Below are 457,027 nucleotides of genomic sequence, written 5' to 3'. Positions count from 1 at the left end.
GGCGGCGGCCAGGCCAGGGGCCAGTACGACGTGGAGAGCGACAGCCGGATGCGGTGCCCACGCGGAAAGGACTGCGCCACGGCGTTGAGGTCGACAGTGGCCCGGTAGCGGCGGCCGGGTTCCAGCGCCTCGGGGGCGGCCCTGCCGTCGAGGCGGGTGAGGTTCAGGACACCATACGAGACACGGGTGGCGCTGCCGTCCGGCGCCACGTCGGACAGCCTCGCGGCGACCGTCGCGACCGGTTCGCTGACGGACACGTCCAATCCGACGGTGACAGGGCCCAGGATCTCCACCGGTTCGGTGAGCGGTTCGGTGTCGAACACCAGCGAGCCGCCGTCCTCCTCACGCTGGTCGTAGGGGAGGTCCGGAGGCGCGTTGTACGAGGCCCACTTGCCCGCGAACTGACCGACGGACAGCGGGGACTGTACCGTCATCGGCTCTCTCTCCCCGGCGCCGCCTGCAGGTTTCGCCGCAGTGTCGCCCGGTGCGCCGATGCGGTGCCGGGTGAGGGGATACGTCACGCGCTCGACGTTCGGCGACGGCCAGCTCGGCTCGCCGACCCAACGGCCCGGCCGTTCCTCGTACGACGTCGAGGGCGGCACGCTCTCCTGCATCCAGGTCTGGAGCATCGGGCCGTCCATGACGCCGTTGTCGGCTCCCTTGAGCCAGTGGTCCCACCAGCGCACGACCTCCTGGAGGTAGCCGATGGCCGGGCCGGGCTCGCCCAGGTGCGGGAACTTGTGCGACCAGGGACCGATCAGCCCCTTGCGCGGTACATCGAGACGGCCGAGCAGCCGCATCACCGCGTTCGAGTACCCGTCGGCCCACCCACTGGACGCGAGCACCGGGCAGCGCACGGCCTCGTAGTCCTCGCAGACCGAGGCGTGCCGCCAGTACTCGTCGCGGCGCTGGTGACGCAGCCACTCCACCACCCACGGTCGGGTGTTCTCCAGGCGTTCGTGCCACATCTCGCGCCAGCGCTCCCCGACCACGGCCGGATCGGGTGGGCAGGTGGCGTAGGCGAACATGGTGCCCGCCTCGGCCAGATTGTCGGACAGCATGGCGCCGCCCATGTAGTGCATGTCGTCGGCGTAGCGGTCGTCGGTGAAGGAGGCGATGACGATCGCCCGCAGGCTCGGCGGCTGCCGGGCCGCGACCTGGAGCGCCGCGAACGCGCCCCAGGACAGGCCCATCATGCCGGTGGCGCCGTCGCACCAGGGCTGGTCGGCGATCCAGGCGAGAACGTCTTCCGCGTCGCGCTGCTCCTGCTCCAGGTACTCGTCCTTCAGCACTCCCTCGGAGTCACCCGTGCCGCGCAGGTCGACGCGCACACAGGCGTAGCCGTGGCCGGCGAGGTAGGGGTGGTGCATGGAGTCGCGTACGGCCGTCAGGTCGCGTTTGCGGTACGGGATGTATTCGAGGATGGCGGGCACCGGTTCGTCGTCGGACGAGACGGGACGCCAGATGCGTGCCGACAGCCGGGTGCCGTCGGACATGGGGATGACGACGTGTTCTTCTTCCTTCGTCGCCGAAGGGAGGTTGGTCACGTAGCGCATGCGGCCGGGTCTCTCCTTTCCTCATGGTGTGGCCCCGGTGGGAAGCGACCGGGGCCGGTCCGCCGGGCTCCGGCGGTCAGGGGTTCTTCTCGCCCCGCCCGCCGGGGCGCGTCTCGTCGAAGGCCAGGCCCAGCGCGGCCACACAGCGGTCGAACTTGTCCCGCAAGTCCCTTTCACTGTCACCGCCGGTGAAGATGTGGGCAACTTCGTAGCTGTAACTGTCCTGGCCGGGGGAATCGGACAGCCGCTGCCCCTCGGCAGGCACCATGTCGATGCGTACACCCGGGATCTCCCGCTCCACGCGCGCGATGTCCTGCGGCGTCGGTACGTTGTGCACGGTGCCGTCCGCGAACCAGCGGTAGTACCACTTCGCTGCCATCGCATAGCGGCCGGCGCGGTGCGGCAGCGCGGGGTCCCGGTCCAGAGCGAGGGCGATCATGCTGTGGTGATTGGGGATACCGTCGACGTAGTGGAACATCTCCGCGTGCGACTGGGAGTGCCGGGGGTTGATCTCCAGCAGGTTGATCTCGTCCTGCCGCGGGTCGTAGAAGTACTCGACGCTGAAGGTCGCCGCCTCCATGCCTATCTGCCGCATCACCCGCTCGGTCACCTCACGCAGCCTGCGCAGCACGGGCTCGGGGAGCATGGACGGGTACTGGTGGCGCAGGAAGCTGGACGAGTCCGGGTAGTTGATGGAGTCCAGCACGCCGTAGACCGTGACCTCGCCCCGGTTGACGTATCCCTCCACCGCCACCTGGACACCCTCGATGGCCTCCTCGGCCAGGCAGACCTGACCGCCCACACCCTCCATCTCGGGCGGCAGGTCGAGCCGGGCGAGGATGGCCTCGAAGGGCCGCCCCACGCGGGCGATGCCCGAGCGGATTTCCTCGACGGCCGCACGGAACTCCTCCTGGTCCTTCACACCGAAAGCCAGCTCCGACGAATACGACAGCGCGGGCTTGAGCCACATCGGGAAGGTCACGCCGTCCGGTGGCACGGGGTCGTCGGACTCCAGATCGACCATGCCGAAGCGCGGATGCCTGTCGGTGACCTTCTGCTGCTCCAGTCGACTCCAGTACTTGTGCTCGCACTTGACGACGGACTCCAGGCTTGTGCTGCGGGTCCCGTACCGCTCGGCCAGTATCGGGACGAGGGTGCTCACGGGGAAGTCCCAGTAACCGACGATCGCGTCGATGCTCTCCTCGAAGGCGTCGAGCACCCCTTCGGCCTTCTTCAGCAGACCGTCCAGGGAGACCTCGCCGGCCTGAAGCTCCTCGATGGTGAGCAGCCGATGGAACTGCAGCGACTGGGCGCCCGGCACCTCGTGCAGCGTCGGGAGGTTGGACTCCTCAAGACCGATCACAAAGACGTTCTTCTTCTCCACGGCTCCTCTTCCGGTTGACTCGCGCTGTTTGCGGACTCGCGTTGTCGTCTAACCCCGGAAGACGCCCGGCAATCAAAATGGCCGCCGGCAATCGGAACGCTTCCCTCCGGGTAGACCCGTCCTCACGCTCTCGCCCGTCGGAAGACGTCTGGCACGCACGCTCGCGATGTCGTCGTCAGCCGCCCACGTACGGCCGCGCCGCGCCCGCCCCCGCCCTCGGCCCGGCGTATGCGGCTTTCGGTGGGGCCGGGTACGGAATGTGATGGGAGGTTGCGCGGTTCCGTCACGCATGACCGCCTCTCCCCCGGCCACAACACACCCACCCCGCTTCCCCTGGGAGTGCTTGAGCCGGTCCGGTGCGGGTCAGGTCAGGTCAGGTCACCGTCGGTACCAACGGCCACGGTCACCGCCGGTGGCGGTGGAGCGCATCACGAAGCCCAGCAGCCGCAGCACCGGCACCAGCACCAGCACGGCGAGGGCCGTCCACCACAGAATCCTGACAGCGAGACCCGTGCCGAAAAGGATCACCGCGAGAAGCAGAACAAGAAGCAGGGGAGGCACAGTTGTCGACCTCCTGCGGCTCCGCCCGTCCTGCCGACGCCCCTCCATCCCTGGGGCGCCTTGTTTGTGAAGGAGTAGCCGGGGCACAAGCGGCTTTACCGCGACAGCGGCACCAAAGGATATGAGGAGGCGTGTTCCATGACTGCCGGCGAGAAGGCCAAGGCGAAGACCGAACAGGCCGAGGGAAAGGCCAAGGAGGCTCTGGGAAGCGCCCTCGGCAACGACCGCATGGTCGCCGAGGGACAGGCGCAGAAGAGCAGGGGCGACGCCCGTGAGGCCAAGGAAAAGGCCAAGGACGCCTTCAAGCACTGACGCGTTGTACGGGTCGAGGGTCTTCCCGGAAGAATTCGGGAGGACCCTCGATTTGCTGCGGAGAACACCACGCGCCTATTGCGCTCCGGGCGTTCGTCGTCGGCAGTCACAATCCCAGCCGCACGGGAGGCCGGCGAGCCGTGATCACCCGTCTCGGCGACACGGTGCCCTCCTCCGCACGGCCGGTTTCCCTGGCGTCCGGAAGTGGCCGCTGCACGATGCACGCGGTCCTTGCGCGGTCTGTCCCCGCCGCGCCGCTCCCCTCCCCGGGGCCGGCTGCGCATGTTCAGGGTGCCGTTGGAGTCAGGACCGAGCGGCGGAGTGGCTGTCGGGGTGGAGAGGAAAGATCCGGTCGAGGCCGGCGACGCGCACGCGCAGTGTGCGGAAAGGGACGGCTGCGAGCGCGATGTCGGCCTGGGCGGCGTGGGCGTGGTCGCGGGCTGCGATCAGGGCGGTGAGTCCGCCGGGGTCACGGAGTTCCGTGCCTGTCAGGTCCAGGATGAGGCGCCGGCCTGGCTGGAGGGTGAGCGTGGTGAGCAACTCACGTAGTTCGGACGCGTTGTGCAGCGAGTTCACCGGTGATCTCCAGAACGGGACCGGTGGCGGTGTCTCGGGCAGTACTCCTCAGCGGGCTCATCATGGATTCGTCATCTGTGGGTTGGAGGGCGGGAACACCGAGGGCGAGTAGGGCGGTGTCGTCGTCGAGGCCGTCGCCGAAGCCGTCCAGCAGGCCGGTCAGGGCCTGGATGACGGCCTGCGGAGGTGTGCCGGCGTGGTCGGTGGCGAAGGCGAGGAGCGCTTCGTCTCCGAACAGGGCGGTGCGGTCCTTGCCGGTGCGGGCTTCGGTGATGCCGTCGGTGTAAAGCAGCAGAGTGTCGCCGGGAGCGAGGACGGTGGTGGCGCTGACGAAACGCGCGGAGGACAGGACCCCGACGAGGAGGCCGCCGGGGGTGGGCAGGAAGTCGGCTGTGCCGTCTGCGCGCAGGATGAGAGCCGGGGGGTGGCCGCCCGAGGCGAGGCGGACGGCGACCTTCCCCGTTGTGGGGTCCGGTTCGAGGGTGCCGAAGACGGTGGTGCAGTAGCGCGGGTCGCCATTGCCGGCGTAACGCTCGTGGAGCACCTTGTTGAGGGTCGACAAAGCGGAGACGGGGCCGGGGTCGTGCAGGGCGGCGGCACGCAGGGTGTAGCGGGTCAGTGAGGTGACCGCGGCGGCCTGGGGGCCTTTGCCGCAAACGTCGCCGAGGAAGAAGGCGAAACGTTTGCCGTCGACGGGGAAGACGTCGTAGAAGTCGCCGCCGAGCCGCTCGGGGGAGGCGGTGTGGTAGTGGGCGGCTGTCTCCACTCCGGGGACCGGCGGCAGGGTGGCGGGCAGCAGTGACTGCTGGAGTACGGAGAGGACGTCTTGCAGCCGGGCGCGGTCGGCCTCCGCCTGTTTGCGTGCTTCTTCGGCGGCTTTCCGGCCGCGCAGGAGTTCCTCTTCGTAGGCACGGCGGTCGCGGGCGTCGAAGACGGTGGTACGGATCAGCAGCGGTTCGCCGCCGCCGCCCTGTTTGACCACGGAGGAGACCAGCACCGGCATGCGTCCGCCATCGGCCTGTCTGATCTCCAGGGCGATGCCGCCGATTTCGCCCTGCATCCACAGCAGCGGCGCGAAGTGCGTCTCGTGGTACAGCTTGCCGCCCACGGTCAGCAAGTCGGTGAACCGCATCCGGCCCACCACCGCCTCCCGCCCCAAGCCGAGCCATCCCAGCAGCGTGGCGTTGATCTTCGCGATGGTGCCGTCCATCAGTGTGGAGAGATACCCGCACGGCGCGCTCTCGTACAGTTCCTCGGCGCTGTCCTCCAGCAGCGCGGCGAACGCCGCGTTCGCCGTTTCCTCGTCGCCTGTGCCCTGCGGGTCGGGCTGCTGCCCGGGTCGGCACATCAGCGCAGGCCGGCCAGAAAAGCGGTGATCGCCTCGTTGGTGGCCTCCGGCGCGGACAGGTGCGGACAGTGCCCGGTCGCGTCGAGAGTGACCAGCGTCGAGCCGGGGATCTCCTGGTGGACGAAGGCCCCGACCTCGCGGGGGGCGATGACGTCCTGGGTGCATTCCAGCACCAGCGTCGGCACCCGCACTGTTTTCAGATCGTCCCTCGAGTCCGACAGGAACGTGGCCCGGGCGAAGACACGTGCCATGTCCGGGTCGGTGGCGCAGAAACTGTTCGTCAGCTCCTCACCGAGCTCGGGCCGCTCCGCGTTCCCCATGATCACCGGTGCCATCGCCGCCGACCAGCCCAGATAGTTCGACTCCAAGGACGCCAGCAGTTCGTCGATGTCCTCGGCGCTGAACCCGCCCCGGTAACCGTCGTCGTCGATGTACCGCGGAGACGGGGCGACCATCACCAGCGCCCCGATGCGCTCCGAAGCCATGCCTGCGGCCAGCACCCCGGTCATCGCGCTGACCGAGTGCCCCACGAACACCGCATCGCGCAGGTCGAACGCTTCGCACACCTCCACCACATCCCGGGCGTACCCGTCCAGCGAGGCGTAACGGTCCTCCGAGAAAGCGGACGGATCCGCACGGCCCGAACCCACGTAGTCGAACAGCACCACCTCGTACTCCTCGACCAGAGCCGGCACCGTCAGCCGCCACATGTTCTGATCACAGCCGAACCCGTGAGCCAGCACCACCGTCCGCCCCTGTGGGTTGCCGATGACGTTGACATTGTTCCTGCGGCCGATGTCCATCCGGCCAGTCTCCCAGGTTCCGCTCGCCCTTCCGCCCCGGCTGCGAACCATTGTCCGACCCGCACAACGCTCTCACAAAGACGAACGGCCCACTTCCTCACGGGTACGCCGCGACCAACCGTCAGCGGGCGATCCCGCGGACACGGTGGTTGATGAGGTGACGTGCGTACCGCCCTGCCCACGCTGCCCGCCTCGCAGCGGCGCATGCCGACGCCTCCCTTTCCGCACGCCTCCGCCGCGCCCCTGCTCACCGTCAAGAGCCACATCCGACGACAGCGGACCGCCCTGCGCCTGGCCGCCCGGCTATACGGCCAGGCGCACACCGTCGCCCGGGAAACCGGCAAGTACGCCGCCGCTCACTTCCACCTGCGCGAGCCCACCGGCTGGCCGGCTTCTGCGGCAGCGGCAGCGCGGGCTCGAGGACTCGGGAAATCGTCGGCCCACTGGTGGACTGCTGTGTGCCCGCCATGCTCGGGCGCCCTCTCAGTGACCGGTGAGCATGCCCTCCCGCAGCCTGGCGAGAGTGCGCGACAGCAGCCGGGAGACGTGCATCTGGGAGACGCCGAGGCGTTCGCCGATCTGGGCCTGGGTGAGTTCTTCCACGAACCGCATGTGGATGATCTGCCGGTCCCGCTCATCGAGTTCCGCGATCAGTGGGGCCAGGGCGTGGAAGTCCTCCACCAGCTCCAGAGCCTGGTCCTGGGCTCCGATGAAGTCCTGCAGCGCGGCTTCGCCGTCCTCGCTGCCGCTGATGGTGGCGTCCAGAGAGGAGGAGTTGTAGCCGTTCGCGGCGAGGCGGGCCTCCTGCACCTCTTCCTCGGGAAGGCTCATCAGCTCCGACAGCTCCTTCACCGTCGGGGTGCGGCCCAGGCGGCTGCGGAGTTCCTCGGTGGCGCGCGCGAGCTGGACGCGGGCTTCCTGCAGACGGCGCGGAACGTGCACGGCCCAGGTGGTGTCGCGGAAGAACCGCTTGATCTCGCCGACGATGTAGGGGATGGCGAAGGAGGTGAACTCCGCCTCCCGGGAGAGGTCGAACCGGTCGATCGCCTTGATCAGGCCGATCATGCCGACCTGGACGATGTCCTCCATCTCCTCCGGCCCCCGACTGCGGAACCGGCCGGCCGCGAAGCGGACCAGGGACATGTTCATCTCGATCAGCGTGTTCCGCGCGTAGCTGTACTCCGGCGTGCCCTCCTCCAGCACCGCAAGCTGGTCGAAGAACAGCCTGGACAGCTCGCGGGCATCCTTCGGCGCCACCTGAGAGGGATCGGCAACCTCCGGCAACCCGTGTGCCCGCGTGTCCGTTGCCGTCACATTCATGAGCGCCATGACATGTCCCTCCCACCATCGAAACCAACCGCGCCGCCAGCCCTATGCAGTCGACGCCACTGCGCGAATACCCCCTCGTCCTGTCTCTATGCCTGCACCCGCACGGAGGAGGGACCGCACTTGTCGAGCGGCCCGGGGCCCAAGGGCGCGGGGGCGTCCGGGCTGATCCGTCGGGCGACCGGGCCGGCGTGGATGAAGTCCTCGGCTCTCAGGTACAGTCCCGGTCGGGCACGCCGGAGACCGGCGGCATCCGTCGGCGGGTGGGCGAGAGGGTGCGCGGGTCGGCATCCTGTGCGGAGGGCCCGGCAGGGCGGCTGCCCTTCTCCCGGCCGGTGCCGCCCGCGAACGTCAAGGTCAGGGTGAGCGCCCGTGCGGTCCGGCCGCAGCGGCGCAGCAGTCGGAGCTGGACGGCCAAGTCCCGCAGGTCGGCCCGGGCGATGGCACTGACAAGGATGTGGCGGGCGAAATGGCGTCGTACGGCGGACCGCTGCGTCTCAGCGCTGCGAGTCCGGTCCGGTTTCTACCGATCCGCGATGTCTGCCGTGCCAGTCCAGTATCAGGACCGTGGCGTCGTCCTTGAGGTTGCCCCGGCAGGCGTCGAGCACCGCGGCGGTCAGGCTTCGGACGGCTTCTCTTGGATGCAGCGTGCGGGTGTCGTGAACGATCGAGGCCAGGTCGACGGCTGCGGCACCGCGCTCCTGCATTCCGTCGGTGAGCAGGATCAGGCGGTCTCCGGGCTGCAGTTGCAGTTCCTGTAGACGATAGGAGGTGGGTGCCGCCACACCGAACGGCAGGTTGACGGCGAGTCTGACCTCTTCGACGGTGCCGTCGCGCAGCCGAAGTGGCCAGGGATGGCCGGCGTTGACCAGTTCACACAGGCCTGTTTCGAGGTCGACGCACAGCAGTTGTCCGGTGGCCAGACCCCGGTTGTGGCTCAGCAGGGCCTGGTGGGCGTGGTGGGCTTGCGTGAGGGCGTCACAGCCGCTGCGGCGTGCCCGCCGTAGCGCGCCGACCAGCAGGGTGGCCAGCAGAGCGGAGTTCGTGTCGTGGCCCATGGCGTCGGTGATGGACAGGTGCAGGGTGTCGCGGTCGAGGGTGTAGTCGTAGGTGTCGCCACCGATGTCGTCGGCCGGGATCAGCCCGGCGGCGAGGGTGAACTGGGCCGCCTCGCAGCAGGGGGCCGAGGGAAGCAGTTGGTGCTGGATCTCCGCGGCCAGGCTGGTCTCGGTGGTGCGCCGGCCCAAATGGTACAGATCGGTGAAGCGGCGGTCCGTGACGATGACGTAGGCCAGCGCGTGTGCCGCCTCGCGGACCTGTCGGAGCACGGTGTCGTCGGCGGACTGCAGGGTCACCTCCAGAACGCCGATGCAGTCGCCACGGTTGCTGACCGGCGTGATGACGCGTCGTCCGCCCTGGCCCGCCGGTTCCACATACTGGCGCTGGCTCTGCAGAACGGTGTCGTAGACGCTGCCCCGCAGGTCGATCGGCTCGGCCTGGTCCGCGGCATCACCGTCGACCGCGGTGAGCCGTACCAGCCGCTGACCGATGAGATCGACGAACAGGAAGGACACACAATCCGCACCGAATCGCTTTTGCAGGTCGCGTGCCACCACATCCACGGACTCACTGGGCGGCGCCGCCTCCGCAGAGGCCAGCAACTCGCCCAACTCCAGATCTCCGCCCTCCACGGCAACCTCCCATCGACTGCCGAAACTTTTTCCCCGAGTTTTCGCGATATCACCCGGCGCACCCGTCTTACCTGGTCAGGACGGTGATCTCTTTCCAGCCTCGGCGATGCGGCGGGACGTTGGAACTCCTACGAAATGATCTTCAAAGGGACTGGATCACCCCAGAACAGTTGATCCGGGGGTACGGGGCGGTTCGGCCGAAGCCGTGGGAGGTCGATGACGGGTTGTGGCCGGTGATCGAGCCGCTGTTGCCCAGGGGCGAGCGTGGGACCCGGTATCCGGACCGGCTGTGTTCCCGGGCGTTCTGTTCGTGCTGCACACCGGGATCCCCTGGGAAAACCTGCCGCAGGACCTCGGCTTCGGGTCGGGCATGACGTGCCGGTGCCGCCCGGCCGGGCGGACCGGGGCCGGGGTACGGCCCCGGCTCCACCAGGTTCTCCTCGCCGGGCTCCACAGTGCGAACGCCCCGGACTTCTTCCGGGCGGCCGTCGAGGGCTCCCACGTCCGGGCGTTGAGAGAGGAGCCAAGACCGGACGGAGCCCCGTCGTCCGGGACAGGACGGGCAGCAGGCATCACCGGCGCCACCGGCATCCCGCTCGCCGCCACCCTGACCGGCGGCAAGCGGGGCCGGCCCCGCGGTCGCCCGGACGTGGCGCCGGGCGACCGCGGCCACGGCAAGTGCCAAGTACCGCCGGCTCGTCCGGAGCCTCGGCGTGAAGCCGCTGATCGCCTGCCGTGGCACCGGGCACGGCTCCGGACCCGGCACCCCGCGCTGGGGCGTGGGGTGCCGGAGCAGAGAAACGTGAACGAAGCCGTGGGTGAGACGCCCGCGGCGGAACGTGCCTGGTGCGGGTTTGTCCTCGGACATGTGTGGCAGGACGACGTCCGGCGGGGACGGGCCCGGCAAGAGAGGCGGACCATCGCGTCAGCGCCGATCGCGACCGGCAGAAGCGGTCCGCAGCGGCGCCAAGGACAGCGCGGGCGGGTGGTGGCCGCCTGTTCCGTACCCTGGCGGTATGCGCATGCGCCCCACTCTGAACTGGCTCCCCGCCGAGGACCTGCCTCCGGGCACCACGGATCTGGAGCCGGTCGCCGATGCGCTGAGCACCGGCGGTGTGCTGGTACTCAGCGGAGCGGGCATCTCCACGGAGTCGGGCATCCCCGACTACCGGAGCGAGGGCGGGAGCCTGAGCCGGCACACCCCGATGACCTACCAGGACTTCACCGCCGACACTCAGGCCCGTCGCCGGTACTGGGCGCGCAGCCACCTCGGCTGGCGCACCTTCGGCCGCGCCCGCCCCAACGCCGGGCACCGGGCCGTGGCAGCTTTCGCGCGGCACGGCCTGCTCACAGGGGTGATCACCCAGAACGTGGACGGCCTGCACCAGGGCGCCGGCAGCGAGGGCGTCGTGGAACTCCACGGAAGCCTGGCCCGGGTCGTCTGCCTTTCCTGCGGCGCCCTCAGTCCACGCAGCGAACTCGCCCAGCGGCTGGAGGAGGTCAATGCGGGCTTCGAGCCGACGGCCGCCGGAATCAATCCGGACGGTGACGCCGACCTCACCGACGAACAGGTCAAGGGCTTCCGCGTGCTGCCCTGCACGGTCTGTGACGGCATCCTCAAACCGGACGTGGTGTTCTTCGGCGAAGCCGTTCCGCCACAGCGGGTCGAGCACTGCCGCGCGCTGGTCCGTGAGGCGTCCTCGCTGCTGGTTCTGGGATCCTCACTGACGGTGATGTCCGGGCTTCGGTTCGTCCGCCACGCAGCTCGGGCCGGAAAGCCCGTACTGATCGTCAACCGGGACCCCACCCGGGGTGACCGGCACGCCGTCACCCGGGTCTCGCTCCCACTGGGAACGGCTCTCACCACCCTGGCCGGCCAGCTGAACCTCCCCCTCGACGACGAGTTGACGGTCCGGGTGAGGCGGTGACTGCGGCGGGAACGTCACGGACTCATCGAGCCGGTTCCTTCCCTCGTATCGGCGCAGGGCCGCGAAAAATCCCCACCGGGAGGGCCTCGCCGGGACCACCCGGTCCGATCACAGCCCCTGCAGGCGCCGGTCATTCGACCGGCGGCACTCCCGCCACGCCGACCGATCTGGCACGGTCATCGCCGTTTTCGAGCAGGAGCACCTTTGAAGCGGTGGTCGTTCCCCTTCAGTCCCGGGGTGTCAGCACACAGAACTCGTGGCCGTCGGGATCGGCCATCACCACCCGACCGGCCTCGCCCTGACCGATGTCGACGCGCGTCGCCCCGAGGGAGACGAGACGGTCGGCCTCTGCCTGCTGATCACCATGGGCAGGTGGAGCAAGGCCGAAGTGCAGACGGTTCTTCCCGGCCTTCGGCATCAGCGGTGGACCACCCCACGTGATCTTCGGGCCGCCTCGCGGCGAGCGGATCGCGGTCTCCTGGTCCTGGTCCCAGACCAGCGGCCAGCCCAGGGCCCGGCTCCAGAAGTACCCGGCCTCCTGCGATCCGTCGCACGCGAGTGCTCCGAGGAACCCGCAGTCGGTGAGGAAGTTGTTGCCCGGCTCGATGACACAGAACTCGTTGCCTTCGGGGTCGGCGAGCACCACATGCCCCTCCTCGGGGCGTTGACCGATGTCGATGTGACGGGCGCCGAGACCGAGCGCCCTCGTCACCACCTGCTGCTGGTCGTCGAGGGAGGTGCTCGTCAGGTCGAAGTGCGTCCGGTTCTGGCCCGACTTCTCTTCCCGGGTCGGGAGGAATCGGATCCGGAACCCTGTGTCGTCGCCCGGCAGGAGAGTGGGACCGTCTTCGGAGCCGTCGGCCGTCTCCCGGCCCAGAACGCCGGCCCAGAAGCGCGAGAGGCGAAGGGGATCGTTCGCGTCGAAGCAGAGGGTGTGGAGCTGAGACGTCATTTCCCGCATCTCCGATCCGTCGCGTCACCGCCCCACCCGCCGATCGCAGGGGCAGTCCACCGGCAACAGGACCTCGTCCAGGTCGTGGAGGGAGCCTGCCCGTACGGGTTCACCCGGTCAACTCGTTTTCGCCCGCTCACTGCCGTCGTCACAGCCCTCCGTGGACAGGGGCCGGGCGAACCAGTCGGTGCGGGTTCGGCGGGCCGTTGCCGATATGCGCGCCTGCGTGTACAGGGCGTCGGATCCGTGGAGGCTTCCCGCCCGGACGTGGAGTTCGGCCTGGTCGCCGACGGCCCGGACGCGGATGGCGCAGGCGGTTCCCTCGTCTCTGCTCCACGACATCGACCGCCTGGGCGGCGCCGACACCGTGGGGACGGTCGCCTTCCTCGCCCCTCTCCCCCGCCATGTCGGCGTCGGCGAACCGACCGTCCCGCTCATGGCACAGCGCCTGCGGCGCACGTGCTCGTGTCCCGGCTCGCCCTGCCTGCTCCGCCTGCCCTTTCGCACTCGTCGAGGTCGCGGACGGGAAGCCCGCCGAGGCCGGCCGAGGCCGGCCGCCGGCAGGACGTGCAGGAGCGGGGCCGGGAGGCCTCATCCAGCAGGAGCGCGACGCACCGGTGCGGGGCAGGGCCGGCGCCAGCGGTGATCGGCAAGCCCGTAGCAGTCAGGCGTGTGACGCAAGGCAGCGGAAGACCCGGGGTCCCGCCCGGCGGGCGTGGAGGGCCGGGGGCCGATCGGAAGCGGTCGTGCGACGGCCGATGGGGGGTATAGGAGGTGCCGTCAGGACAAGAACTTCTCCCGTAAGGAACCGAAGATGACCGACGATGCCTACCTCGTGCTACTGAACGGCACGGCCGTGACGCTCGGCGTGCCCCCCTCGGCCGTCGGGGAGCTGTCCTGTATGGAGACCCCCGCGGTCCGGGCGTGGCTGCAGGCGCAGGGGGTCACCGCGACCTCCCCCGGGCTACGACTGGTGCCGCCGGAGGAGACGGCAGCTCTTCCCGACGATGCCGAGCGACTGCCGGTCCCCCTCGGGGACGAGGAATTGAGCCACGTACGCCGGCATGCCGCGCCGCACAACGTCGCCCGGCTGGAGGAGGAACTGCTGGCCTACCGTTCCTGCTCGGACGGCAGGGACGCGCTGCTCGCCCGCGCCCTGGCAGCCGGGGTGCCGGCACACCGCATCGCGGAACTGACCGGTGAAGACCTGGTCACCGTCAAGGCGTCGGCGCACTGACACCGTCCCGGCCGGGCCGTGACCGCGGCTGGAGCCGGCCGGCGGTGACGCGCCGCAGGCCGGTGCCCCCTCTTCCGGCCGCCGTGGCCCCGCCCTGGTGTCCTCGCATCGGCGGTCACGGTGATGCAACGTCAAACTCCAGTCTCCACAAGTGTTTTCGCTGCAAACAGGGGCAGTCGGGACACCACGCCGGTACCTCGGTGGGCCGGTACGCGCACACCTGAGAGGAGACGCATCACATGGTCAGGTCAGGCGGCAGTATCCGGGTGGGAACGGCGACCGTGGCCGGTGTTCTGGCCGGCACGGTGCTGGTCGGTTGCGGCAACGAGGGCGACCCCCCGGAAGGAAAGGACCGGTCGGCGGGGAAGGAGACGTCCAGTACTCGGGAGCAGGACACCAAGGCCGTCCGTTCCGCCTACGACAAGACGGCCGAGCAGGACACCGCGCGGGTGACGCTGCGCGTGCAGACTTCGGCCGACGGCACCTCGGTGACGGCGAGAGGCCGGGGAACCGTCGACCTGGAGGACGGTGACAGCGTCATGACCCTCAGCGCGCAGGGCGGGCGCATCGAACAGCGGGTCGTCGATCAGGTGCTCTACCAGAAGCTTCCCCGCGGTGAGACTCCGGACGGCAAGCCGTGGATCAAGATCGATCTGCAGAAGATTGCCGAGCGTCAGGCAGTCGGGGACCAGTCCGTGAACGATCCTGTCCAAGCGGCCGCGTTCGCCAAGGCGATCGACGGCAAGGATGTCACCCGCGAGGGCACCGCCAAGGTCGGCGAGGTGAACACCACTCACTACCGGGTCGCCGTCGACGTCGCCGAACTCCCCAACGGTGCCACTCTGCGCCGACAACTCGGCCCGACGCTGCCGATGGACGTGTGGCTCGACGACGACGGCCGCATCCGGCGTCAGCAGATCGACATGAAGCTCAAGGCCTCCGCGGAGGAGGGCACCACGGGCCGGACCTCCTCGCCCCCTCAGCCGGCGAAGGTGCGCACCGTCATGGAGTTCAGCGACTTCGGTACGGACGTGAAGGCGGAGGCACCGCCGTCCCGGCAGGTCACCGACCTGACTCAGAAGGCCCTCGAACGTGGCCAGGCGCAGAGCTGATCCGTCTCGTACCGGAGGTAGCGACCATGACATCGACACAAGGACACAACACGCAAGGACATAACGGGGGATGGCAGGACGGGCCCGCCCGTCCGGGTGAGCGCCGCAACGGGTTCGGTATCGCGGCTCTTGTTCTGGGACTGGTCGGTGCCGCCCTCTTCTGGACCGTAATCGGCGGGATCGCGCTCGGCCTGCTGGCGCTGGTCTTCGGAGTGCTCGGACACCGGCGCAAGAAACGCGGCGTGGCCACCAACGGCACGATGTCCGTGATCGGCGCGGCGATCGGCGCGCTCGCACTCATCGCCTCCTCGGCGCTTCTGGCGGTGGGCGCGGCCATGTTCAACAGCGACGAGTTCAAGAACTACACCGACTGTGTCGAGCACGCCGACACCGAAGCCGACCGACGACAGTGCGCAAAAGACTTCGACCGGGACGTCGACAGTACGTGAGCCCGGTGACCGGGGTCAGGGCGGCCCGGTACCGCGAGCGCGCGGTACCGGGCCGCCCGGTAGCGAAAGCGGCTCGTCAGCCCTGACGGGCCTTGAAACGCGGATCCTTCTTGTTGATCACGAACACCACGCCCCGTCGGCGCACCACCTGGGCGCCCGGCTTGGCCTTCAACGAGCGCAAGGACTTGCGTACCTTCACCACGGTCTCCTTCCGCGGGACCGAACAGGGGGCACCGTCGGTCTCCCCTTCGAGGCCTCCGCCGCGGGGCGGCGGAGGCAGGCGTCATCGTTCTTCGCGGAAGAGGATGTGCTCACCGGCGACCGGGTCGTACTTCCGCAGGACCAGCCGGTCGGGGTCGTTCAGACGGTTCTTGCGGGTCACGTAGGTGACTCCCGTACCTGCTGTCGACTTCAGCGCGACGACCGGCCGCGCAGTGCTGCGTGCCATGAGGTGCTCCTTTCGCCATCGCCCGAGTTATTGACTCGAACATGCCAGACATAGTGGACAACAGCGTCGGAGGGCGTCGTATTCCGCATCCCGCCTTCAGGGGGAGGGGCCGCCGCCCACCGCGCGTCCGGCACCTCACCGGACGGACCGAAGCCACGCGCAAGTGATCGTGGCGGGCTGTCGCCCACGCGGCGAGGGGCTCTGCAGGGCTTCAGTCGAACGATCGTCCCCGCAAGCCATGGGTGAAGCCCTGGGGCACCGTGCCAACGGCGGCCGACCGCCCGTAGACGCCGAGCCTGACGCCTCCCTCCGCCTCGACCAGGAAGCGCACCGGGTCGTGCGGCAGGTACGGATGCCCGCCCGGCCCATTGCGCGGGGTGGGCTCCGCCCCGCTCTCACGATGCACCGCTATGCCGTAGCTCGTGCCGGGCCCTTTGGTGAAAACGACGCGCATGACCGCACGGTAGGAGGTCCTCGCGGCCGGACACACTCCAATATTCCGACGCGTGGTACCCGGAAGGACGGGCCGCCGTCCTCGGGGACGTCGCGGGCAAGGACTGGAAACCGCCCGTACTCACCGGCAGGAACCGCGACACGCCGCACGCTCTGCCGCCCACGACCGACGATCACGAAGATGTCGCCGAACAGGTGCCCCTCGAAAAACCGCTGCCGCGGGCAGGGCCGGCTACGAAGGCGGGGGTGCTCGGGTGCTGGCGGCGCCCGAGCACCCCGTCGTGCGGGTCGGCGGTCACAGGGGCCGGGGTCAGCGTCGGCTCCTGGAAGCCCAGCCCGCACCGATTCCCGCCACATGCAGGGCCAGGGCAGTCAGCCCCAGCAGCATCACATTCGTCGAAGAGAACACGTCATTGGTGCCTATCTCCGCCGCGTTGATCAAAAACGCGAAGAAGAACAGCACCGCAGCCACTATGCCAAGCATGAACAGACTCCTCTCAGACAGGTGAAGCCCGTATGCCCCGACATCCCCCTCACAAGCCGGAAAGCAGAAACCGAGCCGTTCCCCACCTGACCGTGACGCACGACTGCCGGAAGGCCGCCAGTCACATACGAGTGGAAGAAGAGCGTCAACTGCTCGTGGTCAGACCGGCGCAGCAGGTCACGACACGGGCGAGGCCGCCCTCGCCGGACTGCAGGGCCCGGCAGTCCGCCGCCGCGAGCGCCGCGCCGGAGACGGCGACCGGCGCACCGCTGACCGGGTCCACCAGCAGCAGTTCCTCCTCCACACCCACACTCCGCATACCGCCGCCCTCATCTCCAGCCCACCGCTGCCCCTCCGCTCGAATCGCGGCAGGCACAAGCCCTCCACGACAACACGTCGCCCCCGCACACACCCCGTCGGACGGACCGCCGCCGCCCACCAGGACCTCGGCAGGTGTACCGGCCCCCGGCCGTGAGACAGGTACGGCCGGAGGATCCGGGTCGTGAGAACCGGCGGGGCGGCTCGGCGCTGTTGCCGGGAGTACGGCGACCCGCCACGAGCGAGGGCTCCACGCCGGCCGGGCCGCGTGGAAGCGCTGGTTGAAGCAGACTCCCGCGCGGGTGCAGTGGGATCCCGAACGCGGCCCGCGCCATCGGCCGCTCCCCCACCGGTCACTCCAGCTGGGCCTCACCACGGAGGCCGCAGGTCTCCACAGCGACGGGCGGGTCGTCTCCATCACCGACGTCACACCACTCGCCCGCACGATCCACCCGCATGTACGGGACGGAGAACCGGCCGCCGCACGGCGCCTCCTTCCCCTGGGCGGGCGCCCCTGCCCCGTGAACGGAGTGGCCCTGGCGCACCTGCGCCGACGAATCCCGGGCAAGGGCACGGTCTCAGCGGCACGACCCGCGACAACGGCCGAAAGACCCCGCGCGCGAGGGCATCACACACGCCTTGACGTCGGCCGGCACGAGGCGGAGGAGCCACTCGCCCGACCAGGATTCTCTGACTAACATCAGAGAATGGATGCGGCACAGATCGATCAGGTGCGGCGGTTCAACCGCACCGTCACCGAACGCGTGGGCGTGCTTCACCACCAGTACCTGGGCCGCGACCGGCCCATCGGCGAGGCCCGGCTGCTCTGGGAGATCGGCGAGCAGGGCCAGGACGTACGGTGGTTGCGCGAGCGCCTGGGGCTCGACTCCGGGTACGTCAGCCGGTTGCTGCGCTCCCTGGAGGCCGATGGCCTGGTGAGCGTCAAGGCGCACCACCGGGACAGACGGGTGCGCACCGTCCGGCTCACCGACGCGGGCCGCGTGGAGCGTGCCGAACTCGACCGCCGGAGCGACGACCTCGCAGGCCGCGTCCTGGAACCGCTCAACCACACCCAGCGCGCCCGGCTGGTCTCCGCCATGGCCGAGGTCGACCGGTTGCTGAGCGCCGCGACGGTCACGCTGGACGTCGTAGCCCCGAACCATCCCGACGCCGATCACTGTCTGCGGTCCTACTTCGCCGAACTGCAGGAACGCTTCGAGGCCGGCTTCGACCCCGCGCGGAGCCTGCTGCCCGACGCCACGGAACTCTCCCCGCCGCAGGGACTGTTCCTCATCGCCCGCCTGCACGGCGAGCCCGTCGGCTGCGCCGGCCTGAAACTGCCGTCCGGGGCACCGGCGGAGGTCAAGCGGATGTGGGTCGCACCCCACGCCAGAGGTCTCGGCCTCGGCCGTCGGCTGCTGACCGAGCTGGAGGAAAAAGCCTCCCAGCACGGCCACAACGTACTGCGCCTGGACACCAACAGGGCGCTCGATGCCGCCATCGGCCTGTACCGCTCCTGCGGCTTCCAGGAGATCGCCGCCTTCAACAACGAGCCCTACGCCCAGCACTGGTTCGAGAAGCACATCACCACACCACCGCCAGGATGACGGGACCGGCCACAGGCCCTGGAGCAAGTGCGTCCGACCGCCTGAGCCCGTCGAACGGACTTCGCGACAGTCCCCGGTTGTTTGCCTGTGCCCCTGAGCCGATCGGACTTCGCAGCCCCTGGCACGGCTCGGCCGATGCGCGGGGCTCCACCGGCGCCGGAGAGGGGCAGGCCCCGTCCACGGGGCCGGGCGGTTCGTCCGGATCGCGCTCATTGCTCAGTGCCACGGCTGCCTCGGCTCACCGTCCGGTCCGCTGTGGCCGTGTTCGACGAGCGGCTGCGGGTGACGGCGTAACCGAAGGCCGTCGCCAGAACGTACATGAGCACCGAGTAGACGGCGCTGGGGACTGCCACCTCCGCGTTGTCCAGGACGCTCAGTGCGATGGTGAGGGCAACGGTCGTGTTGTGGATCCCCACTTCCATTGCGCTGGCGATCGCCTGAGGTTCGTTCAGCCGAAGGACCCTCGCACCGCCGTATCCGATGCCAAGGCTCGCGAGGCAGAAGATTCCGGTGACCAGACCGACCTGCCGAAGGTAGTCCGCGAGGTTCTCCCGTTCTCCCAGCAGCGCCGCCAAAGACACAACGACCAGGACGGCAATGGAGAATACGCGGACGGGACCGTCGGCCCGGGCCGCGAAGGCCGCGGAGCGGCGCCGGACCAGCATGCCGACCCCGACCGGGACCAGCACGATCGCGATCACCTGCAGCACCTTGCCGAACTGCAGCCCCAGGTCGCCTCCGGTGTCGAAGTGACTGATGGCCAGGTTGGTGACAAGAGGGATGGTGACGGCCGCCAGCACGGAATTGATCGCTGTGAGGGTGACGTTGAACGCCACGTCCCCGCGGAACAGGTGGCTGAAGAGGTTGGCGGTGGTGCCCCCGGGCGACGCGGCAAGGAGCATCACACCCACCGCCAGCAGTGGGTCCACGCCGAATACCTTGACCAGGCCGAACGCGAGCAGCGGCAGAACGACGATCTGCAGGGTCAGGGCGAAGAGCACTGCTTTCGGGGAGCGGGCCACGCGCTCGAAGTCAGCAGTGGTGAGGGACAGCCCGAGGCCGAACATGATGACGGCGAGCGCGATCGGCAGACCTGTTGTGATCAGCACTGAGTCGTTCATCGGCCCTCGCGTTCTGCGGGATGACGGACGGGTAGGGGTGCGAAAGCCGCCACGCGGCTGCAGGCCGTCACAGTGAAGCAGTTCTTCGGGCCTCGTCCCAGAGGGGGACCCGGACCGCCGGATCCTGTTTCCACAAAGGCCCCAGGGATGAGCCCCGACGCGACAGCCATGACCGGCTGTTCGTCGTCCCGGCCTGTCGGTGGCCACGGGATGGGTGAGCTGTTGACGGCACAGCTGTCACAGAACCGTCCGAAGGGGATGCCACGGACATCGCCGTCGTGGACGGGTGCATGGTGCGCGGGCACGCGGGCATCCGCGTCAGCCGGGGCCGGCTGGAGCCGGAGGACCTGTTCGGACGGCAGGAGAACGCTTCACCGAACTGGTCGGCCATGCCGCTGATCCGCCGGAGCGGGGCTCTGCCGGGGCGCGACCGGGAGACCGCCATGGGGCGGATCGTCTGCCGTTCTCACGGCCTGCCGGCCGAAACCCGAGTGGACCGGCCGGATCTGCGGCGTGCCCGGGCGGCCCGGCGCCGGCGTCCTGCGGATGTTCCGGTTCATGGCGCAGTGCTTGACGCCCTCCTCATCGCCGGTGATCGGGCAACCGCCAACGCGTCCGTAACGGGCTTACCGTCCTGCATCGTTGAGCGGGCTGGAACAGGCATGGAGGCGTTCGGTCACCTGCTCCGTCACGGAGTTGTCGGCGCCGAGCCAGGCCGGGCCGGCATGCGGGCCCGGCCGCTCCGCACTAGCGTGGAAAGTAAGAGGACGGCAGCCACCAACGCGCCCCGGGATGTGACGCAGATGCCGGACGAACAGGGGTCCGTACTGACAGCCACTGCGGAGCGGGCGATGGCGGACGAGCTGCGGGCCTCGCTCCTGGGTGAGGTGATCGACCGCGGGCATCCCGGCTACGACGGGGCCCGGGCGGTGTGGAACGGGCTGATCGACCGCCGTCCCGCGCTCATCGCCCGGTGCTCCGGCACCGCGGACGTGGTCGAGACGATACGGGTGGCCCGCGAGTACCGTCCCGTCGTCAGCATCCGCGGTGGCGGGCACCAGGTGGCGGGCAGCGGAGTGTGCGACGACGGACTGGTGATCGACCTGTCCCGCATGAAGGGCGTGCACGTCGACCCCGCCGCCCGCACAGCGCGGGCCCAGGCAGGCCTGACCTGGGGCGAGCTCGACCGCGAGACGCAGCTGCACGCTCTGGCCGCACCGGGCGGAGAGATCTCGGCCACCGGGATCGCCGGTCTCACGCTCGGCGGCGGCTTCGGTTTCGTGATGCGGACGTTCGGTCTGAGCTGCGACAGCGTCCGCTCACTCGAGGTCGTCACCGCGGACGGCGTGGTGCGCACGGTGAACCGGGAGGAGGACCCCGAGCTGTTCTGGGCGGCGCGCGGCGCCGGCCGGGGCCTCGGAGTCGTCACCTCCTTCGGCTTCGGCCTCCACCCGCTCGGCCCCGAGGTGGCCGGTGTGCTGGTTCTCCACCCCTACGAGCGTGCCGAGGAAGTGCTGCGGGCCTGGCGGGACGCGACGTACACCGCGCCGGAGACGGTCACACCGGAACTCCTGCTCTGGAGCATTCCCGCGGACCCGGCGGTTCCGCAGGAACTCCACCGGTCGAACTGCGTGATGGTGGGCGCCGTGTACGGGGGTCCCCCGGGCGACGCTGCCACCGCCGCACTGGCACCGCAACGCGAACTGGGCCCGCCGCTGATGGACTTGAGCGGAACCATGCCCTACGTCGCACTGCAGAGCGCCAATACCTGGCGGTTCCCCGACGGCGAACGCTACTTCATGAAGTCGCATTTCCTGGACGAGCTGACCGACGACGCCATCAGTACCCTGGTGGACTGGCACTCCCGACGCCCCACTCCGGAGAGCCTGGTCGTCGTGCGCACCCTGGGCGGCGCCGTGTCGCGCGTCGGTCCCGACGACAGCGCGTTCGCGCACCGGTCCGCGCGCTACAACGTGAGCATCGACGCGGGCTGGCGGGACCCGGCTCTGGACGAGACCGCGATCGGATGGGCGCGCTCGGCCTGGGACGCGATGAAGCCGTTCTCGAGCGGCGGGACGTACGTCAACTTCGCCGGGCTCGGCGAGGACGCGAGCGAGCTGCGGGGCGCGGTCTTCGGGCCGCACGAGGAACACCTCGAGCGCATCCGCGCCGCATACGACCCGGAGGGCCTCTTCGGAGCAGCTGCGGGCAGGCCCTGAGCAGGTGAACAGGCCGCGGTACAGGCGGTCACCCGCTCCGGCGTCGTCCTTCACCGGTACCGGCCCGCCCGGAGCCCCGTCGACGCCCCGCCATCGGCAATGTGGTCGCCAGGAGCGGTGGACGCGCCCGCGAGGCCACGGCCGGGGTCCCGGACTGCAGAGTCCGGGACCCCGGTGTCGGAGCCGGCCGCAGAGCGGCATGGCATGGGTCCGTGGCCGGTCCCGGAGTTCGCGCGTGGCCGGACCGCGGGGCTACGGCCGGCTCGGGGCGATGCCTGCCGTTCCGCCCCCGCCGGTGGCGACGCCGCCCTGCGGCTTGGTGGCGGAGAAGGGCGGCGTGTCCTGTCGGCACGTGGTTCCGGGCGGCGGGAGGGTGCCGTCGATGAGGTAACGGCTCTCGTGTGCCTTGATGCAGCTGCTCGGGTTGACCAGTGCGGTGTGCCCGTACCCCTTGTTGGTGAGCAGACGGGCACTGGCCAGTTCCCCGGCCATGGCCTGCGCACCCGCGTAGGGCGTGGAAGGGTCGTACGTGGTGCCGACCACCAGGACGGGGTGTGCCGTCGGGTTGTTCCACGGGCCGGTGTAGCGGTTGGCGGCTACGGCCGGCCAGGTGGCGCACGGCTGGGCGGCCCAGGTCCAGAAGCGTCCGGTGTCGCCCGCACGGGTGGCGCTCGCCTCCTCCAGTGCGTGATAGACATCGGGATCACGCGGATTGGGACTGTCGCCGCAGAGCACGGCACCCCCTTGTTCGTCGCCCGTGTACGGGACCGGGACCGGCGGCGCGGGCAGGGGTGCGGGCGGCCCCGGGACACGGCCGTTCCACAGGTCCTGAAGCCGGCGGGCGAGATCCGTCCACCCGGGGTGGACGGTGTAGAGGCTGTTCACCGCGTCACCCACCGTCCTGCCGTAGGTCCACGTGTCCACCGGATGCTCCCGCAGACGCTTCATCAGACGGTCGAACTTGTCCCGGGTCGCTTTCGGACCGCCGGCGGAGAAGGCGCACCGGTCGGTGCCGGTGGATCCGCAGAGGGTGAGGAACTGGTCCAGTGTCGCTGCCGCGGTGCGGTCCGAACCCATCCGCAGGAACGTCGGGAGCCTCGGGTCGTCATGGGAGGCGTGGTTCGTCCAGGCCTGCGGGTCGACGTTGCTGTCGAGGATCATGGCGCGGACCTTGGCGGGGAAGAGGTTGGCGTAGGTGGCGCCGAGAATCGTGCCGTAGGAGATCCCGAGGTAGGTGAGCTGCGGGTCGCCCACCGCCTGGCGGAGCCGGTCGAGGTCGCGCGCGGTGTCGGCGGTCGACACATGGCGCAGGAGCTCGGGGTCACGCTGTCGGCAGTCGCGCGCCAGCTCCTCGTACGCGGCGATCCAGGTCTTCCGCTCCTGCGCGCCGACCGGGAAGCCGGCCGGTTTGCTCGAGGCCCAGGCGTCGGCGTCCTCGGGGCTCGTGAAGCAGTTCACCGCGGTGCTGTTGCCGACCCCGCGGGGGTCCCAGCTGACGATGTCGAACCGCTCTCTGACCTCCCGCGGGAAGGCCTCATAATTCTGCGGCATCTGGACCGTTCCCGGCCCGCCGGGCCCACCGGGGTTGAAGAACAGGGTGCCGATGCGCTGTCCGGGGCCGGTCGCCCTCCGTTTCACGACCGCCAGTTCGACGGTGCGACCGTGGGGGTCGCGATGGTCCAGCGGCACCTTCGCGGTCGCGCAGTCGAAGTGTCCGCCCCGAGCGCAAGGTCTCCAGTCCAGCTTCGGAGCGGAGACCGAAGGTGTCGGCCCGCCGTCGGCGGTGGCGAGGTCCGGCCAGGCCAGTGCCGTCGAGCAGGTCATCACCGCGGCGATGGCCGCGGCACAACTCCGACGGCCCGCCGGCAGTCCACATATGTGCATGCCTTGTCCTTCACGGCCGAGCGCCCGACGCTGCCCGTGCGCTGGACATCGGTGCGCATCCGTGTCCACCGCACCCCGGCCCGGCGCATCGCGCGAGCCGGCAGCGGCCGAACGGCGGAGCGACCGCCCGGCCCGTCCAGGACCGAGCCGGGCCGGGCCGGAGTGCCTCGGCGGTAGTGTCCGGGGCACCTCGGGATGGGCAGCACAGGGGTTGGTGAAGTCCACCGCACGTCAGGAAATCTATGGGCATGACACAACGCAAGGCAGTAATCATTCCCTCGGTCCTCCTCTCCCTCGGCGCCGTGGCCATGGCCGCCCCTGCCGTCGGGGAGGAGGCGGCAGGTGCACGGACTTCGGTTTCGTCCGCTGGGGCCGCCAGGTCCGGGCAGCACGGGGAGACGGTGGTCGATGCCATCGAGCGCAGTGCCCACACGCTGCGCAGCACCGAACCCGAAGGCAGCCTGCGCGATCTGAACACGCTCGGCCGTATGGTCAAGGGCGCTGACGTGGTGGGGCTGGGCGAGGCCACCCACGGGTCGCGGGACTTCTTCCGTATGAAGCACCGGCTCTTCCGTTACCTGGTCGAGGAGAAGGGGTTCAGGGCTTTCTCTCTCGAGCTTCCCTGGAGCAGTGGTGTGCGGCTCGACGACTATGTGGTGAACGGCGAGGGCAACCTGAAGGACATCGCGCGTGAGGAGTTCCAGGGGTCGTACCGGATCTGGAACAACCAGGACTACCTCGACCTCATCGGGTGGATGCGCGACCACAACCGTCGGCACCCGCACGACCCCGTCCGCTTCACCGGCAACGACATGAGTTACGCCGGGCCGGAGTTGTACGAACGGGTGACCGACCATGTGGCCCGCCGTCACCCGCGGCTGCAGGAACACGTCGCCGGGCTCTACCGCGGTCTGCCTCCGACCACCGACGCCGGCACCTACATGCAGGAGTACCTCGAGCTGCCTCTGGCCGAGCGCGAGGAGCGGGCGGAGCGGACCGGGAAGGTGCTCGAACTGCTGCGGGAGCAGTCCCCGGGCCGCGGTGCCGGCGCGCAGGAGCATCTGTGGGCCGTGCAGCACGCCAGGGCCATCCATCAGATGGCCAAGGGCTATTCCTTCGACATCACCGACGAGGCCCGGATCGCGGAGATGATGAAGTTCCGTGACCGGGTGATGGCCGGGAACGTGGCCTGGTGGCACCGGCACACCGGTGACCGGGTCCTGCTGTCGGCGCACAATACGCATGTGTCCTACGAAGCCTTCGACGTGCGGTACCCCAAGACCCAAGGGGCTTTCCTGCGCGACACGTTCGGCAAGGACTACGTCAGCATCGGCTTCAGTTTCCACGAGGGCGCCTTCAAGGCATTCGGTACGGACGACAACGTCATGCGGACCCACCGTGTCGGCCCCGCACAACCGGGTTCCAACGAACACACCCTGGACCAGGCCCGCCAGAGCGACTACATCCTGGACATGCGCACCGCACCCCGCTCCGTGCGCGACTGGCTGGACCAGCCGCGCGTCACCTACAGCATCGGTGCCGGATGGCCCGACCCCGTGGAGTACAGGATCGCCCTCGGCGAGGCGCACGACATCCTCATCCACCTCGACGAGGTCGAGGCCACCACGTACCTGGGTGCCCCCTGAGGCGGGCCGACGGGCCGACGGGCCGTCAGCCGGTGTGGCCGAGGACTTCGCGCAGCCTGCGTGCGAACGCCTCGGGCCGCCCGGCGTAGCCGAACTCACCGCCCGGGAAGCCGCCGTGGCGGCCCGGGAACACCGTCGACTGCTCTCCGGGCAACGTGGCCGCGGTGCGTCCGGTGAGGGTGTCCGGGGACTCCTACCCCACCGCGGTCACGATCCACGCCGAAGCGCCGGCGAACACGTCCGTGTCGGGACGGTGGCCGCTCACCGCCCATGAGCGGTCGGAGAGCAGTGGATCGTCACGGGAGCCGTCGTCCTCGGCCGGCATCCCCGGGGCGGCGGGGTCCGGTGCGCACCGGACGAAGCAGTCCTCGGTGGACTCTCCCCGCCACGACGCCATCACGAAGGGCATCGCCACCGCGGCGGCCGGTGGCGGCACCGTTCGTCTGGCCCCGGTCAAGATCCGGCCCATCTGCTCCGGCGACGTGGCCGTCTCCGTCGGCCGCACGGCCGTGGGTGCGCCCGTCAACGGCGTGGTGGAGGTCGCCGGTCCCGACAGGTCCGGATCGACGAGCTCATCCGCGAGGCGCTCGCCGCCAAGGACGACCCCCGTACGGTGGTGGCGGACCCCCATGCCCTGTGTTCCGGTGCCGAACCGCAGGAGGGCCACGCTCCTTCCCGGTGCCGACGCGCACATCGCGAGGACCCGCTTCGCCGACTGGGCCGCTCCGCAGAGGTGAACTGTCGGAAACCAATCGTCGGGGTGGCCCTGCGGTCGGGGACGCCCCTTCGATTTCGGTACACGGAGGGAGCCGTCTTGGCAACGGCTTCGGGACACCGCCGGACGGAGTTCTCGACGTCGAGGGGCGGCGGCGGGGTTCGGGGTCCAGGTGATCCGCGGTCTGCCGGTTCTGCGGCCCTCAGGTCGTACAGGCGGCAGGGCCGAAGAGGTGACGTCGTTCCGGGGTCCCGCTGTCGACCGGAGCGAGAGCGGGCATACGGACGGGCCGGTCGCGGGCGGGTGCGGACAGCTCTCCTGTTCCCGGGCCGGCCTCCGGGTTGTTCCTGTACGCGCATGCTCGGCCGCACGACCGCATGCAGAATGGTGCAATGCTGCCTTCCGACACCTCCGCCACACCACCGCCCTGGCATGCTTTGCCCGCGGCCGACGCGACGGGCCGGCTCGACGTCGACCCCGGCGCGGGGCTTTCCTCGGACGAAGCGGCCCGGCGGCTGGCGGAGCACGGGCCGAACCAGTTGGACGAGGCTCCGCGTGAACCCCGGTGGCGGGCCTTCCTCCGGCAGTTCCAGGATCTTCTGATCATCATTCTGCTGGTGGCCGCCGTAGTCAGCCTGCTGGTGTCCCGGGAGTGGGAGACCCCGATCGCGATCGCGGTGGTGGTGCTGCTCAACGCAACGATCGGGTTCGTGCAGGAGTCCCGGGCCGAGGCGGCGCTGGACGCCCTGCGGGAGATGACGGTCACTCATGCCACGGTCCGCCGCGACGGCCGTCTGATGCAACTGGCCGCCAGTGAACTGGTCCCCGGGGACGTGGTCACCCTCGCGCCGGGTGACCGGGTGCCCGCGGACGGACGGCTGCTGACGTCGGCTTCCCTTGAGGTGCAGGAGTCCGTCCTGACCGGCGAGGCGCAGGCCGTGGCCAAGGACGCGGAGGCCGAGGTCGCGCAGGACGCCCCGCTGGCCGACCGGTTGACGGCGGTGTTCATGAACACCGCCGTCACGCGCGGCCGCGGCGAGGTCACGGTCACCGCCACCGGTATGGGCACCGAGACCGGCCGCATCGCCGACATGCTGCATTCGGCCAAGCCCGGCCCGACGCCGCTGCAGCGTCAGATCGACGCGCTCAGCCGCACCCTCGCCCTGATCGCCGGGCTGGTCATCGCGCTTGTGTTCGTCCTCGGCCTGATGCGCGGGCAGGACTTCGGCGACCTGTTCATCAGTGCCGTGTCGCTGGCGGTCGCGGCCATCCCCGAGGGTCTGCCCGCGGTGGTCGCGTTCACCCTCGCGATGGGCACGGGCCGGATGGCCAAGAAGGGTGCGATCGTCAAGAAGCTGGCCTCGGTCGAAACCCTCGGCAGCACCACCCAGATCTGCACGGACAAGACCGGCACGCTGACGCTGAACCAGATGACGGCGCGGGAGATGCTGCTGGCCGGCCGCCGGCTCACCCTCTCCGGCGAGGGCTACTCCTCCGATGGGCGGATTCGCACCACCGACGGACAGCCCCTGCCGCGGACGCTGGACCACGCGCTGGCCGCGATGGCCCTGTGCACCGACGCCGTGATCCGCGACGGTGACGTCGTGGGTGACCCGACCGAGGGCGCGCTGGTTGTCCTGGCCGAGAAGGGCGGCGTCGACGTGACCGGGCTGCGGCAGGAGCGGCCGCGGCGGCTGGAGGTTCCCTTCGACTCCGACTACAAGTTCATGGCGACCTTCCACGACTGGACGGACGACTCCGGGCGCGCGGTGGTCCGGTGCTTCGTCAAGGGTGCTCCCGATGTCCTCGCCGGCCGCGCGGACCGCCTCGTCGGCGAGGAGGGAGTTCTGCCGTTCGACGACGCGGCCCGCCGTCGGTTCGACGAGGGCAACGCCTCGCTCGCCGAGCAGGGCATGCGGGTCATGGCGCTGGGCATGGAGGATTTTCCCGCCGACGGCTTCCGGGCCCCCCAGGACCCCAAGGACCTGCTCGACCGGATCGTGCTGACAGCCATGGTGGGCATCGTCGATCCGCCCCGCCCGGAGGCACGCGCGGCGATCGCCGAGTGCATCGACGCCGGAATCCGGGTCCGCATGATCACCGGTGACCACGCGGTGACCGCGGGCGCCATCGCCCGCGAGCTCGGTATCCCCGGAACCGCCGTGACGGGGGCCGACCTGGACCGTGTCGGCGACGAAACCTCTCTGGCCGACCGGCTGGACGAGGCGGGTGTCGTCGCCCGGGTGTCCCCCGAGCACAAGATCCGTATCGTCCGGGCGCTGCAGGACCGCGGTGACGTGGTCGCGATGACCGGTGACGGTGTCAATGACGCCCCTGCGCTGCGCAAGGCCGACATCGGGGTGGCGATGGGTGTCACGGGGACAGAGGTCACCAAGGAGGCCAGCACCATGGTGCTGACCGACGACAACTTCGCCACCATCGTGTCCGCGGTCCGCGAAGGCCGCGGCATCTACGACAACATCGTGAAGTTCACCAGGTTCCAGGTCTCCACCGCCCTGGGTTTCGTGGCCGTTTTCCTGATCGCCTCACTGACAGGTCTGGCGGGCGGGGCGCCGTTCACCGCCCTGCAGATCCTGTTCGTCAACCTGGTCATGGACGGGCCGCCGGCCATGTCCCTGGGCATCGACCCGGTCAGCCCGGACGCGATGAGGCGCGCGCCCCGCGCGGCCGGCGAACGGATCCTCAGCAAGCAGCGTCTCACCCGCATCCTGCTGGCGAGCACGGTGATGGCGGCCGGCACGCTGGCGGTGCTGATCTGGGCCCCGGGCCCGGAGGCGGAACTGGGAGAGGCGACCGTCGCGGGCACGATGGCCTTCGTGACCTTCGTGTTCTTCCAGGTCTTCAACCTGCTCAACGTGCGGCACGACACCCGCAGCGTGTTCAGCAGGGAGACACTGCAGAACACCTCCGCGTTCGTCGCCACAGGCGCCGTGATCGCCCTGCTCATCGCCATCGTCGAAACCGACGCGCTGCACGGCTTCTTCACCACCACCGATCTCACTCCCGGTCAGTGGCTGGTGTGCGCTGCCGTCGGCTCGGCGATCCTGTGGACCGGCGAGGTACTCAAGACCGTGCTGCGTGCGCGTGCGCGCGGCACGCGCGGCACCGGTTCGCAGCAGCCGACGTCCCCGCAGGCCGCATGACGGCAGCGCGCCCGGTGCGCCTTCTGTGTCTGTCCTCACGGTCGTCGGGCCGACGGCCTCTCGCGGGCGTCACGGCCGCCGGGTGCGCGCGCGGGCCGCGGGCGTCTCACAGCCCACGATGGCCGGGGGCCTCGTGGATCAGCGCGTCGTCGATGATCGCCTCCACCATGAACAGCGCGAAGTCGACCCGCCGGGTGAGGTCGCCTGCGAGGACCGGGTCGCCGACGTGCCGGCTCCACACCGGCGGCCCCTGGCACCCGCCCTCCTCCAGATCGCTCCCGCGTACGACGGTCCAGAGGGTGTCGCCGGCGAAGACGCGGCGGCATGCCTCCACCTGGTCGCGCAGGTCGGCGAAGCGCGCGGTCTTCACCCGCATCGAGTTGCCGCAGGGCACGGCAGCCTGGAAGTCCGCCATGCGCCGGCGTGCGTTCTCGGCCCGCGCGGTTCTCTTCCGCCACCCCTGGGCGCTGGGCCTGCTGGAGTCCCGGCGCAATCCCGGACCGGCCACGCTCCGGCATCACGACTGGGTCATCGGATGCCTGCGGACCGCGGAATTCTCCGTAGCGGCCACCGCTCAGGCCTTCTCGACCCTGGACAGCTACATCCACGGGTTCGTCCTGCAGGAGTCCTGCCTGCCGTTCGGCACGGCCCTCGAACTGGAGGACGTGGCCGACGGCATCACGCGACGGTTGCCCGCCGACCGGTACCCCCACCTCACGGAGATGTTCACGGACCACACCCTGAGACCGGGCTACGCCCATGCCGACGCGTTCGCCCCCGGTCCGGACCTCGTCATCAACGGTCTCGAAGGCCTCATCGCCGGCCGGGCCGCCCCGTGACACACGCGCGCCTCCCGGGTTTCGCGCTGTCCGCGACCACCGCGGGAAGGGTGTACGAGCCCACGGGGCAGGGCCCGTACGCCCCTCGGTCCTAACTGGACCGCTGTGACGCCGCTGCCAATTCCGGAACCGGCTTCTGCGCCGGTGCCGAGGCCGCCGCCGGCGCGGGGGCCTGCTGCCGGAAGGCCCAGTCCATCTTCGGCTCGAACACGGCGCGGAAGACCTTCCGCACCGGTGCGGTGCACAGGGCGGTCACGACCACGGCGGCGATCGCGGTGACGGTGATCTCGCCCACCGGGGTGTGGAACCAGTCGTTGCGGGACCAGTGCCAGTGGTTGGCGGCCTGGATGAAGAAGCCGTGCAGCAGGTACCCGTACAGCGTGCCGGCGCCCAACGCGGTGAACCACGTGCGGCGCCGGGGGACGAGGGCGACGAAACAGGCGGCCAGGACCGCCGAGCAGCCGAAGATCGCCAGGGTCATGAGCGGCCCGTGCCAGGCGGGCGACCCGAGATCCTCGGCGCTGGAGTTGTGGAAGAACCAGGCGTAGTCCATCCGGGTTACGGCCCAGTAGGCCACAACCAGCGCCCCCGCGAACACCGGTACCGCCAGAACGCGCACCTCACGTCGCCGCACCATCTCGAAGTGCTCCTTCTTCAGCAAGAGGCCGAGCACGAAGTACGGCAGGAACTGCAGGGTGCGGTGCAGGTCGAGATCCTTGCCGATGGACGGGGCGAGGGTGGCCAGTGCCGCGATGGTGAGGGCGACGGGCAGCGGCCGGCGCAGGGTCTGCCAGATCGGGGTGGTCAGCCGCCAGATGAACAGCGCGGCGAGGAACCATGTCAGATACAGGGGGTCCAGCAGGCTGATCGAACGGTCCGGTTCGTTGTCGCTCCACCGGGTGAAGAAGGTGTACGCCACCTCGAAGACGACATACGGCACGGCGATGCCGGTGATCAGACGCTTGATCTTCGCCGGGCTCCAGTCGAAGCCGCGCGAGAAGTAGCCGGAGATGATGATGAAGGCCGGCATGTGGAAGGCGTAGACCAGGGTGTAGAGCGCCGTGACGGTACGGCTCTCGCTGCGCAGCGGTTCCCACGCGTGCCCGACCGCCACCAGCACGATGGCCAGGTACTTGGCGTTGTCGAAGAGCGCGTCCCGCGGTTTCGCCGACCGCCTCCCCCCGTCCGCCCCGCCGCCGGTCGGCGCGCTGTCGGCGCGGCTCTTGCCCTTGTCCGGTCTCGTCGGAGGCCCGTCCGTCTCCCCGGGGCTGCGCGAGGGCAGCGTTTCGTTCACGATTCCTTCCTTCGGGAACCCAGACAGAGCAGAACACCTCTTACAGGAGTTGTGTAAGTGACACGAGAGTAACGACCCGGAAAACCGTAGCCGTGGCCGACGTCCGGGTAAACCCGAACCCATGGACATCCGACCATCGCACTCGTGTGCGGTGGCGGTGAGGGAGCTCCCGTCTCCGCCGTCGGCGGGTGCCCACTTTCGGCCATTCCCGCCGCGTCGACAGCGAGTGCACGTCCGCCCGGACATCGCCACCCTACGCTTCTACGTGCTTGTAGAAAGTCTGTGCCGCGCGCCCGCGGGGGCGCGCGGCGCCGCGTCTGCGGAACACCCGCACGTGAAGGAGTGGACGCCCCGAGGGCATTCAAACGACTGCTCGGCTCGCTCGGCGCGGGCGGCCCCATGGTCGACACGTCCCTCGACCCCGGTGCGCCCCGGCCCGGAGCCGCACTGACCGGACAGGTCCATCTCAAGGGCGGTGACGCCGACTTCGACATCGAGCACATCACGCTGGAGCTGGCGGCCCGGGTCGAGGCCGAGCACGAGGAGGCGGAGAGCGAGGGCGTCGTCGTCTTCGAGCGGTTCACCGTGGGCGGCGGCTCCCGGCTCGGCGCGGGCGAACCGCGGAGCGCCCCGTTCACCGTGGTACCGCCCTGGGAGACCCCCGTCACCGAGCTCCACGGCCAGGGCCTCGGCATCGTCCTGGGTGTACGGACCGAGCTCGCCGTGGCGGGCGCCGAGGACAAGGGCGATCTGGACCGGCTGAGCGTCGGACCACTGCCCGTGCAGGAAGCGATCCTCGAGGCGTTCGGCGGGCTCGGGTTCGGCTTCCGGTGCCGCCGATCTCGAGTACGGCCGCATCGGCGGCACCGGCCGGCAACTGCCCTTCCACCAGGAGATCGAGCTGACCCCGGGGGCGCAGTGCGCCCACCAGGTCACCGAGATCGAGGTGACCTTCCTCGCCCCGGCCCGGGCGACATGGAGGTCGTGCTGGAGGCGGACAGACGCGGCGGGATCCCCTCCTCCGGCCACGACGCGGTGAACCGGTTCACGGTCTCCCCCGACGGTGTCGAGCACCAGGACTGGAACGCGATCGTCGACGAGTGGATGCGCCGGCTCGTGGAGCACCGGGCTCCGTACGGCTCGTACGAAGCTCACGGGCACGCCGGGCACGCCGGGCACCACGACCCCCACGAGCAGCACCACGACGGCCACCGCTCCGGCCCCGGCACGGGGACGGTCGTCGCGGCGGGCGCGGCCGGGCCGGCTGTGGGGGTCGTCGGCGGCATGGTCGCGGCCGAAGTCGTCGACGAGGTCGGGGACTTCTTCGAGGGGGACGAGGAAGAGGCAAAGGACGAGGGCTGACCGCGTCCGGGCGGGCCGGGCGTATCAGGGCCCGGCCCGCCCAGGTGTGTTTCGCGCCGGTGACCGCGGGCACAGCCCGACGGTCACCGGGACCTCTCGTCGCACGACACCCCCACCCCAAAGCTTCTACAGAATTGTAGAGGTTAGGCTTGCCCGTGCACGGACGCCTGCTGTGCCGCGTTGTCGGCCGGCGGGCGCGGCACGACGACACGACAAGGAGGGGGCGTCATGGGCGTCATCGCATGGCTGGTCCTGGGACTGCTCGCAGGGGCAATAGCCAAGGCCGTCCTGCCCGGACGCGATCCGGGCGGGCTCATCGGGACGACGGTCATCGGCGTCGCGGGGGCCTTCCTGGGCGGCTGGCTGTCGTCGCAGTTCCTGGACCGGCCTGTGCAACGGGAGTTCTTCGACGCCGCCACCTGGGGCTCGGCCATCGCGGGCGCGCTCGTCCTGCTCATCGGCTACCGCGTCCTCTTCGGCAACTCGCGCAGCTGAGCGTCGGCCGGGAACGGCCCATCGATCGCGGACGACCGCGAATACTCGACATCACCGAGAACGACCGAGAAGGAGTACCCAGTGGGAGTTTCCCTTTCCAAGGGCGGCAACGTCTCTCTCAGCAAGGAGGTCCCAGGCCTGACCGCGGTCGTGATCGGCCTCGGCTGGGACGTCCGCACCACCACCGGCACCGACTACGACCTCGACGCCTCCGCGCTGCTGCTCAACACCTCCGGCAGGGTGCCGTCCGACCAGCACTTCGTCTTCTACAACAACCTGAAGAGCCCGGACGGTTCGGTGGAGCACACCGGGGACAACCTCACCGGTGAGGGCGAGGGTGACGACGAGTCCGTCAAGGTGAACCTCGCCGGGGTCCCCGCCGAGGTCGACAAGATCGTGTTCCCGGTCTCGATCCATGACGCGGAGAACCGCGGCCAGAGCTTCGGCCAGGTCCGCAACGCCTTCATCCGGGTCGTCAACCAGGCGAACAACCAGGAGATCGCCCGCTACGACCTGTCCGAGGACGCCTCCACCGAGACGGCGATGGTCTTCGGCGAGCTCTACCGCAACGGCGCCGAGTGGAAGTTCCGCGCCGTCGGCCAGGGATACGCCTCCGGCCTCGCCGGAATCGCCGCCGACTTCGGCGTCGGGGTCTGAGACCCGGCTGTCACACCCGGCCGGGGCCACCCGGCCGGGCCGGCTCCTTCGCGGCCTCTTGGGGCCCGCCCGGGCGCAGGTCGAGGCGCATCAGGACCCGGGGGTGACCGGCCAGCACCGAGGTGGTGTCGGCGGCACGGGTGAACCCGGCACGCTCGAAGTTCTTCCGGATGCCGGCGTACGCCATCGTGAGGTCGACCTTGGCGTCACCGTTGTCGAGGGGGTACGCCTCGATCGCGGGTGCCCCCTGGGCGCGGGCGAACTCGACCGCACCGGTGATGAGGGCGTGCGAGATCCCCTGCCTGCGGTGTCCGGGGCGGACCCGGAGGCACCACAGCGACCACACCGGCAGGTCGTCGACGTGCGGGATCTTGCGGTTGCGGGCGAAGGACGTGGCCGAGCGCGGCGCCACCGCGGCCCAGCCGACCGGTACGTCACCGGCGTAGGCGAGCACCCCGGGCGGGGGCGACGTACGGCACAGTTCGGCGACGTACTCACCGCGGGCCGGCCCGCGAAGCTCGCGGTTGAGCTTGGACGGGATGCGATAGCTCAGGCACCAGCAGACATTGGCCGCAGGGGACTTGGGGCCGAGCACGGCATGGACGTCGTCGAAGCCGAAGGCCGGGCGCACATCGATGTTCATGGCGCCACGATGTCACGGGGACGGGCTCCACGGCCCGCCAGAAAGCCCTCCGCGCCGGTCTGTCTCCCGGGCTCGGCCGGGTACGCGGGTGCGAGCGGCAGGCGGTAGACAGACACATGGGAGCGCGACTCGGCGGTGAAGGGGGCGCCGGCCCAGTCCGCGTGCCTGGTCTCCAGGTCGAAGCCGGCGAGCTGGGCCATGAGGTCGAGTTCGGCCGGCCAGACATAACGGTGCGGGGTACGGTCCAGCCGCGCCTGCCGGGTCCCGTCGAACCGGAAGTGGTGCGACACCACCCGCTGGTGCAGGACGTCGTACGTGTCCAGGAGGATGTACCCGGATTCGGACCGCATGACCGTGGCCGCCTGGCCCGGTGGGAGCCTGCGCAGCTCCGGCACCCAGAGCTCGACCACGAACCGGCCGCCGGGGGCGAGGTGGCGGGCCGCGTTGCGGAAGCACTCGACCTGCTCGGCCTGGGTGAGCAGGTTGGCGATCGTGTTGTAGACAAGGTAGACGAGGCGGTACTCCCCCGGCGCGGTGGTGGTCGCCATGTCGCCGACGACCACCGGGATCGTCGCCTCGTCCGCCTTGGTGCGCAGCCGTTGCACCATCGGGCGCGACAGCTCGATACCGGTGACGGGGACGCCCCGTTCGGTGAGGGGCACCGCCACCCTGCCGGTCCCGACGGCGAACTCGAGCGCCGCTCCGCCCTCGGCGAGCCGGGCGAGCCGGTCCACGGTCGGTCGCAGCGTTGCCGGCGCGAACATGCCGATGCCGGGTGTGTCGTAGCGCTGGGCGGCGTCGACGCCCCAGAGGTCCTCCTGCTCCATTTCGTCAACGCTCTTCTGCGTCCGATGAGTTGTCCAGTGAATTTCGGGGCGTGGCGGGGTCTTTGTTCGGTGCGGGGGGGGGCGCGGGGGCGGCCGGCTCGGAGGGCGGGAGGGCCGCACCGGCGGCTGTGCAGCGGCGGCTGTGCAGCGACGGCCCAGGCGGGCGAAGGCGGTCCTGAGTTCGGGCGGGTCGACGACCTCGATGCCGGCGTCGAAGAGGCCGACGGTGGCGGCGAGGCCTGCCCATGACCACGCGCCCGGGGTGAGCCGGCAGCGGTCCGGGCCGAGTTCCTCGACGACTCCGTCGCGGGCGTGGCGGGACACCTCGGCGGCGGGCAGATCGAGGATCACCTCGCCGCGGCAGGGCCACTCCCCCGAGCCGCCGGAGCCCGGAACCTGGCGGCGAAGCGGGAGGCCTCGCCCCCGGGCAGTTCGCGCGGGGTGAAGCGGGGGCCCGTGGGGGTGCGTGGGGTGATCCGGTCCGCGCGGAAGGTGCGCCAGTCCTCGCGGTCGAGGTCCCAGGCGACGAGGTACCGGCGTCCGCCCCGGGCGACGAGACGGTGCTCCACCCGGCGCGGCGGGGGTCCTGCGGGGTCCTGTCCGCCGCGTGGGGGCGGGAAGGCCGGGGCGTAGTCGAAGCCCGGCACCTCCCGGGCGTGGACGGCGTCGCCGAGCGTCATGAGTACGCCGCTGTCGGCCTGGGGCCCGGGCCGGTTCCCGGCCGTTCGACGGCGGTGAACCGGAGGGTGTCGACGCGGTGGCGGAGCCTGGCCGGGGTTCCGTCCGGGTTCCCTGCTGGTTTCAGCCCGGTTTTCCCCGGATCCGGTGGTGTGCATCCCGTGTCGGTGGCCTACGGAGGGCAGGCGTGTGAGGGTCTGGTGAGAGTCGCCAAGTGAGGTACGCGGCATGCGTTTTGTGCATATGCAGCTGATAAGATCATCGAACTTTCAGTAGACTGACGGCGCGTCATGAACGCGTACGGGGGACAGTCTCTAAGGCCCCATCGCCAAGGAGTGAGGTGTGGTCCGCCCGTGGGCCCGAGCCGTTCGACGGCCGGGTCACTCAGCACGGATCGGCGGACCTCCCCGCATTCCCGGCGCGATGCGACTTGAAGAGAGTCTCATGACGTCATTGATCCGGGATCCACTGTTGTGGATCTTGCTGGTAGTGCTCATCACTGCGTCGTTCGCAGTGATGAGGGCGCGGAGAACCAATCTGGCCCTCCGCAGAACGAGGAAGGACCTGGAAACAAGCCTGGGGCAGACCCAGGGTCAGCTCGCCCAGCAACAGGGGCAGATCGCCGCGCTCAACGCGCGGCACCAGGGCGACCTCGCCGACGTCCGTGCGGATGCCGAGTCGTCGACCAAGGCCGTACTGAAGTCGGCGATGGGAACGCTGCAGTCCCTCGCCGAGGAGCAGCAGCTGCTGCTCGACGAACTGCTGAAGAAGTACGGCAACGACACCGAAGTCCTCGCCGACCTGATGTCGGTGGACCACACCGGCAGCCAGTTCAGCCGACGGGCCAAGGGCATCTCCGTACTGTGCGGCGGATGGCTGGGCCGGCGTGACGGCGCGGCGACCGTGTACGACGTGGCGCGCAGCGCCCAGGGGCGGATCAAGGACTTCAACCGGGTCGGCATCCACGCCCAGGTCAGTGTCTCCGTCTCCACGAAGGCCGTCGAACCGTTGGCGGTCGTGCTGGCCGAGCTGCTGGACAACGCGACCACCTACAGCGCCCCGGGCACACCGGTCGAGGTCAACATCCAGGCCGTCCCGACGGGTGTGTGCTTCATCGTCGACGATGCCGGACTGGGCATGGACCAGGAGACCAAGGACCGGGCGGCGGCGTTGCTGTCCCCCGAGGGCGCGGTCGACATCACGGGGCTGGGCGATCCGCCCCGGTTCGGGTTCGCGGTGTGCGGCATGCTCGCGGCGCGGTACGGCTTCGCCGTCTCCGTGGGCTCGGTGTCCCCCTACGGCGGAGTGCGCGCAGTGATCCGTGTACCGGAAAGTCTCCTTGCCGCCGAGGCGCCCGCACCTGCCGAGCCCGCCCAGGAAACCTCCGGGGAGGAGGCCGCCCCGCAGCGGCTCGCTCCCGTGCCGGTGGGCCCCTCCCATGTGGTGGGCAAGACCAACGGAGGACTTCCCAAGCGGCGCCGGCGGCAGGGCCCCATCTCGGTGGTGCCCTCGCCGGACGCCACGGCCACTGCCGACGAGCCCACGTCCGAGCAGGCCAGCGAGGTGACCGCGTCGCGCCTCGGCGCGTTCGCCCGCGGCACCCAGCTCGGTCGGATCACGAACACCATGGAAGGACCTGATCAGCGGTGAACACCGACCTGTCGTGGGTGCTGAACGACGTGCTCGAGGTGCGCGGTGCCCGTCACGCCGTCCTCGTCTCGGGTGACGGCCTGCTGCTGCAGCGTTCGGACGACATCTCGCGCGACGACGCGGAGACGAACGCTGCGGCGATGAGTTCCATGCAGTCCCTCAGCCGCGCGGTCTCAGGTTTCGTCGGTTCGGGCAAGGGTGTCTGGAAGCAGACCCTGCTCGAGTACGACGGCGGCTGGATCTTCCTGAGCGCCGCCGGGCAGGGCGCCTACCTGGCCGTCTCGGCGGCGCCCGACGTCGACATGGAAGCCGTGTCGTTCCGTATGCAGAAGACGGTGGTGGCGCTCAGCAAGGCGATGAGCGTCGCACCACGCTCGGACCACGGTGGCGGCTCATGACGGCTCCCGGCGAGGAGGAGGCCGTCTCCAGCGACTTCGTCCGCTCCTACGTCATCACCGGTGGCCGGAGCCTGCCGTCCTCGGACGATCTTGCACTGCACACCCTCGTCACGCTGGCTCCCGAGCGGACTCCTCCGCTCGGGGCCGGGCCCGAAGTGACGGCGATCTGGGACCTGTGCGCGGGGGGCTACCTGTCGGTGGCCGAGGTGGCCGGTCACCTCGGGCTGCCGGTCGGGGTGGCCCGCCTGCTGCTGACCGACCTGTTCGAGCAGGGGCACCTGCTCCACCGCGCCGAGCCGCCCCGGGCCCAGAACGTTGACAGAGCGACCCTCGAGAAGGTTCTGCATGGACTCCAATCCCTCATCAGCTGAGACGGCCCAGGGCTCCATCTACGTCTCCAGCGCGGTGACCAACGCCGCCAAGATCCTCGTCGTCGGGCATTTCGCCGTGGGCAAGACGACACTCATCGGTTCGCTGTCGGAGATCACTCCGCTGCGCACCGAGGAGAAGATGACCCAGGCCTCCGTGCACGTCGACGACCTGCGGGGCGTGACGGACAAGACCACCACCACGGTCGCCCTGGACTTCGGCCGTCTCACGCTGAGCGAAGACCTGGTGCTGTACCTCTTCGGCACACCGGGGCAGCAGCGCTTCATGCAGCTGTGGGAGGACATGGCCCGCGGTGCACTGGGAGCGCTGCTGCTGGTCGACCCCGCGCGGCTGGAGGAGACGTTCCCCGTCATCGACCTCGTCGAGGGGTACGGCCTGGAGTACGCCATCGCCGTCAACACCTTCAACCCGTCCGACACCTACGGCGAGGCGGAGGTGCGTGAGGCGCTCGACCTGCTCCCGGACACCCCCGTCGTCTACTGCGACGCCCGCGACCAGCGGTCATCCGCGCAGGCACTGATCGCGCTCGTCCGGCATCTGCTCGAGCGTGCGGCCTGACTGCCGCGCCCACCACGCCCGGGAGCGGCCGTTCCCGGTTCACCAAGGAAGACTTCATGGATCTTCAGCAGACATCTGCGCCCACAGGCAGCAGATGCCCCATGCACGACGCCTCCTTCGCCGCCGATCCTCAAGCGCTCTACGACCGGTTGCGGGCCCACGCTCCGGCCGGCCCGGTCGAGCTCGCCCCGGGCGCGGACGCCACGCTGGTCGTGGGGCACGAGATGGCGCTGCGCGTCCTGCAGAACACCGAGCTCTTCGCCCGCGACGCCCGCCGATGGAAGGCGCTGAACGAGGGACGCATCGGGATGGACAACCCGGTGCTGCCGATGATGGCGTACCGGCCGAACTGCCTGTTCACCGACGGGGCGGTGCACCTGCGGCTGCGCAAGGCGGTCACCGACAGCCTGTCCCGGCTCAACATCACCCGGGTCCGCCGCGACGTGGAGCCGATCGCCGACTACCTGATCGACCAGTTCAGCGAGCGGGGCCGTGCCGACCTGCTCAACGACTACGCCAAGCTGCTGCCGCTGCTGCTGTTCAACAAGCTGTTCGGCTGCCCCGCGGACATCGGTGACACCCTCACCACCGCGATGTCGGCGATCTTCGACGGCAAGGACGCCCTGCGCGCCAACGAGGACCTCACCGCCTGCCTCATGGAGCTGATCGCCCGCAAGCGGCGCCAGCCGGGCGACGACGTCACCTCGTGGCTGATCCAGCACCCGGCCGGGCTGACCGACGAGGAGCTCAAGGACCAGTTGGTCGTGCTGATGGGCGCCGGAGTGGAACCCGAGCGCAATCTGATCGGCAATGCCCTGTTGCTGCTGCTGTCCGGCGCGGGTGGCCGGCAGAGCGGCATGATGATCGAGGAGGCCCTCGATCATGTGCTGTGGAACGAGACGCCGATCGCCAATTACGCGACCCACTACCCGGTCCAGGACGTCGACCTGGGCGGCCACGTGGTGGAGGCCAACACCCCGGTCGTCATCTCCTTCGCGGGTGCCAACAGCGACCCCGCGCTCGCCGAGGCCCGCCGCACGCACAGCAAGGGCGCGCACCTGGCGTGGGGGGCAGGACCACACGCATGCCCCGCCAAGGACCCGGCGACGGTGATCGCGACCACCGCGATCGAACGGCTGCTCAACGCACTGCCCGATCTGGCGCTGGCCGTACCGCGGGAGGAACTGCGGTGGCGGCCGGGGCCGTTCCACCGGGCCCTGGTGGCGCTGCCCGCGACCTTCAGCCCGTCACCGGCCACACGCATGGCGGCGGCTCTGCAGAGCCGTGCCTCGGCGCCCGGCGCGGAGCAGCCCCTGACCGCGGCGCCGTCCGCCCCGGCCCGGCAGGAGTCGGGACGGAAGAAGGGGTTCTGGAGCAGTTTCCTCGACGTCTTCCGTGTCTGATGCACGGCATGTGACAGCGGCAACACCCTGGGACGTGTGACGGAGGAGGGTGGAAGGACAGGTTCCGGCGGTCTCGGCAGCGCCCGGCCAGAAGGGCTCCGCGTGACCGCCCTTGGCGGCATACGTGGCCTCAGCACCATCCCTGGCGCCCCGGCCACCGACCGCCGAGCCGCCGTCCCCCTCCTCCGTCGACTGGTTCGAGCGAGGGCGGGCGGCCTTCTTCCCGTCCACTCGGAGCCGCGCCTTCCGCAGAACGTCGTACGCGCCCCCTGGGGCGGCTCCCTCGTCACGGATTCGAGGCGTGCGGCCGGTACCTGCGCGCCCGGGGGCCGTAACTGTTCTCGACGTCCCGGGCCTCGGTCGCGGACCGCGACGGGCCTCAGTCCAGGACCGCGACGGCCTCGATCTCGACCAGGTGGTCGGGGATGTCCAGTGCCTGCACGCCCACCAGCGTGCCCGGCGCCGCCGGGGTGGTTCCCAGCTTCCGTGCCGCGCGGGTGGCGCCCTCCATGAACTGCGCCATCTTGTCGGGCGTCCAGTCGACGACGTAGACGGTCAGTTTCACGGCGTCGGCGAACGTGGCGCCGGCCGCGGCCAGGGCCGTGGCGACGTTGAGGTAGCACTGCTCGACCTGGGCGGCGAGGTCGCCCACGCCGACGGTGACGCCGTCGGCGTCCCAGGAGACCTGCCCGGCGATGAAGACCATCCTGGAACCGGACGCGATCGCCACCTGCCGGTAGACGTCGGTCTCCAAAAGTCCCTCGGGGTTGATCAGGGTGACGGCCATGCTGCCTGCCTCCTTGTGCTGTGAGCCCGTGGGCTCTCCGCCGCCGGGCCGGTGACGGTCCCGGCGGCCGGCCCTGGTCACCTGTGGTTACTCGGAAACCGTAAGAGAGTGGCCGCTGACATGGAAGAACGCACTTTTTGGTGACTGGGGAACCAGAAGGTGACCAAGCACGGAACCCGCGTCACGCGGGAGCGCGTCCTGAGGACAAGGATCATGCGGGCGGGGCAGCGGGGAGGAACGGGTGGGCGGCGGACGGTGGGGCTCGCGCGGCGGGTCGGTCTGGACGCGGGGGCGGGTGATCGCGGCGGGCGCGGTGCTGACGGCGGGGCTGCTGGTGTTCCACCGCGCGGTACCCAACTCCGTGGGCCGGGCGGGCAGTCTGCTGGAGTCGTTCCTGCCCTGGCTGGGGGTGGTGGTCGTGGTGCTGTTCGCGGCGGCGCTGCTGCGGGGTTCGGCGACCGCGCTGCTGGCCCTGCTGCTGCCGGTGACCGCCTGGACGTGGCTCTTCGGCGGGTTGCTGCTGCCCGAGCCGCGGGCCGGCGCGCGGGATCTGGTGGTGGTGCAGCACAACGTCAGTGACGAGAACCCCGACCCGGCGGGCACCGCCCGCGCCCTGGCCGACGCCGGCGCCGACCTCATCGCGCTGGAGGAACTGGTGCCGGCGGCGCTGCCGGTCTACGAGCGGACACTCGCCCGGCGCTACCCGTACCACGAGGTCCGGGGCACCGTCGGCCTCTGGTCGAGGCATCCGCTCACCGGCGCCAGGCTGCTGGACATCAAGCCCCGGGGGATCACCGAGCCGTGGAGCCGAGGACTGCGGGCCGTGGTCCGCAGCCCGCACGGGGACATCGCGGCCTACGTCGCGCACCTGCCCTCGATCCGGATCGGGCCGGGCGGCCTCGCCTCGGCCGACCGGGACGAGAGTGCCCGTCTGCTGGGCCGGGCCCTCGATGCCGAGGAGCTGGAGCCGGTGATCCTTCTGGGCGATCTCAACGGCACCGTCGACGACCGCGGGCTGGCTCCGCTGACCTCTTCGATGAACGTGGCGGAACGCGGCTTCGCCCTCGGTTTCCCCGCCGCGCTGCCCCTGACCCGTATCGACCAGGTGATGGCCCGCTCGGCCGCCGTCCGCCACCTCCGCACCCTGCCCGAGACCGGCAGCGACCACCTGCCGGTCGCCGCGCGGATCACCCTCGACCGAAGCGCCCGGACGGAACGGCAGACCTGACGCGGGTCCGGAGGACGGCGTCCACGGCCGCCTCGTCGACCAGGCCGGGCGCGAAGGGTCTGACCGCCGGCGTCGCCCCCGCCACGGCCCCGGTACGCTTCCCGGCCGTTGGCCACGCCGGGCGGGTGCCGCCCGGTCACCATGACCACAATGCCTGGTCACACCGGCCGGCGCACGGTACGCCGTCGTGGGGCCGCCGCCCCGGGAGCCGGCGAGCGACGAGCTCGGCAGTGCGGCGGGCCGGCGATGAAACCGGCGCGAGACATGGACATGTACAACACGAGCCGCGGCCCGACGGCCTCCGCAAAAGCTCCCGGATTTCGCGTTCCGGGGCCGGGTTCAGGGTTCTGTACGAGGTGAGACCGCTGCGGACCCAACGGACCCGTCGGCCGCGCGGCGGGCAGGTGAGTGTGCACGCGGGGGCGGGGGCCGTGGGGCAGACTGAGTCCATGGGCGACCTCAATGCCTCCGGGGCACCGTCACGGCGTTTCCCCCCGGAGCCGGAGAGCGTGGCGGAGGCCCGGTGGTTCGTGCGGGCCACGCTCGGCGACGCCGCACCGGGGACGGTGGACACCGCTCAGCTCCTGGTCAGCGAATTGGTGACGAATGCGGTGCTGCACGCACGCACCGAGATCGAAGTGACGGCCCGGACGGGTGACGGCGGGGTCCTCGTGCGGGTGAGCGATCGGCGGCCCGAGCGCGGGCTCGCGCCCTACGGGGGTCCCGCGTACACCGGTACGGGGCAAGGGCTGGCTCTGGTCGAGCGGCTGGCGTCCCGGCACGGCGTCGACGTGGGCGACGAGGTCAAGACGGTGTGGTTCGAGCTGTGGCCCGAGGGATCCCCGTCGCCGCCTCCCTCGGACGGGTGGGCGACCGCCACATCCTGCTCCGGGCGGGGCGAGACCGTGACACTCCTCGATGTACCGGCGGCGCTCTGTCTGACCTGCACACAACACCGGCACACGCTGCTGAACGAGGTCGTTCTGGCCCTGGCCACCGGGGAGGTGCCGGGTGTGACGGCGGAGGACCTCGCGGTCGCCCTGGACATGAACGACGTGATCAGTGCGGGGGTGGCGGCCGCGCTGCGGCAGCAGCACGCCGAGGCGGAGTTCGGGTCTCTGCCCCTGTGGGTGCCGTCGGACGCCGGACCGTCGGTGGAGACCCTGCTCGCGGTTCTCGACGCGGCCGAGGAGGCCGCCCGGGACGAGCGTCTGCTGACGCTGCCGGCGCTGCCGCGCGGTCGGGGCTTCCAGGAGTGGCTGTTCGACCAGATCGGCGGCCAGCTCACCGGGGAACGCCCCACTGCGTGGGCGGTGATGCCCCGGGAACCGGGCGCCGGTGCCTCGGAGCCGGTGCTGTGGGACGCCGGTCGGGTACAGGCCAGCGGGGTCGCGATGATCGCCGCCGACGAGTCGAACCGGATCATCGCGGTCAGCGGACCGGCGGCGGACCTGCTCGGCTGGCACGTGGACGATCTCATCGGGCAGCCGCTCACCGCGCTCATCCCGGAGCATCTCCGCAAGCGTCACACCGTGGCGTTCACGTCCCTGCTGCTCAGCGGGCGGCCGCGGATCCTGGGCCGGTCACTGCCGCTCCCCGCACTGCACCGCGACGGTGGGCTGGTCCCCGTCCGGCTGTTCGTCGAGAGTCAGGAGACCGCCGACGGCCACACCGTGTTCGTGGCCCAGCTCTCCCCGAGGGGGTCGGTACCGCCGCCCCCGGTCCGTCCGCCCGGCCGGATACGGCCCGGGGTCCGGCGGGAGGCGGGCGGCGCCCCCTGGTCCGCCTCCCCCGGGCAGGACCGGAGAACGGGCGTGGGCCGGGCCGGCGGCGCATCCGAGCTGGAACGGCTTTCCCTGCTGGCCGACACGGGGGCCGCCCTGAGCTCCCTCGCGGACCTGAACGAGGGCCTGCGGAGGGTGGGCCGGGTCCTGACCCGTTGGCTGGCCGACTGGTGCCTGGTGGACCTCTTCATGGCACAGGACGAGGTGGAGCGGGTCTGCGTCATGCACCGTGCTCCCCAGGGGCCGTGGCCCGAGGAGTACGAGGGCCGGCTTCCGCCGCTGTCCGAGACCGCACAGGGGCCACTGGCCCGCGCGCTGCGCGGGGCGGGCCCCCTGCTGTTCAGCGAGCCCCCCTCCCCGGGCCGGGCCGCAAGCCCGCTGGACGCCCACTACGTGGAGCTGTTCCGGAGGCTGGGGGCGAACAGCTCGGTGGTCGCCCCGCTCCGGTCGCCACGAAAGGTCATCGGCGCGCTCACGATCGCCCGGAGGGGGCAGGGGAGGCCGTTCACCGAGGGGGATCTGCCGCTGGTCGACGAGCTGGCACGCGCGATCGCCCTGCGGGTGGAGAACGCCCGCCTCCACCAGGAGACGCGGACGATCGCCGAACGTCTCCAGCGCTCGCTCCTGTCGCCGCTGCCCGAGATCCCGCGTCTTTGGCTGGCCGCCCGCTACGCGGCCTCCTCCGCCACGGCCGAGGTCGGCGGCGACTGGTACGACTGTTTCGCCCTGCCCGACGGGGACACGGCGCTGGTCATCGGTGACGTCGCCGGGCACGACCTCGACGCGGCCATCGCCATGAGCCAGCTGCGCAGCATGCTGCGCGGTATCGCCGTGGACCGGCAGGAGCCGCCGGGGGAGGTCCTGCGCCGCCTGGACATGGCGAACCACACCCTGCGCCAGGAAGCCACCGCGACCTGCGTCTACGGCCTGATCAAGGAACTCGGAACCGGCCTCTGGCAGTTCGTTCACTCCTCCGCCGGCCATCTGCCGCCGCTGCTCGTCAGCCCGGACGGCCGCACCCGCTACCTGGAAAACGGGTCGGGGCTGCTGCTCGGCGTCGACCCCGCGCTGGTCCGCCCCCAGGCCAAGGACGCGATCCCGGCCGGCTCGACCGTGCTGCTGTACACCGACGGCCTCATCGAACGCCGCGCCGAGTCCCTGGACCACGCCCTGGACCGGCTCCGCGGGCACGCCGCCGGGCTGGCCCACGAACCCCTCGACGTCTTCTGCGACGAGCTGCTCATCGGACTGGCCGCCGGCAGCGACGACGACATCGCGGTCCTCGCGGTCCGTCCCGCGCCCGTGCCCTGACGGGGCGTGCGGCGAGGCCGTTCAGTCCGCCAGTGCGGTCAGCACCTTGTCGGGCGTCAGCGGGAGGTCACGGAAGCGGATGCCGGTGGCGTGGTGCACGGCGTTGCCGATGGCCGCCGCCGTGCCGACGATGCCGATCTCGCCGATTCCCTTGCTCCCCATGGGGTTGAGGTGGGCGTCCTCCTCGTCGATCCAGTGCGCCTCGACTCGGGGCACGTCGGCGTGCACGGGCACGTGGTAGGCCGCCAGGTCCGATTCGGTGAAGTCGCCGAAGGCGGTGTCCATCGTGCTGTCCTCGGTCAGCGCCATGCCCAGGCCCATGACCATGCCGCCGACGAACTGGGACCGCGCGGTGCGGGCGTTGAGGATCCGTCCCGCCGCATAGACACTCAGCAGCCGGCGCACCCGGACCTCGCCGCTGACGCGGTCCACGGCGGTCTCCGCGAAGTGCGCGCCGAAGGCGTGGCGTGCGTAGGGGCTGTCGGCGTCGGCCTGTCCCGTGGTGTCCGCGTGGGCGGTGACCCCCTCGTCGGGCAGCTGACCCGTGCGGGCGGCGAGAGCCTCCGCCAGCCGGGTGCACGCGTCGTGGACGGACCAGCCCCAGGATGCGGTCCCGGAGGAGCCGCCGGCCAGCGGTGCGGAGGGCAGGTCACTGTTGCCGACCTCGGTCCGCACCCGGTCGAGGGGCACGCCGAGGGCGCTTGCCGCCACCTGGGCGAGCACCGTGCGGGCTCCCGTGCCTATGTCGGTGGCGTTGGTCCGTACGACGAACGTTCCGTTCGGCAGCGCGCGCGCCTCGGCGGTGGACGGTGCCACGAGAACGGGGTAGGTGGCTGCCGCGACTCCCGTGCCGACGAGCAGGGCCCCTTCGGTGCGGGAGCGGGGCCGCGGGTCGCGCCCTGCCCAGTCGAACCGCCGCGCGCCGTCCCGCAGGCACTCCGTGAGGTGCCTGCTGCTGAACGGCTTGCCGCTGTCCGGCTCGCGCTCCGGTTCGTTGACGAGGCGCAGCTGTATCGGGTCCATGCCCAGTTCGCCCGCCAGCTCGTCCACCGCGGACTCCAGGGCGTACATGCCGGGTGCCTCGCCGGGGGCGCGCATCCACGAGGGGCTGGGTACGTCGAGCCGCACCAGCCGGTGGAGCGTTCGGGAGTGGGGGACGGCGTACATCACACGGGCGGGGACCGCCGCCTGCTCCACGAACTCCTTGATGCGGGAACTGTGGGTGACGACCTCGTGGGTCAGGCTGGTCAGCCGGCCGTCGGCCCCGGCGCCCAGACGGAGCCGGTGCAGGGTGGGCGCCCGGTGACCGACGACGGCGGGAAGCTGCCGGCGGGGCAGGGCGACGGTCACCGGCCTGGCCGTCCGGCGGGCGGCCATGACGGCGAGCACGACGTCGGGGCGTGGGGTGCCCTTGGAGCCGAAGCCGCCTCCGACGTGGTCGGCGGCAACGGTGATCCGGTCCTCGGGGATGCCGAAGAGGGCTGCGAGTGTGGCGCGCACCGTGGTGGTCCCCTGGCTGGAGGTGTGGACGACGAGCCGGTCGCTCTCCCAGTGCGCCGTGCTCGTGTGGGGTTCCATGGGGTGGTTGTGCAGGGGCGGCACCCGGTAGGCGACGTCGACCCGGACGGGTGCGGAGGCGAAGGCACCCTCGGGATCTCCCCGCTCCCGGCGGGCCGGGAAGCCGCCGTTGGCGGTGTCCGGCTCGTACACGTCGGGGTGGTCCGCCCGCAGGACCACGTCGTGCTCCTCCACCGCGTACTCGACACGGACCGCGTCCGCGGCCACGCGGGCCTCCTCCAGGGAGCGCGCCACGACGAGTGCGACGTACCAGCCCCGGTGCGGCACGCGGGGATTTTGCAGCACGGCCAGCACGGGGTCGTCGGGTTCGGCGATCCTGGGGGCGTCCTCGTGGGTGAGTACGGTCAGGACCCCGGGCAGGTCCAGGGCCGCTGACGTGTCGACGGCCGTCACCCGGCCGCGGGCGATCGTGGCGGGCACGGGCCAGGCGTGGGCGCGGCCCGGCAGCGGGTGTTCGGCGGCGTAGCGGGCGCTGCCGGTGACCTTCTGGTGTCCTTCGCGGCGCTCGGCCGGAGCACCCGGGGCGGGACCGGTACCGGTCATGGTGTCCTCCTGTGACGTGCCGGGTCAGGTCCTGGCGGGCGCGGCGAGCCGGGTCAGGACGTCCAGGGCGAGACCGCGGGCGAGGCCCACCTTGTACCCGTTGTCCCGCAGGGGCCGGGCAGCCCGGAGTTCCAGGTCGATGCCGTGGGCGAACGCGTCCGGGGTCGCCGGCCCGCCCCGCAGCGCGTCCTCGGCGCGGGTCGCCCGCCACGGCCGGTGGGCCAGCGCGCCGAAGGCGAGGCCCACGTGGGCGACGGTTCCGTCGTCCGACAGGTGCAGGACGGCGGCGACGGACGCCAGGGCGAAGGCGTACGAGGCCCGGTCGCGGGCCTTTCGGTAGGCCGAGGGCGACAAGGCCGTGGCGGCGGGGAGCACCACACCGGTGATGAGTTCACCGGGGCGGATCTCGGTGTCCCGCTCGGGCTGGTCGCCGGGCAGCCGGTGGAACGCGGCGGCCGGGACGCTCCGGGCGCCCTCGGAGCCGTACAGCTCGACGCGCGCGTCCAGGGCGGCGAGCGCGACGGCCATGTCCGAGGGGTGGGTGGCGATGCAGTGGCCGGAGTGGCCGAGGACCGCGTGATCGCGGTGTGTGCCGTCGAGGGCGCCGCAGCCACTGCCCGGTGCCCGCTTGTTGCAGGGTTTGGACACGTCCTGGAAGTAGGGGCAGCGGGTCCGCTGCAGCAGGTTGCCGCCGGTGGTGGCGGCGTTGCGCAGCTGGCCGGAAGCACCCGCGAGGAGCGCCTGGGAGAGCGCGGGATACCGGCCGCGTACCAGGGGGTGGGCCGCGAGGTCGCTGTTGCGGACGGTCGCGCCGACACGCAGGGAACCGTCCGTCAGCTCCTCGACGTCGTCCAGCGGCAGGCGGCTCACCTCGACGAGGAGGTCGGGCCGCTCCACACCCAGTTTCATCAGGTCGACGAGGTTGGTGCCGCCACCGAGGCAGCGGGCCCCCGGGTGCGCGGCGAGAGCTTGGGCGGCTTCCTCCACGGTCGTGGCCCGCAGGTGTCCGAAGGGTTTCACGGGGCCACGTCCTGCACGGCCTCGACGATGCGCGGATAGGCGCCGCAGCGGCACAGATTGCCGCTGAGCCGCTCGCGGATCTCGGTGGCGTCCAGCACGGCCGGCCGCTCCGGCGGTGCGGCGGGGTCGGTGGCGTGGGAGGGATGGCCTGCCGCGGCCTCGGCGAGGACACCGACGGCCGAGCAGATCTGCCCCGGCGTGCAGTATCCGCACTGGAAGGCGTCCCGGTCGAGGAACGCCCGTTGCAGGGGGTGCAGCTGGTCGCCGTCGGTGAGTCCTTCCACCGTCAGCACGTCGCAGCCGTCCAGCGAGACGGCCAGTTGCAGGCAGCTGTTGATCCGGCGGCCGTCGACCAGCACCGTGCAGGCACCGCACTGGCCGTGGTCGCAGCCCTTCTTGGCCCCGATGAGGTCCAGGTCCTCCCGCAGAAGGTCCAGCAGGACCCGTCGGTGGTCGATCAGGAAGGCATGCGGCTTCCCGTTGACGTTGAGTGTCACTTCGGAGCGGTACGCGGCCGACGGGGCGCTGCCCGTGCCGTCGGCATCGTGGTCGTGCCGGGAGCTGTCCATGGCGTCGAAGTACCTTCCGGACGGCCGTGGTGCGGTAGTGGTGGTGCTGACCGGTGATGCTGTCCCCACCGCGTATCCATGTCATAGCGCCCCACACGTGCCGTTTCCCCACCGGGAGGAGAGAGGGGAGCCCGTCGGTGCCCTTGCCTGCGGTGCCTTGCCTGCGGTGCCTTGCCTGCGGTGCGGGCCTGGCGCACGCTGGTGCCATGAGCACGGGCCCCACCCTCATCACCTCCGTGCAGCGTGCCTTTCGTCTGCTGGAGGCGGTGAGCGCACACCAGAACGGCGCGCCGGCGAAGCAGCTGGCGCGGGAGGCGGGGCTGCCCCTGGCCACCGCCTATCACCTGCTGCGCACGCTGGTCCACGACGGGTACCTGCGCAAGCTGGACGACGGCGGATTCATCCTCGGCGAGCGGTTGCACACGCTGCACACCGTCGGCGGCGGTCAGGCCCTGCTCAGCCGCGTCCGGCCGACACTCGCCGCCCTGCGGGACGAGCTCTCGACCGCCGCCTACCTCACCTTCTACGAGGACGGCGAGATCCGGGTCGCCGAGATCGCCGACGGTCCCCGCGCGCCCCGGGTCGACCTCTGGGTCGGCTTCGAGGACGCCGGGCACGCCACCGCGCTGGGCAAGTCCGTCCTGCGGGAGCTGGACGACGCGGCCCGCCGTGAGTACCTGTCCCGGCACCCTCTGAACGATCTCACACCGCGCACGGTCACCACGGCGCCGGAACTGCTCCGTCGGCTCGACTCGAGCCCGGTGGCCCCCGTCGTCACGGACCTGGAGGAGTACGCGCTGGGCACGGTCTGCGCCGCGATCCCCGTCTACAGCGGGGACACCCTCGGCTCGCTCGGTGTGTCCATGCGGGTGGACCGGCTCTCCCGGCTCGAGGAGATCAGGGCGCGGCTCATCGCCACCGCCGACCGCATCACCCGGAGCCTCTCTCTCACTATCTGAAAATCATCCCCTTGCGATGCCCGGCACACACCCATTTTCCTGGACAAGCAGGACATCCAGGAACGCGCCGTGCACAGTGAGGATTGCTGACGACACATGAGTCACGCCCGACAGCACCGTGGCGACCACCCGACCCGGGCACTCGCGCACTGGGCCGCCGGTACGCCCGTACTGCCCTTACTGCTGCTCTGCGTCATCACGGTCATCGACCTGGCCGGCGGTGCCGGCCTGGTCTGGCTGCCCCTGTTCGCCGCCGGACCGGCGCTGGCGGCCGCCACCTGCGGATGGCGCGGAGTCGTCGGGGTCGGTCTCCTCGCCACGCTGCTGAGCGTCGTGCTCGGGGTCAGGGACGGGGTGACCGGCGGAAACCTGGTAGCCGTACTGGCCGTACTGGCGAGCGTCACCCTGGCCAGCAGCCTGGCCGGGGCGGTGCGCGCACGCCGGGAGCGTGTCCTCGCGGCCGTCCGCTCCGTCGCCGAGACCGCACAGCACGCCCTTCTCCGACCGCCGCCGGCCACCGTCGGCCCCTTCCAGGTGGCCGTCCACTACAGTGCCGCCGCCGCGGAGGCCCGGATCGGCGGGGACCTCTACGCCCTGATTCCCACCCCCTACGGGGTGCGGCTGATCGTCGGCGACGTCCGCGGCAAGGGTCTGCCGGCCGTGGGGACCGCGGCTCTCGTCCTCGGCGTCTTCCGCGAGGCGGCCTGCGACGAGCCCGATCTGCTGGACGTCGTCGGCAGGATCGAGCGGAGTCTGGCCCGCAACCTCGGCAACGACGACTTCGTCACCGCCGTGGTCGCCGGGTACCCGGAGCCCGGACGTCTGGAGCTGGTGAACTGCGGGCACGCGCCTCCGCTGCTGGTCCGGGGAGCCGGCGTGACGACGGTGGAGTCCGCTCAGCCGGCGCCCCCGCTGGGGCTGCGCGCCCTGGCCGGTGAGCCCCCCGGCCTCCAGGTGCTGTCCTTCGGCGACGGGGACCAGCTGCTGCTCTACACCGATGGGGTCACCGAGGCCCGCGACGCCGACCGCGCGTTCTACCCGCTCGCCGAGGGGTTTGCCCGGCATCTGTACGACGATCCGGCGCGCACCGTCGCGGCTCTGCACGAGGAACTGCTGACGCATGTGGGCGGCAGGCTGCACGACGACGCGGCGCTCCTCCTGCTGCGCAAGCCCGGCGTCCCCGCGTCCGCCGTCCCCGGCTCCCCCGTGTGCGGGACGGCGGCCGTCGGGACGGCGGAGCCGGCTCCGGCCGTCACCGGACCGTCCGCCCCGGCTCCGGCGTCCGCCCCGGCGGCGGGGCTCGGCGCCGGCACACCCGACGGCACCGGCGAACGAAGGAGCGCCGCCTGAGAGCCGGACAGCACACACCGGCCGCCCTGAGGTACCGCACCACGTGCCTGCGCCGCGCCGTCCGGCCCCGCCCAGGACTCCGGCCGGACAGGGCCGGGCCGTGTGCACCGGCTGCGCGTCGCCCGTGTGACGGCGGACGATCCGGCCACCGACGCGGCGGTCATCAGGGAACAGGCGGGCAAGGCCGGTCGTCGACGAGGGGTTCCGGCTGCGGGGGGCGGGGCCGTCGGCCGCGCGGCACTGGCCGGGTCGGCGAGGAACCGGGCGCTCCGCCACTGGAAACAGTGCGAGCCGGATCGGACGGCGCCCGGCGGTGGAGCACCGGTGCCGGGGCCCCGGCCGCCGGATGTCCCGCCGTGCCCGCCGTCCGGGCCGGTGCCGGTGAACCGCCGGCCCCCGCGAGTCGGTCGTACGTCTCGAGTCGCGCGTCACCCGGGGCGGCAGCCCCCGACACCGTGCTCCTGCGAAATACTTGGGATACTGCTGCGATGTCGCCGACCCCGCCCCCGGTGCCCCCGGAACCCATAACCGCCGATCCTCCGAAAGCGATCGCGCGTCCGCTGCTCACCCAGTCGTGGCTCGACCTGACCTTTCTCCACTGGGCCGCGGACCCGGCCGACGTGGCGCCTCTGCTGCCGCCCGGCACCGTGCCCGACACCCTGGACGGCGTCACCTACGTCGGGCTGGTCGCCTTCCGGATGCACCGGGTCGGCTGGCTGCGCCTGCCCGGCATCCCGTACCTCGGAACCTTCCCGGAGACCAACGTCCGCCTCTACTCGGTGGACGAGCACGGGCGCCGGGGCGTGGTCTTCCTCTCCCTGGACGCCTCCCGGCTGCTTCCCGTGACGGTTGCCCGGATCGGCTTCCGAATGCCCTATCTGTGGTCCCGTATGGCCGTGAGGCGCAGCGGCGACACCGTCACGTACACCAGCTCGCGACGCTGGCCCGGCCCCCGCGGTGCCCGCAGCCGCGTCACCGTGCGAGTCGGTGAGCGGATCGGGGAACCCACCGGGCTGGAGCACTTCCTGACCGCCCGCTGGGGCCTGCACGGCGCCTTCTTCGGCCGGTCGATGTACCTGCCCAACACCCATCCGCGCTGGTCCCTGCACCGCGCCGAGGTGGTCGAGTGCGAGGAGGACCTGGTGACGGCGGCGGGCCTGCCGAAGCCGGCCGGCAACCCCGTGAGCGTCCTCTACTCGCCGGGCGTCCCCGCCCGCTTCGGCCGCCCCGCCCGCCCGGCGGGCATCCGGACCCCGTAACGGCCCGGACCCCCCGTGGCCCCGCCCGCGCGCTCAGCCCTGAGGTTCCTGCGGCCGGACATCCACCTCACGCAGGTTCTGGTCCTTGCGTTCGGTGCGGGTCTCCGTGCGGTGGCCGCGGGCGATGTAGTCCCGCACCACGGCCTCGACGGCGTCCTGGGGCGACCCGACTCCGGCCAGCACCATGACTTCCACGACCAGTTCGGCGTCGAGCGTGACGGTGACCTTGGCCATGAGCTACCCCTGTCGGCATCATCGGGCTGCGCGTCGGCCCGGATCACCGCACCCTACAGGGGGCCGCGTCGCCGTACCCACCGGGCACGTGCACTCGCCCCCTGCGCACACACGCCGCTTCTCCCCGCATTCATCCGGTCTTTCCCGGGGTCTTCCCCAGGCGCTGAACCGGCCCGGTGAAGTCCACACAGGACCTGCCGCCGACGCGACGCTGCGGCGGCACCCCTACCGGTACGCGACGGCCGGTTTCATCGAGAACCGCGAGAGAGACTTCGCGACGTCGAAGACGCTCGAGCGCACCGTCGACGACTTCGGCATCGCCGGGCTCGCCGGGCGGCCGGGCGGCAAGGCGACGTACGACCGGTACATGGCGCGGGCGCAGAACTGGCACAACGTCTTCGACGACGCCGGTGACCACATCCGGCCCCGGGAGCGGACGGGGCTCGACCGCGGCTTCGGCCTGGGGCAGCGGAGCGACCAGTTCGAGCAGGCCACCGGCTACCGGTGCGGCTGGACGGTGCCGCACAACGTGGGCGGGCTCATCGAGAAGCGCGGCGGCGTCGAGGCCACCACCAGGGCCCCGGACGACCACATCCGCTCCCTCGACGCGGACGTCCACAACACCTCGGGGTCGTGTCCGAGCAACCAGCCCGGTTTCACGATGCCGTTCGTCCACAACTGGCTGTGGCCGGCCGCACCGTACCGCGGACGTGCCGCGGCGGGCCGTGGACGAGATGTACGACACGGGTCCGCAGGATCTGCCGGGCGACGACGACCTCGGCTCGCTGAACAGTCGGCACGTCCGGGCCGGCATCGGTCCCTTCCCCGCCGTTCCGGGCACCTCCGGACTGGTCGTCAGCGGGCCCATGTTCGACCGGGTCACCATCGACAGCGCCGACAGCAGGCGGAGGATCACGCTGAAGTCGCCCGGTGGCGACGAGGCGCGCTACGTGACCTCGCTGAAGGTGAACGGCCGGGCCACCACCCGGAACAACACCGGCACCACCCCGGACGGACGGGGCAACCTCGGCTCGCTCGGCCTGAGCGGCAACTCGCTGTCGCGGTAGCGGCCGGGGCTGCGCCGGGAGTCACGCTGCCGCTCGGTGACACGGGCGTCGGGTTCCCCGGGCCCGGCACCGGGCCCGGGGAACCCGGCAACTGGATTCCGCACGGCCGGAACATCGCTCTGGGCGGCGTCGTGGCCATCGGTGTCTCTCCTTCCTCGGTCCGGCCGCCAACGGCCCGACGCAGGGCACCGCGGTCGTCGAGTACACCGACGGCTCCACACAGTCGGTGCCGGTGCAGTCCGCCTACTGGACGCCGGAAGCGAACCACCGGTTCGGCAACGAGCCCGTGGTGGCCACCACGGGACGCAACCGGGCCTCGGGCTGTCTCGACACCCTGGAGACCAGCCAGGGTCTTCGCCACGCGGCCCCGGTTGGCCGGATCCGGCCGAACGGGTCGCCGCCGTCGTACTGCCGCAGGGCAGCGACCGCGGTGTCATGCATGTGTTCGACATCGCGCTCACCGACAAGCCGGACCTGGAGGTTCGGGGTGCGGCTCCGGAGCGCATCGTCCTGACGCCGGCCGAGAGGCCTCAGACCTCACAGGCCGTCACCTGGAGTACGGCCGCCGCCCTCACCTCGGGCGAGGTGCGGATCCGTGAGGCGGGCGGCGGACAGTGGCGGACCGTCCGTGCGCGCGCCGACGAGGAGCTGACCGCCGGCGACGAGCAGGTGCGGACGCATTCCGCGGTCCTCGACGGCCTGCCCCCGGCACCGAGTACGCGTACCGGGTGGGCACGGGCTACCGGTTCAGCCCCGCCCACCGGTTCACGACGGCGCGCCCCGCGGGCGAGGAGTCCACCTTCCTCTGCTTCGGCGACGCGCAGAACGAGCTGTCGTCGAAGTGGGCACCGGCGGTGGAGCAGGCCTGCGAGCGCCATCCGGACGCCGTGGGCAGCGTGAACGCGGGTGGCCTGGTCAACACCTCGGGCAACGACAGCGAGTGGCGCGAGTGGCGCGGCGCGATGGACGGCTGCAGCCGGACGCCGAACGTCCTCGCCGCGCCCGGCGTGACGACCGGTCCCGTCTACACGGTGGCCGTCCCGGGACCGAAGTACTACGAACTCGCCCCCGAGGACGACAACGTGGGGACCCGCAACGGCGCGACGCAGGTGGCCCGCGCCGGTCACACCCCCACCTTCCAGGGGATCAGGGCACGCAGGACCGGCTCGGCTGCGAGGCCGTCGTCGCGGCCGGGTGGGACGACCGGTCGACGACCGGCAAGGGGGTGGGCGAGGTGCCGGACTCGTCCACCTCACCGAGTACGACGACGGCATCACACACGTGACGGAGAAGGGGGTCGGGGTGCCGTCCGCGCCGTGGACCGGCCGCTGAGGCACGGCCATGGGCGTCGGCCCGTGGTTTCGTCCGGCTCCGTCCGGGTGGGCACGGGCCGCTGCCGTGCCGGGGCCCTGGCGGACCCGGCGGCCTCACAGGGTCGGGGGAAAGGGAGTCCCACAGGTCCGGAACGCGATCCTCCTGTTCCCGTTCGGTGCTCCCGACCGGCGATGATGGCGGTGACGGCCGCGTGCGCACAGCGGTCGTCCGTCCGTCGGACCTGTGCCAGGAGCAGAGAGGAATTGCCACAATGAGCCACCAGAAGGTGCGCGATCTGATGAGTGACGCCGTCGTCCGTATCCAGGGCGGAACGCCGTTCAAGGAGATCGCGCACCTGCTGCTCGAGTACGACATCACCGCCGTCCCCGTGGTCGACGCCGAGGACCGTCCGGTGGGCGTGGTGTCGGAGGCGGATCTGCTGCACAAGATGTGGGGCCGTCAGGAGGGCGATGCCGGTGGGTCCGGTGGGGTGCCCCGGCCGGAGAAGGCGTGGGCCACCGACGCCGCCGGGCTGATGACGTCGCCCGCGCTGTGTGCCGCCGAGGACTGGAGCGTGGTGGACGCCGCCCGGATGATGGCGCTGCACGGGATCAAGCGGCTGCTGGTGGTCGATGCGGCGGGGCGGCTGAGGGGTGTGGTGAGCAGGAGCGACCTGCTGCGCGTCTTCGTGCGCGAGGACCGGGCGATCCGTACGGAGATCGTCGAGGACGTGCTGGTGCGGGCGCTCGGCGAGGCGCCCTCGGCGGTCGAGGTGAATGTGACCCACGGTCACGTCAGGCTCATCGGGCAGCTGTCGTCCCAGGCGATGGCCGAGGAACTCGAGGAGCTGTGCCGCAATGTCGACGGCGTCGTCGACGTGGAGTTCCGTACGGTGCCCGAGGCCGGCGCCGACGGCCCGGCGCAGGTGGGCTGAGCACCGGCGGGCCGAGCACGGGCGGACCGACCGCGGCACCGGAAGCCCGGGAAGGGGCCGTCCCCGCACGGGACGGCCCCGGTGCCCGTCGTGCGGGGCGGCTCAGGGGTGCTGTGCGGCGATCATCCGCCGGTACCAGTGGTAGCTGTCCTTCGGGATGCGCCGCTGGGTGTCGTAGTCGACGCGGACGATGCCGAAGCGCTTGCCGTAGCCGTAGGCCCACTCGAAGTTGTCGAGCAGGGACCAGACGTAGTAGCCGCGTACGTCGACGCCCCGGTCGATGGCGGTGCGCAGGGCGGCGAGGTGGTCGCGCAGGTAGGCCACGCGGTCGTGGTCGTGGACGGCGCCGTCGGCGACCCGGTCGTCCTCGGCGGAGCCGTTCTCGGTGATGTGGACGGGCGGCAGGGCGGCCCCGTACTGCTCCTTGAGGTCCACCAGCAGGTCGGTGAGGGTGTGGGGCACCACCGGCCAGCCCATCGCGGTGTGGCGGACACCGGGCGTCGGTACCTCCTCGTACCGGTTGTCGGTGGCCACGCGCCGGGCGGGGTCGCTCTCACGGTACGGGGCGTCGGCGACGGTGATGGGGCGGTAGTAGTTGATGCCGAGGAAGTCCAGCGGCTGCGAGATGAGGTCCAGGTCGCCGTCGCGGCGGAAGTCCTGGCCGGTGATCAGCTCGCCCCAGGTGTCCTGTTCGGTGCCGGGGTAGCGGCCGGCCAGGATGGGTTCGGTCCACGCCAGGTTGTGCAGGGTGTCGGCGCGGACCACGGCGGCCCGGTCGGCGGCGGAGTCGGTGGCGGGCAGGTGGTGGTCGAGGTTGAGGGTGATACCGGCCTCGCGCACACCGGCCGCCCTCAGCGCCTGTACGGCGCGGCCGTGGGCGACCAGCAGGTGGTGGGCGGCGGCCAGGGCGCCCCGGCCCTCGCGGGCGCCGGGGGCGTGGCGGCCGACGGAGTAGCCGAGGAAGGCGCTGCACCACGGTTCGTTGAGGGTGATCCAGCGCGGTACGCGGTCGCCGAGCCGGTCGGCGACGGCGGCGGTGTACTCGGCGAACCGCTCGGCGGTGTCGCGCACGCGCCAGCCGCCCCGGTCCTCGAGGGCCTGCGGGAGGTCCCAGTGGTAGAGGGTGGCGGCGGGTTCGATGCCGGCGGCCAGGAGTTCGTCGACCAGACGCTCGTAGAAGTCCAGGCCCTTGGGGTTCACCGGCCCGCTGCCGTCGGGCACCACGCGCGGCCAGGCGACGGAGAAGCGGTAGGAGCCGACGCCGAGGTCGCGCAGCAGGGCGACGTCCTCGGGGTAGCGGTGGTAGTGGTCGCAGGCGGTGTCCCCGGTGTCACCGCCCTCCACCAGGCCGGGGGTGTGGCTGTAGGTGTCCCAGATCGACGGGCCGCGGCCGTCCTCCCGGACCGCCCCCTCGATCTGGTAGGACGCGGTCGCCGCGCCGAGGACGAATCCGGGCGGGAAGCTCGGGAAGTCGGACATGCGCTGGGGGCCCTCCTCGGGACGTGCGGTGGTCACTTGACGGAGCCTCCGGTGATGCCGGCGGCGATGTACTTCTGGGCGAGGACGAGCAGGATCGCCGCGGGCACGGCGGAGAGCACGGACGCGGCCATCACCGAGCCCCAGTCACCGACGTGGGCGCCGATGTACTGATAGATGCCCAGGGTGATCGGTTTGACCTCGTCGGTGGTGTTCAGGGTGAGCGCGAACATGAAGTCGCTCCACGAGAACAGGAAGGCGAACAGGCCGGAGGTGATCAGGGCGTTGCGGCTCATCGGCAGCACCACGCGGACGAAGGTGCGCACCGGGCCGGCGCCGTCGATCTGCGCGGCCTCGATGACCTCGCCGGGGATGGACACCATGAAGGCGCGCATCAGCACGATGGAGAAGGGGATGCCGAGCGAGGCGTCGGCGAGCATGAGGCCGAAGTAGGAGTTGACCAGGCCGAGGTCGACGTAGGAGCTGTAGAGCGCGTTGGCGATGACGATGCCCGGGACCATCTGGGTGATGAGGGTGCCGAACACGATGGTGCGGGTGCCGCGCAGCCCGAAGCGGGCCAGACCGTAGGCGGCGGGGGCGGAGACGGCGAGGCAGATGGCGACGGCGCCGAGGGAGACGACCAGTGAGGTGAGCAGGTGTCCACCCTGGTCACTGACGGCCTTGGAGAATCCGGACAGGTCCAGGCTGCCGGGAACCGGGTCGACCTGGAGCAGTCCGGACTCGGGCTGGAGTGCCGTGTTGAGCATCCAGTAGAGCGGGAAGAGCATGACGCCCAGGACGAGCAGGCCCGCCACGGTGGAGCCCAGGCGGTGTCCCCGTACGCGTGGAGCGGCGGGGGCGGGTGTGTGAGCGGCCATGTCGGTCACTTCCCGTCGGTGCGGTTGGCCCGCAGGTAGAACACGGCGAACGCCGCGGAGATGAGGATGAGGACGTTGCCGACGACGGCGCCCGCTCCGAAGTCCAGCTGGACGAAGGAGTTCTGGTAAGTGAGCGTGCCCAGGGTCTGGGTGGCGTCGGCGGGGCCGCCGTCGGTGAGGGCCAGGATGAGGTCGAGGATCTTCACCGTCGACATGAAGCCGAGGACGAGGACGACCGTGATCACCGGCTTGAGCATGGGCAGGGTGACGGAGCGGAAGGCGCGCCAGGCCGAGGCACCGTCCAGGGAGGCCGCCTCGTACAGCTCTCTCGGTATCTCCTGGAGGCCGCCGTAGAGGATGACCATGTTGAACGGGATGCCGATCCAGATGTTGACCAGGATCACCGACAGCAGGGCCATCTCGGGGCTGGTCAGCCACGGAGTGTCGCCGCCGAGGCCGATGGCGCCCAGGAAGGTGTTGAGTACGCCGGTGTCCTGGTCGAGGATGCGGCGCCAGACGATGCCGGACACCACCATGGGCACCAGCCAGGGCAGCAGGATCAGGGACCGCAGGACGCCGTTCAGGGGGAACCTGCGGCTGAAGAAGACGGCGAGTGCGAGCCCGATGCAGAACTGGCCGAGCAGGGAGCCGGCGGTGAAGACGAGGGTGTGCCACAGGGCCTTGCCGAAGAGGGCGTCCTGGAGGACGGCCGACCAGTTGTCGGTGCCGTTGAAGGGCGCCTCTCCGGTGAAGAACGTCTTCGGCGTGTAGTGCTGGAAGCTCATCACGACGTTGCGGACGAGCGGATAGCCGAAGAAGAGCAGCATGAAGACGACGGCGGGGGCGACGAAGCCCCACTGGGCGAGCCGGCGCCTGCGGCGCAGCCGGGCCGGGTCCGGGGCGGCGGCCTTCCCGGGCGCCTGCGGCGCAGCGGTGACGGTGGACGTGGTCATGGGCGCGTACCTCAGTTCCCGCTCGTGGCGCGCTGCTGGGCGCGCTTCAGGGCGGCCTCGCTGGACTGGCCGGTCAGGGCGGACTGGAAGGCGCTCTGCAGCGCGAGGGAGGCGGAGGACCAGCCGGCGCCGAGCTTGCCGGTGCGGGAGCGGGCCTCGGCGACCTGGTCGGCCAGTGCGTCGAGTTCGGGCACGCGGTCGCGCCAGACGGCGGCAGCCTTCTCGTTGGCCGGGACCATCCAGCTGTTCAGGGCGTAGGTGAGCTGTTCCTTCTCGCCGGCGAGGCAGGCGACGATGCGACCGGCCGTCCTCTCGCGGTCCTCGTCACCGGTTTCCGGCACGGTGAGCACCGCGCCGCCCAGCGGGCCCACGGAGGTGTCTCCGGCCTGCGGGACGGGGATCTGCGCGAGGCCCCAGTCGAGGGACTCGTCGGTGTTGAGGGTCTCGACCTGCCACGGGCCGTTGATCATCATGGCGGCGTTGCCGGCCATGAACTGGTCGTTGACGTCGGCCTGGGTCCAGTTGACGGTGGACCTGGACAGCGAACCGTCCTGGAGCAGCGCCTTCCAGTAGTCGAGCGCCTCGACGACCTGCGGGCTGTCCAGCTCGGTCTCGTCGCCTCCGTTGGACCACATGAACGGGGTGAACTGGAAGACGCCGTCCTCGGCGCCGCCCGCGCTGAGCGCCAGGCCGTAGCGCCTGCCCTCGGTGAGCTGTTCCGCCGTGTCCCGCAGTTCGTCCCAGGTGGCGGGGACCTCGAGGCCGGCCCGGTCCAGGATGTCCTTGTTGTAGAAGAGGGCCAGGGTGTTCACGGAGCGGGCCGCGCCGTAGTACGTGCCCCGGTAGGAGCCGAACTCGACGATGCCCTCGGGGATGTCGTCGGTTTCGAGGCCGAGGGTGCGCAGGTCGACCAGTCCGCCCGCCTCGGCGAAGGTCGGCATCTCGGAGGCGTCGAACTGCACGATGTCCGGCAGTGACTTCGACGAGGCCATGCGCAGCGCCTTCGTCATCACCTGCGCGGCGGGGACGCTCTGCTGCTCGATGCGGATGCCGAGCTGCTTGCCGCAGCGGGCCATCGCCTCGGCGTCCCAGCGGTGGTAGGACTCGTCGGTCGAGGAGTTCATCACGGTGTACACGTCGCTGTCCCGTTGCTGTGCGCAGCCGGTGAGCGCAGCCCCGGTGACCAGGACGGCGACGGCGGCGAGGGACGTGACGGCTCTGCGCGGGCGGCGGGGCCCGCGCTGTGCGGCGACCGGGGGATGTGCTGTCACGGTGGGTGCCCTTGGGTGGGACCGGCTCGGCGTTCGCCGACCCGGCGGCTCGTGGGAGGGGTGGGCCGAGGGGAGTCCGAACCGGCGAAGCAACTGGTGAAGCGCTTCGACGATTAGGCGGTCCCGCTCGCGGGAAACTCCGTTCCGAGGTCGGGTGTAATTTGTTTTGCCTGATTACTAATACGTCAGCGGAAGCCGGTCGCGCTAGCCCCCCAGCGAGGAGATCTGCGCGCACCAGGTCGTGACAGGAACCCCTGAACCTGTCATAGTTCCTGGTCAAATACCGCTTCCCTCCCCGCCAACGCCCTCTCCCCCTCCGAGGAAGATCATGAAGTTCACCGACGGCTTCTGGCGCATCCGCGACGGCGTCCAGATCTCGTACGCCACCGAGGTACGCGAGGTGCGCCCCGAATCGAAGCGCTTCACCACGTACGCCTCCGTACGCAAGGTGGCACGGAGGGGCGACACCCTCAACGCGCCACTCGTCACGGTGGAGTGCTTCTCCCCCGCCGAGGGCGTCATCGGTGTCCGCGTCACCCATCACGCGGGCAAGCGGCAGCCGGGGCCCGACTTCGCCCTGGGCGGCGACGCCGAGGGCGCCGGGACGGTACGCCGGGACGGCCCGGTCACCGAACTGACCAGCGGCCCGCTGACGCTCCGCCTCGACGGGTCCGGCCCCTTCGCGCTCGCCTTCCACGACGCGGACGGGCGCGAGCTGACCCGTACGGACGCCAGGAACACGGCCTTCGTCACCACCGGGCACGGAGCACGGCACCACATGCTGACCCGGCTGGCGCTGGGTGTCGGGGAACAGGTCTACGGCCTCGGCGAGCGCTTCACCCCGTTCGTCAAGAACGGTCAGACGGTCGACGTGTGGCAGGCCGACGGCGGCACGAGCAGCGAGCAGTCCTACAAGAACATCCCGTTCTACCTGTCGTCCCGCGGCTACGGCGTCTTCGTCAACCATCCCGGTGCGGTGTCCTTCGAGGTCGGCTCGGAGTCGGTCGGCCAGGTGCAGTTCAGCGTCGAGGACCAGTCGCTGGAGTACTACGTCGTCGCCGGTCCCACCCCGAAGGACGTCCTCACCCGTTACACGGCCCTCACCGGCCGTCCCGCCCTGCCGCCCGCCTGGTCGTTCGGCCTGTGGCTCAGCACCTCGTTCACCACGTCGTACGACGAGGCGACGGTGACGTCGTTCGTGGACGGCATGGCCGAACGCGGCATTCCGCTCACGGTATTCCACTTCGACTGCTTCTGGATGCGTGAGTACCAGTGGTGCGACTTCCAGTGGGATCCCGACGTGTTCCCCGACCCGGACGGCATGCTGGCCCGGCTCAAGGAGAAGGGGCTGCGGATCAGCGCCTGGATCAACCCGTACATCGCCCAGAAATCGCCGCTCTTCGACGAGGCCGCCGCCCTCGGGCATCTGGTGCGCCGGGCCGACGGCGACGTGTGGCAGTGGGACCTGTGGCAGGCCGGCATGGGGCTGGTCGACTTCACCAGTCCCGAGGCGCGGGCCTGGTTCCAGTCGAAGCTGAAGCCCCTGCTCGACCAGGGCGTGGACTGTTTCAAGACGGACTTCGGCGAGCGCATCCCCACCGACGTTCTCTGGCACGACGGCTCGGACCCCGAGCGGATGCACAACTACTACACGCAACTCTACAACCGGACGGTGTTCGAGCTTCTGGAGAAGGAGCGCGGGCAGGGTGAGGCCGTGCTCTTCGCACGGTCCGCGACCGCGGGCGGGCAGCAGTTCCCGGTGCACTGGGGCGGCGACTGCTGGTCGTCCTTCGAGGCGATGGCAGAGTCACTGAGGGGCGGGCTGTCGCTGTCGCTGAGCGGGTTCGGTTTCTGGAGCCATGACATCGGCGGTTTCGAGGGCACGCCTGACCCCTCGGTGTTCAAGCGCTGGCTCGCCTTCGGCCTGCTGTCCTCGCACAGCCGGCTGCACGGCTCCACGTCGTACCGGGTGCCGTGGGAGTTCGGCGACGAGGCGGTGGACGTCGCCCGGCGGTTCACCCTGCTCAAGCACCGGCTGATGCCCTACCTGTACGGCGCCGCCGTCGAGGCGCACGACACCGGGGTGCCGATGATGCGGCCGATGGTGCTGGAGTTCTGGGACGACCCGTCATGCCGTCAGCTGGACCGTCAGTACATGCTGGGCCCCGACCTGCTGGTCGCCCCCGTGTTCGACACGGACGGGGAGGTGGAGGTCTACCTGCCGGAGGGCACCTGGACCCACCTGCTGAGCGGGGAGAAGGTCACCGGCCCGTGCTGGCGCACCGAGCGGCACGGCTACGACAGCCTGCCGCTGTATGCCCGGGAGGGCGCCGTGCTGCCGCTGGCCGGGGACGACACACGGCCCGACGGCGACTGGCTGGACGCGCCGGTGCTTCTCGTCCACCCTTCTGCCTCACCCGGCTACGAGGCCGAGGTCACCGTGCCCGACACCACGGGTGCGCGGGCGGCGGGCTTCCGGGTGGTGCGGGACGGCGACGTGCTGCGGGTCACCGCGTCGGGTACCGAGCGGCCGTTCACGGTGCGGGTCGCGGGCGGTGCCCAGGCCCGGGGGACGGGCGAGGTGACGGTGCCGCTGGGCTGACCGGGGCCGGGTTTGCGGCCTGCGGGAAGACTGTCGGCGGCCTCTGCCCGCCCGAGGGAGGTCCTCGGGCGGGCAGGACGGCCGCGGCGGTCCTGCGCCGGGGTGACGTCCGGGCGGCCGCGTGACGCGGCGAGCGCTGTGCGACCCGGCGGACGGGTGCGGGGCCGGGGCGCCGGAACTTTGGGGCTCCGCCCGCCCTGCGGAGCCGCGGGCACAGACGCGCCCGCGCGGCCCTCGGGCGGCGCGGGGCGGTCAGGAAGGCGGGGCCCGGCGGTGGCCTCACCACCGGCTGCCGGCACCCGGGGGGCGCCGCCTTCCAGTACGGACCCGGTGACCTGGTGGGCGAGGTCCCGGGCCGCGCCGCGTCCCACTGCCGGGTGGCTCACGCGTTCGGTCTGCGGCCGCCCGGCGGCCCCTGTCCGCGGCCGGACGCGGCACCGGACGGTGCCCGCGGGGCCGGGCGGCACGGAGGTCAGCAAAGCCGGGCGACGCCCGCGTAGATGCCGCTGTCCTCGGGTGCCGGGGCCGCGGTCTCCCGGAACCACTCCGTGGCCGTGACCAGGCCCGGCTCCACCAGGTCCAGGCCGTCGAAGAAGCGGGCGACTTCGGAGCGGGTGCGGAAGCCGAGGCGGATGCCGGCCCGGGCGTACTCGGCGGTGACCTGGGCTGCCAGTTCCGCGTGGCGGTCGGACGCCGCGTGCGACAGCACCAGGTAGCTGCCCGGGGGGAGCGCGGAGAGCAGCTCTCCCACAATGGCGCGGGGCTCCTGGTCGTCGGGGATGAAGTGCAGGAGGGCGATCAGGGACAGCGCGACCGGACGGCCGAAGTCGAGGACGGTCCGGGCGTGGTCGATGATCTCCCCGGGATTGCGCACATCGGCCTGGAAGTAGTCCGTGACACCCTCGGGACTGCTGATCAGCAGGGCCTCCGCGTGCCGCAGGACGATCGGGTCGTTGTCGGTGTAGACGACCCTCGCGGCCGGGGCGACCACCTGCACGATCTGGTGCAGGTTCGGCTCGGTGGGGATGCCGGTGCCGACGTCCAGGAACTGGTCGACGCCCTGCCCGGCGAGCCAGGCCGCGGCCCGGTGCATGAACCGGCGGTTCTGCCGGGCGGCGTCCCGCGCCTGGGGTGGCAGCTTCTCGCCGACGGCCTCGTCCACGGGGTAGTTGTCCTTACCGCCGAGCAACCAGTCGTAGACCCGCGCGGGGTGCGCCCTGCTGGTGTCGATCTGCGGAGGGCTGGACCTGCCGGCCGGCATGACGGACTCCGTCCCACGGTGGATCACTGCTGATGACGATCAGCGAGTCTCGCACATCAACATGCGAGCAGACAGGGCGAGTTGAGCCAGATCGGGCCGCCTCACCCACCCGCCCGCACCTTCTCCGCCGGCGGCGGTGCCGTACTGGCGCGCGTTACCAGGCGGGTCGGGACGAGGGTGGTCCCCCGCTCGGGACCGCCATGGCGCATCTTGCCGAGGACGGCCGCCACGCAGCGCCGTCCCACCTCGGCGAAGTCCTGGTGGACGGTGGTCAGCGGGGGCAGGAACGAGGACGCCTCGGGGATGTCGTCGAAGCCGATGACGCTGACGTCCTCGGGGACGCGCCGGCCGCGTTCGTGGAAGGCACGCAGCAGGCCGAGGGCCATCTGGTCGTTGGCCGCGAAGACGGCGGTGCACTCGTCGCGGGCTGCGAGTACGAGGCCCGCGCGGTAGCCGGACTCCGCGGACCAGTCGCCGCGGACCGGCTCCGGCGGGACGCGTCCGGCGTCGGCGAGGGCGGTGCGCCAGGCATCGGTGCGGCGCTGGGCGGCGAAGGAGTCCTCGGGTCCGGCCAGGTGCCACACCGTGCGGTGGCCGAGGTCGAGCAGATGGCGCACGGCGGTACGGGTGCCGCCGGCCTGGTCGGTGTCGACGACCGTGTAGTGGTCACCGGCGTCGGAGTCGACGACCACGACCTGGACGTGCGGGGGCAGTTGGATCGTCGCCGCGTCCAGCAGATGGACCTCCATGATGACGATCACCGCGTCGACGGCGAGCTCCTCCAACCGGGAGAACGCGCCGCGCACCTCGTCCTGGGTCGGTATCGCGACGGGCAACAGGGTCACCGCGTAGCCCTCGTGCGCGGCGGAGGTGGCGATCGCCTCCAGGGTACGCACGTTTCCGGTCGTGGCCAGCGAGAAGGTGATGACGCCGATGGTGCGGAACTCGCCGCGTTTGAGCGCGCGGGCCGCACTGTTGGGCCGGTAGCCGAGCTCCTGCATCGCGGCGAGCACCTGCCGACGAGTCTCCTCGTTCACCCCGGCGTAACCGTTGGACACGCGGGAGACCGTCTGGGACGAGACGCCGGCGAGGCGGGCCACGTCCGCCATGGAGGCCCGGGTGTGGCGGCCGCCCCCCCGCGGGCGGGGGCGCGGCGGGGCGTCGTCGGCCGGATCCCTGCCGGCCGCGGTCGCCTCGGGGACGAGGGCCCGTCCCGGCGTGCTGTCCACCGTCTCCACTCGCTTTCCAGCCGCCTTCCCGTCGCCGCCCGCCGCGTCAGGGTTTCCCGGAGGACCCTTGACCGTCGTCATCAGGGCAGTGTAGACATGCCGCCACCGAATGTTTACGTAAACATAACACCCCGCCGCATTTCTGCGGTGCTCGATGTTTGCGTAAACATCGGTTGCGGGGAGCACGGTTGCCGGCCCGGGGCAGGGCGCCGTGACCACCCGGCCCGAACGTGGACGAGCGAGGAACGACATGACAACGCTGCAACCGCCGGCGACCGCCGAGCCGCGGCCGGCACCGCCTCCGGCGAGACGGGACCGCCGCTCCTGGACGGGGTGGGGGTTCATCGGTCCCTTCGTAGTCGTGTTCGCCCTGGTCTTCCTGGCACCGATCGTGTATTCGATCCACCTGAGCCTCTTCCGCGACCAGCTCATCGGCGGCACCAGCTTCGTCGGACTCGACAACTACCAGCAGGCCCTGCAGGACGAACGGTTCTGGGCCGCGCTCGGCCGGGTCTCGCTCTTCCTGTGCGTCCAAGTGCCGATCATGCTCGGCATCGCCCTGCTGGTGGCGCTGGCGCTGGACAGCGGACGGCTCTACGGCAAGAGCTTCTTCCGCATCTCGATCTTCCTGCCGTACGCGGTGCCCGCCGTCGTCGCCACCCTGATGTGGGCCTTCATGTACGGCACCCGCTTCGGCCTGGTCGGCGACGTCAACGACGCCTTCGGTCTGTCGCTGCCCGACCCGCTCTCCCCCGGCCTGGTACTGGCCTCGATCGGCAACATCGTCACCTGGGAATTCGTCGGCTACAACATGCTGATCTTCTACGCGGCGCTGCGCGTGATCCCGCACTCCCTCTACGAGGCGGCCGAGATCGACGGCGCCGGGCAGATCCGCGTCATCACCGCCATCAAACTGCCCGCGATCCGCGGCGCCCTGGTCATCGCGACGATCTTCTCCGTCATCGGCAGCTTCCAGCTCTTCAACGAGCCCAGCGTCCTGCAGAAGCTGGCGCCCAACGCCATCACCACGGACTACACGCCGAACTACTACACGTACTCGCTGTCCTTCTCCGGCCAGCAGCACAACTACTCCGCGACGGTCGCCATCGTCATGGGGCTGATCACCATGGTCATCGCCTATGTCGTCCAGCTGCGCGGCATGCGCAAGGGAGTGTGAAGCAGCGATGACCACTACCGTCTCCCCCGCCTCCGCGGACCGGACCGGCTCCGCGCCCGGCGCCTTCGGTGCCGTACCCCGGCTGCGTACGCGCCGGCGCGGTTCCACGCCGGGGCGGCCCCGGCGCAGCGTGCTGCTGACCGTCCTCACCGGCCTGGTGCTGCTCTACAGCCTGGTGCCGCTGGTGTGGCTGGTCATCAGTGCCACCAAGACCCAGGAGGGACTGTCCCGTTCGTTCGGACTCTGGTTCGACGGTGACTTCGCCCTCTGGGACAACATCGCCGAGACGTTCACCTACGACGACGGCGTCTTCACCCGCTGGCTGCTGAACACCATGCTGTACGTGGGGCTCGGCGCGGGAGGCGCGACCCTCCTCGCCGTGCTCGGCGGCTACGCCCTGGCCAAGTTCGAGTTCCCCGGACGCCGGGCCGTCTTCGCCGTCGTCATCGGCGCCGTGGCCGTACCGGGTACGGCTCTGGCGGTGCCGACCTTCCTGATGTTCAGCAACATGGGGCTGACCAACACCCCGTGGGCGGTCGTCATCCCGTCGCTGATCTCGCCGTTCGGCCTGTATCTGATGTGGGTGTTCGCCAGTGAGGCCGTCCCGAACGAGCTCCTCGAGGCGGCTCGGATCGACGGCGCGGGTGAACTGCGCACCTTCTTCCTGGTGGTGCTTCCGCTGCTGGCGCCGGGCATCGTCACCGTCTCGCTGTTCACCATGGTCGCGACCTGGAACAACTACTTCCTGCCGCTGATCATGCTCAAGGACCCCGACTGGTACCCCCTCACCCTGGGCCTGCACAGCTGGAACGCCCAGGCCGAGACGGCCGGCGGGCAGCCCGTCTTCCACCTGGTCATCACCGGCTCGCTGATCACCATCGTTCCGCTGATCGCCGCGTTCCTGCTGCTGCAGAAGTACTGGCAGTCGGGGCTCGCCGCCGGAAGCGTCAAGGAATAGCGCCAGGCGCCATCCCCTCTTCGGCACGCTCCCCTGCCCCATCAGCCCCGCCCCCCGCGAACCCCACTCCAAGGCACACCACCCCCCAAGGCTTTGGAATCCAAGCCCACGAAGAAGTGGAAGCACGCCCATGCACAAGAAATCCCGCCGCCTGCTGCGCGGCATCGGCATCGTCTGCGCCCTGGCCCTGGGCGCCACCGCCTGCGGCGGTTCCGACGACGGGGACGCCGCTCCGAAGGCGGTCTCCGAGTCGGACGTCGAGGCGGCTCTGAAGAAGGGCGGCACCGTCACCGTCTGGGCGTGGGAGCCCACGCTCGAACAGGTGGCCGCCGACTTCGAGAAGGAGCACCCCGGTGTCGAGGTGAACCTCGTCAACGCGGGCACCAACAACGAGCAGTACAAGGCGTTGCAGAACGCCATCTCCGCGAAGAAGGGCGTCCCCGACGTCGCCCAGGTCGAGTACTACGCCATGGGCCAGTACGCGCTGACCGACGGGCTCACCGATCTCAGCGGCTTCGGCGCCGACCAGCTCGCCGACCAGTACTCCCCCGGCCCGTGGAACGGTGTGAAGGCCGGCGGCGAGGGGATCTACGGTCTGCCGATGGACTCCGGTCCGATGGCACTGTTCTACAACAAGAAGGTCTTCGACAAGCACGGGATCGAGGTGCCGACCACGTGGGACGAGTACGTGGACGCGGCCCGCGCCCTGCGCAAGGCGGACCCGAAGGCGTACATCACCAACGACGCCGGTGACGCGGGCTTCACCACCAGCATGCTGTGGCAGGCCGGTTCGCGCCCCTACAAGGTGGAGGGCACCGAGGTGAGGATCGGCTTCGCCGACGAGGGGGCCAAGGACTTCACCGGCACCTGGCAGAAGCTGCTCGACGAGAAGCTGGTCACCCCGGTCACCAGCTGGTCCGACGAGTGGTACAAGGGCCTCGGCGACGGCACCATCGCCACCCTGGCCATCGGGGCCTGGATGCCGGCCAACCTCGCCTCCGGTGTGAAGGAGGCCGCCGGTGACTGGCGCGTCGCCCCGCTGCCGCAGTGGACGGCGGGCGCCGACAGCAGTGCGGAGAACGGCGGCAGCGCCCTCACCCTGCCCGAGCTCGGCAGGAACGAGGCGCTCGCCTACGCGTTCGTGGAGTACGCCAACGCCGGCGACGGTGTCGACACCCGCGTGAGGAGCGGCGCCTTCCCCGCGACCACGGCGCAGCTCGGCTCCGAGGAGTTCCAGAACACCGAGTTCCCGTACTTCGGCGGGCAGCGGGCCAACGAGGTGTTCGCCGAGTCGGCCGCGAACGTCGCCGACGACTGGGCGTACCTGCCGTACCAGGTGTACGCCAACTCGATCTTCAACGACACCGTCGGCAAGGCCTACGTCTCCGGCACCAAGCTGGCGGACGGCCTGAAGGCCTGGCAGGACGCGTCGGTCGAGTACGGCAACGAACAGGGCTTCACCGTAGCGAAGTAGCCCACCGGGGCGGCACGCACGCCGCGCCGCCCCGGTGCGAGACACCCGGAAGGACCGCCATGATCTCCACCCTCCTGTCCCGTACCAGCGGGGCGGACGGTGACCGCGCCCCCCGTCTCCTGTACGGCGCCGACTACAACCCCGAGCAGTGGCCCCGCAGCGTCTGGGAGGAGGACGTCCGGCTGATGCGGGAGGCCGGAGTGAACATCGTGTCCGTGGGGATCTTCTCCTGGGCACGGCTGCAACCGGCCGAGGACGTCTGGGACTTCGGCTGGCTCGACGAGGTACTGGACCTGCTGCACGCGGGCGGCATCGGCGTCGACCTGGCGACCGCCACCGCGTCCCCGCCGCCGTGGCTGACCACGGCCCACCCCGAGATCCTCCCGGTCACGGCGGACGGCGGGACGCTGTGGCCGGGGGCGCGCCAGCACTGGCGTCCCACCTCCCCGGTGTTCCGCGCCCACGCGCTGCGCCTGGTGAGGGAGTTGGCGACCCGCTACGCAGACCACCCGGCGCTGGTCGCCTGGCACGTCAACAACGAGCTGGGCTGCCACAACGTCTACGACTTCTCCGACGATGCGGCACGCGCGTTCCGGCACTGGCTGCGGACCCGTTACACCACGCTGGAAGCACTCAACTCCGCCTGGGGCACGGACTTCTGGTCCCAGCGTTACACCGACTGGGAGCAGCTCCTGCCGCCGCGGCAGGCCGCGTCCCATCCCAACCCCACCCAGCAGCTGGACTTCAAGCGCTTCTCGTCGGACGCGCTCAAGGAGCATCTGCGGGCCGAGCGGGAGATCCTGCGGGAGATCACCCCGGACGTCCCGGTCACCACCAACTTCATGGTGATGGGCAACACCAAGGGGATGAACTACCCCGACTGGGAGCAGGAGATCGACTTCGTCTCCAACGACCACTACGTCCACCCGGGTCCGCAGGACCGCGACGAGCTGTCCTTCTCCGCGAACCTCACCAGCGGCATCTCCGGCGGCAGGCCCTGGTTCCTGATGGAGCACTCCACCAGTGCCGTCAACTGGCAGCCGGTCAACGTGGCCAAGCGTCCGGGCGACCTGGCCCGTGACTCGCTGCTGCACGTGGCGCACGGGGCCGACGCGGTGTGCTACTTCCAGTGGCGACAGTCGGCGGCCGGCGCCGAGAAGTACCACTCGGCGATGGTCCCGCACGCCGGTGAGGACAGCGACCTGTTCCGTGCGGTGGCCGAACTCGGCTCCACTCTCAAGGCACTTGCCCCGGTCGCGGGCAGTGAGCGGGAGGCCGCCCGGGTCGGCATCCTCTACGACTGGGATTCGTGGTGGGCGAGCGAGCAGGACTCGCACCCTTCCGCACTGCTCGACTACCGGCAGGAGGCGCTCGACTGGTACTCGGCGCTGCTGGCCCTCGGTGTCCGCGCCGACCTCGTCACCACCCGCGCCGACCTGCACCGCCACCAGGTGCTGGTGGCTCCGGTGCTGCACATGGTCCCCGCCGACCTGGCCAAGACGCTGACCCGGTACACCGAGCAGGGCGGGCACCTGATCACCACGTACTTCTCGGGGGTCGTCGACGAGCACGACCACGTCTGGCTCGGCGGCTACCCGGGGGCGCTGCGCGATCTGCTCGGTATCCGCATCGAGGAGTTCGGCCCGCTGCTCGACGGTGACACGGCGGAGCTCGACGACGGGACGACCGGCAGGCTGTGGACCGACCGGATCGACGTCGTGGCCGGGACGGACGTCCTGGCCCGCTATCGCACGGGCGTGCACGCCGGCCGGGCGGCGGTCACCCGGAAGACCACGGGCGCCGGTTCGGCCGCCTACGTCTCCACCCGGCTCGGTGTCGAAGGGCTCACCTCGCTGCTGCCCCGGCTGCTCGCACCTGCCGGCGTGGAGAGCGAACTGCCGTCCGAGGTGCGTGGGCTGGTCGAGACGACGGTACGCAGCGGCCCCGGCGGCCGGTTCCTGTTCCTGGTGAACCGGACCGACACGGCCGTCCCTGTGAGCGGCCTCGCCGGGGAAGTGCTGCTCGGCGCCACAGAGGACGGCGACGGCGCCCTCGTCCTCGGGCCGCGCGCCGTCGCCGTACTGCGGCAGCCGGCCGGTTGAGCCGCGGCGACTGCGCGCAATTGCCCGCAACGCCCCTGGAAGGGCAGGGCCGTTCCAGGGCCTTCTTCTCCTTTGGCCCGTGCGGTGGGCGCGGGCCGAAGGGTTCCACCAGAGCGCGACCACACCTCAATGTTGGGAGCACACCGATGGCACGTCGCACCCGCAGAAGACGCCTCCTGTCAGCAGCCGGCCTCACCGCCCTGGCCACCGGGGCCGCCCTGATCCCCGCCCCGGGCTCCACCGCTCAGGCGAAGGACTCCGTCCCTTCCGTCACCGTCCGGCCCGATCCGTCCTACCAGCAGGAGGAGTTCGAGGGCTGGGGCACCAGTCTGGTCTGGTTCGCCAACGCCACCGGCGACTACCCGCCGGAGATACGCGAGAAGCTCGCCGAACTCCTCTTCGGCGACGAGGGACTCGCTCTGAACATCGCCCGCTACAACGTGGGCGGCGGCAACGCCCCCGACGTCAAGGACTATCTGCGCGCGGGCGGCGCCGTCGAGGGCTGGTGGAAGGCGCCGGAGGGAACCACCCGCGAGGACACCGACTGGTGGGACGCCGAGGACCCGGCGGACTGGAACGAGAACGCCGACGCCACCCAGCGCTGGTGGGTGGACCGCATCAAGAAGGACGTCACCCACTGGGAGACCTTCAGCAACTCCCCGCCCTGGTTCATGACCGTCAGTGGCTATGTCTCCGGCGGGTTCGATGCCGGTGAGGACCAGCTCAAGGCCGAGTCGGTCGACGACTTCGCCGCCTATCTGGCGGGCGCGACCAAGCGGCTGGAGAAGGCGCACCGTATCGAGGTCGACACCGTCGACCCGTTCAACGAGCCGAACACCACGTACTGGAGCACCCGTCTCGGGCCGGACGGCGAGCCCGTCGGCGGCCGGCAGGAGGGCGCCCACATCGGCCCCGAGCTCCAGGAGAAGGTGCTCCACGCCCTCGCCCCGGCACTGAGGAAGGCGCGGACCGGGGCCGGCGTCTCCGCCATGGACGAGACCAATCCGTCCACGTTCGCGCGGAACTGGAACTCCTACTCCCCCGCGGCCCGCGATCTGGTGGACCAGATGAACGTCCACACCTACGGAACCGCTCAGCGCACCACCGTGCGCGACCTCTCCAAGGCGGCGGACAAGCGGCTGTGGATGAGCGAGGTCGAGGGCGACTGGGGCGACGGCCAGAGCTTCACGGACATGCGTCCCGGTCTGGGGCTCGCCCAGCGCATCGTGGACGACCTGCGTGAACTCGAGCCGCGCGCCTGGGTGTTCTGGCAGCCCGTCGAGGACCACGACAACATGAGGCCCGGCGGAGAATCCGCGAAGGGCGGCAACTGGGGCGAGATCCAGCTCCCGTTCAGCTGCACGGCGGCCGACACCCTCGAGACCTGCCCCGTCCACACCAACACCAAGTTCGACACCGCCCGCAACTTCACCCATTTCATCAAGCCCGGTGACCGGCTGATCCAGGTGAACGACACCTCCAGCGCGGCGGCGGTGACGAGGAACGGCAGGGGCGCATCGGTCGTCCACGTCAACAGCACCAGCGAGGCGCGCGACGTCACCGTGGACCTGTCGAAGTTCCGCACCATCAGCCGGAACGCGACCGTCACACCCGTTGTGACCAGCGCCGACGGCAGGTTGGAACGGCACGGGGCCATCAGGATCGGCGACCGCTCCGCCACCTTCACCGTACCCGCCCAGTCGGTGACCTCCTTCGTCGTGAAGGGTGTGTCCGGCGTGGCCTCGGACGCCCCGCTGCTGCGCAAGGGCCACACCTACACCCTGACCGGTGTGCAGAGCGGCAGGGCCGTCACCGTCGGTGAGGACGGCAGCGGCCTCGTCGTCGGCACCGGCGACGGCTCGGCGGCCCAGCGGTGGCGGCTGAGCGCGGTGCGTCCCGGCGACGGGGTCCGGCAGCGCTACGAGTTCACCAGTACACGGGACGGTGAGCGCAGGCGTCTGACCGTGCGCGACGACGTCCCGGTCGCCGAGCCCGACACCGGCGTTCGGGACAGGGCCGCCGAGTGGATCGTGTCGGGCACCGGCGACGGCACCTGGACGCTGGTCAACGCGGCCACCGGACGTCTCCTGGAGGTCGGCGGCCAGGCCACCCACGAAGGGGCCGCGGTGACGACCTGGGAGCCCAACTCCGGTGCCAACCAGCGCTGGAGGATCACGGACGTGACCGCAGGCTGACGCCCGCCCGGGTCCGGGCCCACCGGTCGGTGGGCCCGGACCCGAAACGACGTCACGAGGCGGACACGGCCCGGCCTCGGTGACGACGGCCTCCTGTTCCCCGGGTCCCCTCGTCGTCCCGGTTCACCGGCTGCCGGGGGCCTCGGCGATGGTCACCACCCGGGCCCAGCCGGGTGGTGCGTCCGGCCGGTACTCGGGGTTGTCCTCGTCGTACGAGGAGGCGGCCGCGTGGCGGCGCGGGAACAGGCCGACCACCGTCCGGCACGAGGGCCGCCTGTCCGGCCAGGGAGTCCGACCGTCGGTCAGCACCACGAGGACGTCCGGCCGGGGACGCGACCGGAGGGCCGTGGCGAAACCCGTGCGCAGATCCGTACCGCCGCCGCCCACCAGCGGTATCCCCTCGGCACGGCACAGGGACCGCGCGGCTGTGGCCGCCGCGTCGCACGACACCACCGACACCATGTCGCGGCGGCCGCCCACCGTCCGGGAGATCGCCGAGACCTCCCGTAGCGCGCTGCCCAGTTCGGCGTCGCCGACCGAGCCGGAGGTGTCGATGACCACCGCGACGCGTGGCGGTGTGCGCCGCAGGCTCGGCAGCACCACGCCGGGCAGGCCGGCCGAGCGCCGTCCGGGCCGGCCGTAGGAGTAGTCGTCGCCCGTGCCGGAGCCAAAGACCGCCGCGCGCAGTGCCGCACCGAGTAGTTCCCGCCAGGGCTGCGGCGGCTGGAACGCCTCCTCGGCCCATCGCCGCCAGCTCTTGGGGACGTCACCCGGCCGGGCGTTGATGCCCTGCGTGACCCGGAAGCGGACCGCGTCGCGTTCCTGTTCGCTGAGACCGTGCGCGCCGTCCGGCCCGAGGTCCCACTCCCGTTCCAGTCCGTCGGCGCCGCTGCCGCAGTCCAGCCAGGCCATGCCCTGGGTGTACGGCCCGAGCCGGAACCGGCCCAGATAGTCCTCCATCAGTTCTCCGGCCGAAAGCCGCAGACTCCTCGGCGTGATCGCACCCTCGGGCCGGACCAGGCCGTCGCCGAACACGTCGTCGTTGATCTCGCAGTCCGCCGCGATGTTCATCCGCAGCCGCTCCGCCGGGCCGGTCAGGTGGTGCGCCCGTGCGTACCGGTCACAGCGCCCGTGGTGGTCGCGCAGCAGGTGCGACACCTCGTGCACCCAGACACCGGCGAGTTCCTCCTCCGGGGTGCGGTCGACGAAGTCCGGCGACACGTAGCACCGCCAGTGCCGGTCGACGGCCATCGTCGGTACCCGCGCCGACGCGACGGGGTGCAGGGCGAACAGTGCCGTCGCCAGGTACGGCCGGGCGCGGGCGGCGTGCAGCCGGGCGGCAAGGAGCTTGTCCACGTCGAGGGCGGAGGCGGGAGCAGGTGGTTGCGTCGCGGGGCTGGCGCTGCCGGCGCGCGTGGCGTGGATGTCCGTGGTGCCCATGTCCGGGGCGCGCCTGCCCGCGACGTGGGGGTGCGGGGTCATCGGCCCGCCCCGGTGGTGGTGAGGGCACGGGCCGCTGCCTGGTCGGCCCGGCGGGACAGGGCGACCACGCCGGCGAGGCGTTCGATCGTCTCCGGTACGTCCCAGTCCTCGCGGCGCAGGGTGGCGAGGGTGGTGGCGGGAACGACCACGAGGTCGGGGGCGCCGGTCTCCACGGCCCGGACGAGCAGTGCCCACGCGGCGTCCCAGCGGGGCTTCTCCGGGCGGGCGCGTACGGCGGCCACCACCCCGTCGAGCACGGCCTGGCGCAGGTCGCCCCGTTCGGGCAGTTCGGCACCCGCCGGGTCGGCGAGCAGCGTCTCCGGGTCGGGTAGGTCCATCCGGTCCAGGCTCGCCAGCAGCTCCAGGCCGGGGCCGTCGCCGACGGTACCCCTGACCAGCAGGGAAAGCACGTCGCGGGCGGAGCCGGCCGCCGTGGCGAAGGCGATCAGGCGCAGGGTCATGTCCCAGCTGCGTGGCGACGGCCAGGGCCCGCCCCGGCGTGTCTCGCTGTCGGGCAGCCGGTGCACCAGCGGAGGGCGGGCGGTGAGGAACCCGCACACCGCGCGGCGGGCGAAGTCCACGGCCTCGGGCAGCATCTTCGGGTCGAGCCGTGGCAGGGTCGCCCGGGGCCAGGTCCCGCCGAGGCCGCGGACGACGACCCCGTGGTCGTGGGTCCACTGAAGATGCACGAACCGATTGGCCAGGGGCGGGCTGAGTTCCCACCCGTCGGCCGCCGAGGCGCGCGGGTTGGCGGCGGCCACGATCCGCACACCGGACGGGAGCCGGAGGGTGCCTATGCGCCGCTCCAGCACCAGGCGCAGCAGGGCGGCCTGCACGGCCGGCGGAGCGGTGGACAGCTCGTCCAGGAACAGCAGCCCTCGGCCCGCCCGCACCAGGCGCACGGCCCAGTCCGGCGGGGCCATCGGCACTCCCTGTTCGGCGGGGTCGTCCCCGACGACGGGGAGCCCCGAGAAGTCGGACGGTTCGTGCACGCTGGCGATCACGGTGGTCAGCGGCAGGTCCAGTGCGGTGGCGAGCTGGGTGAGGGCAGCGGTCTTGCCGATCCCCGGCTCACCCCACAGGAGGACGGGCAGGTCGGCGGCCACGGCCAGGGTGAGGGCCGCCAGTTGGGTGTCGGGGCGGGGTTCGGTGGTGGTGTCGCTCAGGAGGGCGATCAGATCCCCGGCGACGGCGAGCTGGGAGGCGTGGGGCGGGTCGAAGGGCGTCACGGTGATATCGGAAACGGGAGCGGGAACGGGAGGGGAAGCAGAAAGACCATATGTGGACATACGTCATCACCTGTGGGTGTGAGGAGCGAGCAAGGGTGCGGGTGCGCGGGTGAGGCCGCAGGGACGCCGGAGGGAACCGGCCCCGGCGGTGTCACGGGTGCGTCACATGGCGAGGCGCGGGTGGGGGCGGTGGTCGTGAGGGCGACGGCTGCGCGGCGGGAGCCGGCCGGGCGCGGGCCCGCTGAGCCCCGCCCGGTACAGCCCGTAGGCGATCCGCCGCTCGGCAGCCGCTTCGAGTTCGTCCCGCAACGGGCCGCCGCGCAGGCGCGCGCCGGGACCCAGCAGTCCCTCGACGACGGCCAGCGCGCCGGTGATGTCGCCGTGGTCCAGGCGTTCGCGTACGCCGGTGAGGCAGTCCGGGCGCCGGTGTGCCCGGTCGATGGCCTGGAGGCAGGGCAGGGGCGTACCCGTCAGCGCGGCCAGCAGCTCCTCCCGCCGGATCTCGGCCGGGTCGTGGTCCAGCGCGGTCAGCACCCCGCCGGCCGGCCCGATCCGGTGCCGCTCGCCCCGGCACTCCACGAGACGCGGCTCCTGCTCCGGGACCGGTGCGCGCCGGGCGGCGCTCGGCACCCTCCCGGGCACCGGCTCCGGTACGGAGTCCGGGGCGAGGGCCGAGGCGACCAGCGGGTGCAGCCGACCGGGGTCGAGCGCACCGGTGCGGAGCAGGTCCAGGTCGGGGAGTACGTGGGTGGCCGCGTAGGGCAGGACGGGCAGGGTGGAGGTACTGCCGTCGACGGGCACTCGGGAGAGCCGAAGACCGCGCGGTGCCGGGACGTCGCCCCCGTCGCCGGCCAGGTGCAGGAGCAGCCGGCGCCCGTTGCCGATCCGCGCGACGACGGTGCCGCTCGTGCACCCCGCGTCGCGCAGCACGAGCGCGGCCTCGTCGCGCCACCGGTCGACGGCACAGCGATGACCGGGCGGGAGCAGCTCCGGTGCGCCCGGCGGCGCCGACCGGTCGTTGGCGTCGGCCGGCCGGTCCGCCCCGGAGCGTGACCGCAGTTCGCCACTTCGGCGGGCGTCCCACAGGTGGCGGTGCAGATCGAGGCGGAAGCGCGGGCTCGGACGCGGGTGCGGATGGTGACGGGCGGCGCGCCGGAGCCGCCGGCCGTCCCACAGGTCCAGGCCGAACCGCTGGCCGCCGTCCGCCCAGGCGGGCGGAGTCCGGACCACCAGGTACACCGGGCCGGCCCCGAGGCGGTCGTCGCCGTCACCGCCGTACCGGGCCAGGGCGAGGGTCAGTCCCGGACGCAGCAGTCCGTCGGGAGCGATCCGCGGCAGCTGCCAGCGCAGCAGATCGGGTGCAAAGTGGCGTAGATCGGACCGGACTTCGGCCGTGAGGTCCCGGCCGTGGGTGCGGGCCAGGGAGCGCAGATCGAGGTCGACGTCGATGCCCGCGGCGGCACAGGCCCCCGCCCAGTCGCCGACGTGACGGCGGGCGGTCGCGGTCTCGATCACGGAGGGCGGCACGGCGAACTTCCGCACGCGCAGCCAGAGGGAAAGACGGGTGTCCCCGCTCGCGGTCGGTGTGAGCATCAGCGCTCACCTTGCGCGGACGGGACCCCCGTTCTCTGAACGAAGTGAGTGGTCATCGCAGGAGCATAACTGCCCTGCCCCTACGCGGCCCAGTGATTATTCCCCGCTCACCCCTGCCGGCTCCGGGAACCCCGGAGCCGGCACCCCATAACGCGAACCCTGTTCGGCAACCGGCGAGTTCACCCGTACGGCATGATCAAGACGCCTGGCGGGACCGGACATTGACGGACTGTTAAACCGGCCGGGGTGTGAAGGCGCGGACACCACGGGCATCTTCTTGTCATGCACCTGTGGCCCGGTGGTCGGGTCACAGTCACTGGAGGTGTGGGATGCACCGTAAGCTCGCCACCGCTCTGGCCACCTCGGCTCTCGCCGCCGTCGGGGTCCTGGGCACCGCCACCGCCGCCGAGGCCGCTCCCTCCGACAAGCCGCAGGTCCTCTCCGGCTGGACGCAGACCAGCGCGTCGAGCTACAACCAGTGGGTCGCCGCCCGGTCCAACCAGGCCGCTTGGACCGCCTACGGGTTCGACTGGAGCACCGACTACTGCTCCACCTCCCCCGACAACCCGTTCGGCTTCCCCTTCTCGACCTCCTGCGCACGCCACGACTTCGGTTACCGCAACTACAAGGCGGCCGGCTCCTTCGACGCCAACAAGGCACGCCTCGACAGCGCCTTCCACGAGGATCTCAAGCGCGTCTGTGCCCGTTACACCGGCGGCACGAAGACCGCCTGCAACAGCACCGCGTGGACCTACTACCAGGCGGTCAGGGCCTTCGGCTGACCCTTTTCGCCGGTCTGCCGGCCGGGTGCCGCCGGTTGCCCATGGGCCCGGCGGCACCCCCGCTTCCTCTTCCGCTACCGCCGGCTGCGCACGAGCACGTACAGGAAGTACGGCGTGCCGATGACGGCCGTCATGAGGCCGGCGCCCAGTTGGGCCGGTGCGATCACCGTGCGGCCCAACAGGTCGGCGGTGCAGACCAGTACGGCACCGAGCAGCACCGCGACCGGAAGGACGCGGGTGTGCCGGCGTCCGACGAGGGCCCGTGCCGCGTGCGGGGCGACCAGGCCCACGAACCCGATGGTGCCCGCGGCGGCCACCGCGGTGGCGGTGAGCAGGACACTGACGACGAGGAAACCCAGCCGGCCGCGCGCCAGCCGGAGTCCGAGAAGCCGCGGGGTGTCCTCGTCGAGGGAGACCAGGTCGAGTTCCCGGTGCCGTACGGCCGCCACCGCGAGGCCGACGACGAGGACGACGGCCAGCGGCAGGACGTCGGGCATGGTCCGGCCGTAGGTCGAGCCCGACAGCCAGGTGAGGGCCTTCGTGGCGTTGAACGGGTCGGTGAGCACGATCAGCAGGCTGATCAGGGCCGTCGTCCCGGCCGCCACGCCGACGCCGACGAGTACCAGCCGGTTCTGCTGGAAGCCTCCGCGCGCCGCGAGCCCGAAGACGACGACGGCGGTGGCGGCGGCCCCCGCGAACGCCGCCCCGGCGACGCTCCACGCCCCGGCGGCGGGCACCGTCGTCACGAGTATCACCGCGCCGAGCGCGCCGCCGCCCGAGACGCCCAGGACCGAGGGCTCCGCGAGCGGGTTGCGGGTGACGGCCTGCACCAGGGTGCCGGCGAGTGCCAGGGCCGCCCCCGCGAGAAGCGCGGCGAGGACGCGCGGGATCCGGGTGTCGAGGACGAAGGAGACGGTCCGGCCGGCCCGGCCCTGCATCCAGTTGAGCACGTCGCCCAGCAGGAGCATGCTGTCGCCGACGAGCGTCGCGGCGATCGTCAGACCGACCAGGGCGACGCTCAGAACGACGAGCCAGGCCACGAAGACGGCACGGCTGCGGATCCGCAGTCCGTCCGGCGCGGGCGAGCCCGCGGTGTCACGGAGCCGGGCCGCCATGACGACCAGGAACACCGCGCCGACGAGGCTGGTGACGACACCGGTGGGCACCGCGACGGAGATGTCGGCGCTCACGAACGTACGCAGCAGCACGTCCGCCCCGAGGACCAGCGCCGCGCCGACCAGCCCGGCGACCGGCACACCCGCCCGCAGCCGGTGGACGCCGCGGAACCAGCGCGCCAGGGGGCGGACCAGGGCGGGGGCGCACAGGCCGACGAACCCGATCGGCCCGGCGAGGGTGACGGCCGCCGCGGAGAGCAGCGTCGCCAGGACCACCGCGGTGACGCGGGTCGCGCGCACCGGGACGCCCAGCCCGCGGGCCGCGTCGTCGCCGAGGGCGAGGGCGTCGACCCGGCGGGCGACGAGCAGCAGGCCGGCCAGGCCGACGACCGCGACGGGCAGCATCCGGAGCACGCCGTCGAAGCCGTTCTGGGCGATGCTCCCCTGGTTCCACTGGTACAGGCCCTCGGTCTGCTCCGGGAACAGCAGCAGCAGGCTCTGGGTGACGGCCGTGAGGCCGAGGGCGAGCGCGGTGCCGGCGAGCACCAGCCGTACCGTTCCCGACCCGAGCCCGGACAGCCCGAGGACGACGGCCGCCGCCACGAGGCCGCCGGCGAAGGCGACTCCGGAGGAGGCGAGCAGGGGCAGTGGGACACCGGTGACGGCGACGACGCCGAGGGCGAGGTAGGAGCCCGCGTTGACGGCGAGGGTGTCCGGGGAGGCCAGGACGTTGCGGCTGACGGCCTGCAGGGCGAGGCCGGCCATGCCGAGCGCGGCGCCCACCAGCAGCCCGGCGGCCATCCGGGGCAGCCGTGAGGCGATGACGACGGACGCGTCGGCCGGGTCGGCGCGGCCGGTGAGCGCCTTGAGGACCTCGGCGGGGCCGACGGCCGCCGTGCCCTGGGTGATGTCGACGACGGCGAGGACGGCGACCAGGAGCACGAGTGCCCCGGTCACCCCGGCCGCGCCCGTCCGGGACGCGGCCGGGGCCGGAGCCGTCTTCGGACGGACGGGACCGGGCGTGGCGGTGACGGCCATCGCGCTACTTCGTCAGCGCCTCGACGACGGCGTCGGTGTACGCCCCCATCGAGCCGGGACCGCCGAACATCCAGATGCCGTCGGGCAGCCGGTGGACGTCACCGGCCTTCACGAACGGCAGGGACTTCCACACGGAGTTCTTGGCGAGCTGGTTGCCGAACGGGTCGCTGTTGGCGTCCCCGTCGCTGCCGATGTACGTGAACTGCACGTCCTTGCCCAGGTCGGTCAGTCCCTCGACGTCGGTGGCGGCCAGGCCGTAGGCCTTGTCGCCCTCCATCTTCCAGGCGTTCTTCAGCCCGAGCCGCTCGTTGACCGCACCGATGAGGGAGCCGGAGGTGTACGGGCGCACGGAGACCTGGTTGGAGGTGACGTAGCCGTCGGCGAAGGCGATCTCGGAACCGTCCAGACCGGCATCGGCCAGGGTCTTCCTGCCCTCGGCGAGCTTCGCGTCGAAGTCCTTCCTCAGCGTGGCGGCCTGCTCGGTGGTGCCGGTGGCCTTCGCGACGAGGTCGACGTTCTCGAGTATCTGGCCCACCTGGTCGGAGGCGTCGGCGGACGTGACCGTAAGGACCGGGGCGACCTCGCGCAGCTGCTTGATGGCATTGGGCTGCAGGTCGCTGGTGGCGACGATGAGATCGGGCTTCAGCGAGGCGATGGTGTCCATGCTGGGTTCGCCGCGGGTGCCGATGTCCTTGGGCTCGTTGGTGAGCGGGACGGCGGTGTTCCAGGTCTTGTAGCCCTTGACGTCGGCGACCCCGGCCGGTTCGACGCCGAGCGAGATCAGGGTCTCGACGACGTTCCACTCGGTGCCGACGACGTTCTTGGCGGGGCCGTCGAGTACGACCTTGGTGCCGGAGGCGTCGGTCAGGGTGATGGCCTCGGCGGACTCCTTCGCCTCGGTGGCGGCGGGTTCGGTGGTTCCGCAGGCGGTGAGCAGGAGGGCCGTGGCAGCCACGGGCGCGGTGAGCAGGAGTCGTCTCATGAGAGGGTGCTGAGCCTTTCGGTACGGGTGTGGTGGCGGCCGATCGCACGGGTGCGCAGCCGGCCGGTGAGCGGGTCGGTGCCGACCTCGATCCGGATGCCGTAGACCTCGGTCAGGCGCTGCGGCGTCAGGACCTCCTCGGGCGTGCCCTCGGCGACGATGTGCCCCTCGGCGAGGAGCACGATCCGGTCGGCCACGGCCGCCGCCTGGTCGAGGTCGTGCAGGACGACGCCGACGGCGATGCCCTGGTCGTCCGCCAGATCGCGGACCAGGTCGAGGAGTTCGACCTGGTAGCGCAGATCGAGGTAGGTGGTGGGTTCGTCGAGGAGGAGAACTCCGGTCTCCTGGGCCAGGCAGCCGGCCAGCCAGACGCGCTGGAGCTGTCCGCCGGAGAGGTGTTCGGCGCCCCGGTCGGCGAGTTCGGCGACGCCCGTCATGGTGAGGGCGCGGTCGACGGCGGCGCGTCCGCCGGGGTCGGCGCCACCCCAGCGGCCCCGGTGGGGATAGCGGCCGAACTCGACGACGTCCCGCACGCTCAGGCCGCTGGGCGTGGGTCGTCCCTGCAGCAACAGGGCCACGCGGCGGGAGAACTCACGGGGGCCGAGGGCCAGGCCGTCGGTGTCGGTGTCGATCGTGAGCGTGGCCAGACGGGGCGTCTGGAGCCGCGCCACGGTGCGCAACAGGGTCGACTTGCCGCTGCCGTTGGGACCGACCAGTACCGTCACTTCGCCGGGCCGCAGGGTCAGCGCCGCGGCGTGGACGACGTCCACGCCGTCGTACGCCACGGTCACATCGGTCGCCGCCAGTTCATGGCCGCGCAGGCCCGGGGGCGCCTCTTCACCAGGTTTCACGCCGCAAGGTTAGCCTACCCTTAGTTTGCGTTACGTACCGGTGACCTGCCTGCGGTCGTGTTCGCGGTCCCCCATGTCGCCATGTCGTCACACCGGGAACACCCCGCGATCCGTCGGGCTTCGAACCCAGGAACCCCGAACCAGGCTGCCCCGGGCGGCCGTTCATCCCTCGTACGCGTGGAGAGCAGCCGCGGGTATCGCCCGGACGGGTGACTGCCGACCGGATGAGGGCCGCCGCGCCGATACGGTTTCGCGGTGTCCACGACCTCCACCGCAGCACAGTCCTGGAACTCCGCCGACCTGGGTTCCGTCGTCGTCATGGCCTGGCGCAGGGAAACACCGGATGGCGGCGTCCCCTTCCTTCTCGCCTGTTCCCTGGGAAACGGGGCAAACGGCCCGGACGTCACCGCGGACGCCGTACGGCACCTGCTGCGCGGGGCGGGCCTGTCTCCCCAGGGCCGCCTCGTCGACGCCACCGGGGAGGCCGGCCCGTCCGGTGTCGTCGTCGTGCCGGGAGCGGCCGCGCTCACCATGCCGGGCTTCGACGCCCAGTTCGTCCCACCGCCGAAGTGGGCCGACGCCGCCGGTGAACGCGGTTACGTGTACCTCGTCTTCACCACCCGGCCCTGGCCGGCCGGCTCCGAGCCCGGCGACCTCGCGGCCCTGGACGCGTTCACCTCGGACCAGAACACCCTGCGGTCCGCCGCCCACGTCCTGCTGCCCGCCCGCACCCTGCGCGAGGGCTGACAGCGTGCGGCTGCGCACCGGGCAGGATCAGAACAGGTGCTCCTGCTCGGCGGGGGCGCCGCCGCGCAAAGGACGGCGCGGGCCGGGACGCCGGGCCGGTGCCTCCTCGCCGAACAGGGGCGCCGTGCCGTACTCGTCGGGCTCCGCCGGGACCACGACGGGTCCGGTGCCCACGTTCAGGCACAGCGGAGCGTCCCGGTCGAAATCTCCTGGCGTCATGTCCGTCCAGTCGCATTCCTGACGCTCGCTCACCGACGCTCCGCTCCCCGTCCGTGCTTCCTGCCCGGCTTCCCGGCCCCTCATTGTTCCCGTACCCGGGCCGGGTGTCAGCGGGTGCCCTCTCGTGAGGAGGCGCGATCCTGCACGCGGCCAGGCTATCGTCCGTCCGCCGCTCCCGATCATGCCTCCGCGGCCACGCCGTATCCCGCCCGAGTGCTTTCCGACGAATGCGCCCCAGAAGGGAGACGCAGATCACACCCCGGGTCCTGTCACACCCCGGCGACCTGTCCCGTCAGGAATACGTCACCGCAATCACGACCCAGGAGATCACCATGGACGCCCGTCTCGACTTCTTCGGCAACGCACTCGGCGCCAAGGTGCTGAAGCACATCAACTCGGCGGGCAGGGTGGCGTCCGACTCGGGCCTGCCGCACGCCACCCAGGAACTGGTGAAGATCCGCGCCAGCCAGATCAACGGCTGCGGCTTCTGCACCGACATGCACACCAAGGACGCCGCCCACGCCGGTGAGACCGCCCAGCGTCTCCACCTCGTCGCCGCCTGGCGCGAGGCCACCGTCTTCACCGAGGCCGAACGCGCCGCACTCGAACTCGCCGAACAGGGCACCCGTATCGCCGACGCCGCCGGCGGCGTCACCGACGAGGCATGGGCCGAAGCGGCCAAGCACTACGACGAGGACCAGCTCGTCGCCCTCGTTTCCCTCATCGCCGTCATCAACACCTACAACCGCATCAACGTCATCAACCAGCAGCCCGCCGGCGACTACCGGCCCGGCCAGTTCGGCTGACGGACGCCTGCCCGCTCTCCCGGCCGGGGACCCCGGTGATCGGTACCGGTGGGGCCGGCCCCAAAGCGGCGATCGAGCCGGCCGAGGCCGGTCCGGGCATCGGCCGAGCGCCGGGGCTCCGGGCCGGAGCCCCGGCGCCGTACACCTCGGCGGCTCAGGCCTCCGCGCGCCGGGGCAGGCGCCAGCCGGGACGTACGAAGTGACAGGTGTAGCCGTCCGGGTACCGCTGGAGGTAGTCCTGGTGCTCGGGCTCGGCCAGCCAGAACGGGCCGGCCGGTGCGACCTCGGTGACCACGGGTCCCGGCCACAGACCCGACGCGTCGACGTCGGCGATCGTCTCCTCGGCGACGCGCTTCTGCTCGTCGTCGAAGTAGAAGATGGCGGAGCGGTAGCTCAGCCCGATGTCGTTGCCCTGCCGGTTCCTGGTGCTCGGGTCGTGGATCTGGAAGAAGTACTCCAGGATCGTGCGGTAATCGGTGACCGCCGGGTCGTAGGTGATCTCGATCGACTCGGCGTGGGTACCGTGGTTGCGGTACGTGGCGTTGGGGACGTCGCCGCCGCTGTAGCCGACGCGCGTGCTCAGGACGCCCGGGAACGTGCGGATCAGCTCCTCCATGCCCCAGAAACAGCCGCCCGCCAGCAGCGCCTTCTCCTCGGTCCTCGTCATCTCGTCTCGCCCTTCTGCCGCGTCCTTCGACGGACACGTCCGCCTCGCACTCATGATCCCGTACGGCCGCGGCCGTACGCGCACCGGTCTCAACCATGCCGGGCCCCCTGTTGTTCCGTCCACGCCCGTCCGCTCCGGGGATTCCGCCCTGGCCGGACGGCCCGCGTGTGTACGATTTCGCACATGACCGGCACACCCGCCCCGGCACAGCGGCTGCGCGATCTCGCGCGACTGCGCCGGGTCCGCGACCGGATCGACCGGGAGTACGCGCAGCCGCTGGACGTCGAGGCGCTCGCCCGGGGCGTGCACATGTCGGCCGGGCACCTGAGCCGGGAGTTCCGGGCCGCGTACGGCGAGTCTCCGTACAGCTATCTGATGACGCGGCGCATCGAGCGGGCCATGACCCTGCTCCGCCGCGGCGACCTGAGCGTGACCGAGGTGTGTTTCGCGGTGGGCTCCTCGTCGCTGGGCACGTTCAGCACGCGCTTCACCGAACTCGTCGGCATGTCACCGAGCGCCTACCGACGCCTCGCCGCGGACGCCACGGAGGGGATGCCGGCGTGCGTGGCGAAGCAGGTGACCAGACCGGTCAGGAATCGAGAAGCTTCCGGAGCCGGGCCCCTCTAGCGTGACACCCATGGACATCACCATTCACGCGAGCTTCCTCCCCCACGACGACCCCGAGGCCTCCCTGGCCTTCTACCGCGACACCCTCGGCTTCGAGGTCCGCAAGGACATCGGGTACGGCGGCATGCGCTGGATCACCGTCGGTCCCGTCGGCCGGCCCGCCACGTCCATCGTGCTGACCCCGCCGGCCGCCGACCCCGGTGTCACCGACGACGAGCGGCGTGTGATCACCGAGATGATGGCCAAGGGCACCTACGCCGGCCTGCTGCTGGCCACCGACGACCTCGACGGTGTGTTCGCGAAGCTGCAGGGGGCCGAGAGCGCCGAAGTCGTCCAGGAGCCGACCGAGCAGCCGTACGGTGTGCGCGACTGCGCCTTCCGTGATCCCTCGGGCAACCTGATCCGCATCCAGGAGGCGCGCTGAGCCCGTCCCCGGGCCACGGATCGGACCACGGAACACCTACGAGAGGACGGGAGCCCCAGCATGGCCACGAGAACGAGGACGCAGTCGCCAAAATCGCACGGCGCCGACAGCCACGAACTGATCCGTGTGCACGGCGCGCGTGTGAACAACCTCAAGAACGTCAGCGTCGAGATCCCCAAGCGCCGGCTGACCGTCTTCACCGGCGTCTCCGGCTCGGGCAAGAGCTCGCTGGTGTTCGACACGGTCGCGGCGGAGTCGCAGCGGCTGATCAACGAGACGTACAGCGCCTTCGTACAGGGTTTCATGCCGACCCCGGCGCGGCCCGACGTCGACGTCCTCGAAGGGCTGACCACCGCGATCATCGTCGACCAGCAGCGGATCGGTTCCGATCCCCGCTCCACGGTCGGCACCGTCACCGACGCCCACGCGATGCTGCGTATCCTCTTCAGCCGGCTCGGCACTCCGCACATCGGCCCGCCCAGCGCGTTCTCCTTCAACACCGCCTCGGTCCGGGCGAGCGGGGCGATCACCGTCGAGCGTGGCGACAAGAAGGCGGTGAAGGCGACCTACGAGCGCACCGGTGGGATGTGCACGCGCTGCGAGGGCCGGGGCAGCGTCTCCGACATCGACCTCGGCCAGCTCTACGACGACACCAAGTCCCTGTCCGAGGGCGCGTTCACCATCCCGGGCTGGAAGTCGGACAGCTTCTGGACCGTCCGGGTCTACGCCGGGTCGGGCTTCGTCGACCCGGACAAGCCGATCCGGGAGTTCACCGAGCAGGAGATGCACGACTTCCTGTACCGGGAGCCGGTCAAGGTGAAGGTCGAGGGCGTCAACCTCACCTACGAAGGGCTGGTCCCCAAGATCCAGAAGTCGTTCCTGTCGAAGGACAGGGAGTCGATGCAGCCGCACATCCGGGCGTTCGTGGAGCGGGCGGTCGCCTTCACCACCTGCCCCGAGTGCGACGGCACCCGGCTGAGCGAGGGGGCCAGGTCGTCGAAGATCAGGGGCATCTCCATCGCCGACGCCTGCGCGATGGAGATCCGGGAGCTGGCCGAGTGGGTCCGCGGCCTGTCCGAGCCCTCGGTGGCGCCGCTGCTCACCTCGCTGGGCGGCACCCTCGACTCCTTCGTGGAGATCGGGCTCGGATACCTCGCGCTGGAGCGGCCGTCGGGCACCCTGTCCGGCGGCGAGGCTCAGCGCGTCAAGATGATCCGCCATCTCGGTTCCCCGCTCACCGACATCACGTATGTCTTCGACGAGCCCACCATCGGCCTGCACCCGCATGACATCCAGCGGATGAACGACCTGCTGCTGCGGCTGCGGGACAAGGGCAACACGGTACTGGTCGTGGAGCACAAGCCGGAGACGATCGCGATCGCCGACCATGTCGTCGACCTCGGCCCCGGTGCCGGTACGGCGGGCGGCACCGTCTGCTTCGAGGGGACCGTCGAAGGGCTGCGGCGCGGTGACACCGTCACGGGCCGCCACTTCGACGACCGGGCGACGCTCAAGGAGTCGGTGCGCGAGCCCTTTGGGGCGCTGGAGATCCGGGGGGCGACGACGCACAACCTGCGCGGTGTCGACGTCGACATCCCTCTCGGTGTGCTCACGGTCGTCACCGGTGTCGCCGGTTCCGGCAAGAGTTCGCTCGTGCACGGGTCGCTGGTCAAGCAGTCGGGGGCCGGCGACGAGGCCGTGGTGTCGGTGGACCAGGGCCCGATCCGCGGCTCGCGGCGGAGCAACCCGGCGACGTACACGGGGCTGCTGGAGCCGGTCCGTAAGGCGTTCGCCAAGGCCAACGGCGTCAAACCGGCTCTTTTCAGCGCCAATTCCGAGGGCGCCTGCCCCACCTGCAACGGTGCCGGTGTCGTCTTCACCGACCTGGCGATGATGGCCGGGGTGGCCGGCACCTGCGAGGACTGCGAGGGCAAGCGGTTCCAGGCGTCGGTGCTGGAGCACCGCTTCGGCGGCCGGGACATCAGCGAGGTGCTCGCGATGTCGGTGGCCGAGGCGGAGGAGTTCTTCGGCGCCGGTGAGGCCCGTACTCCGGCGGCGCACCGGGTCCTCGGCCGGCTCGCCGACGTGGGGCTCGGCTATCTCACCCTCGGTCAGCCGCTGAACACGCTGTCCGGCGGCGAGCGGCAGCGGCTCAAGCTGGCCGTGCACATGGCGGAGAAGGGCGGCGTGTACGTCCTGGACGAGCCGACCACCGGCCTCCACCTCGCCGACGTCGAGCAGTTGCTGGGCCTGCTCGACCGGTTGGTCGACTCCGGCAAGTCGGTGGTCGTCGTCGAGCATCACCAGGCGGTCATGGCGCACGCCGACTGGATCATCGACCTCGGGCCGGGCGCCGGGCACGATGGCGGCAAGATCGTCTTCGAGGGCACCCCCGCCGACCTGGTCGCCGCCCGCTCCACCCTCACTGCCGAGCACCTCGCGTCCTACGTCGGTGCCTGAGCCCCGGCATCCTGAGCCGGGGACGCGTCGGCAGTAGGCGGCGATTCCCCGGCGTCCGGGCCGGGAAACCGCCGCGCGGCACCGTGCGTCGCCCCGGCGGGCGCCGTCACCGGCCGCCGGTCTCCATGAGGGGGATCAGGGCCGTGATGCGTTTGCCGGTCGGCTCGGGCTGCACGTCCACCACCCGGGCGACGGCCAGCACGATCTCCAGGCCGTGCCGGCCCACCCGGTCCGGGTTCGCGCTCCCGGCCACGGGCAGCGCGGTGCTGCCGTCCCGGACCATCACCTCGAGGGCGTCGCCGGCGATGCGCAGATCCAGCCGGACGGGACCGGGCGCGTACTTGCGGGCGTTGGTGACCAGCTCGCTCACCACGAGCTGGGTGACCTCCACCGCGTAGTTCGACACGGGCAGCCCATCCTCCGCCCGAACGCGCGTCAGGAACGCCTCGGCGAGCCGCCGGGCCTCCGCTATCCACGCGCCGTCGCCGTCCAGCGCGTAGGACGCCCGCCGCGGTGCGCCGGGCGCCGGGTCCCCTTCGTCGAGAGGAACTGGTTCCATCCGATCCGCCTTCACTCACCGATCACATGGCGCGACTACCCGAGATGCCCGGCCCCACTCCCCCCGGCCCACGGTGGCGGGCCGGGCGGGCTCTTGCCCCCGTTTCGGGAAATGCGCCGGCTGCGTCGACACGTGTCAGGCGCTCCTGACGGGGCGGCGAGCGCCCGGCGCCCGGGCGTCCACCGGTCCGGCCGGTTTCGGCGCGCGGGCCTCGGCTCGCAGCCGGGCCCGGCAGGCCCGGCAGGGGATGCTTCGCGGGCACTGCGGTCACCCCCGCGTTCACCCCCGGCCGCAGCGCGAAGGCCGGCCGGGGCCGGCCAGAACTGCGTCCGGCCCCACCGGCGCCTCGCCAGTCCCCACGGGGTGCCCGGGGACAGCACCAGTCCGCTGATCAGGGTGAGCAGGGCGAGCGGAACCATGAGCCGGCCTGCGAAGAGCTTCGTAGCCCGGACCGGCGTCTCCGCAGTGACCGCGGATCCGGTGGTGGCATGACACGGGTGCGGGCAGACCGGGGGTGGGCCCGAGCCGGCTCGCGCAGGAGACGACATGGACGACGGGGAAAGCCCGGCGTGCGGGGCGGCGGAGTTTCACCTGCCCCACGGTGCCGGGCCCGGACGCCGCGGGTGTCCCACCGCGGGAGCAACCCCCGCGTACGGGCCTCGGCGTACGCGAGAGGGCCTCACCGGTGGCGCAACCGCCCCGCCTCCTCCAGCGCACGCCGGGCCGCACCGGCCAGCCGGGGACGGTCGCGGACGAAGCGGCGGGCCGCCCGCGCCGGTTCGCGGCTCAGGCGGTACGCTGCCCCGCCCGGTACCGGACGTACCACGGCGCCCTCGTAGACGGGCAGTTCCCGGGTTTTCAGGGAGTCCTTGTAGCGGGCCGGCCCGCTGCCCAGGTCGACCATGCGGATCCCGTCGGCTGCCGCGGCCTCGAGCATCCGAAGGTGCAGCACCAGCCCCGGCGAGTACTTGCCGTAGTCGCGGTCGTACGCCGGGAACCACCAGGAGAGAACCGTGGGCGAGCGCAGCCCGAAGTGGGCGGCCACGGGGCGCCCGGCGGCGTACAGCACGGAGAGCAGTCCGCGGCATTCGGGGTCGTCGCCGCCGGCGAGCCGTTCCACCAGGGCGGTGATCCACGGCTGTGCGAACCGGTCCCGGCGCCCGGTGCGCCGGTACTGCGCGGACTTCCAGCGCATCAGTGCCCGTAACGCGTCCGGGTCCCGCGCGTCGTACACGAACCGCACCTCGCCGACCTGACGGGCGAGTCTGCGTTCCTTGGCCAGCGTCTGCTTGAGGAAGCCGGGCGCGTTCGCCCGCAGCAGGGCGGTGTACGGGGCGAAGCCCTCACCGATGTCGACGACCGGGCTCACGAGTCGCTCGGTGGCGTGCGGGACGAAGTGGTGCTGACCGGCCTCCAGGTTGTCGAACTCCCACGAGGAGAGCCCGCAGGCGGCCAGGAGCCGGCGGGGGTCCACCCGGATTCCGGGGCGCAGGACGGCCCCCTGACTGTCCGACACGCCGAGCCCGATGGCCCGGCCCTGTCCCAACGGCCCCTTCTCGTAGGGAAAGAAGCCGACGGGGGTGCCGCCCTCCTGAAGTACGGCGACCCTCGCACCGGGCCTGCCGTGCCCGACGGCCGTGGTGAACGCCGGGTCGAGGAACGGGTTCTCCGGCGCGCCGGACTCGGTGCGCAGGTGCCTCCATGTCTTGTGCTCGCCGGGGCCGAGTTCGTCCGGCCGCAGAACGAGAAGGCGCTTTCGGGGCATGCGGGTCTCCTGTGTCGTCACGGGTGCCGGAACGCACGCGAGCCTGCCTGCTGCGGTGCCGTGCGGGGCGCGGGTTCGCCGGGCAGTGCTCGGGCCGCGCGGTGCAGGCCTCGGGCGGCACTGCCGTCGTTCAGCAGCGGAACGTCTGCAGGTCGCTGGCGTCGGGGGCCGGGAGCGCCGGCTCCGGGTCCTGTGAGGTGCCCGACGGGTACGCGTCGGGGGCGGTCCGTTTCGTGGGGACCGTGTTCACCTGCGTGTTCGCCGCGGTGCGCGGCGCCGCTCCAACCGCTCCGGCGGTCCTCGGCGAGCGGACGAAGGGGCGGTGGGGATCCGTGTCCTGTGGAGTGGGAAGGGGCTTTTCCGCGCGCCGGGGCTCGAGGGCGTCCGGGGCGAGGGGCGTGAGGGCTGCCGCTGGGGCGGCCTCGGAGGTTGGTGCGTGGGCCATGTGGTGAACCGCCATCGGGTGAACCGGGCTCGTGGAAGTCGCCGACATGGGGTGCGCCCACATGGCGCGTGCACCTGTGTGGGCGTCCGCCTGCATGTACCCGGCCGGCCGGCCGTACCGGTTCGCCCCGACGGTGGGCGGGCAGAGGTGCAGGAGCAGTGCCGACGTCAGCAGGAGTACCACCGCTGCCCATCGTGGCCGCACCGGTCACCTCCCGACGTGCGTCCCGGCGGGGGTGGGCATACCGGGCCGGCACCGGGCGAGCCCCCCACAGAACGTGCGCCCGGGACGCCTTCCAGTAGTGCCGAGCGCCTCCTGCGTCGTCAAGACCTGGGCATGGTCACTGAACACACATCGGAACGCGCCGGCCGCATGGCTTCGCTGTCGCACCACCGGTCACGCCCGCTGCCCGGTGGAAGGACCGTTCACCTCGCCATCCGTCCCGCCACCCGTCCCGCCGTCCGACTTCGCCCTCCGGCGCGAAGAGCCGGCCGCAGCCGCCCGGACCACCGGGCGGCGTGACGGGGCCCGGCACCTCCCCGCGTGCGCCGGCCCACCCTGGCGGCATGGGCGGCCAACCTGCTCCGGCGTTCCGGGCCCGAGGAGGCGTGTCGTCTGCGAGCTGTCCCGGCAGGCCTCGGTTCTCGCACGGGAGGCCGGGCATCCCTTGTCGGACGTGGTCCAGCGGGATGTGGAGGGAGGACCTGCTCGTCGTGCTCGCCGACCCGAAGACGGCGTCCGGTGGGCGACGGGACGGCTGGCGAGCGCGCTCGCCCCGTCCTCCTGTTTCCCCTCCGGTTTCCTCTCCGGCACTTTCCTGCCCCGGTCACGGCCACAGCAACGACCACCGCGGCCCGCCCGGCGCAAGGGCAAAACGGGCGGCGCCGCGGCCGGTCCCACCCGCACATGCTGCCCCCGGCACACCGGCCGCCCGGCAACGGCTGACCGGAGGCAACCGGCACCGTACGTCCCATGGCACCCAACAGCACCCTCGGCGAGCGGGCGGCCGGTGAACGAAGCACCGGGTTCCGTCATTGGCATGGACCTGATAGTCCGGGCCCGCTAGGCTCTGCTCGACTCGAATGAGAGCGCTCTCAGATTGCGTTTGTTCCACCCCCACCTTGCTGGAACGACGAAGGGCACCGTCCATGAGACGCACCAGACTCACGCATGCCTGCGTGGCCGCACTCTTCATGATCGGCAGCTGGACCGCGGTCGGCACCCTGCCCGCCTCGGCGAGCGACACCCCCGGTTCCGACTCCCCCGCCACCTCCGCCACGTCGGCGAAGTCCGCACCCGCCTCCACTGCCCTGCTGCAAGCCATGCAGCGGGACTTCGGCCTCTCCCCCGCCGAGGCCGAGGCCCGGCTCGCCGCCGAACAGCGGGCCACCGAACTCGAGCCCAAGGCCCGCGAGACCGCCGGACCGGCGTACGGCGGCGCCTGGTTCGACGCGAAGAGCGAGAAGCTGACCGTCGCCGTCACCCCCGACGCCGACGCCGCCACCGTCCGCAGCCTCCGGTCCTCCGGTGCGGCCGTCCGTACCGTCGAGCACAGCGCCCGGCGGCTCGACGCGGCCGTGTCACACCTGGACCGCCTCGACGCGCCGTCGGGCGTGAGCAGTTGGTCCGTGGACCCGGCCGCCAACACGGTGGTCGTGAACGTCGTCAAGGGCGAGCGGACCGACAACGATGTCCGGCGGTTCCTCTCCGAGGCCCGCGAGGCGGGACCGGTCACCGTGCGCACCGTGCGGGCGGCCGCCGAGACCTTCGCCGCGGGAACGGTGGGCGGCGATCCCTACTACACGGGCAACGTCCGTTGTTCCATCGGCTTCTCGGTCCACGGCGGTTTCGTGACCGCCGGGCACTGCGGCGGCGTGGGCGGCCAGGTGCGGGGCTGGGACGGCTCGTACATCGGCAACTTCCAGGGCTCCTCGTTCCCGGGCAACGACTACGCGTGGGTCAACGTGGGCAGCGGCTGGTGGACGGTTCCGGTCGTACTCGGCTGGGGCACGGTCTCCGACCAGCTGGTACGGGGCTCGAACGAGGCTCCGGTCGGCGCCTCGATCTGCCGCTCGGGATCCACGACCCGCTGGCACTGCGGCACGCTGCTGGCCAAGAACGAGACCGTCAACTACAGCCAGGGCGCGGTGCATCAGATGACGAAGACGAGCGTCTGCGCCGAAGGCGGCGACTCGGGCGGCTCGTTCATCAGCGGTGACCAGGCGCAGGGTGTCACCTCCGGTGGCTGGGGCAACTGCTCCTCCGGCGGCCAGACCTGGTTCCAGCCGGTCAACGAGATCCTGAGCCGCTACGGTCTGACCCTGCACACGGCGTGACCCGGCCCAACGGCCCGAGCGGCCCCCGAGGCACGTAGCGCCAACGGCACAGGCCCCGCCCCCGGACGAGCCTTCGGGGGCGGGGCCTGCGGTGGAGCGCTGGGCAGGCCTTGCACCTGCATTTCCCCGCAGGAAGCGGGGCGTCTTTCCTTGGACCACCAACGCACGGAAGGACTCCGGGAGTTCCGGCGCCTTGACCTGCGTCAACCATAGCCGCATTCACCTCGGTAGTCACATCGGACAGGTGAGCAGCGTGCGGGGTGGTCCGGTGCGCACGGCGGGACTGCCGGTCAGTCCCTGATCAGCACGGCTCGAGGTACCGGCCCCGTCGCCCCTGTCTGCTCCGTCCGTTCCGGTGCACCGGAGAGGGCACCCGCGAAGTTGTCCTCGACCTCCGCCTTCTCCGCCGCGTTCGGGTGACGATTGGCGCACGCGGTTCCCGCGCTGGAGCCGGACATCAGGCTGGAGCAGGGTCCTGGCTTACGGTCCGGCAGACCCAGGATGTGACCGAGCTCGTGGGCCGAGATGCGGATCGTGTCGTAGCCCTGGTTCACGGCCTGGCGCCCGATGTAGACCGTGCCGTTGCCCAGGGTGGTGGGCAGGGCGCGCGGCCAGCCGTTGTCCGCCAGGACCCGGATGTTGGCGCGCTGCCCGGACGCGGCCGGGCGGAGTTCCACGGCGTCGACGCTCTCGTTCCAGATCGCCGCGCCCCGGTCGACGGCGGACCTGAACTCCGCGGAGCCGCTCGCGTCATAGGTGAGCAGGCGGGCGGCCGACGCCGGCTCGGGCGCGCCGGACGGGGCGGCCACGGCCTGGCCGCCCCACAGCAGGGGAGAGGAAAGCACCAGAACCGCGGCCAGGCTTCCGGTCAGCGTACGGATGTGCATGGTCGACCTCCTTGTGGGGGCAGGTTAGTCGTGCTCATGACATTCACTGCCTCCCTGCCCGCCCGGCGAGGGCGGCAATCCGTCAATCGGCCCTCGCCGGTCCCGCACGCCGGTCCCTGCTCCCCACCGAACCCGTACCTGCCCTTCGGTCCAGAAGCGGCATCGCTGAATTCCATGAAAAGGACAGGTTGGACTTCCGGATCGTGCGGAGGCAATGTGGGCAGGGTTCCCCAGCCCCTGGAACACCCCTGAATCGCACCCGGAGACCACCCGATGAACCACGTGATCAATCCCGAGCGCTACAACGGCACCATGCGCTACCGGCGCACCGGGCATTCAGGGCTCGACCTCCCCCTGCTGTCCCTGGGCTACTGGCACAACTTCGGTGACGACCGGGCCTTCGGGACCCAGCGTGAGATCGCGCTGCGCGCCTTCGACCTCGGCATCACCCACCACGACCTCGCGAACAACTACGGACCGCCCTACGGTGCCGCGGAGGTCAACTTCGGCCGGCTGATGAAGCAGGACCTCGCCCCCTACCGGGACGAGCTGGTGATCTCCACCAAGGCCGGCTGGGACATGTGGCCGGGGCCCTATGGTCAGGGCGGCGGATCACGCAAGTACATGCTCGCCTCGCTGGACCAGTCGCTGGAGCGGATGGGCCTGGACCACGTGGACATCTTCTACTCCCACCGGCTCGACGCCACCACTCCCCTCGAGGAGACCATGGGCGCGCTGGACACCGCGGTCCGCCAGGGCAAGGCGCTCTACGTCGGCATCTCCTCCTACGACGCCGAGCGCACCCGTGAGGCGGTCGCCATCCTCCGGGACCTCGGGACTCCGCTGCTGATCCACCAGCCCTCGTACAGCATGCTGAACCGCTGGATCGAGACCGAGGGGCTGCTGGACGTGGCCCAGGAGGAGGGCTTCGGGATCATCGGGTTCACGGCGTTGGCCCAGGGGCTGCTGACCGGGCGCTATCTGGACGGTGTGCCGCAGGATTCCCGGGCGACGCAGGGCAAGTCGTTCGACGCCGCGTGGCTGACGGACGACATGCTGCACCGTCTGCGCGCCCTCGACGACATCGCGGCCCGCCGTGGGCAGACGCTGGCGCAGATGGCGCTGGCCTGGGCCCTGCGGGACCGGCGCGTCACCTCGCTGGTCATCGGCGCGTCCCGCACCGAGCAGCTGGAGCAGAACGTCGCCGCGCTGGACAACCTCGACTTCAGCGGCGAGGAGCTGGCCGAGATCGACAAGTACGCCATCGACGGCGGCGTCGACCTGTGGCGCGAGGCCCGTCTCGGCAACCTGGGCTGAGCCGCGGGGTGTGCACCGCGGCGGAAGGGGAACTGCGACGGGGTGGGCCGCGTTCCGCGGCCACGGTGGCCCCAGCCCCCGGGACGGCCTGATGCAGACATTCCTGCCCTATCCAGGCTTCCACCGGTCGGCGTCGGTGCTCGACCGGCGCCGGCTCGGCAAGCAACGAGTGGAGGCCCTCCAGGTCCTGCGCGGCCTGATCGTGCCCGGCTACGGGTGGCGCCGGCACCCGGCGGTTCGCATGTGGACCGGCTACGAGGAGGCGCTGGTGCGCTATGGCCTGGAGATCTGCCGGGTCTGGCGCGACCGGGGGCACCAGGACAGCTGCGCCGCCACGCTCGTCGCCGATCTGGCCACCCTCCGGCCCGGCGCACCGGTGCGCGGTCAGGGGGAACTGGCCGAGGCGGGTGAACTGCCACCCTGGCTCGGGGACGACGCCCTGCACCGCAGCCACCGTTCGGCCCTGGTGCGCAAGGACCCGGCCTTCTACACGGAGTGCTTCCCCGGGGAGCCGGACGACCTGCCGTACGTCTGGCCGGCCTCGGACCGTTCTCCCCGGGTCCTCCCCGGCTGAGGCCACCGTTCCGCCACCCTCGCACCGCCCGTTCCCCGCCCCGCCCGAGCACACGCCCGCCCCGGCGTTCCCCTCCTCGGGGTCCGCCGGGGCGGGCCGGACGGCGCGATGCGCCTACCGCCCGGACAGGTACTCCTCGACGCCCGGTGCGGTGTGCGCGTCCTCGGCGTTCACCACGGCACCCGTCGCCTTCGCGTCGGGCTTGAGGACGTACGTCTCGACGCTCGCCGGGCGGTCGACGTCGGAGAAGTTCTGTGCGGTGCCGAGGCCGGTGTCGGCGTTCTTCTGCGAGCGGTGCGCCTTGACGACGTCCTCGCGGCTGAGGCCCCCGGCGTCGCAGGCCGCCTTCAGATTGGCCCCCATGAGCTGTGCGGCGTTGTAGCCGGACAGCACGCCGGAGTCGACCGGCGAGTCCGGGTACTTCTTCTTGTACGAGGTCACCATGCGCTGGACCATCGGCAGTTCGGAGCTGACCGCGGGTGCGGCGCTCACCACGTGCAGCATGGCGGCCAGGGCCGGCGCGGCCGGGGTCTCCATGAGCTGGGGCGCGTAGCCCGGTGCGCTGCTGACGACGGGGACGCTCAGACCGCGGGAGGCGGCGACGCCGACGAGAGAAGCCGTCTGGGCGGGTCCGGCACTGATCAGGACGGCCTTGACGCCCTCCTTGCGCAGGGCGGAGACCTGTGCGGACAGGTCGGTGTCCGTGGCCTGGATCTTCTGCCCGGCGATCTTCAGCCCGGCCTGCTTCGCCGCCCAGGTGGAGCCTTCCAGCGCGTTGGCGCCGTAGTCGCCCTCGAAGTAGACGTGGCCGATGGTGTCGCCCTTCTTCACTCCCTTGGTGCGGGTGAGGAAGTCGACCGCGGCGATCATGTCGATGTCGTAGGTGGTGCCGAGGACCTGAATGGCGTCCTTCCCGAGCAGGGAGGCGGCCCAGGCCTGCGGGAAGGTGAGCACCTTGTCGCGTTCGACGTCGTCGAGCAGGGCTGCGACGACGGGCGAGCCGATGACCTGGGGCAGGGCGACTACGTCCGGCGCGATGTCGGCGTAGGCGGTGACCGCCTTCTGCACGTCGTAGCCGTGGTCCTTGACGACGATCTCGATCTTGCGGTCGCAGATGCCGCCGTCGGCGTTGGTCTCGTCGGCCCACATCTGCTGGGCCTGCACGATGCTCTTGCCGAGCGTGGCGTACGGGCCGGTGAGGTCGGTGAGGGCGCCCAGCCGGATGGTGTCGGCGCTGACGCCGGGGCCGGTGCGGACGCCGTCGGCGGATTCGCCGCCCCCGTTGCCGTCGTCCGCCTTGGAGCTGCACCCGGTGGCCACGAGCAGCAGGACGAGGGCTCCGGCGAGGGCGGCGCCGCTGGTGCGGCGCCGGGTGCGGGGCCGGTGATGCGTGGTGTTCACGGGGTGTGCTCCTTGGGTCGTGCGGCTGCGGCCGGTTGCGGTGGTGTCTGGACTGGGTCGGTGGCGGGGGCTCGGGGGCGTCGGCGCCGTACGCGGTCGCGGGCCCGGCGGGCCAGTCCGTGCAGGCCGTCGGGCGCGTACAGCAGGACGAGGACGATCGCGGCGCCGTAGAGGTAGCGGGCAGCCTCGGTGGGGCCGATGGAGCCGTCGCCCGAGCCGGGGGCTGCCACCAGGGGGAGCTGGTCGGCGTAGCGGGTCATGAGCAGCGGGAGCGCGGTGACGAAGACGGCGCCGGCGGTGGCTCCGGCGGCGGAGCCGAGCCCGCCGATGACGATCATGGCGAGGTAGTCGACGGAGAGGACCAGGGAGAAGTAGTCCGGAACGACCCGGCGGAAGGAGAGGGCGAGGAGAACGCCCGCGAGCCCTGCGTACATGGACGACACCACGAAGGCCGCCGAGCGGTGGCGGGCGACGTCGACGCCCATCACGGCGGCCGCGGTCTCGCTGTCGCGCAGGGCGGCAAGCGCCCGGCCGGGGCGTCCGCGCAGCAGGCCGCGGGCGGTGAACCAGGTGACCGCGAACAGCGCCAGACCCAGGAACCACAGCCGCTCCTCCGCGCCGAACGGCACGCCGAGCACGGTGAGTTCGGGGCCGTCGGCGCCGAAGGTGAAGCCGCCGAGGTTGAGCGGGGGGACGGAACGGCCGTTGAATCCGCCGGTGATGCCGTCGGCGGTCAGCAGCACGTGGTGGCCGAGGAAGACCAGGGCGAGGGTGGCGATGCCCAGGTAGATGCCGCGCACCCGGGCGGCGACGGGGCTGAACAGCCCGCCCGCCGCGCCGGCCAGCAGTACCGCGAGGAGGGCGGCGAGGGCGGTCGGCAGCCCCGGGCCGGGCTCGCCCGCGAGCCAGGTGTAGCCGTAGGCGCCGACGGCGAGGAAGAAGGCGTGGCCGAGAGAGAGCTGTCCGGCGGTGCCGGTCAGCAGGGCGAGTCCGATGGCGCCGATGGCGGCCGCCATGGAGAACAGACCGATGCGCAGCCAGAAGGCGTCCAGGTAGAACGGCGGGAGGCACAGGACGACGGCGAGGAGCACGATCCGTGCCCCGCGGCCGGTCAGGGCTGTGGGAATGCGGTCAGACACGGGCTGCTCCCTTCGCGCCGAACAGCCCGGTGGGCCGTACCAGGAGCACCAGCAGCATCACCGCGTACGGGGCGACGTCGCCGAAGCCCTCGCCGAGGACGTGCAGGTCCGACTGGTAGCCGACGACCAGTGCCTCGGTCAGGCCGATGAGCAGGCTGCCCGCGAGGGCTCCGGTCGGGGAGGCGAGGCCTCCGAGGATCGCCGCGGGGAAGGCGTTGAGCGCGATCAGGCCGGTGCTGCGTTCCAGGCCGGGTGCCGGGAAGGCGGCGAGGAACACGGCGGCGAGTGCGGCGAGCGCGCCCGCGAGACACCAGGCGATCGCGCGGACCCGGCCGAGTCGTACGCCCATGAGGGACGCGGCCTCGATGTCCTCGGCCGCCGCCCGCAGGGACAGCCCCCAGGAGGTGAACCGGAAGAGCGCGAACACGCCGCCGATGACCACGGCGGACACCACGATCGCCGCGAGCCGGCTGTCGGCGACGGTCACCGGGCCGAGCTCGGTCACGGCGTCACCCCAGGGGTCGCCGAGGGACAGCAGGTCGCCGCCGATGCGCCGGGCCAGATCGGTCAGCAGGACTATGTCGATGCCGATGGTGACGATGGTCTGCACATGGGCGGAGTGCGCGTCCTGTCCGCCGCGTTGCAGCAGGAACCGGTCGAGGGCGCCCGCGAGGGCGGCGGTGGTGAGGACCGCCAGTGCCAGCGCGCCGGCGAAGCCGAGGTCGTCGTGGAGGACGGCGGTCAGGTAGCCGCCGAACAGGAGCAGGGAGCCGTGGGCGAAGTTGAGGACGCCGGACGCCTTGAAGATGACGACGAAGCCGAGGGCGACCAGCGCGTAGACCGCGCCGAGGGCGATGCCGCCGAGGATGTTGTCCAGGAATACGGTCATGCCGCGTCCTCCCCCTGGGTGTCGGTACCGAGGTAGGCGCGCAGCACCTCGGGGTCACGGCGGACCTCGTCGGGGGTGCCGTGGGCGATGGACCGGCCGAAGTCGAGCACGGTGACGTCGTCGGCGAGGCGCATGACCAGTCCCATGTCGTGTTCCACGAGGACGACGGACAGGCCGAGTTCGGCCCGCAGTTCACCGACGACCTCGGCGGTGCGGGCGCGTTCGGTGGCGTTCATCCCGGCCACCGGTTCGTCGAGCAAGAGCACGCGTGGCTCCAGACAGAGGGCGCGGGCGAGTTCCACGCGTTTGCGGTCGCCGTACGACAGGAGGGCGACGGGGCTTTCGAAGTGGGCTCCGAGGCCGGTCAGTTCGGCGATCTCGCGGGCCCGTGCGAGGTGTTCGCGCTGTTCGCGCACGGCGCCCGGCAGACGCAGGGCGGTGGCGGCGAAGCCGGCGCGGGTCAGGGCGTGGCGGCCGAGCATCAGGTTGTCGGCGACCGTGCCGTGGGTGGTGACGATGTTCTGGAAGGTGCGGGCCACGCCGAGCGCGGCGATGCGGTGCGGAGCGAGCCGGGTCAGTTCGGTGCCGCCGAGGGTCACCGTGCCGGCGGCCGGGCGGCACAGGCCGGACAGCACGTTGAAGCAGGTCGACTTGCCGGCGCCGTTGGGTCCGATGATCGCGTGCACCGTGCCGGGTGCGACGGTGAGGGAGACGGTGTCGAGGGCGGTGAGTCCGGCGAAGCGCACGGTGACGTCCCGTACGTCGAGCACGGGCGGCGCGGTGGTGGTGCGGTCGTTCACGCCGCCCCCCGGCCCTTGGCCACCCCGTCGTCGGCCGTCCGGTCCTCGGCCGCCTCGCCCAGGTAGAGGCGGCGTACGGCGTCGGTGCGGGAGAGTTCCTCGGCGGGGCCGGACAGGCGGGTCTCGCCGACCTCGAGGACGTGGGCGTGGTCGGCGAGGGAGAGGGCCATACCCGCGTTCTGTTCGACCAGGAGCACGGCGGTGCCCTGCGTGTTGATCTCGCGGATCACCTCGGCGATCCGGTGCACCATCTGCGGTGCGAGGCCGAGGGACGGCTCGTCGAGGAGCAGCAGGCGGGGAGCGGCCATCAGTGCGCGGCCGATGGCGAGCATCTGCTGCTCGCCCCCGGACAACAGTCCCGCGGCCTGGTGGGTGCGTTCGGCGAGCCGGGGGAAGAGCGTGAACACGCGCTCCCGTGCCTCGTGGACCTGGGCCCGGCCCCGGCGGCCGAGTCCGAGTCCGCCGCTGCGCAGGTTCTCGTCGACCGTGAGCCCGGCGAACACCCGCCGTCCCTCCGGGACCTGGACGACTCCGGCGCGTACCGCCCTCACGGGGTCCTTGCCGTCGAGCACGGTGTCGCCGTAGCGGACGCGGCCGGCCGTGATGGCGCCGCGGTGCAGGCGCAGGGTGCCGGACACTGCCCGCAGCAGGGTCGTCTTGCCCGCGCCGTTGGCGCCCAGCAGGGTGACGACGCCGCCGTGCGGCACGGTGAGGGACACGGAGCGGAGGGCGGACAGGGCGCGCCCGTACGTCACGTCGACGTTCTCGACGTGCAGCGCGGGCCGGTCGTCCGGTGGTGCTTCGGGCATCACGGCTCCTCGGGGCCGTACCGCACGGCGGCGACGGCTTCGACGGGAAGGGGAGCCCACGACAGCACGGGCGCGGGCGGGCGGAACAGACTTCCGGCCCCGCTCGCTGCGCCGTCCCAACGGAGGCGCGCGGGGGTTGTGCGGCTGCCCAGGGACGGATCCGGGTCTCAGCCGCGGGCGCGCAGGTACGCGTCCAGTTCGGCGGCTCCGGTCAGCATCGTCCGCCCGCGGGCGGACAGCCGGGCGTGCCAGTCCTGGAGAGTGGCTTCCAGGGGCTCGAGACCTCCGGCGGACCGCACCTGGGCGATGAGCGGGGCGATCTGCTCCAGCAGGTAGCCGCCCCGCCGGAGCTGGTGGACGAGGCGGGCGTCCCGTACGTCGGCCTCGTCGTAGACGCGGTAACCGGTCAGCGGGTCGCGGCGCGGACTCACCAGTTTGGCGCGCTCCCACTTGCGCAGCGTCGCGGGCCGGAGGCCGAGCCGGCGCGCGAGCGGCCCGATGAACGTGCCGTCGGAGCCGGGCGCTGTGCGGGACTCCGTGTCCGGCACCGGGCCGGGCCGCTCCGTGCCGGACGCCAGGTCGCCGAGAGCTCGCTCCACGGCGCGGAGTGTGCGGCGGTCCTCGAGCAGTTGGGCGTGGCTCTCGTCGACGAGCCGCAGCGCCTCGTCGACCGCGTCCTGGTTGACGGCACGCATGATCGCCGTCGCCGTCGCGTGGCCGTGGCCCGGTACCAGGGCGCGGAACGCGGCCAGGGCGCGTGCGTGCAGCGGGGTGTAGGTGCGGTAGCCGTGGGGAGTGCGGTCGGCGGGCGGGAGGATGCCGGCCTCCTCATAGTTCCTGACGGCCTGGGTGGACAGACCGTGCCCGCGTGCCAGGTCGACCGGTCGAAGTCGTCCCCCGCTTTGAAGGTTTCGCCCCATGGTGCCGACGGTATCGCGCAAAAGTTTTCACCGGAAGTTCAACGATAGCGTTGACGGCATGACTACTCGCATCAAGGACGCCGTCCGTACCGTGGACGCCGAGAGCGTCATGGAACTGCTTCCCGGCCGGCCGCGCGTGCTCGCGCTCGGGGAGCCCACGCACGGCGAGGACGCTCTGCTGGACCTGCGCAACGAACTGTTCCGGCAGCTGGTCGAGCAGGAGGGCTACCGGACGATCGCGATCGAGAGCGACTGCCTCATGGGCCTGGTCGTGGACGACTACGTCACCTCGGGCACGGGCTCCCTCGACGAGGTGACGGAACGCGGATTCAGCCATGGGTTCGGCGCGTCCGCGGCCAACCGCGAACTCGTGCGCTGGATGCGGGAGTACAACGACGGCCGGCCCGCTTCCGAGCGGCTCCGTTTCGCCGGTTTCGACGGCCCGCTGGAGATCACCGGTGCCGCGAGCCCCCGGCAGGCCCTCACCGCACTCCACGACTGCCTCGCGGCCCGGGTGGACGCGGACCTGCTCCCCTGCACCGCAAAAGCACTGGACCGTCTGCTCGGCGCCGACGACCGGTGGACCCATCCCGCCGTCATGACGGACCCGGCCCGGTCCGTGGGGCGGTCGGCACAGGCCGGGGAACTGCTGCTGCTCGCCGAGGACCTGGTGGCGCTGCTCGACGCCCAGACGCCGCATCTGATCGCGGCGACCTCGCGGGACGACTGGTACCGGGCACGCCTGTACGGGCGCACCGCCACCGGCCTGCTGCGCTACCACTACTGGCTGGCCGGCACCTCACCCGGCCGCATGACACGGCTGCTGGGCCAGCGGGGCCGGATGATGGCCGACAACCTCCTCGCCCTCGCCGAACGGGACCCGGTCCTGGTCTTCGCCCACAACAGCCATCTCCAGCGGGACAGGAGCACGATGCGCATGTGGGACCAGCCGCTGCTGAAGTGGTGGAGCGCCGGCGCGCTCGTGAGCGCCCGTCTGGGCGAGAAGTACGCCTTCCTGGCCACAGCCCTCGGCACGATCCGCCACCGGGGGGTGGACACTCCTCCGGCGGACACCGTCGAAGGACTTCTGTACGCGCTCCCGGAGGACCGCTGCCTCGTCGACGGCACCCGGTTGGCCCGTCTCCCCGGCGACCGGCAGCCCGTCCCCAGAACGTCCCCCTGGTTCGGCTACGCGCCGCTCGACCCGGCCCACCCGGAGAGGGCCGAGGGGATCGTGTTCGTCAAGGACGTCCCGGAGCGCTAGTCGTACGACCCCTTGGCGCTCGGGTCAGCGCGGAAGGAGCCTGCGGGCGGTCAGGGCGAGGGTGACCTCGACCAGGTCGAAGGGGCGGGAAAGGGAACGTCCGGTCAACTGCTCGTAGCGGCGCAGGCGGTTGAGGACCGTGTTGCGGTGGCAGTACAGCCGTCTGCTCGCCCGCTGGGCGGACCCGTCGCAGGCCAGCCAGGTGGCCAGGGTGTCCAGCAGGACCTCCGCGTCGGCGGGCTCCAGCCGTGCCAGCGGACCGAAGAGCCGGTCGGCCAGGGCGGCGCCGAGGTCGGGAGAGGACACCACCAGGGCCGCCGGCAGGTGTTCCGTCAGCCGGACCGTGCCGCCGGTCTCCGGGCACAGGCTCAGCGCGGTGTCCGCCAGCCTGCGTGCCTCGCCCACCGCGGCGAGCCCTTCGACGGCGCTGCTGACACCCACCCGTACGCCCGGCGGCTGTGCGTCCTCCACCACCGGCTCCGCGTCGTCCTGGACCAGGACGATGCCGTGGTCGGCGTCCACGCCGGTGTGCCAGTGCACGCGCACACCGGGAGCGAGCGCCGCCTGGGCACGGGGACAGGCGGCGAACCGGCCGCCGCCGACCGCGACGACCACGTACCGGCCGTGCTCCGGCAGGTCCAGTGCCAGCGCGGCCTCGGGCAGGTCGGCGATCCGGCTGGTCCCGTCGAGCAGCGCCGCCGCCAGCAGCCGCACCCTGTTCTCCCGCCGCCAGGACAGCTGACGCTCGGTCTGCCGGTAGGCGTCCGCCACGACGGTGCAGTGCTCGTCGACGAAGTTCCACACGTCGGACGCCACGTGCACCAGCAGCCGTACGTCCTCGGGAGCCGTCCGGGAGGTCTCGTCGACCAGGCTCTGCCACACCAGGGAGCCGCCCAGCCGGAAGGCGTGCAGCAGCGCGTCCAGCGGCAGCCCCTGTTCGGCGCGGGTGGCGCCGATCTTCCAGGAGCAGTGGCGGGCCGCGTCCCGGACACCGCGCGGGTCGAGCAGCGCGGAGACGCTGTGCCGCAGCGAGCGGTGCACCTCCTGCCAGATCTCGGTGGCGTCGTTCTCGATCGCCGACCGGTAGGCGGGCTCCTGGTCCTGGAGGAGGGCGACCAGCTGGTCGGAGAGCCGGGGCAGGTCGTCGAGCAGCACCCGGGCGGCCCGGTGCAGCACGCCCAGTGCGTCGGCGTCGATCAGTGAACGCACACGTGGTGCCCGCGCCCGCGGTGCGGGCGCGGGACCGGGGCGCGGCAGGCTTCGTGGCCGTACGGCGTGTTGCATCGCGCATCTCCCCCAGGGTCGGCTTTCCCGGTGGCGCCCGCGGTGCGGTCCCCGTACCGGCTCCCGGCCGGCCGTGGAGGCCGTGAACGGGCCGCCACCCGACTCGTCCTGCCCCGAAGGATGACATACCGTCCGGTCGGTCCCTAGAGTTGTGCACCGGTCTTTTCCGCCTGTTCGACCAGTCGGACCAGCTCGACCCGGGAACGGACGCCGAGCGTGGCGAAGACGTTCCGCAGGTGGTAGTCCACGGTGCGGGTACTGACGGACAGGCTCAGCGCCACCTCCCGGTTGGTGGCCCCTTCGGCGACGCACCGTGCGATCCGCAGTTGCTGCGGGGTCAGCCGGGACAGGCCCCGCGCGCCGTGCCGGGGCGGTTCGCCCGTGCCCGGCCCGTTCGGCGCGACGCCGTTGGCACGCAGTTCCGCGGCCGTCTGGCGTGCCCAGAGCTGTGCGCCGCAGCGCTCGAAGTCGGCCAGCGCTTCCCCGAGCCGGGCGCGGGCCTCGCGCAGTCTGCGCCGACGGCGCAGCCACTTTCCGTGCAGCAGCCCGGTACGGGCCCGTTCGAAGTCGCCGGACGTCTCGTCGTGCCGGTCCAGGGCGCGCAGGTACAGCTCGTCGGCGTCCTCCGGTGCGGCCAGCAGGGCTCGGCAGCGCAGGAGCTGGGCGGGGGCCTGCGGGTCGGCGCCGCAGCCGGCCCACAGCGCGAACTCCTCGACCACCGCGCGAGCGTGCTCGGGCCGCCCGGCCAGTGCGGCGGCCTCCACGAAGCAGGGGACGGCGAGCATCCACACCGCGAAGTGGCCGCGCCGCGCGCCGGGGCGGACCAGCGGACCGAGCCGGTCGGCTGCCGCCTCGGGGCGGCCGGCGCCCAGATCGGCGCGGGCCGTCGCCCACTGGGCGAGCAGGGCGGCCTGGGCCAGGCCGTGCCGCCGGGCCGTGGTGAGGGCCGCCGCCGCGTGCTCGGTGACACGTGTCCGGTCGCCCTCGATCGACGCCGCCAGCGCCAGTACGGCGTGGTGGTGGGCGGCCGTGTTCCGCTGTCCGGTCCGGCGCGCGGCGCGCAGCCCCTCCTCGGCGTGGGTACGGGCCAGCTGGTGGCAGCCGGCGCGCAGTTCGGCGTAGGCCAGGTACTCCAGGGCTCGCGGTTCCAGGGACGCGGCGCCCAGCGTGCGTGCCGCCGCCAGGGCCCGTGCTCCGGCCCGGCGGGCGGCGGCGACGTCGCCGAGCATGAGGGCCGCGGCGGCCGATCGCAGCAGCCGTTCGGGCTCGGTGGCGGGCCGGCCCCGGTCCACCACGCGGGTCAGCGGGGCAGCCGCGAGGTCGAACCGCCCCAGCAGCACGGCGCGCATGCCGTCCCGGTGGTCGCGCAGCAGGGCGGGCGGAGAAGTGGAGGGCTGCGCCGGGACCGCGCCGCGGCCGGCGGGGCCGCCCCGGGGTGCCTCCCGTGCCGGCGCCTCCTGCGGACCCGTCACCCGCGGTCCCGTCGTGGTCGCAGCCGCGGCACGGGGATCGGGCACCCCCGCGACGGTGGGATCGGCGCAGGCGTCATCGTGGGTGAGAGCCCAGAGGCAGGCCTGCCAGTCGCCGGCGGCCCAGGCCGCGTCCGCCGCGCCGAGGACCGCCGCGTCGGCCTCCGCCGGGCCCGGGCCCGCCAGGAGGCGGGCGGCGAGCAGGAAGGACTCGCGGGCGTCGTCCACCGGGCCGTCGGTCAGGAGCACTCTGCCCCGGAGCAGTTCGGCGCGGCCGCGCACCGGCGCCGGTGCCGGCCGGCTCCCGGCGGCGTCGAGCAGGCGCAGCGCCTCGCGCGGATACCCGGCGAGGAGAGCCTGCTGGGCGGCGGCCGTGTACCGCCGTGCCCGCTGCGCGTCGTCCGGCGTCAGTTCGGCGGCCCGCACCTGCGCCGTACGGCGCAGGGAGGACGGTATGCCGCAGGTCGGGTCGGTGACCGCGCGCTCGAGTCGGGCGGCCAGGGCCGCGTCGGGACCGAGGGCGGCCCATGAGCGGTGCAGCAGTGCGGGCACGCCGTGCGGGTCGGGATGCGCCGCGGCCAGCGCGCGGTGCGCGGCGCGGCGGCGTTCGGCCGGCGCGCCGGCGTACACCGCCCTGCCGAGCAGCGGGCTGCGGAACCGGAGCCGGCCCTCGGAGACCGTGACCAGCTCGGGCGTCCTCGGCGGCTCGGACGGTTCGGGCGGTCCGTCGCCCTCCCGACCGCCGTAGCCGCTCGTCGCCCGCCGTACGAGCACGGTCTCGGCATCCTGCTCCCCCGTGGCACGCATCGCCGCGGCGACGGCCAGCAACAGGCCTGCCCGGCCGGGCTGTCGGCCGCTCAGGCATCCGCCCGCGACAGCGGTCAGCGTCACGGCGTCGGCCAGCGGCCGGGGCAGCGCGTGGTCGCCTTGGAGTTGGGCCGGCGAGAGGCGGTGGGCCAGGGCCAGCAACAGTGCGGGATTGCCCTGCGCCTCGGTCACCAACTCGTCGCGGACGACCGGATCGACCGCACCGTCCGTCAGATCGTGCAGCAGACCCGCCGCGTCCCCGGGCGTGAGCGGGGCGAGCTCCAGCACCGGAAGCCCCGCCAGCTCCTTCCCCACGGGCCGGTGTCCGGGCACGCTGACGAGCAGACCCACCCGGTGGACGCCGTCCGCCGCGTGCACGCGCGCCGCCGCCCGGCCCAGCGCCGCGCGTGAGGCGGTGTCCCACAGGTGCGCGTCGTCCACGCACACCAACAGGGGTGAGCGGGCGGACGCCGCCCGCATGACGTCCAGGAGCGCCTCCCCGCCCGCCGTGCCGTCGCCGAGGACGCGCCCGGCGTGGCCGGCGGCGCGCAGCAGGGTGTGCAGACCGCTGTGGGGCTGCGGAGACCAGGCCGGTTCGGCGCGGACGTGCCACACCGGCCCGGCGCGGAAGGAGCGTGCCGCGAACTCCAGGAGGGCCGTACGGCCGCCGCCGGGTTCGCCGGTCACGACACGGGCACCGCCGTCGGTGCGCAGTCCGTCCAGCAGCGCGGCGAGCGCCTGCCGTCGGGGTCCCGCACGGTACCGGAGCGGAGCGGGTCCACGGATCGTCTGTCCGGTCATTTCCACGACGTTACTCACGCGTAAGAACTGGTGGAAGGTGTCCGTCCGGGTGCCGGAGGCGACCCATCCGCCCTTCCACCAGCGGCTTTTCACGGTGTGTCCGGTGGGTGTCGTGTGCCGCCGCCCAACCGGGACGCCTCTCGGCGGTGCACGCGCACAACGCCGGTGGCGGCCCGCGCCGTACGCGGGCCGCCACCGGAGTCTGCCGGTGTCCGACGGGACGTCGGTCCGACGGGACGTCAGGAGGTGTGCGGGCAGTTGCCCCGCGCCTCCTCGATCGTGAGACTCCGCTGCGGCAGCGGGCACAGGAACTGCTCATAGCGGGTGTCGTTGTCGATGAACCGCTTCAGCCACGAAATGCTGTACTTCGCGATCGTCGTGTTGCTGGAGTTGGGCGTGAAGTGGGAGGCGTTGTTCAGCTCCAGGTAGGCCCGGTCGAGGGAGGACGGCAGACCGGTGTAGAGCGGCTCGGCGTGGCTGGAGACCGGGGCGACCGTGTCACCGTCGGCCCCGAAGATCAGGGTGGGGGTCCTGACCTCGGGCCATGTCTTGTCGAGGTTCCAGGGCGTCAGCGGGATCGACGCCTGGAGCGAGGGCCGGTCCTTCGCGGCCTCGAGACTGCCGCCCCCGCCCATCGAGTGGCCCATGACGCCGAGGCGGCTGCTGTCGACGCGGCTGCGGACCGAGCTGCGTCCGGTCAGGTAGTCGAGCGCGGCGAGCAGCTGGTCGCCGCGGGAGGCGGGCTGGTCGAGGGTGGTGTTCGTGTCGATGGTGAACACGACGAACCCCTGGGAGGCCAGGCGGGGACCCAGCCAGGCGATGGAGGACTCGTAGGCGGTGAAGCCGGGCGAGATGGCGATCGCGCCGAACGTGCCGTCGGCGGTGCTGCTCGGGTAGTAGATGGTGCCCCCGCCGAAGCCGGTGACGGAGAGCGAGGAGACCGAGGTCTCGGAGACGGAGTACGGGCCGCGCAGCGCCTCGATGCTGGACTGGGTCGGCGCCGGACCGCGCTCGTAGGGGTTGTCCGCGGCGTGGGCGCCGGGGCCGGTGAGGGTGCTCAGGCCGACGACGGCCGCGACGGCCGCGGCCAGTCCGGCGAACCGTCCGGTCCTGCCGCGCCGGGTGCGGGAGGGGCGTGCGGTCGGGCCTGCGGTGCCGGTGTGGGGGTGCTGCTGCACGGCGGGGGTCCTCTCTGTCGCGGCGGTCCGCCCGGTGGCCGGTGCACGGGGGTACGACGTGGGAAGTGACCGTGCGCCGGCCGTGGGCGCCGCCGATGGGCTGGCGGTTGCCACTGTCGGAGAGGAGGGCGCCCGCGCGGACCGGCAATCTCACCGGTCTCGTCGGCCCGCCGGGCGAGCGGCGGGGCAGCGATGATCGACCGGGGGGCCTCGGTGTCCGGCACCGTATGCGCCTGCGGGGCCGGGGCGGACGAGGAGACGCGGTCACCGGCGGAGCCGGCGCCGACGGTGACCGCCGTACGGAAACGCACCTGCCCCGCACATCACCCGCATGGCCCTCCCCGGACGCCGTACCGGCCCGTGCCGTGCTCGTATGGAAGCGGCCTGCCTACCCGGAGGGAGCTGGGAATGCACGAGATGTGGTGCGGTGCGGACATTTCGGGGGAGCCTGTGTGGCATGTTCTGACCACCGACAGAACGACCACGCTGTGCGGGGTCGAGAAGGAGGACGAGCCCCGTCGCCGGGACGCGACGGACCGCCACTGCTTCCCCTGCATGGAGTCGTTCCAGGAGGTCGTGGAAGCCCACTGAGGACCCCGGCACGCCGTTCTGCCGCGAACGCCCCGGCGCCGGGGCGTACCAGGGTCTTCGAGCTCAGGCGCAGTGGCAGCCGCCCCCGGTGGCGTCCGCGTCCGCGCCAGAGGCCGCCGGGCGGGTGTCCAGCCGGCAGAAGCAGGATGCTTCGATCGGTACGTCCGCCAACGCGGCCGCGGCCTTCAGCTGCTGGGCCACGATCGCGGCCTCCCCCGTCCTGCCGGTACGTGTCAGGCACTCGTGGAACCCGTGCAACGCCCATACGTTCCCCGGGTGTTGCAGCGGCCGGGGCAGGGTGGGGTCGAGGCCGAGGTCGGCCCGGTAGACCGCCTCCGCCTCCTCCACGCGGCCCTGTTCCAGCAGCAGGGCCCCGTACGCGTGCCGGGTGGGCTGCATCCAGCCCCAGGGCTCGTCGTAGGGGAGGTTGTCGTCCAGTTCGATGGACCGTTCCAGTGCGGCGAACGCCTCGTCGTGGTCGCCCTTGCGGTAGGCGAGTTCTCCGTCCAGCATCGCGGCGGCGATGGCGAGGATGTCCTGGCAGGTGTTGTTGAACAGCATCCGCGTGTTCGGCACCCGGTCCACCGCGGCGCGAAAGCTCTCCCGCTCCGTCTCGGCCCGGTCGGTCTCGCCGGTCGCCGAGAGGGCGACGCCACGGGCGTAGTGGAGCATCGCGGTGCTCACGCGGTACAACGCCGGGTCGGCGGGGAAGGGCAGCGCCAGGATGTCGTCCCAGCGGCCGAAGCGGATGAGGACGTGGAAACGCATCGCCAGGAAGCCCTCGAGCCAGTCGGCCATCGGCGGGCTCTGCACCCTGAGCAGTTCCTCGGGGACGGCGGCTTCGAGCTGCGCGGAGGCGTCCAGGGCCACCTTCGAGAGGCCCGCGAACATGGCGCCGTAGATCCTGAAGTGGTGGTTGTGGGCGCGGTAGAGGGTGTAGAAGTTCATGGCGCCGGACCGCGCGAGGTACTTCTCGTCGGCGGCGATCGCGAGGGTGTTGTCGGACACGACCCGTCGGTAGTCACCGCACAGCACCTCCAGGTGCGAGGGCATGTGGCGAAGGTGTCCGGCGTCGGGCACGGCGCCGCGCAGCCGGTCGGCGACCGTGAGGGCCGCTTCCGGAGTGGGGGACATCTCCATCAGGTGGATGTACAGGTGCAGGACGCCGGGATGCCGGGCGCCGCTGTCACCGGCGAGCGCCCGGTCGAGGACGGCCTTGGCCTCCAGGGTGCGGGCGCCCGCGGCGGGGCGGCCGGTCTTCAGGTCCCACAGCTGCCAGGGGGTGAGGTTCATCAGGGCGTCCGCGCAGAGCACGGCGACGTCCAGGTCGTCGGGGGCGCTCTCGTACACCGCGAGCATGCGGTCCGCGTAGGCCTCGTTCCACACCGAGCAGTCCTCGACCGCCCGCCCCTGGGGGTAGCGGGCGCGCAGGGCTCCGATGAGGGCACGCTCCACGGGCGTGGTCCCCGCGGCCCTCTCGTGCGCCGATTCGACAGCGGTATGGGTACGTTCGACGCTGCGGACGAGGTCGTCGCTGTCGAAGGCCTCCCAGGGCTTGTTGTAGTTCGGGCCGAGGGCGTAGGCGATGCCCCAATAAGCCATGGCGCAGTCGGGGTCGGCCGCGGCCGCCCTCTCGAAGCAGGCGACCGCTTCCTCGTGGTTGAACGCGTAGGTCCACAACAATCCACGATCGAACCAGAGTTGGGCCTCGGCCCCGGCGGTCGTCACGGGGCGGCGATAGCTGCCCAGGTCGTAGTAGTCGTCCATGGCGTCCATGACTGTCTCCCAGGAGAGCGACTGAGTCGGCCGACCGGTCTCGCCCGCCGCACGCACCGACGGGGATGAAAGCGACGATACCTTCACATCCGCACCGATACAGGTCCTTACGCAATGCGGTCACCCGGTGACACCTGGCGCTGACAACGATGGCCCCGTCATTCCCGCGGGACCTTGTTCACCGATGGGCTGGCCCCACTCGCGCAGCGCTACCTAGGATGTACTCCCTGTCCAGCCAGTCCAGTTGGCGCGGCGCTCCGCAGGGGGAACGATGCACACCGGCAATCAGCTGTCCACCGAGATCGACGCAACCGTGCCGACAGCCGCACGCATGTACGACTACTATCTGGGCGGCAAGGACAACTACGCGGCCGACCGTGCCGCCGTGGAAGAGCTCGACAAGGTGGTGCCCAGCACGCGCCGCCTGGCTCTGAACAACCGGCGCTTCCTCCAGCGGGTGGTCCGGGTCCTCACGCAGGAGTACGGGATCCGGCAGTACCTCGACCACGGTTCCGGCCTGCCCACCCAGGACAACGTCCACCAAATCGCCCAGCGCATCGACCCGACCACCCACGTGGTGTACGTCGACAACGACCCGATGGTGCTGGTGCACGGGCGCGCGCTGCTGGAACAGGACGAGCGCACGGTGGTCATCCAGGCCGACATGCGGGAGACCGAATCGATCTTCGACCACGTCGAGACACAGCGCCTGATCGACTTCTCACAACCGGCCTGTGTGCTGTTCAACTCCGTGTTCCACTGCATCCCGGACAGCGACACCGACGGCCCGGTCGCCGTGGCCCGCCGGGTCCAGGAACGGCTCGCGCCGGGCAGCTTCCTGGTGATGTGCCAGTTGGTCAGCGAGGACCCCGAAGTCCGCAATTCCGTCACGGAGTTCATGGACCAGGCAACCCGGGGGAACTGGGGCCGGGTGCGCACGGAGAGCGATGTCGCGTCGTACTTCGAGGGTCTGGAGGTCCTCGAGCCGGGCCTGGTGGAGGTGTCCACCTGGCGTCCGGACACCGAGGTGGCGCCTCGTCAGCTCACCCAGGAGTGGATCGAGTTCGGCGGCGTGGGCCGGATCCCGCTGTAGGTTCCCGTGGGTGGGTGCCCCCTTCGCGCGGTCACGCCGAGGCCCCTCTCGCGACCCCGGCGATCCGGAGCGGGCGGGGGCGCTCGCGTCGCGTTCCGGTTCGAGGTGCCGAGGTGTTACGACCCGGACTGCGGCTCCGGGTAGCGGTCCCGCGCGGTGGCGCGCAGCAGCTCCAGGGATTCGCGGGGGCGCAGGGCCTCGTCGGCGAGGCGGTCCAGCGCGATCCGGTACTCCTCCGTCTCGTCGAGGTCCTCGAGGAAGTTGGCGCTCTTGATGTGCTCCAGGTAGACCACGTCGGGCAGATCGAGGCCGCCGAAGCGCAGATACGTCACCGGGATGGCGGGAGCCGACGCGTTCGTCACACTCAACGGCACGATCTGCACGGTGACATTGGAGCGCTCGGCCATCCGCATGAGATGGGCGAGCTGCTCCCGCATCACCTCGGCGCCGCCCAGCACGCGCAGCAGAACCGACTCGTCGATGACCGCCCACAGCTGCGGGGCGCCCTCGCGCATCAACAACTCGGCCCGCCGCATCCGGAGTTCGACACGACGCTGCACCTCACTCGCCGGTGCGTTGGGCAGGCCGCGCTCCACCACCGCTCGGGTATAGGCGGCGGTCTGCAGCAGACCGGGGACGTACTGGATCTCGAAGGTGCGGATGGTGGCGGCTGCCTCCTGCAGTCCGACCAGCCGGTCGAACCACTCGGGCATCAGCCGCTTGTCGTACCGCTGCCACCAGCCCGGTTCCCCGGCCCGCCGGAGCAGTTTGACCAGGACAGAGACCTCGTAGTCGTCAGTGCCGTACAGCTCCAGCAGGGCCCGGACGTCGCCCTCCGTCGGCGGGCGGCGGCCCTTGCCGGACTCGATGCGGGACAGCTTCGCCGCACTGAAGCCGACGGAGCGCGCCGCCTGGTCCTGGGCCAGTCCGGCGTCCTCACGGAAGCCGGCCAGCTGCACACCGACCAGCATCTTCAGCAGGGTCGGAGCCGGCTCGGGCCGCTCGAGATAGGGTTCCAGACGGGAGATACGATGCGGCGCGGCGGACATCCTGACTCCCAGCAGACCGGCACAAGGGCGTTTTACACTATCGCACCTCGCCGTGCCGCAGCGCATGCGTCCCGCAGAAGCCTTGCTGAAGTGGGCAGTTGAACTCCGTTTCAGCACTCCGGCAGGACGGCGCGGACCGGACCGCCTCACCGCGCCGGCCGCATCAGACCAGGTGGTCGAACTCACCGTCCTTCACCCCGGCCAGGAACGCCGCCACTTCCGCCGGCGTGTAGACCAGCGCGGGCCCGTCGGGGTCGCGGGAGTTGCGCATCGCCACATCCCCACCGTCCAGCGGGGCCACCTCTACGCAGTTGCCCTCGGCGTTGCTGTGCCGGCTCTTGATCCAGCAGGCGTCCAAGGAACTCGCCCGCACTCCGTTCCGCACTCCTGGCACCGAAGCCTCCTTGCCGTTCCTGTGCACTGCCGGGCGGTGCCCGGCCGTTCGCCGGGGCGGGCCGGGCCGGATCACGCTCGATCCGCCCCGGCCCGTCCCCGTCCGCCCCGAAAAAACTTCACGCAATTTCTCATGCAATTGCACGCGAGCGTTCTCGGTGTGGATAATAGCTGGGGCGTCAACCCCCTTGTTGACGGCCTGTCCTGACGTCGCATCGAGGAGGTGGCATGTCCTCACCTGCGCACCGAGTGATCCGGTCGACCGTCGGTGCCGACGCCCCGTCCGAAGCGCGGGGACGCCCCCCGGTCCCCCCGGCACACGGGACGGTCCGGGCCCGACTGCCGGCCCGGCCGCCCGCCTGACCGTCCCCCCATTCGACACGACCGCCGCGAAAGGCCCCACGCGATGCGCAGCGCTTCCACGGAACAGTCGAGCAGCGAGCGCCCTGTGCGCCACACGTCCCCGGCCGGAATGGCCCGTACGACACCGCTCACGTCACTGTCCCGCGTGCCGTGGCGCGAGATCCAGGACTCCACCGGATCGGCGGCGGCCGTCCCCCTGCTGCTCAACGCCATCGCCTGGGGGGACGCCGACACCGCCCGGTCCGCCCTGAAGGACCTGCGGAAACGGATCTGCCAGTACGGCTTCGTGGTGGAGCAGGCGACGGCCGCCACCGTCCCCTTCCTCTGGGAGCTGGCGCAGTTGCCGCACGTGACCTGTCGTGCCGAGATCATCCAGCTGCTCAAGGCCATCGCCGACGCCCGGCAGTGGGAGAGCACCGCCGCCGCGTATCCCAAGCTGCTCAATCACCGCGAGAACCCGGTCGTCTGGGAGCGGGCTGCCCGGCAGGCCGTGCGCGCCCGGCGGGGCGACCTGCGCCACCTGATGGAGGAACAGGACACCAAGATCGCCCGTGCCACGACGGAGCTGGCCCACGCGCTGGCCGAATGAGCCCCGCTCGAGCGCCGTTGGGGGACGAGCGCCGAGGGGGCCAGTGGCACGGGGAGCGGACCGCGCGACCGGTAACGCACCACCGGTCGCGCGGTCCGTGGAAGGGTCGGCCGGGCCGGCCGCCCGGACCGCCCCGAGGGTCCGCCGCTTCGCGCCGGGCTCCTCGAAAAGCCGAGGGAGTCGCGGTCCCGCTCCGGGGAGCGCGGGCACCACGTGCGGTCACAGCTCGCCGATGAGCCCCTCCCCGAGGTGCTGCCGCACCGTGCTCGCTCCGCCCGCGATGCTCCCGCTCCCGGCAACGGCCTTCGCCCGGTCGAGGGCGCTGTGGATGCCGTCGGTGACGAGGGTGAAAGCGGTGCCGCCCTCCCTGACCGGGTTCGGCCGGGGCCGGTGGGTGAGCACGAGGACCGGGGTGCGAAACGGCGGGTCGTCACCCCGGAACTCCTCGCCCGGGCCGCACATCGTCCGGCCCGTGACCATCGCTCCGGTGGCATCGAACCACTCGCGCACGGCCTCGGAGCCGCCGTCCTCCTCCGCGCCGTCGCCTCCCGGGCTGCCAGGGGCGACACCGTTTCCGGCCACGTGGCCGTCGAGGGAGAAGGCCGTGTCTGCGGTCACGGTGGATCCTCCTGGAGTAGTGAGAACGTACTCCTCTCACTCCCGCGTCGGCCGGGGACCGGTGCTTTCGGCACACGCCGGCGGTTCCTCCGCCGGCTGCCCGGTCCCCGGCTCCACGTCCCCATCCGGCCGAAAGCGCGCCCTTCCGGGCTGTAGGTAAGCTCGGCACATGGTCCGACTGATGGGTCGATCCCCGGCCCGGTCGCCCCAGCGGCCCAGCACCACGGCCTCCTCCGTACGTCGGCAGCGACAGGGCGGCGGTGGCTCGCGGTGGCGCCCACCGAAGTGGCTCCGATCCTTGCTGAGCGCCCGCAGCGTCGCCGGACAGGTCTTCATCCTGTACGTCGTGATCGTGCTGCTGCTGGTCGTGTCCGCCGTGTTCGCGCTGGTGCTGCAGGTACGGCACGACAGCACGCTGGAGGCCCGCAACCGCTCCCTCGCCGTGGCTGAGACCCTGGCCCACTCGCCGGGCATCGTCGAGGCACTCGAGTCCCCCGATCCCACCCTCCTGCTCCAGCCGCGGGCGGAGGCCGTCCGCAAACAGGCCGGGGTCGACTTCGTCGTCGTCATGAACACCGACGGCATCCGCTACACCCACCCGAAGACGGACCGGATCGGCAGGAAGTTCGTCGGCACCCTCCAGCCCGCGCTGGCCGGACGGCCGATGACCGAGGAGATCACCGGGACGATCGGCCCGCTGGTCCAGGCCGTGGTGCCGGTGAACGACCCCGACGGCGTCGTCGTGGGTCTCGTGTCGGCCGGCATCACGACGGAGAACGTCGGCGGCGCCGCCGAGGAGCAGCTGCCGCTGGTGCTGACCGCGGGGGCCGTCGCGCTCGTGCTGGCCACCACCGGCGCGGCCCTGGTCAGCAGGCGTCTGCTGCGGCAGACCCACGGGCTGGGCCCGCACGAGATGACCCGTATGTACGAGCATCACGACGCGGTGCTGCACGCGGTGCGGGAAGGCGTGGTCATCGTCGACGACGACGGCACCCTGCTGCTCGCCAACGACGAGGCGCACCGGCTGCTCGGCCTGCCCGAGGACGCGGAGGGCCGTGACGTGCTCGACCTCTCCCTCGACCCCGGCACCGCCGACCTGCTGTCCTCGGGACGGGTCGCCACGGACGAGGTGCACCGGGTCGGCGACCGGCTGCTGGCGGTCAACCAGCGGTCCACCGACCGTGTGGGAGGCCCGCCCGGCAGCGTCGCCACGGTCCGCGACTCCACGGAGCTGCGCGCCCTGTCCGGCCGGGCCGAGACCGCGCGGGAGCGGCTCGACATGCTCTACGACGCCGGTGTGGGCATCGGGACCAGCCTGGACGTGGCTCGCACGGCCGAGGAGCTGACGGAACTGGCCGTACCGCGGTTCGCGGACTTCGCCACGGTGGACCTGTTCGAGACGGTGCTGGCCGGTGGTGAGCCGGAGGTGGCGGGATCGGTGCGCCGCACGGCGATGACCGGCATCCGCAAGGACACCCCGCTGTACCCGGTGGGTACCCGGACCCGGTTCGTCGGATCGTCCCCGCAGGGCCGCAGCCTGGCCTTTGGCCGGTCGTTCATCGAGCCCCGGCTGGGTGAGGCCCCGGGGTGGCGGGCGCAGGACATGGAGCGCTCCGGGCAGATCGTGGCGTACGGGATCCACTCGCTGATCACCGTGCCCCTGCGGGCCGGTTCCCTGGTGCTGGGCGTGGTCAGCTTCTGGCGTTCCGAGAAGCCCGGGCCGTTCGACGAGGAGGAGCGGGCCCTGGCGGAGGAGCTGGTCGCGCGGGCCGCGGTGTCCATCGACAACGCCCGCCGGTACACGCGCGAGCACAGCATGGCGGTGACGCTCCAGCGCAGCCTGCTGCCACGCAGCCTGCCCGAGCAGAGCGCGCTGGAGATCGCCTACCGCTATCTGCCCGCGCAGGCCGGGGTGGGCGGCGACTGGTTCGACGTCCTGCCGCTGTCCGGCGCGCGGGTCGCGCTGGTGGTCGGCGACGTCGTCGGGCACGGGCTGCACGCGGCGGCCACCATGGGGCGGCTGCGCACGGCGGTGCACAACTTCTCGGCGCTCGACCTGCCGCCCGACGAACTGCTGGGCCTGCTGGACGAGCTGGTCGGCCGCATCGACCAGGACGAGACGGAGGAGGAGCACAGCGCCCCGGTGACCGGCGCGACCTGTCTGTACGCCGTCTACGACCCGGTCACCCGGCGTTGCACCGTCGCCCGCGCGGGACATCCGCCGCCCGCGCTGATCAGCCCGGACGGCACCGTGCGGTACGCGGACGTGCCCGCCGGCCCGCCCCTGGGGCTGGGCGGGCTGCCGTTCGAGACGGCCGAACTGGAGCTGGCGGAGGGCAGCCGGCTGGTCCTGTACACGGACGGGCTCGTCGAGGACCGGAACCATGACATCGACGTCGGTCTGGAGCTGCTGCGCGAAGCCCTGTCCCGGGCCGGGGACTCCCCCGAGGACACCTGCCGGGCCGTCCTGCAGGCCCGGCGTCCGATCAGGGCGCGGGACGACATCGCCCTTCTCGTGGCGCGTACGCAGGCGCTCGCCGAGGACCGGACAGCCCGGTGGCCGGTACCGTCCGACCCGGCGGCGGTCGCCGAGGTGCGTGCCACGATCGCGCGGAAACTGTCCGAGTGGGGCCTGGACGAGCTGGTCTTCACCACGGAGCTGATCCTGAGCGAGCTGGTCACCAACGCGATCCGCCACGGCGGCGGCCCCATCGAGGTGCGGATGCTGCGCGACCGCAATCTGATCGTCGAGGTCTTCGACAACAGCAGCACGTCTCCGCATCTGCGGTACGCGACCATGAACGACGAGGGCGGGCGCGGCCTGTTCCTGGTGGCGCAGATGTCGGAGCGGTGGGGCACCCGCTACCTGCCGGCCGGTAAGATCATCTGGGCCGAGCAGCCCATCCCGTGATCCGCGGAGGGCTGCCCGGGGATCCACAAGGGCAGTCATAAGGTCCACTTATGAGTCCATAGACCGAACCCGCGTACCAGGTTAGGCATGCCTCAGTTTAGGATTTCCGGCGAGGCTCTTGTCATCGCTCGAAGGGAACCTGACCATGCCCCGCCCCCTGCGGGTAGCCGTCGTGGGATCCGGCCCCGCCGGGATCTACGCCGCCGACGCCCTGCTCAAGTCCGACGTCGCCGCCGACCCGGGTGTCTCGATCGACATCTTCGAGCGCATGCCGGCACCGTTCGGTCTGATCCGTTACGGCGTCGCTCCCGACCACCCGCGGATCAAGGGCATCATCACAGCCCTGCACCAGGTGCTCGACAAGCCGCAGATCCGGCTGTTCGGCAACGTGGACTACGGCACCGACATCCACCTCGACGACCTGCGCGCGTTCTACGACGGCGTGATCTTCGCCACCGGCGCGACCGCCGACCGGGCGATGTCCTCCCTCCCGGGCATCGGCCTCGACGGCTCGTACGGTGCCGCGGACTTCGTCTCCTGGTACGACGGACACCCGGACGTGCCGCGCACCTGGCCGCTGGACGCGGAGAAGGTCGCCGTGCTCGGCGTCGGCAACGTCGCCCTGGATGTCGCGCGCATCCTCGCCAAGACGGCGGAGGAGCTGCTGCCGACGGAGATCCCGCCGAACGTCCACGAAGGGCTGCGGGCCAACAAGGCGCGGGAGATCCACGTCTTCGGCCGCCGCGGCCCCGCTCAGGCGAAGTTCAGCCCGATGGAGCTGCGGGAGCTGGACCACTCCCCCACCATCGAGGTCGTCGTCGACCCCGAGGACATCGACTACGACGAGGGGTCGATCGCCACCCGGCGCGGCAACAAGCAGACCGACATGGTCGCCAAGACGCTGGAAAAGTGGGCGATCCGCGATGTCGGCGACCGCCCGCACAAGCTGTTCCTGCACTTCTTCGAATCGCCGTCGGAGATCCTCGGCGAGGACGGCAGGGTGACCGGCCTGCGCACCGAGCGCACCGAGCTCGACGGCACCGGCAACGTCAAGGGCACCGGTGAGTTCAAGGACTGGGACGTCACCGCGGTCTACCGCGCGGTGGGCTACCTGTCCGACAAACTCCCCAAGCTGCCCTGGGACATCGACTCCGGCACCGTTCCGGACAAGGGCGGCCGGGTCGTCCAGGAGAACGGCGAGCACCTGACGTCGACGTACGTCACCGGCTGGATCCGGCGCGGCCCCATCGGCCTGATCGGCCACACCAAGGGCGACGCCAACGAGACGGTCGCGAACCTGCTGGACGACTTCGCGAACGGACGGCTGCAGACGCCCGTGACGCCCGAGCCCGAGGCCGTGGACGCGTTCCTCGCCGAGCGCTCCGTCCGCTACACCACCTGGGACGGCTGGTACCGGCTGGACGCCGCGGAGAAGGCACTGGGCGAGCCGCAGGGGCGCGAGCGCGTGAAGCTCGTCGAGCGCGAGGACATGCTGCGGGAGAGCGGCGCGTGACCTGATCCCGGTCACGACGACGTACCGACGGAGCGCCCGCCCGGACCTGACGGTCCGGGCGGGCGCTCCGTCGTGCGCACGGGGGACTTGGTTCCGCCGGGCCCATGGGGCTCACCAGGCCCGCCGAGGCCGCGAGACCCGCTCGGTGCAGGCGGGATCAGGGTTGTGTACCATCCGGTCCTTCGAGGACACGGTCTACCTCGTCAAGCCGACGGGCAGCCGCGCCGACGCGCACGCGTACACGAGGCGCGGCTCCGACCGGGACGGCAACGGGTACATCACGTTCCACAAGTGACCGGCGCCTGATGACCTGTTGCCGCCTGACCGTCAGTCCGTGAGGGGCAGGTGGCCCGTCTCCCCCGGCTGGAGGCGGACCGTACGGTCCGGGAGGCGTACGTCGACGGGCCCGGGACCCGACGAGGGTACGGCGATCTCCACACGCCCGCGCTCCAGCCGCAGCCGGACGCCCCAGTGGCCGCGGTAGCGCAGGGTGAAGCCGTAGGAGGACAGCTCCGGCAGGGGCACCGGGTCCAGCCGGAGGTCGCCGTTGCGTGTCTCCAGGCCGGGCAGCCCGCGCTGGACCAGGTCGAGGGTGCCGGCCATGGCGCCGAGATGGATGCCCTCGCCGGTGGTGCCGCCCTGGATGTCGGCGATGTCCCCGCGCAGGGCCTCCTGGCAGAACGTCCAGGCCTCGGCACGCCGGTCGCGGGCCAGCACCCATCCGTGGACGAGACCGCTCAGGGTGGACCCGTGACTGGTTCGGTGCAGGTAGTGGTCCACCGTGAGGCGCCAGGTCGCCTCGTCCATCTCGTATCCCAGCCGGCGGAAGAGGCCTCGCAGTTCGGCCGGGGAGAACAGATACCCGAGCATCAGGACGTCCGCCTGTTTCGAGGCCCGGTAGCGGTTGACGGTGTCGCCCTCGGCCTCCAGGATCCGGTCCAGTCGCCGGATGTCCTCGTAACGCCGCCGGTAGTCCCGCCAGTCGAGTTCGGCGAGCTTCCCGTACCCCTCGAACTGGCTGACGACGCCGTCGTGGAAGGGCACGTGCAGGGCTCGGGAGACCTCCTCCCACCTCTCGAGTTCGCTCCGGTCGAGGCCCGTGTGTTCGTCGAGTTCCCGCCGGCGCGGCTCGGGCAGGTTGCGCAGCACGTCCAGGGTGTGGGCCAGCACCCAGGCCGCGGTGACGTTCGTGTAGGCGTTGTCGTCGACTCCGGGCTCGGAGGCGTCGGGGTAGGCGTCGTGGTACTCGTCGGGACCCATCACCCCCTTGATGCGGTAGCGGCCCGGGAGCGGGTCGTAGACGGCGGCGTCCGACCAGAAGCGGGAGATCTGCAGCAGCAGTTCGGCGCCCTTGGTGTGCAGGAACTCGGTGTCGCAGGTGGCCTCGCAGTACTGCCACACGTTGTACGCGATCGCCGACCCCACATGGTGCTGGAGACGGGAGTGGTCGGGTACCCAGTGGCCCGACCGCGGGTTGAGGTGGACCTGTTGAGCCTCCTCCCGGCCGTCGCTGCCGCTCTGCCAGGGGTACATGGCCCCTCGGCGTCCGGCGTCCCGGGCTGCGGTGCGGGCCCGGTCGAGACGCCGGTGGCGGTAGAGCAGCAGGGCCCGGGAGACCTCGGGGAAGTGCAGGTTGAGGTAGGGCAGCACGAACAGCTCGTCCCAGAAGACGTGTCCGCGGTACGCCTCTCCGTGCAGGCCCCGGGCCGGTACGCCGACGTCCAGGTCGGCGGTGTGCGGGGAGAGGGTCTGCAGCACGTGGAAGAGGTGCAGGCGCAGGATGGTGCCGGCCTCCCCGGGCACGTCCAGCTCACCCCGGCGCCACAGCCTGCCCCAGGCCGTCCGGTGGGACTCCACCAGCTCCGCGAAGCCGGCGACGCGGCCCACCCGGTCGACGGCGGCGTGCAGGGGGTCGCTGATGGCCGGGTCACGTGAGGTGTACAGCGCGACGATCTTGTCCACCGTCGCCGTACGGCCCGCGGTCAGGTGCAGCCGCGTCAGCTGGACGGCCCGCGGGGTCTCCTTGTGGAGGGTGACGGGCGCCTCGGAGAGCAGCCTGGACGCCTGGGCGATCCGGAGGTCGGAGGTACGGGTGCGGCAGCGCAGCCACACGGTGTCCGGTGTCGTACTGCCGCTGTGCACATGGGTCAGGTGACGACCGTCCAGGTCCCGGTAGCGGGCCACCCCGGCGTTGGTGACGCCGCCGTCGAGGGCCGCCTCGACCTCGAGCGGGCCGAAGTGCCTCTCGGGCGTGAACTCGGTGCGCAGCGCGGCCAGATGAGGGTCGGCCATGTGCACCAGGCGTTCCTGGCGCACCCTCAGTACCCGGCCCTCCCCCAGGTCGTACCGGGTCAGGCGCTCCAGCAGTCCCGCGGAGAGCAGGAGGGTCTCACGGTGGTCGAGCACGGTCGTCGTGTCGGGGGTGAGCCACGGCCCCCCGGGCAGCCGGAACCGCAGGGGCAGCCAGTTGGGGAGGTTGACGAGGTCCTCGTTCTCGATGCGCCGTCCGGCCACCTCGGAGGTGAGCCGGTCGTAGCAGCCGGCCGCGTACGTTCCCGGGTAGTGCACGTCGTCGGCGGCGCATTCCGGCAGCGCACCCCGGGTGGCGAAGAAACCGTTGCCGAGTGTGCACAGCGACTCCCGCAGGCGTACCTCAGCGGGGTCGTATCCCTCGTACTCCCAGGTCCAGCCGGCCACGTCGACGCTCCTTCCCCGGCAGGCCCAGCGGGCTCCGGTGGTTGCGCACGGGGTACCCGCGCGGGGCAGGAACACACACCGGCCGGGCCCGCCTCCGGACCACCGGCGCGTGCCCGTGCGGGAGGGCTAGCCCTCCCGCACGGGCACGCGCCACACCAGGGCGGTACCACGGTCGGGGGCGCTGTCGATCTCCAGATCGCCGCCCAGCTGCGCGGCGCGTTCGGCCATGTTGCGCAGTCCGCTGCGGCGGCCGCCCTCCGGGACACCCACGCCGTTGTCGGTGACGGTCAGCCGCACCTCACGGCCGTCGGTCTCGAGGACCACCTCCACCCGGTCCGCACGCGCGTGCCGGGCTATGTTGGTCAGGGCCTCGGACAGGACGGCCACCAGATGGTCGGCGGTCTCCTTCGGCACATGGGTGTCGACCAGGCCCTCCATCCGCACGCCGGGCGCGAAGCCCAGCACGGGGGCCGCCTCGCCGACCACCCGTACGGCGCGGGCCCGCAGTCCGGCCCCGGAGGCCGCGTCGTGAGCGCGCAGGCCGAAAATGGTCGATCTGATGATCTTGATGGTCTCGTCCAGGTCGTCCACCGCCCGGGAGACCCGCTCCGAGGCCTCCTTGTGCTCGATGAAACGGCCGGCGCTCTGCAACGTCATCCCGGTGGCGAACAGCCGCTGAATGGCCAGGTCGTGCAGGTCCCGGGCGATCCGGTCGCGGTCCTCGAGCACCGCGATCTGCTCGGCGTCGCGGCGACGCTCCGCCAGTTCCATCGCCACCGCCGCCTGCGCGGCGAAGCCCTGCAGCGGCTCGATCTCCTTGTCGGAGAACTCGCTGCGGCCGGCTGCGCGCACCAGCAGGACGATGCCCCGTACACCGTCCCCCGACCCGACGGGCACGGCCACCGCCGGGCCGAGGCCGGCGAAGCGCGGCGGTCCGGACGACATCCGCTCGTCGCAGGAGACGTCCGGGCTGGTGACGGGGGCGGCGCTGGTGAACGCCCGGCCCAGCAGGCTGTCGTCGACGGGGACGACGAGCCCGCGATGGGTCTCGGCCTCCTGGCCCATGGCGAGTTCCACGGTCAGCGACGCGGTGCCCTCCATCGGCACCGCCACCTCGGCGAGTGCCGCACCGGTGATCTCCATGGCCCGTTCGGCGATCAGCAGGAGAGCCTCACTGCCGCCGCTGCCGGACATCAGGGCGTGGGTGATCTCCGTGTTCGCCTGCAGCCACCGCTCCCGCAGCCGGGACTCCTCGTACAGCCGGGCGTTGTCGATGGCGACGCCCGCGGCGACGGCCAGGGTCGCCAGGACCGACTCGTCCTCCTCGTCGAACTGCGCCCCGGCACGCTTCTCGGTGAGGTACAGATTGCCGAAGATCTGGTCGCGGACCCGGATGGGGACGCCGAGGAAGCTGTTCATCGGCGGATGGTGGGCCGGGAAACCGAAGGACGCGGGGTGCTCGGACAGCTTCGCCAGCCGCAGCGGCTGGGGGTGCCGGATCAGCTCCCCGAGGATGCCGTGTCCCTCGGGGTAGTGGCCGATGCGGGCGATCTCCTCGTCGCTGACGCCGACCGTGTGGAAGGCCGACAGCCGCTTGCCGTCGGGGCCGATCACGCCGAGAGCGGCGTACTCGGCGTCCACCAGCACCGCTGCGGCGTCGACGATGCTGTGCAGGACCTGTTTCAGGTCCAGCTCGCGGCCCACCTCGAGGACGGCCTCCAGCAGGCTGCGCACCCGGTCGCGCGTGCCGCGGGCCGCGTCGATCCGGGCCTGGAGCTCCTCCAGCAAGTCGTCCAGCCGCAGCTGCGGCAGCAGCGGACGGGGGTCCCCGCCCCGCTCGGAGCTCTCCACCCGTGGTCCTCCCGTCCGCTCGCTGTACCGGCAGCGTGTCCCCGGCAGGTGCCACGTTAACGGGCGCGGCCCGGCCGTATCCCACCGGTCGGCGAACCCGGCGTCAGCGATCCGTGCGCCGCAGCCGGTCCTGCGCCTGGGTGGCGATCACGGCGGCCTGGATACGGCGCTCCACGCCCAGCTTCGCCAGCAGCCGGGAGATGTGGTTCTTCACCGTCTTCTCCGCCAGATAGAGCCGCTGGCCGATCTGCCGGTTGGTCAGTCCCTCGCCGATCAGGGCGAGGATCTCCCGTTCACGTTCGGTCAGTCCGGGCAGGGCGTCCTGCTCCTCCTGCGGCTCCTTCTCCTGCCGCAGCCGGGCCATCAGGCGGGTGGTGGCGCTCGGGTCGAGCAGGGACTGGCCGGAGGCGACCGTCCGCACGGCCGTGACCAGGTCCGAGCCCTGGATCTGCTTCAGCACATAGCCGGAGGCGCCCGCCATGATCGAGTCCAGCAGGGCCTCCTCGTCGTCGAACGAGGTGAGCATCAGACAGGCCAGTTCCGGCAGCGTCGAGCGCAGCTCACGGCACACGGTCACACCGTCGCCGTCGGGCAGGCGGACGTCGAGGACCGCCACGTCGGGGCGGAGCGCGGGGACGCGGACCAGTGCCTGCTCGACGGTGGCGGCCTCGCCGACGACGGTGATGTCCGGTTCGTCGTTCAGCAGGTCGTGCACTCCGCGGCGGACCACCTCGTGGTCGTCCAGCAGGAAGACCCGGACGGGCCGGTCGGGTCCCGGCCGTTCGCTGTCCGCCATCTGACACTCCTTGTCCTCGTGTGCCGGGCCGCCGTGTGCCGGGCCGCCGTGTGCCGGGCCGTACGCCGTGTCCCGGTGCCCCCGGCCGGCTGCTGCCGGGAAGTCCCTCACCGGGATCCTTCTCGATTCAGGGCCGAACGGCCAGGGCCGGTCGGCCCTGATTCCCGTCGGCCACCCGTTCTCCGCGGAGGGCCCGCGCCCTCAGCCGGCCGGCTCCCCGCGCTGCGGACCGTACGGGCGTGAGCGGGCCCGGCCGGCCGGGGTGCCAGGACCATCGGTACCTGGAGGGCGGCCGGCGGATGGGCCGCCCTCGGCGACAGGAGCCGCACCGGTCCCCCGCGGTGTCGCTCCGTCCACGGTACCGGGGCGGCGGACCACTGGACCGCCGGACAGCTCCCAACGCCCGTAGGAGACCCGCACAACGCTCGTCCAGTGCCCGTCCACGGGTTTCCCGCCGGCCGGCTCGCCACTACGGGTTGACTGGCCGGTATGTCCGAGAATCATGGCAGGCCCGCGGCGGAGCCGACCGAGCGGATCGTCGCCGGAACGACGGTCGTCGCCCCGCGGGGCGAACCCGACCTGCTGACCGCGCCGGTCCTGTCGCGGCGTCTGGACGCGTTGACCGCCGGGGCCTTTCTTGATCCGGTGCTGGATCTGCGCGGCGTGCCGTTCATCGACTGCTCGGGCCCGCGCGTTCCGTGCCGTGCGCGCAGGCCGGTCCTGTCCCGTGGCGGGCGGCTGCTCACGCGCGGCCCAGGCCTGCTGCGACTCCTCCGCCACACCCGGCTCGCCGGCGCGTTCGAGCTCCTTCCCCGCCTGCCGGTGGAGCTCGACGTGGCCGCCGTCCGTCCCCCGGTGCGCAAAGGGACCCCTCCCGAACAGCGCACCACGAGTCCCCGGGACCTGGCCGGCCGGCCCCGTTCTCCGGGCGCCGCCCGGGACCGAAGGTCCCCTTCTGCCGGGCCGACGGGCCCGCAGCATCCCGCGAACAGGGGTTACCACCGAAAACACGCTCGTCGGATTGCTATACAGAAGTGCCGCCGGTCCGGAACGGCGGCCCAACACCCGCCCCCCGTGATGTCGTTGGGAGACCTCGTGCTGTCCGAAGAATCCGCCGCAGTGGTACGGGCAACCCTTCCCGCCGTGGCCGGAGCGCTCGACGAGATCACCGCACGCTTCTACGGTGCGCTGTTCCGCGACCGTCCCGAACTCCTGGACGGCATGTTCAACCGGGGCAATCAGGCCAGTGGGGCCCAGCGCCGGGCGCTGGCCGGTTCCATCGCCGGCTTCGCGCAGGCGCTGCTCGCCGACCCGGACACCCGGCCGGACGCCCTGCTGGCACGCATCGCGCACAAACACATCGCGGTCGGAGTCACCGACGACCAGTACACGATCGTGCACAAGTACCTGTTCGGTGCGATGGCGGAGGTCCTCAAAGACGCCGTCACCCCCGAGGTGGCCACGGCCTGGGACGAGGTGTACTGGCTGATGGCGGGCGCCCTCATCGGGCAGGAGGCTCGCCTCTACCAGGACGCGGGAGTCGCGCCGGGTGACATCTGGCGGCGGTGGACGGTCGTCGAACGGCGCGAGGAGACCGCCGACGTGGTGTCGTTCCTGCTGCGCCCGGCCGACGGCGAACCGGCACCGCCGGCCCGGGCCGGGCAGTACGTGAGCGTGCGGTTGCGGATGCCCGACGGGGTGCACCAGCTGCGCCAGTACAGCCTGTCCTCGGACCCGGGCGGCGATCTCCGCCGTATCACCGTCAAGCGGACCGCCGGGGCACCGGAAGCACCGGACGGCGAGGTCTCCAGCCTGCTCCACGCACACACCCGCGCCGGTGACGAGCTCGCCCTGTCCGTACCGGCCGGCGACGTGACCCTCGACGAGGCGGACACCCCGCTGGTGCTGGTCTCGGCCGGCATCGGCTGTACCCCCATGGTGGGCATGCTCGCCCGGCTCACCGCGACGGGTTCGGCACGCCGGGTCCTGGTGCTGCACGCCGACACCTCGCCCGAGGAGCACGCCCTGCGCGCCGAGGTACGCGCGCTGGTGGAGCGACTGCCGGGCGCCCGTGCGGTCTTCTGGTACGAGCGGCCGGGCGACGAGGAGCGCGAAGCGCGCGGCGGCCTGATGGACCTCACGGGGATCGACGTTCCGGCGGACGCGTCGGTGTACCTGTGCGGTCCGCTGCCGTTCATGCGTACGGCGCGCGGCCAACTCCTGGGCGCGGGGGTCCCCGCCCGGCGGATCAGCTACGAGGTCTTCGGTCCCGATCTGTGGCTCCCCGAGGCAGCTGCCTGAACGCTCCGCAGGACGGGCGTGGGCCCTTCGCGCACAGCACGCGCGAAGGGCCCACGCCCGTCCTGTGTCCTGCCCGGACCGGTCTGGTCCGACCCGGTCCTTCCCGGGCCGGTCCCGGTTCAGACCTCCAGATCGTTCTCGATCCGGCGCAGCTGGTGGCGGGCCATCGCCATGTTGGCACGGCTAGAGTCCAGCACCAGGTACAGGAACAGCCCGTTGCCGCCGCGCCCCTTGATCAGACGGATCAGGTGGTACTGGCTGTCCAGGGTGATCAGGATGTCCTCGATTTCCTCCTTCAGTCCCAGGAGTTCCATGGTGCGCAGTTTCGAGCGCACCACGTCGGTGTTGCCCGCGGCGGCGACCTCCAGGTTGAAGTCCTTGCCGCCCCCGATCGTGCCGAGCGCCATGCCGCTGGTGTAGTCGACGAGTGCGGCGGCCGTGGCACCTTCGATGGAGCTGAGGCAGTCCTTGAGCGAGGTCTCGGTGTTGGCCATGAGAGGTGTCCTTATCGATCGTGATGGTTGGTCCGGCCGGCCTCCAGGTCGTGTCACGGCGGCCGGCCGAGGGGAGGAAGCCGGTGTTCAGCCGCCGTGCTGGGGCCGGGGCCGGTGGGCGGGGCGCTGCGGGGTGCGCACCGGGAGGGTGCCGATCCGGCGGTCGGCGTCCGGGGGCGGCGGAGCGTGCGCGTCGAGCGCCGCACGCTCCGCGTGCCTGCCCCCGCCCGGGCCGACGCGGGTGTCGACCAGCTCCGCGATCCGGGCACCGCTGCGCCTGCCCTCCAGATGCAGCCGGCCCACGTTGACCCGGTCGTCGGCGAGCAGGGTGAGCACGGCGGTGCTTCCGGCGGCGTAGGTCGCCACGTATCCCCGGGTGCCGCGCACCAGCAGTTCGCGGAACTCTCCGCGGGTGGCGGCATCCGTCATGCGGTACGCGACCCCGAGCGCGGCGGCGGTGAGTGCGGCCAGCCCTTCCGGCTCGGCGTCGGGCACGTCGTGGGCGAGGACGAGTCCGTCGACGGTGGCCGCGAGCGATCCCGTCAGCCGGGGGATCCGGGTACGGAGCCGACGCAGTTCGTCCAGCACGTCGGTCTCGACGGCCATGAGCAGTCTCCTTTCGGCACGCTGTCGACGCGCGCGGATCACAGGGCCTCCAAGGCGTCCAGGAGCCGTCGCAGCAGTGCTGTGTCGGGCTCGTCCCACGCGTCACCGGATGCGCCGGTGCCCGGACGGACGGAGGCGGCCGGCGGGGGCGGCGCGGGGGTGATCAGTCCGTCGGCGGCCAGACGGCGCAGCTCGACGAGGGTGTGGAAGGTACGGCACGCGAGGGCCGAGGCGATCTGCGCGGCGGTGCTGACGCCGTCGACCCGGGCGAGGGTCCGGCCGCGGCGGGGCGGCAGGTCCGCCCCGCCGGCGCCGGGTGCGCGGGTGAGCGGGGCGGTGTCGACGGCGGGGTCGGGCCAGATGCGGTCCAGCAGGTCACGGCGGCGCCGCGACTCGCGCAGCACGCTTGTCACCGGGACGGGGCGGACCGCCCCGAACCAGTGGGCGGCCTCGGGTCTGAAGCGGAGCGCGGCGGTGTCCCGGGCGAGCGCGAAGTACGCGGCGTCGAAGAGCGCGCCCAGATGGCACAGCTCCAGCGCGCCGGCGGTGAGCCGGCCGCTGTCCACGAGCTGGCGGCCGACGCGGTGGCGGGCGCCGGCCCGCTCGACCGCCTCCCACCAGCCGTCGGCGGGGAGCGCGCCACTGCGGGTGAGCAGATCGCCGAGGTCCGGGCTGTGCGCGGATTCGACGTGGACGACATGTCCCGCGGCCAGGTAGAAGACCCCGGACTCGGTGGAGAGGGCGCCGGTGGCGCGGTCGGCCGCGAGGCTGCCGAGCATGGCGGGCGCCGGCCCGTCGGTGGCTGCCGCGGTGGTCATCCGAGCACCAGCCGCTCCGCCATCTCGGCCAGCCGGATGCGTGCCAGGGCCAGGTTGCCTTCACTGCGGTCGAGCCACAGATACAGGAACACGGTGCTGTCGAAGGTCGTGATCACGAACCGGAGCAGGTGGTAGGCGTCGACGGTGGTGAGGATCAGGTCCTGGACCGGTGCTTCCTTTCCGGACAGGACCGACGCCCCGCCGTCGGCCGGTGCGAGCGTGCCGCTCTCCATCGCGAGGCGGGCGAGTTCGGCGGTCTCCGCCGCCGTGGCCTCCGAGTCGTCGCCCGGCGCCTCGCCCACCGCGCCCAGCGCGAGTCCACTGATCCAGTCGACCACCAGCGCTCCTCGCGCACCGGGCAGTCGCATGGCTTCCAGCAGACTCTCGTCGATTCCGGGCACGCCGGATCCCCCTCCATCGCACGGCTGTACCGCGAACGTGACGCCGAAGCTACGCTGCGTGCTCGACCGAGGTGAGGGCTTTGGTGTTTTCCCTTGGAATATGCAACATGGCCCCCTCGACGCTGGTAGGGTCGGCGATTTTCGAGGTCCGGCACGATCGCCGGGAGGGGGCCCGCAGCCGCGCCGGGAGGGAGCCCGGAGGGGCAGGGTGCGGGCAGGGCCTTCCCCTGGCGGATGGCGGTCCGGCCCTGCTCGCAGGGACCCGTTGCGGTCTCGGGGTACTGTCGCGACCACGAGTGACGGCCCTTCACCACGTGTGCGCTCCGCACACCCCGTGCGCGGCACACACCTGCGCGCAGAACATCGCGGGACGACACGTACGAACCGGCACGTGACGCATGAGGGCCCCGCCACACGGGTGGCGGGGACGAGAAACGCCGCCCGGCGGGACCGCCCGTGTCGGTCCCGCCGTCCGACAGCGACGACAATGGCAGGAAGCACGTGCCCCCGTTCACCCCTGGACCCATGCCGACCTCACGCACAGCCCGCCCCGTGATCCCGCCCTCCGTCTGGCTGACCGCCGGCCGGCACACCGGGGGCCCCGCCCACGACGTCCTCCGGCGCGCGCTTCGCCGGCTGGAGGACGGCGGGGACATCGACTCGTTCCTGGAACTGCCCGAAGAGCCGCCCGAGGCAGGGCCGGAGTCGCCTGGGGACGCGCCGGACCTGGTGTTCCAGGCCCGTGTCCGGGTCGCCGGCACGGTGACCGTGCGCGCCCGGCTGAGTGTCGGACCCGGTACCGGCGAGGGTCAGCCCTGGATCCTGGTCGCCGAGGCCGAACAACGGTGGGACCACATGTGGCCCTCCCCCACCGGCATGTTCTGGCCCATGGACGAACCGGACACGGGCTGGAACCACGACGCGGCCACGGGACTGCGGCTGGGAGAGATCAGTCCGCTCCCCGAGGACGACAAGGCCGTACGGCGGCTGATGCGCGACTGCGCGCGGAGCGCGAGCGGGTGGAACATCCACGTCGTCGTCCACGAGGCGATGACCACGGACGACCGCGGCCGGGTACCGCTCGCGCACTGGCTGCCGCCGGGCCTGCGACACCGCGTGGTGGAGCACCGGGCCGCACCGCACCAGCTGCGGGTCGTGAACTGGGCGCTGCGCGACTGTGGCGTCGAGGTGCCGCGCGGTGGCGCGGTGGTCCTGCCCGGCAGCCCGGTCCCGGACGGTTACGACATCGGGGAGTTCTCGGTGCGCGCGGTCTTCCTGGACGGCACCCGGCCGGCCGGCCTCGTGGACGCGGTGACCCGGTTCGCGGCACTGCCGCGTGCGCTGCCGGACGGCGCCGAGGCGGCGCTGACCGCGCTGCGGGAGGACTGGCGCCTGCTGAACCTGGAGGAGGAGCTCGTCCGGGAGCGCCGGCTGGTCGCCCTGTACACCGACGCGCTGGAGGCCATGACCAAGTCCCGCGACCTGTACCGGGAGGCCGCCGAGAGCGCCCACGAGGCGCTGGCCGCGTACCGGGAGGCCGCCGAGGGCCCGGGCGTCCGGGCTCTGCCGCCCGGCACCCCGGCTGCGTCCCCGATGCAGCAGCTGACCCGCACGTTCGAGCGCCTGAGGTTCGGCCCCAGGGCACGTCGTCCGTCGTCCTTTGGGAAGGAGCGTCAGGCTCCGCCGGCCGCCGACGCGCAGTCGACGCCTTCCGGTCCGTAGGGCGCGACCTGTCCGGCGGGCCGTTTTGGACAGCCGAGGACCGGACAGCCGGGAGCCGGCCGCGCGTCGGGGCGGTGCGCCCGGACCGTACGGCGGTCAGTCCGGCACCCGGGGGGTACCGGGTTCCGGCCACACCGCCCAGCGCCTGCCGGGGAACGGGGAGGCCACCCGGACGACCAGAGCCGTCAGCGCCAGGAGCGCGGCGACGACGGCCGCCGCGCCGGCGAGCCACTGCGGGGCGAGCCCGAGGCCGACGGCCCGGGACAGGGCGGCGGACGGGAAGGAATCGCCGCAGGCATGGGCTCCGGCCAGAGCGGCCGGCAGCGCGACCGCCGCCGCCAGGACGAGTACGCCGGGACGTACGACCAGGATCAGGGCCAGCACCGTGCAGAGCACCGGCAGGCCGACCGCGAGGGCGTGCGGGACCAGGGAGGAACCGTCACCGCGGAGCGGGAAGTGGAACACCGCGCACACGGCGAGGGCCACCGCTGCGGACCAGCTCGACCAGGTCACGGACCGGACCGCCTGCGTGTGCGCCCGGAGGCCGGGGCGGTGGATCCTCTGCCGCGAGTGCAGGGCCGCCGCGCCCCGTGCGCCGCGGTGCGCGGGCGGGAGGCCCGCTCCCGGTCGCGCCCGGCGCTCGTCGTCCCGGACGCCCCCGCGCCCCTCCCCGCGCCGGCCCCCGTCCCGGTCGGTGTTCCCGGCCCCGTACACGCCGTCCGGGTCCCCCCGCTCGCCCTCGTACCAGGACGGTTCTGGCGTGGGACGGCCGGTGGGGCCCGGTGGGGGCTGCGCGGCCAGACGGTCTATCAGCTCGATCAGTTCCTCGACGGAGCGGCCGGAGGCGGCGGCCCGCAGTGCCTCCTCACGGCAGTGGGGGGCCAGCTGCTCACTGTGCAGCAGTGCCACCAGCCGGGTCACGTCCTCCACCGGACGGTGTGCCGCCGCGGCCCGGATCGCCTCGTCCGCGCTGTCGGCGTCGCGGGGCGGCCGGGTCAGCAGGACGACCAGACGGGCCACGTCCTCCACGGAGCGGCTCACCCCGATGGCCCGCAGGACGTCGACCACGGCCCGCGTGTGTTCGGGTGAACGGGCCAGCGACGTGATGAGGTCGGCGACCTCGTCCAGGGGGCGGTCCGCCACCGCCGCGTACACCAGGTTGCCCACGGGATCTCCGTACCGCTGCCGGCCCTGCCCCTCATCGGGGCGCAGTCGCCGGGCCCCATCCCTGTCCACACGCAGTCCGCCGGTGCCGTGAACCGTCCCGGCGGTCGGAGGGGGCGTCGGTGGTGGCTCCGGCGGGAGGACCACGTCCGTCCCGCCGGGTATCTCGGAGGCAGTCGAGACGGCCGAGTTGTTCGAGGGACTCGAAGTACTCGGCGGAGGTGTCGATGAGCAGGTGGTCATGCTCGGCTCCATGAGGAAGACTCAGGCCGCTCCCCGCCCCCGAGCGTACGAAGAGCGACGTTACGTGGACCATTACTAGACGCCCGCGCCCGGCACGGCCACTCGGCTGGGCCACCTGTATGACCTGCCTCACTTCGCCGGCTCCCGCGGGTGTCATACCGGAGCCGTTCCCGGGCATCCAGAGGGGGAGACCGTCTCCCGCCGCATCTTGAGGAGGACAGCCCGTGGACACCACCACCGTGGTACTCGTCGCGGCCGCCGCGGCCGCCGTGCTGGCCTGCGCCGTGGCCGTCACGGTGCGGCTGGTGCGCACCCGGCGCGAGCTGCGGCGCGCCGGTCTGCCCACGGGCCCGCGCTGGGTGTTCTGGGGCGCGGTCCTCTACCTCGTCCTGCCTGTCGACCTGTTGCCCGACCCGGTGTACCTGGACGACGTCGGCGTGCTGCTGCTCGCGCTGCGCTCGATGCGCGGTTCCCTCGGCGCGGGTTCACCCGGTGCGGCGTCCCGGCGACCGGATCGCGAACCCGCCGATGACTACGCTCCGTGAGGAAACCAACCACCCGTTCGATTCGTATAAGTCTCTGGAAGCCAAAACAAGTCGGCGGACCAAGCGGCTGCGCACAATGGGCAGTCGCCTGGTCGGCGCAGCACCGACGAGGGAGAGACGATGCAACCGTTCGCGCTCAACTACGCACGTCCGGCACCGGAGTTGGTCGTAGCCACTCCGTATGTGTACGACTCCGGACTGCAGTTGAACGTTCTCACCGACGGGCGGGTGGCGGCCTGCGATCACGCACTGTTGCGAGAGGTGGGCACCACGACGTCCACAGCGGGATCCAAGACCCACTTCGACGACTGACCGTGGGCCACAGACGATGACCATACTGATCCTCACCTGCGAGGAGGATGTGACCGCCGACATGGTGGTCGTGCACCTGCACGGCTCCGGGGTTCCGGTGGTACGCCTCGACCCTGCCGATCTGACCGGCGGTGTCTCGCTCTCGGGCGAATACGTCCACGGCCGTTTTCGCGGCCATCTCTCCGCCGGGGGGCGGCTGGTGAGCATCGGCGGGCTGCGGTCCGTGTGGGTGCGCAGGCCGGGCACCCCGGCCGGGCGGGCGGCCCAGCCGTCACCCTGGCTCACCGAGGAGGCCGCTCAAGCCCTCTACGGGATGCTGCGCGGCTCGGACGCCCGCTGGATGAACCATCCGGACGCGGCTCGGCAGGCACGCCACAAACCGTGGCAGCTCCGGCTGGCGCAGCGCTGCGGCCTGCCCGTGCCGGCCACGGTGATCACGACCTTCCCGCGCGCCGCCCGGGAGTTCGCGGAGCGGTTCCCGGACCTGGTGGTCAAACCGGTCTCCGGAGCACATCCGCAGGATCCGCCGCGGGCCGTGCCGACCAGCAGGGTGGCGCCGGACACCGACTTCGCCGCGGTGGCGTTCGGACCGACACTGCTCCAGCGGCGGATCGCCAAGCGTGCCGACATCCGGCTCACCGCCGTGGGCGAGCGGCTGCTGGCCGCCCGCAAGGCCGCCGACCCCGGCGCCGAACCGGCGGAGGTGGATGTGCGTTTCGCGCCGCCCGGGGCGCCCTGGGAGCCGGTCGACGTACCGCCGCGCGTCGCCGACTCCGTCCGCGCCTATCTAGGCAAGGCCGAACTGGCCTACGGCGCCTTCGACTTCGTCGAGGATGCCGACGGGACGTGGTGGTTCCTGGAGTGCAACCAGTCGGGGCAGTTCGGATTCGTCGAGGTGGAGACGGGACAGCCGATCGCGCGCACCGTCGCCGAGTGGCTGGCCCGGCCCGTTCCCGAGGAGACGGCGAAGGCCGACAAGGCGCGCACCACGGCATGCTGAGGTCCCCTCACCACGCGGGGGCGTGGGGGCACGGGCACGTCCTCCGGTCGGGTACCCGGATCAGTGCGGCCTGGGCCCGGGCAGCAGGGCCGCGGTGCGCTGCCAGCCGTTGCCCGGGGACTGCGGCCGGTCGAGGCCGCCCTGGGAGTACCCGGGGGACTGCAGGGGGCGCATGACCTGCTCCAGTTCCCTGCTCAGCCGTTCGGCCTCGCTGCGGACCTGTGCGGGCACATCACCGCGTTCCGTGACGAGTCGGTCGTAGATGGGGGATTCCTTGAACACCCGGCAACGTGCCTCTCTGTCTCGTCGGCCCCGGGGCGGGGACGCGACTGACGAGTGTAAGCGCCCGGACATCGTTCAGGGGGAATTCACCCATACGGCTTGACGCAGACCTGCACGCGAAGGACGGTCGCCGCGCCCCGGGGCGGGGCGCACGGACCGGCGCCGGCTTTGGTCAGGCGCCCGTGGTCGAACCGGGACGGACGATCATGAGGACCGTGACGGTCGCCCACAGCAGGTTGAACACACCGGTGAACATGGCCAGCCGCACTGTCTTTCGCCGGTCGACGGACCGGTGCTGGACCAGCTGCTCGACGAGTTCGTCCTGGCGGGGCAGCACGAACGCGATCAGGACGGCCGCGGCCGCCGCCGTCAGACCGATGGAGGTGACGAGCCAGCCGTCGCCCAGGACGCCCATGGCGAGCGCCGTGGCCAGTCCCAGCACGGGCACCGCGATACCGATGCGGGCGTAGACCCCGCAGATGCGGTGCAGCACCTCGACGGTGGTCACCGCCGTCGCGGCGGGTCCGTCGCCCCCGGCGGGGGCGGCGCGGCGCGCGGCCGGCGGGAACATGCTCGCCGCGACGGTCACGGGGCCGACGGCGAGGATGGCGGCGAGGACGTGGAGGGACAGCAGGAACTTGGTCACCGGGGCTCTTTCCTTGGCGTGATCAGCGGTGAGGGCTCACGCTAGGGGCCTTTCCGACCTCCACCCAGGGGCTGGATCGACAGCTTCCGACGGGTTCCCGCCAACCCTGGTCATCTGCTCCTCCTCCGGAAGCCGTACCACGGTGTCGCCGCCACCCCGGTTTTCACGAGTGGCGGGAATCCGATTACCGTGGCGTTCATGCACTCCGTGGCGATTCTGCTGCTCGACAAGGTCATCCCCTTCGACATGGCCGCCCCCATGCAGACCTTCGACTGGACGCTGCTGCCCGACGGCCGGCCCGCCTACCGGGTGCGGCCGTGCGCCGAGACTCCCGAGGTGGCGGCGGACGGCGGGCTGTTCCTGCGCGTCGACCGCGGGTTGGAGGCGCTGGCGGACGCCGACACGATCATCGTCCCGGGCCGCGCCGAGGGCGCCGCTCCGCTCTCTCCCGCCGTCGTCGCGGCGCTGCGCCGGGCGGCCGAGGCGGGCACGCGGATCGCCTCGGTGTGCGTGGGCGCGTTCGTGCTGGCGGAGGCGGGGCTGCTGGACGGGCTGCGCGCCACCACGCACTGGGTGGCCGCGGACCGGCTGGCCCGCGCCTTTCCGCACGTCGAGGTGGAGCCCGACGTGCTCTACGTCGACAACGGGCAGATCCTCACCTCGGCCGGTGCGGCAGCCGCGCTGGACATGTGCCTGCACATGATCCGTCGGGACCTCGGCTCGGCCGTGGCCGCGAACGCGGCCCGGATGTCCGTCATGCCGCTGGAACGGGAGGGCGGGCAGGCCCAGTTCATCGTGCACAAGCAGCCGCCCATGCCCCGCGGGTCGGTTTTCGAGTCGCTGTTCGAGTGGCTCGAGGACAACCTGGCGCACGAGGTCACCCTCGGGACGATGGCGGCGCGTGCCGGGATGAGCGAGCGCACCTTCGGCCGCCGTTTCCGCGAGCAGACGGGCACCACGCCGGTGCAGTGGCTGCTGCGGGCTCGGGTGCGGCGCGCCCAGTACCTGCTGGAGAACAGCGACCACACGATCGAGCGCATCGCCCAGCAGTCCGGGTTCGGCTCGCCCACGGCGTTCCGCGAGCGGTTCCGCAAGGTGGTGGGCACCACCCCGTACGCCTACCGGTCGGCGTTCCACGGGCGACGGGCCGTCGCGGGCGCCGGTGGCCCGTAGCGGGCCGGGCGACGGCCGGTCACACGGTCAGACAGCGGCCGTTCTCGCCGTCCGGGTCCGCGGTCCGGCCGACGGCCACGGTCCGCTCCCGGGCGAGCAGCGCGTCCGCGCGGGTGACGGCCTCGCGGACACCGGCCGTTCCCGTCATCACGCAGAGCGTGTACGTGACGTCCTCCAGCTCACGCGCCGCGACGGGCGAAGGCCGCTCCGCCTGCGCGATCTGCAGCGTCGCGTAACGCGTCAGCAGTTGCCTAAGGGTCTTCGGATCCGGTACCAGCACGAAGGCGCCTTTCTCTGGGTGTGTGGCTGCGCCTACCCCCGTCGCGTGCAAACATTCCGTCAGGCCACCTGCCCACTGTGCAGCGCGGTGTACGCCCCTCCCCGGCGCAGCAGTTCGTCGTGGGTGCCGATCTCCTGGATCCGGCCGTCCGCCATCACCACGATCCGGTCGGCACCGCGCACGGTGGACAGCCGGTGCGCCACGACGAATGTGGTCCGTCCGCGCAACAGCCGGGCGAGCGCCTCCTGGACCAGCGCCTCGGAGCGGGTGTCCAGCGCCGAGGTCGCCTCGTCGAGGACGAGCACCTTGGGATCCCTGATCAGGGCGCGGGCGATGGCGAGGCGCTGGCGCTGTCCGCCGGACAGGCGTGCGCCGCGCTCCCCGACGAGGGTCTCGAGGCCCTGCGGCAGCCGGTCGACGAACTCCAGCGCGTTGGCGTCGCGCAGCGCGGACCGCACCGACTCGTCGTCGGCGTCGTCCATGCCGTAGGCGACGTTCTCCCGGATCGTGCCGTCGAAGAGGATCGACTCCTGGGGCACGACCGACAGGAAGCGCCGGTAGGTGCGCAGGTCGAGGCCGCTCATGTCGGCGCCGTCCAGGAGCAGGCGGCCGGAGGTCGGGCGGATGAAGCCGATGACGAGGTTGAGCACAGTGGACTTGCCCGCGCCCGAGGCACCCACGAAGGCGACGGTCTCGCCGGGGGCGACGTCGAGGGTGAAGTCGCGCACGGCAGGGCTCTCGTCCCGCTGGTAGGCGTGTTCCACGCCCTCGAACGTGACCGCGCCACGCAGGGCGGTGACCTCCGCCTTGCCCTCGTTGTCCTCCAGTTCGGGGGCCTGGAGCACCTCGCCGACCGACCGGACGGACTCGAGGCCCTTGGTGATGACCGGGGCCAGGCTCGCCAGCGTCGTCGTGGAGTTGGTGAGCGTGGTCAGGAAGGCGCTCAGCATCACGACGTCGCCGGCGGTGACGCCCCAGACCTCGTGGTACGAGATCAGCGCGGCGCCGGCCAGCACGAGTACGCCCACCACGTTGAGCACGACCCAGGCCAGTGAGCCGAACCGGCCGTTGACCAGGTCGAGGCGCATGCCGGAGGTGAGCAGCCGGTTCAGGGTGCCGTCCATCCGGCGCAGGGCCTTGCCCTCCAGGCCGTGGGCGCGGGTGACCGGGATGAGCCGGGTCATCTCCGTGACCCGGGAGGACAGGGTCTCCACCTCGTGCCGGAAGTGTTCGTTGTGGGTCCGCAGCCGGGACCGGAGCCGGGCCACGAGCAGGGCGGCCGTGGGCACGACGACCAGGAAGACGGGCAGGAACTCGGGCGTGCGGATGCCGATGATGACCAGTCCGCCGATGAGTACGGTGCTCGCGCCGAGCCCCATCTCCGCGGTCTGCTGCACCATCTGTTCGACGGTCTCCACGTCCCGCACGACCTTGGCCTGGAGCACGCCGGCGCTCACGCGGGAGTGGTAGCCGATGGAGAGCTGCTGCATCCGCGTGCACAGGGCGGAGCGCAGGGTGGTGCCCATGCGGCGGACGCTGCCGTACAGGAGGCGCACGTAGAGCAGGTGCAGCGGGTAGTTGACCAGCAGAATGAACATGATGACGCCGGTGCTGGTCCAGAGCTGTGAGATCGGCCGGTGCTGCACCACGGTGTCGATGATGGACGCGGTGATCAGCGGCAGCAGCCAGACGGGGCTGTGCTTGACCGTGAAGACGCCGACCGCGGCGGCGAGCCGGCCGCGGTCGGCGCGGAGCAGATAGGCGAGGGTGCGGACCGGGTGCTCGCCCCGGTAGCGGTGGTCGAGCGGTCTTGCCGGCGACGACGCCATCGGCGGTGGTCCTCCCCTGTGAGTCTTTTTCAGCGAGCGCTTTCCCCCTCGCACGCCAGGAGTGCACCAGCGCGTGGGGTGTTGATGTCGGCGGCGTCCGGCGCCTGGGACGGCCAGTGTGGGCGTAAGCCCTGTCGTCAGACTCCCGTCCGCCCGGGGCCTGTCCGGCGGATCGTGCCGAAGACGCGGGGTCCGGCACGCCCGTCCGCGGCGTTGTCGTCGGTCGCCGGCTCCCCCGGGCTCCCGGCTCCGCTCGGGCAGGGAGGGACCCCCCCATCGCGTCGGCGCCCTCCTCCGCCTCGCGGCCGAACACGCACCGGACCCCACCCGCCCCGGCCGGACGGATGGATACCGCCGATCGTCCCCGACGTGATCCGCCGGACAGGCCCTAGACGGCGGTCAGCTCCGCGATGTCCTCGGCCGTCAGGACGAGGTCGGCGGCGCCCGCCGAGTCACGGACCGACTCCGGCCGGCTCGCTCCCGGGATGGGTACGACGACCGGCGACCTGGCGAGCATCCACGCCAGGCACACCTGGTACGCGCTCACCCCGTGTGCGTGGCCGATCCGCGCGAACGGGGCGTGGGCCGCGGCGAGTTCGCCGGCCCGGGCGATGCCGCCGAACGGGCTGTAGGGCAGGAACGCGATGCCGAGCTCATCGCACAGGCGCAGCTCCGGCTCACTGGAGCGGAAGGCCGGGGAGAACTTGTTCTGCACGGAGGCCAGCCGGCCGCCGAGGATCTCGTCGGCCTGCCGGATCTGCTCCGGGTCGGCGTTGGAGACACCGGCCATGCGGATCTTTCCCTCGTCCAGCAGTTCGCTCAGCGCGCCGACGGACTCGGCGTACGGGACGCGGGGGTCGGGCCGGTGGAGCTGGTAGAGCCCGATGGCCTCCACGCCCAGCCGGCGCAGGGAGGCCTCGCACGCCCTCTTCAGGTGTCCGGGGCTGCCGTCCTGCGTCCAACTGCCGTCGCCGGGCCGCAGATGACCGCCCTTGGTGGCGACCAGGACGTCGCCGCTCCGGCCGTGGGAGGCGAGGGCCTTGGCGATCAGGGTCTCGTTGTGGCCGACCTCGTCGGCGCCCAGGTGGTAGGCGTCCGCGGTGTCGATCAGCGTGACACCGGCGTCCAGCGCCGTGTGCAGGGTCGCCAGGGAGCGGGCCTCGTCCGGGCGCCCCTCGATCGACATGGGCATGGCGCCCAGTCCGACGGCACCGACCTCGACATCACCGATACGGCGGGTGTGCATGAGCGCGTGACCTCTTCCGGCTGTCGTCTCACGGTTGTGGGAAGCCCGTCCAGCCTGGTCTCCGCGCAGCCCGAAATCCAATAGAAGAAAGCGAACGCATTCAGCGAACGGGGCACTGAATCCGAGAACGCTGACAAGATCATGCACGGCGTGCCGGAGAGCCCCGCCGGCTTCCCCCTCATGGGCGCCGGCATGCCGCCGGGCATGGAACACGCCCGGGGAAACAACCTCGTCGCGAGCCTCGGCGGCGAGGACGGGTCCGAACCGCGCGGTTACGGGGACGAGCTGTCCAGCGGCGGCTCGGTGTCCGCGTCGCTGGAGAAGCAGATGGAGGGGATGTGTTCGGGATGTGCACGGACCGCTTCGGCGTCCCCTGGATGGTCGACATGAGCCAGTCCGAGGGCTGACGCCCGCATCTCCCGGTGCCCGGCCGTTGACATGACCTTTCGGCAGGGACCACCGTGACCTGCAGCGCGCAGACGGAGCGCGGCAGGACACCGGCCCGGCGGCGGTCGCCGGCCCCGGGAGAGGCGGCGGCATGCGGATCGGACTGCTCGGCACCGGCCCCTGGGCGCGGGTGGCACACGCCCCCGCGCTGAGCGGGCATCCGGACCTCGACTTCGCCGGTGTGTGGGGCCGCCGGCCCGACGCCGCCAAGGAGCTGGCCGATCTGCACGGCGCCCGGGCCTACGCCGACGTCGAGGCGCTGTTCGCCGACGTGGACGCCGTCGCCGTGGCGCTGCCGCCCGCGGTACAGGCGGAGCTGGCGGCGCGCGCGGCGCGGGCCGGGTGCCATCTGCTGCTCGACAAGCCGCTCGCGCCGACCGTCGCGCAGGGGCGGGCGGTGGTCGAGGCGGCCGAGCAGGCCCAGGTCGCCTCCGTGGTCTTCTTCACCACTCGCTTCCAGCCCGGGCCAAAGGCATGGATCACCGAACAGACGCGCGCGGGCGGGTGGTTCACCGGACGGGCTCAGTGGCTCGGGGCGGTGTTCACCTCCGACGGCAATCCCTTCGCCGCCTCCGAGTGGCGGCGGGAGAAGGGCGCCCTGTGGGACGTCGGCCCACATGCCCTGTCCGTACTGCTTCCGGTGCTCGGCGACGCACGGCGGGTCACCGCTGCGGCGTACGGTCCCGGGGACACCGTCCACCTCGTCCTCGACCATGCGAGCGGCGCGTCGAGCAGCCTCACGTTGAGCCTGACGGCTCCCCCGGCCGCGGCCGGAGCCACGGTCGAGCTGCGCGGCGAAGCGGGGGTCACTCTCCTCCCGGAGGCCACCGAAGGGGCGGTCCCGGCCCTCACCCGGGCCGCGGACGCCCTCCTCGTCGCGGCCGGTACCGGTGCTCCCCACCCCTGTGACGCGGCGTTCGCCCTCCGGGTCACGGAGATCCTGGCCACGGCGGAGACGCTGCTGCGCAGCGGAACGCGCTGACCGCGGCCTTCATGGTGTCCTGGCCGACTGCGGAACGGAGCGCTCTCAGTGCGCTCCGTGGCCCCCGGGCCCGACCGGCTTAAGCGGCCATTAAAGACCGGTTAAGCGATCGTGGGGTCCTCGTCTCCCCTTCGGGTATGCGCAGGTCAGCTCGGGGTCAAGGACAAGTCGGACCGTTGGCGGGGGCTGCCACGGTCCCTAGCATCAATGCCGCGCACCGGCCCCGGCATACGCACGAGAGCGCTCTCTCATGCCGCCTCCCCATGTCGCCCGGTCGACGCGGTCAGCAATCCTCACGAGTACTCCAGGGAGATCCCCCCGCATGACTCCTCGCCATCAGCGCACTCTTGGCCGCCGCAAGGTCCTCTTCGCCCTCGGCGGAGCCGCCGTGGCCCTGCCCGTGGGGGCGGCGATCGCTCCGCACGCCCTCGCGGACCAGTCCGGCGAGCAGGGGGCCGAGGCGGCAGCGGCGGGAGCCCTGCCCCTGACGATCGTCAACAACAGTGGTTCCTTCGGCAACGGGAACGTGCACCTCTACATCGTGGGCAACGCGGACGGCCGTCAGGTCCGGGTCGCTCCGGACGGCAGCCTGGCCCCGGTCTCCCTGTCGGACAACGGCGCCGACGGCTTCACCGACTACGCGATCAGCCTGGCCGGCAGTGGCGAGACCCGGCTGTCCCTGCCGTACATGTCCGGCCGCATCTACGTGGCCCTCGGCCAGAAGCTCAAGTTCAAGGCCGTCGCGGACGGCAACGGCAACGCGGCGTTGCAGTACCCGGCAGGCTGGGTCGCCTCGGACCCCAGCTACGGTGTGCTGCACGACTGCGCGGAGTTCACCCACAACTCCGCCGGCATGTTCTGCAACACCACGATGGTCGACATGTTCAGCGTGCCGATGAACATCCGGCTCACCGGTTCCGAGGACCAGTCCGTCGGCGTGTTCCGGGACGGGGGCCGCGGTGCCGCGTTCGACGCGCTCAGGCAGGTGGAGGCGTTCTCCCGGCTCGTCGTGGACGACACCCGGATCATCGCGCCGGGACACGGCCTGGACGCGGGCCTGTTCGCCGAGGACTACCTGGCCCCGTACATCGACGAGGTGTGGAGCACCTACACCGGACGTGACCTCAGGGTGACCACGAACGCCGGGACCTTCACCGGCCGGGTGCGCGGCGACAGGTTCACCTTCGACGGGCCCGCCCGGGTCTCCTTCGCCAGGCCGTCCACCCGGGACGTCCTCTTCTGCGACGGGGCGCTCGCCGCCCCGAACGACGGCACGACCGGTCCGGTGGCCGCCGTGCTCGGTGCCGGCTTCAACCGCTCGACGCTGCTCAGCCACCCCGACCAGCCGACCACCGACGCCTCGGCCTTCTACCGGACCGAGCTCACCAACCACTACTCCAAGGCCGTGCACACGGCCACGGAGGACGGCAGGGCGTACGGCTTCGCCTTCGACGACGTCGCCGACTTCGCCTCGTACATCCAGGACACGGCTCCCACGGGCATACGCCTGACGCTGTCGCCCTTCTAGTCCAAAAGGCCGAAGCAGTGAAGCACTGAAGGACCGGAAGACGGGCGGCGCCCTGTCTGGCCTCCGCGGTGGCCCCGACGGCCCGCGCCGCCGGGGCGGGCGGGTTTTCCGCGGGCCGGGGAAGGTACTCCTGCACGTGAGGAGCGGCCCCTTCGAGGCGGCGCCCCCGTGTTCCGGATGCACAGCGGGCTCCCGCGTTGAATGGTGATACCGGACCCGATGACCGCACCGGGGCCGCCACAGCCATCCGGACCCGAGGAGTCACAGATGTCGACGTCCCAGCCCGAGGAGTCCCGGCCGCCCGAGGATCGCACCACCCCGGACGGCCTGCTCCACGCCCGAACCGGCACCGACGTGTCGCCGGAGGACCTCGTCCTTGCCTCCGGCAAGGATCTCACCCCGCACAACCTCGAATGGGCCAGGCGCAAGCTTGAGGAGGAAGGGCCCGCCGCGCTGGACAAGATCCTCCCCTGACCCCGGCCCGGCCCTTCCCGTTCCCCGTCCCTCACCCCGGCCCGTCCGTGGCCGCGGCCCCCGGGGCGGCCTGTCCCGGCGTCGGCGCGATCCTGACCTGGAGGCCTTTGACCGTGTGCGCGGGCCAGGCGCGGGCGTAGCCGGGCGGGGTTCCGCCGGGGCCGGTGAGCGCGGCGACGGGCACGCGGTCCGCGACGCTGAGGATCTCCGCCGCCGTGATGTTCTCGTTGTTCCCGGCCGTCCCGCCGGAGGAGCAGCCGGTGTAGTAGGCCACCGGGATGGCTTCGTGACCGGTGATCAGGCAGGGCGGGCGGACGCCGAGCCGGTGCAGTTCGCCGGCGGCGCGGGCCCAGTCCCGGCGGTCGTCGGTGTTGCGGTCCACGGTGTGCACCAGGACGGCCAGCTGCACGCTCAGATGCCCGGCCAGCGCGAGCGCGACCAGTGACGTCACGACCGGCCGCCACGTCCCGGCCGGTGTTCTGACCAGATGCCACAGCGTGTCGGCGACGGGGACCGCGAGCAGGGCGTAGGCGGGCTGGAGGAAGCGGGGTGCCGCGTACCCGATCATGAAAAGGTACGGGAGGGCGGCCGTGGCGGCGCAGGCCAGCGGCAGCACGGTGCGCAGAGCGCGCCGGGCCCGCACGGCGACGACCAGCGCGAGAACGGCCAGGAGCGGCAGGGCGAACCACCAGAGGGTGATCACCGGATGGGGCATCGCCCCGGTGCACGGACGGCACAGACCGCGCCCGCCCAGGCTGCGCAGTTGGTCGTCGACGGCGAGGTGCAGGCCGAGCCCGCCCTGGATGCGGGAGGCCTCGGCCAGCCGCTCCCCCGGGCCGCCGTACCAGGCGTAGGCCTCGGCCAGCCATTCGGCCGCGCCCGCCCCGAGGCCCGCCACGAGTGCGAGCAGCAGGCGGACGTGCCGGCCGGCCAGGGCGAGGACCAGCAGCGGAGCCGTCACCCATACGGCGTCGGTGGGCCGCATCAGCGCCATCAGCGCGGCCCCCGCCGCAATGCCCAGGAGTGCTCCGCGCGCGGAGCGGTCGGCGTGGTGGCGCAGGAAGCAGCCGACGGCGATCAGGGCGCCGAGTGCGACCCACTGGTTGGGCATGGCCTGAGGGCCGTAGAAGAGGGTCACCCACAAGGACGCGAAGAAGGCGCCGCCAGTGACCAGGACCCGGGTGGGGAACAGGCCGTGCCAGGCGCGCAGCGCCAGGTACAGGCCCAGGCCGGACAGGACGGCGAGGTAGACGCGCAGCAGCGCGGTGGACTCCGACCAGGAGGCGACGGGCGCCACCAGGAGGGGGACGCCCCGGGATCGCGGGGCGCTGAAGAAGGCGGCCGGATGGTGGGAGGTGACCTGGCTGACGTAGACGATCTCGTCCCAGCCGAGTCCCAGTACGGGGCGGACCAGGACGAGTTGGGCGACGGTGAAGACGGCGGCCAGGACCGCGAACGGTGCGGTGCCGCTCGCGGCACGGGATACGCCCGGCGAGGACGTACGTGCGCGTCGCCGTCCTCCGGCGAGAAGGGCGCTCCTGCCCTCGGCCATCGTCCGTCCTTCGTCCGTCCCGTATGCCGCTGTTCCTGCCGGTCATTCGCGTACAAACAGGAACAAATTAACCCGTAGGGCGCCTCGAGGCAGCCGGGGGCGGCGGATGCGGTCACCGCCCTGCGTGGCCTCCGGGCCCTCCGGTGAGTTCGGCGAGGTCCGTCACGACCCGGTCGGCACCATGGGCGTAGAGCGCCTCCGGCCGGCCGACGCGGTCCACACCGACGACGTATCCGAAGCGACCGGCGCGGCCCGCGTCCATGCCGGCCAGCGCGTCCTCGAACACGGCGGCCCGGCCGGGCGGGACGCCGAGGTCCCGGGCGGCGGCGAGGAAGGTGTCGGGGCGCGGCTTGCCGGGAAGGCCGCGCTCGGCGGCGACCACACCGTCCACCCGGGTGTCGAAGAGACACTCGGCGTCGACGGCGCGCAGCACGTCCCGGCAGTTGGCACTGGCGGAGACGACGGCAGTGCGCAGGCCCTCGGCACGGGCCGCCCGGATGTAGCGCAGGGTGCCGTCGTAGGCCTCCACTCCGCCGGCGCGGATCCGTTCCAGGAACAGCTCGTTCTTGCGGCGGGCGAGCCCGTGCACGGTCGCGGCCCCGGGCGGGTCGTCGGGCGTGCCCTCGGGCAGGTCGGCGCCGCGGGAGGCGAGGAAGGTGCGTACGCCGTCGGGCCGCGGGCGGCCGTCGACGTACTCGGCGTAGTCGGCGTCGGTGAACGGCCGGAAGTCCGTGCCGTCCCGCTCGCGCAGGAAGGCGTCGAACGCCTGCTTCCAGGCCGCCGCGTGAACGGCGGCGGTCCTGGTGATGACGCCGTCGAGGTCGAAGAGGCAGGCCAGGATGTTCTCGGGCAGACCCAGATCCGTCATACGGGACATCGTCCCCCGTCCCGGTGGACCGTACCCGGCGACGGGCGGGCAGCGGGCGGGGCGGGCAGGGGTGGCACACTCTCCCGTATGGCGCCGACCTTCGACGATCTCCTCCACCGGGCCCGGGCCCTCGGCCGGGACGGCCGGCGCGCGGTACTCGGCATCGCGGGCAGCCCCGGGTCCGGGAAGTCCACGCTCGCCGGGGAGTTGGTGCGGGCGCTGAACGGCGCCGGGGAGCCGTGGGTCGCGCACGTCCCGATGGACGGCTTCCATCTCGCCGACGTCGAACTGGACCGGCTCGGCCGCCGGGACCGCAAGGGTGCCCCGGACACCTTCGACGCGGCCGGGTACGCGGCCCTGCTGCGGCGGCTGCGCGAGGAGACGTACGGGGAGGTCGTGTACGCACCCGGTTTCGAACGGGGGCTGGAGCAGCCGCTCGCGGGGGCCGTCGCGGTACCGCCGGCGGCCCGGCTGGTGGTGACGGAGGGGAACTATCTGCTGCTGGACACCGGTGCGTGGGCGCGGGTGCGGGCGCGGCTCGACGAGGTGTGGTTCTGCGAGTTGGACGAAGAGGAGCGGGTCCGGCGGCTGGTGGCCCGGCACGTGGAGTTCGGCAAGCCCCGGGAGGAGGCGGTGGCCTGGGTCGCGCGCTCGGACGGGCCCAACGCCGAGCTGGTGGCGCGGACCCGGCATCGCGCGGACCTCGTGGTTCCGGCGTCGGCGGTGCCGTGTGCGCGCCGGTGACGGGCTGGATTGAACCGTCGTGGGAGACGAAGGAGGCACCCCGGTGCCATCGCCGCAGCAGGCACGCGCACAGGCATCCGCGATCACCTCGGGGAAGGCGGGCCAGGACACGGAGGTGTCCCCGACCTCCCAGCTCCGCACGCTGTTCGACCGGCCCCGGCTCTCCCCCGGGCAGCGGCGCATCGCCCAGTATCTGATCGAGCACCTCACGGAGGCCGCGTTCCTGTCGATCACGGACCTCGCCGAGCGCGTCGGGGTGAGCCAGCCCTCGGTGACCCGGTTCGCCTCGGTGGTCGGCTTCAGCGGCTACCCCGCACTGCGGGAGAAGCTCCAGGCGATCGCGCTCGGCACGCTCCCCGGCGGGCCCGCGGAGGAGAACCGGGGCAACGAGCTGCAGGCGGCGGTGGACGCCGAGATCGAGAACCTGGAGAACCTGCGGCGGGACTTCGCCGACCCCGACCGGGTCATCGGGATCGGCCGCATGCTGGCGGCGTCCGTGCCGCTGACCGTTCTCGGGCTGCGCATCTCCGGGTCCCTCGCCGAGCACTTCGGCTACGCCGCCCGCCGCATCCACCCGGACGTCCGTCTGGTGACCCGGGGCGGCAGCGTCGCCTACGACGCACTGCTGCAGTCACGGGAGGCCGGTGGCTCGTGGGTGCTGGCGTTCTCCATGCCGCGGCACGCCCAGGAGACCCTGACGGCGGTGCGGGTCGCCCGGGGCGCCGGGCTGAAGGTCGCGCTGATCACCGATCTGGCGCTGGGCCCCCTCGCTGACGAGGCCGACGCCACCTTCGCGACCGGCACCGGGTCACGTCTGGTGTTCGACTCGTACGCCGCTGCGGGCGTGATGTGCGCGGCGCTGCTCCAGGCCATGACGGACGCGGACCCGGAGCGGACGCAGGCACGGCTCGACGAGTACGAGCAGGTCGCCGACCAGCACCAGTTCTTCCTCCGGGACTGACGGCGCCGTCGGGCGGACCTTCCGCTTCAAAGCGCGCATGAATGTTTTCATACGCCTTGAAAACCGGATGGCATATATAAATACTGCTGGCGGATCACGACATGTCCTGCGCGAACGCCCAAGGCCGTCGGACCGTCCCCCGGACCGGGGCCGCCGCACCGGACCCGGGCAGCCCCACCCGTCGCCCACCCCAGCGACGCCGCACACCCGGAAGCGATGATCATGACCGTGACGTCCACGCGCCTCAGCCCGGACTGGCCCTGCCAGGTCAAGGCACCCGGCAGCTACGACTGGGAGCGCTCGGCGGCCAAGTGGCTGCGCGAGCTGGTACCGGCGCGCTACGCGAGCTACCCCGCGTTCATCCGGCACCCCGTCCTGCTGGCGCGGCACGCCCAGATCCAGGTCGAGCACGAGATCCGGGTGGCGCGCACCGCCCTGCAGACGGCACGGGCGGACCTGCCCCGGCTGGGCCTGCACGAAGGGGTCATCGAGCACACGATCAAGCTGTACGCGGCCGAGGTCATGCAGTTGCAGCACATCGCCCGCAGCGTGCGCGCGGTCACCCGGGCACTGGCGGAATCGGGCCGCTGACCGGGGCGGGGCACGCCGGCCGGGCGTCATCCCGTACGGGACTCCAGCGCGCGGCGGGTGTCGTCGCCGTAGACGCCGGTCTCGTCTCCCTGGACGCCGTACCAGAGCTGGAACCGGGCGACGGCCGCCGACAGGGTGGCGTCGTAACGGCCGCTGGCGGCGCCGTCGCGGTAGACGTCCGGAATGCGCAGGAGCCGTTCCTGGAGTTCGGTCACCTCGGGGCCCGAGTCGCCCTCGCTGAGGAATCCGGGGGCGGCCGGAACCCGCACGGGCGGCGTGGTGGGCACGGTCGCGGGCGGGCTCGCGGAGGGGCGGGGCCCGGGCGTGGCCCGGCCGTCGGAGTTCTGCCCCAGGAGCAGGACCGCTCCGCCGAAGCCGAGTACCGCCGCCGCGGCCACGGCGATCGCCACGGCGGCCCGCCGCGTCGCGGGGCTGTGCGTGGAGGCGTGCGGTGGCCGGCCGGGCGCGGTGCCGTCGCGCGAGGGGCCGCGGGGCGAACGGCGCCGGGGGGCCATGCGGCCGGATGCGGGAGCGTGGTGCGTGAAGCTCTCGTGCGCCGGACCGGGCACGGCCGTCCTCGGCCGGGCGGGCGGTTCGGGGGCGAGCGGCGGGAACTCCCGCGTCTCCTCCTGCGCACCGGTCAGGGGCAGGGGGACGGACTCGTAGCCCTCGCACTCCTCCCGTTCGAACTCCTTGAACAGTTCGGCGAGCGCGTCCGTGCGGCGGGGGCGCAGGACGCGGACGGGCTCGAGGGGCGGACCGTCGTGCGGCTGCCCGGGGTCGGACGGCGTCGGCACGCTGCTCTCCTTCCGCTGCGCACGAGGGCGGGGCCGCCCACGGGAGGAGATACGCGCCGGGGGCGGCAGAGGTTCAGCCGGCGGCACGCAGAAAACGGTGCAGGGAAGCCGTCATGGCGGACGCGAAGGACTCCCGGGACGCCGCGTCCAGGACGTCGAGGGACAGGTACGGGTTCAGGTCCTCCAGCTCGACCAGCAGCAGTTCGCCGTCCGGGGCACGGCAGGCGTCGACCCGCTGGATGCCGTGGTCGAGGGCGTTCCAGTCGACGAAGCCCCGGGCGAACTCCAGGTCGCGCGGGGTGGCTTCGTACGGCTCCAGCCGCCAGCGCCGGCCGGGGTCCGGGGCGTACAGGGCGTACTGGATGTCGTGGTCGACGAAGTAGAAGGAGACCTCGTACGCGAAGTCGACGTACGGCTGCGCCAGCACACTGCCGTCGACGAGCTCCCGCACGGCGTCCGCGGCGACGACACGCAGTCCCATCGAGTCGGCGCCGAGCCTGGGCTTGACCACGTACCGGTCCGCCAGGGGCAGCAGGTGCAGGTCCTCCGCGCGGTCGACGGTGGGGATCACCGGCCACCCGGCCGCGCTCAGCTCGAGCAGATACTGCTTGCCGGCCATGTCGCCCCGGCCGGCGAGCGGGTTGTAGACCGGTTTCCCGGTCTCCGCGGCCCGCTCGCGGAAGGCGTCGTAGGCGTCCGGGTACGTCATGACCGGGCCGCTGTTGCGGACGACCACGGCGTCGAAGCCGTCCATCAGCGCGGTGGCGTCCCTCGGATGACAGAGCACCAGGTCGAAGTCGGCGCGCAGCCGGGAGGCGAGCCGGACGTCCTCGTCGCCGTAGCGGCGCCCGCGGGCCGGATACGTCGGATCGGTGACGTACAGGAGGCGGGGGCGGGGGCGGGCGGGCGCCATAGGGGGCTCCTCGGGGGGACGACAGCGACCTGATCATATGAATGATCCATAGGCGTCGAAACGGCACAGGAACGCGGGCGACACAACCGAGGGGTACTGAGTGCCTTTACGGGTGGCACTGAGTGCCATACCCTGTCGCTGTGCACGGTGGCACAAGACACGCCGGGCACATGCGTGCCGGGGCACCGCGCACGCGGGACGGCGGCCGAGTGCAGGGAGTTGACCAGCGTGTACCACCACTCAGGAAGCGTGGCTCAGCAGGCAGCCGGCGCCACGACGGGTCTGCTCGAGCCCCAGGGCAAGAACAACGCGGAGGCCTTGGCCTTCCAGCGGTGCACCTGGTGCGGCACCGCGATGTACCACCGGCTGCTGTGCCCCGTCTGCCAGGGCAGCGACCTGCGTACGGAGCGCAGCGCGGGCGTCGGCACGGTCCGCCACTCCACGACACTGCACCGCAACACGCCGGCTGCGCGGAACGTGTCCCTGATCGAGATGGCCGAGGGCTTCGTCGTCCGCGGCAGGGTCATGGGTCCGCCGATCGGCATCCACAGCGGGGACCGGGTGCGGCTGTCCACGGCCAAGGACCCGGTGCGCGGCGAGCCGGTCTTCCAGCTCGTCGACGAGCCCTACCGCGCCTGGACCTGACCGTCCGCCCGGCACTCTCCGGGCGGCAGGAGTTCAGTCGGCGAGTGTGACGCGGATGCCGACGGTGCCGTCCCGGCCCCGGCGCAGTCGGCTGCCGAGCAGCGTCAGCCGACCCGACAGGCCGTACTTGCGGGCGATCAGCTCGCGGTAGCGGACGGTGGTGGCCGCATCGCAGATCACCGCGGTGGCCGGGACCTGGTCACCGCTCGGACGGCCGCGCACGTCACAGGGGCCGACCAGGACATCGGCGCGAGCCCGGATCCGCTTCACCTTCCAGGAGTCGGCGGCGGTCCAGACCCCGAGCGCGTCCCCGTCCCGCACCACCCACACCGGGGTGGCCACCGGCGTGCCGTTCCGCCGGTGGCTGGTGACCAGCAGATACTTTCCCGCTCCCAGCCGTTCGAGCCACGTGTTGTCCATACCCGGCAGTCTAGGCCGGTCATCGTCTCCCGCGGCCGGTGCGCGGGCCGGTCGAGACCTCCCGGCACCGGATCGCTCCAGCGATGAACACGACGGGGCCCGCGTCCGTATGGACTGAGGGCACTCGACTCAGGGGAGGCCCCGCGGTGTTCGCACCGCGCTGCTCTGGTTCGGGAGTCATCCATGAGGCACGCACGACGACGGGTCGTCCGGCGAGTGACACGGCTGGCGGCCGTCGGCGGACTCCTCCTCGGAGCGACGATGGTGACCCGCGCCGTCGCGAGCGAACCCCCGGCGCCGGACCCGGTTCCGTACGCCGCGTCCGAGGAGGACACCGGCCCCGGCTCCGCACTCGTGTCGCGGCTCGGCTCCTCCCGCACGGCGGGCAGCTGGCTCGGCGAGGACGGGCGGACGGTCGTCGCGGTCACCGACGAGAAGGCCGCGGCCGAGGTGCGGGAGGCCGGCGCGGACCCGAGGATGGTGCGCCACAGCATGCGCGACCTGAAGTCGGCCACTCGGACGCTGGGTTCGGCGCCGCGCGTGCCGGGGACGGCCTGGGCCATGGACTACCGGTCGAACGAGGTGGTGGTACGCGGCGACAGCACGGTGTCCGCGGACGACTGGTCCGATCTGACCCAAGTGGCGGAAGGAGCCGGTGGTTTCGTCCGCATGGAACGCACCGGGGGCGCCTTCACCACGCGGATCAACGGGGCGGAGCCCATCCTGTCGACCGCCGGGCGCTGTTCCGCGGGCTTCAACGTGACCGACGGCAAGCGTGAGTTCATCCTCACGGCCGGACACTGCGGGCCGGACGGGTCGGTCTGGTTCGCCGACGACGGAGGCAGGAAGAAGGTCGGCACCACGATCGGCGGCAGCTTCCCCGGCGACGACTACTCCCTGATCGAGTACGACGGAGGCCGGGCCGGCGAGGGCGCCGGTGTCGTCTCGGTCGGCAACGGCCAGGGCGTACGGATCACGGGTGTCGGCGACCCCACCGTCGGCCAGCGGGTGTTCCGCAGTGGCAGCACCAGCGGGCTGCGCGACGGGGAGGTGACGGCGCTCAACGCGACGGTGAACTACCCGGAGGGCACGGTCAGCGGCCTCATCGAGACCAATGTGTGTGCCGAACCCGGTGACAGCGGCGGCCCGATGTTCTCCGAGGGCATCGCTCTCGGTGTGACGTCGGGCGGCAGCGGCGACTGCCGGCAGGCGAGCGGTACCACGTTCTTCCAGCCGGTCACGAAGGCACTGGCGCAGCTGAAGGTGGACCTCCTCGTGGCCCCGACGGGCGGGGGCGACGCCGGCACGGCCGCCCCCGCTCCGTCCGCGGAGGGCGCGGCTGCCCCGGACGCCGCGTCACCGGGTTCGTCGGCGGCGGGGATCAGCGCGTCGACACTGCTGTCCCGCCTGGCCGACCCGCGGAACGTGGGGCCCGGGATGCTGGTCATCGGGGGCAGCCTGATGGCCCTGGTGGCGACCCGCTGGATCCGGTCGGAGCAGGACCGCAAGGCGTACCAGCGGCACTACTCGGCGACATGGGGCTGAGCCGGATGCCGGCCTGGGCACCGGTGAGGAGGCTCACACGTGACCCGGGCGGCTCCGACCACGAGGAGGACGGATGCGCCCCGGCCAAGGCCGGGGCGGGCGGCAGGGCAGACGGAAGGAGGACCGACGAGGGCGAAAGGCGGCAAAGCCCTGCGGCGCCTCAGGCCGCCTCGGCCCGCTCGGGAAGGGCCGCGGCCCACTCCTGGACGAGTCGCTGGTACTCCGCGCGCTGCTCGCCGCTCAGTGTCCCGCCCGACCGCAGCCACAGGGCCCGGATCTCCTCGTTGACCTCGGCAGCCGATCGCTCGGGTGACGGTTCAAGAGTGGTGGACATGCTGTGAAGCATAGGGCCACCGGCGTGAAAGCCGCGTGAGTATTCACGAGCCAATCGGACATAACAGACAGTGTCGCTGATCACGTCCATCTACCATGGAACGTGGGCGAGTTCACATCCCAAGATCCCGTCCGCAGCCGTTTTTGCCCTCCCCGGCCTTTTCGGCACCGCCTTCACATTCAAGGGGCCCACGGGCAGGCGCACGACGACGAACCCGACCGGACCAGCGGCCGGATCGAACCGGTCGCCTCCCGGTGCAGGGCACGCGTTCATGACGTTCTCGCTCGGCAGCGTCGGCGCCGGCCAGGTCTCCGGCCGGTTCGCCGCCCTGTTCCAGGCGCACCCCGGCGTCGGCGACATCCACGTCACCGGCCTGTTGCCGAAACGGGCCCGGCAGCTCGCCGCCGCGCACGGACTGGACGGCGCCTTCCCGTCGTGCGGGGCCGTGCCGGAGTCGGCGAGGGTGGACGCGGTCGCCGTCCTCACCCGGCGCTGGACCCACGGCCCTCCGGTGCTCCAGGGCTGAACGCGGGCAAGCACGTGTACTCGGCGGTCCCCATGGCGATCCGCACGGAGGAGATCGCGGCGATCATCCACGCGGTCGTGGCGACCGGTCTGACGTACATGACGGGCGAGACCAGTCAGTACCACCCGGCCACGGTCCACGCCCGCAACCGGATCGCCGAAGACGCCTTCGGGCGGCTCCCGGTTCCCCCGCGATTTCGACCTGCCGCCCAACGGTCACGAGGGCAGCCACCACTGTCTCGCGGACGACTTCGTGACCGCCGCGGGCACCCGCACCCTGCCCTCGGTGAACGCCTGGGTGGCCGCCCGTTGCACCCTGCCCGGCACCGTCGCCCACCAGTCGGCGCCGCAGGGCGGCACCAGGCTGGAGATCCCGGACTTCGGGGACGCGCCGCAGGTGTGGCCGCGGCAACGGGGAGGAGGGCGGACCGTCAGCGGTAGCCCGTGACGTCCGCCGGCTTGCCCGGGTCCTGGACCTCGACAAGGTAGCGCCAGGCGTCCGGGCGGCTGCCGTCGAGGTCGGTGAAGCCGTACTCGCGGGCGAGGCCGCCGCTGGAGAGGGAGGCGCCGTTGAAACGGGACACCCGTGGGTCGGCGGCGAGCGCGGCGACGGCCCGGCCCACGTAGCGCGGGGTCTCCGAGATGGCGAAGTGGGGGACGCGGGCCAGGGCGTCCCTCCAGTTGTCCTCCCCCACCCCGAACTCGTCGAGCATGATCTCCGAGCGGAGCCAGCCAGGGGTGAGCGCGAGGGCCGTGGCACCGCGCGGGCCGAGTTCGTGGCCGAGGGCGAAGGCCATGCGCAGGACGGACGCCTTGGCGAGGTCGTAGAAGAAGGAGACGCGGTAGGTGTCGCGGTTGTAGTCCGCGGTGCCGTCGGTGACCTCGACGACCAGGCCGCCGGGGTGGCGCAGCAGCAGGGGCAGGGCGTGGTGGCTGGTGACGGCGTGGGTGTCCACCGCGAGCCGGAGCAGACGCAGCCCCTTGTCGAGGTCGTGCTCCCAGACGGGGACGTCCCATTCGAAGAGCTTCTCACCGCCCCAGATGTCGTTGACGAGGACGTCGAGGCGGCCCTGCTCGCCGGCGATGCGGTCGACGAGGGCCTTGACCTGGGCGGGGTCCAGGTGGTCGGTGGGGACGGCGATGCCCCGGCCTCCGGCCTCGGTGACCAGGTCGGCGGTGTCCTCGATGGTCTCCGGGCGGCCGTACTCGGAGCGCTCGGCGCGGGTGCTGCGTCCGGTGACGTAGACGGTGGCGCCCGCCGCGCCCAGTTCGACGGCGATGCCCCGTCCGGCTCCCCGGGTCGCTCCCGCGACCAGTGCGACCTTGTGCTGCGACGACCTGTCGTTGTTCGACGAGCCGTTGCTGTTCGACGACCCTGTGGTCGGCTCCGGCATGGTCCGGCCTCCCGTCACGTGCGACAGCGATCTGCTGTCGTTACGAGCGTGACGGGTAAGCCGGACATCCTCTGTCGCCTTTTCCCAGGAGTCGCCCGGTCGGACATGGCCGGGGTGGAGTCACCGGAGCAAAGTCACCGAAGCGGCCTCAGTGGCCGCGGGCGATCCACTCCTCGAGGTGCGGGGCCTCCGCGCCGATGGTGGTCGGGTCGCCGTGACCGGTGCGGACCGTCGTCCGGGGCGGGAGAGTGAGCAGCCGGTCCCGGATCGAGTCGATGATCGTCGGGAAGTGGGAGAACGAACGGCCGGTGGCACCGGGACCGCCCTGGAACAGGGTGTCGCCGGTGAACACGGTGGCGAGCCCGGGGTCGTACAGGCAGACCGCGCCGGGCGCGTGCCCCGGCGTGTGCAGCACGGTGAGGTCGGCGCCGGCCGCCTCGATCACCTGGCCGTCGACCAGCCAGGCGTCGGGGTCGCGGTCCGGGTGGGTCTGCCTCCACAGCGGCAGGTCCTCGTGGTGGAGCCAGATGGTGGCCCCGGTGCGCTCGGCCAGGGCGGGTGCGGCGTCGATGTGGTCGTTGTGGGCGTGGGTGCACACGATCGCCTTCAGACGGCGGTCACCCACGGCCTCGGCGATGGCGTCGGCGTCGTGGGCGGCGTCGATGACGATCGCCTCGTGGTCGTCGCCGACGATCCACACGTTGTTGTCGACGTCCCAGGTGCCGCCGTCCAGGCTGAACTGCCCCGAGGTGACCAGGTGTTCGATGCGGGTGGTCATCACAGCACCACCACCGAGCGCAGCACGTCGCCGCGGTGCATCCGTTCGAAGGCTTTCTCGATCTCGTCGAGCCGGATCGTCTCGGTGACGAACGCCCCCAGGTCCAGGCGCCCTTGCTGGTGCAGGTCGATCAGCATGGGGAAGTCGCGCGAGGGCAGGCAGTCGCCGTACCAGGACGACTTCAGGGAGCCGCCGCGGCCGAACACGTCGGCGAGCGGCAGTTCGAGCTTCATCTCCGGGGTGGGCACGCCGACCAGGACGACGGTACCGGCCAGGTCACGGGCGTAGAAGGCCTGTTCGTACGTCTCGGGGCGGCCCACGGCCTCGATGACGACGTCGGCGCCGAAGCCGCCGGTGAGTTCACGGATCGTCTCGACCGGATCGGCCGTACGGGAGTTGACGGTGTGGGTGGCGCCCATGGAGCGGGCTGTCTCCAGCTTGCGGTCGTCGATGTCGACGGCGATGATCCGCGCCGCTCCGGCGAGCCGGGCGCCGGCGATGGCCGCGTCGCCGACTCCACCGCAGCCGATGACGGCGACGGAGTCGCCCCGGCCGACGTTGCCGGTGTTGATCGCGGCGCCGATGCCGGCCATCACGCCGCAGCCGAGCAGCCCGGCGACCTGCGGGGAGACTGCGGGGTCGACCTTGGTGCACTGCCCGGCGGCGACGAGCGTCTTCTCGGCGAAGGCTCCGATGCCGAGCGCCGGGGAGAGTTCGGTGCCGTCGGTGAGGGTCATCCTCTGCTTCGCGTTGTGCGTGTCGAAGCAGTACCAGGGGCGTCCCCGCAGACAGGCGCGGCATGTGCCGCACACCGCGCGCCAGTTGAGGACGACGAAGTCACCGGGGGCGACGTCGGTGACGTCGTCGCCCACCGACTCCACGACGCCCGCGGCCTCGTGGCCGAGCAGGAAGGGGAAGTCGTCGTTGATGCCACCCTGCTTGTAATGCAGGTCGGTGTGGCACACCCCGCAGGCCTGGATACGGACGACCGCCTCGCCCGGTCCCGGGTCGGGTACCACGATCGTCTCGATGCGTACCGGCTCGTCCTTGCCCGGTGCGATCACGCCGCGTACTTCCTGCGCCATGGTGCTGGCTCCTTCGTCTCCCGGTGGTACGTCCTGCCGACCCTACGCGACCTGCCCCTGACCCGGCCGGTCGGCTTCACAGCAGGTCGTGGCGTCCGTACCGGTGTTCCGCGCCCGTGTTCCGTGCCGGGCTGACGGGCGCGCCCCGGCGTGTCCCGGGGCCACCGCGGCGACGTAGCCTGAACTCTCCGTCCGACGTCCAGGGAGCGACGTGACCAGCGCAGCGCCGAAGTTAGTGCACAAGTCCGGTCCGCCCGCCTGGCGGACACTCCTCGGCTACGTACGGCCGCACCGGTGGGCCCTGCTGGGCGGCGCCTCGCTGTCCCTGCTGACGGGCGCGACCGGCCTGATGCTGCCGCTGGTCGCCCGGGACCTGATCGACGACCTGTCGGACGACCGGGCCATCACCGGCGCCCTGGTGCTGATGTCCGCCCTCGTCGTCGCCAACGCCGCGCTGGGCGCGCTGGGTTCGTACGTTCTGCGGCGTACCGCCGAATCGGTGGTGCTGGGGGCACGGCGCTCGCTGTCGTCGTATCTGCTGCGGCTGCGGATCACGGCCGTGGACCGCAGTGAGCCCGGCGACCTGATGGCCCGCATCACCTCCGACACCACGCTGCTGCGGGAGGTCACCACGGACTCGCTGGTGGGCCTCGGTACGGGCGGTCTGACGCTGGTCGCGACCGTCGCGCTGATGGGCTTCGTCGACCCGGTGCTGCTGGGGGTCACCCTGACCGTGATCGTGGGTGCGGGGACGGTCCTCGCGCTCATCGTGCCGCACATCAGCCGGGCCAGCCGGCAGGCGCAGGACGCGGTCGGCGTGATGGGGGCGTCCCTGGAACGGGTGCTCGGCGCGCTGCGCACGGTGAAGGCGTCCGGTGCCGAGCCGCGGGAGGAGCGTGCGCTGCACGAGGCGGCCGAGGAGTCGTGGCGGCAGAGCGTGCGCGCCGCCAAGTGGTCGGCGGCGGCGGGCAACACGGCGGGGCTCGCGATGCAGGTCGCCTTCATCACGGTGCTCGCGGTGGGCGGGGCGCGGGTGGCGACGGGCGCCATCGACATCGGCACGCTGGTGGCGTTCCTGCTGTTCGTCTTCTACCTCATGATGCCGATCCAGAGTGTCGTCGGCGCGATCACGCAGTACCAGACGGGCAGCGCCGCCCTGGCCCGTATCCAGGAGGCGCTGCGGCTGCCCGCCGAGCCGGTCACGGGCCCCGCGCCCCTGCCCACACCCGGTGCCGCGCCCGCCGCGCTCGCCTTCGACGACGTGCGCTTCCGCTACGCGGACGATCTGCCGTACGTGCACCACGGGGTGTCGTTCACCGTGCCCGCGCAGGGCATGACCGCGTTCGTCGGCCCGTCCGGCGCGGGCAAGACCACCGTCTTCTCGCTCATCGAGCGCTTCTACGACCCGGACTCCGGAGCGATCACCCTCGACGGGCAGGACCTGGCCGACTGGGAGCTGTCGCGGCTGCGGTCCTCGATCGGCTACGTGGAGCAGGACGCGCCCGTCCTGTCGGGTTCCCTGCGCGACAACCTCCTGCTCGGGAACCGGGAGGCGGACGACGACGCGGTGGCGCGGGTGGTGAAGACGACCCGGCTCGACGGTCTCGTGGCCAGGCTTCCGGACGGGCTCGACACACTGGTGGGGCATCGCGGTACCAAGCTCTCCGGCGGAGAGCGCCAGCGGGTCGCCATAGCCCGCGCGCTGCTGCGCAGTCCCCGGCTGCTGCTGCTCGACGAGGCCACGTCGCAGCTCGACGCGGTGAACGAGGCGGCGCTGCGCGACACCGTCGCCGACGTGGCCCGGACGACGACGGTGCTGGTGGTCGCGCACCGGCTGTCGACGGTGACGATGGCCGACCGGATCGTGGTGATGGACGCGGGCCGGGTCCGCGCGGTCGGCACGCACCGGGAACTGGTGACCACCGACCCGCTGTACGCGGAGCTGGCGGCGACGCAGTTCCTGGCGACGAGCGGGTGATCCCTCGCGGCCGGTCCGCCCCTGACCCGGGCGGACGGCTCCGCCCGGGTCAGGGAACGGGCGGGCCGGGGAGTGCGCGGGCCGGGCTTGCCGTACTCACCGGGCGGGGGGAGGCTCGTAGGTGAGGCCCGGCGTGGCCCGCTCCGGACCGGGCCGAGGCCCTCGAAGGAGGTCATCATGACAACCTCGGCAGAATCCCGCTTCGGTACCGACACACTGCGCCGGGGTCTCGAGGCCCCGACGTCCGCGCCCCTGACGGCGCTCTACGCGGACGACGCCGAGCTGCGCATCGTGGACCGCAACACCCAGCCCAGCCACCCCATGGTCCTGCACGGCCGGGACGAGATCGCCGCCATGCTCGACGACGTCTACAGCCGTGACATGACGCACCAGCTGGAACGGTGCGTCGTCCAGGACGAGCAGGCCGCCTTCAGCGAGACCTGCGTCTACCCGGACGGGGTGCGGGTGTACTCGGAGTCGATGGTCTCGCTGCGCGACGGCAGGATCACCGAGCAGACGATGATCCAGGCCTGGGACGAGTGACCGGTCCGGTCCGTTCCGGCCTGGCGCGGCGCAAGGCGTGAGAGAGCACAGGACGCGGTCGGGCACCCGCGCTCCGGTCGTGGAGCACGGGTGCCGGCACGGCGGACGGCGGCCGTGAACGCGCCGGACCTCAGCGGTGGACCGACGCCCGACAGGCCCGTGCGCACCACTCGCCGTCCTACCGCACCGGTCATGGAATGACCCGCGTCACCCCCAAGGCCCGCCGACGCTCCGTATCCGACCGCGCGGTCTCCAAAGAGCACACGCCCCGTATCTCGGTGGAGGTGGACGGCCGGACAAGCCCCTCGACCTGCTGCGCACCGACGGTCTGCGGTCGCCGAGCGGGCCGCCGCGGTACTCGCGGGCACGACCGCGGCGGGCCTGCTGGTGGCGCGGATCCGCAGGCGGCGCCGGACCTGACACCGGGATTGACAAATGGGCACAAAAGACGCGTGTGAACCGTGCCGGCCGGGGTAGTCGGCCTCATGACACCTCCGATCGCGGAAGGAGGTCCGTGAAGAGCGCATCTGTTCATAGCGTCCGGGCCGCTTCCACCGACACGAAGCGGTCCGGCCCTCCACATGTTGGCGCACCGGCCCTTCAGACGTCTGATCAGCCCTCAAGTACCCCTCGCCGCAAGCGGATCACCCCTTCGAGCGAGGGATGATCACGGCACGGTCTCGACGGCGTTTGGGAGGCGGGACCGGGGTGGCCGCGGGGTTACGATCGGGCAACGCCTACCAAGCCGCCCGTTCGACGGCAAGCGACCCGAAGGGCCACAAATCCAGATGCCGGTCAAGGTCAGCGTCATCGTCCCCGTGTACAACCCGGGGATCTACATCGAGGACTGCATCTCCTCGCTGCGACGGCAGTCCCTGCCTCCCGAAGAGTACGAGGCGATCTTCGTCGACGACGGTTCCACCGACGGGACTCCCGCACTGCTCGACCGGCTGGCCGCCGAGGACCCGCGGATGCGGGTGATCCACCAGGAGAACTCCGGCTGGTCCGGCAAACCGCGCAACGTCGGGATCGCCGCCGCCCGCGGCGAGTTCGTGATGTTCGTCGACAACGACGACTACCTGGGCGACGAGGCCCTGGAGCGGATGTACGCGTACGGCGTGGCCAACGGCGCGGATGTCGTCGTCGGCAAGATGGCCGGCAAGAACCGCGGTGTGCCGGTGGAGTTGTTCCGCCGCAACCATCCGCGGGCCACGGTGGAGAACGCGCCGCTGATCGACAGCCTCACCCCGCACAAGATGTTCCGCCGGGCGTTCCTCGACGGGATCGGGCTGCGTTTCCCGGAGGGGAGGCGGCGGCTGGAGGACCACGTCTTCGTCACCGAGGCGTATCTGCGGGCGACCAGTGTCTCCGTGCTCAGCGACTACGTCTGCTACTACCACATCCGGCGTGACGACGCCTCCAACGCCGGTTTCCAGCGGTTCGATCCGGTGGGCTACTTCACCAACCTCCGCGAGGCGCTCGACGTGGTCGAGCGGTACACCGAGCCCGGCCCGGTGCGTGACCGGCTGTTCCGCAGGTGGCTGCGGGTGGAGATGGTGGAACGGCTGCGCGCCCGGCGGCTGCTGGGGCTGCCGGACGACTACCGCCAGGAGCTGTTCGGCGAGATCCACAAGGTGGTCGTCGAGCGGTTCGGGCCCGCTGTCGCGGCCGGGCTGCAGCCGACGCAGCAGGTCGTCGCCTCACTGACGGCGGCGGACCGGTACGACGACGTGGTGGCCTTCGCCGAGTGGGAGGCCGGCATCGCGGCGACGGCGACGCCGGCCGGCGTGGAGTGGGAGGGCGGTTCGCTGCGTCTCGGTTTCACCGCCGAGTACGCCTCCGCGGGCACGCCGATGACCTTCCCCGCCGATGCCGTCCGTGCCCCGCTGGCCGACCCCCCGAAGAACGTGGAGGAGGCGGTGGCGTGGGTCGGCGCCGAGACCACGGCCCGCTTCACCGAGGCGACCGCCGATCTGCTGCTGCGTGAGCGCTCCAGCTCCGCCCAGTACTTCCAGCCCGTGGAGTTCACCCGGGAGACGGTTGTGGTGGACGGCGGGGAGCAGGTGCGGCTGGTGCTGCGGGCGACGGCCTCGGTCGACCCCGGCGTGCTGCCGGGTGACGGGGTCTGGGACGCCGTCGTGCGGGTCAAGCTCGGTGGCTGGACCAAGGAGTGCCGTCTCGGCCCGGCCCCGCGCGCCACCCGCCCGGAGCCGCACGCGGGCGTCGCCGCCGGCCGGGCGGTCCTGCCGTACTGGACGGAGCCGCACGGCAACCTCTCCCTGGACGTCGCGGTGAAGGGCAGGCGGCTCGGCCTCGGCCAGGTGCGGCGGCCTGACGTCACGGTCTCCGGGGCCCGGCTGCGCGTCCGGCTTCCGCTGCACGCGGCGGACGGCACGCCGGTGCGACTGCGGTTCACCTCCGCGGGCCGGACCCTGCACGCGCCGGGCGCGCTCACCGCCGAGCCACAGCGGCCGGGGGCGCGGCTGGAGGCGACGCTGCCCTCGGGACTCCCCCGCGGTGTCTGGCGAGTGGCGCTCGGCCTGGACCCGGACGCCGCCGAACCGCTTTTCTCCGGGTTGCCGTTCGCGCTCCGCGCCGGCCGTGGCGGGGTGCTGGTGGCGCGGGTTCCGCGCCCCGGTACCGGACAGAAACTGCTGCGCAGGGCACGGCGGGTGCTCGGTGCCGCCCGTACGAGGGTGGCGCCGCTGATCAAGGGGAGGCGGTGACCGGTGCGCGCACTGGCCCTGGAGGGTGCCTGGGTACTGGAGCCCAAGGTGTTCCCGGACGACCGGGGCAGTTTCCACGAGTGGTTTCGCGGTGAGGAGTTCCGTGAGGCCACGGGCTACGACCTGTCGCTCGCGCAGGCCAACTGCTCGGTGTCGCGCCGCGGGGTACTGCGCGGGGTGCACTTCGCGGCCGTGCCGCCCGGCCAGGCCAAGTATGTGACCTGTGTGCGCGGCGCGGTGCTCGACGTGGTGGTGGACCTGCGGGTGGGGTCACCGGCGTACGGGAGCTGGGAGGCCGTCCGGCTGGACGACGACAGCCGGCACGCGGTGTTCATCGCCGAGGGGCTGGGGCACGCCTTCATGGCGCTCACCGACGACGCGACGGTGGTGTACCTGTGCTCGACGGGCTACGCGCCGGGCCGCGAGCACGGGGTGCACCCGCTCGACCCGGCCCTGGGCATCGGGTGGCCGCAGGGCATCGACCCGGTGCTGTCGCCGAAGGACGAGCAGGCGCCGACGCTGGCCGAGGCGGAGCGCCTCGGCCGGCTGCCGTCGTACGAGGCCTGCCGCGCACGCTCGAAGGAGCTGCGCGGCAGAGGGCTCAGCGGCTGACGCCGACCTGGTCGAGCGCGCGGCGCAGGGGCTCCCAGCCCAGGCGCCGCGGCAGGCCGCGGTTGCGGGCCTGGGTGAGCGGGCGCCAGAAGCCGGCCTCGATCAGTGACTCGGGCGGCACCGCGCCGGCCCGCTCCAGGATCGTCTCGGGCACCTTCTGCGGGTCGGGCACCTTGTACTCGGCCATGATCTCGTCGTACTTGTCGTGCAGCACGGTGTTGTCCGGATCGGCGCCGAAGATCACCAGCTGGCCGGTGGGCTGGGTGTCGACGAGAATCGTCGCCAGGTCGGGGCGGTGGCGCGCCAGCACCTCGGTGATCTTGTAGACGTCGCCGGTCCAGGCCGCGGTGTGGCGGTCCCGGGCCGCCTCGTCGATGTTGCGCGGCAGCATGTCGTCGAGGACGATCACGCTGGACCAGTCGGAGTGCTTCTCGACGTTCATGAAGTCGCGCAGGGCGTACTCGAACAGGTGCATGCCGTCGATGAAGGACAGGTCGAGTGTGGTGCGCCGCCAGTGCCCGACGGGGCTGCGGCCCCGACGGAGGTTGCGCAGCGGGTGCCGGCCGCCCTTGAGGTGGGCCAGCGGGTTGTCGCGGGCGAAGAAGTCGTCGCTGGTGGCCTTGACCAGGTGGACGTCGCACTTCAGTTCCGAGACGACCTTGAAGGCGGGGTCGACCGCGATGCTGGGGACGCGTGACAGGCGCAGGCTGCGGCCGTCGTTGACGCCGATCTCCAGGTAGTTGCGGTTCGCGCTGGCCTTGTGCAGTGCGCGCAGGAACTCATGGCGTTTCACGAAGGGGACTCTCCTTGCGGATCCGGGGCAGTGCTTCGTGCAGGGCGACGCGCCAGTCACGCAGTGCCGGCAGGCCGATGTCCTGCCAGCGGTCGTGCGCGAGGACGCTGTACGCGGGGCGCGGTGCGGGCCGGGGGAAGGCCGCCGAGGTGGTGGGCCGTACCCGGTCGGGGTCGGCTCCGATCAGCTGGAACACCTCCCGGGCCAGGTCGTACCAGGTGGCCTCGCCGGAGTTGGTGGCGTGCAGGACGCCGTGCACGTCGTCGCCGAGACGGGGGCCGAGGTCGGCCATGCGTACGGCGACGTCCGCGCTCCAGGTGGGCTGCCCGCGCTGGTCGTCGACGACGTCGACGGTGGGGCGGCGGGCCTCGAGACCGATCATCGTCCGCACGAAGCTGGTGCCGTGGACCCCGTACAGCCAGGCGGTGCGCACGACGGCGCTCGCGCCGGGCAGCTCCTCCAGCACAGCCCGCTCTCCGGCCAGCTTGGAGCGGCCGTAGGCGGTGCGCGGGGCGGTCGGGTGGTCCTCGGGGTAGGGGGTGGTGCGGGCGCCGCCGGAGAAGACGTAGTCGGTGGAGACGTGGATCAGCCGGGCGTCGTGCGCGGCGCAGGCGCGGGCGAGCAGGCGGGGTCCGTCGCCGTTGATCCGGGTGGCTTGTTCCTCGTCGGTCTCGGCGTCGTCGACGGCGGTGTACGCGGCGCAGTTGACCACGATGCCGGGGTGGTGCTCGGACAGGGCGTGCTCGAGTGCCTCGGCCCTGGTGATGTCGAGGGCGGCCCGGTCGAGGCCGGTCACCTGTTCGCCGCGCCGGGTCAGTTCGTCGACGGTGTCCCGGCCGAGCATTCCGCCCGCGCCGGTGACCAGCCATTTCATGGCTTTCCTCCGGTGACGCGCTGCTTGAGCGGCTCCCACCAGGCCCGGTGGTCGCGGTACCACGCGACGGTCTCGGCGAGGCCTGCGGTGAAGTCGTGGCGGGGGCGGTAGCCGAGTTCGTCCCGGGCCTTGGTCCAGTCGACGGAGTAACGCAGATCGTGGCCCTTGCGGTCCTCGACGTGCTCGACCCGGTCCCAGCCGGCGCCACAGGCTTCGAGCAGGAGGCCGGTGAGGTCCTTGTTGGTGAGTTCGGTGCCGCCGCCGATGTTGTAGACCTCGCCGGCCCGGCCCCTGGTCCGCACGAGGTCGATGCCCGCGCAGTGGTCGTCGACGTACAGCCAGTCACGGACGTTGAGGCCGTCGCCGTAGAGCGGGACCTTCGCACCGTCGAGGAGGTTGGTGACGAAGAGCGGGATGACCTTCTCGGGGAACTGGTGCGGGCCGTAGTTGTTGGAGCAGCGGGTGACGCGGACGTCCAGGCCGTGGGTGCGGTGGTAGGCGAGGGCGAGCAGGTCGGAGGAGGCCTTGGAGGCGGAGTACGGGGAGCTGGGTTCGAGCGGGTACGTCTCGGTCGCCGAGCCCGATGCGATCGACCCGTACACCTCGTCGGTGGAGACGTGCACGAAGGTGTCCACACCGTGGCGCAGGGCGGCGTCGAGGAGGATCTGGGTGCCGAGCACATTGGTGAGGACGAAGTCGGAGGCGGTGAGGATGGAGCGGTCGACGTGCGACTCGGCGGCGAAGTGGACCACCTGGTCCGCCTCGGCGGTGAGTTTGCCGACGAGGTCTGCGTCGCGGATGTCTCCGTGGACGAACTCGAGGCGGGGGTGGTCGGGTTCGAGGTTGTCGAGGGTGCCGGCGTAGGTGAGCGCGTCCAGCACGGTGATCCTCGGCGCGTCGGCGGCGTCGGGCGCGTCGGCGGCGAGCAGCCTGCGGACGTAGCGGGAGCCGATGAAGCCGGCGGCTCCGGTGACGAGGAGGTTCATGAGTGGATCTGCACCTTGCTGTGGTCTCCGAGGACGAATCGGTGGGCGCTGGGAACGCTGGGGGCCGGGGTCACCTCGACATGGCGGCCGATCAGTGAGGACTCGATGCGGCGGACGCCGTCGATCGAGGAGTCCCGCAGCACGATGGAGAACTCGAGCTCGCTGTCGGTGATCCGGCAGTTCTCCGCGACGGAGGTGAACGGTCCGACGTAGGAGTCGCTGACGACCGTGCCGGAGGCGATGACGGCGGGGCCGACGACGCGCGAGTTGGTGATCCGGGCCCCTTCCTCCACGACCACCCGGCCGATGGTCTCGGAGGCGTCGTCCACCTCACCGTCGATCCGGCGCTCGACGCCCTCGAGAACGGACCGGTTGACCTCCAGCATGTCGACGACGTTGCCCGTGTCCTTCCAGTAGCCGTGGATGACCGTGCAGCGCACGGCGGCGCGGGAGTCGATCAGGTGCTGGATGGCGTGGGTGATCTCGAGTTCGCCGCGCCAGGAGGGCTTGACGGCGCGCACCGCGTCGTGGATGGCGGGGGAGAACAGGTAGACGCCGACGAGGGCGAGGTCGCTCTTGGGACGCTCGGGTTTCTCCTCGAGCCCGATCACCTTTCCGTCCGCGTCGAGTTCGGCGACGCCGAAGGAGCGGGGGTCGGCGACCTGGGTGAGCAGGATCTGGGCGTCGGGCCGGTGCCGGCGGAACTCGTCGACGAGTCCGGTGATGCCGCCGACGATGAAGTTGTCGCCGAGGTACATCACGAAGTCGTCGTCGCCGAGCCAGTCGCGGGCGATCAGCACCGCGTGGGCCAGTCCCAGAGGGCGTTCCTGGGGGATGTAGGTGATGCGCAGGCCGAACTTCGATCCGTCGCCCACCGCGTTCTCGATCTCCTCGGCCGTGTCGCCGACGATCATTCCGACGTCGGTGATGCCGGCGTCCGCGATCGATTCCAGCCCGTAGAAGAGGACGGGCTTGTTGGCCACGGGGACCAACTGCTTCGCCGAGGTGTGGGTGATCGGCCTCAGCCGGGTGCCGGCGCCGCCGGACAGCACGAGAGCCTTCATCTGCCTCACCATAGTGGTGCGCGGCGCACGGAACATCACTTGTTCTAACGCTTCATCACGAAATTCCAACGAGACCCGTCCAACCACCGCGTTTCCGGCCGATGACCGCCGACTCGCGCCCCGCGGGAACGTTCGCCTGGCCTGTCGGGCGCGGCGGCCCCTCCCGGCCCGGTGCCTCAACGCCCGTACGCGGACGAGGGGTTCCCGCGGTGCGGTTCGGGTCGGGTCGGATCGGGTCGGGTACGGAAACCTACCGGGCCGGTGACGGCCGGCCCGGGACCGGGTCGCGACCCCGGCCACCTGTCACCCGAAGGGATGACACCGGTGCCGGGAGTGTTGTCGACGCCCGGGGCGGCGCCTGCTCACAGGTGCGCGCAGAGTTCCGCCCACACCTGCTTGCCGCCGCTGACCGGCAGGGTCCCCCAGGCCGCCGACAGGGCCTCGACCAGCAGGATGCCGCGGCCGCCGGTGGCCTCCCAGCCGATGCTGCTCGGCTTGGCGGGACTGCGGGGCGAGGTGTCGGCGACCGCGAGGCGCAGCCGGTCGCCGAGGAGGGCGAGGTCGAGGCGGACCTGCCCCTCGGTGTGCACGAGCGCGTTGGTGACCAGCTCGGAGACGACGAGCAGGGCGGCATCGAGGTCCTCGGTCACACCCCAGGAGCGTAGGGTGCGCCGGGTGAAGCGGCGGGCGTGGCCGACGGCCTGCGGCACCCGCCACACCGTCCAGGTCTCCCGCAGCGGGCGCAGGGTCATGCCCTCGTAGCGCATCAGCAGCAGGGCGACGTCGTCGCTGCGCGGGGCCTTGCCGAGCAGGCCGTCGGCGACCAGTCCCAGGTCGGCCGGGTCGGCGTCCGCCAGTCGGCGGGCGAGGTGGTCCATGCCCTCGTCGATGTCGGCCTCGACGGTCTCGACCAGGCCGTCCGTGGTGAGGACGACCACCGTGCCGGGTCCCAGCCTCAGCGGGCTCATCGGGAAGTCGGCCTGGGCCACGACGCCGAGCGGCGGACCGCCCTCCACCTCCGCGATCTCGGTGCTCCCGTCCGGGTGGCGCAGCACCGGCGGCAGGTGCCCGGCGCGTACACACCAGGCGGATCCCTGTTCCAGGTCGACGTCGACGTAGCAGCAGGTCGCGAAGAGGTCGCTCTCCATGTCCACGAGCAGCCGGTTGGCGTGCGACACCACCACGTCGGGCGTGTGCCCCTCGACGGCGTAGGCGCGCAGCGCGGTGCGCATCTGTCCCATGAGGGTGGCGGCGCCGGCGCTGTGGCCCTGGACGTCGCCGATGACCAGGGCGACGTGGTTGTCGGGCAGCGGGATCACGTCGTACCAGTCGCCGCCGAGCTCGAGGCCGGCGGTGCTGGGCAGGTAGCGGGCGACGGCGACCGCACCGGGCAGCCGGGGCAGGCGGCGCGGCAGCAGCTGGCGCTGGAGCATGCCGACCAGTTCGTGCTCGGCGTCGAAGGCGCGGGCCCGCATGAGAGCCTGTCCGGCGAGACCGGCGGCGGCGGTGAGCAGGGCGCGCTCGTCGGCACCGAAGTCGTGCGGGGCGTCCCAGCCGATGAGGCAGGCACCGGCCGTCCGGTTGCCGGCGGACAGCGGCAGCATGGCGAGACCGCCCGGTCCGACCTCGGCGAGGGAGGTCTCCAGAGCGCTGCCCGCGGGCCATATCCTGGCCCGGCCCTCGCGCAGGACGGCGGCGAGCGTGGGCATGGTGCGCACGGGCGCCTCGGGCCACTCGGTACGCCACTCGGCGCGCCACAGGTCCGGCCAGGCGTCCGCTTCCGGCGGGTCGAGGACGGTGACGACAAGCCGGTCGCTCTCCAGTTCGGCGACCGCGATCCGGTCGGCCCCAAGTGGCCCGCGCAGGGCCGCGACCACTGCCTTGCCGACATCGCGGACGGTGACCGCGGTGGCGAGTGCGCTGGCCAGGCGCTGCACCCGGGCCACGTCGGTGACGTCGGCGCGCAGGGTGGAGGCGTCGGCGACGGAGCCCACCAGGCGGGCCGGACGGCCCTCCCCGCCCGGCAGCAGCCGGCCGCGCAGTCTGAGCCACTTCGGCGGGCCGGCGGGCTGTACGACCCGGAACTCCAGTTCGCGCTCGCCGATGGTCATGTGGTCGGACTCGACGACCGACATCACGGAGGGCAGGTCCTCCGGCACGGTCAGACCCACGAGGGTCTCGACGCGTCCGTCGAAGTCGTCCGGGCCGAGGCCGAAAAGGTCCAGGATGCCGTCGCCCACCCGGACCCGCCCGGTGTCCATGGCGAGGACGAAGGCATCCGGTGCGGGGTCCCCGCCGCCGTCGGTCGCGGGCTGCCGCCCGGGAAGGGCGACCGCGTCGGCGACGAGTCCGAGGCAGACGCGGTCGTCGGTGTCGAAGCCTCCGGGGCGCTCGCTGACGGCGAGCAGGCAGCCGCCGAAGGCGTGGCGCACGGGCAGCGCGGCGAGAAAGAAGTCGCGGGCCGGGACGCGCCGTGCCTGTGCCTGGGCGGCGAGTTCCCCGGGGCCGAGCCACACCGGCCGCCCGCCGCGTACCGCGTCGGCGGCCGGGGAGTGCCCGGCGACGGAATAGCTGTCCCGCATCCCGCACAGGGTCCGCGGGATCCCGGCCGACTCCACCAGGCGCAGCTGCTCGCCGTCTCCGCTGGGCGTGTACACGGCGACGAAGGCGGCACCGGCGAAGACCAGGGCCTGTTCCAGGATCCGGTGCACCCGGTCCGGCGACTTCGGCTCGGCGGTGATCGTCGTGAGGGCACCTTCCGCACGCAGAGTTCTCGTGCTGCGTCCCGCAGCGCCCTCACCGACCACGTTGGCCATTACAGCGCTTATATGACACCTGCGCAGCCCCTGCTGCATTCCCCGCCCTTCCGGTGGGGCGCAGGGACAAAGGCAAACAGCAGGTGGCCGGGCCACGGCCCTCGGGCTGAGCCGACCTCGCACCGGCCTCGGCCCCCGGGCGGGCGGATCGCGTGCGGGTCGCCGCTGCCGGTGTGCGGCGTGCCACCGCCCCCGGTCCGCCACGGTGTGCCGTGGCGGACCGGGGCTCGGCGATTCTTCGGCGGGTGCCGGTCAGTGGGTCCCGGTCAGGCCGTCGTCGGCCGCGCCGTCCTCGGCGCCCTGGCCCGCTTCCTCGCCACCGGCCTCGCCGGCCTGGCCGCCCGCCCCGGCGGCCTCGCCGCCGACGTCACCGACGCCCTCGCCACCGACGTCTCCTTCGCCGCCTGCCTGGTCGCCGGCTCCGGCTCCGCCGTCACCGAGGGTCGCGCCGACCGCCGCCAGGGCGGTGGTGACCGGCTGGAAGAAGGTCTCGCCGCCGACCGTGCAGTCGCCGCTGCCGCCCGAGGTGAGGCCGATCGCGAGGCCGTCCTGGGTGAACATCGAGCCGCCGCTGTCGCCGGGCTCGGCGCAGACGTCGGTCTGGATGAGACCGGTGACGGTGCCCTCGGGGTAGTTCACCGTGGCGTCGAGTCCGAGGACCTGGCCGTCGGCGAGCCCCGTGGTGCTGCCCATCCGGAACACCTCCTGGCCGACGGCGGCCTCCGCGGCCTCGGTGATCTGGAGCGTCTGGCCACCCACGTCGACGTCGCTCGGCGCGTCGGTGGCCGGGTCGTCGTACCGGACGAGTGCGAAGTCGCCCTCACCGGGGAAGACCGCCTGGTCGACGGTGGCGATCGGCCGGCCGTTCTGCGCGTCGGACCACGCGTCGGCCGCGACCGCGCAGTGACCGGCGGTCAGGAAGGCGGGCGCGCCGTCGCCCGCGGTGACGTTGAAGCCGAGGGAGCAGCGTGCGCCGCCGGAGAAGATCGCGTCGCCGCCCGAGGCGAAGGTCCTGAACGTGCCCGCGGACTTCTTGATGGTCGCCATGCCGGAGCCGAGGCCCTGCACGGTGGACTCCAGTCTGTCCCAGTTCTCGCCGGTCACCGTGGAGTCGGCGGTGACCAGGATCTTGTTGGTGCGCGGGTCGACGGCCCACGAGGTGCCGGGGATGGTGGCCTCGGTCTTCAGCGTCCGCTCGCCCGCGGCCAGCTCGGTCATGCTGTTGTCGACCTCGCGGACGGTCGCGCCCGCCTTCTTCGCCTGCACGATCACGTTGTTGTCGTCGCCGGGTACGACGTTGACGACGAGCTGCTGCTTGTCGCCGTCGTAGTAGGAGCCGGCGAACGCGTCGCCGAGGAGCCCGGCGAGCTGTGAGGCGAGGTCCGAGGCGTCCGTCGCCTTGAGGGTCCTCGGCGCGGCTGCCGCGTCGTCCGACGCGCCGTCCTGCGACGCGTTGGCGCTGGGGAGCAGGATCGCTGCGGCGCCGAGCGCCACCACACCGCCCACCGCTATCGCGGCCTTGCGCTTCGGAATTCGCTTGTGACTCAAACTTCTCGACCTCCTGGGGGACCGGAGTCGTGCCGCCGTTCGACGGCTGTCGGGGCGCCTGGATGGCTGTTGGTACGCACGGGTCCGGCGGAGCGTTCAAATCCCTTTGCGGTCAGTCGGTTTGCGTCACGGAATCGGCCGTCCGGCACGCGCGCCACGGCCCCTGCCGGCCCTCGGAGGGAGCACGTACCGCAATCGCGCGCGCACGCTCCGTCTCCTTCCCTGCCCGGAATCCCGGCTTCGGTGAATCTGCGCATCGCATGCTCAACCCGGTCACCGCGGCGGGAAGTCGTCCACAGACCGGTTGCTCCCCTCATGCCTTCGGGGGCCGGTGTGCCGGATTCCTCTCGAGGGGTGCAAGCGGTGGGAGGGGGCGACGCGGTGACCCCTGTGAGGAAGCCACCACCGGGCCGTCGCCTTCTCTGCACGCTTGGGCGCGACAAGGCCGCAAGTTGCCTGGTGAGAGGTTTGCCCGAGTGGAGGGCCGGGCCCGGGGCGTGCTTTGATCCATCGCGCCGCAGGGCCGGTTCGGACATCCGGTGACGGAGGTCCGGGGCCCAGGGCCGCGGCCCTCACCCTGTCCCCGGAGGGCCGCTCCCCCCTTGTGGCATATCCGTATGAAGGGAAGTTCCATCATGAACTCCACCCCCAGGTCGAGACCGTCGAGATCTCCGACGCCGAGCTCGACACCGTCCACGGCGGCCTGTCCGTGAACGCCGTGAACACCCTCACGGGCGCGGTGGACGGCATCGCCCCGGTCTTTGGCCCGGTCGACACGGCCGTGGGCACCGTCGAGGGTGTGAGCGGCCTGGACACCGCTCCGGTCACGAACCTGGTCGCCGGTCTCTGATCGCGCCCTTGTACCGCTGAGCCCTGGAGCCGCCCCCCGGCTCCGGGGCTCGGCGTTGCTCCCGTGACGCCCCGCCGTCCTCGGCGGCCCCTCGCAGTGCGCCTGAGCCCGTCTCAGTCCGTCTCGTCCTTCGCGGAGTTCACGCAGGTGGGGGAAGAACCGTGCAGTTCCGCCAACAGGCCCTCGCCAAGCTCCAGTCGCCCGAGGAGCTCGACCTCCCGTTGCGCTTCGCCCGCCCGCAGGGCTGACTGGTGCTCGCCGTGACCGTGGCCGCCATGGCCGCCGCCTCCGTGTGGGCGGTGACCGGATCGGTGACCTCACAACGAGACACAGCGCACGGTGATCGAGAGCGCCAAGGCGCTCCGGGCGACCCGGGTCGTCATCGCCCACCGGCTGTCCACCGTGATGGACGCGGACCGGGTGGTGGTGATGGAGGACGGCAAGGTGGTCCAGCAGGGCCCGCCGGCCCGGCTGCTCGCCGATCCGGGCGGCCGGCTGCACGAGCTGGTGCGGCGTCAGCTGGCGTGACGCGGGCCCGGACACCGCGGCCGCGGGTCCCGGACGCCTCCGACCCCGCCCCCGGACACGCCGGAGGCCGGCGGGCGGCCCCACTCCGCCCGCCGGCCTCCCTTTACGGGACCGCACGTTCCGCGAGGAGGTCGGCACTCCCCAGTACCCGACCGCCGCGCGGTCACGGGAACCGTGCGGTCCCGGTCTCAGAACGCGAGGACGCCCGAACCGTGGGCGTTCATCACGCACTCGTTGGCGAAGGTGCGCTCGTACGAGAGCCGCTGCCCCTGCCACACCCCGTCGACGGTGACGACGACCGGGTCGTACTGGTGGGTGCAGAACACGCCGTCCCTCACCGTGAGGGCCTGCAGATCGCCGTCCACCTCGGCCAGTTCCCCGCACGCCGCGGCCGCGGCCGGGTGGGTGCCGGAGGGGCCGGGAGCGCAGGTCAGGGTGACCGCACGCTCCGGTGTGACGGTCATGGCGCTCTCCCCGTGGCCCATGGTGAGCACCAGGGCCGACGGGGCGTAGAGCGCGGACGGTGCGCCGCCCGGTGCGGCCGACGCGGCCCCGGACAGTGGTGCGCAGACTGCTGCGGCGGTCAGGCCGATGGTGGTGGCCCAGCGCGCGGTGTTCCGCATTGTGTGCATCCTTCCGCTCGTTTCGACGAGTCGCCGGCCCCTGCTCGGTGGTGCCGGACCGGCGAGCGGGAGTCTGCCGAGTCCGCCGCGGAAACACACGTCGACCGGGCCGCTTTCGGTAACATTGCGTATTGAATCAGTGGCGTGAAGTCACGGAACGCGCGGGCCTGGACCCAGCAACCGCACGGGCGACACTTGTGCGAAGTGGCCAGATGGCCGAATTCCCGCCGCTTCGCAATAGGCCTGAAACATTCCGTTTTCGTTCCCGACAGACCGTTCCGCGATGCCTTCTGTTCATGATTCAGTCGGCTTGACGAGGAGAGGCGGGAACGTCGTATGGCCAGGCACTGGGCGGACTTCCAGTACGAGATCTATCTGAACGGGATGACGGGTGCCGTGCCCCGGCTGCCCACGGACCTGACCCGGCTGGAGGAGCTGACCGAACGGCGGCTCGGGCCGGGTCCGGTCGGTTATGTGGCGGGCAGCGCGGGCGACGGCAGTACCGCGCGCGCCAACCGGGCGGCTCTGGCCCGCCACCGGATCGTGCCGCGCATGCTGCGGGACGTGCACGAGCGTGACCTGTCGGTGGAGGTGCTCGGCCGTGCGCTGCCGGCACCGATGGCGCTGGCGCCGGTCGGAGTGCTGTCGCTGATGCACCCGGACGCCGAGTCGGCCGCCGCGCGGGCCGCCGCCGCGCAGGGTGTGCCGTTCGTGCTCTCCTGTGCGTCCAGCACGCCGATGGAGCAGGTCGCGGAGGCGATGGGCGACGCGGAGCGCTGGTTCCAGCTGTACTGGCCGAAGGACCCTGAGGTCGCCCAGAGTTTCCTCGGCCGGGCGAAGGCCGCCGGGTTCACCGCTTTGGTGGTCACCCTGGACACCCCTCTGCTGTCCTGGCGTCCGCGCGACCTGGACCAGGCCTTCCTGCCGTTCCTGCACGGGGTGGGAACGGCCAACTACTTCTCGGACCCCGCGTTCCGGGCCGGCCTGGCCAAGCCCGTGCACGAGGACCCGAACGCGGCGGTGATGCATTTCGTCGGCATGTTCTCCGACCCCGCCAAGACCTGGCCGGACCTCGCGTTCCTGCGGGAGAACTGGGACGGCCCCATCGTCCTCAAGGGTGTGCTGCACCCGGACGACGCCCGGCTCGCGGCCGATGCCGGGGTGGACGGGGTGGTGGTGTCCAACCACGGCGGCCGTCAGGTGGCCGGGTCCGTCGCGGCTGCGGACGCGCTGCCCGGTGTGGTGGCCGCTGTCGGCGACCGGCTGACCGTGCTGTTCGACAGCGGTGTCCGCACCGGGGACGACGTCTTCAAGGCCCTCGCCCTCGGCGCGCGGGCGGTGCTCCTGGGGCGGCCGTACGTCTACGGACTCGGCCTCGACGGGCAGGCGGGGGTCGAGCATGTGATCCGCTGTCTGCTCGCGGAGCTGGACCTCACCCTCGCCCTGTCCGGGCACGCCACCCCGGCCACGGTCGGACCCGGCGACCTCGTGGAGGGCACCGGCTGACCCGGCCGGGACGGTGGGCGCGGGGCCGGGGCGCCGGGCTCCCGTGCCCGCTCCCCCGCCCCTGCCGCGCGCTTCACGTCACCGGCTCGGCCGGTTCCACGTGCCGTACCGCCGGGGTACGGGTCCGGCTGACCGACAGGGCGTCCTCGGCCGAGGACAGCGGCTCGGTCAGCCAGCGCTGGTTCTCGGTCCGGTCCCGCACCCTGATGACGATGTCGGCGTTCGCATCGGGGGTGGCCGGCACGAGCGCCAGCTGTTCGTCCCAGCGGGGCAGCAACTCGCCCTGCCCGGTGAGGTCGTAGCGCACGTCGTCGGCCCGGCTCTCGCCGGCGTCGGCGCAGGTGGCGAGGACGACGACCCCGGCGTCCTTGTGCGCGTCCAGGCACAGGCCCGGGTCGGCCACGCTGCGCAGCAGCCCGTCCTCCTCGTAGGTCCACTGCTGGCTCAGCCGCGAGGAGCACCCCGCGAGCCGGGTGCCGGCGCCGTCCTGGGGCTCGCCCCGGGTGTCGAGGCACAGCCCGGAGGCGATGTTGCGCAGGAGGGCCGGTTCCGGTCCTGTGGGCAGTCCGGCCACGCCCGGCGGGGACTCGGTCGGCACGACCCCCCGGCCGCCGGCCGCGCTGGTGGCACCGGTCGGGTCGGTGCCACCGCCGTCGGACGGGGAGCCCCCGGCGATGAGCACGCTCACCAGTACGCCGGCCGAGACGGCTCCGAGGCCGGTGAGCAGGGTCCTGGTGGAGCGCACGGCGTCCGGGCGTCCGAGACCGGTGAGGCGCGTGGGGGCGGAGATCCGGGACAGCAGGCTGTGCCGGCTGCCACCGGACCGGCCGCCGCCGGAGCGGTGTCCGCGGCGGGCCGCGCGGCCGCCGCGCGGGGCCGGTGCCGCCCGGCCGGGCCGCGAGTCGAGGTAGCGGCGGGCGCCCCAGCCGAGAACGGCCTCGGCGATGAGCGTGCCGAGGTCCCCCTCGAAATGACTCAGCTGCTCGGCCGCGTTCCGGCAGTAGCGGCATTCCGTCAGGTGCTGCTGGACATCGGGAAGCAGTGTGCCGCCACGGCGGATGGGAACGTCGAGGAGCCGGTTGTAGAACCGGCAGTCCTTCGTCGGCGCGAGCTCCTGATGGGCACGGACACAGCCCTGACGGAAGGTGTCACGCGCCTGCTGGAGCGTGCCCGAGGCGATGTCGGCATCGATTCCGAGGAGGCCGGCCGGGACGGACACGGGTTCGGCCTCGACCTCGACATGCCAGAGCACACAGCGGGCTAGGGCGGGCAGGGACCGGAACGAACGATGGGCCAGTGTGCGGTTCTCCGGCGTCATCGTCTTGGCCGCGCGCATGCCGCGCCCGCCGGCCGGCTTGAGCAGCTCCGGCAGGGCACCGGCGGTCCGGTCGTCCGAGGCCCATTCCCGGACCGTGTCCCGCACGGCCACCAGCAGCACCGGCCGCAGGGCCACGGCCGGTTCGCCGAGGGCGACCCGGTTCAGGACGCGGTGCTGCGCCGCCGCGGTGACCATGGCGGCGGCCGGCCCCGAGGAGGCGAGGCAGACGGTCGCGTAGTCGTGCATCGCCGGCCAGTGACGTGCGGTCAGCATCGCGACGGAGTGGGCGGCCTCGCCTTCCGGACGGCCTCGCAACCGTGCGGCGAGGGACTCGTCGGACTCCCCCGGATCCCCTCCGGGAGGGGGATACGGAGACCGGGGGGAATGAGGGGTGGGCACTGAGGTGGTTCCTTCCCACGCGCAGGTGACACAGAAGTTCTGACGCCGAAAAGGGAGGTCCCACGTGGTCCGTACCTCTTTGGCGGCGTTGCGCGGGAGGGGGCCAATTCACCGACGGTGAAAGCGGACCCGGTTCATCAACGCGCGTGCGACCCCGGATTTTACCCCCCTCACGGGTGGCTCACTCTCGCACAACCGGCACACGGCCAACAAGACACCGGGGAAACCTCCGCTCGTTGACAGGAAGTCAAAAGGAAAAACACGACCGGAGTCACCGGAATCGGCTTTCCACCTGCGTTTTCCCGCGGTTCACCCGGTTCTCGCATTCCGGCGGTGGTGTCAGATCTGCCAGGAGCGGAGCCGGTCGGCGGCCCCGTAGACGTCCACCGTGCCGGACATCAGATCGCGGGCGAGGTCGACGATGGCCCCGTAGGGCGGGTCGATGCCGACGCCGCTGACGAACATGTACGCCACCGCCGTGGCGCACGCGAAGCGGGCGTTGGCCGACGGCAGGGGGCGGAGCAGGGCGAGGGTGTGCAGCAGGGCGGCGGCCCGCCAGGCCGCGTCCGAGTCCACACCGAGGCGGGGCGGATCGACGCGGTGCCGGGCGACGGCCGCGACCAGCGCCGAGAAGTCGTTGATGGTGGGCTGGTCCGGAAGGACCTCCTCGTGCCGCTGGAGCAGCCAGGGCACGTCGATGTGCAGAACGGATGTCATCGGTCAGGCGGCCCGTCCCGCACCCTTGGCCCGCGGTTCGTCGTCCGGGAAGGCGGCGGCGAACTCGTCGGCGTGCGAGTCGAAGAACCGGCGGAAGGCCTCCGCGCCCTCCTGGAGTGCCCGGTGGCGGGCGATGTCGGCCGCGGCCGCCTCCCGTACCAGCGCCTTCATCGATGTACCGCGCTCCTTGGCGATCTGCCGCAGGTCCTCGAGTTCACGGTCACTGAACTCCACATTCAGAGCAGGCATGCCATCACGGTACCGCTCGGGTACTCAATCGTAAATACCACCAGTTCAGAGCGGCCACAAGGCGGTACCGAAAGGGTGCGCCGGAGGGCCGCCCCGAGGAACGGGACGACACCTCCGGCGCCGGCGCGGGTACCGCGGTCCGCTCCGGTCCGCTACCCCTGATCGGCCACGAAGGAGGCCATGCGGGTCAGGGCCGCGTTCCAGTTGATGGTGTGCTCGTTGGTCGACCAGGACTGGATGTCGTCGATGAAACAGAACTGGCCGACGCAGCCCTGGAGCATCGACTGGGCGTAGGGGTCCTGGATGCTCGAGTTGGGTCCGCCGGAGAGGGTCCCGGCGGGCGGGTTCGGCAGCGCCGGGTCGAGCTGGCGGGCGTACCAGCGGCTGTGCTGGTTCTGCGCGCTGACCTCGCCGTACCCGGTGACGTAGGAGATGTTCAGAGCGTTGCGGCCGAGGATGTAGTCCATGCTCTGCAACGCGCCGTCCCGGTACTTGGCTGCGCCGGTGAGGTCGTGGGCCGTGGCCAGGACGACCGCGTTGTTGAGCACCTGGTGGCTGGAGCCCCAGTCGTAGACGTTGCCGGCCGGCGCGTACGGCATGCCGTACGGGTGGGCCTTGAGCGTGGCCAGGTAGCGGTCGGCGCCCTTGACGACGGAGCTGCGGACCCTGTCCCGGCCGGGCAGCTTGTTCGGCACCGTCGCGAGGTCGAGCCGGCCGGCCGCCGCGGTGCGTGACCAGTCGAAGCCGAGGGGGCCGAAGATGTCGGCGGTGTGTACCGGGGAGTTCAGGACGTACTCCTTGAACTGCCGTTCCCCCGTGGTGAGATACAGCTCGGCCGCCGCCCAGTAGAACTCGTCGCTCACCTCGTCGTCCGGGTAGGCGCCGCCGCCGACGCCGTCATCCGGGCTCGCGTACTCCTCGGGGTGGGCGAGCGCGGCCGTCCAGGCGGTGCGCGCGGCGGCCAGGGCCCCGGCCGCGAACTCCCTGTCGTAGGGCCGGTACAGGCGGGCCGCCTGGGCGGCCGTGGCCGCGAGGTTCAGGGTGGCGGCGGTGCTCGGCGGGTGCAGTTCGCGCTTCTGCGGGTCGTCGCCGGGCAGCAGCGGCAGCCCGGTCCACTGCTCGTCGTGGATCTTGTGGTGGGCCATTCCCGCCAGCGGCTCGCCGTCGGGCACCTGCATCTTCAGCAGGAACTCCAGTTCCCAGCGGGCCTCGTCAAGGATGTCGGGCACCCCGTTGCCGCTCTCCGGGATGTCCAGGGTGCCGTCGCCGAGCTTGTCCGCCTGGCCGGTGCGGGCGTGCCGGGCGCGTTCGTAGGTGCTGAGCACCTCCCAGGTGCTGATGCCGCCGTTGACGACGTACTTGCCGTGGTCGCCGGCGTCGTACCAGCCGCCGGTGACGTCGAGGGAGTAGTCGCAGACGCCCGGCTGGCAGGGCACGGCGCCGTCGCCCTGGTTGGGGGCCGTGTCCAGGTGGCCGGCCGGGCGGGCGTAGCCGGGGCGCAGGTCGTCGCGGATCCCGATGCCGCTGCGCTGGGTGTAGTAGTACTTCGCCGAGTCCAGCCGCAGCTTCTCGTAGGCGCCGGCGCCGATGTCGAACGGCCGGCTGGTCTCGCCGTCCACCGTGAGGGTGTACCCGGTGCCCCGCGCGCGGTGGGCGCCGAAGTCGACGGAGTGGACGTTCTGCCCGGAGGAGCCGTCCACGCCGCGTGGCAGGGTGGTGCCCTGCCGGACGACCTTGCCGCCGGCGTCCTTCAACTGCCAGGGAAGCCGCTCGGTCGCCTCGGTGACCAGGGTGGCGTTCTTCGGGCCCGCGGGGAGGTAGCCGACCTGGTTGACGCGGACCCGGGGTCCGGTGTCGGGCTCGTACGGCTCGGGCTCCACGCCGCCCAGCAGGGACACGTCGTCCATGCAGAAGCGCCAGGGGTCAGGGCTGCCGCCGAGCTGGAGAGCGACCTGGCCCTGTGCGGTGTCCACGGGCGCGGTGAAGGTGTAGGAGTACGTGTCGCCGGAGACGCTGAGCTGCGGGGACACCTCGTGGTAGGTGTCGTACGGGGCCACCGACAGGCCGACGACCGCCCGGACCACGTGGCCCGCGGGCGTGCCGTTCGCGGCGAAGGAGAAGCGGTACGACTCCCCCTTCACGAGGGTGATGTCGTTCTGGCCGACGGCGGCGTCCCACCGGTTGGCGGTGCCGCCGGGGACGTCGGCGCACAGGCGGCCGTCGGACAGGCTCGTGGTGACGCCGGCGGAGGCCCACCAGGGATCGGTGGTGGTGTCGAAGGTCCCGTTACGGACCTGCTCGGCCTCGTCCGCCCCGGCCGGGGCGGCGGGCAGCGCGGTGAGCGCGGTTGCCAGCAGGCCGGTCAGGGACAGCAGAGCGGTTCTGCGTCTGTTCACGTCTGACTCCTCTGGTGTGAGGACACGGCGGCGACTACGGATGGGAGCGCTCCCATCCGTACGCAGCCATCGTTGTGGCAGGTGTGACGCTCCGTCAACGGGCGGGACGGGACTGGTGACGAACGCCGGTGGGTGACGCGCGAATACCGGCCACGTGCCGGACCGGCACCGGACGGAACCCGGACAGGACCCGGACGGTGGGCGCCCCGGGTGTCGCTCCTGCCCCCTCCCCTCCCGCCCCCGCGGGGCCCCGCCGGGGCGGGGCCCCGGTCCGCGCCCGCCTACGACGCACTAGGGTGGAACTCTGGCGATCGACCGGTTCACGGTGAGTGTGCGCGATGGAGTGGCGACGATGAGGGCGGACGACTCGTTCGACGATCCGGTAGCGGCTCGTGCCGTCATCGCCGCCGACGGCACCGTCACCCGGTGGAACGAAGGCGCCCGGCAGCTCCTGGGGCACCGGGCCGAGGACGTGGTGGGCCGCCCTGCGGCCCTTCTGCTCGCCGACGGCGCACAACCACCCCCGCCGCCGGCCCACCGGCGCTGGAGCGGCACGCTCGCGCTGCGGCACCGGGACGGCGGCACCGTCACCGTGTGGATGCTCGCCCACCGCGGCCGGCCCGAGGACGGCGACACCGACGACTGGCTGGCCGTCACCCCGCTGCCGTCCGGGCGCACCGATCCCACCGGAGATCCGGTGCTCTGGGCTGCGATGGTCCAGTCCCCGTGCGCCACCGTCGTCTTCGACACGAGGCTGCGCCTGCACGGCGCCAACGACGCGATGGCCGACCTCCTCGGGCTGCCGGCCTCCCATCTGCGCGGTCTGACGCCCGGCGACATCGGCGGCCGGCCCCGGCACGCGGAGCTGGAGCGCCACATGGCCCAGGTGCTGCGGACGGGCCGGGGCCACGATGTGCAGACACGCGTGCAGGCGTTCGGCAAGGACCACGACGAGGCCTGGCTGGCCCGGATCGCGCCTCTCACCGACGACGCCGGCCGCGTCGTCGGTGTCTGCGTGACGGCCCACGACTTCACCGAGCAGAGCAGGGCGCGGGCCCGGCTGCAGCTGGTCAACGAGGCCAGCATGCACATCGGCGCCACCCTCGACGTCACCCGGACGGCGCAGGAGCTGACGGAGGTCTGCGTCCCCGCGCTCGCCGACTTCGTCAGCGTCGACCTCCTCGAGCACGACCATGGTGCCGACCCCGCCGGCCCGCTCACCCTGCCGGTCCCGCTGCGCCGGGTCGCCCACCGGTCCCGCACGGCGGGCAGCCCCGAGTCGGTCGCCGACGCGGGCGAGGTGGTCGTCTACCCGGCCGCCGCGCCCCAGGCCGACTCGCTGATCGCCGGGCACAGCGTCGTAGCCTCGGTGCCTTCCGGTGACCTCGATCCGTGGCTCGCGGTCGACGACGTCCACGCCCGGCAGGTCCGGGAGTTCGGCGTCCACTCGATGCTGTCCGTCCCGCTCCAGGCCCGCGGTGTCACCCTCGGCGTCGCGGCGTTCACCCGGTTCCGGCACCCCGAGCACTTCACCCATGACGACGTGCTGCTGGCCGAGGAGATCACCGCGCGTGCGGCCGTCTGCATCGACAACGCCCGCCGCTACTCCCGCGAACGCGAGACCACCCTCACGCTCCAGCGCAGCCTGCTCCCCCGCGGCCTGCCCCGGACGGCCGCGGTGGACGCCGCCTCCCGGTATCTGCCGGCCGCGCGCACCGGTGTGGGCGGCGACTGGTTCGACGTGATCCCGCTGTCCGGGATGCGGGTGGCCATGGTGGTGGGGGACGTCGCCGGCCACGGCATCCAGGCCTCGGCGACGATGGGCCGGCTGCGTACGGCCGTGCGCACCCTCGCCGACATCGATCTGGCGCCGGAGGAGCTGCTCACCCACCTCGACGACCTGGTCCTGCACCTCTCGCACGAGTCGGGCGGCGACGCCGGCCCCGGCGAGGTCGGCGCGACCTGCCTGTACGCGGTGTACGACCCGGTGTCACGGCGCTGCACCCTGTCGAGGGCGGGGCATCCGCCGCCGGTCCTGGTCCCGCCGAAGGGGCCGGTGCGCATACTGGACATGCCGTCCGGGCCACCGCTGGGCCTGGGCGGGCTGCCCTTCGAGTCCGTGGAGGTCGAGCTGCCCGAGGGCAGTGTGCTGGCGTTCTACACGGATGGGCTGGTCGACGGCCGGGGGGACGACAGCGACGCGGACGCAGGCTCGCGCATGTTCTGCGACGCGCTGTCCCACGCGGCCCCCGGGTCGCTCGACGAGGCCTGCGACCGTGTCCTGCACGCCATGCTCCAGCCGGGTCCCGCCACGGACGACGTGGCGCTGCTGCTGGTCCAAACCCGCGGGCTGCCGTCCGCCCAGGTCGCCACCTGGGACATCCCGGCCGACCCGTCGCTCGTCGCGCCGGTGCGCAAGCAGGTTCTCGACCAACTGGGCGTGTGGGCGCTGACCGAGGCGTCGTTCACCGTGGAACTGGTGGTGAGCGAGCTGGTCACCAACGCGATCCGCTACGGGGCACCGCCGATCCGGCTCCGGCTGATCAGCGACGCGTCGACGCTGATCTGCGAGGTGTCCGACGCCAGCCACACCGCCCCGCATCTGCGGCGTGCCAAGACCTGGGACGAGGGCGGCCGGGGCCTGCTCCTGGTCGCCCAGCTCACCCAGCGGTGGGGCAGCAGACACACCGCCGAGGGCAAGACCATCTGGGCCGAGCTGGGGCTGACGCAGGAGCTGTGAACGCCTGGCCGGCCCGTTTCCCCCCGGCCCTCGCTCTTCCCCCGGCCCCAGGGCGTGTTTCGAAAGTCCCGTCCGGCCCGCGGCGTCCGGCACGGCACCTCGCCGCGTTGTCGGGATCGTCCGCGTACACCCAGCACGCGAAGGACCCTCCGCCTTTCGACGCACCGCACAGGACTTTCGAAACACCCCCTAGCTCTCGTCCTCGACGAGGCCCCAGGTGACGACCTTCATCTGGAGATCGGGATCCGGGGCGTCGATCGCCCAGCGCTGGGCGTCCGTGTCGTCACGGGCCTTGAGGACGAGGGCACCCGAGCCGTCGGTCGCCGCGGGTGCGAGGCCCAGGTCCTGGCCGGAGCGGGGCACCAGGGTGCCCCGGACGGTGAAGTCGTAGCGTGCGCTGTCGGCGTCCTTCCAGGCTTCGCCCGTGCACCGGGCCAGGCGCACCGAGTAGCCGAGGCGGGAGTCCAGGCACAGGTCCGGTTCCGCGGCGTTGCGCAGCAGCCCGTCGGTCTCGTACGTCCACTGCTGGGCGCTGCCCGCCGAGCAGGCGGTGAGTTCGGTCTCGGCGCCCGCGACGGCCCGGCCGCCGACGACGCCCACGCACAGGCCGGAGGCGGTGTTGTGCAGCCGGCCGCGCAGGGCGCCCTTGGCGGCTTCTTTGGAGCGGAACCAAGACGGGTCGTCGGGCGGGCTGCCCACGGCGGCACCGGAGGATTCGGAGGGGCGGCCCTCGCCCCGTGCGGCGTCGTCGGCACCGCCCGTGGTCCACAGCACCAGCGGGAGGACGACCAGCCCGCTGACCGTGAGGACGCCCGCGGCGAGGTTGCGCCGGCGCGCGGCCCGGCGGGCCGCCTTCCGGGCGACACGGGAACCGGCGCGGAGCACGGCACCGCGAGGGCCGGTACGGGAGGCCGCGCGCCGCCGGGAACGGAGACCGGACCGGGAGGCCGTCCGCGCCGCGACGGCCGGGGGGGCACCGGCCGGGGCCGCGGCAGTCGGGGCGGCGCTCGGTATCGGGGGCACCGTGAGGGCCGCGGGGGTGGCGGGTGTGATGCGGGGGGCCCCGGTGGGGAGGGGCGGGACCGGTCTCCCCGTGTCCGTGAACGACTCGCCCTCCGTCGCCGGAGGTTCGCCCGCAGGCACGGCGAACCGATCACCCACGGTGTCCGGACGTCCGTCGGCGGGGCCGGGGAACGCCGCGCCGATGACGCCCTCGGGCGACGGCCGCTCCTCGGCGGCCGGCTCGTCGGTGACGTCGGCCGCCTGTGCCCTGCTCTGCACGTACTCCCGTGCGCTCCAGCCCAGGACCCCCTCGGCCAGGGCCGTACCGAGACCGCTGGTGAAGCAGGCGAGTTGGTCCGCCGCGTGCCCGCAGTGGACGCAGTTCTCCAGGTGGGTGCGCAGGTCCGGATCGAGTTCGGTGCCCGCGCGCCGGTAGCTCACCTCCAGCAGGCGCAGATAGCGCCGGCACTCCTGATCGGAGGCGAGCTCGCCGTGAAGCTGGAGGACTTTGTCCCGCAACCGCTCCTGGGCCCTGCGCAGTTCGATGCGGGCGCCCTCCTCGTCGAGGGCGAGCAGCCCGGCGGGGACGTGGAGCGGTTCGGATTCGACCTCGGTGTGCCACAGCAGGCAGCGCGCGGACTGCGGCAGTCGCTGGAACGCCCCTGACAGCAGGCGCCGTCCGGCCGGTGGAAGAAGCCGTGCGGCCGGCCGCCGACCGTCGCCGGCGGAGGCGGTGAGACCGGGGTGGAGCATGTCGCGCCGGTGGTCCGCGTCCCACTCGGCGGCGATCCGGCGCACAGTGACGAGGAGTTGGGGCCGCCATGCGGAACTCGGGCCGTTGTGCCGCAGGGTCTCGCCGAAGAGCCGGGTGAACGCGGCGGTGGTGAGCATACCGGCCGAGCGCGGGCCGTCGGTGCACAGCCGGGCGTAGCCGAAGACCGATCCCCAGTGCCGGTCGAGGAGTTCACCGACGGGGTGCAGTGCCGGGGCGGCCCCCGTCCACTTCCGCAACTCGTCGCCCAGTTGTTCGTCCGTCACGTCGAACGCGTGGGCCGGGGCCTGGGAATCCGACAGGCCGGTGTCCTTCACGGATGCAATCCTCTCGGGGACGCGCGAAATAAAGTCCGCACCAGCGGACGCGGGGCCTCGCCGACGATACGACGGAACCCCGTCCGCACTGGATTCGAAATCTCGAACACCTGTCCGGGGCAGCCCTTTTGGAGCCTGGGTGGCATGCTGGAGCGGCGTCGCGCACCCCAGGACAAAAGGTATTGCCCGCACGACGGCAGGACCCACTTTTGCACAGGCCAACGACCAGGAACAAGGGATTCCGAGGTTTCCCGCATTCCCCGTACGCCCACATCCGTTTGACAAAGTGTCAACGACTTTCGAGCCGCTTAATTCACGCACCCAATCATCCGATTCGACGGCCGGTGTCCGAAAAGGCAATGCGGACGCACGCCGCGCAACCCTCTCCGTTCCCGTATGCGCGTGTGCGGGTCCCGGCGCCCGGGGTCTGCGGGTGTACGCGGAGTCACTCGGCGCCGGTCGCACTCATCGCGGACGTACGAGGTCCAGGACCCGCTCCCAGTGGAACTCGGGCCGTCCGCCGTCCGGCGTCGTCTCCCCGGTGTACGGCTCGCCGAAGCGGACGCCCACGGCGGTGAGCCGTTCCAGGCTGTCCCGGTAGGCGGGGTGGGCGGCCAGCGCGTCGCCGACGCACGGCAGGACGGCGATCGGCACACCGAGCCCCGCGGCCTCGCACAGAGTGCCCAGCGCGAGCGTGTCGGCGATTCCGGCCGCCCATTTGTTGACGGTGTTGAAGGTGGCGGGCGCGACCACCACCGCGTCGGGCGCCGGGAAGGGGCGCGGTTCCCCGGGGGTGCGCCAGGCGGACCTGATCGGCCTGCCGGTCTGCGCGCGGACCGCGTCGGCGTCGAAGAACCCGTTCATGGCGGTGGGGGTCGCGATGACGCCGACCTCCCAGCCCCGCTCCTGCGCGGCGGTGATCAGCCTGCCGACGTCAGCGGCGACACCTGCGGCACAGACGACGACGTGGAGAAAGGGCTTCCGGGTTTGTTCGGTCACCCGGAAAGCCTATGATCCGGCCGGCGGCCGCGGTGCGAAGGCCCGGTGCACGGAGAGGCTGTCCTCGTAGACGTGGTGGCGGACGACCAGGCCGTCCCGGACGGTGAGCAGCAGGGCGAAGCGGGCGCGGTACGGGCGTCCGGTGGGCCGGGCGGTCTGCCGGATCTCACCGAACACCACCGCGTCGTCGCCGTCGACCAGAATGCGCTCGATCTCGGTGGCGGCCACGTCGGGCACGTGGTGGGCGGCCAGTTCCCGGTAGTGGGCGGCGACGTCGGCGCGGATGGCCCGGTGGCGGATCCACGGGGTCGCGGCGCTGCCGTGCTCGCCCTCCGGCCAGTCCAGCCGCCAGTCGCAGGCGTCGGCATACAGCTCGGCGACGTGGTCCGGATCGCCACGGCCGATCCGGCGCAGCAGTTCCTCCACGGTGGCGCGGGTGCCGGCGGGCGGGGTGGTCCGGGTCGGGGTGGCGGCAATCGGACTGGCCGGGGTCGGCGTGGTCTCGGTCATGGCAGGGGTCTCCTGGGTCCAGGGACGGCCGGGGCCGGGGGCTCCGGTCCGGGGAACGGTCATGACTCTGTCCTGGACACGCCGATGACGCCATGACCTCGGAGGTCATGTACGGCCCGGCCGACACTGATACGGAAAGAGTTGGTCCGTATGGTCCGACGGCCGTCCCGGAGACCGGGCCGGCCACGGGCCGCGACGACGGGACGGATGGCATGCCTCTTCACGGCGAGTACGAGCCCAGCCCTACGCAGTGGGTGCGCGACCAGGTGGAGCTGTACGAGAGCTCCGGCGGCACCGAGGGGACAACCCTGCAGGGCAGGCCTGTGGTACTGCTGACCACGCGGGGGGCCAAGAGCGGCAGACTGCGGAAGACCCCGGTGATGCGCGTCGAGCACGAGGGGCGCTACGCGGTGGTGGCCTCGCTGGGCGGAGCACCCCGGCACCCGGTCTGGTACCACAACCTCAAGGCCGATCCTCAGGTGGAACTGCGCGACAAGCAGGTCCTGAGGGACATGACGGCCCGTGAGGTGACCGGGGAGGAGAAGGCGCGGTGGTGGGAGCGGGCCGTCGCCGCCTTTCCCCCGTACGCCGACTACCAGGAGAAGACGGACCGGGTGATCCCGGTCTTTGTGCTGGAGGCGCGCGACTAGGGTCTCTCGTCCGGGGGTCCGCGGGGAGCGGCCCGGCCGGCATTTTCCTCGGTTCGGTGTGCATGAGGCACCGGACGGCGGGCACCCGCGGTTCAGGCCCCGCCGCGTTCCCCCGTCGCGGCGGGGCTCACCCCTGCCGCCCTCACCGTGGGGATGCCCCGGTCGGGCCCGGTCGGGCCGTGCCCGGGGCGGAAAACGGGGAACGTGGGTCGCAGGTACTTTCCGAACGCCGATACCGACTGGGAGATCCGCGTGGCGAAGATGAAGAACAAGAAGAAGCTGCCCCTGGCCTACAAGCCCATCGGGTTCGCGCTGGGCTGGACGAGTGGCGCCGTGGCGGGGATGGCGTTCCAGAAGACGTGGAAGCTGATCCGGCACGAGGACGACGCGCCCGACGCACTGGACCGGGACCGGCGCTGGGGCGAGATCCTGCTGGCCGCCGCGATCCAGGGCGCCATCTTCTCGGTGGTGCGCAGTGCCGTGAACCGGGCGGGCGCCAAGGCCATCGAACGCTCGACGGGCTCCTGGCCCGCCGGCGACAAGGGGAACGCCTGACTTCGGCCTGTCCCGCAGTACGGGGCCCCGGCACCCCTCGGTGCCGGGGCCCCGTACGGAGCGGGTCAGCCCAGTTTCGGCGCCACCGGCACATCGCAGCGCAGGGTGAAGGAGTGCCCGGACGGATCGGAGTAGCCGCGTTCCTCCAAGGGGCCCGTGGCGTCCTTCGTCTCCACCGGGCGGCCGCCGAGGCCCACGATCCGGCGTTCCGCGGCGTCCAGGTCGTCGACCTCGAACTCCAGGTGCGCCTGGAGCGAGTTCTCGGGGCGCGGCCAACTCGGCGCGGTGGCGTTGGCGTCCCGGCGCAGTGCCATCCGGAAGCCGTCGGCGGCCCGGATCTCGACCCGGTTGGCGTTGGCTTCCACCACCTCCGCCGCCAGGAACTCGCGGTAGAACTCGGCGAGTTTCTCGGGCTCGGCGCAGTCGAGCACCACCACTGCCGCAGGCACGGTCGACATGTCTCCTCCACAGGGTCCGGGTCCGTCCACGGGTCGGGGCGGCTCCCCGGCCTGTACTGGGCGCCTTTCCCCGTTCCCGGGATTCAATCAGTGGCAAGTCCACTGATTCCCTACGCCGTTTGATGCGGCATGCACCTCAAGTGGCTTACGCAGTAACGGAGATCACGACAACCACTCGGCGCGTCCGGTGTCCGCGAAGGCGTCGATCTCCTTGTTCGCGAAGTGCGTGGCGTGCCTGCGGACACCGCGGCCGGCGGCGGCCTGGAGCCCGTCGGTGACGGCCCCGCGCAGCCTTCGGTGCGGCTCGCCGTCCTGGGAGACGCAGTCGGGGCGCCAGCCGAGCATCGGGACAAGCGGTGCGGTGTCCGCGACACGCCCATCACGCCGGTCGCGCCAGATCCGGGTGTCCCGGGTGAACTGACGGGGGTCGTCGAGGACCCGCCGGGTGTCCCGGGAGCCGAGCACCAGCCAGGCCGGCACGTCGCCCTCCAGGGGCACCGGCGCGACCGGTCCGTGTTCCTTGCGCAGCCGCTCGTGGAGGCCGGCCGGATCGGCGGCCGGGTCCGGCCCGTACAGCCGGGCGAGGGCCACGCCGTGGTGGGCGGCTGGGCAGCCTCGGGTGGCGCCGGGGTCGTTCCCCGGCCGGGTCGCCCACCGGGACTCCGCGGCCACGGCCGAGCGGTCCCGCAGATGGTGGATGAGCGTGACGAGCACGTCGCGGCTGGCGGACCGGTCGCGTGCGTCGAAGGACACGACCGGGATGTGCCCGGGGATGTCCGGGGCGTCCCGGATCTCGTCCACCGGACAGTCCCTGGGGTCGGGGAAGACGTTGAGGGCGCTGACGAAGGGCACGTTCTGCCGTTCCCTCTCCGCGATCGCCCGGAAACTGGAGGCCGGCCGCCGGGTGTCGACCGGCACGACCGCGCCGAGCGCCCCCTTGGACGGCCCGTTCCACAGGAACCAGAAGCGTTCCTGGCCGGGCGTGCCGAACAGGTACAGCACCGGGCCGTCGTTGGTGCAGATCTTGCCGAAGTCCGGGCTGACGGTGGTCTCCGTCTTTCCGGCGACGCCCACGAGCCGGTCGACGTCGGCGCCGGCCCGGGTGAGGGTCTCCTCGGTGGTGAGCGGCTTGATGTCGCTGACCGACCGGACCATCGTGGTCTTCCCGGTGCCGAAGCCGCCGGCGATCATCACCTTCACCGAGCGGGTGTCCCCGGCCTTTTGCCGACCGGCTTGGTCAAAGCCTTTCAAGTCCACTGAGTACCTCCTCGAGGAGCGCGAGGTCGGGCCCACGGCCTGCGCTGTGGGCCGGAACGGGGTCACGGGCTTCGACGCGGCCTCCGTCCAGCAGGTCCGGCAGCAGTACGGCGAGAATGTTGAACGGCAGCCCGAGGCGGGCGCCGGGTTCGGCCACGGAGAGCGGTTCACGGCAGCGCCGGACGATCTCCTCGTGCTCGTGCTGCATCCCCGGCACAGGGGCCGAGCGGGAGACGACGAGGGTCGCCACGTCGAGACTCGACGCCGAACCGCCCGGTCCGCTGCGCCCTCCGGTGAGGACGTAGTAGCGCTCAGGACCGGAGACGGGTCCGACGGCCGTCGGTGAGCACTCGTCCAGAGTGCTCCTCCAGGCGCACAGTGGTGCCGAGCAGCTCGCCCATCCTGCGGGCGAGGTCCCTCTGGGTGTGTATCGCGAACCGACGCGGCGCGATCACTTCAACTCGCAGCGACGACAAGGAGCTTATTGGTCCCGACCGCAAAAGGATCAAGTTCGGAAGGTAGTGGAAGCGAGGGTTCCGTCATGCCGGGAAGGAGATGCCGTACCGACAAGTGACTTGATTTATATAGTCAGTTGATCGCCCAGGCGAGTCCTGGCCGCCCAGCACCGTGCCATGCCGCACCGGACCGGCCGGAACCAGAAGGACTCGGTCGCAATTCGAAGACATATGACGATCAAACATGCCCACATCCCGGCTCCTGGGGGTAACTTGCAGTGCGGGGAATGGCGTTGGGACCAATCCGTGCACGAAGCAGGCTGGAGGCGATGGCGTGGTGCGGCACCGACCTGCACCGCCGACCCGGTTTCTCCGCGTCCGTCAGGACCGGGGGTACACGGTGCTGGATTTCCGCGGCGAGATCGACATCGTCGCGGAGGTGGAGGTCGTCCCCCACCTGGACGCGGCGACCTCGGCCCCGAAGTGCCGCGTCGTGATCGATCTGACCCGGGTGGAGTTCCTGGACGCCTCCGGTCTTCGCCTGCTGTACCGCGCACGGCAGCGGGTCCTGGAGCAGCACGGAAGGCTGTACCTGGTGTGCACGGACGCGCTGACCCTGCGTGTGCTGCGGATCACCGGCCTGGCCCGGCTGCTGCCTCCGCGACCGACCCTGGAGGCGGCTCTGGACCAGTCCGAGGCCACGCCGGGCCCGGTATGACGGGCAGCGGGGGGGGGCAGGGCAGCCGGGCTATGCGGTCGGCGGTGCGTCGAACAGGGCGCTGACGGACTCACCGTTGTGAATGCGCCGTACCGCCTCGGCGAGCGCCGGGGCGATGGACAGGACCCTCAGCTTGTCCGTGCGCTCCTCGGCGGGCACCGGAACCGTGTTGGTGCACACGATCTCCAGCACGTCGGGCTGCTCGCCCAGCCGCTTGAGCGCCCCGGCCGCGAACAGGCCGTGGGTGCAGGCCACTCGGATCGAGCGGGGGCCCAGTTCCCTTAGCCGGTCGAGAAGTTCGAGCACCGTGCTGCCCTTGGCGATCTCGTCGTCCAGAACGATGACGTCCCGCCCGGCGACCTCACCTATGACGGAACTGATCCGCACCCGGTCGTCGGCGAACCGCTGCTTCGCCCCGGCCGCGACCTGCGCTCCGATGAGACGGGCGAACGCCGCCGCCTCCTTCGCGTTGCCCAGGTCGGGTGAGACCACGGTGGTGCGGCTGAGGTCGTACTGCCGGAAGTGCGAAGCGAGTTCACGCAGTGCGTGCAGATGGTCCACGGGCACCGAGAAGAATCCGTGCACCTGTGGCGCGTGCAGGGTCATCGCCAGGACACGGCTCGCTCCGGCCGCCACCAGGAGGTCCGCGACCAGTCGTCCGCCCATGGAGATGCGTGGGGCGTCCTTCTTGTCGGAGCGTGCGTAGGAGTAGTGCGGCATCACAACGGTGATCCGGGAGGCGGATGCCCCACGGGCCGCGTCGCACATCAGGAGCAGTTCCACGAGGTGTTCCTGCACCGGTCTGACCAGCGGCTGCACCAGGAACACGTCGCGCTCGCGGCAGTTGGCCAGCAGCTGCACCTCCAGGCAGTCGTTGGCGAACCTGCTGCTCCGGACGGGGCTGAGCGGCACGCCGAGATGCGCACAGACCTCCGTCGCCAGTTCCGGGTGGGCGCTGCCGCTGAACACGGCGATGTCTCGCACGGGTCGGCTCCTCGAATGATCATGTCGACCGGAAGGCTCATGCTACTGGCCCCGGGCCCTCGGGCCGCCGCCGTCCGGCCGCCGCGGAGCACCGTCCGGTGTCCCCTTCCGCCATCGTTTCGACGACTCCTCATGCCTGCGCGGGCACTCCCCGTACGCCGTGCGCCCCCGCGTGCTCCCAGGGTGTCCTTCAAACCTCAACCCACTTGTCTGTTGGGTGAAGTGAGGGGCATCTGGTCAGTAGGAAGGAGGGCAGTCCCCATGACGACTCCCATCAGACGCCTCCCGGGGCGCATGCCGGGCTGGGCGAAGGTACTCACCACGGTGGTGGTGGTGCTCGCCGTGCTCTTCGCGGGGATCCGGCTGAGCGTGCTGCCGGGTCTGAAGGACCTCTTCGGTACGGAGACCCACGACCGCTCCGGTCCCGCGCTGCTGGAGTCCATCCAGGACATCAGCCGGTACGACGCCGCGACCGGCAACTTCCAGGTGGTGGTGGACCTGGAGAAGGACACCAAATTCCTGCCCGACGCGATCCGCGGCACCCGCACCTTGTACGTGGGGGCGGGCACTGTCGACGCCTATGTCGACCTCGGCAGGCTCGGCAAGGACGACGTGCAGGTCAACGAGGACCGTACGTCCGCCACCCTGCGGCTGCCGCACGCCCGCCTCGGCACTCCCGCGCTCGACCCCGAACGCTCCTACGCCGTCTCCAAGGAGCGCGGGCTGCTCGACCGTCTCGGCGACCTCTTCTCCGGCAACCCCAACAGCGAACAGGCCGTGCAGAAGCTCGCGGTGCGGCACATCGGCGCCGCGGCGAAGGAGAGCGAGCTGACCACCCGTGCCGAGAGCAACACCACGGGGATGCTCGAAGGCCTGCTGCGCTCCCTGGGGTTCACGAAGGTGGAGGTCTCCTACGGCGACTGACCGACAGGGACATCCGCACCGGCCGGGCGTGAAGACGGCACCACGGGGCAACCGGCCTGTCCCATCCATGACAGCAGTCGACGACCGGAGAACGAAATGACCCGTACAGCCTCACACTCACGGTTCGGGTGGCGCCGGAAACCGGGCAGCCCCCCGGCCGGACGCGGCACCGGGGGCGGGAGCGAGCGGCGTCCGCTCCCGCTGCCGGTCCGGCTGCTGGCGATGCTCTGCGCCTTCGCGTTCATGGTCGTCTTCGCGGTGGCGCTGGCCCGGGTCACCCTGCAGCCCTCGCCCGCCTCCGAGGCGCTGATCCACACCAATCTGCATCCCGGCCGTTCCCTGCGGGCCTACCTGGACCAGCCCGCGCTGCGCGACGCCGTCCGCCAGGTCGGCGGCAACCTCCTGCTGGGTGTGCCCTTCGGCGTCCTCGCTCCGGTGCTGGCGCCGCGCACCCGCGGATTCATGCAGGTGCTGCTGCTGACCGGAACCGTGATGCTGCTGGTCGAGTTCGCGCAGGGCGCGCTGATCACCGGCCGTGCCTTCGACATCGACGACGTCATCCTGAACACCAGCGGGGCGCTGATCGGCTACCTCCTGCTGGGCCGCCGGCTCGGCCGGGCCGTGCACGCACGCAAGCCGAGGGCCGGGAGCGAGCCGAGGGGGAAGGCCACGAGCGGGACCAGGCCGGCCGCCGAACCGAAGAGCACACCGAAGGGCAGGGCACCGGGCAAGCTGCGGAGTCTCGTAAAGGGCAGGGCCAGGATGGGGGCCGACACGAAGTCCAGGACAAGGACCAGGACTCAGGCATGACCCGGGCGGCGGCGCCGGCGCGGCAACCGGCGTCCGCCGCGACGTCCGGACGTCTACCGGCGCACGGTCCAGGTGTGCTTGTCCCCGCCGACCCAGCGGACCACGTCCGGGTCGTCGAGATCATGGACGGTGATCCCGAACGCGGCGGCGACCAGCAGCACGTCGGTGATGGCCCTGGCCTCGCCGATCACTTCTCCGTCGATCTCCACGATCCGGAACGGCGGCTTACCGGGCTGGACACCGAGCACCATGATCCGTGGATGGGCCATGTACGGGCTCACGCTTTCGGTCATGCATACGAGCGTAGAGCGCAAACCGGACAAGCGCGGGTCGCGCGCGGGGCACCGGGGCGGTTGGACCGGCGGATCCCCGGGTGCGCCCGTGCGGGAACGCGTGGCGGCAGGGGCCGGCGAGCAGACCGGGTGAGTGACGCAGATCACCGCAAAGTCGGAACATTCGACCGGAACACCCGGAACACACCGGGACCGGCCCCCGTTGAAGAGAACGTGGGTGCGGAAGGAACAGTGTTCCCGGGCCACACCTTTCGCCCACAGGGACGATCGTCCGGCTGAAGCCCTGTGGAGCCTTCGCCGCGAGGCGACCGCCTTCCGTACCCGCCATCGAGCCGCCCCGGCCGTGATTCCCCCGTCACGGTCGGGGCTTTCCCTTTGCGCGCTATCCGGAGGACTCGTCCGGTACCGGCTGCTCGGGGTCGGCGGAGGCCGAGTGCGGCGCGCCCCGTCGGCCGGTCCCGGCCTCGTCGGTGTCGGGGACGTCGGGCCGGCGTTCGCCCGAGTCGTTTCCGGACTCCTCCTCCGCTGCGTCCTCGTCGACGCCCGGGGCGACCTCCCACGGGTCCTCGCCCTCGCCCGCCTGCTGGTCGGGCAGATCCCGCGGGACTCCCTGGCCGTTCTCTCCCGGCCCTTCGTGGCGGTGGTCGGTCACGGCACGCTCCCTTCTTTCCTGCGCCTACGTCCGTACGCGTGCCCCGCCGGGTACCGCCGCGGCACCTGGCGAAACCCTCAGCGCGGCGTCCGTTCCCGCAGGGCTCTGCGCCAGGCGGGGGGCGGGGACTGCGGGTCCGGGCCGGGGCGGCGTCCGCCGCGGGCGAAGAAGTCGGCGAGCGGAAGGATCGCGGCGCCGACGGTGACGGCGTCGGGGCCGAGGCTGCCCAGCTCGATCGTCACGTTCTCGGCGGGGTGGCGCAGCGCGTACGACAGGGCGTGCCTGCGGACGGCCGGCAGGAAGCGGGAGCCGAGCTGGAGACCGGCCCAGCCGCCCACGAGGATGCGTTCGGGCTGGAAGAGGTTGATCAGGTCGGACAGGCCGGCGCCCAGGTACTCGGCGGTCTCCTCCAGCACGCCGAGCGCGACCGGGTCGGCGGCGGTCCCGCCGGGAGGGTAGGCGGCGGCGAGCATCGCGGTCAGCGCCGTCTCCTCGTCGGTGCCTTCGGGAACCGGGCCACCCTCCTCCCGCCACCGGGCGAGCAGCGACTCGGCGCCCGCGTAGGCCTCCAGGCAGCCGAGCGCACCGCAGCGGCAGCGCCGCCCGCGGACCCGTACGGTCAGGTGCCCCCACTCGACCGCGCGGCCGTGCTCCGCCTCCGGGGCGACGAGGCAGGCACCGACGCCGGAACCGAAGAGCACGACGAGGGCGTCGCGCGCGCCGCGTCCCGCCCCGAACCACATCTCGGCCTGGCCGAGGGTCCTGGCTCCGTTGTCGATGAAGTAGGGGACGCTGTCGGGCAGGGGCGGGCCGCCGCGCAGCAGGGACTCCAGTTCGATGGCGTCCCACCCGATGGTCTGCCCGTGCACGACGGCGCCCCGGTCCGGGGTGTGCTCGACGATGCCGGGGACGCCTATGCCGACACCGAGCAGCCGCTCGGGGTCGAGAGCGGCGGCGGCGAGCACCTCGGTGATTCCGGTGCGGATGTGGTCGACGACGGCGTCGACCTCGTAGCGCTGCTGCTCCAGCGGGCGCTCGGCGCGGGCGAGTTCGGCGAGGGTCAGATCGAACAGTTCGACGCGGACCCGGGTCTCGCCGACGTCGACGCCGATCATGTGGCCGCTGACCGGCGCCACCCGCAGCAGGGTGCGCGGACGGCCGCCGTCGGAGTCGATGCTGCCGGCCTCCTCGACCAGGCCGTCACCGATCAGGTCGGCTACGACGTTGCTCACCGAGCCGGAGCTGAGCCCGGTCGCCGGGCCGAGTTCGAAGCGGCTGAGCGGTCCGTCGAAGTAGAGCCGCTGCAGCACGGCCGTACGGTTGGCCCGTCTGAGGTCGCGTACCGTGCGCCCGTTCCGCCCCGTCATGTGGCTGCTCCTCCCGACCCCCTGCCCGAGCTGCAACATACCGCCGGGAGCCACCTCGGCGCGACTTTTCAGCACCCTTATTTAATGTAGTGAACTAAAGCCGTGACGGCCCGGTCCGGCCGGTGCCCGACCGGACCGTCCCGGCGCTCCCGGAAAAACAGTTGGCTCGGGCACCTTTCGGATCCTTACCGTGGGACGGAAACCCGGGTCTTCCTGGTTTCGCAAGCCGTACCGAAAGAACCCCGGAGATCCCCATGAAACCACTCACCGAACAGGACGTCCGCGGTTCCTTCGTCAATTGCTCGAAGGGTGAGGCCAAGCGCCTGTTCGTGCCACGCGACCTCGGGGAGCTCGCCTGGGACGATCTGGACTTCCTCGGCTGGCGGGATCCGGGGGCGCCAGACCGCAGTTACCTGGTCACCGAGCGCGCGGACCAGGGACGTCTGGTCGGGGTGGCGCTGCGGTTCCAGCCGGCGCGGCGTGGCTTCCTGCACCGCAGCATGTGCTCGCTGTGCCTGACGACCCATCCGCGCGGGGGCGTCTCCCTGATGACCGCGCGGAGGGCGGGCGCCGCCGGGCGCGAGGGCAATTCGGTGGGTGCCTACATGTGCACCGACCTCGCCTGTTCCCTGTATCTGCGCGGCAGGAAGGTGCCGGATTCGGGGATGCGGATCGAGGAGTCCCTCACCCTGGACGAGCAGATCGCCCGCACCCTGGGGAATCTGCACGGCTTCCTCGACAGGGTGTGACGCCCGGCGGCGCCGACCGTACCGGCGGTCCGTGAGCGCCCCCGGAGGGCCTCTCCCGGGGGGTGCCCGCGGGGTGCCCGCGGGCCTCGTCGTTTCCCCCGGGTGGCCGTGGTATCCGCCGAAGACGTTCGGCACTTCCGGTGAGAGGGAAGCGTCGAAGGATGCGAGTGGTACGTGAGTGGACGGCACGGGTCAAGGAGTTCGTCAGGCAGCACCGGGATCCGGTGGCCGTGCAGACGACCCGTTCGGCGGCCGCGGCGACGGTCGCGTACGTCATCGCGCTGCGGTTCAGTCCGGAGGCCGCCCCGCTCACGGCGCCGCTGACGGCCCTGCTCGTCGTCCAGGTCACGCTGTACTCCACGCTCACCACCGGCTTCCGCCGGGTGAACGCGGTGGTGGCCGGGGTGGTCGTCGCCATCCTCTTCAGTCTTCTGGTGGGCCTGACCTGGTGGAGTCTGGGCCTGCTGATCCTGGCGTCGCTGATCGTCGGACGGATCGTGCGCGTGCACGAGTTCGTGCCCGAGGTGGCGATCAGCGCGATGCTGGTGCTCGGTGTGACGTCGGTCGGGGACATGGCGTGGGCGCGCATCCTGGAGACGGTGATCGGCGCCGTCGTCGGACTCTCCTTCAACCTGCTCCTGGCCCCGCCGGTGTGGGTGGAGGAGGCGGGCGAGTCGATCGAAGGGCTGGCCCGGCGGGTGCGGCAGCTGATGCTGCGCCTGGGCGAGCAGGCCGCCGAGCACACGCCCCACCACGAAGCGGCGGCCCGGCTGCACGAGGCCCGTCGGCTCGATCACGACATCTCCGAGGTGGACGCGGACCTCCGGCAGGCCGAGGACAGCCTGCGGCTCAACCCGCGGGTGCGCGAGGGCCTGCTGAACCGGATCGTACTGCGCACCGGACTGGACACCCTCGAGATCTGCACGGTCGTCCTGCGGGTGCTCGCGCGCACCTTCACCGACCTCGCGAAGGAACGCGAGCCGGGCCCCCTGTTCCAGCCGGAGACGGGCGCCCTCGTCGAACAGCTGCTGTCCGAGATCTCCGACGCGGTGGTCAGCTTCGCGGTGCTGGTCACGTCGAGCGTCAGTGAGAGCGCGGAGTCCGCGGAGGAGCGGCTCAGCGCCGAACTGCGGCAGGCCGCCACCACCCGCGACCGGCTGGCCCGGCTGCTGCTGGAGGACGTGCGCGCGGACGCCCGGCAGTGGCAGCTGTACGGCGCGCTGCTCACCGAGGCGGACCGCATCCTGGACGAGATGGACACCGAGCACCGTTCGCACCGGCTGATGGAGGAGCTGGACCGGCACACGCGTGAGCAGCGGGAGCGCCTGCCGCGGATCACCCGGACGCGGGACCGGCTGCGCGTTCCCGGCCTGCCGCGCCGGAACCGCCGGGGCGGCTTCGGGCGTTCTCAGTGAGGGAAGCCGGCGGCGGGCGGGTACGCCGTGGGCACGAGCACACGAAGGGGGCGCGCGGATGACCGGCACCAGCGTGCGGATCGACGGGAACACCTTGCGGCTGCCGGGCGGGGCGGCGGTGCGGTTCATCCGTACGCTGCGGCTGCCCGAGACGGGGACGCACGCCCTGCCGCCGGGCCTGGGCGAGTTCCCGGTGCGGCGGGTCGCGGACTACGCGGACTCGGTGCCCGAGGCCTGGCGGGCACGCGGCGGTGTGATGCTGCCGGTGTATCTGCGCGAGGCGATGTGGCTGAGCTTCGCGGGGACGAGTGAGCCGGCCGCGCTGCAGGTGGGGGTCGGCAAGGTGTGCGCGGTCTCGGGCCGCCCGTGGAGCGACCGCCTGGTCCGCTCACCGCAGAACTACGTGGTGCTGCCCCGGCAGCGCTGGCTGGACGGCATCAACTCCGGCAAGGGCACGGTCCGCCAGTTCGTGGCCGTGCCACTGGGCCTGGGCGCGACGGTGGAGGGCCAGGTCACGGGCGAGGAGGTGTGGGGCGGCGTCCAACTGCGGTCCTTCGCCCTGAACGAGGGCGCGCTGGCCCGGTGGCGCCGGGCGGAGCAGGAGCGGCTGGAGCGGCGGCGGGCGGCCCGGCCGCCGGCTCATACCGGGGGGTACGGTCTCGCGCGCGCCGCGGCGGCGCCGCCCGCCCCGCTCGGGGCCCCCACGGCGTTCCGCGGCGCGCCCCGGCCCGCCGCGGCGATGGGTCTCGGTGTCGGCGGCTCCATGCGCCAGGAGGTCTACCAGGACGAACGGCCGCCGGCGGACTGGGCCGAGCAGCCCTCGGGGCGGGTGTTCGTCCACCTGGTGACGCCCCCCGAGTGGCGGCGCATCACGGGCGAGGCCCCGCCGCCGTCCCCGGTGGACCGGGCCGCCTACACCCGGGCGGGACTGCCCTGGTTCGACTACTACGACCAGGACGCGCAGGACCTCGAGCCGGGCGACCCGCTCCAGTCGGTGAAGCCGGTCGGCGACTGGCTCGGGGACGACCACGAGCCCTGGCAGCCCCCGTCGCCGCACCAGGTGAAGCAGCTCGGGGACGTGCCGGGCAAGCCGGTGGAGGACGGTGACTGGTAGCCGAAGGGCGTCAAGGGCGGGGGCGGACGGGGACGGTCGCGCAGGTGCGGCCGCGGTTCAGCCGTCGCCGTCGGCGCGTTGCCGTTGCAGCGGGCGGGGGCAGGTGACGGCGCTCGCCCGGGAGAGGAGGACGTGCATGCGTTCGGTGAGCTGGCCGAGATCGTCGGCGGGCCGGTGGAACGGGAGCCGTACGTCGCCGCCCGCACGAACGCGTTCGATGCGCAGCGTGAGTCCGTGGCGGTCGACGGCGAGCGGCTGGACGCGGACCACGCCGTGCAGGCTGTCCGGGTCGACCAGGCGGGTCAGCCGCTCGACCGCGTCGCCGTGACGGTCGGCGAGGTGGGTCAGCAGCCGGGCCTCGGCGGTGGCGAGCGGGTCGGGTCGCGCCGCGGCGAACTCGCCCGGATCGACGACGACGGCTTTGGACTCCCGCCGCAGTACCACCCGGGTGGGGGAAAAGGCGAGACGGCCGTCCTCGACGGCGAACCAGCCGGCGAGCCACAGCCGGGCACGGACCCTCTTGCGCACCGGGACGGGCGCGACGTCGGCGAACTCCAGCACGGCGGACGGCTCGCCGCGGGGGGCACAGATCGCGGCGGTGAGCAGCGCGCTGTCCTCGGGCACGTGCAGCAGGACGCGGCCGTCGTCGGCCACGCCGTGCGCGCCGACGAACTCCTCGCGCGCGCCCTCCGCGGTCACCGCGCAGGACCATGCGGCGGCGAGCACGGAGCGGGCCCGCTCCGCCGCGCCGGGTCCGGCCGTCCAGCCGTGCGTGTCGTCACCCATCCTCGAACCTCCTCTTAGGTAAGCCTTGCCTAATCTAGCGAAGATCGAGGCGTACGCCAAGCGGGCCGCGTGACCTCCGTGCGACCTTTCAGGGCGCGAGAATGCCGAGCAGGGCGCGTGCGCACAGGTCGCGCACCTGCTCCCGGCTCAGCTCGCAGCCGCGCAGCCACTCCAGGCAGACCGCGGTGGTGAAGGCCAGCCAGCCGCGCACGGCGAGGCGCGCGTCCGGCCGCCGTCCGAGCACCGGGCCGAACTCCGGGTCCCCCTCAAGCGCTGCCAGGATCTGCCGCTCCTGCGCGGCCAGAGCCCGCTGATGGACCCGACGCACCGCCAGGTCCCCTGCCGCGTCGGCGCGGTGGAAAGCGCGGTAGCCGTGCGTGTGTGTCGCCACGTACTCCAGGTACGTGTCGAGTCCCGACGCGAGCTGCTCCCGTACGGGAGTTCCGGGGACCGCGGCGGTCATGCGCAGCATCCGGTCGCTCTCGCGCTGCACGACCGCCGCGAAGAAGTCCCGTTTGGTGGGGAAGTAGTGGTACAGCAGACCTCGCGAGACGCCGGCGATCTCGGCCACCTGCTCGATCCACACGTCGTCGTACGGACTCTCCGAGAACAGCCGGGCCCCGGCCGACAGAAGCTGCTCGCGACGCTCCTCGGTGCTGAGCCGGCGCCGCGTGCGCCGGCCCTCGTTCGCGGCCATTCCCGCACCTTACTTGACGCCGGTTCAGCAACGGGACCAGACTGGGAAAGCGTATTGAACCTGCGTACAACACGGGTTCGGTGGGCACGCCCCGCGTCGCAATCACTGCCGGACCGGAGGGGGAAGCATGGCGGAGACCACGACACCGGCCGTGCTGCCGAAGGGGTTTCGCGGTGCGGAGCAGGGCTGGCCCGCGCTGCACCGCATTCCGCGTCCTCCCTACCGGCTCCCGCTCCTCGGTGACGTCATCGGCTCGAGCGGACGCGCCCCCGTGCAGGACTCGATGCGGCTCGCACGCCGGCTGGGGCCGATCTTCCGGCGGAACGCCTTCGGCAAGGAGTTCGTCCTGGTGTCGGGTGCGGACCTCGCGGCCGATCTGGCCGACGAGACGCGTTTCGCCAAGCATGTGGGGCTGGGCGTGGCCAATCTGCGACCGGTCGCGGGAGACGGCCTGTTCACCGCGTACAACCACGAGCCCAACTGGCAGCTCGCCCACGACGTGCTCGCCCCCGGCTTCAACCGCGAGGCCATGGCGGGCTATCACACGATGATGCTGGCCGTGGCGGAGCGGCTGACCGGCCGCTGGGACCGCGCGGTCACCGAGGGCCGGTCGGTGGACGTGCCCGGCGACATGACCAAACTGACGCTGGAGACGATCGCGCGCACCGGGTTCGGACACGACTTCGGATCGTTCGAGCGGTCCCGGCCGCATCCCTTCGTCACCGCGATGGTCGGCACGCTCAGCTACGCACAACGGCTCAACGCGGTGCCCGCGCCGCTGGTCCCGCTCCTGCTGCGGAGCGCGAGCCGGCGCAACGCGGCAGACATCGACCGTCTCCACCGCATCGTCGGCGAGGTGGTCCGGATCCGGCGCGCGGACGGCGGCGGGGAGGGAGACCTGCTCGACCGGATGCTGGACACCACTCACCCCGAGTCCGGTGAGCGGCTGTCGTCCGAGAACGTCCGCCGTCAGGTCATCACCTTCCTGGTCGCGGGTCACGAGACCACGTCGGGCGCGCTCTCCTTCGCCCTGCACTTCCTCTCCCTGCGTCCCGACGTCGCGGACCGCGCCCGTAGCGAGGTGGACCGCGTCTGGGGCGGTTCGGCCGCACCGGACTACGAGCAGGTGGCCAGGCTGCGGTACGTACGCCGGGTGCTCGACGAGTCGCTGCGGCTGTGGCCGACCGCGCCCGCCTTCGCCCGGGAGGCCCGTGCGGACACGGTGCTGGCGGGGGAACATCCGATGCGGCAGGGAGCGTGGACGATGGTGCTGACGCCGATGCTGCACCGGGACCCCGCGGTGTGGGGCCCGGACGCCGAGCGGTTCGACCCGGACCGTTTCGACGCACCGGCCGTACGGTCCCGTCCCCCGCACACCTTCAAACCGTTCGGCACCGGGGCGCGGGCCTGCATCGGCCGGCAGTTCGCGCTGCACGAGGCGACGCTGGTGCTCGGGCTCCTGCTGCGCCGCTACGAACTGCGGCCCGATCCGGCCTACCGGCTGCGCGTGACCGAGCGGCTGACGCTGATGCCGGAGGGGCTGCGGCTCCACCCGGAGCGGCGGACGGCGCCGGCGCCGGTCTGACCCACGGCGGATCAGGGTCTGTCGCCGGCCGGCCGTGGCCGGCCGGGCATCCGAGGCACCCTCACAGGCAGCGGCCTGTGGGCGAGGCTGTCGTCAACGGGGCTCGCTCGACGCGCGACCGGCTCTCGTCCGGTTCGAGCTCTCCGTCGGCGGCCCGCGCCACCGCCTTCAGCACTCGTGGGATCTGGCCCGTCCGGCGACGACGAGCGTCCTGTTCGGCGGCGTCCAGGACGGATGAGATGTCCCGGCCCGGCGACGCGGTTGCCCGGCGGGGGCAGCCGACGCACCCGGCGCCGCCCGTACCCGCCGGCGCGGTGTCAGGCTCCCGCCGTCCAGTGCGCGGGGCGGGCGACCGGTCCCGGCAGCGTGGTGCCGGCGCTTCCCCGGGCCGCGTTCAGCTGTGGCTGTGTGAGGAAGAACGCCCCGGTGAGATCGGCGTCCGTGAGGTCGGTGTCGCGCAGGTCGGCGCCGATCAGGTCCGCACCCCGCAGATCGGCGCCGGTGAGGTCGGCGGCGATGAGGTAGGCGCCGCGCAGACTCACTCCGCGCAGGTCGGCCCCCTTGAGGCGGGCGCCCATCAGATCGGCGCCCCGGCGGTCCTTGCGGCGCCCGCGCACCCCGGACCGGGCCAGTTCGCTGGCCTTCAGCAGCAGCACGTTGACGTCCTGCCGGTGCGCACCCACGTCCAGCTCCGCCAGCTCCTGCGGAGTCCCCCGGGTGAGCCGCTCCGTCGTCTCCAGCGCACGACGCAGGTCCGCGTGCACGGGGCGGGCCGCGGGCAGGGTGAGCGCCTCGGTCAGGTACCACAGCAGTTCGTGCAGCTGCCGGACGACCGGGAAGGAGTCGAACATGCGGCGGGCCCGCTCCGGTGGACCGGTGCGCCAGTCCTCTCCGCCGAAGGTGACCTGCGAGACCTTCTGCCCGGCGCCGAAGCAGTCGTACACCGTGCAGCCGCTGAACCCCTCCTGCCGCAGCCGCGCGTGGATGCCGCAGCGGTGGTCCTCGCGCAGGTTCCGGCAGGGGCTGCCGGCCTGCTTGTCCACCGCGAAGGCGGCGGAGGCGGTGAACGGCAGAGCGACGCAGCACAGCCCGAAACACTGTGCGCAGTCACCGCGCAGTTCGGGAAGGCCGGGCTTCGGTTTCGACATGCGGTTCAGCATACGGACACGGGACGGGTGCCCGCCCTGCGTCGGGGGGAGCTTCCCGCCGGACCGTACCGCCGCCGTCACCGGGGGAACAGCTCGAAGGCGACCGCGGGCCGGTCGCCGAACCGCCTGCCCGTCTCCCGGGCGTTTTCCGTCAGGAAACCGCGCACGTACTCCTCGGGGTCCTGATCGGTCAGCGCCTCGATGTAGGCACGGTGCTCCAGCAGCGAGAGCACCGCCCTGTCCAGGCCGTCCGTCGCGTCCACCGCGTGGGTGGGGGTGCTGGAACCCGCCACCGCGACCCAGCGCACCCCGTTCCAGGGTTCGAGGCCCTGCTCGGTCAGTTCCGGGAAGATCCACCTGTTGCTGGCGTCACCGGCCGCGTCGAGCACCGCGCGTCCGACGGCCACGTGGTCCGGGGTGTTCCAGAAGGTACCGCCCCAGGTGCCCCGGTGGTTCAGGGTGATCACCAGCTCGGGGCGGTGGCGGCGGACGGCGGCGGCGATGTCCCGGCGCAGGGCGGTGCCGTACTCGATGACGCCGTCCCGGTGGTCCAGGAACTCCACCGTGGACACGCCGACCACGGCCGCGCTCGCCCGTTGCTCCCGTTCCCGGAGCGGGCCGCACTCGGCGGGCGCCAGGGTGTCGATGCCCGCCTCGCCGCGGGTCGCCAGCACATAGGCGACCTCGCGGCCGGCGTCGGTCCAGGACGCGATCGCCGCGGAGCAGCCGTACTCCAGGTCGTCGGGGTGGGCGACCACGGCCAGCGCGCGCTGCCAGTCGTCGGGCATGGGGTCGAGTCGAGTGGGTGTCACCTCGGTCATGCCCGCAGACTAGTCCCCACCACCGGCGACGCCCCGGGACGCGCACGGCACACCCGGTGCGCGGAACGTGCGGGCTCAGACCTCGTCGCGGGCCGTCGCCAGCAGCCGGTCCAGTACGCGGGGGCCGCCCGCGCGGATGCCGTCGTGCTCGAACTCGTCGGTGACCCAGGTGCGCAGGCCGCGGATCGCCCGCGCGGTGCGCAGCGAGTGGGCCGTGTCGACGTACATGTCGTCGTGGTAGACGGCCGCCACGGCCGGGACCTCGTTGGCGGCGAGGCGGGCCGGGTCGTACAGGGGAGTCCAGTCGGTACGGGCGGCGAGCAGTTCGGCGGTCTCGCGCAGCGGGCGCAGGGCGGGGTCGCAGTCGAACATCCAGGGGTGCACGGACTCCCCGGTGAACAGCAGCGGCCCGTTGCCCGCGAGGGCCTTCTCCGCGTCGAACCGCGGGAACTCGGCCCGGACCCGCTCGGCCGACCAGGCGGTGGGCCGGGCGTCCTGGCCGTAGATCGGCTCGTGGATGAGTGCGTACAGGGGATGGCCCGCGTACGAGAGCAGGCCCTGCGCCTGCTCCTGGAACGCGTCGGAGAGCGCCGGGCCCGCCGGGGTGGGGACGAAGGCGTCCTCCAGGAGGTGGTGCAGCTGGTGGCTGCCGTCGCCGCTGCCCAGCACGCGGCCCAGGGACTGGAACGCCTCGACGGTGAGCCGGTAGCCGTTCGGGAGGACGACCTCGCGGTCGAGGAGATGCCCGGCGATGCGGCGGGCGCGTTCGACGTCCTGCGGATAGCGGGCGTAGTGGGCGGCGACCTTGCGCTCGATGCGCGGGTAGGCGGCCCGGTAGACGTCGTCGGCGTGGGCGTCCAGGGAGGGCAGACCACCGGTGATCACGGCGGTCTCGAGGCCCTCGGGTGCCGTGGAGAGGTAGGCGACGGCGCAGAATCCGCCGAAGCTCTGGCCGAGGACGGTCCAGGGAGCGCCGCCGGTGACCTGCGGGCGGATCGCCTCGCAGTCGCGGACGATCGAGTCGGCACGGAAGCGGGCGAGGTAGTCGGCCTGCTCGGCGGGGCCGCCGCGCAGCGGGAGCGTCTGCCGGTTGGCGGGGGTGGAGCTGCCGGTGCCGCGCTGGTCGAGCAGCAGGACGCGGTACTCCTTCAGGGCCCGGCCGAGCCAGGACGGCTTCCCGACGAACCGGTTCGCCCCGAATCCGGGGCCGCCCTGGAGGTACAGCAGCCACGGCAGCTCCTGGCCCGCCCGGTCGCCGGCGACGACCTCACGCGCGTACAGCTCGATCGTCTCCCCCGAGGGCACGTCGTGGTCGAGGGGGACGGTGAAGCGGCGGTCGGTGAGGACGACGCCGGGCTGGCGGTAGCTGACGGTCAACGGGACTCCCGGGGCGTGGACGGACGAACGGTCGGACCGCGACCCAGTTCAGCACATGGTTGTCCGGCTGTCGGACCCGGGATCACGGCATGTGTACAGGACCCGCTGGTCAGCGCGCCGCCAGGCTGGAGCGCCGGACGACGAGTTCCGGGCGCAGCACGACCCTGCGGTGTTCGTGGGGCGCGACCGCGGCCTGGGTCTTCGTCTCCTCGATCAGCAGTTCCGCCGCCAGTGCGCCCATGGTGACGGCGGGCTGGCGTACGGAGGTGAGGGGGACGGCCGCGGCGGCGGCGAACTCTATGTCGTCGTAGCCCACGATCGCCAGATCGTCCGGGACGCCGACCCCGGCCGCGTACATCGCCTGGAGCACGCCGAGGGCGAGCAGGTCGTTGGCGCAGAAGACGGCGGTGGGGCGGTCGGCGAGCCCGAGCAGCCGCGCGCCCGCGTCCCGTCCGGCGGCGACGTCGAGCCGCTCGGTGGGCAGTTCACGCAGGGCCTGTGGGCCGAGTCCGGCCTCGCCGAGGGCGTTCAGCGCGCCGGTGCGCCGGTCCCTGACCTGGTTCAGGCCGGGCGGCCCGCTGACGTAGGCGATGGACCGGTGCCCCGCGTCGACGAGGTGCCGCACGGCCAGCGCGCCGCCGGCGACGTCGTCCACGGAGACCGAGCACTCGGTGGTGCCCTCCGCAACCCGGTCGACCAGGACGAAGGGGATGCCGTGCCGGCGGAAGGCCTCGATGTTGCGGCCGGTGGCGTCGGCCGGGGTGAGCAGCACGCCCCGTACCCGCTGCTCGGCGAAGAGGGAGAGGTACTCGGCCTCCTCGCTCGCGTTCTGTGCGCTGTTGCAGACCATCACGCCGAGGCCGGCCGCCCGCGCGGCGCGTTCGGCGCCGCGCGCCACGTCGACGAAGAAGGGGTTGCCCATGTCGAGGACGAGCAGGCCCATGATCCGGCTGCGGCCCGCGCGCAGTTGCCGTGCGGACTCGCTGCGGACGTAGCCGAGCCTGTCGATGGCGGACAGCACCCTGGTCCGGGTCTCGGCGGCGACCGTGTCCGGGCGGTTGATCACGTTGGAGACCGTGCCGACGGAGACTCCGGCGACGCGGGCGACGTCCTTGATACCCACCGACTGGGCCATCGGGCAGGGACCTCCGAGGAGACGAGGGTGAATGGCGTGGGGCGGCCGGTGGTCGTTCACATTACCGGCCCGGCCGCCCCGCGATCGGCGGTGGGCGGGCGGGACGCGTGGACGGGGGCCGGGCGGGGTCGGCCGGAGGTCAGGCGGGCAGCCGGAAGTCGGCCACGTGGAGCGCCGACGGGGTGGTGCCGTTGGAGCGCTCCTGGTACATGACCGACAGCACGCCGTCCTGCGCCGGCCGGGTCTCGTCGATCAGGACCTCGCCGAAGGCGTTCAGGCCGGCGCCGTCGTACAGCAGGGTCCAGTCGGTGTGGCCCGAGGCCGCGGAGGCGCCGGCGATCCGGCCGTAGGGGAGGATCGCGTAGGCGTTGTCGTACCGGTCGAGGAGCAGCCGGGTGCGCTGGCTGGAGTTCAGGGGGACGGGGATCTCGGTCTTGCGCCAGGTGCCGGAGGCGGTGCGGCGGACGTGGAAGGCGCGGCCGTTCGCGGTGCGGTCGGCGACGTAGTCGGTGGTGCACTGGCCGAAGCGGCCGGGGACGTAGCTGATGATCGCGTGCGGCCGGCCTGCGGAGTCGGTGTACTGGCTCTCCTGGTTCATCAGGGAGTGGTCAGGGTTCAGCGGGTCGACGACCAGGCCGGGGTCGGTGACCGAGACCCGGTCGGCGGTGCCGGTGGTGGCGACGGCGGTGCCCGCGTCGTTGCGCCAGGTGCGGCCGCGGTCGTCGGAGTAGACGTAGCCGGTGTCGTGGTTGGTGATGCCGCCGGGGCTGCACATGACGGCTCCGTTCTGCTCCCGCCAGGTGAAGAAGGCGTGCAGGCGGCCTCTTCGGTCGTAGTCGATGCCGTGCAGGTACATGTTGCGGGCGGTGGAGGAGCCGTGCTCGCTGCGGTAGGTACCGGTGGAGGCGGTCCACTCCCCCAGCGCCGTCCAGCGGGTGCCGTCGTACTCTGCCAGCGCGTTGCGCCCGTTGCCCGAGACGCCGGCGCGGTAGCTGAGCTGGAGCCGGCCCTCGGGGGTGGAGACGAACTGCGGGTAGGTGAACTGCGGGGTGAGGGCGAGGCCGTCGAGTGTGGACCGCGGGGCGCCGAAACGGCTCGCGGTCCAGCTGAGTCCGGAGGGGTCGTCCATGAGCCCGGCGGCGGACTTGACGTAGGTGAAGCCGTCGCTGTGGGAGTCCATGTGGAGGTGCAGGCGGCCGTCGGTCTTCGAGACGCCCATGGAGATGACGTTGTGGGAGTCGTCGTAGCGGAGTGTGTGGCCGGCCCCAACGGTCTGCCAGGTGCTCGCGCCGAGGGCGCGGCGGCCGACGACGGCGCTGCGGTCGGCGGTGTACCAGACGGCGTACTGGTGCCCCTTGTAGGTCAGCAGACCGTTCTTCTGGAAGGAGTTGTTGTTGACCAGGCCGTCGTAGGACACGAAGTAGACGGCCCGGTCGTCGAGGGTGGTGCGGCCGGCCGGGGTGACCGACGGGCCGGGGGCGGCGGCGCGGGCGGCGGGCCCGCCGAGGGCGGGTCCGGTCACAGTGCCGAGTACGGCTCCGGCCAGCAGGGTGCGTCGTCTCATCTCGGGGCTCCTCGGGTGGGGTCCGTGGTCAGGCGAGGTGGAAGACTTCGGTGAGCGGTTTCATCGCCTCGTCCGGGCGGGTGCCGTCGAGGGTCTCGAAGAGGGGCGCCATCTCCGCCTGCCAGCGTCCGTTGACGTCGGTGGCCTCCATGGCGGAGCGGGCGGCCTCGAAGTCCGGGGTCTCGAGGTAGCCGACGAGGAGGCCGTCGTCGCGCAGGAAGAGGGAGTAGTTGTGCCAGCCGGTGGCCGAGAGCGCCTCGCACATCCCGGGCCACACGGCGGCATGACGTTCGCGGTACTCGGCGATCCGGTCCTGGCGGACCTTGAGCAGGAAACAGACACGCTGCATGAAGTACCGCTCCTCCAGTACGAGTGGATGATTTTACGAGCCGAGGGGAGATCAGAAGTCGAACTGGTCGATGTTCTCGGCGTTGAAGACGGTGGGCTTGCCGAGGTTGATCACGCCGTCCTTGCCGATGGTGTACTCGCCCATCGCGCCGGCCTCGAAGGTCTCGCCCTCCTGGCCGGTGATCTGGCCGGAGGACAGGGCGACGGCGGTGCGCGCGGCGAGTTCGCCGAGCTTGGCCGGGTCCCACAGCTCGAACGCCTCGACGGTGCCGTTCTTGACGTACTTGCGCATGTCGTTGGGGGTGCCGAGGCCGGTCAGCTTGACCTTGCCCTTGTACTTGGAGCCGGACAGGTACTGGGCGGCTGCCTTGATGCCGACGGTGGTCGGGGAGATGATCCCCTTCAGGTCCGGGTACTCCTGGAGCAGGCCCTGGGTCTGCTGGAAGGACTGCTGGGCGTCGTCGTTGCCGTAGGCGACCTTGACCAGCTTGATGTCCTTGTACTTGGGATCCTTCAGCTCGTCCTTCATGAACTCGATCCAGGCGTTCTGGTTCGTCGCGGTCTGCGCGGCGGACAGGATCGCGATCTCGCCCCTGTAGTCGATCTGTTCGGCGAGCAGCTGGACCTCGGTACGGCCCAGGTCCTCGCCGCTGGCCTGGGAAACGAAGGCGTTGCGGCAGTCGGCCGTGGTGTCGGAGTCGTAGGTGACGACCTTGATGCCGTTCTTCATGGCCTGCTTGAGCGCCGTGCACAGCGCGCCGGGGTCCTGCGCGGAGACGGCCATGGCGTCGACCTGCTGCTGGGTGAGCGTGTTGACGTAGGAGACCTGGCCGGCGGTGTCGGTGGCGCTGGAGGGGCCGACCTCCTTGTAGCTGGAGCCGAGTTCCCTCAGTGCCTTCTCGCCGCCCTTGTCGGCGCTGGTGAAGTAGGGGTTGTTGACCTGCTTGGGCAGGAAGCCCACGGTCAGGCCCTTCTTGGTGGGCGCGTCGGGGTCGGCCTTGCCGGCCGTGGCCGCCGAGCCGCCGCCCTCGTTCCTGACGTCGTCCTTGGTGGTGCCGCCGCAGGCGGTGGCGGCCAGGGCGAGGGAGGTGACGGCGGCGAGGGCCGCACAGGTCCGGCGGAGGGAGGACTTGCGCATGGTGGGTTCCTTACGGGCGGGAGGGACGGGCGACGTGGACGGGCGAGGAGGGTTCACGGGGCCGGGGCGGGTGCCTTGGGCACCGGTGGTGGTGCGGGTGCCGCCCGGCGTCCGGCACGTGCGGCGGCGATCTGCCGTGCGACGCGCGGGCCGAGCACCGAGACGACGAGCAGGACGCCGGTGACGACGATCTGCGACTGGGCGGAGACGTTGACGAGGCTCATGACGTTCTGCAGCGCGCCGAGCAGGAAGACGCCCGCGATCGCGCCGCCGAGGGTGCCCTTGCCGCCGTCGAAGTCGATGCCGCCGAGCAGTACGGCGGCGACGACGGAGAGTTCGAGGCCGGTGGCGTTGTCGTAGCGGGCGCTGGCGTAGTGCAGGGCCCAGAAGACTCCGGTGAGGGAGGCCATCAGGCCGGTCAGGGTGAACAGGATCAGTTTCTGGCGCCTGACCCGGATGCCGGCGAAACGGGCGGCCTCCTCGCTGGCGCCGATGGCGAACAGCGAGCGTCCGAACGGGGTGGCGTGCAGTGCGACCACGGCGATCGCGAGCAGTGCCAGGAACGGCAGCAGCGCGTACGGGACGAAGGTGTCGCCGATGCGCCCGGCTGCGAAGTCCAGGTACCGCGCGGGGAAGTCGGTCACCGCGTCGGAGCCGAGCACGATCTGTGCGATGCCCCGGTAGGCGGCGAGGGTGCCGATGGTGACGGCGAGGGAGGGCAGTCCGAGCCGGGTGACGAGCAGGCCGTTGACCAGGCCGCAGACGACGCCGATGAGCAGGCAGATCGGGATGATCGTCTCGATGGTCATGCCCTGGTTCCACAGGGCTCCCATGACCGCGCCGGACAGGCCGGCGGTGGAGGCGACGGAGAGGTCGATCTCGCCGGAGACCACGAGCAGCGTCATGGGCAGGGCGATCAGCGCGATCGGCAGGGTGTTGCCGATCAGGAAGGACAGGTTGAGCGCGTTGCCGAAGCCGTCGACGGTGGCGAAGGACATCAGCAGGACCACGACCAGCAGGGCGCCGACGACCGTGTCCCAGCGGACGGCGTGCCTCAGGGACTCAGGCATGGCGGGCGTTCCTCTTCTTCAGGGCGGTGGCCACGCGCAGGGCGACGACCCGGTCGACCGCGATGGCGAGGATGAGCAGGATGCCGTTGATGGCGAGCACCCATACGGAGCTGACGCCGAGGGCGGGCAGGACGCTGTTGACGGAGGTCAGCAGCAGTGCGCCGAGGGCGGCGCCGTAGACGCTGCCGGAGCCTCCGGTGAAGACCACTCCGCCGACCACGACGGCGCTGACGACGGTGAGTTCGTAGCCGGTGCCGGTGCCGGAGTCGACGTTGCCGAACCGGGCCAGGTACAGCGCGCCCGCAAGGCCCGCGAGGGCGCCGCAGAAGGTGTAGGCGGCGAGGATCCGCTTGCGCACGGGGATGCCGGCGAGCCGGGCGGCCTCTGGATTGGACCCGAGCGCGTACAGTTCGCGTCCGCTGCCGAAGTGCTTGAGGTAGTACGCAGTGGCCGCGAGCACCGCGAGGGCGATGAGCGCCAGGTAGGGCACGGCCGAGATGCCGCCGGAGCCGAAGTCGACGAATCCGGCGGGGAGGTCGGCGGCGGTGATCTGGCGGGAGCCGACCCAGATGGAGTCGATGCCGCGGATGATGTACAGGGTGCCGAGGGTGACGACGAGCGCGGGCACCTGGCCGAGGCTGACGAGCAGTCCGTTGAGCAGTCCGAAGCCGATGCCGAGCAGCACCGCCAGCGCGACGGCGACGACGGGGTTTCCGCCGCCCTGGAGACAGGTCCCGGTGGCGAAGGCGGAGATGCCGAGTGTGGAGCCGACGGACAGGTCGACGTTGCGGGTGATGACGACGAGGGCCTGGCCGGTGGCCACGAGGACCAGGATGGTCGCGTTCAGCAGCAGGTCCTTGATGCCCTGCTCGGACAGGAACTCGCTGTTGCCGGCCTGGGTGACGGCGATCATCACCAGGAGGACGAGCAGGATGGCGAGTTCGCGCATCTTGAACACGCGATCGACCAGCCGGGTGGCGCCGGCCTTCGGCACCTCGGCGACGGGGGCTTCTCCGGGAGCGACGACCGTCATGCGGCGGCCCTCCCCGTGGCTGCGGCCATCACGGTTTCCTCGGTGGCTTCGGTCCGGGGGATCTCGGCGGTGAGGCGGCCCTCGTGCATCACCAGCACGCGGTCGGCCATGCCGAGGATCTCGGGCAGGTCGGAGGAGATCATCAGCACCGCGACGCCGTCGGCGGCGAGCTGGGAGAGCAGCCGGTGCACCTCGGCCTTGGTGCCGACGTCGATGCCCCGGGTCGGCTCGTCCACGATGAGTACCTCGGGGCCGGTGGCGAGCCACTTGGCGAGGACGACCTTCTGCTGGTTGCCGCCGGAGAGCGTGTTGACGGTGTCGGCGATCCGGGCGTACTTGACGTGCAGCCTGACCGCCCAGTCCAGGGAGCGGCTGCGTTCCGCGGCCCGGTCCATCAGGCCGGCGCGGACGGTCGTACGCAGTCCGGTCAGGCCGATGTTGCGCTCGATGGACATGTCCATCACCAGCCCCTGGGCGCGCCGGTCCTCGGGGACCAGGGCGAGGCCCGCGGCCATGGCGGTGGACGGGGCGCCGTTGGTGAGCGCGCGTCCACCGATCTCGACCTCGCCGGCGTCCCAGCGGTCGATGCCGAACACGGCGCGGGCCACCTCGGTGCGGCCGGCGCCCACGAGCCCGGCGAGGCCGACGATCTCGCCGCGGCGCACGTCGAAGGAGATGTCGGTGAAGACGCCCTCCCGGGTCAGCCGGCGCACGCTCAGGGCGATCTCGCCGGGACGCACCTCCTGCTTGGGGTAGAGCTCCTCGAGGTCGCGGCCGACCATGCGGCGCACCAGGTCGTCCTCGGTCATGCCGTCCAGCGGTTCGCCGGCGATCCGGGCGCCGTCGCGCAGGGTGGTGACCCGTCCGCAGATCTCGAAGATCTCCTCCAGGCGGTGGGAGATGAACAGCACTGCCGCGCCCTGTTCGCGCAGGGTGCGTACGACGCCGAAGAGGCGGGCGACCTCGCTGCCGGTGAGGGCGGCGGTCGGCTCGTCCATGATCAGGACGCGGGCGTCGAAGGAGAGTGCCTTGGCGATCTCGACGATCTGCTGGTCGGCGATGGACAGGCCGCGGGCCGGGCGGTCGGGGTCGAGTTCGACGCCGAGCCGCCGCATCAGGGCGGCGGTCGCGGTGCGGGTGGCGCGGTGGTCGATCCGGCCGAGGGCGCGCCGTGGCTGGCGGCCCATGTAGATGTTCTCGGCGATCGACAGGTCGGGGAAGAGCGTGGGCTCCTGGTAGATCACGGCGATCCCGGCGTCGCGGGCGTCGCCGGGTCCGTGGAAGAGGACGGGCGCACCGTCGAGCAGCACGTGGCCGGCGTCCGGCCGGTGCACTCCGGCGAGCGTCTTGATGAGGGTCGACTTGCCGGCCCCGTTCTCACCGGCGAGGGCGTGCACCTCGCCGGGGAACAGGTCCAGGGAGACGTCCCGCAGGGCACGGACCGCGCCGAAGGACTTGGAGATGTTTCTCAGTGCGAGAACCGGGGCCGGACCCGTGTCGGGCGGGTGGGTCATGAGGGCTCCTCGACGACGTCCGGCGGGGCGGCCCTCGCGGCGTCGTGAAAGGTTTCAACTGGATTGCCGGGACGTTAGGCGCGCGGCGCATGTCACGTCAATGGGTCCCGGTCGAAAAACTTTCGACAGCTTCAGGTCACGCCCTGGTCACGTAGGGCGGTCTTGGCCGGAGGGGTTGACACCTCTTCGAGGGCGCCATAGCTTCCCGTTCTGAATCGTTTCACTCAGTCATTTCACTCAGCCGTTTATTCAGTGGTCGATACGACCCGATGTCACAGGAGCCCTGACGTGACCGAGCTCGCCGCGGCGAAGGCCGCTCTCAAGACACAGGCCGTCGAGACGCCGTCGTGGGCGTACGGCAACTCGGGGACCCGCTTCAAGGTGTTCGCGCAGCAGGGTGTGCCCCGCACGCCGCGGGAGAAGCTGGACGACGCGGCCAAGGTGCACGAGTTCACGGGGGCCGCGCCCTCCGTCGCGCTGCACATCCCGTGGGACAAGGTCGACGACTACACCGCGCTGGCCAAGCACGCCGAGGACCGCGGTGTGCGGCTCGGCACGATCAATTCCAACACCTTCCAGGACGACGCCTACCGGCTCGGCAGTGTCTGCCACCCGGACGCGGCGGTCCGCCGCAAGGCCGTGGACCATCTCCTCGAATGCGTCGACATCATGGACGCGACCGGTTCGGCGGACCTGAAGCTGTGGTTCGCCGACGGAACGAACTATCCCGGCCAGGACGACATCCGCGCCCGCCAGGACCGGCTCGCCGAAGCGCTCGCCGAGGTGTACGAACGGCTCGGCGAGGGCCAGCGGATGCTGCTGGAGTACAAGTTCTTCGAGCCGGCGTTCTACACGACGGACGTCCCGGACTGGGGCACCGCGTACGCGCACTGCCTGAAGCTCGGGCCGCGGGCCCAGGTCGTCGTCGACACGGGCCACCACGCGCCGGGCACCAACATCGAGTTCATCGTCGCCACGCTGCTGCGCGAGGAGCGGCTCGGCGGGTTCGACTTCAACTCGCGCTTCTACGCCGACGACGACCTGATGGTGGGCTCCGCCGACCCGTTCCAGCTGTTCCGGATCATGCACGAGGTGGTGCGCGGGGGCGGGTTCGCCTCCGGGACCGCGTTCATGCTCGACCAGTGCCACAACATCGAGGCGAAGATCCCGGCGATCATCCGGTCCGTGATGAACGTGCAGGAGGCCACGGCGAAGGCGCTGCTCGTCGATGCGGAGGCGCTGGCCGCCGCGCAGGCCTGTGGCGATGTGCTGGGCGCCAACGCCGTGCTGATGGACGCGTACAACACGGATGTGCGGCCGTTGCTGCGTGAGGTGCGGGAGGAGACGGGGTTGGACCCCGACCCCATCGGGGCGTACCGGCGATCCGGGTGGGCCGAAAGGATCGCCGCGGAGCGGGTGGGCGGGGAGCAGGCGGGATGGGGGGCGTAGGCGTCTGCCCGGTCCTGTGCGTCGCGGACTGCGGGCTCGTCGTGGCTGATCGCGCGGTTCCCCGCGCCCCTGAAGGGGCGCGTTCCCCCTACGCCTCTCGGATTTCAGACTCAGACAAGGAATGACGTTCATGTCGAACCATCCCCAGGCCGACGCCCTCCTCGCCCGTTCCCACCGGCTCGGTGCCGATCCCCGGAACACCAACTACGCCGGCGGGAACACCTCTGCCAAGGGCACCGCCACTGATCCCGTCACCGGGGGTGACGTGGAGCTGATGTGGGTCAAGGGGTCCGGCGGGGACCTCGGGACGTTGACCGGGGCGGGGCTCGCCGTGCTGCGGCTGGACCGGCTGCGGGCGCTGACCGACGTCTACCCGGGCGTCGAACGCGAGGACGAGATGGTCGCCGCGTTCGACTACTGCCTGCACGGTAAGGGCGGGGCGGCGCCGTCGATCGACACCGCGATGCACGGGCTGGTGAAGGCCCCGCACGTCGACCATCTGCACCCCGACTCCGGGATCGCGCTCGCCTGCGCGGCCGACGGGGAGAAGCTGACCGCGGAGTGCTTCGGCGACACCGTCGTGTGGGTGCCGTGGCGTCGGCCCGGTTTCCAGCTCGGCCTGGACATCGCCGCGGTCAAGGAGGCCAACCCGCAGGCCGTCGGCTGTGTCCTGGGCGGGCACGGGATCACCGCGTGGGGCGACACCTCCGAGGAGTGCGAGCGCAACTCGCTGCACATCATCCGCACCGCCGAGAGGTTCCTCGCCGAGCGGGGCGGGCCGGAGCCGTTCGGGCCGGTGCTCGACGGGTACGAGCCGCTGCCCGAGGCCGAGCGGCGGGAGCGTGCGGCGGCTCTCGCGCCGTACGTGCGGGCCGTCGCCTCCCAGGACCGGGCGCAGGTCGGGCACTTCGACGACTCCGAGGCCGTCCTGGACTTCCTGGCCCGCGCCGAGCACCCGCGGCTGGCCGCGCTCGGCACCTCCTGTCCGGACCACTTCCTGCGGACGAAGGTGCGCCCGCTCGTCCTCGACCTGCCGCCGACGGCCCCGCTCGACGAGGCCCTCGCCCGGCTGAAGGAGCTGCACGCCGCCTACCGCGAGGAGTACGCCGCCTACTACGAGCGTCATGCCCTTCCGGACTCCCCCGCCATGCGCGGCGCCGACCCGGCGATCGTGCTGATCCCCGGCGTGGGCATGTTCAGTTTCGGCAAGGACAAGCAGACCGCGCGGGTGGCCGGCGAGTTCTACCTCAACGCGGTCAACGTGATGCGCGGTGCCGAGGCGGTCTCGACGTACGCGCCGATCGAGGAGTCGGAGAAGTTCCGCATCGAGTACTGGGCCCTGGAGGAGGCGAAGCTCCGGCGGATGCCGAGGCCGAAGCCGCTCGCCACCCGGGTGGCGCTGGTGACCGGTGGCGGCAGCGGGATCGGGAAGGCGATCGCGCGGCGGCTGGCGGCCGAGGGCGCGTGTGTCGTCGTGGCGGACCTGAACGGGGACAACGCGGCAGCGGTCGCCGAGGAACTGGGCGGGCCGGACAAGGCCGTCGCCGTGACCGTGGACGTGACGTCGGAGGAGCAGATCGCAAAGGCGCTGCGGGCTGCGGTGCTCGCGTTCGGCGGGGTCGACCTGGTGGTGAACAACGCCGGGATCTCCGTCTCCAAGCCGCTGCTCGAGACGTCCGCGAAGGACTGGGACCTCCAGCACGACATCATGGCCCGCGGTTCCTTCCTCGTCTCCCGCGAGGCGGCGCGCGTGATGATCGCGCAGCGGCTGGGCGGGGACATCGTCTACATCGCGTCCAAGAACGCGGTGTTCGCCGGTCCGAACAACATCGCCTACTCGGCCACCAAGGCCGACCAGGCCCATCAGGTGCGGCTCCTCGCAGCCGAGTTGGGTGAGCACGGCATCCGGGTCAACGGCGTCAACCCGGACGGTGTGGTGCGCGGCTCGGGCATCTTCGCCGGCGGGTGGGGGGCCAAGCGGGCGGCGGTGTACGGGGTGCCGGAGGAGAAGCTGGGCGAGTTCTACGCGCAGCGCACGCTGCTGAAGCGGGAGGTGCTGCCCGAGCATGTCGCGGCCGCCGTTTTCGCGCTGACCGGCGGTGACCTCACCCACACCACGGGCCTGCACGTCCCGGTCGACGCCGGCGTCGCCGCCGCGTTCCTGCGATGAGCACGCAGGTGCGGCCGTACGCGGCGGTCGATCTCGGCGCGTCCAGTGGGCGTGTCATGGTCGGCCGTGTCGGCCCCGGCAGTCTGGAGCTGACCGAGGTCCACCGCTTCCCGAACCGGCCGGTGCGACTGCCCGAAGGGCTGCGCTGGGACGTTCTCGGGCTGTACGCCGGAGTGCTGGAGGGGCTGCGGGCGACGGGCGGCGGGCTCGCGTCCGTCGGTATAGACAGCTGGGCCGTGGACTACGGCCTGCTGGACGCGGACGGCGCGCTGCTGGGCAATCCGGTGCACTACCGCGACCCCCGTACGGAGGGGGTCGCGGAGAAGGTGTGGGCGACCCTGCCGGCCGGGGAGCTGTACGCGGCGACCGGTCTGCAGTACGCGCCGTTCAACACCCTCTACCAGCTGACGGCGGCCCGCTCCACCGTCCAACTCGATCAGGCCCGGCGTCTGTTGCTGATCCCGGACCTGCTGACGTACTGGCTCACCGGTACGCAGGGCACGGAGCTGACCAACGCCTCGACCACGCAGCTGATCGACCCGCGCACCCGCGACTGGTCCCACGAGGTCGCGGAGCGCCTGGGCATCGACCTCTCCCTCTTCGCACCGCTGCGTCAACCCGGTGATCCGGCTGGGGAGTTGCGGCCCGAGGTGCTCGATGAGACCGGGCTGGCCGGGCCCGTGCCGGTGACGGCGGTCGGCTCGCACGACACGGCGTCCGCGGTGGCCGCCGTGCCCGCCATCGGTGAGCGGTTCGCGTACATCTGCACCGGCACCTGGTCGCTGGCCGGTCTCGAGCTGGACGCCCCGGTGCTGACCGAGGAGAGCCGCGCCGCCAACTTCACCAACGAGCTGGGGCTGGACGGCACGGTCCGGTACCTGCGCAACATCATGGGTCTGTGGCTGCTCCAGGAGTGCGTACGGGCCTGGGGCGAGCCGGATGCTCTGGAGGCGCTGTTGCTGGAGGCGGCCGGGGTGCCCGCGTTGCGGTCGGTGGTGGACGCCGGGGACGCTGCGTTCCTGGCACCGGGACGGATGCCGGAGCGGATCACCGAGGCCTGCCGGCTCTCGGGCCAGCCGGTGCCCGGCTCCCCCGCCGAGATCACCCGCTGCATCCTCGACTCGCTCGCGCTCGCGCACCGCGGGGCCGTCGAGGACGCCCAGCGGCTCGCCGGGCGGTCGGTCGACGTCGTGCACATCGTGGGCGGCGGCACCCGCAACGCCCTGCTGTGCCAGCTGACAGCGGACGCCTGCGGGCTGCCGGTGGTGGCCGGCCCGACCGAGGCGGCCGCGCTGGGCAACGTCCTCGTGCAGGCCCGGGCGCACGGACCGGCCGGCGACCTGGCCGAAATGCGGCGCCTGCTCACCCGTACCCAGTCGCTGACCCGGTACGAACCGCGCGGCGGCACGCGGCGGTGGGAAGCCGCGCAGGCCCGGCTCGCCCGGGGCTGACCGGGGCCGCCCCGCGCGGCGCCCGCGCACTACCCTGCATCCACTCGATGATCGATCCAGAAGGAGCCGCGATGCGTGTCGCCCTGTTCCTGACCTGCGTCAACGACACGCTCTATCCGGACACCGGGCGCGCCGTGGTGAAGCTGCTGACCAGACTCGGTGTCGAGGTCGACTTCCCGATGGCGCAGACCTGTTGCGGCCAGGCGCACTACAACACCGGGTACCGGCACGAGGCCGAGCCGCTGGCGCGGCACTTCTCCGAGGTCTTCGGGGACTACGAGGCGATCGTGACACCGTCCGGGTCGTGCGGGGCGATGGTGCGGGAGCTGTATCCACGGATGGGCGAGCGGGCCCGTGCGGAAGGACGCGGAGACGCCCTCGCGGCCACTCTGGCGCCGGTGGTGCCGAAGACGTACGAACTCACCGAGTTCCTGGTGGACGTGCTGGGGGTGACGGACGTCGGCGCGTACTACCCGCACACGGTGACCTACCACCCCACCTGTCACGGCCTGCGCTCCCTGGGGCTCGGCGACCGGCCCCGGCGGCTTCTGGAGGCCGTGAAAGGGCTGGAGCTGGTGGAGCTGCCGGGGGCCGAGGAGTGCTGCGGCTTCGGCGGCACGTTCGCGCTGAAGAACCCCGACGTCTCCGCGGCGATGGGCGCCGACAAGGTGCGCAGCGCCGAGTCGACGGGCGCGGAGGTGCTGTGCGCGGCGGACAACTCCTGTCTGATGCACATCGGGGGGACGATGACCCGGCTGCGCACCGGCATGCGGCCGGTGCACATCGCGGAGGTCCTGGCGAGCACGGAGGAGGAACCAGCGGCATGAGCGGCACGTTCGTAGGGATGCCGGCCTTCCCGGAGGCCGCGCGCGAGGCGGTGCACGACAAGACCCTGCGGGGCAATCTGCGCCACGCCACGCACACCATCCGCGCCAAGCGGGCCAATGCCGTCGCGGAGGTCTCCGACTGGGCGGCGCTGCGGGAGGCCGGCAAACGGATCAAGGATCATACGCTCCGTCACCTCGACGAGTATCTGGTGCGGTTGGAGGAGTCGGTGACGGCCGCGGGCGGCACCGTCCACTGGGCCGCCGACGCCGCCGAGGCCAACCGGATCGTGACCGGACTCGTCAAGGAGACGGGCGAGTCGGAGGTCGTGAAGGTCAAGTCCATGGCCACACAGGAGATCGAGCTCAACGAGGCCCTCGAGGCGGCGGGCATCCGCGCCTACGAGACCGATCTGGCCGAACTGATCGTGCAGTTGGGCCGGGACCGCCCCTCGCACATTCTCGTCCCGGCGATCCACCGCAACCGCGGGGAGATCCGGGACATCTTCGCCCGCGAGATGGGCGGCTGGGGCCGTCCGGCGCCCGAGGGTCTCACCGACACGCCCGCCGAACTGGCCGAGGCCGCGCGGCTGCACCTGCGGGAGAAGTTCCTGCGGGCCAAGGTCGGCATCTCCGGAGCCAACTTCATGGTCGCCGAGACCGGCACGCTGGTGGTGGTGGAGTCCGAGGGCAACGGGCGGATGTGTCTGACCCTGCCCGAGACGCTGATCTCGGTCGTCGGCATCGAGAAGATCGTGCCGGCCTGGCGGGACCTCGAGGTGTTCCTGCAGACGCTCCCGCGCTCCTCGACCGCCGAGCGGATGAACCCGTACACGTCCACCTGGACCGGCACCACCGACGCGGACGGCCCGCGTGCCTTCCATCTGGTGCTGCTGGACAACGGCCGCACCGACACCCTCGCCGACGAGGTGGGCCGGCAGGCGCTGCGCTGCATCCGCTGCTCGGCCTGTCTCAACGTCTGCCCGGTCTACGAGCGGGCCGGCGGCCACGCCTACGGCTCGGTCTACCCGGGCCCGATCGGAGCCATTCTCAGCCCTCAGCTGCGGGGCACGGCAAGCGAGATCGACGCGTCCCTGCCGTACGCCTCGTCGCTGTGCGGGGCCTGCTACGAGGTGTGCCCGGTCGCCATCGACATCCCCGAGGTACTGGTGCACCTGCGGGAACGGGTCGTGGAGGGCGGCCAGGTGGTCCGGGGCGGCAACAAGGTGGTGCTGCAGCCCGCCAAGGGCCACGCCGCCGAGCGCGCCGCGATGCGCGCGGCCCGCTGGGCGTTCTCGCACCCGGGCGCGCTGCGCACCGGCCAGCGCCTCGCCTCCCGCACCCGGCGTCTGCACCCGCGCACCCTGCCGGGCCCCGGCCGCGCGTGGAGCGGGACCCGGGATCTTCCTTTGGTGCCGGCGGAGCCCTTCCGCGACTGGTGGCAGCGCACCCGCGGCGCCGGGGGTCCCCCCTCGTCGGGCGCGGCCGGGACCCCGGCGAAGGACAAGGACAGGACCAATGACAAGGACGGTGGCCGGTGAGCAGCAGGGAACGGATCCTGGGCCGGGTGAGGCGTGCCCTCGCCGACGTCCCGCGCGCCGACGACGGGCCGTACGAGCAGGCTGTCCCGCGCGACTACCTGCGCGAGCACGGTGCCCGCACCCCGGCCCGGACACTGGATCTCCTCGCCGAGAACCTCGCCGACTACCGGGCGGTCGTCCACCGCACCGGCGCCGGCGGACTGGCCGAGGTCGTCGCCGGGCTCCTGGCCTCACGCGGTTCGTCGTCGGTGCTCGTACCGCCGGGTCTTGACGAGAGCTGGCTCGCCCGGACCGGGGTGACACGGGTCACGGACCGGGCGGAGAGCACCCCGCAGGAGCTGGACCGGGTCGACAGCGTGGTCACCGCCTGCGCGGTCGCCGTCGCCGAGACCGGCACCATCGTCCTGGACGGCTCTCCCGACCAGGGCCGGCGCCGGATCACCCTTGTCCCGGACCACCACATCTGCGTCGTCCACGCCGCCCAGGTCGTCCCCTCCGTCCCGTACGCCCTCGAACGTCTCGATCCGGCCCGTCCTCTCACCTGGATCTCCGGCCCGTCGGCGACGAGCGACATCGAACTCGACCGGGTGGAGGGCGTGCACGGCCCGCGCGCCCTGGAGGTCGTCCTGGTCGGCTGATCCCGCGGCCTCCACGCGGGCCCCGGCGCCGGCCGGTCCCACCGGAATCGCCGTGGGCCACCACTGCCCGGCGCGCTCGTCCCGTCGGAGGGCCGGGGCGTGTGCCGAAAGTCTTGTCCGGTCCGCGACGCCCTCCGGGCGGACGACGCCACTTCCGAGACAACGCCCTAACCGGTGGCCTTCGCATAGTTCTGGGCCATGGCACCCGCGAAGTCGTACACCACGACCTGTTCCTCGCCGACGACCCAGGCGTCGTGGCCGGGTGTGCAGACGAAGACGTCGCCGGGGCCGACCTCGCTCTCGGCGCCGTCGTCCATGCGGATGTGCAGCCGGCCCTGGACGATGTAGCCGTTGTGGTGGATCCGGCAGCTCGGGGTTCCGGCGATGGGTCCGACGGATTCGGACCAGCGCCACCCGGGCTCGAAGACGGCCACGGCGAAGTCCAGTCCGGTCATGTGGACGGCTTCGAGGTGTCCCCTGGGGAAGTTCCGCCGCTCGTCCGGCTTGTCCAGTGTCTTGATCTCGAGCATGTCCCTGCTCCCTTCCGGCCGTCGCTCTGCGCGGCCGGGGCCGGTCTCCGTCCGTCCGCAACAGCACCGGCGGGGCGGGCCTGGCCCCACCACTCCATCGTCCGTCCGTCAAGGCGGGCATGCCATTCGAGTGACAGGTCCGGTACCGGCGCGTCCAAGGGTCGCCCGGCGGCCATACGTGTCCGATTCGTTCAAGAGGCTGGAGACGGTGTCCCGCTAGCGTCGCTGCCATGAAGAGCACCGGCAGGGAATCGCGCCACCTCAGCGTCTTCGTCGACCGCAGCGCCGCCGACGTCTACGCCTACGCGTCACAACCGGCCAACCTGCCCGCATGGGCCCATGGCCTGGGCGGCTCCGTCGAAAGAATCAAGGGGCAGTGGGTCGCGGAGTCCTCCCCCATGGGCCGGGTCGTGGTCTCCTTCGCACCACGCAACGAGTGGGGTGTACTCGACCACGACGTCACGCTGCCTTCCGGGGAGACCGTCCACAACCCGGTCCGCGTGCTCGTCGACGGTTCGGGGAGCGAGGTGGTGTTCACCCTCCGCCGGCAGCCGGGGACGAGCGACGCCGCGTTCGAGCGTGACGCCCGCACGGTGGCCGCCGATCTGGCACGGCTCAAGGAGTTGATGGAGACCGCCCAGCCGCCGGGGCCGCGGAGAAGGGCGGAGCGCGCGGCCCCGACGTTGCCGCCGGGGCTCACCAGGGCGCCGTGGCCCTCGGGCATCAGGACGTGACCGAGGGCGGCCCCGTCCTCCCGTCCGGATCCGGAACGGCACGCGGTGGCAAGGACAGCCGCAGTACTCGCACACGGGTCTTCTCCCCTGCTACGTCCTCGGCCCTACGACGTGTTCGGTACATCTGCGCGGCCGGCCCCTACGGTCCCCGGGCCCTACGCGGCGGACCTGGTGTGGCGGCTCCCGGCCGGCGGCTTGCCCCGCTCCCCCTCGGCCGCGGCGCGGACACCGGTGAGGGTGTGGGCCAGTGCGGCGGCGGACACGATCGCGAGCAGTGCCAGGCCGGCGGCGTACGTCCCGTGGGCGCCGTACAGGGAGCCCATCACCAGCGGCGGCAGGAAGCCTCCGAGGCCTCCGGCGGCGCCGACGACTCCGGTGACCGAGCCGACCTGCCCGGCCGGGGTCAGCTGTGCCACCAGGGCGAAGGTCGCCCCGCTGCCTGCTCCGAGCGCGGCCGCCATGGCCAGGAAGGCGATGGTCCCGACCGGTGCCAGCGGTGGGGTGAACGACTGGACGAGCGCGCCGGCCGCGACCACGGCGAGGGAGCCGGCCGGCACCCGGACCGGGCCCAGCCGGTCGGACAGCCAGCCGCCCATCGGGCGCATCGCCACCGCGAGCAGTACGAACCCGGCCATGCGGTTGGCGGCGTCGGCCTCGGTGAGGTCGTAACCGGTCTTGAGGTACACCGGCAGGTAGACGGAGAAGGCGACGTAGCCGCCGAACGCGACCGCGTAGAGCGTGGACGCCTGCCAGGTGATGCCGAGCCTCATGGTGCCGGCCAGGCGGCGGGCCAACGGCTCGCTCGGGACGGCGCGGCCGGGCGCGTCCCGCATCAGCAGCCAGGCGATCACGGCGTACGCGGCCAGCACCGCGGCGGTGATCAGGAACGGTGTCTCCATGCTGCTCGCGTCGGCCGGCTTCACGGTGGTGAGGGCGCTGACGGCGCTACCGGCAGGACCAGTTCGGCTGGACCTCGCGCACCAGCCAGCTCCTGGAGCACCGCTGGCTGCGCCGGGGCAGCCCGCTCTTCCACCTCGGCGCGTTCATGGTGATCGGCGGGCACGTCGTGGGGCTCGCCGTCCCGGCGGCGTGGACCGGGGCCGTCGGCATCGACGAGCACGCGTACCACAACGTCGCCGTGTGGGCGGGTTCGGTGGCCGGCGTCGCCATGGTCGTCGGGTTGGGCATGCTGTCCGCCCGGCGGTTGCTGGCCCCGCGGATCCGCCCCACCACCGACCGCAGTGACAAGGTGCTCTTCCCGCTGCTCGCGGCGACCGTCCTGCTCGGCACCGCCGCCACCGCCGCGCACAACGTCCTCGGAGAGGGCTACGACTACCGCTCCACCATCTCCGTCTGGTTCCGCGGCCTGTTCGCTCTCACCCCGAAGCCCGAGGCGATCACCGGCGCCCCGCTGCTGTTCCAGCTGCACGCCCTGACCGCCTGCCTGCTCTTCGCGGCCTGGCCGTTCACCCGCCTGGTGCACGTGTGGAGCGCGCCGATCGGCTACCTCATTCGCCCGTACGTGGTCTACCGGCGCCGCACCGGCCGCCCGGTTGCCGCCACCGCGCCGGGCACCCGGCGGCGGTCCCGTACCCGCGCCCCCGGGCGTGCGGCGTGAGCCGTGAACCGGACACCGCTCCTCCGGCGGTGTCCGCCGGCCCGGCCCGACCGGCCGGCGCGGGCCGGCGGGGTCATGCTGGTCACCGGGATCGTCGGCTGGCTCGCCTCGTTCCGGCTCACCGTGGACGACTGGCGGACGCTGACGGATCCGTCGTACGTGCCGGCGTGCGACATCAGCCCGGTCGTCAGCCGCGGCAGCGTCATGTCCGGTCCGCAGGGGAGCCTGTTCGGCTTTCCCAACATGCTGCTCGGACTGGGCGCGTTCGCCGCCGTGACCGTCCTGGGCGCCGCCGCCCTCACCGGCGCCCGCTTCCACCGGGCACTGCCGCTCGCGCTGGGCGCCGGCCGGCGTGGTCTTCGTCCACTGGCTGATCGCGCAGTCACTGTACGAACTCGACAAGCTCTGTCCCTACTGCGTCGTGGTCCGGGTCGTCACCGTCGCCCTGTTCCGGTACGTCGCCGTGCGCTGCCTGGACCGGGGCCTCGTCCCGGCGCCCCGGCTGGTGCGGGAGGTCGTCCGGGACACACACCGGATGCTGCCTGCCGCCTGGTACGGCGTGACCGCCGTACTCGTCCTCACCCGCTTCCGGCCGTACTGGAGCACCTCGCCGTAGCCCTCGGACTCCCCCGGACCGTCACGGGGCCGGATGCGCCGATCCCCGCCGATCAGTACGGTGACGTCCGGGTGTTCGACCCTGGAGACCTCAAAGAGAGTGACCCGACCGCCGGTGGCGCGGGTCACCGGGTGGTGGAGGCGACGGCATGGCCGGCAAGAAGGTGACGAAGCTGCCCCGTGCGGCGTACGAGAGCGAGCTGCTGCGGCTGCAGACGGAGCTGGTGAAGCTCCAGGAGTGGGTGCGGGCGGAGGGGGCCCGGCTGGTCGTCGTCTTCGAGGGCCGGGACGCCGCGGGCAAGGGCGGCACGATCAAGCGGGTCACGGAGCACCTCAACCCGCGTGTGGCACGGATCGCGGCCCTGCCCAGGCCGACCGAACGCCAGCGCACCCAGTGGTACTTCCAGCGCTACGTCGAACACCTGCCGGCCGCCGGCGAGATCGTGCTGTTCGACCGCTCCTGGTACAACCGAGCCGGCGTCGAGCGGGTCATGGACTTCTGCACGAAGGAGGAGTACCAGCGCTTTCTGCGCCAGTGCCCGGTCTTCGAGCGGATGCTGGTGGAGGACGGGATCCTGCTGCGCAAGTACTGGTTCTCGGTGAGCGACACCGAACAGGAGGCACGGTTCGGCAAACGGCTGGAGGATCCGCTGCGCCGCTGGAAGCTGTCACCGATGGACCTCGAGTCGATCACCCGCTGGGAGGCGTACTCCCGGGCCAAGGACGCGATGCTGGTGCACACCGACATCGTCGAGGCACCGTGGTACATCGTGGAGAGCGACGACAAGCGCCGCGCGCGGCTGAACATGATCGCCCATCTGCTGGACACGGTGCCCTACCAGGAGGTGGAGCCGCCGGTCATCGAGCTGCCGGAGCGCCCGCCGTCCACCGGCTACCAGCGCCCGCCCCGCGACCTCCAGACGTACGTCCCGGACCACGCGGCCGGCCTCCGACCCGGGGACCGGATGACGTGACCGGGTGGTACCCCCGGCTGCCCGGGCCTTCGGACTCTTCGTGCATGATCGGTGGTGGCCCCTCGACCTTCATGGCGGGGAGGCGACTCACCGAACCCCGAAGGAGATGGCCTTGTCCATCTGGGAGGCGCTGGCGGTCTTCGCCGCCGGAATCGGCGCCGGCACCATCAACACCATCGTCGGCTCGGGCACGCTGATCACGTTTCCCGTCCTGCTCGCCACCGGGCTGCCCCCGGTGACCGCCACCGTCTCCAACGCCCTCGGGCTGATCCCCGGGTCGGTCAGCGGCGCCATAGGCTACCGGGCGGAGCTCAAGGGTCAGCGCCGTCTCGTCCTGCGGCTCGGCGCGGCCGCGGCGGTCGGCGGACTCGCCGGGGCGATGCTGCTGCTCACGCTCCCCGCGACCGCCTTCGAGACGATCGTCCCCGTGCTGGTCGCGCTCGCGCTGGTCCTCGTCGTGCTCCAGCCCCGTATCTCCGCCCGCGTCCAACGCCGCCGTGCGCGCACGGGCACGGTCACCAGGGCCGACGGCGGCCCCGTCCTCTTCGGCGGGCTCCTGCTCGCCAGCGTCTACGGCGGCTACTTCACGGCGGCCCAGGGGATCATCTACCTCTCCCTGATGGGCATGCTGCTCGACGACACCCTCCAGCGGCTGAACGCCGTCAAGAACGTCCTCGCCGCCGTCGTGAACAGCATCGCGGCCCTGTTCTTCCTGTTCGTCGCCGACTTCGACTGGGATGCCGTCCTGCTCATCGCCGTGGGCTCGGCGATCGGCGGCCAGGTCGGCGCGAAGGTGGGGCGCCGGCTTCCCCCGCGCGTCCTGCGGATCTTCGTCGTCTTGGTCGGCACCGTCGCCATCGTCCAACTGCTCCTGCGCTGAACCGGCATGCGGCGCCACATGGCACCGGATGGCGCCACTCGATGCCATCCGGCGCCATTCCACGACTTCCAGAGCTCGCGAGCCCCCCACGACTCGAGCCGTCTTCTTCGCGTTTCCACAGGCAGGAAGGACGCCTCCGAGCCCGCCTGCCCGCAAGGCGCCATTCAGGCTTGCACATGACACCATTACGGTGCCATGATGGCACCATGGATCTCACTCCGTATGTCGACACCATCCGCCGCGAACTCGCGGTGGCCGCCGAAGCCGGCGGCGACGAAGCCCGCGAGCTGGCCGAGAGGCTCACCGCTCCCCTGGAGTCGGCGACCCGGCTGACCCTGCTCAACGTGCTCTCCGCCGCGATGGACGAGGTCACCCGCGAACTCGCCCCCGGCTCGGTCGACGTACGGTTGCGCGGGCTCGACCCCGACTTCGTGGTGACAGCGCCGCCCACCGACGGCGGCACCCCCGCGGCGCCGGCCGCGCCCGTGGAACCGCCCAGGTCCCCGGCTCCGGCCGACGGCGACGAGGGCGGCACCGCCCGCGTCAATCTCCGCCTGCCGGCCCATCTCAAGGCCCGCGCGGAGGAGGCCGCGACCCGTGAGGGCCTGTCGGTCAACGCGTGGCTGGTGCGCGCGGTGTCGGCCGCGGTCGACGGCGACGCCCGGCCGCGTACGACGGAGAAGACCCGGGGCGCCGGACAGAGCTTCACGGGCTGGGTGCGCTGACCGCGCCCCCGCGGGCTCCACCGCACCCGCACCACTTCGCCCACACCACGTCCCACCATCGAAGACGACCTGAAGACCCAAGAGGACGGGACAGCCATGCCTTCTTTCGACACTCCCGAACCGATCTCGGCCACGGCGCGCGTGGAGGCCGGTTCCATCCGGTTCACCGCGGGCGACCGCCTCGACACCGTCGTCGAGGTGCACCCCCGCGACCCGAAGCGGGACCAGGACGTACGGGCGGCCGGCCAGACCGAGGTCACGTACGCGAGCGGCCTCCTGACCGTCAGGACCCCCAAGCCCAACCTCCTCGGCCGTACCGGCACCGTCGACGTGACGGTCGAACTGCCCGCGGACTCGCGCGTCGACATGACCGGCGCCTGGGCCCAGGTGTTCGGCGAGGGGCGGCTCGGCGAGGTCCGCGTGAAGGTCTCGTCCGGCGACGTCCGCCTCGACACGACCGGCCCACTGAGGCTGACCGCGTCGCACGGCTCGATCAGCGTGGAGCGGGTCGAGGGCACCGCCGAGATCACCACCAGCTCCGGCAGCCTGCGCGTCGGCCTCGCCGACGGCCCCGCCGTCCTGAAGAACTCGCACGGCACCACGACCGTCGGCGCCGCGACCGGTGAGCTGCGGGTGAGCGGCGCCAACGGCGACATCGAGATCCGGCGCGCCGAGGGCTCGGTCACCGCCACCACCGCCCACGGCACCTTGCGCGTGGGCGAAGTTTCCTGCGGCACCGTCCGGTTGGAGACCTCCTACGGTGCCATCGAGGTCGGCGTCCGCGAGGGCACGGCCGCCTGGCTGGACGTCAGCTCGGGCTCCGGCCAGGTACGCAACACACTCACCGCGTCCGGGTCCCCACAGGAGACCGAGGACACCGTCAAGGTCCGCGCCCGCACCCGGCACGGCAACATCGACGTCCGCCGCGCCAAGGCCTGAGCCCCACCCACAACCGGCTCCGCCTTCCACCCGCTTCAGCCTTCGACCGGAGGACCCCATGCCTTCTTCTGTCATGCCCACGCCTAAACAGGGTGACGGTCACCCGTCGCAGGTCGCCGTCTCCACGGTCGGTCTGCGCAAGTCGTACGGTGACAGGACCGTGCTCGACGGCATCGATCTGCGTATTCCGGCCGGGTCCGTGTTCGCGCTGCTCGGCCCGAACGGCGCCGGCAAGACCACCGCCGTGAAGATCCTCTCCACTCTCGTCCGCGCCGACGGCGGCCGGGCGCAGGTCGCGGGGCACGACGTCGCCACCTCACCTGACGGGGTGCGTGCCGCGATCGGGGTGACCGGCCAGTTCTCCGCCGTCGACGGGCTGATCACCGGTGAGGAGAACATGCTCCTGATGGCGGACCTGCACCACCTGCCCAAACGCGAGGGACGGCGCATCGCAGCCGAACTGCTGGAGCGATTCGACCTGGTGGAGGCCGCGAGGAAGCCCGCCTCCACCTACTCCGGCGGCATGAAGCGCCGCCTCGACCTCGCCATGACCCTGGTCGGCGGCCCGCGCATCATCTTCCTCGACGAACCGACCACCGGCCTCGACCCGCGCTCCCGCCACAACATGTGGCAGATCATCCGCGAGTTGGTCTCCGACGGCGTCACCGTCCTCCTCACCACCCAGTACCTGGAGGAGGCCGACGAGCTCGCCGACCGCATCGCGGTGCTGAACGACGGCAGGATCGCCGCCGAGGGCAGCGCCGACGAGCTGAAGCGGATCGTCCCCGGCGGCCACGTCCGGCTGCGCTTCACCGACCCGGACGCATACCGGTCCGCCGCCGTCGCGCTGCGCGGGACCGCACGGGACGACGAGTCGCTGTCCCTGCAGATCCCCAGCGACGGCAGCCAGCGCGAACTGCGCTCCGTCCTCGACCGGCTGGACGCGGCCGGCATCGAGGCGGACGAACTGACCGTGCACACCCCCGACCTCGACGACGTGTTCTTCGCCCTGACCGGCCCGGCCGACGTCACCGACCAGCCCGAGGAGAACGTCCGATGAGCACCCTCTCCCCCGCCGTCCGCGACTCGAACACGATGCTGCGCCGCAATCTCCTGCACGCGCGCCGCTACCCGTCCCTCACCCTGAACCTGCTGCTCACGCCGGTCGTCCTGCTGCTGCTCTTCGTCTACGTCCTCGGCGACGTGATGAGCGCGGGCATCGGCGGTGGTGGTGCCGACCGCTCGGAGTACGTCGCGTATCTCGTCCCGGGCATCCTGCTGATGACCATCGGCGGCACCCTGGTCGGCACCGCGGTGTCCGTCTCCAACGACATGACCGAGGGCGTCATCGCCCGCTTCCGCACCATGGCGATCCACCGCGGTTCCGTGCTCGTCGGACACGTCGTCGGCAGCGTGCTGCAGGCGGTCGTCAGCGTGGTCCTGGTGGGTGCCGTCGGCGTGGCCATCGGCTTCCGGTCCACCGACGCCACGGCCCTGGAGTGGCTGGCGGCGTTCGGACTGCTCACCATGTTCGCCCTGGCGTTCACCTGGATCGCGGTCGGGATGGGCATGGTCAGTCCGAACGCCGAGGCGGCCGGCAACAGCGCGATGCCGCTGATCCTCCTGCCGCTCGTCTCCAGCGCCTTCGTCCCGGTCGACACGATGCCGGGCTGGTTCCGGCCCATCGCCGAGTACCAGCCCTTCACCCCGGCCATCGAGACCCTGCGCGGGCTGCTGCTCGGCACCGGGATCGGCAACAACTGGTGGATCACCATCGTCTGGTGCCTGGGCCTGGCGGCGCTCGGTCACCGCTGGTCGAAGGCGGTGTTCAACCGCGACCCGAAGTGACCGCGCGGACCGTCTCCCGCGGTCCGTCCCACCCGGGGGCGGCGTACACCGACACCGCGTCGGCGTACTCCGTCCCGCAGGCGTTCTCGATGCCGCCCCCGGCGCCAGACCTCGAACACGACCCTCCCGCGTCTCTCCCAGGACCGCTGAGACGCTCCATGCACAGCACCGCGTGCGTGAACGGGAGCCGGAGCCGACCCGGCCCGGTCACCCATCCGGACGGGCCGGGCAGGGCTTGGGGCGGCCGGGGCGGGGAGCGCCGTGCCGCCCCGGCCCACGTGCAAGGGAGAGGGCCCCCGAGGGTCAAGCGGCCCGCTCCGCAGCGACAACCGGCTTCGGCCCTCGCACGCGGAGCCGGTCACGTCGCAGCAAGGGCCGTTCGACGAGGACGTACGAGGCAAGGGCCGCCGCGACCGTCGCCGCGAAGCCCGCGGGGAGCAGCCAGCCGCGCTCCACCCCGAGGTCGAAGAGCAGCCGGATGACGGGGTAGTGCCACAGGTACATCCCGTAGCTGAGATTGCGTCCGACCCACGCCGGCGCGGAGACCGACAGCAGCCGGGAGGGCCACGACCGAGGGCACAGTTCCATCGCGGCCACCACGACGGCAGTCAGAACGGCGGCAGTCAGGAATCCGACCGTGTACCACACGGGGTTCCACGCGCTCGCCCCGGCGATCGGGACCTGCCAGGCGATCAGCCCCAGCAGCGCGAGCGCGGGCCAGCACAACCGCCCCGACCATCGGCGCAACAGCGTCAGCCGGGGGGCGTCGGCGGGCAGCCGGGCCAGGAGCAGGGCCAGCAGAGCACCGACGAGGAGTTGGTCGAGGCGGGTGTCGGGGCCGTTGTAGATGCGGTGCGCCGCCGTGGGATCCCAGAGCACCGTCCGCCAGAGCACCGGCAGGACGCACAGCACCGCGACCCAACCCAGCACCGTCCGCGCCCCGGTGCGCCGTAGCAGCACCAGCAGCAGGAGCGGCCAGACCAGGTAGAACTGCTCCTCCACCCCCAGGGACCAGGTGTGGCCGAGCGGCGCGGTGAGGTCCGAGTACGGTCCGGACTCCCCGGCCCGGACGAGATTGACCACCGAGGCCGCGGCCAGCGCAGCCGCCATCCACGCCCCGTCGAACAACGGCAGTGGGAACGCCACCGACAGCAGAGCGGTGACCGCGCACACCACCAGCAGTGCCGGTCCCAGTCGCAGCCATCGCCGACGGTAGAAGGACCGCAGGCCGATGTGACCGGTCCGCGCGTACTCGGCCACCAGCAGCCGGGTGATGACAAAGCCGCTGAGCGTGAAGAAGACGTCCACGGCCACCGCGCCTCCGGGCACCGCGTCCGGCTCCACGTGATAGACGATCACCAATACCACCGCGACCGTCCGCAACCCGTCCAGCCCTGCCACCCGCCCGCCCCGCGATGCCGACGGAAACCCCTGCTCCCCGTCCCCTCGCCGCTCCGGCGGCGAGGGGACGCGGGTCGGCGACGCTCGCGCGCCCGGGCTCTGCTCCGTGGCCTCGTCCGTCGCGCTCGGGTGGGGAGTCCTCATAAAAGCGGCGCCTGCCCCGGCTCGGCGGAGACCACACCTTTTCCTGACCTCCCCCACCCGATCGACGCCGCCCCTCCTCGCCGCACGGAGTGGTTTCCGCCCCGGTCAGACGTGCGCCGCAGGCCGGCTCGGCGCGAGCGGCCGCGGCATCCCGGGACGGTTCGGCGGACCCTCGAGTTCCCCCGTGCCGAGGCGGCGGTCGACCACACCGCACTGGGACTCGACCGAGAGGTGACCTCCGCCCCCTTTCACTCCCCCCTCTCGTCCGCCGAGGGCAGCTGATCGTCGGGCCCGACGACGTGCACCGCTGCCTCCTCGGCACCCGCCGCACCGCCGTCAATGCCCTGGTCGTCAGCGACGAGTTCTCCAGTGGTGTCCGTTCGTGTGCCCTCGTCGGGCGCCACCAGGCGGCCGGCCCGGCCGGTGCCGACTTCCTGGTCGCTCGGTTGCCCCGCGTCGTCGGGCGGTTCGCCGATGCCGTCCCCTGCCGGCCCCTCCACGTCGGGAACCTCCTGCCGTATCTTCTCGTCAAGGGACTCGCCCTCGTACTGCTCGGACGCCGTAGTGCCTGTCTTGGTGACACCCAGCGGCCTTTCCGGCGGAGAGTAGCCCTCGTCCAGCATGTCGTCGTACGTCCGCTCGTCCACGGCGTCCTGCAGATCCAGCGGGGACGCGTCCTCCTGCTCCTCGTTGCCACCGGTGGGCTGATAGACGTCGTCCGCCATGTTCTCGTCGCTCATGTTCGCCTCCCGTCCGTGATCGGCTCACGCCTCCTGTCAGGAACAAGCGTGTACCCAGCTCACGGCCCCTGTAGCGGGGCCGTTCCCGGGAGCGACATGCCGTCGCAGCCCGTTGGGCGTAATGTCCGCGTATGGGTGATGTTGGGTGTGGTGCACCGTCGGCAGGCCGCGTCGGGGGCGCGCGGCGGGGCGTGGCCGTCACCCAGCAGAGGACCGGGCTGCCTTCGGCTGTGCGGGCGGAAACGGGCCGGCCTCTTCCCCCTGCGTGTTGGGTGGACATCTGATGGATGCCGCAATGGCCGCCGTGGTCGGGGACAGTGGTGCGTTCGGGGGGTTGCTGTACGTGCTGCCACCGGGCGGAGACGCTCTGTGGCTGGTGATGGTGGCGGGGGTGCCGCAGGAGTTCGCGGTTCCGTGGAGGCGGGTCGCGCTGACCGATCCGATGCCGGTGGCGGACGCCGTGCGCGAGCGGCGCCTGGTATGGATCGCCGGTCAGGAGGACATGGCCCGCCGATACCCGCGGCCGGCGCTCGTGCTGCCGTACGACTTCGCGCTGTCGGCCGCCCCGGTCGTTTCCGGCACGGCGCTTCAAGGCGGGCTGGTGCTGCTGCTGCCCGGGGAGCACCCGAGGCGGCTCAGCCCTCAGGAGCGCGACGTCATCGAGACAGGTTGCCGCCGCTTGGGCACCCTCCTGCGACAGGCGGCGGACCGCGACGATCCGCTCCTGTCCGCCGACCGGCCGCGGACACTCCCGCCGCCGGCCGGGCCCGCCCCCTCCTCCGCCGAGGCTGCAGCGGCCTCGGCCTTCGCCGCCCGTCTGCCGGGCGGATCCTGCGGGCTGGACATCGACGGCCGCATCACCTTCATCACCCGGGCCGGGGCCGACCTTCTCGGTGCCGATCAGGCCGGCCTGATGGGCGTCCTGCCCTGGGAGGCGTTGCCGTGGATGGACGTTCCCCAGGTCGAGGACCGCTACCGGGCCGCGCTGGTCAGCCGCCGGCCACAGGCGTTCACCGTCCTGCGCCCACCGGATGTCTGGCTGGCCTTCGAGCTGTACCCGGACGCTTCCGGCATCAGCGTCCGCATCGCCCGCAGTGATCCGTCCGGCGATACTCCCCCGTCGCAGTCCGTGGCCGCGGCCGGTCCCAGTCGTGCCGGCGTGCTGTACCACCTGATGCATCTGGCCGCCACCCTCACCGAGGCGGCGGGCGTGCAGGATGTGGTCGAGCAGACCGCCGACCAGTTGCTGCCCGCTCTGGGCGCGCAGGGCATGGTACTGATGGCTGCCGCGGACGGCCGCCTGAGGATTCTCGGCCACCGCGGCTACCGCACCCGACTCGTGGAGCGCTTCGATGCCGCCCCGCTGAGCTCGGACATTCCCGGCAGCAAGGTCCTGACCACCGGTGTCCCGGATTTCTTCGCGAACTTCACCGAACTGCGGCGCTCCTACCCGCGCACCGAGCACGAGGACGGGATGGCCTCCTGGGCCGTTCTGCCGCTGATCGCGTCCGGCCGCCCCATCGGCTCCCTCCTCCTCTCCTACCGCCGGCCCCGCCTCTTCCCGCCCGGCGAGCGCGCCGTTCTCACGTCGCTGGCCGGTCTGGTGGGGCAGGCTCTGGACCGCGCCATGCTCTACGACGCCAAACACCACCTCGCCCACCGCCTGCAGTCCGACCTGCTGCCGCGCGTGCTGCCCCGGGTCGACGGTCTGAGGGTTGCCGCCCGCTATCTGCCCGCCGCCCGGGGCCTGGGCATCGGCGGCGACTTCTACGACCTGATCCGCCTCGACGCGCACACGGTCGGCGCCGCCATCGGCGACGTCCAGGGCCACGACGTGGACGCCGCGGCGCTCATGGGGCAGGTCCGCACCGCCGTCCACGCCCACGCCACCGTGGGCGCCTCCCCCGACGACGTGCTGGCCGGCGCCAACCGTCTGCTCACCGACCTGGACCCCGGCCTGTTCACGAGTTGTGTCTACGTACACCTCGACCTCGCCACCCACCGTGGGTGCCTGGCCACCGCCGGCCACCCTCCGCCCCTTCTGCGCCACGCCGACGGACGCACCGAACTTCTCGACGTCCCGCCCGGTCTTCTGCTCGGCATCGCCCCCGACGTCCTCTACCCGACACGGGAGTTCCCCCTGCCGCCCGGCTGTGTGCTCGCCCTCTACACCGACGGACTCGTCGAGGCCCCCGGCGTCGACCTCGACGACGCGACCGCGGCCCTCGCCGGGCTCCTGGAGGACACCGATCCCACCGACCTCGACGCCATGGCCGACGCCCTCGTCCGGCACGCTCCCAGCCCCGGCGACGACATCGCCCTGCTCCTCATCAGCACCGACGAATGACGTGCCGCTCACCGCGTCGTCCTCGGTGTCCCGCCCACCGGCGCCCGTCTCAGCCGTCCGGGCGCCGTGTCAGGCGGCTCGCAGCCGTGCGTGTGTTCAGCCCGTCGAGGGGGCCGCGGTGCGGACATCGCCGCCCGGCCGGTGCTTACGGCCGCTCGTTCCGTCCACCTCGGACACCCTCTGGGAACGCCCTTGTCCTGACGGTGTGGGGGTTGCGTCCAAGGGCAGTCCCTGCGACCGGGGCGAGGCGATCGGCCGTCCGGGCGCCGGCCTCGGTGATCGCTGCCCGTACGGCGTCGTCGTCGACCGACTCCCCGAGTGCGGTCGCCCGACCCGCCGGGACGTCGGCAGGGAGGGTGCTCCTGCCTCTCTGTTCCTGGTGGTCGCGCGTCTGGGGGATCCGGGGTTCCGAGGCCGCGTGGCACAAGGTGCGGCACCGAGGCGACGGGCCGCACCACACCGGCACCACGACGCCGGCGCCCGGGCGGCGAACCGGGCGCCGGCGTGGTGCGGTCGGCCGGTCAGGCCGCGGCGGCCGCCGGTGTGCAGCGCTCGGCCTCGTCCAACCACTCGATCAGCGAGGTGCGGGCGCGGGCGACGCGTGAGCGCACCGTGCCGATGGGACAGTCGCTGACACTCGCCGCCTCCGCGTAGGCAAGGCCCACCAGTTGGGTGAGGACGAACGCCTCCCGGCGGTCGTCCGGAAGCGTGTCCAGAAGTTCGACGAGGGCGATGCCGTCGTCGAAGCCGGGCAGGCCGCGCGACTGGGTGCGTTCGGCGGCCGACTGCCAGTCGTCCGTGTCCGCCAGGCGTGGTCGGGAGGACGTGTGGCGAATGCTGTCGGCCACCGCACGGCGGGCGATGGACAGCAGCCAGGTGCGGGCCGAGGAGCGGCCCTCGAAGCGGTGCAGGCTGCCCAGGGCCCGCAGGAACGTGTCCTGGGTCAGGTCGTCGGCGCTTTGAGGGTCGGCGCCGAGGAACGTCACGTAGTGGCGGACGTCTCGGTGCAGGGCGCGGACGAAGTGTTCGACGGCGTCGGGGTCGCCGCTGCGGGCGGCGAGTGCCCACGCGGTGATCGAGTCGTCTCCCGACGCTTCTCCTGATTTTTCGTGTGCTGAAGGCAGGACAGGCGTGATCACCTGGTGTCTCTCCTTCTCGGGGATCCAGGGACCGGCGTCCGTACCGGCGCGCGCGACAGCGGGCGGCACGGTGCAATCCGGTGAAGGGGTGGACGGCCGGGCACGGGAGTACCCGGCCGATGCCCGAGGCGGGAGCCGACGGCTCGTCGTCCGCGTGGACGGCCTCGGGAAACCGGCTGTCGTCAGGCGACAGCGGTCCCCGCGGGCGGTCCCCGAGAAACGATCACGTGGGCGAGGAGAAGCCGGCGCAGCGCGCGGGCCGAGCGGCCCCGGCGGGCGCGGACGCGCGGCCGGTGCGGCGGCTCGGGCGACCGCAGGATCAGGCGCAGTGGTGCGACGAGCCAGCCCCCGAGCGCCCGCAGGATGCGGAAGGCGGCACGCTCGCCGTGGGCTAGCCACAGGCCGCACAGCAACGCGGCCAGCAGGTGGGCGGCGAGCATGCCGGTCGAGGACATGCCGCCCGTGCCGTGGTCCGGGGAGTGCGCCGCTCCCATGTGGTCCGTCGACGCCACGGAATGCAGGGCACCCGTCGGGTGCCGCATGAAGCCCATGGAGGCCGGCACGGCCTCGTGCTCCGCGCCCGGCCCCCCGTGCGAACCGCCCACCAGGTGGTCCTGCCACCGCCGAACGAGCGTTCCGTCACGGGACGTTTCCGGGTGAACGACTGCCTGGGTGAGCGAGAACCACGTGTGGAGTACGACCTGTGCGGCGACCGTGAAGGAACCGACCAGGGCCGGCCCGCGCTCCCGGTCGGCCAGCAGCCAGGCCGTGCCGCCGGTCGTCGCCGCCCCCGCGGTCATGGCCCACCAGGGCACCGCGGTCTCGGACATCATGACGTGGCCCAGAGAGGTGAGCAGCACGCAGACGGCCGCGAACACGGCGGCCCTGAGCGCGCGAGAACACCCCCCAGCAGTCATGGCGGCCTCATCCTCGCAGTCCGGATCCCACGCGTCACGAGAGGGTACGCAAGGACCCCCGGGTTCCGACTCAATCCAGCCGCCGTGACTCAGGTCACAGCAACCGGCCGGACCTCACGGGTCGACCTCGCCGGCTTCTGCTCGGGCCCGGGAAGCTGCCCGACCGCGGACCGCCGAGCGCGGTGAGGGCACAAAGCGCAGCACCGTCACCTTCGCCCTCGGCCTGCTGCCGCCCGTGCCGGTCACCGCGGCCGGCGTCCAGGCCCCGGTGGCCGGCACCCGCCTCCTGGCGCGACCCCGCAGAATCGCACCAACCACGTATTCCAGGACGAAACAACGGGAGAAAGCGGCCTCTTACCGCTGGCGCTTGTCCTCGGGTACGTCGGTCTCGATCTTCTCCTTGCGGACCTCGCCGGTGACGGTCTCCTCGTCGGTGTGCTCGTCGGTGGTGAGGCGGACCCGCTCGACCGGTTCGGACCTGGTCTCCACCACGGGCCGCTCCTCGTGCAGCGTCACTTCGTGCTCGGCTTCGCCGATGTCCGGGCCTGCCATGGCCTCATCACGGTTGGCTTCGGTGACCGGTTCGCGTTCGACGCGAACCTCTTCCCGGCGCACGGGAACGGTCTGCTGGACCTCTTCGGTGACGACGTACTTGCGCAGCCGGGCCCGGCCGACCTCCTGGCGCTCGGTGCCGACGTGCATCTGCTCTTCGGAGCGGGTCATCGCGTCATCACCGGTGGCCGCCGCGCCGGTACCGGTGGCGGTTTCGGCGTCCGTGCGGGCCCAGCCGCCCGTTCCAGGCTGATTGGCCCGCTGCCAGGCGGCGTCCCAGTCGATGCCGTAGTGCTCGTACAGGCGGTGTTCCTCGGACTCGGACAGGTGACCTCCGGCGTCGACGTCGACGTTGGGTGCGTCCTTGACCTTGTCCTTGGCGTAGTGGACCTCCAGGTGGTCCTCGACGACGCGGGCGTCGTGGATCGGCACGAACGACTCGCTGGTGCCGAACAGGCCGGTCTTGACGCTGACCCATTCCGGCTGGCCGGTGGCGTCGTCGAGGAAGATGTGCTTGGCGTCGCCGATCTTGTTGCCGTCGGTGTCGTAGACCGGGTGGTCCAGCACGGTCGGAATCTGCTCTCGGGTGATCATCGCGATACTCCTCCTATTGGTCTCCCAGACCGGCTAACCCTCACAAACGTCGCGAAACATACAATGAGGATTACCTTCGGACGGGTGCGGGGCGTGAGCCATGGCGGGGCAAACACCCGGATACCCACCCGTCACGGCACGGACGGTCGCAACGTGGAGGCAGGGCCGGCACGGCGCGACCGGCAGGGACGCAGCACCCGGGTTCGAGAGGGGTGCCGGACCGAACGAGCAGATCGAGCGGCAGGCCCCGGACGAGCCCACCCAACTGCCTGCGCGCTCCTGGCAGGCGGTACTGAAGGGCACCGTCAAAGAGTCGAGGACGACGGGCCGGCCGACCGGGCGGCGGCGCTGACCTACCACGGGGTCCTCGCCCTCTTCCTTCCCCGCGCTGCTGGTACTTGTCCCGCTGCTCGGGATCGCCGGGGAGCCGGCGACGCAGCAGGTGCTGGACAACCTCCAGAAACCCACCCCCGGATCGGCCCTCGACGTCGTAACGCAACCGCAGGGCAACGGGCGTGTCGGCTCGGTCATGGCGATCGTGGGGCCGGCGGTGTGGTCGGCATCCGGCTACGTCGCGGCCTTCATCCGTCGCCGGGTGGCGGGGGCGCGGGGCCGCGATCACCGGCCTGGCGAGCATGGCCGTGGCGGAACCGGCTTCAAACCGTGTCCTCAAGCAGGTGTGGCATCGGCGTCGGCCGCCGAAGGAATGGATCTCGCACGAGGAGGTCCATGACCGCCCCGGCACTTCGCCCTTCCACTCCAGGCACACACCGCCGCAGGGGCGGCGTTCAGTGCCGCGGTGGCAGCGGTGTGGCCGTGGGCGGGCGTGATGTGTGCGGTGCCGGCCGCCCTGGTGGCCGTCGAACGCGTGCACACAGGCGCCCACTACCCCTCCGACGCAGCTGTCGGCGCCGTGATCGGCCTGGCCGCAACCGCCTTGACACGTCGTGCTCCCCACCTGGCGATGCGCCTGCCGCGGTGACAGCCGCGAGCCACCGAACCCGCAGGTCCTCCGGATGGTATGGCCACTCCGGGGTATCCGGGACCCGGAGAGGCGGCGTACCTCGTTCAACGGCACGCCGACGCCTCCGTGCAGGGCCCGACCACCACCGCAGCTGAGAAAGGCGGCAATCCGTCATGAGTAGTCAGGATTCCCACCGCGGCCCGAGTCCCTCGCAGGAGCCGGTCGGTGATCTGGTCCAGCGAGCCTCCCAGCAGCTGACGGAGCTGGTACGCGGGGAGATGCGGCTGGCGCAGGCGGAAATGAAGGAGAAGGGCAAGCGGTACGGCAAGGGCGGGGGCCTGTTCGGCGGAGCCGGCCTGGTCGGCTTCCTGACCCTGCAGGCCCTGGTTGCCACCGCCGTCGCGGCCCTGGCCGTTCCCCTCCCGGTATGGGCCGCGGCCCTGATCGTCACCGCCGTCCTCGGCGTGATCACCGCCGTGCTGACCCTGACGGGCAAGAAGGAGTTCGGCCGGGCCACTCCCCCGGCACCGCAGCAGACCATCGACAGCGTCAAGGCCGACGTGGCCGAGATCAAGGAGAGTGCACAGCGATGAACCAGCCGTCCCCCGACGAGTCCACCGCCTCCAGCCCCGAGCAGTTGCGCGAGCAGGTCGAGCAGACCCGCCAGAAGCTCGGTGAGACGGTCGAGAGCCTGGCCGCCAAGACGGACGTCAGGGCCCACGCGCAGGAGAAGGCGACCGCGCTGAAGGAACAGGCGGGCGCCAAGGCCGCGGAGCTGACCGGGCAGGCCAAGGTGAAGGCTGCCGAGGCTGCGCACCTGCTGCAGGACAAACTGCCCGACCCGGTCAAGGACAAGGCCACCGCAGCCGCCGAGCGGGCGAAGGCCAAGGCCGGACAGGTGTGGCAGGACAAGGCACCCGAACCGGTCCGCGCCAAAGCCCAGCAGGGCGCCCGGACCGCCTGCGACAACCGCACCGTGCTGATCGTGGCCGGCAGCGTGGCGGTGGCCACGTGGCTGCTGCTCCGCCGCCGAGGCAGGAAGTAACTACCGAGGCGGGAAGTAACTGCGAAGGCATCGAAAGTCGCCTACCAGCCGGTCGGCCGGGCGTCCGGCCGACCGGCGCCCGGCCGACCGGCGGCGTATCGGCCGAGGGGCTGTTCAAGCAGGTGTGGAAGCACTCGGCCGCGACGAGGACCGCACCTGGCAGGAGGTTCTGCTCGCCGCCACACCACAGGGCGCGATCTTCGTCGACGCCGAAGCCGCCGTCGACCGGACAGGAGTCGCCGGCACCCGCCGCCCGGCCGGCCCGGGCCGGTGAGAGGAAAACGTGACCACACCGCCGTCGGCGGGCGCTTCGACCGTCCGCCAGGTCGGCACTTCTCCGGCTGGCACCGGAGCTGCAAAGCCCGCCGCAGGCGACGGAGTTGCGAGAAGAGCATCTCGACCATGCCTGGCGAGGCGTCGGGCAAGTCGGCGTCAGGTCGGCAAAAGCCCTGCCACAGCCGTCCGCAGACGGTGGCATCGTGAATTCGCCCGTCACTCCGACTCAAGCATGCGATCTGCTCGGTCGCCGCCCCGCGAGCGGTCGGAAAGCGAAAGCAGCGACCGACGGCCACCCACCCGCCAGTCACCGACTCTCAGGTATTCACACAGGTCAACGGACCCTTCCTCGCGGTTTCAGCGGCACCGGCGGCAACTCGGGGGCAGGCAGCGGTTCGCCGTCATACCCCTTCACCTCACCGAACCGCGAGCCCTCCATCCAGTCCCGGCGGGCCTGTTCGATCTCGTCCTGGGTGCGGCCGATCCAGTTCCAGAACATGATCAGTTCCTCCTCGAACGGCTCGCCACCCAGGAGCATCACGGACGCGTCGGACTCGGCGCGCAGGGGCAGTTCGTCGCGGCCGCAGCCGAGGTAGAGCATCGAGCCCGGCAGTACCGGTACGCCGTCCACGTGGACCTCTCCGGACATCGCGAGGACGGCGTACTCGAAGTCGCGCTCCAGCGGCAGGCGGACGTCCGCGCCGGTGGCCAGGGACAGGTCGGCGCCGACGATCGGGGTGTACGCCGTGCCGGGCGAGGTGGCGCCGTCGAGACTGCCGAGGATGAGCGTGGCGTCGACCCCCGGCGCCGTGACGGCCGGCAGGTCGGCGTGGTGCTCGAAGCGGGGGTCGGTGTGGCGGTGACCGTCCGGGAGGGCGACCCAGAGTTGGGCTCCGTGCAGGAAGCGGGCGTGCGAGCGGGGGCTCTCCTCGGAGTGGCTGATCGCCCTGCCTGACGTCATCAGGCCCAGTTCGCGCGGGCGGATCGTCTGGAGGCTGCCCGTGGAGTCGCGGTGCAGGACCTCGCCCTCGTGCAGCCAGCTCACCGTCTGCAGACCCATGTGCGGGTGCGGGGCCACCTGCATGCCGGGCTCGTCGGCGATGTCGTCGGGACCGTAGTGGTCGACGAAGCACCAGGCGCCGACCATGCGCCGCCCCAGGTTCGGCAGCAGCCGCCGGACCTCGCTGGACTCCCCGAGCCTGACCTTGCGGGGACTGAGGAGTTCCCGTACCGGCTCCGCCACCACGAAGCCGCGCCCCCCGCACAGGGACGGAACGGCCTCCCGCTCAAGATTGCTCATGCCGCACAACTTAGCCCCGCGTGACGCGGTGCGTCGCGGTCGACCGCGCGGTGGCCCCGTTGGGGCTGACCCACGCGCAGTACTCGCTGGTGGCTTCGCTGTACGGAATGGGACGTGCCGGAGAGCGGCCCAGCCAGCGCCGACTCGCCGACTCGCCGACCACACGGGACTCGAAGCGCTCTACGTGTCGAAGCTCGCCCGCGCCCTGGAGGCCTCCGGCCTCCTCGAACGCGCCCGGGACCCGCGCGACCCGCGCGCCGTGCAACTGGCTCTCACGGAACGGGGCACCGAGGTCGCCCGCCAGCCGATCTACGTCGTTCACGTGCTCCTGGGGCAGTTGCTGGAGCCCCTCGACGGCCTCGACGGGCCGCGCGCCCGCGCGTTCACCCGCGATCTGACGACCCTCCTCGACACACCCCTCGCCGCGTCGGCGGACGCCGCCGGCGACCACGCCAACGCTCATGAGACGGAGCAGTCCTGACCACCACCGCACCCCCTGTCGACGGCCGTGTCATCGGCCTTGCCCACTACGCGAGCCGCGCCGTCCTGGAGGGCGTGCTGGCCCGCCACGGCATCTCCTTCCAGCGGTCGGTGGCCCTCCGGCTCGTCGCCGCGGCCGAGGGGCCGGTCGACCGCGCCCGTCTGGCCGGGGACCTCGACGACACCTGAAGACCGGCCGCCCGGAGGCGGACGGCGTGGTCGACGGGCTGACCGACGCGGGGCTGCCGGCCCCGGACGAGGCCCCTCTGGTGCGGATCACGGACGCCGGGGGGCAGTTGCACGACACGACGTCCGCCGAAACCAAGGCGATCGCCGCCAGGATCTACGCCGGCATTCCGTCCGAGGAACTCGCTGCCACCGGAAGGGTGCTGGCACTCGTCAAGGAGCGGGCCGACCGGGAGCCGGCCGCCGGGGCCACCACCCCGGGCCGGTAGTGGAATATTCAAGCAACATCGTCCGTTGTCGGCGTCGAAGGAGGTCACGAGTGGACACCACGTACTACTACGACCACGGAACCCCGGCCGAGCGCTGGGAGCGTGCCGGGCTGTTCTTCGACGCCAAGGACTACACCGCCGCGGCACGCGTTCTGAACGGGCTGGTCGAGGAGGTGCCGGAGCAGACCGGACCGCGGCTGCTGCTGGCGCGTTCCTACTACCACTCGGCTCAACTGCGCCGCGCTGAGGCCGAGCTGCGCGTCATTGTGGAGCGCGACCCGGTGGAGCACTACGCCCGGCTGATGCTCGGCCGCACCCTGGAGCGGCAGGGTCGGAGCGAGGAGGCGAAGTCCCACCTGCGGATCGCCGCCGCGCTGGCGGGCGGCTTCGACGACGACCTCAGCGGCGGCGTCGACCGCGAGTCCACCCCCGCGTAGGCAGCGGGCCCGCGCCCGGCCCGGCCCTGCGCGGTGACGTCACGCGCGCCGGTGCCCGGTTCCTCCCGGAGGGGGCCGGGCACCGGCGCGCGTGCGGTTCGTCCGGACGTGCGCTCCGGCTACGGCGTCCGCGCCGCCCCGGCCGGTTCGCCGCCCTCGGCTCCCCCGGCCTTCCCGGCTTCCCCTGCTCCCCCGGTCTCCCCGTCCCCTGTCCTCCTCCGGCCCCGCCGGTGTGCGATCTCCCCGAGGACGATGTCGACGGCGAGGAAGGCTGCCAGCGGGATGCCGAGCAGCGGGACGAAGTAGCCGACCACGGCGATCGACGCCAGGAGGGGGACGAGGACGTACGGCGGGACCTGCTGCCAGGCGCCGCGCGGGATCGGCCGGCCGAAGGCCGAGCCCCGGCCGCGCTGCCACCACATGCGGTAGCCCCACAGGATCAACAGGATCAGAGAGGCCGCGAGCAGCATCAGCGCGATCTGGTTGGGCAGGCCGAAGAGGCTGCCGGTGTGCAGGTCGATGCCCCAGCGGCTGAGCTTGGCGAGCACCGGGAAGTCGGCCCACCGTACGACGTCGGTGACCTGTCCGGTGGCCGGGTCGACGGCGACGGCGTCCTGCTTCTCGGGCCAGCTGCGCTGGATCTGCTTGACGACGTAAGCGGAGTCCGCGTCGGCGGGCGGGACGATCTCCACCGGGTTGCCGAGCCGCTCGGCCCGTGCCGCCGCGAGGACCTGGTCGAGGCCGACCCCGTGCGCCGCGTCGCCCCCGGCGCCGCCGGCCGTGTCGTGCTCCGCGTGTTCGCCGCCCGCCGCGGCCGACACCGCGGGTGTCTCCTGGCCGAGCGAGGTGCGCAGGTCGGCGATGTTGGCGCCGGTGTACGTGGACCAGGTCAGCCCGGTCGCGGAGAGGAAGACGAAGCCGACCGCGGCCCAGGCGCCGATGCCGCCGTGCAGACCCAGCGTGCGCCGTCGGCCGCTGGTGCCGCGGATCCTGCGCAGGGCGCGGCGGCGGGAGAACCACAGCACCAGGCCGCCGCCGGCGATCACCCACAGCCAGCTGGCCGCGAACTCGCTGTAGAGGCGGCCCGTTTCGCCGAGGTGCAGGTCGCGGTGGAACTCGTCGATCCAGGTGCGCAGCGGCAGCGCGCCGCTGGAACCGTACTGCTCGAGCGCACCGCGCACCTCCCCGGTGTACGGGTCGACGAACACGGCGAGAGTGTGGTTCGGGTCCACGCCCGCCACTTCGGACAGCATCACCCTGGTCGTCGCGTCCGCCTCGGGCGAGGGGCGTACCGCGGACACCACCCCCTCGGGGTGGGCCTTGCGGGCGGCGGCGACCTGTTCGGAGATCGGCAGTTCGCGGTCACCGACGGGGACGGTCAGCTCACGGTCGTAGACGATCTTCTCGGCCTGGAAGGACGCGGCGTACAGCAGGCCGGTGAGGGCGGCGACGAGCAGGAACGGGGCCACCACCACGCCCGCGTAGAAGTGCAGGCGCAGAACCAGGGGGCGCAGGGCGCTCCAGCCGGATCCCTGCCGTGCGGAGGTGGAGGGCCGGGGGGCCTCGTCCGTGGTGGTCGAGGGGGCGGTGGTCATCGGTGGGCTTCTCCCCAGGGCGACTTGGCGGCTGCGGTGCTGCTCCAGTGGTCGGAGCGACGGGGCTCCGAGTTCCCGGAGGAACATGTGACCTGCGCCACTCGTGACGGCGGCCGTCCGTCCTGCCCATGGCATCCTGACGCGATGGGAACTCCGAACGATCGCGTGCCCCTGGCCGAGCGGGTCGAGCAACTCATCTCCGGTGAGGTGCCGTTGCCCATCGTCGCGGCCGGGGACCCGGTGCTGCGACGGGTGTCCGACCCCTTCGACGGCCAGTTGGACTCCGCGCTGCTGGCCCGGTTCGTGGAGGCGCTGCGGGTCACCATGCACGCCGCGCCGGGGGTCGGGCTGGCCTCGCCGCAGGTCGGGGTGGGGCTGCGGATCGCGGTGTTCGAGGACCCGGCGCCCGTCCCCGAGGAGGTGGCGGTGGCGCGCGCTCGGGTGCCGCAGCCGTTCCGGGTACTGGTCAATCCGGTCTGCACCCCGGTCGGCAGCGGACGGGCGGCGTTCTTCGAGGGGTGCCTGAGCGTGCCCGGATACCAGGCGGTGGTGGCGCGGCACGCCGAGGTGCGGCTGACCGGACAGGACGAACACGGACGGGCGGTGGACGAGGTGTTCGGCGGCTGGCCCGCCCGGATCGTGCAGCACGAGACGGATCACCTCGACGGCACGCTCTACCTCGACCGTGCGGAGCCGCGCTCGCTGTCGTCCCATCAGGCGGTGGCGGAGCGCTGGGCGCAGCCCACGCCGGAGGAGGCCGCGCGGGCACTGGGTTTCGAACTGCCGTGAGCGGGTTCGGATCCGGGGAGAGGGTGAGCCCCTGGACCGGACCCGGGCAGGGCGCAGGAGATCTCGCCCCGCCCCCCCCGTTCCGCCCCTCAGGCGTCCCGGTACGCCTCCAGCAGCCGGAGCCACACCTCGCTGATCGTCGGGTACGACGGGACCGCGTGCCACAGACGGGCGACCGGCACCTGGGCGGCGACCGCGACGGTGGCCGAGTGGATGAGTTCGCCCACGCCGGGCCCGACGAAGGTGACTCCGCGCAGTGTCTCGCTCCCGAGGTCGACGACCATGCGGGCGCGGCCCCTGTAGCCCTCGCCGTACAGGCCGGCGCCCGCGACCGAGGCCAGGTCGACGTCGACGGCACGGACGCGGTGCCCCGCTTCCTGCGCCTCGGCCAGGGAGAGGCCCACCGAGGCCGCCTCCGGATCGGTGAACACGACCTGGGGGACGGCGTCGTGGTCGGCTGTGGCGGCGTGCGCGCCCCACGCCTGGCCGGCCACCGGCTCCCCCGCAGCCCTGGCGGCGATGGCGGCGCCCGCGATACGGGCCTGGTACTTGCCCTGATGGGTGAGCAGGGCGCGCTTGTTTACGTCACCGACCGCGTAGAGCCAGTCCTGGCCGGTCACTTGGAGGCTGTCGTCCACGGTGAGCCAGGAGCCGGGTTCCAGACCGACGGTCTCCAGGCCGATGTCGTCGGTGCGCGGGGCACGGCCGGTGGCGAAGAGGATCTCGTCGGCCTCGATCCGCTCCCCCGTGTCGGTGACGACCACGACGACACCGTTCTTTCTGGTCACCGAGGTGGCGGAGGTGCCGGTACGGAGGTCCACACCGGCTTCGGTGAGCGCCTCGGCGACCAGTTCCCCGGCGAAGGGCTCCATGCGGGGCAGCAGGCCCTTGCCGCGTACCAGGAGTGTGACCCGGGAGCCGAGCCCCTGCCACGCCGTGGCCATCTCGGTGGCGACGACACCGCCACCGACCACGACCAGCCTGCCGGGCACGGCCTGGGCGCTGGTCGCCTCCCTGCTGGTCCAGGGCTCGGCCTCGTCGAGTCCGGGCATGCCGGGCAGCAGCGCGCGGCTGCCGGTGCAGACGGCGACGGCGTGCCGGGCGGTGAGGACGCGCCGTGTTCCGTCGGCGGCGGTGACGGCCACCGTGCGCGGGCCGGTGAGCCGCCCGACGCCGCGGTGGAGGTCGACGCCGACGGACTCCAGCCACTGGACCTGGCCGTCGTCCTTCCACTGGGAGGTGTACTCGTTGCGGCGGGCCAGGACCGCGCCCGCGTCGAGCGCCCCCTGCACCGCCCCGCTCAGGCCGGGAAGGCGGCGGGCGTCGGCCCGCGCGAGGACGGGGCGCAGCAGGGCCTTGCTGGGCATGCACGCCCAGTAGGAGCACTCGCCGCCCACGAGTTCGCTCTCCACGATCGCGGTGGTCAGCCCTGCCGCGCGCGTGCGGTCGGCGACGTTCTCCCCCACGGGCCCGGCACCGAGCACGACGACGTCGTAGTGGAGGGTCTCCGATTCCGGCGATTCCGGTTGCGTCTGTGTCATGACGCCAGTCTGGTGGGTGGTGTGCGTGGTGGCCACACGGGTAGGGGCGCGGAATACGTGACCCGACGGCCGTGGTTGTACCGACGGCCCGCCCCGACATCAGGAAGAGGGACATACGCGATGAGCAGCACCGTGGAGCTCACCAAGGAGAACTTCGACCAGTTGGTCACGGAGAACGAGTTCGTTCTGATCGACTTCTGGGCGTCCTGGTGCGGACCGTGCCGTCAGTTCGCGCCGGTGTACGACAAGGCGGCGGAGGAGAACCCGGACCTGGTGTTCGGCAAGGTGGACACGGAGGCGCAGCCGGAGCTGGCCGCGGCCTTCAACATCCAGTCGATCCCGACGCTGATGATCGTCCGCGACCAGGTGGCCGTGTTCGCGCAGCCGGGCGCGCTGCCCGAGGCCGCGCTGACGGACGTCATCGGGCAGGCCCGGAAGCTGGACATGGACGAGGTCCGCAAGTCCATCGCCGAGCAGCAGACCGCGCAGGGCGACGGCAGGGCGGAAGCCTAGGGCCGGGGCGGGTGACCGCCCCGGCCCCACGACTAGAACGGGTACTGGGCGACGTCCCCGCGCACAGTGGTCCAGCGCACGTCGGTGAACGCCTCGATGTTGGCGTCGCCGCCGAAGCGGGAACCGGTGCCGGATGCGGCGACGCCGCCGAACGGGGCGACGGCCTCGTCGTTCACGGTCTGGTCGTTGATGTGCACGATCCCCGTCGGAATGCGCTCCGCCAGGTCCAGGCCGCGGGCCGCGTCCCGGGTGACGATGCCCAGCGAGAGCCCGTAGGGGCTCGCGGCGGCCAGGGCGGCGGCCTCGTCGGTACCGCCGAAGGACCGTACGGGTGCGACGGGCCCGAAGACCTCCTCCGCGTAGGCGGGGGTGTCGTCGTGGGTGTCCGCGAGGACGGTGGGCCGGTAGAAGAGCCGGTCGTGGTTGCCGCCCGCGGCGAGTTTCGCGCCGCCGGCCGTGCTGGACTCGACGAGGGCGTGCACCTTTTCGAGCTGCCCCTGGTCGATGAGCGGGCCGAGGTGGACCTGGTCGCGGTGCGGGTCGCCGACGGCGAGCGAGTCCGCCTTGGCGGCCAGCCGTTCCACGTACTCGTCGTAGAGCGAGGCGTGCACCAGGTGGCGTCCGGTCGTCATGCAGATCTGGCCCTGGTGGAAGAACGACCCCCAGGCGGCCGTGGAGATCACCGCCTCGATGTCGGCGTCCTCGAGCACGACCAGCGCGGAGTTTCCGCCGAGTTCCAGGTGGGCCCGCTTGAGGTGACGGCCTGCGGCCTCGCCGACGTGCCGGCCCGCCCCGGTGGAGCCGGTGAACGAGATGACGGGGATCCGCGGGTCGGCGACGAGTGCCCGGCCTGTCTCGGCGCCGCCCGGCAGGACGTGCAGCAGCCCTTCGGGCAGCCCTGCCTCGGCGAACACCGCGGCGAGCGCGAGCCCGCCGCAGACGGCGGTGCGCGGGTCCGGCTTCAGGACGACCGCGTTGCCGAGCGCGAGGGCCGGTGCGACGGAGCGGATGGACAGGATCAGCGGCGCGTTGAACGGGGCGATGACGCCCACGACACCGACCGGCACCCGCCGCGTGTACGACAGCCGGGGCCCTTCGGTGGGCAGCACCTGGCCGGCCGGCCGGGAGGCCAGGGCCGCGGCCTCGTAGCACTCCTGGGCGGCGACATGCAGTTCGAAGTCCGCCTTGCCGGGAATGCTGCCGGACTCGCGGACCAGCCATTCCCGCAGCTCGTCGGCGTGCGCGGCGAACAGGTCACCGGCCTTGCGGAGCACCGCGGCACGGACGAAGTGCGGGGCCCCGGCCCACTCGGCCTGCGCGGCACGGCCCGCCTCGGCGGCGGCCCCGACATCGTCGCCGGTGGCGAGGGTGACCGTGGCCAGCTGTTCGCCGGTGGCGGGTTCGGTGACGGTGTGGCCGGGTCCCGAGAGGGGGCGGGACTGCCAGGTCCTGGGGTCGAGCAACGGCATATGACGGCTCTCCGATCGGTCGCCGGGGCCCCGCGCGAGCGCGAGCCCGGCTGTCCTTACGCGTACCAAATGGTTGAGCACACAACATCCTAGTCACGCCGCATCCGAGGCGCAGGACGGTCGGCGTCCGTCCCGGCACACGGCTTCCCGTCCGCCGGGGCGGTCCGGCCCCCCTCCCCATCATCCGACGAGGTGGTCGCGCTCCGCATGCCCACCGGCCCCGTTTCGGCCCGCTTCGGCCCGCGTCGTCCCTCGTCGGCCCGTGTCAGCCGGACTCGCGCTGGATCACCGACGCGCCCAGCACCTTGTGCGCCTCGGGGGCGGCGGCCGGATCACGCACCGCGCGGTCGACGAGTTCGGCGAGTTCGGTGCCGGACGGCACGTCGAGGTGGACGGTGGTCAGCCGGGGCCGCAGCAGCCGGCCCAGCATGAGGTTGTCGGCACCGACCACGGCCGTTTCCTCGGGGACGCGGACGCCGGCGTCCTGCAGAGCACGCATCAGCAGCATCGCGTACTCGTCGTTGTACGTGAACACCGCGTCGAGGCCGAGGGCGCGCCAGCGGGCGGCGAGCCGTGCGGCGGCGCCCTCGTCGTGGGCGAGGGGCAGTTCGGTGACCGTGGCGCCGGTGCCGCGCAGGGCCGCCCGCACTCCCGCGAGCCGGGGCGCGGAGAACGCCTCCAGGCCGGGCTCGCGCGGGACGATCACGCCGATGCGACGCCGGCCCCGGTCGAACAGGTGGGCTCCGGCGCTGTGGCCGACGACGTCGTGGTTCATGAGCAGGGCGTGCGCACCCTCGACGGTTTCCGGTCCGAGGGTGACCACGGCCCGCGCGCCGGAGCGTTTGAGGACGGCGACACCCCGGGGGCCGAGTCCCGAACCGGGGACCAGCACGGCCACGGGACGCAGCTCGGCCCAGGCACGGGCGGCCTCGTCGTCGTGCACACCGACGGTGCCGTACTGCACGACGGTGTAGTCGAGGCGGCCGAGCGCCACCTGGAGGTCGTTGATGAACTGGCTGTAGACCGGGCCGACCGGGAAGGCCGGGGCGGGCATCAGCACCATGCGGCTGTGCCCGGCGCGTAAGCTGCGGGCCGCCGCGTGCGGCACGTACCCGAGTTCCCTGGCGGCCTCGCGGACACGGCGGCGGGTGGGCTCGCTGATCCGGACGGCGTCGGCGTTGTTCAGGACGTAGGAGACCGTCGCGCGCGAGACGCCCGCCAGGCGGGCCACGTCGGCGCTCGTGGGCACCGCCCCCGGCAGGGGGTGTGCGGGCACGGAGCGTGCGGGCACGGGTTCCGCGGGCACGGCACCTGGGGGCACGGAGCACGTCGGTGCGGTGGATGCGGGCGGGTTCGGTATCTGCACCATGACGTGACGCATCCTTGCAGAAGCGTGAACGGGCCCTTCGCCCGGGGGAGTTGAGTGCGCGGCGCACCGCGTCCGCCGCAGTTCAGGACGGTTTCACCGGTCTGGCAGCCGTGCGGGTGAACCATGGGCGGGCCGGGGAACCGGGAGCGGCGGCAGTGAGTTGCGCCAGTGCGCCGGGAGCGACTTCGGGTCAGCGGGGAGACGTGACGGGCCCCGTCAGGCGGTCGACGACGTTCACCCACGCGGTTTCCAGCCGCGGCAGCGGCATCCCGCACTGCCGGGTCAGGTGGTGCACCAGGGCGGGATCGAGCTGGGCCATCAGGGTGTGGGCGAGAAGGTCGCAGTCCGCATCCGCGACCGCCGCACGCAGCAGCAGCGTCACGTGCCGGTGCAGCACACGACGGGGCGGGTTGGTGAAGCGGCGGTCGGCGCAGGGCTGGGCGGCGAGCTGAAGATCCAGCTCGTCGGCCGTGCGGCGCAGCATGGCGACGCCGAAGGCCCGCAGCCGCTCGGCGGGCGGCGCGCCGGGGCCCAGCGGCGGGGGGCCGCTGAGGAAGGCCGCCTGGAACTTCTTCTCGGAGTGGTCGAGCAGGGCCGTCAGCAGTCCGGTGCGGTCGCCGAAACGGCGGAAGACCGTCCCCTTGCCCACCTGCGCCGCCGCGGCCACCGCCTCCATGGTGAGACCGTCCGCGCCCCGCTCGGCGATCAGCAGGGCGGCGGCCTCCAGCAGCCGGGCACGGTTGCGCGCGGCGTCGGCCCGCAGGCAGGGCTCGTCGGGCTCGACACCGAGTTGCAGCAACTCCTGGGGCCCGACGGGCTCCTGAGGCATCGGAACGGAGGGCGGGAGGGGGGACATGAAGCCAGCGTAAGGCATTGGGAAGAAATTGGACCGCGGTCCGGTTAGAGTGCTAGAAACATAAGCGGACCTCGGTCCGGATGATTGCGGCAATGCTTCATCAGCGGCTTCGCCAAGCGTTTCACCAGGCGTTTCACCGGGTGACTCACTCTGCGGTCCCCCAGTGCGCGCCTTCACACCCCCAGGAGTTTCGTATGTCTGTTCGCATCCTCGCTCTCGTAGGCAGCCTTCGTTCCGGTTCGCACAACCGTCAGCTCGCGGAGGCCGCGGTCAAGTTCGCGCCCGAGGGATCCGAGGTCGTGGTCCACGAAGGACTGGCGGAGATCCCGTTCTACAACGAGGACATCGACGTCGAGGGCACCGTCCCGGCCGCCGCCGTCCAGCTGCGCGAGGCCGTGGCCGCCGCCGATGCCCTGCTGCTCTTCACACCCGAGTACAACGGCACGATCCCGGCCGTCCTGAAGAACGCGATCGACTGGCTGTCCCGCCCGTTCGGTACCTCCGCCCTCGGCCAAAAGCCGGCCGCCGTGGTCGGCACCGCCTTCGGCCAGTACGGCGGTGTCTGGGCACAGGACGAGGCCCGCAAGGCCCTCGGCATCGCGGGCGGCAAGGTGATCGAGGACATCAAGCTCTCCATTCCCGGCTCCATGACCCGTTTCGCCGAGATCCACCCCGTCGACGATTCTGAGGTCGCCGGCCAGCTCACCGAGGTCATCGTCCGCCTGAACAGCCACGCCAACACGCCGACCGCCGCCTGACGCGACCCGCACGGCCTGGCACGACCGCGCCCAGGGCACCCGGAGGGACCGAAGCCGTAGGACCACGGCTCCGGCCCCTTCCGGGCGTGCGGCCCGCCCGGCATCTCGGCTCAGACCCCCGCCGCCGCCCGTTCCTCGCGGTGGATCGGCGTCCGCGCGCCGGTCAGCGGCGCGCCCGTGCCGCCCCTGCGGGCCGCGACGATCTCCGCCGCGATGGACACGGCGGTCTCCTCCGGCGTGCGTGCCCCGAGGTCGAGGCCTATCGGCGACCTGAGCCGGGTCAGCTCCCGCTCGCTCACGCCCGCCTCGCGCAGCCGCCGCTCCCGGTCCACGTGGGTACGGCGCGACCCCATCGCCCCGACGAACGCCACCGGCAGCGCCAGCGCCTGTGTCAGCAGCGGTACGTCGAACTTGGCGTCGTGGGTGAGCACGCACAGCACCGTGCGCCCGTCGGTGACGGCGGTACGCAGGTATCGGTGCGGCCAGTCGACGATGATCTCGTCCGCCTCCGGGAACCGTGCCCGGGTGGCGAACACCGGCCGGGCGTCGCAGACGGTCACGCGGTAGCCGAGGAACTTGCCGGCCCGCACCAGCGCCGCCGCGAAGTCGACCGCACCGAAGACGATCATGCGGGGCGGCGGCTGCGCCGACTCCACGAACAGGGTCACCCCGCCGGGGCAGTGCGACCCGTCCACCGAGAGGCCTACGGTGCCGGTGCGTCCGCCGTCCAGCAGGACCCGCGCCTCGGCCGCCGCCGTACGCTCCAGTTCCAAAGGCCCGGCGAGGCCGCCCTCGTACGACCCGTCGGGGCGGACGAGCAGCGCGCCGCCGAGCAGTTCGGCCGGGCCGCGGACGACCTGGGCGAGCGCCGCGGGCTCTCCGCCGGCCACCGCGGACAGAGCCGACTCGAGCACCTCGCGGGCGGGGGCGTGCGCGCCGACCGGGGTGACCATGATGTCGATGATCCCTCCGCAGGTCAGACCGACCGCGAAGGCGTCCTCGTCGCTGTACCCGAACCGCTGGGCCCGCGTCCCACCGTCCGCGAGGGCCTCCGCGCACAGCTCGTACACCGCTCCCTCGACACAGCCGCCGGAGACCGAGCCGATCACCGTGCCCTCACCGTCGACCGCGAGCGCCGCGCCGGGCCCGCGCGGCGCGCTGCCACTTACGGAGACGACGGTGGCGACGGCGAACTCCCTCCCCTCAATGAGCCATTGACGCAGCTCATCGGCGATGTCAAACATGTGGCCCACCCGCGGTGAGGATCCGGTCCGGCCGGATGGGCAGGGTCCGGTGCCGCACTCCGGTCGCGTGCCAGACGGCGTTGGCGACGGCCGCCGCCACCCCCACGATGCCGACCTCTCCGATGCCCTTGATGCCGACCGGGTCGTCCGGGTCCGGGTCGTCCACCCAGTGCGCCTCGACGAGCGGTACGTCGGCGTGACTGGCGATGTGGTAGCCCGCGAGGTCGCCGCCGTAGTGGGAGCCCGAAGCCCGGTCACGGATCCCCTCCTCGTGCAGGGCCATCGAGATGCCCCAGATCATCCCGCCGACGAGCTGGCCGCGCGCGGTGAGCGGGTTGACGATCCGCCCGGCGGCGAACACCCCGAGCAAGCGGCGCACCCGCACCTCGCCGGTGCCGACGTCCACGGCGACCTCGGCGAACTGCGCCCCGAAGGAGTGCCGTTCCACCTGCGCCAGGGAACCGAGGGCCGCGGTGGTGTCGGAGCGTACGGTGATGCCCTCCGGCGGGACGCCCTCCGGGGGAACGCCGGCCCCCGGCGCGAGGCGTTCCCGCAGTTCGCCGGCGGCGACGGTGATCGCCCAGGCCCAGGAGCGGGTTCCCATGGAACCGCCGGCGATCATCGCGGGGCCGAAGTCGCTGTCACCGATCCGCATCCGGATCCGCGCGGGCGCCACCCGGAGCGCGTCGGCGGCGACCAGGGTGAGCGCGGTACGGGCCCCGGTGCCGATGTCGGCCGCCGCGATCCGCACGGTGAAGGTGCCGTCCGCCTCGGCCGTCACCGCGGCCGTGGAGGGGCCGGCGCCCGCGGGGAAGGAGGCCGCGGCCGTCCCGGTGCCGATCAGCAGGTTCCCCTCCCGACGCAGACCGGGTCGCGGGTCGCGGTCGGCCCAGCCGAAGCGGCGGGCGCCTTCCCGGAAGCAGGCGTCGAGGTTGCGGCCGCTGAACGGCAGCCCGGAGACCGGGCCCCGCTCGGGTTCGTTGCGCAGGCGCAACTCGATCGGGTCGATGCCGCATCGCTCGGCGAGTTCGTCGAGTGCCGCCTCCAGCGCGAAGGCGCCCGGGGCCTCGCCCGGCGCGCGCATCCAGGTCGGCGACGGCACGTTCAGCCGTACCGCCTCGTTCGCGGTGCGGTGGGCGGGGGCGTCGTACATCACCCGTGCCACGCCGGCGCCGGGTTCGACGAACTCCCAGACCGTCGACGTCTGGCTGAGCGAGCGGTGCTCCAGGGCGCGCAGCCGTCCGTCGGCGTCGGCGCCGAGCCTGATCCGCTGGGCGGTGGGGCTGCGGTAGCCGGTGAGCGAGAACATCTGCCGACGGGTCAGGACCACGCGGACCGGGCGCCGCAGTGCGGTGGCGGCCATCACGGCGGACACCTGGTGGGCGCGCAGGCCCTTGCTGCCGAAGCCGCCGCCGACGTGCTCGGAGCGCACCCGCACGGCGGACGGATCGAGGGAGAACATCCGGGCGATCTCGTCGGCGATCCAGGTGGTGCCCTGGTTGGAGTCGACGACCTCGAGCCGTCCGCCGTCCCACAGGGCGGTCGCCGCGTGCGGCTCCATCATGCTGTGGTGCTCTTCGGGGGTGGTGTACTCGACGTCCACGACATGGGCGGACGCGGCGAGTTCGGCTTCCAGGTCGCCCTTCTCCGTCACCCCGGGCATGTGGCCGTCCACCGGGTACGCCTCGGGGCGGTCCCCGTGGAACTCGATGTCGTGCGGCTCCTGTTCGTACGTCACGACGAGCGCCTCGGCGGCCTCGCGGGCCTGCTCGGAGGTCTCGGCGACGACGAGCGCGACGGGCCAGCCCGCGTGCGGGATCCGGTCGTTCTGGAAGACGGCGGCGGTCGGGTCCGGCGGGACGCCCAGCAGGCCGACGTAGTCGAGGTCGAGGCGCGGGGCGTTGCCGTGGTGCAGCACGGTGAGCACCCCCGGCATGGCGAGCACGGGAGGAGTCCCGACGGAACCGATCCGGCCGCGGGCGACGGTGGACAGCACCAGCCAGCCGTGGGCGAGACCGGCGAAGGGGATCTCGCCCGCGTAGCGGGCGGCTCCGGTCACCTTGTCGCGGCCCTCCACACGGGTGTGCGCGGTGCCCACGGCGCCCGTGACGGCGGCCCGGTCGGTTGTGGCGGCGGTCATCGGGCGGCCTCCTCGGCGAGTTCGGACAGGACGGCCACCACGAGGTTGCGCATGAGGGTCACCTTGTACGCGTTGCCGGGCAGTGTCCGGGCCTCGGCCAGTTCGGCGTCGGCGGCCGCGGCGAAGTAGTCGGCGGATGCCGGGGCCCCGTTCAGTACACGTTCGGCCGCGTACGCCCGCCACGGCCGGGACGCGACCGCGCCGAAGGCGAGCCGCGCCTCGCACACGACACCGTTGCTGATGTCGAGGGCGGCGGCGACGGAGCCGATCGCGAAGGCGTACGAGGCGCGTTCGCGCACCTTGCGGTAGCGGGAGTGGGAGGCCGACGGCACGGGCGGCAGCGTGACGTCGGTGATGAGCGCGCCCGGCGGCAGGGCGGTCTCCCGGTGCGGTGTGCCGCCGACGGGCAGATAGAAGTCGGCGAGAGGCAACTCGCCTGCTCCGTCGATGGTTTGATATGAAACGACGGCGTCGAACGCGGTCAGTGCCACCCCCATGTCGGAGGGATGGACGGCGATGCAGTGCTCGGAGGCACCCAGGACGGCGTGGTTGTGGTGCTCGCCCTCGACGGCGGGACAACCACTGCCGGGGAGACGCTTGTTGCAGGGCTTGGTCACGTCGGCGAAGTAACCGCAGCGGGTGCGCTGCAGCAGATTCCCGCCGACGGTGGCCATGTTGCGCAGTTGCCCGGAGGCTCCGGCGAGCACCGCCTGGGACAGCGCCGGGTAGCGCCGGCGGACCTCGGGATGGGCGGCGAGGTCGCTGTTGGTCACGGTGGCACCGATGCGCAGCCCGCCGTCACCGGTCGACTCGATTCGGTCCAGGGGGAGCCGGCGTACGTCGACGAGCCGCGCGGGGCGTTCGACACCGGTCTTCATCAGGTCGACGAGGTTGGTTCCACCGCCGAGGTAGCGGGCGCCGGGGTCGGCGTCGAGCAGGGCGACCGCGCCGGGGACGTCGTCGGCGCGCCGGTAGTCGAACTCCCTCATACGGCAGCCTCCTGGGTGGCTTCGGCGGCCTCGGCGGGCCCGGTGCTTTCGGCGGCGGCGCGGGCGACGGCCTCGACGATCGAGACGTAGGCGCCGCAGCGGCACAGGTTGCCGCTCATCCGTTCGCGGATCTCCTGCGGGGTCAGCGGCGGCGGTCCCGCTTCGGGCCGTACGTCGTCGGTGACGGCGCTGGGCCAGCCCGCGGCGTGCTCCTCGATGACGGCGACGGCGGAACAGATCTGGCCGGGTGTGCAGTAGCCGCACTGGAAGCCGTCCAGGTCGAGGAAGGCCTGCTGCACGGGGTGCAGCCGTTCCCCCTCCGCGAGGCCTTCCACGGTGGTGATCTCCCGGTCCTCCGCCGCCACGGCCAGTTGCAGGCAGGACACGGTCCGACGGCCGTCGACCAGGACCGTGCAGGCGCCGCACTGTCCCTGGTCACAGCCCTTCTTGGTGCCGGTCAGGTCGAGGCGCTCACGCAGGGCGTCGAGCAGGGTGGTGCGGGGGTCGACGGACAGCGTGCGCTTCTCGCCGTTGATGTTCAGGGTGACGCTGCTGGACGTGGAGGGGGGCATGGACAGCCTTCTTTCGCGGATCCGTGCAGGCCTGCGGGGCCCTCGGGAGGCGGACGGACGGGAATCGGTCAGAAGGTCGACAGGGGAGCTTGTAAACGGACCGGAAGCGCCGGCGCCGGCCGTCCGCGGGCACACCTGCCCGCTCTCCCGCACTGTCCGCGGTCACCGGTACGATGCACCGAAGCGGACGGTTGTCCGTTACCGAAAACTTAGTGGACAGCTGTCCGCTTAGCAAGGACGGGTTTCGGCCATACTCGGAAGGAGGACGGACGAATGGGTCAGGACACGGTGCGGAAGTCGGGTGGCGAGGACACTCCACGGGGCAGGCCCGCCCTCCCGCGCACGCAGGCGCCCCTGCGGTCGGACGCGCAGCGCAATCGCGAGCGCATTCTGGAGGTCGCCCTGGTCGAGCTGACCCGGTCGGCCGACACCCCGCTGAGCGTGATCGCCAAGAAGGCGGGCGTCGGCCAGGGCACGCTCTACCGGAACTTCCCCAGCCGGGAGGACCTCGTCCTGGAGATCTACCGCCACGAGATGCGCCAGGTCGCCGACAGCGCGACCCGGCTGCTGGAGACCCGGGAACCCGACCACGCCCTGCGCGAGTGGATGGACCGGCTCGCCCGGTTCGCGATGACCAAGGCCGGGCTGGCCGACGCCATCAGGCAGGCCACCAGCACGCCGGGCAGCCCGGCGAAGCCGGGACCCAGCCCCGTGATCGAGGCGGCCGACCTCCTGCTGCGCGCCTGCGAGGAGGCAGGAACCATCCGGCCCGGGGTGACCGTGGACGACATGATGCTCGCGATCGGCGGCCTCTGGCAGCTGGATCCCGCCACGGACTGGCAGTCGAGGGTCACCCGACTGCTGGACATTGTCATGGACGGGCTACGCACCGGGGCGCCCGGACCCCGGTGGTCGCGGCCGGCCGACCGGTGACGGCCTGCTCCGAGGACGGCGCGATGGCCCACCGGAAGACGACCGGTCCGGTCCACCCGGCGAACTCCAGGGGCGGTCCCACCGCCGACACCGGGAATTACGCCGCCCCGCCCAGCCGGGAGACCGACGGAGCCATCACCCGCACCGCCCATGCCGGCCACGCCGAGGACGACGACCGGGGACAGCCCGGCACCCTGGCCCGCGAGGTCATGGACGACGCCGCACGCGACCGGCTGGTGGACAACGTCGTCGGACACCCCCTCAACGGCGTGAGCGAACCCGCCCTCCAGCGGGCCTTCGCGTACTGGTCGAACATCGACGAGATCATCGGCGGCCGCGTTGCCCGGGGCGTGCGCGCGAAGGCGGACGAGAGGGGCCCCGAGGCCGCCGCACAGGCCAACCCGGCCCGCAACTCCACGCAGGACAAGGCAGGACAAGGCCTGACGCCTTCGGCGAAGGGCGAGGGCCGTCCCGGGTTCCCGTCGGTACGGGGCATGTGCCCACAAGCGCACGCCCCTCACCCGCACGCGCCGAGGCCGGCACCGCGCAGGAGTACCGGCCTCAGGAGACGGCCGTCGGCGCCAGCTCCCGCAGTTCCCGCAGCGCGGCCTCGACCGCGGGGCGGGTGTGGCCGCCCCCTCGGGTACAGGTCAGCAGTTTGCGGTGCGGGTTGCCCGCGCAGCGTACGCGGGTGATCGGCAGGTGCGGGGACAGCTGGGCCAGCCGCGGGATCAGGGCGACGCCGAGCCCGTGCGCGACGAGATGAGCGGTGACGTTCCAGTCGAGGGCGTGGTGGACGACGTCCGGGGTGAACCCGGCGGCACCGCAGGCCGACATCACGTGCGGCCGGCAGGGGCTCTCCGGCACCGGCGCGATCCACGGTTCACGCGCCGCCTCCTCGAGGCCGGTCCGCTCCCGGCCCGCCAGCGGATGCCCCTCGGGAACCACCAGGTCGAACGGGTCGTCCAGCAGCGGCTGTTGGTCGAAGCGCGCGTCGCTCAGCGGCGGGTTGTGCGGGGTGACCTCGACGATCGCCAGATCGGTGGCCCCCTCGAAGAGCAGGTCGAAGCTCTTCGGTACCCCCGTCTCCAGAATCCGTACTGTCAGCCGCGGATGGCGGGCGCCCAGCCGGGCCGCCACCGGGGCCAGCAGGACCGAGACCGCCACCGGGAACCCGGTGACCCGCAGCAGTCCGGTGGGGGCGCCGTGGTCGGCCCGCAGGTCCAGCTCCGCCTGTTCCCAGCGGGTCTCGATGGCGTCGGCGTGCGCGAGCAGGCTCTCGGCGGCCGGGGAGAGCCGTACGCCGCGCCCCTGCGGTTCCAGCAGGTCGACGCCCAGGTCGCGGGCGAGCTGGCGGATCTGCTGCGAGGCGGCGGACGGGGTGAAGTGCAGGGCGCGGGCGGCCGCGGTGACCGTGCCGTAGTGGGCGACCGCCCTGAGGACGTGCAGCCGGCGCAGGTCGATCATGTAGCTCAGGCTTAACGGTCGGGTCCATAAAGTCAACCTGGACGCGTACGGAGAATGCGACGCACCCTGGTCCGTGTCCCGACGGCCGGCCGGGCCGTGCCGCCCCGGGAGCCGAGCACTTGAAAAGCCGAGCAGCCGAGGAGCCACCATGACCAGCGCGCACAAAACCACCGGCACGACAGGCGTCGTCTGCCCCTACTGCGGATGGCCGGACGACGCCGAGCCGTTCCATCTGGTGTCACGGCACGGCACCGCCTCCGGCAGCACCGTGTGGACCCGTTGCGGCTGCGGCTCGCTCCAGGTCCGTGCCGTGGACGGCCGGGGCACCCGCGTCGTCACCCGCAGCAGGCCGCCCGCCGGCGTCGTCCCGCCGGCCCGGACGTGCGGGACACGCGGTTGAGCGGGCCGAGCGGCCCGGCCCGCTCAACCGCCCGCCTCCGGACGGATCAGACCGCCCCGGGGACTTCCTCCGTGACGCCGTTGAGGGGGGAGTCGGGGTCGGTGCCGTAGGGGCGGGTGATGACTTCCAGGCCGTGGCCCGCCGGGTCGGGGAAGTAGACGCCGTGGCCGCCGTCGTTGCGGTTGACGCGCCGCGGGTGACGGCCGTGCGGATCGGCCTGGATGGGGATCCCCTCGTCCACGAGCCGGGCGAGGACGGGGCCGAACTCGTCCTCGGAGACGAGGAACGCGTAGTGCTGCATGGGGATGTCGGCGTCGATGGTCGCGAAGTCCAGGGTGACGCCGTTGGCCGTCGTCACCGGAAGGAACATCCCGGCCGGCTCGCCGACCTCCAGGCCCAGGATCCGGGCGAGGAAACGGGCGGACTTCTCCCGGTCGCGGGTGAGAACGATGGTGTGGTTGAACTCGACTGACACTGTTTCAATGCCTCCACGGGCATCCGCGGCGCCTCCATGCCTCACCCGACCGGTGACCGACACGCGATGCCGCACCGGCATGGTAGGCACCTGCGCCGGGGTTCGTCGAGGCGTTTTTCACGGGCGGCGACGGACCGTCGCCCCGTCGGCACCGTCCTGACATCTGTCAGGGACCCGTCGGCCGTGCTTCTCCCTGGGGTGCTGAGAACGGACCGCGTCGGCCGCCTCCAGTTGTCCGGCCCGGCGGGAGGTCCCGGGATCGGCCGGCGCGATGGACACTCCCCCGCCGACGGCCGGCCCCCGCCCGAAGTCGACGACGTCGCCCGGCCCCAGGTGGAGCAGTCCGGGCCTGCCCCACCGGCCCGCCGGGCCCGGCCCGCGCTCCGGCGGCTGTGCGGGTTCCGGTAACTGGACAGTGATCGTTTCCACGGCCTCTCCCCCCGATCGGTCGCCGGAATCACCAAAATCGCAGGGGCGGGAGATGCCCGGGAGCCGAGGCGCGCGCGGTATCGGACCGGTGCCGTCAATCCGCCCACAGTTCCGCGCCGTCGCACACGTCCGCGTTCATGTTGCGCTCCATCATCCGCAGGGCGGCGTCCGCCAGGTCGGCGTGGATGTGGGCTACGGCGTCGCGTGGAACGGTCACCTCGATGGCGCGGATGTGGGCATCGAGCGATGAGTACAGCACGCACTGTTCGGTCACCTGGCCGCACAGGACGAGCCGGTCGATGCCCTGCTCGTGGAGCAGGTAGTGCAGCGGGGTCTCGAAGAAGATCGAGTGGCGGGCCTTGACCACGAAGAGGGAGGAATCCGTCGGCCGCAGCGGTTCGACGAGATCCGCGTGGGGCCCCGACAGGGCCTTGTCGAGCAGTTCGCCGTGGTGCGATCGCCACTCCCCGAAGTTGTCGTTGACATAGATCACCGACACACCCCGCTCCCGGGCCCGCCGCAACAGGCCGGAGATGACGGGTACCACAGACCGCGCGACCGGTATCAGCAGCTCGGCGTCCGCGTGATCATAGGTGTTGATCATGTCGATGACGATCAGTGCGGTCTTGCCCATGTCATCGGGCCCTCTCGGACGGAACTCGATCGGGGCTCACGGCAGGGCCCGGCCGTCCCTGCCGGACCCCACCGGAACCGGGGTACCCGCCGGGCGCGCCCTCAAGCGCCGGTACGCCTCATCAGGGCCGTCCGGCCCTAGTCCGGCGGGTTTGCGCCCTCGACGATGGACTGATGTTCCCCAGCGATGGTTTCCGCGCGCTCGACCGCCAGGAGTGCCTACGCCTGCTGGCCGGGGTGCCGGTCGGTCGCGTCGTGTACACCCGGCAGGCCCTGCCCGCCGTCCTCCCGATCAACTTCTCCCTGGACACGGACGGCTCCGTGCTGCTGTGCACCTCTCGGGACTCCGACCTGGTGCGCGCGATCGACGGTGTCGTGGTGGCCTTCGAGGCCGACGGCTTCCGGCCCGAACGCCGTTCCGGCTGGAGTGTGGTGATCACGGGCCGGGCCGCCGTGGTGACCGACCCCGCCGAGCACGAGCGGCTGCTGCGGAGCGGTCCCGACACCTGGATGCCGATGCGGGACGGGGTGCTCGTACGGATCGAGGCCGGGATGGTCTCGGGACGGGAGCTCACGGGTCTGCGCGTCCGCGGTACCGCGTGAACGGCCCGAACGGAGTGGGACCACCGCTGCCGCACAGCAGTTGATCACGGTCCCGGGGCATCCCGTACCGTACGCCTGTGACCGAGTACAGCACTGAGGAAGTCCCGGGACGCTTCGGCCCCACCGCCACCGTCGAGGCCGAACCCGGTGAGGTGGGCCGGGTGCGCACGGAGTACTCGCCCGAACACGACGGTGACCCCGATCCCGGGGAGATCGTCTGGACCTGGGTGCCCTATGAGGAGAACGACGGCAGGGGCAAGGACCGTCCCGTGCTCGTGGTCGCGCGGGAGCCGGCCGGAACACTCCTCGCGGTGCAGCTGTCGAGCAGGCGGCGCAACGGGGGCCGGGACTGGGTGCCGATCGGCAGTGGACCGTGGGACCGCTCGGGCCGCGACTCGTGGGTCGCCGTCGACCGGGTGCTACGGCTGCACGAGGACGGAATGCGCCGCGAGGCGTGCGCCCTGGACCGGATGCGGTTCAATCTGGTGCGTCACCGGCTGCGGGAGCGGTACGGCTGGAGCTGACTCCTCACGGGGTCGTCGCCAGGCCGGTGAAGGTCCGTTCGAACGCCGTGCGGACCTCGTTCTCGCGTGTGCGGTCCAGAATTCCGAACACCACGTGCTCGAACGCTCCCGCGAACCGTCCGCCCGGCTCCAGGAGCGCCCGGAACGCGGCCGCCACCTGCGCCGGGTCGTTGCGGAACACCCCGCAGCCCCATGCGCCCAGCACCAGCCGCCGGTAGCCGTGGGCCACGGCGGTCTCCAGCACCCGCTCCGCCCGGACGGTCAGGGCACGGGGCAGTTCGGCCGCGCGTTCCGGTGCCGTCCGCAGGATCACTCCGGCGTTCGGGGCGGCCGAGGTGAGGAAACCGGCCGTGAACGGCTCGTCGAGGAGCCTGCCGCGGTCGTCGCGGAAGACGGGCACGGCGGGTGAGTGGATCACGCGGTCGGTGTAGAACGGGTCGCGGTGGCTCCGGTGGTGGTCGTAGAACTCGGCCGCCCGCAGCAGGCAGACGTACAGGGCGGAGGCGCGGCACAGGGCCTCCTCCTGGGCCTGTGCGCCGTTGAGGTAGCCTCCCCCGGGGTTCCGGGCGGAGGCGAAGTTCAGCACGGCGGGCTCGCCGGGCGAACCGTACCGGTCGCCCGCGAGCCGGCGCGCGGCCTCCAGACTGCTCTCCCCGGTGACCTCGATCCGGGCCCCCGCCGGCCGGAACGCCGAGGACGGCACCCGGCCGGCATCGGGGACAGGGCCCGGAGAGTTCGCCGAAGCCGACATCGGTACCGGTACCGGCACATACGCCGGGACCCGCACACGCAGCGGCTTTGGCCCGTACATCCGCGTACCGTCCCGTGCGGCCCCGATGGCCGCCGCCAGGTGCACCTCGCGGCCGTCGGCCGGGGCGCGGTAGATCCCGGCCGCCACGATCTGCTCGGTCGCGCGGGCGACACCGCGCAGGCGCGCGCTCACGCCGCGACCCCCGTACGCGCCGTGACCGCGTGCCCCACGGTCTCCCCCGTGGTCCGCGCCGGCGCGTCCGCCGGCTTCTCCCCCGTCGTGCCCATATGAACATCGTGAGCGATGCTGAGGAGGCGACGCAACGGAGTTTCCCTCCCCGCAAGGCCCGGGGAGCCGGTGGGAGGGCCCCTGGAAGAGCCCTCGGGAACGGGCGGGACGGAAGGTTACCGACCCGGAACGCCCCGTCAGGCGCTCTTGTGCCGAGCCCCGTGAGGGTTTTGGGTGGACGGGTTGATGCCCGCCCGGCCAAAGGGCGCCGGGCGGGCGACATGGTGGCATCTCAGGAGGATTCCCACATGTCCGATTCGACAGGTGGCCGTATCGAGCCACGTCCCGCCGTCACCGAAGCCGAGGTGGAGGACCTCGTACGAGGCATCTGCTTCAAGACCGGACCACCGCGCCGCCTCGGCGTGGAGGTGGAATGGCTCGTCCACGAGCTGCGCACCCCGCGGCTCCCCGTGACACCCGAACGACTCGAAGCGGCCTACGCCGCTCTGCGGACCGTGCCCCTGGATTCGGCGCTCACCGTCGAACCCGGAGGCCAGCTGGAGCTCAGCTCGCAGCCCGCCGCCTCCCTCATGGAGTGCGTCGGCACCGTCCGCGCCGACCTCGACGCCGTCCGCGCGGTTCTGCGCGAGAACGGGCTCGGCCTCGTCGGCCTCGGCCACGACCCCTGGCACACTCCGCGCCGGTTCCTGCGCGAACCGCGCTACGACGCCATGGAGACCTGTTTCGACCGCACCGGCCCCGCCGGCCGCGCCATGATGTGCGCGTCGGCGTCCGTGCAGGTGTGCCTGGACGCCGGGTACGAGGAACCCGGCCCCCTCGGTCATGTACGGCGCTGGTGGCTGGCGCACCAGCTGGGCGCGGTGCTCGTGGCCGCGTTCGCCAACTCCCCGCTGGCCGGTCACCGGCCCACCGGCTGGCTGTCCACGCGGCAGCTGCGCTGGACGCAGATCGGTACCGGCCGTGCGGGCGGCCCCGTGCTGGACTCCGATCCGCGCGGCGCCTGGGCCCGGCACGTCCTGGACGCACCGGTGATGTGCGTACGGCAGGACAGCGGGCCGTGGGACGTGCCGGAGGGGCTGACCTTTCGCGAGTGGACCAGGTCAGGGGTCCCGAGGGCGCCCACCCGGGAGGACCTCGACTACCACGTCACCACGCTGTTCCCGCCGGTCAGGCCGCGCGGCCATCTGGAGCTGCGGATGATCGACGCGCAGCCCGGTGACGACGGCTGGATCGTGCCGTTGGCCGTGACGACGGCGCTGTTCGACGATCCGGAGGCCGCCGAGACGGCCTACCGGGCGGTGAAGCCGCTGGCCGAACGGACCCACGGCAGGTCCGCGCCGCACAACCCGCTGTGGCGGGACGCCGCCCGCGGCGGCCTGGCCGACCCGGAGCTGCGCGAGGTGGCCGCCGTCTGCTTCGCGGCGGCGCTGCGGGCCCTGCCCGGGCTCGGCGCCACGACCGATGTCGTGGAAGCGGTGGCCGCCCACCAGGACCGCTATGTCGCCCGTGGCCGCTGCCCTGCCGACGACACGCTCGACGCCCTGCGCGCCGGAGCGGTCGCGACGCACCCGCCAGGCACGCCCGGCGCTCGCCCCCGAACCACACCACACGCCCCCGGCACCCCCGCCTCCTACGCGCACGGAGCGCGTCCGCACGGGAAGGACACCCCCTCATGACCGACCCCGCCCTCGACGCCGAAGTCCTGCGCGAGCGCGCGGTCGCCTCGCTGATCACCGCGCGCGACCGGACCACCCTGCTGACCAGCTGTGTCGACGGGCCCGATCTCACCGCGCAGCACTCACCGCTGATGTCGCCGCTGGTGTGGGACCTCGCTCACATAGGCAACCAGGAGGAGCAGTGGCTGCTGCGGGCCGTCGGCGGTCAGGAGGCGATTCGGCCCGAGATCGACAGCATCTACGACGCCTTCGAGCACCCGCGTGCCGAGCGGCCGAAGCTGCCGCTACTGCCTTTGAAGGAGGCTCGCCGGTACGCCTCGGAGGTGCGTGGCCGGGCGCTGGACGTGCTGGAGAGCACCGCCTTCCACGGTGAGCGGCTGACCGAGGCGGGGTTCGCCTTCGGGATGGTCGCGCAGCACGAACAGCAGCACGACGAGACGATGCTGATCACCCATCAACTGCGCAGTGGCCCGCAGGCCCTGACGGCCCCGGACCCGGAACCGGTGCCGCTGTTCACCGGTCCGTCCGAAGTGCTCGTCCCGGGCGGCCCGTTCACCATGGGCACCTCGGACGAGCCGTGGGCGCTGGACAACGAACGTCCGGCGCACCGGCGTGAGGTGGCACCGTTCCACATCGACACGACACCGGTGACGAACGCCGCGTACCAGGCGTTCATGGAGGACGGCGGTTACGACGAGCCCCGCTGGTGGACCACAAAGGGCTGGGCCCACATCCGCCGGAACGCCGTCAGCGCCCCGCTGTTCTGGCGCCGGGACGGCGGGCAGTGGCTGCGGCGCCGCTTCGGCGTCACCGAGGCCGTACCGCCCGACGAGCCGGTGCTGCATGTGTGCTGGTACGAGGCGGACGCGTACGCCCGCTGGGCCGGGCGCCGGCTGCCCACCGAGGCCGAGTGGGAGAAGGCCGCCCGGCACGACCTGGCCGGCGACCGCTCGGCGCGTTACCCCTGGGGCGACGCCGAACCCGGTCCGGAGCACGCCAACCTCGGCCAGCGCCACCTGCGGCCCGCGCCCGCGGGCAGCTATCCGGCGGGTGAGTCACCGCTCGGGGTGCGCCAGCTGATCGGCGACGTGTGGGAGTGGACGTCGAGCGACTTCCTGCCCTACCCGGGGTTCAGGGCATTCCCCTACAAGGAGTACTCGGAGGTGTTCTTCGGGACCGGGTACAAGGTGCTGCGCGGCGGTTCGTTCGCGGTGGACGCGGTGGCCTGCCGGGGCACGTTCCGCAACTGGGACCATCCGATCCGGCGGCAGATCTTCTCCGGATTCCGCACGGCCCGTTCGGAGAACACCTGATGTGCCGTCATATCGCGTACGTAGGACCCGAGGAACCGCTCGGCCGGCTCCTCGTGGATCCGCCGCACGGGCTCTACCGCCAGTCGTGGGCACCCCGGCACCAGCGGTACGGGACGGTCAACGCCGATGGTTTCGGCGTGGGCTGGTACGCGCCCGGGGACCCGGCGCCGGCCCGGTACCGCAGGGCGGGACCGGTCTGGGCGGATCCGTCGTTCGCCGATCTCGCCCGGGTCGTCCGCACCCCGGCGCTGCTCGCGGCCGTGCGGGACGCGACCCTGTCGGGTGCGGACGCCGAGGCCGCGGCGGCGCCGTTCGCCGCAGGGGCCTGGCTGTTCAGCCACAACGGGGCCGTGCGGGGCTGGCCGGGCACGCTCGCACCGCTCGTGGCCACCCTGCCGCCCGAGGACGTGCTGTCACTGGAGGCCCGCAGCGACTCCGCGCTCGTGTGGGCCCTCGTGCTCGCCCGGCTGCGGGCGGGGTACCCCGGGGAACCGGAGGGGCAGGCGCTGGCCGACACCGTGCTGGAGATCGCCGCGGCGGCCCCCGGGTCCCGGCTCAACCTGCTGCTCACCCAGGGCGACACGATCACCGCGACCGCGTGGGGCGACACGCTGTGGTACCTCTCCCGGCCGGGCGGCGGGACCGTCGTGGCCTCCGAACCGTACGACGACGATCCGCACTGGCGCGAGGTCCCCGACCGCACCCTGCTGGTTGCCAGCCGCACGGACGTGCTCCTCACGCCGCTCAAGGAGCCGGGCGACGTCCTGGCGGGCACCGGCACACCGGCACGATCCGCATCGGCACGACACACACCGGCACCACCGAAGGAGCCCCGCACGTGAGTCCGTTCCGTCTCACCCGCACCCTGCCCGAGGACGCCGCCGGCGCCGCCCTGCGCGCCGACGTCCGTGAGGGCCTGACCGGCAGTCCCAGAACGCTGCCGCCGAAGTGGTTCTACGACGCGCGGGGCAGTGAGCTGTTCGAGGAGATCACCACACTGCCCGAGTACTACCCGACGCGTGCGGAGCGCGAGATCCTGCTCGCCCGCTCCGGTGAGATCGCCGAGGCGTCCGGTGCCCGCACCCTCGTCGAGCTGGGCTCCGGTTCCTCGGAGAAGACCCGCCACCTGATCGACGCACTGACCGGGCTGCACACCTACGTCCCCGTCGACGTCAGCGAGAGCGCCCTGACCCTGGCGGGTCAGGCACTCGTCGCCGAGCGGCCGGGGCTGAACGTGCACGCCCTGATCGACGACTTCACCGGCCGTATGACGCTGCCCGACACCCCGGGCCCGCGCCTGGTGGCGTTCCTCGGCGGCACGCTCGGCAATCTGCTGCCCGCCGAGCGGGCCGCGTTCCTGGCCTCCGTGCGGGCGATGCTCGCCCCGGGGGACGGGCTGCTCCTCGGTACGGACCTGGTCAAGGACGAGAAGGTGCTGGTCCGGGCGTACGACGACGCGGCCGGGGTGACGGCCGCGTTCAACAGGAACGTCCTGGCCGTCATCAACCGGGAGCTGGGCGCCGACTTCGATCCGGCCGCCTTCGACCATGTGGCCGTGTGGGACGCCGGGCACGAGTGGATCGAGATGCGGCTGCGCTCGCGCGAGCGGCAGACCGTGAAGATCCCCGCGCTCGACCTCGCCGTCGACTTCGGCGCGGGCGAGGAGCTGCGCACCGAGATCTCGGCGAAGTTCCGCAGGGAGCGCGTACGGGAGGAACTGACTGCCGCCGGGCTGGATCCGACCCGGTGGTGGACGGACGAGGAGGGACGGTTCGCGCTGTCGCTGAGCGTGGCGCGCTGACCGGAAGGGCCCGGCGCGACGCGAGGCGGGCGTGTGCCCCGTACGGGTGCACCGCGCCTTCGTGCGGGTCGAGGGGTGCCGGACATCAGGTGCCCGGGACGGCCCGACACCTCGCGCTCGGGCACCGCCTCGGGCACGGTGGAAGGACGTGTGACACAGGAGGCGGCTCTCGGACCGGTGGGAGCCGCCGACGAGAGGAGCACCCGTATGTCGAACCACACCTACCGGGTCACGGAGATCGTCGGCACGTCGCCCGACGGCGTGGAACAGGCCGTCCGCAACGGCGTCGAGCGTGCCTCGCAGACCTTGCGGAATCTGGACTGGTTCGAGGTGACCCAGGTGCGGGGCCGGCTCGAGGAGGGCCGCATCGCCCACTGGCAGGTGGGTCTGAAGGTCGGCTTCCGCCTGGACGACTCGGCCTGAGCCACCCGTCCCCACAGGAGAGCGGGAGGGACGGGCGTCAGGTCCGCCCCTCCCGTTCCTGCGCCGCCCTCAGCTCCCCCGACGGGGCCGTCCAGCGGGCGTGCACGACGGTGAATCCCGCCCGCCGGGCGTCCGCGCAGACCAGTTCGTCGTCGTCCACGAGCACACGGATCTCCCGGGTGCGGGCAAGGCGGCGCAGGACCGCCAGCTTGGTGTACCGGGCGGGCCGCCGGTCGGCGTCGCCGCGCATGTGCACCGGCCCTTCGGGCAGCTCCTGGGCGGCCAGCCACTCCAGCGTGTCGCTCCGGCAGCGCTCGGGACGCCCGGTGAGGTAGACGATCTCGCACTCCCGCGCCCTCTCGCGCACCAGCGCGACGCCCTCCGCGAGGGGCTGGTCCTCGGGCGCGGCGGCGAAGAAGGCGTCCCAGTCCCGCGGCCTGCGCTCCAGGAACCGCTGTCGGTGCGCGGTGTCGGCGAGGGTGTTGTCCAGGTCGAACACGGCGAGCGGGCGCTTGTCACGGTTGGTCACGCCGCCCAGCCTAGACAAGCGACGCTCCTGCCCGTTACGCCCGAGGGGAAAGCGGTCAACGGGAATGCCGCGGCCGTCCGGACGTTGAACCGGATGTGACTCCGCTGATCTCCCGGACCCGTTTCTCCGTCCTCGACCGCTCCCGCACCCGTGAGGGGCACAGTGGCCCCGAGGCGCTGCGCGACACCGTGCGCCTGGCGCGGGAGCTGGAGGAACTCGGTTACCACCGGTTCTGGGTCTCGGAGCACCACGGTGTGCCCGGGGTCGCCGGCTCCGCGCCGACGGTGCTGGCCGCCGCCGTCGCCGCGGCGACCCGGACGATCCGTGTCGGTACCGGCGGAGTGATGCTGCCCAACCATCGACCGCTCGTCGTGGCCGAGCAGTTCGGCGTGCTGGAGTCCCTCTTCCCGGGGCGGATCGACATGGGTCTGGGCCGCTCGGTGGGATTCACCGACGGGGTGCGCAGGGCCCTGGGCCGGGACAAGGACGACGCCGAGGACTTCGGCGCCCAGATCGACGAGCTGCTCGGCTGGTTCCGCGGCACGTCCCCCACCGGCGTGCACGCCCGTCCGGCCGAGGGCCTGACCGTGCCGCCGTTCGTGCTGGCCATGGGTGAGGGCGCGACGATCGCCGCCCGTGCGGGTCTGCCCATGGTCATCGGCGACCTGCGCGACCGCGACCGGATGCGGCGCGGCATCGACCACTACCGGGAGCACTTCCACCGGTCCGCCTGGGCGAGCGAGCCGTACGTGGTGATCTCCGGGACGGTCGCCGTGGCGGACACGCCCGGACAGGCCCGCCGGCTCCTGCTCCCGGAGGCCTGGTCGATGGCGCACTCACGGACCCGCGGAACCTTCCCGCCGCTGCCGTCCGCCGAACACGTCGAGTCGCTCACCATGACGGCGAAGGAACGCGGCCTGTACGAGTCCGGGCTCGGCGGTCACATCGCCGGCACGGAGGAGCAGGTGGCCGACGAGCTGGAGACGGTGCTGAAGGAGACGGGGGCCCAGGAGGTCCTCGTCACCACCAGCACCCATGACCGTACGGGCCTGCTGGAATCCTACCGGCGGCTCGCCGCCCTGACCGGTCTCGCCGGGCCCACGGATCCCACGGACACGGAGGGCGGCAGCGCGGTGCGCCGGTGAGCGGATCCACCGGCGCGCTCACGGTGTGCCGTCCGGTCATGGGCGGCCCCGGCGTGGAACGTCGCGGCCCCGTCCGGCGGCGTCGTCCCGCCGCGTGGTGTCGTCCGGTACGCCCTCGCTCTCGATGCGCTCCTTGCGGATCCGGCCCCGTACGGTCTTGTTCTCGGTGCGCTCCTCCGTGGTCAGCCGCACCCGCTCGACGGGCACCGCCCTGGTCTCCACGACGGGCCGCTCCTCGTGCAGCGTGACCTCGTAGTCGGCCTCACCCATCTCGGCGCCGGACATCGCGGCCTCACGGTCGGCCTCCGTGATCGGCTCGCGCACCACGCGTACCTCCTCGTGGCGCACGGGCACGGTCTGTTCGACGTCCTCCGTCACGACGTACTTGTGCAGCTTGGCCCGTCCGGTCTCGCGCCGCTCGACGCGGACGTGCATCTCCTCCTCCATGCGGGTCATGGACTCGGCGCCCTGCCCTGCCCGCACGCCGGTCCGGCCGGTGGTCGCGGCGGCACCCGTGGGGCCGGCCTTGCCGGTCGTCGCCGACGTGCCCGCCGATGCCGTTCCCGCGGTGGTGGTCGTCCTCGTCGCCGTCCGGTCCTTGCCCGGCGTACGGGCGGCGCCGGCGGCACCCGCGGCCCCGGCCACGCCCCTGCCGGGGGCCTTGTCGGTGCGGCCCTCGCCGGAGTCGTCGGTGTCGTCGCGCAGCACACCGCCCCAGTCGATGCCGTAGTAGTCGTACAGCCGGTGTTCCTCCGACTCCGACAGGTGGCCCTGCGAGTCGACGTCGACCTCGGGTGCGCCCTTGATCTTGTCCTTGGGATACGGGACTTCGAGGTGGTCCTCCACCAGTTCGGCGTCGCGGATGGGGATGAACGACTCGCTGGTGCCGAACATGCCCGTCTTGACACTCACCCACTCGGGGCGGCCGCTCATGTCGTCGAAGAAGACATGCTTGGCCTCACCGATCTTGTTGCCTTCGCCGTCGTAGACGGGGTGGTCCAGGAGGATCCTGACCTCATCGCGGGTGATCATCTGGCCTCACCCTCCTTTCAGGTGTCACTCCCGTCCGGATGTCCTCCTCAGCGCGGTAAAAACTTCACATAGAGGACAAAAGGCGCTTAATTTTCGACAGCGCTCACTTCCGGTGGTCGCGACCGACGGTCCTCGCCAGGGTTCCCGCCTGGTGCCCGGCCCGCTGTGCTGCCACCCGCACGGCTTCCGGAGCGGTCCGTGGTCCCGTTTCGAACCGTCGTGCGGCTGCGCGGCGGCGGCCAGGGTGCGGCGGTCCGGGTGGCTGCCCGGCGGGATGGCTGCCCGTATCCCGACCTCGGCGACCAGGCCCCGGGCCGAGACCACCCGCCACAGGGACGCCACCAGGGTGTCGTCCCCGACGAAGGCCGGGGCGGTGGCGGGTGTTCCGTGCGCGTCGCGGTAGTGGATGCGGACCGGCTGGACCGGGACCCCGGCGTCGAGCGCCGCCTGGAAGGCGGCCCGGCGGAAGGAGCCCTGGCCGCGGCCGCACCAGGTGCTGCCCTCGGGGAAGACCGCGACGGCCGAACCCTCACCGAGCGCCCCGGCGATCCGGGCGACCGTGCCCGGCAGGGCGCGCAGCCGGTCGCGGTCGATGAACAGGACGCCGCTGCGTTCGACCAGAGGCCCCGCCAGCGGCCACTGCCGTATCTCGGCCTTCGCCAGCATGCGGGCCGGACGGACCGCGCCCAGCAGGGGGACGTCCAGCCAGGAGATGTGGTTGGCGACGAGCAGCAGCCCGCCGGCGGGCGCGGCGCCGCCGGTGACACGGACCCGGACCCCGGCGGCCCGTACGATCCACCGGCACCACCGGCCGACGAGACCCGCCGGGATCAGCCGCCCGACGGGCAGCAGCAGGATCCCGGCGAGGACCAGGGCGACGACCGCGGCCAGTCGCAGCACCGCCCCCGGTACGGCCCTCGCGGCCCCCGTCGGCTCCACGCAGCCGCTCGGGGTGCAGGGCGCGCCCGGCAGCCAGACACTCATCCGGCCGGCACGAGAGAGAGGAAGTGCCGCAGATAGCGCTGGTCGACCCGGCTCATCGGCAGCAGCACGTACAGGTCGGCGACACCGAAGTCCGCGTCGTGCGCGGGTTCGCCGCAGACCCAGGCGCCGAGCCGGAGGTAGCCGCGCAGCAGGGCGGGCAGCTCGGTGCGGGCGGCGGATGCCGCGGTCGTCGGCCGCCACGGGCGCAGGGGGTGTACCCGGTACTCCTCGGGGGCGAGGTGCTTGCCCCGGACACGGTCCCAGGTGGCGGCGGCGAGCGCGCCGCCGTCGGTGAGCGGGATGGAACAGCAGCCCGCGAGCCATTCGTGGCCCCGGTCGGTCATGTAGCGGGCGATGCCGGCCCAGATGAGGCCGATGACCGCGCCGTCACGGTGGTCGGGGTGCACGCAGGAGCGGCCGACCTCGACGAGGCCCGGCCGGATCGGGTCGAGGGCGGCGATGTGGAACTCGGTCTCCGCGTACAGGCCGCCGGCGACCGCGGCGCGTTCGGGCGGCAGCAGCCGGTAGGTGCCGACCACCTGGCCGCTCACCTCCTCGCGCACGAGGAGGTGGTCGCAGTAGGCGTCGAAGGGGTCGATGTCCAGGCCCGGCCGGGGAGTGGACAGCAGGGCGCCCAGCTCGCCGGCGAAGACGTCGTGCCGCAGCCGCTGGGCGGCACGCACGTCGTCCTCGTCTCGGGCGAGGGTGACGGTGTAGCGGGTGGGTGCCGCGGGCTTCACGGGGTGGTCTACGGTCAGGACGCCGGTCATGGCTCTCTCCTGGTCACGCGCCGGAGCGGGGAAGGTGGGGACTCCCCTTGTTTCTGCCGATGCCGGTTGGCGTGTACGTGACCTGAGCCGGGAGCGCGGATGTGGGAATGCTGAATGCCAGGCGCCGCCCGGCCGGCGTCGGGCGTTGCCCGGACAGCAGACGGGACCGGGGATGAGCACCACTCCCGGTCCCGCCCGTCCGCCCTCTGGCGAACGTTTCCTGTTGCCCGCAACGGTGGTTACCGGCCGGTTCCCCTGGCCGTGGCGCGCAGCCACTCCTTGTTCATCCCGGTGATGGAGGTCAGCGGGATGCCCTTCGGGCAGGCGGTGGCGCACTCCCCGGCGAGGGTGCAGCCGCCGAAACCCTCGTCGTCCATCTGCGCCACCATGTCGAGCACCCGGGTCTCGCGCTCGGGCGCGCCCTGCGGCAGCACGTTGAGGTGGTTGATCTTCGCCGAGGTGAAGAGCATCGCAGCACCGTTGGGGCAGGCCGCGACGCAGGCGCCGCAGCCGATGCACTCGGCGTGCTCGAAGGCGAGGTCCGCGTCCGGCTTCGGGACGGGCGTGGCGTGCGCCTCGGGCGCCGAGCCGGTGGGGACGCTGACGTAGCCGCCGGCCTGGATGATCCGGTCGAAGGCCGTCCGGTCGACGACGAGGTCCTTGACCACCGGGAAGGCCGCCGCCCGCCACGGTTCGACGTCGATGGTGTCGCCGTCCTTGAAGGACCGCATGTGCAGCTGGCAGGTGGTGGTGCGCTCGGGACCGTGGGCGTCGCCGTTGATGACCAGCGAGCAGGCGCCGCAGATGCCCTCGCGGCAGTCGTGGTCGAAGGCGACCGGGTCCTCGCCCTCGAGGGTGAGTTCCTCGTTGAGGGTGTCGAGCATTTCCAGGAAGGACATGTCGGGTGAGATGCCGTCCACTTCGTACGTGGACATGGCGCCGTCGGCGTCGGCGTTCTTCTGCCGCCAGACGCGCAGGGTCAGCTTCATGCGTAGCTCCGCTGAGTGGGGTGGACGTACTCGAAGACGAGGTCTTCCCTGTGCAGGACGGGAGCGTCGCCCGTGCCGGTGAACTCCCAGGCGGCGGCGTAGGTGAACTCCTCGTCCCGGCGGGCGGCCTCGCCGTCGGGGCTCTGGGACTCCTCGCGGAAGTGGCCGCCGCAGGATTCGGCGCGGTGCAGGGCGTCGAGACACATCAGCTCGGCGAGCTCGAGGTAGTCGACGATGCGGTTGGCCCGCTCCAGGGACTGGTTGAACTCCTCGCCCGTGCCGGGCACCTTGATCCTCCTCCAGAACTCCTCGCGGATCTGCGGGATGCGCTCCAGTGCCTTGCGCAGACCCGAGTCGGTGCGGGCCATGCCGCAGAACTCCCACATGAGTTCGCCGAGTTCGCGGTGGAAGGAGTCGGGGGTGCGGTCACCGTCGACGGAGAGGAGCAGGTTGAGCCGGTCCTCGGTCTCGGCCAGGACCTCCTGCACCGCCGGATGGCCGGCGTCCACCTCGTCCTTGTGCGGGTTGCGCGCCAGGTAGTCGTTGACGGTGGCCGGGAGGACGAAGTAGCCGTCGGCCAGGCCCTGCATCAGCGCGGAGGCGCCGAGCCGGTTGGCGCCGTGGTCGGAGAAGTTGGCCTCGCCGACGGCGAACAGGCCGGGGACGGTGGTCTGCAGGTCGTAGTCGACCCACAGGCCGCCCATCGTGTAGTGCACGGCGGGGTAGATCCGCATCGGCACCCGGTAGGGGTCCTCGTCGGTGATCCGCTGGTACATGTCGAAGAGGTTGCCGTACTTGGCCTCGACCGCCTTGCGTCCCATGCGCCCGATGGCGTCGGCGAAGTCCAGGTAGACGCCCTGGCCGCCGGGGCCGACGCCCCTGCCCTCGTCGCAGACGTTCTTGGCGGCACGGGAGGCGATGTCGCGGGGCACCAGGTTGCCGAAGGACGGGTAGATGCGCTCCAGGTAGTAGTCGCGCTCGTCCTCGGGGATCCTGTTCGGCGGGCGGTCGTCGCCCTTGGCCCTGGGCACCCAGATGCGGCCGTCGTTGCGCAGCGACTCGCTCATCAGCGTCAGCTTGGACTGGTGGTCGCCGGTGCGCGGGATGCAGGTGGGGTGGATCTGGGTGAAGCAGGGGTTGGCGAAGTACGCGCCGCGCCGGTGCGCCCGCCAGACGGCGGTCGCGTTGGAGTTCATGGCGTTCGTCGACAGGTAGAAGACGTTGCCGTAGCCGCCGGTGGCGAGGACGACGGCGTCCGCGAAGTAGGTGCCGATCCTCCCCGTGATCAGGTCCCGGGCGACGATCCCGCGGGCCCGGCCGTCGACGACGATCAGGTCGAGCATCTCGGTGCGCGGGTGCATCTCGACGTTGCCGGCGGCGATCTGCCTCGAGAGGGCCTGGTAGGCGCCGAGGAGGAGCTGCTGGCCCGTCTGGCCGCGGGCGTAGAAGGTGCGGGAGACCTGGACGCCTCCGAAGGAGCGGGTGTCGAGCAGGCCGCCGTACTCACGGGCGAACGGCACGCCCTGGGCGACGCACTGGTCGATGATCTCGACGGAGATCTGCGCGAGGCGGCGCACGTTGGACTCGCGCGAGCGGAAGTCGCCGCCCTTGACGGTGTCGTAGAAGAGACGGTGCACGGAGTCGCCGTCGTTGCGGTAGTTCTTCGCCGCGTTGATGCCGCCCTGCGCGGCGATGGAGTGGGCCCGGCGCGGGGAGTCCTGATAGCAGAACTGGACGACGCGGTAACCCTGTTCGGCCAGCGTGGCGCCGGCGGAGCCGCCGGCCAGGCCGGTACCGACGACGATGACGGTCTGCCGCCGCCGGTTGGCGGGGTTGACCAGCTTGGCCTCGAAGCGGCGCTTGTCCCAGCGCTCCTCGATCGGCCCGGACGGGGCCTTGGTGTCGACGACCGGCTCACCGGTCGTGTACTCGGCATAGGTAGTCATATCAGCTCACCACTCCGGTCATGACGCCCACGGGGACGGCGAGGAAGCCGATCGTGAGCAGCAGCGCGAGGACGTTCGCCAGGGACTTCAGGGCGCGGTCGCGGGTGCGGCTGCCGACACCGAGGGTCTGGGCCGCGCTCCAGAAGCCGTGCCGGATGTGCAGGCCGAGGGCGAGCACCGCGACGACGTAGATGACGTTGCCGTACCAGGTGGAGAAGGTGTCCACGACGTTCTGGTAGGGCTTGCCCGTCTCGAAGCCGCCGGAGTGCACGTGTCCGGTGGTCAGGTCGAGGATGTGCCAGACGATGAACAGGGCGAGGATGATCCCGCCCCAGCGCATGGTGCGCGTGGCGTAACCGGCCCGCGCCTTCTTGTGGACGTACTTGCTGGGACGCGCCCTGATGTCGCGGCGGCTGAGCTGGTACGCGGAGACGGCGTGCGCGACGACCGCGACGACGAGCACGACGCGGACCGCCCACAGGGCCCACTCGTAGTGCAGGAGGGGCTCGCCCATGGTGCGCAGCCAGTGCGCGTACTCGTTGAACTCGGGCGCCCCGAAGTAGATCTTCAGGTTGCCGAGCATGTGGGCGACCAGGTAGAGCAGCATGATCAGGCCACTGACGGCCATCACTGTCTTCTTGCCGACGGTCGAGTCCCACACGGTGCGTGCCATGGACGGTCGTCGGTCCGTCCGCGTTGCCAGAGCCATGTCACAGCACGCTAGGGCCAAAGGTCCCCATCGGTCCAAGACATGGAACACCTCGTTTCCATAGGCTCCACCTATGGTGGCACTATGCTGGGCCCATGCAGTTCCAGCAGCTCCAGTACTTCGTGGCGGTCGCCGAGACCCAGCACTTCACCCGGGCCGCGGAGACGGTCCATGTCGCGCAGCCGTCCCTCTCCCAGCAGATCAAGGCGCTGGAGAGGGAACTGGGGGCGGATCTGTTCCTGCGGGCCCGCGGCAACATCACGCTGACCGACGCGGGCGAGGCGCTGCTGCCGCTGGCCCGGCGCATCCTCGCCGACGCGGACACGGCCCGGCACGAGGTGCAGGAGCTGGCACAGCTGCGCAGCGGCCGGGTCAGGCTGGGGGCGACCCCGAGTCTGTGCACCGGTCTGCTGCCGGACGTGCTGCGCGCCTTCCACGACCGCTACCCGGGCATCCGGCTGCTGATCGAGGAGGGCGGCTCCCACGACCTTGTGCGCGAGCTGGCCCGCGGCGCCCTGGACCTGGCCCTGGTCGTGCTGCCCCTGCCTGCCCCCTCTCCCGCGCTCACCACGGTGGAGCTGCTGCGCGAGGACCTGGTGGTGGTGTCCTCCCCCGACGCCCCGAAGCCCGGCCGGGGCCGGCGCACCGTGCGCGTCGCCGACCTGGAGGGCGAGCGTCTGGTGATGTTCCGGCACGGCTACGACCTGCGGGAGCTGACGGTGGCCGCGTGCCGCGCGGAGGGCTTCGAGCCGGACTTCGCGGTGGAGGGCGGCGAGATGGACGCGGTGCTGGGCTTCGTCCGGGCGGGCCTGGGCCTCGCCGTCGTGCCCCGCATGGTCGCCGCGCGGTCCGGTCAGGGGCTGCGGGTCACCCCTCTGGCCCACCCCGGCCTCGACCGCACCATCGCCCTGGCCCACCGCAGCGACGTGGCTCCGCCTCGGGCGGCCCGGGAGCTCCAGCGGATGCTGCTTGAGCGGTGAGCACGCCGGCCGCACCGCATCGGCCGACACCGGCCCGTACCGGCCGGCGCCCGCACCGGCCGGTCGGCCGGGTGGCCCTGAACCCGCCGCGCGGGCAGCACCCTCACCGTGCCCCGTGCACCGCGTCCGCCCGGGGGCACGAGCACGACCGGGCTCGAACCGTGAGCCCCCGGCCCGGGAGCCGCCGCCGAGGTCCCCGCGGGCGCACGTCCGGCACCCGTGGCGGGCGGGCCGGAGCACTCCCGGCGGCCGGCGGCGGCCCGCACCATGGGCGGCGTTCCCTGTCGGCGGCTGCTACGGGCCGGGCCGACGGACGGGACGCCGGTGCGGCCGGCGGAGCACACGCCGAGGACGGGAGCGCCCGCGGCGCCCGCCGGCGCAGGATCCGACGTCCAGACCCGCGCCCGCGGACCGGGCGGCGGGCACGGGGCCGGGCCGCCGCTGCGGCCCCCGTCGGCGCATCGTGACGGCCGCCGCCCGGCATCGCCACGCCGCCTCGGTCAGGCCGTCGGTACGAGGCGGTCACCCCGTCGCGTCCACCAGGGCCAGCTCATGCAGTCGCTCCGGTGGACCCGGGCGGGCGTAGTACCAGCCCTGGGCGGTGTCACAGCCGAGTATGCGGAGCTGTTCGGCCTGGGCCCCCGTCTCGACCCCCTCCACCGTCACCGCGAGATCCAGGCTGTGGGCCAGGGAGACGATCCCCTCGACGATCTTGAGGTCGACCGGATCCGCCGGGAACTGCTGCATGCTCTGGGTGAAGGAGCGGTCCAGTTTGAGGACGCTCACCGGGAGGCGGCGCAGGTTGGCGAGGTTGGAGTAGCCGGTGCCGAAGTCGTCCAGGGCGATGTCGACGCCCATCTCCGCGAGCCGGCGCAGCGGCTTCAGCAGGTCGTCGTCCGCGCCGATCAGCGCCGACTCGGTCACCTCCAGGCACAGCGCGTCCGGCTCGACGCCGGTGCGCTCCAGGATGTCGACGGTGTCCTGGACCAGGCCGGGGTGGGTGAGCTGGCAGGGCGAGAGGTTCACGTTGATGCGCAGCGGGCCGAACGCGTCCGCACCGCCGTGCCGCTCCTGCCATGCGCGGGCCTGCCGCACGGACTGCTCGAGCACCCAGCGGCCCAGCGGGACGATCAGGCCGGTGTGCTCGGCGAGCGGGATGAACCGGTCCGGCGAGAGCACCCCGTGCTGCGGGTGCAGCCAGCGCACCAGCGCCTCGGCGCCCCGGACGCTGCCGTCGCCGAGGTGCACCAGAGGCTGGTACTCGATGAAGAACTCGCCCCGTTCCAGCGCCGCGGGCAGCGCCGTGGTCAGGCCGTGCCGGGTGATGGCCCGGGCGTCGGACTCCGGGTCGGCGAGCTCGAAGCGGTTGCCGCCCGCCGACTTGGCCCGGTACATGGTGATGTCGGCGCTGCGCAGCACCTCCGCCGGACCGCGCTCCCCGGCCGGCCCCTCGACCACGCCGATGCTGCCGCGCACGGTCAGGTCCCTGCCGTCGACGCCGATGGGGGCGAGCAGCGCGTTCATGATGCGGGCGGCGAGTTCGTCGACCGTGTGCTGGGTGTCGGGGCCCGTGGTCAGCGCCACGAACTCGTCGCCGCCGAGCCGGGCGACCATCTCACCGGGCGCGGTGGCGCAGGACTGGAGCCGGTCGGCGACCTCGACGAGCAGCCGGTCACCGGCCGCGTGTCCGAGACTGTCGTTGACGGTCTTGAAACCGTCCAGGTCGAGGTAGCACAGGCCGAAGCGCTGCCCCTCGCCCGCGTTCAGCGCCTTCTCGAGCCGCTCGAAGAAGAACGTGCGGTTGGGCAGACCAGTCAGCGCGTCGTGGGTGGCCTCGTAGCGCAGCCGGAGGTTGAGCAGCCGCCGCTCGGTGGTGTCCTCCATGAGCGCGAGCTGGTACTGCGGTTCACCGTCGGCGTCACGCAGCAGGGACACCGTGAGGTTGGTCCACAGCACCGTGCCGTCGGGCCGGTAGAACGCCTTCTCGAGGTGGTAGTGCTCGCGCTCGCCGCGTACCAGCTCGTCGTAGAGGGCCCAGGTCTGCGGGGCGTCGTCGGGGTGCGTCCACTCCGGGACACTGCGGCTGCGCAGGCTCTGCTCCGACAGGCCGAACATGCGCCGCAGGGCGGCGTTGACCTGGAGGATGTTGCCCTTGAGGTCGGCGATGCCGATGCCTATGGCCGCGCCCTCGAAGACCGCGCGGAACCTGGCCTCGGTGTCGTGCAGGGCCTGGGCCACCACGCCCTGTGCCCGCAGCGCGGCCTGGGCGATGGCCTCCTGCTCGGCCAGCGTCCGCTCGCGCAGCGCCTGCGCGTATCCGGCGGCCATGGCGTGCTGCAGCCTGGCACTGCGCGCCCGCAGGTCCTCGCGGTCACCGTCGCCGCCGCAGTACAGGACGAGGTAGGCGTCCACGCAGTCCAGGGTCCGGCTGAGCGCCTCCGGGTCGGTGCAGTGCGCCTCCACCAGGGCGGCGCCGACCGCCCTGCCGGTGTCCGGGTCGAAAGCCCTCGCCCACAGCGCCTCGCTCAACCGCCGTGCCAGCGGGAGCAGTTGCTTCTCCAACTCCGGCCGGGTCGACGAGGTCGAGGTCACCGGGAAGACCGCCCGGCTCCAGATCGTCGCGAACCGGCGCAGTCTGTCCTCCGGCCCGTCCGGCTCCGCGCTCACGCGGTACGCCCCACGCCCGCGTAAGCGGAGAAGGCGTAGGGATCCTCGTCCTCCGGTGCGGTGTCCGGCCGCCACTTCGGCATCGGCACCAGTCCGGGTTCCACCATGTCGTACCCCTCGAAGAACCGCGCGATCTCGTCGCGCGAGCGCATGATCAACGGGTTGCGGATGTCCTTGTACACGTCCACCGCTCCACCGGCCCGCTCCGGCGACAACGGAATTCCCTCGTAGGAGGCATGGGTGAGCATCAGCATACTGCCGGGCGCGAGTGCGTCGCGCAGTTGGGCCACCGCCGCGTACGGGTCCTCCGCGTCGTCCACGAAGTGGAGGACGGCGACGAGCAGCAGCGCCACCGGGCGGTTCGGGTCGATCAGACGCCCGACCTCGTAACTGCCCAGGATCTCCTGGGGCTTACGGAGGTCCGCGGCGACGACGGCCGCGTTCCCATTGCCCTCGAGGACGGCCTGGCTGTGTGCGACGGCCACCGGGTCGTGGTCGACGTAGACCACCCGCGCGCCGGGGGCGGCCGCCTGCGCCACCTCGTGCACATTGCCGAACGTCGGGATGCCGGAGCCGATGTCCAGGAACTGGGTGACGCCCTCACCGGCCGCGAACCGCACCGCCCGGCGCAGGAACCCCCTGTTCGCCTGCATGACCTTCGGCAGCCCCGGCATGAACTCCATGGCCCTGCGGGCCGCTTCCCGGTCGACCTCGAAGTTGTGCGAACCGCCCAGGTAGTAGTCGTACATCCGGGAAACGCTGGGCACCGTGATGTCGATGCTCCGTGGGGCCCAGGCGGGACGCTCCATCTATCTCTCCACAGCGTTGGCGATCCGGTGTCCGAGCCGAGGCTACTGATCGCTCGCCAATGGAGCGACCCCAAACGGAAATTGACCATCCGTTCCCGGTCACTGCCTACGGCATGTGCCGAATGGACAACTGCGAGCACACTACGAAAAGTGTGCGCGGCATTCCGGAGAGTTCCGGCACGCGGAGAAGCCGGGGGTACGGAATGGCGTGACGCGCGGAGAATCGGGTGAGTGGCGCAGGAAAAGTGAAGAGCGCCGGAAATTCCGCGAGTTACGGTGAATCACGGCAAAACGGTCCGCCTCTCCGCGGGACACGGAGAGGCGGACCGGGGTCGACGGCACCGGAGGGAGACGAAGCCCTGGGGAGGTTGCGCTACTTCTCCGGAGCGCCGACGGGCTCTCCGTTCGGCCGCACCGCGTACCAGGTCCCCCCGACGCCCTGGCCGTTGGTGTCGCCGGCGGCCTTGTCACCCGCGAAGGTGTAGATCGGCCAGCAGTTGATCGTCTGCTGTTCGGCCTTGTTGTCGGGGCGGGTGAAGGTCATGTAGTTCTTCTTCTGAATGCCCTTGGTGTCGTTGATGTCGACCGGCGCCACCACCGGCCACTTCTCCAGGCAGGCACCGGTGCAGGCGGAGACCGGCTCCGGCCAGGCCTCGTCCTTCATGAAGCGGTAGACGGTCCTGCCGTCCTTGTCGACGACGATCTCACCGAGTTCGGGGTCCTCCCGGGTGGACAGACCGGGCTGCCCGCCGGCCTCCTGCGCCTGCTGCTCGCCGGTCTCCTGCGCCTTCTTGCCCTCGGGGGTCAGCGCGAACCACTTGCCGCCCACGCCCTGGCCCTTGACGTCACCGGCGTTGACGTCCTTGATGTAGTGGTAGGCGGGCCAGCCGTCGACGGTGAGCTGCTTGGTGCCGTCGGCCCGGGCGACCTCACCCAGGAGGGACTCGTCGATGCCCTCACCGGCCGCGGTGTCGTCGGCGAGTACCGGTGGCCAGGTCTCGGCACAGTCTCCGTCGCAGTTGGACTTGGGAGGCTCGGCGGTGTCCTGGTCGAAGCGGTAGAGCGTGAGTCCGAGCTCGTCCGTCACCAGCTTGCCGAGTTTGGCGTTGCTGGCGACGGCCAGCTCGCCCGCACCGCCGGCCGGGCTCGTGGAGGACTCCGTACCGGCCCCGGTGTCGATGCCTCCGAGGTCTCCGGGCGCGGCCGAGGCGCCCACGTTCTGACTGCTGGCCGGCGGCGGGGTGTCCTGACCGCACGCCGTCGTCAGCGTCAGCACCGCCGCGGCGCTCACCACCAGTGAGGCGGTCCGCCAGGAGGTCTTCATCTCAGCTCCAGATCATCGCAAGGGTGTTGCAGCGCCCTGCTGCGCCGCCGCTCGACGTGGAGTACGCACCAGCACACCTGCCGTGTTCAACGCGGGCCGATATTTCTTTTGGAGCACACGGTTCCTCCCCTTCTCACCCGGTCCGTCCCTCCCGCCTCGCACATCCGCGCACACGCCACCATCGGGTGATCAGTACCGGACCAAACGGAAGTTGCCGGATTTACCTCCATCGGGGTAATCATCCGGCACTCCCGCGTGTCCTGGCGGAGCACGGCTCATGATCTTCGTCGTGCAAGGACTCGTACCGATCCGATCCGCCCTCGTCACCCGGGCGTTGGCGGCAGCCACGCTGACCTGGGCGCTCACCGGCGCGCCGGGCACGGCGGTGGCCGACGCGTGCGCCTACGCCTCGACGGGCCCGGGGGGAACGGAGGCGGTGGCGATCGCCGGAAAACTGACCTGGCCGCTCCCTCCGGACTGTTCACCCCCCGCCCCTCCACCCACGCCCCCGCCCACACCGGCCCCGCCCCCTCCGCCGCCCGCGCCCGACCCCACTCCACCCCCGCCACCGCCCGCTCCCCCACCACCCAAGCCCGGACCCACCACCACGAAACCCGACCCCACACCCCCACCGCCCCCGCGCCAGGCCCGCCCGGCACCACCCCCCGCCCGTCCGGCCCCGCCCCCACCGCCCGCACCTCCCCCACCGCCACCGGGCCCTTCACCCGCACCGTCGGCCACCCCCGCACCCCGCCCCTCCGTGACGCCCGTGCACTACCCCCGGTATCGCGCGGCACCTCCGGTCAAGCGGCCGTCCGGCGGCGCCATGTCACCGCTCACCTTCGTCCTGCTCATCACCATGCCCGCGGTCGTCGCCATCGCGGCGCTGCGGCCCCGCTGAGCCCCGGGCCCGCCCGTTTCCGCCGAACCCCACAACCCGCCGTGGAGGCACCTCTTGCCGGAATGGCTTGTTCTCACCCTCGCGATGCTGGCCGTCTGCGCCGTGGTGGTCGCCATCACCCTCATACGTCACCGCGCGGCCCCCGACGACGAGGACCCCAGTGAGACCCCGGACGTCATCGAGTACATGACGATGTGGATCGGCGTGGTGTACGCCATCGTCCTGGGTCTTGCCATCGCCGGAGTCTGGGAGGGGCGCGGCGCGGCCCAGGACCACGTACGGGCGGAGGCGGTGGCGCTGCACGAGATCTCGGAGCGGGTGCGGATCTATCCGGCCGACGTCCGCGACCGTATTCGGGACGATGTCAACGCCTATGTCGGACACGTCGTGACCACCGAGTGGCGCACCATGGCCGACGACGGACGGGTCACCGGGCGCGGGACCGAGTTGCTCGACCGGATCCGCCGGGACGTCACCGACTACGAACCGCGGACGGACTTCGAGGCCCAGGCCTATCAGCCGCTCGTCGACCAGGTGTCCGCCGCCGACCAGGCACGCGCGGCCCGTGCGGAGTCGACCGGGGAGACCATGCCGGGCGTGGTGTGGTTCGGGCTGATCGGCGGGGCCGTCATCACCATCGGGATGATCTTCGCGCTGCAGATCCGGCGCACCCGGCGGGAGCTGATCCTCGCCGCTCTGTTCTCGGCACTGATCGCCTTCCTGCTCTTCCTGATCTGGGATTTCGACGCGCCGTTCAGCCGTGGTCTCGCCGCGTCGGCCGATCCGTTCCGCCTCCTGTTCCCCGACGTCGGGAGCTAGGGCCTGCCCGGCGGATCAAGTCGGAGGCGCTCGGCGGTATCCATCCGTCCGGCCTGGGCGGGTGGGGTCCGGTGCGTTCGGCCGCGAGGCGGAGGAGGGCGCCGACGCGATGGGGGGTCCTCCCTGCCCGAGCGGAGCCGGGAGCCCGGGGAGTCGGCAACCGACGACAACGCCGCGGACGGGCGTGCCGGACCCCACCTCTTCGGCATGATCCGCCGGACAGGCCCCCAGGGCCCGCCCGGCCCGCACCACGGTTCCGGTCCCGGGGGCGTGCGCCACGCCGTGCGCGTCCCCCTCCCGCAGCATCGGTGGTCCCTCGTGCGGCCCACAGAAGTGACCCGTTCGCGCGACTGCGATCGCGCCACCCGGTGCGACTTCCTAGCGTTTCGGACATCGAGGCGCATTCCTGGCGCGAGCGGAACAGGTCCGCCGCCGCTCCTCGGGACCCGGAGGACTCGCCATGCACGCGATACGCGTCGCTTCCGCCGCACTCCTGAGCGTCAGTGCCCTGGTACTCGCCGCCGCGCCGGGTGCTGTCGCGGCGGGCGGCGATGTCACACCGTTCGGCTTCGGTGTCCGGCCCGCCCCTCGTCGAGCCCGGCGACCGGGCCACCCTGTGGGTGGACCGGGCCGACGGCGAGTGCGGGGGGCGCGTGACGGTCTCCTCACCGGTCCTCGACACGACGACCGTCCCGGGGGAGCGTTCGAGGGCGACGACGACGGCGTACCGGGACGCCAGGCCCGGCGCGGTCCACCAGGTGGCGTTCACTCGTGGGGGGTGTCACCGGCACCACGAGACCGGCCGTCGCCGGTGGCGGCCCCGTACCGCTCCCCTCGCTGCCAGCGGAATCCGGGGCTCGAGCGGGCACCCGAGGGGTGCGCACGCCGGGGAGGGCGGCAGTCCGGCCGGACTCGACGTCGGCGAGACCGGGCTCGGCGCCGCACTCGTCACGGGCTCGGCGGGTGCCGCGTACCGCTTCACCCGCCGCGACGGTGCACGGGACGGCACCTGACGGCCCCGCACGACCGCGCCCCGGGTCCGGTCGGGGACCCGGGGCGCGGCCTCCAGTCACACGTGCGAAACGGCCGCTGGAAAGGGTCGGCTCAGAACTGCTTCTCGGCGCGGCGACGCATCCAGAAGACACCGCCGGCTGCGGCCGCGGCTGCCACCAGTCCACCACCGATGGCCATGTCGGTCGGGGTCGCACCGTCGGTGCTGCTGCCGCCGAGGCCGCCGCGGACCCCGCCGATGACGGTGAAGGCGGCCGGCCGGGTCAGGCTCCGGCCGGAGCAGTGCACCGTGATGTCGTACGAGCCGGGGCGGGCGTCGTCGTTGACGGTGGCGGTGCCCTTCGCGGTGTCGCCGGCGCCGTGGACCGGGGTCAGCTCGGTCCTCGGGAAGGCGTTGGACGTGGCGTGGCCACCGTTGGGGCAGCCGTCGGCGGTGATCGTCAGCTGGCCGCCACGGGCGATGACGCTGGGCAGGGCGACGATGTTGGACGGGCTGGGGACCCGGCCGCCGTCCGCGACGGCGGCCGGGGCGGCGAGCCCGAGGACGGCGACCGCGGCGCCGACGGACGCCAGGGCACGTGACTTTCGCATGTGTTCCTCCGCGGAAGGCGCCCCGGGGCCGGTCCCCGGTCGATCGGCGAGAAAGCGCCTCCCAGCAAGACCCTCAGTCGCCCTGCCCCTGCGCGCATTTCGGCGATGGTCCGTCCTGGTGAGGCCGCGGCCCGCCCACATCCGTGGTTTCGGATATCACCGCAGGTCACGAACCGTCAGAAGATCTTCGTTCGGCGGCACCCCGGATGGCTTACCGATCACCGCGCGGCCACCCGTTCGCCTTCGTCCCGTCGCCGGTTCTCCGCGCCGCCTCTAGCGTTTCTGCCATGCGCGAGTGATACGGCGACGGCCGTGTCGAGAGGGGAAAAGCGAATGTCTGCTTTCGAACCGGCCGAATTCGAAGAGGAGGCGCGGCGGAAGAAGCGTGCTCCGTGGGGCGTGATAGCGCTGGTTCTGCTCACCGGCCTCGCGCTCATCCGTAACGGTTCGGGGGAGTTCGACGAGGGACCGCCGCAGCCCGCCGGTGCCACCGCCACGGACAGCCAGGTGCCGGGTGCCGCCACGGCCGCGGCGGCGCAACCGCTGCCGTACTCGGTTCCGGGCCAGGTCCGGATTCCGGCGATCCAGGTGGACGCGCCGCTGATGGCGGTGGGCCTGGACGCGGAGGGGTGGGTGGACGCGCCGCCGCCCGAGGACCCCAATCTGGCGGGCTGGTTCACCGGTGGGGTCACCCCCGGCGAGAAGGGCACGGCGGTCGTGGTCGGCCACGTCGACAACCATCTGGGGCCGGCCGTCTTCTACGGGCTCGGGGCTCTGGAGAAGGGCAGTCGCGTCGAGATCGAGCGCAGGGACGGAAAGACCGCGGTGTTCGAGATCTACGGCATCGAGGTCTTCGCGAAGAACGACTTTCCCGGTGACCGGGTCTACAACTCGAAGGGCGCGGCGGAACTGCGGGTCATCACCTGCGGCGGTGGTTTCACCCAGCAGGACGGTTACGACGGGAACGTAGTCGTCTTCGCCCGCCTCGCCGAGGTCCGCTGAGCGGCCGGCCCCGCCGGCCGGGCGGACGGGACCGGCCGACGGGGCGGTACGCGCTCAGACGTACTGCCGGCGGGGCACCGTCACCCGGTAGCCGGAGTCGAGCAGTTCGGGCAGGTAGGCGCGCAGGGCCCGCACACTCTGGGAACGGTCGCCCCCGGCGTCGTGCGAGAGCACCACGACACCGGGGGCGGCGCCGTTCTCCACCCGGTCGACGATGGTGCGGGTGCCGGGGCTGGTCCAGTCGAGGGTGTCGACGGTCCAGGCGAGCGGTTCCATGTCCAGTTCTGCGCCGAGTTGGAAGGCGGCGCGGTTCCAGGCTCCGTAGGGTGCGCGGAACCACTGGGGGCGCTCACCGTACCCCTCCTCGATGATGTCGCAGGTGCGTTCCATCTCGGAGCGGATCCTGCCGCGGGTCAGCCGGGTGAGCAGGGGGTGGGACCAGGTGTGGTTGCCGACGACGTGTCCCTCGTCGGCCATGCGGGCGAGCAGGTCCTTGTTGTGGGAGACCATTTCCCCGCACACGAAGAACATCGCGCGGACGTCGTACGCGGCGAGTGTGTCGAGGATGTGCGGGGTGTAGCGCGGGTCGGGCCCGTCGTCGAAGGTCAGCACCATGGTGCTGCCCCGTCCGGACACGCGCAGCAGCGGTGCGCTCCGCACCTGGGTTCTGCCGAGCAGTGCCTGGGACGAGCCGTAGCCGGTGAGGGGTCTGAGGCGGTACGCCGAGGGCTTGAGCGGGCGGCCTGCGGCCTGGGCTCCGGCGGCGGGTGTGGCGGGACGTGCCGCGTCGGTGCCGGAACCCGTCGCGAGGAGTCCGGCCGTGCCGGCCGCCCCCACGACGGCGGCGCCGGTGAGCAGGGCCCGGCGCCGCGTGAGCAACTGATCCTTCTGCATGACTCATCAGTCGCCCGCCCGGTGGCGGGTGGACCTCCCCGACACCGGTACGGCGGGGCCTTTCCACTCGCTCGGCCCAGTACGGCCACCGCACAGGCGTCCGATAGCCTCGGCGCCGTGACGGAGAAGCGCTCGGCACGGTTCGAACGGGGCACGGACGGCCCGAAGGTGATCGTGGTCGGAGTGGACGGCTCCGGTTCCTCCCTCCGGGCGGCGGCCTACGCCTCCGGTATGGCCCGGCGTCAGCACTCCTTGCTCGCCGTCGTGTACGTGCGGCCGGTAGGGGCGGCGGGCGCGGCGCTCGGGGCGCCGGTGGCGGAGGCGGCCGACGAAATCGCCGAGGGCCTGGTGAGGCAGGTCAGGGAGGCGTCCGAGCAGGTGCGGGGTGTCTTCGACTTCCGCTGGGAGTTCCACACGTTCCGCGGCGACCCGTACAACGGCATGGTGAAGGCCGCGGACGACTTCAAGGCGGACGTGGTGGTGGTGGGCGCCTCGGAGCAGGCGGGCCACCGGTTCATGGGGTCGGTGGCGGTCCGGCTGGTGAAGGCGGGGCGTTGGCCGGTGACGGTGGTGCCGTAGGTACCGCCGTGTCAGAAGGTTCGCGGGAGGGCGGGCGGCATCAGAGGGTGCGCAGAAAGCCGAGGAGGATCTCGTTGAAGACCTCGGGCCGTTCCATGCACGCGTAGTGTCCCGCCCCCTCGATGGTGGCGGAGCGGCCGTCGCGTACGCCGCGGACGAGACGCTCGGCCGCCGCGGTCAGGTCGGCGGGTTCGAGCGAGCCGTTGACCGCGAGCACCGGCACGTCGATCGCCGGCACACGGTCCCAGGTGCCGGTGACGGGGACACGCCGGTCCCTCTCGTCCGGAGTGTGCTTGGAGATCGTGTGCAGCGCCATCTCCCGCAGCCGGCGCCGGATGTCGGGGCCGACGCCGTCGGCGCCGCGGTGCTCACCCGCCGCGACCCGCACGAAGGCGTTCAGCCAGCCCTCGATGTCACCGGTGCCCAGCGTGCGCGCGAACTCGGCCTGGATCCGGCGGGTCCACGGATCGGTGTACTCGAACTCGCTGGTGGCCGCCCCGCAGACAACGACCGCGCGTGCCAGATCCGGATGTTCGAGGACGGTGTCGGTCGCGATGGCGCCGCCCATCGACACGCCGACCAGGACCGCCGGCCCCGCGTCGAGGTGGCGCAGCAGGGCGGCGAGGTCGTCCGCCCAGCGGAAGGATTCCGTGGCGTTGGCGGAGAAGCCGTGGCCGCGTACGTCGGGCGCGATCACCCGGTGGTGGGCGGCGAGGGCCGGGATCTGCCCCTCGAAGAGCCGGTGGTCGACAAAGCCGGAGTGCAGGAGGACGACCAGGTCTCCCGCACCGCTGTCGTGGTAGGCGAGGTCACCGTCGGAGGAGGTGAAGTACCGGAGTCCCGAAACCGTATTCATGACAACCAGGGTGTCATCCCTGATGAATTTTGACAACCAAGGTGTCATGATGAGTGGGTGAACGACACCGGCAACGACACCGACAAGCCCCTTCCGCCCGACGAACTCGGCCCGCGCCTGATGGAGGTGTTCGATCTGGTCGGCCCGCTGTACCGCCGGGTGCAGCGCGAGGTCGAGCAGGGCGAGGCCGTCGAGGGCCTGTCCGTCGGGGTGCGCGCCGTGCTCGACCTGCTGTACAAGCACGGCCCGACGACCGTGCCCCGGATGGGCCGCGCGCAGGCGATCAGCCGTCAGTTCGTGCAACGCATGGTCAACGACGCCGCCGCGCGGGGCCTGGTGGAGAGCACCCCCAACCCCGCCCACCGGCGGTCGCCGCTGATCCGGCTCACCGACGAGGGCCGGACGGCGATCGCCGCCGTCGTCGCCCGTGAGCACGCCGTACTGCGGGAGGTCGGCGGGGACCTCACGGACGCCGACCTGCGCACCTGCGTACGCGTCCTCGCGCAGATGCTGACCCTGTTCGACACCGTGGACGTGAACCGATCGTCGCCTTGACCGGTACGGGCTGCTCACCCATGGCCATGAGGCCCTTGGCCGCGCCTCGGCTCAGCACCACGTTCCGGATGCGGTCGTGGACGGAGTGACGGCGAGACCTCGGGCGGGAGCGCGGGGACGCCGGCGCGGCCGGCGTCGAAGCGTGCGCGGTCGATGGCCGAGCTGTGCGGCGGTACGCCCCCGGGGGACCCGGTGAAGCCACGGCCCCGCGCGGCCGGGGGACCCGGATGGCCGGATTCCGGCGGCCGGTGCTCCCGGGCCTGCCGGGTGGCACCCGCGGCGGGGACGAGGGCGGGGGCGAGGGCCGTCCGCCTGCCGCCTGCGGTCACCGCTTCATCCCGGCATGCGGTGTCCTGCCGTCCTACCCACTGACAACCACTGACAACCACTGACAAATGCGCAAGAAGCCCTTTCCCCGGCCTCGTTGCTCCGACACGCTCCCGAAAAGCGCCTTCATGCCGCCCGGCGCGCGTGAACGGCCACCGGGACCGTTCGTCGAACCGTTCGTCGACGCGATCGACCGCCCGCCGCACGCCGTTGTGCGCTCTCTGTCCCCGGCGGGCGCCGTACGTTGCCATACCGCCATGACGGCCGGAATGACACTCATGAACGGGACAACCGCCGAGCACGAACTCGCCGCCCTGCAACGCGAGCACGGCCGGCCTCTCTTCGCACTGCTGCTCCGGCTCTGCGACGGGGACCGGCAGCGCGCCGAGGATCTCGTCCAGGAGACGCTGGTACGCGCCTGGCAGCATCCCGAGGCGCTGCGTGCCGACGACTTCGAGTCCGTACGGCCCTGGCTGATGACCGTGGGCCGACGGCTCGCCATCGACGCGCGGCGGGCGCGGCAGGCCCGGCCGCCCGAGGTCGGCGACGCGGTGCTGGAGAACGCGCGGGTGGCCTCCGACCACGCCGAACGGGCCGCGGCGGCGCTCGATGTCCGCCAGGCTGTGAAGACTCTCACGCCGGAGCACCGTGAAGTCCTGGTGCTCGTGTACTTCCAGGGGGCGAGTGTGGCGGAGGCCGCGGCGGCACTGGGCATACCGCCCGGTACCGTGAAGTCCCGCGCGTACTACGCGCTGCGCGCCCTGCGCCGGGTGCTTCCGGGATACGCCGCCGACCTGCGGTGAAACCGGCGGCCAGGTCAAACCTCCGTAAAGCGCCTTGCAGACGACCCCTGTCGGGTAATCGGCTGTCCTCATCCGTGCTGCGGACCGGGGGCCCGGGTTCGGGCGACGCGCACGTACCGGAGGAAGGCTGCAAGGGATGCCGCACAGAGGTCAAGAGAGCACCGACGGCACGGGCGACGGCGAACTGACCGTCCCCATGGCCTGGTTGTACGCCGAGTACATCGCCGACGAACTGCTGCGCAGCGGCGATCTGATGCCGACGACGTCCTTCGAGTTCCGGGCCGGCCGGGAGGCGCTGGCGCTGACCGTCTTCCTGTCCGACACCGCCGGAGAGCTCTCCGGCATCCGGGTGATCACCCAGCTGGAGACCTGGCTGTCGCTGACCGCGTACGACCAGCCGTGGCAGGAGTGGGTGGAGGGACGCCTGGGGGACCTGACCGCGGACGCCGCCGCCACCGCGGCCACCACCGGCCGGGCCTCGGCGGATCCCGGCCTGGAACTCGCCCGGTCGGCCTGGCGGTGGCTGCAGGAGACGGAGCTGCTGGCACCCGATCTGAACGCGGTGCCGGGCGGCGTCGCGGGGGCCGGGGAGGACGAGGGGCCGAAGGTGTGGACGCCCGCGTGGCAGCTCGGGCTGCCGCTCGGGCACCTCGCCATCCACCTTTTTTAGCCTTCCGGTGAATCGGACCAATCCGCGGGCCGGAGGGCTCCGAATCCTTTGGTTACGATTCGGCACGCGGCTTGAGTGAATCGACTGCCTGGTGCGTACCGGTGGGAGCAAGGAGTAACCCCACCCACACCCAACGGCACGAGGATTCGGCATGAGGTCCCTGGAAAGGCATCGCGACGTCGGCGCGTACGCGCTCGGCGTGCTGGACGAGGCGGAGGCCTTCCGCTTCGAGGACCACCTCATGGAGTGCCCCAGCTGCGCTGCACAGGTGACCGAATTCGGGGCCACGACAAGGCAGTTGATGTTGTACCGGCGCTCCACCCCGCCGCTGACGCACCCGATGCCCAAGCCGGGCCCGAGGATGCTGGACCGGCTGCTGTCCGAGGTGGCGATCCGGAACCGGGCGGTGCGCCGTCGGCTGCTGTTCGCACTGGCCGCCTCGGTGGTGCTCGCGACCACCGCGCCGGCGCTCGCCGTGCTGTCGTCGGGCGGCGGCGGGCAGGCCGGCGGGCAGGCGCCCGCGAGCATCGTGGCGACCGATGAGCGGTCGGGGGTGTGGGCGGAGATCACGACGGCGGACGAGGACTGGGGCAGCCGGCTGCAGCTGAAGGTCAAGGACGGCGCGGGGCCCCGTGTCTGCCGGCTGGTGGTGGTCGGGCAGGACGGCTCCGAGGAGACCGTGACCAGCTGGAGCGTGCCCCGTCACGACGCCCGCCCCAACACCATGACGGGCGGCTCCACCCTGCACGCCGGGCAGGTCGACCGCTACGAGCTGCGCTCCGCCGACGGCGAGCACCTGGTGACACTGAAGCCCGGGTGACCCGGGGAGTCCCGGAAACCCCGGGTCACCGGCCCCGCCTGCTGCCGGACGCGGGGCCGTCCCGGCAGTCGGGAGGGTCTGCGGTCCGCCAGGGGTTTTCCCCGGTCCGGCAGGTGGGGCGGTACCGCGGCGAGGAGTCGCTGAACGCGGCCTCGCGGACGGTTTCGCCGCACACCGGGCACGCCTCGCCGGTGCGGCCGTGGGCCCCGCGGGCCGCTCTTCTTCCCGGCCTCCAGCCGCCCGGTGGTGAGCCCGTGCGCGCGCCCGACCCCTTCGGTGAGGGTGGTCCGCAGCGCCCGGCGAAGCCCGGTGGTCTCCTGCGGGGTTGAGGGACGCGACCGGTCCGGACGGGGACGTCCGCGCCGCGTGCGGGATCCCGTCGCTGTAGGCGTTCCCGGTGCCCGGGGCCTGCCCCGGGTCCGCCACGACGTGCACCGCGAGGCGCTTTTGCGTGCCGGCCTCCGTCAGGTCGAAGTCCGCCCCGGGCTCCAGCACCACACACGGCACGAGCGGCCCCTTGCCGGGGCGCGGCAGTCCGCCGGGCAGCGGGTCCTTCCGGCGCAGCCGCCCCGCGCGGGCCGGCTGGGTGACGAGGTGGGGGCCACCGTCCGTCACCGGGACGAGGGCCTTACCGCGCCGGTGCGCGGCGGTGGCCTCCTGACCCTCGACGGCCGTGAGCGGCGGGCGGTAGGTCTTCAGGACGCCGATCGCCCCGGGCATGACGCGGACGCTCCCGTGGCCCACCAGCTGCTCGGCGAGGAACGTCCGCGGCGCCTCGGCCTCGGGAAGTTCCGGTGCACGTCCGGAGTGCCCCCCCTTGGACCGGACCGGTCAGCGGGAGCCGTGCCCCGTGCCGTCGGCGTCGGCGGCACGGGCACCGTCACCGTTCTCGGAGGCCTTGGCCACCGAGAACTCGCACCATACGCATTTGCCTCCGCCGCGCGCCTCCACGCCCCACTCGTCCGCGAGCATCTCGACCAGGAGCAGGCCCCGCCCCGAGACCCCCGACTCCCCCGCCTCACGGCGGCGCGGCAGGGCGCTGGAGGAGTCGGCGACCTCGACGCGCAGCCGCCGCTCGCCGCCGGTGAGCACCCGGAGGGTCACGACGGCGGCCCCCTCGGTGTGCATCAGGGCGTTGGTGATCAGCTCGTCGGCGACCAGTTCGATCTCGTCGGCGCGGTCCCCGGTGCCCCAGGCACCGACCCCGGCGCGGACCATGCGCCGGGCTTCGGTGAGGGCCTCGGGGTCGCCGGGGGCGACGTGCTGCTGCAGCCGGCCTCCCGCGCGCGGGCTGTCCGGCGGGCGGCGGCGCAGCAGGAGCAGGGCCACGTCGTCGTCCACATCGCGCTCCTCGGCCACGTCGATGAGCCGGTCGGCCAGCTCGCGTACGTCGTCGGGTCCGGTGGTGACGAGCGCGGAGAGGGTCTTGATGCCGTCGTCGAGGTCGGCACCGGGCTCCTCGACCAGGCCGTCGGTGCACAGCAGCAGCAGGTTGCCGGGGTCCAGTTCCATCGTCCCGACCGGGTACTCCAGCCGGCCGAACTCGGCGGACAGGCCGAGCGGCAGCCCGCCCGGCACGTGGACGCGGTGGCAGACGCCGTCGGCACGCCGGACGAGCGGGTCGATGTGGCCGGCCCGGACCACCTGGAGGACGCCGGTGGACAGGTCGGCCTCGGCGTACAGGCAGGTCGCGGAGCGGTCGGTGTCGAGTTCGTGCAGGAAGACGGAGGCACGGGCCATCACGGTGGCCGGCGGATGCCCTTCGGCGGCGTAGGCCCGGAGCACAATACGCAGCTGGCCCATGACCGCGGCGGCGTGGGTGTCGTGGCCCTGGACGTCGCCGATCACTGCGCCGACCCGGCCCCCGGGCAGCGGGATCAGGTCGTACCAGTCCCCGCCGATGTCCCGGCCGAGGCCACCGCCGATGCTGGCCGCACGGTAGCGGACGGCGATGTCGGCGCCGGGCACGCTGGGGATGGTGCGGGGCAGCATGGCCTGCTGGAGTCCCTGCGCGAGGTCCATCTCCTGCTCGTAGAACATGGCCCGCTGCATGCTCTGGGCGATGCTGCTGCACAGGGCGACGAGGATGTTGCGCTCCTCGGGGGTGAAGCCGCGCCGGTCGCTGTAGAGCAGGCCCATGGCGCCGATGGGGCGGGTCTGGACGATGAGGGGCAGGTAGGCCGCCGAGGTGATGTGCAGGTCGGCGAGGTGCGGCCACAGCACCGGGTAGCGTTCGGCGAACTCCTCCGGCGACTCGATGAAGCGCGGGCTCAGGGTCCGTACGGCCTCGCTCATCGGGTACTGCTCGTCGATCCGGGTGATGCGGGTGCCCGGGACGAAGCTGCCGACGGGTCCCTCGGCGACCAGCCGGATCCGGCCGGCCTCGACCAGGCCCATGACGAGGCTGGTGGCGCCCAGAAGGGTGAGGCCGTGGGTGTCCTTGACGACGTCGATGACGTCCTGGACGGTGCGGGCGTGCGCGAGGGCGGCCGTGGTGAGCTGGACGATGTTGGTCTGCCGGCGCAGGGCGTCCTCCTGGGAGGCCTGTTCCCCTCTGGCCTCGCTGTCGCCGAGTTCCTCCGTCGCGTCCCGGACGATGCCGAGAATGCGGCGGGGCACTCCGGTCACGTCCCGGCGGATGCAGCCGCGGACGTGGGTCCAGCGCAGGGTGCCGTCGCGGCGGCGGACCCGGAAGTAGACGCCGTAGTTCTCGCTTCCGTCCTTCAGGGCCTGCGAGACGGCGGTGTCCAGGCGCACGGCCTCGGCGGGCGGGATCCGGGTCGCCAGCACGTCGGGAGCCTCGGATTCGTCGGGGCGCAGGTCGAAGACGTCACGGGCCTGGGCGTCCATCAGCATCACCCGGGTGTCCAGGTCCCAGTCGAACCTGCCCATGTGGTTGAGCGCCAGGATCGGATCCGGGTGGTCCGGCCAGTCGTCCGGGAGTGACAGGGCGCTCGCTCCCCGATCAGCCATGGACCCACCTTGTCAGGATTCGCCCGATTCCTCGACCGGGATGCCCCGGAGCCGGCGGGGCGGACAATGGGCGGGAAGGGAGCGCACCGCTGTGGACTGGTTCACCGCGTCCGACTACTGGCTGAGCCGGCTGGTCTTCCAGCGGGCGCTGGCCGGGCTGTACCTGGTCGCCTTCCTGACGGCGGTGCTGCAGTTCCGTGCGCTGATCGGCGAGCGCGGGATGCTGCCGGTGCCCCGGTTCGTGGAACGGACCCCGTTCGCGCGGGCGCCCAGTCTGTTCCAGGCGCGCTACTCGGACCGGTTCTTCGCGGGATGCGCCTGGACGGGCTGCGCGGTGTCGGCGGCGCTGCTCGCGGGAGTGGACTCCTGGCTTCCGCTGTGGGCCGGAATGCTGCTGTGGCTGGTGCCGTGGGCGTTGTACCTGTCGATCGTCAACGTCGGGCAGACCTGGTACGCCTTCGGCTGGGAGTCGCTGCTGCTCGAGGTCGGCTTCCTCGCGGTGTTCCTCGGCAACGACGAGGTGGCGCCGCCGGTGGTCGTGCTGTTCCTGCTGCGGTGGGTGCTGTTCCGGGTCGAGTTCGGCGCGGGGTTGATCAAGATGCGCGGCGACGCCTGCTGGCGCGAGCTCACCTGCCTGGACCATCACCACGAGACCCAGCCGATGCCGGGGCCGCTGAGCTGGTTCTTCCACCATCTGCCGAAGCCGCTGCACCGGGTCGAGGCGGCCGCGAACCATGTCACCCAGCTGGCCGTGCCGTTCCTGCTGTTCGCCCCGCAGCCGGTCGCCACGGCCGCCGCCGCGCTGATGGTCCTCACGCAGCTGTGGCTGGTGCTGTCGGGCAACTTCTCCTGGCTGAACTGGATCACGATCGTGCTGGCCCTGTCGGCGGTCGCGTTCCCCGTGCCTGCGTTCCCCGCCGGTCCGCCGGACGCGGCCGGCGCCCCGCTGTGGTACGTGGTCGTCGTCCTCGCGGTGTCCGCGCTGCTGCTCGCCCTCGGTTACCGTCCCGTGCGCAACATGCTCTCCCGCCGCCAGGTGATGAACCGGTCCTTCGACCCGCTCCACCTGGTCAACAGCTACGGGGCGTTCGGCAGTGTCAGCCGGGTCCGGTACGAGGTGGTGATCGAGGGCACCGCGGACGACGAGCCCCGGAGGGACTCGCACTGGCTTGCGTACGAGTTCCGGGGCAAGCCGGGTGATCCCCGGCGCTGGCCGCGGCAGTTCGCGCCGTACCATCTGCGGCTCGACTGGATGATGTGGTTCGCCGCGCTGTCCCCGTCCTACGCCGGGCCGTGGTTCGGCGCGCTGGTGGAGCGGCTGCTGGAGGGGGACGGCGACACGCTGCGGCTGCTGCGCCGCTCCCCGTTCCCGCCGGGCGCGCCGCCCCGGTACGTCCGTGCCCGGCTGTTCCGCTACCGGTACACGACCTGGCGCGAGCTGCGGGAGACGGGGGCGTGCTGGGAGCGGACGTATGTGCGCGAGTATCTGCCGCCGACCCGGCTGGCGGGGGCGGGTCACAGGCCGTAGACGCGGGTGGCGGTGGCTCCGAAGACCTCCCCTCGTCCGGTGGCGTCGAGGCCGGCGGTCAGTACGCGGGCGGCGGCCAGTACGTCACCGTAGGACGCGGCGAGGGTGCACACCGGCCAGTCCGAGCCGAACATCAGCCGTCCGGGGCCGAAGGCGTCCAGGACGACATCGGCGTACGGGCGCAGCCCGTCGACGCTCCACGCGGCCGGGTCGGCCTCGGTGACCAGGCCGGAGAGTTTGCAGACCGTGTTCGGCAGCGCGGCCAGGGCGCGGACGTCACGGGCCCAGGGTTCGAGCCGGCCCGAGGCGACGGGCGGCTTGCCGGCGTGGTCGAGGACGAAGGTGAGCCGGGGCAGCGACCCCGCCGCGCGTACGCAGGCGGGGAGCTGATGGGGCTGGACGACCAGGTCGTAGACCAGTCCCGCGTCGGCCACGGCGGCGAGGGAGCGCTGTACGTCGCTCCGCAGCAGCCAGTCGGGATCGGGCTCGCCCTGGACCTGGTGTCTGATGCCCTTCAGGAACCGTCCGCCTGGCTGTTCACGCAGCCGGGCCAGCTCGTCGGCGAGGCCGGGGCGGGTGAGGTCGGTCCAGCCGACGACCCCGGCGATCAGGTCGTGCGCGGCGGCCAGGGCCAGCAGCTCCGGGGTCTCCTCGGGGACGGTGACGGTCTGGACCAGGACGGTACGGCGCACCCCGGCCGCGCGGGCCTCGGGAAGCAGGTCGTCCATCGTGAAGTCGCGTCGCAGGGGCTGAAGCCGGGGGCCGGTGATCCAGCCCTGGTCGCGGGCGGCCAGATCCCAGACGTGGTGGTGCGCGTCGACGGTCACCGCGTCGGGGAGCATGTCGGCAGGAGTCACGGCAGCTCCCTCGGCGACTGCCCCACCCACTCCTCGGCCGGAACAGGGGCCTCGGGCGGCAGGAGGCCTGTGGTGCGCAGTTCCTGCCACAGAGCGGTCGGTACGGAGGCGGTGAACTGGTCGGCGCAGTCGTGGACTTCGGCCGCCGAGCGGGCTCCGACCAGGACGCTCGCGACAGCCGGATGGGCGGCGCAGAAGGCCAGGGCGGCGGCGCGCAGGGTGGTGCCGTGGCGTTCGGCCGCCCGTTGCAACCGCCGGGCGCGGTCCAGCAACTCCTGTGGCGCGCTGCCGTAGTCGTAGGTGGCGCCCGGCTTCGGGTCGGCGAGCAGGCCGGAGTTGAAGGCGCCGCCGATGACGACGGAGATGCCGCGTTCCTGCGCGGCGGGCAGCAGGTCTCTCAGCGCGCTCTGGTCGAGCAGGGTGTGGCGGCCCGCGCACAGGACCACGTCGACGTCGGTGTCGCGCACGAAGCGGGTGAGCATACGGGTCTGGTTCATGCCCGCGCCGATCGCGCCGACCACGCCTTCGGAGCGGAGCCTCTCCAGCGCCGGATAGCCCTCGCGGAAGGCCTGTTCGGCGTGGTCGTCGGGGTCGTGGAGGTGGACGACGTCGACGCGGTCGAGGCCCAGGCGCTCCAGACTGGCCTCCAGGCCGCGCCGTACGCCGTCGGCGCTGAAGTCCCAGACCCTGCGGTGGGTCGCGGGCACGGCGAATCCGTGGGCCAGGTCCGGTGGAAGGCCGTCGCCGCCGGTGCCGGCGGGTTCGAGGAGGCGGCCGACCTTGGTGGACACCGTGTACCGGCTGCGCGGGTGGGCGCGCAGGGCGGCGCCGAGGCGGCGTTCGGACAGGCCGAGGCCGTAGTGCGGGGCGGTGTCGAAGAAGCGGATGCCGCGCTGCCAGGCGGCCTGCACCGCCTCGTGCGCCGTGTCCTCGCCGACCTCGGTGTACAGGTTGCCGATACCGGCGGCGCCGAAGCCCAGGGAGGTGACCTCGACGCCGCTGCGGCCGAGCCGGTTCACCGGGCTGCCGGGCGCAGTCGCAGGCCCTGCATGCCGCCGTCGACCGCGAGGGCCGTGCCGGTGGTGGCACCGGACAGCGGGCTCGCCAGGTGGGCGATGGCTGCGGCGACCTCGGTGGCCGTCACGAGGCGGCCGGTGGGCTGGCGGGCCTCGAGTGCGGCGCGTTCGGCGGCGGGGTCGTCGGCCGCGTCGAGCAGGCGGCCGATCCAGGGCGTGTCGACGGTGCCCGGGTTGACGCAGTTGACGCGGATGCCTTCGCGGACGTGGTCGGCGGCCATGGCGAGGGTCAGCGAGTGGACGGCGCCCTTGGTCGCGCTGTACAGGGCCCGCTGGGGCAGGCCCGCGGTGGCAGCGACGGAGCAGGTGTTGACGATCGCCGCGTGCGCGGACGCCCTCAGGTGCGGCAGGCAGGCGCGGGCGGTGCGGACCATGCCGAGGACGTTGACGTCGAAGACGTGGTGCCACTCGTCGTCGGAGTTGGTCTCGACGGTTCCCCGAGCGCCGATGCCGGCGTTGTTGACCAGCACGTCGAGCCCGCCGAGGCCGGTGACGGCGGCGGCCACCGCCGCGCGCAGCGAGGCGTCGTCGGTGACGTCGGCGCGGTGTCCGGTGAGGGGCGCCGCAACGCCGGACGGGTCCAGGTCGAGGACGGCCACCCGGGCGCCGCGCGCGGCGAGGAGGTCCGCGGTGGCCCGGCCGATACCGGAGGCGCCGCCGGTCACCAGGGCCGTCAGACCCTCGAAGTCGCTCATGCCACCCGCTCCTTCTCGTTCGTCGTGCCGGAGGAATCCGTGCCGGGCCGGGTGCCGGGGTCGGCGGCCCAGAAGGCGCCGTCGGGATAGGTGTACCGGGCCAGGGACTCGGGGCGCATGGCGGCCGAGAAGCCCGGTGCGGTGGGTGCCGTGTAGTGGCCCTGGCGGATCACCACGGGGTCGAGGAAGTGGTCGTGCAGATGGTCGACGTACTCGATCACCCGGTCCTCGGTGGTGCCGGAGAGGGCCACGTAGTCGAACATCGACAGGTGCTGCACGAGTTCGCACAGGCCGACGCCGCCGGCGTGCGGGCACACCGGCACTGCGTACTTGGCGGCGAGCAGCAGGATCGCGAGGTTCTCGGGGACGCCGCCGACGCGGGCGGCGTCGATCTGGACGATGTCGAGGGCGCCGGCCTGGAGGAACTGTTTGAAGACGATCCGGTTGTGGGCGTGCTCGCCGGTGGCCACCTTCACCGGGGCGACGGCCCGCCGGATCGCCGCGTGGCCGAGCACGTCGTCGGGGCTCGTGGGCTCCTCGATCCAGTACGGGTCGAACATGGCGAGCGCCTTCGTCCAGCGGATCGCCTCGTCCACGTCCCAGCGCTGGTTGGCGTCGATCGCGATGCGGATACCGGGGCCGACGGCCGCGCGGGCGGCCCTGCAGCGGCGGATGTCGTCCTCGAGGTCGGCGCCGACCTTGAGCTTGATCTGGCCGAAGCCGTCGGCGACCGCGCGGACGGCGAGCCGGGTCAGCTTGTCGTCGTCGTAGCCGAGCCAGCCGGGTGAGGTGGTGTACGCGGGGTAGCCGCGCGCCAGCAGCCGGGCCGTGCGTTCCCCGGCGCCCTCGCGGCCGCGGCGCAGGAGGGTCAGGGCCTCCTCGGGGGTGAGGGCGTCGGTGAGGTAGCGGAAGTCGATCTGCCGGACCAGCCACTCGGGTTCGGCCTCGGCGAGCAGCCGCCACAGCGGTCTGTCCGCGCGTTTGGCGGCCAGGTCCCAGACGGCGTTGACGACCGCGCCGATCGCCATGTGCATCACGCCCTTCTCGGGGCCCAGCCAGCGCAGTTGGCTGTCGCCGGTCAGGTCGCGGTTCAGGACGGCGGGGTCGGCGCAGAGTTCGTCGACGGGCCGGCCGACCAGGTGTCCGCGCAGCGCCTCGATCGCGGCGACCTGTACGTCGTTGCCCCGCCCGATGGTGAAAGCGAATCCGTGCCCCTCGTGCCCGTCGGCGGCGTCGGTGCGCAGAACGACGTAGGCCGCCGAGTAGTCGGGGTCGGGGTTCATGGCGTCGGAGCCGTCGAGTTCACGCGAGGTGGGGAACCGGACGTCGTACGTGTCGACGGCGGTGACACGGGCGGGAGTCGGGGGCACGAAAAGCCTTTCGGTGGATGGCGGAAGCGGCACGCGGTCGTTCCTGGCGCATATTTATCAGACCACTTACGGGATACAACACCCCTGAGCCGTGATTCAAGCACCCCTGCACCCTCAGTGGTCGGACCACCATGATGACTAGACTGCGCGCACCGACGACGGGAGGAGGGGCGTGGACGAGACCGCGACCGGGGACACGGGCACCGGCTCGGCCCCGCGGAAGGGCACCGTGACGCAGCGCGCCATCGAGCGGATCAAGGAGATGATCCGCGAAGGGCGGCTGCAGCCGGGCGAGCGGCTGCCCACCGAGCGGGACCTCGCCGTCCGGCTGGGCATCTCCCGCAGTTCGATGCGGGAGGCCATCCGCGCACTCACGGTGCTGGGCGTGCTCGAGGCCCGGCACGGCTCGGGCATCTACGTGACGCGGCTGGAGGCCGGTGACCTGCTGGAGACCTTCGGGGTCGTGGCCGACCTGTCCCGGGGGCCGCGTCTTGTCGAACTGCTCGAGGTGCGCCGGGCGCTGGAGTCGACGGCGACCGCGCTGGCCGCAGCGCGGATCACGCCGGACCAGCTGGCCGAGGTCGCCAGGCACCTGGCCGCGATGAACACCACCGACGACCCGGAGGAGATCCTCGCCCACGATCTTGCCTTCCACCGCGAGATCGCCGCCGCGGCGGGCAACGGGACGATGGCCGCGATCCTCGACGGCCTGTCGTCCCGCACCTTCCGGGCCCGGGTCTGGCGCGGCTACCAGGAGGAGGGCGCGTTCGCCCGTACCCGTCGCGAACACGCCGCGATCCACCGCGCCCTGGCCGCCCGCGACCCGGAGGCCGCGCGAGCGGCGGCAGCGGCCCACGTGGGCGAGGTCGAACAGTGGCTGCGCTCCCAACTGGACGACTGACCGGGCCGGTTGTTGCGGTGATCAGCGGCGCACGGCTATCGTCGGACGGGTGACTGCCGGGTCGGCCTTGGGCCACACACGAAAGACGCTCCCGGCCTCGGCGTGAGCCGGGCGGGGGTGTCCCCGCTCACGCCCGGCCGGGCACGGGGCCACGCTCGTGCCCCGCCCTCCTCTCCGCGTTCCTTTCCCGCTCCCCGCCGCGCCCCGCGCGGCGTCCCCGACGGAAACCGACACCCGGAGACCAAGAGGCCATGCCCGCCATACCCGAGCCACCCACCACGACCGTCCAGTTGAACCACATCGCCGTCCTCGTCCGCGACCGCCGTCTGTCGGCGGAGTTCCTCTCCGCGATCCTGGGGCTGGAGGTCGGCGCCCCCTTCGGCCCGTTCCTGCCCGTCGACCTGGGCAACGGCGTGACCCTCGACTACTACGAGCAGCGCGACGAGCCCATCCAGTCGCAGCACTACGCGTTCCTCGTCCCCGAGGACCGGTTCGACACGATGATCGCCCGCCTGGAGGCGGTCGGGGTCACCTACTACGCCGACCCGCACCACACCGAACCCGGCAGGATCAACCGCCTCTTCGGAGGTCGCGGCGCCTACTTCGACGACCCGGACGGCCACAACCTGGAGATCATGACCCGGCCCTACGCCCGCCCCTGAGCGAGGCCGCCGGCCGGCTCACAGCGCCCGGTACATCACATGCAGACCGACCCGTCCGTGCCGGGGGTGCTCGTACGCCCCGGGGACCGTCCCGAGGATCGTGAAGCCGAGGGAGGTCCACAGCCGTACGGCGGGGTTGGTCTCGACTACGGCGTTGAACACCATGCCCCGGTATCCGGCCGCGCGGGCCTCGTCCAGCAGATGCCCGGCGAGGGCGCGGCCGTGTCCCCGGCCGGCGTGGCCGGGGTCGACCATGAAGCCGGCGTTGGCGATCCGGGCCGCCGGGCCGCCGTAGTTCGGGGTGAGGTAGGCGGAGGCGACGACCGCTCCGGCGTCGTCCTCGACGACGTACACCTGTTTCGCCGGGTTCATCCACAGGACCCGGGCGTCCTCCTCGGAGGTGTCCGGGTCCCAGGTGTACGTCTCGCCCGCGGCGACGATGCGGTGCCAGAACGGCCAGATGCGTGGCCAGTCGTCGGCGACTGCTTCCCTGATCGGCATGGGCGCGAGTCTGGCACGCTCCCGCACCCTACGATCACGCGGGGCGCGGGGCAGGGCCGGTGTCAGTCGACGCTGGGCAGGATATGGGGCTCGGCGAGGTCGTCCTCGTAGCCCGCCAGGCGGATCGGGGCCGACCTGGCCCACACGTCGAGGCTGCCGAGCTCGCCGGCCGGGCGGCCCGCCCGCTCGGGGTGTTCCTTGACGGGCTGCTCCGCGTTGGTCTTCTCCGGTGTCACCGCGCACTCCTTATGTGTCGGTCACCCTCGGGACGTGCCGCGCCGGTCCTGCCGCGCCCGCGTCGTACGTCCGCTCGGGCATGATGCGAAAGCCGTTCGGACGCGGTGGCGCCGGTTGATCGTAGGAGAGCAGGCCGTTGTGAAGCGGCGTGTCCCATGACGGACCGGTGGGTGTGGGTAGGACCCTTTACTGCTGCCCGTCCGCCTCAGATTAGCCAAATGAGCGGACCCCTGCTCGATGGGGCTGAAAACTCGATGTAACGATCCCCTGCCGGACCGTACTCATTCCGCCCCCATATGCCCCTATTTCACCATGGGGGCCACTGCGGCCGATCACTCGATCGGACTACAGGGCTGTCCACGTTTTCGAGAAGGTCGAACGGTCATGGCGCAGTTCAGGTCCTGTTGGCCGGCACGCAAGCTCGTCATGGTGTGCTGCCGTACGGCAGAACGGCTGTCTTCCGGGAGGACCGGCGCATGGAGCTGCGCAGTGTCGAGGAGCTGATGGACCTGCTGTACGCCTGCCGGGGCGCCCGGGACGTACCTGTTCCCGGCGGGGCCCCGGTCGACGCGTACGACCATGCCTTGCGCACCGCCGCGCTGCTGCGCCGGGGACGCCCCGCCGACAAGGAGCTTCAGACAGCGGGGCTGGTCCTGCCGGTCGGCCGGCTGCTGCAGCCGGGCGGGCCCGCCGCACGGGCCGACCGGGCCGCGGACGCGGTGCGCGCGCTGCTCGGCGAGCGGGTGGCGGACCTGGTCCGCCGCCGGCCCCGGCACGGCCTCCGGGGCGAGGAGGACGACCTCCTCGCCCTGCGCACGGCGGACGAGGAGGCCCGTACCGCCTGCTTCGACGCCGGGGTCCTGGAGGACTGGCGCACGGTGCTGGAGCTGCTGGCGGCGCGCAACTCCCGGCTCGGCGCGCTGGACTGACTACCCCGCCGGCCCCGCCGGCCGCCGGGTGGCCGTGTCACCACCTGCCGGGCGCGTAGTCCTTCAGGAAGACGCCGTACAGGTCCTCGCCCGCCTCGCCGCGCACGATGGGGTCGTAGACGCGGGCCGCGCCGTCGATCAGGTCCAGCGGCGCGTGGAAGCCGGCGTCCGCGAGGCGGATCTTGTCCGGGTGGGGCCGCTCGTCGGTGATCCAGCCGGTGTCGACGGCCGTCATCAGAATGCGGTCGTTGTCGAACATCTCCTGGGCGCTGGTACGCGTGAGCATGTTCAGGGCGGCCTTGGCCATGTTGGTGTGCGGGTGGCCCGCGCCCTTGTAGCCGCGGTCGAAGACGCCCTCCATGGCGGAGACGTTCACGATGTACGTCCGCTTCGCCGCCGCGGCCGCCATCGCCGGGCGCAGCCTGCTGATGAGCAGGAACGGCGCCGTCGAGTTGCAGAGCTGGACCTCGAGCAGTTCGACCGGGGTGACCTCCTCGACCGTCTGCACCCAGCTGTTGGTGTCGTGCAGGTCCGGGACCAGGCCGCCGGCGTCGATCGCGGTGCCCGCCGCGATCCGCTCCAGGGAGGCCGACCCGGAGACCAGGGCGAGGCCGGTGACGTCCTGTGCGGTGAGCGCGCCGGAGCCCGCGACCGGGAGCTCGGCCACCGCGCCGGAGCCGAAGCCGCCGATCACCTCGGCGGCGGGCAGCTCACCGGCGGGCAGCGGCGCGGACTCGGCGGCGACCAGTTCGCTGTAGGCCTGCGGGGAACGCCGTACGGTCTGCGCGGCGTTGTTGATCAGGATGTCCAGCGGGCCGGCGGCGGACACCGAGTCGGCGAGGGCGACGACCTGGGCCGGGTCGCGCAGGTCGATGCCGACGATCTTCAGCCGGTCGATCCACTGGTCGCTGTCGGGCTGTGCCTTGAAACGGCGAACGGCGTCGTTCGGGAAGCGGGTCGTGATGGTGGTGTGGGCGCCGTCGCGCAGCAGCCGCAGCGCGATGTACATGCCGATCTTGGCCCGGCCACCGGTGAGCAGCGCGCGCTTGCCGGTGAGGTCGGCGCGGGCGTCCCGGCGGCTGCGGTTCTCGGCGGCGCACTTCTGGCAGAGCTGGTGGTAGAAGTAGTCGACCTCGACGTACCGCTGCTTGCAGACGTAGCAGGAGCGGGGGCGCTGGAGTATCCCCGCGACCGTGCCCTCCTCGGTACGGGACGAGGGCAGGATGCCTTCCGTCTCGTCGTCGATGCGCTCGGCGGAGCCGGTGGCGGTGGCCTCGGTGACCGCCTTGTCGTGGGCGGTCTTGGCGGCCCGGCGTTCCTGGCGGCGGCGCTGCTTGACCATGCGGTAGATGTGCGAGGTGGCGCGGCGGACCGTGATCGCGTCCGGGTGGTCGATGTCGATCGTGTCGAGTTCCGCGAGCACGTCGAGGCACACGGCCAGCCGCTCCGGGTCGATGCCGGGCCCGTGTGCCACCACGTCCTCGCGTGCCACGGTGTCCCCGTGAGCCACCGTGTCCGTGGCCCGGGGGCCGTCCTCTGTCACCGTCATCGCCGTTGCCGTTCCTGGTCTGCCGTGGCGGCGCTCCGGTCGCGCCCGCTGTCGAACGGGCGATTTTACAAAGCGCCGGGCCGCAGCGCCAAACCCGTACCGGCCTGCGGTCGGAGTGGGGGACGGTGACGGGCGCGGTGGTGGCCGCGGCGGCCGGTCAGGCGTCGCATGCGGTGAGGAGCGTCTGCGCCTCGTCGGTCACCGCGGCGGCCAGCCGGTCGAGGTCGGGGACGGCGGCACCGTCGGCGACCAGTCCGTAGTGGACGTGTCCGCGGTAGGTGGAGACGGCGACCGCCAGGGAGTGTCCGGGCGCCAGCGGCGCGAAGGGGAAGACGGCACCGAGCGGGTCGCCGCCGAGCCGCAGTCCGAAGCCGGGCAGCGGCACGCTGGTGACCAGGACGTCGAACCAGAGCCGGGCCGCCTGGCCGAGCAGCGGTCCGCCGAGCCGGTGGCCGAGCGGCGGAACGTGGTCGGCGAGCAGGGCGACGGCGCCGGCGCCCCGGTTCGGCCCCGCGTCCTTGTTGCGGTCCATGGCGGTGCGTACCAGGGCGAGGCGGGTGAGCGGTTGCGCCTCGTCGACCGGAAGTCTCGTCAAGTAGCCGGAGAGCCGGTTGCCCTGGGGATGCGCGGTGCGGGGACGGCGCCGGGAGACGGGGACGAGGGCGCGCGGGGCGACGCCCTCGCTGCCGTCGCCGCGCTCGTCGAGCCAACGGCGCAGGGCGCCGGCGACGACGGCGATCAGCACGTCGTTGACGGTGCCGCCGACGCTCTTGCGGATCCGGTGCACGTCGTCGAGGTCGAGGACCACTCCGGCGGTGCGGCGGGTGCCGCTGGGTTCGCAGGTGAGCGCGGGCGAGGAGCGCACGTCGAGGGTGGAGCGGGCGACACAGGCGCCGATGTCCAGGGCCCGGCCCGCGTCGGACAGTGCTCCGCGGACGAGGCCGGGCACCTCGCGCACGTCCGGGAGCAGTCCGCGCGTGGGCGCGGCGGGGCGCGGCCGGGGGGTGGGCAGGTCCATCGGGTCCATCAGGGCCGCGGCGAGGGTGAGGGCTCGCAGGCCGTCGGCGAGGGCGTGGTGGAACTTGAACAGGACGGCGAAGGAGACGCCGTCCTCCCCCGGCAGCACATGGGCCTCCCAGGGCGGCCGGGTGCGCTCCAGGGGGTGTCCCATGAGCCGGCCCGCCGCCGTCTGGAAGTCGGCGGTGGAGGCGTGCAGCCGGACGTGGTTCAGGGGGTCGAAGCCGGGGTCGGTCTCCCGTTCGGCGCCGCCGAAGGCGAGCGTCCCGCGCAGCACGGAGCCGAGCGGCCGGCGGAGGGCGGCGTCGAGCGCGGTGGCGAGCGGGCGGCGCGGGGCCGACGGGGAGGAGGGTCGCGTGGCCAGGGGCCGCCACACGTCGCGGATGCGCATGCGCAGGCCGGGCACGGCTGCGGCGCGGGCGGCGAGCAGATCCGCGGCGTGGGCGGCCGCGGCGGGCGAACGGGCCGAGAAGACCCCGAGGGCCCCGAGATGCATGGGGTGCTCGGCGGACTCGATGTTCCAGAACGCCAGGTCGAGAGGAGCGAGCAGGTCTGCGTTCACGGGCTTGCCTCGCGTCGACGACGGGGGATCAGCAGTCAACCGTCCGTGACCGATTACGGTCAAGTGCGATCTCAACACACACAGTTAACATCAGATTACGCCTCCGCCCCTCCCGCCGGACCGGCGGGAGGGGCGGAGCCCAAAGGGCGGACGGTGTCACCGCGGTACGGCCGAAACCTTCCGACGGAGCGTCAGAACCCGTTCCTGGCACGCCATACGGGCGGCATCCGGCGTGGCTCCGGGGACGGGACCCGCAACGGCGCCCGGGGGAACGAACGCCACCCGGACGGGCGCGAGCCGCCGGGGGAACCGCTCACCTCGCGGCACCCCGTGCCGGGCACCCCGCGGGCTGCGCGCGCGAGGCGTCCCGGATCAGGGCGTCATGAGCGGCCTTCACCCGGACCACGTCCGGCTTCAGTACGCGTCGGTCGTAGGTGAGCAGGCCGTTCAGCTCGCCCTCCACGTCCGAGATCTGCGTGTACACGGCGCCGTTGCTGCCCCGGCAGACCAGGTCCCGTACCTCGTCGAGCTTGGTGAGGTAGTCCTCGGTGTAGGTCTCCGGGTCGACGTCGACGTACGACTGCTGGACCGCCCAGGCGTGACCGGGCACCGCGAGACCGAGGCCGCCGTACTCACCGGTGACCAGGGCGCGCCGTCCGTCAGGGCCCGGTGGGAGCGCCGGGCTGGGATAGCCGTGCTCGTCCATGATGTCGCCGGCGTTGCCGTCGGCGCCGAGGTTGAGCCCCGACTGGTTGTTGACCAGGCGCGACGGGTCCCAGGCCTTGGCCTGTTCGGCGATGCGGCCGACGTCGTACTGGCCCCAGCCCTCGTTGAAGGTGACCCACATGACGACGGACGGGCTGCTGAGGTGCTCGTCGATCATCTGCTTCATCTCGCGCTCGTAGCGGGCGCGGGACGAGGCGTCGGGGTTCACCCCGGCCCTCATGGAGGGCATGTCCTGCCACACCATCAGACCCAGTCGGTCGGCCCAGTAGAACCACCGGTCCGGCTCGACCTTGATGTGCTTGCGCACCGAGTTGAACCCGAGCTCCTTGTGCACGCGCAGGTCGTACGCGAGGGCTTCGTCGGTGGGCGCCGTGTGCAGACCGTCGGGCCAGAAGCCCTGGTCGAGAGTGGCCATCAGGAAGACCGGCTCACCGTTGAGGACCGTACGCGGCACCCCGTCGATCTCCTCGACGGCGATCGAGCGCATCCCGAAGTAGCTGCCGACGCGGTCGGTGCCGACGGTCACCTCGAGCCGGTACAGGAACGGGTCGTCGGGCGACCACAGCCGCGGGTTCGCGATCCTCAGGTCCAGCTCCTCCCCGGTGCGGCCGGTCGCCGTGGCGACCTTGCGCCGTCCGTCGTACGCGGTCGCCCTGACCGGCACGCCGTCGCGGACACCCTTCGCCTCCACGATGAGCCGTTCGCCGGGCACGTCGGGCACCAGCTCCAGGGAGTCGACGTGGTCACGGGCGACCGGCTCCATCCAGACCGTCTGCCAGATGCCCGAGCTGGGCGTGTACCAGATGCCGCTGGGGTCCAGGCGCTGCTTGCCGAGCGGCGGGTTCTCGCCGTTCGCGGCGTCGGTGGGGTCGTACACGCCGACGATGAGTTCCTGGGTGCGGCCGGGCTTCAGCGCGTCGGTGACGTCGGCGCTGAACTTGTCGTACCCGCCCTCGTGGGCGGCGACCTTCGTACCGTTGACGTACACCTCGGACCGCCAGTCGACCGCGCCGAAGTTCAGCCGCAGCCGCTTGCCGGAGCCGATCCGCCAGTCGCGGGGGACGGTGAAGGTGCGGCGGTACCACATGCGGTCCTCGTGCCGCTGGATGCCGGAGAGCCGGGACTCCACCGGGTACGGGACGAGGATGCGCTCCCCCAGCGTCTTCCCGACGGGCGGCTGCTCTCCCTCCTCGGCAGCTGCGAACTGCCACCGCCCGTTGAGGTTGCGCCACTGGTCACGGGTGAGCTGGGGGCGCGGATACTCGGGGAGGGCGTTGTCCGGGCCCACTTCGTCGGCCCACTTGGTGGTGAGTTCGTGGGTGGAGCGGTTGGGCCCGCTGCTCATGAACGCGTCCACCCGGTCGCCGTCGGCGGTGGCCAGGCCGCCCTGGCCGTCGTAGCGGACGTCGGCGGTGCCGCGGGCGGTGCCCGTCCTGTTGCCGACGACGGGTTCGCCGAGCGTGACGAGCAGGGCCCTGGGGTCGGCCGGGTCCCGCTCGGCGCCGGTCAGCGGCCACTGCGCGCCGCCGATGACCGCGTCGACGTGGTCGGCGAGTCCGTCCGGGGGCACGGCGAGCGGGCTCGGGAAGTCGAGCTTCAGGGTGCGTCCGGAACCGAGGACGGTGGCGGCGAGGGCGCCGTCGTACTCGAAGCCGTCCGGCAGGCGGAACGCGGACTGCGGTACGGCTTCCTTGGTGCCACCGGGCTCGGTCCAGCGCAGGTGGAGGTTGGAGCCGCCGTAGTGCTCGAAGTACTCGACCTTGATCTCGTGAGCCCGGCCGGCGGTCAGCTCGACCGGTTCGGCACTCTGTTCCCGGTCCCAGTCGTCGACCCAGTGGTCGATGGCGAGTCGGCCGTCTATCCACAGCCGGAAGCCGTTGTCGCCGATGATCGAGAAGGTGTGCGCGCCGGTCTTCTCCGGCACGATCTTCCCGGTCCAGCGGACGCTGACGTCGTCCGACCGGCCGGTGGTGAAGTTCAGCCGCGGCTCCAGGTTGTCGAAGTCGAGGTGCGGGTCGAAGGCGGTGGCCCTGAGTTCGTGGAAGTCGAAGGCGCCGGAGGCGGACTGCGTGTAGTACTCGCCCTTCAGTCCGTGTATCTCCACCGGGCCCTCCTCGGCCGCGGTCGCGCTCTGGCCGGTGGCGGTGAGCCCTGCGACTCCCAGCGCGGCGGCCAGGAAGAGGGTGAAACGGTCTCTGAGTCGTCTGATGCGCACGGATCCTCCGTCTGTGAGGAAGGTGACGGCTCTCTGCTCGTTCGCGTGCTCAGTGCTCGGTTCGCGTACTCGGTGTTCTGTTCTGTGCGTTGTGTGTGGCTGTACAACGTTGTCACAAACAGCACTTGGCATAACAGCACGGTTTCCGCCACTCGTCCAGGGACATGACAAAGGCCCCGGCGGTCACACCGACCGGGGCCCGCCCCTCCCGCACCACCGCGCCCGTCCTGCTGACGGGCGCGGGCGCTACGGCACCAGTTGTCCCTTGCCGAGGGCGATCACGCCGCCCTCGGACACCGTGTACAGCTCCGCGTCCCGCTCCGGGTTGACGCCGATGGTCGCGCCGGGCGGTACCTCCACGTTCTTGTCCAGGACGGCACCGCGCACCACCGCGCCCCGTCCGATGTGCACGTTGTCGTGCAGTACCGAGCCCTGGACCATGGCCTCCTGGTCGATCACCACACCCGGTGACAGCACGGACCGGGTGACCTGGCCGCGGATCAGGCAGCCGGCGCTGATGATGGACTCGCTCGCCATGCCGCCGGCGTTGAACCGGGCCGGCGAGAGCTGGCCGGAGTGGGTGTAGACGGGCCACTGCCGGTTGTAGAGGTTGAAGGCGGGGCGCTCGGCGATCAGGTCCATGTGGGCCTCGTAGTAGGCGTCCAGTGTGCCGACGTCCCGCCAGTAGCCCTGGTCGCGGCTGGTCTCGCCGGGCACGTGGTTGGAACTGAAGTCGTAGAGGCAGGCCTCGCCCCGCTCGGTGAGCTGGGGCAGGATCGAGCCGCCCATGTCGTGCACCGAGTGCTCGTCCTCGGCGTCCCGCTGGAGCGCCTCGACGAGGGCCTTGGTGGTGAAGACGTAGTTGCCCATGGAGGCGAAGACACGCTGGGGGTCGCCGTCGAGGCCCGGAGGATCGGCGGGCTTCTCCAGGAAGCGCTCCACGGTCCGGCCGTCCGGGCCCGGGGTGATCACGCCGAAGGAGGAGGACTCGGCGCGCGGCACCCGGATTCCCGCCACCGTGACGCCGGCGCCGCTCTCGATGTGCTGGGCGAGCATCTGGCGCGGGTCCATGCGGTAGACGTGGTCGGCGCCGAACACGGCCACGTACTCCGGCCGCTCGTCGTGGACCAGGTTCAGCGACTGGAGGATGGCGTCCGCGCTGCCCAGGTACCAGCGCGGGCCGAGCCGCTGCTGGGCGGGGACGGGAGTGACGTAGTTGCCGAGCAGGCTGGACATCCGCCAGGTGGTGGTGATGTGCCGGTCCAGCGAGTGCGACTTGTACTGGGTCAGCACGCAGATCCGCAGGATGTCGCCGTTGACCAGGTTGGACAGGACGAAGTCGACCAGCCGGTAGGTGCCGCCGAAGGTGACCGCCGGTTTGGCACGGTCAGTGGTGAGAGGCATCAGGCGTTTGCCCTCACCGCCCGCCAGCACGATTCCCAGGACCGAAGGACCACCACGACGCACGGTCGCTCCCCTCACGCCGAATTTCCCCATCCATGCCCCCGGGCGGGTACCGCTAAGCCTGTTTGCGGATCTCCTCGTAGAGCAGGACCGTGCGGCGGGCCACCGCGTCCCAGCCGAACTCGCCGACCGCGCGCTCCCGCCCGGCCTCGCCCATCCGCCGGGCGGCCTCCGGGTCGCCGATGACGGAGTCCAGAGCCCGCGCGAGGCCCTGCTCGAAGGCGTCGTCCACGGGGACGAGCACCCCGCTCACGCCGTCCTCCACGACCTCGGGAATGTCGCCGACCCGCGAGGCGGCCACGGGAGTGCCGCAGGCCATCGCCTCCAGGTTGACGATGCCGAGCGGCTCGTACACCGGCGGGCACACGAACGCGGCGGCACGGGTGAGTAGTCGGATCACCTCGGGGCGCGGCAGCATCTGCGGGATCCAGCGCACGCCCGCGCGCACCCGGCTCAGTTCCTCGTACAGCTCACGGAACTCGCGCTCGGTCTCCGGGGTGTCGGGGGCGCCCGCGCAGAGCACGACCTGCGCGGCCGGATCGATGCCGCGCACCGCCCGCAGCAGTTGGGGCACACCTTTCTGCCGGGTGATGCGGCCGACGAACAGGACGTACGGCCGGGACAGGCCGAGGCCGATCCGCTCCAGCGCGTCGGTGCCGGGGTCGGGCCGGTACAGCCGGGTGTCGATGCCGTTGTGCACGACGTGCACCCTGGCCGGGTCGAGGGCCGGGTAGCAGCCGAGGATGTCCTCGCGCATGGCCGCGGAGACGGCGATCACCGCGTCGGCGGCCTCGACGGCGGTGCGCTCGGCCCAGCCCGACAGGGCGTAACCAGCTCCGAGCTGTTCCGCCTTCCAAGGGCGCAGGGGGGCGGTCATCACGTGCGGGATGCCGTACAGCTCCTTGGCGAGGTGGCCGCCGAGGTTGGCGTACCAGGTGTGGGAGTGGACGAGTTCGCGGCCCTCGAGCGCCGCGGCCATGGCGAGGTCCACGGAGAAGGTGCGCAGCGCGTCGTCGGCGCCGTCGAGGGCAGTCCAGGGGCGGTGACGCCGCACACCGTCGGCGCGGCCCTCGCCCCAGCAGTGCACCTCCAGGTCAACCAGGGGGCGCAGCTCCCTGGCCGGGAACTCGGCATGGACGCCCGCGCCGCCGTACACGTCCGGGGAGTACTCCCGGGTCAGTAGTCCCGCTCGCACCCGCGGACCCCTCTGTCTGAACGGACGTTGCCCTCATGGTCACCCCGGACGGCGCGCGCGGGGAAGAGCGTCACGGACGGGACGACGCAACGGGGCGGTACTGCGGAGTGCTCCGCGGCGCCCGGGGACCGCGGGGACGCCGGTACGAAGCCCCTAGGGGAACCGTCGGGGTCCGTCCGTCCCTGTCGTCCCCCGGGTGCCCACCCAGGGGATGAGGGGGGCGTCCTCGTACTCCATCGGCAGTAGGACTCATTGAGTGCTCAGGGACGACGACGGGAACACCGAAAAACGGCATCGTGTTGTTCATGGAAGCCGACTGTTCGCCGCGCCGGGGCCGGCGCCCCGGTCTCACGCAGAGGAGCTGCCGATGAGCGCCCTCGCGTTGTCCGTGCTGCTGTCGTTCGTCTCCGCCGTGGCGTACGCGGGCGGAGCGATCGTGCAGGAGCAGGTCGCGGTGTCCTCACCCGGCGAGCAGTACGCGCCGCTGCGCCGGCCGGCCTGGTGGGCGGCGGTCGCGCTGAACAGCCTCGGCGGTCTGCTGCACGTGGTGGCGCTCGCCTACGGCCCGCTGAGCGTGGTCCAGCCGCTGGGCGCGCTGACGATCGTGTTCGCGCTGCCGATGGCGGCGCTGTTCGTCGGCCGCAGGGCGGGAGCGACGGCGTGGCGCGGCGCTCTCATGGCGACCGTCGGTCTCGCCGGGCTGCTGTCCCTGGTCGGTGCGTCGGACGCGCAGTCCCTCGACACCGGCCAGCGGGTGGCGGTGGCACTGGTCACGGCCGTCGCGGTCGTCGCCCTGATGGTCGCGGCCCGGACCGTGCAGCGGCATCCGGCGGTGCGCAGCATCCTGCTCGCCGTCGCCTCCGGTATCGCCTTCGGCATGTCGTCCGTCTTCACCAAGACCGTGGCGGTGGACTGGGCCGACGGCGTCTCGGCTGGGGACGTTCCCTCCCTCGCGGTGATCGGTGTACTGGCCACGGCCGGCCTGCTGCTCTCCCAGGCCTCCTACCGGGATGCGGGGCTCGCGGCTCCGCTGGCCACGCTGACGGTGGTGAACCCGGTGGTCGCGGCGGCGGTCGGCCTCACGATGTTCGGTGAGACCTTCCGCTACGGTGCGACCGGCACGGCGCTCGCGCTGAGCTGCGGCGTGGTGGCGGCCGGCGGTCTGATCCTGCTGACGACGGAGCGGCTGGCGCGTGAGCGGCGGCGGGCGGAGAGTGCCGGGGCGGACTCCTCGGTGGCACCGGCAGGCTCGGGGGCTTCCCGGGGCTCCGCGGTCGTCCCGGCGGCTCCGGTGGGTGCGGCGGCTTTGGAGGTGGAGGTCGCGATGGCCGGAGCGGCGACCGACGGGCGGTCCTTGAGGGCGGCCGATGCCGATTCGCTGTCCGGTTCCGTCGAGCGGCTGTTGCGCTCCGAGCTCGCCCGGGACGTACGGGCACGGGTGCCGGCCCCGGCTGCCGCGGTCTCCGCCCCGGCGGCCGGGGCGGAGACCGTAGCGGCGGAGCCGTCGCTGCCGGTGTTCGCGTACGCGCCCTTCTACGGCGGCCCGTACCTCCCGACGCACGTGCCGGACCGCATGCGCGTCACATCCTGACGCCGCCCGCCCTCAGGTAGGCGACCGGGTCGACGTCCGATCCGAAACCGGGTCCCGTCCGCACCTCGAAGTGCAGATGCGGGCCCGAGCTGTTGCCCGTCGAGCCGGACCGGCCGATGCGCTGGCCCGCGGCGACCGACTGGCCGCTCCTCACCGAGATCGCCGACAGGTGCGCGTACTGGCTGTAGCGGCCGTCGGCGTGCCGGACCACCACCTGGTAGCCGAACGAGCCCTCCCAGCCGGCACTGGCGACGGTGCCCGGCGCGACCGACTTCACGGACGTGCCGGTGGGCACGGGGAAGTCGACACCGGTGTGGTAGCCCTTCGACCAGGAGGAACCGGCCTGGTGGTACGGCGTGCCCAGGGGAGCGGCGACCGGGGCCACGCGCGTGCCGCTCTTCTGGGTGGCACGGTCCGCCCGCTCCCCGGTGCGCTGCGCGGGGGCTTTCTTCTCCGGCGCCTTCCTTTCCGGCGCTTTCTTTTCGGGGGTCTTCTTTTCGGGGGTCTTCGTCCCCGGCGCCCCGCTCTTGGATTTCTTGTTCTTGCCGGCCGTGTCCGCGGGTTTCGGGGCGGGGCGGGCCGGTGCGGCCTTCCCGTTGGGGAGGGTGAGCCGCTGGCCGGGCAGGATCAGGTCGGGGTCGGTGCCGACGGTCGCGCTGTTCGCGTCGTACAGCCCGCGCCAGCCGCCGCGGACCCGCTCCTCCTCCGCGATGCCGGAGAGGGTGTCGCCGTGGACCACGGTGTACATCTCGGCACGGCCCGCGCGGGACTGGGGTGTGTTCTGCGGCCTGACGTCCTCGACGGTGGTGGCGGTGCCCGTGCCGTTCTTGCCGCCGCTCCTGCCCTCGGCCTTCGCCCCGGGCTCGGCGTCGCTCTTCGCGTCGGTGCTGCCGGAGCGGCCGGCGGACGGGCGGATGTCGGGGGCGCCGTCGCCCCGGGTCAGTCCGGCCCGCTGCGAGCACACCGGCCAGGCGCCGGGTCCCTGACCGTCCAGGACCTTCTCGGCGATGGCGATCTGCTGGTCCTTGGTGGCCAGGTCCGCGCGCGGCGCGTACCGGGTGCCGCCGAAGGCCTCCCAGGTGGACTGGGTGAACTGGAGTCCGCCGTAGTAGCCGTTGCCCGTGTTGATGTCCCAGTCGTCGCTGGACTCGCACGCGGCGACCTTGTCCCACGTGTCGACGTCGGCCGCCTCGGCGACCCCGGTCCCCAGAAGGGGAAGCGCCATTCCGGCACCACCCGCGGTGACGGTGAGCGAGGCCCGGTTGATTCTGTTCGGCTGGTACCGGCGATGCCGACCGCGCACGGCCATGGAGCCCCCCTCGACAATGCGTCAGAAGTGGCCAAAGTAAGCGTTGCGAACCGGCCGTGACAAGACGGCTATCAGCCGCGCGGATGCGCCAAGTGGCCGGTACTTTTCGTCCGTTGCGCCCCGCTTGGCGCCGTCGCCCGGCATGCTTCCCGCCGGGCGCGGCGCGTACGCCGGGCGCGTACGCGTGTGCCGGGGGCACCCGGGCGAGCCCGAACCGGCCCGGAGCGTACGGACACGGGCGCGGATGAGTACGGAGAGGGCTCCCGCCCGTATGTGGCGGCGGGATGTCGTACGACCCGCATGTGCGGACACGGTAGCGGCGCGTCAGGATGGTCAGAATGGTCGACGGGGGGACTGGCGGGCAGCGACCGGCGGCACCGATGCCCTGGCAGCACCGACATCCCGGCAGTACCGATACCGAGGTCACTAGGAGCCAACCCAATGAGCAGTTCAGCGCAGATCGGCGTCACGGGTCTCGCGGTCATGGGCCGCAACCTCGCGCGCAACTTCGCCCGCAACGGCTACACGGTCGCGGTGCACAACCGGACGGCGGCGCGTACGCACGCCCTGGTGGAGGAGTTCGGGCACGAGGGCGGCTTCGTGGCGGCCGAGACGGCGAAGGAGTTCGTGGCGGCGCTGGAGCGTCCGCGGCGGCTGGTCGTCATGGTGAAGGCCGGTGAGCCGACGGACGCGGTGATCGAGGAGTTCGCGCCGCTGCTGGAACCCGGTGACATGATCATCGACGGCGGCAACGCCCACTTCGCCGACACCCGGCGCCGCGAGCGCGCGCTGCGGGAGCAGGGCATCCACTTCGTCGGTACCGGTGTCTCCGGTGGCGAGGAGGGCGCGCTGAACGGGCCGAGCATCATGCCGGGTGGCTCGAAGGAGTCGTACGAGTCGCTGGGCCCCATGCTGGAGAAGGTCTCGGCGAAGGCGGCCGACGGCGCGCCCTGCGTGACCCATGTCGGCCCCGACGGTGCCGGGCACTTCGTGAAGATGGTGCACAACGGCATCGAGTACGCCGACATGCAGCTGATCGGCGAGGCGTACCAGTTGCTGCGCGACGTCGCCGGGTACACGCCGGCGCAGATCGCGGACATCTTCCGCACCTGGAACACCGGCCGGCTGGACTCGTACCTGATCGAGATCACGGCCGAGGTGCTCTCCCACGTGGACGCGGCCACGGGCAAGCCGTTCGTCGACGTGGTCGTCGACCAGGCGGAGCAGAAGGGCACGGGGCGCTGGACCGTGCAGATCGCGCTCGACCTGGGCGTGCCGGTGTCGGGAATCGCGGAGGCGGTGTTCGCGCGCTCGCTGTCGGGGCACGCGGCGCTGCGCGAGGCCTCGCGCGGGCTGGCGGGTCCGACGGCCGCGCCGCTCGGCGAGGCAGAGGCCGCGGCGTTCGCGGACCGGGTGGAGCAGGCGCTGTACGCGTCGAAGATCGTGTCGTACACGCAGGGCTTCCACGAGATCGCCGCGGGCAGTGAGGAGTACGGCTGGGACATCGACCTCGGCGCGGTCTCCGCGCTCTGGCGCGGCGGGTGCATCATCCGCGCGGCCTTCCTGGACCGTATCCGCGCCGCGTACGACGCCCGTGCCGATCTGCCGAGCCTGCTGTCGGACGAGACGTTCGCGCGGGAGATCGCCGACGCGCAGGACGACTGGCGCGAGGTGCTGATCGCCGCGACCCGCCAGGGCGTGCCGACCCCCGGTTTCGCCGCGGCCCTCGCCTACTACGACGCGCTGCGCGCGGAGCGCCTGCCGGCCGCGCTCACCCAGGGGCAGCGGGACTACTTCGGCGCGCACACCTACCGGCGCACGGACCGCGACGGGTCGTTCCACACGCTGTGGGGCGACGACCGCAGCGAGGTCCCGGCGTAGGCGGAGGATCTCTGACGGGCGCCCGCCGACGTGGTCGGCGGGCGCCCGCGTGCCGTGCCGTGCCGTGCCGGCCGTCAGGTGAGCGGCGGGCCCGGTTCCGGGCTCGGCGCGGGTTCCGGGCCCGGCGGAATCGGCGAGGGGGACGGTCCGGGCGGTGGCCCCGGCGTGGGCGGCGGTCCGGGAACGGGTGGCCCCGGGGCGGGCGGGCCAGGCGTCGGAGGCGGGGGTGTCGGTGCCGGGCCGGGTGGCGGCTCCGGAGGCGGGACCGGATCGGGGTGGGGCTGGGGAGGCTGGGGGTCCGGGCCCGGTGCGGGCCCCGGCGGAACCGGGTCCGGTGCGGGTTCAGGTGGGGCGGGATCCGGATGTGGCTGCGTCATGGCGGTGTCCTCCGGCCAGTCGGTCGGCGTCGGCTCTGGACTACTCCCCCGCCTACCCGATGGCCGCGTCCCCAGTCACCCGTCCGTCCGAAGCGGAGAGACCCGGGTGGCGCTACCGGCAGCCCACCGTCGCCGCGCCCGCCGCGAGCCCTGCCCGCGGGCTGGACAGCACGGGGACGGTGGTCGTGGTGAAGCGCTCCGCCGGGGCCATCGAGGCCTGGGCGAGCACGATCACGTCGGCGCCGGTGACGGCGTCTGCCGCAGCGGCGACCTGACGCACGTACGCCTCCGGGTCGCCCGCCTCGAAGCGGGCCCAGGCACCCTCGACCAGCAGGGTGCGCACCTCGACGGGGCGGCCGGCGCGGCGCGCCTCCTCCTCGACCAGGGCCGCCGTCGGACCGAGGGTGCTCGCCAGGGCGGCGAGGACGACCACACGCGGCCCGGCGGCCAGGGCCGCGCCCGCCATCGGCCGGTCGACCCGCAGCACCGGCACACCGATCCGGTCGGCCGACGCCTCCGCGACCGAGCCGATGGTCGAACACGTGCACAGCACGGCCCGAGCGCCCGCGGCGACGGCTTCCCGCAGTCTCGCCCGTACGTCACGGGCCACGGCCTCGGGGCCCGCCGCGCGAGCCCGGTCCAACAGCTCCTCGTCTACGAGGTGCCGCAGCTCCAGCTCCGGATGGGCGTCGTCGCGCAGGGCGTCGAAGACGGGGACGTGGACCGGCGAGGTGTGCAGGAGGGCGAGCACGGGGGCGTCCAACGACTCAGAAGCGCTCGGGGTGCGCCGCCAGCCACTGCTCCGCCGCCCGGATCGGATCCGGGGAGGCGGCCGGGGCCGCGTCGGGATGGCGTGCGGCCCACTGGGTGACGTACGGGCAGAGCGGGGCGACCACGACACCCTCGCGGGCGGCGGTGGCGTACAGCCCGCTCGCCAGGGAGCCTGCGATGCCCTTCCCCTCGTGGGCGGGCTCGACGACGGTGTGCACCGGCACGAGTGCGCGCTCGGGGGATTCGAGGACGAAGTACTCGATCCGGCCGACGGCCTCGCCGTCACCCGCCACCGCTTCCAGACGGCCCGCCGCCCGGTCGTCGCGGATCTCGATGTCGCTCATGAACACGTCACGCTCCTGCCGCTGTCCGTCACGGTGGCCACCGTGCGCGTGCCACCGTGCGCACCCGTCCGCGCCGGTCACGCCTTTCAGGCCGTGACGGCCTGCGGGCTGCGCTGCTGGTCCGACCCCGGCACCGGCGCGGACGGGTCGGCTCCCAGGGCGACGATGCGGTTGTCGCGGTCCACGTGCACCACCCGGGGTTCCAGCGCCCGCGCCTCGGCGTCGGTCACCTGAGCGTAACTGATGATGATCACCAGGTCCCCGGGGTGGACGAGATGCGCGGCGGCCCCGTTGATCCCGACGACACCGGAGCCGCGCTCCCCCTCGATGACGTACGTCTCCAGCCGGGCCCCGTTGGTGATGTCGACGATGTGCACGAGCTCACCGGGCAGCAGATCGGCGGCGTCGAGCAGATCGGCGTCGATCGTCACGGATCCCACGTAGTGCAGGTCGGCCTGGGTGACGGTGGCGCGGTGGATCTTGGACTTGAACATTGTACGCAGCATCGGGGCACTCCCACAAGTAGGCTCCCTGCCTGCGTTTTTGCAGGTCAAGGGCTGTTTCGACACCCTACAACGAGTCGCATGTTCGGGCAGCTGTCCCCAGGTTTTTCAGGGCCCATGCTGACCACTTGCCGACTTTTCTGACGCCCCGTCAGGTGATTGGAGGAGGGCTTCGCCCCCTCTCGCGGACCCCACCGCGGCGACGGCCCAAGCCTACGCAGCACCCCCCGGAGGACGTCCGTGATCACCGTCACGCGGACGGTCTGGACGGCAGTCAGGAGCGAAGGCGCTCGACCGGAAGTCGGACCACGCGCCGCCGTGGGTCAGCCGGCCCACGTCCCTCGTATCCCGCCTCAAAGGAGGAGGCGCCCACAGCTCCATGAATCTGAGTGGCCGAAGCAGCGCGGCAACATAGCGGCGGATCGCCGGTTGGCCAAACCGGCGATTCTCACGACCATGGCTGTGGCTCGTCCGGTGACTCCTGGCGGTGGCACAGGGCGGGTGTCAAGGACGTTCGGAATTCGGCCAGAGCAGAGCGCGAGCCGCTGCCGCGATCAGGCTCAGGCCAGCCTCGAGGAGCCATCTTGCCCGTGGGACCGCAGTCGCACCCCGACGAGACCCGCACCGATATCGACTCGTCGCGCAGGCGCCGTAGAGTCATGCGGCCGGGCGTCCGCCCGACTCGCCCGATCGTTGGCCGTGCCCGTGTCGTACGCCTCCGCCCTGCGGCTGCTGCGGCGGGTGTCCGTGCCGGCGGTGCGGATCCCGCGAGTGATCGGGGTCGACGACTTCGCCCTGCGGCGCCGGCAGAGCTACGCCACGATCATCATCAACGCCGAGACCGGTGAGCGAATCGAGGTACTGCCCGGCCGCGAAGCCGCCACTCTGGAAGCCTGGCTGCGCGGACATCCGGGCATCGAGGCCGTGTGCCGGGACGGATCGGCCGCCTACGCGGAGGCGGTACGCCGAGCCCTGCCCGACGCGGTCCAGATCAGCGACCGCTGGCACCTGTGGCACAACCTCGCCGAGGCCGTCCGCAAGGAGGTCTCCGCGCACAGCACCTGCTGGGCGAAAGCGGGCCCGCCCGCGGCTGAGGGGAGACAGGCCGCCACCACCCGCGAGCGCTGGCAGCAGGTCCACGCCCTGCGCGAGCACGGAGCCGGACTTCTGGAGTGCGCACGGCGCCTCAACCTCGCCTTGAACACCGTCAAGCGCTACGACCGTGTCGCCGAGCCCGAGCGCCTCATCCGCGCCCCCAAGTACCGGCCCACCCTCGCGGATCCCTACCGCGACCACCTGCGCAAGCGCCGACTGGAGAACCCGGCCGTCCCCGTCACCCATCTCCTCCAGGAGATCAGGGAGCTGGGCTACACCGGCAGCTCGAACCTGCTGGTCCGCTACATCAACCAGGGCCGTGTCGAGGCCGACCGGCCCGCCCTCTCGCCCCGGCGCCTGGCCCGCTACCTGCTCACCCGCCCCGACCGCCTCAAGGACCACCAGCGGGAACGTACCGAGGCCGCCCGTGGTGCCCGCCACGAGATGACCGCTCTGACCGACCTCATCCGCCACTTCGCCGTGCTGCTGGATCCCGGCGACGGCAATGCCACCCTGCTGAGCACCTGGATCACCTCGGCCCAGGCCGAGGGCCTGCCCCACCCGCATGCCTTCACCCGGGGCCTCGAGAAGGACCGCGCCGCAGTCGACGCCGCCCTCACCCTGCCGCACCACAACGGCGGCACCGAAGGCGTGAACCACAAAACCAAGCTGATCAAGCGCCAGTTGTACGGCCGCGCGAGCTTCCCCCTCCTCCGCCACCGCATCCTCCTGGGCTGACCACACCCTCCGTCATCACCGACTACGGAACAGACCCGCTCGTTTGACAGACCCCGAGGGGCCCGCGCCGAAGCGGGGCCCCTGGTCATGGCACCGCGCGGTTCGTGCGCTGGAGGTCAGGCTCACCGTGGTTAGTCGAAGATGTCGGTCTTCCACCTGAGCGTGTCCGAGGTGCTGGTGTTGTCCCAGTACGCGAAGAGGGACTGCGAGCTGGGGCTGGTCGAGCGGATCGGTCCGGCGTCGAGTGCGTAGCCGGTGGCAACGTTGACGATGTGCTGCCTGTCGGCGTCCCACCTCCACTTCAGGTTGTTCGACGGGCTGGTGGCGTCCTTGTAGGCGTAGACCTGTACCACGGGCCTGCTGGTGTCGCCGCCGCTGTCGAGGACGTAGCCGGTCGCGATGTTGATGATGTGCTGGGTGGCCGGGTCATACCTCCACCTCAGATTGTCCGAGGGATTGGCGGCGTCCTTGTAGATGTAGACCGGCACCCGGCTGCTGCCGGTCTTCCCGGCACTGTCGATGACGTAGCCGCTGATCACGTTCATGATCTGGTTGGTCGGCAGCGGTGCACGGCCGGGGTGCACATTGGCCTGCGCGGTTCCGGTCAGCGCCGCGACCAGGCCCACGGAGATGGCGAGGGAACAGATCTTCTTCATGGCTGTCCCAACGACACACCGCTCTCGCAGACACGCCTGCTTTTGGGGCCCTGTTGGCCCGAGAGGGCACCAGGCCGCATGTCATCCGGTCTCGCCCCGTGCAGGCGCTGCGGTTCACGGCCAGCGACTATGTGGTGCTCACGGCGAAGGCCCGGCACGCGGGCACGCGGGCGAACAAGCCTCTGCAGCAGGCGTTGCGGGAGGGCCGCCGAGCCGGGCGCCGATTCTGGCCAAGTTCATTGAAGTGTGCGGCAGTTGTGAACATGCCGTGTAGTTTCGGGCGGTCCGGGAAGCGCCGTTTCGCCGATGGGTCAGGCGCTCCAAGCCCTGGCGGCCATGCCGGCATCTCCCCTATTTCCTCGCAGACGGGAATTGCGATGACCAACCAGAGCACCGGAGCACCTGTCCCCACACCAGCGACGGCCCCGGTGAGTACGGCGGCGCCGGTGAGTACGTCGCCGAAGTTCGAGGTGGACAAGGCGATGCTCGACGGTCCGACGCCGAAGGATTTACTTCCGGTCACCGGCAACTACCCGGTGGAGATCGTCCGGTACCGCTCGGTGGTGCTCACCGACATCCCCGGAGCGAAACCGGCGCGTAAGCTGACCGGCGCCATCGACCTCGGCGAGGAGAACCTGCCGTTCTACGACCGGCCGGCCGAGGGCATGATCGTCACGACGGAGCAGAGCTGGTCGGCCCAGGGCGTCACGCTCGGCCGGCTGCTGCACAGCCTCGCGCTCGCGCCCGGCGAGAGCACCAAGGTCGCGGTCGTGGACTGGCAGCGCACCACCAAGGCCACCGGCACCGAGACGGCTTCCGAGGCCGAAGCGCTGTCCGGCACCACCGACCAGAACCGGTCGATCAGCGAGGTCGCGAACGCGATCGCCCGCGAGGAGCAGTTCGGCACGTCCCAGGCGTCCCAGGTGAGCAAGTCGTCCAGCTCCGGCGGCAGCGTCGGCGTCGCGTTCTTCGGTATGGGGGCCGGCGGTAACTGGGGCGAGTCGTCGAACACGGGCTTCACGACCGCGGTGTCGCGTTCCACCGGCGTGAAGTCGGTCGCGGAGGAGGCCACGCAGCGGATCAGCGCGAGGACCCAGCAGCTGGCGACCGCGGCCCGCAGCCGGAACATGACGGTCGTGCGCGAGACGACGCAGTCGGAGAAGGACCAGGTCCTCACCCGGGTCGTCACCAACTACAACCACATGCACGCGATGTCGGTGCAGTACTACGAGGTCGTCCAGGTCTACAACGTGACGACCAAACCGACCAGGCTGGAACGCTGCCTGTTCATCCCGCTGCAGGAGCTCACCTTCAACTACACCAGTCTGCAGCGGTACAAGGAGGTGCTCGCCTCGGTGGCGCCGGCCGACTGGGCGGCGAAGATCCGGGCCGCGAACCCGTTCGACACCACCGTACGCAAGCTTGATGCGTGCACGGCCCCCGAGGCGCCGTCGACCGCCCAGATCTTCGACGGGGTGGATCTGGCCGACATCGCCGCTTCGGCCATGGGCGTGTACGGGGTGCGCAAGTACGACGGCAGCCCGGTCAAGTTCGATCCGGTGGGCCGGCAGTGGAACCCGCTGCCCACCACCGGACTCGACGGAGACCTGGCCCGCATCGCACCGGGCAAGGACACCGTGTGGGGGCTCAGGACCGACAACATGCTCGTGCAGTTCGACGGGACGACCTGGCGAAGTCACCCGCACAGCTGGCGGGCCCTGGCCCTCGCATGCGGCCCGGACGGCACGCTCTACCTCGTCGGCGGGGACAACACACTCGGGCAGCGCGCCCTGAACGGCACGATTCAGGGCCTGAACGTCAAGGCCGACGACGTCGCCGCCGTCGGCAGGGACAAGGTGTGGTACTGCCGGGAGGGGCGGACCTGGGAGCGCAGCGGCACCAACTGGACGGAGCGGATGCCTGCGCCGAACGTGAAGCGCCTGTCCGCCGGTCCGGACGGCGTGCTCTGGGGCATCACAGCTGACGGCAAGGCCCTCGTGGTGGAGGCCGGTGCGACGACCTGGACCGCCCCCAAATACTTTTCCGGGATTCCCGGAATAGTGGATGTCGTCTCCTCCGTCGGCGGCGACTACTGGGCGCTGGTGAACACCGGGCTCGTTCTCCGGCTGCTCACCTCCGCACGGGAGACGCCGATCCCCTTCGACGTCCCGCCGAAGACCGACTCCCCCTACGCGTCCAAGATCGACGTCTGGTACGACGAGTTCGGGATCCGCAGCATCCAGGTGGTCTTCCCAGGCCACACCTTCCGCTGCGGCGACACCGGCGGCTCCGGCGTGTTGCAGCGCGCGTCCCACACCTTCGCAGGCGCCGACAAGCTGCTCTCCCTCGACGCCTGGTCCGGTACGGCCGCACGCGGCAGCCTCGCCGGGCTGCGCCTGACGATGACCTCGGGCGTGGCCAACTTCGGGATCGCCGCGACCACCACCGCGGCGCCGGACCTGACCGAAGACGCCAGCGGCGCGGCCATCTGCGGACTGTTCGGTTCGACGGTGAAGTCCGGTACCCGCACCTACGTCGCGTCGCTCGGTTTCTACGTGCGCGGCGGGAACGTCTCGCAGGCGGTCCTGGACCATCTGAACGACAACCGCCGCCACTACAGCCAGGCCGTGTGGGCCAACGCCGACGAGTTGACGCTCAGCCGCATCCTTGCCAACTACTCCTACACCCCGGCGGGCTCGAACGCCGCACCGGTCGTGCTCGGCACGCTGCTGGATCCGAAGCCGATCGCCGCCACTGGCAACTACCTCGGCTTCCGGTGGAACTTCAGCAGCGAGCAGGAACGAGAGGCGTGGACCAAGGCCCGCCAGCCGGGTGATGCCACGTTCGGGGCACCGGTGACCAACACGATCGCCATCGCCACCAAGGGCGTCTTCGCCGAGGCCGTACTGGGCCGGGCCAACTCGGCGGAGAAGATCGACCTCACCCGTTTCTGGAACTGGAAGGACTCGCCCATCCAGATCACGCCGGCCGACATCGCGCCCGTCTCCACCGCGTCGCGGGCGCAGAACCTCGACGTCACGGCAGCTGGTATGGGTGCTTCCCAGGCAAAGTTCACGCCGCTTGCGGCGATGCCCGACCCGACCGCCCTGCAGGCGGCGCAAGCCATCGCCACCGCGAACCTCTTCCGCGACATGAGCGGCCTCAACACCATGAGCCAGGTGCTCACCAAGGGCATCGAAGCCGCCGCCGGCAACGACAAGGACGCCGGCGAACGCGCCCAGGCCGCCATGAAGACCGCCACCGAACACCTGCAGAAGATGGCCCAGATCGCAGTCGACGCCGCCGGTAAGGCGGCACCACTCGCAACCGGCGGCGGCAACCTCAGCGCCATCGGCGGCATGCTGAACCAAGGCGGCACGGCCAGCTCGGACACCAAGTCCTAGTCGCCGTCCAACGGCGGGTCCGCGGCGAGAACCTGATCACCGCATCGCGCGGGTCCGGGCCACCACCCGGGCCCGCCCCATGATCCAAACAGCAACACCCATCACGTGGGTGCGTGAGATCCACCGCACGTCTTCTGCCAGGTCTTTCGTTCCAGAATGAGTTGAGCTGCGGGTCTTGCGCTCGGCGATCTTGGTCGGCAGGGTGTCCGGGTGCGTGCCGATCTTGTTGCGGACGATCTGTGGGAGTGGGGGGCTCCGCCGCTGCCACCCACTCCCGCGCGACGCCATCGGCGTCCCGGGCGACTTCGCGTTCCGGGCAGGGCGGCTCTCGCGGGCCTCATGTACGTGTTGCACCCTGTACGCCGCCCTGTCTCGCCGCACCAGCGCGCGGGCACGCGCCGTCGCTCTGATCGCGCTCGGCAGCATAACGACCGCGGCCATCGCTGTCGTCCCTGGTCCGTACGGCCTTCTTGTCGCCCTGTCCGTGATTGCGGGCATGGTGCGCGGCAACCTCACCCTTCTGCAGGCCACCGCCATCACCGACCGGTGGGGCACCTGCCACTACGGCCGCCTCTCCGGGCTCCTTGCCGCACCGGCTACCGCCGTATCCGCGCTCGCCCCATTCGCCGACGCTGTCCTCGTCGGGCCCCTTGGCGGCTACCTGGCCTGTTCGCCCTCCTAGCGCTCGTCGCCGGGCTTGCTGCCCTGATCGCGCTCTTTTCCGGACTACGGAATTGATCACGAAGTGGCCCCCTTCAGCACCCGGGGAAGGTGGACGTGGGAGGTGCTCGCCTTCGACGTAGTGCCGCCTCACTGTCGACGCCGGGTCCACCGTCGCCGTCCGGCTGGGAGACCCGCCGTCTCCGCTTCCGGAGCCCTTCGCTGACCTCATGCGGGCATACGTCCAGTCCTGCCAGCACTTGCCCTACGTCAGCGGCAGAAGCTCACAATGACTCTTCCCAGGCCGCCAGCCCGGACAGGGGATGAATCCGGGCAGTCTCCAAGTCCACCTGCGGGAGATCGGCGTCCCGCCACAGCGTGGCAGGGCCCCCGCGATCCGCCAACTCGTCCTCCAAGCCCCGGCCCCGTCATCGCGAAGACGCTCGGTTACCACGACAAGACAGCCACCCGCCTGGTCACTGAAGCCGGAGGAACCTGGAGCCGATACGCCTCCGGCGACCACACACGGTGACACCAGGCACGGCCTCAACGAGGAATACGCGACACCTCAACATGCGAGCCCACCAGTCCCGAGGCCGGTCACTTGCGAAGTCGAGAACGGTACTCGCCCGGGGCCGTGCCTCGGGCACGTTTGAAGGCACGGCTGAAAGCGTGCGGAGAGCCGTATCCGACCGCGCCGGAGATCGACTCGACCGGCTCATCGGTATCGCGGAGCCGGACGGACGCCAGGTCGATGCGCCACTGCGTCACGTACGCGCCCGGCGTCTGTCCGAGGGCGGACCGGAAACGCCTGGACAGCGTCGCCCGGGAGACGCTCGTCGCGGCGGCCAGGGTCTCCGTGGTCCAGGGGTGTCCCGGTTGGGCGTGGACACATGCCAGAGCGTCACGCACGACCGGATCACGCATCGCTCCCAGCCATGAGCCGGACTGCTCCTGCGGGTGGCGGGCCAGCCAGGCGCGTACGAACTGGACGAGCAGAAGGTCGACGACGCTGTTGATGGCGGCGGTGGTGCCGATCTGCGGCTGTGCGAGCTCAGCAGCGAGAAGTTCGACGGTCCTTCTGAGCTGCGCGTTCTCCCGGGCTGTGACGTGCATCGGCCGAGCGAGGGAGGTAAGCACCGGTGTGCGTACCTCCGGGTCCTGCTCATAGTGCAGGACGATCACTTCCGTCTGCACCGGCGCCGAGCCCAGCCGCAGGGCCCGGCCATCGCCAAAAGCCCGGGCCGCCGCCTCACGGTCGCAGGAACCCATCGTCACGCTGGCGCCGCCGGCTATCCCGTGTGCGGTGCCCGGCGACACCAGGACGGCGTCTCCGGCCTGCACCTGAAGAGGTTTCTCGCCTGTGACGTGGAGCCACATAGTGCCGCGGGACACCACGTGCAGTGCCGCTCCTGGATAGGAGTCCAGCCACAGGCCCCAGGTTCCTCCGGCCTTCAGCATGACCCCGAGCGCCCCACGCGCACCCGAAATACGCAAGACCTCCGCCAGCACATCCATGGGTCCATTCTCGTCCACCACGGCGAACCGCCCACCGGCGGGCGAGGCGCATGTGTCCTCGTCCGCAGCGTTAGGCCACGTCAAGAACGGCCTTTCCGTGCACCTTCCGCGCGAACAGCGCCTGGACGGCGCCGTCCACGTCCTGCCAGTCGCCTCGCAGTCCGACCGGTGCCGAGAGCCTCCCGGCGGCCATGAGGCCCAGCAGGTCCGTCAGCTCCCCGCTGGTCGGCGTCATGTCGCCGTAGGTGGCGATGCTGCGGGGTTCGCCGAAGCCGAACAAGGTCCCTGACGGGAACGTGGTTTCCTGCCCCGAGGAGTAACCGACCAGGTGGATGGTGCCGCCCTCGGCGAGGGAACTCCAGGCCTGGGCCACCAGTGGTCCGCCGACCGTGTCCAGGACGAGGTCGAACCGGTCCCCGGTCTCGGCCAAGTCGGTCAGGACCTTGTCGGCGCCGAGTTCACGGAGTCCGGCGGCCCGCTCCGGCGAACCGACGAGTGCCGTCACCCGGGCGCCCGCCAGCGCCGCCAGCTGGACGGCGAAGTGCCCCACGCCCCCGCTGGCGCCGGTGATCAGAACGTTGCGCGCCAGCAGGGAACGCTTGCGCAGCACCCGGAATGGGGTGACTCCGGCGATCCCCAGCGCGGCGGCGTCGGCCAGGTCCACACCCTCGGGGACGGTACCGAGCGAGGCGGGGCTGACTGCCACCCGCTCCGCCCACGCGTGGGGAGCCATTCCCACTGCGACGCGCGTACCTTCGGGCGGCCCCGAGCCGTCGGATGCGGCGCGCACCACGACGCCGGCCGCGTCGTGACCGTGCACAGCGCCGGCTGGCCACTGGTCCACGTAATTCAGCTCTCCGAAGTTGAGACCGATGTGCCGTATCTCCACCAACGTCTCACCGGCGGACGGTACGGGCTCATCGACATCGGCGAACCGGACAGGTCCGGCCTCACTGTGATCGACCACAAGGGCGCGCATAAGGGGTGTGTTTCCTTCTCTCGTGGGTGCGCCTGAACACTCGGCGCTGCAGCAGATCGAGTGCGCAAATGCCGCACTGCCGTCTTCTTGAAACCCTACGCAGGACCGGGACAGCGACCAGACCCGTGAGCATCAATCAGTTGACGATCTGTGTCAGTGCGACTCGCGGTGAACCGCCCCGGCTCGAATGGAGACTCGATTTCATGAAAGGATCGAGTCATGGCACGACCTTCCCGTTACCCCCTTGAGCTCCGCCGCCGCGCGGTGCGCATGGTCGCCGAGGTGCGCGACGACCACCCGAACGAGACAGCCGCTCTGCAGGCGGTCACGGACAAGCTCGGCATCGGCTCCCGCGAGACGCTGCGGAACTGGGTGAAGCAGCACGAGATCGACGCAGGGACGCGTCCGGGGACGACGACGGAGGAGTCCGCCCAGCTCAAGGCGTTGAAGAAGGAGAACGCCGAGCTGAAGCGGGCGAATGAGATCCTGAAGGCGGCGGCGAGTTTCTTCGCGGCCGAGCTCGACCGGCCACACACGCGCTCGTAGCGTTTATCGACGAGTACCGGGACCGCTTCGGCGGGGTCGAGCCGATCTGCAGGACACTCACCGAGTACGACTGCAGGATCGCCCCTTCCACCTATTACGCGCACAAGAAACGCCTGGCCGCCCCGTCTGTCCGTACCGTGCGGGACGCGGAACTCAAGGAGCTGATCCGCCAGGTCCACACCGACAACTACCGTGTCTACGGGGCCCGGAAGATCTGGCGGGAGCTGAACCGGCAGGGTCACGCGGTGGCCCGCTGCACCGTTGAACGGCTGATGCGCGAGCTGGGCATCGCCGGCGCCGTCCGCGGCAAGAGGGTGGTCACCACGATTTTGGACCAGCAGGCCGAGCGGGCGCCGGACCGGGTGGACCGCGACTTCGTCGCCACCGCACCGAATCGCTGCTGGGTCGCGGATTTCACGCACGTGGCCACCTGGGCCGGCGTGGTCCACGTCGCCTTCGTTGTGGACATCTTCTCCCGCCGGATCGTCGGCTGGTCCGCCGCGACGTCGAAGGGGACCCGGCTCGTCCTGGACGCTCTGGAGATGGCACTGTGGCAGCGCGACCGCGATGAATATCCGTATGTTCGGGGCGAGTTGATACACCACAGCGACGCGGGCAGTCAGTACACCAGTTTCCGGCTGGCCGAACACCTGGACACGGCCGGCATCGCGGCCTCGATCGGATCTGTCGGCGATGCGTACGACAACGCCCTGATGGAGAGCACGATCGGTCTGTTCAAAACCGAATTGATCAAGCCGCAGCGGCCCTGGAAGACCCTCTCCCAGGTCGAGCTGGCCACCGCCGAGTGGGTCGACTGGTACTGCCACCGCCGACTCCACGGCGAGATCGGCCACGTCCCACCCGTCGAGTACGAGACCAACTACTACACGGAACTCACAAAACCACAGGTCACAACCGCAATCTGAGGTCTCTACCGAACCCGGGGCGGTTCAGTCTACGTTTGTTGCGGCAGTCCGGCCTGGCGAACTGTATACATGTCAAAGGAGCGGCCGGGACGGCACCACCCTGATAGTCACCGACGGGAGCTTTGACACCCTCGCGACCCTGTTCGTCGAGGGCGCCCTGGTGGGCCTGTACCCGTTCCTCACGCAGGCGCGGGGCACGCAGGAGCTGCGAGGCAACCGGCGGCCCTGCCGGCCCAGGGCCGGCCCCGCTCGCGGGCGCGGGTGATCATGACACAGCAGGTCACACGGAGGGCCACCGCGGTGGAGTCACCTGCGGCGTCAGTCTCGGTGTGGGGAATCACGACGGTGCCGAAGTCGAGGCCCATGGCGCCGACGCAGTGGACGAGAACGACACCAGGGCGGGCGCGGTGGCGGCCGGAGGGGGCAGGCGGCATCCACAGAACACGCCGCTTCGGCCCCGAACGCAGCCCATGTTCCCCGCCGCCCGACGTGGTCGACGCCGAAGGCGTCGTCCGCTGGGACGTCCCCCTTCCGCCCGGCGGCAGGCACACGGTCACGCTGGTCTACGAGTTGTCGGCGAGCGCCAGGGTCGCCGGGCTCTGAGCGGATCCAGCCACCCGTGGATCACTTGGTCGGGCCGCCCGGTCAACGGGCGTACCGGACGCCCAGCCAGGGCACACGGTTGGCGATGAGCCCGGGCGGGGTGTGCACCGCGGCGTCCGCCTTGACGTGGTGCTCGTAACGGACGTTCAGCGCGAAATCGCGCGGTGGGTGACCGCACACCGCTGTCGGCGATCACGGTGTTGATTCGGGTTCGGGGTGTCGGCGTGGCAGGCTGTGCCTTCTTACCGTCCGATCCCAGGAGGTCATCATGACTGGCGAGTCTTCATCGCACGAAGGTCCGGAACCGGTCGAGTCCGAGAACTCTCCTCTCCCACCCGAGGAGGAGGACAACGACGACCTCAAGCGCAAGTTCCGTGAGGCTCTGGAGCGTAAGCGCAGCGAGCAGGTGCAGGGTGCCGCGCACGCGGATGCGTCGAAGATCCGCGGCACGCACGGTCCGGCCGCGAGCCAGCGGTCGTTTCGGCGTAAGAGTGGCGGCTGATCGTCGCGCCGACGCCCTGAGGCCCGCCGCTGCACACTGCTGGGCGCCGTCGGTGTCGACGGCAGCCCCGCGCAACACCTGTCCACGCCGTCCCACCGGCACTCCCGCCACACTGCCTGTGACGGCGGCAGGGAGCGGTTCGAGCTGACCGCCGTCCTGCTCCACGACGGCACCTGCGCTGCCGGGCCGGTCGACCGGTACGCGTAGAGGCTGCCGGCAGCACGGCGAGGAAGACCAGCGCACCTGGTGCTGGCTCCCTCGCCGTTTGTGACCGAGCCGAGCACTTCAGTTGGCCGTGTGAGCGTCACAGTCGGCCATCACGTGATCTGCTCGGCTCGGGCCGGGCACCCGGCCGCGGGTCGGCCCTGGCTCATCTGGTCTCACCAGTTCGACAAGACCGCGAAGCGGACGCGGCGGGTACGCCGCTGGCTCGTCAGCCCGCCGTTCGCTGGAGGCCGTCGAGGATGAGGTCCAGTCCAAATTCGAACTCGTCGCCGTAGGAGTACCCGGGACGCATGACGTGAGCGGTCGCCATCTCGGTCAGGTACGGGTACTCGCCATCGCCGAAACCGCTCATGATGGAATCCGCCAGTTCGGCGGTCTCCTCCGGGGAGTCAAAGGGCAGGGTCTTCTCCTGCAGGGCGAACCCGTAGACGTAGCTGTCGAGGACCGAGACGGCGTGGGCAGTCAGGGCGAGGGAGAACCCGCCCTGACGCAGGCAGCCGAGAACGGCGTCGTGGTGACGCAGAGTGGCCGGCCCTGGGGTGGACCGCGACTCCATCAGCCCGATGGCCCAGCGGTGGCGGGACAGCGCGAGGCGCATGGAGATGGCCCGGTGCCGCATCGCCTGCCGCCAGTCGGCACCTGGAGCGGGCAGTTCGACCTCACCGAACACCAGGTCGACCATGCCGTCGATCAGGTCCTCCTTGTTGGCCACGTGGTTGTACAAGGACATTGCCTCGACTCCGACGGCCTCACCGAGCTTGCGCATGCTGAGCGTCTCCATGCCGCCGGCGTCGGCGAGTTCGACGGCGGCGAGCAGCACCCGCCGCCGGGTGAGCGTCTCGCGGGCCGGCTGCCGGACGGTACGTCGGGTCACGGTGGACATCACTTCCTCTCCTGGTCTCCAAGCATTGACGAGCTTACGCCGTAAGTGCTGTACTTACGGCGTAAGTGTTGCTTACGCCGTAAGCACGCGGGAGACGGAACGGGAGCAACGACGATGCGGAACACGAGCGAGCCGATCGCAACCACCGGCGGGACCAGGACGATGGCGGCCGTCGTCCAGGAGCGATACGGCGCCGAGCCGGAAGCCGTACTGCGCACGGCGCGGCTCGCCCGGCCCGGCATCGGGCCGACCGAAGTACTGGTACGTGTGCGCGCCTCCAGCGTGGACCGGGGCACCTGGCACATGATGGCCGGCCTGCCGTACGCGATCCGGCCCGTGAGCGGGATGCGCAGGCCGAAGCTCCCCAACCCCGGCCGCAACATCGCCGGCGTCGTCGAGGCGGTCGGCCCCGAAGCGACCGGCTTCGCGCCCGGCGATGAGGTCTACGGCACGGCCGTGGCCGCGTTCGCCGAGTACGCCGCCACCCGTCCCGACAGGATCGCTCCCAAGCCGCCCGGACTCACCTTCGAGGAGGCGGCGACGGTACCCGTGAGCGCACTCACCGCACTCCAGGCGGTTCGCGACAGGGCCAAGGTCCAGGAGGGCCAGCAGGTCCTGATCACTGGGGCCGCCGGCGGCGTGGGCACCTTCGCCGTCCAACTCGCCCACGTTTTCGGCGCCCGGGTCACGGCCGTCGCGAGCACCCCCAAGCTCGACGCCGTACGAGCGCTGGGCGCCGACCACGTGATCGACTACACGCGCGACGACTTCCTTGCCGGCCCGCGACGCTACGACGCCATCATCGACATCGCGGGCAACCGCGGTCTGCGGGATCTGCGCCGCGCTCTCACGCCCCGCGGCAGGCTGGTCATCACCGGCGGTGAGACGAACGGCCCCTGGCTCGGCGGCACTGACCGGCAGCTCCGCGCCCAGATGCTGTCCCCGTTCACCGGCCAGCACCTGGGCACCTTCATTTCCTCCGAGCACGCCGATGGGCTGCGCGACCTGACCGTTCTCATCGACAAGGGCACGCTCAGCCCCGTCGTGGACCGCGTCTACCCACTCGCGGAGGCCGCCGCAGCCGTCCGACACCTCCTCGACGGCCGCGCCACGGGCAAGGTGGCGCTTGCCCTGCCCGCGGAGTGACGCCGCAGGCCGACGCCGGCAACGTCCCGTCCACCAGCAGCTCCTGAAAATCGCCACGTCCGGCGGCTGACTGCGCCCCGCATGCCCGACAGCGGCAAGGCGGCCACAACCGGCCGCTGAGTGCAGAGCGGCCGACTGAAGCCGGCCGACCAGCCAGGCCGGGGATCCTCGGGTCGAACCGGGGGGCGTTGAAGTGGTCCTCGGACGACAGCCGCGGCGCTCGCCCCACGGATCGGCGATCAGGGCAGGAGCTGCTGCTCCATGGCGAAGACGGCCACCCCGGCCCGGGTTCGCCGCCCGGTCTTGTCGTAGATGTGCCCGAGGTGATGGCCCACGGTGCGGCTCGAGATGGACAGCTCGGCACCGATCTGATGATTGCTCAGCCCACGGGCGGCCAGTCGCAGTACTTCCACCTCCCGCGCCGTGAGCCCGGCCGGACGGCGGGGCCGGGACGGCCGTCTGCCCGCTGCCTGGAGCACCAGGTCGCAGGCGGCACGGTCCAGGGCTCCCGAGTCCGCCTCACGTGTCAGATGTCCGACGGCTTCGTCGACGGTGAAGGCGTCCCGATGCGCCCGTGGCTCGGTCAGTGCGGCGAACACATCGGCGGCGGAGAGAATGAGGGTTGCCAAAGGGGGGCGGAGCCCCACGTCACCCCGGTGGTAGCCGCTGCCGTCGAGGCGCTCATGGTGTGCGGCTGCGATCGGTGCCAGCGGAGCGAGAGCGGGCACGCGTTCCAGCACCCGCTGGGTCCAGTACGTGTGCATCCTCACCCGCTCCGTTTCAGCCGTGCTCAACGGTCCGGGACTGTCCCACACGTCGGCGGAGATCCCGGCCCGCCCGAGGTCGTGCAGCAGAGCCGCGCAGCGCAGCCGGGTCACCTCGTCGACGGCGAGACCGGCCAGCCGGCCGGCGCTCTCCGCCAGCCGCGCCACGTGCTCGCTGTGTCCGATCAGCCACTTGCCCTTGAGGTCCACGAACCTGCCGAGAACCGCGCACAGGTCGGGGACCTCCTCGGCGGGCACCGTGATGTACGGCGGCGGTTCGGCGGCCACCACCGACACGAGGGCGTCAGGCTCACGAAGCGGAGCGAGTACCCTCGCGGCGTCGGCGGCGAACGCGTGCGCCAGTTCGGGGTCGAGATGGCCGCCGGCCCGCCCGGCCACCTGCGAGACGGCGGCCGGCCCGCCACCTCGTGCATGGGCCAGAACGGCCTGTTCGGCCACGTGGACAACACGAGCGGCGAAGGAAAGCTGCTCACCCGCGACACCGAGGGGGATGCCCCGTCCATCCCATCGCTCGTACACGTCGTTCAGCGCTGCGAGGGTCTGTGACCGCACACCGAGGCCCGAACCGAGCGCCTGACTGGCCTCACAACCGTTGCGCATGGCCTCCACACCGACCGTGGGCAGCACCTCGGTCAGCGTGTCCGCCAGCCGCTGCCCCTCCTCGCGCGTCCAGCCCCCGGCCCGCACCAACTGCTCGGCCAGGGGCACGTCGTCGCCCGGATCGAGGTACTTCAACGCGCTCTGGAACGCCACCTCGTCGCCGAAGACCGCCGCGAGCTCCGGGGCGAACGACGTGCAGCCGACCGAGCGGAGCAGTGCCGTCTCGTAGACCGCCCGACAGGTCTCCCGGTCGCAGGCGAGGACGTCGCGGGCGAACACCGTGGCCACAACGCAGGTGCGCAGCCCCTTCTCGAAGGACATTCCCGCGGCCAAGTCCGTCGTCAGGGACAACGCCGCCAGCACTTCGGCCAACCGAACCTCTTCCACCGCCACAGAGTAACCGCCCCTCTCCAGCGCCCCGGACGTGTCCGCGTGCCACTCCTCACGCCCGGGACGCGCACCGGCAGCCGCGGTACGAGGAGAGCGGACGCCCTCCGGGACAGGCCCCATCAGCGATATAGGTCGATCAGCCGATGTCCGCCGGTCGGCTCGCGAGGAGGATCTGCAAAGGCGGGGCGCGAGCCCGGCCGCCGAGCCCGGAACCGCGTTCCGCGCCCCGGCGGCGGGCTGCCGCGCGTTGTCGGCCGCCCATCGACACAGCACGGAGGTTCCACATGACCACGCACCAGCACGACGAACACGCCGCCGCGGGGAGTGCGGTGGTGGAAGCGTTGTACGGCTCCCTCGCCCAGGGTGACGTCACCGGGTTGCTCGCGGGACTCGACGAGCGGATCGAATGGGTCGTTCCACCGGGTCTGCACTACGGAGGCACGTACCGGGGACGTGAGGAGATCCTGAGGAACGTGTTCTCCCGCTTCGTCACCGAGTGGCAGGACTTCACCGTCGCTCCCGAGGAGATCGTCGACGCCGGGGACCTTGTCATGGCGCTCGGCCACTACAGCGGCACGAGCCTGGCGACCGGAAAGCCGATGAGGACACGCTTCGCGCACGTATGGCGACTGCGGGACGGCGTCCCCGTGCACTTCGAGACCGTCTTCGACACCCACACCATGGTCGTCGCGACGTGAACCGGCTCCTCCCGGCAGCCGGGCGGAACCACGCGTGGCCCGGTGCCGCACACCCGGTGCCCTCCGCGTGGACCGCCGACGCGGGACAGGGGCTCGACACTTCAGAAACGACCGGGCGGTTCGTCCGGCCTGTGGGCCGAGAAGACACGGCGGAGCACCCAACCGCCCCGAACAGGCTCCGCCCCCCATTTCTCCGAGTCGAATTCCTCCGAGCCGAAAGACACATCACATGACGTTGTTCGAGCACGATTTCGTCGCGGCGGGTTCCACGGAACCGCCTGTGGGTGACACGGGGCGCATGCTCCAGATGATGACCGGATACTGGGTCACCCAAGTGGTGCGGACCGCGGCTGAGCTGCGCATCGCCGATCACCTGCACGCCACCGGCGCCACCCCCGCGGAAGTGGCCGCGGCGGAGTCACTGGACCCGGACTCGGCCTTCCGGTTCCTGCGAACGTGCGCCTCCCTCGGTCTGGCCGCATCGACGGACGGGAAGCGGTTCGTCAGTACGGCCCTGCTGGACACCCTGCGCACCGACGCCCCGGGTTCGCTGCGTGATCTGGCCCTGTGGGGCGGGGCCGAGTCGCACTGGCTGCCGTGGGGGCGGCTGGCGGACTCGATCCGCACCGGAACCCCCCAGGCGGAAGCCGCCCTCGGCACCTCCTTCTTCGACTGGCTCGCCACCGTCCCGGGAGAGGCAGAGGTCTTCACCAACGCCATGACGGCCATGACGCGCGGCCTGGCCCACCAACTGGCGGACGTGATCGACCTCGAGGGCGCCGAGGTCGTCGTGGACGTCGGCGGCGCCGGCGGCAACCTCGTCCAGACACTCATGCGGCGGCATCCCGGACTGACCGGAGTGGTCCTCGATCTCCCGCACGTGGGCTCCGAGGCGGACGCCTCCGCGGCGCGTCTGGGCGTCACGGACCGGTTCACCTTCGTCGGCGGCGACTTCTTCGACGAGGTGCCGCCCGCGGACGTGCACCTGCTGAAGTTCGTCCTGCACGACTGGGACGACGATTCCTGCGTGCGCATCCTGCGCAACTGCCGGGAGGCGCTCGGGCCCGGTGGGCGCGTGCTGGTGATGGAGCTCCTCGTCGACAAGGTGGGATCGCCGGGTCTCGAGCCGCTGATGGACCTCAACATGATGACCCTGTCGACCGGACGCGAACGCAGCCTCGACGAGTTCGAGAACCTCTTCGAGCGAGCCGGACTGACCCCGGCCAGAACGATGTCGTCCGCCTCCCGGGTCTCCGTCCTGGAGCTCGTACCGGCCTGACCTCCCCCAGGACACGACAACCCGCCGTAGTCCTCGCCGACGCCGGACCCACCGTCTTCAGGCCGCGCCCCGGATCCCGACCGGGGCGCGGCCTCGCTCCGTTCCTGCTCCACCGGTCCTCGGGGCCCGCCGGTGGCGGGTCGGGGCAAGGGCCCGCCACCGGCCGGGCGCGTCGGGCGCGCCGCCGTCCGGGCACCAGCTGTCCCGACGGCCGCGCTGCCGACCGTCTCCGGAGCCTGGTCGTCGTGACGGGGGAGGATCCCCGCTCCTCCCCCGTCACTCTCCCGCCCCTGTGCTTCGGGAACAGGCGGGCCGGCACCGTCGGGCAGGACGGACGGCGATTCGGCCCCGTCGCCGTCAGGACGCGGCGCCGGGCCTCTCAGGCAGTCGGCATTCCCGACGGACGGATCAGTCCGCTTTCGTAGGCGAAGATGGTCGCCTGCACGCGATCCCGCAGACCCAGTTTGCCGAGCACTGCGCTCACGTGCACTTTCACGGTGCCCACGGCCAGCCCCAGACGTGCTCCGATCTCCGCGTTGCTCAAGCCCGTGGCCACCAGAGTCAGGATCTCGCGTTCGCGATGGGTCAGGCGGCCCAGGGCCCCGGTGCCCTCCGCAGGGACCGGGGCTCCATGGGCGAAGGCCGCTATCAGACGTCCCGTGACCGCGGGCGCGAGGACGCCGTCGCCGGAGGCGACGATCCGTATCGCGGCCAGCAGGGCATCCGGCTCGGAATCCTTGAGCAGGAAACCGGAGGCTCCGGCACGCAGAGCTTCGTAGACGTAGGCGTCGAGGTCGAACGTGGTGAGCACCAGGACCCTGGTGCGGCTGCTGTGACGCGTGATCAGCCGGGTGGCCGTCAGCCCGTCCATACCGGGCATGCGAATGTCCATCAGCACCAGGTCGGGGGTGAGTTCGGCCGTCATCGCCACTGCGGCGTCCCCGTCCGCGGCCTCTCCGACCACGGTCATGTCGGCCTCGGCATCCAGGATCGCCACGAAGCCCGCGCGAACGATCGTCTGATCGTCCACGACCAGCGCACGGATGCTGATGGCGCCCCTCCTCTTCTCGCCCGCCCGCGAAGGGCTCACCGTCTGCGTCACATCCTCCCACGGGGACCGTGAGCAGGGCATGCCGTGCCGACGTGCGGATCCACGGGCAGCCGGAACGCGATCACCCCGGCGCAGTCGGGCCCCGCGCCGGCCGCTCCTACGTGCGTGGGGCGCTCTGTACGGCGGTTTTTCGAGGCGGCGCCGGCGCCTTACCGGCGTCGAGGCTCCCGAGCAGTCGACGCATGGCGGCCAGCGTCGCCCTCGATGCGGCGGCGACGTCGTCCAGGCTGCCCGCCTCCGCCGAGGAGATCACCCGGGTGGTCTGCTGGAGCACCGTCTCCCGCAGACCACCGGCGACTCGCTGCCGCTCGCTGTGGGCCAGGTCCCTCGTGCTCGACAGCAGGGCCGTGAGCGCGGCGTCCTCGCGGCTCAGCTCCCTCCTGCGGCGCCTGTGCATCAGCCACCCCGCCCCCCACACCACCGTGAACCCCAGGCCGAGGAGGACCAGCATCTGGCCGGAGAGGAACAGCACGAGAAAAGGATCGGCCGGTTCTCCGAGCAGCGTCCCGTCGGCGGCGAAGGCGGCCGTCATCGGAATCCCGAACGAGAGGACCGCGGCGGGAACCGACAGGTACGACAGCCGGAAACCGGGTGGATACGTCGTCCGTGTCGTCGAGGACGGGGCATACCGGCCGGCAGGCGTGGCCGCGGGTCTCAGGACGCGGCCGTAGGCCGCGACGGCGTAGACGACGGCCGGCTCGACGACTCCGCCGCCCATGAGGCAGATCGCGGCGGACGGCGGCAGCACACCGCTGTGGAGCAGCAGCGGCCACACGAGGGCGGTGGCCCCGACCGCCGTGAGGACCAGCCACGGGGCACGTCGGCGCCACAGCAGCGGCAGCGCGTGAACGGTCAGTACCAGCGCGAGCAGCAGGCAGAGCGGGGCTCCGTAGCCGGCGTCCTGCGCGTTCGTCAGGGCGAAGCTCCACGACGCCACGGCGGTCGAGCCGAAGACCGCCCCGTCCGCGATCCGCTGCTCGCGTGTGAAGTCGCGCCGTCGCCCCGTGGCCGGCCGCCGTGCGGACGGGGCATCGGGGAGTACGGCGTGTACGCGCCAGCCCCCGCCGGGGCGGGGGCCCGCGGACAACTGCCCGCCGACGGCGGCGGCGCGCCGGTGCATCCCCGCCACACCTCGGCCGGAACCGATGCCCAACCTGTCGCCGCCGGTGCCGCCGGGCGGCTTGCCGTTGTCGACGGTCAGGCGCAGGGCGTCCCCGGCCCGTTCCGCCCGAACGCCGACCGGAGCACCCGGTGCGTAGCGCAGGGCGTTGGTCAGGGCCTCCCGGATGATGCCGTGGGCCGCCTCCGCCGCGGGGCCGGCGAGGTCGGTGGGCAGGGAGACGGAGATGGGGCGGCCCAGCCTGCCGAAGCCCGCGATCAGGGCTTCGATCGGAGCGGTCATCGGCTGGGGAGCCGGTGCGTCGTCCATCTGCATGGCGGCCACGAGACGCCGCAGCGCGGATTGGGTTTCCCGTGCGGTGCGGCTCGCGAACGTGAGGGCTTCCGCGGTCAGTTCGGGCCTGCTGTCACCGAGCCTGCGGGCGGCTTCGACGGACACCACGACGGAGGTGAGGTGGTGCGCGCTGATGTCGTGCAACTCGTTCGCCAGCCGGTCCCGTTCGGTGTCGGCGGCCTGCTCCCGCTCATGTTCGGCACGCGCCAGCTGCTCTTTCGTCGCCTGCCGTTCCCGCAGCCGGTGCCGGCGGCCGGCGCCCAGGGCGGAGGCCAGCAGGTAGAGGCCGACGGTGATGAGCCAGTCGGAGACGAGAGCGCTGCCGAATCCGTGCCGTACGGCCACCGGCAGGGGCTGGACGACGGCGGCGGTGACGATCGCGCCCAGGCCGACGGTCCAGTCGCTCCGAGCGGTGACGAAGAAGAGCGCCATCAGGACCGCCAGCCCCGGCACCAGGCCCAGCATGTCGGGCGGTGCCAGAACCTGTCCCAGCACGGACGCCGCGAGAATCGCGCCGAAGGCGGCGAGCGGTGTCCGGTTACGTCGTTCGAGTGCCACCACGGTGAGCGCCGTGGCGGAGAGAGCGACGATCCACGCCGTGGTGCTCGGCGGCTCCTCCAGCGTCGGGACAGTGGTGAACCACAGCGCCGACTGCGCCACTGCGAACAGGGCCGGCAGAAGCCGGCCTCGAGCCCTTCCCATCGACGCAAGTGTAGAGCCGGGCGCGGGGCCGTGTACTGGCAGGAGCTCGTTCGCCGCGGGACCCGGCCCTCGGACCCTTGGCGGGCGTGCGGGCGGCCACCTGGCCGAAGTCCCTTGCAGAGAACGGTCAGTACGGGACGACAGCACGGTGACGCCCCCCCGCTTCCGGCTCCCCCGCCCGCGCGCCGGCCTCGGCGGGACGTCCGTCCCGGGCCGGTTCCAAACGTCGCGCCGACGCTCTATGTCCTGCGGCCTAGGCGGCGTTCCTCCTGGTGGGCGACGCCGCAGCGGTCCCCGGGCGAAAGGATCGTCGCATGGATCGAATCGATGTCCTCATCGTCCTGGTCGCCGTTGTGGCCCTTGCCGTCATTGCGTGGTCCAAGCCTCTGGAGAAACTGCCGTTCTGGCTCTTCCTCGTCCTGTGCGTCGCCTTCCACCCCGTGGGCGAGGCACTGTTCTCGGCGATGGAATCGGCCCTGGGCGCAGGCGGCACATGGGCCGAGTGGACCTTCATGATCAGCGTGAACGTCCTGTTCGCCGCGCTCGTCGCGTCGGCCTGGCGGGGATTCAAGTCCTTCAGGGGCACACGCGCCGATCGGCACTCCTACCACCAGGACATCGAGGCATGAGCGTCCGTCCCTCCCACCCGCAACGACCTCGGATCGGCGGAAACATGCCCGCACACCATCACACGTCCCGGACCGCCGTCGTCCTGGCGTCACTCGCCGTACTGGCAGCCGCCACGGTCACGGCCTGCGACCCCGGCGCCGGTGCCGACGCCGACAAGACCACCGCGACGCCCGCGACGCCCGCCGCTCTCCTGGAACAGAAGCTGGACTGGACGGCATGCCCTGCTCCGTCCACGGCCCAGGGCGGCGGCGACAAGCCCGAGAAGCTGCCGGACGGAACGAAGTGGCAGTGCAGCACCATGACCGCACCGCTGGACTACGCGGACCCCGACGGCAGGACCATCGACCTCGCCCTGATCCGGGCAAAGGCCGCACCGGGCTCCGGCGAGGAGCGCCTCGGGTCCTTGATCTTCAACTTCGGCGGCCCCGGTGGTTCCGGGGTGTCGACGCTTCCCCTCTTCGCCGGCGACGACTACATGAAACTGCACAAGCGCTACGACCTGGTCGGCTTCGACCCCCGCGGGGTCGGGGACAGCGCGGGCGTGCGGTGCCTGGACCCGAAGGCCATGGACGCCTGGCTGGCCGCGGAATCGACCCCGGACGACGCCGCGGAGGCGAAGGCCCGCACCCTCGGGGTACGCGCCTTCGCCCGGTCCTGCGAAAGCAACTCGGGCGCGGTACTGGAGCACGTGGGCACCCAGGAGGCCGCACGCGACCTCGACCTGATGCGCCACGTCCTCGGCGACGGGAAGCTGAACTACTTCGGCATCTCCTACGGCACGCAGCTCGGTGGCGTCTACGCCCATCTCTTTCCGGAGAACGTCGGACGACTGGTCTTCGACGCCGTGGTCGATCCCACCGAGAACATCCTCGCCAGTGGACTCGGTCAGGCCGAAGGGTTCCAGGGCGCACTGCGGAATTTCCTCAAGGACTGCGCGAAGCACGACTCGTGCTTCTTCGAGGGCAAGGATCCCGCTCGAGGCGAGAAGGAGGTCGTCGCGCTGATCGAGCGCCTGGACAAGCGTCCTCTGCCCACCGAGTTCAAACGCCCCCTCACCCAGAGCCTCGCCCTCAACGGCATCGCCGCCGCCCTCTACGGCGAGGAGAGCTGGACGATGCTCAGGGGCGCACTGGCCGAGGCCGAAGAGGGGAACGGCACCGCGCTGCTGGTGTTCTCCGACATGCTCAACGGACGTGCCTTCGAGGACGGCGGGTACTCCAACATCAACGCCGCCAACACCGCGGTGAACTGCGCCGACTACAAGGACCGTTACACCGCCGACGACGTGCGCCGGCATCTTCCCGGGTTCCGCGAGGCGTCCGGCGTGTTCGGCGACTGGATGGCCTGGGGTCTGCTCCAGTGCACCGGTTGGCCCGTGGACGGCCACGCCCCCACCGTCGAGGTGACGGCCGACGGCGCAGACCCCATCCTGGTCATCGGCAACACCGGTGATCCCGCCACCCCCTACGAGGGAGCCGGGAAGATGGCGGACGAACTGGGCGAGGGAGTCGGTGTCCACCTCACCGTCGACGGTGAAGGACACGGCACCTACGGCGTCAACGACTGCCTGACCCGGCTGGTCGACACGTACCTGCTCGACGGGACAGTCCCGGAGAACGACACCATCTGCTCGTGACGGACGTCCCCTCGCCCGGCGGACCCGCTCGCCGTGTTCCGAGCCGGCCGGGCCGGCCGTTGCAGAGGCCCCCTCACAGCGGGGACGTCCCGCGGAAGGCTCCGGGGGCGATCAGCCGATGGTCAGGGTCCGCCGTGCTGTGAGGGCGCGGGACGAACGCGCCGTCGCGAAGGTGTAGCGCCCGGGTACGAGGGTCCAGGCGCCCGTCTTCCAGACGGTGAGGTCCTGCACGGGGACGGTGAGGCGGAGCCGCTCGGATCCCGCCGGGGGGAGCGTGACCTTCCGGAAGGCGACCAGGCGGCGTGGTTCCGCCGCTGCCGCGCTCGGCAGCGTGACGTACACCTGCACGACTTCGGTGCCCCGGCGCCGGCCGGTGTTGGTGACGGTGACGGCGAGGGTGACGTTCCCGGCCGCCGGATCGTGGGCGGCTTCGAGGGAGCCGTGGGCGAAGGCGGTGTACGACAGGCCGTGGCCGAAGGGGAAGCGGGGCCGCTGTCCCTTGCTGTCCCAGTAGCGGTAGCCGACGGCGATGCCCTCGTCGTAGGAGACGGTGCCGTGGGTGCCGGGGTAGGTGGCGGCGGTGGTGCCCGGTCCCTGGGCTGCGTCGGCGGGGAAGGTGACCGGCAGGCGGCCGGAGGGGTCGCTGTCTCCGAAGAGGACGGCGGCCACGGCGGTGCCCATGCCACGGCCTCCGTACCACGCCTGGACGACGGCCTCCACGTCCTTCAGCCAGGGGGTGGCGACGGGGCCGTCGGTGTTGAGGACGACGACGGTGCGCGGGTTGACGGCCGCGACGGCGGTGATGAGCCGGTCCTGGTCCCCGGGCAGTTCGAGCCGCTCGTGGTCCATGGCTTCGCCCGCGACCCGGTTGACGAAGACGACGGCCGCGTCGGCCGCGCGGGCCGCCGCCACCGCGGCGGGGATGAGCGAGTCGGGCTGCCAGCCGAGGGTCAGGCCGCAGGTGCCGGTCTCCGCGGTGGCGTTGGTGTAGGTGAGTTCGACGGTGACGGCCCGGCCGGCGGTCAGTTCGGCGGTGCCCTGGAGCGGATAGTCGTAGGGGCCGAGGAAGAAGCGGCGCATCTGCCGGGTACCGGCGACGACCGTCGCGCCGTTGATCTTCAGCGTGGCGGTTCCGGCGGGCAGCAGGGAGAAGCGGTGCAGGCCCGTGGTGGCCGGCAGCAGGGTGCCGGTCCATTTCGCCGACCACACGTCCGGCAGCCCGTCGACGGGTGCGGTGGTGAAGTCGACGGTCGGGTCGGTGCGGGTCGTGACCGGGGTGCCGGTGGCGTCGGCGCCCGCGTGGTAGACGCCGGTCAGGCCGGCCGCTCCGGTGGCGGTGCGCAGGACGCTCGGGGGGACCGTGGTGAGGGGGACGTCGCCCTTGGTGCCCTGTGCATGGGTGACCTCGGCGAAGTCTTCGGCACGGGTGCGGATCGCCTGCAGCGGGGTGGTCCAAGCCCCGGGGTCGACGTAGGTGGAGCCGGCCACGCCGGGGAAGGCGTCGGTGCCGGCGGGGCCGATGACGGCCAGCGTCTTCAGCGAGGCGGGGAGCGGCAGGGCCGAGGAGCGGTTGGCGAGCAGCACCGTGGAGGCGACCGCGGCCTCGTGGGCGAGGTTTTGGTGTTCCTCGGTGCTGACGTTGTCCGCCGGGGCGGGGACGGGGTGGTCGAAGAGGCCGTGCGCGAACATCGTGACGAGGATGCGGCGGGCCGCGTCGTCGAGCCGTGAGGCGGGTATCGCGCCGCCGGTGAGGGCGCCCGCGGGGATCCGGACGGCGCCGGGGCCGAGTCCGGCGAGGTCCATCCCGGCCCGGGCGGCGGTGACCTGGTCGTCGCCCGCCCAGAAGTCCGGCACGGTGTAGCCCTTCAGGCCGATGCCCTTCTTCAGGTCGTCGAACAGGGCCGGGTTCTCCGTCGCGAACGTACCGTTGATCTTCGGGTAGGCCATCATCACCGAGGTGGTCGGCGCGGCGGCGACCACGCGGCGGAAGGGCGCCTGGTAGATCTCGTGCAGGGCCCGGTCGAGGACCCTGGTGTCGGTGAGGAAGCGGTTGACCTCCTGGGTGTAGGCGGCGAAGTGCTTGACTGTGGCCGCCACGTTCCTGCTCTGCATGCCGACGGTGACGGCCGCGCCCAGTCGGCCGGCCAGCAGCGGGTCCTCCCCCATGGCTTCGGCCTGGCGGCCGAAGTGCCAGGTGCGGGTCAGGTCGACGGTGGGGCCGAGCAGGTTGTTGTACCCCTTGCCCCGGCCCTCCGCACCGATGGCACGGCCGACGCGGCCCGCCAGCTCCTCGTCGAAGGTCGCCGCCTGTGCCACGGGCACGGGGAAGGCGGTCACCCCCTTCTCGCCCCGCAGGCCGGCCGAGGCATCGACCATGGTCAACGCCGGGATGCCCAGGTGGGCGACGGCGGCGAAGTCGCACCGGACGAGGGCCTCCTTCTCGGCGGCCGTCATCCGGGCGAGCAGCGCGTCCGCCCGGTCCTGTGGGCCGGGGGAGGAAGCGGCGACCGCCTGGTCGCTCATGGCCGGGGCCATGGTCATGGCCAGGGCGGTGAAGGTGGCGGCCGAGAGGAATGTTCGTCTGTTCACAGCGGCTCTCCGGACGAAAATGACGGCTGCTCGACGCGCCGCCGCGGGAATGGGGGAGGCAAGGCCGGCCGAGTGGTCAGGTACACGGCCGACCTCGGTTCGATGGGGCTCCGAAGGCGGTGACACACCGTACGCACCCGAAAGGGCGCGCCCTTCATTTCGCTTCTTCCGAGAAAACGGCTGCCGTGTCCCACGGCAACTGTTTCAGCGCCCGTTGGCACTGTCTCGCGAAGCGTTTCATCCAACGAACGGGAAAACTATTGCTTGTTGCACCTCAGGTCAACCCTCGTACAACACTTTCCCCAACAACCTCCACGACCAGCGAATATCAGCCGATCCGACGTGAAAGGCGACCTGAAATTTCAATTGAAAAACCTCATGAAGCACCTCTTCATCGGCCCGCTGGATGATAATCATTCGCTGAACGAATACGGAAGCTCTCCTGCTCGTCTTGAAAACAGCAGAGCCCGGCGCATTTCAATCATGCGCCGGGCTCTTCCGTCGGGTCGGGTGGCCGTTCAGGCAGCCTCTGCGGCGAGTTCCGCCGTGTCCAGGACGTGCTCGCCCGGCCCGAGGGCGACCGGAGTGCAGCCGGGGAGTTCGGCCGTGGCCGTGCAGCCTTCCGGCACCGTGATACGGGCCGTCAGTCCGGTGGCCCGCAGTTCCCAGGACAGCGACGCCGTTCCGTAGGGCGTGTCGTGGCGGGTGCGGGCCCAGGTGATGCCGCCACCGGGGCGCGGCCGGAAGGTGAGGCCCCGGTAGCCGGGCGCGGTGGCGGTGATGCCGCCGACGACGCGGTGCAGCCAGTCGGCGACGGCACCGAGGGCGTAGTGGTTGAAGGAGGTCATACCGCCCGGGTTGAGGGTGCCGTCGGGCCGCATGCTGTCCCAGCGCTCCCAGACGGTGGTGGCGCCCATCGTCACGGGGTACAGCCACGAAGGGCACTCGGTCTGGAGGAGCAGGCGGTAGGCGGCGTCGAGGTGGCCGGTGTCGGTGAGGGCGTCGCAGATGAGCGGGGTGCCCACGAATCCGGTGGCGATGCGGGCACCGTCCTCGTCGATCAGCCGGGCCAGGCGGTCGCCGGCCGCCTGCCGCTGCCGCGGTGTCAGCAGGCCGAAGGCGATGGCGACGGCGTAGGCGGTGGCGCTGTCACTCGTCATGCGCCCGGAGGGCAGGACGTACCGACGCCGGAAGGCGTCGGCCACCTCGTCGGCCAGCACCGCGTACCGCGCCGCGTCCGCGTTGTCCGCCAACTCGGCGGCGGCCAGCGCGAGGTGGCGGGCGGAATGGGCGAAGTAGGCGGTGGCGACGAGGTAGCGGTCGGTGCGGCCGGCGGCCGGGTCGTCGGGCGGGGCGGCCGGGTCGAGCCAGTCCCCCAGTTGGAAGCCGGTGTCCCACAGGCGGGACGGCCCGGCCAGCCGTTCCACGAGGTCGACCCACGCCCTGGCCATGGGGTAGTGGCGGCGCAGCAGGCCGAGGTCACCGAAACGCTGGTAGAGCGTCCAGGGGGTGAGGGCCGCCACGTCGCCCCAGGCGGCTCCGGGATGAATCGGGGTCCACATCGGCTCGCCCGGGATGACGGGCACGTACCAGGGGATCGTACCGTCGGGGAGCTGCTCGAGACCGACGTCGGTGAGCCAGGAGTCGAGCAGGCCGGCGCAGTCGTAGAGGTAACTCGCGGTGGGGGCGAAGACCTGGATGTCGCCGGTCCAGCCGAGACGTTCGTCGCGCTGGGGGCAGTCGGTGGGGATGTCGACGAAGTTGCCGCGCATGCTCCACACGACGTTCTCGTGCAGGCGGTTGACCATCGGATCACTGCACTCGAACCAGCCGGTGCGGCGCATGTCGGTGTGGTACACGCGGGCGGTCACCGCGTCCGCGGTCAAGTCGCCCGGCCAGCCGGTGACTTCGGCGTAGCGGAAGCCGTGAAGGGTGAAGCGGGGTTCCCAGGTGAGCGGCCCCCGTCCGGAGAGGACCAACGTGTCGGTGGCGTACGCCTCGCGCAGTGGCCCGGTGGCCGGTTCGCCGTCCTGGAGGACCTCGGCGTGCCGGAGGGTGAGGGTGGTGCCGGCCGGACCGTCGACGGTGACGCGGAGGCGGCCGACGAGGTTCTGGCCGAAGTCGAGCAGGTGGCGGCCGTCACCGGTGCGGGTGACGGTGACCGGGGCGATCCCCTGGGTGCAGCGCACCGGTGGGCCGAGGGGGGCGACGAGGGTGGCCGGGTCGCGGACGCCGGTGCGCACGGGGGTCCATCCGGCGTCGGACGCGTGTGGTGTGGCCCAGTGGGGGTCGTCGAGCCGGGCGTCGAAGGTCTCCCCCTCGTACAGGCCGCTGGTGAGGATCGGGCCGGGGGCGGCGGTCCAGGTCCCGTCGGTGGCGAGGACGGTGGTGGTGCCGTCGTCGTACGTCACTTCCAGCTGGGCGATGAGGGACTGGTCGGTGCCGTAGATGTTGCGGGTGCCTCCGTCGAAGCCGTACCTGCCGCGGTACCAGCCGTCGCCGAGCCAGGCGCCGAGGGTGTTGGCGCCGTCGGTGAGGTGGGCGGTGACGTCGTGGGTGCGGTAGCGCAGGCGGTGGGGGTAGACCGTCCAGCCCGGGGCGAGGATCTCGTCGCCGACGCGTCGGCCGTTGATCTCGACTTCGTACAGGCCGTGGGCGGTGACGTGGAGGCGGGCGCGGACGACGGGCCGGTCGAGGCGGAAGTCCTTGCGGACGCGGGCCGGGCGGCGTTCCGCCGCCGGGTCCTCGTCCCAGGCGGCGCCCACGGGGACGGCCTGCCAGTCGGTGGGTGCCAGGAGCCCCGCTTCGACGATGCCCGGTCCGCTCCACGCCGACGGCTCGCCGGCGTCCGGGGTCCAGACGCGGACGCGGACGCTCGCGCGTTCACGGGAGGTCAGCGGCTCACCGGGCCAGGCCACCAGTACCTGATCGGCACTGTCGACCCGTCCTGTGCGGTGTACGCCGCCGGAGCGGTCGAGTTCGAGTTCGTACGCCGTCTGACGGCCGGCGCCCGGAGGCAGCGTCCAGGTGAGGCGGGGGGAGGCGACTCCGATGCCGAGTCCGTCCGGGAGGTGCTCGAAGGACACCGGGGAGGGCTGAGGGGGCAGCAAAGGGGGACCTTTCTTTCACGTGCGGGAGCCGGCGGGCGAGGTGGCGGACTCGTGGTCAGCCCTTGACCGCTCCCGAGGTGAGGCCCTTCATGACCTTCTGGTTGAGGAAGAGGTAGATCAGGAGGGTGCCGAAGACGTTGATGCAGATGGCGGCGAACAGCGGACCGTACTGGGTGGCGCCGAAGTCGCCGGTGAAGTTGAGCAGGCCGACCTGGATGGTGCGCAGGTCCTGGTTGTTGGTGAAGGTGAGAGCGATGAGCAGGTCGTTCCAGATGAAGAAGAACTGCACCAGGCCGACGGTGAGCAGGGCGTTGCGGACCAGGGGCACACTGATGGTCCAGAAAGCGCGCAGGATGCCGGCGCCGTCGATGGTGGCCGCTTCGAACAGCTCGCGGGGGACACCCCGGTAGTAGGTGGCCATCATGAAGACGGTCAGGGGCAGACCGGTGCCGGTGTAGGTGAGGATCAGCGGCCACAGGGTGCCGGACAGGCCGGTCTGGAAGTACACCGTGAACAGGGGCAGCAGGATCATCTGCGGCGGCACCATCATGCCCGCGAGGAAGACCAGCAGGGTGAGGCTGCGGCCCTTCCACACCATGATCTGCAGGGCGAAGCCTGCGGCCGTGCCCAGCAGCAGCATCAGCGCCAGGGCCGGGACGACCGCGAGCAGGCTGTTCTGGACGTACAGGCCGATGTTGCCCGTCGTCCACGCGTCGGTGTAGTTGCCCCACTCCCAGGTGGTGGGCAGGCTCCAGGTGGAGTTGTTCAGGTAGTCGTCGTTGGACTTGAGCGACGTCAGGAACATCCAGATCATCGGGTAGATCTCGACGACCAGCAGCAGGGCGACGACGGCTTTCACCCACAGCCGGCTTCCAGGGCGGCGGAGCCGGGCCGTTCTGCCGGACGGACGCCGCCGGTCACGGCTCGCGGAGGTCTTCACAGGCGTGTCGATGGCCATGGTTCTCAGCCCTCCGTGAGGTCGCGCCGCGAGACGCGGTAGACGGCCAGGCTCACCAGCAGGCACACCACGGTCAGCAGCAGGGCGACGGTGCTGCCGTAGCCGTAGTCGCTGTAGGTGAACGACGTCTGGAACATGTACAGGGTCAGCGGCGTGGTGTCGTTGCCGGGGCCGCCGTTGGTGAGGGCGACGATGGAGTCGAAGGCCTTCAGCGTGCCGTTGATGCTGAAGATCAGCGACGACATCAGCACCGGCAGGGACAGGGGCAGCACGATGTGGCGCACCAGCCTGAGGCCCGTGGCCCCGTCCAGACGGGCCGACTCGAGGATCTCGTCGGGGATGTCGACCAGGCCGGCGAAGAGCAGCACGGCGTAGAAGCCCATGGAACGCCAGATGTCCATGACGATCAGGACCCAGAAAGCGCTCCCGGCGCTGCCGAAGAAGTCGATCGAGTCGATGCCGACCGCGCCCAGCAGGGAGTTGACCGGGCCGGTCTGCGGAGCGACCTGGAAGAACTTCTGGAAGAGCAGGCCGACCGCGACCGTGGGGAGCACCACGGGGAAGAACACCAGCGTGCGGATCAGCGCCGAGGCACGCTTGAGGAAGAAGACGTACAACAGTGCCAGCAGATAACCGGCGACCACCTGGCCGGCCGTGACGACGACGGCGTACTTGAGCGTGAACCACAGGGCGTCATGGACGGCCGGGTCGTCGAGCAGGCGGGAGAAGTTGGCGACACCGTTTCCGGTGAAGCCGTCGATGGTGTTGCCCTTGGTGAAGGAGTACCCGAGCGACCACACCATCGGGACCAGCATGATCAGGGAGTAGACGAGGAGGGCGGGACCGAGCAGGAGGGCGATGGCCCTGCGGTCACCGAGTACGCGGTGCATGGGTGGTGTCCACTTCGTTTCCGTTGAAGAGACCTGCCTGGCGGCGGCGGGGGCGGCCCACGCGGGACGCGGGGCGAGCGAGGAGACCGGTGGGCCGTCCCCGGCCGGTCACTGGGCGGCCAGCGCGTCCTGGACGGTCTGCATGAACTGCTCGGGCTTCATGCTGCCGGCGACCAGGCTCGCCGCGTTGGTCTGGCTGACGGTGGTGGCCTTGGTGCTGAAGAGTGCCTCGAACCACAGCACGTTCTGCTGCGAGGAGCTGATGGTGTCGCGGACCTCGGTGGTGACCTCGTTGGCGTCCTTCACCTCGGTGTTGACCTTGAAACCGGAGATGGAGCCGTGGTCCTTCAAGGCGGTGCCGCCGTAGTTCTCGGCGATGCAGGAGACCCAGTCACCGGTCTTCTCGTCGAAGGAGCCGGCTCCCAGGGTGATGCCGAGACCGACGTTGGAGGGGTACTGGTCGACGGACCCCTTGCCGCCGTCGACGGCCGGGAAGGGCATGAAGCCGACGTTCTCGGCACCGACCTTGTTCTGCTGGCCGTCGGAGACGTTGGCCAGCGCCCAGCTGCCCATGTAGAACATGGCGGCCTCACCGGTGAGGAACTGGTTCATCGCCGTGTCGTAGTCGATGGAGCCGACACCCTTGCCGAAGTAGCCCTTCTCCCCCAGCTCGGCGACCTCCTCGGCGGCCTTGACGTACTCGGGGTCGGTGAGCTTCGCCTTGCCGTCGGCGACGGCCTGGAGCGCGTCCGGGCCGAGGCTGCGGTAGAGGTAGCCGCTGATCAGACGGGTCAGCGGCCAGCCCTGCTGACCGGAGGCGGAGAACGGCTGGACGCCCTTCGACTCCAGCTTCGCCGCGGCCGACACCAACTCCTGCCAGGTGCCCGGCACCTTCAGCCCGTTCTCCTGGAAGACCTTCTTGTTGTAGAAGATGCCCTCGATGTTGTACTCGTACGGCAGCACCTGCAGCTCGCCGCCGTACAGCGCCTTGATCGTGGAGACGGCGGCCGGCTCCAGCTGGTCCAGCACACCCAGTTCCTCGAGCTCCTTCTCCAGGTCGGCGACCTTGCCCGACTTCGCCAACTGCTGGGTGAGCGCCGGGGCGTTGCCCGCCGCGAACTGCACCGGCAGCGCGTTCTGGCCGGCCAGCAGCTGCAGCTTCTGGTCCAGGCTCGCCTGCGGCACGGTCTCCACCTTCAGCGGCAGAGCCTCGTTCGCCGCCTTGCACGCGCCCTTGGACATGGTCGTCAACGCCGTCTTGACAGTGGTGTTCTCGGTGACGCTCAGGTAGCTGAAGTCCTTGGGCGCGGCAGAGGAACCGCCGCCAGCGCTGCCACCACAGGCAGTGGCGAGCAGCGCGAGGGAGGCGGTGCCGGCGGTGACCAGGCTCAGGCGCGCACGACGGGCACGGGGCAAACGTACGGACACGGAGGACTCCCAGGGATCTTGGAGAGAAAAGCGAGGAGTGAAGTGCGGTGCCAGGGGCGACGAGCGGGCCCGGCGGGAGACAGGCGGAGAGTGTGTAAAACGTTCTCTACGGCGAGTGGGCAAAACCTTGCACCCCTCCCTCGATTCCGTCAAGACACAGCCGCGTAACGCCGGAGTCACATGCAAGGGGACTTGACGACACCCGGGGGTCGCCCTGTAGACCGTTACACCCATACCTACGAGAACCGGAGCGCTGACGATGGACCGGGCTGCGGCATCCAGACAGAACAGACGCGTGACCATCACCGACGTCGCCCGGCACGCCGGCGTGTCCACCGCCGCGGTCTCCAAGGTGCTGCGCAGCGCCTACGGCGTGAGCCCCGCCATGCGGGAGAAGGTCACGGCGGCCATCGCCGAACTCGGCTACCGCCCGCACGCGGCGGCGCGGGGTATGCGCGGCCGGACGTACACGATCGGCGTGCTGCTGGACAACGTCCGCAACGCGTTCTTCGCCGACATCCTCGACGGCATCCGCGACGAACTGCGCCACAGCGAGTACACCGTGCTGATCGGCGCGGCCGGATTCGAGCCGGAGGAACAGGCCAGGACCATCCGTTCCATGGTCGACCGTCAGATGGACGGACTGATCCTCATCGCGCCGGGAACCCCGCGGGACGAGGTACTCGCCACGGCCGCGTCGACGCCGACCGTGGTCATCGGCCATCACGACGCCGCGGACAGCCACGACTCGGTCGTGGACGCCGACGACGTCGGCGCGGGCCTGGTCGTCGACCACCTCGTCTCGCTCGGCCACCGCGACATCGCCCTGGTGGCGGCCCCCGGCACCAGGGCCAACCGGTGGAAGCGCACCCCCGAACTCGTGCTCAGCGACGGCTACCTGGACGCGATGGAACGCCACGGCCTGACGGAGCACGCGCGCGTGCACCACGCCGCGTACTCCGACGACGGCGGATTCAAGGCGGGCATGACCCTGCTGACGGCCGACCGCCCGCCGACCGCTGTCATGACCGGCGCCGACGTGGCCGCCCTCGGCATCTACCGGGCGGCCCACGAACTCGGCCTGCGCATCCCGGACGACCTGTCGCTCGTCGGCTACAACAACACCGCGTTGGCCGCCCTGGCCCCCGTCCAGCTCACGAGCGTCGACCAGGCCGGCCACACCATGGGCACCGCCGCCGCCCGCATGCTCATCGAACGTGTGGAAGGCCGACGGGACCGGGCCATGCAGACGACCATGACACCGCGGCTGGTGGAGCGCGGCAGCACCACGGCCCCACGGACCCGTTGAACCATGGGCCGGCACGTACCCGCCGCGATTCCCCCGGCGGTCCGCGGGGCGGGACACGGGCGCGACACCGTCATGGTCCGGGACGGCGCGGCGCGCCGCAGAGTAGGCGTCAAGGACGTCGCCCGGGAGGCCGGTGTCTCGCTCGGCACCGTCTCCAACGTGCTCAACCGTCCCGAGATCGTGGCCGAGTCCACGAGGACGCGAGTCCTCGACGTGATCGACTCGCTGGGCTACGTACGCGCCGAGGGAGCCCGGCAGTTGCGCGGCTGGGCCTCCCGGGTCGTCGCCGTCCTGGTCCATGATCTGGCCAACCCGTTCTTCACCGCCCTGGCCACCGGTGTGGAACAGGCCGCGCGTGAGGCCGGTCTCGGCGTGATGGTCTGCACCGGCGCCCGCAACCCCGCGGAGGCCGCGCGCCACCTGGCGCTGATCACCTCCCACCAGGTCCGCGGCGCCGTGCTGACCTCGGGTGAGGGGGTCGGCCGCACCGTGGCCGCCTTCCGCCGGAACGCGGTTCCCTTCGTCGTGGCCGACCAGAACGCGCCCCAGCCCGGCGCCTGTTCCGTCGGGATCGACGACGTCGCGGGAGGCCACGCGGCGGTCCGCCACCTGATCGAGCGAGGGCACCGCTCCATCGCCCACGTCAGCGGCCCCGACCTTCTTCAGCAGGTACGGGACCGGCGCCGGGGCGCCCTCGGCGCCGTCGGTGCGGCCGGCCTGCCGGCGGCCTCGCTGCGGGACGTGCCGTGCCCGGCCCTCACCGTGAACGCCGGCAGGGACGCCGGACACCGCATCCTCGGCCTTTCCCACCGGCCCACCGCGGTCTTCTGCGCCAACGACCTGCTCGCCCTGGGGGTGATGCAGGCACTGTACGAGGCCGGGCTGCGGGTGCCGGACGACATGGCGGTCGTCGGCTACGACGACATCGAGTTCGCGGCGTCCGCCGTCGTCCCGCTGACTTCGGTGCGCCGGCCCGCCGTCGCCATGGGCCGGCAGGCCGGCCGCCTGCTCGTCGAGGACACCGCCCGCGGCGGCGTTCACGAGCACGCCCATGTCGTCCTGCAGCCGGAGCTGGTCGTGCGCCGGTCGACCATGGGGCCGCCGGCGCGGTGACGCGGGTCGCTCAGAGCTGTTCGGGAGCACGGTGCGCAAGGACCTGTGGAGTACGGCGGGTGAGGGGCACCAGTGCGGCCGGGACCAGCAGGGTGGCCAGGCCCGGCAGTCCGACGGCCGAGGCCGGATCGCCCAGGACGCCCTTGTCGCCGAGCAGGACGGCGGGCGGCCGGCCCTGCACGGTGGGAGCGTCACCGCGGTCGGGGGTGGGCTGGGCGGCGGGAACGGACATGGCAGCACTCCAGGACGTGCGGCGGGAAGGTGGCGCCTCGGAGCGGACGGGTCCGGCTGTGGAGGGGACCTCGGCGCACGGGCGCGTGACGTGCCACGACTATGCGGGCCGGGCGCAGGCCTGCCCACCCCTGTGGCGATCCGCTTTTCGGATGCCGTCGATCCAAGCCGTGGATAGTGCCGGTGACGGCCTGTCGCGAGCCCTCCGGGGGTGGTGGGCGCCCGGACGCCGGCCCCGCCCGTCGGACCGCGATCACACCTCGGGTGCGTCGGCCAGGCGTCTGCCGACCCGCGCGGCTGTCTCGCGCAGCCAGATGTGCGCCGCGTCGTGCGTGTGCACCGGGTGCCACCACAGCGCCTCCCGCAGCGGGACCGCCTCGTACGGCGGCTGCATGACGTGTACGGCGGCGAGCGGTGCGAGGAGGCGGGCGAGGCGGGCCTGGACCAGGGCGATGCGCCGGGTGCCGGCCACCAGCAGGGGCAGCAGCTGGAAGCTGTCGACGGAGACCTCGACCCGCGGCTCGATGCCGAGCATGCCGAGCTGGCGCACGGCAGGGGCGTCGTAGGTGCGCTGGTAGGTGACCCACGGCAGCCGGGCCAGGTCGTGGCGGGTGAGCCGGTCGTCGACACTGGGATGGCCGTCGGCGACGAGGAACACCCAGCGGTCCTCGTAGAGGTCGGTGGCGGGGAAGTCGCTGATGACGCCGTGCGGCATGAGCAGGCCGTCGGTGGCGCTCAGCAGCGCGGCCGTGTCGTCGACCACGGTGGTCGGGGTCTGCGCGAAGCGCAGCCGGATCCCGGGTGCCTCCTCGTGCACGACGCGGGCGAGTTCGGTGCCGAAGACGGCGACGGCGTAGTCGGAGGCGATCAGCCTGAACTCGCGGCTCTCCTTGGCCGGGTCGAAGTCGGCCTGGCTGGCGAAGAGGCGTTCCAGCAGGTCGTAGGCGGTGGAGGTGCGGTCGAGGAGGACCTGGCCGAGGGCGGTGAGTTCGTAGTGGCCGCCGACGCGGGCGAGCAGGTCGTCGTCGAAGTGGCGGCGCAGCCGGGCCAGGGCCGCGCTCATGGCGGGCTGGCTGAGCCCGACCCGCTGTCCGGCGCGCGTGACGTTGCGCTCCTCCAGCAGGGCGCGCAGGGCGACGACGAGGTTGAGGTCCAGACGGGCCAGGTTCACGGGGCTTCCCCTTGTCGTACGGCACCGACCAGGACTAATCGACGCAGCGGATGCCGATCATCCACAGAATCGATTTCCCTGATCGCTGGTGGCGGGTCCAGATTAGTCGCACCGCAACCAGGAGGACATGTCCGTGAAACCCGCACCCTCGTCCGCGCTGTTCGCAGGCTCTTTCGCCCTCGGCACGCTGTCGGCCCCGGACAGGCCGGCCTTCCCCGCCCTCGTCACTCCCGACGCCCGGGTACTCGACCTGCGCGTCGCCTTCGACGACGACCGGCTGACCACCCGGAGCCTCCTGGAGAGCTGGGGACCGGCGCTGCCGCGGCTGCGGACGCTGGCGGGTGACGGCGGCCCGGAGCGCAGGCCGCTGGCGGACTTCCGGGTGCACGCGCCGGTCGAGCCGCGCCAGGTGTTCCAGTCGGGGGCGAACTACCGGCAGCACGTCATCGACCTGCACGTGGCCCACCGCGCCCCGGACGACGACCGGTCCGAGGAGGAGCGGCGCGCCGAGGCCGCGGAGATCATGGACCGTCGGGCGGCCGAGGACCTGCCGTACGTGTTCATCGGCCTGCCGAGCGCGATCACCGGCCCGTACGACGACGTCGTGCTGCCCGCCTGGGCCGATAAGCCGGACTGGGAGTTGGAGCTGGCGGCCGTGATCGGCCGGCCCGCCCACCGGGTCTCCGTGGAGACGGCGCTGGAGCACGTCGCCGGTTACACGATCGCCAACGACCTCACCGACCGGGCCACCGTCTTCCGCCGGGACATGCCGCAGATCGGCACCGACTGGCTGCGCAGCAAGAACGCCCCCGGCTTCACCCCGCTCGGCCCCTGGATCGTGCCGGCCGACTCGATCGCACACCCGGACGACCTCCGGCTGACGCTGAAACTCAACGGCGAGACCATGCAGGACGAGTCCACCAAGGACATGATCTTCAACGTGGCGCGGATGGTCGCCCACGCCTCGCAGACCGCCCGCCTCCTGCCCGGTGACCTGGTGCTCACCGGCAGCCCGGCCGGCAACGGCATGCACTGGGGCCGCCTGCTGCGCGACGGCGACGTCATGGACGGCTCCATCACCGGGCTCGGTGCCCAGCGCACCCGCTGCGTCGCGGAGGCGGGGTCGTGACCCTGGACCGCCACGACCCCGAGGGCACGATCGCCCGTACCGCCAGGGCGTGCTCCAACTGGGGCCGCTGGGGCGAGGACGACGTGCTCGGCACCCTCAACCTCCTCGACGAGGCCAAGCGCCGCGAGGGCGCCGCACTCGTCCGGCGCGGTGTCAGCTTCTCGCTGTCCCAGCGGTTCGACATCAACGGACCGCAGAAGGGCTGGCGCCGCCGCACCAACCCGGTGCACACCATGCTGGACACCGGCACCGACGCCGCCCTCGGCAACCAGGGCCTGCCGCACGGCATCGGCGGCGCCGACGACGTGATCACGATGCCGCTGCAGTGCTCCACCCAGTGGGACGGGCTCGGGCACATCTTCGACCACGGCAGGGCGTGGAACGGCCGCCCGGCCGAGGAGGTCGTCACCTCCGAGGGCGATCTTGTCACCGGCATCGAGCACATGGCCCCGCACGTGGCCGGACGCGGTGTCCTGCTGGACGTGGGCCGGGTGATCGGCGAGGACGGAGAACTGCCCGACGGGTTCGCCGTCACCGAGGAGCATCTCACCGCAACCGCCGAGGCCCACGGCGTGACCGTGGGACGCGGGGACATCGTGCTGGTGCGTACCGGCCAGCTCACCCGGGTCCGCCGGCGGGGGTCCCCCCACGCCGAAGGCAGTGGGGGAAGCTGGGGCGACTACGCGGGCGGCCCCGCGCCCGGACTGTCGTTCACCACGGCCGGCTGGCTGCACGGCAGCGGGATCGCCGCGATCGCCACCGACACCTGGGGCTTCGAGGTCCGGCCCAACGAGTTCGAGCACGCCTTCCAGCCCCTGCACCAGGTCGCCATTCCGCACATCGGCCTGCTGATCGGCGAGATGTGGGACCTGGACGCGCTCGCCGCCGACTGCGCGGCCGACGGCGCGTACGCGTTCTGGCTCACCGCGGCGCCGCTGCCCATCACCGGCGCGGTCGGCTCCCCCGTCAACCCGATCGCCGTCAAGTAGCCCGAGGGACAAGGGAGTTCCCCATGAGCAAAGCCCGTACGGTCCTGGTGATCGGCGGAGGCGCGGCCGGCAACGCCGTGACGGTCCTGCTGCGCCGCGCCGGACTCGCCGTCGACCTGATCGAGGCCAGGGAGGACTGGAACGCCACCGCCGGCTCCGGCATCACCCTCCAGGGCAACGCCCTGCGCGTACTGCGCGAACTCGGCGTGTGGGAGCAGGTGAAGGCGTCCGGCTTCGGCTTCGGCTCGGTCGGCATCACCGCCCCCGACGGCACCGTCCTGCACGTCCAGCGCGACCTGCGCACCGGCGGCGACGACCTGCCCGCCACCGTCGGCATGCAGCGCCCGCGACTTCAGCAGATCCTCATCGGGGCCGTGCGGGCCAGTGGCGCGTCGGTCCGGCTGGGCACCACCGCCGAGATACTGGACCAGGACGGCGGGGGCGTCTTTGTCCGCCTCAGCGACGGCACCGAGAGCCGCTACGACCTGGTCGTCGCCGCCGACGGCCTCGGCTCCACGACCCGCGCCGCGATCGGTATCACCGCCAAGCCCGAGCCGACCGGCATGGCCATCTGGCGGATCGCCGCGCCCCGTCCGGCCGGTGTGATCCGCACCGACCTCGCCTACGGCGGCCCGGCCTACATCGCCGGTTACTGCCCCACCAGCGACACCACCCTTTACGCCTACGTCGTCGAGGCCGCCCGCGACCGCTCCTCCATCCCCCCGGAGTCGTACGCGGACGAGATGCGCCGCCTCACCCAGCACTACGGCGGGTTCTGGCCGGAGATCACCGCGCACATCACCGACCCGGCGAAGGTCAACCACACCTGGTTCGACCGCCTGCTGGTGGAGGGTGCCTGGCACCGCGGCCGTGTGGTCCTCGTCGGGGACGCCGCGCACTGCTGCCCACCCACCCTCGCCCAGGGCGCCGCCCTGTCGATGGAGGACGCCTGGGTGCTGGCGCAGACGCTGACCGCCGCGGACACCTGGGACGACGCGCTGTTCCAGGCCTACTACGAGCGGCGGATCGCCCGTGTCCGGCCGGTGGTGGAGGCGTCGGTGCAGATCGGTCAGTGGCAGCTCGGCAAAGTGCGTGACGCCGACGTGCCCGGGCTGATGGCCCGCACCATGACGATGCTGCGGGAACTGCCGTGACCGTACCCACCGTGGACGTGCACGCCCATCTCCTGCTCCCCGGGATCGAGGCGCTCGTGGCCGGCCTGCCCGGCCACGACGCCGCCAAGGAGCTGGACGCCCGGCGCAACGGCCCCGAGGCCCTCGCCGTCAGCGGCCCCATGGTCCGCGAGCGCATCCCGAAACTGACCGACGTCACCGTGCGCCTGGAGTCGATGGACGCCCAGGGCGTGGACGTCCAACTGGTCAGCCCCTCCCCCTCGCACTACCACTACTGGGCGGACGAGGAGACGGCCGAGAAGGTGTACCGGACCGCAAGCGAGGCGACGGCCGCGCACTGCTCGGCCGCCCCGGACCGGCTGCGCGGGCTCGGACTCGTCCCGCTCCAGCACCCGGACCTGGCGGTCCGCGCCCTGGACCACGCCCTGGAGCAAGGTCTGTCGGGCGTGGAGATCTCCAGCCACGCCCCGGGCCGGGAGCTCTCGGACCCGGCCTACGAGCCTCTCTGGTCCCGCGCCGAGGAAACCGGCGCGATCGTCTTCCTGCACCCCTTCGGGTGCACGCTCGACGAGCGGCTGGACCGGTGGTACCTGTCCAACACCGTCGGGCAGCCCACCGAGAACGCCGTCGCGCTCTCCCACCTGATCTTCTCCGGGGTACTCGACCGCCATCCGGGGCTGAAGCTGATCGCCGCGCACGGCGGCGGCTACCTGCCCACGCACATCGGCCGCTCCGACCACGCCTGGTCGGCCCGCTCCGACGCGGGGGCCGGCTGCGCCCACCCGCCCAGCAGCTACCTGAAGCGGCTGTACTTCGACTCCCTCGTCCACGACCCGCACGTGCTGCGGGAGCTGGTCCGGGCCGCCGGCGCCGACCGGGTGCTGCTCGGCTCCGACTTCCCCTTCGACATGGGCGGCGAGGACCCGGTCGGCGCGCTGCGCGCCGCGCGCCTGCCCGAGGCCGACTTCGACGCCGTGCGCGGCGCGAACGCCGCCGCCCTGCTCCACCTCACCCCCGCCTCCAGGAGGACCTCATGAGCGCACGCCTGCTCACCCACCTGCGGCACGTCGACCTGGCCGTGCCCGACTACGACAAGCAGCTCGACTTCTACGCCGGCGTCTGGGGCCTGACCAAGGTCGCCGAGGACTCCGGCATCTCCTTCCTGGCCGCCGAGGGCTCCCCCGAGCAGTACGTGGTCCGGCTGCGCAGGGCCGACGAGAAGCGTCTCGACCTCGTCTCCTACGGGGCCGCGGGCCCGGCCGAGGTCGACGCCCTCGCCGAACAGCTCCTCGCGGGCGGAGTCCAGCTGATCTCGCAGCCGGGCAAGGTCGACACGCCCGGCGGCGGCTACGGCTTCCGCTTCTTCGACGTCGACGGCCGCACCATCGAGGTATCCGCCGACGTCGAGGTGCGGCGGCACCGCAGGATCGAGGAGAAGGAGTCGATCCCGGTCAAGCTGTCCCACGTCGTGCTCAACTCCCCCGACCTGAACCGCACCCGGGAGTGGTACGAGCGCCACCTCGGCTTCCGCCTCTCCGACACGCTCAGCTCGCCGCACATGGGCGAGGTCATGCATTTCATGCGGATCAGCAACCAGCACCACTCCATGGCCCTGGCCAAGGGCCCGCACACCGCCCTGCACCACGTCTCCTTCGAGATGCGTGGCATCGACGAGTACATGCGCGGTTCCGGACGCGTGATCCGGGCGGGATTCAGGAAGATCTGGGGCCCCGGCCGGCACATGGCGGGCGACAACACCTTCACCTACTTCCTCGACCCGCACGGCAACACCGTGGAGTACACCACCGAGTTGGAGTGCCTGGACGAGGACACCTGGCATCCCCACGTCTACGACTTCTCCCAGCCCGAGGTCACCGACCAGTGGGGCACCGCCAACCCCATGAACGAACTCGTCGCCAAGGAGTCCTTCAACGACCCCGACCGCGGCGTCTTCGTCGCCCCGCCGGTCTGATCCATCCCCGGTCCCGCCCTGTTCCTCCCTCTCCCCCACGGCTCCCACATCAACGGTGACCGGAGGAGCCGCCCGATGACTTCACGCACGCCGCGTGGTTCGGACAACAGGGCCCGCCCACCGCCGTGGTGGAGCACATGCGCGAGGTCCACACCGACGTCGGCGGGATCGGGAAGAGCGCCGTCGCGCGTGCGCGCCACGTGGTCCTCCGTCACCTGGCTCCGGCCGGCCCCACCCGGTTCCCCGACCGCGCGGGGCCGGCAACGGTCCGCGCCTCCGCCCGGGCGGCCGGCCACCGCGGCCGCTCCACCGTGGGCCACGACGTCATGCGCGTCCCCCTCGATCGACCCCTCACCCCAGGAGCCACACCATGCGTTTCGCCGCGTACGAACATCAGCACCGCCGCCGGGTGGCCGTCGTGGAGGACGACGGCACCCTCTTCCCGTTGCCGGGCGTCTCCTCGCTGTCCACGCTGATCGTGGAGACCGACGGCCTGCCCGGGCTGCTCGCCGCCGGACGGGAGGCGCTCGACGTTCCGGCCGGCCCGCATGTCTCCCAGGTACGGCTGCTGCCTCCGCTCCAGCCGGCGTCGGTGCGGGACTTCGTCGCCTTCGAGGAGCACGTCGAGAAAGTGCGCCGCTCCGTCGACGGTGTCGCGGGTGTTCCCGAGCAGTGGTACGCGGCGCCGACCTTCTACTTCACCAATCCGCACGCGATCCACGGCGACCAGGACGACATCCCGATGCCGCCCGGTTCGGCCGTGCTCGACTTCGAACTCGAGGTAGGAGCCGTCATCGGCCGGGAGGGCCAAGACCTCACCCCCGAGCGGGCCCGCGACCACATCGTCGGCTACACCGTCTTCAACGACTGGTCCGCCCGCGACCTGCAGTCCGCGGAGATGAAGGTCGGCCTCGGCCCCTGCAAGGGCAAGGACACCGCCACCACCCTCGGCCCGTACCTGGTCACCGCCGACGAGCTGGAGCCGTACCGGGACGCCGACGGCTTCCTGCGCCTCGCCCTGACCGCCGAGGTCAACGGCGAGGCCGTCGGCAGGGACCTGCTGTCCAACATGAGCTGGACGTTCGAGGAGATGGCCGCCTACGCCTCCCGCGGCACCCGGGTCGTGCCGGGTGACGTGCTCGGTTCGGGAACCTGCGGCAACGGCGGCTGCCTCGCCGAACTGTGGGGTCTGCGCGGCGAGCGGACCCCACCGCCGCTGAAGCCCGGCGACACCGTCGGCCTCACCGTCGAGGGCATTGGCACCCTGACCAACACCGTCGTCCCCGGCGTGTCGCCCGTGCCGCTGCCGGCCGGCCGGCGTCGCGGCCGGGAGCGGCCGTGAGCGACCCGCACCCGAAGAAGCTGCTCGGCAAGGTCGTCGTGGTCACGGGTGCGGCCCGGGGCCAGGGCGCCGCCGAGGCCGAGGCCCTCACCCGCGCGGGCGCCCGCGTCGTCGCCACCGACGTGACCCCCGCAGGGGACTGTCGCCGCCTCGACGTCGGCAGCGACGAGGAGGGGGCCCGGCCGGCCGCCGAGTTGAAGGACGCGTACGGACGGGTGCACGGCCTGGTGAACAACGCGGGCATCACCTGGCGCGCACGGGTCGGTGACGTCCGGGCCGAGGACTTCGAGCGCGTCCGCCCGGTCGACGTCACCGGTCCGCTGCCCGGTATCCAGCACCTGAGCCCGCTGATGCCGCCGGGCTCCTCGATCGTGAACGCCGGCTCCTCCGCCGCGCTCACCGGCCATTACCCGGACGCCCACACCGCGAGCAAGTGGGGTCTGCGGGGCCTGTCGAAGACCGCCGCGCTGGAACTCGGGCCACGCGGCATCCGGGTGAGCACCGTCCACCCCGGTTGCGTCGAGACCGGGATGACCGCCTCCGCCGCCCCGGCGTTCCGCGAGACCAACGTCCGCGAGACCCCGCTGGGCCGCACGGGGACGGTCGAGGAGGTCGCCCCGCTGGTCGTCTTCCTGCTGTCGGGCGAGTCGTCGTTCATCACCGGTGCCGAGATCCCCGTCGACGTGGGCCTGACGGCGCACGGCGCTGTCAAGTCCGTCTCCGACGCCCTGTTCGGCCCGGAGGCCGGCGGATGGAGCGGCTCGACGGGGAGGTGGTGCCGATCTCCGGGACCGCCCGCGGCCGGGACCGGGCGGCCGCCCTCCGTCTCGCGGCCGGGGGCGCGCTCGTCGTCGGCGGCGACCTGCTGCACGAAGAGGTTCCGGAGACCCGGCGGCCGGTCGCCCGCGGGGGCGGCACGATCCTCGCCCCCGGCTCCCTGGACGTCACCCCTGCCCGGCGCCCCCGTATGAAAGGAACCCCACCATGAACAAGGTCCGCGGCAACGCCGCCGAGGCGGTCGCCGACATACCCGACGGTGCCTCGCTCGCCGTCGGCGGCTTCGGTCTCTCCGGTGTCCCCGCCGCCCTCATCGACGCCGTGTACGCGCAGGGCACGACCGGTCTGGACGTCGTCTCCAACAACTGCGGCGTGGACGGCCGCGGCCTCGGCGTGCTGCTCGCGGCCGGTCGCATCGCCCGGGTCACCGGCTCCTACGTCGGGGAGAACAAGGAGTTCGCCCGCCAGTACCTCAGTGGTGAGCTGGAGGTGGAGCTGACCCCGCAGGGCACGCTCGCCGAGCGGCTGCGGGCCGGTGGCGCGGGCGTCCCCGCCTTCTACACCCCGGCCGGCGTCGGCACCCAGGTCGCCACCGGCGGCCTGCCCTGGCGCTACGCCCCCGACGGATCGGTGGCCGTAGCCTCCCCGCCCAAGGAGACCCGCGACTTCCACGGCCGTCCGTACGTCCTGGAGCACGGCATCACCACCGGCTACGCCCTGGTACGGGCCTGGCGCGGCGACCGCCACGGCAACCTCGTGTTCCGCAGGGCCGCCGCCAACTTCAACCCCCTGGCCGCCATGGCCGGCCGCGTCACGGTCGCCGAGGTGGAGGAACTCGTCGAACCCGGCGAACTGGCCCCGGACGAGGTCCACCTGCCCGGCGTCTACGTCCAGCGGATCGTACTGCTCAGCCCCGGGCAGGCCGCCGACAAGCCCATCGAGAAGAGGACGGTAAGCACCTGATGGCCTGGAACCGCGACCAGATGGCCGCCCGCGCCGCCGCCGAACTCACCGACGGCTCCTACGCCAACCTCGGCATCGGCCTGCCCACCCTGATCCCCGGTCACCTCCGGCCCGGCGTACACGTGGTCCTGCACTCCGAGAACGGCATCCTCGGCACCGGCCCCTACCCGTACGGGCACGAGGTCGACCCGGACCTGATCAACGCGGGCAAGGAGACCGTCACCGTCCTGCCGGGTGCGAGCTTCTTCGACTCCGCGCTGTCCTTCGGCATGATCCGCGGCGGCCACATCGACACCGCCGTCCTCGGCGCCATGCAGGTCTCCTGGAACGGCGACCTGGCCAACTGGATGATTCCCGGCAGGATGGTCAAGGGCATGGGCGGCGCCATGGACCTCGTGCACGGCGCCCGCCGCGTCATCGTCCTCATGGAGCACACCGCCAAGGACGGCAGCCCGAAGATCCTCGAAAAGTGCACGCTCCCCCTCACCGGCGAACGGTGCGTGCACCGGATCATCACCGACCTCGGCGTCCTCGACGTCACACCGGACGGCCTCGCCCTCGTCGAGACCGCTCCGGACGTCACGATCGAGGACATCACCGCCCGCACCGACACCCCCCTGCGCCTGGACGGCTTCACGGCCGCCTGCTGAACACAGAGCGCGCCGGCGCTCTTTGAAGTCGGTGCGCACCGTACCGGCTTCTTGCGCGACGCAGACCATTGACATCGGGGTCGCACCGCCGCAATATAATCAGCACACCAATGATTGGCCTACTGACCATGAGGTCGTGCCCGTGTCCGCCGCCCTCGCTCCCCGGTGTCCTCCACTCCTTCCGCACCAGGAGGCCATGTGCCCGTGACTACTGATCCTCTCCGCATCGCCGTGGTCGGCGGCGGCATCGGCGGACTGGCCGCGGCCCTGGCAGTCGCCCGCTCCGGACACGCCGTGACGCTCGTGGAACGGGCCGCCCGGTTCGGTGAGATCGGCGCCGGCCTGCAACTCGCCCCGAACGCCTCGCTCGCCCTTGAGGAACTCGGTGTCCTCGCGGCTGTCCAGCGGACCGCGGTCGCGCCGCCCGCCCTCGTCATGATGGACGCCCTGACGGGAGACCAGATCACGTCGCTGGACCTCCGCAGCGCGGCCTACAGCCGGCGTTTCGCCCATCCGTACCTGGTGACGCACCGCACGGACCTGCATACCGCGCTGCTGTCCGCCTGCCAGGAGCACCCTGCCATCACGCTGCGCACCGGACACACCGTCACGCACGCCGAACAGGACGCCTCCGGTGTGCGTCTGCACTTCGCCGAACCGGTGGAGCAGCTGACCGCCGACGCGGTCGTGGCCGCGGACGGCCTGCACTCGCGGCTGCGGCAGATCCTCGTCGGCGACGGCGACCCGGTCTGCTCGCGCTACGTGGCGTTCCGCGGCGCTCTGCCCACCGGGAGGATGACCGGCCGCATGGCGCGGCACGCCGCCTCGGAGGCGGTGATGGTGTGGGCCGGCCCCCGCATGCACCTGGTGCAGTACCCCGTGCGCCGCGGTGAGCTGTACAACCAGGTCGCCGTCTTCGAGAGCGACCACTACACGCCGGACTCCGACGACTGGGGCACCGAAGCGGAACTCGAGGAGCGCTTCGCCGGGGCCTGCCAGGCCGTACGCGACGCCCTGCCGCTCGTCTCGCGCGACCGGCGCCGGCCGCTGTACGACCGCCTGCCCATCGACGAGTGGGTGCACGGCCGGATCGTGCTCCTCGGCGACGCCGCCCACCCGATGCTGCAGTACCTGGCCCAGGGCGCCTGCCAGGCGCTGGAGGACGCGGTCGCCCTGGGGCACGCGCTGGGACGGTTCACCGATCCCGCCGGCGTCTTCGCGGCGTACGCGGCTCAGCGCCGGGAGCGGGCGACACGCATCCAGACCAACGCCCGCCGCTTCGGCGAGATCTGTCATCTGGAGGGCATGGGGGCCACCCTGCGCACCATGCTCCTGACGTCCCGCAGACCCGACGACTTCGATGACATCTCCTGGGTGTGGACGCCGGCCGCGGCCGGCGTCCCCGCTCCGTGAGCCCGTACCAGAAGGAGGAAACTATGACCGACGAACCCGCTTACGAGGTCCTGGAGGGACTGGGAGCCGCACCGCTGTGGCGCTTCCACGGCAACCTGTTCCCCGCCCGGCCGAAGAGCCGTGCCGTGCCCTACCGCTGGAGCTGGCGGGAGCTGCGTCCGCACCTGCTGCACTTCTCCGGGGCGCTGTCTCTGGAGGAGGCGGAACGGCGGGTGCTCATGCTGGTGAATCCGGGCCTGACCGATCCCCCGGCCACCGTCACCACCCTCTACGCCGGACTCCAGATCATCCTGCCCGGCGAGACCGCACAGGCGCACCGGCATACCTCCAACGCCTTCCGCTTCATCCTGGAGGGCGACGGCGCGTGGACGACCGTCAACGGCGAGCGGGTCTTCATGTCCCCGGGCGACCTGCTGCTGACCCCCGGGTGGCACTGGCACGACCACACCCATGAAGGCGACGCGCCGATGATCTGGCTCGACGCGCTCGACTACCCGCTCGTCAACGCCCTGGAGGCCGGCTTCTACGAGAAATACCCCCAGCGCCTCCAGCCCGTCACCCGTCCCGACGACGCGGGCAGCCGGCAGTTCCTGCACGGCCGGCTGAACCCCGTCTGGCTCACCCAGGACGGCCCCAACTCCCCCGTGAGCCGGTACACGTGGGAAGAGACCCGGCGCTCCCTGGACGCCATCGCGGACACCGCCGAGGGGAGTGACGTCGACGGCATCGTCCTGGAGTACACCAACCCGTGGACGGGCGGGCCGGTCATGCCCACCATCGGCTGCCGCGTCCAGCGGCTGCGCCCCGGTTTCCAGGGCGCCGGGCGCCGGCACACGGCCTCCACCATCTTCAGCGTCGTCCGCGGCGAAGGCGCCACGATCGTCGACGGGGAGCGGCTGGAGTGGTCCGGGAACGACACCTTCGCCGTACCCGGCTGGGCGTCCTACCGGCACCTGAACACCTCGGCCTCGGACGACGCCGTCCTGTTCTCCTACAGCGACGAACCCGTCATGCGCTCCCTCGGCCTCTACCGCGCGGAGGACGCCGACCCCGGCGCCTGATCCGCCCCCACCCGGCTCTCGCAAGGAGGCCACGATGCACCTGGCTCTGTTCAACAAGGGGCGACTCGGCCTGGTCGACGGCGGCGAACTCGTCGACGTGACCGAACAGCTCGCCGGCCCCGGCACCCCCGGCCCGGCCGGAGCGCTCCAGCGGTACATCGAGACCACGGCCCGCGACGGCGCCGCGCACCTCGAGCTCTCCGGCTGCCCGCGCGTTCCGCTCGCCGAGGCCGCTCTGGAAGCCCCGCTGCCCCGCCCCGGAAAGATCGTCGGTGCGCCGGTCAACTACCTCGACCACAAGGCCGAGATGGAGTACACCACCTCCATCGCCGACCTCGGCGTCTTCCTCAAGGCGAACTCGTCGGTCGTCGGACCGGGCCAGGACATCATCCTGCCCTACACCGACAAGCGCACCGACCAGGAAGGCGAACTGGGCGTCGTCATCGGCCGCACCGCCCGTCACGTCAGCGCCGGCGAGGCGCTGGACCACGTCTTCGGCTACACGTGTGTCCTGGACATCACCGTCCGCTCCGGCGAGGACCGCTCCACACGCAAGTCGTTCGACACCTTCACCCCCATCGGACCGTGGGTCGTGACCGCGGACGAGATCCCCGAGCCGGACACCCTCGGCCTGCGCTGCGACGTGGGCGGCACCACCCGGCAGGAGACCAGTACCGCGGATCTGATCTTCGGCGTCCGGGAGCTGATCGCCTACACCTCCTCCGTCATGACGCTGCACCCCGGCGACGTGATCGCGACCGGCACACCGGCCGGTGTGGGGCCGCTCGCCCACGGGGACCGTGTCGTCCTGGAGATCGAGCGGGTCGGCCGCCTGGAAGTGGGCGTCGACGGGTCCCGGGCCGTTCCCTACGGCCGGCGTCCCGGCCTCCGGGGCCGCTGACGGCGACCGGGGCACGCGAGGTGGTGCCGGGCGCTCGTAGACTCCCAGGCAGGCCGACCGGTCCCCCGGCCGGCATCACCTCGGCGGCGGACGAACGGAGCATTGTGGCGCGCGCACTGGACCTGCACAACTACGTCGGGCACCTGATCCGGCGCGCGGAACAGGTGCACACCGCGCTGTGGTTCCGGCACGTGTCCCGGGAGATCACGTCGCAGCAGTTCGCCGTCCTCAACGCCCTGCGCCAGGAACCCGGCATCGACCAGCGCACCCTCGCGCGCCTCACGTCGCTGGACCGCTCCACGGTCAACCAGATGGTCCGTCGTCTGACCGATCAGCGCTACGTGAGCCAGGTACGCGACGAGAAGGACCGCAGGCGGACCCTGCTGAGCCTGACCGGCGAAGGAGCCCAGCTGCTCGACTCCCTGATCCCTCCGGCGAAACGGATCAACGAGCAGCTCCTGGAGTCGCTGTCGGAGAGCGAGCGGCCTGTGGCCGCGGACATCCTCCGCAAGATCGCCTCCATGGACGGCGAGTCCCCCGACGGCGGGGCGTGACGGCCCGGACACCGGCCCTGCCCGGGCGCCGGTGACCGGCGGAGTGGTTCCGTGCTTCGCGGCATCACGACAAGGAGCGGCTCGGTGCCAAAGCTCCGGTCGCCCCGATGCCGTGCCGTTCGAGGACCGCGGATCCGCACACGGACGCGATGCCGTCACTCGATGGTGATTTCCCTCCCTGCCGCATCCGGTGTGGGGCGACCCTGGGAACGGCGGCGGGTGATCGGTGCCGTGCCGCGTAAGCGTGCTGTGGGTGGGGAGAAGGATGAGCCGAGAAACGGGACGCCGTGAGGGCCCCGAAGAACAGGCCGTGCTGCTGGTGGCCGGACTGGCGGACCTGGCGGTGAGCACGCTGGGATCCGCCGTGGGGGCGGTGCGGGGGCTGTTGCGCCGCTCGGACGCCGCGGAGCTGGCGGCGGAGGCCGAGCGCGACCTGACGGCGCGGGGGCGCCTCGTGCTGGACCGGTACGCGGCCGTGCCCCCGGCCCACCTGGAAGTCCTCGCCCAGCACGTTCTGGCCCGGCAGGCCGCCGATGGCGTCTGACCGGTGGGAGCACGCCGCGTTCAAGTCCCGCGTCGACGGGGTACTGCGGCGGTTCGTCGCGCGGGAGGCCGAGCAGTTCGCGGCGATCGACCCGGCCCTGGGCCCGGTGGCCGAACAGCTGGAGGCGGTGGTCGCGGACGGCAAACGGCTGCGTGCGGCCTTCTGCTACTGGGGCTGGCGCGCGGCGGGGCAGCCGGACAGTGACGCCCTGGTGCGGGCGGCGGCTTCCATGGAGCTGGTGCATGCCGCCGCGATCGTGCACGACGACCTCATCGACGACAGCCCGTTGCGGCACGGCCGGCCCACGGCTCACATCGCGCTGCGCGGTGCCGTACGCCGTCGTCCCCGTGGCACCGCCGCCGCACGGTCGCTGGCGATGCTGGTCGGGGATCTGCTGATGTCGCTGGCCGGGGAGCTGTTCACCGCCTCCGGCCTGCCCGCGGCCTATCTGGCGCGGGCCCGGCCGCTGTGGCCGGCGCTGGCCCGGGAACTGATCGCGGGCGAGTGTCTGGAGATCCTCCAAACCGGAGCCGATCCGGACACCGCGGCGTCCCTGAAGGTGATCCGGTACAAGACCGCCAAGTACACCGTCGAGCAGCCCTTGCTGATCGGTGGCGCCCTGGCGGGGGCCGACGGGCGGCTGCGCGCGGGGTACTCCGCGTACGGCCTGCCCCTGGGCGAGGCGTTCCAGCTGCGGGACGACCTGCTCGGTCTGTTCGGGGATCCGGAACGCACCGGCAAGGCCAACGCCGATGACGTACGCGGCCACCGCCCGACGGTCCTGCTGGCGGAGACCTGGCGGATCGCCGGCGAGGAGGAGCGGGCGCGGCTGCGCGCTCTTCTGGGCCGGCGCGACGTGGCCGGGGAGGGGCTGGACGCGGTGCGCGAGGTGATGCGCCGGCTGAAGGTGCCCGACCGCGTCGAGGGCATGATCACCGCCCGTGTCGAGGAGTCCCTCGACGCCCTCCATGAGTTGTGCGTGCCGGCACACGCCGCCGCCGCCCTGACCGAACTGGCGCGTTCGGCGGCGGTACGCCTGTCCTGAGCGGCGCGCGGAGACCAAAGACCGCATCCCTCACCGGCCGCCGGCCCCGCCCGCCGGGGGCGGACCCGTGGGAAGACAAGGAGCCCTGCCATGACCTGCACCCGCGCATCGATGGACGCCCTGCGCCAGTCCGGTGACGAACTCGCCGATGCCACCGTCGCCACCCTGTTCGAACGCGGGGAGGTGGGCAAGTTCAACGCCCTGATGCGCTACGTCTCCACCGCCGGCGCTCCCCTGCCGGACGGCCTGCCCGACGTCGCCCGCGAGTACCTCCGGGCCACCGGTGTCCCGCCGGCCTGGGTGGACTGGGGTGAGATGGAGAAGGCACGGATGTTCTTCATCGACAACAACGTGCACATCTCCACCGCGCTGTCCTTCGCCTCCATGCCCGCCTGCTACGTCGTCCCGCACGTGGCGAAGCTGCTGTCGGCCACCCACTCGCTGAAGTACCCCTCCAAGCGGATGGCGGAGACCGGTCAGTTCACCGTCTACCTGATGCAGCCCGGCGCTTTCGAGGCCGGCAGCCGTTTCATCCCCGCGGCGCAGAAGGTCCGCCTGCTGCACGCCTCCATCCGCCACCACCTCGCACGCGAGGACCGGTGGGACACCGGAGCGCTCGGTACGCCGATCTGCCAGGAGGACATGATCGGCGGGCAGATGTTCTTCTCCCTGCTCGTCCTGGACAGCCTGCACCGCCTCGGCATCCACATGTCAACGGAGGGCGCCGAAGCGTACTACTACGCCTGGCGCGTGGTCGGAGCCATGCTCGGCGTCGATCAGGACGCCGTACCCGGGACCCTCGCCGAAGCCCGCGCCTTCCTCGATCTGTACATGGTCCGGCACATGGGGCCTTCCGAGGAGGGCGCGCACCTGACCCGGCAGCTCATCGACCTCTACGAGGAGATCGTGCCCGGCACCTTCTTCGACCCGGTCGTCTCCGCCCTGATCCGCCACCTCGTCGGCGACACCTGCGCCGACTGGCTCCAGGTCCCCAGCAGCCCGTGGGACACCGTCGTCAAGGCCACCCCCCACCTCCTGGGCGTCCTGGAGACCATCGAGGACCGCTCACCCCTCGGAGCCTGGGCCCTGGACCGCCTCGGCCACCTCACCACCGTCCTCGAGCTGTCCTCCCTCACCCGCGGGCGCGTCATGCACTACGCCATCCCCGAACAGCTCAAGAAGGAATACGGCGTCTCCAGCACCGTGCCCCCCAACCACCGGTGGACCCCGCCGGCCACCACGGTCCCTTCGTGACCCGCCCTCTCACACAGCGCCGGCACCGGCTCACGGGCCCGCGTCCGCCCGCGCGGGCGGACGCTGTCCGGTCGGGCGATCCGCAGTCGGCGAGGCGCGGCGGGCTCGCCCTACCCCACGAGCCCGCCGAGCGCGCCCTCGGCGGGGCCCGGCCGGCGGGGCGGGGTGCGTGTCCGCGACGGGCGGGGCCCGGGCGTACGGAAGCGCACATGCGCGAGTTAACCGGCGCACCTCACGCGGCGCGACGCTCCCGGCTGTTCGGTCTGCGGATCCAGGGGCGCCGTTCCGCGGGGCCGGGGGCGCCGCTCCGCGGCACGACCTCCTCGTTCAACCGGTCGGACGCGCCCTCCGGGCGGCACACCGAAGGGGCGCCGAAGATGCGCTCGCGAAACCGAGAGGCCCGACGGGGACGCCTCACGGACCATATGGTTCACGTATGCACATTCACTGAATCGTTTTCTGACAACGTTCGACAATCCCGTCCCCCAGTCGGCAAAGCCAACCCTCGCAGGTAGAGACCACTGCTCCACATCCCTGTGACGCCGATAACGGTTTGTGTTTGGTTCCGTGATTTCCCGATGGACTGTGTTGACTTTACGAGTCGTTAACAGTCAATGTGTGCGCACCCCGACCGCTCTGACGCAGATGACAGAGCGGCACGCACCTGAGGAGACGCCATGTCACTGCGGACCCAACGCCCCGTGCTCCGCCGGGCCCTGGTGGCCCTTGCCGCCCTTCCCCTGCTCGCCACGGCGGCGTGCGGCGGCTCCGGCACCGAGGACAGCGCCTCGGGCGGTCAGGGCACGTGCGAGAAGAGCGAGGGCAAGGTCGAGCTGACGTACTGGTCCTGGATCCCCGGCGTCGAGAAGGCGGTGGCCGAGTGGAACCGCCAGAACCCGGACATCCAGGTGTCCGTCAAGTCGACCCCGAACGGCAACGCCGGCACGTACCAGAACATGTCCAACGCCCTGAAGGCGGGCAACGCCCCCGACCTCGGCCAGATCGAGTACGACTCCCTGGCGAGCTTCCGCCTCCAGGAAGGCCTCACCGACATCGCCGCGTGCGCGGGCGTCAAGGAGGCCGAGGACGACTTCGTGAAGTGGACCTGGTCGCAGGTGACCTTCGGGGCCGGCGGCGAGGACGGGGTCTGGGCGGTCCCGCAGGACACGGGCCCGATGGCCCTCTTCTACCGCAAGGACCTGTTCGAGAAGCACGGCATATCCGTCCCGAAGACCTGGGAGGAGTACTACGAGGCGGCCAAGAAGCTGAAGAAGGCCGACTCGAAGGCGTACATGACGCACTTCTCGCAGACGGACCCGAACTGGTTCAGCGGCCTGCTGTGGCAGAAGGGCGCGAGCATGTTCGGCCAGGAAGGCGACACGTGGAAGGTCGACGTCGACAGCCCGGCCGCCGGTGAGGTGGCGGACTACTGGCAGAGGATGATCGACGAGAAGCTGGTCGCGACCAACCTGCAGGGCTTCTCCCCGGCGCTCTACAAGGCGTGGAACGAGGGCGAGGTGGCGACCTGGGTCAGCGCCGCCTGGGGCTACAGCACCATCCGTGACAACGCCAAGGCGACCTCCGGCAAGTGGGGCGTCGCACCGATGCCGCAGTGGTCGGCGGGCGAGGCCACGGCCGGCAACTGGGGTGGCTCGACCACGGCCGTCCTCGGCAAGAGCGAGCACCCCCACGAGGCGGCGAAGTTCGCGCTGTGGCTGAACACGGACCCGAAGGCGCTGGAGATCCTCAACCGTGAGGGCGGTCTCTACCCCGCGGCCACCGAGGGACTCGGGCTGAAGGCCCTGCAGCAGCCGGTGGACTTCTACGACGGCCAGAAGATCTTCGACGTCTTCGCGGACGCCTCCGAGAACGTCACCACGGACTGGACCTTCGGCCCGACGATGACGGACACCTACCGCTTCATGGGCGACGGCATCGCGGGAGCGCTGGGCGGCAAGGGAACCCTCCAGGACGCGCTCGAGCAGACGGACGCCAAGACGGTGGACTCCCTGGAGAAGCAGTCCCTCGAGGTCGCCAAGTAAGTTCCGGGTACCGGCGGCGCGTGGGACACGCGCCGCCGGTCCTCTCCCTCCCCCTCGTCGAGCAAGCCCGGGAAGAGACCACCGCATGACCGTCGACCGGACAGCCGCGGCAGCGGCGCCGCCAGTCAAGAACACCGCAGTCCCCGCTCCGCCGCGCCGCAAGCGGAACTGGGCGCCTGCCTTCTTCCTCCTGCCGTTCTTCATACCGTTCGTCCTGTTCACCCTGGTTCCGGTCGGCTACGCCTTCTACCAGAGCCTGCTCAGGACCGAACGGACCGGCGGCACCTTCGGCCGCAAGACGACCGTGTTCGCCGGCCTCGAGCAGTACAGGGAAGTACTGGGCGACCCCGAGTTCCTCGGCAGCGTCGGCCGGGTGGTGCTCTTCGGCCTGGTGCAGATCCCGTTGATGCTGCTGCTGGCCCTGACGCTCGCGCTGCTGCTGGACTCCACGGTGGCCCGTCTCAAGCGCTTCTTCCGCATCGCCTACTTCGTGCCGTACGGCATCCCCGGCGTGATCGCGGCGCTCATGTGGGCGTTCCTGTACGACCCGCGCCTGTCGCCCGTCGTGGAGCTGCTGGACAAGGCGGGGGCCGCGCCGGACTTCCTCGGCTCGTCGATGATGCTCTGGTCCATCGGCAACATCGTGACCTGGACCTACACCGGGTACAACATGCTGATCATCTACGCCGCGCTGCAGGCCATTCCGGGCGACATCTACGAGGCGGCGCGCATGGACGGGGCGAGCGAGGCGAAGATCGCCTGGCGCATCAAGATCCCCATCCTGCGTCCGGCCCTCATGCTGACGGGCGTCTTCTCGATCATCGGGACCCTGCAGCTGTTCACCGAACCGCAGGTGCTGCGTTCCATCTCCACCAGTGTCACCAGTACCTACACCCCGAACCTGGCGGCCTACTCGCTCGCCTCGTCGGACAACTACAGCGAGGCCGCCGCCATGTCGGTGACGCTGGCCCTGGCCACGTTCGTCCTGTCGTTCGGATTCCTCAAGTTCACGGGTCGAAAGGCTGAATCATGAGCCTCCTCACCGACACCGCGGGCGCCCACGCGCCCGCGCCGGCCTCCCCGACGGCGTCGCGCGGCCCGCGGGAGAGCCGCCTCTCGGTGGCCGTCGCCACCGGTTTCCTGGCCGTGATCGCCGTCTACATGCTGCTTCCGGTGTTCTGGCTGGTCGTCTCGGCCACCAAGAGCCAGGGCGACCTGGTCGACACGTTCGGCCTGTGGTTCTCCGACATGCACCTGATCGACAACCTGCGGGCGCTGTTCGCCAAGCAGGACGGGGTCTTCCTGCCCTGGCTGCTCAACAGCCTCCTCTACGCCGGTGCGGGCGCGGCCGTCGGCACACTGCTGTCCGCCATGGCCGGTTACGCCCTGGCGAAGTACCGCTTCCGCGGACGGGAGTTCCTGTTCTCCGCCGTCCTCGGCGGGGTGCTGGTCCCGGCCACGGCGCTCGCGCTGCCGCTGTTCCTGCTCTTCGCCAAGGTGGGCGCCACCAACACCTTCTGGGCGGTCTTCCTGCCGAGCATCGTCAGCCCGTTCGGCGTCTACCTCTCGCGCATCTTCGCGGCCGCCTCCGTGCCCGACGAGCTCCTGGAGGCCGCCCGCATCGACGGGTCCGGGGAGCTGCGGACCTTCTTCACCATGGCGGTGAGGCTGATGTCGCCCGCCATGGTGACGATCTTCCTGTTCCAGTTCGTGGTCATCTGGAACAACTTCCTGCTGCCGCTGGTGATGCTCCAGGACGACCGCCTCTACCCGGTCACCCTGGGCCTGTTCACCTGGCAGTCCCAGGTCAGCCGCGACCCGTCGCTGCAGATCCTCAGCCTCACCGGGTCGCTCGTCTCGGTCGTCCCGATCGTCATCACCTTCCTGGTGCTCCAGCGCTACTGGAAGGCCGGTCTCGCGGCGGGAGCGGTGAAGTCGTGAACGACGCGCTCAAGCACCTGTCCGACCGGCTCGGCGGCATCGCCTACGGCGGTGACTACAACCCGGAGCAGTGGCCGCGCGAGGTGTGGGAGGAGGACGTCCGCCTCATGCGTGAGGCCGGCGTCAATCTCGTCACCGTCGGCGTCTTCTCCTGGGCGTTCCTGGAGCCGCGCCCGGGGGTGTACGAGTTCGGTCTGCTCGACGAGGTCATGGACCTGCTGCACGCGAACGGCATCGCCGTCGACCTGGCGACGGCCACGGCGTCCCCGCCGCCGTGGTTCTCGCTGCGCCACCCCGAGGCGCTGCCGGTGACCGCCGAGGGCGTCCGGCTGAGTCACGGCTCACGGCAGACGTTCTGCCCGAGCAGCCCCGCGTACGCCGAGGCGGCCGGCCGTCTCACCGAGCGGATCGTGGAGCGGTACCGCGAGCACCCCGCGCTCGCTCTGTGGCACCTGCACAACGAGTGGGGCAACCACAACGCGCACTGCTTCTGCGACATCAGCGCCGAGGCCTTCCGGGACTGGCTCCGGCAGCGGTACGGCGGTCTCGACGGTCTCAACGAGGCCTGGGGAACGGCGTTCTGGAGCCAGCGGTACGGCGACTGGGCCGAGGTCATGCCGCCGCGTGCCACCGCCGCCGTGCCGAACCCGACCCAGCGGCTGGACCACTGGCGGTTCTCCTCGGACGCGCTGCTGGCACTGCACCGGCGCGAGGCCGGGATCGTGCGCCGGCTCTCCCCCGGTGTGCCGCTCACCACCAACCTCCTGGTCACCCTCGAGAAGAAGGTCGACGGGTTCTCCTTCGCCGAGACGTGCGACTTCGTGTCCGTGGACCAGTACCTCACGGCCGCGGACCCCGAGGCGCACATCGGGCTGTCCCTCGACGCCGACCTCGCGCGCGGTATGGGCGGCGGCGCTCCGTGGCTGCTGATGGAGCACTCCACCTCCGCGGTGAACTGGCAGCCCCGCAACGTCGCGAAGACCCCGGGGCAGATGCGGCGCAACAGCCTCGCGCACGTGGCGCGCGGCGCCGACGGCGTCCTGTACTTCCAGTGGCGCCAGTCGAAGGCCGGCGCCGAGAAGTGGCATTCGGCGATGCTCCCGCACGGCGGCACGGACACCAAGACCTGGCGTGAGGTCACCGCTCTCGGCCGGGATCTGGGGGCGCTGGCGGAGGTACGCGGCACCCGCGTGGTGTCGGACGTGGCGCTCCTCTTCGACTGGAACGCCTGGTGGGCCCTCGAGATGGACGCCACCCCCTCGCGGGACCTGCGCTACCTCGACCTGGTCCGCGCCTGGTACGAGGCACTGTGGTCGCTGGGCGTCACCTGCGACCTGGTGCACCCCGGGAGCGACCTGAGCGGTCACCGGCTGGTCCTCGTGCCCAGTCTCTGCCTGACGAGCGACACGGACGCCGCGGCGCTGAACGGGTTCGTCGCGGACGGCGGACACGCGGCCGTCGGCTTCTTCAGCGGTGTGGTGAACGAGCACGACCACGTCCGCCTCGGCGGCCATCCGGGGGCGTACCGGGACATGCTCGGAATCCGGGTGGACGAATTCTTCCCGCTCCGGGAGGCGGAGACGGTCCGGCTCTCCGACGGCTCCCGGGCCGCGGTCTGGACCGAACTCGTCGAACCGCGCGGGGCCGAGACCGTCCTGTCGTTCGCGGCGGACCCGTCGTGCGGCGGTCCGGCCCCTGGGCACCCGGCGATCACGCGTCACGGTCACGGTGACGGCGTGTCCTGGTACGTGGCGACGCGCCCGGACGCGGACGCCCTGCGCACGCTGCTGGCCCGGGTCTGCCGGGAGGCCGGGGTCACCGCCGCGGCCGAGGTCCCGGCCGGGGTCGAGGCGGTCCGCAGGCGCGGCCCGGACGCCACGTACCTGTTCCTGATCAACCACTCCCCGCGCGACGTGTCCGTCCCGGCGGCGGGCACCGACCTGCTGAGCGGCGCCACCGCCGACGGCGAGGTCGTCGTCCGCGCGGGCGACGTCGCGGTGATCCGGGAGCACGGCGGCCCGCCGGCGGGCCGGTGACGGAATGCTCGCCGGCCACACCGAGTGGAACGCTTCCGGCGCGGTGAGCATCGCCGGGCCGGAAGCGGCCGACACCCTCCTCACCGACCCTGGCCTCGACAGGCACTGCCGTGAGGTGCTGGAACGCGGCGTCGGTGAACCGACCGTGGGCGAGCCGGCCCGGCCTTCGCCGCGGGCGGCTTCCTCCCGTCCCCCTGTCCGCCCCCGACCGATCGAAGGTGCGCACACGTGACCACCGACCGTTCTTCCCACCTGCTCCATTTCCGTGCAGGGGGCACGAGCCTGGTCCTCGACTGCTCGGGGCCCCGCCTCCCGCGGGTGCTGCACTGGGGGGCCGACCTCGGAGACCTGGGAGACCCGGGAGGTCCGGGAGGTCCGGGAGGTCCGGGGGCGCAGGGAGACGGCACACCGGGTGGTGCGGGCGACCTCGCCTCCCTCGCCGCGGCGAGCGTCGCCGAGCTGGGCACCAGCGTTCCCGACGTCCCGGTGCCCGTGAGCGTGCTGCCCGAGCAGTCGGCCGGCTGGCTGGGCACACCGGGACTGTCCGGCCACCGCGAGGGCGCCGACTTCTCCTGCGCCTTCACCGTCCGGGAGCTGCGGTTCCCGGGCCCCCGCTCGCTGACGGTCGAGGCCACGGACGAACAGGCCGGGCTCGGTCTGCGGTGGGAGCTGGAGCTGACCCCCTCCGGTCTCGTCCGCCAGCGCGCGCGTCTCACCAACCGGGGTGAGGGCCCCTACACGCTGGAGGCGCTGCAGCTCGCCCTGCCGGTACCGGCCCACGCCGCCGAAGTGCTCGACCTGACCGGCCGCCATCTGCGGGAACGGTCTCCGCAGCGGCACGAGTTCACCCTCGGCACACACCTGCGGGAGAACCGGCGCGGACGTACCGGCGTCGACGCCACCCTCCTGCACGCGGTGGGTGAGCGGGGCTTCGGCTTCCGCGGTGGCGAGGTGTGGAGTCTGCACGTCGCGTGGAGCGGCAACCACCGCACCTTCGCCGAGCGGACGAACTCCGGGGTGTCGCTCCTCGGCGGTGGCGAGCTGCTGCTGCCGGGTGAGATGCGCCTGCGGCCCGGTGCCGCGTACACGACCCCGTGGCTGCTGGGCTCGTACGGACAGGGTCTGGACGGCATGGCGGCGCGCTTCCACACGTACCTGCGGCAGCGCCCCCACCACCCGGCCGCTGCACGGCCCGTCACCCTCAACACCTGGGAGGCGGTCTACTTCCGGCAGGACCTCGGCACCCTCACCGCCCTGGCGGACGCGGCGGCGGAGGTCGGAGCCGAGCGGTTCGTCCTGGACGACGGGTGGTTCCGCGGGCGTCGCGACGACCGGGCCGGCCTGGGCGACTGGTACGTGGACCCCGAGATCTGGCCGCAAGGGCTGCATCCGCTCGTCGAGCACGTCCGTTCCCGCGGCCTGCAGTTCGGTCTCTGGGTCGAGCCGGAGATGATCAACCCGGACTCGGACCTGGCCCGGGCCCATCCGGAGTGGATCCTGTCCGCGGCCGGGCGCATGCCACCGGAGGCCCGGCACCAGCAGGTGCTCGACCTGGGCCGGCCGGAGGCGTACGCGTACGTGCTCGAACGCCTGGACGCCCTGGTCGGCGAGTACGCCGTCGACTACCTCAAGTGGGACCACAACCGCGACCTCATCGACGCGGGCAGCGGCCCGTACGGCGTCGGCGGGGTGCACGCACAGACCACCGCGGTGTACGCGCTGATGGACGAACTGCGCCGACGCCGTCCCGGGCTGGAGATCGAGTCCTGCTCATCGGGCGGCGCCCGGGTGGACCTGGGCATCCTCGAACGCAGCGACCGGGTGTGGACGAGCGACTGCATCGACGCCCTGGAGCGGCAGCAGATCCAGCTCTGGACCGGCCTGTTGCTGCCTCCCGAACTGATGGGCGCCCACGTGGGCGCCCCCGGCGCGCACACCACGGGCCGCACACACGGCCTCGACTTCCGCGCCGGCACCGCGCTCTTCGGCCACATGGGCATCGAGTGGGACCTCACCCTGGCGACGCCCGAGGAACGCCGGCGGCTCGCCGAGTGGATCGCGACCCACAAGCGGCTCCGGCCGCTGCTGCACGGGGGAACCGTGGTCCACGGCGACTCCCACGATCCCGCGGTACTCGTGCACGGCGTCGTGGCCCCGGACCGGTCCCACGCCGTGTACGCGGTGGTGCAGAAAGCCACCAGCGTGCAGATGCCGACGGGCCGCGTGCGCCTGCCCGGTCTGGCGGAGGACACCCGCTACGCCGTGGCCCCGCTGCCGCCGGGGGACGCGGTCCGCGGTCCGGTCACCAGTCCGCTCCCCTGGTGGACGCCGGAGGGTGTCGAACTGCCGGGCCGCGTCCTGTCCGTGCTCGGCGTCCAGGCGCCGACCCTCCATCCGGAAAGCCTCGCGCTGATCGAGGTCCGGCGGATCCCGCACCGGGCATGACGCACCCGTGCGGGAGCGGCAAGGGCCCCGTGCGGGAGCGATAAGGGCCCGGACGCTTCGTCCCCCTCCCGCACGGGCCGCATCGGCCGGTGGAGCCGCCGCGGCGGCGGGCACGCGTTCCGCATCGGCCGGTGGTACCGGGTGGAGGAAGCAGTGCCCGGAGACCGGCGCGTCCGGGAGGGCACCCGAGGACCGGGAGCCGGCTCGGTCATGCGGGCCCGGTGCTCGTGCGCGCCTGCGCTGACGGCTTCCCGCCCCCGTCCGGAGCCGGTGCGGCCGGTGCGGCCGGCCCCGGCAGCGCGGAGAGACCGGCTCCCGGTGGATCGTCGTCGGGGGCCGGCTCGGCGTTCTCCCCGAGGAAGCCGCCCGACTGGTGCCGCCACAGCTTGGCGTAGGCGTCGTCCGCGTCGAGCAGTTCCTTGTGGGTGCCCTGCTCGACGACGCGTCCCCGGTCGAGGACGACGAGGCGGTCCATGCCGGCGACGGTGCTCAGGCGGTGGGCGACGACGAGGGCCGTACGTCCGTCCATCAGCCGCCACAGGGCGTCCTGGACGAGGATTTCGCTCTCCGAGTCCAGTGCGCTGGTCGCCTCGTCGAGCAGCAGGATCGGGGCGTCGCGAAGGACCGCCCTGGCGAGGGCGACCCGTTGGCGCTGACCGCCCGACAGTTTCACCCCCCTCTCCCCCACCAGGGTGTCGAACCCCTCGGGCAGTTGCTCGGCGAACTCCGTGACGTGGGCGGCCGCGGCCGCCGCGCGGACCTCCGCGTCGGTGGCGCCGGGCCGGGCGAAGGCGATGTTGTCCCGCAGGCTGCGGTGGAACATCGCGGGTTCCTGCGGGACATAGGCGATCAGTGAGCGCAGGTCGGCCTGGCGCAGCCGGCTGATGTCCTGACCGCCGATCAGGATGCGTCCGCCGTCGATGTCCGACATCCGCAGCAGGAGCCGGGTGAGTGTGGTCTTGCCACCGCCGGACCTGCCGACCAGACCGATCCGCGCGCCGCCGGGCACGTCCAGGTCGAGCCCCTTGAAGATCGGCTCCGCACCCTCGTGGGCGAAGGTCACCGCCTCGAAGCGGATGCCGGTGTCCCGTGGTGCGAGCGGTTCGGGTTCCGCCGGGTCCAGCACGGTGGGCGGGTCCAGCAGCAACTCCGTGAACTGGGCGGCCTCGGTCATCGAGCTCTCCAGACGCCGGTAGATCTGGTTGAACTCGAACATGATCTGGGTGGCGTTGGAGTAGTAGGTGAAAGCGACGACGATCTCCTCGACTCCCTGACCCGGGCCACCGAGGGCGACGGCGACCACCAGGCCCAGCACGTTGGTCAGTACGGCCATGGGGGCGACCAGGACGTCGACGCGCAGGTTGCCGTAGTCCCACGACTTCAGCGTCAGGCGCCGGGACTCCGCGACACGGCTGCGGTGTTCGTCGGCCTCCCGCCGCTCGGCCGCGAACGCCCGGATGGTCTCCATGTTCATGAGGCTGTCGGCGACGTGGCCGGAGACCCGGGCGATCGCCGCCTCCCGGTCGTTGACGAGCCTCTGCCGGCGACGGATCAGAGGCGTCGCGGCCACCGCGGTCAGCGCGATCATCAGGAGGAGGCCGGCGACGAGCAGCGGTTCGTAGTGCCAGAGCACGACGGCGCCGAACACCAGGGGCACGAGGCTGCCCACGATCCGGTACGTCAGTGTGTCGACGAAGTCCTCGAAGCGCTTGCCGAAGCCGAGCACCCTTTTGGTCAGGGAGCCGGCGAAGTTGTCGTGGAAGAACGCGGCGTCCTTGGCGAGGAGTTCGTCCATGCCGAGCACGTACAGGTGCTCCATGCCGAGGGCGTCCACCCGGTTCAGGCAGTGCTGCCCGATCCGCCACACGGTCTCGGCGAGCAGCAGCACCGCGCCGAAGCCCAGCACGTACGGCAGCGCCGAGGCGAGGGTGAGACCCCCGTCGTCGGCGGCCTGCCCCGCGAGCTTGGCGATCAGCAGAGGGGCGACGTAGCGGATGCCGATGTTGCCCACGGCCGGCAGCAGCAGCGCGGGCAGGGCCAGCCGTCGCAGTCGCAGCAGTTCCCGGCCGTAGCGGCGCAGCGCGAGAACGACCGCGCTGTTGCCCGGCACCGGCCTGTGCGTATCCGTTGTCGCCATCACGCTCCCGGAGGTTCGGAGGTCGGAAGTCTCCCGTCCGGGGAGGCCCCCAGTCCAGGCATTTACCGCGTAAGGGCGATAACCAGACACCACGAGCAGGGGCGCCGGCCGGCGCTCAGGACCTCGCGTCCGCCGATCACCCGCCTCACCCACCAGCAGGCCACCGCCACCGTCCTGGTCACGCACGGTCGCACCCACCTCACCGCCGTCGGCCAGGTCGCCGAAGTCCACGACGGCCGCCGCCACCTCCCGGCACCGGCCCGCTGGAACAGCACCCCGCGAAGGGGAAGCGCCCTGGCACACACCGGGCCCCGCTCACAGGACGCCTGCAGTGCGAGATGGCCTTCCGGACGGTGGCCGGGCATCTGCGGCCCGGGTTCCGGCCATCGGTTCAGGACAGACCCGCACCTGGACCTCGTACGGCGACCTCGCCGCGTTCCTCGGCTCCGGTGCCGGACGCGGGGGCACGGCAGAGGTGGTGTTCCAGTACCTCGCCGCGCGGGAGCCGCTCACCGACCGCGCACTGCGCGCCGAACTCCTCACCCGTCTCAACACTCTGGACGGTGTCGACCTCCCGGAGGGCAAACTGGAGCTGCGTCCCAACATCCGGCTGTCCCTGCTGGAGAAGGACCGCAACCGGGAGCTGCTCACCGAGACGCTGACGCGGTTCCGGGACCGCTGGGAGAGCCGGGGCACGTCCTGAGGACGGGCCGGCCGACGGCCGGCCCGTGGTGAGCAGGGCGGGCGGGGCACCGGTGACAGAGTGCCCTTGCCCTGCCTACCGCCCTGTCCTGGCGGCCCGCCGGGCGCACTGTGCCCACACCGTCTTGCCGCCCGGGTGATGGGGTTCGCAGCCCCAGGCGTCGGCGAGCGAGGCGACGAGGAGCAGGCCCCGCCCGGACTCACCGTCGCTGTCGGCACCGGCGTCCGGGGGCGGCGCGGGCAGACGTTCGCCCCGCGCGTCGGTGACCTCGATCCGCAGGACAGCGGGCGTCAGGGTGAGGGCGAGACGTGCGTTCCTGCCCCGCACCCGGCCGTGCAGGGCCGCGTTCGCGGTCAGTTCGGCGATGAGGAGGGAGGCCGTGGCGGTGCTGTCGTCGTCGGTGGGCTCCAGCCGTCCCTGTTGCGCGGCGAGCCAGCGCTCAGCCGCATGGCGTGCGGTGTGCGCGCCGTGCGCCGTGGTGGGAAACACGGTGCGGAAGTGGGCTGTGCCGACGGTCGGTTCACCGGGTGCGGTGACGGTTTCCTGATTCACATCACCGAGGGTGACCGATTCGTCCTACTGTGTGGAGCACTCCGGACAGTACGCAGGGTGACTGTCCCGGGACAGAAGGTGTGATGTACGGGCGTACGGCCGTGTCCCGGCCGGGCTTTCGCCGGTTCGTCCTCTGCACAAGGAACAGGGTGGTGGTACGGCATGGCGGCACAGCCGGGTACGGGGGTTCCCACAGGCGACGAGGCGGACGGCACGGACGAGGTCGCGGACCTGTTCCGGGCCCTCGGCCGACAGATCAAGGTGGCCCGGGAACGGGCCGGACTGAGCCAGAAGGAGCTGGGCGACCGGATCGGGTACGGCGAGGAGACGATCTCGTCGGTCGAGCGGGCACGGCGAACGCCTCAGCCCGAACTGCTCGTCGCGGTGGACCAGTTGCTGGACTGCGGAGGCCTGCTCGCGTCCGCGGCGGAGGACGTGGAGCGGGCGAAGACCCGGCGGAGGGTGCGGCATCCGGAGTGGTTCCAGAATTATGCGCGGTTGGAGGCGGAAGCGGTTGAGCTGCACGACTACAGCTCGCTCGCGATTCCCGGACTTCTTCAGACGGAGGCACACGCACACGTGGTATTCGGCACCCGCCAGCCTCTACTGGACGAGGCGACCGTCGAACAGCGCGTGGCTGCACGGCTGGACCGCCAGCAGATCTTCGACCGCTGGCCTCCGCCGTTCACGACCTTCACCATCGAGGAATCCGTGTTGCGTCGCCCGCTCGGCGGGTGGGACGTTCATCGGAAACAACTGGAAGGGCTGCTGAAGTTCGGCAGGCTACGCAGCGTGGAGCTTCAGGTGCTGCCGACGGAACGCAAGGAGCATCCCAGCTTGGGTGGGCCCTTCATCCTGCTCACCCCGAAGGGCAAGCCCCAGGTGGCATACCTGGAAGTACAGCACGTCAGCCGTCTGGTCACGGATCCGGATGAGGTACGTATCCTTTCCGCACGCTACGGCAGCATCAGGGCACAGGCGCTCACACCAGAAGAGTCACTGACCCTGATCGAGAAGATGCTGGGAGACCGATGAACACTGAACAGCCCGCACGGCTGGACTGGTTCAAGAGCAGCTACAGCAGCGGCGAAGGAGGAGCGTGCGTCGAGGTCGCCGCCGACGCGACCGCCATACACGTACGGGACTCCAAGGAGCGCGGTGGCCCTCGGCTCGCGTTCGCGCGGAGCGCATGGTCCGGGTTCGTCGCGAGGCTGGGGCAGGACCGGATCTGACCTGCCGCGCCCGGGGCCGGACGGGCCCCGGGCGGCCCGGACCGTTCACGTGGTCCGGGCCGGCCGGGGCCCGTGTCGGGTCAGGCTGACGCCTGCGGGCCCGGCTCCTGGGTGAAGGCCGCGTGGAAGCGACGGGTGTGGTCCACCCGGCGTTCCGGGCCGGTCAGGGTGACCGTCGCCGTCAGGCGCGCGTCGGTACTCGAGGCGGCCAGGCGGAGTTCCAGGTCCCCGGGTTCGACGATCCGGTGGCCGTCGCGGCCGGTGAAGGAGGCCACATCGGCCGGAACCGTGACGCGGACGCGACGGGCCTCTCCCGGCTCCAGCTCCACCCGGGTGTAGCCGACGAGCCGCTGCACCGGCTGGACGACGGAGGCGACCGGGTCGTGGAGATAGAGCTGGACGACTTCGGTGCCGGACCGCTCACCGGTGTTGCGGACGGTGAGGGAGAGGGCGAACTCGCCGTCCGTCGTAGCCTGTCCGGCGTCCACGGCGAGGTCGTCCCAGGCGAACGCCGTGTACGCCAGGCCGTGTCCGAAGCCGAACGCCGGCGTCGGGTCGATGTTGGACACCTCGCTGACCTGGGCGAGCCGTGCGCCGAGGTAGGTGGTCGGCTGGGACCCCGGGCCGCGCGGCACGCTGACCGGGAGCCGTCCGGAAGGGCTGGTACGGCCGCTCAGTATCCCGGCGATCGCCTGGGTGCCCGCGACTCCGGGGAAGAAGGACTGCACGATCGCCGCGGACTCGGCGACGGCGCGGCCGAGCGCGTACGGCCGCCCGGCGAGCAGGACGGTCACCACCGGCCTGCCGGAGTCGAGCAGCGCGTCCAGCAGGTGCTGCTGGACGCCGGGCAGGGCGAGGGACTCCGCGTCGCAGCCCTCTCCGCTGGTGCCGCGGCCGAACAGACCCGCGCGGTCGCCGAGTACGGCGATGACGACGTCCGCGTCCCGTGCCGCGTCGACCGCTTCGCCGATGCCGGAGAGGTCTCCGTCGTCGACGCCGGTGCCGCGGGCGACGGTGATGTCCGCGTCGGGAAACTCCGCGGCCAGGGTGTCCCGCAGGGTGGGCAGGTCGATCCCGACCGGGACGTCCGGGTGCTGCACGCCCACGTGCTGGGGGAAGGAGTAGCAGCCCAGTACGGCGGTGGCCTCGGCCGCGTTGGGGCCGACCAGGGCGATGCGGCGGGGCCGGGCGAGCGGCAGGGTGCCGTCGTTGGCGAGCAGGACGACCGCCTTCTCGGCGATCTCGCGGGCCAGTTCCCGGTTCTCGGGCCGGTCCAGGTCGATCCTGCCGCGCAGGGCCTCCGGGTCGTCCAGGTCGACGCCCTCGAGCGCGGGCGGGACCGGGCTCCAGTCCGGGTCGAGCAGGCCGAGCGCCGCCTTCTGGTGCAGGACGCGGCGCAGGGCGCGGTCGATGACCGACTCCGGTACCCGGCCGTCGGCGACGGCCTCGGCGAGCGGTGCGCCGAACGTCTTGACGGTGGGCAGTTCGACGTCGACACCGGCCTTCAGCGCGGCGCCCGCGGCCTGCGCCCAGTCGCCCGCGACGCCGTGCAGGATCTTGAGGAAGGCGATGCCGAAGTAGTCGGCGACGACGGTGCCGTCGAAGCCCCAGGTGTCGCGGAGCAGTCCGGTCAGCAGGCTCTCGTCGGCCGCGGCGGGGACGCCGTCGGTGTCCGTGTAGGAGTGCATCACGGAGCGGGCGCCGCCCTCGCGGATCGCCATCTCGAACGGCGGCAGCAGGACGTCGGCCCGTTCGCGGGGGCCCATGGGCGCGGGGGCGAGGTTGCGTCCGGCGCGGGAGGCGGAGTAGCCGACGAAGTGCTTGAGGGTGGCGACGATCCCGGCGGACTCCAGGCCCTGGACGTACGCAGTGCCGATGGTGCCGACGAGGTAGGGGTCCTCGCCGATGGTCTCCTCCACCCGGCCCCAGCGGGCGTCGCGCACCACGTCGAGGACGGGCGCGAGACCCTGGTGGACACCGACGGACCGCATGTCGCGGCCGATGGCGGTCGCCATCCGGCGCACCACGTCCGGGTCGAAGGTGGCGCCCCAGGACAGCGGGACGGGGTAGGCGGTGGCGCCCCAGGCGGCGAAGCCCGCCAGACATTCCTCGTGCGCGACGGCGGGAATCCCGAAGCGGCCCGCCGAGGTGATGCGGGACTGGGTGCGCAGCAGGGAGAGCGCGCCGAGCGCCGGGTCGACGGGCGCGGTGCCGAAGGGGCGGGTCAACTGGCCCAGCCCGGCGGGAAGAAGCGCGTCGAGGTCGACGGCCTCCTCCATGTCGTGCTGGTGCGGGGCCACTTCGCCGCCGTTGGCGGACGCGCCGACCCACACGCCGTACAGCTGGGCGATCTTCTCGTCCGGGGTCATCGCGCCGATCAGCGCGTCGACCCTGGCGGCGACGGGGCGGTCGGGGTCGTTCCAGAGGGGGATTTCGGGGGTGGTCTCTACGGCCACGTCGGCAGTCACTTTCCTCCGACACCCATCAGACCCTGGACCAGGGCACGACGGGCGAACAGGTAGACGAGCAGGATGGGCACCATGGACAGCACCACGGCTCCCAGCAGACCGGGGATGTCGATACCGTGTTCGGTCTGGAAGTTGTACAGACCCAGGGTGACGACCTTGCTGGAGTCGGACTGGGTCAAAACGAGCGGGAACAGGAAGCCGTTCCATGCCTGGAGCGCGGAGAAGACCACGATCGTGGACAGTCCGCCCCTCGACAACGGCAGTACGAGCTGGAAGAACATGCGCCGCGGGGAGGCGCCGTCCATGGCCATGGCCTCGTACAGTTCCGAGGAGATGTCGCGCATCGCGCCGCTGAGGATCAGCGCCGACATCGGCAGGCAGAACGCGGCCGTGGGCAGGATGACGCCCAGCAGGTTGTCGTACAGTCCGGCCTCGCTGATCAGGTAGAACATCGGCACGATGACGGCCTGGGCGGGGATGGCGAGACCGAGCAGGAACAGCCGGAAGATCGCCGACGTGGTCCGGCCCCGGCTGCGTACGATCGCGTAGGCGAGCGGCGGGACCAGCAGCAGCACGATCCCGATCACACAGCCGGTGACGACGAGTGTGTTGAAGAAGTACTGGCCGAAGCCCGAGTCGAAGGCGCCGGTGTAGTTGTCCAGGGTGAAGCTGTCCGGGATCGAGACCGGGCCGTTCTCGGCGTAGTCCTGTCGGGTGCGCACGGTCGCGGCGAGCATCACGTACAGCGGCAGGCCGACCAGGAAGAGCCAGAAGAGCGAGCCGGCGCCGGCCAGGTAGTGGGGACGGCGCCTCATGACACACCCTCCATGGTGCTGCGCATCTTGTCGTAGCCGGAGACCCGGACGACGATCAGCGAGATGACGGTGGCCGCGACGACCAGGGCCAGGGCGATGGCGGAGCCGGCGCCGAAGTCGAAGCCCTTGAACGCCTTGTCGTACATGTAGTAGGCGCTGATGGTGGTGTCGGTGCCGGGGCCGCCCTGGGTCAGGATGAGGACCGTCTCGAAGGTGGTCAGACCGCCGACGATCATCAGGATCATCGAGGTGATCATCGAGTTGCGCAGCTGCGGCAGGGTGATGTGGAAGAACTGCCGGTAGCGGCCCGCCCCGTCGATTTCGGCCGCCTGGTAGAGCACTTGCGGGACGGCCCGGGCGGCGCCCTGATAGATCAGCGTGTGGAACGGGGTGAACTGCCAGGTGCTGACGAACGCCAGCACCCCGATGGCGGTGGCCTGTTCACCGAACAGGTTGCCGTCGCCGAACAGCCAGGCGGCCTCGGCCGGGATGCCGAAGTTCGGGTCGAGCAGCGCCCGCCACAGCACGGAGACGGCAGTGGCGGACAGCAGCAGCGGGATGAAGTAGATGACGGACAGTACGGCCCGGTTGCGCTGGTGGCCGGCGGCCCAGACGCCGAGCAGGATGCTCAGCGGCGTCTGGATGACCACGCCGAGCACGGTCAGGAGCAGGGTCAGCCAGATGCTCTGGAGCATCACCGGGTCGTCCATCAGGCGCGACCAGTTGTCCATGCCGACGAATTCGGGCGAGCCGATCCCGTCCCAGCTCATGAAGGACAGCACCGCCACCATGATCAGCGGAGTGATCGCGAAGAGGGCGAAGAACACTGCGGCGGGCAGCGCCCAGGCGAAGCCGGGACGACCCACCTTCGTTGCGGACGAGGCGGGCGGCCGCCGCCGGGGCCCCTTGCGGGGTCCGGCGGCGGGCGGAGCGCTCGTGGTCTTTGTCGTCATGAGCCGTTCGTCACTCGGTCGGGAGGGCCTGCATGGCCTTGATGAAGCCGTCCGCGTCGAGCTGTCCGTTGAAGAACTGCTGGATGGCCTTGTGCATGGACGAGCTCGCCTTCTGCGGGTACGCCTGGTCCCAGGACAGCTGGAACGACGGGGCGTCGGCGACGAGGTCGTACTGGAAGCGCGAGTACTCGGGGGTGGACGAGGTGTCGATGAACTTGTCGGTGTTGGTCGTGGTCGGCAGGTTGCCGATGTCCAGCTGCGCCTTGACGAAGTCGTCGGAGTACATGAGCTCCAGGAACTCGGCGACGGCCTCGGGGTGCTTCGTCTTCTTCATCACCGAGTAGTAGTTGTTCGTGTTGCCGGCGACGTTGGCCGAGTCGCCCTTGCCGCCCTCGACGGTCGGGAAGGCGGTGTAGCCGAGGTCCTTCTCGGCGAATGCCTCGTGGTCCGTGAGCTGCTGGGAGTAGTACCAGGAGCCCATCAGCTCGAAGCCGGCCTTGCCGGAGGACACCAGCTGGACCGAGCCGCCGTTGGTGTACTTGACGGAGTCGTAGTTCTTGCCGAAGGCGCCGGCGTCGACGAGCTCCCTGATCATGCCCAGGGCCTTCTTGCTGTCCGCGCTCTCCCAGGCGCTCTTGTCGCCGCCGACGGCCTTCTCGAACAGTCCGGGTCCGGCCACGCGGTCGAAGAGGTACTGGAACCACATCTGCGTCGGCCAGATGTCGCCGCCGCCGAGCGCGATCGGCGTCACGCCCTCGTCCTTGAGCTTCCCGACCGCGTCGAGCAGTTCGTCCCAGGTCTTCGGCGGCGTGACGCCCGCCTCGTCGAGGACCTTCTTGTTGTGGAAGAGCAGGACCGGCTGGGTGCCGCGCATCGGGATGCCGTACGGCTTGCCGTCGACGGCGGCGTTGTTGAAGACGGACGGAAGGAACTTGTTCTCCAGGTCCGGGTTCTTCTTGATGAAGTCGTCGAGCGGCATCAGCAGGTCGGCCTTGACGAACGGCTTGATGCTGCCGCCGCCCCAGTTGAAGAAGACGTCCGGTGCCTGCGGGGTGCTGATGATCGTCTGAAGCTTCTTCTGGTAGTCCGCACCGGGGATGGTGTCGAGGACGACCTTGACGTCGGACGTTTTGTTGAACGTGTCGACGAGCTTCTTCTCGACCTTGTTGGTGGCGTCCCCGTAGACCAGGACATGGATCTTGCCGTCGTCCGCCGACGCCCCGCCGTTCCCGCCGCCGCAGGCCGAAAGGGTCAGTGCCAGGGTGAGCGTCGCACCACCGGCGACCAGTCTGGGCAAGCGCGCACGTGTCTTCATCGTTCGCCTTTCGAAAGTTTCGGCCTCATCGCCGAAAGTCCATGCCGTGGGACAGTAGGTCAGACGGAAGTTTCGGTCAACGGTCGAGTCGGCACTCATCCAAACCGTTACCGACACGCGGTGCCGTATCCTGCGGCTATGCACGATGAAGGCGAGACGAGCGGCAGAATCACCCTGGCCACGGTGGCGAAAGAGGCCGGCGTTTCGATGCCGACAGTTTCGAAGGTCCTCAATGGCCGATCGGATGTCTCTCGCACGACCCGCGCCAAGGTGGAACGGCTGCTGGATGTCCACGGTTACCGCCGTCGCGCCCAGTCGGCGTCCCGCTCCCCGCTCATCGAAATCGTCTTCCACGAGTTGGAGAGCGTCTGGGCGATGGAGCTGATCCGGGGCGTGGAGAGCGTCGCCAAGGAGAACCGCGCGACGGTGGCGCTCACCGAGAGCGGCACCCGGCACACCCCCGCTCCGGAGTGGCTCCCGGGCGTGCTGCAACGCAGGCCGCTCGGCGTCGTGCTGGTCTTCTCCACCCTCCCGGAGGACATCAAACGCCAGCTCAGAGCGGCGGCCATCCCCCTCGTCGTCATCGACCCGGCGGGCGACCCCGCCCCCGACGTCCCCTCCGTCGGCTCCGCGAACTGGGCCGGTGGCCTCGCCGCCACCCGCCATCTCACCGACCTCGGTCACGAGCGGGCCGCGATCATCACCGGCCCCGAGGACATGCTCTGCTCGCTCGCCCGCCTCGACGGCTACCGCTCCGCCATGGCGATGGCGGGCCTGGAGACCGACCCGCGTCTGATGCGTTTCGGCGACTTCCACGTACAGAGCGGCTTCGAGCACGCCATGGACCTGCTGAACGGCACCGACCGGCCGACGGCGATCTTCGCGGGCAGCGACCTCCAGGCACTCGGCGTCCTGGAGGCGGCCAGGGTCAGGGGCCTGCGCGTACCGGAGGACCTGTCGGTGGTGGGCTACGACGACGTACCACTGGCCCAGTGGTCGAGCCCGCCCCTCACCACAGTCCACCAGCCCCTGCGGCGCATGGCCGAGGAGGCCGCCCGCATGCTCCTGCGCCCGGACGCCCCCGGCACGGCGGCACAGCGCATCGAACTGGCGACGCACCTGGTGGTACGGCAGAGCACGGCTCGGCTGCGGAAGGCTTGAGACATGCCCCACGGACCCTTCGCCGCCGGGGCGTGGAGCCGGCTGGGGCGCTGCCTCGGCCGTGTGCCGGAACGCCGAGGGAGACTCCGTAGGTGTGCCGGACGACACGGCTGAAGCCGGCGGGGTTCCGGAACTCCCATGGGGTGGCGATCCCGCCGATCGTCCGGTGCCGTGGTCGCGTGGCTGCGAGGTCGGCACCGGTGCATTCCGGCCGACGGCGGCGACGGGAAGGCCGGGGCACGTCCTGTTCCGGCTCGAAGTGATCCACGGGCGGCGGACGTGTACCCGCCCGTCGCGGACCACCACCGGAAAGTGCGGGAGGACCGCCTGCCAGGCGGGCGGCGACCGCCTCCGTTCCGGTCCCGGCCCTCATCGCCGCGGTGCCGTCCAGCGGCTCGCTGAACACGCGAAACCCGCGAACGCGGCACCGGCGTGCTGCACGACGGCGCGCGTCCGACCGTTCCCGGGCGGGTCGCCGGGCGAAGCACACCCTGTTGGCCGTCGTGGAGCGAAGGGACGGCACGCCGGGTCCGCGTGACCGCAAGGAGGGAGATCCGGGACCGGACGGCTTCTTCGGCCCGGACCACGGAGGTGGTCCTGGTGATCACCGGCTCTGTGGTGACGTGTGGGGTGTGCGGAGCGGAAAACCGGGTAGTGGAGCGACGGCCCTGCCCGCGACCTGCGGCGGTGCGGAAGGAGAGTTCCTGATGTCGACGGCCCGCCCCGCAGTGCTGCGGGACTGGATCGAGCAGTCCGAAGTCCTCGCGGCGCTGGGCGCCTCCGCGGCCGGCACAGTGTGCGGGTGCCTCAGCGGATGAGGGGCGGCGCCCACGCGCTGTGCGTGTCCACCGGCACCCGCGGTCTCGAAACAGCCTGATCGCGGCCCGTCACCGGTCGGCCGGCTCCCGGCCCCGGGACGATTCGCTCCCGAACAGCGGCTGACCTTCCCCGGGTCGTGCCCACGACCTCCAGCAGAAACGGATCAGAAGACATGCATGCCACGGAAAGAGCCGCTGCGCCGATCTACGACCGGTTGATAGCCGAACGCGGTGACGTCGTCGCGGTGGCCGCGCGCACCGCGGAACGGGCCCGGCGTGAGGTCGCCGAAGTTCTGGACTTCGGCTCCCCGGGCGTGGACGGCACCACGCCGGTCGCAGACGGGGACGACGACGCAACGGCGGCCGAGCAAGAGCGGTAGGGCCCGCACCGTCCTATGCCCCGCACATACCGGTCGTATGGGTAGGGCCGACTCGGGTACTGAACTCACCATGGCCGACATCGATCTGCACAGTCCCGCATTCGTGGACCACGGACGTCTCCCGCACCGCTGCGCGAGAGACGAGGACAACCTCTCCCCGCCTCTGTCCTGGTCCAACGTCCCTGAGGAGGCATCAGAACTGGCTCTCCTGTGTGAGCGCCTCGACGCACCGCCCGGTGGCTTCCTGCTCTGGCTGGTGACCGGTATCGATCCACGCCGTGACGGACTGGCAGCCGGGACCGACGACCCGGGCAGTTACGTGCACCGGAACGGATACGGTGAGAACGGCTGGGGCGGGTCCGGCACGCCGGAGGACGGACCGCACCGTTACGCCTTTCGTCTCTACGCCCTCCCGGCCCCCGTTTCGATACCCCATGAGGTGACGGCGGACGCCGCACGTGAGGTGCTGGACCGCCAGAGCGTCGGTCATGGGACTCTCGTGGGCCTGTACTGATCCGGAAAGGCGTCGGGCCGTACGGCGCACTGCCGGCGCCCTCCCGGCTGAACCGTTCCGGGACCGAGCCCTGATGTGCCCTGAGGCCCGACGCCCTTTCCTCCGGTGAGCAAAACCCGTCCACCCGGCCGTGGGGCCCGCGTTCCCCGACATCTGCCTGCTCCTGGCCGTTCGTGTCCGCTGCGGAGGCCGGTGGCCATCGCCCCGGCACGGTGCCCGGCCGGACGGACGAGGCGCCGCGTCCGTCGGCTTTGGTCGTGTCAGGCGTTGAGCTGCCAGATGGCGAGGTTGAGGGCCGCCGCGTACAGCGTCCACAGCGCGTAGGGGACGAGGACGAGCGAGGCGGCCGGGCTCGTACGCCGGAAAAGCAGCATCGTGGTGCCGAGAGCGGCCAGGAGCAGGCAGATGTCGAGGAACGCGAGGCCGTACCGGCCGGCGGTGAAGAACAACGGCGTCCAGGCCAGGTTGAAGGCGAGCTGCGCGCCCCAGAGGACGATCTCCGCCTTGACCTCCGCCAGCGGCCGGCGGCGCAGTACGAGCCAGGCGGAGACGGCGATGGTGGCGTACAGCACCGTCCAGACCGGACCGAACAGCCAGGAGGGCGGGGCCCACGCGGGGCGCTCGAGTGAGCGGTACGTGCTGCCCGAGTCCGTGGCCGCGGCACCGCCCAGAGCGGCAACCGCGTAGCAGATCGCGAGAAGCAGGAGCAGCAGGAGCGACCGACGCGAGGCGGAGCGGGATCGCAGGTCCTTCCCCGGCGGGACTCCCGTCATCTGCTGTCTCCTTCCGTCGCACCGGCGGTGTCGTGGCCGGGTGCCCCTGAACCCGCTGTCCGATGCGACACGTGGCACACGGCGCCCGCTCACGCCCGGCCCGTACATGGCCGTGTCAAGGCGTCGCCGCTACGGCCCGGCGCCCGGCCGTACGGGGCATACCGGGCGTACAGTGGAAAGCGCAACCTCTGCCGACCCTGCGGCACACCCGTGTCGCAGCCGTCTGCCGGCTCAGCCGGCATCTGGCGGAGGTGTGCCGTGCCGGACGACCGTCGGCCTTCTCATTTCAGCGCTGCCCTGCTTCCCGCCGCACGCGGATGGATCCGCGATGCCGCGTGCGCGGGCGAGGACCCCGAGCTGTTCTTCCCCCTGACCGAGCGGGAGAGCGAGTCCCAGGTCGCTCGCGCCCGTGCGGTCTGCCGTCGCTGCAGCGTCCTGCTCGCCTGCCGCCGGTGGGCCGTCGAGCAGGGGGAGGACGCCGGCATCTGGGGCGCGACCACCGCCGCGCAGCGTCGCGCCATCCGGCGGGAGCTGTTCGACGGCCCGGAGGGACGAACGACGTGGAAGACGGTTCGCGCACGTCGGGAATGACTTCGGCCGCCGTGGCGCCGGAAACGGCGACGGTAACGGCGACGCCTAGGCAACCGAGGCAGCCGAACACACGCCCGACATTCGGCGTGGACCCTACGAGTCCGCGGACGGCACGCCGGACCATGCGTAACGCGTGCGCAGCTCGCGCACGACGCCGAAGGCGGCGGCGGTGACCGGGACCGCGAGGAGCACTCCGACGATCCCGGCCACGGACGCGCCCGCGGTGAGCGCCACGAGGACCAGCGCCGGGTGGATCTGCACGGTCCGGCTCTGGACCATCGGCTGGAAGACGTTTCCCTCCAGCGCCTGCACCACGAGCACCACCCCGAGCACCCACAGCGCGACGACGAACCCCCGGTCGGCGAGCGCGACCAGCACGGCCGCGGCCCCGGAGACGAAGGCGCCGATGTAGGGGACGTAGGCGCCGATGAAGACGATCGCCCCGAGCCCGAGGGCCCCCGGTACGCGCAGGATCAGCAGACCGGCGGTGATGCAGACGGCATCGATGAGCGCGACCACGGTGGTCCCCCGCATGAACCCCTCCACGCCCTCGAAGGCCCGCCGGGCCATCGCCTCGACGCCGTCGGCGCTGCCGCGCGGGACGAGCGAGCGCAGCGTGCCGACGGCCCGGTGGGAGTCGCGGAGGAAGAAGAAGACCAGCAGCAGCGCGAGCACGGCCATGCCGAGGGTCTGGGCGACGACACCGACCCCGGTCACGACACTGGAGGCGGCCGTTCCCCCGAACCTGCCCAGCAGGTCCAGGGCGTCGTCGGCGAGGTCTCCCAGCGAGGTGCCGCCCGCCCCGAAGTGGTCGGCCAGCCCGCGCACCGCCCTGCGCAGCGAGGCGACGATCTGGTCCCAGGTGTCGACCAGCGCGGCCGTGACGACGTACACGGCACCGCCGACCACGGCGAGGACGGCGGTGCAGGTGAGCCCGGCGGCGACGGACCGGTTGACCTTCGCCTCCACCAGCCACCGGTACAGGGGGAGGAGCAGCGCGGTACCGAGCAGGGCGAGCAGCACGGGAACGACGGCCGGCCGCAGCGCCACGCACACCTGGATCCCGACGTAGCCGACCCCGACGGCCAACAGGATCACGGCGCACCAGGCGGCGAGCCGGCGAACGGGTTCCGGGAGCAATTGCACATGTGCACCGTACGTACCGGCCGCGCCGTCCTGGGGGAACGGCCCCCCGCTTCGCATGTCGTCGGCTTTCCGGGCCGTTGATCCGGAAGAGGGATTCACCCGAACGCCTCCGGGGAGCGGCGTCACCCGGGGGTGGGTGTGGGGGCCGGGGACGTGCGCGCCCATGCCACCAGCGCGGTGGAACGGACGACCGGCCTGGAAGTCGTTGAGGTGGACATCTGCGGGAGCCGACGGAGCACTGGCCACCGGCCGTCCGGCGCCGGGGCTCCTGTCCGTGTCACGCCGGGCGGCGTTCCAGGATCTCGCCGTTCTTTGCGTCCACCACGTGGACCGTCGCCGACTCGTCGGCCACGCCGAGGACATTGACCCGCCAGACCGGATCGCCTTCACGCCCCTGCAGCTCGAGAGCGGTGACGAGCTCACCGTTCGCCGTGTCGGCCGCTTCCCGAGCCGCCTCGCCCGGCAGGAGCTGAGCCTCCTCCAGAAGCCGCATCAGCTCCCGGCGCTCGGAGTCCGCCAGGTCGGGGCCGGGGCTCGTCCCCAGCACCTCGCCCCGGGTGGCACCGAGCCGGACCGTCGTGAGCTGTCCGTCCTGGTCCGCGATCCGGCTCTCCCACACGGGCGAGTTCGACTCGGGCTCCTTGAGCTCCAGAGCAACCAGTTCACCGGCGGTCACCTCGGCCACGGAGAGGCGAATGGCGCGCTCGTAGTCGATGTCGACCATCTCGAACCGCTCGGCGGGCTCGTTCAGCGGATCCTCCCGGCCACAGGCCACGAGCAGCGACAACGCGATGACCGGCACGCAAAGGGCCACCACGAGCCGCCTCCACGCCCGTCCGCCCTCTCGCCGGCAGATGACTCCCGTCATTCCCATGCGAGTCGGATATCCACCCCGAATGGAACGAATCACATATGTGCAGAAAATCCACTGCAACGCACCAATACGGCATTCACCCACAGCACCGTTCCGCAAGTTGCCCTGTTTGCGGCGGTCTGTAGTCTGAGCTCGTGCTGATGCGTGACACGCTCCGGGTCCAGCTGTGGCCCGTGCCGACGCTGGGTGTCGTACTCGCCGTCGTCGCGGGTGTGGGGCTGCCTCGGCTGGACGAGCGGCTTCAGCACGACCTCCCGTCCTGGCTGAGTGACTACTTCTTCGGCGGCAGCTCGGATGCCGCACGCGCGGTGCTGGAAGCCATCGCCGGCTCCCTGATCACGGTCACGGCGCTGACCTTCTCGCTCACCGTGCTGACGCTTCAGCTGGCGAGCAGCCAGTTCTCCCCCCGTGTGCTGCGGACCTTCAACTCCGACCGGTACGTCCAGACGACCCTGGCGCTCTTCCTCGCGACGTTCACCTATGCCCTGACCGTGCTGCGCACCGTACGCACCGGCGAGGACGAGCAGACCAGGTTCGTCCCCGAGCTGTCGGTCACGGTCGCCTTCCTGCTCACCCTGGCCAGCCTGCTCGCCCTCGTCCTGTTCCTGTCCCACCTGGCGCGCGAGATCCGGGTCGAGACGATGATGAGCAGCATCCACTCCGCCGCCGGCCGCACCCTCGATCGGGTCCTCTCGAAAGAAGAGGACGCGGACCGCAGGGGCTCCGGCGGCGCGCGCTCCTCCGACGCACCGCCAAAACCGCCCGCGGGCGCACTGCCCCTGAGCGTCGGCTCTTCCGGCTTCTTCACCTCCGTCGACGAGGCGGCCCTGCTGCGGGCAGCCGTCGAAGCCGACGCCGTCCTGCTCATCGACCCCCTCCCCGGAAGCTCGCTGATCGCCGCCACGCCCGTGGGAGCCGCCTGGCCACGCGCCGGAGAGCCGTTCTCCCCCGACGCATGGACACGTCTGGCCGAACGAGCCGCCAAAGCGGTGAGGACCGGCCCCGAACGCACCGGCCTCCAGGACGTCGCCTTCGGGCTCCGGCAGCTCACCGACATCGCCACCAAGGCACTCTCCCCCGGGGTCAACGACCCGACGACCGCTGTGCACGCCCTGTCCCACTCCGCCGCGCTGCTGTGCGAGCTGGCCCAGCACGGTCTCGGCCCCCGGCTGCTGCGCGACGACGGCCGGCGGATCAGAGTCGTGCTCCGGCGCCCGGGCCTGGAGGACCTCCTGGAGCTGGCCGTGGTCCAGCCCCTGCGCTACGGCGCCGCCGAACCCGCCGTCCTGACCCGCATCGCGATGCTGCTGCGCGAACTCGCCTGGAGCACCGCACCCGACCGGCACCCGCCCATCGTCACCACTCTCGCCCTGCTGCGCTCCACCATCGACGCCCAGAACCTCCACGCCACCGAGTCCTTCCGGCTCATCGAACTGACCGGACTCGTCGATGAGGCCCTGGCCGGCCGGTGGACACACGACCGCACCCGCTGACCGCACGGCCGCCTCGGCCCGTCACGGGCACGCCCCGCGGGAGAGGGCATGGAACCGGATCGAGGGCGTGGGACGGCGCCGTGGTGTTCCGGACCGGTTTCCGGCGTCAGGCCGGGTCCGTCGTCGAGATCACCACCATCCTGGTCACGGTGCCGTCGTCGCCGACCACGTCGCGCACGTGCCTGAAGCCCAGTCGGCGGGTCATGGCCAGGCTGGCGGTGTTGTCGGCGCCGACCATGCCGTAGGCCTCCTTCAGGCCCAGGTTGTCGGCGGCGTGGCGGAGCAGGCCGCGGACCACTTCGGTGCCCAGGCCCCGGCCCCAGTACTCGGGGGCGAGAGCGGTGATCAGTTCGTGGCCGTCGACGTTGCCGGTCTTCTTCACCTCCGCGTGGCCGACGTAGACCTCCTCGCGCCACAGTCCCCACACGTCGAACCTGTGCTGCGGGTAGACGTCGGTGAGGATGACGCGGAACAGCGTGCGGAGGTCGGCCTCCGGCACGCGTTCCTGGCCCATCCAGCGGCAGACCTCCTCGTCGCGCAGCAGGGCCACGAAGACGTCCTCGTCCTCGGGGCGGTAGGGCCGGAACGTGAGTCGTTCGGTGTGCAGGACCGGTGTCATGACGGCTCCTCGGACGGGCGGGCAAGCGGGCAGGGCGGGCGGGGCGGAGGCCGGGGTGCGGTCGCGGACGCACCCCGGCCCGTCCTTCGTGGCTGCGCGGGACGCGTCAGGCTCCGGTGTTCTCCATGCGCTCCCGCAGGCTGCGCGGGCGCATGTCGGTCCAGACCTCGTCCACGTAGGCGGAGCACTCCGCCTCCGTGCCCTCCTTGCCGACGGGCTGCCAGCCGGCGGGCACCTCGACGTCGACGGGCCACAGCGAGTACTGCTCCTCGTCGTTGCGCAGCACCTGGTAGCGGGTGTTCTCGTCCATGTCTGTCGGTCTCGCTCTCTCGGTCGGGCGGGTGGCGGGCGATTGGGCCGGTGGTGGGGTGTCCGGCGGTGGGGCGCGGATCGCGGGGCGGGGCCTCACCGGTTGTTTTGGGCGTGGTGGGCGATGTGGCGCAGGGCCTCGGCGAAGTCGTCCGCGACACGTCGCACGGTGTCCGTGGCGTGGAGGGCGGGCCGGTGGTGCCAGGTGAAGGACAGCCGGCCGCCCTGCACCGCGCCGACGACCTCCAGCGGGTGGGAGCCGCTGTCGCGCGGGTCGTGGTGCCGGCCGAACGACCCGTGCTCGGCGCGCACCAGGCCGTCGCCGGGGCTCTCCGGGCGGGCGTCCCACTGGCCGAGGTAGTTGAAGACGACCTGTCCGTGCGCGGCCCGTCCGAGCCGCTGACGCACCTCGGGCGGGCCGAAGGTGCGCAGCGCGCCGAAGCCCAGGCCGTTGCCGGGCACGGCGCGCAGCTGGCGGCGCACCGACTTCACCAGGGCCCGCCAGTCCCGGGTGGGGCCGGGGCCCGCGGGTTCGGGCACCTGGAGGGCGACGGGGTGGACGGTGGTGAACCAGCCGACCGTGCGGGAGAGGTCCACGTCGTCGAGGACGTCCTCGCGGCCGTGTCCCTCCAGGTCCAGGCGGACCTCCTCGCGGCCGGTCCAGCGGGCCAGGGCCAGGGCGAGGGCGGCGAGCAGCACGTCGTTGACGCGGGTGCGGTAGGCGGTCGGCGCGGCGCGCAGCAGCGCCTCGGTGTCCGCCTCGTCCAGTTCGACGGTGAGTGTGTCGACGAGGCCCGTCTCCGGCCCGCCCGGTGTCCCGGCCGGCAGCGGCTCGGTGTCGACCGCCCGCTCCCAGTAGGGCAGTTCGTCGTCGAGGGCGCCCGCCTCGACGTGTGCGGCGAGGCCTCGGGCCCAGTCGCGGAAGGAGGTGGTGCGTTCTCCCAGCGCGACGGGCTCGCCCCGGACGGCCTGCCGGTGGGCGGCCTCCAGGTCGTCGCGCAGGATGCGCCAGGACACGGCGTCCACGACGAGGTGGTGGGCGACCAGGAGGAGGAAGGCGGGCCGGCCGGCGTCCCCGGTGAACAGGGCCGCCCGCAGCAACGGGCCGCGCGCCAGGTCGAAGCCGGTGTGCAGGTCGTCGGCGGCCTCCTCCATCGCCGCGTCGGCCTCGGCGGAGGTCAGCCCGCTCAGGTCGTGGCGGTGCAGGAGCCGGTCGCGGTCGGTGCCGGACGGCGGCGGGTTGAACTGGCGCCGGCCGCCTTCGTCCCCGGTGAAGCGCATGCGCAGGGCGTCGTGGTGGTCGAGCAGGGCGTTCAGGGCTGTTTCCAGGGCGGCGGCGTCCAGGGGGGTGCCGAGTTCCAGCAGCAGCGACTGGTTGAAGTGGCTGTGGCTGGCGCGCGGGCTGGTGAGGAACCACTCCTGGATGGGGGTGAGCGGCACGTCTCCGCTCACCGGGCCCTCCCCGGAGTGCCGGGGCGCGCCGGTGACGACGGTGGCCAGTTCGGCGACCGTCTGGTGGGTGAACAGGTCGCGGGTGGCCAGGTGCAGTCCGTCCCGCCGCAGCCGGGAGACGACCTGCATGCTGAGGATGGAGTCGCCGCCGAGGTGGAAGAAGTTGTCGTGCGCGCCGACGTCGGCCACGCCGAGGACGTCGGCCCAGATGCGGGCGATGCGGCGTTCGGTGTCGGTGCGCGGTGCCGTGCGCGGCCCGGCGGCGGTGTGCGTGGGGCCGGGTTCGGGCAGGGCGGCGCGGTCGGTCTTGCCGTTGGGGGTGAGCGGCAGGCGCTCCAGCGGCACGAACGCCGACGGGACCATGTGCGGCGGGAGCAGCCCGGCGAGGTGGTCACGCAGCTCGGGCACCGGCAGTTCCTCCGTGGTGCCCTCGGCGGGCACGACGTAAGCCACGAGCCGTCCGCCGGACCGGCCGTCCGGGCCGGTCCCGCCGCCGCGTACGGTGACCACCGCGTCGCGCACCCGCGGGCTGCGGCGCAGCGCGCTCTCGATCTCCCCGGGCTCGATGCGGAAGCCGCGCAGCTTGACCTGGTCGTCGACGCGTCCGGCGAAGCGCAGTTCGCCGGACGTGTCCCAGCGGGCCAGGTCGCCGGTGCGGTACATCCGCTCCCCCGGCGCGCCGAACGGGTCGGCGACGAAACGCGAGGCGGTCGGGCCGGGCCGGTTCAGATAGCCGCGGGCCAGTCCGGGTCCGGCCACGTACAGTTCGCCGGTGACGCCGGGCGGGACCGGGCGCAGGGCGGCGTCGAGGACGTGGACGCGGGTGGCGCCGGCCGGGCGGCCGATCGGCGGGGCGCCCGTGCCCGGGGCGAGGGGGCCGGTCCAGGTGGCGACGACGGTGGCCTCGGTCGGACCGTACGAGTTGATCATGCGCCGGCCGGGGGCCCACCGTTCGACGAGGTGGGCCGGGCACGCCTCGGCGCCGACGATGAGGGTGCGCAGGTGCGGCAGGTGCGGCAGGTGCGGCAGGGCGCCGGCGGCCTGGGGGTCGACCGTGGCCAGGGCGGCGGGCGGGATCAGCGTGTGGCTGACGCGTCGCTGGGCGAGGACCTCGGCGAGCCGCTCGCCGACGAGGGGGCCCTTCTCCCCGGTGACGAGGGTGGCTCCGCCGAGCAGGGACACGCACAGTTCGAGCACGGAGGCGTCGAAGCTGGGCGAGGCGAACTGCAGGACCCGGTCACCGGGGCCCGCGTCGTAGCGGTCGGCGGCGGCCGCGGCGAAGGCGGCCAGGCCGCCGTGCGTCACCGTGACGCCCTTGGGTGTGCCGGTGGAACCGGACGTGTAGATCACGTACGCCGGGTGGGCGACGGTCAGCGGGGCCGTGCGGTCGGCGTCCGTGGGGGCGGTGTCCGGCCCGTCCGCGTCCCGTACGGCGGCGGGGTCGTCCAGGACGAGCCGGGCGCCCGCGTCGCGCAGCATGAACTCCCTTCGCTGCTGGGGGTAGTCCGGGTCGACGGGCAGGAAGGCCCCGCCGGCCTTGGCCACGGCGAGCTGGGCCACCACCGTCTCCGCGCCGCGGGGCAGGGCCAGTGCCACGATCCGCTCGGGTCCCACGCCCCGGGCGATGAGCCGGTGCGCCAGCCGGTTGGCGGCGCGCTCGACCTGCGCGTACGTCAGCTCGCGGCCGTCGGCGTCGGCCAGGGCCACGGCGTCGGGCGTGCGGGCGGCCTGCTGTTCGAACAGGTCCGGCAGCGTCGCCGCCGGTACCGGGCGGGCGGTGCCCCGTCCCTGGTCGAGGACGGCCTTGAGCGTCTCGTCGGTGGCCAGCGGCAGGGCGCCCACGGACCGGTCGGGGTCGTCGGCGACGGCGGTCAGGAGCGTGCCGAGCTGGTCGGCCATCCGTTCGGCGGTGGCCGTGTCGAACAGGTCGGTGTTGTAGGTGAGCAGGCCGTGCAGTTCTCCGGCGGGGGTCTCGGCGAACTCCAGGGTGAGGTCGAACGCCGCGTGCCGCAGTTCCGTGTCGACGTCGGTGACCTCGACGCCGGGCAGGTCGAGGCCGGCGGCCGGGGCGTTCTGCAGCACCACCATGACCTGGAACAGGGGGGTGCGGCTGGTGTCGCGGACCGGCTGGACCTCGTCCACCACCCGCTCGAACGGCGCCTCCTGATGGGCGAGGGCGTCCAGCACGGTCCCGCGCACCTCGGTGAGGAACTCGGGGAAGGGACGGCCGGGTTCGACGCGGGAGCGCAGGACGAGGGTGTTGACGAAGAACCCCACGAGGTTCTGGGTCTCGGCGCGGTCGCGGCCGGAGGTGACCGTGCCGACGGTGATGTCCCGGCCGCCGGTCAGGCGGGCCAGGTAGGTCTGCGCGGCGGCGACCAGCGTGGTGAACAGGGTGGCCTGCCGGTCCCGGCCCACCTGGACGAGGCGGCGGGCCGTACCGCGCGGCAGGGTGAGGCGTACGGCGGCGCCGTCGTGGGTGCGCACCGCCGGACGCGGCCGGTCGGTGGGCAGGTCCAGCGTCTCCAGACCGGTCAGGTGCTCCTTCCAGTACGCGAGGTGGTCGTCCGTGCCGCTGCCGCGCTGCCAGTGGGCGTAGTCGGCGTACTGCACCGGCAGTGGCGGCAGCTCCCCTTCGTCCGCGCCCCGTTCGGCCCGGTAGAAGTGGGCGAGGTCGCCGGTGAGCACTCCGGTGGACCATCCGTCGGTGACGATGTGGTGCAGGGTCAGCGTCAGGACGTGCTCGTCGTCCGAGAGCCTGATCAGCCCCGCGTGCAGCAGCGGGCCCCGCCGCAGGTCGAACGTGCGGGCACGCTCTGCCTCCAGCAGCTCCTCCAGCCGGACCGCCCGTTCGGCCCCCGCCGTTTTCGACAGGTCGTGCAGCGTCAGCGGCACGTCCGGCGCCGGGTGGACGATCTGCACGCCGTGGCCGTCCACCGCGTCGAAGGTGGTGCGCAGCGCCTCGTGCCGCCCGGCCAGGGCGCGCAGGGCCGCGGTGAGGGCGGGCACGTCGAGCCGGCCGCGCAGGCGCAGGGCGAGCGCGGTGACGTACTCGCCGCTGCCCGGCGCGAACTCCTCCAGGAACCACAGGCGTTGCTGGGCGTACGACATCGGGGCGGGCGTGTCGCGGGGGACCGGGACGATCGCGGTGGGCGCGGCGTCGCCGGACGGCTCCGCGGTGAGCAGGGCGGCGAGGGCCGCGGGGGTGGGGTGGGTGAACACCGCGCGCGGTGACAGGTCGGTGCCGAACGCCTCGGACAGGCGGGCGGCCAGCCGGATGCTGAGGATGGAGTCGCCGCCCAGCTGGAAGAAGTCGTCCTCCACACCGGGCCGTTGCACGGCGAGGACCTCCGCGAAGACGTCGGCGGTGCGCCGCTCGGCGTCGGTGCGCGGCGCGGTCGGCGCGCTTCGCCGGTCGCCGTCGGCGGCCTCCGGCGCCGGAAGGGCGGCCCGGTCGACCTTGCCGTTGCCGCTGAGCGGCAGCGCGGGCAGCGCGACGAACGCCGAGGGCACGAGGTAGTCGGGCAGGGAGCGCCGGGCGAACTCCCGCACGGCCGTGAGGTCTTCGGGGCCGACCACATAGGCCACCAGGCGCCGGCCGCCGGGCCGGCCCTCGCGGGCCAGCACCGCCACGTCCGCGACGCCGGGATGCGCCGCGAGGGCCGCCTCCACCTCGCCGGGTTCGACGCGGAAGCCGCGGATCTTCACCTGGTCGTCGGCGCGGCCCAGGAACTCGACCGTGCCGTCAAGGCGGCGGCGGGCCAGGTCGCCGGTGCGGTACATACGGGTGCCGGGCGGGCCGGCGGGGTCGGCGAGGAAGCGGGCGGCGGTGTCGCCGGGACGGCCCAGGTAGCCGCGTGCCACGCCCTCGCCGGCGAGGTACAGCTCGCCGGCGCAGCCCGGCGGTACGGGCCGCAGCCGGGCGTCGAGGACGTGGACCCGCATGTCGTCGAGCGGGTGGCCGACGGGCACGGTGTCCGGGACGGCCGCCGCGTCGGTGAGCGCGAAGGACGTCGCGAACGTCGTCGTCTCGGTGGGGCCGTAGCCGTCCACGACGGTCAGGCCGGGGCAGGCGGACAGCACGCGGCGTACGGCCGCGGCGGGCACCACGTCGCCGCCGGTCCACACCTGGCGCAGGCCGGCGAAGCAGTCCGGCGCGTCCTGCGCCAGCAGCCGGAAGAGGCCGGCGGTCAGCCACAGCACGCTCAGTCCGCCGTCGCTGACCAGGTGCCGCAGCAGTGCCGCGTCCACGGGCCGGGGCGGTGCCACGACCACGCAGCCGCCGTTCAGCAGGGGCGCCCACACCTCGAAGGTGGCGGCGTCGAAGGCCACCGGGGAGTGCAGCAGCACCCGGTCGCACACCCCGCCGGCGAAGCGGCTGTCGGTGGCGAGGGCGGCCACGTCACGGTGGCGTACCGCGACCGCCTTGGGCTCGCCGGTCGATCCGGAGGTGAACATCACGTACGCCGGCCGGTCGGCGTCCGCGGGCAGGGCGGCGGGCGCGCCCGGCACGGGGGTGCGTGCGGCGGCGACGTCCGCGGCGGTCAGCGCGGCCGTCGCGCCCGCCCGCTCGATCAGCGTGCGGCGGCGCTCCTCCGGGGCGCGGGCGTCCACCGGCACGTAGGCGCCGCCCGCCTTGAGGACGGCGAGCTGGGCGACGACGAGTTCGGCGCAGCGGTCCATCGGCAGCGCCACCCGGTCCTCCGCCCGCAGACCGCCGGCGAGGAGCCGGGACGCCACGGCGTTTGACCAGTCGTCGAGGCGGCGGTACGTCAGGTCCGTGCCGGCGTCGCGCAGGGCGGGCGCGTCGGGGGTGCGGCGGGCCTGCTCGGCGAACAGCTCGACGGGACTGCGCGGCGCCGCCTGCCGGGCGGTGGCGTTCCACCGCTGAAGCAGGGCTCGGTCGTCCTCGGTCAGCAGCTGCAGGCCGGTCACGTCCGTGTCGGCCCCGATGCCGTCGGCGAGGGCGCTCAGGACGACCGCGAGCCTGGCCGCGAGGCGTTCGGCCGTGTCCGCGTCGAACAGGCCGGGGTCGTAGGCGAGGTCGATGCCGAGCCGGTCGCCGAGGTGGGCGCGCAGGCACAGCGGGAAGGTCGGCGCGTCGTCGGCCCGCACCTCCTCGACGCGCACGCCCGTGCGGGCCGTGGCGGACTCGTCGACGGGGTAGTTCTCGAAGACCACCATGCTGTCGAACAGCGCCTCGCCCGCCGGGACCTCGCTCAGCGCCAGGATGCGGGGCAGCGCGAGGAAGTCGAAGCGCCGGGCGTCGCTCTGCCGCTCCTGCACGCCCCGCAGCCAGGACGCCGCTCCCCCGCCCGTGACGCGGATCCGGGTGGGCACGGTGTTGATGAACATGCCGGTCATCGCCTCCACGCCCGGCAGTTCGGCCGGACGCCCGGAGACGGTCGTGCCGAACACGACGTCGTCGCGTCCGCCGTGGCGGGCCAGCAGCAGCGCCCAGGCGCCCTCGATCACGGTGTTCACCGTCAGCCCGGCCCGTGCCGCCGCCTCCCGCAGCCGCGCCGACACGTGCTCGTCCAGCTGCCGGTGCGCCGTGGCGGCGGCGCGGGCGCGGTGTGCCTCGGCCGGTGTGCGGTCGTACGGCAGCGGGGTGCGGACCGGGAAGCCGGCGAGGGTGCCGGCCCAGTAGGCCTCGGCCTCGTGCTCGTCCTGCTCGTGCAGCCAGTGCAGGAAGTCGGAGAAGGGGCGCCTGACCGGTGCGGGGGCTTCGCGGCCTCCGGTGAGCGCGGCGTAGCGCTCGCAGACCTCGGTGAGCAGCTGCCCGGTGCTCCAGCCGTCCAGGATCAGGTGGTGGGAGGACCACAGCAGCAGGATCTCGTCGCCGGGCAGCGCGGCCAGGGTGATGCGGGTGAGGGGCGCGGTGGTGAGGTCCATGCCCGCCGCGCGGTCGGCGGCCAGCAGTTCCCCGGTCTGCCTCTCACGTTCCTCGGGCGTCAGGTGCCGCCAGTCCAGGTGGGTGACGGGCAGCTCCACGTGGCGGTGGACGACCTGGACCGGGTGCGGCAGGCCCTGCCAGTGGACGCTGGTGCGCAGGGCCCCGGTGCGGTCGGCGACCTGCTGCCAGGCCGCGGCGAAGGCCTGCGGGTCGGTCACCCCGGACAGCCGTACGGCCGTCCGGTCGAAGTAGGCGCCCGCCGTGTCCACCAGGCCGTGGAAGAGCATGCCGGCCTGCAGGGGCGTCAGCGGCAGGACGTCCGCCACGTGCCGGCCGTCGCCCACGAGGCGGTCCAGCTCCGGCTGGCCGAGCCCGGCGAGCGGGAAGTCCGACGGGGTCCGGCCCCCCGCGTCCGGGCGGGCGCAGTGGGCCGCGATGTCGCGCAGCGCCGCGCACATCTCGTCGGCGAGCCCGCGGACGGTGGACTCGTCGTAGACGGCCGGCGGATAGGTCCAGCCGAGTTCGAGGCGGCCGCCCTGGACCACGCCGGTGATGTCCAGCAGGTAGGGGCGGGGTGCGTCGGGGTCGGTGTCAAAACCGGCCGGGGGCAGGGCGGCCCCGTAGAGCCCGCTCCGGCTCCCGCCGGCGTCCCACCGGCCGTGGTAGTTGAAGCCGACCCGCGGCGCCGGGGCGGCGGCCAGCGGGCTGTCGGGCAGCAGGTGGCGCAGCGCGCCGTGGCTCAGGCCGTGCAGCGGCACCGCGCGCAGTTGTTCCTTGACCGAGCGCAGGGTGTCGTGCCAGCCGGCGTCGGGGGCGGCGCGCAGCGCGAGGGGGAACTCGGCGGTGAACCAGCCGACCGTCCGGGAGAGGTCCACGTCGTCGAAGAGGTCCTCGCGGCCGTGGCCCTCCACGCCGACCAGCACGGTCTCGCGCCCGCACCAGCGGGCCAGGGTGCGGCCGAGGGCGCTGAGCAGGACGTCGTTGACCTGGGTGCGGTAGACCTCCGGGACCCGGCGCAGCAGGGCCTCGGTCGTCTCCGGTTCGAGCAGCACGGTGACCGTGGCGGCGGTGCCGTGGGTGTTGGGGCCGGGCCGGCCCGCGGGCAGGTCGGCCGGGGCCGCCGCGGTGCGCTCCCAGTGGGCGAGGTCGCCGTCCAGGGCGCCGGAGCGGGTGTGCGTCTCCAGTCGGGCCGCCCAGTGGCCGTACGCGGTGGTGGCCGGGGGCAGTGCGACGGGGCGTCCGTCGGCGGCCGAGCGGTGGGCGCTCTCCAGGTCGGCCAGCAGGATCCGCCAGGAGACGCCGTCGACGGCCAGGTGGTGGACGGTGAACAGGAGTTGCGCGGGCAGGTCCGGGCCGCGCTCGAAGAGCAGGACGCGCACCATCCGGCCCTCGGCCGGGTCCAGGGACGCCCGGGCCGCGTCCGCCGCGCGCCGCACCTCGGCCTCCAGCGCGGGGCCGTCCAGACCGGTCACGTCGTGGTGGGTGAGGATGCCTTCGGGGACGTCCGGCAGGACGTCCTGGCACCAGCCGTCGTCGGTGCGGCAAAAGCGGGTGCGCAGGGCCGGATGGTGGCGGACGAGGGCGTCCACGGCGGGGCCCAGGGCGGACTTGTCGGTGTCGGGGGCGAGTTCGAGGCGCTGCGACATGGTGAAGCGCAGCGGGTCGCCGGGGCGGCGGCCGTCGAGGTACCAGCGTTGGATCGGGGTGAGGGGTGCCTCGGCGGGCGCGGCCGCGTCCGCCGGGGCGGGGGCCGCCCTGGTGACGCGCAGGGCGAGTTCGGCGACGGTCTGGTGGCGGAAGACGTCCTTGGTGGTCAGCGCCAGTCCGGCCCGGCGGGCCCGGGAGACGATCTGGATGCTGAGGATGGAGTCGCCGCCGAGCGCGAAGAAGTTGTCCCGCGCGCCCACCCGTTCGACCCGCAGGACGTCCGCCCAGATCGCGGCCAGCGTCTCCTCGGGGCCGGGGCGCGGTGCCACGTACGTCGTGGCGGGGTCGGGGTGCGCGGGCGGGGCGGGCAGGGCGCGCCGGTCGGTCTTGCCGCTGCTGGTGCGCGGGATCCGCGCCAGCGGGACGAACGCCGCCGGCACCATGTGGTCCGGCAGGGTGCGCCGGAGCGCGAGGCGCAGTTCGTCGGCGGTCGGGACGGCGTCCCGGGCGGGTACCAGGTGGGCCACGAGCATGAGCCGGCCCGCGTGCTCACGTGCCGTCACCACGGCCTCGGACACGTCGGGGTGGGCGAGCAGCGCGGCCTCGACCTCGCCGGGTTCGATGCGGAACCCGCGGATCTTGATCTGTTCGTCGGCGCGGCCCAGGAACTCCAGCAGCCCACGCTCGTCCCGGCGGGCGCGGTCGCCGGTGCGGTACATCCGCTCCCCCGGCGCGCCGAACGGGTCGGCGACGAAACGCGACGCGGTCAGGCCGGGGCGGCCCAGGTAGCCGCGGGCCACCTGCGCGCCGGCGAGGTACAGCTCGCCGGGCACGCCGGACGGCACCGGGCGCAGGGCGCCGTCGAGGACGTAGGCGCGCAGGTTGCGGCCGGGGCGCCCGATGACCGGTCGGTCCGGGTGGTCGGCGCAGCGCCCGTACGTGGCGTCGACGGTGCACTCGGTGGGCCCGTACATGTTGTACGCGGTGACGCCGAGGCCGGCGGCGGCGCACAGTTCCCGCCAGGTGTCGGGGCCCGTCGCCTCGCCGCCGACCAGCAGGACGCGCGGGTGGTGGCGGCCGGGCGCGAGGAGCCCGGCGGCGGTGAGTTCGCGCAGGAAGGACGGGGTGACGTTCACCAGGTCCAGGCCGCGTTCGGCGACCTGGGCGCAGAACGCGTCCGGGTCCAGGCGCACGTCTTCGTCGACGAGGTGGACCTCCTGCCCGAGGGCGAGCAGCAGCGGCCCCTCCCAGGAGGTGTCGAAGGAGAACGAGGCGCTCAGCGCGGCGCGCAGCCGCCGCCCGTCCGCGGTGTGCGGTGCGACGAGCCCTTCGCGGTGGTCGTGGCAGAGGTTGACCAGGTGGCGGTGTTCGACGACGACGCCCTTGGGGCGGCCGGTGGAGCCGGAGGTGTAGACGATGTAGGCGGCGTGGTCCGGGCGCAGCGGGGCCGGGCGGTCGCGGTCGGTGGGGTCGTGGGCGGGCAGCCGGTCCCACGGCACCTCGCGCAGTGCGCCGGCACTCAGCACGGTGTGCGGGGCCGCGTCCTCGAGGAGGTGGGTGACGCGTTCGGCGGGCAGGTCGGGGTCGAGGCACAGGAGGGTGCCGCCCGCCTTGGCGACGGCGAGCACCGCCACCAGCAGGTCACAGGTGCGCGGCAGCCGTACGGCGACCACTCGCTCGGGGGCGACGCCCTGGGCCACCAGGTGGTGGGCGAGCCGGTTGGCGCGCTCGTTGAGGGTGGCGAAGTCGAGTGTGGCGTCCCGTGCCACCAGGGCGGTGAGGTGCGGGGTGCGGGCGGCCTGCGCCTCGAACAGGGCGGGGAAGGTGGTCTCGGGAACCGCGAGCCGCGGCCCCTGCCAGTCGTGGAGCACCCGGCGCCGCTCGGCGGCGGTCATCAGTTCCAGCGCCCGTACGTCCCGGTCGGGGTCCTGCGCCGCGGCCTGGAGCAGCAGCCGCAGCCGGGCGGCCAGGCGCCGGACGGTGTCCTCGTCGAACAGGGCGGTGTCGTACTCCAGGTGGCCGGTGACGCCGCCGTCGCCCTCCACGAAGTCGAAGGCCAGGTCGAAGGTGGCGTGCCGGACCGGCGGGGTGAGCGGCTCGACGTCCAGGCCCGGGAGCACGGGAGCCTCGGCGCCCAGGTTGTGCAGGGCGACCATGACCTGGAACAGGGGGGTGCGGCTGGTGTCCCGCTCGGGCTGGAGGGCGTCCACCAGCCGCTCGAAGGGCACGTCCTGGTGGGCGAACGCCTCCAGGACGGTGCCGCGCACCTGCTCCAGCAGCGCGCGGAAGGTCGTGCCGGGGCGCACCCGGTTGCGCAGCACCAGCGTGTTCACGAACATGCCCACCACGTCGTGCAGTTCGGGACGCTCACGGCCCGCGGTGACGGTGCCGACGGCGAAGTCGTCCTGGTCGGCCCAGCGGGACAGCAGGACCGTGCAGGCGGTCAGCAGCGTCATGTACAGGGTGGCGTCGGCCTCCCGGCCCCGCTCGCGCAGCCGTTCGGTCAGTTCGGCGGGCAGGGTGAAGGTGACCAGCGCGCCGTCCCGGGTCCGTACGGCGGGACGCGGCCGGTCGGTCGGCAGCTCCAGTGGGGGCACTCCGTCCAGTGTCTCGCGCCAGTGGGCGAGTTGGTGCTCGACGCGGTCGGTGCGGGCGCGCTGCCAGGCGGCGTGGTCGGCGTACCGGACGGGCAGTTCGGGCAGTTCGGGGCGGCGGCCCTCGTGTGCCGCCGCGTACAGCTCGCCCAGGTCCCGGCCGAGGACGCCGAGCGACCAGCCGTCGGTGACGATGTGGTGGACGGCCAGTACGAGGACGTGCTCGCCGTGCTCGCCGTGCTCGCCGGCGGCCGGGCGGGCCAGCCGGGCGCGCAGCAGCGGCCCGGCCGCCAGGTCGAAGGGCGTGGCGGCCTCGCGCTCCAGCAGCGCGTCCAGCGCCGCCCGCGCGTTCGGGGCCGTGGTGAGGTCGTCCACGGGCAGGTCGACCCGGTGCGGCGGGTGCACCAGCTGCCGGGCCTGTCCGTCCTGTTCGACGAACGTGGTGCGCAGCGCCTCGTGCCGGGCGACCAGGCCGTCCAGCGCGGTGCGCAGGGCGCTCACGTCGAGCGTTCCGCGCAGGCGGAGTACGGACAGCGTCGTGTACTCGGTACTGCCGGGCTCGAACCGGTCGAGGAACCACAGGCGTTGCTGGGCGTACGACAGCGGCGCCGGGGTCTGCGGGGCGGTCGCCGGTATCGCGTCGGTCTGCGGGGCGGGCGCGCCGTCGGCCGGTTCGCCGAGCTCGGTGGCCAGGGCGGCCACCGTGGGACGGGTGAACAGCAGCCTCGGGGAGACGTCGGGGCCGAACGCGGCGCGCAGCCGGGCGGTGACGCGGACGGCGAGGATGGAGTCGCCGCCGAGCGCGAAGAAGTCGTCGCCGGCGTGCACCTCCTCGACTCCCAGCACGTCGGCCCAGGCGGCGGCGACCAGCCGTTCGGCGGGCGTGCGCGGCGGTGTCCGGTCGGTGCCGGCGGCGTAGCCGTCCGGTCCCGGCGCGGGAAGTGCGCGCCGGTCGAGCTTGCCGTTGACGGTGAGCGGCAGGGCGTCCGTCGGCGCGTAGGCGGCGGGCACCATGTGGGCGGGCAGCAGGCGCTCCAGGTGGGCGCGCAGCTCGGCCGCCGCGGGGGCCGGGCCGCCGGAGCCGACGACGTGCGCCACGAGCCGGCGGGTGCCGGAGGCGTCCTCGAACACGCCGACCGCGGCCTCGGCCACACCGGGGTGGGTGTGCAGGGCCGCCTCGATCTCGCCGGGTTCGATGCGGTAGCCGCGGATCTTCACCTGGGCGTCCGCGCGGCCCAGGTATTCCAGGGTGCCGTCGGCCCGCCACTTCGCCCGGTCGCCCGTGCGGTACATGCGGCTGCCGGCCGGCCCGAACGGGTCGGCGGGGAAGCGGGTGGCGGTGAGGCCGGGGCGGCCCAGGTAGCCGCGGGCCAGGCCTTCGCCCGCCACGTACAGCTCACCGGTCGCGCCGGGCGGCACGGGCGCCAGGTCCGCGTCGAGCACGTACACCCGCAGGTCCCCGATGGCCGTGCCGATGGGACTGGCGGGGCCGTCGGCGCCGGTGACGGGGTCGAGCGGAGCGTGGGTGACGTGCACGGTGGTCTCGGTGATGCCGTACATGTTGACCAGCCGCGGGGCGGAGGCCCGGTGGCGCGTCCACCAGTCGGCGAGCCGGCCGACGTCCAGGGCCTCGCCGCCGAAGACCACCGTGCGCAGTGCGAGGCGGGCGCCGGTCTCGGGGTGCTCGGCGTCCGCTCGGATCAGCGGGTAGAACGCGGACGGCGTCTGGCTGAGGACGGTGACCCGCTCGTCCGCCAGCAGGCGCAGGAAGTCCTCCGGGGAGCGGGCCGTCCCGTCGGGCACGACGACGAGCCGGCCGCCGTGCAGCAGCGGGCCCCACAGCTCCCACACGGAGAAGTCGAACGCGTAGGAGTGGAACATGGTCCACACGTCGTCCGCGCCGAAGCCGAACCAGTGGCTCGTGCGGGTGAACAGCCGCACCACGTTGGCGTGCGGGATCACCACGCCCTTGGGGCGGCCGGTGGAGCCGGAGGTGTGGATGGCGTAGGCGGGGCTCTCCGGCAGCGGCCGGCGGGCCGGGGCGGGGCCGGTGGCCGGGCGTTCGGCGAGGTCGGCCTCGACCCGCGGATCGTCGAGGAGCAGCAGGGGGACGTCGGTGCCGTCGACCCGGGCCGCCGTGCCGGTCGTGGTCACCAGCGTCACCGGGGCGGCGTCGGCGAGGAGGTGGCCGATGCGCTCGGCGGGCGAGGCCGGGTCGATCGGCAGGTAGGCCGCGCCGGTCTTCAGCACGGCGAGGACCGCGACGACCTGGTCGCAGGAGCGGGGCAGGGCGAGGGCGACGAACCGCTCCGGTGCGGCGCCGAGTCCGGCGAGCCGGTGGGCGAGCCGGCCGGCGCGGGCGTCGAGCGTCGCGTAGTCCAGGCGCTCGGTTCCGCAGGTGACGGCGACGGCGCCGGGCGTGCGGGCGACCTGCGCCTCGAACAGGTCCACCAGGGTCTGTTCGGGGCGTCCCTCCTCGGTGCCGTTCCAGTCGGTGAGCATCCGCCGCCGTTCCTCGGCCGTCGGCCGGGCCAGGGTGCGCAGCGGCCGGTCGGGGCCGTCGGCCAGCTCCGTGAGCAGCAGGCACAGCCGGTCGGCGAGCGAGCGGACGGTCGCCGCGTCGAACAGGGCGGGATCGTAGGCGAGGTCGAAGCCGAGGCGCTCGCCGTGGTGGGCGCGCAGGACGAGCGGGTAGTTGGTGGCGTCGCGGGAGCTCACCTGGGCCAGGCGCACCCCGGAGCCGGCCGTGCGGGCCTCGTCGAAGGGGTAGTTCTCGAAGGCGACCATGCTGTGGAAGAGCGGGCTGCCGGACGGCACGTCGCTCAGCTGGGTCAGTTCGGCCAGCGACACGGCCGCGAACCGTCTCGACTCGGCCTGGGCGTCCTGCAGTTCCCGCAGCCACGCGCCGGCCGTGCGCCCGGCGTCGACCCGTACCCGGGTGGGCACGGTGTTGATGAACATGCCCACCATCGACTCGACGCCGGGCAGGTCGTCGGGCCGGCCGGAGACGGTGGTGCCGAACACCACGTCGTCCTCGGCGCCGTACCGGGCAAGCAGCAGCGCCCAGGCGCCCTGCACGACCGTGTTGAGGGTGAGTCCGGCGTCGCGTGCGGTGCGCGCCAGCCGGGCCGACGCCTCGTCGTCCAGGCCGGCCACGTGCACGTCCGCGGAGCGGGACAGGTGGGCCTCGCGCAGGGGGCGGTCGGCCGGCAGCGGGGTGGGGGTGGTGAAGCCGGTGAGGACGCCTCGCCAGTGCGCGCGGGCGGCGCCCGGGTCCTGCTCGGCGAGCCATCGCACGTAGTCGCCGAAGGGACGCCGCAGCGGTGGCCGGGACTCGGCGCCGGCGGTGAGCGCCGCGTACTCCTCGAACACCTCGGTCAGCACCTGGGCCAGGCTCCAGCCGTCCAGGATCAGGTGGTGGGAGGTCCACAGCAGGTGCAGCCGCGCGTCGGGCAGCCGGACCAGGGTCAGCCGCATCAGGGGCGCGGCGGCGAGGTCGATGCCGCGGGCCAGGTCGTCCGCCCGCAGCCGGGCGAGGCGCTCGGCGCGCTCGGTCCCGTCCAGGCCCCGCCAGTCGAGGTGGGTCACCGGTACCCGCACGTCCCGGTGGACGACCTGGAGGGGAACCGGTACGTCCTCCCAGACCACGCGGGTACGCAGGGCGGGGTTGCGCTCGGTGACGCGCTGCCAGGCCGCGGCGAGGGCGTGCGGGTCGGCGACGCCCTCCAGCAGGAGTGCCGCCTGGTCGACGTAGACGTCGTCGGGGCCGCCGACCAGCCGGTGGAAGAGCATGCCCTCCTGGAGCGGGGTCAGCGGCAGGACGTCCGCCACGTCCCGTCCGTCGCCGACCAGCCGGTCCAGGCGGTCCTGGTCGAGGCGGGCCAGCGGGAAGTCCGACGGGGTGCGGCCGCCCGCGCCGGGGCGGGCGCAGTGCCCGGCGATCGCGGCGAGCGCGCGGGTCATGCCGTCGGCGAGGGTGCGGACGGTGTCCTCGTCGTGCACCCGGTCGCTGTAGTGCCAGGTGATCTCCAGTTCGCCGCCGGCGACCGCGGCGGAGACGTCCAGCAGGTGGGCCGGCGGTTCGTCGGCGGCGATGTCACGGCCGGGTGCCTCGCCCGCCGGGGCGAAGTCCCGCCCGTCACCTGCCTCCCACTGGCCGTGGTAGTTGAAGCAGACCTGCGGCAGCGGCAGGTCCCGCAGGGCACGGGCGGCCGGGTCGGGCGAGCCGAGGCGGGCCAGGGCCTCGTAGCCGAGGCCGTGCCGGGGAACGGCCCGCAGCCGCTCCTTCACCGTTTTGAGGGTCGTGCCCCAGTCGGGCGCGTCGGACGGTCCGGCGGGCGCCAGGGTGACGGGGTACTGGGTGGTGAACCAGCCCACCGTGCGGGACAGGTCCAGCGTGTCGTCCTCGCGGCCGTGGCCCTCCAGGGTGACGGTCACCCGCTCGGTGCCCGTCCAGTCGGCGAGGACCCTGCTCAGCGCGCTGAGCAGCACGTCGTTGACCTGCGTGCGGTAGACCGCGGGCACCCGGCGCAGGAGGGCCTCGGTGGTGACGCGGTCCACGCGGGTGCGCAGGGTGTGGACCGAGCCGGCGAGCGGGGTGCCGGGGCGGTCCACGGGCAGCGGGGTACGGGGTTCGGCGGCCTCGGCCGTCCAGTGCGGCAGGTCGGCGTCGAGGTCGCCGTCGCGTATTCGGCGGGACAGGTGCGCGGCCCAGTCGGCGAACGGCGTGGGGACGGGTTCCAGGTGGACCGGGTCGCCCTGGGCCGCCTGCCGGTAGGCCTGTGCGAGGTCGGCGAGGAGGATGCGCCAGGAGACGCTGTCCACCGCCAGGTGGTGCGCGGTGACGAAGAGTTGGGGGCGCGCGTCGGGGCGGGACAGCAGGGCGGCGCGCAGCAGCGCGCCGGCTTGCGGATCGAGGGCGGCGCGGGCGGCCGCGGCGGCCTCTTCGCGGGCGGCCGTCGCGTCGGCGGTGCGGGAGAGGTCGTGGCGGGTGAGCAGGCCGGTGGCCGGGCCGTCGCCGGAGTGCTGGCGCCAGGTGTCCCCCGAGCGGGCGAAGCGGGTGCGCAGCGCGGGGTGGTGGGCGACCAGCGCCTCCAGGGCGCGCTCCAGGGCCGGCTCGTCCAGGTCGTGCGGCAGGTCGAGCAGCATCGACATGCTGAAGTGCCGCAGCGGGCCGTGCGTGGCGAAGAACCACTCCTGGACCGGCGTCAGCGGTGCCGGGCCCTCCTCGCGCGGCCGCCGCGGCGCGGGCGCGTCGGCGGTCCGCGGGGACGCGGCGGCGGCGAGGTCGGCGACGGTCTGGTGGCGGAAGACGTCCCGCGAGGTCAGGTTCAGGCCGGCCGCGCGGGCGCGGGAGACGGCCTGGATGCTGAGGATGGAGTCGCCGCCCAGCTCGAAGAAGTTGTCCGTCACGCCGACCCTGCGCGCGCCCAGCACCTCGGCCCAGATGCGGGCGAGGATCTCCTCCTCGGGGGTGCGCGGGGCGACGAACTCCTTGTCGCGCTCGCCGCCGTCGAGGTCGGGGGCGGGCAGGGCACGCCGGTCGACCTTGCCGCTGACGGTCATCGGCAGGCCGTCGAGCACGGTGAAGGAGGACGGCACCATGTGGTCGGGCAGCACGCGCCGGCAGGCCGCTCGCACGTCGGCCACGACGAGCCGCGCGTCGTGGCCGGCGGGGACCGGCGCCCCGGCGGGCGCCGTTTGTCCGTCGAGGAGCGGCGGCCGGTGCGCCGCCTGTCGGGGCACCAGGTAGGCGGCGAGCCGGGCGTGGCCGTGCGGGTCGGTGACGGCGACGACCGCGGCGGCGGCGACCTCGGGCAGGTCCGTCAGGGCCGCCTCGACCTCGCCGGGCTCGATGCGGTGGCCGCGCACCTTGACCTGGTCGTCGGCGCGCCCCAGGTGGTCCAGGCGTCCGTCGGCGGTCCAGCGGGCCAGGTCGCCGGTGCGGTACATGCGGGTGCCGGGCGGGCCGAACGGGTCGGGCAGGAACCGTGCGGCGGTGAGCCCCGGCCGGCCGGCGTAGCCGCGCGCCAGCTGCACGCCGGCCAGGTACAGCTCGCCGCCGACTCCGGGCGGCACGGGCCGCAGCCGGTCGTCGAGGACGTAGGCGCGCACGTTGGCGAGCGGCCTGCCGACGGTCGGACGGCCGTCGCCCCCGATGCGGCAGGCCAGGGCGTCGACCGTGCACTCGGTGGGCCCGTAGAAGTTGTAGGCGGCCACGTCCCGCCGCCCGGCCAGCTCCCGCCACAGGCCGGGCCCCACCGCCTCGCCGCCGAGCATCAGCACCCGGGGGTGGTGGCGCGGGTCGGTGAGCAGTCCGGCGGGCAGCAGCTGGCGCAGGTAGGTGGGGGTCAGGTCCAGGAAGTCGATGCGGTGCTCGACGACGTACTCGACCAGCGCGGCGGCGTCCAGCCGGGTCGTCTCGTCGACCAGGTGCAGCGGGTGGCCGTCGGCCATCAGCAGCACGCCCTCCAGTGAGGTGTCGAAGGAGAACGACGCCGTCAGCGCCACCCGCAGCGGCCCGCCGCCCGCCTCGGCGACGAAGCCCTCGCGATGGCCCGCCAGGAGGTTCGCCAGGGACCGGTGTGCCACGGCCACGCCCTTGGGGCGGCCGGTGGAGCCCGAGGTGTAGAGGACGTAGGCGGTGGTGTCGGGGTGCGGCGGGGCGAGCCGGCCGAAGGCCGTGCCGGGGTCTTCCCGCAGCGCGGCTTCGTCCAGGACGAGCGCCGGCCGCGCGTCCTCCAGCAGGAACCGCACCCGGTCCGCCGGCAGCGCGGGATCCAGCGGCAGGTAGCCGGCGCCGGCCTTCCAGACGGCGAGGATCGCCACGATCATGTCGGCGGTGCGCGGCAGCCTGAGGGCGACCAGCCGCTCGGGACCCGCGCCGCGCGCGACCAGGTGGCGGGCGAGACGGTCGGCGCGGGCGTCGAGCGTCGCGTAGTCCAGGCGTACGTCCCCGGCGACCAGGGCGGTGGCGTGCGGGGTGCGGGCGGCCTGCCGCGCGAACAGCTCGGGCAGGGTCCCCTCGGGGACGGGCCGCGCGGTCGCGTTCCAGTCCCGCGTCACCTGCCGCGTCTGCCGGGGCGAGAGCAGGGGCAGGGCACCGAGCGGGCGGTCCGGTTCGGCGGCGGCGCCGTCCAGCGTGCGCAGCAGCTGATCCGCCATGCGCTCGGCGGTGGCCGCGTCGAACAGGTCGGTGCGGTACTCCAGCAGGCCGGTCAGCCCGTCCCCGTCCGGGACGAACTCCACGCTCAGGTCGAACGTGGCGGCCCGCCGGGGCACGGCGACCGGGGCGGCGGCCAGGCCGTGCGGGTCGGGTGCGGCGGGCGGCGCGGGGTGCAGCAGGACCATCACGTCGAACAGGGGGTTGCGGCCCGCCTCCCGGATCGCGCCGGCGGCCTCCACCAGCCGCTCGAACGGCGTGTCGCCGTGCGCGAAGGCCTCGTTGACGGTGTCCGCGGCGGCGGCCAGCAGGTCGCGGAAGGAACCGGCGGTCTCGACGCGGGTGCGCAGCACGACGGTGTTGACGAAGAACCCGACGGCCCGTTCCAGGTCGGTGCGCCCGCGTCCGGGGGTCAGCGAGCCGACGGTGATGTCGTCCTGCCCGGACCAGCGGGCCAGCAGAGCCTGACAGGCGGCGACCAGGGCGGTGAACAGCGTGGTGTGCCGCTCGGCCGCGAGGTGCTTCAGCCGGGCCGTGGTGGCCGCGGGGACGGTGAAGGTGTGCACCGCGCCCGCGCCGGACTCCTCGCCGCGGCGCGGCCGGTCCAGTGGCAGCTCGGGCGCCACCGCGCCCGCCAACCGCTCCTTCCAGTGCGTCAGTTCGCGCTCCAGTCGAGGGCCGGAGAGCTGCTCGCGCTGCCAGACGGCGAAGTCCGGGTACTGCGTGGCCACCGGCGGCAGCACGGGTTCCGCGCCCTGTACGAGGGCGTCGTAGGCCGTGCACAGCTCGTCCAGGAGCACGCCCATCGACCAGCCGTCGGTGACGATGTGGTGGGCCGTCAGCAGCAGCACGTGCGCATCGTCCGACTCGCGCAGCAGCAGGGCGCGCAGCGGCGGCCCGGTGCGCAGGTCGAAGGGGCGCTCGTACTCGGTCGACAGGGCCGCTTCCAGAGCCTTCCCGTCCCCGGGAGCCGTGAGGTCCCGGACCGGCAGCGGGAGCGGGCCGACCGGCCGCACGCTCTGCGCGGGCCTGCCGTCGGCCTCGTCGAACGTGGTGCGCAGCGCCTCGTGCCGCCCCACCACGTGCTCCAGCGCGCCGGACAGGGCGGTGCGGTCGAGGGTGCCGGTCAGGCGCAACGCGACCGCGCTGTTGTAGCGCGGGTCGCCGGGGCGCAGCCGGTCCAGGAACCACAGGCGCTGCTGGGCGAAGGACAGCGGCAGCGGCCGGCTGCGGTCCGCGTGCCCGATGGTCTGCCGGGCGGCGGCGCCGGGGGTGCCTGCGGCCCGTCCGGCGAGCCGGCGGCGGAGCGCTTCCTGGAGGTCCTGCGGGAGGGCCTCGGCGCGGTTTCGCTTCGAAGACGTCATGGGGTTTTGGTCCTCACCGTTCGTCGTGGTCGCTGTCGCCGCGTGCGGCGTCCTCGAGTTCGCTCAGCACCTGTTCCTCCACCAGGTCCGCCAGGGCGGCGACGGTGCGGTGGACCAGGACGTCGCGGGGCGTGAGGGTCACGCCGAAGGTGTCGTTGGCGCGGGAGGCGATCTGCAGGGCGCGCAGGGAGTCGCCGCCCAGGGCGAAGAAGTCGTCCTCGGCCCCCGCGGTGGCCCCCAGGACCTCCTCCCACAGCGCGGCGACGGCCTCCTCGGTGGGCGTGCGGGGCGGCACGTGTCCGGCGGTCCGCTCCTGCGTCTGCGGGCCGGGCGCGGGCAGCGCGGCCCGGTCGGTCTTGCCGTTGTCCGTGAGCGGGAACCGGTCCAGCGTCACGAACGCCGAGGGCACCATGGGGCCGGGCAGGGTGCGGGCGGTGAAGGCCCGCAGCTCCGCGCCGGCGGGCGGCTCGGCGCCGGGCGCGACGAGCAGGTGGGCCACCAGGCGCGGCAGCCCCGGCCCGTCCTCCCGCACGCTCACCACGGCGTCCAGCACCGCCGGGTGGCGTACCAGGGTCGCCTCCACCTCGCCGGCCTCGATGCGGTGGCCGCGCAGCTTGAGCTGGTGGTCGGTACGTCCGAGGTAGTGCAGTTCGCCGCGGGCGTCGCGCCGGACCAGGTCGCCGGTGCGGTACATGCGGGTGCCGGGCGGTCCGAACGGGTCGGCGGTGAAGCGGGTCGCGGTCAGGCCGGGACGGCCCAGGTAGCCGCGGGCCAGGGCCGGTCCGGCGAGCCACAGTTCGCCGGGCACTCCGTCGGGGACGGGGCGCAGGCGCGCGTCGAGGACGTAGGCGCCGGTGGCGGGCAGCGCGCGGCCGATGGGCGGTGCGGAGCCGTCCGGTTCCAGCGGGCCGGACCAGGTGGCGACGACGGTCGCCTCGGTGGGCCCGTAGGAGTTGACCATGCGGTGGTGCGGCGCCCACCGGGCGACCAGTTCGGCCCGGCAGGCGTCCGCGCCGACCACCAGGGTGCGCAGGTCCGGCAGGGTGCCGGGGGTGTCCGGCGGGAGGGTGGCGAGCGCCGCGGGCGGCAGCAGGGTGTGTGTGATGCGCCCGGTGCGCAGGACGTCGGCCAGTTCGGCGCCGAGCAGCGGGCCGGGCGGCGGTACGACGAGGGCGGCGCCGCTCGGCAGGGACATGCACAGCTCCAGCACGGAGGCGTCGAAGCTGGGCGTGGCGAAGGCCAGGACGCGGTCCCCGGGGCGGACCCGGTAGTGCGCGGCCTCGGCGGCGGCGAAGCCGGCCAGTCCGCGGTGGGTGACGACGACGCCCTTGGGGGTGCCGGTGGAGCCGGAGGTGTAGATGACGTACGCCGGGTCGTCGAGGTCCAGGGGGCGGACGCGGTCGGTGTCGGTGGGCCGGTGGCCGGGCGTGCCGTCGGGCGGCGCGGCGAGCAGGCCGGCGACCTCCTCGGCGGTGAGGGTGACGGCGGGGTCCGCGTCGCGCAGCATCAGTGCGACCCGCTCGGCCGGGTAGCCGGGGTCCACCGGGAGGAAGGCGGCGCCCGCCTTGGCCACGGCGAGCTGGGCGAGGACCATGTCCGCCGAGCGCGGCAGGACCAGCGCGACGATGTCGCCGGGCCCCGCCCCTCGCGCGACGAGCCGGTGCGCCAGCCGGTTGGCTCGTGCCTCCGCCTCGCCGAAGGTCAGTGGCGACTCCCCCGTGTCGAGCGCCGTCCGGCCGGTCCACCGGTCGACCGCGGCCTCGATCAGCGCGGGCAGCGTCGCCGGGGACACCGGCGGCAGCTGCGGGCGCGCGGGACCGTGCAGCAGCCGGTGCCGTTCACCGGGCGGCAGCACGTCGAGGGCGTGCAACGGCGCCCGGTCACCGGATGCGGCGAGGGCGGACAGGGCGTGCATCAGCCGGGCGGCCAGGGCGTGGGCCGTGGTCTCCTCGAAGTACCGCGGGTCGTAGCCGAGTTCCACGCTCAGCTCGTCGCCGGGCGAGATCACCACGGTGAGCGGGTAGTTGGTCGCCTCGCGTGCGTCGAGATCCCGGATGCGCACGCCGTGCGCGCCCGCGGTGGCGTCGCCGACGGGATAGTTCTCGAAGACCAGCAGGCTGTCGAACAGGGACGTTCCCGGGGGCAGTTCGCTCCACCGGTGCAGGTCCGTCAGCGGCACGTGGTCGAAGCGCCGGTCCTCCGCGCGGGAGGCCTGGAGTTCCCGCAGCCACGCGGCGCAGGGCGTGGACTCGTCCACGGTGACCCGCGCGGGCAGGGTGGTGATGAACAGGCCGGTGATCGTGTCCGCGCCCGGCAGGTCGGCGGGCCGGCCGGAGACGGTGGTGCCGAAGCACACCTCCCGCTCGCCGCTGAAGCGCGCCAGCAGCAGTGCCCAGGCGCCCTGCACCAGCGTGTTGAGGGTGAGCCGGTGGCGTCGGGCGAAGTCCGTCAGCCGGGCCGTGCCGTCGGCGTCCAGCCGCCGGGACAGCCAGGTTCCCGACCGGGCGGCGGCGCCCGGGGCGGGCCTGCGGTCGTACGGCAGCGCGGTGGGCTCGGTGTGCGCGGCGAGGACGGCCTTCCAGTGTTCCTCGGCGGCGGCGGTCTCCCGGCCGGCCAGCCAGGCTGCGTAGTCCGCGAAGGGCCGCCGCTGCGGCAGCCGCGGCTCGCTGCCGGCGGCGAGCGCGGCGTGCGCGGCCATCACGTCGCCCAGCACGTGGAAGACGCTCCACCCGTCCAGCAGGACGTGGTGGAAGGTCCACACCACGCGCACCTCGTCGGGGCCGAGCCGGATCAGGGTGACGCGCAGCAGCGGGGGGCGGTCCAGGGCGATGCCGCGGGCGCGGTCCTCGTCGAGCAGCCGCCGCAGTGCGCTCTCGCGCTGTGCCGGGGCCAGGCCGCTCCAGTCGAGTTCGGTGACGGGCAGGGGGACGTCGCGGTGCACGGTCTGGACCGGGACGGGGACCCCGCCCAGGGCCACGGCGGTCCGCAGCACGGGCGTGCGGTCGACGACGTGCTGCCAGGCGGCCGCCAGCAGCCGGGGGTCGCGCACGCCGTCCGCGACGAAGGTGATCTGCTCGACGTACAGGCCCTCACCGGGCTCGTCCATGCCGTGCACGACCATGCCGGCCTGCGTGGGGGTGAGCGGGTAGACGTCCGTCACGTCGCGCCCGTCGCCGGCGAGCCGGTCGACGGCCGCCTGGTCCAGTGCGGCCAGCGGGAAGTCCGACGGGGTGCGGCCGCCCGCGCCCGGCTCGGCGCAGTGCCGGACGATCCGCCTCAGTTCCTCCGCCGTCTCCTGCGCGAGGCGCGCGACGGTGTCGTGCCGGTGCACCTGCCGCGAGTACGACCAGGTGAACTCCAGTCGCTTGTCGGTGACCCGGCCGAGGACGTCGATGAGGTGGGGCCGGTCCGCCGAGCCGTCCATGCCTCCGGTCAGCCCGCCGTGGGGCGCGCGCAGCAGACCGCCCTCGGCCGCGTTCCAGTCCTGCTGTCCCAGGTAGTTGAAGCCCACCTGGGGCAGGCCGGGCAGCTCGCGTCCCGCCGTGGGGTGCAGGTGGCGCAGCGCGCCGTAGCCCACTCCCCCGCGCGGCACGGCCCGGAGGTTCTCCTTGACCGTCTTCAGCGCGGTCCCGGGGCCGGCGTCGCGGGGCACGTCGAGGCCCACGGGGAACATGGTGGTGAACCAGCCGACGGTACGGGTGAGGTCGACGTCGTCGAAGAGGTCCTCCCGGCCGTGGCCCTCCAGCGCGACCACCACCCGGTCCTGTCCCGTCCAGCGGGCCAGGACCCGGCCGAGGGCGCACAGCAGGACGTCGTTGACACGGGTGCGGTAGGCGTCCGGCACGTCCTGGAGGAGCCGGCGGGTGTCCTCGCCGCTCAGCCCCACGGTCACGGTCTCCTCGTCGGCGGCGGTGTTGCCGCCGGTGAGGTCGGTCGGCAGGGGGGTGGGGCGCAGGGCGCTCCAGTGGGCGATCTCGTCGTCGAAGCCGCCGTCGGCGGTGTGCGCGGCCAGGTGCTCGGCCCAGGCACGGAAGGAGGTCGTCTTCGCCCCCAGGTCGGGCGTGGCGCCGGCGCGCAGCGCCCGGTGGGCGGCGTCGAGGTCCTCCAGGATCACGCGCCAGGACACCGCGTCGACGACCAGGTGGTGGGCGGCCAGCAGCAGGACGGGCGGCCGGTGGTCGTCCGGGCGGCACAGGGCGGCCTTGAGCAGCGGCCCTCGTGTCAGGTCGAATCCGGAGCACAGGCCGGCGGCCACGGCGGCCGGCGCCACGGGTGCCCCGTGCACCTCGAGGTACGGCTCGGCGCCGGGCGGGGTGCCGTGCTGGCGCCACCGTCCGTCGCCGGCCGGTTCGTAGCGCATGCGCAGCGCGTCGTGCTGCTCCAGCACCGCCGCGAGGGCGGCGCGCAGCAGCGTCTCGTCGGTGCCGGCGGCGAGCTGGAAGGAGACCGCCTGGGTGAAGCGGGCCGGGTCGCCGGCGGGGGTGTCGAACAGCCAGTGCTGTACGGGCGACAGGGGGACGACTCCGATGACCGGGCCCTGTTCGGCGCCGGCCATCGCGACCGGGAACTCCTCGACCGCCGCGGCCAGTTCGGCGACCGTCTGGTGCTGGAAGAGGTGCCGGGGCGTCAGCGCGAGTCCTGCCCGGCGGGCGGCGGAGACGATCTGGATGCCGAGGATGGAGTCGCCGCCGAGTGCGAAGTAGTTGTCCGTCGCTCCCACGTCGGTCATGCCCAGCACCTCGGACCAGATCGCGGCGAGCGTCCGCTCGGTGGCGGTGCGCGGCGGCCGGGTGCCCTCCGTGGTGACGGCCGCGGACCACACCGGTTCGGGCAGGGCCCGCCGGTCGAGCTTGCCGGTGGCGCCCAGCGGCAGTCGCTCCAGCGGCACCACGACCGCCGGGACCAGGTGGTCGGGCAGCGTCCGGGCGAGGAAGGCGCGCAGGTCGGCCGGTGCCGGGCCGTCGGCGCCGCGCGGCACGGCGTAGCCCACGAGGCGCTTGTGGCCGTCGCGTTCCACGACGCGGGCGGCGGCCGCGGCCACCTGCGGGTGCCGGGCCAGCGCGGCCTCCACCTCGCCGAGTTCGATGCGGAAGCCGCGCACCTTCACCTGGTCGTCGGTCCGGCCGAGGTACAGCAGGTCGCCGTCGGCCGTCCAGCGGACCAGGTCGCCGGTGCGGTACATGCGGCTGCCGGGCGCTTTGAAGGGGTCGGCGGGGAAGCGGGACGCGGTCAGGCCGGGCCTGTTCAGGTAGCCGCGGGCCACACCGGTCCCGGCGAGGTACAGCTCGCCGGGTGCCCCGACGGGCACGGGGCGCATGCGGGCGTCGAGGACGTAGGCGCGGGCGCCGCCGACGGGCCGGCCGATGGGCGGGACCCGGTCGGGGTCCGCCGGGTCGCAGGTGAAGGCGGTGGCGTAGACGGTGGCCTCGGTGGGGCCGTAGATGTTCATGACGCGGCAGCCCGGTATCGCCTCCCGCACCTGTCGGACGGCACGGGCGGGCAGCGCCTCTCCGGCCAGGACCACGGTGTCGGCCGTGACCCGGACGGTGTCCTCGGCCAGCAGGCGGCTCAGCGCGGAGGGCACCGCGCTGAGCAGTCCCGCACGCCACGGTCCGGGCCGCTCGGCGAGGGCCAGCAGGTCGCGGACCACCTCCACGTGGCCACCGGACAGCAGGGGCGAGAGGATCTCGAACACCGACACGTCGAAGTTGAGCGAGGTGGAGGCCACCACGTGCTCGAGCCCGCGGCCGGTGAACTCGGCGGCGGCCCAGTCGGTCAGCGCCACCACCGAGGCGTGGGGGACGACGACGCCCTTGGGCCGGCCGGTGGAGCCGGAGGTGTGGATGACGTAGGCGGGGTGCTCCGGCAGCAGCCCGCCGCGCCGCTCGCCGTCACCGACGCCGGCCGCGGACGCGGCGGCCAGACGCCCGGCGCAGGCCGCGTCGTCCAGGGCGATCCGCGTGTACGGGCCGTCCGGCAGCCGCGCGGAGGTCTCCGCGCAGGTGATCACCGCGTCGGGCCGCACGTCCTCGAAGAGGAACGCGATGCGCTCGGCCGGATGGCCGGGGTCGACCGGAAGGTAGGCGGCGCCGCTCTTGAGGACCGCGAGGAGCGCCACGATGAGGTCGGCGGTGCGGGGCAGGGCCAGCGCGACGAACCGCTCCGGTCCGGCCCCGGCCTCGATCAGGAGGCGGGCCAGCCGGTTGGCGCGCTCGTCGAGCTGCCGGTAGGTGAGGTGCTCGGCGCCGGCGGTCACGGCCGGGGCGTCCGGGGTGCGGGCGGCCTGTGCGGCGAAGGCGTCCGGGAGGGTTCGGTGCGGCAGCTTTGCCACCGGCCCCGCGAGCCTTTCCAGCAGGCGGCGTCCGTCGTCCGGTTCGAGCGGCGGCAGGTCGGCCAGGCGGCGGTCGGCGTCGGCGGCGATCCGCGTCAGCAGCGTGCGCAGGCTCGCGCCGAGGCCTTCGACGGTGGCGGCGTCGAAGGCCGCCGGGTCGTAGTCCAGGGACACCGTCACGTCGTCGCCGGGGGCGACGACCACGCTGAGCGGGTAGTTGGTCGGCTCCAGGTCGCGTTCCTGCTCGACGGCGATCCCGTGCCGGGCCAGGGCTCCTTCGTCGAACGGGTAGTTCTCGAAGACGACGATGCTGTCGAACAGGCTGGTTCCGCCGGACACCTCGCTCCAGGTCTGCAGCTGGGCGAGGGAGACGAAGTCGTGGCGCCGGGCCTCCGACTGGGCGGCCTGCACCTCGCGCAGCCACTCCAGCAGGGGGCGATGGCCGTCGATCCGCAGCCGGGTGGGCAGGGTGTTGATGAACAGGCCCACCATGGAGGTCACGCCGGGCAGTTCGGCCGGGCGGCCGGACACGGTCGTGCCGAAGACGACGTCGTCACCGCCGCCGTAGTGGTGCAGCAGCAGCCCCCAGGCGCCCTGGAGCACCGTGTTGACGGTCAGTCCGGCCCGCTGCGCGGTCTTCTTCAGCCGCGCCGACACCTCCTGCCCGAGGGCCACCCGGACCGTTCCCGAGGAGGACGTGCGGTGGGCCTCGGCGGGGTGCCGGTCGCGCGGCAGTGCGGTGGGAACGGCGAACCCGGCGAGGGTCTCGCGCCAGTGGTGTTCCGCACGGCCGGTGTCCTGGGCGGCCAGCCACCGCAGGTAGCCGGCGAAGGGCGCCCGGTCGGGCACCTGCGGGCGGTGTCCGGAGGTCAGGGCCGCGTACCGCTCGCACACCTCGTCGAACACCTGGGCCGCGCTCCAGCCGTCGAGCAGGACGTGGTGGAACGTCCACACCATGCGCACGCGGTCCGGCGCCAGGCGGATCAGCGCGAGCCGCATGAGCGGGGCCGCGCCGAGGTCGATCCCGGCCCGCCGGTCCGCGTCGAGCAGCGACTCCATGTCCCGCGCGCACTGTTCGGCGGGCCGTCCGCACCAGTCGTGGTGGGTGACGGGCACTACGGCCCGGCGCTCCACCACCTGGAGGGGTTCGGCGGTCTCCTGCCACACCAGGCGGGTGCGCAGGATCGGGTTCGCGTCCGCCGTGCGCTGCCACGCCTCGGCGAGCGCGTGCGGGTCGGTGACGCCGCGCAGCACCACCTGCACCTGGTTCACGTAGGTGCGGCCCCGGGGGTCCATGAGGCTGTGGAACAGCATGCCCGACTGCATCGGCGTCAGCGGGTACACGTCCTCGACCGTGCGCCCGTCCCCCACGACCCGGTCGACGGCGGCCTGGTCGAGCCGGGCCAGCGGGAAGTCCGAGGGCGTGCGGCCGCCGGCGTCCGGGGCGGCGCAGTGCGCGACGATCTCCTCCAGTGACCGCAGCATGCCCTCGGCGAGGGAGGCGACCGTCTTCTCGCGGTGCCGTCCGCCGCTGTAGTGCCAGGTGATCTCCAGCTCGTCGTCCTCGACGCGGGCCACCACGTCCAGCAGGTGCGGACGCGGCGCCCCGGGGTCCTCGGCGCCGCCCAGACCGCCGGGAACCGCCCGGACCAGCGCGCCGCCGTCGGCCGACCAGTCGAACCGCCCCAGGTAGTTGAAGCTGATGCCGGGCAGCGGCGCGGCGGTGAGCCGCCCGTCACCCGCCAGGTGGCGCAGGGCGCCGTGGCCGACGCCCCGGCCGGGTACGGCCCGCAGCTGCTCCTTCACGGACTTCAACGCGGCGCCCCAGCTCCCCTCGGGCAGCTCGAGGGCGACCGGGAAGAGGCTGGTGAACCAGCCGACCGTGCGGGACAGGTCGAGGTCGTCGAAGAGCTGGTCCTCGCGGCCGTGCCCCTCCAGTCCCACGGCGACGGTGCCGCGGCCGGTCCAGTCGGCCAGCACGCGGCCGAGGGCGGTCAGCAGGACGTCGTCGACGCGGGTGCGGTAGACGCCGGGAACCCTGCGCAGGAGGTCGTCGGTCCGGTGGCGGTCGAGGCGTACGGTCACCGCGCGCAGGTCGGCGGCGGTGTTGCCGCCGTCGAGGTCCACCGGCAGCGGGTCGGCGCAGTGCCGCGAAACGGTCTCCCAGTGGGCGCGCTGCGCGGCGAAGTCCCCCTCGCCGGTACGTCCGGTGAGCCGTCGCACCCATTCCCGCACGGACGTCGTGCGCTGTGGCAGCCGTATTCGCTCGCCGGCCCGGGCCTGCCGGTAGGCGCTCTCCAGGTCCTCCAGCAGGATGCGCCAGGAGACACCGTCGACGATCAGGTGGTGGGCGGTCAGCAGCAGGCGCGCGGCCCGGTCCTCGCGGGTGAACAGCCGGGCGGCGATCAGCGGGCCGGTGTCCAGCCGGAATCCGGTGTGCGCCTCCTGCGAGAAGCGGGCCTCGGCCTCCCCGGCGGCCCGCGCGTCGAGACCGTTCAGGTCGTGGGCCCGCAGCAGTCGGGGGGTTTCGGTGCCGGGGGCGGCGTACTCCTGGTGCCAGGTTCCGTCCGCGGCGCGGGTGAAGCGGGCGCGCAGGGCGTCGTGGTGGGTCCACAGCGCGGCCAGGGCTGCCTCCAGCGCCTCGGAGTCGACGTCCTCGGCCGTCTCGACGACCACGGACTGGTTGAAGTACTCCGGGCGCGGCGGTTCGGCGTCGAGGAACCAGTGCTGGATCGGGGTGAGCCCGACCTCGCCGGCCACCTCGCCGGTGCCCGCGACGGTCGGGGCGGCGCCGGTCGCGGCGGTGGCCAGGGCTGCGAGCGTGGGGTGCCGGAACAGGTCCCTGGGGGTCAGCGCGAGCCCCGCGGTGCGGGCGCGGGAGACGACCTGGATGCTGACGATCGAGTCACCGCCCAGCATGAAGAAGTTGTCGTCGACGCCGACCCGTTCCACGCCGAGGAGCTCGGCCCAGATACCGGCGAGAACCCGCTCGGCGCCGGTGCGCGGCGCCCGGTGGGCGGTGTCGGCCGCCGCCGACAGGTCGGGTTCGGGCAGGCGTCGCCGGTCGACCTTGCCGTTCGCGGTCAGGGGCAGCTCCGCCACGGTGACGAACGCGGCCGGGACCATGTAGTCGGGCAGTTCGCCGGACAGGCGCTCGCGCAGCCCGGCCGCCGGCGGCACGGCTGCGCCGGGGGCGGGTACCAGGTGGGCGACCAGGCGTTTGCGTCCCGCGTGCCGCGACACCGACACCACCGCCTCGGCGATCGCCGGGTGCGCGGTGAGCCTGGCCTCGATCTCGGCGGGTTCGACGCGGAAGCCGCGGATCTTGATCTGGTCGTCGGCGCGCCCCACGAAGTGCAGTTCGCCGTCGGCGCTCCAGCGCACGATGTCGCCGGTGCGGTACATGCGTCCGCCGGGCGGGCCGAACGGGTCGGCCAGGTAGCGTGCCGCCGTCGCGCCGGGACGTCCGGTGTAGCCACGGGCGAGTCCGGCACCCGCGAGATACAGCTCTCCCGGCACATCCGGCGGTTGCGGCTGGAGCGCGCCGTCCAGGACGTACCCGCGGGTGTCGTCCAGGGGGCGGCCGATGGGCAGCGTCGCGGGCAGCGCGTCACCGGTGCGAAAGACCCGCCGGGTGGCGAAGGCGGTGGTCTCGGTCGGGCCGTACACGTCGACGACGGTGAGGTCCGGGCAGGCCTCCAGCACGCGCCGTACGGCGGAGCCGGGCACGGCCTCGCCGCCGGTCCACACCTCCCGCGCGCCGCGCAGGCAGGCGGGGTCCTCCTGGGCGAGGAGACGGAACAGGCCTATGGTCAGGAACAGGCAGGTCACCCCCTGTTCGGTGATCGCGTGGCGCACGGCTGCGGCTTCGAGGTCCCCCGGCGGGGCGAGCACGGCCGTTGCGCCGCGCAGCAGCGGCACCCACAGTTCGTAGGTGGAGGCGTCGAAGGCGTGCGGGGAGTGCACGAGGACGCGGTCGTGGCCGGCGAAGGCACGGTCGAGGGCGAGCGCGGCGACGTCCCGCTGCCGCGCCGCCACGCCCTTGGGGTTGCCGGTGGAGCCGGACGTGAACATGAGGTACTGGACGTTGTCCGGGTGCACGCGCGGCACAGCCGTGGGCTCCGGGGCCGCGGCGGCGTCGTCGTCCGGCCGCAGTACGCGGCCTTCCGGGAGGAGGGCCGCAGCCGTCTCCTCCCAGGCCCCGTCCGTGAGCAGCAGGTCGGTGCCGGCTTCCCCCAGCATCGTACGCAGCCGCTCCCGCGGCGCCCTGCCGTCGAGCGGGACGTACACGCCGCCGAGGCGGGCGAGGGCGACCTGGGCGACGACGAGGCCGGTCGAGCGGTCCATCAGGACGCCGACGGGGACCTCCGGGCGCACCCCGAGCGCGGCCAGCCGGCCGGCCAGTGCCGCGGCCCGGTCGTCGAGTTCGCGGTAGGTGAGCCGCTCGTCGCCGGCCAGCAGCGCGACGGCGTCGGGGGCGCGCCGCACCTGCGCGGCGAACAGGTCCGCGGTGGTCGCCGCGGGGGCATGGGTGGCGGTGTCGTTCCACGTGTGGAGCACCTGCTCGCGCCGGGCGGCCGTCAGCAGGGGCAGGCGGGCGGGCGCGCTGTGCGGTGCGGTGGCGAAGCCCTCCAGCAGGACGGTGAGGTACTCGGCCATCCGCTCGACGGTGGCGGCGTCGAAGAGGTCCGGGTCGTAGCCGAGACGCAGGGTGAGTTCCGTGCCGGGATAGGCGACCAGGCCGAGCGGGTAGTTGGTGGTCTCGATGCCGTCCAGGCCGCTGAGCCGCAGCCCGTGCGCGGTGGCGAGGCCGTCGTCGACCGGATAGTTCTCGAAGACCACGATGCTGTCGAACAGGGCGGCGCGTTCGGGCAGTTCGGTGAACGCCCTCATGTGGTGCAGCGGCACGTGGTCGTGGCGGCGGTCCTCGCTCTGCTCCTGCTGGAGCCGGCCCAGCCAGGTGAGCAGCGTCCCGTCCCGCGGCACGGTCACGCGGGTGGGCAGGGTCGCGATGAACAGGCCGGTCATGGCGTCGGCCCCGGGCAGCTCGGGCGGCCGTCCGGAGACGGTGGTGCCGAAGACCACCTCGTCGCGGGCCGTCCGGCGGCTCAGCAGCAGTGCCCAGGCGCCCTGCACGAGGGTGTTCATGGTCAGGCCCGCCGTCCTGGCCATGTCCGCCAGTGCCCGGGTGGTGTTCTCGGGCACCGTGACGCGTACCGCCCGCGTCGACTCCGCGCGGTGACTTTCGCGGGGTTCGCGGTCGAAGGGCAGCGCGGTGGCCTCGTCCAGGCCGTTCAGGCGGGTCCGCCAGTGCCGTTCGGCCTCGGCCCGGTCGGCGCGGCCGAGCAGCCAGGCGACGTAGTCGCGGAAGGGGCGGCGGTCGGGCGGCGGGACGTCCGCGGCGCCCGACAGGCCGGCGTGGCACGCGAAGACGTCGGAGAGGACCTGGAAGAGGCTCCAGCCGTCCAGGATCAGGTGGTCGAAGGACCACACGACACGGACCGCGCGCTCGGAGACCCGGGCCAGCACCAGGCGCTGGAGCGGCGCGCGTGTCAGGTCGACACCGCGGGCGCGGTCGTCCTCGAGCAGTGCGCGCAGCCGCTCCTCCCGCTCGGCGCCGGACAGGCCGCGCCAGTCCGCCCGCTCCACCGGGACGGCTGCCCGGCGCTGCACCACGAGGAGCGGCTCGGGCACGTCCTGCCACACCACGCGGGCGCGCAGCACCGGCGTACGGTCCGTGACCCGCTGCCAGGCGTCCGCCAGAACGGCCGGGTCCTCCACGCCGTCCAGGACGAACGTCAGCTGCTGGAAGTACACGCCGCGGTCGTCCTGCGAGAGCCGGTGGAAGAGCATGCCGGCCTGGGTGGGCGTGAGGGGGTGGACGTCCTCCACGCCCGCGGGGTCCTCCCCCACGATGCGGTCGACGTGCGTCTGGTCGAGCCGGGCCAGCGGGAAGTCCGAGGGGGTGCGTCCGGCGGTGCCGGGCCGGGCCGCGTGGCGGGCGAGGCCGGCCAGCGCGTCGGCGAACCGTCCGGCGAGGTCCGCGACGGTGTCCCGCCGGTGCAGCTCGTCCGAGTAGAACCAGGTGAACTCCAGGCTGTCGCCGTCCAGCCGTCCCACGACCTCCAGCGCGTGCGGGCGTGACGCCGAGGGATCGGCGTCCAGCTCCAGCGGACAAAACGGGCCTCCGTACAGCCCTTCGGAGGTCCCAAAGAGCCCGAAGCGGCCCAGGTAGTTGAAGCTGATCTGCGCGGCGGTCGCCGGGAGCGGTGCGGCGTGGCGGCCCGGCAGGGTCAGGACGCCGTGGCCGAGGCCGTGCCGGGGCACCGCGCGCAGCTGCTCCTTGACCTGCTTGAGTACGGCGTCCCAGTGCGCCTCGGGCGGGACGGCGAGGGCGACGGGGTGGCGGGTGGTGAACCAGCCGACGGTGCGGCTGGTGTCGACGTCGGCGAACAGCTCCTCGCGGCCGTGGCCCTCGACGTCCACCAGCACCCGGTCGTGACCGGTCCAGCCGCACAGCACCCGGCCGAGGGCGGCGAGCAGGACGTCGTTGGCCCGGGTCCGGTAGGTCTCGGGCAGGGTCCGCAGGAGCGCTTCGGTGTCCTGGGAGCCGAGGCGTACCGTCACCGAGCGCTGGGAGGCGTAGGTGTTGGTGCCCGTCCGGTCCGACGGCAGGTCGGCCCGGGCTCCCTCGGCCGCCCGCGCCCAGTAGGCCCTCTCGTCGTCGAACCCGCCGGCGCCGGCGTGCGCGGCGAGGCGCTCGGCCCACTGCCGCAGCGGGGACGACTTGGGGGGCAGCTCCGCCGCTCCGTCCCGGCCGGCACGGCGGGCGCGGTAGGCCCGGTCGAGGTCCTCGAGGAGCAGGCGCCAGGAGACCCCGTCGACGACGAGGTGGTGGACGGCCAGGTGCAGCACGTGCGGCCGTTCGGGGCCCCGGTCGTGCAGCACGGCACGCAGCATGGGGCCGTGGCGCAGGTCGTGGGGGCCGAGGTGCGGGGTGTCGGTGTCCGGTCCGGTGTGGCGCGCGAGGCGGCGGCGGGCGGCCGGGCCGTCGATCAGCCACCGTACGCCCCCCTCGTCGGTGGGGAAGCGGGAGCGCAGGGCGTCGTGGTGGACGATCACGTCGTTGAGGGCGGCTTCGAGTGCGACGGCGTCGAAGCCGGCGTGCAGTTCCACCGAGAGTGTCTGGGCGAAGTGCCCGGCGCGTTCGCCCGCGCTGTCGAAGAGCCAGTGCTGGATGGGCGTCAGCGGCGCGGTGCCCGTGGCTTCGACGGGTACGGACGCCTCGGCGGGCCGCCGGCTTCCCGCCTCGTCGGCGCAGCGGGCCAGGGCGGCGACCGTCTGGTGCCGGTAGACGTCCCGCGAGGTGATCGTGAGGTCCGCCTGCCGGGCCCGGGCGACGACCTGGATGCTGAGGATGGAGTCGCCGCCCAGCGCGAAGAAGTTGTCGTCCGCTCCGACCCGCTCCACCTGCAGGACGTCGGCCCAGATGGCGGCGAGGGTCCGTTCGGTGGGGGTGCGGGGGGCGACGTGGCGTGTCGCGGGTTCGGCCGGCGCCGGGTCGGGGAGCCGGCCGCGGTCCAGTTTGCCGTTGGGGTTGAGCGGCAGGGCGGGCAGCACCACGACGGCCGAGGGGACCATGTAGTCGGGCAGGGTGCGCCCGAGTTCACGGCGCAGCGCCTCCGGTTCCACACGTGCGCCGGAAGCGGGGACGACGTATCCGGCCAGGCGGCGGTGGCCGTCGCCGTCGTGGGCGGTCGCGGCGGCCTCGGCGACGCCCGTACAGCGGCGCAGGGCCTCCTCGACCTCGCCCAGTTCGATGCGAAAGCCGCGCACCTTGACCTGCTGGTCGATGCGGCCGAGGTACTCGAGCCGGCCGTCGGCGCTCCAGCGCACCAGGTCGCCCGTGCGGTACATGCGGTCGCCGGGGGTACCGAAGGGGTCGGCGACGAAGCGCGTGGCGGTCAGACCGGGGCGTCGCAGGTAGCCGCGGGCCAGCCCACCGCCGCCGAGGTACAACTCACCCATGACGCCGGGGGGCTGGGGGCGCAGCAGGCGGTCCAGCACGTAGGCGCGGGTGCGCGCGACGGGACGGCCGATGGGCGGGGCCTGGTCGGGGACGGTGCCGCCGGCGAACCAGGCGGTGGCGTAGACGGTGGCCTCGGTCGGGCCGTAGAGGTTCGCCACCTCGGCCGAGGGCATGGCCTCCCTGATGTCCCGCACGGTCCGGGCGGGCAGGGCCTCGCCTGCCAGGACGACGGTGTCCGCCTCGACGGCGCCGTCGCCACCGAGCACACGGGAGAGTACGGACGGGACGCCGCTGAGCAGTCCGGCCCGGCGCGGTCCGGCGCCGTCGGCGAGGGTGGGGAGGTCGGCGACCACCTCGACACTGCCGCCGGCCAGCAGGGGGCACAGCAGCTCGAAGACGGACACGTCGAAGTTGAGGGAGGTGGACGCGACGACGTGCGCCAGCCCGCGCGGGCCGAACGTCTCCTTGGCCCAGGCGGCCAGCGCGGCCACGCTGCGGTGGGTGACGACCACGCCCTTGGGGCGGCCGGTGGATCCGGAGGTGTAGATGACGTAGGCGGGGTGGGACGGGTCGAGCGGCCGGGTCCGGTCGGCGTCGGTCGGGTCGGCGTCGGTCGGGGCGCCGGCATCGGACGGCTCGATGTCCTCCAGGAGCAGCGGTTCGCAGTCGTCGGGGAGCGCGTGGGCGGTCTCACGGGTGGCGACGACGAGGGCGGGGACCGCGTCGGCGAGCATGAAACGGATCCGCTCGGCCGGGTAGCCGGGATCGACGGGCAGGTATCCGGCGCCCGACTTCAGGACGGCCCACAGCACCGGCAGCAGGTCGGCGGAGCGCGGCAGGCACAGCGCCACCAGGGACTCCGGTCCCGCGCCGTGTGCCGTCAGCAGCCGGGCGAGCCGGTTGGCCCGCCGGTTCAGCCCGGCGTAGTCCAGCCGGGCCCCGTCACAGGTCACGGCGGTCCGGTCGGGGGTCCGGGCCGCCTGCGCCTCGAACAGCGCCGGGAGCGTGGCGCCGTCGGCGTGCTCGCCGGCCGGCGCGGGCGGGTTCCAGGAGTCGAGGAGCGTGCGCCGTTCGTCGTCCGACAGCAGCGGCAGTTCGGCCAGCGTCCGGTGCGGGCCGTCCGCCATGCCTTCCAGCAGGCGGTGCAGTTGCCGGCTCATCCGGGCCACGGTCGCCGCCTCGAACAGGCCGGTGCTGTACTCGACCGTCAGCTCGCAGCCGCCGTCGGCGCGCGGCGCGAACTCCAGCACGAGGTCGAAGCGGGCGGCCGGGCGGGGCAGCGGATGGTCCTCGATCCGCACCCCGGCTGCCAGCGGCGGCCGGGCGGGTGCCGCCTGCTGCACCACCAGCACCTGCACCAGCGGAGTGCGGCTGGGGTCCCTCGGCGGGGCCAGTTCCTCGACCACCCGGTCGAACGGCACGTCGTCGTGTGTGAAGGCGTCCAGCACTCTCGCGCGCATGGACTCCACGAACCGGTCGACCGTGAGGGCGTCGTCGACCTCGCCGCGCAGCACGACGGTGTTGGCGAAGAAGCCCGTCACGTCCTCCAGTTCGCGGCGGCCCCGCCCGTTGGTGACGGTCCCGAACGCCACGTCCCGCTGCCCGGAGTAGCGAGAGAACAGCACGGCCGCCGCCCCGGCGAACAGCGTGAAGACGGTCGTGCCGCGGCCCTGCGCCAGTTGCCGCAGCCGGTCCACCAGCTGCTTCGGGAGGTCGTGGCGGTGTGCCGCGCCCGCGGTGGTGCGCACCGCCGGCCGGGGCCGGTCGGTGGGCAGTTCGAGTTGCTGCAGGCCGGCCAGGTGGCGCTTCCAGTAGCCGAGGCCGTCGGCGTCCGCGTCGCCGGTGCGCCGCTCGTGCTCCCACAGCGCGAAGTCCGGGTACTGCACGCCCGGCCGGGGAAGGCCGTCCGGTTCGCCGCATGCCTCCGCGCGGTAGAGCGCCGCCAGGTCCCGGGTCAGGACGCCGACCGACCAGCCGTCGGTGACGATGTGGTGCTGGGCCAGCAGCAGGACGTGGTCCTCGGGTGCGCGGCGGACGAGCAGCGCCCGGGTCAGGGGCCCGGTCGTCAGGTCGTGGGGGCGGCGCAGTTCCTCGGTCAGCAGGCGCTCGACGGCGTCGCCCCGCCGGTCGGCGGGCAGGTGCACGACGTCGGCGGTACGCAAGGGGAGCACCGCCTCGGGGGCGACCATCTGGGCGCCCCGGCCGTCGACGGTGGCGAAGGTGGTGCGCAGGGAGTCGTGGCGGGCGGCGAGCCGGTCCAGGGCGCGTCGCAGGGCCTGCGTGTCGAGCGGGCCGCGCAGCCGCAGCGCCACGCCGGTGTTGTACTCGGTTCCGCCGCCGGTGAGGTCGTCGAGGAACCACAGGCGTCGCTGGGCACCGGAGAGCGGGACGGGCTTTTCGCGCGGGGCGGAGGGGATCGGGTCCGGCGGCGCGGCGGCGGACGGCTCGGCGGCCAGCGGGGCGAGCGCGGCGACGGTCCGCGCGGTGAACACGTCGCGCACGGAGAGCCGGACGCCGAGGACTTCCCGGATCCGCGTCAGGGTGCGGGCGGCGAGGATCGAATCGCCGCCCAGGTCGAAGAAGTCGTCGGTGACGCCGAGGGCGTCGACGCCGAGGACGTCGGCCCAGATCGCGGCGAGGGCCCGTTCGCCGTCGGTGCGCGGCTCGACATGCTCCACGGTCCGCGCGCCGCCGGGGGCGGGCAGGGCCCGCAGGTCGATCTTGTGCTGCGGGGTGAGCGGCAGCGCGTCCAGGACGACGACGGCGGAGGGCACCATGTGGGCCGGCAGGGTGGCCGCGAGGGCGGCACGCAGCCGGGCCGGGTCGGCTCCGCGGGCCGGGTCGGCGGGCGTGACGTAACCGACGAGCCGGCCGCGGGCGGGTTCCTCGTCGCGGACCACGACGACGGCCTCACGGACGCCGGGGTCACGGGTCAGGGCGGCCTCGATCTCGCCGGGCTCGATGCGGAAGCCGCGTACCTTGACCTGCCGGTCGACCCGGCCGAGGAACTCCAGCTCGCCGTCCGCCCTGCGGCGCACCCGGTCGCCGGTGCGGTAGAGGCGGGCGCCGGGCGACCCGGAGGGGTGGGCGACGAACCGGGTCGAGGTCAGACCGGGGCGGCCGAGGTAGCCGCGGGCCAGCCCGCCGCCGCCCACGTACAGTTCGCCCTCGGTACCGGGCGGCACCGGGCGCCTCGCAGGGTCCAGGACGTGGGCCTCGGTGCCGGGCAGCGGGCTGCCGATGGCCGGTGTTCCGGTGCCGGCGGTCAGCGGCCCGGTCCAGGTGGCGACGACGGTGGCCTCGGTCGGCCCGTAGGAGTTGATCATGCGGCGGCCGGGTGCCCACCGGTCGACGAGCGCGGCCGGGCACGCCTCGGCCCCGACGATCAGGGTGCGCAGGTGCGGCGCGCCGCCGGTGTCCGCCGGGTCGGGCAGGGTGGCGAGGGCGGCGGGCGGTATGAGGGCGTGGGTGATGCGGTGTTCGTCCAGGACCGCGGCCAGTTCGTCGCCCAGCCAGGGCCCGTCCGGCGGTACGACCAGCAGGGCGCCGGACAGGACGGAGACGCACAGCTCCAGTACGGAGGCGTCGAAACTGGGTGAGGAGAACTGCAGCACGCGGTCGCCCGGGCCGACGGCGTACCGCTCGGCGGCGGCCGCGGCGAAGGCGCCGATGCCGCGGTGGGTGACGGTGACGCCCTTGGGGGTGCCGGTGGAGCCGGAGGTGAAGATGACGTACGCCGCGTGGTCGGGGAGCACGCGGCTCTCGGGCGGGTCCGCCTCCCGGTCCCCGGCGTCCATCAGCGCGCGGACCCGGTCCGGGTCGTCCAGGACCACCGCCGGGTCGGCGTCGGCGAGCATCAGCGCACGCCGTTCGGCCGGATAGGCGGGATCCACGGGGAGAAAGGCGGCACCGGCCAGGGACACGGCCAGCTCGGCGGCGACCAGTTCCATCGAGCGCGGCAGGACCAGCGCCACCGTCCGCTCCGGTCCGGCGCCGCTGCCGGCGAGGTGGGCGGCGAGTCGGCCGGCCCGCCGCGCGAGGTCCCCGTACGACCAGGTGCGTCGGCCGTCGGTCACCGCGGGGGCGTGCGGGTCGCGCGTCACCCACCGGGCGAACAGCTCACCGAGCGGGACGTGGCGGGTGGCATGGTCCGCGCCGGTCGGCGGGGCCGTGCCGACCGGTGCGGAGGCGGGCGCGGCGGGGTGCTGGGCGTGCAGGTCCGTCATCGGGGCGAAGTCCTTCGGGCGCGGGGCGGCGCGCGGACCCGGCGCGGCGGTCTCGGACAGCCTGCGGGCACACCTGAGCGGTGCGGGGTCCATGCGTACGGGGCGGGTGCGTGACGCGGGCGCGGTCAGACGGTGCCGGTGCGGCGCGCGGTGCGTCCGGATATCTGCAGGCGGTCGACGGTCCCGGTGGCGGGGTCGCGGTGGAAGCGGCCGCCGGGCTCGTGCCGGCCGGTGGCCGGGTCGACCAGATCGCAGGACAGGTCCGGGTAGCACACCAGCGGGATGGGGTAGTCACCGTCGACGGACAGGGTCGGCGTGCCGTCCCCGTCGAGCTTGACCGCGTACTCGGTGCCGCCGTTGCGGTAGGTGCCGGCGCATTCCGGCAGCGGTACGGCAGGACCGCGGTGGGCGGCGGACGGGGCGGTCGGCACGCGTATGCCGGTGAGCCGGGCGAGGTCGGCGGCGAGGTCCCGCCACAGTGCGGTGGCGCCGCCGGCGTTGCCGGTGAAGGCGACGACGACGCCGCTGTCCGGCTCGGCCCGCAGATGGCAGGAGGTGCCCTGGGCGTTCCCGTCGTGGCCGCACCACACGTGGCCGTCCTGCCGGAAGAGGGCGAGGCCCAGGCCCCAGGAGTCCGCCAGGGCACCGGGGTCGGCGGCCGGTTCGGGACGGCGCATCCGGGCGGCGGCGGACGCGGGCAGGACGGTGGACCGGCCGGTGACGGCCCTTCCCAGGGCCACCAGGTCCTCGGCGCTCGCCATCAGGGCTCCGGCCGGAGCCTCCACCGGGGCGAGGTTCTGGTGGGCCGGGCGCACCAGGCCCGTGGCCGTGTTGAGGGCGTGGCCGGTGGCGACCGGCCGCGCCGGGGTGGCGTCGCCGAGGAAGGCGGGGACGATGCCCAGGGGATCGAGGAGGAGCGCTCGCAGCGCTTCCTGCCAGGTCATGCCCGTCACTTCGGACACGAGCCGGCCCGCGGCCACGTAGCCGGCGTTGGAATAGGAGAAGCCGGTTCCCGGCGGGAACAGGGCGCTCCGCGCGGTGCAGACCGCCGAGAGGTAGCGCGTGGCGGTGGCGCCGGCGGCGCTGTCGGAGTCCGGTCCGGTGGGCAGACCGGCGGTGTGACCGAGTAGGTGGCGCACGGTCACCTTGGGTAACGGCCTTAATTCGGGCAGCAGTTCGGCGGCAGGATCATCGAGGTCGAGGTCTCCGTCGTCGGCGAGGAGCAGCACGGCGGCGGCCGTGCCGAGCTTGGTGACGGAACCCAGGGGGACGGCCGTGTCCGCGGTGACCGGGGTGCCCGTCAGGGCGTCGGCCGTGCCGGTGTGCACGCTGAGGGTGTGCGTGCCGGTGTGGACGGCCAGTTGGGCGCCGGGCACGCGGTGGGCGCGCGCGAGGGAGTCGAGGCGGCTCTGCAACTCCTGGCGCAGCGGGGACGGCGACCGGTCGGCGGCCGGAGCGGCGGTGGGGTACGGCATGGGAAGGGGACTCCTGGTGAGAGCGGGTGCGGGGAGAGAACGCGGCCGGCCCGCGGGTGAGCGGTTGCGGGACCTGCGCACGTCGACGCGCGTCACGCCCTGGTGACGGCGATCGGCAGGTGGCGTACGCCGACGATGACGGCCGGGTTCCGGTACGCGACATCGTCGTAGGCGGGGACCGCGAGGATGGGGAAACGTTCCACCGGCATATGCAGCGCGATCCGCGCTTCCAGCCGGGCCAGGGGCGCGCCGAAGCAGAAGTGGATGCCGCGACCGAGGGCCGGACGGGGATTCGGACTGCGGGCGACGCCGAAGACGTCCGGAGCGGTGAAGCGGGCGGCGGCACCGTCGAGCAGGCGCGCGCACATGGCCTTGATGCGCGGTTCGAGCCCGCGGTCCACTCTGGGGGTGAAGCCCCGGCTCACCAGGGTGCGGAGTGTGCGGTGTCCCGGCGGGTCCGTGCCGGCGAAGCTGCCCTGCCGGAAGGTCTCGAAGTCCTGCTGGGCGGGGGTGACCGGAGTGAGGTCGGCGAGTACGGCGGAGACCCCCCGGTGGCCCACGCCACGCCACTGGCCCTGCGTCCCGTCGTAGGCCGCGGGGCCCGCCTCGCGCGAGGACCGCCACCGGCCGGGTAACGCGTTCAGGGGCGATTCGGCCCCGGTCGTTCGAGTGCTTGTCACCGGTTCTCCTTGGGTGGGAACGCGCGGGCCCGGCATGGGCCGTCAACGGTGGTGCGGGTTCGCCGGCCAGGAAGCCATGGGCGCGGCCGACGGGTGTGCCACCGCCCAGCGGACCTCGCTCCGCGCCAGGTGGCCGGCTCGCGGTCGGGCCGGCCGCCACTCGGGAGCTGCCCGTCCGCCTCACGGAACGCCCGTGGCCGCCGGGGGCGTCAGTAGACCTGGGGACAGGTTCCGTACGCCGGGGCGGCGGTTCCGAGCGGTCCGGACGTCCGCCGTGCGGCCGGCAGGCCCGCACACTCGCAGCCTGGTGACACGTGCCTCTGACGCAAAGCAGACATCACTGCATCCCCCCGTGACTTTTCCCGCGCAGCGGCTCCGCGCAGGGCTCTCCTGTCCCATTCCTACGATTTAGCGCTTTGCGCGCCGAAAAGGCGCTTCGGCACGATCCATCCGGGCCGAACGCGCTCACAGTTTTCACGTTGGGTCACAGGATGGCAACCCCCCGAAACTGGAGGGGAGATGGCCTGTCGGTGAACCGCCGCCAGGTGCGTGTATCCCGTCTCTGCATAGTCAAACCCCTTGCCCTCAGGGAGAATTGACTTCATTTCAACAACTTGCCCACGACTGCCACCACCTGCACCGTCCGCCTCGGACGCATGGCCTCTCGCCCCGTGGATTTCGGCCAGATTCGGCACCGGCATGCCCGAACGCCGCCCCGTCCCGGTCCCTTCGGCGGGCGCCGGGCACGGGGGAACGACCCGGCGCGTGGAAGGAGTCACCGGCGCTCACGCTCACCACGCGTGCACGGGCGTACACCAACGAGGTCGCGGCACCACCACGAGCCCCCGCGATCCGCGAACGCGCCGCCCGTCATCGTCCGCCGGCGTCGGCGCACTCGGCGACGAGCCGCACGACGGTGTCCGGATGGTCCGTCAGGAAGAAGTGCTCCCCGGGAAGGGTTTCCAGCCGAAAACCGGCCGTGGTGTGACTCTTCCAGGCTGCGGCCCCCTCCGGCGCGACCTGTGGGTCCCGGTCCCCGGTCAGGCAGAGGACCGGCGTGTCCACCACGGCGTCGGGGACCGGCCGGTACCGGGTGACCGCCCGGTAGTCATTGCGCAGGACGGGCAGGAACAGGTCCATGAGTTCCGGGCTGCGGACGATCGCCGGGTCGGTGCCGCCGAGAGCGGCAAGATGGTCGAGGATCTTCCGGTCGGAGTCGAGGACGGGCAACTCGCGCGGTGCCGACGGGGCGGTGCGGCCGGAAACGACGAGGCGGCAGTGCGTCGTCAACCGGTCGTGCCCGAGCCGGAGTACCGACTCGAAGGCGACGGACGCCCCCATGCTGTGACCGACGAGCACCAGCGGCACGGGCTCCGCCGCCCATCGCCGCAGGGACGGCACCAGCCGGTCGGCGAGCCCCTCGACGGTCGCCACGAACGGCTCGCCCAAGCGTTCCTGCCGCCCCGGGTACTGAACGGCCGCGACGTCGTACCCCTCGGGGAACCGCCGCGCGAACGGCGCGTAGAACGAGGCGGCGCCACCGGCGTGCGGAAAGAAGAGCACGCGCGCGCGAGGTGGCGCGGCACCGCGCAGCGGCCTGATCCAGGGATCCTTGTTCTCCATCGGCGCTCCCCGCCCCTTTTCCTGTGACCGGGGTTGTACGCCCGGCCGACCCGGTGTGACCACCGTCGACCGTACGGTGCCCTGGCGCCGACCGTCGATGGCACCTCGCGGAGCGAGACTGCCCGGCGCCCGGCGCCGGTGGCAGGGAAGGTGTGGACCCGGACGGGTCAAGACACGCCGCTCTGGCCCTGTCCGCTGTCCGCTGTCATGTCGCGGCCACCCAGCCGGACGGCCGGACGGCCCGCCGGGCACACTCCGCCCACACCGTCCTGCCCCCCGGGTGACGGGGCTCGCGGCCCCAGGCGTCGGCGAGCAGGGCGACGAGGGACAGGCCCCGTCCGGATCCACCGTCGCTGTCGCTGTCGGTACCGGCGGTCGGGGCGGGCCGGGGCGGGCAGGCGTTCGCCCCGCGCGTCGGTGGCCTCGATCCACAGGATGGCGGGCGTCGGGGTGAGAGCGGGACGTGCGTCCCTGCCCCGCGCCCGCCGCCCGTGCAGGGCCGCGTTCGCGGCCGGCTCGGCGATGAGGAGGGACGCCGTGGCCGTACCGTCGGCGGCGGCCTCCGGCCGCCCCTGTTGCACGGCGAGCCGGCGCTCGGCCGCACAGCGTGCGGTGTGCGCGCCGTGCGCCGTGGTGGAAAACATGGTGCGGAAGTGGGCTGTGCCGACGGTCGGTTCACCGGGGGCCGGTTGCCCGGGGGCCGGCTCCGTTCCGGTGGGGGCCCCACCGGAACGGGGCCGGGCACCTGATCAGGTGAACGGGATGGTGAGGACGGAGTCCTTGCCCACCTGGAGGGTGGACGGGCCGTTGCCCAGCGCGCTCCAGACCTCCACGCGGACGGTGCCGCCGTTCAGGTCGCCCGGGGTGCCCGAGGCGGAGTGCAGTCCCTGCCGGGCCGAGGAGTACTCCTCCCAGCCGGGGACCGGATCGGTGGCGAAGTAGCGGAACGTTTCGACACGGTCGAACGTGCCGTCACCGGTCAGGTCGTACGACACCCGGGCCTGCTGGGCGTGCCCGACGGAGGTGCCGGCGTCCGTCCTGAGGGTGAAGGCCGTGCCGGAGCCCGGTTTCAGGGTGCCCTTGACGTTCTTCACCTCGTAGACGAGCGGGTTCCTCGGTGTTCCGTCGTTGTTCGTGCCGCCGGCGGACGGGACGGTGTCGGAGGAGCCCGTCGCGGCCGCCCGGGTGGCGAGTTCGCCGCCCGACCGCAGGTAGAAGGTGTCGCCCGTGACATGCGGCGGCGGGGCGTCACCTGTGGTGGTGACGGTCACGGTGCCGCTCGCCGGACCGACCTGGCCCGCGGTGTCACGGGCCCTGACGCTGTAGGTGTACTCGGTGCCGGGGGCCAGCCCGGTGTCGGTGTGGGTGGTCCCGGTGACCGTGGCGACCTTCGTGCCGTCGCGGAGGACGTCGTAGTCCTTGACGCCCTTGTCGTCGGTCGCCGCGCCCCAGGTCAGTCCGACGGAGGTGTCGGTGACGTCGCTCACGGCCGGGGTGCCGGGTGCGGTGGGCTTCTCGTCGGCCGGGGGCGGCTCCTCACCGCCGCCGTCCGCGGCGCCGCAGAGCCTCCCGAGCCGGGTGTCGTCGCCCGCTCCGGACGCGGTCGACTTCGCCGGGACGTTCAGCACGCCGCCGTCGGAGAACAGCACCGAGCACCGCTCGGCTCCGTAGTTGTGCGCGGCGTACGTCGTGGCGCCGTTCCTGTCGAAGACGACGGCCGTGGGCGTGTTGGCCGTGACGGTCATGTCCGGCGCACCGATGGAGTTCATCGTGGAGACCCAGTGATAGGTGTGGGCCTTCGTCTCGCCCTCCTCGGGAACGTAGCCGCCGTTCTCCCGGTCCCAGGCCGCCATGGCCCCGGCCGGGTCGTACAGCGCCCGGACCTGCCAGAAGATGTCGCGCCACTCGACGGCCGGGCCGCCGTTCTCCCTCTCCATCTCGGCCACGCTGCGGCGGAGCATGTCCTTCTCCCTGGCCAGGTGCAGCGAACCACCGGTCACGGGGAGGAAGTTGATGCCGTGGATCTCCTCGGGGTTGGCGGTCCACCAGGTGGAGTAGGCGCCGCCGCTGCCCCAGACCATGCCGACGGCGTCGTGGGTGAAGTCCTGCGGGTAGACCTGCTGGTCGGCGTCGAACCAGTACTGCGCGATCGACTCCGACTCGGTCATCATCATGTAGACGCCCTGGTCGCGCAGCGCCTTGTCCCCCATGGCCGAGCCCCACATGATCAGACCGGCACTGAGGTTGATCGACTCCGAGGACGACTCCTGGTTGTTGCCGGCGGCGAAGGCCTCGTGGCCGGCGGCCCAGCTGTGGCCGGCGTAGACGTCGAACCCGCGCAGGAAGGGGTACTCGGTGTCGTCCCTGGCCGGGTTGGCGGCGTCCTTGACGAGTTCCCCGACCATGCCGCCCCACTCGGAGTCGGCGGCCCACTGCGGGTCGTACTGCGCCACGACCGCCGCCGCCATCACGTAGTACGAGTAGTGGAAGTGGTGGTCGTTCAGTTCCTGGTCGCTGCCGTAGGAGGCCGGGTAGCCGATGAGGGTGCGCCAGTCCTTGTCGTAGGAGAACTCGGACGGGCCGCCGGCGGTGAACCACTCCTCCATACGGGTCTTGATCAGCTGGAGGAGCTTGTCGCGGTTCGCCGTCTCGCCGATCTGGTCGGCGATCGGCACGAGCTGGGCGAGCTTGCCCAGGGCCTTGCCGGTCCAGTAGGTGTCGGTGGCACCGCTGAACGGATCACCCTGCGCCAGCACGTCGTCGATGTAGGTCCTGAGTTTCGCCTCGTCGACGCCCGGAGCGCTCGGCAGCCCCGGCAGGACGCCGTTCACCTTCTGCGTGGTGGTGAACGACGTGCCCTCGCGGACCTTCATCTCGCCGCGCGACGAGACGTACCTGTGATCGGTGAGCGTGTCGGAGGTGTGCAGCCACTGGTGGCGGTAGAGCGCCTGGAGGGTGCCGGTCTCCTCGCCCTGCTTCGCCTCGGTGGTCAGCGTGTAGGTCGCCTCGACCTCGCCGTCGCCCTCCCGGTAGTCCCAGTCCACCTCGGAGCCGGTCACGAAGCTGAAGGCGTACTTCTCGTAGTCGGCGAGCGCCTCCCTGTCGGGGAGGACGGCCAGGGAGAAGTAGTCCTTGGCGCCGAGGTCGGCACGGATCTCGTTGCCGGAGACGGTCCAGTCGCTGCCGCTCGGGGCGAACAGCGCGTAGTGGTGGCCCGAGATGGTGACGCCGAGGACGTCGCCCCGGTCGGCGAAGACGGCCGGCGGGGCCGCGGCGCTGATCCGCGCCGCGCCGCCGGTGCCCTCCGCGTACACGTAGGGCATGCCGTGGCCGATGGTCGCCCGCAGGGTGCGCGTACCGTCGTTCCAGTACGGAGTGACGGTCCAGTCGCTCCACCCGTCCGCCTTGGCGTCGGGGGAGTTGAGGCCCGCGAGGCCGAGGGTCAGGTCGGCCTTGTGCGGGAACTCGTACTGGCGGCCGTCGCCCACGATCTGGTGGGTGGTCGGGTAGCCGACCTCCAGACCGCCGGACACCGCCTTGTAGGTGAGGGGGTGTCCGTACATGTTCTCCGACCAGGGGTTGCCGGCGAACCGCTGGAAGATCAGCGAGGACCACCAGTCGTTGGTCGGCACCGGCTTGTCCGCCATGGCGGGCGTGACCTTGGGCTTGACAGGCTGACCATCGCTGTTGGACGGCCCCTTGCTCCCGGCCGGACGGTCGTCGCTGTAGCTTCCCCTGCCCACCTCGATGGTGGCGGCGGAGGCGACGCCGCCGCCGACGGTGGCCGCCAGACCCGTGGCGGCCAGGGCGGCCGCCGACAGTAGCGCCAGACGTCTACGGAATCTCATGGGCGACCTTTCTGAGAGCGCTCTCAGGACGCGGTCAACGTAGGCTCGCGACAACCGGTGGTCAATACTTCAAACAAGGATCCGCTCGGACGGCGCGGGTGAGAACCGGTGGCGCCCTGCCGAGCGCGACGCCACGTCCGCGTCCGGCCCGAAGCCCACGGGGCCCGGGCGTGGCCCGGGTCCGCACCGGCACCGGCACCGGACCTGCGAGCAACGCACTGCGGACCCGCGGGGCACGTCCGGCCCCACCCTCGCCCGCCACAGTCGCGCCCGGACGGGCCGACAAGGAGCCGGTGGCCGGCGGGATCCCCTGTCGACGGAGCCGCACGCCTCGAGGGAGTACTCGCTCCCCGAGCGGGAGTTCACCTCCCGCCGGATCACCGGGCCGCCGCCGGTGTGCGACCGGCCGCCCGCCTCCTGCCGCGACGGGAGGTGAGACGGGGCGCCCCGGCATGGCCGGATCGCGCGGTCCGCCGGACACGGGCAGCTTTCGCACATGAAAACCGTTGTCGTATGCTGTCGGTGCCTCCCCGGTGCGGTGTCGTGGTGGACGACCTCCGGCCCGGTCGAGGCAGTCTCCCCGCCCGTCTGCGGCGCACATCACGCCGTACGACCGTCCTGACCGAGAGGAACCACCCATGGCCGTTCCCAAGCGCAAGATGTCCCGCAGCAACACCCGTCACCGCCGCGCCCAGTGGAAGGCGAGTACGCCGAACCTGGTGCCGGTCACGGTCGACGGTGTGACCTACCGGGTGCCGCAGCACCTCGTGCCCGCCTACCGGCGCGGCCTGCTGCGGCCGGAGGACTGACACCGATGCCCACGCGGCACCTGCCCGTCACCGTGCTGTCGGGCTTCCTCGGCGCCGGCAAGACGACGCTCCTCAACCACGTCCTCACCAACCGCGAGGGCCTGCGCGTGGCGGTGATCGTCAACGACATGAGCGAGGTCAACATCGACGCCGCCCTCGTGCGCGGGGGCGAGGCGGCGCTCTCCCGCACCGAGGAACGTCTGGTGGAGATGACCAACGGCTGCATCTGCTGCACACTGCGGGACGACCTGCTGGAGGAGGTCGACCGGCTCGCCCGGGAGGGCCGCTTCGACTACCTGCTCATCGAATCGAGCGGAATCTCCGAGCCGATGCCCGTGGCGGCCACCTTCGCCTTCGCCCGCGACGACGGAGCCACCCTGGACGACGTGGCCCGGCTGGACACCATGGTCACCGTCGTGGACGCCGCCAACTTCCTCGCCGAACTGGGGACCGGGGACGACCTCGCCGAACGGGGGCTGGCTCCCTACGAGGACGACGAGCGCACCGTGAGCGACCTGCTGATCGACCAGGTCGAGTTCGCCGACGTGCTCGTGCTCAACAAGCTGGACCTGGTCGGCGAAGCCGACGCCGACCGGGTGCGCGGGGTGCTGGCGCGGCTGAATCCGACGGCTCGTCTGATTCCCGCGGTGCACGGCCGGGTCGGTGTCCGCGACGTGCTGGAAACCGGACGGTTCGACCTGGAGCGCGCGCAGCAGGCGCCGGGCTGGGTCCAGGAACTCAACGGCGACCACGTGCCGGAGACCGAGGAGTACGGCATCTCCTCCCTGGTCTTCCGGTCCTTTGCCCCGTTCCATCCCGGACGCCTGTGGGCCTTCGTCACCGAGGACCTGGACAGCGGAGCGCACGGCCAGGTGCTGCGCTCCAAGGGCTTCTTCACGCTCGCCGGCCGTGAGGGCGTGACCGGCCTGTGGTCGCAGGCCGGGGCCGTGGCCCGCTTCGAGCCGTCCGGTGTCAGGGACGCCGACGCGCCCCACGCTCAGGAGCTGGTGTTCATCGGGGTCGGCCTGCGGGAGTCGGGTCTGCGCGCCGCCCTTGCCGCGTGTCTGACGGCCGACGGCGAACAGGTACCCGCCGACGACCCCTTTCCCGCGTGGGACACCGGAGGGGTCTGCGATCCGGAGCACGACCACCGGAGTCCGACAGCGGCCGTTTAGGGGTCCTTGCGCTATGCCCGTCCGGGCATCGGAGCGTGCCCGGACGGCTTTCCAGACGCGACGGGAGGCGCACTCATGTACGGAACGGCCCTCGGCGAGTGGCGCGCGACCCCGCAGCGGGCCGCGGTCCTCGGGGCCCTGCACGCCTGCGACGGTTTCGCCTCGGCGCAGGCCCTGCATGCCGCTCTGGTCACGGACGGCGCGGCGGTGGGGCTGAGCACCGTCTACCGCACGCTCCGGTTACTGGAGGCGGCCGGGCACGTCGACGTGGTGCGTGACAGTGACGGTGAACGTCTTTACCGGCCCAGGCCGGACGACGGCCACCGTCACTATGTCGTCTGCCGGGAGTGCGGGCTCAGCCTGGCGGTCGACTCCGAAGAGGTCGAACAGTGGGTGGCGAGGATCTCTCGTGACATCGGGTTCCATGCGGTGGACCACACGGTCGAACTCACGGGCGTGTGCGACGGTTGCCGCCCCGGGCCGGCCGCCGGACGGACTTCTGACCGGCCGGTGGCGCACGGGTGATCCGCCGAGCCGCCTGCCCGTCGGCGCCCCCGGCCCGTCCACCGGTCGGGGGCGCGCCGACGGACACTCACAGTGTCGTGAGCTCCGCCGCGTCGTCGGCCGCCAGGTCCTCGGTGACGCGCAGGGGATCGAGCACATCCGCGGCGAAGTGCACACCGGGAGCGATCGCCCCGTGGAGCGCGTGGAGAGCGGCGGTGGCAGCGAGGAACCCGCTCAACTCGTAGGAGTCCTCGGCGCGCAGGACGAGCCTCGCGGTGGGCGGGCCGTCCGTCGCTCCGTCCCAGAGGTGGAACTCCTGTCCGTACCAGGCCCCGTGGCGCCGTACGTCCTCGTCGGCCGCCGCGACCAGGTCGGCGGTCTCCGTGCTGTCCAGTGCCCATGCCATGGCCAGTTCCTCGGCCAGGCGCCCGCCGCCGAAGACGGTGTACCAGCGCACCCGGCCGATGCCCGTGGCGCGGGCCAGCCGGACGGCCTCGGTGGACAGGAAGGGGAAGGCGTCGACGGGGGCGGGGAAGGCGTCGAGCCGCACGCCCCGGCGGGGGGCCAGCGCGCGCTCCCGCATCCCGCCCTCCTGCCAGGCGGCAGCCGGCGTCCCGTGCTCCGGTCCCCGGCCGAGCAGCACGTCACCGGCGGCGGCCGGGGTGAGCGGCGCGACACCCCCGACGTAGGCGTCCAGCGCGACGGCACCGGTGGCGCGGGCGGCCAGTGCGCGGGGCAGCAGCGACGACAGACCCGGCAGCGCGCCGGCGGACAGCACGGCCGCGCGTCCGGCCGCCGCCCAACGCCCGGCGCCCCCGTCGGCCGACAGCAGGTTGTGGACCGGGTCGTCACCGGCCGCGTCGACGTAGTCCGCGCCGCCCCGCAGCGCGGCCCGCGCGACCGCGTCGAGCACACGGTACGAGGGGCCCGCGCAGTTGACCACGAGCCGGCAGCCCGCCGCGAAGCGATCCAGCGAACGGGGATCGGTCAGGTCGACGGCCAGGGCGCTCACGTCCGGGCCGCCCTCGGGGAGGCCGGCGATCAGCGCTTCCGCCCGGCCCCGATCACGGCCGGCCACCAGCAGCGGGTGGACACCCGCCCGGTGGAGCCGTCGTACGACCGCGCTGCCGACTGCTCCGTAACCGCCTATGACGCCGATCGCCGCCAGGTGTTGCACCGGTATTCCCGTCATGTCTCACCGATCCGGTTGATGAAAATGATAATTATTATCGTAGTCATTATTTGATGAGCCAGGGACGAGCCAAGAAGGAAGTGACGACGATGTTCGACGTGACCGTGGTGGGCGGAGGGCCCGCCGGCCTCAACGCGGCGCTGGTGTCCGGGCGTCAGCGCAGGCGGGTCCTCCTGCTGGACTCGGGCCGCCCCCGTAACGCGCCCGCGGCGCGGATGCACATGTTCCTCAGCCGTGACGGCTTCCCGCCCGCCGAACTGCGCCGCATAGGCCGGGAGCAGCTCACCGCCTATGCGAACGTGGCCGTGCGTGAGGCCACCGTGACCGCCGTCGCGCCCGAGTCACAGGGGTTCGCCCTGACGCTGGCCGACGGCACCGTGGAGCGGACCCGGAAACTGGTCCTCGCCACGGGGCAGGTCGACGTGCTCGACGAACAGGTGGAGGGACTGTCCGCGCTGTTCGGCCGGGGGGTCTACCACTGCCCGTTCTGCCACGGCTGGGAGACCAGCGGGATGAGCCTGGCCGTCCTGGGGCACGAGCTGCCGCAGGTCATGCAGGCCCTGTACCTCGCCGACCGCTTCAGTCCCGACGTGATCGTGTGCACCAACGGGCATCCGGTGCCCGAACAGGCCGCGGGCAGGCTCGCCGACGCCGGGATCGCCGTGGAGGAGACGGCCGTGGCCCGCATCGAGGGCGAGGAGGGAGCCGTCCGCCTGGTCCTCGCCGACGGGCGGGTGCTCGGGCGGCAGGGCGTCTACCACCGGGCTCCCACCCGTCAGCACTCCCCGCTGGCTGAGCAGTTGGGGTGCCGGATGCTGCCGGACGGTTGCGTGCGGGTGGACGAGTTCCAGCGCACCTCCGTGCCCGGTGTCTACGCGGCCGGCGACACCGCCCGGCTGGAGGCCCTGCCGGACGCCCTCACCTTCGTTGTCACCGGTGCCGCCGACGGCGCCCGTGCCGCGGTCTGGCTCGACCAGGAACTCTTCCGAGAGGACGCCGGGCTGGGCGGCTGACACCGAGGTGCGGCGGGGGCGGGTCCGCCCCCGCCGCACCTTCTCTCACCGGTCGTCCGGTTCGCGCAGGGCGGCGGCGAGTCCGGCCACCGTGGGCTGCCGGAGGAAGCGGCGGGGTGTCACCCGCCCCAGGCCCTCCCGCGCGAGCGACCCGAGCATCCGCATCGCGAGCAGCGAGTCGCCGCCGAGCGCGAAGAAGTCGGCGGTGCGCTCGTCGACCGGGCAGTCCAGCAGCTTCTGCCACTGCGCCGCGACGGCTCGTTCCGTGTCGTCCCCGGGCGGTCCCGGCTCCGCTCCGCCGACCGCCGCCGCGGGTACGGACAGGCGCCGGCCGGGTGCCTGCCGGGCCGGCTCCGCCTGCTCGCCGTCGACCGCGTCGGGCAGTCCGACCACGGCGGACCAGCCGTCCGGTTCGACCAGTGACTCCACGGTGGCCATGAGGTCGCCGAACATCCGGTCGACGTCCTGTGCCGCGAACAGCTCCTCCACCAGTGAGAAGACGACCACCAGCTCGCCGCGCAGCTCGAACAGCCGTACCTCCAGGGCCACCTGGGGGGTCCGCAGCTGCTGGTGGTGGCTCAGCAGGTCGATTTCGCCCAGCGGTCCGGCTTCCTGGGGCACCTCACTGCCCAGCGCCGCGTCCACGCCCAGGGTGGACTGGAAGACGACCGGCGCGACCGGGCGGTGGGTGCCCCGGCGGCGGCCCAGTTCGCGGGAGACCTCCACGCCGGTGATCAGGTTGTGGGCGAGGGCGTCGCCGATGTCCTGCTGGGCGCGGCCGGCGAGGTCGGCGAAGACGGGGGCCGCCGGCAGGTCGACCGGCAGGAGCATGGTGGAGGAGAAGGCTCCCACCAGGCGGGACACGTCGGGGTGGAGCGGAAGACGGTTCAGCTGCAGGGTGTTGAGCAGGAAGCGGCGGTGGCCGCAGGCCCGGGCGACGGCGGCGGCGAACGCGGCGAACATCGCGGCGGACGGGGTCACACCGTGCGCGGTGCACAAGCGGCGCAGCTTTGACCAGCGCTCCGGATCGAGCACCGCCTGCCGGGTGCCCATCAGGGTGGGGCGCACCTCCCCGGCATCGGCCACCAGCGGCAGCGCCGGCGGCAGCGGGAAGCCGTCGATGCGGTCCCACCACCAGTCGCGGTCCTGCTGCCACGCCTCGGTGCCGGGCAGGTCCCGCAGGGTCGTCACGTAGTCGCCGTAGTCGATGTCCAGCGGCGCGAGGACGGCGTTGTAGTCGGAGACCAGGGCGAACAGGTCGCGGTAGAAGACACCCGAGGACCAGCCGTCGATGATCAGCAGACTGGTCGAGGAGTGCAGCCGGGCGCGGTCGCCTGGCATCAGCGTCAGGCGCATGTCCAGACCGCAGCCCTGGGACGGGTCGGGGCCCTCGGTGCTCATCGCGTGGCGTATCTCCGCGAGCCGGGCCGCGGCCGTCTCCTCGTCGGCGTCGCGCAGGTCGGTGACCTGGAGCTGCGGGACCGCTTCCGGATCGTCCAGGGGCAGGATGCGCTGCCGGCCGTCGGGCAGGATGCGGGCCCGCAGGACTGCCTGGTGCTCGGCCAGGCGCTCCAGGGCGTCCTGCAGCGCCTCGGGGGCCTCGTCGGCGTCGATGTCCTCCAGCCCGATGTCCACGTAGTGGTGTGCGGAGCGGTAGGACAGCTCCCAGGCGTCCTGCTGGCCCACGAAGTAGCCCTGCTGGAGCGGCAGGAGCGGGAACGGGGCGTCCGGGTCCTCGCGCCGGCGCAGGTCCAGGGGCAGCGGGCGCAGTGCGCCCGTTCCCGATCCGGTGCTGCGTTCGTGGACGAGGGCGGCCAGTTGCGCGGCGCTCTGCTCGACGCGGACGTCCGCCAACGCCAGCGGCGTGCCCAGCCGTTTGCGGAGCATCGCGGCCATCCGGACGGCCAGGACGGAGTCGCCTCCCAGGCTCAGGAAGCTGGCGTCCGCCGGTACGGCGGCCAGGTCGGTCTCCAGGGCGTCGGCCCATACGGCGCGCACGGCGTCGACCAGGTCGGCGGGGACCGGCTGGACGGAGGCGGTGTGCCCGGGGGCGGGTGCTGAGGTCAACGGGGGGCTCCAGTCGGAAGGGTGGGGCGGATGACGTCGTCCACGGCGTGGACCCGTGGCAGGGGGAGGGCAGGGGGCAGGCGGTCGGCGAGTGCGGCGCGGACGCGGGCGGGGTCCGGGCGGGCGCCGTGGGACCTGACACGGCCCGCGATGACGCGCTGGCCCGCGGCCGCGGCAAGGGGGTGCCCCTCGTGCGGCAGGACGGGCAGGGGGTCGAAGCCGGCCGCGTCCAGTTGCCGGGTCCACTCCTCCGCGGTCAGGAAGACCCGGTCCTGGCCGGCCCGCAGGTCCGTGAACCAGCCCTGTTCGCCGGGCGCGGGTGACATCAGCAGGTACATGGAGGTGAGCGCCTGGTAGTGCTCCTGGCACGACTCGACCAGGACCAGCAGACCGCCGGGCGCCAGCAGTTCCCGCAGGGCCGCCAGACAGCGTCCGGCGTGCCGTGCGTTGTGCAGGACGTTCGCCGCCAGGACGACGTCCTGGGAGCCCGGCTCCAAACCCTGCTCGAGCGGGTCGGCCTGGATGTCGAACAGGGCGTGCCGCAGGCCGGGGCGGTCGCCGAAGACGTCCCTGGCCGTTCGCAGGAAGAACGGGGAGACGTCCGTGAACACGTAGTCGACGGGCGTGTCGCCGAGCGCCTCCAGGACGGAGCCGGTGGTGCCGCCCACGCCGGCGCCCGCCTCCAGGACACGCAGGGGGGCCGGTGCCGTCCGGCGGTCGCCCTCATCGGCGATCAGGGACGCCGCGGCGTGGTTGGCCCAGCGGCTGGGGACGCTGTCGCGGTAGTTGCCCTGCGCGGTGCTCGTCTCCCCGTCGGGGAAGAGGACCTCCTGCAGTGACGTGCGGTCCTGGAGCAGCAGCGTGAGCCGTTCGGCCGCGGCCCGGAAGAAGCGGGTCATGGACGCCGGGTAGCCCAGGCCCCGGCAGGCGCCGTCCAGCTCGCGCAGCGCCCGGGCGTGGTCGCGGCGGTCCGGCACCGTGAGGGAGTGGTAGCGGCCCGTCGCCGCGTCCAGCCGGAGCCGGCCCTCGGCGGTCAGGGTGGCCAGCCAGCGCCGTACGATCCACGCGTGCCGGGGTGCGACCGCCAGGGCCTCGAGGATCTCGTCGGTGCCGCGCCGGCCGCCGTCGCGGAACAGCCGGGTCCGGTCGAGCACCCGGGCCGTCGTCAGCAGCGCCGTCTCGTCGAGCTGCCGCATCAGCGCCGGGAGGGCGGCCGGATCGGTACCGCGTACGGCGGCGTCGCCGGCGTCCGCGGCCCGGCCCACGGCGCGGGCGTCGTCGCGGCCGGGACCGGCCGGCGGCCGCGTGCCCGGCGGTGGGCCCGCCACCAGCAGGGTGTCCTGCCCGCCGTCGCGCACCAGCTGCCAGTCCGTCACGCCCGGCAGCCCGGTGAGGATCTCGTCGGTGAGGGCGCCGTTCACGCGTGGCCGTCCTCGATGGCGTCCACCACGGTGATCGCCGGTGGTGGCGTGTGCGGTCCGGTCCGGCGCAGGTGGTCGCGCAGTACCTCGGGCAGGCGGCGCCGCACGAACAGGGGGAACGGCTCGTGGGCGGTCGGACCGGGGGGCGCCGGGACATCCGCGGCTGCGGCGGGGGCGCAGTCGGCGGGCACCGCCACGGCCAGCATGCGCGGATCGGCGGCATCGAGGAGCACGGCGGCGTCCTCTCCCTCCAGGGCCTCGCGCAGGGCGTACGGGGTCACCGCCCCGGGAGCGTCGTCCAGAAGGGCGTTGGGGATCCCGTGGACGACGACGGGACCTTTGCCGAGCGCCTCGCCCAGCGCTTCCCGGAGGCCGCTCCCCCGGTGTCCGCCCCAGGGCGTGCGGCGCACCTGCCGGGCGTCCGGGCCGCCGGCGGGCGGGCCGACGCGCAGGACGACGTCGTAGCGGTAGCGGGTGAGTTCGGTGTCCTCGGCCATGGTGCGGGCGTGCACACTCATGCGGACCGGCCGCGGCTGGGCCGCGGCCGCCGCGGCGACGGCCGCGGGGGTGAAGGACAGCTCCTCGTCCGCCTCGGTGGCGGCCGCGGCCCTGGCGGCGATCGTCGTGTCGTCCGCCTCGGGGTCGCGCGCCCGTTCCAGCCGTCCGAAGTGGTCGAGCAGCAGGCCGGAGTGCCGGATGTCCCCGACGATCACGGTGCCGCCGTCCTCGACGGTGGACAGTGCCCCGTGCAGCACGGCCGTCAGGTAGGCCAGGTCGGGGAAGCACTGGGTGACCGAGTTGAGCAGCAGGCAGTCGGGGAGCGCGCCGGGGCCGAAGACGGCGTCCATGGTGTCCCGCACCCGGGAGGCGGACGCCTCGTGGGCGGCGGCCCGGACGAACGCGGTGCGGGGCAGGCCGGCGTCGGTGAGGCGGTCCACCGCGACCTGGGCGACGTCGGTGCCGACGTACCCGTCCAGGTGCGGGTGCAGGCGGTGGGCGAGCAGACCGGTGCCGCAGCCGAGTTCCAGCAGCCGCGTCGGGCGCCGGGCCAGGACGAGGTCCACCGTGCGGTCCACCCAGTCGCGCATGTGGGCCTCGGGCAGCGGCGCTCCGGTGTCGGACGCCCGCCACCCGGACAGGTCCAGGTCGTCGGCGTGCCGGCCCTCGGCCGTCTCGTACACCCACTCGTAGACCTCGGCCCACTGTTCGAGGTGCTCGCGCAGCAGGGGGCCCGGCCCGGGTGAGGCGGTCACGGCGTCCGGATGCGGGACGACCAGGACGCCGCCGTCGGGTGCGGGGCGGGCCCGGGCCACCCAGGGATGGGCGGCCAGCAGGTCCGCGATCCGGCTGGTGTGCTCAGCCGTCGTGTTGTCGGACACCGGAGTGCTCCGTTCTCTCGTCGTGGGGATGCTCGGAGGGCATGGGCGGCCGGGGAACCAGGCGGCGCCCGGTCAGGTGGAGGACGCGGTCGGCGCGGGCGGCCGTGCCGGCGTCGTGCGTCACGGTCAGGACGGCGGGGCCGTTTTCCCGCAGCCGGTCCAGCAGGTCGAGGACGAGTCGTGCCGAGTCCGGGTCCAGGCCCGCGGTGGGTTCGTCCAGCAGCAGCACGTCCGGCTCGGCGGCCAGCGCCCGGGCGAGGACGACCCGGCGGCGCTGGCCTCCGGAGAGCGCCACAGGTCTGCGGCCGGACAGCTCGGCGGGCAGTCCCATGGCTTCGAGGAGTTCCCTTACACGTTCCCGCCCGGCCGCTGCGGTAGTGCCGTGGAACACCTTCAGCGGCCGGGCCACCGCCCGGCCGGCGGTGTGCGCCGGGTTGAGTTCCGCCACCGTGTCCTGTCCGGCCAGCTGTACGGCGCGCAGGCTCCGCCGGTCACGCGCGCGGGTCCCGGCGGGCAGCGGGTGTCCGTGCAGCAGCAGCTGTCCGCCGGCCGGCGGGCGGCGGCCCGCGAGGGCGTGCAGCAGGGTCGTCTTGCCGCTGCCCGACGGTCCCGTGACGGCCAGCCAGCCGCCCGCCGGCAGGTCCAGGTCGCCGGCGTCGAGCAGCGGTGTGCCGTCCGCAGTGAGCAGGGTCAGGCCCCGCGCCGACAGCACGGGGACCGGGGGCGGGGCAGGGCTCGCCGTGCGGGGCGGACGCCCGGCCGGTGGCGGCGCGGGGTCGGCGGAGGAACGGAGCGGCTCCTTCTCCGGGGTGCGCGTCGTCCGTCCGCGTACGGCGGTCGCACGCGACGTGTGCCGCGCGGCGGCGTCCGCGCAGGAGGCCGGGCCCGCGTCGGCGGTGAGCACCAGTGTCCGGTCGGCCAGTTCCGCGGCCAGCCGGGCATCGTGCGTGACCAGGACGACGCACCGGCCGGGGGCCCCGCGGAGGGAGTGCACCGCTTCGGCCACCAGGTCGGCCGTCGCGCGGTCCAGTGCCGAGGTCGGTTCGTCCAGGACGAGCAGCTCCGGCTCGGCGCACAGGGCCCGGGCCAGGGCGACCCGCTGGGCCTGTCCGCCGGAGAGTTCCCCCGCCCGCCGGGAGGCGAGCCCCGGCGGGAGGCCCAGCCGGTGCATCAGTGCCTCGACCCGCCGGGCGCGGGCGGCGGCGTCACCGGTGAACTCCTCACCGATCAGCCGGTCCACGCGCCACAGCGGATTGAGGGCCGCGCCGGGGTCCTGCGCCAGCCAGCCGCACCGGGCACGCCGCCACCGCCTGGCCGCCCGGCCCTGCGGCACCGCCTCACCACGCCACCACACGGTGCCCGCCGTGCGGTGCAGGCCGTCCGGGAGGACGTCGAGCAGGGCCCGCAGCAACGTGGACTTGCCGGCACCGGACGCGCCGGTGACGGCCAGCACCTGCCCCGGGCCGACGCGGAGGTCGACCGGCGGCAGGACGGCGGCCTCGTCCGGGGCGCGGCGAACGGTCAGGCCCCCGGCCGCCAGCAGCGGAGCACCGACGGGAACGAACTCGTCGGGGGCGCGGACCGTCATACCGCCTCCCCCGGAGCACGGGCGGCCGTCCGGGCCGCCGCGGCGAACACCCAGGCACAGCCCGCCAGGGGCAGCGCGGGCGCCAGCAGCGCCCAGGGGTTGAGCACGGCGCCGGGCAGGTTCTCGCTGAGCATCAGGGACCAGTCGGGGTCCGGGGGCTGGGGCCCCAGGCCGAGCACGGCGAGGGCCGCGGCGATCTGCAGTGCCGTGACGAGCCGGAGCCCGGCGTCGGCGGCGACCAGGCGGCGCAGGGTGGGCAGTACCTCGTGGAGCAGGACGGCGGGTGTGCGCTCGCCGCGCTCGACGGCGGCGTGCACGTGCCCGCTGTCGCGCAGTCGCGCGCACTGCGTGCCGACGACCCGCGCGGTGAGCGGGGCTCCCGCGAGCACCGACGCCACGACGACCGCCGTCGTCCCCGGCAGGGCGGTGGCCAGCACCAGCGCCAGGACCAGGGCGGGGACGGCCAGCAGCACGTCGCACAGGGCCCGTACGGTACGGGCGGTGCGGCCGCCCGACCAGCCCGCGGCCAGCCCCAGGCCCGTGCCGCAGACGACGGCGGCGACCGCGGCGAGCAGGGACACGGTCAGGAGCTGGGTGCCCCCGGCCAGGACGCGGGACAGCACGTCACGTCCCAGGACGTCGGTGCCCAGCGGATGCCGTCCGCCGGGCGGTGTCCACGGGGCGGCGACCGTTCGCTCCGGCGGGTGCGCGGCGGCGTACCGGCCGAGCGGCACGCACACCAGCAGTGTGAGGGCCGCGGTCACGGACACCGGGGGACGGGCGGCTCTGGACAGGAGCGGCAAGGACCTGCCGGTCACACGGTCCTCCCCGCATCCGGTACCGACGGGGTGTGCGGCACCGGCGGGCCGGTGTTCCCCGCGGGGCCCGGAGCCGTGGTGCGGCGGGCGGCCAGGTCGGCCAGGAGCATGCCCAGCAGCAGGACGACGGCCGGGAGGAGGGCCGCGGTCTGGATGACGGGGACGTCGCGCACCGCGACGGCGGACACCAGCAGCTGCCCGGTGCCCGGATAGCCGAACAGGGTCTCCGCCAGGGCGGTTCCCGCCACGAGACCTCCGGCCAGCAGGGCCGCCACCTGGAGTGCCGGCGCGTACAGGAAGGGCAGGACGTGCCGGTGCAGCACGAGCGGGGCGGGCAGGCCGCGCAGCCGTGCGTCGGTCACGTGCGGGCGGCGCAGGGTGTCGCCCAGTGCCCCGCGCAGCAGAACGGTGGCGAACGCGGCCGAGGGCAGCGCCAGGGTGAGAGCGGGCAGCACCAGGAGCCGGGGGTCCGCCAGGGGCGAGCCGCCGGGCGGCAGCAGGGACACG

Annotated in this window: 365 protein-coding genes and 27 pseudogenes (2 of these 392 only partly in view); 183 read left to right on the top strand and 209 right to left on the bottom strand. The window is 72.2% G+C overall.

The annotated features are described in order from the left end of the window. The 3 genes from ACWZEH_RS33680 to ACWZEH_RS33670 all read right to left on the bottom strand — a co-directional run. Positions 1–1,556, bottom strand: partial view of a CocE/NonD family hydrolase gene (locus tag ACWZEH_RS33680; RefSeq protein WP_456194842.1) — the 5' portion only. The gene continues 493 nt to the left of window position 1, outside the view; 1,556 of the gene's 2,049 nt are visible here — the first part of the coding sequence; its start codon is at positions 1,554–1,556; its stop codon lies beyond the left edge, outside the window. A gap of 76 nt (positions 1,557–1,632) precedes the next feature. Next, positions 1,633–2,940 (bottom strand): ATP-grasp domain-containing protein, encoded by a 1,308-nt coding sequence (locus tag ACWZEH_RS33675; RefSeq protein WP_456194841.1) that lies wholly within the window; start codon positions 2,938–2,940, stop codon positions 1,633–1,635. A gap of 378 nt (positions 2,941–3,318) precedes the next feature. Continuing rightward, on the bottom strand, positions 3,319–3,549 hold the full coding sequence (locus ACWZEH_RS33670; protein WP_456194840.1) for a hydrophobic protein: 231 nt from the start codon (positions 3,547–3,549) through the stop codon (positions 3,319–3,321). Between the two features lie 90 nt (positions 3,550–3,639). Between ACWZEH_RS33670 and ACWZEH_RS33665 the strand changes: the two genes are divergently transcribed. Next, entirely contained in the window at positions 3,640–3,813 is a 174-nt protein-coding gene (locus tag ACWZEH_RS33665) for a CsbD family protein (RefSeq protein WP_456194839.1), read from the top strand. A 303-nt stretch (positions 3,814–4,116) separates the two neighbouring features. Here the strand turns inward: ACWZEH_RS33665 and ACWZEH_RS33660 are convergent, their stop codons facing one another. From ACWZEH_RS33660 to ACWZEH_RS33635, 6 genes are all read right to left on the bottom strand, one after another. After that, complete coding sequence (locus tag ACWZEH_RS33660) at positions 4,117–4,389, bottom strand: STAS domain-containing protein (protein ID WP_456194838.1); 273 nt, start codon at positions 4,387–4,389, stop codon at positions 4,117–4,119. After that, positions 4,355–5,737, bottom strand: a complete 1,383-nt coding sequence (locus tag ACWZEH_RS33655) for a PP2C family protein-serine/threonine phosphatase (RefSeq protein ID WP_456194837.1) — start codon at positions 5,735–5,737, stop codon at positions 4,355–4,357. Before ACWZEH_RS33655 ends, ACWZEH_RS33660 begins: the two co-directional genes overlap by 35 nt. Beyond that, entirely contained in the window at positions 5,737–6,540 is an 804-nt protein-coding gene (locus tag ACWZEH_RS33650; protein ID WP_456194836.1) for an alpha/beta fold hydrolase, read from the bottom strand. The genes ACWZEH_RS33655 and ACWZEH_RS33650 overlap by 1 nt, the downstream gene beginning before the upstream one ends. A gap of 483 nt (positions 6,541–7,023) precedes the next feature. Beyond that, on the bottom strand, positions 7,024–7,869 hold the full coding sequence (locus tag ACWZEH_RS33645) for an RNA polymerase sigma factor SigF (RefSeq protein WP_456194835.1): 846 nt from the start codon (positions 7,867–7,869) through the stop codon (positions 7,024–7,026). A gap of 208 nt (positions 7,870–8,077) precedes the next feature. Then, positions 8,078–8,284, bottom strand: coding sequence for a hypothetical protein (locus tag ACWZEH_RS33640; RefSeq protein ID WP_456194834.1), 207 nt, complete (start codon positions 8,282–8,284; stop codon positions 8,078–8,080). A 79-nt stretch (positions 8,285–8,363) separates the two neighbouring features. Next, positions 8,364–9,557 carry a PP2C family protein-serine/threonine phosphatase gene (locus ACWZEH_RS33635; protein ID WP_456194833.1) on the bottom strand — a complete coding sequence of 398 codons (1,194 nt, stop codon included), beginning with the start codon at positions 9,555–9,557 and terminating at the stop codon, positions 8,364–8,366. 1,016 nt (positions 9,558–10,573) lie between these two features. Between ACWZEH_RS33635 and ACWZEH_RS33630 the strand changes: the two genes are divergently transcribed. Next, entirely contained in the window at positions 10,574–11,485 is a 912-nt protein-coding gene (locus tag ACWZEH_RS33630) for an NAD-dependent protein deacetylase (protein WP_456194832.1), read from the top strand. Positions 11,486–11,711: 226 nt separating this feature from the next. Here ACWZEH_RS33630 and ACWZEH_RS33625 read toward each other — a convergent pair whose 3' ends face one another. Both ACWZEH_RS33625 and ACWZEH_RS33620 read right to left on the bottom strand, forming a co-directional pair. Beyond that, complete coding sequence (locus tag ACWZEH_RS33625) at positions 11,712–12,437, bottom strand: VOC family protein (RefSeq protein WP_456194831.1); 726 nt, start codon at positions 12,435–12,437, stop codon at positions 11,712–11,714. Positions 12,438–12,554: 117 nt separating this feature from the next. Continuing rightward, positions 12,555–12,779, bottom strand: coding sequence for a hypothetical protein (locus ACWZEH_RS33620; protein WP_456194830.1), 225 nt, complete (start codon positions 12,777–12,779; stop codon positions 12,555–12,557). A 472-nt stretch (positions 12,780–13,251) separates the two neighbouring features. Here ACWZEH_RS33620 and ACWZEH_RS33615 point away from each other — a divergent pair, with 472 nt between their 5' ends. The 3 genes from ACWZEH_RS33615 to ACWZEH_RS33605 all read left to right on the top strand — a co-directional run bounded on the left by ACWZEH_RS33615 (position 13,252) and on the right by ACWZEH_RS33605 (position 15,235). Further along, the gene (locus ACWZEH_RS33615; RefSeq protein ID WP_456194829.1) at positions 13,252–13,674 is read left to right on the top strand and encodes a DUF6003 family protein; all 423 of its coding nucleotides are present in this window, start codon (positions 13,252–13,254) and stop codon (positions 13,672–13,674) included. A gap of 239 nt (positions 13,675–13,913) precedes the next feature. After that, complete coding sequence (locus ACWZEH_RS33610) at positions 13,914–14,786, top strand: SCO4651 family lipoprotein (protein WP_456194828.1); 873 nt, start codon at positions 13,914–13,916, stop codon at positions 14,784–14,786. A 26-nt stretch (positions 14,787–14,812) separates the two neighbouring features. After that, positions 14,813–15,235 (top strand): DUF4190 domain-containing protein, encoded by a 423-nt coding sequence (locus tag ACWZEH_RS33605; protein ID WP_456194827.1) that lies wholly within the window; start codon positions 14,813–14,815, stop codon positions 15,233–15,235. A gap of 76 nt (positions 15,236–15,311) precedes the next feature. On the opposite strand, the gene ykgO is transcribed toward ACWZEH_RS33605, so the two are convergent. The 5 genes from ykgO to ACWZEH_RS33580 all read right to left on the bottom strand — a co-directional run bounded on the left by ykgO (position 15,312) and on the right by ACWZEH_RS33580 (position 16,939). After that, on the bottom strand, positions 15,312–15,434 hold the full coding sequence (ykgO, locus tag ACWZEH_RS33600) for a type B 50S ribosomal protein L36 (RefSeq protein ID WP_456194826.1): 123 nt from the start codon (positions 15,432–15,434) through the stop codon (positions 15,312–15,314). 84 nt (positions 15,435–15,518) lie between these two features. Further along, positions 15,519–15,683 (bottom strand): 50S ribosomal protein L33, encoded by a 165-nt coding sequence (gene rpmG / locus ACWZEH_RS33595; protein ID WP_456194825.1) that lies wholly within the window; start codon positions 15,681–15,683, stop codon positions 15,519–15,521. A 211-nt stretch (positions 15,684–15,894) separates the two neighbouring features. After that, positions 15,895–16,137 carry a hypothetical protein gene (locus tag ACWZEH_RS33590; protein WP_456194824.1) on the bottom strand — a complete coding sequence of 81 codons (243 nt, stop codon included), beginning with the start codon at positions 16,135–16,137 and terminating at the stop codon, positions 15,895–15,897. 309 nt (positions 16,138–16,446) lie between these two features. Next, positions 16,447–16,620, bottom strand: a complete 174-nt coding sequence (locus tag ACWZEH_RS33585) for a hypothetical protein (RefSeq protein ID WP_456194823.1) — start codon at positions 16,618–16,620, stop codon at positions 16,447–16,449. Between the two features lie 145 nt (positions 16,621–16,765). Then, positions 16,766–16,939 carry a hypothetical protein gene (locus ACWZEH_RS33580; protein WP_456200037.1) on the bottom strand — a complete coding sequence of 58 codons (174 nt, stop codon included), beginning with the start codon at positions 16,937–16,939 and terminating at the stop codon, positions 16,766–16,768. A gap of 229 nt (positions 16,940–17,168) precedes the next feature. On the opposite strand from ACWZEH_RS33580, the pseudogene ACWZEH_RS33575 reads away from it, so the two are divergent. Next, a pseudogene (locus ACWZEH_RS33575) lies at positions 17,169–17,636 on the top strand (DUF4291 family protein); the annotation flags it as partial. A 9-nt stretch (positions 17,637–17,645) separates the two neighbouring features. After that, entirely contained in the window at positions 17,646–18,545 is a 900-nt protein-coding gene (locus ACWZEH_RS33570) for a GNAT family N-acetyltransferase (RefSeq protein ID WP_456194822.1), read from the top strand. A gap of 209 nt (positions 18,546–18,754) precedes the next feature. Here ACWZEH_RS33570 and ACWZEH_RS33565 read toward each other — a convergent pair whose 3' ends face one another. Both ACWZEH_RS33565 and ACWZEH_RS33560 read right to left on the bottom strand, forming a co-directional pair. Then, the gene (locus ACWZEH_RS33565) at positions 18,755–19,666 is read right to left on the bottom strand and encodes a bile acid:sodium symporter family protein (protein ID WP_456194821.1); all 912 of its coding nucleotides are present in this window, start codon (positions 19,664–19,666) and stop codon (positions 18,755–18,757) included. 554 nt (positions 19,667–20,220) lie between these two features. Continuing rightward, positions 20,221–20,391 (bottom strand): annotated as a pseudogene (locus ACWZEH_RS33560) (flavodoxin family protein); the annotation flags it as partial. 78 nt (positions 20,392–20,469) lie between these two features. Here ACWZEH_RS33560 and ACWZEH_RS33555 point away from each other — a divergent pair. Further along, positions 20,470–21,885 (top strand): FAD-binding oxidoreductase, encoded by a 1,416-nt coding sequence (locus tag ACWZEH_RS33555; RefSeq protein WP_456194820.1) that lies wholly within the window; start codon positions 20,470–20,472, stop codon positions 21,883–21,885. Positions 21,886–22,137: 252 nt separating this feature from the next. Here ACWZEH_RS33555 and ACWZEH_RS33550 read toward each other — a convergent pair whose 3' ends face one another. Continuing rightward, the gene (locus tag ACWZEH_RS33550; RefSeq protein WP_456194819.1) at positions 22,138–23,769 is read right to left on the bottom strand and encodes an alpha/beta hydrolase; all 1,632 of its coding nucleotides are present in this window, start codon (positions 23,767–23,769) and stop codon (positions 22,138–22,140) included. 248 nt (positions 23,770–24,017) lie between these two features. Between ACWZEH_RS33550 and ACWZEH_RS33545 the strand changes: the two genes are divergently transcribed. Continuing rightward, positions 24,018–25,415 (top strand): erythromycin esterase family protein, encoded by a 1,398-nt coding sequence (locus tag ACWZEH_RS33545; RefSeq protein WP_456194818.1) that lies wholly within the window; start codon positions 24,018–24,020, stop codon positions 25,413–25,415. Positions 25,416–25,440: 25 nt separating this feature from the next. Here ACWZEH_RS33545 and ACWZEH_RS33540 read toward each other — a convergent pair. After that, positions 25,441–25,836, bottom strand: a pseudogene (locus tag ACWZEH_RS33540) (alpha/beta fold hydrolase); the annotation flags it as partial. A 686-nt stretch (positions 25,837–26,522) separates the two neighbouring features. Between ACWZEH_RS33540 and ACWZEH_RS33535 the strand changes: the two are divergent. Further along, positions 26,523–29,294, top strand: coding sequence for a cation-translocating P-type ATPase (locus tag ACWZEH_RS33535; RefSeq protein ID WP_456194816.1), 2,772 nt, complete (start codon positions 26,523–26,525; stop codon positions 29,292–29,294). A 106-nt stretch (positions 29,295–29,400) separates the two neighbouring features. On the opposite strand, the gene ACWZEH_RS33530 is transcribed toward ACWZEH_RS33535, so the two are convergent. Then, positions 29,401–29,709: a hypothetical protein gene (locus tag ACWZEH_RS33530; protein WP_456194815.1), complete on the bottom strand. Its 309-nt coding sequence runs from the start codon at positions 29,707–29,709 to the stop codon at positions 29,401–29,403. Between ACWZEH_RS33530 and ACWZEH_RS33525 the strand changes: the two genes are divergently transcribed. Beyond that, positions 29,708–30,133, top strand: coding sequence for a TetR/AcrR family transcriptional regulator C-terminal domain-containing protein (locus ACWZEH_RS33525; RefSeq protein ID WP_456194814.1), 426 nt, complete (start codon positions 29,708–29,710; stop codon positions 30,131–30,133). The genes ACWZEH_RS33530 and ACWZEH_RS33525 overlap by 2 nt on opposite strands. A gap of 91 nt (positions 30,134–30,224) precedes the next feature. On the opposite strand, the gene ACWZEH_RS33520 is transcribed toward ACWZEH_RS33525, so the two are convergent. Further along, positions 30,225–31,427, bottom strand: coding sequence for an acyltransferase family protein (locus tag ACWZEH_RS33520; protein ID WP_456194813.1), 1,203 nt, complete (start codon positions 31,425–31,427; stop codon positions 30,225–30,227). A 342-nt stretch (positions 31,428–31,769) separates the two neighbouring features. Here ACWZEH_RS33520 and ACWZEH_RS33515 point away from each other — a divergent pair. The 3 genes and pseudogenes from ACWZEH_RS33515 to ACWZEH_RS33505 all read left to right on the top strand — a co-directional run bounded on the left by ACWZEH_RS33515 (position 31,770) and on the right by ACWZEH_RS33505 (position 33,941). Then, a pseudogene (locus tag ACWZEH_RS33515) lies at positions 31,770–32,789 on the top strand (sporulation protein). A 228-nt stretch (positions 32,790–33,017) separates the two neighbouring features. Then, positions 33,018–33,284, top strand: a complete 267-nt coding sequence (locus ACWZEH_RS33510; RefSeq protein WP_456194812.1) for a GlsB/YeaQ/YmgE family stress response membrane protein — start codon at positions 33,018–33,020, stop codon at positions 33,282–33,284. A gap of 81 nt (positions 33,285–33,365) precedes the next feature. Further along, on the top strand, positions 33,366–33,941 hold the full coding sequence (locus tag ACWZEH_RS33505; RefSeq protein ID WP_456194811.1) for a TerD family protein: 576 nt from the start codon (positions 33,366–33,368) through the stop codon (positions 33,939–33,941). Positions 33,942–33,951: 10 nt separating this feature from the next. Here ACWZEH_RS33505 and ACWZEH_RS33500 read toward each other — a convergent pair whose 3' ends face one another. From ACWZEH_RS33500 to ACWZEH_RS33490, 3 genes and pseudogenes are all read right to left on the bottom strand, one after another. Then, positions 33,952–34,584: a GNAT family N-acetyltransferase gene (locus tag ACWZEH_RS33500; RefSeq protein WP_456194810.1), complete on the bottom strand. Its 633-nt coding sequence runs from the start codon at positions 34,582–34,584 to the stop codon at positions 33,952–33,954. Positions 34,585–34,679: 95 nt separating this feature from the next. Next, a pseudogene (locus ACWZEH_RS33495) lies at positions 34,680–35,411 on the bottom strand (class I SAM-dependent methyltransferase); the annotation flags it as partial. Between the two features lie 123 nt (positions 35,412–35,534). Next, positions 35,535–36,186 (bottom strand): annotated as a pseudogene (locus tag ACWZEH_RS33490) (helix-turn-helix transcriptional regulator); the annotation flags it as partial. Between the two features lie 347 nt (positions 36,187–36,533). Here ACWZEH_RS33490 and ACWZEH_RS33485 point away from each other — a divergent pair. From ACWZEH_RS33485 to ACWZEH_RS33465, 5 genes are all read left to right on the top strand, one after another. After that, on the top strand, positions 36,534–37,739 hold the full coding sequence (locus ACWZEH_RS33485) for an ATP-binding protein (RefSeq protein WP_456194809.1): 1,206 nt from the start codon (positions 36,534–36,536) through the stop codon (positions 37,737–37,739). Next, entirely contained in the window at positions 37,736–38,137 is a 402-nt protein-coding gene (locus ACWZEH_RS33480; RefSeq protein WP_257852973.1) for a roadblock/LC7 domain-containing protein, read from the top strand. Before ACWZEH_RS33485 ends, ACWZEH_RS33480 begins: the two co-directional genes overlap by 4 nt. After that, a complete protein-coding gene (locus ACWZEH_RS33475) occupies positions 38,134–38,508 on the top strand; it encodes a DUF742 domain-containing protein (protein ID WP_456194808.1) in 375 nt (124 codons plus the stop codon). Before ACWZEH_RS33480 ends, ACWZEH_RS33475 begins: the two co-directional genes overlap by 4 nt. Continuing rightward, positions 38,483–39,085, top strand: a complete 603-nt coding sequence (locus ACWZEH_RS33470) for a GTP-binding protein (protein WP_456194807.1) — start codon at positions 38,483–38,485, stop codon at positions 39,083–39,085. The genes ACWZEH_RS33475 and ACWZEH_RS33470 overlap by 26 nt, the downstream gene beginning before the upstream one ends. Positions 39,086–39,186: 101 nt before the next feature. Next, positions 39,187–40,488 carry a cytochrome P450 family protein gene (locus ACWZEH_RS33465; RefSeq protein ID WP_456194806.1) on the top strand — a complete coding sequence of 434 codons (1,302 nt, stop codon included), beginning with the start codon at positions 39,187–39,189 and terminating at the stop codon, positions 40,486–40,488. Between the two features lie 379 nt (positions 40,489–40,867). On the opposite strand, the gene ACWZEH_RS33460 is transcribed toward ACWZEH_RS33465, so the two are convergent. After that, positions 40,868–41,275, bottom strand: coding sequence for a RidA family protein (locus tag ACWZEH_RS33460; protein WP_456194805.1), 408 nt, complete (start codon positions 41,273–41,275; stop codon positions 40,868–40,870). 241 nt (positions 41,276–41,516) lie between these two features. On the opposite strand from ACWZEH_RS33460, the gene ACWZEH_RS33455 reads away from it, so the two are divergent. Together ACWZEH_RS33455 and ACWZEH_RS33450 are read left to right on the top strand one after the other, a co-directional pair. After that, positions 41,517–42,503: an endonuclease/exonuclease/phosphatase family protein gene (locus ACWZEH_RS33455; RefSeq protein ID WP_456194804.1), complete on the top strand. Its 987-nt coding sequence runs from the start codon at positions 41,517–41,519 to the stop codon at positions 42,501–42,503. A gap of 449 nt (positions 42,504–42,952) precedes the next feature. Continuing rightward, positions 42,953–45,598, top strand: a complete 2,646-nt coding sequence (locus tag ACWZEH_RS33450; protein WP_456194803.1) for a SpoIIE family protein phosphatase — start codon at positions 42,953–42,955, stop codon at positions 45,596–45,598. Positions 45,599–45,619: 21 nt separating this feature from the next. On the opposite strand, the gene ACWZEH_RS33445 is transcribed toward ACWZEH_RS33450, so the two are convergent. The 3 genes from ACWZEH_RS33445 to ACWZEH_RS33435 are packed head-to-tail and all read right to left on the bottom strand — an operon-like array spanning position 45,620 to position 49,308. Then, the gene (locus ACWZEH_RS33445) at positions 45,620–47,719 is read right to left on the bottom strand and encodes a xanthine dehydrogenase family protein molybdopterin-binding subunit (protein ID WP_456194802.1); all 2,100 of its coding nucleotides are present in this window, start codon (positions 47,717–47,719) and stop codon (positions 45,620–45,622) included. A 24-nt stretch (positions 47,720–47,743) separates the two neighbouring features. Then, positions 47,744–48,739 (bottom strand): FAD binding domain-containing protein, encoded by a 996-nt coding sequence (locus tag ACWZEH_RS33440; RefSeq protein WP_456194801.1) that lies wholly within the window; start codon positions 48,737–48,739, stop codon positions 47,744–47,746. Beyond that, entirely contained in the window at positions 48,736–49,308 is a 573-nt protein-coding gene (locus ACWZEH_RS33435) for a 2Fe-2S iron-sulfur cluster-binding protein (RefSeq protein WP_456194800.1), read from the bottom strand. Before ACWZEH_RS33435 ends, ACWZEH_RS33440 begins: the two co-directional genes overlap by 4 nt. A 206-nt stretch (positions 49,309–49,514) precedes the next feature. Here ACWZEH_RS33435 and ACWZEH_RS33430 point away from each other — a divergent pair, with 206 nt between their 5' ends. From ACWZEH_RS33430 to ACWZEH_RS33420, 3 genes are all read left to right on the top strand, one after another. Then, entirely contained in the window at positions 49,515–50,267 is a 753-nt protein-coding gene (locus tag ACWZEH_RS33430; RefSeq protein ID WP_456194799.1) for an IclR family transcriptional regulator, read from the top strand. 96 nt (positions 50,268–50,363) lie between these two features. Then, complete coding sequence (locus ACWZEH_RS33425) at positions 50,364–51,617, top strand: PP2C family protein-serine/threonine phosphatase (protein WP_456194798.1); 1,254 nt, start codon at positions 50,364–50,366, stop codon at positions 51,615–51,617. 488 nt (positions 51,618–52,105) lie between these two features. Continuing rightward, positions 52,106–52,876 carry a YqjF family protein gene (locus ACWZEH_RS33420; RefSeq protein ID WP_456194797.1) on the top strand — a complete coding sequence of 257 codons (771 nt, stop codon included), beginning with the start codon at positions 52,106–52,108 and terminating at the stop codon, positions 52,874–52,876. Between the two features lie 33 nt (positions 52,877–52,909). Here the strand turns inward: ACWZEH_RS33420 and ACWZEH_RS33415 are convergent, their stop codons facing one another. Beyond that, positions 52,910–53,110: a DUF2191 domain-containing protein gene (locus ACWZEH_RS33415; protein WP_456194796.1), complete on the bottom strand. Its 201-nt coding sequence runs from the start codon at positions 53,108–53,110 to the stop codon at positions 52,910–52,912. Between ACWZEH_RS33415 and ACWZEH_RS33410 the strand changes: the two are divergent. Both ACWZEH_RS33410 and ACWZEH_RS33405 read left to right on the top strand, forming a co-directional pair. Next, positions 53,061–53,735 (top strand): annotated as a pseudogene (locus tag ACWZEH_RS33410) (glycoside hydrolase domain-containing protein); the annotation flags it as partial. The gene ACWZEH_RS33415 and the pseudogene ACWZEH_RS33410 overlap by 50 nt on opposite strands. 85 nt (positions 53,736–53,820) lie before the next feature. Further along, entirely contained in the window at positions 53,821–54,177 is a 357-nt protein-coding gene (locus ACWZEH_RS33405; RefSeq protein ID WP_456194795.1) for a glycoside hydrolase domain-containing protein, read from the top strand. A gap of 243 nt (positions 54,178–54,420) precedes the next feature. Here ACWZEH_RS33405 and ACWZEH_RS33400 read toward each other — a convergent pair whose 3' ends face one another. Beyond that, the gene (locus tag ACWZEH_RS33400; RefSeq protein WP_456194794.1) at positions 54,421–54,618 is read right to left on the bottom strand and encodes a hypothetical protein; all 198 of its coding nucleotides are present in this window, start codon (positions 54,616–54,618) and stop codon (positions 54,421–54,423) included. Here ACWZEH_RS33400 and ACWZEH_RS33395 point away from each other — a divergent pair. After that, a pseudogene (locus ACWZEH_RS33395) lies at positions 54,613–54,825 on the top strand (hypothetical protein); the annotation flags it as partial. The gene ACWZEH_RS33400 and the pseudogene ACWZEH_RS33395 sit on opposite strands and share 6 nt — an antisense overlap. A 91-nt stretch (positions 54,826–54,916) precedes the next feature. Here the strand turns inward: ACWZEH_RS33395 and ACWZEH_RS33390 are convergent. Beyond that, positions 54,917–55,096: a hypothetical protein gene (locus ACWZEH_RS33390; RefSeq protein WP_456200036.1), complete on the bottom strand. Its 180-nt coding sequence runs from the start codon at positions 55,094–55,096 to the stop codon at positions 54,917–54,919. Between the two features lie 666 nt (positions 55,097–55,762). Between ACWZEH_RS33390 and ACWZEH_RS33385 the strand changes: the two genes are divergently transcribed. Then, on the top strand, positions 55,763–56,425 hold the full coding sequence (locus ACWZEH_RS33385; protein WP_456194793.1) for a CBS domain-containing protein: 663 nt from the start codon (positions 55,763–55,765) through the stop codon (positions 56,423–56,425). Between the two features lie 102 nt (positions 56,426–56,527). Here the strand turns inward: ACWZEH_RS33385 and ACWZEH_RS33380 are convergent, their stop codons facing one another. The 4 genes from ACWZEH_RS33380 to ACWZEH_RS33365 are packed head-to-tail and all read right to left on the bottom strand — an operon-like array spanning position 56,528 to position 61,003. Then, the gene (locus ACWZEH_RS33380) at positions 56,528–57,904 is read right to left on the bottom strand and encodes a GH1 family beta-glucosidase (RefSeq protein ID WP_456199963.1); all 1,377 of its coding nucleotides are present in this window, start codon (positions 57,902–57,904) and stop codon (positions 56,528–56,530) included. 32 nt (positions 57,905–57,936) lie between these two features. Beyond that, positions 57,937–58,779 carry a carbohydrate ABC transporter permease gene (locus ACWZEH_RS33375; protein WP_456194792.1) on the bottom strand — a complete coding sequence of 281 codons (843 nt, stop codon included), beginning with the start codon at positions 58,777–58,779 and terminating at the stop codon, positions 57,937–57,939. A 5-nt stretch (positions 58,780–58,784) separates the two neighbouring features. Beyond that, a complete protein-coding gene (locus tag ACWZEH_RS33370) occupies positions 58,785–59,732 on the bottom strand; it encodes a carbohydrate ABC transporter permease (protein ID WP_456194791.1) in 948 nt (315 codons plus the stop codon). A gap of 11 nt (positions 59,733–59,743) precedes the next feature. Then, complete coding sequence (locus ACWZEH_RS33365; RefSeq protein ID WP_456194790.1) at positions 59,744–61,003, bottom strand: ABC transporter substrate-binding protein; 1,260 nt, start codon at positions 61,001–61,003, stop codon at positions 59,744–59,746. Between the two features lie 328 nt (positions 61,004–61,331). Here ACWZEH_RS33365 and yicI point away from each other — a divergent pair, with 328 nt between their 5' ends. Then, on the top strand, positions 61,332–63,605 hold the full coding sequence (gene yicI / locus ACWZEH_RS33360; protein ID WP_456194789.1) for an alpha-xylosidase: 2,274 nt from the start codon (positions 61,332–61,334) through the stop codon (positions 63,603–63,605). Between the two features lie 472 nt (positions 63,606–64,077). On the opposite strand, the gene ACWZEH_RS33355 is transcribed toward yicI, so the two are convergent. Both ACWZEH_RS33355 and ACWZEH_RS33350 read right to left on the bottom strand, forming a co-directional pair. Beyond that, the gene (locus ACWZEH_RS33355; RefSeq protein ID WP_456194788.1) at positions 64,078–64,866 is read right to left on the bottom strand and encodes an SAM-dependent methyltransferase; all 789 of its coding nucleotides are present in this window, start codon (positions 64,864–64,866) and stop codon (positions 64,078–64,080) included. 101 nt (positions 64,867–64,967) lie between these two features. Further along, the gene (locus ACWZEH_RS33350) at positions 64,968–65,975 is read right to left on the bottom strand and encodes a LacI family DNA-binding transcriptional regulator (protein WP_456199962.1); all 1,008 of its coding nucleotides are present in this window, start codon (positions 65,973–65,975) and stop codon (positions 64,968–64,970) included. Between the two features lie 370 nt (positions 65,976–66,345). On the opposite strand from ACWZEH_RS33350, the gene ACWZEH_RS33345 reads away from it, so the two are divergent. The 5 genes from ACWZEH_RS33345 to ACWZEH_RS33325 all read left to right on the top strand — a co-directional run bounded on the left by ACWZEH_RS33345 (position 66,346) and on the right by ACWZEH_RS33325 (position 74,001). Further along, a complete protein-coding gene (locus tag ACWZEH_RS33345; RefSeq protein WP_456194787.1) occupies positions 66,346–67,272 on the top strand; it encodes a carbohydrate ABC transporter permease in 927 nt (308 codons plus the stop codon). Positions 67,273–67,279: 7 nt separating this feature from the next. After that, positions 67,280–68,230 carry a carbohydrate ABC transporter permease gene (locus ACWZEH_RS33340; RefSeq protein WP_456194786.1) on the top strand — a complete coding sequence of 317 codons (951 nt, stop codon included), beginning with the start codon at positions 67,280–67,282 and terminating at the stop codon, positions 68,228–68,230. Positions 68,231–68,360: 130 nt separating this feature from the next. Further along, the gene (locus ACWZEH_RS33335) at positions 68,361–69,704 is read left to right on the top strand and encodes an ABC transporter substrate-binding protein (RefSeq protein WP_456194785.1); all 1,344 of its coding nucleotides are present in this window, start codon (positions 68,361–68,363) and stop codon (positions 69,702–69,704) included. Positions 69,705–69,763: 59 nt separating this feature from the next. Continuing rightward, positions 69,764–71,806 (top strand): beta-galactosidase, encoded by a 2,043-nt coding sequence (locus ACWZEH_RS33330; protein WP_456194784.1) that lies wholly within the window; start codon positions 69,764–69,766, stop codon positions 71,804–71,806. A gap of 146 nt (positions 71,807–71,952) precedes the next feature. After that, positions 71,953–74,001 (top strand): RICIN domain-containing protein, encoded by a 2,049-nt coding sequence (locus ACWZEH_RS33325; RefSeq protein ID WP_456194783.1) that lies wholly within the window; start codon positions 71,953–71,955, stop codon positions 73,999–74,001. A gap of 123 nt (positions 74,002–74,124) precedes the next feature. On the opposite strand, the gene ACWZEH_RS33320 is transcribed toward ACWZEH_RS33325, so the two are convergent. The 3 genes from ACWZEH_RS33320 to ACWZEH_RS33310 all read right to left on the bottom strand — a co-directional run bounded on the left by ACWZEH_RS33320 (position 74,125) and on the right by ACWZEH_RS33310 (position 78,305). Continuing rightward, the gene (locus ACWZEH_RS33320; RefSeq protein WP_456194782.1) at positions 74,125–75,483 is read right to left on the bottom strand and encodes a vWA domain-containing protein; all 1,359 of its coding nucleotides are present in this window, start codon (positions 75,481–75,483) and stop codon (positions 74,125–74,127) included. Then, positions 75,480–76,772, bottom strand: coding sequence for an AAA family ATPase (locus tag ACWZEH_RS33315; RefSeq protein ID WP_456194781.1), 1,293 nt, complete (start codon positions 76,770–76,772; stop codon positions 75,480–75,482). The genes ACWZEH_RS33320 and ACWZEH_RS33315 overlap by 4 nt, the downstream gene beginning before the upstream one ends. Before the next feature lie 102 nt (positions 76,773–76,874). Beyond that, positions 76,875–78,305, bottom strand: a complete 1,431-nt coding sequence (locus tag ACWZEH_RS33310; protein WP_456194780.1) for a hypothetical protein — start codon at positions 78,303–78,305, stop codon at positions 76,875–76,877. Between the two features lie 329 nt (positions 78,306–78,634). Here ACWZEH_RS33310 and ACWZEH_RS33305 point away from each other — a divergent pair, with 329 nt between their 5' ends. Beyond that, positions 78,635–79,087, top strand: a complete 453-nt coding sequence (locus ACWZEH_RS33305; RefSeq protein WP_456194779.1) for a phospholipase — start codon at positions 78,635–78,637, stop codon at positions 79,085–79,087. Positions 79,088–79,161: 74 nt separating this feature from the next. Here ACWZEH_RS33305 and ACWZEH_RS33300 read toward each other — a convergent pair whose 3' ends face one another. The 3 genes from ACWZEH_RS33300 to ACWZEH_RS33290 are packed head-to-tail and all read right to left on the bottom strand — an operon-like array spanning position 79,162 to position 83,073. Continuing rightward, positions 79,162–81,240 (bottom strand): iron ABC transporter permease, encoded by a 2,079-nt coding sequence (locus ACWZEH_RS33300; protein WP_456194778.1) that lies wholly within the window; start codon positions 81,238–81,240, stop codon positions 79,162–79,164. 4 nt (positions 81,241–81,244) lie between these two features. Further along, positions 81,245–82,222, bottom strand: coding sequence for an ABC transporter substrate-binding protein (locus tag ACWZEH_RS33295; RefSeq protein ID WP_456194777.1), 978 nt, complete (start codon positions 82,220–82,222; stop codon positions 81,245–81,247). Then, complete coding sequence (locus tag ACWZEH_RS33290; protein WP_456194776.1) at positions 82,219–83,073, bottom strand: ABC transporter ATP-binding protein; 855 nt, start codon at positions 83,071–83,073, stop codon at positions 82,219–82,221. The genes ACWZEH_RS33295 and ACWZEH_RS33290 overlap by 4 nt, the downstream gene beginning before the upstream one ends. 255 nt (positions 83,074–83,328) lie before the next feature. Here ACWZEH_RS33290 and ACWZEH_RS33285 point away from each other — a divergent pair, with 255 nt between their 5' ends. Then, positions 83,329–83,820 carry a DUF5949 family protein gene (locus tag ACWZEH_RS33285; protein WP_456194775.1) on the top strand — a complete coding sequence of 164 codons (492 nt, stop codon included), beginning with the start codon at positions 83,329–83,331 and terminating at the stop codon, positions 83,818–83,820. Between the two features lie 27 nt (positions 83,821–83,847). On the opposite strand, the gene ACWZEH_RS33280 is transcribed toward ACWZEH_RS33285, so the two are convergent. Then, positions 83,848–84,072 (bottom strand): hypothetical protein, encoded by a 225-nt coding sequence (locus ACWZEH_RS33280; protein ID WP_456194774.1) that lies wholly within the window; start codon positions 84,070–84,072, stop codon positions 83,848–83,850. Positions 84,073–84,371: 299 nt separating this feature from the next. Here ACWZEH_RS33280 and ACWZEH_RS33275 point away from each other — a divergent pair, with 299 nt between their 5' ends. Continuing rightward, entirely contained in the window at positions 84,372–84,845 is a 474-nt protein-coding gene (locus ACWZEH_RS33275) for a carboxymuconolactone decarboxylase family protein (protein WP_456194773.1), read from the top strand. Between the two features lie 154 nt (positions 84,846–84,999). Here ACWZEH_RS33275 and msrA read toward each other — a convergent pair whose 3' ends face one another. Further along, complete coding sequence (gene msrA, locus ACWZEH_RS33270; protein WP_456194772.1) at positions 85,000–85,512, bottom strand: peptide-methionine (S)-S-oxide reductase MsrA; 513 nt, start codon at positions 85,510–85,512, stop codon at positions 85,000–85,002. A 183-nt stretch (positions 85,513–85,695) separates the two neighbouring features. Between msrA and ACWZEH_RS33265 the strand changes: the two genes are divergently transcribed. Genes ACWZEH_RS33265 through ACWZEH_RS33255 form a run of 3 tightly spaced genes read left to right on the top strand, consistent with a single transcriptional unit; the run spans position 85,696 to position 89,023 of the window. After that, positions 85,696–86,139: a helix-turn-helix transcriptional regulator gene (locus ACWZEH_RS33265; protein WP_456194771.1), complete on the top strand. Its 444-nt coding sequence runs from the start codon at positions 85,696–85,698 to the stop codon at positions 86,137–86,139. Between the two features lie 10 nt (positions 86,140–86,149). Continuing rightward, positions 86,150–86,563, top strand: coding sequence for a VOC family protein (locus tag ACWZEH_RS33260; protein WP_456194770.1), 414 nt, complete (start codon positions 86,150–86,152; stop codon positions 86,561–86,563). A gap of 60 nt (positions 86,564–86,623) precedes the next feature. Then, a complete protein-coding gene (locus ACWZEH_RS33255) occupies positions 86,624–89,023 on the top strand; it encodes an ATP-binding cassette domain-containing protein (RefSeq protein ID WP_456194769.1) in 2,400 nt (799 codons plus the stop codon). 106 nt (positions 89,024–89,129) lie between these two features. On the opposite strand, the gene ACWZEH_RS33250 is transcribed toward ACWZEH_RS33255, so the two are convergent. Both ACWZEH_RS33250 and ACWZEH_RS33245 read right to left on the bottom strand, forming a co-directional pair. Beyond that, positions 89,130–89,582 (bottom strand): ATP-binding protein, encoded by a 453-nt coding sequence (locus tag ACWZEH_RS33250; RefSeq protein ID WP_456194768.1) that lies wholly within the window; start codon positions 89,580–89,582, stop codon positions 89,130–89,132. Positions 89,583–90,261: 679 nt separating this feature from the next. After that, positions 90,262–91,347 carry a GNAT family N-acetyltransferase gene (locus tag ACWZEH_RS33245; RefSeq protein ID WP_456194767.1) on the bottom strand — a complete coding sequence of 362 codons (1,086 nt, stop codon included), beginning with the start codon at positions 91,345–91,347 and terminating at the stop codon, positions 90,262–90,264. A gap of 1,593 nt (positions 91,348–92,940) precedes the next feature. On the opposite strand from ACWZEH_RS33245, the gene ACWZEH_RS33240 reads away from it, so the two are divergent. Next, on the top strand, positions 92,941–94,128 hold the full coding sequence (locus tag ACWZEH_RS33240; RefSeq protein WP_456194766.1) for a S1 family peptidase: 1,188 nt from the start codon (positions 92,941–92,943) through the stop codon (positions 94,126–94,128). 290 nt (positions 94,129–94,418) lie between these two features. Here the strand turns inward: ACWZEH_RS33240 and ACWZEH_RS33235 are convergent, their stop codons facing one another. Further along, on the bottom strand, positions 94,419–95,015 hold the full coding sequence (locus ACWZEH_RS33235) for a snapalysin family zinc-dependent metalloprotease (protein WP_456194765.1): 597 nt from the start codon (positions 95,013–95,015) through the stop codon (positions 94,419–94,421). A 273-nt stretch (positions 95,016–95,288) separates the two neighbouring features. Between ACWZEH_RS33235 and mgrA the strand changes: the two genes are divergently transcribed. Further along, a complete protein-coding gene (gene mgrA, locus ACWZEH_RS33230) occupies positions 95,289–96,332 on the top strand; it encodes an L-glyceraldehyde 3-phosphate reductase (RefSeq protein ID WP_456194764.1) in 1,044 nt (347 codons plus the stop codon). A gap of 91 nt (positions 96,333–96,423) precedes the next feature. After that, the gene (locus ACWZEH_RS33225; RefSeq protein ID WP_456194763.1) at positions 96,424–96,906 is read left to right on the top strand and encodes an MSMEG_6728 family protein; all 483 of its coding nucleotides are present in this window, start codon (positions 96,424–96,426) and stop codon (positions 96,904–96,906) included. A gap of 114 nt (positions 96,907–97,020) precedes the next feature. Here the strand turns inward: ACWZEH_RS33225 and ACWZEH_RS33220 are convergent, their stop codons facing one another. The 6 genes from ACWZEH_RS33220 to ACWZEH_RS33195 form a co-directional block, all read right to left on the bottom strand. After that, entirely contained in the window at positions 97,021–98,307 is a 1,287-nt protein-coding gene (locus ACWZEH_RS33220; protein ID WP_456194762.1) for an ABC transporter substrate-binding protein, read from the bottom strand. Further along, positions 98,304–99,446 (bottom strand): branched-chain amino acid ABC transporter permease, encoded by a 1,143-nt coding sequence (locus tag ACWZEH_RS33215; RefSeq protein ID WP_456194761.1) that lies wholly within the window; start codon positions 99,444–99,446, stop codon positions 98,304–98,306. Before ACWZEH_RS33215 ends, ACWZEH_RS33220 begins: the two co-directional genes overlap by 4 nt. After that, on the bottom strand, positions 99,439–100,335 hold the full coding sequence (locus ACWZEH_RS33210) for a branched-chain amino acid ABC transporter permease (RefSeq protein WP_456194760.1): 897 nt from the start codon (positions 100,333–100,335) through the stop codon (positions 99,439–99,441). Before ACWZEH_RS33210 ends, ACWZEH_RS33215 begins: the two co-directional genes overlap by 8 nt. Continuing rightward, on the bottom strand, positions 100,332–101,135 hold the full coding sequence (locus tag ACWZEH_RS33205) for an ABC transporter ATP-binding protein (RefSeq protein ID WP_456194759.1): 804 nt from the start codon (positions 101,133–101,135) through the stop codon (positions 100,332–100,334). Before ACWZEH_RS33205 ends, ACWZEH_RS33210 begins: the two co-directional genes overlap by 4 nt. Continuing rightward, positions 101,132–101,944 carry an ABC transporter ATP-binding protein gene (locus ACWZEH_RS33200; RefSeq protein ID WP_456194758.1) on the bottom strand — a complete coding sequence of 271 codons (813 nt, stop codon included), beginning with the start codon at positions 101,942–101,944 and terminating at the stop codon, positions 101,132–101,134. The genes ACWZEH_RS33205 and ACWZEH_RS33200 overlap by 4 nt, the downstream gene beginning before the upstream one ends. A 167-nt stretch (positions 101,945–102,111) precedes the next feature. Next, positions 102,112–102,864, bottom strand: coding sequence for a TioE family transcriptional regulator (locus ACWZEH_RS33195; RefSeq protein WP_456194757.1), 753 nt, complete (start codon positions 102,862–102,864; stop codon positions 102,112–102,114). 58 nt (positions 102,865–102,922) lie between these two features. Between ACWZEH_RS33195 and ACWZEH_RS33190 the strand changes: the two genes are divergently transcribed. Then, positions 102,923–104,128, top strand: coding sequence for an erythromycin esterase family protein (locus ACWZEH_RS33190; RefSeq protein ID WP_456194756.1), 1,206 nt, complete (start codon positions 102,923–102,925; stop codon positions 104,126–104,128). 24 nt (positions 104,129–104,152) lie between these two features. Here ACWZEH_RS33190 and ACWZEH_RS33185 read toward each other — a convergent pair whose 3' ends face one another. The 3 genes from ACWZEH_RS33185 to bdeA all read right to left on the bottom strand — a co-directional run bounded on the left by ACWZEH_RS33185 (position 104,153) and on the right by bdeA (position 109,667). Beyond that, complete coding sequence (locus ACWZEH_RS33185; protein ID WP_456194755.1) at positions 104,153–105,412, bottom strand: PucR family transcriptional regulator; 1,260 nt, start codon at positions 105,410–105,412, stop codon at positions 104,153–104,155. Positions 105,413–105,555: 143 nt separating this feature from the next. After that, positions 105,556–108,489, bottom strand: coding sequence for a LuxR C-terminal-related transcriptional regulator (locus tag ACWZEH_RS33180; protein ID WP_456194754.1), 2,934 nt, complete (start codon positions 108,487–108,489; stop codon positions 105,556–105,558). A gap of 239 nt (positions 108,490–108,728) precedes the next feature. Next, entirely contained in the window at positions 108,729–109,667 is a 939-nt protein-coding gene (gene bdeA, locus ACWZEH_RS33175; protein WP_456194753.1) for a bis(hydroxyethyl) terephthalate hydrolase, read from the bottom strand. Positions 109,668–110,117: 450 nt separating this feature from the next. Here bdeA and ACWZEH_RS33170 point away from each other — a divergent pair, with 450 nt between their 5' ends. Further along, complete coding sequence (locus ACWZEH_RS33170; protein WP_234307883.1) at positions 110,118–110,258, top strand: hypothetical protein; 141 nt, start codon at positions 110,118–110,120, stop codon at positions 110,256–110,258. A gap of 63 nt (positions 110,259–110,321) precedes the next feature. Here ACWZEH_RS33170 and ACWZEH_RS33165 read toward each other — a convergent pair whose 3' ends face one another. Continuing rightward, a complete protein-coding gene (locus ACWZEH_RS33165; RefSeq protein WP_456199960.1) occupies positions 110,322–112,025 on the bottom strand; it encodes a tetratricopeptide repeat protein in 1,704 nt (567 codons plus the stop codon). 280 nt (positions 112,026–112,305) lie between these two features. Between ACWZEH_RS33165 and ACWZEH_RS33160 the strand changes: the two genes are divergently transcribed. Beyond that, positions 112,306–113,127 (top strand): SAM-dependent methyltransferase, encoded by an 822-nt coding sequence (locus tag ACWZEH_RS33160; RefSeq protein ID WP_456194752.1) that lies wholly within the window; start codon positions 112,306–112,308, stop codon positions 113,125–113,127. Between the two features lie 116 nt (positions 113,128–113,243). Here ACWZEH_RS33160 and ACWZEH_RS33155 read toward each other — a convergent pair whose 3' ends face one another. After that, positions 113,244–114,176 carry a helix-turn-helix domain-containing protein gene (locus ACWZEH_RS33155; protein ID WP_456194751.1) on the bottom strand — a complete coding sequence of 311 codons (933 nt, stop codon included), beginning with the start codon at positions 114,174–114,176 and terminating at the stop codon, positions 113,244–113,246. Positions 114,177–114,339: 163 nt separating this feature from the next. Further along, on the bottom strand, positions 114,340–114,570 hold the full coding sequence (locus tag ACWZEH_RS33150; RefSeq protein ID WP_456194750.1) for a DUF397 domain-containing protein: 231 nt from the start codon (positions 114,568–114,570) through the stop codon (positions 114,340–114,342). A gap of 405 nt (positions 114,571–114,975) precedes the next feature. Between ACWZEH_RS33150 and ACWZEH_RS33145 the strand changes: the two genes are divergently transcribed. After that, the gene (locus ACWZEH_RS33145; protein ID WP_456194749.1) at positions 114,976–115,521 is read left to right on the top strand and encodes a hypothetical protein; all 546 of its coding nucleotides are present in this window, start codon (positions 114,976–114,978) and stop codon (positions 115,519–115,521) included. Positions 115,522–115,740: 219 nt separating this feature from the next. On the opposite strand, the gene ACWZEH_RS33140 is transcribed toward ACWZEH_RS33145, so the two are convergent. Continuing rightward, the gene (locus ACWZEH_RS33140) at positions 115,741–116,139 is read right to left on the bottom strand and encodes a dihydrofolate reductase family protein (protein WP_456194748.1); all 399 of its coding nucleotides are present in this window, start codon (positions 116,137–116,139) and stop codon (positions 115,741–115,743) included. Between the two features lie 169 nt (positions 116,140–116,308). On the opposite strand from ACWZEH_RS33140, the gene ACWZEH_RS33135 reads away from it, so the two are divergent. The 3 genes and pseudogenes from ACWZEH_RS33135 to ACWZEH_RS33125 all read left to right on the top strand — a co-directional run. Then, positions 116,309–119,050, top strand: a complete 2,742-nt coding sequence (locus ACWZEH_RS33135) for a SpoIIE family protein phosphatase (RefSeq protein WP_456194747.1) — start codon at positions 116,309–116,311, stop codon at positions 119,048–119,050. 145 nt (positions 119,051–119,195) lie between these two features. Next, positions 119,196–120,563, top strand: coding sequence for an FAD-dependent oxidoreductase (locus tag ACWZEH_RS33130; protein WP_456194746.1), 1,368 nt, complete (start codon positions 119,196–119,198; stop codon positions 120,561–120,563). A 184-nt stretch (positions 120,564–120,747) separates the two neighbouring features. After that, a pseudogene (locus ACWZEH_RS33125) lies at positions 120,748–120,858 on the top strand (lamin tail domain-containing protein); the annotation flags it as partial. Between the two features lie 32 nt (positions 120,859–120,890). Here the strand turns inward: ACWZEH_RS33125 and ACWZEH_RS33120 are convergent. From ACWZEH_RS33120 to ACWZEH_RS33110, 3 genes are all read right to left on the bottom strand, one after another. After that, positions 120,891–123,260 (bottom strand): glycoside hydrolase family 65 protein, encoded by a 2,370-nt coding sequence (locus ACWZEH_RS33120; RefSeq protein WP_456194745.1) that lies wholly within the window; start codon positions 123,258–123,260, stop codon positions 120,891–120,893. Positions 123,261–123,386: 126 nt separating this feature from the next. Next, on the bottom strand, positions 123,387–125,111 hold the full coding sequence (locus tag ACWZEH_RS33115; RefSeq protein ID WP_456194744.1) for a sensor histidine kinase: 1,725 nt from the start codon (positions 125,109–125,111) through the stop codon (positions 123,387–123,389). Positions 125,112–125,214: 103 nt separating this feature from the next. Continuing rightward, positions 125,215–125,907, bottom strand: coding sequence for a response regulator (locus ACWZEH_RS33110; protein ID WP_456194743.1), 693 nt, complete (start codon positions 125,905–125,907; stop codon positions 125,215–125,217). Positions 125,908–127,002: 1,095 nt separating this feature from the next. On the opposite strand from ACWZEH_RS33110, the gene ACWZEH_RS33105 reads away from it, so the two are divergent. Beyond that, a complete protein-coding gene (locus tag ACWZEH_RS33105) occupies positions 127,003–128,208 on the top strand; it encodes a globin domain-containing protein (RefSeq protein ID WP_456194742.1) in 1,206 nt (401 codons plus the stop codon). A 119-nt stretch (positions 128,209–128,327) separates the two neighbouring features. On the opposite strand, the gene ACWZEH_RS33100 is transcribed toward ACWZEH_RS33105, so the two are convergent. From ACWZEH_RS33100 to ACWZEH_RS33085, 4 genes are all read right to left on the bottom strand, one after another. After that, positions 128,328–128,702: a roadblock/LC7 domain-containing protein gene (locus tag ACWZEH_RS33100; RefSeq protein WP_456194741.1), complete on the bottom strand. Its 375-nt coding sequence runs from the start codon at positions 128,700–128,702 to the stop codon at positions 128,328–128,330. 87 nt (positions 128,703–128,789) lie between these two features. Continuing rightward, positions 128,790–129,308 (bottom strand): roadblock/LC7 domain-containing protein, encoded by a 519-nt coding sequence (locus tag ACWZEH_RS33095; RefSeq protein WP_456194740.1) that lies wholly within the window; start codon positions 129,306–129,308, stop codon positions 128,790–128,792. A 38-nt stretch (positions 129,309–129,346) separates the two neighbouring features. Then, entirely contained in the window at positions 129,347–130,126 is a 780-nt protein-coding gene (locus tag ACWZEH_RS33090; protein WP_456194739.1) for a hypothetical protein, read from the bottom strand. Further along, positions 130,123–130,527, bottom strand: coding sequence for a hypothetical protein (locus ACWZEH_RS33085; RefSeq protein ID WP_456194738.1), 405 nt, complete (start codon positions 130,525–130,527; stop codon positions 130,123–130,125). The genes ACWZEH_RS33090 and ACWZEH_RS33085 overlap by 4 nt, the downstream gene beginning before the upstream one ends. Positions 130,528–131,052: 525 nt before the next feature. On the opposite strand from ACWZEH_RS33085, the gene ACWZEH_RS33080 reads away from it, so the two are divergent. Further along, positions 131,053–132,249, top strand: coding sequence for a hypothetical protein (locus ACWZEH_RS33080; protein WP_456194737.1), 1,197 nt, complete (start codon positions 131,053–131,055; stop codon positions 132,247–132,249). A gap of 96 nt (positions 132,250–132,345) precedes the next feature. Here ACWZEH_RS33080 and ACWZEH_RS33075 read toward each other — a convergent pair whose 3' ends face one another. Next, complete coding sequence (locus ACWZEH_RS33075) at positions 132,346–133,416, bottom strand: hypothetical protein (RefSeq protein WP_456194736.1); 1,071 nt, start codon at positions 133,414–133,416, stop codon at positions 132,346–132,348. Between the two features lie 464 nt (positions 133,417–133,880). Here ACWZEH_RS33075 and ACWZEH_RS33070 point away from each other — a divergent pair, with 464 nt between their 5' ends. The 3 genes from ACWZEH_RS33070 (at position 133,881) to tgmB (ending at position 135,513) form a co-directional block, all read left to right on the top strand. Continuing rightward, positions 133,881–134,201: a YkvA family protein gene (locus tag ACWZEH_RS33070; protein WP_456194735.1), complete on the top strand. Its 321-nt coding sequence runs from the start codon at positions 133,881–133,883 to the stop codon at positions 134,199–134,201. Between the two features lie 120 nt (positions 134,202–134,321). Continuing rightward, a complete protein-coding gene (tgmA, locus tag ACWZEH_RS33065; protein WP_456194734.1) occupies positions 134,322–134,513 on the top strand; it encodes a putative ATP-grasp-modified RiPP in 192 nt (63 codons plus the stop codon). A gap of 16 nt (positions 134,514–134,529) precedes the next feature. After that, the gene (gene tgmB / locus ACWZEH_RS33060; RefSeq protein WP_456194733.1) at positions 134,530–135,513 is read left to right on the top strand and encodes an ATP-grasp ribosomal peptide maturase; all 984 of its coding nucleotides are present in this window, start codon (positions 134,530–134,532) and stop codon (positions 135,511–135,513) included. Between the two features lie 60 nt (positions 135,514–135,573). Here the strand turns inward: tgmB and ACWZEH_RS33055 are convergent, their stop codons facing one another. Further along, on the bottom strand, positions 135,574–135,795 hold the full coding sequence (locus tag ACWZEH_RS33055; RefSeq protein ID WP_456194732.1) for a hypothetical protein: 222 nt from the start codon (positions 135,793–135,795) through the stop codon (positions 135,574–135,576). Between the two features lie 172 nt (positions 135,796–135,967). Further along, positions 135,968–136,441: a DUF2269 family protein gene (locus tag ACWZEH_RS33050; RefSeq protein WP_456194731.1), complete on the bottom strand. Its 474-nt coding sequence runs from the start codon at positions 136,439–136,441 to the stop codon at positions 135,968–135,970. A 198-nt stretch (positions 136,442–136,639) separates the two neighbouring features. On the opposite strand from ACWZEH_RS33050, the gene ACWZEH_RS33045 reads away from it, so the two are divergent. Beyond that, positions 136,640–137,614: a GlxA family transcriptional regulator gene (locus ACWZEH_RS33045; protein WP_456194730.1), complete on the top strand. Its 975-nt coding sequence runs from the start codon at positions 136,640–136,642 to the stop codon at positions 137,612–137,614. A 19-nt stretch (positions 137,615–137,633) separates the two neighbouring features. Here the strand turns inward: ACWZEH_RS33045 and ACWZEH_RS33040 are convergent, their stop codons facing one another. From ACWZEH_RS33040 to ACWZEH_RS33030, 3 genes are all read right to left on the bottom strand, one after another. Then, positions 137,634–137,894 carry a DUF5133 domain-containing protein gene (locus ACWZEH_RS33040; protein ID WP_456194729.1) on the bottom strand — a complete coding sequence of 87 codons (261 nt, stop codon included), beginning with the start codon at positions 137,892–137,894 and terminating at the stop codon, positions 137,634–137,636. A gap of 59 nt (positions 137,895–137,953) precedes the next feature. After that, the gene (locus tag ACWZEH_RS33035; protein WP_456194728.1) at positions 137,954–139,723 is read right to left on the bottom strand and encodes an ABC transporter ATP-binding protein; all 1,770 of its coding nucleotides are present in this window, start codon (positions 139,721–139,723) and stop codon (positions 137,954–137,956) included. Between the two features lie 388 nt (positions 139,724–140,111). Continuing rightward, a complete protein-coding gene (locus ACWZEH_RS33030; protein WP_456194727.1) occupies positions 140,112–140,969 on the bottom strand; it encodes an aldo/keto reductase in 858 nt (285 codons plus the stop codon). A gap of 150 nt (positions 140,970–141,119) precedes the next feature. Here ACWZEH_RS33030 and ACWZEH_RS33025 point away from each other — a divergent pair, with 150 nt between their 5' ends. From ACWZEH_RS33025 to ACWZEH_RS33010, 4 genes are all read left to right on the top strand, one after another. Then, positions 141,120–141,359, top strand: coding sequence for a hypothetical protein (locus tag ACWZEH_RS33025; protein ID WP_456194726.1), 240 nt, complete (start codon positions 141,120–141,122; stop codon positions 141,357–141,359). Positions 141,360–141,507: 148 nt separating this feature from the next. Further along, complete coding sequence (locus ACWZEH_RS33020) at positions 141,508–142,398, top strand: Gfo/Idh/MocA family protein (RefSeq protein ID WP_456194725.1); 891 nt, start codon at positions 141,508–141,510, stop codon at positions 142,396–142,398. 322 nt (positions 142,399–142,720) lie between these two features. Then, on the top strand, positions 142,721–143,926 hold the full coding sequence (locus ACWZEH_RS33015) for a glycoside hydrolase family 64 protein (protein ID WP_456194724.1): 1,206 nt from the start codon (positions 142,721–142,723) through the stop codon (positions 143,924–143,926). Between the two features lie 267 nt (positions 143,927–144,193). Further along, positions 144,194–144,400: a hypothetical protein gene (locus ACWZEH_RS33010; protein ID WP_257852878.1), complete on the top strand. Its 207-nt coding sequence runs from the start codon at positions 144,194–144,196 to the stop codon at positions 144,398–144,400. A gap of 31 nt (positions 144,401–144,431) precedes the next feature. Here the strand turns inward: ACWZEH_RS33010 and ACWZEH_RS33005 are convergent, their stop codons facing one another. Continuing rightward, a complete protein-coding gene (locus tag ACWZEH_RS33005; RefSeq protein WP_456194723.1) occupies positions 144,432–145,952 on the bottom strand; it encodes a hypothetical protein in 1,521 nt (506 codons plus the stop codon). 112 nt (positions 145,953–146,064) lie between these two features. Continuing rightward, positions 146,065–146,820: an HAD family hydrolase gene (locus ACWZEH_RS33000; RefSeq protein WP_456194722.1), complete on the bottom strand. Its 756-nt coding sequence runs from the start codon at positions 146,818–146,820 to the stop codon at positions 146,065–146,067. Between the two features lie 87 nt (positions 146,821–146,907). Here ACWZEH_RS33000 and ACWZEH_RS32995 point away from each other — a divergent pair, with 87 nt between their 5' ends. The 3 genes from ACWZEH_RS32995 to ACWZEH_RS32985 all read left to right on the top strand — a co-directional run bounded on the left by ACWZEH_RS32995 (position 146,908) and on the right by ACWZEH_RS32985 (position 149,116). Then, entirely contained in the window at positions 146,908–147,564 is a 657-nt protein-coding gene (locus ACWZEH_RS32995; protein ID WP_456194721.1) for a nucleoside/nucleotide kinase family protein, read from the top strand. Between the two features lie 43 nt (positions 147,565–147,607). After that, the gene (locus tag ACWZEH_RS32990; RefSeq protein ID WP_456194720.1) at positions 147,608–148,525 is read left to right on the top strand and encodes a MurR/RpiR family transcriptional regulator; all 918 of its coding nucleotides are present in this window, start codon (positions 147,608–147,610) and stop codon (positions 148,523–148,525) included. Between the two features lie 216 nt (positions 148,526–148,741). Beyond that, positions 148,742–149,116, top strand: coding sequence for a hypothetical protein (locus ACWZEH_RS32985; protein WP_456194719.1), 375 nt, complete (start codon positions 148,742–148,744; stop codon positions 149,114–149,116). Positions 149,117–149,142: 26 nt separating this feature from the next. On the opposite strand, the gene ACWZEH_RS32980 is transcribed toward ACWZEH_RS32985, so the two are convergent. Both ACWZEH_RS32980 and ACWZEH_RS32975 read right to left on the bottom strand, forming a co-directional pair. Further along, complete coding sequence (locus tag ACWZEH_RS32980) at positions 149,143–149,913, bottom strand: peptidoglycan-binding domain-containing protein (RefSeq protein WP_456194718.1); 771 nt, start codon at positions 149,911–149,913, stop codon at positions 149,143–149,145. 73 nt (positions 149,914–149,986) lie between these two features. After that, on the bottom strand, positions 149,987–150,826 hold the full coding sequence (locus ACWZEH_RS32975) for an ATP-grasp domain-containing protein (protein WP_456194717.1): 840 nt from the start codon (positions 150,824–150,826) through the stop codon (positions 149,987–149,989). A gap of 228 nt (positions 150,827–151,054) precedes the next feature. On the opposite strand from ACWZEH_RS32975, the gene ACWZEH_RS32970 reads away from it, so the two are divergent. Further along, positions 151,055–151,471 (top strand): Zn-ribbon domain-containing OB-fold protein, encoded by a 417-nt coding sequence (locus ACWZEH_RS32970; protein ID WP_456194716.1) that lies wholly within the window; start codon positions 151,055–151,057, stop codon positions 151,469–151,471. 33 nt (positions 151,472–151,504) lie between these two features. Here ACWZEH_RS32970 and ACWZEH_RS32965 read toward each other — a convergent pair whose 3' ends face one another. Beyond that, the gene (locus ACWZEH_RS32965) at positions 151,505–151,891 is read right to left on the bottom strand and encodes a PPOX class F420-dependent oxidoreductase (RefSeq protein ID WP_456194715.1); all 387 of its coding nucleotides are present in this window, start codon (positions 151,889–151,891) and stop codon (positions 151,505–151,507) included. Positions 151,892–152,074: 183 nt separating this feature from the next. Here ACWZEH_RS32965 and ACWZEH_RS32960 point away from each other — a divergent pair, with 183 nt between their 5' ends. Continuing rightward, a complete protein-coding gene (locus ACWZEH_RS32960; RefSeq protein WP_456194714.1) occupies positions 152,075–153,436 on the top strand; it encodes a S1 family peptidase in 1,362 nt (453 codons plus the stop codon). A gap of 160 nt (positions 153,437–153,596) precedes the next feature. On the opposite strand, the gene ACWZEH_RS32955 is transcribed toward ACWZEH_RS32960, so the two are convergent. After that, the gene (locus tag ACWZEH_RS32955; RefSeq protein ID WP_042170465.1) at positions 153,597–153,782 is read right to left on the bottom strand and encodes a hypothetical protein; all 186 of its coding nucleotides are present in this window, start codon (positions 153,780–153,782) and stop codon (positions 153,597–153,599) included. Between the two features lie 259 nt (positions 153,783–154,041). On the opposite strand from ACWZEH_RS32955, the pseudogene ACWZEH_RS32950 reads away from it, so the two are divergent. After that, a pseudogene (locus ACWZEH_RS32950) lies at positions 154,042–154,743 on the top strand (Gfo/Idh/MocA family protein). On the opposite strand, the gene ACWZEH_RS32945 reads toward ACWZEH_RS32950, so the two are convergent. The 3 genes from ACWZEH_RS32945 to ACWZEH_RS32935 all read right to left on the bottom strand — a co-directional run bounded on the left by ACWZEH_RS32945 (position 154,727) and on the right by ACWZEH_RS32935 (position 157,552). Continuing rightward, a complete protein-coding gene (locus ACWZEH_RS32945; protein WP_456194713.1) occupies positions 154,727–155,689 on the bottom strand; it encodes an SDR family oxidoreductase in 963 nt (320 codons plus the stop codon). The pseudogene ACWZEH_RS32950 and the gene ACWZEH_RS32945 sit on opposite strands and share 17 nt — an antisense overlap. Positions 155,690–155,837: 148 nt before the next feature. Beyond that, on the bottom strand, positions 155,838–156,467 hold the full coding sequence (locus tag ACWZEH_RS32940; protein ID WP_456194712.1) for an MBL fold metallo-hydrolase: 630 nt from the start codon (positions 156,465–156,467) through the stop codon (positions 155,838–155,840). Beyond that, positions 156,467–157,552 carry an S-(hydroxymethyl)mycothiol dehydrogenase gene (locus tag ACWZEH_RS32935; RefSeq protein WP_456194711.1) on the bottom strand — a complete coding sequence of 362 codons (1,086 nt, stop codon included), beginning with the start codon at positions 157,550–157,552 and terminating at the stop codon, positions 156,467–156,469. Before ACWZEH_RS32935 ends, ACWZEH_RS32940 begins: the two co-directional genes overlap by 1 nt. 235 nt (positions 157,553–157,787) lie before the next feature. Between ACWZEH_RS32935 and ACWZEH_RS32930 the strand changes: the two genes are divergently transcribed. The 4 genes from ACWZEH_RS32930 to rfbC all read left to right on the top strand — a co-directional run bounded on the left by ACWZEH_RS32930 (position 157,788) and on the right by rfbC (position 163,411). Continuing rightward, positions 157,788–159,530, top strand: a complete 1,743-nt coding sequence (locus ACWZEH_RS32930) for an ABC transporter ATP-binding protein (RefSeq protein ID WP_456194710.1) — start codon at positions 157,788–157,790, stop codon at positions 159,528–159,530. Positions 159,531–159,707: 177 nt separating this feature from the next. After that, positions 159,708–160,073, top strand: coding sequence for a nuclear transport factor 2 family protein (locus ACWZEH_RS32925; RefSeq protein WP_456194709.1), 366 nt, complete (start codon positions 159,708–159,710; stop codon positions 160,071–160,073). Between the two features lie 788 nt (positions 160,074–160,861). Continuing rightward, the gene (locus ACWZEH_RS32920) at positions 160,862–162,799 is read left to right on the top strand and encodes a glycosyltransferase family 2 protein (protein WP_456194708.1); all 1,938 of its coding nucleotides are present in this window, start codon (positions 160,862–160,864) and stop codon (positions 162,797–162,799) included. 3 nt (positions 162,800–162,802) lie between these two features. Continuing rightward, a complete protein-coding gene (rfbC, locus tag ACWZEH_RS32915) occupies positions 162,803–163,411 on the top strand; it encodes a dTDP-4-dehydrorhamnose 3,5-epimerase (protein WP_456194707.1) in 609 nt (202 codons plus the stop codon). Here the strand turns inward: rfbC and ACWZEH_RS32910 are convergent. The 6 genes from ACWZEH_RS32910 to ACWZEH_RS32885 form a co-directional block, all read right to left on the bottom strand. Beyond that, on the bottom strand, positions 163,401–164,204 hold the full coding sequence (locus tag ACWZEH_RS32910; protein WP_456194706.1) for a class I SAM-dependent methyltransferase: 804 nt from the start codon (positions 164,202–164,204) through the stop codon (positions 163,401–163,403). The two genes, rfbC and ACWZEH_RS32910, sit on opposite strands and share 11 nt — an antisense overlap. Beyond that, the gene (gene rfbD / locus ACWZEH_RS32905; protein WP_456194705.1) at positions 164,191–165,078 is read right to left on the bottom strand and encodes a dTDP-4-dehydrorhamnose reductase; all 888 of its coding nucleotides are present in this window, start codon (positions 165,076–165,078) and stop codon (positions 164,191–164,193) included. Before rfbD ends, ACWZEH_RS32910 begins: the two co-directional genes overlap by 14 nt. Next, complete coding sequence (gene rfbB, locus ACWZEH_RS32900; protein WP_456194704.1) at positions 165,075–166,064, bottom strand: dTDP-glucose 4,6-dehydratase; 990 nt, start codon at positions 166,062–166,064, stop codon at positions 165,075–165,077. The genes rfbD and rfbB overlap by 4 nt, the downstream gene beginning before the upstream one ends. After that, on the bottom strand, positions 166,061–167,128 hold the full coding sequence (locus ACWZEH_RS32895; protein ID WP_456194703.1) for a glucose-1-phosphate thymidylyltransferase: 1,068 nt from the start codon (positions 167,126–167,128) through the stop codon (positions 166,061–166,063). Before ACWZEH_RS32895 ends, rfbB begins: the two co-directional genes overlap by 4 nt. A gap of 362 nt (positions 167,129–167,490) precedes the next feature. Then, positions 167,491–169,944 (bottom strand): SpoIIE family protein phosphatase, encoded by a 2,454-nt coding sequence (locus ACWZEH_RS32890; protein WP_456194702.1) that lies wholly within the window; start codon positions 169,942–169,944, stop codon positions 167,491–167,493. Between the two features lie 252 nt (positions 169,945–170,196). Next, on the bottom strand, positions 170,197–171,492 hold the full coding sequence (locus ACWZEH_RS32885) for a S1 family peptidase (RefSeq protein ID WP_456194701.1): 1,296 nt from the start codon (positions 171,490–171,492) through the stop codon (positions 170,197–170,199). 604 nt (positions 171,493–172,096) lie between these two features. On the opposite strand from ACWZEH_RS32885, the gene ACWZEH_RS32880 reads away from it, so the two are divergent. Both ACWZEH_RS32880 and ACWZEH_RS32875 read left to right on the top strand, forming a co-directional pair. Continuing rightward, entirely contained in the window at positions 172,097–172,342 is a 246-nt protein-coding gene (locus ACWZEH_RS32880) for a type A2 lantipeptide (protein WP_456194700.1), read from the top strand. 321 nt (positions 172,343–172,663) lie between these two features. Next, a pseudogene (locus ACWZEH_RS32875) lies at positions 172,664–172,870 on the top strand (hypothetical protein); the annotation flags it as partial. A 188-nt stretch (positions 172,871–173,058) separates the two neighbouring features. Here ACWZEH_RS32875 and ACWZEH_RS32870 read toward each other — a convergent pair. Then, the gene (locus tag ACWZEH_RS32870) at positions 173,059–173,493 is read right to left on the bottom strand and encodes a subtilase-type protease inhibitor (protein WP_456194699.1); all 435 of its coding nucleotides are present in this window, start codon (positions 173,491–173,493) and stop codon (positions 173,059–173,061) included. Positions 173,494–173,829: 336 nt separating this feature from the next. Here ACWZEH_RS32870 and ACWZEH_RS32865 point away from each other — a divergent pair, with 336 nt between their 5' ends. Beyond that, positions 173,830–174,999, top strand: a complete 1,170-nt coding sequence (locus ACWZEH_RS32865; protein WP_456194698.1) for a lactate 2-monooxygenase — start codon at positions 173,830–173,832, stop codon at positions 174,997–174,999. 73 nt (positions 175,000–175,072) lie between these two features. On the opposite strand, the gene ACWZEH_RS32860 is transcribed toward ACWZEH_RS32865, so the two are convergent. The 4 genes from ACWZEH_RS32860 to ACWZEH_RS32845 all read right to left on the bottom strand — a co-directional run bounded on the left by ACWZEH_RS32860 (position 175,073) and on the right by ACWZEH_RS32845 (position 180,078). Next, complete coding sequence (locus ACWZEH_RS32860) at positions 175,073–176,716, bottom strand: RICIN domain-containing protein (RefSeq protein WP_456194697.1); 1,644 nt, start codon at positions 176,714–176,716, stop codon at positions 175,073–175,075. A 339-nt stretch (positions 176,717–177,055) separates the two neighbouring features. Continuing rightward, complete coding sequence (locus ACWZEH_RS32855) at positions 177,056–177,433, bottom strand: toxin Doc (RefSeq protein ID WP_456194696.1); 378 nt, start codon at positions 177,431–177,433, stop codon at positions 177,056–177,058. Between the two features lie 3 nt (positions 177,434–177,436). Continuing rightward, positions 177,437–177,682, bottom strand: a complete 246-nt coding sequence (locus tag ACWZEH_RS32850; protein WP_042170409.1) for a hypothetical protein — start codon at positions 177,680–177,682, stop codon at positions 177,437–177,439. A 152-nt stretch (positions 177,683–177,834) separates the two neighbouring features. Beyond that, positions 177,835–180,078, bottom strand: coding sequence for a glycoside hydrolase family 9 protein (locus ACWZEH_RS32845; RefSeq protein ID WP_456194695.1), 2,244 nt, complete (start codon positions 180,076–180,078; stop codon positions 177,835–177,837). 352 nt (positions 180,079–180,430) lie between these two features. Here ACWZEH_RS32845 and ACWZEH_RS32840 point away from each other — a divergent pair, with 352 nt between their 5' ends. Beyond that, entirely contained in the window at positions 180,431–182,818 is a 2,388-nt protein-coding gene (locus tag ACWZEH_RS32840; RefSeq protein ID WP_456194694.1) for a SpoIIE family protein phosphatase, read from the top strand. A 189-nt stretch (positions 182,819–183,007) separates the two neighbouring features. On the opposite strand, the gene ACWZEH_RS32835 is transcribed toward ACWZEH_RS32840, so the two are convergent. From ACWZEH_RS32835 to ACWZEH_RS32825, 3 genes are all read right to left on the bottom strand, one after another. Then, the gene (locus ACWZEH_RS32835) at positions 183,008–184,909 is read right to left on the bottom strand and encodes a ricin-type beta-trefoil lectin domain protein (protein ID WP_456194693.1); all 1,902 of its coding nucleotides are present in this window, start codon (positions 184,907–184,909) and stop codon (positions 183,008–183,010) included. Positions 184,910–185,374: 465 nt separating this feature from the next. Beyond that, a complete protein-coding gene (locus tag ACWZEH_RS32830; protein WP_456194692.1) occupies positions 185,375–185,908 on the bottom strand; it encodes a flavoprotein in 534 nt (177 codons plus the stop codon). Between the two features lie 9 nt (positions 185,909–185,917). Next, positions 185,918–186,418 (bottom strand): nuclear transport factor 2 family protein, encoded by a 501-nt coding sequence (locus tag ACWZEH_RS32825; RefSeq protein ID WP_456194691.1) that lies wholly within the window; start codon positions 186,416–186,418, stop codon positions 185,918–185,920. Between the two features lie 212 nt (positions 186,419–186,630). Here ACWZEH_RS32825 and ACWZEH_RS32820 point away from each other — a divergent pair, with 212 nt between their 5' ends. Both ACWZEH_RS32820 and ACWZEH_RS32815 read left to right on the top strand, forming a co-directional pair. Further along, positions 186,631–187,068, top strand: a complete 438-nt coding sequence (locus ACWZEH_RS32820) for a nitroreductase family deazaflavin-dependent oxidoreductase (RefSeq protein WP_456194690.1) — start codon at positions 186,631–186,633, stop codon at positions 187,066–187,068. Between the two features lie 261 nt (positions 187,069–187,329). Continuing rightward, entirely contained in the window at positions 187,330–187,623 is a 294-nt protein-coding gene (locus tag ACWZEH_RS32815; RefSeq protein ID WP_456199959.1) for a DUF4235 domain-containing protein, read from the top strand. Positions 187,624–187,688: 65 nt separating this feature from the next. On the opposite strand, the gene ACWZEH_RS32810 is transcribed toward ACWZEH_RS32815, so the two are convergent. From ACWZEH_RS32810 to ACWZEH_RS32795, 4 genes and pseudogenes are all read right to left on the bottom strand, one after another. Continuing rightward, complete coding sequence (locus ACWZEH_RS32810) at positions 187,689–188,081, bottom strand: VOC family protein (protein WP_456194689.1); 393 nt, start codon at positions 188,079–188,081, stop codon at positions 187,689–187,691. Positions 188,082–188,255: 174 nt separating this feature from the next. Next, positions 188,256–188,753 (bottom strand): annotated as a pseudogene (locus ACWZEH_RS32805) (cytochrome P450); the annotation flags it as partial. Then, positions 188,736–189,338, bottom strand: a pseudogene (locus ACWZEH_RS32800) (GTP-binding protein); the annotation flags it as partial. The pseudogenes ACWZEH_RS32800 and ACWZEH_RS32805, both read right to left, overlap by 18 nt. Then, positions 189,319–189,689 (bottom strand): annotated as a pseudogene (locus ACWZEH_RS32795) (DUF742 domain-containing protein); the annotation flags it as partial. The pseudogenes ACWZEH_RS32800 and ACWZEH_RS32795, both read right to left, overlap by 20 nt. 441 nt (positions 189,690–190,130) lie before the next feature. Between ACWZEH_RS32795 and ACWZEH_RS32790 the strand changes: the two are divergent. Beyond that, positions 190,131–190,511, top strand: coding sequence for an anti-sigma factor antagonist (locus ACWZEH_RS32790; RefSeq protein WP_456194688.1), 381 nt, complete (start codon positions 190,131–190,133; stop codon positions 190,509–190,511). Between the two features lie 30 nt (positions 190,512–190,541). Here the strand turns inward: ACWZEH_RS32790 and ACWZEH_RS32785 are convergent, their stop codons facing one another. Next, positions 190,542–191,495, bottom strand: a complete 954-nt coding sequence (locus ACWZEH_RS32785) for a ribose-phosphate diphosphokinase (protein ID WP_456194687.1) — start codon at positions 191,493–191,495, stop codon at positions 190,542–190,544. Positions 191,496–191,756: 261 nt separating this feature from the next. On the opposite strand from ACWZEH_RS32785, the gene ACWZEH_RS32780 reads away from it, so the two are divergent. Further along, positions 191,757–192,419 (top strand): DUF4230 domain-containing protein, encoded by a 663-nt coding sequence (locus ACWZEH_RS32780; protein WP_456194686.1) that lies wholly within the window; start codon positions 191,757–191,759, stop codon positions 192,417–192,419. A gap of 96 nt (positions 192,420–192,515) precedes the next feature. After that, positions 192,516–193,061, top strand: a pseudogene (locus ACWZEH_RS32775) (VanZ family protein); the annotation flags it as partial. Between the two features lie 221 nt (positions 193,062–193,282). On the opposite strand, the gene ACWZEH_RS32770 reads toward ACWZEH_RS32775, so the two are convergent. The 3 genes from ACWZEH_RS32770 to ACWZEH_RS32760 form a co-directional block, all read right to left on the bottom strand. Then, positions 193,283–193,522, bottom strand: coding sequence for a hypothetical protein (locus ACWZEH_RS32770; protein WP_456194685.1), 240 nt, complete (start codon positions 193,520–193,522; stop codon positions 193,283–193,285). 382 nt (positions 193,523–193,904) lie between these two features. After that, positions 193,905–194,174 (bottom strand): hypothetical protein, encoded by a 270-nt coding sequence (locus tag ACWZEH_RS32765; protein ID WP_456194684.1) that lies wholly within the window; start codon positions 194,172–194,174, stop codon positions 193,905–193,907. A 77-nt stretch (positions 194,175–194,251) separates the two neighbouring features. Beyond that, complete coding sequence (locus ACWZEH_RS32760; RefSeq protein WP_456194683.1) at positions 194,252–195,541, bottom strand: ROK family transcriptional regulator; 1,290 nt, start codon at positions 195,539–195,541, stop codon at positions 194,252–194,254. A gap of 254 nt (positions 195,542–195,795) precedes the next feature. Here ACWZEH_RS32760 and ACWZEH_RS32755 point away from each other — a divergent pair, with 254 nt between their 5' ends. The 3 genes from ACWZEH_RS32755 (at position 195,796) to ACWZEH_RS32745 (ending at position 198,819) form a co-directional block, all read left to right on the top strand. Next, positions 195,796–196,290: an FBP domain-containing protein gene (locus ACWZEH_RS32755; RefSeq protein ID WP_456194682.1), complete on the top strand. Its 495-nt coding sequence runs from the start codon at positions 195,796–195,798 to the stop codon at positions 196,288–196,290. A 161-nt stretch (positions 196,291–196,451) separates the two neighbouring features. Next, the gene (locus tag ACWZEH_RS32750; RefSeq protein WP_456194681.1) at positions 196,452–197,705 is read left to right on the top strand and encodes an FUSC family protein; all 1,254 of its coding nucleotides are present in this window, start codon (positions 196,452–196,454) and stop codon (positions 197,703–197,705) included. A 58-nt stretch (positions 197,706–197,763) separates the two neighbouring features. After that, positions 197,764–198,819: a hypothetical protein gene (locus tag ACWZEH_RS32745; protein WP_456194680.1), complete on the top strand. Its 1,056-nt coding sequence runs from the start codon at positions 197,764–197,766 to the stop codon at positions 198,817–198,819. Between the two features lie 57 nt (positions 198,820–198,876). On the opposite strand, the gene ACWZEH_RS32740 is transcribed toward ACWZEH_RS32745, so the two are convergent. Together ACWZEH_RS32740 and ACWZEH_RS32735 are read right to left on the bottom strand one after the other, a co-directional pair. Continuing rightward, on the bottom strand, positions 198,877–199,605 hold the full coding sequence (locus ACWZEH_RS32740; RefSeq protein ID WP_456194679.1) for a DUF2470 domain-containing protein: 729 nt from the start codon (positions 199,603–199,605) through the stop codon (positions 198,877–198,879). 88 nt (positions 199,606–199,693) lie between these two features. Beyond that, entirely contained in the window at positions 199,694–200,302 is a 609-nt protein-coding gene (locus ACWZEH_RS32735; RefSeq protein WP_456194678.1) for a TetR/AcrR family transcriptional regulator, read from the bottom strand. 127 nt (positions 200,303–200,429) lie between these two features. On the opposite strand from ACWZEH_RS32735, the gene ACWZEH_RS32730 reads away from it, so the two are divergent. Beyond that, on the top strand, positions 200,430–201,887 hold the full coding sequence (locus ACWZEH_RS32730) for a cytochrome P450 (RefSeq protein ID WP_456194677.1): 1,458 nt from the start codon (positions 200,430–200,432) through the stop codon (positions 201,885–201,887). A 317-nt stretch (positions 201,888–202,204) separates the two neighbouring features. Here ACWZEH_RS32730 and ACWZEH_RS32725 read toward each other — a convergent pair whose 3' ends face one another. The 10 genes from ACWZEH_RS32725 to ACWZEH_RS32680 form a co-directional block, all read right to left on the bottom strand. Further along, the gene (locus ACWZEH_RS32725) at positions 202,205–203,047 is read right to left on the bottom strand and encodes a pentapeptide repeat-containing protein (protein ID WP_456194676.1); all 843 of its coding nucleotides are present in this window, start codon (positions 203,045–203,047) and stop codon (positions 202,205–202,207) included. 65 nt (positions 203,048–203,112) lie between these two features. Next, a complete protein-coding gene (locus ACWZEH_RS32720) occupies positions 203,113–203,856 on the bottom strand; it encodes a PIG-L deacetylase family protein (RefSeq protein WP_456194675.1) in 744 nt (247 codons plus the stop codon). Between the two features lie 75 nt (positions 203,857–203,931). Next, a complete protein-coding gene (locus ACWZEH_RS32715) occupies positions 203,932–205,233 on the bottom strand; it encodes an alpha/beta fold hydrolase (RefSeq protein WP_456194674.1) in 1,302 nt (433 codons plus the stop codon). 109 nt (positions 205,234–205,342) lie between these two features. Beyond that, entirely contained in the window at positions 205,343–206,368 is a 1,026-nt protein-coding gene (locus tag ACWZEH_RS32710; protein WP_456194673.1) for a LacI family DNA-binding transcriptional regulator, read from the bottom strand. Positions 206,369–206,507: 139 nt separating this feature from the next. Further along, positions 206,508–207,932: a BNR repeat-containing protein gene (locus tag ACWZEH_RS32705; RefSeq protein ID WP_456194672.1), complete on the bottom strand. Its 1,425-nt coding sequence runs from the start codon at positions 207,930–207,932 to the stop codon at positions 206,508–206,510. 28 nt (positions 207,933–207,960) lie between these two features. Then, positions 207,961–208,281 (bottom strand): L-rhamnose mutarotase, encoded by a 321-nt coding sequence (locus ACWZEH_RS32700; protein WP_456194671.1) that lies wholly within the window; start codon positions 208,279–208,281, stop codon positions 207,961–207,963. Between the two features lie 51 nt (positions 208,282–208,332). Next, entirely contained in the window at positions 208,333–209,418 is a 1,086-nt protein-coding gene (gene rhaS / locus ACWZEH_RS32695) for a rhamnose ABC transporter substrate-binding protein (RefSeq protein ID WP_456194670.1), read from the bottom strand. Positions 209,419–209,471: 53 nt separating this feature from the next. Continuing rightward, positions 209,472–210,488 (bottom strand): ABC transporter permease, encoded by a 1,017-nt coding sequence (locus ACWZEH_RS32690; RefSeq protein WP_456194669.1) that lies wholly within the window; start codon positions 210,486–210,488, stop codon positions 209,472–209,474. Further along, positions 210,481–211,521, bottom strand: a complete 1,041-nt coding sequence (locus tag ACWZEH_RS32685; RefSeq protein WP_456194668.1) for an ABC transporter permease — start codon at positions 211,519–211,521, stop codon at positions 210,481–210,483. The genes ACWZEH_RS32690 and ACWZEH_RS32685 overlap by 8 nt, the downstream gene beginning before the upstream one ends. After that, a complete protein-coding gene (locus tag ACWZEH_RS32680) occupies positions 211,518–213,035 on the bottom strand; it encodes a sugar ABC transporter ATP-binding protein (protein WP_456194667.1) in 1,518 nt (505 codons plus the stop codon). Before ACWZEH_RS32680 ends, ACWZEH_RS32685 begins: the two co-directional genes overlap by 4 nt. A gap of 288 nt (positions 213,036–213,323) precedes the next feature. On the opposite strand from ACWZEH_RS32680, the gene rhaI reads away from it, so the two are divergent. The 6 genes from rhaI (at position 213,324) to ACWZEH_RS32650 (ending at position 221,108) form a co-directional block, all read left to right on the top strand. Next, positions 213,324–214,484: an L-rhamnose isomerase gene (gene rhaI, locus ACWZEH_RS32675; RefSeq protein WP_456194666.1), complete on the top strand. Its 1,161-nt coding sequence runs from the start codon at positions 213,324–213,326 to the stop codon at positions 214,482–214,484. 130 nt (positions 214,485–214,614) lie between these two features. Beyond that, complete coding sequence (locus tag ACWZEH_RS32670; RefSeq protein WP_456194665.1) at positions 214,615–216,654, top strand: bifunctional aldolase/short-chain dehydrogenase; 2,040 nt, start codon at positions 214,615–214,617, stop codon at positions 216,652–216,654. Continuing rightward, positions 216,651–218,105 carry a rhamnulokinase gene (locus ACWZEH_RS32665; RefSeq protein WP_456194664.1) on the top strand — a complete coding sequence of 485 codons (1,455 nt, stop codon included), beginning with the start codon at positions 216,651–216,653 and terminating at the stop codon, positions 218,103–218,105. Before ACWZEH_RS32670 ends, ACWZEH_RS32665 begins: the two co-directional genes overlap by 4 nt. Before the next feature lie 71 nt (positions 218,106–218,176). Then, positions 218,177–218,932, top strand: a complete 756-nt coding sequence (locus ACWZEH_RS32660) for a (Fe-S)-binding protein (protein ID WP_456194663.1) — start codon at positions 218,177–218,179, stop codon at positions 218,930–218,932. Further along, positions 218,929–220,470 (top strand): LutB/LldF family L-lactate oxidation iron-sulfur protein, encoded by a 1,542-nt coding sequence (locus tag ACWZEH_RS32655; protein ID WP_456194662.1) that lies wholly within the window; start codon positions 218,929–218,931, stop codon positions 220,468–220,470. Before ACWZEH_RS32660 ends, ACWZEH_RS32655 begins: the two co-directional genes overlap by 4 nt. Then, on the top strand, positions 220,467–221,108 hold the full coding sequence (locus ACWZEH_RS32650; protein ID WP_456194661.1) for a LutC/YkgG family protein: 642 nt from the start codon (positions 220,467–220,469) through the stop codon (positions 221,106–221,108). Before ACWZEH_RS32655 ends, ACWZEH_RS32650 begins: the two co-directional genes overlap by 4 nt. A 167-nt stretch (positions 221,109–221,275) precedes the next feature. Here ACWZEH_RS32650 and ACWZEH_RS32645 read toward each other — a convergent pair whose 3' ends face one another. Next, a complete protein-coding gene (locus ACWZEH_RS32645; protein WP_456194660.1) occupies positions 221,276–221,638 on the bottom strand; it encodes a cupin domain-containing protein in 363 nt (120 codons plus the stop codon). Positions 221,639–221,868: 230 nt separating this feature from the next. Here ACWZEH_RS32645 and ACWZEH_RS32640 point away from each other — a divergent pair. Further along, positions 221,869–222,276, top strand: a pseudogene (locus ACWZEH_RS32640) (SRPBCC family protein); the annotation flags it as partial. 251 nt (positions 222,277–222,527) lie between these two features. Here ACWZEH_RS32640 and ACWZEH_RS32635 read toward each other — a convergent pair. Next, positions 222,528–223,331 (bottom strand): annotated as a pseudogene (locus tag ACWZEH_RS32635) (MFS transporter); the annotation flags it as partial. On the opposite strand from ACWZEH_RS32635, the pseudogene narI reads away from it, so the two are divergent. From narI to ACWZEH_RS32590, 9 genes and pseudogenes are all read left to right on the top strand, one after another. Then, positions 223,316–223,990: pseudogene (narI, locus tag ACWZEH_RS32630) on the top strand (respiratory nitrate reductase subunit gamma); the annotation flags it as partial. The pseudogenes ACWZEH_RS32635 and narI sit on opposite strands and share 16 nt — an antisense overlap. Before the next feature lie 75 nt (positions 223,991–224,065). Then, positions 224,066–224,269 (top strand): annotated as a pseudogene (locus tag ACWZEH_RS32625) (vitamin K epoxide reductase family protein); the annotation flags it as partial. A gap of 73 nt (positions 224,270–224,342) precedes the next feature. Further along, complete coding sequence (locus ACWZEH_RS32620) at positions 224,343–224,606, top strand: vitamin K epoxide reductase family protein (RefSeq protein ID WP_456194659.1); 264 nt, start codon at positions 224,343–224,345, stop codon at positions 224,604–224,606. A gap of 148 nt (positions 224,607–224,754) precedes the next feature. Next, complete coding sequence (gene ppk2, locus ACWZEH_RS32615) at positions 224,755–225,579, top strand: polyphosphate kinase 2 (RefSeq protein WP_456194658.1); 825 nt, start codon at positions 224,755–224,757, stop codon at positions 225,577–225,579. A gap of 106 nt (positions 225,580–225,685) precedes the next feature. After that, a complete protein-coding gene (locus ACWZEH_RS32610) occupies positions 225,686–226,459 on the top strand; it encodes a sulfite exporter TauE/SafE family protein (protein ID WP_456194657.1) in 774 nt (257 codons plus the stop codon). A 206-nt stretch (positions 226,460–226,665) separates the two neighbouring features. Continuing rightward, positions 226,666–227,184: a toxin-antitoxin system HicB family antitoxin gene (locus tag ACWZEH_RS32605; protein WP_456194656.1), complete on the top strand. Its 519-nt coding sequence runs from the start codon at positions 226,666–226,668 to the stop codon at positions 227,182–227,184. Between the two features lie 96 nt (positions 227,185–227,280). Beyond that, positions 227,281–228,123 (top strand): DUF4097 family beta strand repeat-containing protein, encoded by an 843-nt coding sequence (locus ACWZEH_RS32600; RefSeq protein ID WP_456194655.1) that lies wholly within the window; start codon positions 227,281–227,283, stop codon positions 228,121–228,123. A 73-nt stretch (positions 228,124–228,196) separates the two neighbouring features. Further along, positions 228,197–229,183 carry an ATP-binding cassette domain-containing protein gene (locus ACWZEH_RS32595; RefSeq protein ID WP_456194654.1) on the top strand — a complete coding sequence of 329 codons (987 nt, stop codon included), beginning with the start codon at positions 228,197–228,199 and terminating at the stop codon, positions 229,181–229,183. Then, entirely contained in the window at positions 229,180–229,971 is a 792-nt protein-coding gene (locus tag ACWZEH_RS32590; protein ID WP_456194653.1) for an ABC transporter permease, read from the top strand. Before ACWZEH_RS32595 ends, ACWZEH_RS32590 begins: the two co-directional genes overlap by 4 nt. A gap of 303 nt (positions 229,972–230,274) precedes the next feature. Here ACWZEH_RS32590 and ACWZEH_RS32585 read toward each other — a convergent pair whose 3' ends face one another. Then, a complete protein-coding gene (locus tag ACWZEH_RS32585; protein ID WP_456194652.1) occupies positions 230,275–231,372 on the bottom strand; it encodes an acyltransferase family protein in 1,098 nt (365 codons plus the stop codon). Between the two features lie 392 nt (positions 231,373–231,764). After that, a complete protein-coding gene (locus ACWZEH_RS32580) occupies positions 231,765–232,256 on the bottom strand; it encodes a DUF5709 domain-containing protein (RefSeq protein WP_456194651.1) in 492 nt (163 codons plus the stop codon). A gap of 283 nt (positions 232,257–232,539) precedes the next feature. Here ACWZEH_RS32580 and ACWZEH_RS32575 point away from each other — a divergent pair, with 283 nt between their 5' ends. Beyond that, entirely contained in the window at positions 232,540–234,603 is a 2,064-nt protein-coding gene (locus ACWZEH_RS32575; RefSeq protein ID WP_456194650.1) for a SpoIIE family protein phosphatase, read from the top strand. 521 nt (positions 234,604–235,124) lie between these two features. Here the strand turns inward: ACWZEH_RS32575 and ACWZEH_RS32570 are convergent. The 3 genes from ACWZEH_RS32570 to ACWZEH_RS32560 form a co-directional block, all read right to left on the bottom strand. After that, complete coding sequence (locus ACWZEH_RS32570; protein ID WP_456194649.1) at positions 235,125–235,742, bottom strand: sigma-70 family RNA polymerase sigma factor; 618 nt, start codon at positions 235,740–235,742, stop codon at positions 235,125–235,127. A 182-nt stretch (positions 235,743–235,924) separates the two neighbouring features. Next, entirely contained in the window at positions 235,925–236,659 is a 735-nt protein-coding gene (locus tag ACWZEH_RS32565) for a hypothetical protein (protein ID WP_456194648.1), read from the bottom strand. 354 nt (positions 236,660–237,013) lie between these two features. Beyond that, the gene (locus ACWZEH_RS32560; RefSeq protein ID WP_456194647.1) at positions 237,014–237,805 is read right to left on the bottom strand and encodes a PRC and DUF2382 domain-containing protein; all 792 of its coding nucleotides are present in this window, start codon (positions 237,803–237,805) and stop codon (positions 237,014–237,016) included. Between the two features lie 100 nt (positions 237,806–237,905). On the opposite strand from ACWZEH_RS32560, the pseudogene ACWZEH_RS32555 reads away from it, so the two are divergent. The 5 genes and pseudogenes from ACWZEH_RS32555 to ACWZEH_RS32535 all read left to right on the top strand — a co-directional run. Next, a pseudogene (locus ACWZEH_RS32555) lies at positions 237,906–238,394 on the top strand (YhjD/YihY/BrkB family envelope integrity protein); the annotation flags it as partial. Positions 238,395–238,604: 210 nt separating this feature from the next. Further along, positions 238,605–238,787, top strand: coding sequence for a phosphatase PAP2 family protein (locus ACWZEH_RS32550; protein WP_456194646.1), 183 nt, complete (start codon positions 238,605–238,607; stop codon positions 238,785–238,787). Positions 238,788–238,942: 155 nt separating this feature from the next. After that, entirely contained in the window at positions 238,943–239,362 is a 420-nt protein-coding gene (locus ACWZEH_RS32545) for a phage holin family protein (RefSeq protein WP_456194645.1), read from the top strand. Beyond that, positions 239,359–239,814 (top strand): DUF3618 domain-containing protein, encoded by a 456-nt coding sequence (locus tag ACWZEH_RS32540; RefSeq protein ID WP_456194644.1) that lies wholly within the window; start codon positions 239,359–239,361, stop codon positions 239,812–239,814. Before ACWZEH_RS32545 ends, ACWZEH_RS32540 begins: the two co-directional genes overlap by 4 nt. A 124-nt stretch (positions 239,815–239,938) precedes the next feature. Beyond that, on the top strand, positions 239,939–240,088 hold the full coding sequence (locus ACWZEH_RS32535; protein ID WP_456194643.1) for a DUF4235 domain-containing protein: 150 nt from the start codon (positions 239,939–239,941) through the stop codon (positions 240,086–240,088). A 336-nt stretch (positions 240,089–240,424) separates the two neighbouring features. On the opposite strand, the gene ACWZEH_RS32530 is transcribed toward ACWZEH_RS32535, so the two are convergent. Then, positions 240,425–241,390 (bottom strand): pirin family protein, encoded by a 966-nt coding sequence (locus ACWZEH_RS32530; RefSeq protein ID WP_456194642.1) that lies wholly within the window; start codon positions 241,388–241,390, stop codon positions 240,425–240,427. Positions 241,391–241,422: 32 nt separating this feature from the next. Between ACWZEH_RS32530 and ACWZEH_RS32525 the strand changes: the two are divergent. The 3 genes and pseudogenes from ACWZEH_RS32525 to ACWZEH_RS32515 all read left to right on the top strand — a co-directional run. Next, positions 241,423–241,871, top strand: a pseudogene (locus tag ACWZEH_RS32525) (MarR family winged helix-turn-helix transcriptional regulator); the annotation flags it as partial. Between the two features lie 214 nt (positions 241,872–242,085). Continuing rightward, positions 242,086–242,325 carry a hypothetical protein gene (locus tag ACWZEH_RS32520; protein ID WP_456194641.1) on the top strand — a complete coding sequence of 80 codons (240 nt, stop codon included), beginning with the start codon at positions 242,086–242,088 and terminating at the stop codon, positions 242,323–242,325. A gap of 50 nt (positions 242,326–242,375) precedes the next feature. After that, positions 242,376–242,762: a tetratricopeptide repeat protein gene (locus ACWZEH_RS32515; RefSeq protein ID WP_456194640.1), complete on the top strand. Its 387-nt coding sequence runs from the start codon at positions 242,376–242,378 to the stop codon at positions 242,760–242,762. A gap of 119 nt (positions 242,763–242,881) precedes the next feature. Here the strand turns inward: ACWZEH_RS32515 and ACWZEH_RS32510 are convergent, their stop codons facing one another. Next, the gene (locus ACWZEH_RS32510; RefSeq protein ID WP_456194639.1) at positions 242,882–244,357 is read right to left on the bottom strand and encodes a PepSY-associated TM helix domain-containing protein; all 1,476 of its coding nucleotides are present in this window, start codon (positions 244,355–244,357) and stop codon (positions 242,882–242,884) included. Positions 244,358–244,501: 144 nt separating this feature from the next. Between ACWZEH_RS32510 and ACWZEH_RS32505 the strand changes: the two genes are divergently transcribed. After that, positions 244,502–245,146, top strand: coding sequence for a peptide deformylase (locus ACWZEH_RS32505; RefSeq protein WP_456194638.1), 645 nt, complete (start codon positions 244,502–244,504; stop codon positions 245,144–245,146). 89 nt (positions 245,147–245,235) lie between these two features. On the opposite strand, the gene ACWZEH_RS32500 is transcribed toward ACWZEH_RS32505, so the two are convergent. Beyond that, a complete protein-coding gene (locus ACWZEH_RS32500; protein WP_456194637.1) occupies positions 245,236–246,687 on the bottom strand; it encodes a dihydrolipoyl dehydrogenase family protein in 1,452 nt (483 codons plus the stop codon). Between the two features lie 120 nt (positions 246,688–246,807). Here ACWZEH_RS32500 and trxA point away from each other — a divergent pair, with 120 nt between their 5' ends. Next, entirely contained in the window at positions 246,808–247,200 is a 393-nt protein-coding gene (gene trxA / locus ACWZEH_RS32495) for a thioredoxin (RefSeq protein WP_456194636.1), read from the top strand. A 32-nt stretch (positions 247,201–247,232) separates the two neighbouring features. On the opposite strand, the gene ACWZEH_RS32490 is transcribed toward trxA, so the two are convergent. The 3 genes from ACWZEH_RS32490 to ACWZEH_RS32480 form a co-directional block, all read right to left on the bottom strand. Next, positions 247,233–248,669 (bottom strand): aldehyde dehydrogenase family protein, encoded by a 1,437-nt coding sequence (locus ACWZEH_RS32490; protein WP_456194635.1) that lies wholly within the window; start codon positions 248,667–248,669, stop codon positions 247,233–247,235. Positions 248,670–248,934: 265 nt separating this feature from the next. Then, on the bottom strand, positions 248,935–250,038 hold the full coding sequence (locus ACWZEH_RS32485) for a LacI family DNA-binding transcriptional regulator (protein ID WP_456194634.1): 1,104 nt from the start codon (positions 250,036–250,038) through the stop codon (positions 248,935–248,937). A gap of 190 nt (positions 250,039–250,228) precedes the next feature. Next, positions 250,229–250,894, bottom strand: a complete 666-nt coding sequence (locus ACWZEH_RS32480) for a TetR/AcrR family transcriptional regulator (RefSeq protein ID WP_456194633.1) — start codon at positions 250,892–250,894, stop codon at positions 250,229–250,231. Between the two features lie 194 nt (positions 250,895–251,088). Between ACWZEH_RS32480 and ACWZEH_RS32475 the strand changes: the two genes are divergently transcribed. Beyond that, positions 251,089–251,652: an NAD(P)H-dependent oxidoreductase gene (locus ACWZEH_RS32475; protein ID WP_456194632.1), complete on the top strand. Its 564-nt coding sequence runs from the start codon at positions 251,089–251,091 to the stop codon at positions 251,650–251,652. 110 nt (positions 251,653–251,762) lie between these two features. On the opposite strand, the gene ACWZEH_RS32470 is transcribed toward ACWZEH_RS32475, so the two are convergent. Genes ACWZEH_RS32470 through ACWZEH_RS32455 form a run of 4 tightly spaced genes read right to left on the bottom strand, consistent with a single transcriptional unit; the run spans position 251,763 to position 256,597 of the window. Next, on the bottom strand, positions 251,763–252,896 hold the full coding sequence (locus tag ACWZEH_RS32470) for an XdhC family protein (RefSeq protein ID WP_456194631.1): 1,134 nt from the start codon (positions 252,894–252,896) through the stop codon (positions 251,763–251,765). Next, entirely contained in the window at positions 252,889–255,036 is a 2,148-nt protein-coding gene (locus ACWZEH_RS32465; protein WP_456194630.1) for a xanthine dehydrogenase family protein molybdopterin-binding subunit, read from the bottom strand. The genes ACWZEH_RS32470 and ACWZEH_RS32465 overlap by 8 nt, the downstream gene beginning before the upstream one ends. After that, positions 255,033–256,025 carry an FAD binding domain-containing protein gene (locus ACWZEH_RS32460; protein ID WP_456194629.1) on the bottom strand — a complete coding sequence of 331 codons (993 nt, stop codon included), beginning with the start codon at positions 256,023–256,025 and terminating at the stop codon, positions 255,033–255,035. The genes ACWZEH_RS32465 and ACWZEH_RS32460 overlap by 4 nt, the downstream gene beginning before the upstream one ends. Further along, positions 256,022–256,597, bottom strand: a complete 576-nt coding sequence (locus ACWZEH_RS32455; RefSeq protein WP_456194628.1) for a (2Fe-2S)-binding protein — start codon at positions 256,595–256,597, stop codon at positions 256,022–256,024. The genes ACWZEH_RS32460 and ACWZEH_RS32455 overlap by 4 nt, the downstream gene beginning before the upstream one ends. Positions 256,598–256,870: 273 nt before the next feature. Here ACWZEH_RS32455 and ACWZEH_RS32450 point away from each other — a divergent pair, with 273 nt between their 5' ends. After that, positions 256,871–257,530, top strand: a complete 660-nt coding sequence (locus ACWZEH_RS32450; RefSeq protein WP_456194627.1) for a TetR/AcrR family transcriptional regulator — start codon at positions 256,871–256,873, stop codon at positions 257,528–257,530. Further along, positions 257,503–257,961, top strand: a pseudogene (locus ACWZEH_RS32445) (catalase-related domain-containing protein); the annotation flags it as partial. The gene ACWZEH_RS32450 and the pseudogene ACWZEH_RS32445, both read left to right, overlap by 28 nt. A 130-nt stretch (positions 257,962–258,091) precedes the next feature. Here the strand turns inward: ACWZEH_RS32445 and ACWZEH_RS32440 are convergent. Continuing rightward, complete coding sequence (locus ACWZEH_RS32440; RefSeq protein WP_456194626.1) at positions 258,092–258,997, bottom strand: LysR family transcriptional regulator; 906 nt, start codon at positions 258,995–258,997, stop codon at positions 258,092–258,094. Positions 258,998–259,145: 148 nt separating this feature from the next. On the opposite strand from ACWZEH_RS32440, the gene ACWZEH_RS32435 reads away from it, so the two are divergent. Then, positions 259,146–259,397: a hypothetical protein gene (locus tag ACWZEH_RS32435; RefSeq protein WP_456194625.1), complete on the top strand. Its 252-nt coding sequence runs from the start codon at positions 259,146–259,148 to the stop codon at positions 259,395–259,397. Positions 259,398–259,443: 46 nt separating this feature from the next. Here ACWZEH_RS32435 and ACWZEH_RS32430 read toward each other — a convergent pair whose 3' ends face one another. The 3 genes and pseudogenes from ACWZEH_RS32430 to ACWZEH_RS32420 form a co-directional block, all read right to left on the bottom strand. Then, positions 259,444–259,872, bottom strand: coding sequence for a VOC family protein (locus tag ACWZEH_RS32430; protein WP_456194624.1), 429 nt, complete (start codon positions 259,870–259,872; stop codon positions 259,444–259,446). A 216-nt stretch (positions 259,873–260,088) separates the two neighbouring features. After that, a pseudogene (locus ACWZEH_RS32425) lies at positions 260,089–260,301 on the bottom strand (serine/threonine protein kinase); the annotation flags it as partial. 94 nt (positions 260,302–260,395) lie between these two features. Continuing rightward, a complete protein-coding gene (locus ACWZEH_RS32420) occupies positions 260,396–260,935 on the bottom strand; it encodes a cysteine hydrolase family protein (RefSeq protein WP_456194623.1) in 540 nt (179 codons plus the stop codon). Between the two features lie 173 nt (positions 260,936–261,108). Between ACWZEH_RS32420 and ACWZEH_RS32415 the strand changes: the two genes are divergently transcribed. Together ACWZEH_RS32415 and ACWZEH_RS32410 are read left to right on the top strand one after the other, a co-directional pair. Then, positions 261,109–261,537 carry a pyridoxamine 5'-phosphate oxidase family protein gene (locus ACWZEH_RS32415; protein WP_456194622.1) on the top strand — a complete coding sequence of 143 codons (429 nt, stop codon included), beginning with the start codon at positions 261,109–261,111 and terminating at the stop codon, positions 261,535–261,537. 77 nt (positions 261,538–261,614) lie between these two features. Then, positions 261,615–262,061 (top strand): type II toxin-antitoxin system PemK/MazF family toxin, encoded by a 447-nt coding sequence (locus ACWZEH_RS32410; protein ID WP_456194621.1) that lies wholly within the window; start codon positions 261,615–261,617, stop codon positions 262,059–262,061. 4 nt (positions 262,062–262,065) lie between these two features. Here the strand turns inward: ACWZEH_RS32410 and ACWZEH_RS32405 are convergent, their stop codons facing one another. Then, positions 262,066–263,004, bottom strand: coding sequence for a TIGR02452 family protein (locus ACWZEH_RS32405; RefSeq protein WP_456194620.1), 939 nt, complete (start codon positions 263,002–263,004; stop codon positions 262,066–262,068). Between the two features lie 344 nt (positions 263,005–263,348). Here ACWZEH_RS32405 and egtA point away from each other — a divergent pair, with 344 nt between their 5' ends. The 5 genes from egtA (at position 263,349) to ACWZEH_RS32380 (ending at position 268,274) form a co-directional block, all read left to right on the top strand. After that, positions 263,349–264,737: an ergothioneine biosynthesis glutamate--cysteine ligase EgtA gene (gene egtA, locus ACWZEH_RS32400; RefSeq protein WP_456194619.1), complete on the top strand. Its 1,389-nt coding sequence runs from the start codon at positions 263,349–263,351 to the stop codon at positions 264,735–264,737. Beyond that, positions 264,734–266,050 carry an ergothioneine biosynthesis protein EgtB gene (gene egtB / locus ACWZEH_RS32395; RefSeq protein WP_456194618.1) on the top strand — a complete coding sequence of 439 codons (1,317 nt, stop codon included), beginning with the start codon at positions 264,734–264,736 and terminating at the stop codon, positions 266,048–266,050. Before egtA ends, egtB begins: the two co-directional genes overlap by 4 nt. Beyond that, entirely contained in the window at positions 266,050–266,892 is an 843-nt protein-coding gene (gene egtC / locus ACWZEH_RS32390) for an ergothioneine biosynthesis protein EgtC (protein WP_456194617.1), read from the top strand. Before egtB ends, egtC begins: the two co-directional genes overlap by 1 nt. Continuing rightward, a complete protein-coding gene (gene egtD, locus ACWZEH_RS32385) occupies positions 266,889–267,851 on the top strand; it encodes an L-histidine N(alpha)-methyltransferase (protein WP_456194616.1) in 963 nt (320 codons plus the stop codon). The genes egtC and egtD overlap by 4 nt, the downstream gene beginning before the upstream one ends. A 207-nt stretch (positions 267,852–268,058) precedes the next feature. Continuing rightward, complete coding sequence (locus ACWZEH_RS32380) at positions 268,059–268,274, top strand: dodecin (protein ID WP_456194615.1); 216 nt, start codon at positions 268,059–268,061, stop codon at positions 268,272–268,274. Positions 268,275–268,311: 37 nt separating this feature from the next. Here ACWZEH_RS32380 and ACWZEH_RS32375 read toward each other — a convergent pair whose 3' ends face one another. Continuing rightward, positions 268,312–268,803 carry a phosphatase domain-containing protein gene (locus ACWZEH_RS32375; protein ID WP_456194614.1) on the bottom strand — a complete coding sequence of 164 codons (492 nt, stop codon included), beginning with the start codon at positions 268,801–268,803 and terminating at the stop codon, positions 268,312–268,314. A gap of 95 nt (positions 268,804–268,898) precedes the next feature. On the opposite strand from ACWZEH_RS32375, the gene ACWZEH_RS32370 reads away from it, so the two are divergent. Then, positions 268,899–269,948, top strand: a complete 1,050-nt coding sequence (locus ACWZEH_RS32370; RefSeq protein ID WP_456194613.1) for an LLM class flavin-dependent oxidoreductase — start codon at positions 268,899–268,901, stop codon at positions 269,946–269,948. Between the two features lie 36 nt (positions 269,949–269,984). Here ACWZEH_RS32370 and ACWZEH_RS32365 read toward each other — a convergent pair whose 3' ends face one another. The 6 genes from ACWZEH_RS32365 to ACWZEH_RS32340 all read right to left on the bottom strand — a co-directional run bounded on the left by ACWZEH_RS32365 (position 269,985) and on the right by ACWZEH_RS32340 (position 276,342). Next, positions 269,985–270,980 (bottom strand): DUF2382 domain-containing protein, encoded by a 996-nt coding sequence (locus ACWZEH_RS32365; RefSeq protein ID WP_456194612.1) that lies wholly within the window; start codon positions 270,978–270,980, stop codon positions 269,985–269,987. 24 nt (positions 270,981–271,004) lie between these two features. Further along, positions 271,005–271,964, bottom strand: a complete 960-nt coding sequence (locus tag ACWZEH_RS32360; protein ID WP_456194611.1) for a lysophospholipid acyltransferase family protein — start codon at positions 271,962–271,964, stop codon at positions 271,005–271,007. Continuing rightward, positions 271,961–272,734: a GNAT family N-acetyltransferase gene (locus tag ACWZEH_RS32355; protein WP_456194610.1), complete on the bottom strand. Its 774-nt coding sequence runs from the start codon at positions 272,732–272,734 to the stop codon at positions 271,961–271,963. Before ACWZEH_RS32355 ends, ACWZEH_RS32360 begins: the two co-directional genes overlap by 4 nt. A gap of 239 nt (positions 272,735–272,973) precedes the next feature. Continuing rightward, the gene (locus ACWZEH_RS32350) at positions 272,974–273,723 is read right to left on the bottom strand and encodes a succinate dehydrogenase/fumarate reductase iron-sulfur subunit (RefSeq protein ID WP_456194609.1); all 750 of its coding nucleotides are present in this window, start codon (positions 273,721–273,723) and stop codon (positions 272,974–272,976) included. After that, a complete protein-coding gene (locus tag ACWZEH_RS32345) occupies positions 273,720–275,669 on the bottom strand; it encodes a fumarate reductase/succinate dehydrogenase flavoprotein subunit (protein ID WP_456194608.1) in 1,950 nt (649 codons plus the stop codon). Before ACWZEH_RS32345 ends, ACWZEH_RS32350 begins: the two co-directional genes overlap by 4 nt. A 1-nt stretch (position 275,670) precedes the next feature. Continuing rightward, entirely contained in the window at positions 275,671–276,342 is a 672-nt protein-coding gene (locus ACWZEH_RS32340) for a succinate dehydrogenase (protein ID WP_456194607.1), read from the bottom strand. A 131-nt stretch (positions 276,343–276,473) separates the two neighbouring features. On the opposite strand from ACWZEH_RS32340, the gene ACWZEH_RS32335 reads away from it, so the two are divergent. Continuing rightward, complete coding sequence (locus ACWZEH_RS32335) at positions 276,474–277,358, top strand: LysR family transcriptional regulator (RefSeq protein WP_456194606.1); 885 nt, start codon at positions 276,474–276,476, stop codon at positions 277,356–277,358. A 522-nt stretch (positions 277,359–277,880) separates the two neighbouring features. Here ACWZEH_RS32335 and ACWZEH_RS32330 read toward each other — a convergent pair. The 3 genes from ACWZEH_RS32330 to ACWZEH_RS32320 all read right to left on the bottom strand — a co-directional run bounded on the left by ACWZEH_RS32330 (position 277,881) and on the right by ACWZEH_RS32320 (position 282,158). Beyond that, complete coding sequence (locus ACWZEH_RS32330) at positions 277,881–280,025, bottom strand: putative bifunctional diguanylate cyclase/phosphodiesterase (RefSeq protein WP_456194605.1); 2,145 nt, start codon at positions 280,023–280,025, stop codon at positions 277,881–277,883. Next, positions 280,022–280,834 (bottom strand): SAM-dependent methyltransferase, encoded by an 813-nt coding sequence (locus ACWZEH_RS32325; RefSeq protein ID WP_456194604.1) that lies wholly within the window; start codon positions 280,832–280,834, stop codon positions 280,022–280,024. Before ACWZEH_RS32325 ends, ACWZEH_RS32330 begins: the two co-directional genes overlap by 4 nt. A 373-nt stretch (positions 280,835–281,207) precedes the next feature. After that, positions 281,208–282,158, bottom strand: a complete 951-nt coding sequence (locus ACWZEH_RS32320; RefSeq protein WP_456194603.1) for an SCO0930 family lipoprotein — start codon at positions 282,156–282,158, stop codon at positions 281,208–281,210. A 769-nt stretch (positions 282,159–282,927) separates the two neighbouring features. On the opposite strand from ACWZEH_RS32320, the gene ACWZEH_RS32315 reads away from it, so the two are divergent. The 3 genes from ACWZEH_RS32315 (at position 282,928) to ACWZEH_RS32305 (ending at position 284,891) form a co-directional block, all read left to right on the top strand. Next, positions 282,928–283,059, top strand: coding sequence for a hypothetical protein (locus tag ACWZEH_RS32315; protein WP_456194602.1), 132 nt, complete (start codon positions 282,928–282,930; stop codon positions 283,057–283,059). Between the two features lie 54 nt (positions 283,060–283,113). After that, on the top strand, positions 283,114–283,878 hold the full coding sequence (locus ACWZEH_RS32310) for a bestrophin-like domain (RefSeq protein WP_456194601.1): 765 nt from the start codon (positions 283,114–283,116) through the stop codon (positions 283,876–283,878). A 572-nt stretch (positions 283,879–284,450) separates the two neighbouring features. Beyond that, positions 284,451–284,891, top strand: coding sequence for a hypothetical protein (locus ACWZEH_RS32305; RefSeq protein ID WP_456194600.1), 441 nt, complete (start codon positions 284,451–284,453; stop codon positions 284,889–284,891). 91 nt (positions 284,892–284,982) lie between these two features. On the opposite strand, the gene ACWZEH_RS32300 is transcribed toward ACWZEH_RS32305, so the two are convergent. Beyond that, positions 284,983–285,480 carry a hypothetical protein gene (locus tag ACWZEH_RS32300; protein ID WP_456194599.1) on the bottom strand — a complete coding sequence of 166 codons (498 nt, stop codon included), beginning with the start codon at positions 285,478–285,480 and terminating at the stop codon, positions 284,983–284,985. 333 nt (positions 285,481–285,813) lie between these two features. Between ACWZEH_RS32300 and ACWZEH_RS32295 the strand changes: the two genes are divergently transcribed. Next, positions 285,814–286,482: a class F sortase gene (locus ACWZEH_RS32295; RefSeq protein WP_456194598.1), complete on the top strand. Its 669-nt coding sequence runs from the start codon at positions 285,814–285,816 to the stop codon at positions 286,480–286,482. Between the two features lie 54 nt (positions 286,483–286,536). Here the strand turns inward: ACWZEH_RS32295 and ACWZEH_RS32290 are convergent, their stop codons facing one another. Next, complete coding sequence (locus ACWZEH_RS32290) at positions 286,537–287,376, bottom strand: polysaccharide deacetylase family protein (protein WP_456194597.1); 840 nt, start codon at positions 287,374–287,376, stop codon at positions 286,537–286,539. A 117-nt stretch (positions 287,377–287,493) separates the two neighbouring features. Between ACWZEH_RS32290 and ACWZEH_RS32285 the strand changes: the two genes are divergently transcribed. Continuing rightward, positions 287,494–287,955 carry a universal stress protein gene (locus ACWZEH_RS32285; protein WP_456194596.1) on the top strand — a complete coding sequence of 154 codons (462 nt, stop codon included), beginning with the start codon at positions 287,494–287,496 and terminating at the stop codon, positions 287,953–287,955. Positions 287,956–287,995: 40 nt separating this feature from the next. Here the strand turns inward: ACWZEH_RS32285 and ACWZEH_RS32280 are convergent, their stop codons facing one another. Continuing rightward, complete coding sequence (locus ACWZEH_RS32280; protein WP_456194595.1) at positions 287,996–288,811, bottom strand: alpha/beta fold hydrolase; 816 nt, start codon at positions 288,809–288,811, stop codon at positions 287,996–287,998. 120 nt (positions 288,812–288,931) lie between these two features. Between ACWZEH_RS32280 and ACWZEH_RS32275 the strand changes: the two genes are divergently transcribed. From ACWZEH_RS32275 to ACWZEH_RS32260, 4 genes are all read left to right on the top strand, one after another. Further along, positions 288,932–289,366 (top strand): MarR family winged helix-turn-helix transcriptional regulator, encoded by a 435-nt coding sequence (locus ACWZEH_RS32275; protein WP_456199957.1) that lies wholly within the window; start codon positions 288,932–288,934, stop codon positions 289,364–289,366. Between the two features lie 584 nt (positions 289,367–289,950). Beyond that, a complete protein-coding gene (locus ACWZEH_RS32270) occupies positions 289,951–290,496 on the top strand; it encodes a sigma-70 family RNA polymerase sigma factor (RefSeq protein ID WP_456194594.1) in 546 nt (181 codons plus the stop codon). Between the two features lie 136 nt (positions 290,497–290,632). Continuing rightward, on the top strand, positions 290,633–291,166 hold the full coding sequence (locus tag ACWZEH_RS32265) for a hypothetical protein (protein WP_456194593.1): 534 nt from the start codon (positions 290,633–290,635) through the stop codon (positions 291,164–291,166). Positions 291,167–291,317: 151 nt separating this feature from the next. Further along, positions 291,318–291,986 carry an anti-sigma factor family protein gene (locus ACWZEH_RS32260; protein WP_456194592.1) on the top strand — a complete coding sequence of 223 codons (669 nt, stop codon included), beginning with the start codon at positions 291,318–291,320 and terminating at the stop codon, positions 291,984–291,986. A gap of 65 nt (positions 291,987–292,051) precedes the next feature. Here ACWZEH_RS32260 and ACWZEH_RS32255 read toward each other — a convergent pair. After that, positions 292,052–292,733: pseudogene (locus ACWZEH_RS32255) on the bottom strand (Fpg/Nei family DNA glycosylase); the annotation flags it as partial. Positions 292,734–292,817: 84 nt separating this feature from the next. Next, on the bottom strand, positions 292,818–294,959 hold the full coding sequence (locus ACWZEH_RS32250) for a SpoIIE family protein phosphatase (protein ID WP_456194591.1): 2,142 nt from the start codon (positions 294,957–294,959) through the stop codon (positions 292,818–292,820). A gap of 91 nt (positions 294,960–295,050) precedes the next feature. Between ACWZEH_RS32250 and ACWZEH_RS32245 the strand changes: the two genes are divergently transcribed. After that, positions 295,051–296,487 carry a lipase maturation factor family protein gene (locus ACWZEH_RS32245; RefSeq protein ID WP_456194590.1) on the top strand — a complete coding sequence of 479 codons (1,437 nt, stop codon included), beginning with the start codon at positions 295,051–295,053 and terminating at the stop codon, positions 296,485–296,487. Here the strand turns inward: ACWZEH_RS32245 and ACWZEH_RS32240 are convergent. From ACWZEH_RS32240 to ACWZEH_RS32225, 4 genes are read right to left on the bottom strand one after another with little or no spacing between them, the layout of a single operon-like run. After that, positions 296,475–297,314 (bottom strand): amidohydrolase family protein, encoded by an 840-nt coding sequence (locus tag ACWZEH_RS32240; RefSeq protein WP_456199956.1) that lies wholly within the window; start codon positions 297,312–297,314, stop codon positions 296,475–296,477. The genes ACWZEH_RS32245 and ACWZEH_RS32240 overlap by 13 nt on opposite strands. A gap of 26 nt (positions 297,315–297,340) precedes the next feature. Then, on the bottom strand, positions 297,341–298,363 hold the full coding sequence (locus tag ACWZEH_RS32235; RefSeq protein WP_456194589.1) for an aldo/keto reductase: 1,023 nt from the start codon (positions 298,361–298,363) through the stop codon (positions 297,341–297,343). After that, entirely contained in the window at positions 298,360–299,115 is a 756-nt protein-coding gene (locus tag ACWZEH_RS32230; RefSeq protein ID WP_456194588.1) for an SDR family NAD(P)-dependent oxidoreductase, read from the bottom strand. Before ACWZEH_RS32230 ends, ACWZEH_RS32235 begins: the two co-directional genes overlap by 4 nt. After that, positions 299,112–300,485, bottom strand: a complete 1,374-nt coding sequence (locus ACWZEH_RS32225; RefSeq protein WP_456194587.1) for an enolase C-terminal domain-like protein — start codon at positions 300,483–300,485, stop codon at positions 299,112–299,114. The genes ACWZEH_RS32230 and ACWZEH_RS32225 overlap by 4 nt, the downstream gene beginning before the upstream one ends. 172 nt (positions 300,486–300,657) lie before the next feature. Between ACWZEH_RS32225 and ACWZEH_RS32220 the strand changes: the two genes are divergently transcribed. Beyond that, positions 300,658–301,386 carry a FadR/GntR family transcriptional regulator gene (locus ACWZEH_RS32220; protein ID WP_456194586.1) on the top strand — a complete coding sequence of 243 codons (729 nt, stop codon included), beginning with the start codon at positions 300,658–300,660 and terminating at the stop codon, positions 301,384–301,386. Between the two features lie 251 nt (positions 301,387–301,637). Further along, a complete protein-coding gene (locus ACWZEH_RS32215) occupies positions 301,638–302,048 on the top strand; it encodes a VOC family protein (RefSeq protein ID WP_456194585.1) in 411 nt (136 codons plus the stop codon). Between the two features lie 18 nt (positions 302,049–302,066). On the opposite strand, the gene ACWZEH_RS32210 is transcribed toward ACWZEH_RS32215, so the two are convergent. Both ACWZEH_RS32210 and ACWZEH_RS32205 read right to left on the bottom strand, forming a co-directional pair. Beyond that, the gene (locus tag ACWZEH_RS32210; protein ID WP_456194584.1) at positions 302,067–302,549 is read right to left on the bottom strand and encodes a GNAT family N-acetyltransferase; all 483 of its coding nucleotides are present in this window, start codon (positions 302,547–302,549) and stop codon (positions 302,067–302,069) included. Between the two features lie 62 nt (positions 302,550–302,611). Next, positions 302,612–302,785, bottom strand: a complete 174-nt coding sequence (locus ACWZEH_RS32205; RefSeq protein ID WP_456194583.1) for a hypothetical protein — start codon at positions 302,783–302,785, stop codon at positions 302,612–302,614. 477 nt (positions 302,786–303,262) lie between these two features. Between ACWZEH_RS32205 and ACWZEH_RS32200 the strand changes: the two genes are divergently transcribed. After that, positions 303,263–303,715, top strand: coding sequence for a hypothetical protein (locus ACWZEH_RS32200; protein ID WP_456194582.1), 453 nt, complete (start codon positions 303,263–303,265; stop codon positions 303,713–303,715). A gap of 37 nt (positions 303,716–303,752) precedes the next feature. Here ACWZEH_RS32200 and ACWZEH_RS32195 read toward each other — a convergent pair whose 3' ends face one another. The 5 genes from ACWZEH_RS32195 to glgA all read right to left on the bottom strand — a co-directional run bounded on the left by ACWZEH_RS32195 (position 303,753) and on the right by glgA (position 312,443). Continuing rightward, positions 303,753–305,264, bottom strand: a complete 1,512-nt coding sequence (locus ACWZEH_RS32195) for an SDR family NAD(P)-dependent oxidoreductase (RefSeq protein ID WP_456194581.1) — start codon at positions 305,262–305,264, stop codon at positions 303,753–303,755. A 157-nt stretch (positions 305,265–305,421) separates the two neighbouring features. Next, complete coding sequence (locus ACWZEH_RS32190; RefSeq protein ID WP_456194580.1) at positions 305,422–306,843, bottom strand: wax ester/triacylglycerol synthase family O-acyltransferase; 1,422 nt, start codon at positions 306,841–306,843, stop codon at positions 305,422–305,424. 313 nt (positions 306,844–307,156) lie between these two features. After that, positions 307,157–309,784: a PA14 domain-containing protein gene (locus tag ACWZEH_RS32185; protein ID WP_456194579.1), complete on the bottom strand. Its 2,628-nt coding sequence runs from the start codon at positions 309,782–309,784 to the stop codon at positions 307,157–307,159. A gap of 246 nt (positions 309,785–310,030) precedes the next feature. After that, complete coding sequence (glgC, locus tag ACWZEH_RS32180; RefSeq protein ID WP_456199955.1) at positions 310,031–311,251, bottom strand: glucose-1-phosphate adenylyltransferase; 1,221 nt, start codon at positions 311,249–311,251, stop codon at positions 310,031–310,033. A 52-nt stretch (positions 311,252–311,303) separates the two neighbouring features. Further along, positions 311,304–312,443 carry a glycogen synthase gene (gene glgA, locus ACWZEH_RS32175; protein ID WP_456194578.1) on the bottom strand — a complete coding sequence of 380 codons (1,140 nt, stop codon included), beginning with the start codon at positions 312,441–312,443 and terminating at the stop codon, positions 311,304–311,306. Between the two features lie 367 nt (positions 312,444–312,810). Here glgA and ACWZEH_RS32170 point away from each other — a divergent pair, with 367 nt between their 5' ends. Further along, entirely contained in the window at positions 312,811–314,034 is a 1,224-nt protein-coding gene (locus ACWZEH_RS32170; protein ID WP_456194577.1) for a DMT family transporter, read from the top strand. Here ACWZEH_RS32170 and ACWZEH_RS32165 read toward each other — a convergent pair. Next, positions 314,024–315,343 (bottom strand): transglycosylase family protein, encoded by a 1,320-nt coding sequence (locus ACWZEH_RS32165; protein WP_456194576.1) that lies wholly within the window; start codon positions 315,341–315,343, stop codon positions 314,024–314,026. The genes ACWZEH_RS32170 and ACWZEH_RS32165 overlap by 11 nt on opposite strands. 441 nt (positions 315,344–315,784) lie before the next feature. Between ACWZEH_RS32165 and gndA the strand changes: the two genes are divergently transcribed. Beyond that, on the top strand, positions 315,785–317,224 hold the full coding sequence (gndA, locus tag ACWZEH_RS32160; RefSeq protein ID WP_456194575.1) for an NADP-dependent phosphogluconate dehydrogenase: 1,440 nt from the start codon (positions 315,785–315,787) through the stop codon (positions 317,222–317,224). 489 nt (positions 317,225–317,713) lie between these two features. On the opposite strand, the gene ACWZEH_RS32155 is transcribed toward gndA, so the two are convergent. The 3 genes from ACWZEH_RS32155 to panD form a co-directional block, all read right to left on the bottom strand. Beyond that, the gene (locus ACWZEH_RS32155) at positions 317,714–318,352 is read right to left on the bottom strand and encodes an aspartate/glutamate racemase family protein (protein WP_456199953.1); all 639 of its coding nucleotides are present in this window, start codon (positions 318,350–318,352) and stop codon (positions 317,714–317,716) included. 16 nt (positions 318,353–318,368) lie between these two features. Beyond that, positions 318,369–318,716 (bottom strand): GNAT family N-acetyltransferase, encoded by a 348-nt coding sequence (locus tag ACWZEH_RS32150; protein WP_456194574.1) that lies wholly within the window; start codon positions 318,714–318,716, stop codon positions 318,369–318,371. Positions 318,717–318,802: 86 nt separating this feature from the next. Further along, a complete protein-coding gene (panD, locus tag ACWZEH_RS32145) occupies positions 318,803–319,222 on the bottom strand; it encodes an aspartate 1-decarboxylase (RefSeq protein WP_456194573.1) in 420 nt (139 codons plus the stop codon). A gap of 645 nt (positions 319,223–319,867) precedes the next feature. Between panD and ACWZEH_RS32140 the strand changes: the two are divergent. After that, a pseudogene (locus ACWZEH_RS32140) lies at positions 319,868–321,052 on the top strand (ISL3 family transposase); the annotation flags it as partial. Between the two features lie 131 nt (positions 321,053–321,183). Here the strand turns inward: ACWZEH_RS32140 and ACWZEH_RS32135 are convergent. Beyond that, entirely contained in the window at positions 321,184–321,708 is a 525-nt protein-coding gene (locus ACWZEH_RS32135) for an RICIN domain-containing protein (protein ID WP_456194572.1), read from the bottom strand. 446 nt (positions 321,709–322,154) lie between these two features. Between ACWZEH_RS32135 and ACWZEH_RS32130 the strand changes: the two genes are divergently transcribed. Further along, on the top strand, positions 322,155–325,112 hold the full coding sequence (locus ACWZEH_RS32130; protein WP_456194571.1) for a hypothetical protein: 2,958 nt from the start codon (positions 322,155–322,157) through the stop codon (positions 325,110–325,112). A 352-nt stretch (positions 325,113–325,464) separates the two neighbouring features. After that, positions 325,465–325,850 (top strand): annotated as a pseudogene (locus tag ACWZEH_RS32125) (MFS transporter); the annotation flags it as partial. A 522-nt stretch (positions 325,851–326,372) separates the two neighbouring features. On the opposite strand, the gene ACWZEH_RS32120 reads toward ACWZEH_RS32125, so the two are convergent. Then, positions 326,373–327,290, bottom strand: coding sequence for an AraC family transcriptional regulator (locus ACWZEH_RS32120; protein WP_456194570.1), 918 nt, complete (start codon positions 327,288–327,290; stop codon positions 326,373–326,375). Positions 327,291–327,360: 70 nt separating this feature from the next. Continuing rightward, complete coding sequence (locus tag ACWZEH_RS32115) at positions 327,361–328,269, bottom strand: zinc-binding dehydrogenase (protein ID WP_456194569.1); 909 nt, start codon at positions 328,267–328,269, stop codon at positions 327,361–327,363. Positions 328,270–328,488: 219 nt separating this feature from the next. On the opposite strand from ACWZEH_RS32115, the gene ACWZEH_RS32110 reads away from it, so the two are divergent. Then, a protein-coding gene (locus tag ACWZEH_RS32110; protein ID WP_456194568.1) for an IS3 family transposase occupies positions 328,489–329,741 on the top strand; the annotation gives its coding sequence in 2 pieces (ribosomal slippage) (positions 328,489–328,771 and positions 328,771–329,741; 1,254 coding nt in all). Between the two features lie 645 nt (positions 329,742–330,386). Here the strand turns inward: ACWZEH_RS32110 and ACWZEH_RS32105 are convergent. Continuing rightward, positions 330,387–330,524 carry a hypothetical protein gene (locus ACWZEH_RS32105; protein WP_456194567.1) on the bottom strand — a complete coding sequence of 46 codons (138 nt, stop codon included), beginning with the start codon at positions 330,522–330,524 and terminating at the stop codon, positions 330,387–330,389. Between the two features lie 88 nt (positions 330,525–330,612). Between ACWZEH_RS32105 and ACWZEH_RS32100 the strand changes: the two genes are divergently transcribed. Beyond that, positions 330,613–330,846, top strand: coding sequence for a DUF5302 domain-containing protein (locus tag ACWZEH_RS32100; RefSeq protein WP_456194566.1), 234 nt, complete (start codon positions 330,613–330,615; stop codon positions 330,844–330,846). A gap of 433 nt (positions 330,847–331,279) precedes the next feature. Here ACWZEH_RS32100 and ACWZEH_RS32095 read toward each other — a convergent pair whose 3' ends face one another. After that, positions 331,280–331,954 carry a TetR/AcrR family transcriptional regulator gene (locus ACWZEH_RS32095; protein ID WP_456194565.1) on the bottom strand — a complete coding sequence of 225 codons (675 nt, stop codon included), beginning with the start codon at positions 331,952–331,954 and terminating at the stop codon, positions 331,280–331,282. Between the two features lie 114 nt (positions 331,955–332,068). On the opposite strand from ACWZEH_RS32095, the gene ACWZEH_RS32090 reads away from it, so the two are divergent. After that, positions 332,069–333,100 (top strand): NAD(P)-dependent alcohol dehydrogenase, encoded by a 1,032-nt coding sequence (locus ACWZEH_RS32090; protein ID WP_456194564.1) that lies wholly within the window; start codon positions 332,069–332,071, stop codon positions 333,098–333,100. Between the two features lie 239 nt (positions 333,101–333,339). Here the strand turns inward: ACWZEH_RS32090 and ACWZEH_RS32085 are convergent, their stop codons facing one another. Beyond that, positions 333,340–334,872, bottom strand: a complete 1,533-nt coding sequence (locus ACWZEH_RS32085; protein ID WP_456194563.1) for an HD domain-containing phosphohydrolase — start codon at positions 334,870–334,872, stop codon at positions 333,340–333,342. 287 nt (positions 334,873–335,159) lie between these two features. Here ACWZEH_RS32085 and ACWZEH_RS32080 point away from each other — a divergent pair, with 287 nt between their 5' ends. Then, a complete protein-coding gene (locus ACWZEH_RS32080) occupies positions 335,160–335,573 on the top strand; it encodes a nuclear transport factor 2 family protein (protein ID WP_456194562.1) in 414 nt (137 codons plus the stop codon). 229 nt (positions 335,574–335,802) lie between these two features. Further along, positions 335,803–336,852 carry a methyltransferase gene (locus tag ACWZEH_RS32075; protein ID WP_456194561.1) on the top strand — a complete coding sequence of 350 codons (1,050 nt, stop codon included), beginning with the start codon at positions 335,803–335,805 and terminating at the stop codon, positions 336,850–336,852. Between the two features lie 379 nt (positions 336,853–337,231). On the opposite strand, the gene ACWZEH_RS32070 is transcribed toward ACWZEH_RS32075, so the two are convergent. Next, a complete protein-coding gene (locus tag ACWZEH_RS32070; protein ID WP_456199952.1) occupies positions 337,232–337,903 on the bottom strand; it encodes a response regulator in 672 nt (223 codons plus the stop codon). Between the two features lie 157 nt (positions 337,904–338,060). Beyond that, positions 338,061–340,118, bottom strand: a complete 2,058-nt coding sequence (locus ACWZEH_RS32065) for a sensor histidine kinase (protein ID WP_456194560.1) — start codon at positions 340,116–340,118, stop codon at positions 338,061–338,063. Positions 340,119–340,432: 314 nt separating this feature from the next. On the opposite strand from ACWZEH_RS32065, the gene ACWZEH_RS32060 reads away from it, so the two are divergent. Both ACWZEH_RS32060 and ACWZEH_RS32055 read left to right on the top strand, forming a co-directional pair. After that, a complete protein-coding gene (locus ACWZEH_RS32060; RefSeq protein ID WP_456194559.1) occupies positions 340,433–340,747 on the top strand; it encodes a hypothetical protein in 315 nt (104 codons plus the stop codon). Positions 340,748–340,791: 44 nt separating this feature from the next. Continuing rightward, on the top strand, positions 340,792–342,384 hold the full coding sequence (locus tag ACWZEH_RS32055; protein WP_456194558.1) for an alpha/beta hydrolase: 1,593 nt from the start codon (positions 340,792–340,794) through the stop codon (positions 342,382–342,384). A 111-nt stretch (positions 342,385–342,495) separates the two neighbouring features. On the opposite strand, the gene ACWZEH_RS32050 is transcribed toward ACWZEH_RS32055, so the two are convergent. The 5 genes from ACWZEH_RS32050 to ACWZEH_RS32030 all read right to left on the bottom strand — a co-directional run bounded on the left by ACWZEH_RS32050 (position 342,496) and on the right by ACWZEH_RS32030 (position 351,359). After that, entirely contained in the window at positions 342,496–344,973 is a 2,478-nt protein-coding gene (locus ACWZEH_RS32050; RefSeq protein WP_456194557.1) for a glycoside hydrolase family 3 protein, read from the bottom strand. A gap of 518 nt (positions 344,974–345,491) precedes the next feature. Continuing rightward, a complete protein-coding gene (locus ACWZEH_RS32045) occupies positions 345,492–348,059 on the bottom strand; it encodes a family 78 glycoside hydrolase catalytic domain (RefSeq protein ID WP_456194556.1) in 2,568 nt (855 codons plus the stop codon). 79 nt (positions 348,060–348,138) lie between these two features. Continuing rightward, a complete protein-coding gene (locus tag ACWZEH_RS32040; protein WP_456194555.1) occupies positions 348,139–349,041 on the bottom strand; it encodes a carbohydrate ABC transporter permease in 903 nt (300 codons plus the stop codon). 5 nt (positions 349,042–349,046) lie between these two features. Continuing rightward, positions 349,047–349,931: a carbohydrate ABC transporter permease gene (locus ACWZEH_RS32035; RefSeq protein WP_456194554.1), complete on the bottom strand. Its 885-nt coding sequence runs from the start codon at positions 349,929–349,931 to the stop codon at positions 349,047–349,049. Between the two features lie 108 nt (positions 349,932–350,039). After that, positions 350,040–351,359 carry an ABC transporter substrate-binding protein gene (locus ACWZEH_RS32030; RefSeq protein ID WP_456194553.1) on the bottom strand — a complete coding sequence of 440 codons (1,320 nt, stop codon included), beginning with the start codon at positions 351,357–351,359 and terminating at the stop codon, positions 350,040–350,042. Positions 351,360–351,654: 295 nt separating this feature from the next. On the opposite strand from ACWZEH_RS32030, the gene ACWZEH_RS32025 reads away from it, so the two are divergent. Continuing rightward, positions 351,655–352,668 carry a LacI family DNA-binding transcriptional regulator gene (locus ACWZEH_RS32025; RefSeq protein WP_456194552.1) on the top strand — a complete coding sequence of 338 codons (1,014 nt, stop codon included), beginning with the start codon at positions 351,655–351,657 and terminating at the stop codon, positions 352,666–352,668. Between the two features lie 72 nt (positions 352,669–352,740). Next, positions 352,741–353,781: a LacI family DNA-binding transcriptional regulator gene (locus ACWZEH_RS32020; protein ID WP_456199950.1), complete on the top strand. Its 1,041-nt coding sequence runs from the start codon at positions 352,741–352,743 to the stop codon at positions 353,779–353,781. A gap of 10 nt (positions 353,782–353,791) precedes the next feature. Here ACWZEH_RS32020 and ACWZEH_RS32015 read toward each other — a convergent pair whose 3' ends face one another. Further along, a complete protein-coding gene (locus ACWZEH_RS32015) occupies positions 353,792–354,013 on the bottom strand; it encodes a hypothetical protein (protein ID WP_456194551.1) in 222 nt (73 codons plus the stop codon). A 252-nt stretch (positions 354,014–354,265) separates the two neighbouring features. Continuing rightward, the gene (locus tag ACWZEH_RS32010; RefSeq protein ID WP_456194550.1) at positions 354,266–355,183 is read right to left on the bottom strand and encodes a LysR family transcriptional regulator; all 918 of its coding nucleotides are present in this window, start codon (positions 355,181–355,183) and stop codon (positions 354,266–354,268) included. Between the two features lie 127 nt (positions 355,184–355,310). Here ACWZEH_RS32010 and ACWZEH_RS32005 point away from each other — a divergent pair, with 127 nt between their 5' ends. The 21 genes and pseudogenes from ACWZEH_RS32005 to ACWZEH_RS31905 all read left to right on the top strand — a co-directional run bounded on the left by ACWZEH_RS32005 (position 355,311) and on the right by ACWZEH_RS31905 (position 379,374). Then, entirely contained in the window at positions 355,311–356,312 is a 1,002-nt protein-coding gene (locus ACWZEH_RS32005; protein ID WP_456194549.1) for a fumarylacetoacetate hydrolase family protein, read from the top strand. Further along, a complete protein-coding gene (locus ACWZEH_RS32000) occupies positions 356,309–357,301 on the top strand; it encodes a cyclase family protein (RefSeq protein WP_456194548.1) in 993 nt (330 codons plus the stop codon). The genes ACWZEH_RS32005 and ACWZEH_RS32000 overlap by 4 nt, the downstream gene beginning before the upstream one ends. 23 nt (positions 357,302–357,324) lie before the next feature. Continuing rightward, the gene (locus ACWZEH_RS31995) at positions 357,325–358,455 is read left to right on the top strand and encodes an FAD-dependent oxidoreductase (protein WP_456194547.1); all 1,131 of its coding nucleotides are present in this window, start codon (positions 357,325–357,327) and stop codon (positions 358,453–358,455) included. Next, complete coding sequence (locus tag ACWZEH_RS31990; RefSeq protein WP_456194546.1) at positions 358,452–359,471, top strand: amidohydrolase family protein; 1,020 nt, start codon at positions 358,452–358,454, stop codon at positions 359,469–359,471. The genes ACWZEH_RS31995 and ACWZEH_RS31990 overlap by 4 nt, the downstream gene beginning before the upstream one ends. Beyond that, positions 359,468–360,406, top strand: coding sequence for a VOC family protein (locus ACWZEH_RS31985; RefSeq protein ID WP_456194545.1), 939 nt, complete (start codon positions 359,468–359,470; stop codon positions 360,404–360,406). Before ACWZEH_RS31990 ends, ACWZEH_RS31985 begins: the two co-directional genes overlap by 4 nt. Positions 360,407–360,776: 370 nt before the next feature. Then, a complete protein-coding gene (locus tag ACWZEH_RS31980) occupies positions 360,777–361,748 on the top strand; it encodes a fumarylacetoacetate hydrolase family protein (RefSeq protein WP_456194544.1) in 972 nt (323 codons plus the stop codon). Further along, positions 361,745–362,479, top strand: a pseudogene (locus ACWZEH_RS31975) (SDR family NAD(P)-dependent oxidoreductase); the annotation flags it as partial. The gene ACWZEH_RS31980 and the pseudogene ACWZEH_RS31975, both read left to right, overlap by 4 nt. Positions 362,480–362,732: 253 nt before the next feature. Further along, positions 362,733–363,488, top strand: coding sequence for a CoA transferase subunit A (locus ACWZEH_RS31970; RefSeq protein WP_456194543.1), 756 nt, complete (start codon positions 362,733–362,735; stop codon positions 363,486–363,488). Then, positions 363,488–364,138, top strand: a complete 651-nt coding sequence (locus tag ACWZEH_RS31965; RefSeq protein WP_456194542.1) for a CoA transferase subunit B — start codon at positions 363,488–363,490, stop codon at positions 364,136–364,138. Before ACWZEH_RS31970 ends, ACWZEH_RS31965 begins: the two co-directional genes overlap by 1 nt. Positions 364,139–364,342: 204 nt before the next feature. Then, a complete protein-coding gene (locus tag ACWZEH_RS31960) occupies positions 364,343–365,551 on the top strand; it encodes an FAD-dependent monooxygenase (protein ID WP_456194541.1) in 1,209 nt (402 codons plus the stop codon). 23 nt (positions 365,552–365,574) lie between these two features. Next, a complete protein-coding gene (locus ACWZEH_RS31955; RefSeq protein WP_456194540.1) occupies positions 365,575–366,612 on the top strand; it encodes a cupin domain-containing protein in 1,038 nt (345 codons plus the stop codon). A 34-nt stretch (positions 366,613–366,646) separates the two neighbouring features. Further along, complete coding sequence (locus ACWZEH_RS31950; RefSeq protein WP_456194539.1) at positions 366,647–367,513, top strand: fumarylacetoacetate hydrolase family protein; 867 nt, start codon at positions 366,647–366,649, stop codon at positions 367,511–367,513. Between the two features lie 104 nt (positions 367,514–367,617). Next, positions 367,618–368,067 carry a MarR family winged helix-turn-helix transcriptional regulator gene (locus tag ACWZEH_RS31945; protein WP_456194538.1) on the top strand — a complete coding sequence of 150 codons (450 nt, stop codon included), beginning with the start codon at positions 367,618–367,620 and terminating at the stop codon, positions 368,065–368,067. 265 nt (positions 368,068–368,332) lie between these two features. After that, positions 368,333–368,611 carry a polyprenyl synthetase gene (locus tag ACWZEH_RS31940; protein ID WP_456194537.1) on the top strand — a complete coding sequence of 93 codons (279 nt, stop codon included), beginning with the start codon at positions 368,333–368,335 and terminating at the stop codon, positions 368,609–368,611. Then, positions 368,601–369,656 carry a polyprenyl synthetase family protein gene (locus ACWZEH_RS31935; protein ID WP_456194536.1) on the top strand — a complete coding sequence of 352 codons (1,056 nt, stop codon included), beginning with the start codon at positions 368,601–368,603 and terminating at the stop codon, positions 369,654–369,656. The genes ACWZEH_RS31940 and ACWZEH_RS31935 overlap by 11 nt, the downstream gene beginning before the upstream one ends. A gap of 90 nt (positions 369,657–369,746) precedes the next feature. Beyond that, the gene (locus ACWZEH_RS31930) at positions 369,747–370,910 is read left to right on the top strand and encodes an oxygenase MpaB family protein (protein ID WP_456194535.1); all 1,164 of its coding nucleotides are present in this window, start codon (positions 369,747–369,749) and stop codon (positions 370,908–370,910) included. Positions 370,911–371,587: 677 nt separating this feature from the next. After that, positions 371,588–372,952: an ABC transporter substrate-binding protein gene (locus ACWZEH_RS31925; RefSeq protein ID WP_456194534.1), complete on the top strand. Its 1,365-nt coding sequence runs from the start codon at positions 371,588–371,590 to the stop codon at positions 372,950–372,952. An 85-nt stretch (positions 372,953–373,037) separates the two neighbouring features. Further along, on the top strand, positions 373,038–373,985 hold the full coding sequence (locus tag ACWZEH_RS31920; RefSeq protein ID WP_456194533.1) for a carbohydrate ABC transporter permease: 948 nt from the start codon (positions 373,038–373,040) through the stop codon (positions 373,983–373,985). Continuing rightward, complete coding sequence (locus ACWZEH_RS31915) at positions 373,982–374,893, top strand: carbohydrate ABC transporter permease (RefSeq protein ID WP_456194532.1); 912 nt, start codon at positions 373,982–373,984, stop codon at positions 374,891–374,893. Before ACWZEH_RS31920 ends, ACWZEH_RS31915 begins: the two co-directional genes overlap by 4 nt. After that, positions 374,890–376,929, top strand: a complete 2,040-nt coding sequence (locus tag ACWZEH_RS31910) for a beta-galactosidase (RefSeq protein WP_456194531.1) — start codon at positions 374,890–374,892, stop codon at positions 376,927–376,929. Before ACWZEH_RS31915 ends, ACWZEH_RS31910 begins: the two co-directional genes overlap by 4 nt. A 228-nt stretch (positions 376,930–377,157) precedes the next feature. Beyond that, entirely contained in the window at positions 377,158–379,374 is a 2,217-nt protein-coding gene (locus ACWZEH_RS31905) for an alpha-galactosidase (RefSeq protein WP_456194530.1), read from the top strand. Between the two features lie 208 nt (positions 379,375–379,582). Here the strand turns inward: ACWZEH_RS31905 and ACWZEH_RS31900 are convergent, their stop codons facing one another. Continuing rightward, the gene (locus tag ACWZEH_RS31900) at positions 379,583–381,511 is read right to left on the bottom strand and encodes an ABC transporter ATP-binding protein (RefSeq protein WP_456194529.1); all 1,929 of its coding nucleotides are present in this window, start codon (positions 381,509–381,511) and stop codon (positions 379,583–379,585) included. 331 nt (positions 381,512–381,842) lie between these two features. Between ACWZEH_RS31900 and ACWZEH_RS31895 the strand changes: the two genes are divergently transcribed. Beyond that, entirely contained in the window at positions 381,843–382,214 is a 372-nt protein-coding gene (locus ACWZEH_RS31895; protein WP_456194528.1) for a hypothetical protein, read from the top strand. Positions 382,215–382,289: 75 nt separating this feature from the next. Here ACWZEH_RS31895 and ACWZEH_RS31890 read toward each other — a convergent pair whose 3' ends face one another. Beyond that, positions 382,290–382,766, bottom strand: coding sequence for an ATP-binding protein (locus tag ACWZEH_RS31890; RefSeq protein WP_456194527.1), 477 nt, complete (start codon positions 382,764–382,766; stop codon positions 382,290–382,292). A gap of 162 nt (positions 382,767–382,928) precedes the next feature. On the opposite strand from ACWZEH_RS31890, the gene ACWZEH_RS31885 reads away from it, so the two are divergent. Beyond that, positions 382,929–383,801: a helix-turn-helix domain-containing protein gene (locus ACWZEH_RS31885; protein WP_456194526.1), complete on the top strand. Its 873-nt coding sequence runs from the start codon at positions 382,929–382,931 to the stop codon at positions 383,799–383,801. Further along, entirely contained in the window at positions 383,798–383,998 is a 201-nt protein-coding gene (locus ACWZEH_RS31880; protein WP_456194525.1) for a DUF397 domain-containing protein, read from the top strand. Before ACWZEH_RS31885 ends, ACWZEH_RS31880 begins: the two co-directional genes overlap by 4 nt. A gap of 80 nt (positions 383,999–384,078) precedes the next feature. On the opposite strand, the gene ACWZEH_RS31875 is transcribed toward ACWZEH_RS31880, so the two are convergent. Genes ACWZEH_RS31875 through ACWZEH_RS31860 form a run of 4 tightly spaced genes read right to left on the bottom strand, consistent with a single transcriptional unit; the run spans position 384,079 to position 389,549 of the window. Beyond that, the gene (locus tag ACWZEH_RS31875; protein WP_456194524.1) at positions 384,079–386,466 is read right to left on the bottom strand and encodes a beta-xylosidase/alpha-l-arabinosidase; all 2,388 of its coding nucleotides are present in this window, start codon (positions 386,464–386,466) and stop codon (positions 384,079–384,081) included. Next, entirely contained in the window at positions 386,463–387,281 is an 819-nt protein-coding gene (locus ACWZEH_RS31870; RefSeq protein ID WP_456194523.1) for a carbohydrate ABC transporter permease, read from the bottom strand. Before ACWZEH_RS31870 ends, ACWZEH_RS31875 begins: the two co-directional genes overlap by 4 nt. Next, a complete protein-coding gene (locus tag ACWZEH_RS31865) occupies positions 387,278–388,234 on the bottom strand; it encodes a carbohydrate ABC transporter permease (protein WP_456194522.1) in 957 nt (318 codons plus the stop codon). The genes ACWZEH_RS31870 and ACWZEH_RS31865 overlap by 4 nt, the downstream gene beginning before the upstream one ends. 10 nt (positions 388,235–388,244) lie before the next feature. Continuing rightward, entirely contained in the window at positions 388,245–389,549 is a 1,305-nt protein-coding gene (locus ACWZEH_RS31860) for an ABC transporter substrate-binding protein (protein WP_456194521.1), read from the bottom strand. A 138-nt stretch (positions 389,550–389,687) separates the two neighbouring features. On the opposite strand from ACWZEH_RS31860, the gene ACWZEH_RS31855 reads away from it, so the two are divergent. From ACWZEH_RS31855 to ACWZEH_RS31845, 3 genes are all read left to right on the top strand, one after another. Further along, complete coding sequence (locus ACWZEH_RS31855; RefSeq protein WP_456194520.1) at positions 389,688–390,710, top strand: LacI family DNA-binding transcriptional regulator; 1,023 nt, start codon at positions 389,688–389,690, stop codon at positions 390,708–390,710. 991 nt (positions 390,711–391,701) lie between these two features. Beyond that, positions 391,702–391,908: a hypothetical protein gene (locus ACWZEH_RS31850; protein WP_456194519.1), complete on the top strand. Its 207-nt coding sequence runs from the start codon at positions 391,702–391,704 to the stop codon at positions 391,906–391,908. A 70-nt stretch (positions 391,909–391,978) separates the two neighbouring features. Further along, the gene (locus tag ACWZEH_RS31845) at positions 391,979–392,422 is read left to right on the top strand and encodes a YbhB/YbcL family Raf kinase inhibitor-like protein (protein ID WP_456194518.1); all 444 of its coding nucleotides are present in this window, start codon (positions 391,979–391,981) and stop codon (positions 392,420–392,422) included. A gap of 260 nt (positions 392,423–392,682) precedes the next feature. On the opposite strand, the gene ACWZEH_RS31840 is transcribed toward ACWZEH_RS31845, so the two are convergent. Then, positions 392,683–393,195, bottom strand: a complete 513-nt coding sequence (locus ACWZEH_RS31840) for a TspO/MBR family protein (protein WP_456194517.1) — start codon at positions 393,193–393,195, stop codon at positions 392,683–392,685. Positions 393,196–393,453: 258 nt separating this feature from the next. Here ACWZEH_RS31840 and ACWZEH_RS31835 point away from each other — a divergent pair, with 258 nt between their 5' ends. Further along, positions 393,454–393,786, top strand: coding sequence for a WhiB family transcriptional regulator (locus ACWZEH_RS31835; protein ID WP_456194516.1), 333 nt, complete (start codon positions 393,454–393,456; stop codon positions 393,784–393,786). A gap of 93 nt (positions 393,787–393,879) precedes the next feature. Here ACWZEH_RS31835 and ACWZEH_RS31830 read toward each other — a convergent pair whose 3' ends face one another. Next, complete coding sequence (locus ACWZEH_RS31830; protein ID WP_456194515.1) at positions 393,880–394,932, bottom strand: AI-2E family transporter; 1,053 nt, start codon at positions 394,930–394,932, stop codon at positions 393,880–393,882. Between the two features lie 277 nt (positions 394,933–395,209). Beyond that, the gene (locus ACWZEH_RS31825; protein WP_456194514.1) at positions 395,210–395,749 is read right to left on the bottom strand and encodes a PepSY domain-containing protein; all 540 of its coding nucleotides are present in this window, start codon (positions 395,747–395,749) and stop codon (positions 395,210–395,212) included. A gap of 197 nt (positions 395,750–395,946) precedes the next feature. Here ACWZEH_RS31825 and ACWZEH_RS31820 point away from each other — a divergent pair, with 197 nt between their 5' ends. After that, positions 395,947–397,299 (top strand): DUF2254 domain-containing protein, encoded by a 1,353-nt coding sequence (locus ACWZEH_RS31820; protein WP_456199948.1) that lies wholly within the window; start codon positions 395,947–395,949, stop codon positions 397,297–397,299. Positions 397,300–397,405: 106 nt separating this feature from the next. On the opposite strand, the gene ACWZEH_RS31815 is transcribed toward ACWZEH_RS31820, so the two are convergent. From ACWZEH_RS31815 to ACWZEH_RS31780, 8 genes are all read right to left on the bottom strand, one after another. Further along, positions 397,406–397,918, bottom strand: coding sequence for a GNAT family N-acetyltransferase (locus tag ACWZEH_RS31815; RefSeq protein WP_456194513.1), 513 nt, complete (start codon positions 397,916–397,918; stop codon positions 397,406–397,408). 106 nt (positions 397,919–398,024) lie between these two features. Next, complete coding sequence (locus ACWZEH_RS31810) at positions 398,025–398,228, bottom strand: MbtH family protein (protein ID WP_384016109.1); 204 nt, start codon at positions 398,226–398,228, stop codon at positions 398,025–398,027. 95 nt (positions 398,229–398,323) lie between these two features. Then, positions 398,324–418,342 (bottom strand): non-ribosomal peptide synthase/polyketide synthase, encoded by a 20,019-nt coding sequence (locus ACWZEH_RS31805; protein ID WP_456194512.1) that lies wholly within the window; start codon positions 418,340–418,342, stop codon positions 398,324–398,326. A gap of 13 nt (positions 418,343–418,355) precedes the next feature. Next, positions 418,356–436,928 (bottom strand): non-ribosomal peptide synthetase, encoded by an 18,573-nt coding sequence (locus ACWZEH_RS31800; RefSeq protein ID WP_456194511.1) that lies wholly within the window; start codon positions 436,926–436,928, stop codon positions 418,356–418,358. Between the two features lie 125 nt (positions 436,929–437,053). Next, entirely contained in the window at positions 437,054–438,403 is a 1,350-nt protein-coding gene (locus ACWZEH_RS31795; RefSeq protein WP_456194510.1) for a serine hydrolase domain-containing protein, read from the bottom strand. 92 nt (positions 438,404–438,495) lie between these two features. Then, the gene (locus ACWZEH_RS31790; RefSeq protein WP_456194509.1) at positions 438,496–439,083 is read right to left on the bottom strand and encodes a cytochrome P450 family protein; all 588 of its coding nucleotides are present in this window, start codon (positions 439,081–439,083) and stop codon (positions 438,496–438,498) included. 870 nt (positions 439,084–439,953) lie between these two features. Beyond that, complete coding sequence (locus tag ACWZEH_RS31785; protein ID WP_456194508.1) at positions 439,954–440,706, bottom strand: thioesterase II family protein; 753 nt, start codon at positions 440,704–440,706, stop codon at positions 439,954–439,956. A gap of 749 nt (positions 440,707–441,455) precedes the next feature. Then, positions 441,456–444,554: a glycosyl hydrolase gene (locus ACWZEH_RS31780; protein ID WP_456194507.1), complete on the bottom strand. Its 3,099-nt coding sequence runs from the start codon at positions 444,552–444,554 to the stop codon at positions 441,456–441,458. Positions 444,555–445,192: 638 nt separating this feature from the next. Between ACWZEH_RS31780 and rpmF the strand changes: the two genes are divergently transcribed. The 3 genes from rpmF (at position 445,193) to ACWZEH_RS31765 (ending at position 447,063) form a co-directional block, all read left to right on the top strand. Then, positions 445,193–445,363 carry a 50S ribosomal protein L32 gene (gene rpmF, locus ACWZEH_RS31775; protein WP_217131325.1) on the top strand — a complete coding sequence of 57 codons (171 nt, stop codon included), beginning with the start codon at positions 445,193–445,195 and terminating at the stop codon, positions 445,361–445,363. 5 nt (positions 445,364–445,368) lie between these two features. Continuing rightward, entirely contained in the window at positions 445,369–446,538 is a 1,170-nt protein-coding gene (locus ACWZEH_RS31770; protein WP_456194506.1) for a GTP-binding protein, read from the top strand. Between the two features lie 75 nt (positions 446,539–446,613). Then, the gene (locus ACWZEH_RS31765; RefSeq protein ID WP_456194505.1) at positions 446,614–447,063 is read left to right on the top strand and encodes a Fur family transcriptional regulator; all 450 of its coding nucleotides are present in this window, start codon (positions 446,614–446,616) and stop codon (positions 447,061–447,063) included. Positions 447,064–447,130: 67 nt separating this feature from the next. Here the strand turns inward: ACWZEH_RS31765 and ACWZEH_RS31760 are convergent, their stop codons facing one another. Beyond that, positions 447,131–448,234, bottom strand: coding sequence for a saccharopine dehydrogenase NADP-binding domain-containing protein (locus ACWZEH_RS31760; protein ID WP_456194504.1), 1,104 nt, complete (start codon positions 448,232–448,234; stop codon positions 447,131–447,133). A gap of 53 nt (positions 448,235–448,287) precedes the next feature. Between ACWZEH_RS31760 and ACWZEH_RS31755 the strand changes: the two genes are divergently transcribed. Continuing rightward, the gene (locus ACWZEH_RS31755; RefSeq protein ID WP_456194503.1) at positions 448,288–449,247 is read left to right on the top strand and encodes an NAD(P)/FAD-dependent oxidoreductase; all 960 of its coding nucleotides are present in this window, start codon (positions 448,288–448,290) and stop codon (positions 449,245–449,247) included. Positions 449,248–449,292: 45 nt separating this feature from the next. On the opposite strand, the gene ACWZEH_RS31750 is transcribed toward ACWZEH_RS31755, so the two are convergent. The 6 genes in view from ACWZEH_RS31750 to ACWZEH_RS31725 are tightly spaced (each overlapping or abutting the next) and all read right to left on the bottom strand, a layout consistent with a single transcriptional unit that may run on beyond the window. After that, complete coding sequence (locus ACWZEH_RS31750) at positions 449,293–451,314, bottom strand: condensation domain-containing protein (RefSeq protein WP_456194502.1); 2,022 nt, start codon at positions 451,312–451,314, stop codon at positions 449,293–449,295. Next, positions 451,311–452,735, bottom strand: a complete 1,425-nt coding sequence (locus ACWZEH_RS31745) for a class I SAM-dependent methyltransferase (RefSeq protein WP_456194501.1) — start codon at positions 452,733–452,735, stop codon at positions 451,311–451,313. The genes ACWZEH_RS31750 and ACWZEH_RS31745 overlap by 4 nt, the downstream gene beginning before the upstream one ends. Beyond that, on the bottom strand, positions 452,732–454,114 hold the full coding sequence (locus ACWZEH_RS31740; protein WP_456194500.1) for a class I SAM-dependent methyltransferase: 1,383 nt from the start codon (positions 454,112–454,114) through the stop codon (positions 452,732–452,734). The genes ACWZEH_RS31745 and ACWZEH_RS31740 overlap by 4 nt, the downstream gene beginning before the upstream one ends. Further along, a complete protein-coding gene (locus ACWZEH_RS31735; protein ID WP_456194499.1) occupies positions 454,092–455,702 on the bottom strand; it encodes an ABC transporter ATP-binding protein in 1,611 nt (536 codons plus the stop codon). Before ACWZEH_RS31735 ends, ACWZEH_RS31740 begins: the two co-directional genes overlap by 23 nt. Beyond that, positions 455,699–456,520, bottom strand: a complete 822-nt coding sequence (locus ACWZEH_RS31730; RefSeq protein WP_456194498.1) for an ABC transporter permease — start codon at positions 456,518–456,520, stop codon at positions 455,699–455,701. Before ACWZEH_RS31730 ends, ACWZEH_RS31735 begins: the two co-directional genes overlap by 4 nt. Further along, positions 456,517–457,027, bottom strand: partial view of an ABC transporter permease gene (locus ACWZEH_RS31725; RefSeq protein ID WP_456194497.1) — the 3' portion only. The gene runs 488 nt beyond the window's last position; 511 of the gene's 999 nt are visible here — the last part of the coding sequence; the start codon falls outside the window, past its right edge — the gene reads right to left on this strand; it ends in the stop codon at positions 456,517–456,519. The genes ACWZEH_RS31730 and ACWZEH_RS31725 overlap by 4 nt, the downstream gene beginning before the upstream one ends.

The sequence above is a fragment of the Streptomyces yamdrokensis genome (assembly GCF_053890455.1).
Note: the sequence above shows the minus strand (reverse complement) of the source record. Positions and strands in the feature narration are given on the sequence as shown.

What these genes read in the sequence shown, in the direction of transcription:
- ACWZEH_RS33670 (WP_456194840.1), bottom strand. Translation starts at nt 3,549, where the DNA reads ATGGAGGGGCGTCGGCAGGACGGGCGGAGCCGCAGGAGGTCGACAACT.
- ACWZEH_RS33665 (WP_456194839.1), top strand. Translation starts at nt 3,640, where the DNA reads ATGACTGCCGGCGAGAAGGCCAAGGCGAAGACCGAACAGGCCGAGGGA.
- ACWZEH_RS33655 (WP_456194837.1), bottom strand. Translation starts at nt 5,737, where the DNA reads ATGTGCCGACCCGGGCAGCAGCCCGACCCGCAGGGCACAGGCGACGAG.
- ACWZEH_RS33650 (WP_456194836.1), bottom strand. Translation starts at nt 6,540, where the DNA reads ATGGACATCGGCCGCAGGAACAATGTCAACGTCATCGGCAACCCACAG.
- ACWZEH_RS33645 (WP_456194835.1), bottom strand. Translation starts at nt 7,869, where the DNA reads ATGGCGCTCATGAATGTGACGGCAACGGACACGCGGGCACACGGGTTG.
- ACWZEH_RS33630 (WP_456194832.1), top strand. Translation starts at nt 10,574, where the DNA reads ATGCGCATGCGCCCCACTCTGAACTGGCTCCCCGCCGAGGACCTGCCT.
- ACWZEH_RS33625 (WP_456194831.1), bottom strand. Translation starts at nt 12,437, where the DNA reads ATGACGTCTCAGCTCCACACCCTCTGCTTCGACGCGAACGATCCCCTT.
- ACWZEH_RS33620 (WP_456194830.1), bottom strand. Translation starts at nt 12,779, where the DNA reads ATGTCGTGGAGCAGAGACGAGGGAACCGCCTGCGCCATCCGCGTCCGG.
- ACWZEH_RS33615 (WP_456194829.1), top strand. Translation starts at nt 13,252, where the DNA reads ATGACCGACGATGCCTACCTCGTGCTACTGAACGGCACGGCCGTGACG.
- ACWZEH_RS33610 (WP_456194828.1), top strand. Translation starts at nt 13,914, where the DNA reads ATGGTCAGGTCAGGCGGCAGTATCCGGGTGGGAACGGCGACCGTGGCC.
- ACWZEH_RS33605 (WP_456194827.1), top strand. Translation starts at nt 14,813, where the DNA reads ATGACATCGACACAAGGACACAACACGCAAGGACATAACGGGGGATGG.
- rpmG (WP_456194825.1), bottom strand. Translation starts at nt 15,683, where the DNA reads ATGGCACGCAGCACTGCGCGGCCGGTCGTCGCGCTGAAGTCGACAGCA.
- ACWZEH_RS33590 (WP_456194824.1), bottom strand. Translation starts at nt 16,137, where the DNA reads ATGCGCGTCGTTTTCACCAAAGGGCCCGGCACGAGCTACGGCATAGCG.
- ACWZEH_RS33585 (WP_456194823.1), bottom strand. Translation starts at nt 16,620, where the DNA reads ATGCTTGGCATAGTGGCTGCGGTGCTGTTCTTCTTCGCGTTTTTGATC.
- ACWZEH_RS33580 (WP_456200037.1), bottom strand. Translation starts at nt 16,939, where the DNA reads ATGCGGAGTGTGGGTGTGGAGGAGGAACTGCTGCTGGTGGACCCGGTC.
- ACWZEH_RS33570 (WP_456194822.1), top strand. Translation starts at nt 17,646, where the DNA reads ATGGATGCGGCACAGATCGATCAGGTGCGGCGGTTCAACCGCACCGTC.
- ACWZEH_RS33565 (WP_456194821.1), bottom strand. Translation starts at nt 19,666, where the DNA reads ATGAACGACTCAGTGCTGATCACAACAGGTCTGCCGATCGCGCTCGCC.
- ACWZEH_RS33555 (WP_456194820.1), top strand. Translation starts at nt 20,470, where the DNA reads ATGCCGGACGAACAGGGGTCCGTACTGACAGCCACTGCGGAGCGGGCG.
- ACWZEH_RS33550 (WP_456194819.1), bottom strand. Translation starts at nt 23,769, where the DNA reads ATGCACATATGTGGACTGCCGGCGGGCCGTCGGAGTTGTGCCGCGGCC.
- ACWZEH_RS33545 (WP_456194818.1), top strand. Translation starts at nt 24,018, where the DNA reads ATGACACAACGCAAGGCAGTAATCATTCCCTCGGTCCTCCTCTCCCTC.
- ACWZEH_RS33535 (WP_456194816.1), top strand. Translation starts at nt 26,523, where the DNA reads ATGCTGCCTTCCGACACCTCCGCCACACCACCGCCCTGGCATGCTTTG.
- ACWZEH_RS33525 (WP_456194814.1), top strand. Translation starts at nt 29,708, where the DNA reads ATGCGCCGGCGTGCGTTCTCGGCCCGCGCGGTTCTCTTCCGCCACCCC.
- ACWZEH_RS33530 (WP_456194815.1), bottom strand. Translation starts at nt 29,709, where the DNA reads ATGGCGGACTTCCAGGCTGCCGTGCCCTGCGGCAACTCGATGCGGGTG.
- ACWZEH_RS33510 (WP_456194812.1), top strand. Translation starts at nt 33,018, where the DNA reads ATGGGCGTCATCGCATGGCTGGTCCTGGGACTGCTCGCAGGGGCAATA.
- ACWZEH_RS33500 (WP_456194810.1), bottom strand. Translation starts at nt 34,584, where the DNA reads ATGAACATCGATGTGCGCCCGGCCTTCGGCTTCGACGACGTCCATGCC.
- ACWZEH_RS33485 (WP_456194809.1), top strand. Translation starts at nt 36,534, where the DNA reads ATGACGTCATTGATCCGGGATCCACTGTTGTGGATCTTGCTGGTAGTG.
- ACWZEH_RS33475 (WP_456194808.1), top strand. Translation starts at nt 38,134, where the DNA reads ATGACGGCTCCCGGCGAGGAGGAGGCCGTCTCCAGCGACTTCGTCCGC.
- ACWZEH_RS33470 (WP_456194807.1), top strand. Translation starts at nt 38,483, where the DNA reads ATGGACTCCAATCCCTCATCAGCTGAGACGGCCCAGGGCTCCATCTAC.
- ACWZEH_RS33465 (WP_456194806.1), top strand. Translation starts at nt 39,187, where the DNA reads ATGCACGACGCCTCCTTCGCCGCCGATCCTCAAGCGCTCTACGACCGG.
- ACWZEH_RS33460 (WP_456194805.1), bottom strand. Translation starts at nt 41,275, where the DNA reads ATGGCCGTCACCCTGATCAACCCCGAGGGACTTTTGGAGACCGACGTC.
- ACWZEH_RS33450 (WP_456194803.1), top strand. Translation starts at nt 42,953, where the DNA reads ATGGGCGACCTCAATGCCTCCGGGGCACCGTCACGGCGTTTCCCCCCG.
- ACWZEH_RS33445 (WP_456194802.1), bottom strand. Translation starts at nt 47,719, where the DNA reads ATGACCGGTACCGGTCCCGCCCCGGGTGCTCCGGCCGAGCGCCGCGAA.
- ACWZEH_RS33435 (WP_456194800.1), bottom strand. Translation starts at nt 49,308, where the DNA reads ATGGACAGCTCCCGGCACGACCACGATGCCGACGGCACGGGCAGCGCC.
- ACWZEH_RS33430 (WP_456194799.1), top strand. Translation starts at nt 49,515, where the DNA reads ATGAGCACGGGCCCCACCCTCATCACCTCCGTGCAGCGTGCCTTTCGT.
- ACWZEH_RS33425 (WP_456194798.1), top strand. Translation starts at nt 50,364, where the DNA reads ATGAGTCACGCCCGACAGCACCGTGGCGACCACCCGACCCGGGCACTC.
- ACWZEH_RS33420 (WP_456194797.1), top strand. Translation starts at nt 52,106, where the DNA reads ATGTCGCCGACCCCGCCCCCGGTGCCCCCGGAACCCATAACCGCCGAT.
- ACWZEH_RS33415 (WP_456194796.1), bottom strand. Translation starts at nt 53,110, where the DNA reads ATGGCCAAGGTCACCGTCACGCTCGACGCCGAACTGGTCGTGGAAGTC.
- ACWZEH_RS33400 (WP_456194794.1), bottom strand. Translation starts at nt 54,618, where the DNA reads ATGCATGACACCGCGGTCGCTGCCCTGCGGCAGTACGACGGCGGCGAC.
- ACWZEH_RS33385 (WP_456194793.1), top strand. Translation starts at nt 55,763, where the DNA reads ATGAGCCACCAGAAGGTGCGCGATCTGATGAGTGACGCCGTCGTCCGT.
- ACWZEH_RS33380 (WP_456199963.1), bottom strand. Translation starts at nt 57,904, where the DNA reads ATGTCCGACTTCCCGAGCTTCCCGCCCGGATTCGTCCTCGGCGCGGCG.
- ACWZEH_RS33375 (WP_456194792.1), bottom strand. Translation starts at nt 58,779, where the DNA reads ATGGCCGCTCACACACCCGCCCCCGCCGCTCCACGCGTACGGGGACAC.
- ACWZEH_RS33370 (WP_456194791.1), bottom strand. Translation starts at nt 59,732, where the DNA reads ATGACCACGTCCACCGTCACCGCTGCGCCGCAGGCGCCCGGGAAGGCC.
- yicI (WP_456194789.1), top strand. Translation starts at nt 61,332, where the DNA reads ATGAAGTTCACCGACGGCTTCTGGCGCATCCGCGACGGCGTCCAGATC.
- ACWZEH_RS33355 (WP_456194788.1), bottom strand. Translation starts at nt 64,866, where the DNA reads ATGCCGGCCGGCAGGTCCAGCCCTCCGCAGATCGACACCAGCAGGGCG.
- ACWZEH_RS33350 (WP_456199962.1), bottom strand. Translation starts at nt 65,975, where the DNA reads ATGGCGGACGTGGCCCGCCTCGCCGGCGTCTCGTCCCAGACGGTCTCC.
- ACWZEH_RS33345 (WP_456194787.1), top strand. Translation starts at nt 66,346, where the DNA reads ATGACAACGCTGCAACCGCCGGCGACCGCCGAGCCGCGGCCGGCACCG.
- ACWZEH_RS33340 (WP_456194786.1), top strand. Translation starts at nt 67,280, where the DNA reads ATGACCACTACCGTCTCCCCCGCCTCCGCGGACCGGACCGGCTCCGCG.
- ACWZEH_RS33335 (WP_456194785.1), top strand. Translation starts at nt 68,361, where the DNA reads ATGCACAAGAAATCCCGCCGCCTGCTGCGCGGCATCGGCATCGTCTGC.
- ACWZEH_RS33330 (WP_456194784.1), top strand. Translation starts at nt 69,764, where the DNA reads ATGATCTCCACCCTCCTGTCCCGTACCAGCGGGGCGGACGGTGACCGC.
- ACWZEH_RS33325 (WP_456194783.1), top strand. Translation starts at nt 71,953, where the DNA reads ATGGCACGTCGCACCCGCAGAAGACGCCTCCTGTCAGCAGCCGGCCTC.
- ACWZEH_RS33320 (WP_456194782.1), bottom strand. Translation starts at nt 75,483, where the DNA reads ATGACCCCGCACCCCCACGTCGCGGGCAGGCGCGCCCCGGACATGGGC.
- ACWZEH_RS33315 (WP_456194781.1), bottom strand. Translation starts at nt 76,772, where the DNA reads ATGTCCACATATGGTCTTTCTGCTTCCCCTCCCGTTCCCGCTCCCGTT.
- ACWZEH_RS33310 (WP_456194780.1), bottom strand. Translation starts at nt 78,305, where the DNA reads ATGCTCACACCGACCGCGAGCGGGGACACCCGTCTTTCCCTCTGGCTG.
- ACWZEH_RS33305 (WP_456194779.1), top strand. Translation starts at nt 78,635, where the DNA reads ATGCACCGTAAGCTCGCCACCGCTCTGGCCACCTCGGCTCTCGCCGCC.
- ACWZEH_RS33300 (WP_456194778.1), bottom strand. Translation starts at nt 81,240, where the DNA reads ATGGCCGTCACCGCCACGCCCGGTCCCGTCCGTCCGAAGACGGCTCCG.
- ACWZEH_RS33295 (WP_456194777.1), bottom strand. Translation starts at nt 82,222, where the DNA reads ATGAGACGACTCCTGCTCACCGCGCCCGTGGCTGCCACGGCCCTCCTG.
- ACWZEH_RS33275 (WP_456194773.1), top strand. Translation starts at nt 84,372, where the DNA reads ATGGACGCCCGTCTCGACTTCTTCGGCAACGCACTCGGCGCCAAGGTG.
- msrA (WP_456194772.1), bottom strand. Translation starts at nt 85,512, where the DNA reads ATGACGAGGACCGAGGAGAAGGCGCTGCTGGCGGGCGGCTGTTTCTGG.
- ACWZEH_RS33265 (WP_456194771.1), top strand. Translation starts at nt 85,696, where the DNA reads ATGACCGGCACACCCGCCCCGGCACAGCGGCTGCGCGATCTCGCGCGA.
- ACWZEH_RS33260 (WP_456194770.1), top strand. Translation starts at nt 86,150, where the DNA reads ATGGACATCACCATTCACGCGAGCTTCCTCCCCCACGACGACCCCGAG.
- ACWZEH_RS33255 (WP_456194769.1), top strand. Translation starts at nt 86,624, where the DNA reads ATGGCCACGAGAACGAGGACGCAGTCGCCAAAATCGCACGGCGCCGAC.
- ACWZEH_RS33250 (WP_456194768.1), bottom strand. Translation starts at nt 89,582, where the DNA reads ATGGAACCAGTTCCTCTCGACGAAGGGGACCCGGCGCCCGGCGCACCG.
- ACWZEH_RS33245 (WP_456194767.1), bottom strand. Translation starts at nt 91,347, where the DNA reads ATGCCCCGAAAGCGCCTTCTCGTTCTGCGGCCGGACGAACTCGGCCCC.
- ACWZEH_RS33240 (WP_456194766.1), top strand. Translation starts at nt 92,941, where the DNA reads ATGAGACGCACCAGACTCACGCATGCCTGCGTGGCCGCACTCTTCATG.
- ACWZEH_RS33235 (WP_456194765.1), bottom strand. Translation starts at nt 95,015, where the DNA reads ATGCACATCCGTACGCTGACCGGAAGCCTGGCCGCGGTTCTGGTGCTT.
- mgrA (WP_456194764.1), top strand. Translation starts at nt 95,289, where the DNA reads ATGAACCACGTGATCAATCCCGAGCGCTACAACGGCACCATGCGCTAC.
- ACWZEH_RS33225 (WP_456194763.1), top strand. Translation starts at nt 96,424, where the DNA reads ATGCAGACATTCCTGCCCTATCCAGGCTTCCACCGGTCGGCGTCGGTG.
- ACWZEH_RS33210 (WP_456194760.1), bottom strand. Translation starts at nt 100,335, where the DNA reads ATGACCGTATTCCTGGACAACATCCTCGGCGGCATCGCCCTCGGCGCG.
- ACWZEH_RS33200 (WP_456194758.1), bottom strand. Translation starts at nt 101,944, where the DNA reads ATGCCCGAAGCACCACCGGACGACCGGCCCGCGCTGCACGTCGAGAAC.
- ACWZEH_RS33195 (WP_456194757.1), bottom strand. Translation starts at nt 102,864, where the DNA reads ATGGGGCGAAACCTTCAAAGCGGGGGACGACTTCGACCGGTCGACCTG.
- ACWZEH_RS33190 (WP_456194756.1), top strand. Translation starts at nt 102,923, where the DNA reads ATGACTACTCGCATCAAGGACGCCGTCCGTACCGTGGACGCCGAGAGC.
- ACWZEH_RS33185 (WP_456194755.1), bottom strand. Translation starts at nt 105,412, where the DNA reads ATGCAACACGCCGTACGGCCACGAAGCCTGCCGCGCCCCGGTCCCGCG.
- ACWZEH_RS33180 (WP_456194754.1), bottom strand. Translation starts at nt 108,489, where the DNA reads ATGACCGGACAGACGATCCGTGGACCCGCTCCGCTCCGGTACCGTGCG.
- ACWZEH_RS33165 (WP_456199960.1), bottom strand. Translation starts at nt 112,025, where the DNA reads ATGGACGACTACTACGACCTGGGCAGCTATCGCCGCCCCGTGACGACC.
- ACWZEH_RS33160 (WP_456194752.1), top strand. Translation starts at nt 112,306, where the DNA reads ATGCACACCGGCAATCAGCTGTCCACCGAGATCGACGCAACCGTGCCG.
- ACWZEH_RS33155 (WP_456194751.1), bottom strand. Translation starts at nt 114,176, where the DNA reads ATGTCCGCCGCGCCGCATCGTATCTCCCGTCTGGAACCCTATCTCGAG.
- ACWZEH_RS33145 (WP_456194749.1), top strand. Translation starts at nt 114,976, where the DNA reads ATGCGCAGCGCTTCCACGGAACAGTCGAGCAGCGAGCGCCCTGTGCGC.
- ACWZEH_RS33135 (WP_456194747.1), top strand. Translation starts at nt 116,309, where the DNA reads ATGGTCCGACTGATGGGTCGATCCCCGGCCCGGTCGCCCCAGCGGCCC.
- ACWZEH_RS33130 (WP_456194746.1), top strand. Translation starts at nt 119,196, where the DNA reads ATGCCCCGCCCCCTGCGGGTAGCCGTCGTGGGATCCGGCCCCGCCGGG.
- ACWZEH_RS33110 (WP_456194743.1), bottom strand. Translation starts at nt 125,907, where the DNA reads ATGGCGGACAGCGAACGGCCGGGACCCGACCGGCCCGTCCGGGTCTTC.
- ACWZEH_RS33100 (WP_456194741.1), bottom strand. Translation starts at nt 128,702, where the DNA reads ATGGCCAACACCGAGACCTCGCTCAAGGACTGCCTCAGCTCCATCGAA.
- ACWZEH_RS33095 (WP_456194740.1), bottom strand. Translation starts at nt 129,308, where the DNA reads ATGGCCGTCGAGACCGACGTGCTGGACGAACTGCGTCGGCTCCGTACC.
- ACWZEH_RS33090 (WP_456194739.1), bottom strand. Translation starts at nt 130,126, where the DNA reads ATGACCACCGCGGCAGCCACCGACGGGCCGGCGCCCGCCATGCTCGGC.
- ACWZEH_RS33080 (WP_456194737.1), top strand. Translation starts at nt 131,053, where the DNA reads ATGCCGACCTCACGCACAGCCCGCCCCGTGATCCCGCCCTCCGTCTGG.
- tgmA (WP_456194734.1), top strand. Translation starts at nt 134,322, where the DNA reads ATGCAACCGTTCGCGCTCAACTACGCACGTCCGGCACCGGAGTTGGTC.
- tgmB (WP_456194733.1), top strand. Translation starts at nt 134,530, where the DNA reads ATGACCATACTGATCCTCACCTGCGAGGAGGATGTGACCGCCGACATG.
- ACWZEH_RS33045 (WP_456194730.1), top strand. Translation starts at nt 136,640, where the DNA reads ATGCACTCCGTGGCGATTCTGCTGCTCGACAAGGTCATCCCCTTCGAC.
- ACWZEH_RS33035 (WP_456194728.1), bottom strand. Translation starts at nt 139,723, where the DNA reads ATGGCGTCGTCGCCGGCAAGACCGCTCGACCACCGCTACCGGGGCGAG.
- ACWZEH_RS33030 (WP_456194727.1), bottom strand. Translation starts at nt 140,969, where the DNA reads ATGCACACCCGCCGTATCGGTGATGTCGAGGTCGGTGCCGTCGGACTG.
- ACWZEH_RS33020 (WP_456194725.1), top strand. Translation starts at nt 141,508, where the DNA reads ATGCGGATCGGACTGCTCGGCACCGGCCCCTGGGCGCGGGTGGCACAC.
- ACWZEH_RS33015 (WP_456194724.1), top strand. Translation starts at nt 142,721, where the DNA reads ATGACTCCTCGCCATCAGCGCACTCTTGGCCGCCGCAAGGTCCTCTTC.
- ACWZEH_RS33010 (WP_257852878.1), top strand. Translation starts at nt 144,194, where the DNA reads ATGTCGACGTCCCAGCCCGAGGAGTCCCGGCCGCCCGAGGATCGCACC.
- ACWZEH_RS33005 (WP_456194723.1), bottom strand. Translation starts at nt 145,952, where the DNA reads ATGGCCGAGGGCAGGAGCGCCCTTCTCGCCGGAGGACGGCGACGCGCA.
- ACWZEH_RS33000 (WP_456194722.1), bottom strand. Translation starts at nt 146,820, where the DNA reads ATGACGGATCTGGGTCTGCCCGAGAACATCCTGGCCTGCCTCTTCGAC.
- ACWZEH_RS32995 (WP_456194721.1), top strand. Translation starts at nt 146,908, where the DNA reads ATGGCGCCGACCTTCGACGATCTCCTCCACCGGGCCCGGGCCCTCGGC.
- ACWZEH_RS32985 (WP_456194719.1), top strand. Translation starts at nt 148,742, where the DNA reads ATGATCATGACCGTGACGTCCACGCGCCTCAGCCCGGACTGGCCCTGC.
- ACWZEH_RS32975 (WP_456194717.1), bottom strand. Translation starts at nt 150,826, where the DNA reads ATGGCGCCCGCCCGCCCCCGCCCCCGCCTCCTGTACGTCACCGATCCG.
- ACWZEH_RS32965 (WP_456194715.1), bottom strand. Translation starts at nt 151,891, where the DNA reads ATGGACAACACGTGGCTCGAACGGCTGGGAGCGGGAAAGTATCTGCTG.
- ACWZEH_RS32960 (WP_456194714.1), top strand. Translation starts at nt 152,075, where the DNA reads ATGAGGCACGCACGACGACGGGTCGTCCGGCGAGTGACACGGCTGGCG.
- ACWZEH_RS32955 (WP_042170465.1), bottom strand. Translation starts at nt 153,782, where the DNA reads ATGCTTCACAGCATGTCCACCACTCTTGAACCGTCACCCGAGCGATCG.
- ACWZEH_RS32945 (WP_456194713.1), bottom strand. Translation starts at nt 155,689, where the DNA reads ATGCCGGAGCCGACCACAGGGTCGTCGAACAGCAACGGCTCGTCGAAC.
- ACWZEH_RS32940 (WP_456194712.1), bottom strand. Translation starts at nt 156,467, where the DNA reads ATGACCACCCGCATCGAACACCTGGTCACCTCGGGGCAGTTCAGCCTG.
- ACWZEH_RS32935 (WP_456194711.1), bottom strand. Translation starts at nt 157,552, where the DNA reads ATGGCGCAGGAAGTACGCGGCGTGATCGCACCGGGCAAGGACGAGCCG.
- ACWZEH_RS32925 (WP_456194709.1), top strand. Translation starts at nt 159,708, where the DNA reads ATGACAACCTCGGCAGAATCCCGCTTCGGTACCGACACACTGCGCCGG.
- ACWZEH_RS32920 (WP_456194708.1), top strand. Translation starts at nt 160,862, where the DNA reads ATGCCGGTCAAGGTCAGCGTCATCGTCCCCGTGTACAACCCGGGGATC.
- rfbD (WP_456194705.1), bottom strand. Translation starts at nt 165,078, where the DNA reads ATGAAATGGCTGGTCACCGGCGCGGGCGGAATGCTCGGCCGGGACACC.
- rfbB (WP_456194704.1), bottom strand. Translation starts at nt 166,064, where the DNA reads ATGAACCTCCTCGTCACCGGAGCCGCCGGCTTCATCGGCTCCCGCTAC.
- ACWZEH_RS32895 (WP_456194703.1), bottom strand. Translation starts at nt 167,128, where the DNA reads ATGAAGGCTCTCGTGCTGTCCGGCGGCGCCGGCACCCGGCTGAGGCCG.
- ACWZEH_RS32890 (WP_456194702.1), bottom strand. Translation starts at nt 169,944, where the DNA reads ATGGCCAACGTGGTCGGTGAGGGCGCTGCGGGACGCAGCACGAGAACT.
- ACWZEH_RS32870 (WP_456194699.1), bottom strand. Translation starts at nt 173,493, where the DNA reads ATGCGGAACACCGCGCGCTGGGCCACCACCATCGGCCTGACCGCCGCA.
- ACWZEH_RS32865 (WP_456194698.1), top strand. Translation starts at nt 173,830, where the DNA reads ATGGCCAGGCACTGGGCGGACTTCCAGTACGAGATCTATCTGAACGGG.
- ACWZEH_RS32855 (WP_456194696.1), bottom strand. Translation starts at nt 177,433, where the DNA reads ATGACATCCGTTCTGCACATCGACGTGCCCTGGCTGCTCCAGCGGCAC.
- ACWZEH_RS32850 (WP_042170409.1), bottom strand. Translation starts at nt 177,682, where the DNA reads ATGCCTGCTCTGAATGTGGAGTTCAGTGACCGTGAACTCGAGGACCTG.
- ACWZEH_RS32840 (WP_456194694.1), top strand. Translation starts at nt 180,431, where the DNA reads ATGAGGGCGGACGACTCGTTCGACGATCCGGTAGCGGCTCGTGCCGTC.
- ACWZEH_RS32825 (WP_456194691.1), bottom strand. Translation starts at nt 186,418, where the DNA reads ATGACCGAGACCACGCCGACCCCGGCCAGTCCGATTGCCGCCACCCCG.
- ACWZEH_RS32820 (WP_456194690.1), top strand. Translation starts at nt 186,631, where the DNA reads ATGCCTCTTCACGGCGAGTACGAGCCCAGCCCTACGCAGTGGGTGCGC.
- ACWZEH_RS32815 (WP_456199959.1), top strand. Translation starts at nt 187,330, where the DNA reads ATGAAGAACAAGAAGAAGCTGCCCCTGGCCTACAAGCCCATCGGGTTC.
- ACWZEH_RS32810 (WP_456194689.1), bottom strand. Translation starts at nt 188,081, where the DNA reads ATGTCGACCGTGCCTGCGGCAGTGGTGGTGCTCGACTGCGCCGAGCCC.
- ACWZEH_RS32780 (WP_456194686.1), top strand. Translation starts at nt 191,757, where the DNA reads ATGACGACTCCCATCAGACGCCTCCCGGGGCGCATGCCGGGCTGGGCG.
- ACWZEH_RS32770 (WP_456194685.1), bottom strand. Translation starts at nt 193,522, where the DNA reads ATGACCGAAAGCGTGAGCCCGTACATGGCCCATCCACGGATCATGGTG.
- ACWZEH_RS32760 (WP_456194683.1), bottom strand. Translation starts at nt 195,541, where the DNA reads ATGACGGGGCGGAACGGGCGCACGGTACGCGACCTCAGACGGGCCAAC.
- ACWZEH_RS32755 (WP_456194682.1), top strand. Translation starts at nt 195,796, where the DNA reads ATGAAACCACTCACCGAACAGGACGTCCGCGGTTCCTTCGTCAATTGC.
- ACWZEH_RS32750 (WP_456194681.1), top strand. Translation starts at nt 196,452, where the DNA reads ATGCGAGTGGTACGTGAGTGGACGGCACGGGTCAAGGAGTTCGTCAGG.
- ACWZEH_RS32745 (WP_456194680.1), top strand. Translation starts at nt 197,764, where the DNA reads ATGACCGGCACCAGCGTGCGGATCGACGGGAACACCTTGCGGCTGCCG.
- ACWZEH_RS32740 (WP_456194679.1), bottom strand. Translation starts at nt 199,605, where the DNA reads ATGGGTGACGACACGCACGGCTGGACGGCCGGACCCGGCGCGGCGGAG.
- ACWZEH_RS32735 (WP_456194678.1), bottom strand. Translation starts at nt 200,302, where the DNA reads ATGGCCGCGAACGAGGGCCGGCGCACGCGGCGCCGGCTCAGCACCGAG.
- ACWZEH_RS32730 (WP_456194677.1), top strand. Translation starts at nt 200,430, where the DNA reads ATGGCGGAGACCACGACACCGGCCGTGCTGCCGAAGGGGTTTCGCGGT.
- ACWZEH_RS32725 (WP_456194676.1), bottom strand. Translation starts at nt 203,047, where the DNA reads ATGCTGAACCGCATGTCGAAACCGAAGCCCGGCCTTCCCGAACTGCGC.
- ACWZEH_RS32720 (WP_456194675.1), bottom strand. Translation starts at nt 203,856, where the DNA reads ATGACCGAGGTGACACCCACTCGACTCGACCCCATGCCCGACGACTGG.
- ACWZEH_RS32710 (WP_456194673.1), bottom strand. Translation starts at nt 206,368, where the DNA reads ATGGCCCAGTCGGTGGGTATCAAGGACGTCGCCCGCGTCGCCGGAGTC.
- ACWZEH_RS32705 (WP_456194672.1), bottom strand. Translation starts at nt 207,932, where the DNA reads ATGAGACGACGCACCCTGCTGGCCGGAGCCGTACTCGGCACTGTGACC.
- ACWZEH_RS32700 (WP_456194671.1), bottom strand. Translation starts at nt 208,281, where the DNA reads ATGCAGCGTGTCTGTTTCCTGCTCAAGGTCCGCCAGGACCGGATCGCC.
- rhaS (WP_456194670.1), bottom strand. Translation starts at nt 209,418, where the DNA reads ATGCGCAAGTCCTCCCTCCGCCGGACCTGTGCGGCCCTCGCCGCCGTC.
- ACWZEH_RS32690 (WP_456194669.1), bottom strand. Translation starts at nt 210,488, where the DNA reads ATGCCTGAGTCCCTGAGGCACGCCGTCCGCTGGGACACGGTCGTCGGC.
- ACWZEH_RS32685 (WP_456194668.1), bottom strand. Translation starts at nt 211,521, where the DNA reads ATGACGGTCGTCGCTCCCGGAGAAGCCCCCGTCGCCGAGGTGCCGAAG.
- ACWZEH_RS32680 (WP_456194667.1), bottom strand. Translation starts at nt 213,035, where the DNA reads ATGACCCACCCGCCCGACACGGGTCCGGCCCCGGTTCTCGCACTGAGA.
- ACWZEH_RS32670 (WP_456194665.1), top strand. Translation starts at nt 214,615, where the DNA reads ATGTCGAACCATCCCCAGGCCGACGCCCTCCTCGCCCGTTCCCACCGG.
- ACWZEH_RS32665 (WP_456194664.1), top strand. Translation starts at nt 216,651, where the DNA reads ATGAGCACGCAGGTGCGGCCGTACGCGGCGGTCGATCTCGGCGCGTCC.
- ACWZEH_RS32660 (WP_456194663.1), top strand. Translation starts at nt 218,177, where the DNA reads ATGCGTGTCGCCCTGTTCCTGACCTGCGTCAACGACACGCTCTATCCG.
- ACWZEH_RS32655 (WP_456194662.1), top strand. Translation starts at nt 218,929, where the DNA reads ATGAGCGGCACGTTCGTAGGGATGCCGGCCTTCCCGGAGGCCGCGCGC.
- ACWZEH_RS32645 (WP_456194660.1), bottom strand. Translation starts at nt 221,638, where the DNA reads ATGCTCGAGATCAAGACACTGGACAAGCCGGACGAGCGGCGGAACTTC.
- ppk2 (WP_456194658.1), top strand. Translation starts at nt 224,755, where the DNA reads ATGGCCGGCAAGAAGGTGACGAAGCTGCCCCGTGCGGCGTACGAGAGC.
- ACWZEH_RS32610 (WP_456194657.1), top strand. Translation starts at nt 225,686, where the DNA reads ATGGCCTTGTCCATCTGGGAGGCGCTGGCGGTCTTCGCCGCCGGAATC.
- ACWZEH_RS32605 (WP_456194656.1), top strand. Translation starts at nt 226,666, where the DNA reads ATGGATCTCACTCCGTATGTCGACACCATCCGCCGCGAACTCGCGGTG.
- ACWZEH_RS32600 (WP_456194655.1), top strand. Translation starts at nt 227,281, where the DNA reads ATGCCTTCTTTCGACACTCCCGAACCGATCTCGGCCACGGCGCGCGTG.
- ACWZEH_RS32595 (WP_456194654.1), top strand. Translation starts at nt 228,197, where the DNA reads ATGCCCACGCCTAAACAGGGTGACGGTCACCCGTCGCAGGTCGCCGTC.
- ACWZEH_RS32590 (WP_456194653.1), top strand. Translation starts at nt 229,180, where the DNA reads ATGAGCACCCTCTCCCCCGCCGTCCGCGACTCGAACACGATGCTGCGC.
- ACWZEH_RS32580 (WP_456194651.1), bottom strand. Translation starts at nt 232,256, where the DNA reads ATGAGCGACGAGAACATGGCGGACGACGTCTATCAGCCCACCGGTGGC.
- ACWZEH_RS32575 (WP_456194650.1), top strand. Translation starts at nt 232,540, where the DNA reads ATGGATGCCGCAATGGCCGCCGTGGTCGGGGACAGTGGTGCGTTCGGG.
- ACWZEH_RS32565 (WP_456194648.1), bottom strand. Translation starts at nt 236,659, where the DNA reads ATGACTGCTGGGGGGTGTTCTCGCGCGCTCAGGGCCGCCGTGTTCGCG.
- ACWZEH_RS32560 (WP_456194647.1), bottom strand. Translation starts at nt 237,805, where the DNA reads ATGATCACCCGAGAGCAGATTCCGACCGTGCTGGACCACCCGGTCTAC.
- ACWZEH_RS32545 (WP_456194645.1), top strand. Translation starts at nt 238,943, where the DNA reads ATGAGTAGTCAGGATTCCCACCGCGGCCCGAGTCCCTCGCAGGAGCCG.
- ACWZEH_RS32540 (WP_456194644.1), top strand. Translation starts at nt 239,359, where the DNA reads ATGAACCAGCCGTCCCCCGACGAGTCCACCGCCTCCAGCCCCGAGCAG.
- ACWZEH_RS32530 (WP_456194642.1), bottom strand. Translation starts at nt 241,390, where the DNA reads ATGAGCAATCTTGAGCGGGAGGCCGTTCCGTCCCTGTGCGGGGGGCGC.
- ACWZEH_RS32510 (WP_456194639.1), bottom strand. Translation starts at nt 244,357, where the DNA reads ATGACCACCGCCCCCTCGACCACCACGGACGAGGCCCCCCGGCCCTCC.
- ACWZEH_RS32505 (WP_456194638.1), top strand. Translation starts at nt 244,502, where the DNA reads ATGGGAACTCCGAACGATCGCGTGCCCCTGGCCGAGCGGGTCGAGCAA.
- ACWZEH_RS32500 (WP_456194637.1), bottom strand. Translation starts at nt 246,687, where the DNA reads ATGACACAGACGCAACCGGAATCGCCGGAATCGGAGACCCTCCACTAC.
- trxA (WP_456194636.1), top strand. Translation starts at nt 246,808, where the DNA reads ATGAGCAGCACCGTGGAGCTCACCAAGGAGAACTTCGACCAGTTGGTC.
- ACWZEH_RS32490 (WP_456194635.1), bottom strand. Translation starts at nt 248,669, where the DNA reads ATGCCGTTGCTCGACCCCAGGACCTGGCAGTCCCGCCCCCTCTCGGGA.
- ACWZEH_RS32485 (WP_456194634.1), bottom strand. Translation starts at nt 250,038, where the DNA reads ATGGTGCAGATACCGAACCCGCCCGCATCCACCGCACCGACGTGCTCC.
- ACWZEH_RS32480 (WP_456194633.1), bottom strand. Translation starts at nt 250,894, where the DNA reads ATGTCCCCCCTCCCGCCCTCCGTTCCGATGCCTCAGGAGCCCGTCGGG.
- ACWZEH_RS32475 (WP_456194632.1), top strand. Translation starts at nt 251,089, where the DNA reads ATGTCTGTTCGCATCCTCGCTCTCGTAGGCAGCCTTCGTTCCGGTTCG.
- ACWZEH_RS32470 (WP_456194631.1), bottom strand. Translation starts at nt 252,896, where the DNA reads ATGTTTGACATCGCCGATGAGCTGCGTCAATGGCTCATTGAGGGGAGG.
- ACWZEH_RS32465 (WP_456194630.1), bottom strand. Translation starts at nt 255,036, where the DNA reads ATGACCGCCGCCACAACCGACCGGGCCGCCGTCACGGGCGCCGTGGGC.
- ACWZEH_RS32460 (WP_456194629.1), bottom strand. Translation starts at nt 256,025, where the DNA reads ATGAGGGAGTTCGACTACCGGCGCGCCGACGACGTCCCCGGCGCGGTC.
- ACWZEH_RS32455 (WP_456194628.1), bottom strand. Translation starts at nt 256,597, where the DNA reads ATGCCCCCCTCCACGTCCAGCAGCGTCACCCTGAACATCAACGGCGAG.
- ACWZEH_RS32450 (WP_456194627.1), top strand. Translation starts at nt 256,871, where the DNA reads ATGGGTCAGGACACGGTGCGGAAGTCGGGTGGCGAGGACACTCCACGG.
- ACWZEH_RS32440 (WP_456194626.1), bottom strand. Translation starts at nt 258,997, where the DNA reads ATGATCGACCTGCGCCGGCTGCACGTCCTCAGGGCGGTCGCCCACTAC.
- ACWZEH_RS32435 (WP_456194625.1), top strand. Translation starts at nt 259,146, where the DNA reads ATGACCAGCGCGCACAAAACCACCGGCACGACAGGCGTCGTCTGCCCC.
- ACWZEH_RS32420 (WP_456194623.1), bottom strand. Translation starts at nt 260,935, where the DNA reads ATGGGCAAGACCGCACTGATCGTCATCGACATGATCAACACCTATGAT.
- ACWZEH_RS32415 (WP_456194622.1), top strand. Translation starts at nt 261,109, where the DNA reads ATGTTCCCCAGCGATGGTTTCCGCGCGCTCGACCGCCAGGAGTGCCTA.
- egtA (WP_456194619.1), top strand. Translation starts at nt 263,349, where the DNA reads ATGTCCGATTCGACAGGTGGCCGTATCGAGCCACGTCCCGCCGTCACC.
- egtB (WP_456194618.1), top strand. Translation starts at nt 264,734, where the DNA reads ATGACCGACCCCGCCCTCGACGCCGAAGTCCTGCGCGAGCGCGCGGTC.
- egtC (WP_456194617.1), top strand. Translation starts at nt 266,050, where the DNA reads ATGTGCCGTCATATCGCGTACGTAGGACCCGAGGAACCGCTCGGCCGG.
- ACWZEH_RS32380 (WP_456194615.1), top strand. Translation starts at nt 268,059, where the DNA reads ATGTCGAACCACACCTACCGGGTCACGGAGATCGTCGGCACGTCGCCC.
- ACWZEH_RS32365 (WP_456194612.1), bottom strand. Translation starts at nt 270,980, where the DNA reads ATGATCACCCGCGATGAGGTCAGGATCCTCCTGGACCACCCCGTCTAC.
- ACWZEH_RS32360 (WP_456194611.1), bottom strand. Translation starts at nt 271,964, where the DNA reads ATGAGTGTCTGGCTGCCGGGCGCGCCCTGCACCCCGAGCGGCTGCGTG.
- ACWZEH_RS32355 (WP_456194610.1), bottom strand. Translation starts at nt 272,734, where the DNA reads ATGACCGGCGTCCTGACCGTAGACCACCCCGTGAAGCCCGCGGCACCC.
- ACWZEH_RS32350 (WP_456194609.1), bottom strand. Translation starts at nt 273,723, where the DNA reads ATGAAGCTGACCCTGCGCGTCTGGCGGCAGAAGAACGCCGACGCCGAC.
- ACWZEH_RS32345 (WP_456194608.1), bottom strand. Translation starts at nt 275,669, where the DNA reads ATGACTACCTATGCCGAGTACACGACCGGTGAGCCGGTCGTCGACACC.
- ACWZEH_RS32340 (WP_456194607.1), bottom strand. Translation starts at nt 276,342, where the DNA reads ATGGCACGCACCGTGTGGGACTCGACCGTCGGCAAGAAGACAGTGATG.
- ACWZEH_RS32335 (WP_456194606.1), top strand. Translation starts at nt 276,474, where the DNA reads ATGCAGTTCCAGCAGCTCCAGTACTTCGTGGCGGTCGCCGAGACCCAG.
- ACWZEH_RS32325 (WP_456194604.1), bottom strand. Translation starts at nt 280,834, where the DNA reads ATGGAGCGTCCCGCCTGGGCCCCACGGAGCATCGACATCACGGTGCCC.
- ACWZEH_RS32320 (WP_456194603.1), bottom strand. Translation starts at nt 282,158, where the DNA reads ATGAAGACCTCCTGGCGGACCGCCTCACTGGTGGTGAGCGCCGCGGCG.
- ACWZEH_RS32300 (WP_456194599.1), bottom strand. Translation starts at nt 285,480, where the DNA reads ATGCGAAAGTCACGTGCCCTGGCGTCCGTCGGCGCCGCGGTCGCCGTC.
- ACWZEH_RS32295 (WP_456194598.1), top strand. Translation starts at nt 285,814, where the DNA reads ATGTCTGCTTTCGAACCGGCCGAATTCGAAGAGGAGGCGCGGCGGAAG.
- ACWZEH_RS32290 (WP_456194597.1), bottom strand. Translation starts at nt 287,376, where the DNA reads ATGCAGAAGGATCAGTTGCTCACGCGGCGCCGGGCCCTGCTCACCGGC.
- ACWZEH_RS32280 (WP_456194595.1), bottom strand. Translation starts at nt 288,811, where the DNA reads ATGAATACGGTTTCGGGACTCCGGTACTTCACCTCCTCCGACGGTGAC.
- ACWZEH_RS32275 (WP_456199957.1), top strand. Translation starts at nt 288,932, where the DNA reads ATGGAGGTGTTCGATCTGGTCGGCCCGCTGTACCGCCGGGTGCAGCGC.
- ACWZEH_RS32270 (WP_456194594.1), top strand. Translation starts at nt 289,951, where the DNA reads ATGACGGCCGGAATGACACTCATGAACGGGACAACCGCCGAGCACGAA.
- ACWZEH_RS32265 (WP_456194593.1), top strand. Translation starts at nt 290,633, where the DNA reads ATGCCGCACAGAGGTCAAGAGAGCACCGACGGCACGGGCGACGGCGAA.
- ACWZEH_RS32260 (WP_456194592.1), top strand. Translation starts at nt 291,318, where the DNA reads ATGAGGTCCCTGGAAAGGCATCGCGACGTCGGCGCGTACGCGCTCGGC.
- ACWZEH_RS32250 (WP_456194591.1), bottom strand. Translation starts at nt 294,959, where the DNA reads ATGGCTGATCGGGGAGCGAGCGCCCTGTCACTCCCGGACGACTGGCCG.
- ACWZEH_RS32230 (WP_456194588.1), bottom strand. Translation starts at nt 299,115, where the DNA reads ATGAGCGACTTCGAGGGTCTGACGGCCCTGGTGACCGGCGGCGCCTCC.
- ACWZEH_RS32215 (WP_456194585.1), top strand. Translation starts at nt 301,638, where the DNA reads ATGCCCGCCATACCCGAGCCACCCACCACGACCGTCCAGTTGAACCAC.
- ACWZEH_RS32210 (WP_456194584.1), bottom strand. Translation starts at nt 302,549, where the DNA reads ATGCCGATCAGGGAAGCAGTCGCCGACGACTGGCCACGCATCTGGCCG.
- ACWZEH_RS32200 (WP_456194582.1), top strand. Translation starts at nt 303,263, where the DNA reads ATGGAGCTGCGCAGTGTCGAGGAGCTGATGGACCTGCTGTACGCCTGC.
- ACWZEH_RS32195 (WP_456194581.1), bottom strand. Translation starts at nt 305,264, where the DNA reads ATGACGGTGACAGAGGACGGCCCCCGGGCCACGGACACGGTGGCTCAC.
- ACWZEH_RS32170 (WP_456194577.1), top strand. Translation starts at nt 312,811, where the DNA reads ATGAGCGCCCTCGCGTTGTCCGTGCTGCTGTCGTTCGTCTCCGCCGTG.
- ACWZEH_RS32165 (WP_456194576.1), bottom strand. Translation starts at nt 315,343, where the DNA reads ATGGCCGTGCGCGGTCGGCATCGCCGGTACCAGCCGAACAGAATCAAC.
- gndA (WP_456194575.1), top strand. Translation starts at nt 315,785, where the DNA reads ATGAGCAGTTCAGCGCAGATCGGCGTCACGGGTCTCGCGGTCATGGGC.
- ACWZEH_RS32150 (WP_456194574.1), bottom strand. Translation starts at nt 318,716, where the DNA reads ATGAGCGACATCGAGATCCGCGACGACCGGGCGGCGGGCCGTCTGGAA.
- panD (WP_456194573.1), bottom strand. Translation starts at nt 319,222, where the DNA reads ATGCTGCGTACAATGTTCAAGTCCAAGATCCACCGCGCCACCGTCACC.
- ACWZEH_RS32135 (WP_456194572.1), bottom strand. Translation starts at nt 321,708, where the DNA reads ATGAAGAAGATCTGTTCCCTCGCCATCTCCGTGGGCCTGGTCGCGGCG.
- ACWZEH_RS32120 (WP_456194570.1), bottom strand. Translation starts at nt 327,290, where the DNA reads ATGGATGTGCTGGCGGAGGTCTTGCGTATTTCGGGTGCGCGTGGGGCG.
- ACWZEH_RS32115 (WP_456194569.1), bottom strand. Translation starts at nt 328,269, where the DNA reads ATGCGCGCCCTTGTGGTCGATCACAGTGAGGCCGGACCTGTCCGGTTC.
- ACWZEH_RS32100 (WP_456194566.1), top strand. Translation starts at nt 330,613, where the DNA reads ATGACTGGCGAGTCTTCATCGCACGAAGGTCCGGAACCGGTCGAGTCC.
- ACWZEH_RS32095 (WP_456194565.1), bottom strand. Translation starts at nt 331,954, where the DNA reads ATGTCCACCGTGACCCGACGTACCGTCCGGCAGCCGGCCCGCGAGACG.
- ACWZEH_RS32090 (WP_456194564.1), top strand. Translation starts at nt 332,069, where the DNA reads ATGCGGAACACGAGCGAGCCGATCGCAACCACCGGCGGGACCAGGACG.
- ACWZEH_RS32080 (WP_456194562.1), top strand. Translation starts at nt 335,160, where the DNA reads ATGACCACGCACCAGCACGACGAACACGCCGCCGCGGGGAGTGCGGTG.
- ACWZEH_RS32075 (WP_456194561.1), top strand. Translation starts at nt 335,803, where the DNA reads ATGACGTTGTTCGAGCACGATTTCGTCGCGGCGGGTTCCACGGAACCG.
- ACWZEH_RS32065 (WP_456194560.1), bottom strand. Translation starts at nt 340,118, where the DNA reads ATGGGAAGGGCTCGAGGCCGGCTTCTGCCGGCCCTGTTCGCAGTGGCG.
- ACWZEH_RS32060 (WP_456194559.1), top strand. Translation starts at nt 340,433, where the DNA reads ATGGATCGAATCGATGTCCTCATCGTCCTGGTCGCCGTTGTGGCCCTT.
- ACWZEH_RS32055 (WP_456194558.1), top strand. Translation starts at nt 340,792, where the DNA reads ATGCCCGCACACCATCACACGTCCCGGACCGCCGTCGTCCTGGCGTCA.
- ACWZEH_RS32040 (WP_456194555.1), bottom strand. Translation starts at nt 349,041, where the DNA reads ATGGCCATCGACACGCCTGTGAAGACCTCCGCGAGCCGTGACCGGCGG.
- ACWZEH_RS32035 (WP_456194554.1), bottom strand. Translation starts at nt 349,931, where the DNA reads ATGCACCGCGTACTCGGTGACCGCAGGGCCATCGCCCTCCTGCTCGGT.
- ACWZEH_RS32020 (WP_456199950.1), top strand. Translation starts at nt 352,741, where the DNA reads ATGGTCCGGGACGGCGCGGCGCGCCGCAGAGTAGGCGTCAAGGACGTC.
- ACWZEH_RS32015 (WP_456194551.1), bottom strand. Translation starts at nt 354,013, where the DNA reads ATGTCCGTTCCCGCCGCCCAGCCCACCCCCGACCGCGGTGACGCTCCC.
- ACWZEH_RS32005 (WP_456194549.1), top strand. Translation starts at nt 355,311, where the DNA reads ATGTCCGTGAAACCCGCACCCTCGTCCGCGCTGTTCGCAGGCTCTTTC.
- ACWZEH_RS31995 (WP_456194547.1), top strand. Translation starts at nt 357,325, where the DNA reads ATGAGCAAAGCCCGTACGGTCCTGGTGATCGGCGGAGGCGCGGCCGGC.
- ACWZEH_RS31985 (WP_456194545.1), top strand. Translation starts at nt 359,468, where the DNA reads ATGAGCGCACGCCTGCTCACCCACCTGCGGCACGTCGACCTGGCCGTG.
- ACWZEH_RS31980 (WP_456194544.1), top strand. Translation starts at nt 360,777, where the DNA reads ATGCGTTTCGCCGCGTACGAACATCAGCACCGCCGCCGGGTGGCCGTC.
- ACWZEH_RS31970 (WP_456194543.1), top strand. Translation starts at nt 362,733, where the DNA reads ATGAACAAGGTCCGCGGCAACGCCGCCGAGGCGGTCGCCGACATACCC.
- ACWZEH_RS31965 (WP_456194542.1), top strand. Translation starts at nt 363,488, where the DNA reads ATGGCCTGGAACCGCGACCAGATGGCCGCCCGCGCCGCCGCCGAACTC.
- ACWZEH_RS31955 (WP_456194540.1), top strand. Translation starts at nt 365,575, where the DNA reads ATGACCGACGAACCCGCTTACGAGGTCCTGGAGGGACTGGGAGCCGCA.
- ACWZEH_RS31950 (WP_456194539.1), top strand. Translation starts at nt 366,647, where the DNA reads ATGCACCTGGCTCTGTTCAACAAGGGGCGACTCGGCCTGGTCGACGGC.
- ACWZEH_RS31940 (WP_456194537.1), top strand. Translation starts at nt 368,333, where the DNA reads ATGAGCCGAGAAACGGGACGCCGTGAGGGCCCCGAAGAACAGGCCGTG.
- ACWZEH_RS31935 (WP_456194536.1), top strand. Translation starts at nt 368,601, where the DNA reads ATGGCGTCTGACCGGTGGGAGCACGCCGCGTTCAAGTCCCGCGTCGAC.
- ACWZEH_RS31930 (WP_456194535.1), top strand. Translation starts at nt 369,747, where the DNA reads ATGACCTGCACCCGCGCATCGATGGACGCCCTGCGCCAGTCCGGTGAC.
- ACWZEH_RS31925 (WP_456194534.1), top strand. Translation starts at nt 371,588, where the DNA reads ATGTCACTGCGGACCCAACGCCCCGTGCTCCGCCGGGCCCTGGTGGCC.
- ACWZEH_RS31920 (WP_456194533.1), top strand. Translation starts at nt 373,038, where the DNA reads ATGACCGTCGACCGGACAGCCGCGGCAGCGGCGCCGCCAGTCAAGAAC.
- ACWZEH_RS31915 (WP_456194532.1), top strand. Translation starts at nt 373,982, where the DNA reads ATGAGCCTCCTCACCGACACCGCGGGCGCCCACGCGCCCGCGCCGGCC.
- ACWZEH_RS31900 (WP_456194529.1), bottom strand. Translation starts at nt 381,511, where the DNA reads ATGGCGACAACGGATACGCACAGGCCGGTGCCGGGCAACAGCGCGGTC.
- ACWZEH_RS31885 (WP_456194526.1), top strand. Translation starts at nt 382,929, where the DNA reads ATGGCGGCACAGCCGGGTACGGGGGTTCCCACAGGCGACGAGGCGGAC.
- ACWZEH_RS31880 (WP_456194525.1), top strand. Translation starts at nt 383,798, where the DNA reads ATGAACACTGAACAGCCCGCACGGCTGGACTGGTTCAAGAGCAGCTAC.
- ACWZEH_RS31870 (WP_456194523.1), bottom strand. Translation starts at nt 387,281, where the DNA reads ATGAGGCGCCGTCCCCACTACCTGGCCGGCGCCGGCTCGCTCTTCTGG.
- ACWZEH_RS31865 (WP_456194522.1), bottom strand. Translation starts at nt 388,234, where the DNA reads ATGACGACAAAGACCACGAGCGCTCCGCCCGCCGCCGGACCCCGCAAG.
- ACWZEH_RS31860 (WP_456194521.1), bottom strand. Translation starts at nt 389,549, where the DNA reads ATGAAGACACGTGCGCGCTTGCCCAGACTGGTCGCCGGTGGTGCGACG.
- ACWZEH_RS31855 (WP_456194520.1), top strand. Translation starts at nt 389,688, where the DNA reads ATGCACGATGAAGGCGAGACGAGCGGCAGAATCACCCTGGCCACGGTG.
- ACWZEH_RS31850 (WP_456194519.1), top strand. Translation starts at nt 391,702, where the DNA reads ATGCATGCCACGGAAAGAGCCGCTGCGCCGATCTACGACCGGTTGATA.
- ACWZEH_RS31845 (WP_456194518.1), top strand. Translation starts at nt 391,979, where the DNA reads ATGGCCGACATCGATCTGCACAGTCCCGCATTCGTGGACCACGGACGT.
- ACWZEH_RS31840 (WP_456194517.1), bottom strand. Translation starts at nt 393,195, where the DNA reads ATGACGGGAGTCCCGCCGGGGAAGGACCTGCGATCCCGCTCCGCCTCG.
- ACWZEH_RS31820 (WP_456199948.1), top strand. Translation starts at nt 395,947, where the DNA reads ATGCGTGACACGCTCCGGGTCCAGCTGTGGCCCGTGCCGACGCTGGGT.
- ACWZEH_RS31815 (WP_456194513.1), bottom strand. Translation starts at nt 397,918, where the DNA reads ATGACACCGGTCCTGCACACCGAACGACTCACGTTCCGGCCCTACCGC.
- ACWZEH_RS31810 (WP_384016109.1), bottom strand. Translation starts at nt 398,228, where the DNA reads ATGGACGAGAACACCCGCTACCAGGTGCTGCGCAACGACGAGGAGCAG.
- ACWZEH_RS31805 (WP_456194512.1), bottom strand. Translation starts at nt 418,342, where the DNA reads ATGACGTCTTCGAAGCGAAACCGCGCCGAGGCCCTCCCGCAGGACCTC.
- ACWZEH_RS31800 (WP_456194511.1), bottom strand. Translation starts at nt 436,928, where the DNA reads ATGACGGACCTGCACGCCCAGCACCCCGCCGCGCCCGCCTCCGCACCG.
- ACWZEH_RS31795 (WP_456194510.1), bottom strand. Translation starts at nt 438,403, where the DNA reads ATGCCGTACCCCACCGCCGCTCCGGCCGCCGACCGGTCGCCGTCCCCG.
- ACWZEH_RS31785 (WP_456194508.1), bottom strand. Translation starts at nt 440,706, where the DNA reads ATGGAGAACAAGGATCCCTGGATCAGGCCGCTGCGCGGTGCCGCGCCA.
- ACWZEH_RS31780 (WP_456194507.1), bottom strand. Translation starts at nt 444,554, where the DNA reads ATGAGATTCCGTAGACGTCTGGCGCTACTGTCGGCGGCCGCCCTGGCC.
- rpmF (WP_217131325.1), top strand. Translation starts at nt 445,193, where the DNA reads ATGGCCGTTCCCAAGCGCAAGATGTCCCGCAGCAACACCCGTCACCGC.
- ACWZEH_RS31770 (WP_456194506.1), top strand. Translation starts at nt 445,369, where the DNA reads ATGCCCACGCGGCACCTGCCCGTCACCGTGCTGTCGGGCTTCCTCGGC.
- ACWZEH_RS31765 (WP_456194505.1), top strand. Translation starts at nt 446,614, where the DNA reads ATGTACGGAACGGCCCTCGGCGAGTGGCGCGCGACCCCGCAGCGGGCC.
- ACWZEH_RS31760 (WP_456194504.1), bottom strand. Translation starts at nt 448,234, where the DNA reads ATGACGGGAATACCGGTGCAACACCTGGCGGCGATCGGCGTCATAGGC.
- ACWZEH_RS31755 (WP_456194503.1), top strand. Translation starts at nt 448,288, where the DNA reads ATGAGCCAGGGACGAGCCAAGAAGGAAGTGACGACGATGTTCGACGTG.
- ACWZEH_RS31735 (WP_456194499.1), bottom strand. Translation starts at nt 455,702, where the DNA reads ATGACGGTCCGCGCCCCCGACGAGTTCGTTCCCGTCGGTGCTCCGCTG.